Origin of the sequence: Flavobacterium anhuiense (genome assembly GCF_050990855.1) — a bacterium.
GTDB lineage: Bacteria > Bacteroidota > Bacteroidia > Flavobacteriales > Flavobacteriaceae > Flavobacterium > Flavobacterium anhuiense_C.
The window spans coordinates 1232228-1693600 of sequence record NZ_CP158861.1; the positions used below are offsets into that span (position 1 = coordinate 1232228).

At 34.0% G+C, this 461373-nt stretch carries 382 protein-coding genes, 7 tRNA genes, 1 pseudogene and 2 riboswitches (2 of these 392 only partly in view); of the genes and pseudogenes, 188 read left to right on the forward strand and 202 right to left on the reverse strand.

Annotation, left to right across the window (positions count from 1 at the left end):
- A protein-coding gene (locus tag ABTV69_RS05635) for a hypothetical protein (protein WP_433834673.1) crosses the window boundary here: on the forward strand, window positions 1-183 show its 3' portion. 96 nt of this gene lie to the left of the window's left edge; the window shows 183 of its 279 coding nt (coding positions 97-279); the start codon falls outside the window, past its left edge; the stop codon is at window positions 181-183.
- 119 nt (window positions 184-302) lie between these two features.
- Window positions 303-983 (forward strand): hypothetical protein, encoded by a 681-nt coding sequence (locus ABTV69_RS05640; RefSeq protein WP_433834674.1) that lies wholly within the window; start codon window positions 303-305, stop codon window positions 981-983.
- Window positions 984-1510: 527 nt separating this feature from the next.
- On the opposite strand, the gene ABTV69_RS05645 is transcribed toward ABTV69_RS05640, so the two are convergent.
- The 3 genes from ABTV69_RS05645 to rseP form a co-directional block, all read right to left on the reverse strand.
- Window positions 1511-1584: transfer RNA gene (locus ABTV69_RS05645), tRNA-Asn, on the reverse strand.
- A 38-nt stretch (window positions 1585-1622) separates the two neighbouring features.
- Window positions 1623-1696, reverse strand: a tRNA-Asn gene (locus ABTV69_RS05650).
- Window positions 1697-1780: 84 nt separating this feature from the next.
- Window positions 1781-3124 (reverse strand): RIP metalloprotease RseP, encoded by a 1344-nt coding sequence (gene rseP / locus ABTV69_RS05655; protein WP_433834675.1) that lies wholly within the window; start codon window positions 3122-3124, stop codon window positions 1781-1783.
- Between the two features lie 201 nt (window positions 3125-3325).
- Here rseP and ABTV69_RS05660 point away from each other — a divergent pair, with 201 nt between their 5' ends.
- The 7 genes from ABTV69_RS05660 to hflX all read left to right on the forward strand — a co-directional run bounded on the left by ABTV69_RS05660 (window position 3326) and on the right by hflX (window position 13788).
- Window positions 3326-4396, forward strand: coding sequence for an NADH:flavin oxidoreductase/NADH oxidase (locus ABTV69_RS05660; RefSeq protein ID WP_433834676.1), 1071 nt, complete (start codon window positions 3326-3328; stop codon window positions 4394-4396).
- Between the two features lie 174 nt (window positions 4397-4570).
- Window positions 4571-5614, forward strand: a complete 1044-nt coding sequence (locus tag ABTV69_RS05665) for a Gfo/Idh/MocA family oxidoreductase (protein WP_433834677.1) — start codon at window positions 4571-4573, stop codon at window positions 5612-5614.
- Window positions 5615-5815: 201 nt separating this feature from the next.
- Window positions 5816-7036 carry an MFS transporter gene (locus tag ABTV69_RS05670; RefSeq protein ID WP_433834678.1) on the forward strand — a complete coding sequence of 407 codons (1221 nt, stop codon included), beginning with the start codon at window positions 5816-5818 and terminating at the stop codon, window positions 7034-7036.
- Between the two features lie 190 nt (window positions 7037-7226).
- Entirely contained in the window at window positions 7227-10046 is a 2820-nt protein-coding gene (locus ABTV69_RS05675; protein ID WP_433834679.1) for a carboxypeptidase-like regulatory domain-containing protein, read from the forward strand.
- Window positions 10047-10060: 14 nt separating this feature from the next.
- Window positions 10061-11398, forward strand: a complete 1338-nt coding sequence (locus ABTV69_RS05680; RefSeq protein WP_433834680.1) for a DUF5689 domain-containing protein — start codon at window positions 10061-10063, stop codon at window positions 11396-11398.
- A gap of 137 nt (window positions 11399-11535) precedes the next feature.
- Window positions 11536-12393, forward strand: a complete 858-nt coding sequence (locus tag ABTV69_RS05685; protein WP_433834681.1) for a hypothetical protein — start codon at window positions 11536-11538, stop codon at window positions 12391-12393.
- A gap of 165 nt (window positions 12394-12558) precedes the next feature.
- Window positions 12559-13788, forward strand: coding sequence for a GTPase HflX (hflX, locus tag ABTV69_RS05690; RefSeq protein ID WP_433834682.1), 1230 nt, complete (start codon window positions 12559-12561; stop codon window positions 13786-13788).
- A gap of 261 nt (window positions 13789-14049) precedes the next feature.
- Here hflX and ABTV69_RS05695 read toward each other — a convergent pair whose 3' ends face one another.
- The 7 genes from ABTV69_RS05695 to ABTV69_RS05725 all read right to left on the reverse strand — a co-directional run bounded on the left by ABTV69_RS05695 (window position 14050) and on the right by ABTV69_RS05725 (window position 18786).
- A complete protein-coding gene (locus tag ABTV69_RS05695) occupies window positions 14050-15000 on the reverse strand; it encodes a DUF3078 domain-containing protein (protein WP_433834683.1) in 951 nt (316 codons plus the stop codon).
- A gap of 78 nt (window positions 15001-15078) precedes the next feature.
- Complete coding sequence (locus ABTV69_RS05700; protein ID WP_433834684.1) at window positions 15079-15588, reverse strand: DUF2480 family protein; 510 nt, start codon at window positions 15586-15588, stop codon at window positions 15079-15081.
- An 80-nt stretch (window positions 15589-15668) separates the two neighbouring features.
- Window positions 15669-15992 (reverse strand): SUF system Fe-S cluster assembly protein, encoded by a 324-nt coding sequence (locus ABTV69_RS05705; protein ID WP_012023258.1) that lies wholly within the window; start codon window positions 15990-15992, stop codon window positions 15669-15671.
- 4 nt (window positions 15993-15996) lie between these two features.
- Window positions 15997-16704: a hypothetical protein gene (locus ABTV69_RS05710; protein ID WP_433834685.1), complete on the reverse strand. Its 708-nt coding sequence runs from the start codon at window positions 16702-16704 to the stop codon at window positions 15997-15999.
- Window positions 16705-16707: 3 nt separating this feature from the next.
- Entirely contained in the window at window positions 16708-17130 is a 423-nt protein-coding gene (locus ABTV69_RS05715; RefSeq protein WP_433834686.1) for a SufE family protein, read from the reverse strand.
- Window positions 17131-17132: 2 nt separating this feature from the next.
- Window positions 17133-17558, reverse strand: coding sequence for a hypothetical protein (locus tag ABTV69_RS05720; protein WP_433834687.1), 426 nt, complete (start codon window positions 17556-17558; stop codon window positions 17133-17135).
- A gap of 13 nt (window positions 17559-17571) precedes the next feature.
- Window positions 17572-18786, reverse strand: coding sequence for an aminotransferase class V-fold PLP-dependent enzyme (locus ABTV69_RS05725; protein WP_433834688.1), 1215 nt, complete (start codon window positions 18784-18786; stop codon window positions 17572-17574).
- A gap of 218 nt (window positions 18787-19004) precedes the next feature.
- Here ABTV69_RS05725 and ABTV69_RS05730 point away from each other — a divergent pair, with 218 nt between their 5' ends.
- The 4 genes from ABTV69_RS05730 (at window position 19005) to ABTV69_RS05745 (ending at window position 21577) form a co-directional block, all read left to right on the forward strand.
- On the forward strand, window positions 19005-20354 hold the full coding sequence (locus ABTV69_RS05730) for a serine hydrolase domain-containing protein (RefSeq protein WP_433834689.1): 1350 nt from the start codon (window positions 19005-19007) through the stop codon (window positions 20352-20354).
- A 2-nt stretch (window positions 20355-20356) separates the two neighbouring features.
- The gene (locus tag ABTV69_RS05735) at window positions 20357-20725 is read left to right on the forward strand and encodes a hypothetical protein (protein WP_433834690.1); all 369 of its coding nucleotides are present in this window, start codon (window positions 20357-20359) and stop codon (window positions 20723-20725) included.
- A gap of 192 nt (window positions 20726-20917) precedes the next feature.
- Window positions 20918-21388: a hypothetical protein gene (locus tag ABTV69_RS05740; RefSeq protein WP_433834691.1), complete on the forward strand. Its 471-nt coding sequence runs from the start codon at window positions 20918-20920 to the stop codon at window positions 21386-21388.
- 18 nt (window positions 21389-21406) lie between these two features.
- Window positions 21407-21577, forward strand: coding sequence for a hypothetical protein (locus ABTV69_RS05745; RefSeq protein ID WP_433834692.1), 171 nt, complete (start codon window positions 21407-21409; stop codon window positions 21575-21577).
- A gap of 210 nt (window positions 21578-21787) precedes the next feature.
- Here the strand turns inward: ABTV69_RS05745 and sufD are convergent, their stop codons facing one another.
- The 5 genes from sufD to ABTV69_RS05770 all read right to left on the reverse strand — a co-directional run bounded on the left by sufD (window position 21788) and on the right by ABTV69_RS05770 (window position 26414).
- Window positions 21788-23104, reverse strand: a complete 1317-nt coding sequence (gene sufD, locus ABTV69_RS05750) for a Fe-S cluster assembly protein SufD (protein WP_433834693.1) — start codon at window positions 23102-23104, stop codon at window positions 21788-21790.
- Between the two features lie 117 nt (window positions 23105-23221).
- Window positions 23222-23590, reverse strand: a complete 369-nt coding sequence (locus ABTV69_RS05755; protein ID WP_433834694.1) for a four helix bundle protein — start codon at window positions 23588-23590, stop codon at window positions 23222-23224.
- Between the two features lie 48 nt (window positions 23591-23638).
- Complete coding sequence (sufC, locus tag ABTV69_RS05760) at window positions 23639-24385, reverse strand: Fe-S cluster assembly ATPase SufC (protein ID WP_008466070.1); 747 nt, start codon at window positions 24383-24385, stop codon at window positions 23639-23641.
- A gap of 160 nt (window positions 24386-24545) precedes the next feature.
- A complete protein-coding gene (gene sufB / locus ABTV69_RS05765) occupies window positions 24546-25994 on the reverse strand; it encodes a Fe-S cluster assembly protein SufB (protein ID WP_433834695.1) in 1449 nt (482 codons plus the stop codon).
- Between the two features lie 90 nt (window positions 25995-26084).
- The gene (locus ABTV69_RS05770; RefSeq protein ID WP_026727150.1) at window positions 26085-26414 is read right to left on the reverse strand and encodes a HesB/IscA family protein; all 330 of its coding nucleotides are present in this window, start codon (window positions 26412-26414) and stop codon (window positions 26085-26087) included.
- A 330-nt stretch (window positions 26415-26744) separates the two neighbouring features.
- Here ABTV69_RS05770 and ABTV69_RS05775 point away from each other — a divergent pair, with 330 nt between their 5' ends.
- Window positions 26745-27659: a hypothetical protein gene (locus ABTV69_RS05775; protein ID WP_433834696.1), complete on the forward strand. Its 915-nt coding sequence runs from the start codon at window positions 26745-26747 to the stop codon at window positions 27657-27659.
- A gap of 77 nt (window positions 27660-27736) precedes the next feature.
- On the forward strand, window positions 27737-28594 hold the full coding sequence (locus ABTV69_RS05780) for an MBL fold metallo-hydrolase (RefSeq protein WP_433834697.1): 858 nt from the start codon (window positions 27737-27739) through the stop codon (window positions 28592-28594).
- Window positions 28595-28683: 89 nt separating this feature from the next.
- Here ABTV69_RS05780 and ABTV69_RS05785 read toward each other — a convergent pair whose 3' ends face one another.
- Window positions 28684-29391: a hypothetical protein gene (locus ABTV69_RS05785; RefSeq protein WP_433834698.1), complete on the reverse strand. Its 708-nt coding sequence runs from the start codon at window positions 29389-29391 to the stop codon at window positions 28684-28686.
- A gap of 3 nt (window positions 29392-29394) precedes the next feature.
- The gene (locus ABTV69_RS05790) at window positions 29395-35970 is read right to left on the reverse strand and encodes a T9SS type A sorting domain-containing protein (protein ID WP_433834699.1); all 6576 of its coding nucleotides are present in this window, start codon (window positions 35968-35970) and stop codon (window positions 29395-29397) included.
- A gap of 291 nt (window positions 35971-36261) precedes the next feature.
- On the opposite strand from ABTV69_RS05790, the gene ABTV69_RS05795 reads away from it, so the two are divergent.
- Together ABTV69_RS05795 and ABTV69_RS05800 are read left to right on the forward strand one after the other, a co-directional pair.
- Window positions 36262-37896, forward strand: coding sequence for a S8 family peptidase (locus ABTV69_RS05795; protein WP_433834700.1), 1635 nt, complete (start codon window positions 36262-36264; stop codon window positions 37894-37896).
- Window positions 37897-37960: 64 nt separating this feature from the next.
- On the forward strand, window positions 37961-39841 hold the full coding sequence (locus ABTV69_RS05800) for a M1 family metallopeptidase (RefSeq protein ID WP_433834701.1): 1881 nt from the start codon (window positions 37961-37963) through the stop codon (window positions 39839-39841).
- Between the two features lie 88 nt (window positions 39842-39929).
- On the opposite strand, the gene ABTV69_RS05805 is transcribed toward ABTV69_RS05800, so the two are convergent.
- Window positions 39930-41126 (reverse strand): DUF418 domain-containing protein, encoded by a 1197-nt coding sequence (locus ABTV69_RS05805; RefSeq protein ID WP_433834702.1) that lies wholly within the window; start codon window positions 41124-41126, stop codon window positions 39930-39932.
- A 172-nt stretch (window positions 41127-41298) separates the two neighbouring features.
- The gene (locus tag ABTV69_RS05810; RefSeq protein WP_433834703.1) at window positions 41299-42237 is read right to left on the reverse strand and encodes an L-threonine 3-dehydrogenase; all 939 of its coding nucleotides are present in this window, start codon (window positions 42235-42237) and stop codon (window positions 41299-41301) included.
- A 311-nt stretch (window positions 42238-42548) separates the two neighbouring features.
- Between ABTV69_RS05810 and ABTV69_RS05815 the strand changes: the two genes are divergently transcribed.
- The 3 genes from ABTV69_RS05815 (at window position 42549) to ABTV69_RS05825 (ending at window position 47278) form a co-directional block, all read left to right on the forward strand.
- The gene (locus ABTV69_RS05815) at window positions 42549-43175 is read left to right on the forward strand and encodes a hypothetical protein (RefSeq protein WP_433834704.1); all 627 of its coding nucleotides are present in this window, start codon (window positions 42549-42551) and stop codon (window positions 43173-43175) included.
- Window positions 43168-46533 carry a transcription-repair coupling factor gene (mfd, locus tag ABTV69_RS05820; protein ID WP_433834705.1) on the forward strand — a complete coding sequence of 1122 codons (3366 nt, stop codon included), beginning with the start codon at window positions 43168-43170 and terminating at the stop codon, window positions 46531-46533. Before ABTV69_RS05815 ends, mfd begins: the two co-directional genes overlap by 8 nt.
- 190 nt (window positions 46534-46723) lie before the next feature.
- Window positions 46724-47278, forward strand: coding sequence for a DUF5683 domain-containing protein (locus tag ABTV69_RS05825; protein WP_433834706.1), 555 nt, complete (start codon window positions 46724-46726; stop codon window positions 47276-47278).
- A 546-nt stretch (window positions 47279-47824) separates the two neighbouring features.
- Here ABTV69_RS05825 and ABTV69_RS05830 read toward each other — a convergent pair.
- From ABTV69_RS05830 to ABTV69_RS05845, 4 genes are all read right to left on the reverse strand, one after another.
- Entirely contained in the window at window positions 47825-48481 is a 657-nt protein-coding gene (locus ABTV69_RS05830; RefSeq protein WP_008466087.1) for a hypothetical protein, read from the reverse strand.
- A 121-nt stretch (window positions 48482-48602) separates the two neighbouring features.
- Window positions 48603-48974: a YraN family protein gene (locus ABTV69_RS05835; RefSeq protein ID WP_433834707.1), complete on the reverse strand. Its 372-nt coding sequence runs from the start codon at window positions 48972-48974 to the stop codon at window positions 48603-48605.
- Between the two features lie 154 nt (window positions 48975-49128).
- A complete protein-coding gene (locus ABTV69_RS05840) occupies window positions 49129-50028 on the reverse strand; it encodes a S66 peptidase family protein (protein WP_433834708.1) in 900 nt (299 codons plus the stop codon).
- Between the two features lie 147 nt (window positions 50029-50175).
- Window positions 50176-51252, reverse strand: a complete 1077-nt coding sequence (locus tag ABTV69_RS05845) for a serine hydrolase domain-containing protein (protein WP_433834709.1) — start codon at window positions 51250-51252, stop codon at window positions 50176-50178.
- A gap of 130 nt (window positions 51253-51382) precedes the next feature.
- Between ABTV69_RS05845 and ABTV69_RS05850 the strand changes: the two genes are divergently transcribed.
- On the forward strand, window positions 51383-52483 hold the full coding sequence (locus tag ABTV69_RS05850) for an endonuclease/exonuclease/phosphatase family protein (protein ID WP_433834710.1): 1101 nt from the start codon (window positions 51383-51385) through the stop codon (window positions 52481-52483).
- Window positions 52484-52606: 123 nt separating this feature from the next.
- The gene (locus tag ABTV69_RS05855; protein ID WP_433834711.1) at window positions 52607-53146 is read left to right on the forward strand and encodes a 3-hydroxyanthranilate 3,4-dioxygenase; all 540 of its coding nucleotides are present in this window, start codon (window positions 52607-52609) and stop codon (window positions 53144-53146) included.
- Between the two features lie 78 nt (window positions 53147-53224).
- Here the strand turns inward: ABTV69_RS05855 and ABTV69_RS05860 are convergent, their stop codons facing one another.
- Window positions 53225-54181, reverse strand: coding sequence for an MBL fold metallo-hydrolase (locus ABTV69_RS05860; protein ID WP_433834712.1), 957 nt, complete (start codon window positions 54179-54181; stop codon window positions 53225-53227).
- Between the two features lie 180 nt (window positions 54182-54361).
- Here ABTV69_RS05860 and amaB point away from each other — a divergent pair, with 180 nt between their 5' ends.
- A complete protein-coding gene (gene amaB / locus ABTV69_RS05865; protein WP_433834713.1) occupies window positions 54362-55915 on the forward strand; it encodes an L-piperidine-6-carboxylate dehydrogenase in 1554 nt (517 codons plus the stop codon).
- Between the two features lie 67 nt (window positions 55916-55982).
- Here the strand turns inward: amaB and ABTV69_RS05870 are convergent, their stop codons facing one another.
- The 18 genes from ABTV69_RS05870 to aspS all read right to left on the reverse strand — a co-directional run bounded on the left by ABTV69_RS05870 (window position 55983) and on the right by aspS (window position 76241).
- On the reverse strand, window positions 55983-58829 hold the full coding sequence (locus ABTV69_RS05870) for a T9SS type A sorting domain-containing protein (RefSeq protein WP_433834714.1): 2847 nt from the start codon (window positions 58827-58829) through the stop codon (window positions 55983-55985).
- 479 nt (window positions 58830-59308) lie between these two features.
- Window positions 59309-60079, reverse strand: a complete 771-nt coding sequence (locus ABTV69_RS05875) for a Bax inhibitor-1/YccA family protein (RefSeq protein ID WP_433834715.1) — start codon at window positions 60077-60079, stop codon at window positions 59309-59311.
- 162 nt (window positions 60080-60241) lie between these two features.
- Complete coding sequence (locus ABTV69_RS05880) at window positions 60242-61633, reverse strand: NADH-quinone oxidoreductase subunit N (RefSeq protein ID WP_433834716.1); 1392 nt, start codon at window positions 61631-61633, stop codon at window positions 60242-60244.
- A 66-nt stretch (window positions 61634-61699) separates the two neighbouring features.
- Window positions 61700-63139 carry a complex I subunit 4 family protein gene (locus tag ABTV69_RS05885; RefSeq protein ID WP_433834717.1) on the reverse strand — a complete coding sequence of 480 codons (1440 nt, stop codon included), beginning with the start codon at window positions 63137-63139 and terminating at the stop codon, window positions 61700-61702.
- Between the two features lie 10 nt (window positions 63140-63149).
- On the reverse strand, window positions 63150-65033 hold the full coding sequence (gene nuoL, locus ABTV69_RS05890; RefSeq protein ID WP_433834718.1) for an NADH-quinone oxidoreductase subunit L: 1884 nt from the start codon (window positions 65031-65033) through the stop codon (window positions 63150-63152).
- Between the two features lie 6 nt (window positions 65034-65039).
- Complete coding sequence (nuoK, locus tag ABTV69_RS05895; protein ID WP_008466103.1) at window positions 65040-65360, reverse strand: NADH-quinone oxidoreductase subunit NuoK; 321 nt, start codon at window positions 65358-65360, stop codon at window positions 65040-65042.
- A complete protein-coding gene (locus ABTV69_RS05900; protein ID WP_111368846.1) occupies window positions 65360-65899 on the reverse strand; it encodes an NADH-quinone oxidoreductase subunit J family protein in 540 nt (179 codons plus the stop codon). Before ABTV69_RS05900 ends, nuoK begins: the two co-directional genes overlap by 1 nt.
- The gene (locus tag ABTV69_RS05905; protein WP_433834719.1) at window positions 65900-66445 is read right to left on the reverse strand and encodes a NuoI/complex I 23 kDa subunit family protein; all 546 of its coding nucleotides are present in this window, start codon (window positions 66443-66445) and stop codon (window positions 65900-65902) included.
- A 167-nt stretch (window positions 66446-66612) separates the two neighbouring features.
- Entirely contained in the window at window positions 66613-67665 is a 1053-nt protein-coding gene (nuoH, locus tag ABTV69_RS05910; RefSeq protein ID WP_433834720.1) for an NADH-quinone oxidoreductase subunit NuoH, read from the reverse strand.
- Between the two features lie 6 nt (window positions 67666-67671).
- Window positions 67672-68700 (reverse strand): 2Fe-2S iron-sulfur cluster-binding protein, encoded by a 1029-nt coding sequence (locus ABTV69_RS05915; RefSeq protein WP_091490522.1) that lies wholly within the window; start codon window positions 68698-68700, stop codon window positions 67672-67674.
- A gap of 93 nt (window positions 68701-68793) precedes the next feature.
- Window positions 68794-70164, reverse strand: coding sequence for an NADH-quinone oxidoreductase subunit NuoF (gene nuoF, locus ABTV69_RS05920; RefSeq protein WP_433834721.1), 1371 nt, complete (start codon window positions 70162-70164; stop codon window positions 68794-68796).
- Window position 70165: 1 nt separating this feature from the next.
- The gene (locus tag ABTV69_RS05925) at window positions 70166-70696 is read right to left on the reverse strand and encodes a complex I 24 kDa subunit family protein (RefSeq protein WP_379827605.1); all 531 of its coding nucleotides are present in this window, start codon (window positions 70694-70696) and stop codon (window positions 70166-70168) included.
- Window positions 70697-70893: 197 nt separating this feature from the next.
- A complete protein-coding gene (locus ABTV69_RS05930) occupies window positions 70894-72132 on the reverse strand; it encodes an NADH-quinone oxidoreductase subunit D (RefSeq protein ID WP_433834722.1) in 1239 nt (412 codons plus the stop codon).
- A gap of 21 nt (window positions 72133-72153) precedes the next feature.
- A complete protein-coding gene (locus ABTV69_RS05935; RefSeq protein WP_433834723.1) occupies window positions 72154-72675 on the reverse strand; it encodes an NADH-quinone oxidoreductase subunit C in 522 nt (173 codons plus the stop codon).
- 1 nt (window position 72676) lies between these two features.
- Window positions 72677-73225, reverse strand: a complete 549-nt coding sequence (locus ABTV69_RS05940) for an NADH-quinone oxidoreductase subunit B (RefSeq protein ID WP_129745954.1) — start codon at window positions 73223-73225, stop codon at window positions 72677-72679.
- 150 nt (window positions 73226-73375) lie between these two features.
- Window positions 73376-73741, reverse strand: a complete 366-nt coding sequence (locus tag ABTV69_RS05945; protein ID WP_095929654.1) for an NADH-quinone oxidoreductase subunit A — start codon at window positions 73739-73741, stop codon at window positions 73376-73378.
- 244 nt (window positions 73742-73985) lie between these two features.
- The gene (locus tag ABTV69_RS05950) at window positions 73986-74180 is read right to left on the reverse strand and encodes a cold-shock protein (protein WP_007137066.1); all 195 of its coding nucleotides are present in this window, start codon (window positions 74178-74180) and stop codon (window positions 73986-73988) included.
- Window positions 74181-74489: 309 nt separating this feature from the next.
- On the reverse strand, window positions 74490-76241 hold the full coding sequence (aspS, locus tag ABTV69_RS05955; protein ID WP_433834724.1) for an aspartate--tRNA ligase: 1752 nt from the start codon (window positions 76239-76241) through the stop codon (window positions 74490-74492).
- 156 nt (window positions 76242-76397) lie between these two features.
- Between aspS and ABTV69_RS05960 the strand changes: the two genes are divergently transcribed.
- The gene (locus tag ABTV69_RS05960; RefSeq protein ID WP_433834725.1) at window positions 76398-77393 is read left to right on the forward strand and encodes a TlpA family protein disulfide reductase; all 996 of its coding nucleotides are present in this window, start codon (window positions 76398-76400) and stop codon (window positions 77391-77393) included.
- 211 nt (window positions 77394-77604) lie between these two features.
- Complete coding sequence (locus ABTV69_RS05965; RefSeq protein WP_433834726.1) at window positions 77605-77952, forward strand: toxin-antitoxin system YwqK family antitoxin; 348 nt, start codon at window positions 77605-77607, stop codon at window positions 77950-77952.
- Window positions 77953-78005: 53 nt separating this feature from the next.
- Here the strand turns inward: ABTV69_RS05965 and ABTV69_RS05970 are convergent, their stop codons facing one another.
- The 7 genes from ABTV69_RS05970 to ABTV69_RS06000 form a co-directional block, all read right to left on the reverse strand.
- Window positions 78006-79118: a PepSY-associated TM helix domain-containing protein gene (locus tag ABTV69_RS05970; RefSeq protein WP_433834727.1), complete on the reverse strand. Its 1113-nt coding sequence runs from the start codon at window positions 79116-79118 to the stop codon at window positions 78006-78008.
- Window positions 79119-79332: 214 nt separating this feature from the next.
- Window positions 79333-80883, reverse strand: a complete 1551-nt coding sequence (locus ABTV69_RS05975) for a PepSY-associated TM helix domain-containing protein (protein ID WP_433834728.1) — start codon at window positions 80881-80883, stop codon at window positions 79333-79335.
- A 5-nt stretch (window positions 80884-80888) separates the two neighbouring features.
- Window positions 80889-81188, reverse strand: coding sequence for a hypothetical protein (locus ABTV69_RS05980; protein ID WP_433834729.1), 300 nt, complete (start codon window positions 81186-81188; stop codon window positions 80889-80891).
- Between the two features lie 12 nt (window positions 81189-81200).
- Window positions 81201-81533, reverse strand: coding sequence for a hypothetical protein (locus ABTV69_RS05985; RefSeq protein WP_433834730.1), 333 nt, complete (start codon window positions 81531-81533; stop codon window positions 81201-81203).
- 59 nt (window positions 81534-81592) lie between these two features.
- Window positions 81593-84073, reverse strand: coding sequence for a TonB-dependent siderophore receptor (locus ABTV69_RS05990; protein ID WP_433834731.1), 2481 nt, complete (start codon window positions 84071-84073; stop codon window positions 81593-81595).
- A 217-nt stretch (window positions 84074-84290) separates the two neighbouring features.
- Window positions 84291-85538 (reverse strand): 2-oxoglutarate dehydrogenase complex dihydrolipoyllysine-residue succinyltransferase, encoded by a 1248-nt coding sequence (gene odhB, locus ABTV69_RS05995; RefSeq protein ID WP_433834732.1) that lies wholly within the window; start codon window positions 85536-85538, stop codon window positions 84291-84293.
- Between the two features lie 74 nt (window positions 85539-85612).
- Window positions 85613-88387: a 2-oxoglutarate dehydrogenase E1 component gene (locus ABTV69_RS06000; RefSeq protein ID WP_433834733.1), complete on the reverse strand. Its 2775-nt coding sequence runs from the start codon at window positions 88385-88387 to the stop codon at window positions 85613-85615.
- A gap of 116 nt (window positions 88388-88503) precedes the next feature.
- Here ABTV69_RS06000 and ABTV69_RS06005 point away from each other — a divergent pair, with 116 nt between their 5' ends.
- A complete protein-coding gene (locus ABTV69_RS06005; protein ID WP_433834734.1) occupies window positions 88504-89055 on the forward strand; it encodes a hypothetical protein in 552 nt (183 codons plus the stop codon).
- 47 nt (window positions 89056-89102) lie between these two features.
- Window positions 89103-89414 (forward strand): hypothetical protein, encoded by a 312-nt coding sequence (locus ABTV69_RS06010; RefSeq protein WP_433834735.1) that lies wholly within the window; start codon window positions 89103-89105, stop codon window positions 89412-89414.
- Between the two features lie 230 nt (window positions 89415-89644).
- On the opposite strand, the gene ABTV69_RS06015 is transcribed toward ABTV69_RS06010, so the two are convergent.
- Together ABTV69_RS06015 and ABTV69_RS06020 are read right to left on the reverse strand one after the other, a co-directional pair.
- Window positions 89645-89998, reverse strand: a complete 354-nt coding sequence (locus ABTV69_RS06015) for a hypothetical protein (RefSeq protein WP_433834736.1) — start codon at window positions 89996-89998, stop codon at window positions 89645-89647.
- A 76-nt stretch (window positions 89999-90074) separates the two neighbouring features.
- A complete protein-coding gene (locus tag ABTV69_RS06020; RefSeq protein WP_433834737.1) occupies window positions 90075-91049 on the reverse strand; it encodes a polyprenyl synthetase family protein in 975 nt (324 codons plus the stop codon).
- 266 nt (window positions 91050-91315) lie between these two features.
- Here ABTV69_RS06020 and ABTV69_RS06025 point away from each other — a divergent pair, with 266 nt between their 5' ends.
- The 6 genes from ABTV69_RS06025 (at window position 91316) to ABTV69_RS06050 (ending at window position 99897) form a co-directional block, all read left to right on the forward strand.
- On the forward strand, window positions 91316-91837 hold the full coding sequence (locus ABTV69_RS06025) for a YceI family protein (RefSeq protein WP_433834738.1): 522 nt from the start codon (window positions 91316-91318) through the stop codon (window positions 91835-91837).
- A gap of 108 nt (window positions 91838-91945) precedes the next feature.
- The gene (locus ABTV69_RS06030; protein WP_433834739.1) at window positions 91946-92545 is read left to right on the forward strand and encodes a TetR/AcrR family transcriptional regulator; all 600 of its coding nucleotides are present in this window, start codon (window positions 91946-91948) and stop codon (window positions 92543-92545) included.
- A gap of 90 nt (window positions 92546-92635) precedes the next feature.
- The gene (locus ABTV69_RS06035) at window positions 92636-93967 is read left to right on the forward strand and encodes a TolC family protein (protein WP_433834740.1); all 1332 of its coding nucleotides are present in this window, start codon (window positions 92636-92638) and stop codon (window positions 93965-93967) included.
- A gap of 12 nt (window positions 93968-93979) precedes the next feature.
- Window positions 93980-95047 carry an efflux RND transporter periplasmic adaptor subunit gene (locus ABTV69_RS06040; RefSeq protein ID WP_433834741.1) on the forward strand — a complete coding sequence of 356 codons (1068 nt, stop codon included), beginning with the start codon at window positions 93980-93982 and terminating at the stop codon, window positions 95045-95047.
- A 71-nt stretch (window positions 95048-95118) separates the two neighbouring features.
- Complete coding sequence (locus tag ABTV69_RS06045) at window positions 95119-98295, forward strand: efflux RND transporter permease subunit (RefSeq protein WP_433834742.1); 3177 nt, start codon at window positions 95119-95121, stop codon at window positions 98293-98295.
- A 363-nt stretch (window positions 98296-98658) separates the two neighbouring features.
- The gene (locus ABTV69_RS06050) at window positions 98659-99897 is read left to right on the forward strand and encodes a TCR/Tet family MFS transporter (RefSeq protein WP_433834743.1); all 1239 of its coding nucleotides are present in this window, start codon (window positions 98659-98661) and stop codon (window positions 99895-99897) included.
- A 91-nt stretch (window positions 99898-99988) separates the two neighbouring features.
- On the opposite strand, the gene ABTV69_RS06055 is transcribed toward ABTV69_RS06050, so the two are convergent.
- Window positions 99989-100426, reverse strand: a complete 438-nt coding sequence (locus ABTV69_RS06055) for a retropepsin-like aspartic protease (protein WP_433834744.1) — start codon at window positions 100424-100426, stop codon at window positions 99989-99991.
- Window positions 100427-100702: 276 nt separating this feature from the next.
- On the opposite strand from ABTV69_RS06055, the gene ABTV69_RS06060 reads away from it, so the two are divergent.
- The 6 genes from ABTV69_RS06060 to ABTV69_RS06085 all read left to right on the forward strand — a co-directional run bounded on the left by ABTV69_RS06060 (window position 100703) and on the right by ABTV69_RS06085 (window position 106770).
- Window positions 100703-101674: a tetratricopeptide repeat protein gene (locus ABTV69_RS06060; RefSeq protein ID WP_433834745.1), complete on the forward strand. Its 972-nt coding sequence runs from the start codon at window positions 100703-100705 to the stop codon at window positions 101672-101674.
- A 132-nt stretch (window positions 101675-101806) separates the two neighbouring features.
- A complete protein-coding gene (locus tag ABTV69_RS06065; RefSeq protein ID WP_433834746.1) occupies window positions 101807-103075 on the forward strand; it encodes a S41 family peptidase in 1269 nt (422 codons plus the stop codon).
- Complete coding sequence (locus ABTV69_RS06070; protein WP_433834747.1) at window positions 103063-103458, forward strand: S41 family peptidase; 396 nt, start codon at window positions 103063-103065, stop codon at window positions 103456-103458. Before ABTV69_RS06065 ends, ABTV69_RS06070 begins: the two co-directional genes overlap by 13 nt.
- 314 nt (window positions 103459-103772) lie before the next feature.
- Window positions 103773-104552: a TatD family hydrolase gene (locus ABTV69_RS06075; RefSeq protein ID WP_433834748.1), complete on the forward strand. Its 780-nt coding sequence runs from the start codon at window positions 103773-103775 to the stop codon at window positions 104550-104552.
- 63 nt (window positions 104553-104615) lie between these two features.
- A complete protein-coding gene (locus tag ABTV69_RS06080) occupies window positions 104616-105752 on the forward strand; it encodes a 1-acyl-sn-glycerol-3-phosphate acyltransferase (RefSeq protein ID WP_433834749.1) in 1137 nt (378 codons plus the stop codon).
- Window positions 105742-106770, forward strand: coding sequence for an asparaginase (locus tag ABTV69_RS06085; RefSeq protein WP_433834750.1), 1029 nt, complete (start codon window positions 105742-105744; stop codon window positions 106768-106770). The genes ABTV69_RS06080 and ABTV69_RS06085 overlap by 11 nt, the downstream gene beginning before the upstream one ends.
- A gap of 279 nt (window positions 106771-107049) precedes the next feature.
- Here ABTV69_RS06085 and ABTV69_RS06090 read toward each other — a convergent pair whose 3' ends face one another.
- Entirely contained in the window at window positions 107050-108297 is a 1248-nt protein-coding gene (locus ABTV69_RS06090; protein ID WP_433834751.1) for an MFS transporter, read from the reverse strand.
- Window positions 108298-108387: 90 nt separating this feature from the next.
- Here ABTV69_RS06090 and ABTV69_RS06095 point away from each other — a divergent pair, with 90 nt between their 5' ends.
- From ABTV69_RS06095 to ABTV69_RS06135, 9 genes are all read left to right on the forward strand, one after another.
- Complete coding sequence (locus tag ABTV69_RS06095) at window positions 108388-109257, forward strand: LysR substrate-binding domain-containing protein (protein WP_433834752.1); 870 nt, start codon at window positions 108388-108390, stop codon at window positions 109255-109257.
- 61 nt (window positions 109258-109318) lie between these two features.
- Window positions 109319-109405 (forward strand) — tRNA-Ser (locus ABTV69_RS06100).
- Window positions 109406-109715: 310 nt separating this feature from the next.
- On the forward strand, window positions 109716-110078 hold the full coding sequence (locus ABTV69_RS06105; RefSeq protein WP_433834753.1) for an S-adenosylmethionine decarboxylase family protein: 363 nt from the start codon (window positions 109716-109718) through the stop codon (window positions 110076-110078).
- A 3-nt stretch (window positions 110079-110081) separates the two neighbouring features.
- Window positions 110082-111314 (forward strand): DUF4178 domain-containing protein, encoded by a 1233-nt coding sequence (locus ABTV69_RS06110; RefSeq protein ID WP_433834754.1) that lies wholly within the window; start codon window positions 110082-110084, stop codon window positions 111312-111314.
- A 6-nt stretch (window positions 111315-111320) separates the two neighbouring features.
- Window positions 111321-111503, forward strand: coding sequence for a hypothetical protein (locus ABTV69_RS06115; RefSeq protein ID WP_433834755.1), 183 nt, complete (start codon window positions 111321-111323; stop codon window positions 111501-111503).
- Window positions 111504-111515: 12 nt separating this feature from the next.
- Window positions 111516-111731 (forward strand): DUF350 domain-containing protein, encoded by a 216-nt coding sequence (locus ABTV69_RS06120; RefSeq protein ID WP_433834756.1) that lies wholly within the window; start codon window positions 111516-111518, stop codon window positions 111729-111731.
- Window positions 111724-113244: a polyamine aminopropyltransferase gene (locus ABTV69_RS06125; RefSeq protein ID WP_433834757.1), complete on the forward strand. Its 1521-nt coding sequence runs from the start codon at window positions 111724-111726 to the stop codon at window positions 113242-113244. The genes ABTV69_RS06120 and ABTV69_RS06125 overlap by 8 nt, the downstream gene beginning before the upstream one ends.
- Before the next feature lie 88 nt (window positions 113245-113332).
- Entirely contained in the window at window positions 113333-114847 is a 1515-nt protein-coding gene (locus tag ABTV69_RS06130) for an NAD(P)-binding protein (protein ID WP_433834758.1), read from the forward strand.
- A complete protein-coding gene (locus ABTV69_RS06135) occupies window positions 114825-115844 on the forward strand; it encodes a hypothetical protein (RefSeq protein ID WP_433834759.1) in 1020 nt (339 codons plus the stop codon). Before ABTV69_RS06130 ends, ABTV69_RS06135 begins: the two co-directional genes overlap by 23 nt.
- Before the next feature lie 162 nt (window positions 115845-116006).
- Here ABTV69_RS06135 and ABTV69_RS06140 read toward each other — a convergent pair whose 3' ends face one another.
- The 3 genes from ABTV69_RS06140 to ABTV69_RS06150 form a co-directional block, all read right to left on the reverse strand.
- On the reverse strand, window positions 116007-116765 hold the full coding sequence (locus ABTV69_RS06140; RefSeq protein WP_433834760.1) for an SGNH/GDSL hydrolase family protein: 759 nt from the start codon (window positions 116763-116765) through the stop codon (window positions 116007-116009).
- A gap of 66 nt (window positions 116766-116831) precedes the next feature.
- The gene (locus ABTV69_RS06145; protein ID WP_433834761.1) at window positions 116832-117614 is read right to left on the reverse strand and encodes a DUF3050 domain-containing protein; all 783 of its coding nucleotides are present in this window, start codon (window positions 117612-117614) and stop codon (window positions 116832-116834) included.
- A gap of 90 nt (window positions 117615-117704) precedes the next feature.
- The gene (locus ABTV69_RS06150) at window positions 117705-118883 is read right to left on the reverse strand and encodes an acyl-CoA dehydrogenase family protein (RefSeq protein ID WP_248729059.1); all 1179 of its coding nucleotides are present in this window, start codon (window positions 118881-118883) and stop codon (window positions 117705-117707) included.
- Between the two features lie 164 nt (window positions 118884-119047).
- Between ABTV69_RS06150 and ABTV69_RS06155 the strand changes: the two genes are divergently transcribed.
- A complete protein-coding gene (locus ABTV69_RS06155; protein WP_433834762.1) occupies window positions 119048-120823 on the forward strand; it encodes a helix-turn-helix domain-containing protein in 1776 nt (591 codons plus the stop codon).
- A gap of 20 nt (window positions 120824-120843) precedes the next feature.
- Here ABTV69_RS06155 and ABTV69_RS06160 read toward each other — a convergent pair whose 3' ends face one another.
- Genes ABTV69_RS06160 through ABTV69_RS06170 form a run of 3 tightly spaced genes read right to left on the reverse strand, consistent with a single transcriptional unit; the run spans window position 120844 to window position 121350 of the window.
- Window positions 120844-120984 carry an rSAM-modified peptide gene (locus ABTV69_RS06160; protein WP_433834763.1) on the reverse strand — a complete coding sequence of 47 codons (141 nt, stop codon included), beginning with the start codon at window positions 120982-120984 and terminating at the stop codon, window positions 120844-120846.
- Between the two features lie 30 nt (window positions 120985-121014).
- Window positions 121015-121155 carry an rSAM-modified peptide gene (locus ABTV69_RS06165; RefSeq protein WP_433834764.1) on the reverse strand — a complete coding sequence of 47 codons (141 nt, stop codon included), beginning with the start codon at window positions 121153-121155 and terminating at the stop codon, window positions 121015-121017.
- A 51-nt stretch (window positions 121156-121206) separates the two neighbouring features.
- The gene (locus ABTV69_RS06170; RefSeq protein ID WP_433834765.1) at window positions 121207-121350 is read right to left on the reverse strand and encodes an rSAM-modified peptide; all 144 of its coding nucleotides are present in this window, start codon (window positions 121348-121350) and stop codon (window positions 121207-121209) included.
- A 564-nt stretch (window positions 121351-121914) separates the two neighbouring features.
- On the opposite strand from ABTV69_RS06170, the gene ABTV69_RS06175 reads away from it, so the two are divergent.
- The 7 genes from ABTV69_RS06175 (at window position 121915) to ABTV69_RS06205 (ending at window position 130034) form a co-directional block, all read left to right on the forward strand.
- Window positions 121915-123471 (forward strand): vitamin K epoxide reductase family protein, encoded by a 1557-nt coding sequence (locus tag ABTV69_RS06175; protein ID WP_433834766.1) that lies wholly within the window; start codon window positions 121915-121917, stop codon window positions 123469-123471.
- Between the two features lie 68 nt (window positions 123472-123539).
- Complete coding sequence (locus tag ABTV69_RS06180; RefSeq protein WP_433834767.1) at window positions 123540-123722, forward strand: hypothetical protein; 183 nt, start codon at window positions 123540-123542, stop codon at window positions 123720-123722.
- Between the two features lie 69 nt (window positions 123723-123791).
- Window positions 123792-123926 carry a hypothetical protein gene (locus tag ABTV69_RS06185; protein WP_433834768.1) on the forward strand — a complete coding sequence of 45 codons (135 nt, stop codon included), beginning with the start codon at window positions 123792-123794 and terminating at the stop codon, window positions 123924-123926.
- 563 nt (window positions 123927-124489) lie between these two features.
- Window positions 124490-126682, forward strand: coding sequence for a peptidase domain-containing ABC transporter (locus tag ABTV69_RS06190; protein WP_433834769.1), 2193 nt, complete (start codon window positions 124490-124492; stop codon window positions 126680-126682).
- Window positions 126683-126684: 2 nt separating this feature from the next.
- Window positions 126685-127983, forward strand: a complete 1299-nt coding sequence (locus ABTV69_RS06195) for an HlyD family secretion protein (RefSeq protein ID WP_433834770.1) — start codon at window positions 126685-126687, stop codon at window positions 127981-127983.
- Window positions 127984-128012: 29 nt separating this feature from the next.
- Window positions 128013-129659 (forward strand): S41 family peptidase, encoded by a 1647-nt coding sequence (locus ABTV69_RS06200; protein ID WP_433834771.1) that lies wholly within the window; start codon window positions 128013-128015, stop codon window positions 129657-129659.
- Between the two features lie 3 nt (window positions 129660-129662).
- On the forward strand, window positions 129663-130034 hold the full coding sequence (locus tag ABTV69_RS06205) for a hypothetical protein (protein ID WP_433834772.1): 372 nt from the start codon (window positions 129663-129665) through the stop codon (window positions 130032-130034).
- A gap of 16 nt (window positions 130035-130050) precedes the next feature.
- Here the strand turns inward: ABTV69_RS06205 and ABTV69_RS06210 are convergent, their stop codons facing one another.
- The 3 genes from ABTV69_RS06210 to ABTV69_RS06220 form a co-directional block, all read right to left on the reverse strand.
- Window positions 130051-130758: a tRNA1(Val) (adenine(37)-N6)-methyltransferase gene (locus ABTV69_RS06210; RefSeq protein WP_433834773.1), complete on the reverse strand. Its 708-nt coding sequence runs from the start codon at window positions 130756-130758 to the stop codon at window positions 130051-130053.
- Between the two features lie 89 nt (window positions 130759-130847).
- Entirely contained in the window at window positions 130848-131372 is a 525-nt protein-coding gene (rimM, locus tag ABTV69_RS06215; RefSeq protein WP_433834774.1) for a ribosome maturation factor RimM, read from the reverse strand.
- 16 nt (window positions 131373-131388) lie between these two features.
- The gene (locus ABTV69_RS06220) at window positions 131389-131955 is read right to left on the reverse strand and encodes a 30S ribosomal protein S16 (RefSeq protein WP_433834775.1); all 567 of its coding nucleotides are present in this window, start codon (window positions 131953-131955) and stop codon (window positions 131389-131391) included.
- 190 nt (window positions 131956-132145) lie between these two features.
- Between ABTV69_RS06220 and ABTV69_RS06225 the strand changes: the two genes are divergently transcribed.
- Window positions 132146-132637 (forward strand): DUF6252 family protein, encoded by a 492-nt coding sequence (locus ABTV69_RS06225; RefSeq protein ID WP_433834776.1) that lies wholly within the window; start codon window positions 132146-132148, stop codon window positions 132635-132637.
- Between the two features lie 113 nt (window positions 132638-132750).
- Window positions 132751-133101: an RNA recognition motif domain-containing protein gene (locus tag ABTV69_RS06230; RefSeq protein WP_433834777.1), complete on the forward strand. Its 351-nt coding sequence runs from the start codon at window positions 132751-132753 to the stop codon at window positions 133099-133101.
- 118 nt (window positions 133102-133219) lie between these two features.
- On the opposite strand, the gene leuB is transcribed toward ABTV69_RS06230, so the two are convergent.
- The 6 genes from leuB to ABTV69_RS06260 all read right to left on the reverse strand — a co-directional run bounded on the left by leuB (window position 133220) and on the right by ABTV69_RS06260 (window position 140845).
- Window positions 133220-134275: a 3-isopropylmalate dehydrogenase gene (gene leuB, locus ABTV69_RS06235; RefSeq protein WP_289664457.1), complete on the reverse strand. Its 1056-nt coding sequence runs from the start codon at window positions 134273-134275 to the stop codon at window positions 133220-133222.
- Window positions 134276-134430: 155 nt separating this feature from the next.
- The gene (locus ABTV69_RS06240; protein WP_433834778.1) at window positions 134431-135951 is read right to left on the reverse strand and encodes an alpha-isopropylmalate synthase regulatory domain-containing protein; all 1521 of its coding nucleotides are present in this window, start codon (window positions 135949-135951) and stop codon (window positions 134431-134433) included.
- Window positions 135952-136150: 199 nt separating this feature from the next.
- A complete protein-coding gene (gene leuD / locus ABTV69_RS06245) occupies window positions 136151-136747 on the reverse strand; it encodes a 3-isopropylmalate dehydratase small subunit (protein ID WP_026727052.1) in 597 nt (198 codons plus the stop codon).
- A gap of 167 nt (window positions 136748-136914) precedes the next feature.
- Window positions 136915-138309, reverse strand: a complete 1395-nt coding sequence (gene leuC, locus ABTV69_RS06250) for a 3-isopropylmalate dehydratase large subunit (RefSeq protein WP_433834779.1) — start codon at window positions 138307-138309, stop codon at window positions 136915-136917.
- 529 nt (window positions 138310-138838) lie between these two features.
- On the reverse strand, window positions 138839-139759 hold the full coding sequence (locus ABTV69_RS06255; protein ID WP_433834780.1) for a helix-turn-helix domain-containing protein: 921 nt from the start codon (window positions 139757-139759) through the stop codon (window positions 138839-138841).
- A 282-nt stretch (window positions 139760-140041) separates the two neighbouring features.
- Window positions 140042-140845, reverse strand: a complete 804-nt coding sequence (locus tag ABTV69_RS06260; protein WP_433834781.1) for an SDR family oxidoreductase — start codon at window positions 140843-140845, stop codon at window positions 140042-140044.
- A 345-nt stretch (window positions 140846-141190) separates the two neighbouring features.
- On the opposite strand from ABTV69_RS06260, the gene dnaE reads away from it, so the two are divergent.
- Window positions 141191-145729, forward strand: a complete 4539-nt coding sequence (gene dnaE, locus ABTV69_RS06265; protein WP_433836679.1) for a DNA polymerase III subunit alpha — start codon at window positions 141191-141193, stop codon at window positions 145727-145729.
- 178 nt (window positions 145730-145907) lie between these two features.
- Window positions 145908-146879, forward strand: coding sequence for an outer membrane beta-barrel protein (locus tag ABTV69_RS06270; protein ID WP_433834782.1), 972 nt, complete (start codon window positions 145908-145910; stop codon window positions 146877-146879).
- Between the two features lie 76 nt (window positions 146880-146955).
- On the opposite strand, the gene ABTV69_RS06275 is transcribed toward ABTV69_RS06270, so the two are convergent.
- The 4 genes from ABTV69_RS06275 to ABTV69_RS06290 form a co-directional block, all read right to left on the reverse strand.
- Window positions 146956-147948 (reverse strand): Gfo/Idh/MocA family protein, encoded by a 993-nt coding sequence (locus tag ABTV69_RS06275; protein WP_433834783.1) that lies wholly within the window; start codon window positions 147946-147948, stop codon window positions 146956-146958.
- Window positions 147949-148191: 243 nt separating this feature from the next.
- Window positions 148192-150300 (reverse strand): prolyl oligopeptidase family serine peptidase, encoded by a 2109-nt coding sequence (locus tag ABTV69_RS06280; RefSeq protein ID WP_433834784.1) that lies wholly within the window; start codon window positions 150298-150300, stop codon window positions 148192-148194.
- A 260-nt stretch (window positions 150301-150560) separates the two neighbouring features.
- Window positions 150561-152768, reverse strand: coding sequence for a TonB-dependent receptor (locus ABTV69_RS06285; protein ID WP_433834785.1), 2208 nt, complete (start codon window positions 152766-152768; stop codon window positions 150561-150563).
- A gap of 161 nt (window positions 152769-152929) precedes the next feature.
- A complete protein-coding gene (locus ABTV69_RS06290; RefSeq protein WP_433834786.1) occupies window positions 152930-153283 on the reverse strand; it encodes a hypothetical protein in 354 nt (117 codons plus the stop codon).
- A gap of 224 nt (window positions 153284-153507) precedes the next feature.
- Here ABTV69_RS06290 and ABTV69_RS06295 point away from each other — a divergent pair, with 224 nt between their 5' ends.
- Complete coding sequence (locus ABTV69_RS06295; protein WP_433834787.1) at window positions 153508-154212, forward strand: porin family protein; 705 nt, start codon at window positions 153508-153510, stop codon at window positions 154210-154212.
- Here the strand turns inward: ABTV69_RS06295 and ABTV69_RS06300 are convergent.
- A complete protein-coding gene (locus ABTV69_RS06300) occupies window positions 154207-154812 on the reverse strand; it encodes a hypothetical protein (protein ID WP_433834788.1) in 606 nt (201 codons plus the stop codon). The genes ABTV69_RS06295 and ABTV69_RS06300 overlap by 6 nt on opposite strands.
- 433 nt (window positions 154813-155245) lie before the next feature.
- Here ABTV69_RS06300 and ABTV69_RS06305 point away from each other — a divergent pair, with 433 nt between their 5' ends.
- From ABTV69_RS06305 to ABTV69_RS06320, 4 genes are all read left to right on the forward strand, one after another.
- Window positions 155246-157717 (forward strand): bifunctional UDP-N-acetylmuramoyl-tripeptide:D-alanyl-D-alanine ligase/alanine racemase, encoded by a 2472-nt coding sequence (locus ABTV69_RS06305; RefSeq protein ID WP_433834789.1) that lies wholly within the window; start codon window positions 155246-155248, stop codon window positions 157715-157717.
- Window positions 157718-157784: 67 nt separating this feature from the next.
- Window positions 157785-158165: a large conductance mechanosensitive channel protein MscL gene (mscL, locus tag ABTV69_RS06310; RefSeq protein WP_433834790.1), complete on the forward strand. Its 381-nt coding sequence runs from the start codon at window positions 157785-157787 to the stop codon at window positions 158163-158165.
- A gap of 175 nt (window positions 158166-158340) precedes the next feature.
- Window positions 158341-159330 (forward strand): aspartate-semialdehyde dehydrogenase, encoded by a 990-nt coding sequence (locus tag ABTV69_RS06315; RefSeq protein WP_345142094.1) that lies wholly within the window; start codon window positions 158341-158343, stop codon window positions 159328-159330.
- A 129-nt stretch (window positions 159331-159459) separates the two neighbouring features.
- Complete coding sequence (locus ABTV69_RS06320; RefSeq protein WP_433834791.1) at window positions 159460-159969, forward strand: SMI1/KNR4 family protein; 510 nt, start codon at window positions 159460-159462, stop codon at window positions 159967-159969.
- Window positions 159970-160040: 71 nt separating this feature from the next.
- Here ABTV69_RS06320 and ABTV69_RS06325 read toward each other — a convergent pair whose 3' ends face one another.
- From ABTV69_RS06325 to ABTV69_RS06340, 4 genes are all read right to left on the reverse strand, one after another.
- Complete coding sequence (locus ABTV69_RS06325; protein WP_091490641.1) at window positions 160041-160358, reverse strand: 2Fe-2S iron-sulfur cluster-binding protein; 318 nt, start codon at window positions 160356-160358, stop codon at window positions 160041-160043.
- A 57-nt stretch (window positions 160359-160415) separates the two neighbouring features.
- Complete coding sequence (locus tag ABTV69_RS06330) at window positions 160416-160895, reverse strand: hypothetical protein (protein ID WP_433834792.1); 480 nt, start codon at window positions 160893-160895, stop codon at window positions 160416-160418.
- Window positions 160896-161109: 214 nt separating this feature from the next.
- Entirely contained in the window at window positions 161110-161349 is a 240-nt protein-coding gene (locus ABTV69_RS06335; RefSeq protein ID WP_095929732.1) for a NifU family protein, read from the reverse strand.
- A gap of 157 nt (window positions 161350-161506) precedes the next feature.
- Window positions 161507-162634 (reverse strand): P-loop NTPase, encoded by a 1128-nt coding sequence (locus ABTV69_RS06340; RefSeq protein ID WP_433834793.1) that lies wholly within the window; start codon window positions 162632-162634, stop codon window positions 161507-161509.
- A gap of 408 nt (window positions 162635-163042) precedes the next feature.
- On the opposite strand from ABTV69_RS06340, the gene ABTV69_RS06345 reads away from it, so the two are divergent.
- Window positions 163043-164644, forward strand: a complete 1602-nt coding sequence (locus tag ABTV69_RS06345) for a L,D-transpeptidase family protein (protein WP_433834794.1) — start codon at window positions 163043-163045, stop codon at window positions 164642-164644.
- A 63-nt stretch (window positions 164645-164707) separates the two neighbouring features.
- Here the strand turns inward: ABTV69_RS06345 and ABTV69_RS06350 are convergent, their stop codons facing one another.
- From ABTV69_RS06350 to ABTV69_RS06360, 3 genes are all read right to left on the reverse strand, one after another.
- Window positions 164708-167140: an ABC transporter permease gene (locus ABTV69_RS06350; RefSeq protein WP_433834795.1), complete on the reverse strand. Its 2433-nt coding sequence runs from the start codon at window positions 167138-167140 to the stop codon at window positions 164708-164710.
- A 127-nt stretch (window positions 167141-167267) separates the two neighbouring features.
- Window positions 167268-167975 carry an ABC transporter ATP-binding protein gene (locus ABTV69_RS06355; RefSeq protein ID WP_433834796.1) on the reverse strand — a complete coding sequence of 236 codons (708 nt, stop codon included), beginning with the start codon at window positions 167973-167975 and terminating at the stop codon, window positions 167268-167270.
- Window positions 167976-168134: 159 nt separating this feature from the next.
- Window positions 168135-169376: an efflux RND transporter periplasmic adaptor subunit gene (locus ABTV69_RS06360; protein WP_433834797.1), complete on the reverse strand. Its 1242-nt coding sequence runs from the start codon at window positions 169374-169376 to the stop codon at window positions 168135-168137.
- Window positions 169377-169536: 160 nt separating this feature from the next.
- On the opposite strand from ABTV69_RS06360, the gene ABTV69_RS06365 reads away from it, so the two are divergent.
- Both ABTV69_RS06365 and ABTV69_RS06370 read left to right on the forward strand, forming a co-directional pair.
- Window positions 169537-170892, forward strand: coding sequence for a sigma-54-dependent transcriptional regulator (locus tag ABTV69_RS06365; protein WP_433834798.1), 1356 nt, complete (start codon window positions 169537-169539; stop codon window positions 170890-170892).
- A 166-nt stretch (window positions 170893-171058) separates the two neighbouring features.
- On the forward strand, window positions 171059-172384 hold the full coding sequence (locus tag ABTV69_RS06370; RefSeq protein ID WP_433834799.1) for a sensor histidine kinase: 1326 nt from the start codon (window positions 171059-171061) through the stop codon (window positions 172382-172384).
- 158 nt (window positions 172385-172542) lie between these two features.
- Here ABTV69_RS06370 and ABTV69_RS06375 read toward each other — a convergent pair whose 3' ends face one another.
- From ABTV69_RS06375 to ABTV69_RS06395, 5 genes are all read right to left on the reverse strand, one after another.
- Window positions 172543-172872, reverse strand: coding sequence for an MGMT family protein (locus tag ABTV69_RS06375; RefSeq protein WP_433834800.1), 330 nt, complete (start codon window positions 172870-172872; stop codon window positions 172543-172545).
- 138 nt (window positions 172873-173010) lie between these two features.
- Window positions 173011-173649, reverse strand: coding sequence for a lysine transporter LysE (locus ABTV69_RS06380; RefSeq protein WP_433834801.1), 639 nt, complete (start codon window positions 173647-173649; stop codon window positions 173011-173013).
- Between the two features lie 41 nt (window positions 173650-173690).
- Window positions 173691-174368: a tRNA (guanosine(46)-N7)-methyltransferase TrmB gene (trmB, locus tag ABTV69_RS06385; protein ID WP_073408106.1), complete on the reverse strand. Its 678-nt coding sequence runs from the start codon at window positions 174366-174368 to the stop codon at window positions 173691-173693.
- Between the two features lie 1384 nt (window positions 174369-175752).
- Window positions 175753-177135, reverse strand: coding sequence for an ammonium transporter (locus ABTV69_RS06390; RefSeq protein ID WP_177211239.1), 1383 nt, complete (start codon window positions 177133-177135; stop codon window positions 175753-175755).
- Between the two features lie 263 nt (window positions 177136-177398).
- Window positions 177399-177887: a nuclear transport factor 2 family protein gene (locus tag ABTV69_RS06395; protein WP_433834802.1), complete on the reverse strand. Its 489-nt coding sequence runs from the start codon at window positions 177885-177887 to the stop codon at window positions 177399-177401.
- A 174-nt stretch (window positions 177888-178061) separates the two neighbouring features.
- Here ABTV69_RS06395 and ABTV69_RS06400 point away from each other — a divergent pair, with 174 nt between their 5' ends.
- Complete coding sequence (locus ABTV69_RS06400) at window positions 178062-178718, forward strand: hypothetical protein (RefSeq protein WP_433834803.1); 657 nt, start codon at window positions 178062-178064, stop codon at window positions 178716-178718.
- An 88-nt stretch (window positions 178719-178806) separates the two neighbouring features.
- On the opposite strand, the gene ABTV69_RS06405 is transcribed toward ABTV69_RS06400, so the two are convergent.
- Window positions 178807-179121, reverse strand: coding sequence for an HPF/RaiA family ribosome-associated protein (locus ABTV69_RS06405; protein WP_433834804.1), 315 nt, complete (start codon window positions 179119-179121; stop codon window positions 178807-178809).
- A gap of 343 nt (window positions 179122-179464) precedes the next feature.
- Between ABTV69_RS06405 and ABTV69_RS06410 the strand changes: the two genes are divergently transcribed.
- Window positions 179465-179698 carry a hypothetical protein gene (locus tag ABTV69_RS06410; protein WP_433834805.1) on the forward strand — a complete coding sequence of 78 codons (234 nt, stop codon included), beginning with the start codon at window positions 179465-179467 and terminating at the stop codon, window positions 179696-179698.
- Between the two features lie 41 nt (window positions 179699-179739).
- Here ABTV69_RS06410 and ABTV69_RS06415 read toward each other — a convergent pair whose 3' ends face one another.
- The 3 genes from ABTV69_RS06415 to ABTV69_RS06425 all read right to left on the reverse strand — a co-directional run bounded on the left by ABTV69_RS06415 (window position 179740) and on the right by ABTV69_RS06425 (window position 183750).
- Window positions 179740-180513, reverse strand: a complete 774-nt coding sequence (locus ABTV69_RS06415) for an HNH endonuclease (RefSeq protein ID WP_433834806.1) — start codon at window positions 180511-180513, stop codon at window positions 179740-179742.
- A 177-nt stretch (window positions 180514-180690) separates the two neighbouring features.
- The gene (locus ABTV69_RS06420; protein ID WP_433834807.1) at window positions 180691-181179 is read right to left on the reverse strand and encodes a hypothetical protein; all 489 of its coding nucleotides are present in this window, start codon (window positions 181177-181179) and stop codon (window positions 180691-180693) included.
- Window positions 181180-181278: 99 nt separating this feature from the next.
- Window positions 181279-183750 carry an AsmA family protein gene (locus ABTV69_RS06425; RefSeq protein WP_433834808.1) on the reverse strand — a complete coding sequence of 824 codons (2472 nt, stop codon included), beginning with the start codon at window positions 183748-183750 and terminating at the stop codon, window positions 181279-181281.
- Window positions 183751-183982: 232 nt separating this feature from the next.
- Here ABTV69_RS06425 and trxA point away from each other — a divergent pair, with 232 nt between their 5' ends.
- The gene (gene trxA / locus ABTV69_RS06430; RefSeq protein ID WP_068844792.1) at window positions 183983-184300 is read left to right on the forward strand and encodes a thioredoxin; all 318 of its coding nucleotides are present in this window, start codon (window positions 183983-183985) and stop codon (window positions 184298-184300) included.
- Between the two features lie 78 nt (window positions 184301-184378).
- On the opposite strand, the gene ABTV69_RS06435 is transcribed toward trxA, so the two are convergent.
- From ABTV69_RS06435 to ABTV69_RS06445, 3 genes are all read right to left on the reverse strand, one after another.
- Complete coding sequence (locus tag ABTV69_RS06435) at window positions 184379-185959, reverse strand: M61 family metallopeptidase (RefSeq protein ID WP_433834809.1); 1581 nt, start codon at window positions 185957-185959, stop codon at window positions 184379-184381.
- A 161-nt stretch (window positions 185960-186120) separates the two neighbouring features.
- Complete coding sequence (locus ABTV69_RS06440; protein ID WP_433834810.1) at window positions 186121-188202, reverse strand: ATP-binding protein; 2082 nt, start codon at window positions 188200-188202, stop codon at window positions 186121-186123.
- Window positions 188199-188903 carry a LytR/AlgR family response regulator transcription factor gene (locus ABTV69_RS06445; protein ID WP_433834811.1) on the reverse strand — a complete coding sequence of 235 codons (705 nt, stop codon included), beginning with the start codon at window positions 188901-188903 and terminating at the stop codon, window positions 188199-188201. The genes ABTV69_RS06440 and ABTV69_RS06445 overlap by 4 nt, the downstream gene beginning before the upstream one ends.
- A 227-nt stretch (window positions 188904-189130) precedes the next feature.
- Between ABTV69_RS06445 and ABTV69_RS06450 the strand changes: the two genes are divergently transcribed.
- Both ABTV69_RS06450 and ABTV69_RS06455 read left to right on the forward strand, forming a co-directional pair.
- The gene (locus tag ABTV69_RS06450; RefSeq protein WP_433834812.1) at window positions 189131-189685 is read left to right on the forward strand and encodes a hypothetical protein; all 555 of its coding nucleotides are present in this window, start codon (window positions 189131-189133) and stop codon (window positions 189683-189685) included.
- Between the two features lie 31 nt (window positions 189686-189716).
- Window positions 189717-190298 carry a hypothetical protein gene (locus ABTV69_RS06455; protein WP_433834813.1) on the forward strand — a complete coding sequence of 194 codons (582 nt, stop codon included), beginning with the start codon at window positions 189717-189719 and terminating at the stop codon, window positions 190296-190298.
- Window positions 190299-190380: 82 nt separating this feature from the next.
- Here ABTV69_RS06455 and ABTV69_RS06460 read toward each other — a convergent pair whose 3' ends face one another.
- The 5 genes from ABTV69_RS06460 to ABTV69_RS06480 all read right to left on the reverse strand — a co-directional run bounded on the left by ABTV69_RS06460 (window position 190381) and on the right by ABTV69_RS06480 (window position 196091).
- Window positions 190381-191604 (reverse strand): hypothetical protein, encoded by a 1224-nt coding sequence (locus tag ABTV69_RS06460; protein WP_433834814.1) that lies wholly within the window; start codon window positions 191602-191604, stop codon window positions 190381-190383.
- A 50-nt stretch (window positions 191605-191654) separates the two neighbouring features.
- Window positions 191655-193862: a TonB-dependent receptor gene (locus ABTV69_RS06465; RefSeq protein ID WP_433834815.1), complete on the reverse strand. Its 2208-nt coding sequence runs from the start codon at window positions 193860-193862 to the stop codon at window positions 191655-191657.
- A 10-nt stretch (window positions 193863-193872) separates the two neighbouring features.
- Window positions 193873-194343 carry a DUF4625 domain-containing protein gene (locus ABTV69_RS06470; protein WP_433834816.1) on the reverse strand — a complete coding sequence of 157 codons (471 nt, stop codon included), beginning with the start codon at window positions 194341-194343 and terminating at the stop codon, window positions 193873-193875.
- 14 nt (window positions 194344-194357) lie between these two features.
- Complete coding sequence (locus ABTV69_RS06475) at window positions 194358-195278, reverse strand: DUF4625 domain-containing protein (RefSeq protein ID WP_433834817.1); 921 nt, start codon at window positions 195276-195278, stop codon at window positions 194358-194360.
- A gap of 459 nt (window positions 195279-195737) precedes the next feature.
- On the reverse strand, window positions 195738-196091 hold the full coding sequence (locus tag ABTV69_RS06480) for a hypothetical protein (protein WP_433834818.1): 354 nt from the start codon (window positions 196089-196091) through the stop codon (window positions 195738-195740).
- A 125-nt stretch (window positions 196092-196216) separates the two neighbouring features.
- Between ABTV69_RS06480 and ABTV69_RS06485 the strand changes: the two genes are divergently transcribed.
- The 9 genes from ABTV69_RS06485 to ABTV69_RS06525 all read left to right on the forward strand — a co-directional run bounded on the left by ABTV69_RS06485 (window position 196217) and on the right by ABTV69_RS06525 (window position 207709).
- Window positions 196217-198787, forward strand: a complete 2571-nt coding sequence (locus ABTV69_RS06485) for a M1 family metallopeptidase (protein WP_433834819.1) — start codon at window positions 196217-196219, stop codon at window positions 198785-198787.
- Complete coding sequence (locus ABTV69_RS06490; protein ID WP_433834820.1) at window positions 198784-199710, forward strand: DUF58 domain-containing protein; 927 nt, start codon at window positions 198784-198786, stop codon at window positions 199708-199710. Before ABTV69_RS06485 ends, ABTV69_RS06490 begins: the two co-directional genes overlap by 4 nt.
- An 86-nt stretch (window positions 199711-199796) precedes the next feature.
- A tRNA-Asp gene (locus ABTV69_RS06495) sits at window positions 199797-199870 on the forward strand.
- Between the two features lie 561 nt (window positions 199871-200431).
- Window positions 200432-200505: transfer RNA gene (locus tag ABTV69_RS06500), tRNA-Asp, on the forward strand.
- 333 nt (window positions 200506-200838) lie between these two features.
- The gene (locus tag ABTV69_RS06505) at window positions 200839-201663 is read left to right on the forward strand and encodes an AraC family transcriptional regulator (protein WP_433834821.1); all 825 of its coding nucleotides are present in this window, start codon (window positions 200839-200841) and stop codon (window positions 201661-201663) included.
- Between the two features lie 482 nt (window positions 201664-202145).
- The gene (locus tag ABTV69_RS06510; protein WP_433834822.1) at window positions 202146-203438 is read left to right on the forward strand and encodes a TolC family protein; all 1293 of its coding nucleotides are present in this window, start codon (window positions 202146-202148) and stop codon (window positions 203436-203438) included.
- Window positions 203439-204119: 681 nt separating this feature from the next.
- Window positions 204120-205172 (forward strand): HlyD family secretion protein, encoded by a 1053-nt coding sequence (locus tag ABTV69_RS06515; RefSeq protein WP_433834823.1) that lies wholly within the window; start codon window positions 204120-204122, stop codon window positions 205170-205172.
- Between the two features lies 1 nt (window position 205173).
- A complete protein-coding gene (locus ABTV69_RS06520) occupies window positions 205174-206757 on the forward strand; it encodes an MFS transporter (RefSeq protein WP_433834824.1) in 1584 nt (527 codons plus the stop codon).
- 286 nt (window positions 206758-207043) lie between these two features.
- On the forward strand, window positions 207044-207709 hold the full coding sequence (locus ABTV69_RS06525) for an HAD family hydrolase (RefSeq protein ID WP_433834825.1): 666 nt from the start codon (window positions 207044-207046) through the stop codon (window positions 207707-207709).
- Window positions 207710-207886: 177 nt separating this feature from the next.
- On the opposite strand, the gene ABTV69_RS06530 is transcribed toward ABTV69_RS06525, so the two are convergent.
- Together ABTV69_RS06530 and ABTV69_RS06535 are read right to left on the reverse strand one after the other, a co-directional pair.
- Window positions 207887-208465, reverse strand: a complete 579-nt coding sequence (locus ABTV69_RS06530; protein ID WP_433834826.1) for a 3-keto-disaccharide hydrolase — start codon at window positions 208463-208465, stop codon at window positions 207887-207889.
- 317 nt (window positions 208466-208782) lie between these two features.
- Window positions 208783-209013, reverse strand: a complete 231-nt coding sequence (locus ABTV69_RS06535; RefSeq protein ID WP_433834827.1) for a helix-turn-helix domain-containing protein — start codon at window positions 209011-209013, stop codon at window positions 208783-208785.
- Between the two features lie 83 nt (window positions 209014-209096).
- Here ABTV69_RS06535 and ABTV69_RS06540 point away from each other — a divergent pair, with 83 nt between their 5' ends.
- From ABTV69_RS06540 to ABTV69_RS06550, 3 genes are all read left to right on the forward strand, one after another.
- A complete protein-coding gene (locus ABTV69_RS06540; protein WP_433834828.1) occupies window positions 209097-209330 on the forward strand; it encodes a hypothetical protein in 234 nt (77 codons plus the stop codon).
- Between the two features lie 264 nt (window positions 209331-209594).
- Window positions 209595-210170 (forward strand): DUF4468 domain-containing protein, encoded by a 576-nt coding sequence (locus tag ABTV69_RS06545; RefSeq protein ID WP_433834829.1) that lies wholly within the window; start codon window positions 209595-209597, stop codon window positions 210168-210170.
- Window positions 210171-210322: 152 nt separating this feature from the next.
- Window positions 210323-211264: an AlbA family DNA-binding domain-containing protein gene (locus ABTV69_RS06550; protein ID WP_433834830.1), complete on the forward strand. Its 942-nt coding sequence runs from the start codon at window positions 210323-210325 to the stop codon at window positions 211262-211264.
- 71 nt (window positions 211265-211335) lie between these two features.
- Here the strand turns inward: ABTV69_RS06550 and ABTV69_RS06555 are convergent.
- Window positions 211336-211420 (reverse strand) — tRNA-Leu (locus ABTV69_RS06555).
- Between the two features lie 110 nt (window positions 211421-211530).
- Between ABTV69_RS06555 and ABTV69_RS06560 the strand changes: the two genes are divergently transcribed.
- The 8 genes from ABTV69_RS06560 to ABTV69_RS06595 all read left to right on the forward strand — a co-directional run bounded on the left by ABTV69_RS06560 (window position 211531) and on the right by ABTV69_RS06595 (window position 219703).
- Window positions 211531-212922, forward strand: a complete 1392-nt coding sequence (locus ABTV69_RS06560; RefSeq protein ID WP_433834831.1) for a dipeptidase — start codon at window positions 211531-211533, stop codon at window positions 212920-212922.
- Window positions 212923-213364: 442 nt separating this feature from the next.
- Window positions 213365-213793, forward strand: coding sequence for a hypothetical protein (locus ABTV69_RS06565; protein WP_433834832.1), 429 nt, complete (start codon window positions 213365-213367; stop codon window positions 213791-213793).
- A 20-nt stretch (window positions 213794-213813) separates the two neighbouring features.
- A complete protein-coding gene (locus tag ABTV69_RS06570; protein ID WP_433834833.1) occupies window positions 213814-214779 on the forward strand; it encodes a DUF6624 domain-containing protein in 966 nt (321 codons plus the stop codon).
- Window positions 214780-214857: 78 nt separating this feature from the next.
- Complete coding sequence (locus ABTV69_RS06575; RefSeq protein ID WP_433834834.1) at window positions 214858-215826, forward strand: DUF6624 domain-containing protein; 969 nt, start codon at window positions 214858-214860, stop codon at window positions 215824-215826.
- A 94-nt stretch (window positions 215827-215920) separates the two neighbouring features.
- On the forward strand, window positions 215921-216883 hold the full coding sequence (locus ABTV69_RS06580) for a DUF6624 domain-containing protein (RefSeq protein ID WP_433834835.1): 963 nt from the start codon (window positions 215921-215923) through the stop codon (window positions 216881-216883).
- A complete protein-coding gene (locus ABTV69_RS06585; protein ID WP_433834836.1) occupies window positions 216880-217254 on the forward strand; it encodes a BlaI/MecI/CopY family transcriptional regulator in 375 nt (124 codons plus the stop codon). The genes ABTV69_RS06580 and ABTV69_RS06585 overlap by 4 nt, the downstream gene beginning before the upstream one ends.
- The gene (locus tag ABTV69_RS06590; RefSeq protein WP_433834837.1) at window positions 217251-218438 is read left to right on the forward strand and encodes a M56 family metallopeptidase; all 1188 of its coding nucleotides are present in this window, start codon (window positions 217251-217253) and stop codon (window positions 218436-218438) included. The genes ABTV69_RS06585 and ABTV69_RS06590 overlap by 4 nt, the downstream gene beginning before the upstream one ends.
- A gap of 47 nt (window positions 218439-218485) precedes the next feature.
- Entirely contained in the window at window positions 218486-219703 is a 1218-nt protein-coding gene (locus ABTV69_RS06595) for a M56 family metallopeptidase (RefSeq protein WP_433834838.1), read from the forward strand.
- 331 nt (window positions 219704-220034) lie between these two features.
- Here ABTV69_RS06595 and ABTV69_RS06600 read toward each other — a convergent pair whose 3' ends face one another.
- A complete protein-coding gene (locus ABTV69_RS06600; RefSeq protein ID WP_433834839.1) occupies window positions 220035-221399 on the reverse strand; it encodes a saccharopine dehydrogenase family protein in 1365 nt (454 codons plus the stop codon).
- Window positions 221400-221586: 187 nt separating this feature from the next.
- Between ABTV69_RS06600 and ABTV69_RS06605 the strand changes: the two genes are divergently transcribed.
- A complete protein-coding gene (locus tag ABTV69_RS06605; RefSeq protein WP_433834840.1) occupies window positions 221587-221973 on the forward strand; it encodes a DUF423 domain-containing protein in 387 nt (128 codons plus the stop codon).
- 291 nt (window positions 221974-222264) lie between these two features.
- Window positions 222265-223869 (forward strand): phosphoenolpyruvate carboxykinase (ATP), encoded by a 1605-nt coding sequence (gene pckA, locus ABTV69_RS06610; protein ID WP_433834841.1) that lies wholly within the window; start codon window positions 222265-222267, stop codon window positions 223867-223869.
- A gap of 123 nt (window positions 223870-223992) precedes the next feature.
- Here pckA and ABTV69_RS06615 read toward each other — a convergent pair whose 3' ends face one another.
- Both ABTV69_RS06615 and ABTV69_RS06620 read right to left on the reverse strand, forming a co-directional pair.
- Window positions 223993-225051: a phytase gene (locus tag ABTV69_RS06615; RefSeq protein ID WP_433834842.1), complete on the reverse strand. Its 1059-nt coding sequence runs from the start codon at window positions 225049-225051 to the stop codon at window positions 223993-223995.
- 74 nt (window positions 225052-225125) lie between these two features.
- Window positions 225126-227936: a TonB-dependent receptor gene (locus ABTV69_RS06620; protein WP_433834843.1), complete on the reverse strand. Its 2811-nt coding sequence runs from the start codon at window positions 227934-227936 to the stop codon at window positions 225126-225128.
- A 236-nt stretch (window positions 227937-228172) separates the two neighbouring features.
- Here ABTV69_RS06620 and ABTV69_RS06625 point away from each other — a divergent pair, with 236 nt between their 5' ends.
- A complete protein-coding gene (locus ABTV69_RS06625; protein WP_433834844.1) occupies window positions 228173-229273 on the forward strand; it encodes a DUF4407 domain-containing protein in 1101 nt (366 codons plus the stop codon).
- 139 nt (window positions 229274-229412) lie between these two features.
- Here ABTV69_RS06625 and ABTV69_RS06630 read toward each other — a convergent pair whose 3' ends face one another.
- The 9 genes and pseudogenes from ABTV69_RS06630 to ABTV69_RS06670 form a co-directional block, all read right to left on the reverse strand.
- Window positions 229413-230120, reverse strand: a complete 708-nt coding sequence (locus ABTV69_RS06630; RefSeq protein ID WP_433834845.1) for a PH domain-containing protein — start codon at window positions 230118-230120, stop codon at window positions 229413-229415.
- 71 nt (window positions 230121-230191) lie between these two features.
- Entirely contained in the window at window positions 230192-230563 is a 372-nt protein-coding gene (locus tag ABTV69_RS06635) for an MmcQ/YjbR family DNA-binding protein (RefSeq protein WP_433834846.1), read from the reverse strand.
- 6 nt (window positions 230564-230569) lie between these two features.
- Window positions 230570-230920, reverse strand: a complete 351-nt coding sequence (locus ABTV69_RS06640) for a DUF4260 domain-containing protein (protein ID WP_433834847.1) — start codon at window positions 230918-230920, stop codon at window positions 230570-230572.
- On the reverse strand, window positions 230917-231318 hold the full coding sequence (locus tag ABTV69_RS06645; protein ID WP_433834848.1) for a GNAT family N-acetyltransferase: 402 nt from the start codon (window positions 231316-231318) through the stop codon (window positions 230917-230919). Before ABTV69_RS06645 ends, ABTV69_RS06640 begins: the two co-directional genes overlap by 4 nt.
- 57 nt (window positions 231319-231375) lie before the next feature.
- The gene (locus ABTV69_RS06650; RefSeq protein WP_433834849.1) at window positions 231376-232140 is read right to left on the reverse strand and encodes a cyclase family protein; all 765 of its coding nucleotides are present in this window, start codon (window positions 232138-232140) and stop codon (window positions 231376-231378) included.
- A 57-nt stretch (window positions 232141-232197) separates the two neighbouring features.
- Window positions 232198-232574 (reverse strand): annotated as a pseudogene (locus ABTV69_RS06655) (GxxExxY protein).
- 124 nt (window positions 232575-232698) lie between these two features.
- Window positions 232699-233844, reverse strand: coding sequence for a radical SAM family heme chaperone HemW (hemW, locus tag ABTV69_RS06660; protein ID WP_433834850.1), 1146 nt, complete (start codon window positions 233842-233844; stop codon window positions 232699-232701).
- A gap of 90 nt (window positions 233845-233934) precedes the next feature.
- On the reverse strand, window positions 233935-234489 hold the full coding sequence (gene ruvC / locus ABTV69_RS06665) for a crossover junction endodeoxyribonuclease RuvC (RefSeq protein WP_433834851.1): 555 nt from the start codon (window positions 234487-234489) through the stop codon (window positions 233935-233937).
- A gap of 5 nt (window positions 234490-234494) precedes the next feature.
- Complete coding sequence (locus ABTV69_RS06670; protein WP_433834852.1) at window positions 234495-236177, reverse strand: WG repeat-containing protein; 1683 nt, start codon at window positions 236175-236177, stop codon at window positions 234495-234497.
- Window positions 236178-236362: 185 nt separating this feature from the next.
- Between ABTV69_RS06670 and ABTV69_RS06675 the strand changes: the two genes are divergently transcribed.
- Entirely contained in the window at window positions 236363-237307 is a 945-nt protein-coding gene (locus ABTV69_RS06675) for a hypothetical protein (protein ID WP_433834853.1), read from the forward strand.
- Entirely contained in the window at window positions 237304-238407 is a 1104-nt protein-coding gene (locus tag ABTV69_RS06680) for a glycosyltransferase family 2 protein (protein ID WP_433834854.1), read from the forward strand. Before ABTV69_RS06675 ends, ABTV69_RS06680 begins: the two co-directional genes overlap by 4 nt.
- A gap of 130 nt (window positions 238408-238537) precedes the next feature.
- Here ABTV69_RS06680 and ABTV69_RS06685 read toward each other — a convergent pair whose 3' ends face one another.
- Window positions 238538-239023, reverse strand: a complete 486-nt coding sequence (locus ABTV69_RS06685) for a hypothetical protein (protein ID WP_433834855.1) — start codon at window positions 239021-239023, stop codon at window positions 238538-238540.
- 152 nt (window positions 239024-239175) lie between these two features.
- Here ABTV69_RS06685 and ABTV69_RS06690 point away from each other — a divergent pair, with 152 nt between their 5' ends.
- A complete protein-coding gene (locus ABTV69_RS06690) occupies window positions 239176-239676 on the forward strand; it encodes a DUF456 domain-containing protein (protein WP_433834856.1) in 501 nt (166 codons plus the stop codon).
- 274 nt (window positions 239677-239950) lie between these two features.
- Window positions 239951-240553, forward strand: coding sequence for a DUF937 domain-containing protein (locus tag ABTV69_RS06695; RefSeq protein ID WP_433834857.1), 603 nt, complete (start codon window positions 239951-239953; stop codon window positions 240551-240553).
- Between the two features lie 64 nt (window positions 240554-240617).
- On the opposite strand, the gene ABTV69_RS06700 is transcribed toward ABTV69_RS06695, so the two are convergent.
- The 6 genes from ABTV69_RS06700 to ABTV69_RS06725 form a co-directional block, all read right to left on the reverse strand.
- Window positions 240618-241526 (reverse strand): pseudouridine synthase, encoded by a 909-nt coding sequence (locus ABTV69_RS06700; protein WP_433834858.1) that lies wholly within the window; start codon window positions 241524-241526, stop codon window positions 240618-240620.
- Window positions 241527-241894: 368 nt separating this feature from the next.
- A complete protein-coding gene (locus ABTV69_RS06705) occupies window positions 241895-242851 on the reverse strand; it encodes a geranylgeranylglycerol-phosphate geranylgeranyltransferase (RefSeq protein ID WP_433834859.1) in 957 nt (318 codons plus the stop codon).
- A 60-nt stretch (window positions 242852-242911) separates the two neighbouring features.
- Window positions 242912-243502, reverse strand: coding sequence for a DUF502 domain-containing protein (locus tag ABTV69_RS06710; RefSeq protein ID WP_433834860.1), 591 nt, complete (start codon window positions 243500-243502; stop codon window positions 242912-242914).
- A 66-nt stretch (window positions 243503-243568) separates the two neighbouring features.
- The gene (locus tag ABTV69_RS06715) at window positions 243569-244507 is read right to left on the reverse strand and encodes a mevalonate kinase family protein (protein ID WP_433834861.1); all 939 of its coding nucleotides are present in this window, start codon (window positions 244505-244507) and stop codon (window positions 243569-243571) included.
- A gap of 48 nt (window positions 244508-244555) precedes the next feature.
- On the reverse strand, window positions 244556-244810 hold the full coding sequence (locus ABTV69_RS06720) for a hypothetical protein (protein ID WP_433834862.1): 255 nt from the start codon (window positions 244808-244810) through the stop codon (window positions 244556-244558).
- A 46-nt stretch (window positions 244811-244856) separates the two neighbouring features.
- Window positions 244857-245939: a diphosphomevalonate/mevalonate 3,5-bisphosphate decarboxylase family protein gene (locus ABTV69_RS06725; RefSeq protein WP_433834863.1), complete on the reverse strand. Its 1083-nt coding sequence runs from the start codon at window positions 245937-245939 to the stop codon at window positions 244857-244859.
- A gap of 150 nt (window positions 245940-246089) precedes the next feature.
- Here ABTV69_RS06725 and ABTV69_RS06730 point away from each other — a divergent pair, with 150 nt between their 5' ends.
- Window positions 246090-246566, forward strand: coding sequence for a TspO/MBR family protein (locus ABTV69_RS06730; RefSeq protein ID WP_433834864.1), 477 nt, complete (start codon window positions 246090-246092; stop codon window positions 246564-246566).
- A 59-nt stretch (window positions 246567-246625) separates the two neighbouring features.
- Window positions 246626-247597 carry a tetratricopeptide repeat protein gene (locus ABTV69_RS06735; RefSeq protein WP_433834865.1) on the forward strand — a complete coding sequence of 324 codons (972 nt, stop codon included), beginning with the start codon at window positions 246626-246628 and terminating at the stop codon, window positions 247595-247597.
- On the opposite strand, the gene ABTV69_RS06740 is transcribed toward ABTV69_RS06735, so the two are convergent.
- The 13 genes from ABTV69_RS06740 to ABTV69_RS06800 all read right to left on the reverse strand — a co-directional run bounded on the left by ABTV69_RS06740 (window position 247590) and on the right by ABTV69_RS06800 (window position 264579).
- A complete protein-coding gene (locus ABTV69_RS06740) occupies window positions 247590-248321 on the reverse strand; it encodes a hypothetical protein (protein WP_433834866.1) in 732 nt (243 codons plus the stop codon). The genes ABTV69_RS06735 and ABTV69_RS06740 overlap by 8 nt on opposite strands.
- A gap of 73 nt (window positions 248322-248394) precedes the next feature.
- The gene (locus tag ABTV69_RS06745) at window positions 248395-249069 is read right to left on the reverse strand and encodes an MBL fold metallo-hydrolase (protein ID WP_433834867.1); all 675 of its coding nucleotides are present in this window, start codon (window positions 249067-249069) and stop codon (window positions 248395-248397) included.
- Window positions 249070-249129: 60 nt separating this feature from the next.
- Window positions 249130-249702, reverse strand: a complete 573-nt coding sequence (locus tag ABTV69_RS06750; protein ID WP_433834868.1) for a Crp/Fnr family transcriptional regulator — start codon at window positions 249700-249702, stop codon at window positions 249130-249132.
- A gap of 1 nt (window position 249703) precedes the next feature.
- Window positions 249704-250351: an HAD family hydrolase gene (locus tag ABTV69_RS06755; protein ID WP_433834869.1), complete on the reverse strand. Its 648-nt coding sequence runs from the start codon at window positions 250349-250351 to the stop codon at window positions 249704-249706.
- Between the two features lie 6 nt (window positions 250352-250357).
- On the reverse strand, window positions 250358-251566 hold the full coding sequence (locus ABTV69_RS06760; RefSeq protein ID WP_433834870.1) for an NAD(P)/FAD-dependent oxidoreductase: 1209 nt from the start codon (window positions 251564-251566) through the stop codon (window positions 250358-250360).
- A gap of 168 nt (window positions 251567-251734) precedes the next feature.
- Entirely contained in the window at window positions 251735-252412 is a 678-nt protein-coding gene (locus ABTV69_RS06765; protein WP_433834871.1) for a glycerophosphodiester phosphodiesterase, read from the reverse strand.
- A gap of 224 nt (window positions 252413-252636) precedes the next feature.
- Entirely contained in the window at window positions 252637-254304 is a 1668-nt protein-coding gene (locus tag ABTV69_RS06770) for an alpha-amylase family glycosyl hydrolase (protein WP_433834872.1), read from the reverse strand.
- Window positions 254305-254497: 193 nt separating this feature from the next.
- A complete protein-coding gene (locus tag ABTV69_RS06775; RefSeq protein ID WP_433834873.1) occupies window positions 254498-256360 on the reverse strand; it encodes a glycoside hydrolase family 13 protein in 1863 nt (620 codons plus the stop codon).
- Between the two features lie 205 nt (window positions 256361-256565).
- Complete coding sequence (locus ABTV69_RS06780) at window positions 256566-258680, reverse strand: glycoside hydrolase family 97 protein (protein WP_433834874.1); 2115 nt, start codon at window positions 258678-258680, stop codon at window positions 256566-256568.
- Between the two features lie 28 nt (window positions 258681-258708).
- Complete coding sequence (locus ABTV69_RS06785) at window positions 258709-261012, reverse strand: glycoside hydrolase family 65 protein (RefSeq protein ID WP_433834875.1); 2304 nt, start codon at window positions 261010-261012, stop codon at window positions 258709-258711.
- Between the two features lie 198 nt (window positions 261013-261210).
- On the reverse strand, window positions 261211-261870 hold the full coding sequence (gene pgmB, locus ABTV69_RS06790; protein ID WP_433834876.1) for a beta-phosphoglucomutase: 660 nt from the start codon (window positions 261868-261870) through the stop codon (window positions 261211-261213).
- Window positions 261863-263374: an MFS transporter gene (locus tag ABTV69_RS06795; protein ID WP_433834877.1), complete on the reverse strand. Its 1512-nt coding sequence runs from the start codon at window positions 263372-263374 to the stop codon at window positions 261863-261865. Before ABTV69_RS06795 ends, pgmB begins: the two co-directional genes overlap by 8 nt.
- Before the next feature lie 173 nt (window positions 263375-263547).
- Window positions 263548-264579 (reverse strand): LacI family DNA-binding transcriptional regulator, encoded by a 1032-nt coding sequence (locus ABTV69_RS06800; RefSeq protein ID WP_433834878.1) that lies wholly within the window; start codon window positions 264577-264579, stop codon window positions 263548-263550.
- A 236-nt stretch (window positions 264580-264815) separates the two neighbouring features.
- Here ABTV69_RS06800 and ABTV69_RS06805 point away from each other — a divergent pair, with 236 nt between their 5' ends.
- From ABTV69_RS06805 to ABTV69_RS06820, 4 genes are all read left to right on the forward strand, one after another.
- Window positions 264816-267797 (forward strand): SusC/RagA family TonB-linked outer membrane protein, encoded by a 2982-nt coding sequence (locus ABTV69_RS06805; RefSeq protein WP_433834879.1) that lies wholly within the window; start codon window positions 264816-264818, stop codon window positions 267795-267797.
- A 36-nt stretch (window positions 267798-267833) separates the two neighbouring features.
- Window positions 267834-269438 (forward strand): RagB/SusD family nutrient uptake outer membrane protein, encoded by a 1605-nt coding sequence (locus tag ABTV69_RS06810; RefSeq protein WP_433834880.1) that lies wholly within the window; start codon window positions 267834-267836, stop codon window positions 269436-269438.
- A gap of 19 nt (window positions 269439-269457) precedes the next feature.
- On the forward strand, window positions 269458-270558 hold the full coding sequence (locus ABTV69_RS06815; protein WP_433834881.1) for a SusE domain-containing protein: 1101 nt from the start codon (window positions 269458-269460) through the stop codon (window positions 270556-270558).
- Window positions 270559-270642: 84 nt separating this feature from the next.
- Complete coding sequence (locus ABTV69_RS06820) at window positions 270643-273519, forward strand: alpha-amylase family glycosyl hydrolase (protein WP_433834882.1); 2877 nt, start codon at window positions 270643-270645, stop codon at window positions 273517-273519.
- Window positions 273520-273680: 161 nt separating this feature from the next.
- On the opposite strand, the gene ABTV69_RS06825 is transcribed toward ABTV69_RS06820, so the two are convergent.
- From ABTV69_RS06825 to ABTV69_RS06835, 3 genes are all read right to left on the reverse strand, one after another.
- Window positions 273681-273914, reverse strand: coding sequence for a DUF6814 family protein (locus ABTV69_RS06825; RefSeq protein WP_201998914.1), 234 nt, complete (start codon window positions 273912-273914; stop codon window positions 273681-273683).
- 12 nt (window positions 273915-273926) lie between these two features.
- Window positions 273927-275420, reverse strand: coding sequence for an MFS transporter (locus tag ABTV69_RS06830; RefSeq protein ID WP_433834883.1), 1494 nt, complete (start codon window positions 275418-275420; stop codon window positions 273927-273929).
- Between the two features lie 290 nt (window positions 275421-275710).
- A tRNA-Phe gene (locus tag ABTV69_RS06835) sits at window positions 275711-275783 on the reverse strand.
- A gap of 99 nt (window positions 275784-275882) precedes the next feature.
- Between ABTV69_RS06835 and ABTV69_RS06840 the strand changes: the two genes are divergently transcribed.
- The 7 genes from ABTV69_RS06840 (at window position 275883) to ABTV69_RS06870 (ending at window position 282837) form a co-directional block, all read left to right on the forward strand.
- Window positions 275883-276617: a type III pantothenate kinase gene (locus ABTV69_RS06840; protein ID WP_433834884.1), complete on the forward strand. Its 735-nt coding sequence runs from the start codon at window positions 275883-275885 to the stop codon at window positions 276615-276617.
- Entirely contained in the window at window positions 276610-277839 is a 1230-nt protein-coding gene (locus ABTV69_RS06845) for a hypothetical protein (RefSeq protein WP_433834885.1), read from the forward strand. The genes ABTV69_RS06840 and ABTV69_RS06845 overlap by 8 nt, the downstream gene beginning before the upstream one ends.
- A gap of 51 nt (window positions 277840-277890) precedes the next feature.
- A complete protein-coding gene (gene lptC / locus ABTV69_RS06850; RefSeq protein WP_433834886.1) occupies window positions 277891-278448 on the forward strand; it encodes an LPS export ABC transporter periplasmic protein LptC in 558 nt (185 codons plus the stop codon).
- Window positions 278449-278452: 4 nt separating this feature from the next.
- Window positions 278453-278647 (forward strand): hypothetical protein, encoded by a 195-nt coding sequence (locus ABTV69_RS06855; protein WP_111426242.1) that lies wholly within the window; start codon window positions 278453-278455, stop codon window positions 278645-278647.
- 3 nt (window positions 278648-278650) lie between these two features.
- A complete protein-coding gene (locus ABTV69_RS06860) occupies window positions 278651-279907 on the forward strand; it encodes a hemolysin family protein (protein ID WP_433834887.1) in 1257 nt (418 codons plus the stop codon).
- A 107-nt stretch (window positions 279908-280014) separates the two neighbouring features.
- The gene (locus ABTV69_RS06865; RefSeq protein WP_433834888.1) at window positions 280015-282114 is read left to right on the forward strand and encodes a peptidylprolyl isomerase; all 2100 of its coding nucleotides are present in this window, start codon (window positions 280015-280017) and stop codon (window positions 282112-282114) included.
- Between the two features lie 282 nt (window positions 282115-282396).
- Window positions 282397-282837 carry a hypothetical protein gene (locus ABTV69_RS06870; RefSeq protein ID WP_433834889.1) on the forward strand — a complete coding sequence of 147 codons (441 nt, stop codon included), beginning with the start codon at window positions 282397-282399 and terminating at the stop codon, window positions 282835-282837.
- A 20-nt stretch (window positions 282838-282857) separates the two neighbouring features.
- Here the strand turns inward: ABTV69_RS06870 and ABTV69_RS06875 are convergent, their stop codons facing one another.
- Window positions 282858-283766 carry a GYDIA family GHMP kinase gene (locus ABTV69_RS06875; RefSeq protein ID WP_433834890.1) on the reverse strand — a complete coding sequence of 303 codons (909 nt, stop codon included), beginning with the start codon at window positions 283764-283766 and terminating at the stop codon, window positions 282858-282860.
- Between the two features lie 83 nt (window positions 283767-283849).
- Complete coding sequence (locus tag ABTV69_RS06880) at window positions 283850-285163, reverse strand: hydroxymethylglutaryl-CoA reductase, degradative (RefSeq protein ID WP_433834891.1); 1314 nt, start codon at window positions 285161-285163, stop codon at window positions 283850-283852.
- A 180-nt stretch (window positions 285164-285343) separates the two neighbouring features.
- On the opposite strand from ABTV69_RS06880, the gene ABTV69_RS06885 reads away from it, so the two are divergent.
- The 6 genes from ABTV69_RS06885 (at window position 285344) to ABTV69_RS06910 (ending at window position 292609) form a co-directional block, all read left to right on the forward strand.
- The gene (locus ABTV69_RS06885) at window positions 285344-287515 is read left to right on the forward strand and encodes a S9 family peptidase (RefSeq protein ID WP_433834892.1); all 2172 of its coding nucleotides are present in this window, start codon (window positions 285344-285346) and stop codon (window positions 287513-287515) included.
- A gap of 36 nt (window positions 287516-287551) precedes the next feature.
- Window positions 287552-289228, forward strand: a complete 1677-nt coding sequence (locus ABTV69_RS06890) for a peptide MFS transporter (protein ID WP_433834893.1) — start codon at window positions 287552-287554, stop codon at window positions 289226-289228.
- The gene (locus ABTV69_RS06895) at window positions 289229-290713 is read left to right on the forward strand and encodes a peptide MFS transporter (RefSeq protein WP_433834894.1); all 1485 of its coding nucleotides are present in this window, start codon (window positions 289229-289231) and stop codon (window positions 290711-290713) included.
- A gap of 48 nt (window positions 290714-290761) precedes the next feature.
- Window positions 290762-291229, forward strand: coding sequence for a thioredoxin family protein (locus ABTV69_RS06900; protein ID WP_433834895.1), 468 nt, complete (start codon window positions 290762-290764; stop codon window positions 291227-291229).
- Between the two features lie 217 nt (window positions 291230-291446).
- Window positions 291447-291899, forward strand: a complete 453-nt coding sequence (locus tag ABTV69_RS06905) for a thioredoxin family protein (RefSeq protein WP_294958964.1) — start codon at window positions 291447-291449, stop codon at window positions 291897-291899.
- Between the two features lie 260 nt (window positions 291900-292159).
- Complete coding sequence (locus ABTV69_RS06910) at window positions 292160-292609, forward strand: thioredoxin family protein (protein ID WP_433834896.1); 450 nt, start codon at window positions 292160-292162, stop codon at window positions 292607-292609.
- A gap of 1 nt (window position 292610) precedes the next feature.
- Here the strand turns inward: ABTV69_RS06910 and ABTV69_RS06915 are convergent, their stop codons facing one another.
- The 5 genes from ABTV69_RS06915 to surE all read right to left on the reverse strand — a co-directional run bounded on the left by ABTV69_RS06915 (window position 292611) and on the right by surE (window position 297419).
- Entirely contained in the window at window positions 292611-294635 is a 2025-nt protein-coding gene (locus tag ABTV69_RS06915; RefSeq protein ID WP_433834897.1) for a ComEC/Rec2 family competence protein, read from the reverse strand.
- A gap of 50 nt (window positions 294636-294685) precedes the next feature.
- On the reverse strand, window positions 294686-295183 hold the full coding sequence (locus tag ABTV69_RS06920; RefSeq protein WP_433834898.1) for a C40 family peptidase: 498 nt from the start codon (window positions 295181-295183) through the stop codon (window positions 294686-294688).
- A gap of 6 nt (window positions 295184-295189) precedes the next feature.
- Complete coding sequence (gene lpxB / locus ABTV69_RS06925) at window positions 295190-296311, reverse strand: lipid-A-disaccharide synthase (RefSeq protein WP_433834899.1); 1122 nt, start codon at window positions 296309-296311, stop codon at window positions 295190-295192.
- 66 nt (window positions 296312-296377) lie between these two features.
- On the reverse strand, window positions 296378-296647 hold the full coding sequence (locus ABTV69_RS06930; RefSeq protein WP_433834900.1) for a hypothetical protein: 270 nt from the start codon (window positions 296645-296647) through the stop codon (window positions 296378-296380).
- Entirely contained in the window at window positions 296640-297419 is a 780-nt protein-coding gene (gene surE, locus ABTV69_RS06935; RefSeq protein WP_433834901.1) for a 5'/3'-nucleotidase SurE, read from the reverse strand. Before surE ends, ABTV69_RS06930 begins: the two co-directional genes overlap by 8 nt.
- 213 nt (window positions 297420-297632) lie before the next feature.
- On the opposite strand from surE, the gene ABTV69_RS06940 reads away from it, so the two are divergent.
- Both ABTV69_RS06940 and ABTV69_RS06945 read left to right on the forward strand, forming a co-directional pair.
- A complete protein-coding gene (locus ABTV69_RS06940) occupies window positions 297633-299816 on the forward strand; it encodes a carboxy terminal-processing peptidase (protein WP_433834902.1) in 2184 nt (727 codons plus the stop codon).
- Window positions 299817-299908: 92 nt separating this feature from the next.
- Window positions 299909-300703 carry a DNA/RNA non-specific endonuclease gene (locus ABTV69_RS06945; protein WP_433834903.1) on the forward strand — a complete coding sequence of 265 codons (795 nt, stop codon included), beginning with the start codon at window positions 299909-299911 and terminating at the stop codon, window positions 300701-300703.
- Here the strand turns inward: ABTV69_RS06945 and rpe are convergent.
- The 11 genes from rpe to ABTV69_RS07000 all read right to left on the reverse strand — a co-directional run bounded on the left by rpe (window position 300680) and on the right by ABTV69_RS07000 (window position 314465).
- Window positions 300680-301342 carry a ribulose-phosphate 3-epimerase gene (gene rpe, locus ABTV69_RS06950; protein WP_433834904.1) on the reverse strand — a complete coding sequence of 221 codons (663 nt, stop codon included), beginning with the start codon at window positions 301340-301342 and terminating at the stop codon, window positions 300680-300682. The genes ABTV69_RS06945 and rpe overlap by 24 nt on opposite strands.
- 382 nt (window positions 301343-301724) lie before the next feature.
- A complete protein-coding gene (locus tag ABTV69_RS06955; RefSeq protein WP_007804760.1) occupies window positions 301725-302588 on the reverse strand; it encodes a sigma-70 family RNA polymerase sigma factor in 864 nt (287 codons plus the stop codon).
- 132 nt (window positions 302589-302720) lie between these two features.
- On the reverse strand, window positions 302721-304487 hold the full coding sequence (locus ABTV69_RS06960) for a hypothetical protein (RefSeq protein ID WP_433834905.1): 1767 nt from the start codon (window positions 304485-304487) through the stop codon (window positions 302721-302723).
- Window positions 304475-305665, reverse strand: coding sequence for a DUF4249 domain-containing protein (locus tag ABTV69_RS06965; RefSeq protein WP_433834906.1), 1191 nt, complete (start codon window positions 305663-305665; stop codon window positions 304475-304477). Before ABTV69_RS06965 ends, ABTV69_RS06960 begins: the two co-directional genes overlap by 13 nt.
- 24 nt (window positions 305666-305689) lie before the next feature.
- A complete protein-coding gene (locus tag ABTV69_RS06970) occupies window positions 305690-308467 on the reverse strand; it encodes a TonB-dependent receptor (protein WP_433834907.1) in 2778 nt (925 codons plus the stop codon).
- A 6-nt stretch (window positions 308468-308473) separates the two neighbouring features.
- A complete protein-coding gene (locus ABTV69_RS06975; RefSeq protein ID WP_433834908.1) occupies window positions 308474-309217 on the reverse strand; it encodes a hypothetical protein in 744 nt (247 codons plus the stop codon).
- Window positions 309218-309536: 319 nt separating this feature from the next.
- Window positions 309537-311681, reverse strand: a complete 2145-nt coding sequence (locus tag ABTV69_RS06980) for a polyribonucleotide nucleotidyltransferase (RefSeq protein ID WP_433834909.1) — start codon at window positions 311679-311681, stop codon at window positions 309537-309539.
- Window positions 311682-311860: 179 nt separating this feature from the next.
- A complete protein-coding gene (gene rpsO / locus ABTV69_RS06985) occupies window positions 311861-312127 on the reverse strand; it encodes a 30S ribosomal protein S15 (RefSeq protein ID WP_008466503.1) in 267 nt (88 codons plus the stop codon).
- A 150-nt stretch (window positions 312128-312277) separates the two neighbouring features.
- The gene (locus tag ABTV69_RS06990) at window positions 312278-313225 is read right to left on the reverse strand and encodes an energy transducer TonB (RefSeq protein ID WP_433834910.1); all 948 of its coding nucleotides are present in this window, start codon (window positions 313223-313225) and stop codon (window positions 312278-312280) included.
- 64 nt (window positions 313226-313289) lie between these two features.
- Window positions 313290-313976, reverse strand: coding sequence for a hypothetical protein (locus ABTV69_RS06995; protein WP_433834911.1), 687 nt, complete (start codon window positions 313974-313976; stop codon window positions 313290-313292).
- Window positions 313977-314009: 33 nt separating this feature from the next.
- Window positions 314010-314465: a GAF domain-containing protein gene (locus ABTV69_RS07000; RefSeq protein ID WP_433834912.1), complete on the reverse strand. Its 456-nt coding sequence runs from the start codon at window positions 314463-314465 to the stop codon at window positions 314010-314012.
- Window positions 314466-314536: 71 nt separating this feature from the next.
- Between ABTV69_RS07000 and xrtF the strand changes: the two genes are divergently transcribed.
- The 6 genes from xrtF (at window position 314537) to ABTV69_RS07030 (ending at window position 319276) form a co-directional block, all read left to right on the forward strand.
- Window positions 314537-315073, forward strand: a complete 537-nt coding sequence (gene xrtF, locus ABTV69_RS07005; RefSeq protein ID WP_433834913.1) for an exosortase family protein XrtF — start codon at window positions 314537-314539, stop codon at window positions 315071-315073.
- Entirely contained in the window at window positions 315063-315509 is a 447-nt protein-coding gene (locus ABTV69_RS07010) for an exosortase F system-associated membrane protein (protein ID WP_433834914.1), read from the forward strand. Before xrtF ends, ABTV69_RS07010 begins: the two co-directional genes overlap by 11 nt.
- Window positions 315510-315555: 46 nt before the next feature.
- Window positions 315556-315954, forward strand: a complete 399-nt coding sequence (locus tag ABTV69_RS07015; protein ID WP_433834915.1) for an HYC_CC_PP family protein — start codon at window positions 315556-315558, stop codon at window positions 315952-315954.
- 116 nt (window positions 315955-316070) lie between these two features.
- Entirely contained in the window at window positions 316071-318077 is a 2007-nt protein-coding gene (locus tag ABTV69_RS07020; protein WP_433834916.1) for a TonB-dependent receptor plug domain-containing protein, read from the forward strand.
- Window positions 318078-318119: 42 nt separating this feature from the next.
- Complete coding sequence (locus ABTV69_RS07025; RefSeq protein ID WP_433834917.1) at window positions 318120-318461, forward strand: heavy-metal-associated domain-containing protein; 342 nt, start codon at window positions 318120-318122, stop codon at window positions 318459-318461.
- A 134-nt stretch (window positions 318462-318595) separates the two neighbouring features.
- Entirely contained in the window at window positions 318596-319276 is a 681-nt protein-coding gene (locus ABTV69_RS07030; RefSeq protein ID WP_433834918.1) for a DedA family protein, read from the forward strand.
- Between the two features lie 216 nt (window positions 319277-319492).
- Here the strand turns inward: ABTV69_RS07030 and rodA are convergent, their stop codons facing one another.
- The 6 genes from rodA to purH form a co-directional block, all read right to left on the reverse strand.
- Window positions 319493-320728, reverse strand: coding sequence for a rod shape-determining protein RodA (gene rodA / locus ABTV69_RS07035; protein ID WP_433834919.1), 1236 nt, complete (start codon window positions 320726-320728; stop codon window positions 319493-319495).
- 17 nt (window positions 320729-320745) lie between these two features.
- Complete coding sequence (mrdA, locus tag ABTV69_RS07040) at window positions 320746-322710, reverse strand: penicillin-binding protein 2 (RefSeq protein ID WP_433834920.1); 1965 nt, start codon at window positions 322708-322710, stop codon at window positions 320746-320748.
- Window positions 322707-323213, reverse strand: a complete 507-nt coding sequence (locus ABTV69_RS07045) for a rod shape-determining protein MreD (protein ID WP_095928103.1) — start codon at window positions 323211-323213, stop codon at window positions 322707-322709. The genes mrdA and ABTV69_RS07045 overlap by 4 nt, the downstream gene beginning before the upstream one ends.
- Complete coding sequence (mreC, locus tag ABTV69_RS07050; protein ID WP_433834921.1) at window positions 323206-324030, reverse strand: rod shape-determining protein MreC; 825 nt, start codon at window positions 324028-324030, stop codon at window positions 323206-323208. Before mreC ends, ABTV69_RS07045 begins: the two co-directional genes overlap by 8 nt.
- Before the next feature lie 111 nt (window positions 324031-324141).
- A complete protein-coding gene (locus ABTV69_RS07055) occupies window positions 324142-325170 on the reverse strand; it encodes a rod shape-determining protein (RefSeq protein ID WP_008466528.1) in 1029 nt (342 codons plus the stop codon).
- Window positions 325171-325226: 56 nt separating this feature from the next.
- Window positions 325227-326753 carry a bifunctional phosphoribosylaminoimidazolecarboxamide formyltransferase/IMP cyclohydrolase gene (purH, locus tag ABTV69_RS07060; RefSeq protein ID WP_433834922.1) on the reverse strand — a complete coding sequence of 509 codons (1527 nt, stop codon included), beginning with the start codon at window positions 326751-326753 and terminating at the stop codon, window positions 325227-325229.
- A gap of 165 nt (window positions 326754-326918) precedes the next feature.
- Between purH and ABTV69_RS07065 the strand changes: the two genes are divergently transcribed.
- The gene (locus ABTV69_RS07065; RefSeq protein WP_433834923.1) at window positions 326919-328166 is read left to right on the forward strand and encodes an ABC transporter permease; all 1248 of its coding nucleotides are present in this window, start codon (window positions 326919-326921) and stop codon (window positions 328164-328166) included.
- Between the two features lie 89 nt (window positions 328167-328255).
- Window positions 328256-329143, forward strand: a complete 888-nt coding sequence (locus ABTV69_RS07070; protein ID WP_433834924.1) for a cupin-like domain-containing protein — start codon at window positions 328256-328258, stop codon at window positions 329141-329143.
- 93 nt (window positions 329144-329236) lie between these two features.
- Here ABTV69_RS07070 and ABTV69_RS07075 read toward each other — a convergent pair whose 3' ends face one another.
- The 5 genes from ABTV69_RS07075 to ABTV69_RS07095 all read right to left on the reverse strand — a co-directional run bounded on the left by ABTV69_RS07075 (window position 329237) and on the right by ABTV69_RS07095 (window position 335179).
- The gene (locus ABTV69_RS07075; protein WP_433834925.1) at window positions 329237-329848 is read right to left on the reverse strand and encodes a hypothetical protein; all 612 of its coding nucleotides are present in this window, start codon (window positions 329846-329848) and stop codon (window positions 329237-329239) included.
- Window positions 329849-329931: 83 nt separating this feature from the next.
- Window positions 329932-330336 (reverse strand): helix-turn-helix domain-containing protein, encoded by a 405-nt coding sequence (locus tag ABTV69_RS07080; protein WP_433834926.1) that lies wholly within the window; start codon window positions 330334-330336, stop codon window positions 329932-329934.
- Between the two features lie 218 nt (window positions 330337-330554).
- Window positions 330555-331409, reverse strand: coding sequence for an acetyl-CoA carboxylase, carboxyltransferase subunit beta (gene accD, locus ABTV69_RS07085; protein WP_111367748.1), 855 nt, complete (start codon window positions 331407-331409; stop codon window positions 330555-330557).
- An 85-nt stretch (window positions 331410-331494) separates the two neighbouring features.
- The gene (gene fbaA, locus ABTV69_RS07090; protein ID WP_012023542.1) at window positions 331495-332562 is read right to left on the reverse strand and encodes a class II fructose-bisphosphate aldolase; all 1068 of its coding nucleotides are present in this window, start codon (window positions 332560-332562) and stop codon (window positions 331495-331497) included.
- Between the two features lie 61 nt (window positions 332563-332623).
- A complete protein-coding gene (locus ABTV69_RS07095; protein ID WP_433834927.1) occupies window positions 332624-335179 on the reverse strand; it encodes a BamA/TamA family outer membrane protein in 2556 nt (851 codons plus the stop codon).
- Window positions 335180-335216: 37 nt separating this feature from the next.
- On the opposite strand from ABTV69_RS07095, the gene ABTV69_RS07100 reads away from it, so the two are divergent.
- The gene (locus ABTV69_RS07100; protein WP_433834928.1) at window positions 335217-335945 is read left to right on the forward strand and encodes an RNA methyltransferase; all 729 of its coding nucleotides are present in this window, start codon (window positions 335217-335219) and stop codon (window positions 335943-335945) included.
- A 9-nt stretch (window positions 335946-335954) separates the two neighbouring features.
- Here ABTV69_RS07100 and ABTV69_RS07105 read toward each other — a convergent pair whose 3' ends face one another.
- The 4 genes from ABTV69_RS07105 to ABTV69_RS07120 all read right to left on the reverse strand — a co-directional run bounded on the left by ABTV69_RS07105 (window position 335955) and on the right by ABTV69_RS07120 (window position 338818).
- Complete coding sequence (locus ABTV69_RS07105) at window positions 335955-336665, reverse strand: porin family protein (protein WP_433834929.1); 711 nt, start codon at window positions 336663-336665, stop codon at window positions 335955-335957.
- 1 nt (window position 336666) lies between these two features.
- Entirely contained in the window at window positions 336667-337398 is a 732-nt protein-coding gene (gene ubiE / locus ABTV69_RS07110) for a bifunctional demethylmenaquinone methyltransferase/2-methoxy-6-polyprenyl-1,4-benzoquinol methylase UbiE (RefSeq protein ID WP_433834930.1), read from the reverse strand.
- A gap of 581 nt (window positions 337399-337979) precedes the next feature.
- Window positions 337980-338462 carry a dihydrofolate reductase gene (locus ABTV69_RS07115; RefSeq protein ID WP_433834931.1) on the reverse strand — a complete coding sequence of 161 codons (483 nt, stop codon included), beginning with the start codon at window positions 338460-338462 and terminating at the stop codon, window positions 337980-337982.
- Window positions 338463-338473: 11 nt separating this feature from the next.
- The gene (locus ABTV69_RS07120) at window positions 338474-338818 is read right to left on the reverse strand and encodes a 2TM domain-containing protein (protein WP_433834932.1); all 345 of its coding nucleotides are present in this window, start codon (window positions 338816-338818) and stop codon (window positions 338474-338476) included.
- Between the two features lie 239 nt (window positions 338819-339057).
- Here ABTV69_RS07120 and ABTV69_RS07125 point away from each other — a divergent pair, with 239 nt between their 5' ends.
- Window positions 339058-339354, forward strand: a complete 297-nt coding sequence (locus tag ABTV69_RS07125; RefSeq protein ID WP_433834933.1) for an isoamylase early set domain-containing protein — start codon at window positions 339058-339060, stop codon at window positions 339352-339354.
- A gap of 38 nt (window positions 339355-339392) precedes the next feature.
- Here ABTV69_RS07125 and ABTV69_RS07130 read toward each other — a convergent pair whose 3' ends face one another.
- From ABTV69_RS07130 to ABTV69_RS07145, 4 genes are all read right to left on the reverse strand, one after another.
- Window positions 339393-340244, reverse strand: a complete 852-nt coding sequence (locus ABTV69_RS07130; protein WP_433834934.1) for a thymidylate synthase — start codon at window positions 340242-340244, stop codon at window positions 339393-339395.
- Window positions 340245-340321: 77 nt separating this feature from the next.
- Window positions 340322-340945 carry a bifunctional nuclease domain-containing protein gene (locus ABTV69_RS07135; protein ID WP_379700796.1) on the reverse strand — a complete coding sequence of 208 codons (624 nt, stop codon included), beginning with the start codon at window positions 340943-340945 and terminating at the stop codon, window positions 340322-340324.
- A gap of 165 nt (window positions 340946-341110) precedes the next feature.
- Window positions 341111-342079, reverse strand: a complete 969-nt coding sequence (locus ABTV69_RS07140) for an electron transfer flavoprotein subunit alpha/FixB family protein (RefSeq protein ID WP_433834935.1) — start codon at window positions 342077-342079, stop codon at window positions 341111-341113.
- 121 nt (window positions 342080-342200) lie between these two features.
- Complete coding sequence (locus ABTV69_RS07145; RefSeq protein WP_433834936.1) at window positions 342201-342947, reverse strand: electron transfer flavoprotein subunit beta/FixA family protein; 747 nt, start codon at window positions 342945-342947, stop codon at window positions 342201-342203.
- Between the two features lie 502 nt (window positions 342948-343449).
- Between ABTV69_RS07145 and ABTV69_RS07150 the strand changes: the two genes are divergently transcribed.
- The 6 genes from ABTV69_RS07150 (at window position 343450) to ABTV69_RS07175 (ending at window position 352025) form a co-directional block, all read left to right on the forward strand.
- A complete protein-coding gene (locus ABTV69_RS07150; RefSeq protein ID WP_109191633.1) occupies window positions 343450-344427 on the forward strand; it encodes a pyruvate dehydrogenase complex E1 component subunit beta in 978 nt (325 codons plus the stop codon).
- Between the two features lie 70 nt (window positions 344428-344497).
- Window positions 344498-346999, forward strand: a complete 2502-nt coding sequence (locus ABTV69_RS07155; RefSeq protein WP_433834937.1) for a DUF5686 family protein — start codon at window positions 344498-344500, stop codon at window positions 346997-346999.
- 23 nt (window positions 347000-347022) lie between these two features.
- Window positions 347023-348075 carry an acyltransferase gene (locus ABTV69_RS07160; RefSeq protein WP_433834938.1) on the forward strand — a complete coding sequence of 351 codons (1053 nt, stop codon included), beginning with the start codon at window positions 347023-347025 and terminating at the stop codon, window positions 348073-348075.
- A 48-nt stretch (window positions 348076-348123) separates the two neighbouring features.
- Window positions 348124-348723 carry a DNA-3-methyladenine glycosylase family protein gene (locus ABTV69_RS07165; RefSeq protein WP_433834939.1) on the forward strand — a complete coding sequence of 200 codons (600 nt, stop codon included), beginning with the start codon at window positions 348124-348126 and terminating at the stop codon, window positions 348721-348723.
- Window positions 348724-348834: 111 nt separating this feature from the next.
- On the forward strand, window positions 348835-349365 hold the full coding sequence (locus ABTV69_RS07170; protein ID WP_008466564.1) for an inorganic diphosphatase: 531 nt from the start codon (window positions 348835-348837) through the stop codon (window positions 349363-349365).
- A gap of 113 nt (window positions 349366-349478) precedes the next feature.
- Window positions 349479-352025, forward strand: a complete 2547-nt coding sequence (locus ABTV69_RS07175; RefSeq protein ID WP_433834940.1) for a sodium-translocating pyrophosphatase — start codon at window positions 349479-349481, stop codon at window positions 352023-352025.
- A gap of 87 nt (window positions 352026-352112) precedes the next feature.
- On the opposite strand, the gene ABTV69_RS07180 is transcribed toward ABTV69_RS07175, so the two are convergent.
- Window positions 352113-352727 (reverse strand): deoxynucleoside kinase, encoded by a 615-nt coding sequence (locus ABTV69_RS07180; RefSeq protein WP_260672371.1) that lies wholly within the window; start codon window positions 352725-352727, stop codon window positions 352113-352115.
- Window positions 352727-353542: a hypothetical protein gene (locus ABTV69_RS07185; protein WP_433834941.1), complete on the reverse strand. Its 816-nt coding sequence runs from the start codon at window positions 353540-353542 to the stop codon at window positions 352727-352729. Before ABTV69_RS07185 ends, ABTV69_RS07180 begins: the two co-directional genes overlap by 1 nt.
- Window positions 353543-353756: 214 nt before the next feature.
- Between ABTV69_RS07185 and ABTV69_RS07190 the strand changes: the two genes are divergently transcribed.
- The 3 genes from ABTV69_RS07190 (at window position 353757) to ABTV69_RS07200 (ending at window position 359725) form a co-directional block, all read left to right on the forward strand.
- Window positions 353757-354644, forward strand: a complete 888-nt coding sequence (locus ABTV69_RS07190; protein ID WP_433834942.1) for a GLPGLI family protein — start codon at window positions 353757-353759, stop codon at window positions 354642-354644.
- Window positions 354645-354692: 48 nt separating this feature from the next.
- On the forward strand, window positions 354693-357380 hold the full coding sequence (locus tag ABTV69_RS07195) for a carboxypeptidase-like regulatory domain-containing protein (RefSeq protein ID WP_433834943.1): 2688 nt from the start codon (window positions 354693-354695) through the stop codon (window positions 357378-357380).
- A gap of 92 nt (window positions 357381-357472) precedes the next feature.
- On the forward strand, window positions 357473-359725 hold the full coding sequence (locus ABTV69_RS07200; protein WP_433834944.1) for a hypothetical protein: 2253 nt from the start codon (window positions 357473-357475) through the stop codon (window positions 359723-359725).
- Window positions 359726-359838: 113 nt separating this feature from the next.
- Here the strand turns inward: ABTV69_RS07200 and metK are convergent, their stop codons facing one another.
- Complete coding sequence (metK, locus tag ABTV69_RS07205; RefSeq protein WP_111367782.1) at window positions 359839-361089, reverse strand: methionine adenosyltransferase; 1251 nt, start codon at window positions 361087-361089, stop codon at window positions 359839-359841.
- Between the two features lie 792 nt (window positions 361090-361881).
- Here metK and ABTV69_RS07210 point away from each other — a divergent pair.
- The 11 genes from ABTV69_RS07210 to ABTV69_RS07260 all read left to right on the forward strand — a co-directional run bounded on the left by ABTV69_RS07210 (window position 361882) and on the right by ABTV69_RS07260 (window position 372982).
- A complete protein-coding gene (locus ABTV69_RS07210) occupies window positions 361882-362085 on the forward strand; it encodes a hypothetical protein (protein ID WP_433834945.1) in 204 nt (67 codons plus the stop codon).
- A gap of 60 nt (window positions 362086-362145) precedes the next feature.
- Window positions 362146-363450, forward strand: coding sequence for an O-acetylhomoserine aminocarboxypropyltransferase/cysteine synthase family protein (locus ABTV69_RS07215; protein ID WP_433834946.1), 1305 nt, complete (start codon window positions 362146-362148; stop codon window positions 363448-363450).
- Window positions 363451-363599: 149 nt separating this feature from the next.
- Complete coding sequence (locus tag ABTV69_RS07220; RefSeq protein WP_433834947.1) at window positions 363600-364688, forward strand: aspartate kinase; 1089 nt, start codon at window positions 363600-363602, stop codon at window positions 364686-364688.
- A 649-nt stretch (window positions 364689-365337) separates the two neighbouring features.
- Window positions 365338-365538, forward strand: a complete 201-nt coding sequence (locus ABTV69_RS07225) for a hypothetical protein (protein WP_379794640.1) — start codon at window positions 365338-365340, stop codon at window positions 365536-365538.
- A 190-nt stretch (window positions 365539-365728) separates the two neighbouring features.
- Window positions 365729-365836: riboswitch (SAM riboswitch) on the forward strand.
- 77 nt (window positions 365837-365913) lie between these two features.
- A complete protein-coding gene (locus ABTV69_RS07230; RefSeq protein WP_433834948.1) occupies window positions 365914-366897 on the forward strand; it encodes an alpha/beta fold hydrolase in 984 nt (327 codons plus the stop codon).
- Window positions 366898-366899: 2 nt separating this feature from the next.
- Window positions 366900-369314 (forward strand): bifunctional aspartate kinase/homoserine dehydrogenase I, encoded by a 2415-nt coding sequence (gene thrA, locus ABTV69_RS07235; protein ID WP_433834949.1) that lies wholly within the window; start codon window positions 366900-366902, stop codon window positions 369312-369314.
- A 210-nt stretch (window positions 369315-369524) separates the two neighbouring features.
- The gene (locus ABTV69_RS07240) at window positions 369525-369950 is read left to right on the forward strand and encodes an OsmC family protein (RefSeq protein ID WP_091493828.1); all 426 of its coding nucleotides are present in this window, start codon (window positions 369525-369527) and stop codon (window positions 369948-369950) included.
- Between the two features lie 125 nt (window positions 369951-370075).
- Window positions 370076-371248, forward strand: a complete 1173-nt coding sequence (locus tag ABTV69_RS07245; protein WP_433834950.1) for a trans-sulfuration enzyme family protein — start codon at window positions 370076-370078, stop codon at window positions 371246-371248.
- 156 nt (window positions 371249-371404) lie between these two features.
- Entirely contained in the window at window positions 371405-371911 is a 507-nt protein-coding gene (locus tag ABTV69_RS07250; protein ID WP_433834952.1) for an RDD family protein, read from the forward strand.
- A gap of 27 nt (window positions 371912-371938) precedes the next feature.
- A complete protein-coding gene (locus tag ABTV69_RS07255) occupies window positions 371939-372439 on the forward strand; it encodes an RDD family protein (protein ID WP_433834954.1) in 501 nt (166 codons plus the stop codon).
- A 132-nt stretch (window positions 372440-372571) separates the two neighbouring features.
- On the forward strand, window positions 372572-372982 hold the full coding sequence (locus ABTV69_RS07260; RefSeq protein WP_008466594.1) for an RrF2 family transcriptional regulator: 411 nt from the start codon (window positions 372572-372574) through the stop codon (window positions 372980-372982).
- 97 nt (window positions 372983-373079) lie between these two features.
- Here the strand turns inward: ABTV69_RS07260 and ABTV69_RS07265 are convergent, their stop codons facing one another.
- The gene (locus tag ABTV69_RS07265) at window positions 373080-373862 is read right to left on the reverse strand and encodes a sulfite exporter TauE/SafE family protein (RefSeq protein ID WP_433834956.1); all 783 of its coding nucleotides are present in this window, start codon (window positions 373860-373862) and stop codon (window positions 373080-373082) included.
- Window positions 373863-374168: 306 nt separating this feature from the next.
- Here ABTV69_RS07265 and ABTV69_RS07270 point away from each other — a divergent pair, with 306 nt between their 5' ends.
- The 17 genes from ABTV69_RS07270 to ABTV69_RS07350 all read left to right on the forward strand — a co-directional run bounded on the left by ABTV69_RS07270 (window position 374169) and on the right by ABTV69_RS07350 (window position 394947).
- Window positions 374169-375071: a sulfite exporter TauE/SafE family protein gene (locus ABTV69_RS07270; RefSeq protein ID WP_433834958.1), complete on the forward strand. Its 903-nt coding sequence runs from the start codon at window positions 374169-374171 to the stop codon at window positions 375069-375071.
- A 28-nt stretch (window positions 375072-375099) separates the two neighbouring features.
- Window positions 375100-375810, forward strand: coding sequence for a phosphoadenylyl-sulfate reductase (locus tag ABTV69_RS07275; RefSeq protein ID WP_433834960.1), 711 nt, complete (start codon window positions 375100-375102; stop codon window positions 375808-375810).
- 238 nt (window positions 375811-376048) lie between these two features.
- A complete protein-coding gene (gene cysD, locus ABTV69_RS07280; protein WP_057117574.1) occupies window positions 376049-376948 on the forward strand; it encodes a sulfate adenylyltransferase subunit CysD in 900 nt (299 codons plus the stop codon).
- Window positions 376949-377076: 128 nt separating this feature from the next.
- The gene (locus ABTV69_RS07285; RefSeq protein WP_433834962.1) at window positions 377077-378321 is read left to right on the forward strand and encodes a sulfate adenylyltransferase subunit 1; all 1245 of its coding nucleotides are present in this window, start codon (window positions 377077-377079) and stop codon (window positions 378319-378321) included.
- Window positions 378322-378407: 86 nt separating this feature from the next.
- Window positions 378408-380498: a HEPN domain-containing protein gene (locus tag ABTV69_RS07290; RefSeq protein ID WP_433834964.1), complete on the forward strand. Its 2091-nt coding sequence runs from the start codon at window positions 378408-378410 to the stop codon at window positions 380496-380498.
- Complete coding sequence (cobA, locus tag ABTV69_RS07295) at window positions 380491-381264, forward strand: uroporphyrinogen-III C-methyltransferase (RefSeq protein ID WP_433834966.1); 774 nt, start codon at window positions 380491-380493, stop codon at window positions 381262-381264. Before ABTV69_RS07290 ends, cobA begins: the two co-directional genes overlap by 8 nt.
- A 140-nt stretch (window positions 381265-381404) precedes the next feature.
- Window positions 381405-381986, forward strand: a complete 582-nt coding sequence (locus ABTV69_RS07300; RefSeq protein WP_433834968.1) for a precorrin-2 dehydrogenase/sirohydrochlorin ferrochelatase family protein — start codon at window positions 381405-381407, stop codon at window positions 381984-381986.
- Between the two features lie 274 nt (window positions 381987-382260).
- The gene (locus ABTV69_RS07305) at window positions 382261-383313 is read left to right on the forward strand and encodes an NAD(P)/FAD-dependent oxidoreductase (RefSeq protein WP_026728546.1); all 1053 of its coding nucleotides are present in this window, start codon (window positions 382261-382263) and stop codon (window positions 383311-383313) included.
- A gap of 317 nt (window positions 383314-383630) precedes the next feature.
- Window positions 383631-384440, forward strand: coding sequence for a hypothetical protein (locus ABTV69_RS07310; RefSeq protein ID WP_433834971.1), 810 nt, complete (start codon window positions 383631-383633; stop codon window positions 384438-384440).
- A 117-nt stretch (window positions 384441-384557) separates the two neighbouring features.
- Window positions 384558-384675: riboswitch (SAM riboswitch) on the forward strand.
- Between the two features lie 316 nt (window positions 384676-384991).
- The gene (locus ABTV69_RS07315; RefSeq protein ID WP_433834973.1) at window positions 384992-385996 is read left to right on the forward strand and encodes a homocysteine S-methyltransferase family protein; all 1005 of its coding nucleotides are present in this window, start codon (window positions 384992-384994) and stop codon (window positions 385994-385996) included.
- A gap of 27 nt (window positions 385997-386023) precedes the next feature.
- Window positions 386024-386629, forward strand: a complete 606-nt coding sequence (locus ABTV69_RS07320) for a hypothetical protein (RefSeq protein WP_433834975.1) — start codon at window positions 386024-386026, stop codon at window positions 386627-386629.
- A gap of 143 nt (window positions 386630-386772) precedes the next feature.
- Window positions 386773-387300 (forward strand): hypothetical protein, encoded by a 528-nt coding sequence (locus ABTV69_RS07325; RefSeq protein ID WP_433834977.1) that lies wholly within the window; start codon window positions 386773-386775, stop codon window positions 387298-387300.
- Window positions 387301-387411: 111 nt separating this feature from the next.
- On the forward strand, window positions 387412-390087 hold the full coding sequence (metH, locus tag ABTV69_RS07330; RefSeq protein ID WP_433834979.1) for a methionine synthase: 2676 nt from the start codon (window positions 387412-387414) through the stop codon (window positions 390085-390087).
- A gap of 156 nt (window positions 390088-390243) precedes the next feature.
- Window positions 390244-391200 (forward strand): methylenetetrahydrofolate reductase [NAD(P)H], encoded by a 957-nt coding sequence (metF, locus tag ABTV69_RS07335; RefSeq protein WP_338841432.1) that lies wholly within the window; start codon window positions 390244-390246, stop codon window positions 391198-391200.
- Between the two features lie 281 nt (window positions 391201-391481).
- Entirely contained in the window at window positions 391482-392135 is a 654-nt protein-coding gene (locus ABTV69_RS07340) for a class I SAM-dependent methyltransferase (RefSeq protein WP_433834981.1), read from the forward strand.
- Window positions 392136-392242: 107 nt separating this feature from the next.
- Window positions 392243-393466 (forward strand): dicarboxylate/amino acid:cation symporter, encoded by a 1224-nt coding sequence (locus ABTV69_RS07345; protein WP_433834983.1) that lies wholly within the window; start codon window positions 392243-392245, stop codon window positions 393464-393466.
- An 80-nt stretch (window positions 393467-393546) separates the two neighbouring features.
- Window positions 393547-394947 (forward strand): pyridoxal phosphate-dependent decarboxylase family protein, encoded by a 1401-nt coding sequence (locus ABTV69_RS07350; protein WP_433834985.1) that lies wholly within the window; start codon window positions 393547-393549, stop codon window positions 394945-394947.
- A 90-nt stretch (window positions 394948-395037) separates the two neighbouring features.
- Here ABTV69_RS07350 and ABTV69_RS07355 read toward each other — a convergent pair whose 3' ends face one another.
- Window positions 395038-397158, reverse strand: a complete 2121-nt coding sequence (locus ABTV69_RS07355) for a TonB-dependent receptor domain-containing protein (RefSeq protein WP_433834987.1) — start codon at window positions 397156-397158, stop codon at window positions 395038-395040.
- A gap of 396 nt (window positions 397159-397554) precedes the next feature.
- Window positions 397555-398451, reverse strand: coding sequence for a gliding motility-associated ABC transporter ATP-binding subunit GldA (gldA, locus tag ABTV69_RS07360; RefSeq protein WP_433834989.1), 897 nt, complete (start codon window positions 398449-398451; stop codon window positions 397555-397557).
- A gap of 149 nt (window positions 398452-398600) precedes the next feature.
- Between gldA and ABTV69_RS07365 the strand changes: the two genes are divergently transcribed.
- Both ABTV69_RS07365 and ABTV69_RS07370 read left to right on the forward strand, forming a co-directional pair.
- Entirely contained in the window at window positions 398601-399182 is a 582-nt protein-coding gene (locus ABTV69_RS07365; RefSeq protein ID WP_433834991.1) for an outer membrane beta-barrel protein, read from the forward strand.
- 223 nt (window positions 399183-399405) lie between these two features.
- Entirely contained in the window at window positions 399406-399987 is a 582-nt protein-coding gene (locus ABTV69_RS07370) for an outer membrane beta-barrel protein (RefSeq protein WP_433834993.1), read from the forward strand.
- Between the two features lie 201 nt (window positions 399988-400188).
- Here the strand turns inward: ABTV69_RS07370 and metE are convergent, their stop codons facing one another.
- On the reverse strand, window positions 400189-402510 hold the full coding sequence (gene metE, locus ABTV69_RS07375; protein WP_433834995.1) for a 5-methyltetrahydropteroyltriglutamate--homocysteine S-methyltransferase: 2322 nt from the start codon (window positions 402508-402510) through the stop codon (window positions 400189-400191).
- 157 nt (window positions 402511-402667) lie between these two features.
- Here metE and ABTV69_RS07380 point away from each other — a divergent pair, with 157 nt between their 5' ends.
- Both ABTV69_RS07380 and ABTV69_RS07385 read left to right on the forward strand, forming a co-directional pair.
- Window positions 402668-403129, forward strand: coding sequence for an Lrp/AsnC family transcriptional regulator (locus ABTV69_RS07380; RefSeq protein ID WP_433834997.1), 462 nt, complete (start codon window positions 402668-402670; stop codon window positions 403127-403129).
- Window positions 403130-403211: 82 nt separating this feature from the next.
- The gene (locus tag ABTV69_RS07385; protein WP_433834999.1) at window positions 403212-404558 is read left to right on the forward strand and encodes a deoxyguanosinetriphosphate triphosphohydrolase; all 1347 of its coding nucleotides are present in this window, start codon (window positions 403212-403214) and stop codon (window positions 404556-404558) included.
- Between the two features lie 61 nt (window positions 404559-404619).
- On the opposite strand, the gene ABTV69_RS07390 is transcribed toward ABTV69_RS07385, so the two are convergent.
- From ABTV69_RS07390 to ABTV69_RS07410, 5 genes are read right to left on the reverse strand one after another with little or no spacing between them, the layout of a single operon-like run.
- On the reverse strand, window positions 404620-405621 hold the full coding sequence (locus tag ABTV69_RS07390; protein WP_433835001.1) for a DUF3078 domain-containing protein: 1002 nt from the start codon (window positions 405619-405621) through the stop codon (window positions 404620-404622).
- 31 nt (window positions 405622-405652) lie between these two features.
- Window positions 405653-407440 (reverse strand): 1-deoxy-D-xylulose-5-phosphate synthase, encoded by a 1788-nt coding sequence (locus ABTV69_RS07395; protein ID WP_433835003.1) that lies wholly within the window; start codon window positions 407438-407440, stop codon window positions 405653-405655.
- Window positions 407441-407492: 52 nt separating this feature from the next.
- Entirely contained in the window at window positions 407493-408116 is a 624-nt protein-coding gene (locus ABTV69_RS07400; protein WP_433835005.1) for a hypothetical protein, read from the reverse strand.
- 2 nt (window positions 408117-408118) lie between these two features.
- Window positions 408119-408922 (reverse strand): energy transducer TonB, encoded by an 804-nt coding sequence (locus ABTV69_RS07405; protein ID WP_433835007.1) that lies wholly within the window; start codon window positions 408920-408922, stop codon window positions 408119-408121.
- Entirely contained in the window at window positions 408913-409836 is a 924-nt protein-coding gene (locus ABTV69_RS07410) for a hypothetical protein (RefSeq protein ID WP_433835009.1), read from the reverse strand. Before ABTV69_RS07410 ends, ABTV69_RS07405 begins: the two co-directional genes overlap by 10 nt.
- Window positions 409837-409896: 60 nt before the next feature.
- Between ABTV69_RS07410 and ABTV69_RS07415 the strand changes: the two genes are divergently transcribed.
- From ABTV69_RS07415 to pbpC, 3 genes are all read left to right on the forward strand, one after another.
- Window positions 409897-410340: a nucleoside deaminase gene (locus ABTV69_RS07415; RefSeq protein ID WP_125722166.1), complete on the forward strand. Its 444-nt coding sequence runs from the start codon at window positions 409897-409899 to the stop codon at window positions 410338-410340.
- A 115-nt stretch (window positions 410341-410455) separates the two neighbouring features.
- On the forward strand, window positions 410456-416143 hold the full coding sequence (locus ABTV69_RS07420; RefSeq protein WP_433835011.1) for an alpha-2-macroglobulin family protein: 5688 nt from the start codon (window positions 410456-410458) through the stop codon (window positions 416141-416143).
- Between the two features lie 358 nt (window positions 416144-416501).
- Window positions 416502-418877, forward strand: coding sequence for a penicillin-binding protein 1C (gene pbpC / locus ABTV69_RS07425; RefSeq protein ID WP_433835013.1), 2376 nt, complete (start codon window positions 416502-416504; stop codon window positions 418875-418877).
- Window position 418878: 1 nt separating this feature from the next.
- Here pbpC and ABTV69_RS07430 read toward each other — a convergent pair whose 3' ends face one another.
- The 3 genes from ABTV69_RS07430 to ABTV69_RS07440 all read right to left on the reverse strand — a co-directional run bounded on the left by ABTV69_RS07430 (window position 418879) and on the right by ABTV69_RS07440 (window position 421769).
- Window positions 418879-419418, reverse strand: a complete 540-nt coding sequence (locus ABTV69_RS07430) for a hypothetical protein (RefSeq protein ID WP_433835015.1) — start codon at window positions 419416-419418, stop codon at window positions 418879-418881.
- A gap of 103 nt (window positions 419419-419521) precedes the next feature.
- Window positions 419522-421066 carry an Rne/Rng family ribonuclease gene (locus tag ABTV69_RS07435; protein ID WP_248729267.1) on the reverse strand — a complete coding sequence of 515 codons (1545 nt, stop codon included), beginning with the start codon at window positions 421064-421066 and terminating at the stop codon, window positions 419522-419524.
- 412 nt (window positions 421067-421478) lie between these two features.
- Window positions 421479-421769 carry an HU family DNA-binding protein gene (locus ABTV69_RS07440; protein WP_007805026.1) on the reverse strand — a complete coding sequence of 97 codons (291 nt, stop codon included), beginning with the start codon at window positions 421767-421769 and terminating at the stop codon, window positions 421479-421481.
- Between the two features lie 140 nt (window positions 421770-421909).
- Between ABTV69_RS07440 and mutY the strand changes: the two genes are divergently transcribed.
- Genes mutY through gldD form a run of 4 tightly spaced genes read left to right on the forward strand, consistent with a single transcriptional unit; the run spans window position 421910 to window position 425314 of the window.
- On the forward strand, window positions 421910-422956 hold the full coding sequence (gene mutY, locus ABTV69_RS07445) for an A/G-specific adenine glycosylase (RefSeq protein ID WP_433835017.1): 1047 nt from the start codon (window positions 421910-421912) through the stop codon (window positions 422954-422956).
- Window positions 422957-422992: 36 nt separating this feature from the next.
- Window positions 422993-423430: a single-stranded DNA-binding protein gene (locus ABTV69_RS07450; RefSeq protein WP_095928033.1), complete on the forward strand. Its 438-nt coding sequence runs from the start codon at window positions 422993-422995 to the stop codon at window positions 423428-423430.
- Between the two features lie 26 nt (window positions 423431-423456).
- The gene (locus ABTV69_RS07455; protein WP_433835019.1) at window positions 423457-424752 is read left to right on the forward strand and encodes a gliding motility-associated protein GldE; all 1296 of its coding nucleotides are present in this window, start codon (window positions 423457-423459) and stop codon (window positions 424750-424752) included.
- A gap of 1 nt (window position 424753) precedes the next feature.
- Entirely contained in the window at window positions 424754-425314 is a 561-nt protein-coding gene (gene gldD / locus ABTV69_RS07460) for a gliding motility lipoprotein GldD (RefSeq protein WP_433835021.1), read from the forward strand.
- A gap of 55 nt (window positions 425315-425369) precedes the next feature.
- Here gldD and ABTV69_RS07465 read toward each other — a convergent pair whose 3' ends face one another.
- Window positions 425370-425747, reverse strand: coding sequence for a heavy-metal-associated domain-containing protein (locus tag ABTV69_RS07465; RefSeq protein WP_433835023.1), 378 nt, complete (start codon window positions 425745-425747; stop codon window positions 425370-425372).
- Window positions 425748-425849: 102 nt separating this feature from the next.
- On the opposite strand from ABTV69_RS07465, the gene ABTV69_RS07470 reads away from it, so the two are divergent.
- On the forward strand, window positions 425850-426716 hold the full coding sequence (locus tag ABTV69_RS07470) for a DMT family transporter (RefSeq protein ID WP_433835025.1): 867 nt from the start codon (window positions 425850-425852) through the stop codon (window positions 426714-426716).
- 178 nt (window positions 426717-426894) lie between these two features.
- Here ABTV69_RS07470 and ABTV69_RS07475 read toward each other — a convergent pair whose 3' ends face one another.
- Both ABTV69_RS07475 and ABTV69_RS07480 read right to left on the reverse strand, forming a co-directional pair.
- Window positions 426895-428943, reverse strand: coding sequence for an insulinase family protein (locus ABTV69_RS07475; protein WP_433835027.1), 2049 nt, complete (start codon window positions 428941-428943; stop codon window positions 426895-426897).
- Between the two features lie 12 nt (window positions 428944-428955).
- Window positions 428956-430278, reverse strand: a complete 1323-nt coding sequence (locus tag ABTV69_RS07480) for a M16 family metallopeptidase (protein WP_433835029.1) — start codon at window positions 430276-430278, stop codon at window positions 428956-428958.
- 273 nt (window positions 430279-430551) lie between these two features.
- On the opposite strand from ABTV69_RS07480, the gene rplU reads away from it, so the two are divergent.
- The 3 genes from rplU (at window position 430552) to ABTV69_RS07495 (ending at window position 432699) form a co-directional block, all read left to right on the forward strand.
- Complete coding sequence (gene rplU / locus ABTV69_RS07485; RefSeq protein WP_073412831.1) at window positions 430552-430989, forward strand: 50S ribosomal protein L21; 438 nt, start codon at window positions 430552-430554, stop codon at window positions 430987-430989.
- Window positions 430990-431013: 24 nt separating this feature from the next.
- Window positions 431014-431274 (forward strand): 50S ribosomal protein L27, encoded by a 261-nt coding sequence (gene rpmA / locus ABTV69_RS07490; protein ID WP_111367867.1) that lies wholly within the window; start codon window positions 431014-431016, stop codon window positions 431272-431274.
- Between the two features lie 129 nt (window positions 431275-431403).
- Window positions 431404-432699 (forward strand): hypothetical protein, encoded by a 1296-nt coding sequence (locus ABTV69_RS07495; RefSeq protein WP_433835032.1) that lies wholly within the window; start codon window positions 431404-431406, stop codon window positions 432697-432699.
- Window positions 432700-432794: 95 nt separating this feature from the next.
- Here ABTV69_RS07495 and ABTV69_RS07500 read toward each other — a convergent pair whose 3' ends face one another.
- Together ABTV69_RS07500 and ABTV69_RS07505 are read right to left on the reverse strand one after the other, a co-directional pair.
- Window positions 432795-435554 carry a hypothetical protein gene (locus ABTV69_RS07500; RefSeq protein ID WP_433835034.1) on the reverse strand — a complete coding sequence of 920 codons (2760 nt, stop codon included), beginning with the start codon at window positions 435552-435554 and terminating at the stop codon, window positions 432795-432797.
- A 51-nt stretch (window positions 435555-435605) separates the two neighbouring features.
- A complete protein-coding gene (locus ABTV69_RS07505) occupies window positions 435606-436187 on the reverse strand; it encodes a tRNA-(ms[2]io[6]A)-hydroxylase (RefSeq protein WP_426486500.1) in 582 nt (193 codons plus the stop codon).
- Between the two features lie 113 nt (window positions 436188-436300).
- Between ABTV69_RS07505 and ABTV69_RS07510 the strand changes: the two genes are divergently transcribed.
- Window positions 436301-437545: a glycosyltransferase gene (locus tag ABTV69_RS07510; protein WP_433836681.1), complete on the forward strand. Its 1245-nt coding sequence runs from the start codon at window positions 436301-436303 to the stop codon at window positions 437543-437545.
- On the opposite strand, the gene ABTV69_RS07515 is transcribed toward ABTV69_RS07510, so the two are convergent.
- The 9 genes from ABTV69_RS07515 to porU all read right to left on the reverse strand — a co-directional run bounded on the left by ABTV69_RS07515 (window position 437542) and on the right by porU (window position 450082).
- Window positions 437542-438420 carry a helix-turn-helix domain-containing protein gene (locus ABTV69_RS07515; RefSeq protein ID WP_433835036.1) on the reverse strand — a complete coding sequence of 293 codons (879 nt, stop codon included), beginning with the start codon at window positions 438418-438420 and terminating at the stop codon, window positions 437542-437544. The genes ABTV69_RS07510 and ABTV69_RS07515 overlap by 4 nt on opposite strands.
- Window positions 438421-438515: 95 nt before the next feature.
- Entirely contained in the window at window positions 438516-439046 is a 531-nt protein-coding gene (locus ABTV69_RS07520) for a carboxymuconolactone decarboxylase family protein (RefSeq protein ID WP_433835038.1), read from the reverse strand.
- Between the two features lie 44 nt (window positions 439047-439090).
- On the reverse strand, window positions 439091-439354 hold the full coding sequence (locus ABTV69_RS07525; RefSeq protein ID WP_433835040.1) for a hypothetical protein: 264 nt from the start codon (window positions 439352-439354) through the stop codon (window positions 439091-439093).
- Window positions 439355-439694: 340 nt separating this feature from the next.
- Window positions 439695-441542 (reverse strand): leukotriene A4 hydrolase C-terminal domain-containing protein, encoded by a 1848-nt coding sequence (locus tag ABTV69_RS07530; RefSeq protein ID WP_433835042.1) that lies wholly within the window; start codon window positions 441540-441542, stop codon window positions 439695-439697.
- Between the two features lie 91 nt (window positions 441543-441633).
- Window positions 441634-443274, reverse strand: a complete 1641-nt coding sequence (locus ABTV69_RS07535) for a 2-oxo acid dehydrogenase subunit E2 (RefSeq protein ID WP_433835044.1) — start codon at window positions 443272-443274, stop codon at window positions 441634-441636.
- Window positions 443275-443278: 4 nt separating this feature from the next.
- Window positions 443279-444277: a pyruvate dehydrogenase (acetyl-transferring) E1 component subunit alpha gene (pdhA, locus tag ABTV69_RS07540; RefSeq protein ID WP_433835046.1), complete on the reverse strand. Its 999-nt coding sequence runs from the start codon at window positions 444275-444277 to the stop codon at window positions 443279-443281.
- 159 nt (window positions 444278-444436) lie between these two features.
- Window positions 444437-444919 (reverse strand): cytidine deaminase, encoded by a 483-nt coding sequence (gene cdd, locus ABTV69_RS07545; protein ID WP_433835048.1) that lies wholly within the window; start codon window positions 444917-444919, stop codon window positions 444437-444439.
- Between the two features lie 79 nt (window positions 444920-444998).
- The gene (gene porV / locus ABTV69_RS07550) at window positions 444999-446204 is read right to left on the reverse strand and encodes a type IX secretion system outer membrane channel protein PorV (protein ID WP_433835050.1); all 1206 of its coding nucleotides are present in this window, start codon (window positions 446202-446204) and stop codon (window positions 444999-445001) included.
- Window positions 446205-446245: 41 nt separating this feature from the next.
- Window positions 446246-450082, reverse strand: a complete 3837-nt coding sequence (gene porU / locus ABTV69_RS07555) for a type IX secretion system sortase PorU (RefSeq protein WP_433835052.1) — start codon at window positions 450080-450082, stop codon at window positions 446246-446248.
- Window positions 450083-450294: 212 nt separating this feature from the next.
- Here porU and gldJ point away from each other — a divergent pair, with 212 nt between their 5' ends.
- Together gldJ and ABTV69_RS07565 are read left to right on the forward strand one after the other, a co-directional pair.
- Entirely contained in the window at window positions 450295-451980 is a 1686-nt protein-coding gene (gene gldJ / locus ABTV69_RS07560) for a gliding motility lipoprotein GldJ (protein ID WP_433836683.1), read from the forward strand.
- Window positions 451981-452097: 117 nt separating this feature from the next.
- Complete coding sequence (locus tag ABTV69_RS07565) at window positions 452098-453384, forward strand: UDP-N-acetylmuramoyl-tripeptide--D-alanyl-D-alanine ligase (protein WP_433835054.1); 1287 nt, start codon at window positions 452098-452100, stop codon at window positions 453382-453384.
- Between the two features lie 33 nt (window positions 453385-453417).
- Here the strand turns inward: ABTV69_RS07565 and ABTV69_RS07570 are convergent, their stop codons facing one another.
- Window positions 453418-456297, reverse strand: coding sequence for a triple tyrosine motif-containing protein (locus ABTV69_RS07570; protein ID WP_433835056.1), 2880 nt, complete (start codon window positions 456295-456297; stop codon window positions 453418-453420).
- Between the two features lie 344 nt (window positions 456298-456641).
- On the opposite strand from ABTV69_RS07570, the gene ABTV69_RS07575 reads away from it, so the two are divergent.
- Both ABTV69_RS07575 and ABTV69_RS07580 read left to right on the forward strand, forming a co-directional pair.
- A complete protein-coding gene (locus tag ABTV69_RS07575) occupies window positions 456642-459872 on the forward strand; it encodes a SusC/RagA family TonB-linked outer membrane protein (protein ID WP_433835058.1) in 3231 nt (1076 codons plus the stop codon).
- A gap of 17 nt (window positions 459873-459889) precedes the next feature.
- Window positions 459890-461373, forward strand: the 5' portion of a protein-coding gene (locus ABTV69_RS07580) for a RagB/SusD family nutrient uptake outer membrane protein (protein ID WP_433835060.1). It continues 226 nt past the right edge of the window; only the first 1484 of its 1710 coding nucleotides appear in the window; its start codon is at window positions 459890-459892; its stop codon lies beyond the right edge, outside the window.

Genomic DNA, 461373 nt, shown 5'->3' on the forward strand with positions numbered 1-461373 from the left:
AACCATCCCGAATACTTAACCGAAATTTTCGAATATCTTCTAGAAGCAGAATCTGGAAACAGCCGCGAGTTGCGACTTAAAATGTTAAGCTGCATTAGAACCAGTAAAATGTTGGCAAAAGCATTAGAACCATTTTCAGACGATGAAATACAAAAAGCCTGCGTTCAAATGATCAATTCGTAAAAAGAAGTACTTTATCGGTTTTCTGGGTAATTTGCAGTCAGAATAAAAGCTAAGTAAAAGAAAATCAGTAACTTTAAGATGAGTTTTTTAACTAGGAGCATTAATTTTATTCAGAAATCATGAAAAAGTATGAAGCAGTTATGATAACACTTGCGTTCGTATTTTCTCTGAGCTGTTTTGCCCAGCGCACAAACAATGCCTCTGCTTCTCCAGCACCAGGAAAAACGACACTACTGACGGATAGTCTTTCTACCGATGATTTGGTAATACAATCTTATTATGTAGAAGAAAGAATAAATAAGCTTTTTGGAGGTAGAATTATTACCTATCAAGTTTCAAAATTGGACATGATCGACACTTACGATCTTGGTCCGAATAATACAAGAACCGTAATTCCGAATTACGTTAAAAGAAAACCTAAAGTAGCTCCAAATGCAATAGCGACTAAAACGATGGTTGCAAGTGCAAGTGCATCTGTAGCTCCTGTTAAAGTTGAAATTACGACACCCGCTCCTTCAACTTCAAAATACATAACCGTTAATATGGTCGACACTTATGAAAAGGTAATTGATAAAGGTTATAAATCTATCGATATGCTAAAAAAAGTAGCAGACCGTTTTTACTTTGAAGGGAATCTTACCGCAGCAGCGGGATATTACACGAAGTTATTTGATGAAACTCAAGATTTGGATGTTATTTATTATTACCGATATGCTCAGTCCTTAAAAGCAATAAATGAAGATGAAAAAGCAAATACTTTAATGAAAAGGTTTAAAAGCGAAACTTTGACAATGAAATGAGGTTTTTCTTTTAACCGTTTTTTTTAACCGCAAAGGTCGCTAAGATTTACGCAAAGCACGCTAAGGTGTTTTTAAACTAAATCTAAAGATTAAGTTCGCAAAGCTGTGTCTATTGCGGACTTTTTTTGTTTTTTTAACCGCAAAGGGCGCAAAGTTTTTTTTTTTACGCAAAGAGCGCTAAGATTTACGCAAAGTATGCTAAGGCTATTTTGAGTTGAATCTAAAGATTAAGTTCGCAAAGTTTTATGTAGATATAGCTTTGCGAATTCTTTTGTTTTAGGGCTAGTTTTGTCATTTCGACGAAGGAGAAATCACACTCGCAAATCGACATAGATTGGAAATATACTTTGTGGAATTTCTTGTGCGATTTCTCCCTATCGGTCGAAATGACAAACTTTGCGGACTTTGCGTAAAACCTTGCGCTCTTTGCGGTTAAATACACAATCCTAGTATTGGGATTTGGAATTTTCATCATTGGGATTTGGCCAAAAAAAAAAGACGATCAATTTGATCGTCTTTTTTTTAAGCTCCCCCTCTTGGGCTCGAACCAAGGACCCTCTGATTAACAGTCAGATGCTCTAACCAACTGAGCTAAGGAGGAATCACCTTAAAGGTAAATATGTTTGCTAAAAAAAGTTGCTCCCCCTCTTGGGCTCGAACCAAGGACCCTCTGATTAACAGTCAGATGCTCTAACCAACTGAGCTAAGGAGGAAGTTGTTGCTCTTTTTAGCGAGTGCAAATATAAAACTATTTTTTGTTTCTAAACAACATTTACACTCTTTTTTTTTACTTTTTTTTACTTGCCAACAATTGCCTTGTAAATGTCGTTACCGTTAGCAAACAGTAGTAGTGAAATAAGTAAAACAAAACCAACCATTTGCGCATTCTCTAGGAATTTGTCGCTTGGTTTTTTGCCGCTAATTATTTCATACAATAAAAACATCACGTGTCCGCCATCAAGAGCCGGAATTGGCAATAAATTCATTACTCCAAGCATAATCGACAATAAAGCTGTGATAGACCAGAAAACTTCCCAGCTCCAAGAACTTGGGAAAATGTTGTAAATCGCAGCAAAACCACCTACTTGTTTGTACGCTTTCGTTTCTGGATTAAAAATCATTTTCAATTGTTTTCCGTAACCTACTAATTGATCTTTTCCTTTTTGAAGACCGATTGGAATAGATTCGAAGAAACCGTATTCTTTTGTACTTATTTTATAGTAACCTAGTTTTTCTAAAGATTTCATGTCTAAACCACCAGCAAAAACGCCTAAAGTTCCTTCGTTAGAAACTTTCACATTCAGAGGTGTTTCTTTTAAGTCGCGTAAAACAACAGCAGAAATCTCTTTTCCTTTATTAGCAACTAAAATTGCTTTTGCTTCGTCAAAATATTTAACTTTTTGTCCGTTAAGAGAAAGAATCAAATCTTTTGCTTTTAAATTTTGATTTGGAGAATCTTCTCCAACTTTTCCAATTGCAAAAGGACGACGAATATCGATAAGCATTCCTTTTTCTGTTTTAGAAAGCTGATCTACAAAATCTGTCGGCATTGTAATCGTTTGCTGTTGTCCGTTTCTTTCAATCAAAACGTGTTTTGCCATGATCACATTCATATTCATATCGCTATCAAAATTTTCTACCGCTTTTCCATCAATAGAAATAATTTTATCGCCCGTTTTAAAACCAGCTTTTAGCATAGCAGGATTTTCAATTGCAACACCATCTTTTAAGTCAGCATTAGCAATATAAGTATCTCCGTAAGCAAACGCCATTCCGATATAGATAATAAAAGCCAAGATAAAGTTTACCGTAACACCACCAAGCATAATAATTAAACGTTGCCAAGCTGGTTTACTACGAAATTCCCAAGGCTGAGGAGGCAGAGCCATTTGCTCTTTGTCCATACTTTCGTCAATCATTCCAGAAATTTTCACATAACCACCAAGCGGCAACCATCCGATACCGTATACTGTTTCTCCGATTTTCTTTTTGAAAAGTGAATATTTAACATCAAAAAACAAATAAAATTTTTCGACTCTAGTTTTAAACAATTTAGCAGGGATAAAATGCCCTAATTCATGAAGAATAATAAGTAAAGATAAACTCAATAGAAATTGAGAGAGTTTGATAACTATATCCATTTGTTGTTTTTAATTCGTATTTAACGCACAAAAGTAGCGTTTTCTATTTTAATATAAGAGTGCAAGATAGTGTTTAAGGTTTTAAATGTTTGTTAATTAATAAACATTTCGATTTCTCTTTTTATCAAGATACTGTAACTTTACTTTTCGAACACTGCCTTACTCAATTGGTAGTAAAAAATCACTAAAAGTTACAAGTCTATGGCCACGAAATTATTTTCTCCGCTCACCATAAAAAAAATCACTTTAAAAAATAGAATCGCGATCTCCCCAATGTGCCAATATTCTGCAATTGACGGATTTGCAAACGATTGGCATTTGGTTCATTTAGGAAGCCGTGCCACTGGCGGCGCAGGACTGATTATTCAGGAAGCGACTGCAGTTTCTCCAGAAGCTAGAATCTCTCCTTCTGATCTTGGAATTTGGAAAGACGAGCATATCGAAAAATTAAAACAAATCAACACTTTTATAGTTTCTCAGAATTCGATTCCAGGAATTCAATTGGCTCATGCTGGACGAAAAGCAAGCGTTTCTTCTCCTTGGTTGGGAAATAAAAAATTAGATTTCGCTCAAGGCGGATGGCAAACTGTTGCGCCAAGTGCAATTCCGTATCATGAAGGAGAACCATTTCTTCCTGAAGCTTTAGACAAAAAGGGAATCCAAAAAGTAGTTTTAGATTTCAAAAATGCTACAAAAAGAGTGGTCGAAGCAGGATACCAAGTGGTAGAAATTCACGCTGCTCACGGTTATTTATTGCATCAATTTTTATCGCCTTTAACGAATGTGAGAACAGACGAATACGGAGGAAGTTTTGAAAATAGAATTCGTTTTACCTTAGAAATTGTAGAAGCAGTACAATCAGAATGGCCATCAGATTTACCATTAATTGTTCGAATTTCGGCAACAGATTGGGCGGAAAACGGTTGGAATCCAGAAGAATCTGTGCAGCTTTCTAAAATATTAAAAGAAAAAGGAGTAGATTTAATCGATGTTTCATCAGGCGGATTGGTTTCGCATCAAAAAATAACATTAGGGCCAGGCTATCAGGTTCCTTTTGCAGAAAAAGTAAAACAAGAAGCCAATATTGCAACGGGCGCAGTCGGATTAATTACGGAAGCAAAACAAGCTGAAGAAATTTTAAATTTAGATCAAGCTGATTTAATTTTATTCGCCAGAGAATCTTTGAGAAACCCTAACTTGCCGTTAGATTTCGCCAAAGCATTAAACGACGATATTCAATGGCCAAAACAATACGAAAGAGCTAAACTTTAAATTTATTAGCCACAGATTTTAAAGATTAAGGGGATTTTTTTGCCAAAGTTTTCACGAACTATCACGAATTAAAATTTTATAGATACTGATTTGTGTTAATTTGTGCAATTTGTGGCAACTAAAAAAAATCTGTGAAAATCATTTTTTTCTGTGGCAAACAAAAAAACTATACCAATGCAAAAGATAAAGACAGCATTATTATCATACGGAATGTCGGGGAAAGTTTTCCACGCTCCGTTTTTAGATATTCACGAAGGATTTCAATTATTAGGTTCTTGGGAGAGAAGCAAGAAATTAATTCAGGAAGATTATCCATACGTAAAAAGTTATGCTTCGCTTGACGAATTATTAAGTGATGATGTCGATTTGGTAATCGTCAATACGCCAGTCGGAACACATTACGAATATGCTAAAAAAGTACTTTTGGCAGGAAAACATGCTGTGGTAGAAAAAGCCTTTACTACCACTGCTGCCGAAGCAAAAGAATTGGCTTCCATTGCAAAAGAGAAAGGCTTAAAATTGGCTGTTTTCCAGAATAGAAGATGGGACAGTGATTTTAAAACCGTAAAAAAGGTAATCGATGATGGCGTATTAGGAGATCTAGTGGAGGCAGAATTTCATTTTGACCGTTATAATCCGCTATTAAGTCCGAAAGCGCATAAAGAAACGGCCAATGACGGAGCGGGAGTTCTAAAAGATTTAGGCCCTCATATTATCGATCAGGCGATCAGTCTTTTTGGTTGTCCGAAAGCTGTTTTTGGAGACATTCGTGTTACCAGAGAAAATTCTGTTGTAGACGATTGGATCGATTTGTGCCTGTTTTATTCTAATTTTAGAGTACGTTTAAAAGCTGGTTTTTTTGTACGCGAAGCCAATCCAGCGTATACAATACACGGAAAAAAAGGTTCTTTCTTAAAACCTCGCGGCGATGTTCAGGAAGACGATTTGAAAGCGGGTAAGAAACCCAATTTAGATTTGTGGGGAACCGAAGACGAAAGCCTTCAAGGACTTCTGCATACCGAAATTGAAGGGATAATTGTAAGAGAAAAAATCCCGACGCTTCAAGGCAATTATTTCAGTTTCTTCGATGGCGTTTACGATTCGATCGCCAACAATAAAAAAGAACCTGTTACGGCAGATGAAGGCGTAAAAGTAATGCAGGTTATAGAAGCTGCAATTGCAAGTAACGCCCAACAAAAAGTAATAGGCATACAATAAAATAGAGACGCACAATAGTGCGTCTTTTTTTTGACTTTAATTCTAAAAGTAAAGTCGAAATGTTGTAATTTTAGTAAGATGAATTCAACTGAAAACCTGTGAATTTATAAACAATAACGTTGTATATTGTGCATAACCTTAAGCTTTATGCACTATAACGAGCGTTTTTAGTATTTTTGACCTATTCCAATAAAATTCAATATGCTGATAAACATTAATCCCTTATCGCTTTTTCAGACCAAAGCCAAAATCAAGAAAGTATTTAGAGAAGCAAAAGCTTCCTATTTAAATCGGATTCGTTTTGCGGTTGGAATGTTTTATTTCGGAATGGGTTTGAGTTTCGCCACATGGGCCAGTAGAATTCCAGATATTAAGAGTGCTTTACATTTAACAGAAGGTGACTTAGGGTCAATATTGTTTGCACTTCCAGTTGGACAGCTTATTGTTATGCCGTTTTCAGGAAAAATGGTAACCAAATTTGGAAGCCATCGTATCTTGATTTTCTCGTTAATTATGTACGTTTTGTGCTTGATCAATTTAGGTTTGGCAACCACCTCATTACAATTGTCAATGGGATTATTCTTGTTTGGTGTGTTTGGAAATTTGGCCAATATTGCCGTAAATACACAAGGTGTTTATACTGAAGTTTTATTTAAAAAAACAATCATGTCCTCTTTTCACGGAATGTGGAGTTTTGCCGGATTTACTGGTGCACTTGTAGGTTTAGGAATGCTGGCTTTAGATTTAAGTCCGTTGCATCATTTTATGATTGTAGCTGGAATTGTATTGTTGATGGTGGCATTTAACTTTAAATTTTTGGTTAGAGCCAAAGAAAAAGTAAAACCAAAACCAGAAGGCAAAAAACTATTTGTTAAACCAGATACCGCTTTGCTTTGGTTGGGAGTAATCGGATTTTGCAGTATGGCAAGCGAAGGTGTAATGTTTGATTGGAGTGGCGTTTACTTTAAAGAAATCGTAAAAGCACCTGGGCCGTTGGTAGTTTTGGGTTATACTTCTTTTATGATTATGATGGCAAGCGGAAGATTTTTGGGTGATGGTTTAATCAACAAATTTGGACGTGAACGTGTTATGCAGATTAGCGGTGTTATGATTTCGGCGGGATTATTCACAGCTGTTTTTCTGCCTTATATTGTTCCTTGTACCATTGCCTTTATGTTTGTAGGTTTGGGCGTTGCTACGATTGTTCCTACTGTTTATAGCATCGCAGGAAAAAATCCAACAGTGCCTGCTGGTGAAGCCTTAACGATTGTTTCAAGCGTAAGTTTCTTAGGTTTCTTAATGGGACCGCCAGTAATTGGACATATAGCACAAAGTTTCGGATTGCAGTTTTCTTTTGCCTTTATCGGAATTTTTGGTGTCCTAATTGCCTTTATGGTTTCTAAAATTAGAACTGCAGCATAATCTTAATTTTTATTAAAATTGATTAATACTAAATAATTTTGTAAGATTTTATTTATTATTTGGATATTTTGCCTATATTTGAATTCAAGTGAGGCTCGAGTTTACACGCTCTTTTTTCCAAAAACCAATTTTATCTTTTGAATAAAGGATTTTAAATCCTACGAATTGTAAAAGTAAATTGGATTTTTTAATGGAAAAAAAATATGCAATCTTCTTTATTGTATGGTTTTCTAATTTTGTTTTTTCGCAGAAAGAAATTACAGTAACAGGTATTGTTATTGATAGTCGAACGCAAAATCCGCTAGAAAATGTAGTGGTAGCCATACAGAATACGGCGGTGATGCAACTCACGTCAAAAACGGGAAAATTTGAACTTTCTATTTTTCCTCAAAAAGAACAATTGCTTCTGCTAAGGAGTCAGGGCTATAAAGATTTCCTTTTAAAACTGCAGTCCCATTCAGAACAAAATATAGATCTCGGAATTTTACAGTTAGAAGATACCTATTCAGATGAGGTTCCGGCCGCATTGATTACGCTGTCTGACAATGATTTTTCAGAGGACAATAGCTCCTCTGAAATGACATCTGGACTTTTACAGTCTTCAAAAGATGCTTTTATGCAAGCGTCAGCATTCAGTTGGGGGCAAGCTCGATTTCGTGTTCGAGGTTTGGATAGCGAAAATGCTGTCACGATGCTTAACGGAATGCCAATGAATAAAATCTACGATGGAAGACCCCAATGGGGCAATTGGGGCGGTTTAAATAATGTGCTTCGCAATCAGGAATTTTCAGTTGGTGCAGCAGCTTCCAATTATACTTTTGGAGGGATTTTAGGTGCCCAGCAGATTTTTACTCGCGCTGCTTTGTATAGAAAAGGGACAGCGCTCAACTTTTCTGGAAGCAATACCACTTATTTATGGAGAACAATTGGCACTTATGCATCGGGAATGAATAAGTCTGGCTGGGCTTTTGTGATCTCGGGCGGAAAAAGATGGACAGATGAAGGCTATTTTGCAGGGACAAATTTCGATGCCGATTCTTTCTTTTTGAGTGTTGAAAAGAAATTAAACAATAAACATTCGATCAATTTTACGGGATTTTATACACCAAATTCACGAGGAAAAAATTCTGCTAATACCAATGAAGTTACCAATTTAATGGGAGAAAAATACAATTCGTATTGGGGATTTCAGGATAGTGAAAAGCGAAATGCAAGAGTAAAAAAGGTAGAAGAACCCTTATTCATGCTGAATCATTATTTTAAAATTAATGAAAAAACCAATCTGAATTCGGCAGTAATGTTTCAATTGGGAAAAGTAGGAAATAGCAATATCGATTATCAAAATGCCGATAGTCCAGACCCTGTTTATTATAAAAAAATGCCAAGTTATTTTAGTTCGCTTTATGCGAAAGATCAAGGCGAATTTTCGGGCGCTTTTACTCCAGATTATGTGAATGCTGAGAAGAGTAAAACAGCCTTTTTGGCAAATCCTCAGATAGATTGGGAGAAAATGTATTTTACCAATCAAAAACTTGGATCCAATGGCTACGAACCCGCACAAAGCCATTATGTGCTTTATGAAGATAGAACTGACGATCAAACTTTTGCTGTAAATTCAAATTTAAATGCACAGATTTCTGCTACTGTTTTTTTTGATGGCGGATTTACTTTTAAAAAATTAAAATCACATAATTTTCAGTATCTATTGGATTTACTTGGCGGAGCATATTTTGAAGATATTGATCCGTTTTATAAAGGAAACCTGTCACAATCAGATTTGCAGCATCCAAATCGTCAAGTAGTAAAGGGCGATATTTATGGATATAATTATAATTTGCTGGCTACTACTTTAGATGTTTTTTCCCAGTTTAGATTTAGTTATAATAAAACAGAATTCTTCTTGGCACAATCATATGCAATTTCCGATTATCAGAGGGAAGGATTATACCAAAATGGACTTTACCCAACAAGTTCTTTAGGAAAAAGCGAGAAGGTAAATTTTGAAAATTTTGGTTTCAAAGGCGGTTTTACTTATAAAATTTCAGGGAAACAGTTGCTGTTTTTCAATGCTGCGCATTTTACCAAAGCGCCTTCGTTGAGAAATACTTTTTCGAATGCACGTTTAAATAATAATATTATTAATGGTATTGAAAGTGAAAATGCAAGTAGTGCCGAAGCTAATTATGTATACCGATCTTCTAAGTTTAAATTCCGCTTGACGGCATATTATTCGGAAACTAAAAACACTTCAAAAACTTCTTATTTCTATGCCGAAGGAATTTTTGATAATGGCTCTGGTTACGATCCCACAAACGCATTTGTGAGTCAGACTTTGACTAAATTGGATAAGAAAAATACAGGTGCAGAATTAAGTTTTGAATATCAAATTTCATCAACTTTAAAAACAACTTTAGCTGCTGCATTTGGAAATTATGTATACAGCAGCAATCCAAATGTGATAATTACAAACGATGCCAACAGGGCAAAAGATGGAGCGCAAACTACTTTTGATTTTGGGCGAGCTTTTTTAAAGAATTACAAGCAGCCAGGAACGTCGCAACAGGCATATTCCTTCGGATTGGAATATCGTGATCCGAAGTTTTGGTGGATTGGTGGAAATATAAATTATTTGGCAGAAAGTTATATCGATGTTTCGCCAATTTCCAGAACCTCTCAATTTTACATCAATCCAGCCAATGGTTTTCCTTTTCCCGAGGCAACTTCTGAAAGGGGAGATGAATTATTAAAACAAGAAGAATTTAAACCTATTATGTTACTGAATTTCAGCGGAGGCAAATCTTGGCGCATTCATAAAAAATACATCGGACTTTTTGCCAGTGTCAATAATGTCTTGGATTTAAGATATAAAACAGGCGGTTTTGAACAGGCAAGAAATGCCAATTTTAGAGCCTTAAATCAAGATTTGTCTAGTGGAACACCGTCTTTTGGACCACGATATTATTATGGTTTTGGCCGAACTTATTTTCTAAATCTTACAATCGGATTATAAATTGAAAATGCATCATGAAAAAAGTAATTTTATGCTTAGTATTATTTTTGCTGTGTAGTTGCAGTAAAGAAATTGAAACACCAGAATTAGTCTGTACGCAGCCAAATCTTTCGGTAAACCAAACCGTAGAAAAAATCTACGAGCTTTCGGGAACTACAGCGAAACAATATTTGTATGAAGATGTTATAGAAGCGTATGTTGTTTCAAGTGACGAAGGCGGTAACTTTTTCAAATCGATTTCATTGCAAACAAAAGAAACAGAAGCAACGCCAGCGATTGGTTTTAGTGTTCCTGTTGATGTCGCAAATACCTACATTGATTATCGTGTGGGAAATAAAGTCTACGTAAAACTAAAAAATCAATTTACAGATTTGTATTATGGTGGTTTGCGAATCGGAAGTTTGTATGTGAGCAGTGCTGGAGATCCGACAATTGGAAGAGTTTCTCAAAACGAATATAAAAATGTTTTAAATGCTTCGTGTTCTATTTTAGATGAAAATCAGCTGGTGCAATCGCTTTCTGTTGAGGAAGCGCTTTCTGATGCTAAACTCAATACTTTAATTGAATTACAGGATGTTGAATTTACCGAAGCAGCGTTAGGACGACACTATTTTGAAGAATCTAATAATGTTGGAGGTTCGACCAACTGGTATTTGAGAGACAAAACAGGAAATCAAATTATTTTTAGAACAAGCTCATATGCAAAATTTGCCGACCAACCTATACCAGAAGGAAATGGGAAAGTACGGGGAGTTTTGACAAAATTTGGCTCAGACTATCAGTTTATGGTTCGTTATGAAAGTGATATAGTGATGAACGGAAAAAGAAATACACCATTTTTTTCTGAAGATTTTCAGTCAGTAAAAAACAATGTCAATTTTACCCTTCCAGGCTGGAGTAATATTGTAGAAAAAGCGACAAAATTGTGGAAAAGCATGGTGTATTCCGGAAACGGTTATGCCGAATTTAATACGACAAGCACAACTGCCGCGGAGAATGTGGCTTGGCTGGTTTCGCCTAAAATAAACGTCACAGGTTATAGAAATGCAGTTCTTTCATTTAGGAGTGCCCAACATGATTTAAAAATGGATTCGCCTTTAAATACGTTAGAAGTATACGTTTCAACTAATTTTGACGGAGCTAATGTGGCCACGGCAAGATGGGCAAAATTAGAAGCCAAAGTGCCAACACTTTCAACGCCTTCAAGGGAATTTATAAGTTCGGGCGGAATCGATCTTTCTGCTTATTCTGGAAACATAAATATTGCCTTTAAATATATTGGTTCTGGAAAAGACAAAACACTAAATGGCGCTTTTATGGTAGATGATATTAAGATTTTTGGAGAGAAATAAGGACTAATTTGTAATAATGAAAATAATGTGCTGATTTTTAAAGTATTATTGAAAAGTTTGTAGTTTTTGTATTTCAAAACGTTAAAATCTAATTGAATTTTGTATTTTGGTCTTCCCAAATCAATACATAAACAAATATGAAAACCTACTTTATTGCCATCTTAATGATGGTATTTCCTTGCTTGATGCACAGTCAAGACGATGTTAAATTAAAGCAGATTAACATTGTAAAAACCAATTACCAAAATTCTAAAGACGGAGAAATTGTTAACAAGACAATGGTTTTTAAAGAGGGTAAACTTCAAACGATAACTACTTCAGATGTTATACAGCATTTTTATTACAACAAAAATGGTTTGTTGGATATGACAGTAAAAGATAAAGTTGGAAGTGACTGGAAAGAAGTAATAAACTACACTTACAACGCTGATAATAACATTACTAAATTTGTAAAAAAATACCAAGAAGGGCCAAATTATATTACAAAAGTGGTTTCGTTTGTTTACGAAGGTGCAAGGGTAAAAGTAACGACAAAAAAGAGCACTAATCACCAAAATTTGGTTGACGATATCGAATATCTTGTTGAAAACGGAATTATTGTAAGACGTACTTCACGAGATAGAAACAAAGCAATTATTGGAAAACTGGAATACGTTTATGTAAACGATAATGTGTCTAGACATAAAGGATTAGTTGGAGATAAAATCTCAAAAACATACACTTATGATGACAAAAAATCGGTTGATCAGTTAATTGTTCAAAGTCTTTTTGGAGATAATTATAAAGTAATTGTTCCGATGATTTCGTATCACGAAGAAGAATTTGAGTTTGAATCTATCTCATATAATAATGAAATGAATTTCAGCCCGTCATCTACAGCTTTAGTTGCGGTGAGCAGAAAATACAAATACAACAAATTAAATTATCCGATTTCTTGTTCTCAAATAGAAGAAAACGGAATTGTGAAAACGGAAAAAACGTTTATTTACGAATAAAGGTTTTAAACTTAGACCATTCATTTGAAAAGTGGAACTTTAGTTGAGTTTATCTCGACGGGTTCCATTTTTTTTGAAGTTTATTCTCTTAATATAAACGTAAAAACAAAATTGTATAATTGATTGTAGCTGACAAATCATTAAATTTGCAGCTTATTCAAGACTATGTTAGAAAAAGAAGTTATAAATTTTGAGCGTACAGTTATCGTTGGTATTGTAACTCAGAATCAAAGTGAGGAAAAACTAAATGAATATTTAGACGAATTGGAGTTTTTGACTTTTACTGCTGGTGGTGAAGTTATTAAACGCTTTTCGCAAAAAATGGAGCGCCCTAATCCGAAAACTTTTGTTGGAACAGGGAAAATTGATGACATCAATCTTTTTGTAAAAGAAAATAAAATATCGACTGTAATTTTTGATGATGAATTAACGCCATCACAGCAAAAAAACATTTCAAGAATTATTGACTGTAAAATTTTAGACAGAACCAACCTTATCTTGGATATTTTTGCACAAAGAGCCGAAACTTCATACGCAAGAACACAGGTAGAATTGGCGCAGTGCCAATATTTATTACCAAGACTTTCTGGTTTATGGACGCACCTTGAACGTCAAAAAGGAGGTATCGGTATGCGTGGACCTGGAGAAACGGAGATCGAAACGGATAGACGTATTGTACGTGATAGAATTTCGTTACTAAAAGATAAAATCAAAACGATTGATAAGCAAATGAGTATTCAGCGAAGCAACCGCGGCGCAATGGTTCGTGTAGCTTTGGTTGGATACACCAATGTTGGAAAGTCGACTTTGATGAATGCAATTGGTAAAAGTGATGTTTTTGTTGAGAACAAATTATTTGCGACATTAGATACAACCGTTAGAAAAGTGGTGATTAAAAACCTTCCTTTTTTACTTTCTGATACGGTTGGATTTATTCGAAAATTGCCGACGCAATTGGTTGATTCGTTTAAGAGTACTTTAGATGAGGTGCGTGAAGCAGATTTATTGCTTCATGTGGTCGATATTTCGCATCCAGATTTTGAAGATCATATCGAGTCTGTAAATAAGACTTTGCAAGAGATAAAAAGCAACGATAAGCCAACGATTATGGTTTTTAATAAAATCGATGCTTACAAACATCTTACTATCGATGAGGATGATTTAATTACTGAAAGAACCCGTAAACATTATAGCCTTGACGAATGGAAACAAACTTGGATGAGTAATGTAGGAGAGGATAAAGCATTGTTTATTTCTGCTAGAAATAAAGAAAACTTTGAAGAATTTAGAGAAACGGTTTATGAAGCGGTTCGTCAGATTCATATTACGCGATTCCCATATAATAAGTTTTTGTATCCGGATTATAAGGATGCAATTGAAAAGGAAGAAGAATAAAATAGAAACGGCTTTTGAGAAATCAAAAGCCGTTTTTTCTTGCCACAGATTATAAGATTAAAAAGGATTTTTTAATCTGCACAATGCTTTAATCCGTTGCATTCTTTTGTTTATTTTTTGCTAATGTTTAAAAGAAGCCACTTGTTTGTATCTAGCCCCGATAGAGGCGGTATCCTTGCTGGCCCGGGCTCGGGCTATAGCGAGATATCGCCGAAAGCGGGAAACCATGTTTATTAAAATGCCCTTTTGTGATGCTTCTTATCAGAATCCGAAATTAACTCCCATTCCGAAAACTTCTCTGGTTTGAAATCCTTTAAATGCATTATCGTCATATATCGTTTGGAAAGAAAAATTTGCAGATAGAAATTTATTGACTTTCATGACAATATTTAAAGAGTAGTTAATATCGACATTTTGAGGATCTTCCAAATAGTTAGAATATAGATTCAAGGTATTTTCAGCAGTTACATTGGTCATAATGGCCAGTTTGTAATAGACTGAAGCGTAAAATCCAAGTTCGTAACGCATGCTTTTATTAGCGTCTACACCAAAATAATAGCCGTCTGGATAAGGCAAGCCCGTATCGGGATCGATGGCTGTGGTGTAAGCTTTGTCTACAAATGTGAATTTTGAGGTTAACGGTGCAAAATTTATTTTGAGATTTTCATCTTTTGACCAATAAATACCAGGACCCGTTGTTAGGTAACCTGGAGACATAAATTTGGTGTTTTCGGTTCTAATTTCTTTTCCGTTTGCGTCTTGTCCGTAAATATAGCCAGTCGTAAACTGCGTTCTGAAGTTTAAGAAATAAGAGTAATACCATTCTCCAAATGCTCGTTTTCCGACAACGGAATTGAATTCGAAACGGTCATCGGTTTTCTTCTCGAAATCGGCATTTTTAGTTTGCAATAGACCGTAGTAAGCAAGAACTTTATTGTCCCAAGTTATGTCGTCTTTTTTGTAGTTGAAATCGTAATTGATTCCGAGTGTTCCTGAGAAACTGTCTTCACCTCCCGCAATCCAGTTATTGAAACTTGACTGGTTTAATAAAAGGGATACGGTTCCTTTTGCTTTCCAGCCTTCTTTTTCAATAGTGTCATTTATTTTTTTTACAGCTTTTTCAGTATTTTGAGCAAGTTCTTTTTCGGTGTTTTGGGCTTGTACAAAAGTGAAGTTCACTAAAATGAAAAGTAATACGGTTATCTTTCTCATGGTTTTTAGTTTAGAGTGTATAATCAAATATACTAAAAACCAATGGAAAGTTAAGGGGTACTAAGGTGATATTGAAGGTTATTTCTTAGATTCTTTGTATAAAGGTACAGCAGAACATGCCTCGCCATACATAATGCTTCTCGCAAACGGCTGTAGGTAAGTGGTAGCTAAAATGTAAGCTCTCATTGGAACTGGTTTTTTAGAACAGCCTTTTACAATGACAGGTTTGCCTTTGTAAGCAGTATAATCAATCTTGCTTAGGATTTCTTCATAAAGACTAGCATCAAGATCTTCAATAGTTCCGTTGACTACTTTTTTAGCAAAAGGCGCTAAGTGGACACTTACCAGAATTAAAGCCCAAGCGGGAATAATGGCGTCAGTACTGCAATATACAGCAACATATTGATCTTGATATTGCGACCAATCGTGATTTTTAAGATGCTCTCTAAAGTCTTTTTCTTTCAATAAAAATCCTTCCAAAAGCCATTGCGAAATGTCAATTTGCACTCGCATTCCTTTTGGATAATAATCCTCTAAATCAAAAACTTCTAAAGCACTATTGGCAACTTTATTGATGATTTCTTCCATTTTTTTAGTCTGAAAGTCGAAGGTCGAAAGTCATAAAGTCTTTAACTTTTAGACTTTATGACTTTGGACTTTATGACTAATTAAAGCATTCCTAATTCTAATTTTGCTTCTTCGCTCATTAAATCTTTGCTCCAAGGCGGATCGAAAGTAATTTCAACGTCAACATCTTTGATGTTTTCAATTGTTTTTACTTTTTCTTCTACTTCTCTTGGCAAACTTTCAGCAACTGGGCAGTTTGGCGAAGTTAGTGTCATTAAGATTTTTACTTCGTAATCTGTGTTTACCATTACGTCGTAAATTAATCCTAATTCGTAAATATCTACAGGGATTTCAGGATCGTAAATACCTTTTAAAACTCTTACGATTGATTCTCCTAATTCGTTTGTGTCTATTTCTTGTTCCATTTTATTATTTGCTATATGTTTTTAAATCAATAGTATATTCTACATTGATTATTTTTTGAACTCCAAATTTTGCGTTTGAGAACACAACATACGGAGTGATTTTGTTATTGTATTTCTCCTTTAATTCTACAGAATCTGTGTATACTCGATTTTCTGTTTTGTAAATATATTTTCCGTTTAATGAGTCATTGTCTGCAAACTTGATCTCTCTTAAATTCTCTTCAAAAGTTTGTTCGTGACTATTTGAAGGATATTTGAATTTAATTTTTTTCTTGTTGTAATTTACTTTTACAAAATATTTAAACTTTCTGAATTTTTTATTGAATACTTTTTCGAATGAATTATTCAGATAATCAACATCTCGTGTCACTGTAAACTTCGTATAATTTTTTGCAGGGTCATATGATCCCTCAATTATATGAGTTGTATGATATAGTAAACTATATAACTTTTTTAAATCGTTTTCTTTGAATTCTTTGAGGGCAATAAAACCTGTTGTTTTTGAAGTTTCATTGTCAAGAAATTCATATCTTAAATCAGGAAAATTTGCTTCTAAATATAATTTGTCAGCGTATAATCCTTTTTCATTGAGAACACAATTTGGTCTTTGTTCATATTTGAAATTAATTAAAGAAGATTTTACTTTTTCACTATTTTGAGAAAAAATAAGATTTCCAGCTACTAAAAATAACAAACAAAGAGTTAGTCTCATATTTTATTTATTTTTTGCGTCAAAAGCCAAAGCGTACATTTTGATATTTTTTACCATCGAAACTAGACCGTTGGCGCGGGTTGCAGATAAATGTTCTTTTAATCCAATTTCGTCAATAAAATCAACATCTGCTTCTAGAATGTCTTTTGCTTTTTGATTCGAGAAAGCGCGAATTAAAATTGCAATTATTCCTTTTGTCAAAATAGCGTCGCTGTCTGCAGTGAAGACAATTTTATCGTCGATTTGTTCTCCTTGTAACCAAACTTTAGACTGGCAGCCTTTAATTAAGTTATCATCGGTTTTGTATTCTTCTTTTATTAAGGGAAGACTTTTTCCTAGTTCGATGATGTATTCATAACGCTGCATCCAGTCATCAAACATTGAAAATTCGTCTATTATTTCGTTTTGTATTTCTTTTATTGTCATAATTATTCTTTAGAAAAATCAACTAATAAATTAACTAGTTTTTCGATTTCTTTAGGAGGAAAACCATTGTCGAAACCTGGTGTTTCATACGTTTTTCCATCTTTTACTATTTTTAAATTTCCTATTGCTGCACCATCATAAGTTCTTTTATCAGTCGGAGCTTTTAACGAAGAAAGACCTTCTAGATTCACTTTAGAAAAAGCATCAACAATTTTATTCCATTTTGCTTCGTCGATTTCGCTTTTAACAGTTTCACCATTACGTTCTTTTGTAACAGAAACCGATTTATTTTCTACAACAATACTTTTGTAATAACCTCGTGATTGTGCAGAATATTCAATTTGTGTCGATTTCATATCTACCTTTTTTTGACTGCAGCATCCGCCTACAATAAAAACAGTTAAAAGTAATATTGATAGTATTCTCATACGTTTTGTTTTTTTAGCTTAACATCGTTTGCGCTTTTTTCACAGCATCAACCATGGCGTCGATTTCTTCTTTTGTATTGTAGAAAGAGAAAGAAGCACGAATTGTTCCTGGAATACAGAAGAAATTCATGATTGGTTGCGCACAATGATGTCCTGTTCTAACCGCAATTCCTAATTTATCTATAATAGAACCAACATCATACGGATGGATTCCATCAATATTAAACGAAACTACAGAAGCTTTATTTTTGGTGTTTCCGTAAATTCTGATGCCTTCAATTTCAGATAAACGTTTTGTAGCGTGTTCTAAAAGTTCGTGTTCGTAAGCTTGAATGTTTTCAAAACCAATTTCATTTAAATAATCAATTGCGGTTCCTAATACAATTCCGCCAGCGATATTTGGAGTTCCAGCTTCAAATTTATGTGGAAGATCAGCATACGTCGTTTTCTCGAAAGTAACTTCTTTGATCATTTCACCACCGCCTTGGTAAGGAGGAAGTTTATTTAGCCAAGCTTCTTTTCCGTAAAGAATTCCAGTGCCGGTTGGACCACACATTTTATGACCAGAAAAAGCATAAAAATCACAATCTAATTCCTGAACATCTGGTTTTAAATGCGGAACGGCCTGAGCACCGTCAATTAAAACGGCAGAACCAACAGCGTGCGCTTTGTCAATAATATATTTGATCGGATTGATTACTCCAAGTGCATTTGAAATATGATTTACCGTAACGATTTTCGTTTTGTCTGACAGCAATTTGTCAAATTCCTCAATGATTAATTCTCCATTGTCATTGATTGGAATAACCTTTAAAATCGCTCCAGTTTTCTCGCACAACATTTGCCAAGGCACAATATTACTGTGGTGTTCTAAAGAAGAAACAACTACTTCATCGCCCGGTTTTAAAATAGAAGCAAAACCATTTGCAACTAAATTAATTCCGTGTGTAGTTCCTGAAGTAAAAAGCACTTCGTACGCATGTTTTGCATTGATGTGTTCTTTTACTTTTCCACGCGCAACCTCGTAAGCATCAGTTGCTAACTGGCTTAAAGTGTGAACGCCACGGTGAATGTTGGCGTTGATTTCTTGATAATATTTTACTTCAGCATCAATTACAACTTGTGGTTTTTGCGAAGTAGCTCCGTTGTCGAAATATACTAATGGCTTTCCGTTTACAGTTTGAGAAAGTATCGGGAAATCAGCTCTTATTTTTTGAATATCTAGCATGTCTTATTTAGAAAAAATCTATTTACAAAAGTACTAAAACTAAATTTGTTTCTACAGCAATTCTATAATTTCCTTTTATGGCGCCATTGATTGAGGACGTAAATGCTGATTCCGTAAAAATCAATTCGGTTTTCTGAATTATCTGAAACAGTTTTCTAATTTGATGCTTAAAATCGTGAACATAAATTATTTATATTGCAGTAAAAATATCTAATCATATGAAAAAATTTCTTAAAGTATTCCTTTTGGTATTGGTTCTTGCTTTTTTATACTTCGGTTTCACAACGTATCCTAAATTGGATTTGATTTCTGGTTTTTCAGCTAAAAGTGTTGCTTCTGGGCATTTTATAGACAATCGTCCATTAGATTTAATTCAGAAAACAGACAATGATATTAAATTAGTTGATTTGGCTAAAAACTCAATTGATGATGCTGGGAAATTTGCGATTTCATCTGTTTATGGATTGAAAGAAAGAAAAGCCATTTATCGTGAAGGTTTAGGAGCAACTTTGATTGATGATGATTTTGATGTTTCGAAACCGTATTTACTTCCAAAGAGAACAAAATTAGAAAACAATCTTCCTTTTCCGTACGGAAATAAGGAACCGAAAGATACTGCATTTTCAAATGTTGATTATTCGAAATTAAAAAAAGCAATTGATAATGCTTTCGATAAAACGGGTGGAAGAATTAAAAGAACTCGTGCCGTTGTAGTTTTATATAAAGACCATTTAATTGCTGAAAAATACGATACCGGATTTAATAAAGACAGTAAAATTTTAGGCTGGTCGATGACAAAAAGTATTACAAGTTCGGCTTTTGGAGTTTTGGCAAAACAAGGAAAAATCGATATTTATAAACCTGCTCCAGTTGCAGAATGGAAAAACGATGAACGAAAAAATATTACGCTAAACGATTTGCTTCATATGAATTCGGGTCTAGAATGGGAAGAAAACTACAGTACAATCTGCGATGCTACAAAAATGCTTTTTCAGGCTGAAGATATGGGAAAAGTACAATTGGAAAAACCAGCGCAATTCAAACCCAACACACATTGGAATTATTCTTCAGGAACTACCAATTTATTATCGCTGATTTTAAGAAGACAATTTAAAACGCAACAAGAATATCTTGATTTTTGGTACAGCGCTGTAATCGACAAAATCGGAATGAACTCAATGATTGTAGAACAAGATATGAGCGGAACTTTCGTTGGTTCGTCTTACGGTTGGGCAACACCGCGCGATTGGTCAAAATTCGGATTATTATATCTCCATAAAGGAAACTGGAACGGCGAACAAATTCTTGATGAAAGTTGGGTAAAATACACCGCAACTCCAACAAATACTTCTGACGGAAAATACGGAGCTCAATTTTGGTTAAACGCAGGCGGAAAATTCCCAGATGTTCCTCGTGATATGTTTTATTGCAGTGGTTATCAAGGACAAATGGTCGCGATTATTCCGTCAAAAGATATGGTGATCGTGAGAATGGGAGTAAGGGAAGAAGAACCTGGATTTGATTTTAATGGGTTTTTGAAGGAGGTTATGGATAGTGTGAAGAAATAAATATGAGATATAAGTTAAATGATGAAATTAGTTTTTGGTATAATTTAGTTTCAAAAATAATTTTCGTAGGATCAGTGGGTTTTTTGCTATATAGTATGATTGTGGAAACTGCTGCTTTGTTATTCTGTATATTTTTTTCCTTTTTTTTGTTTATTTTGATTCAAATGTTTAAGAAATATAAAACGATCGAATTTGATGAAAAAAGTATTTATTTTGATGATGTTAAAGTCGATTTAAAAGATGTTGAAGAGATAGGTTTGGGGAAAATTATATTTAAAATAAATTTAGAAGAAAATCCAATAAACTTTTTTTACTCACCCCTTAGCAAAAATTTTAACTTGCTAAAAACATTTCATCAAAGACAAGTTTAACCGCAATCCCGATAGCTGTCGGCAGCCAAGTAAAAGCGCAAGTTCGCAAAGCTTAAAACTAAACCTTGTCAACTTTTAAAAACCCGATAGGTCTTTTAAAACCTGTCAGGTTGAATATTAGATAATGTTTTGGAAACCTTGCTATAAACAACAAAGTATAAAAAGTAAAATTCTACATAGCTTAATGAATAAATGGCAATTTTAAAGAGAATAGAAAATGATGAGCTTTATTTATATATGAATGGAACTCTGATTTATAAACGTTGGCTAAGTTCTGGAAATTCTAAGGTATTTGACATTATGGCTTATGACAAATATACGTTGATGAGTTATAAAGATTTACAATATGAAAATTTAAATGACTTATTACTTGTCAAAGCAAAGTTTAGATTAAAAAATACTGTTGAAGGAGGAAGGAGAACAGGAATTATCAGCGGATACAGACCTAATCATGTTTTTGAATATGATAAGGATGGAAAAATAAATCAAACTTTTATGGGAGATATTGTTTTTGAAAATGAAACGACCATTGAACCGGGAGAAGAAAGAATAGTTACAGTGAGGTTTTTACTTAATCAGCCAATTGAAAAATATTTGAATAAAGGACAAATCTGGTGGATTCACGAAGGGCCTAATTTAGTTGGCAGTGCAGAAATTTTGTGAAATATTACAAATAAACTTATGAAGAAAATATTACTACATCCAATTGTAATATTAATAGCAGGTTTTGTTTTAAACGGAATTGCTTGGTCTGTAAATATTGGTCATCCATTTAATACAATTTGTTTAGTATTCGGATTGGGCTTGTTTTTTTTAGGTATTATTTTATCAATTATTAAAATTAGAGGTTAAATGACTTTAGTGTTATGGAAAAGAAAGATCTTGTTTATTCCTGCAAGGTTTTTAAAACCTTGTAGGTTTCAAAAGTAAATATAAAATACCTACGAGGTTTTGGAAACCTCGCAGGAAAGACTCGCTGTATAAAAAGCAAAGTTCGCAAAGCTTAAATAAAAACTTTGCGAACCTTGCGTAAACCTTAGCGCTCTTTGCGGTTAAGAAAAATTACAAATCAAATCCTAAATTAACGCCTAATTTCATGGCAATGATTTTAGTAATTCTTTGTTTTAATTCTGGTATTTTGATGCTTTCGATAACGGCATTTGAGAATGCGTACATCAATAAAGCTTTAGCTTCTTTTTTCGGGATTCCGCGAGATTGCATGTAGAACATTGCTGTTTCATCCAACTGTCCAACAGTACATCCGTGAGAACATTTTACATCATCGGCAAAAATTTCCAATTGTGGTTTTGCATTGATTGTAGCTTTGTCGCTCAATAAAATGTTGTTGCTTTTTTGGAAAGCATTTGTTTTTTGAGCTTCTTTTTCTACTAAAACTTTTCCGTTGAAAACTCCAGTCGAACGATCAGAGAAAATTCCTTTATAATCTTGGAAACTCTCACAGTTTGGCTGTGCGTGGTTTACCAATGTATAATGGTCAACGTGCTGTTTGTCATTCAAGATAGAAATTCCGTTAAGCGTACTAGTCAATCTTTCTCCGAAGTGGTAAAAGTTTAAATTGTTACGAGTAAGGTTTCCTCCGAATGAGAAAGTATGAACAGAAGCGTGGCTTTCTTGTTGTTGAGAAACGTAAGTGTTGTCCACTAAATTTGCTTCGCTATTGTCGTTTTGAATTTTGTAATAATCAACAATGGCACGTTTTTGAGCGAAAATCTCCGTAACAGAATTCGTTAAAACTGGATTTTCATTCAAACTTTGGTGACGCTCGATAATTTGAACATGTGAATTTTCGCCCACAATAATCAAATTTCTTGGCTGAACCATTAAAGCGGCTTCATTTCCTGTTGAGAAATACATTACCTCAATTGCTTTATCAGCAACTTTTTTCTTCGGAATATTGATAAACGCACCTTCCATTGCAAAAGCAGTATTCAATGAAGTCAAACTGTCGTCTTTACTTGCGATTTGATTGAAGTACGTATCAATAATCATTTTATATTTTGGTTTGGTTAATGCCGATGACATCAAACAAACATCGATTCCGTCGTGTGTTGTAGAAGACAAATGCGAACTGAAAACACCATCTATAAAAACTAATTTATAAGTGTCAATTTCGTGTAAAAAGTATTTTTTTACCTGGTTGAATTCGATTGCACTTTCCTGCTTAGGAAAAACCGTAAAGTCATTTTTTAAGATGGCATTTAGCGATGTGTATTTCCAAGCTTCTTCCTTTTTGGTTGGGAAACCTTTATTTTCGAAGTTTTTTATAGCAGATGTACGGATGTCGTGCAAATCTGAATGCACATCAACACGCTCTTCAAAAGCCATAAAAGACGATACTAATTTTTCTTTTAAATCCATTTCTTTTTTTAGTCTTAAAGTCGAAAGTCGAAAGTCGAAAGACTTTACATTGTCGACTATTTTTGTGAAAAAATCATAAATTAAATTGAGTCTAAAAAGACTTTGCAACTTTTGACTTTATGACTTTTGACTCAAATATTTAATGAAACCGCTTAATAATTTCGATATTTCTGTAACCGACTCTAAAAGCATTTCAAATTCTTCTTTTATAATATATTCTAAATCAAAAGCTAAATATAATTGAGATCTTACTTCTCCTGCAGATGCTTTGGCGACATATAAAAAATAAACAAACTCTTTATCTGTATTTCTCTCAAAACCTTCTGCTATATTTGATGATATAGAAAGTGATGCGCGTCTTATTTGTCTAGCAAAATCAAAGTCTTTTTTGAAATTAGAATTCTCAGTAATCAAATATATTTTCTTATTGAAGATTCGAGATTTTTGCCAAGAATTTATTTCCTCAAAAGATTTGAACTTACTCATATTGTATTTTCGACTTTATGACTTTTGACTTTCGACTTTACGACTGTTTTAATTTTCTGCTTTAATCCAGTCGTATCCTTTTTCTTCTAATTCGTAAGCCAATTCTTTTCCTCCTGATTTTACGATTCTACCGTTGTAAAGAACGTGAACGAAATCTGGTACGATATAATCTAACAAACGTTGGTAGTGCGTGATAACAATAATCGCGTTTTTGTCGCTTTTTAATTTGTTTACACCATTAGCCACAATTCTTAAAGCATCGATATCAAGACCAGAATCGGTTTCGTCAAGGATAGCTAATTTTGGCTCTAACATTGCCATTTGGAAAATCTCGTTTCTTTTTTTCTCTCCTCCAGAAAAACCTTCATTTAAAGAACGAGATAAAAATTTACGGTCGATTTCTAACAATTCAGATTTCTCACGAATCACTTTCAGCATTTCGTTTGCAGGCATTTCTTCCTGTCCGTTTGCTTTACGAGTTTCGTTGATCGCAGTTTTCATAAAGTTAGTTACGCTAACTCCAGGAATTTCTACTGGATATTGAAAAGAAAGGAAAACACCTTTGTGTGCTCTTTCTTCTGGAGCTAAATCAGCAAGATCTTCTCCGTCAAGAATAACCTCTCCGTCTGTAACTTCATAATTTTCATTTCCTGCAATAACAGCAGAAAGTGTACTTTTTCCAGAACCGTTTGGTCCCATTATCGCGTGAACTTCTCCAGCTTTAACTTCTATATTAATTCCCTTAAGGATTTCTTTATCACCAATCGCGGCGTGAAGGTTTTTTATTGATAACATTTTTTTTCTTTGTTTAAAGTTTCAAGTTTCAAGTTCTCAGCGGTTCTGAAAAATTTTAACTTTAAAATCTTTTTTATTTATTATGATATAAAATTCTTTTTAATGGTTGTAAAGAATAAAATTTCAGTTCCAAAACCTGAAACCTGAAACTTGAAACTTTTTAACCTACAGATCCTTCCAAAGAAATCTCTAATAGTTTTTGAGCTTCAACAGCAAATTCCATTGGAAGTTTGTTCAATACATCTTTACTGAAACCGTTTACAATTAAGGCAATCGCTTTTTCAGTAGGAATACCTCTTTGGTTGCAGTAGAAAACCTGATCTTCTCCAATTTTACTTGTAGTTGCTTCGTGCTCGATTTTTGCAGATGGATTTTTACTTTCGATATAAGGGAAAGTATGTGCACCGCAATTGTTACCCATTAACAACGAGTCACATTGAGAAAAGTTTCTTGCATTTTCTGCTCTTGGCGAGATTTGCACTAAACCACGGTAGCTATTTTGTGATTTTCCAGCCGAAATACCTTTAGAAATAATAGTCGATTTAGTATTTTTTCCTAAATGGATCATTTTCGTTCCAGTATCCGCTTGTTGGAAATTATTTGTAACAGCAATAGAATAAAATTCTCCTACTGAATTATCTCCTTTAAGTACACAAGAAGGATATTTCCAAGTTACAGCAGAACCTGTTTCAACTTGTGTCCAAGAAATTTTAGCGTTTGTTTCGCATAAACCTCTTTTGGTTACGAAGTTGTAAACTCCACCTTTTCCTTCTTTGTTTCCAGGGAACCAGTTTTGAACTGTAGAATATTTAATTTCAGCATCATCCAAAGCGATCAATTCAACCACAGCAGCGTGCAATTGGTTTTCGTCACGGCTTGGCGCTGTACATCCTTCTAGGTAAGAAACGTAGCTTCCTTCGTCAGCAATAACCAGCGTTCTTTCGAATTGTCCAGTTCCTGCTTGATTGATTCTAAAATAAGTTGAAAGTTCCATCGGACATTTTACGCCTTTTGGAATATAACAGAAACTTCCATCAGAGAAAACAGCTGAGTTTAACGCCGCATAGAAGTTATCTTTCTGAGGAACAACAGTACCTAAATATTTTTTTACCAATTCTGGATGCTCTTTAATTGCTTCAGAAATCGGGCAGAAAATAATTCCTTTTTCTGCTAAAGTTTTCTTGAAGGTTGTAGCAACAGAAACAGAATCGACCACAATATCCATTGCGATATTGTTCATTTTTTTCTGTTCGTCTACAGAGATTCCTAACTTTTTATACATCTCTAATAATTCAGGATCAACATCGTCCAAAGTTTTATTAGGATCTACAGTTTTTGGAGCTGAGTAATATGAAATGGCCTGAAAATCTGGTTTTTCATACTGAACATTTGCCCATTCTGGCTCAATCATTTCTTTCCAAGCACGGAAAGCCTCGATGCGCCATTCAGTCATCCATTCTGGTTCTTCTTTTTTAAGCGAAATAGCTCTTACAATCTCTTCGTTTAAGCCAATAGGAAAAGTTTCAGATTCTATATTGGTATAAAATCCGTACTCATATTCTTTAGTTTCCAGTTCGATCTTTAAATCGTCTTCGGTGTATTTGCTCATTATATTTTTTAATGTTGTCTTAAAGTTGTAAAGTCCAAAGTTGTAAAGCCATTATCAAGTCTTTACGACTTTATGACTTTCGGTTTTTGACTAAAGCGAAAATGATTCTCCGCATCCGCAAGTTCTGCTTGCGTTAGGATTATTGAAAACAAATCCTTTTCCGTTTAATCCACCAGAGAATTCTAAAATTGTCCCGGCTAAATAAAGGAAAGATTTTTTTTCAACTGCAATTTGTATGTCGTTATCTACGAATATTTTATCGTCATCTCCTTTGGTTTTGTCAAATTTTAAATCGTATGACAAACCAGAGCATCCGCCACTTTTTACGCCTACTCTTACGTAGTCGTGTGCGGCATCAAAACCATCATCAGTCATTAGGTCGATGATTTTCTTTTTGGCTGTATCAGAAACTTTTATCATTTTTTTATGGTATTTATCTTTTTCAACATTCCTTTTAATATTTCTCAAAAAGTAATTAAATTATTACATTTTAAAGTGCTGTCTGTCAATGTTGAAATGAAATTATCGGCAAAGATACGACTTAAAAACCTTTTTCCATAACGGTTCACATTATTATAACAAATGTGAAAATAGATAATACTTATTTTGACAAAATTGAAACCAAAATTAAAAAGGAAATTCTTTTCAGAATGAAGCTGCAAATATCGCTCCTAAATGTTAAAAAACAAGTATTTCTACTGATTAGAACCATTATATATTAGCTACTTTTGCAGAAAATTGTGAGTAATTATGAAAAAACAACATAAAAATAAGTGGCTAAAACCCTTGTTGGCAATAATTTTTGTTTTTGGATTAGGTGCTGCAGTCCTAGTTTTTAGCAGTGAATCTGATAAAATTAAAAAAGAAAATAAAACCGAAAATAAAAAAGACTTAGCTGTTGCTGCTGAAACAACTGAGCAGAAAAATATTTTAGATTCGTTAAGTACACTGAAAGCAGCCTATGATTTAGTTATTTTAGAAAATGCAGCTCTTTCTAAAGAGCTGGAATTGGAACGTAAGAACGTCGAAAATTTAATGGAAGTTATTAAGGTTTCGCAAAATCCTTCAATTGAGCAAATTAGAATTTATAGAAATCAGCTTTCAGGAATGAAATCTTCATTAGATAGCAAGTTGGTTGAAATTAAAAAGTTAAAATCTCAGAATAAAAATTTATTGACAGAAATTGAAAGTCAGAATGTTGTCATGTATCAGCAAAAAGCAGAAAATGATACGTTGATTTCTAAACAGAAAAAATTAGAAACAACTTTAAAAGATGCTTCAAAACTTTATTTAAGCAATTTTAAAGCGATTGCACTTCGTGAAAAAAGCTCGGGTGCAGAATTGGAAACGACAAAAGCAAAGAATACAAAAAAACTTAAAATTAGTTTTACAGTTAACGGAAATGCTGTGGCAAAGACAGGGAAAAAAGTTTTTTATGTTCAAGTTTTAGATCAAAAAAATACCGTTTTAGGAGATAATAAATTGATTGAATTTGGAAATGATAAAGCGCTCGTTTATAGTTTTATTGTGAGCACCGATTTTCAAGGAAAATCTCAGAATGCTTACGGAGTTTTAAATGCAGATCAGTTTAAAAAAGGCACTTACTTTGTGAATTATTTTGATAAGCAGGAAATAATGGGAAGCACTTCGATTACATTAGAATAATATCGTTGTTTTTAACCTTAAAATTTAGCAAAAGGAGTTTGAATTTTCTAGCTTTGTTCTTTTAGAAAATCATTCTCATGAAGCTTTACCCTATAGAATCTGGAAATTTTAAGTTGGATGGAGGCGCTATGTTTGGCGTTGTTCCTAAAACCATTTGGAATAAAACCAATCCTGCCGATGCTAATAATCTTATCGATATTGCCGCGCGCTGTCTATTAATCGAAGACGGAAATCGTCTTATTTTGATTGATACCGGAATGGGCGATAAGCAATCAGAAAAGTTCTTCGGATATTATTCGCTTTGGGGTTCGCATTCTTTGGATAAATCTTTAGCAAAATACGGATTCAGTCGAAATGACATTACTGATGTTTTTATGACGCATCTGCATTTTGATCATTGCGGAGGAAGTGTCCAATGGAATTCGGATAAAACGGGTTACGAGCCTGCTTTTAAAAATGCCAAATTCTGGACCAACGAAAATCATTGGGAATGGGCAACAAAACCAAATCCTCGTGAAAAAGCTTCTTTTCTTTCAGAAAATATCCTGCCAATGCAAGAAAGCGGTCAATTGAATTTTGTAAAAAGACCCGAATCTGATTTTGGTTTTTCGAAGGAATTAAATTTCGACATCTATTATGTTGACGGACATACTGAAAAGCAAATGATTCCGTATATCAAATACCAAGATAAAACCATTGTTTTTTGCGCCGATTTATTGGCGACGGCGGGACATATTCCGCTTCCATACGTTATGGGTTACGATACAAGACCTTTGCTGACAATGCCTGAAAAGTCAAAATTTTTAAATGCAGCGGCAGATCATAACCATTATTTGTTTTTAGAACACGATGCGCACAATCAAATTATAACGGTCGAGCACACAGAAAAAGGCGTTCGACTAAAAGAGGTTTTTACTTGTAAAGAGATTCTTTAGAAAAAGATTTTATGGAAATAAAAAAAATCCCATTTTCAATATTTAGAAAATGGGATTTTTTTGGTTTTAACTAATTGTAATTTTAAGGATTAGTTGGTTTTGAATTTCCAAACTTGACCTACGGTTTCACCACCTTTGTTGTCTTTGACTGTTACTCTCCAGAAATATTGTTTTCCTGGAGCTATTGTAGCGTCAATGCTTTTTTCAGATTTGTTTTCGCTTAATTTCTCAGTCGGCGGATTTGCTGTTCCAAAATAAACATCATACGTTAATACATCTGCTGTATCAACATCAGAAGCGTTCCATTTTAAACTTGCCGTTGTTGTGCTCAAAGCAGCATTGGTTATCGGAGAAATTAATTCTGGTGCAAAAGGCAAATGATTAACAACAGCTGTACCAGCAGTGTAAAACTTAAAAGTTGACGAATAGGCACTAGACAATCCTTTGGCATCTGTAGCTTTTACTCTCCAATAATAAGCCGTGTTTTTTTCTAAGGCTAAAGCACTTGTTGAAAGAGATGAATTATCCAACGTATTTACAATTTGACTGAATGCATTGTCTTTTGCAATTTGAATCTGATAAACAATCGCATCTTTTTGTTCGTCTGTAGAGGAATTCCACTGAAAAGAAACATTGTTGTCTAAGCATAATTTATTATCTGCTGGAACACTCAACACGGGTACAGTAGGAGCTGTGTTTACCACCGGTGGAATAACTGGTTCAGGATCATCTCCGCCACCGCTACCGCAGGCAGCAAATACTAAACAGATTATTGATAGGTATATAGAATTTTTCATCTTTTATTTCTTTATAATTTTAACGTATTCTGGAGTTTCTAAATTGATTTTGGCCGCATAAATTCCTGATGGTAGTTTTTCAAGATTTAAAAGCGCTTTTCCGCTTTCAATGTTATAAGTTCCATGAGAAACCAATTGACCTCCAAAATTGTACAATTCAATTGCGACCTCAGTTTTAGTGCTCGGAATTTCAATTTCGATTACGCCAGTAGTAGGATTTGGATAAGCTGCCAATGTAGTTCCTAATTCGTAAGAAGTAACTTTTTTAGCAAAAACACCTTCACAAGCTTTGGCAGTAGCTACTTCAACCAATCCTGCTTTATCTAGAGAAACTGTAAAATTCGTGTCTGTTGTTTGGAATTGTTCTGCACCATCTACAAATACTGTGAAAGGAGCAGTTCCTTCAGTAATTTCAACATCTACACTCTTAGCAGTTACGCTAGATTTTCCTGTAATCGTTGCGCCTTTTTGAATTGTTACATTGAAGTTTTGCTCAAAAATCATTTCAGGAATTGTGATCTTAATTTTGTAAACTCCTGGAGCTAATGCCGTAAGTTTTAAAGCATTATTTGCAAACGTGTAAGACTTGTCGTTTATCGTAGCATTGTAAGCAAATGTAGCTTTTCCAACAATGCTGATTTCTCCGTTATTTTCGCCTAAACAAGATTCTCCTTTAGTTTCAATTGCAAAATTGTTTGACGCTAAAACCAATTCGCCAGTACATTCTGTGTTATAAGTCGCAATTGCATCTTTGCTAGTAGACCAATTTGTATTAGCATAAATTACATCATCAACGAGAATACAGGTTAATTTCGCATTTTGACGCATGCTAAGGGTGCTTATTGAATTGTTTTTTCCATTTTTTAAATTCAAACTTGTCAATTGATTGGTGTCTAAATTTAAAGTGTTTAATTCAGGGTTTTTGCTTATGTCAAATGATGTCAGGGCATTGTCATAAAGAAAAGCTGTGCTTAAAACTTTATTGGTAGAAATATCAAGAGTTGCAAGTTTATTGTATTGCAAATGCAATGAAGTTAGCAAAACATTATTGCTGATATTTAGATTCTCCAATTTGTTTTTACTACCAAAAATTGTTACTAATAAAGGGTTTTTAGAAAAATCAAGATTAGTCAGCTGGTTTTCGGCAATGTCTATAGTTTTTAAACTTGGATTGTTTGAAACATCTATTGACGTTAGAAGATTTTTAGAAACCGTTAGATTTGTTAAATTGACATTTTTAGCAATATTTAAATCAGTTAATTTATTATTATAAAGCGATATTGTTTCTAAAGCTGTATTTTTTGAAAGTTCTAATGCTGAAAACTGATTGCTACTCGCAGTAAAACGAGTTAAATTAATATTTGCTGAAAGATCTATTGATGTGAATGCATTGTTAGAAACATCTAATGATTTTAATTTAGTGTTTTTTGACAGATTCAAAGAAGTTAATTTGTTATTTGAACAGTCAAGAGTTACTAAGTTTACGTTTTTAGAAATATCTAAAGTTGTCAGTGAAGCAGAATAACAAGATAAAGTTTCTAATGCAGTAAAATCTTGAATACCTGTTAAATCTGAAACTTTCAGATTAGCATCATTAACATTCAAACTAGTGATTTTTGAAATATTTGCAGTAAGTACTTTTCCGTTTTCACCATCCGTGTCAATTTTTCTAGCGATTAATATTTTTTCAAAATTTACATCCGGAATCAAAGTGTATTTTCCGTTTACCGGACAAGCTTCAGAAGAGTATGTTGCAGTTGCATCTTTAGCAATCCATTTCTCGTTTGAGAATGCAGCATCGTCTACTTGGATACAAAGCAAGTTTGGATTTTGTGTAAAGTTTCCAAAAATCACTCTTTCCATATTAACATTGTTTCCGTTTTTCAAGTTTAAGTTGTACAACTCATTATTGGCACAGTCAAATTCTTTCAGAACTGTGTTTTTAGAAACATCTAAATTTTCGATTTTATTAATACTTGCGCTCAATACCGTTAGTTTTGTATTTCTAGAAACATTCAAAGCAGTAAGGGCATTAGTGCTGCAATTTAAAGTGCTTAATTGAAAAAGATTAGAAACATCTAGTGTTGCAATGGCATTATTGCTACAATTTAAATTACTTAACAAACTATTGCTAGAAACATTTAAAGCCGTAATATTATTTGCGCTGCAGTTCAAAGAAGTTAATCTGATGTTTGCGGTAATATTTAAAGAAGTTAATTGATTTTTGCTAACATTTAAGTTTGTCAGATATACATTATTTGAAACATTAATAGTTGTCAATTTGTTTTCTGAAGCTTCTAATGAAGTCAATGCAGTAAAGCCTTGTAATCCTGTTAAATCAGAAATATTGCTTTTTGATAGATTCAGAGAAGTTACAGTATCAATGCTGTAAGTTGCAACTTTTCCGTTTGGACCGTCCTTATCAATTCCAAGAGCGATTAATTTATTTTCAAAGTTAACATCAGGAATTAAAGTAAAAGGTTCTCCATTAGGGCAAGCTTCTACTGAAAAGTTTGAAGTTGCATCTTTAATTGTGCTCCATTTTTCGTTTGAAAAAGCAATATCATCAACCTCAATACATTTAAGATACGGATTGCTTTTTAAGTTGGAACTGCTAACAATTAATAAACTGTTTGCTCCATTTTTTAAATTAAGATTGTATAATTTATTGCCTGAAACATTTACTACAGTTAGCTTGTTGTTTTTAGATAAATCTAAAGTAGTAATTTGATTCTGAGAGCACTGTAAGTTGTATACAAGTGGGTTGTTTTTAAGGTCTAAAGAAGTTAGCAAATTATTATAAATAAGGAAATACTCTAATTTTGTGTTTTGAGATAAATCGATAGTTTGCAATTTGTTGCCAACGGCTTCTAGACGATATAATTTGGTGTTTTGAGAAACTTCTAAAGAGCTTAATTTATTATATGAGGCAGCCAAAGTACCTAATGCTGTGTTTTTTGAAACATTAAGAGATGTCAACTGATTGTTGCTAACATCCAAAGTCCATAAAGCAGTATTATTAGATAAATCAATACTTTCTAATTGGTTATTGTTAAGATCAATACTAACTAATGCTGTGTTTTTAGAAAAATCAACAGTTTTAATATTGTTATTATTTGCACGCAGTATGTTCAATGCTTTAAAGTCTTGAATACCTGTTAAATCAGAAATTTTGTTATTGCTATCAATTAAAGATAAATCTGTTATGGTCGAAATGCTAGCCGTACGCACTTTTCCATTTTCGCCATCTTTGTCTATTCCTTTAGCAATTAATATTCTTTCAAAAGCTAGATCAGGAATTAAAGTTTGCTGTTCGTTTAAAGGGCAAGCCTGAGCTGAGTAAGTAGCAGTTGCATCTTTTGCAATCCAATTTGCTTGAGCAAATGCTGCATCATCAACTTCAATACAAACTAAATGCGGATTTAAGGTAAAATTACCAAAAGTCATACGCTGCATGTTTGCGTTGTTGCCGTTTTTCAAATTAAGATTATAAAGATCATTAGAAGCAGCATCGACTTCTTTTACAAGCTTATTTTTAGAAATATCCAAATATTGCAGTTTATTAAAACTAGCGTTTAAAACCGTAAGCTTTATGTTTTGTGAAACATCAAGTTTCGCAATTGCATTAGAATTACAGCTTAAACTACTTAATTCTGTATTTGTTTTAACATCTAAAGCAGTAATGGCATTAGTAGCGCAATTTAGTGTGTTTAATGCAGTATTAGTTGCAACATTTAGCGAAGTCAATTGATTTTTGCTCACATTTAATGTTTTCAAATCAATGTTTTTAGAAACATCAATTGTCGTCAACTTATTATTGCTAGCATCTAATGAAGTCAAAGCAGTAAAATCCTGTATTCCTGTTAAATCTGCAATGCCACTGTTTGCAATATTCAAACTTGTCAAAGTAACAATATTCATCGTTTCTACTTTTCCAGCTATTCCGTCTTTATCAATTCCTAACGCAATTAATTTAGCTTCAAAGTTGGCATCTGGAATTAAAGTATAAGGTACTACGACAGGACATGCAACTGAAGAGAAAGCAGCGGTTGCATCTTTCTTTTCTGACCAATTTGTATTAGCATAATCAACATCGTCAACTTGTATACATTTCAAATCAGGATTGCCCGTGAAACGAATACCTCCATTGTTTCCAGATGAAACATTGATAAGAGTATTGGCGCCATTTTTAAAATTTACATTTACCAGTTTGTTATTATCTGCTAAAAGTTGAATAAGTTTTGAATTCTTAGAGAAATCCAAACTTCTAATTTGATTGCTTTGACACCAAACTTGATATACGTCTGGATTTTTTGAGATATCAAAAGAAGTTAATTTGTTGTTGCTGACAAGAACATAAGTCAATTTTGTATTTGCCGATAGGTCAATTTTACTTAAGTTGTTTTTTTCAGCGTGTAGACTTTTTAAGTTTAAATTTTTTGTCAGATTAAGATCTGAAATTAGGTTGTTGCTTAACTCGAGAGAAGTTAATGCGGTGTTGTTCGATACATCAATTTTGGATAGTTTATTGCTTTTTAAATCCAAACTAGTTAAAGTAAGGTTTTTAGAAACGTCAATTGTTTCTATTTGATTCCCATAAGCCTGAAGATAAGTCAAAGAAGCAAAATCTTGAATTCCTGTTAAATCAGAAATACCAAGATTGTTCATGTTAAGAACAGTGATTTTGTCTATACTTTCGGTTAGTACTTTTCCGTTTAGACCATCTTTATCGTAATTTCTAGAAATTAAAAACTCTTCAAATTTTGGATCTGGAATAAGGGTATAAACATTACAATCTAAACTAAAACTTGTTGTAGCATCTTTGGTAACAGCCCAAGTAGCGGCAAGAGCAAGATTTGGCACTTCTACACAAGTCAATGTTGGATTGTTAGAAATATTTAAAGTTGTTAATGCCGTGTTTTTAGAAAGATTCAATCTTTTTAATGCATTTCCAGAAACATTTAAGTTTGTTAATCCTGTAAAACCTTCAATTCCGGCTAGTGATGTAATTCCTTTCCCTGACACGTTTAATGTCGTGACAGTTTTGATGCTAGAATTTAAAACGGCACCATTTTTTCCATCAGTATCAATACTTAAAGCAATTAATTGATCTTCAAATTTTGGGTCAAGAATAAGCGTAGAAAGCGAACAGTCTAATGAAGTATAATTCGCTTCAGTATCTTTTAGCGCAGACCAATTAGTATTAGAATAAACATTATTGTCAACTTGAATACAGCTTAAAGGATTGCTTGCAAACGATGAATTATAAACTAAACCACTATAATTGCCTCTAATGTCCATGTAACCAATAGAATGGCTTAATACGAAATTAGAGTTATTTCCATTCTTTAAATTCAAACTAGTAAGTTTGTTATCGCTGCAATTCAGCATTATTAACGCATTATGAACACTAAGATCCAAAGATGTTAATTGGTTTCCATAAAGAGTTAAATCTTTCAATAACTTGTTTTTTGAAAGATCGATAGCAGTCAATTTATTATTGCCAAGATCCAGAACTTGTAATGCTGTATTACTCGATACATTCAAAGAAGTAAGATTGTTGCTTAAAAAACTAACTTGTTTTAAAGCTGTGTTTTTTGATAAATCGATGCTAGCTAATCTATTGCTTCTAACCTGTAACTCAACAAGATTTATATTGTTTGAAAGGTCTAAGGTTGTCAAATAGTTGCTTGTCGCTTCAAGATATTGAAGAGCAGGATTTGCAGTTAAATCTAAGGTTGAAAAATTATTGTAGGAACAATTTAGAAAAACTAAATTTGGATTGGTACTGATATTAAGGTTTTTTATACCAGTGTTACTTGCGCAGTTCAGTCTAAGCAAGTTAGGATTTTTGCTCAAATCGAGACTTGTTAAACCTGTCTGACTACAGTCTAAACTAGTCATAGAAGTAAAGCCTTCAATACCAGTTAGGTCACTTATAGAACTGCTTGAAACATTTAGATATTTTATGGTATTGATGTTTATGTTTTGCACTTGACCATCTGGAGTGCCAGAATCAAGACCTAGAGCAATTAATTTTTTTTCGAAATTGAGATTAGGAATTTTAGTGAATTGCTCAGTACCCTGAGCATAAACTTGCACGGCATCAATTAAAACTTCAAAAGACGCATTATCAAAACTAAAAGTAGAAATAGATAAATCGTATGATAAATCTTTATCAGCAGTAAAAATAGTTTCTTTTTCTGTCCATAAATTGTTTGTTGCAAATGTACTATTAGACAAAGTAGCAGAGGCACCTGTTTTCGAAATGTTTAAAGCAATAGGATGGCTACCGTTGTAATTTGCACTTACATATTTATATTTATATTTTATTGTATAAGTCACACCAGCTTTCATGGGTACTTGTGTCGTAATTTTGGGAGAAGCGCTTTGATACAATAAACGTGCACTTTGTTGGCCTTGCCCAAAATCAAAGCTGTTGGCAACAGAATTTGTAATAGTCCAATCTGTGAACGTGCTTCCTGTCCATTCTTCAAACCCACCATTTGGAACTAAGTTGGTTTGTGCATAAAAAGAAAAAGTTGCCAGAAACAGCAATAAGAGTAGTTTTGCTTTCATAGAAAAAGTTTAGAATTAGGTCGCACAATAATACTCGAATTAAACTGAGAAACCTTACGTGATGCCGTAAACGGTATATTTTTTGTTGCTTTCTTTATTTAAAAAAACAAATAGCGGTTTAAAAGTATATTTAGCGTTTGTTTATAATGATTTGATATTTAAATATTTGAGAATATTATACTTTTAAGTATTTTTCATCAAAATTTCATAACACATTGTTAACGGTTAGTTTTTTGTAACAAAAAAGCATAATTTAGGCCCATCTTTTAACTTTACTTATAATATAGATACATGAGTCATATAAAACCTCTTAAATTATCTGCTTTTGCATTGCTTGTTTTAGCAGGATGTAGCGCTACAGTTCAAGCGCAGGTTTCTACTTCAAAAGAGTTTATTACAGCTCCTACGGCAGTTGTCAAAAAAGCTCCCCTGAGCGAAAATGAATTAAAAAGATGGAGCCATCTTGATTTGATAAAAGATTCAATTCCGGGAATGAGCGTTGACAAAGCTTATGCTGAATTATTGCAAGGTAAAAAAGGGCAGAAAGTAATCGTAGGAATTGTAGATTCTGGTGTCGATATCGAGCACGAAGATTTGCAAGGAATGATTTGGACTAACAAAAAAGAAATTCCAGGAAACGGAATCGATGATGACAAAAACGGATTTATAGATGATGTGCACGGATGGAATTTTCTGGGAGATGCTGTTCACGAAAATCTTGAAATGACTCGTGTAGTTAAAAAAGGAGATGATGGTTCTGCAGAATATAAAACAGCTTTAGCAGAATATACTAAAAAATACGAAGAGGCTCTTCAAGATAAACAGCAAGCAGATTTTTTACTTGATGTTCATAACACAATTAAAAAAGAATTAAATAAGTCAGATTATAAACTTGAAGATTTGAGTAAAATTACTTCAACAGATCCGAAAGTATCTAGAAGTAAAATGATCATGACTCAGATTTTCACTAATGCTGGGCCAACTTTTAATCCAGAATCTGAATTAACAGAATACAGTGAGCAAGTTGAAGATCAGTTAAAATACAATTTAAACAAAGATTTTGACGGAAGAAAAATAGTAGGGGACAACCCAGAAGACATAAAAAACAATCGTTATGGTAATAATATTGTTTTTGGTCCAGACAAGGAAAAAGCCCTTCACGGAACTCACGTTGCCGGTATTATTGCTCAAATTAGAGGAAATAATTTAGGAGGGGATGGAGTTGCTACAAACGTTGAAATCCTAACTGTAAGAGCTGTGCCAGACGGAGACGAGTACGATAAAGATATTGCTTTGGCAATTCGTTATGCTGTAGACAATGGAGCAAAAGTAATTAACGGAAGTTTTGGAAAAAGTTTCTCTCCGCACAAAGAATGGGTTTACGACGCGATCAAATATGCAGAAAAGAAAGACGTTTTAATTGTTCATGCTGCTGGTAACGACGGTTACAATATCGATGAAGCAAAAAACATCAATTATCCGAATGACTCTAAAGACAATGTGAAAGAATTTGCGAGTAATTTAATTACGATTGGCGCAATCAATAAATCATACGGGGAAAATGTTGTAGCTTCATTTTCAAACTTCGGAAAAATAAACGTAGACGTTTTTGCTCCAGGTGAGGAAATCTACGCAACAGTTCCAAACAATAAATACAAATACTTGCAAGGAACATCAATGGCATCTCCAAATGCAGCAGGTGTTGCAGCTTTAATTCGTTCGTACTATCCGAAGTTAAAAGCGGCTCAAGTTAAAAAGATTTTAATGGACTCGGGAGTAGCGCTTCCTTCAACAGTTGTTTTAGGAACAGGCGAAAATCCTGGAGAAAAACCAGCACCTGTTTCTTCTGTAGAATCATCAAAAACTGCTAAGATGGTAAATGCTTACAATGCTTTATTAATGGCAGAAAAAATGTCTAAAAAATAAACAATATTAAACGATTAATCCAATGGAAGAGTTCGCGCTCTTCCATTTTCTATTACATATAAACATGCGAAAAATTATTTTACTTTCTTTCCTGAGCCTAGGTTTTAACTCGGCTTTTGCACAAAGCGCCCCATATTGGCAGCAGCACGCTGACTATAAAATGGAGGTTTCGATGGATGTAAAAAACTATCAGTACAAAGGGAAACAAGAATTGGTTTATACCAATAACTCTTCTGATACTCTTAAAAAAGTATTCTATCATTTGTATCCAAATGCTTTTCAGCCAGGAAGCGAAATGGATGCACGTCTTCACTTTATTAAAGATCCAGACGGAAGAATGGTAAACAAAGTAAAACAAGCAGACGGAAAAGAAGTAAAACAAAGCCGTATTGAGACTTTAAAACCAAACGAAATTGGTTATCTAAAAATTACAAACTTCAAACAAGATGGCGCTGTGGCTCAAACAAGAGTTTCTGGAACGATCTTAGAAGTTACTTTGGCTAAACCAATTTTGCCAAATTCTAAAACGACTTTCACTTTAGATTTTGACGGACAAGTTCCCGTACAGATTCGTCGTTCTGGAAGAAATAATTCTGAGGGAGTTGAACTTTCTATGTCGCAATGGTATCCAAAATTAGCCGAATTTGATTTCGAAGGATGGCACGCAGATCCATATATCGCGAGAGAATTTCACGGAGTTTGGGGTAATTTTGACGTAAAAATCACTATCGATAAAGACTACACAATTGGAGGCTCTGGATATCTTCAAGATAAAAACTCAATTGGACACGGTTACGAAGATGCTGGTGTAACAGTTACGTATCCTAAAAAAGCAAAAACATTGACTTGGCATTTTATCGCGCCAAATGTTCACGATTTCACTTGGGCTGCAGATAAAGAATATACTCATGATATTGTAAAAGGACCAAACGATGTTGATTTGCATTTCTTCTACAAAAACAACGAAAAAACAACGGCAAACTGGAAACAATTAGAGCCGTTAATGGTTAAAGTAATGGAATATTACAACCAAAGAGTTGGAGCTTACCCATACAAACAATATTCATTTATTCAAGGTGGAGACGGAGGAATGGAATATGCGATGTGTACTTTAATGCTAGGAAACGGAACTCTTGAAGGTATTCTAGGAACAGCTACACACGAATTAGGACACTCTTGGTTCCAACATATTTTGGCTTCAAATGAATCAAAACACCCTTGGATGGACGAAGGTTTTACAACCTACATCGAAGACAGTGCTTTGAATGAATTAAAAGGAGACAAAAAAGAAGTGAATCCGTTTGTTGGAAATTACAAAGCGTATTACAGTTTAGTAAATTCTGGTAAAGAACAGCCGCAAACAACCCATGGAGATCGTTATGACGAAAACCGTCCGTATAGTATTTCTTCTTATGTTAAAGGAAGTCTTTTCCTTTCTCAATTAGAATATGTAATCGGGAAAGCCAATGTTGATGCAACTTTGCATAGATATTTTAACGATTTCAAATTCAAACATCCTACGCCAAACGATATTAAAAGATCAGCTGAAAGAGTTTCTGGAGCTGAGCTAGATTGGTATTTAATCGATTGGACGCAAACAACAAATACTATCGATTACGGAATTGCAGCCGTGGCAGATAACGCAGGAAAAACAACAGTTTCTTTAGAAAGAATTGGAAGAATGCCAATGCCAATCGATTTAAAAGTTGATTATACTGACGGAACTTCTGAGACATTCTACATTCCATTAAGAATGATGAATTTCATTAAACCAAATCCAAATCCAAATGAGAAAAGAACAGTTCTGGAAGACTGGGCTTGGGCACAACAAAACTATAGTTTTACAATTGACAAAAACAAAACGTCAATCAAAAAAATCACGATCGATCCAAGCGGATTAATGGCTGATGTAAAACAAACAAACAACGTTTTTGAAGTGAAGTAATTTCATTTTATGATATAAAAAAAAGCCCTTAAATTTAGTTTTAAGGGCTTTTCTTTTAGTATCAATTTTATTCCAAAAAGTTTAAATTTTATACCATTTTGATATCTGCAACAACCTCTGGCTGTGCCTTTTTAAAAGGAACCCATTCTCTGTAACTAGCAGATCTCCATAACCATTCAATTGGGCCATAATTGTATTTTGAAAGCCACCATTTGCTAACAAATAGTTGAATTATAAATACAGAAATAGCAAGGAAGAAATAAAACCAATACGGCATTGAATCTGCAATTCCGAATCCAATTCCAGAGAAAATAATGCCCGCCAATACATTTTGAGTCATATAATTGGTCAATGTCATTTTTCCGCCTGCGCTAAAATAGCTGAAAACCGTTTTTAATTTTCCATTTATATACAGAAGACAAATTCCGGTTGAAATAAAAATCATTGTACTTAAAACCAACCAATAAAGCGGATGGAAGATTTTTAAAAATTCGACTTTGTAGATTATTATGATATTAAATCCTATTCCAATAATTACAGCCAAAGCGAAACTAATTACACAGATGTTTTTTAAGAGGCTTTTTAATTCTCTTAAGCGATTGAAAAAGTTTAGTTTTTGAAGTAAAAATCCAAAAAGCATACAGCCCAACATTACATAATGAGCCGTAATTGCGTAACCAGGAATAATAATTTGCTCGTAGAACGAAGCTAACAAGTTAAATCTAAAAAAGTCAATCCAGTTTCCAGAATGATATAGTTTTAAATATTCGGGATTTGATGCAATCGCAGGATGTTCAATTTTTATCCCGTTTACATAAGCCATTACAAAAGGAATTGTAAGTACAATTACCCCCGAAATAATTGCTAAAGTTTTGGCAGAACATCTGTAAAAAAGCAATAATACAAGTCCTAAAAAGGCATAATCTTTTAAAATGTCGCCCAGCCAAAAAGCAGAATTAATAAAAGCTAAAATGAATAGCAAAAACATTCGCCATGCAAAAAAAGCGACAGGATTTTTTCCTTTAGAGGCGACATTATTAATTAAAATAGCAAATCCGAAGCCAAATAAAAGAGTTAATAATGTCCAAGATTTTGCCGCAAATAAATAGCGGTTAACATAAAGAAGAACTTCAGAGAAAGTACTGTGCTTAATTTCTCGTTCAATTCCAATGTATAGGAAATCCAAATAATTTCCAATTGCTACGCCCAATATGGCCCAGCCCCGAAGTATGTCGACAATTGCAGTTCTTTTGCTCTGCTCGACAGGATGATAAGAATTTGTCATTTGATTGATGATTTTGTTGTGATTTGATTGATGATTTTGGAATAAACTTGATTAATGTTTAACGCAATCAAAAGTAAATAAATTATAGATTCAAAGTTTTTTCTTATAAATAAAATTCATAAAAAAAGCGCGTTATGAAAATAACACGCTTTTAAATCTTACCGTTTTTAGATTATGCCAAATGCTCCAGCATATCTTTTGTCATAGTTTCCAAATCAAATTTATGATTCCATCCCCAGTCTTCTCTGGCAGAAGAATCGTCAATACTTGCTGGCCAGCTGTCCGCAATTTTCTGACGGAAGTCTGGATTATACGTAATCTCAAATTCTGGAATATGTTTTTTAATTTCAGCAGCAATTTCAGTAGGAGTAAAACTCATAGCTGCTAAATTGTATGAAGAATGAATTTTAATTTCTTCAACTGGCGCTTTCATGATATTAATCGTTGCGTCAATGGCATCATCCATGTACATCATCGGCATTTTGGTTTCAGACGATAAAAAGCACTCATATTTTTTATCAGCAATAGCTTTGTAGAAAATATCCACAGCATAATCTGTAGTGCCACCGCCTGGAGGAGTGGACCAACTAATTAAACCTGGGTAACGAATACTGCGAACATCAACACCATAAATATTATGATAGTATTCGCACCATCTTTCTCCCGATTGTTTACTGATTCCGTAAACCGTAGAAGGCTCCATCACGGTATATTGAGGCGTATTTTCTTTTGGAGTTGTGGGTCCAAATACCGCAATACTTGAAGGCCAGAAAATCTTTTGAATCTTTTTGGCTTTAGCTAAATTCAAAACATGAAAAAGTGAATTCATATTCAAATCCCACGCAAAAGCTGGATTTTTTTCAGCAGTTGCCGATAAAAGCGCCGCCATCAAATAAACATCGGTAATTTTATGCACTTCCACTAAATGTTCAATCTGATTAAAATCTAAAGCATTGACCACTTCGAAAGGTCCTGAATTCACAACATCAGTATTTAATTTTCGGATATCAGAAGCAATTACATTTTCTGTTCCATATATTTTGCGCAGCTTTTGAGTCAGCTCCGTTCCAATTTGACCGCAAGCGCCAATGATCAATATTTTAGGATTCATTTTTTCATGGTTTTTAGAGAGACAAATATAACGTTTTCGTAATCAAATGCGTTTTTTTGGAATGGAAATTATCAATTCAATAATTAAAAAGTTTGTTTGTTGGATTATTCACTTTTACAGGGGTGTGTCTTTGTGCCTTTTTATTTTTGGTTTTAAAGTTCATTTTTAAGGAGAACAAAATGAAAAAAAACGTCTTGCTTAGCGTTAGAAAAGGCAAAAAAAATAACCTTGATTTATAGAATCTTTAGCATAAAAACAGAATTCATAATTGTAAATTTACTTCGTAACTTTGCAGACTAACATTTTAATAAATGAAATACAAAATATCTCTTTTTCTGCTTTTGACAACTGTGTTATTTTCTTGCCAAAATGAAAATGAAAAACGCCTTGCAGAGAATGCAAAAGAAGCGAAAAAGAAAGAAGCTATTTTTAACAATATAAATAAAGGCTGGACTTTTCTAGACGAACCTATTAATGAGATTTCAGAATCACAATTGAATTCTTGGACAGAGTGGCGTGAGTTTATGAAAGAAATAGGAGAAAAACCTAGAAAGACAATTGGAGCTTTTCAGAAAAAGTCTACTGCTATTTCTAAGAAAGCGATGGCTTTAAATAATAATATTCCGGCACAATTTAATCAGCCGCAAATCAAAAGCCGTATTTCTATTTTAATTACTAAAATCAAAATGCTGGATTTGTTTATTCATTTAAGTAAAATTCCAGATGATAAAGTCGTGTTTTTGATACAGGAAATTAATAAAGAATTGATTTCCTTGGAAAGACAAATGGATAAAATTGTGGAAAGAGCTAAAATTCCAAAAGAAGAAGGGGAAGCCGATTTTCTTAAAATGTTAGATACAACTCGCGCCATTCCGAGTTCGAGTGCACCTCAGGTTCCACTACAAAATATAGATCAAAACGCACCAAAAGTTGAGTAAAAACGCATTATATACAACATACGATAATCTGCCTAAAGCACAGCAGATTGCATCAAGTTTACGGGAAGGGAATCAGGTGAAAATGAACATCAGCGGATTATTGGGATCTGCTGTTTCATTTATTATCCGTTCTGTTTTCAGAAAGACCGAACTGCCTTTTCTGATTGTTTTAGACAATAAAGAAGAAGCTGCCTATTATTTAAACGATTTAGAACAGATGATTGGTGAGCAGGACGTATTGTTTTATCCTGCATCTTTCCGACGTCCGTACCAAATTGATGAAACCGACAATGCTAATGTTTTGCTTCGTGCTGAGGTTTTAAACAGAATCAATTCTAGAAAAAAACCTGCCGTAATTGTTACGTATCCGGAAGCACTTTTTGAAAAAGTAGTTACCAGAAGGGAATTAGATAAAAACACTTTAAAAGTCGCTTTAAACGATAAAATTTCGATTGATTTTATCAACGAAGTTTTGTTTGAATACGAATTCAAAAGAGTAGATTTCATTACAGAACCAGGAGAATTTTCGGTTCGTGGAGGAATTGTCGATGTTTTCTCTTTTTCAAATGATCATCCGTACCGAATTGAATTTTTCGGAAACGAAGTAGACAGCATCAGAACTTTTGATGTTGAAACACAATTGTCTGTAGAAACACATAAAAAAATCACGATTATTCCGAATGTTGAAAACAAACTTTTTCAGGAAAACCGTGAGAGTTTCTTAGATTATATTGCCGAAAAAACAGTTCTTTTCATTCAAAATACCGAAGGACTTTTTAGTCAGTTGGACAAGCAATTTGCAAGAGCAGAAGAAGCTTTTGAGAAATTGTCTAAAGAAATAAAACACGCGACGCCAGAACAATTGTTTTTAAATCAGGCGTCATTTATAAAAAGATCTTTGGACTTTTCAGTTGTAGAATTGGCCTCAAGACCAGTTTATAAAACCACTAAAAAATTCGAATTTCATATTCAGCCACAGCCCTCTTTCAACAAACAATTTGATTTATTGCTGAATAATTTGAGCGATAATCATTTTAATGGATATGTGAATTATCTGTTTTGTTCGAATGACACGCAGGCAAAACGTTTTCATGATATTTTTGAAAGTTTAGATGAAGCCAATTCAGAGAACATCAGAAAGCAATATCATACCATTGTACTTCCTTTATACCAAGGATTTATTGATGAAGAAAACCAAATAACAGCTTATACCGATCATCAGATTTTTGAGCGTTACCATAAATTCAACATTAAAAATGGCTATTCTAAAAAGCAGAATATCACTTTAAAAGAATTAACCGCGCTTTCTGTAGGCGATTATGTAACGCATATCGATCACGGAATCGGGAAGTTTGGCGGCTTACAGAAAATTCAGGTTGAAGGAAAAACGCAGGAAGCTATAAAATTGGTTTATGCTGATAATGATATTGTGTATGTAAGCATTCACTCGCTTCATAAAATCTCAAAGTACAACGGAAAAGACGGAACGCCTCCGAAAATCTATAAATTAGGATCGAACGCTTGGAAGGTTTTAAAACAAAAAACCAAAGCGCGCGTCAAACATATTGCATTCAACTTGATTCAGCTTTATGCAAAACGTCGTTTAGAAAAAGGTTTTCAGTTTGCGCCGGATAGTTATCTTCAAAACGAATTGGAAAGTTCGTTTATTTATGAAGATACGCCAGACCAAATGAAATCGACGGCAGAAGTAAAAGCCGATATGGAAAGCGATCGTCCAATGGATCGTTTGGTTTGTGGTGACGTTGGTTTCGGTAAAACCGAGGTTGCCATTCGCGCTGCTTTTAAAGCCGTTGACAACAGCAAACAAGTTGCGGTTTTGGTTCCGACAACCATTTTGGCGTATCAGCATTATCGAACTTTTTCGGAACGTTTAAAAGATATGCCGGTTTCAATTGGTTACTTAAACCGATTTAGAACTGCAAAACAAAAGACACAGACTTTAAAAGATTTAGCCGACGGAAAATTGGATATTGTCATTGGAACGCATCAATTGGTAAACAAAAATGTGGTTTTTAAAGATCTTGGTTTGTTGATTGTTGATGAGGAACAAAAATTCGGAGTAAACGTAAAGGATAAACTAAAAACGATTGCTGCAAATGTAGATACGTTGACGTTAACGGCAACGCCTATTCCGAGAACGTTACAGTTTTCGTTAATGGCGGCACGAGATTTATCGGTAATTACTACGCCTCCGCCAAATCGTTATCCGATTGAAACGAATGTGGTTACGTTTAATGAAGAAATTATTCGTGATGCGATTTCGTATGAAATTCAGAGAAACGGACAGGTTTTCTTTATCAATAACCGAATTGAAAATATAAAAGAAGTGGCAGGAATGATTCAGCGTTTGGTTCCAAATGCAAGAGTCGGAATTGGCCACGGACAAATGGACGGCGCAAAACTAGAAGAATTAATGTTAGGTTTCATGAACGGAGATTTTGATGTTTTGGTGGCAACGACAATCATCGAAAGTGGATTAGACGTTCCAAATGCCAACACGATTTTCATCAATAATGCTAATAATTTCGGATTGTCCGATTTGCATCAAATGCGTGGACGAGTAGGACGAAGCAACAAAAAAGCATTCTGTTATTTTATTTGTCCGCCGTATTCCTCAATGACCGAAGATGCGAGAAAACGTATTCAGGCTTTGGAGCAATTCAGCGAATTGGGAAGCGGTTTCAATATTGCGATGAAAGATTTGGAGATTCGTGGAGCAGGGGATTTATTAGGTGGAGAACAAAGCGGTTTCATTAATGAAATTGGTTTTGATACGTACCAAAAAATCATGAATGAGGCAATTGAAGAATTGAAGGAAAACGAATTTAAAGATTTGTATCCTGAAGAAAATGATATTGATACGAAAGAATACGTAAAAGACATTCAAATCGATGCCGATTTCGAATTGTTATTCCCAGATGAATATATCAATAACGTTTCAGAACGTTTGGTTTTATACAATGAATTAGGTGCTATAAAAGACGAGGCTGGTTTACAGGAATTCGAGAAAAAACTAATTGACCGTTTCGGACCATTGCCAAAACCTGCTGTTGCTTTATTAAACAGCATCAGAATTAAATGGATTGCAACGAAAGTCGGAATCGAGAAATTAGTTCTCAAACAAGGAAAAATGATTTGTTATTTCGTATCCGATCAACAATCAGATTATTATCAGTCTTCTAAGTTTAGAAACGTTTTAAATTTCGTTCAAAAGCATAGTAATCTTTGCAAAATGAAAGAGAAACAAACCGTAAACGGATTACGCTTGTTATTGACTTTTGAAAATGTGAAGTCGATTAAACGTGCGCTGGAGTTGATGGAATTGTTTGAGGAGTAAAAAAATAATAGCCACGGATTTCATCAATTGGCACGAATTAAAAATTTCAATATTGTGAATAAATTTGTGCCAATTGATGAAGTTCGTGGCGAAATAAAACTAAAAATTAAGTTTTATTTACCTTTTATTTAAGAAAAACCTTAGAACTAAAAAGTTTTCTTTGAATCAAAATTTTTCAAAGCCAACTTTTATGCAAAATCAATTTCTTGTTCTTTTTTTACTTCTAGGATTAACTTCAATTTTTGCCCAAGAAAAAGGCAAAATCATTTTAAACGATACTTTAAAAGCCGAAACTATTGATCCGCTTCGTCCTGCAAAAGCGGCATTTTATTCTGCTGTTTTACCTGGTTTAGGTCAGATTTACAATAAAAAATATTGGAAACTTCCATTGGTTTATGGTGCGATTGGCACGAGTGCTTATTTTTACATCGACAATCAGAAGAATTACAATGTTTACAGAGACGAATACAAAAACAGACTGGAAGGAAAAAAAAGCGATTCTGAATTTTTAGCCAGATTAAGCGAGAGCCAGTTAATTACAGCTCAAAAAGGCTATCAAAGAAATCGAGATTTATCGGCTCTTTTTATGGTTGGTTTTTACGTTTTAAATATTATCGACGCCAATGTCGATGCTGCTTTATCTCAATTTAATGTAAGCGAAAAACTGGCTTTTAAACCTTCATTAAATAGAAATGAAATCACCTCAGAGAATAATTTTGGATTTGCGATGAATTATACTTTTTAATATCACATTTGTAAAAAAAGAAACAGCATTTTATTTGAAAAGAAAAATCACTCCGAAGAGTGATTTTAATGGCATTATTGTGGTTTTGGTTAGATAATTGTATTGTTACTTTTGAAAAAAAGCATTAGTGCATTTTGTATTCTTGCAATTGGCCTCGTTTCAAAATAATTTAATTCATATTATTTCAGTGGCTGTAAAATCTTTTGTAGCTGACTGATCTTTAGCAAATATATAAAAATATTATTCGCAACAAATTATATATAAAAAAACTTAATTCGGATTTTTTGGTTGTTTTTTAAAGAGAACACATAAAAACTACCGTCAAGTCGCGCTCGCGCTGGTAAGTGTTATTTTGACGCTTTTGCGAAATTAATTTTAAATGCAAATTTCAATTTTGAGAATATTCTTATTTTCTAAATATAAAATTTAGGGAGCTTTTTATAGCCTTTTATATTAGAAAAGAAAAATCCTTTTGTCTTTATAGAAAAGACAAAAGGATTTTGTGTTATAACTCTAATTTGATTTTTTAATTAGCTGTTTTCTAAATTAGTTTTTCAAGTCTTTAATTACTTTGAAAGCTACATCTACCTGGTCTTCTCCAACTAAAATAGTAAACTCATTTGAAGTAGAAATTACCTCGTTGATGATAATTCCTTCCCAAGCCAAGCGTTGGAAAATGAAGTAATAAATACCAGGGACAACAATGTTTTCTTTTGGTAATTTTACTGTGATAGAAGCTAAATTATCTAATTTCTGGATTAATTTCTCTCTCATAAAGTGTTTTTCAACTAAGTGATTTACACTGCTGCTGACAACGATATTGGTTTCGTTTACGCCACGAGATGAGGTATAAAAAATATCAGATAAAGCATTAATGTCAGAGATTAAATCTGCTTGTTTGTTCAAAACAGTTTCAGAAGCTGCAAAAGTGTAATCTGTAAGCTCAGAACGCACTGTGATTTCACCAATATTCTTAATTACTTTATTGATTTTGTGGTTTAATTTAAAATCTAATTCTTCCGTCAGTCGTTTTAAAGACATCACAACAGCGCCTTGTTTTACTTCTTTGCCAAACTCACTTTCTAATTCGGTCATAATATTTCGCGAAAGTGAAGTTAGGTTAATAATTCCGAGAGACAGGGCATTTAATAAAAATGGTTTTGTTTTAATGTAGTTTTCTACAATAGAAGAAACAGTTTTCATAATCTTTTTTTTTTTTTGGTAACAGTTGAGTTGGTTGTTAATTTAACATTGCGATGTTATAATTCTTTGCAAATATAAATAAAAAAACAAATTGTTACAATTATAACAATAAAAATTTATGTTAAAAGTGATAAAAAGCGTCGGTAAGATGTTCAATTGCAAATGATTCCCTGTTTTTATGGATGGCAACGATGTCAAAACGTATTTCTAAATCTTCAGGAAAATCCTTTTCCCTATCGTTTATGTAGGCATTTACTGCTTTAATGAGTAAATTAATTTTTTTTTGTTTCACAAAATCCTGCGGAGAACCAAAATCTAAATTAGAACGAGTCTTTACTTCAACTATTGCCAAAATGGAATCTTTTTGTGCGATAATATCTATTTCTGCTTTCTGAAAAACGTAATTTCTATCTCGAATAGTAAATCCATTTTCTTCTAAATGTGCAACGGCGAGATCTTCGCCTAATTTTCCTAAATCATTATGTTCTGCCATTTTTTTGTTTTGAGTTTAAAGTTTCCCGTTTTTAAGTTTTTTCCATGCAAAGACGCGAAGTTGCAAAGGTTTTAAGTGAGCCTTTGCAACTTCGCGTCTTTGCGAGATTTTATGTGGTATTGTTAGATTTCCTTAAACAAGGAATAGAGTATTGTTATTTTTTAAAAGTAACCGTGCTTCCAGAAGCTGTAACTTCCATAGAAACGGTATTTCCCATAATTAAAGCTCTATTGTCTCTAATATGGCCTGCAGGGAAATTGAAAATTACTGGAATATTGTATTTTTTAGTTACATCATCAATAATTTCCAGAGCATTTTTTCCCCACGGAACTTCATTGTCTTTCATGCTTGTCATGCCGCCAATAATAATTCCTTTTAGATTTTCGATGCATCCGTTGCGTCTTAAATTCATCATCATACGATCAATATGATAGAGGTATTCATCTAAATCTTCAATAAATAAAATTTTGTCTTTACAATCAATTGCAGATGGCGATCCTAGTAAACTATATAAAATAGAAAGATTACCGCCAACTAATTCTCCTGTTGCGCTCCCAAAACGATTCATCGGACTTGGGCTGATGGTATATGAAATTGGTTCGTTAAATAAAGCTGCTTTTAGCGAACTTACAGCGTCTGGAGTTGCTCTAGGAACCGTTACCGGCATAATGCCATGAATAGATTTGTAGCCCATGGTGTTCAAATGATTATGAAGAACCGTTACATCGCTAAAACCAATAATCCATTTTGGATGTTGTTTAAATTTGGTAAAATCCAATAAATCTAACATTCTAACTGTTCCGTATCCGCCACGAACACACCAAATTGCTTTAATATTCGGGTTGTCCATTTGCTTTTGAAAATCGGCAGCTCTTTGCTCATCTGTTCCAGCCAATTGATGATAATCCAATCCGATTGTAGATCCAATCACGGCTTCTAAACCCCAGCTATGCAATAAATCTATAGTTGGTTTTAAATTGTCGTCGATGTTTTTTCTAGCTGTTGCCAAAAGCGCTACAGTATCTCCTTTTTGTAAATAAGGCGGTGTTATCATGTTTTGTTGAGATTGACAGTTGAATGAATGTAAAGCAAAAATAAGAAATGCGAGTTTACAAAAGACAAAACGTCTCTTTATATGGTGAAAGCAGTTTTTAATCATTTTTTTCTTTTGCTTAAAATTATAAAATTAATTTTTAATAATTTAACCTCCGTATTGTTTTTGAAGTTCAGCCAATAGCAACATTAAACCTTTGTCAGCTTCTTCAGCTTGCACATTGGCAAATAGTATAAAAGCTTTATTGATGTCTTTGCAAATATACACTTTGGTTAAAAATGTTCCTGGATTTCCGTAGTGAAAAGAATATTTTAGCCCCGAATTTTCATTTATTTCAGAATACCATCCAAAAGAAAATTCTGGAAAACCCAAATGCATTTTATTAAATTCTTCCTCAGATAATATTTTTGATTTGCCTAACAAACCTTTAAGTTGCATCTGGGTAAATTTGCAAAAATCATGTAAATTGCAATTTACATTTCCTGCCGATGAAAGCCAGTTTAATTTATAATTTACAAATGGTTTTTCTGGCCTCAAATCTTCATCATGTCCCCACGGTTGGTTTATATCAGTAACATTTGGTTGTCCAAAACCAAAGTCAATATTGAGACTTTCGCCTAATTCTTTCACCAAAGTTTCATAGCTTTTTCCACTTGCTTTTTCGAGCATTAAACCTGCGGCAACAAAACTTGGATTAGAACCGTACCACTCTTGTTTATCAGTAGCAATTTGCTTTTGCTTAAAAAACCAAGCTATAAATTCGTAACGTTGTTCTTGATTGTTTCCTTTTATTTCTTTTTGTGTTGGAGTTTCATTTCCATAAGACCAAGTTGGAATTGGCGCCCGAAATGTCAAGAAATCTTGTAAGGTTATATTAAAAATTTCTGGATTGCTGCCTGCTTTTAATTCAGGATATAAATCAAAGAATTTGGTGTCCCATTTTATTTTTCCTTCTTTAACTAAAAGCGTGGCAATATAACTTGTAATGGTTTTTGTGATAGATCCTAAACGAAATTTATCATCGATTTTGGCTTTGTAAGAAGATTTGTAACGTTGAAATCCTAAAGCTTGAATTTCATAAATAGAATCTGAAGAAACCACTGCATAAGCCAATTCTGGAATTTTATATTGTTTTCTAATTTCCTCTGCTCTGGAGCTTTTTTTTTGTCCGTAAAAAGTATTTAAAAAGCTCAAAAAGAAAGCAAAAAAGAGTATTTTTTTCATGTTATAAATAATCAAATTTTTTGAGCAAGTTACAAGACTTTTATTAGAAACAAATATACTATTTTGAAAATTTAATAAAGTAAAAATCTTACAATATTTAATTAGATTTGTATTTTAAAATATCTTTTATATGCCATTACAATTTAGATTTTGTCTGTTATTTCTTTTTGGAATATCAGTTCTTTTTAGTCAGTCCAAAAAGTATAAAATACATACTGTAGCTTTTTACAATTTTGAAAATCTTTACGATACTATAGATGATGCATTTACAAACGATGACGAATGGACACCAAACGGAGCACAGCATTGGACAACAGAGAAATATCAGCAGAAATTAAAAAATTTAGCAAAAGTTATATCTGAAATTGGTACGCCAGAAAATTCAAATGCGCCAATATTAATTGGAGGAGCCGAAATAGAAAACAGGGCAGTCTTAGAAGATTTAATAAAACAACCAAAACTACAGCCATTAGATTTAGGAATTATTCATTTTGATTCGCCAGATAAACGTGGAATCGATGTGGCTTTACTGTATCAGAAAAAGTATTTTAGACCAACTTCTTATTCGAATATTCCTTTAATTATTTATAAAAAAGAAATTGTTAAAAAAGAAGTAGAAGCAGAATTTTTGGACGACGAAATTGAAGTTAAAAAAGAAAATAAAAATCGTGTTTTTACAAGAGATCAGCTTTTGGTTTCAGGATTTTTAGAAGACGAAGAAATACATATTATAGTCAATCACTGGCCGTCGAGATCGGGTGGCGAAAAAGCAACTAGTCTGTTTCGAGAAGCTGCAGGGAAACTGAACAGAAAAATTATAGATTCATTACAGCAAATTAATCCGCAGGCAAAAGTTTTAACAGTGGGAGATTTTAATGACGGACCATTTAATAAAAGCATAAAAGCTGGGTTAGAAGCAAAAGGAGTAAAAGCTGAAGTTCCAGAATTTGGCATTTTTAATCCGTTTGAAGAGCTTGCCAATAAAGGTTTTGGAACTATTGCTTATCGTGATTCTTGGAATATTTTCGACCAGATTATAATGACAGAATCTTTAATAAAATCTGATTTTCTGACTTTCAGTTTTTGGAAAGCTGGTATTTTCAACAGACCCTATCTCATTCAAAATTCTGGACAATACAAAGGTTATCCGTTGCGAAATACTTTGGTAGAAGCTGGTTTTAGCGATCATTTTCCAGTCTATGTTTATTTAATAAAAGAAGTTTCAAGGTAGAGGTGCACCGCAGTGCGTCTAATATCTTGTTTTAAAATGATATTATAGGAATCTAAAGGCACACTGCCGTGCGTCTCTACAAATTTCACTACCTTAGCTACTCATAAAACTAGAATTAAGAAAATGGCTATAGCAAAACCTTTTAACCTAACCCAATGGATTGACGAAAACCGTCATTTACTAAAACCGCCCGTTGGAAATAAAAATCTATACGTAGATTCTGGAGATTATATTGTAATGATTGTAGCAGGACCAAACGCTAGAAAAGATTATCATTTTAACGAAACTGAAGAGCTTTTTTATCAGTTGGAAGGAAGCATTAAGGTTGTGATTCAAGAAGATGGTCAGCGTAAAGAAATGGAATTAAATGCTGGTGATATGTATTTGCATCCTGCAAAAGTGCCCCATTCTCCTGTTCGTTCAGAAGGCTCAATTGGTTTAGTTATTGAAAGAAAACGCGCTGGACAAGGTTTTACAGATGGTTTGCTTTGGCATTGCGATAACTGCAATCATAAATTGTATGAAGTATATTTTGAACTTCATAATATAGAGAAAGATTTTCTTCCTCATTTTGAGCATTTTTACAACTCAGAAGAATTAAGGACTTGCGATAATTGCGGAACTGTCATGGAAACTGATCCGAGATTTGTAGCTAAGAAATAATTTATATTTTGTTAGAAATAGAAATAGTAAACCCGACAGGTTTTTAAAACCTGTCGGGTTTTATTTTTGTAGATAGTTTTACAACTCAAACTTCTTCCCTTGCTCTGGATAAATAATCTGTACTTCTAAATCATTTTGCTTTTTTAACTGCTCTTTGATTTTTGCAATGTTCTTTGCTGGAGGTTTCAAATGCGTAATGATAATTTTAAAGTTTTTGAGAGAACCTTTTCCTGCCAAATCTTCTAGAACATGAAGTTCTTTCATTAAATAATTAGGGGTTAGGTGTCCAAACAAAAATTTGTCTGGCTGTTCGTTCGGAAATGAAACTTCAATAAAAATTCCTTTTAATTGTCCTTCCTTCACTAATGGTGCAACTGCAGTCCATAAATCACGAAGATTATTGCTTTTTTCTACTTCGTCTGGACCTGTGTCGCCCAAATACAAAGCATAATCAGTATCGTTTTTAATTAAGAAAGCGGTACTCTCAAACGGATTCACATGGCTTAAAGGAAATGCTTTAACCGTCATTTTGGCATTGGTCAAAAGAGTTTCTTTTGCCAAATCTAAAGTTTGAAAATGATATTTTTTGATATGAAAGCCTGGACCTGCATCTCCAAAATTTGCCCAAGTCTGATCGTTGAAATAATGATTTTCCATCATTTCCATGCATTTGTTAGTTGCATACACAGTTTTTGAAGAATCAGCTGGAGAATTGATAATCAATCCTGAAACGTGGTCTAAATGTGCGTGAGAAATTAAATATCCTTTGATATATTTTCGTAAAACTTCGCTTGGCGAAACTTTAAAAGTTTTCTTTTCTATTGCTTTTTCGATTCCAGCGTTCACCGTTCCAGCATCAAGACAGATATAATCGTTTGTATTTGATGGAGCTATTAAATAAGCCGAAAGATTTTTTTCGTCGATTCCGCCCATTACACCTAAAGGAACTACTGAAAAAGAAATTTTAGCTTTTTGTGAAAATATGGAAGTTGAAACGAAAAGAAAACAAAGCAGAAGCTTACTAAAATGGGTCATATTTTTAATTTTAAGTACTGCAAATTTCATTAAATAAATTCAATAATGCCGTTTTGTTTCTGTTAATACTCTAGAATAAACTTAAATTTACGTTTATTTATGAATTAACTTCAATCGGAAATTAATTCTAAAACAATATCTTTACATAAAAATATAACAATTTTAACCAAAAAAGTTACAATGACAACAATAGCATCGCAATTTGGAATGAAGGAAGCTCTTGAAAAATTGGGCATCAAGACAATAAATGACGGAACATCAACAGGAATTAATAATTTTTCTTCGGGAGAAATTCTAGAAAGTTATTCGCCAGTTGACGGAAAATTAATTGCTTCGGTAAAAATGTCAACAGCTGCCGATTACGAAAAAGCAATTCAAACCGCTGCAGAAGCGTTTAAAGCTTTTAGATTGATTCCTGCACCGCAGCGTGGTGAAATTGTACGTCAGTTTGGAGAAAAATTGAGGCAAAATAAAGAAGCGCTTGGTAAATTGGTTTCTTACGAAATGGGGAAATCATTGCAAGAAGGTTTTGGAGAAGTGCAAGAAATGATAGACATCTGTGATTTTGCAGTTGGTTTATCTCGCCAGCTTCACGGATTAACAATGCATTCTGAAAGACCAGGTCACCGTATGTATGAGCAATATCATCCGTTGGGAATTGTCGGAATTATTTCGGCGTTTAATTTCCCGGTTGCCGTTTGGTCTTGGAACACGGCTTTAGCTTGGATTTCTGGAGATGTCTGTGTTTGGAAACCTTCTGAAAAAACACCTCTTTGTGGTATTGCTTGCCAAAATATTATTGCTCAAGTTATTAAAGAAAACAATCTTCCAGAAGGAATTTCATGCTTAATAAACGGAGATTACAAAATAGGAGAGATGTTGACTGCAGATACTCGTATTCCACTTATTTCGGCAACTGGTTCTACCAGAATGGGAAAAATTGTAGCGCAAACTGTTGCTGGAAGATTAGGGAAATCATTATTAGAACTAGGAGGAAACAATGCTATTATTGTAACTCCAGATGCTGATATAAAAATGACGGTTATCGGAGCTGTTTTTGGAGCTGTTGGAACTGCAGGACAACGTTGTACTTCAACTCGAAGATTGATTATTCACGAAAGTATTTATGATAAAGTGAAAGATGCTTTGGTTGCAGCCTACAAGCAGCTACGTATCGGAAATCCGCTTGACGAAAACAATCATGTTGGACCGCTAATTGATACCCATGCTGTTGAAATGTACGCAGCAGCTTTAAATAAAGTAGTGGCTGAAGGCGGAAAAATCCTTGTAGAAGGGGGAGTTCTTTCTGGTCAAGGTTATGAAAGTGGCTGTTATGTAAAACCTGCAATTGCTGAAGCTGAAAATTCGTTTGAAATTGTCCAGCACGAAACATTTGCTCCGGTTTTATATTTAATTAAATATTCAGGCGAAGTTGAAAATGCAATCGAAATCCAGAACGGTGTTGCTCAAGGATTGTCTTCTGCTATTATGACCAATAATTTGCGTGAAGCTGAAAGATTCTTATCTGCAACGGGTTCTGACTGTGGAATTGCAAACGTAAATATCGGAACTTCGGGAGCAGAAATCGGTGGTGCTTTTGGAGGTGAAAAGGAAACTGGAGGCGGACGCGAATCTGGTTCTGATGCTTGGAAAATTTACATGAGACGTCAAACCAATACAATCAATTATACTACAAATCTTCCGCTTGCTCAGGGGATTAAGTTTGATTTGTAATTTTACAAAATTTGATATGAAAAGGGCTTCCATGTTAGGAAGCCCTTTTAGTTTAGTTAAGTCAGTTTTACTTTTTTATAAGTGTTTGGTTTAATAATCCGTCAGCGGTATAAATTTTTGCTAGATAAGTTCCAGGAATTAAACTGCTCGTGTCAATACTTTCAGAATTTCCAGATTTAATTACTAAGTTTCCAGAAATATTGTAGATAAGTACGTTTTGTACTTTTTGTTCTGGATCTGATAAGTATAAAGTGCTTGAAACCGGATTAGGGTATAATACTATTTTTGTAGATTCTGTAGTTGTTGCCGTGTCGGATGCTGCGACCATTCTTAAAGTGCTTCCGCTATAAACAGTGCTAATATAGAATAAATTGGCAACAGAGTTTTTAGTAATAGAGTGAGAACCTGCTGCAACAGAAACGGTTACTATACCAGCAGATGCTGTATACGAAACATTGTCAACTTTTATACTTCCTGTAAAAGTAGCATCAAAAACTAAAGTTAAGGTCGATGCGCTTGTTGTTGTATAGGTTATCGATGTGCTTGATTCTATTTTTAAACGTTCAGTAAGCGTTAATCCATTATAAGTTACAGAACCTGGAGTGGAATTCATGTTTCCAGTAATGGCATAGAACGAACTTGTTTTTCCAGAAGTTGTAAAATTATGAATTTCAGATCCGCCTGTAGAACCAGTTGTAACTGTTATCGTTCCTGATGCAGTTACTGGAGTTCCTGCAGTTCCAGAAGTTGCTACAGAATAAGATACATTTGCAGTTGGAGTTCCTGTAATAGTGATCGTTTTTGCTGAAGTATTTTTTACAAAAGACAATCCTGAAGCTGGTAATCCTGTTACAGTTGCATCTGTAGCGTTTCCGCCCCAAGTAAATACAATTGAAGCAATAGCAGTTCCAGAAGAAACCGTTTGGCTGTTGTTGCCTGATGAAGTTAAAGTTTGATTTCCTGCTGCTGTAACGGTTACAGTTCCTGAACCAGTGGCTGGGGAACCACTAGTTCCAGAAGTTGCAATGGAGTACGAAACTGTTGCAGTTGGCGTACCCGAAATAGTAATCGTTTTAGCTGTAGTATTTTTTACAAAAGTCAATCCAGAAGCCGGAATTCCTGTTACAGTTGCGTCAGTTGCATCGCCACCCCAAGTAAATACGATTGATGAAATTGCAGTACCGCTTGAAACAGTTTGATTGTTGTTTGAAGAAGAAGTCAACGTTAAAGTCTGTGTTCCAGCTGGAGGATTTCCTTCGCCTTGTACAGCAACTAGAGTTCCATTATAATTTGTAAGCGCTGTTTTTAAAGCAGTAATAACTAAAGAAGAAGTATCGTCTGTAGCATTGTTGAATGTCCATTTTAAATCTCCTCCAGAAACACGTCCTGCATATTGAGTAGTTTTTGTTTTGGCAGCCGCCGGAGTATCAATTACTAAATTTTTTACATACAAATTAGCATCAGTATCGAAGTTGTTGTATGTATTTGCTCCAGATTTAGATTTTACTGAACTGCTTACCACTTCTCCTCTTGTAGTTGCAACGTATGCGTCAAAGTCTGTGGCAGAACTGATTTTACCTGAAATATTATACAACGGATTAGGATCATTATAAGCAACAAAACGCATATTATTTGTTCCGTTAGAAGCGTCAAAAGTATTATTGAAAGCTTTGATGCTTCCTCCAGCTTCGCCAGAAAATGTTCCCATTGTTCCAGCATTATTCACTTGATTAGCTTCGTCCCAAATATCAGAACCTTGTAATGAAGTCAGCATTGGGTGTTTGCTATTTCTAAAATAATTTCCTTCCATAAAAAGCGATGATCCGAGAGTAGATCCTGCTCCATATTTAGAAACTCCGTCATAATAGTTGTTGTAAATATGTGCCGAATAATAACGAACACGAGGATGACGAGAATCCGAGTGGTCAAACCAGTTGTGATGATAAGTAATGTATAATCCAGAAGTTGTTCCTTCGCTTAAGCCTAAAAGACTTGCTTTTCCGTTATCCCAAAAGTGATTATAAGATAATGTAATGTAAGTCGAAGTTTTATTGTCTAATGCTCCATCACCTTTTATTTGGTCGGCGTCACTTCCTGCATTTCCATAAAATAAATCACAGTTGTGAACCCATATGTGATCATTGTCCTGTTGCATTCCTACGTTGTCGCCTGCAGTACTGTTGCAGTTCATGAATCCAAGATTACTAACTTCTATGTTGGAAGCCGATTTCAATCTAACTCCCCATCCATTCGCAACGGCGTCATCTCCAATACCTTCAATGGTAACATAACTTGAGGCGTTGTTTGCATTTTCAATCACCACATCGCCACCTTCCATAACAGTCATGTCAGTAATATTTCCGATTAGACGAATTATAAACGGACGAGTGTCTTTTCCTTTTTTAATAGCATAAAGAATATTCTGTAAACCAATGCATGGATTAGCACTAGCTCCTGTAATATTCATCGAAATGGTGTTTTTAGTATTTTGTGTAATGTAAAGAATAACCGCATTGTCCTTTGGTGTCCCGTCTGCCTTGTATCCTCCTGGAACTCGGCCTCCATCAAAAGCAAATCCGTTTCTGTCATGTGCCACTACGGTTAAACTGCTTGTTGTAGTTCCTGTTCCTTCAGTACCGTTTATAACAGGTTTGATCTTCACAGTATAATCACCAGCTTTAAGCCCTGGGATATCGGCACGAAAGTAAGAACCATAACTTCTGATAAGCTGGTCGTCAATTTTTTTGTCTGTCAATCCGTTACCGGTGTAGTAAACGTTGTAGGTCTGGGCGCCGCTGACTGGTTGCCATTTTACAAAGGCTGATTCTAACCAGCCAGAAGCTTGATTAATTGTTTGAGCCCATAACTGGACTGTCATAAGGAAGACAGCCACGAAAAGTAGGTTTTTTTTCATAGTGTTTGTTTAAGATAGTTAATAAAATAAGTAAGTGGTTTTACTTTCGACTCCAAGTGGTTTAATTGTAATCGATTACACAAAATTATGTATTAATTTTTAATACTGTAGTTTTTTTATTAAAAAAAAGAAGATGGTGTAATTTTTTAGCTTTTTAAATGTTAAAAATGTAATTAATTGCATTGATTGTAATTTATTACACATTGCTATTTGTTTGAGGAAAGCCGTATTTTCCTAGCTTTTGATAATTTTGTAATTTAAAGAAGTAGATTATAAGAGATTCGTAATTTTTTTTAATTACATAAATTACATTGTAAATTTTTGTAAGAAATGGATTCTCTTCTAGTTTTAAATAACTGATTATTCTTAGAAATTTTAAATTTGAGATCTTATTTACTACAGAAAAAGTAATCTTGAAGCAACAAAAAAAGCCCTTTCGATTTTACTCAAAAGGGCTTCCGTTTTATTTATTAGGACTATTAGTCTTTACTAGAAAGTTTAGATAAAAGTCTTAAGAATTCGATATACAACCAAACCAATGTGATCATTAATCCCATTGCTCCATACCATTCCATAAATTTTGGCATTCTTTCTCTTGCTCCTTTTTCAATTAAATCAAAATCTAAGAAAAGGTTAAGCGCTGCAATGATGATAACAAAAACACTGATACCAATACTCATCATAGAATTTCCGTAATGAACAGGCTGCCAGCTTGTAAACAAAGATACAACCCACGAAATCAAATAATAAGTAGCAATTGCTAAGGTAGCAGCAACAACAACAGATTTGAATTGTTCTGTAACCTTTACGATTCTAAATTTGTATAAACCTAAACAAACTAAGAAAGTAACAAGAGTTGCGCCAACTGCATTGATTACAATTCCTGGAAATTTTAATTCAAATATCGCAGAAATACCTCCTATAAACAATCCTTCGAACAAAGCATATCCAGGTGCTAGGTAAGGAGACAGCTGCGGTTTAAATGAAGAAACCAATACCAAAATAAAACCAATAATTGCACCTCCAATTGTAGGAAGCATTGGGTTCATTTCATTAAAAGCCATCCACCATGTCACCATAGCAGCACCGCATAAAATAAGAAATAAAATTGCTGTTTTGTTGATAGTTCCAGACACCGTCATTTCCTGATTGTAATCAATAATTTGAGCTTGGTGTACTTCTGTTCTTGAGTCAGCATTTGATGAGAAACGCTTACTATTTAAAAACGGATTGTTTGAATTAAAGTTCATGTTCTAATACATTTAATTGAACCCAAATATATGGAGATTTTTTGAAGTGCAATCTTAGTAGAGAATTTTTTAACATGAATTTCTGTTCTTTATTTACAACATAAAAAAAATCCATTAAAATTAATTCAATGGATTTTCTAATAGTATAAGTAAGAGATTATCTTAGTTCAATAAGTCTAAAACCAATGAAGGAAATAAACCTAATACAATGTTTAAAGCAATTGATACTACAGCTGTAGCATAAATAAGGAATGGCCTTCCTGTTCTTTCTTGATTCGGTTCTTTAGAATACATTGCAATGATTAGTTTGAAATAATATCCAACACTAATAATAGAGTTGATTACAGCAACGATTACTAAACCAATATATCCTGCTTGAATAGTTTGGTTGAATAAGAATAACTTAGCAAAGAATCCAGAGAAAATAGGAATTCCGGCCATTGATAATAAAGAAGCAGTAAGAACTGCAGCCAATAGCGGATTTGTTTTTCCTAAACCGTGGAAATTTGTAATATCTTCGTTATCGTGATCTCTGCATACATATAAAATTACGCTGAAAGCAGCAATACCAGCTAATGCATAAGCAGCAGTGTAATATAATAAAACTCCAGCAGATGCAGAAACAGTCAGTAATGTCATTAACATGAAACCTGCATGAGAGATTCCAGAGAAAGCAAGCATACGTTTTACATTTACTTGTCTTAATGCCATGATATTACCAACAGACATTGAAGCAATAGAAATGATAACTACGATAACTTCAAACGTGTGTAAAAGATCTTGATTTTCAAAAGAAGAAATTACATTCATACCAGAAATCAATTTAAATAAAGTTGCTATAGCTACTACTTTTGCTAATGTACTCATTAAAGCAGTGGTTAAAGCAGGAGAACCTTCGTAAACGTCTGGAGCCCAGAAATGGAAAGGAACTGCAGCAACTTTAAATAACATTCCAATAATCATTAAAATTAATCCAATTGGAAACCAGATTGGCAATTCAGCAGAAAGTGCAATTTCGTGAATTTCACTAATGTCAAAAGTTCCCATTGCACCATAAATCAAACAAATTCCAAAAAGAATAATTCCTGATGCAAAAGATCCCATTAAGAAATATTTCATACCCGCTTCGTTACTTTTGATATTCAAACGATCACTTGCAGCAAGTACATATAACGCAATAGATAAGATTTCAATTCCTAAGAAGAACATGGCTAAGTTTCCAAAAGAAACCATAGCGACAGCTCCAGCCAATAAGAAAATTTTAATGGCTACATAATCTGAAATTTTTGACGGATGATTGTGGTAAAAATTGTGGCTTAATGCTACAAGGAATATAGTCAAAACGATAAACAATGATGAAAAAGCTGTAGAAAACTTACTCACTGCTATCATATTGCTGTAATAACTTTGTTCTGTTCCAAATTCACAGTAATTAAGCGCCAATACACCTATTAATCCTAAAATGGTAATAGGAACAATGGCCTTTCTTAAATTAAGAATTTCAAACAATAGGCAGAAAATACCCAATCCTGTTATAGCTATTAATGTATTCATTTTTATCTTTTTGATTTAGGATTTCAATTTTTAAGTGTAATCCTAATTTATTTTTTGTTTAAAATATTAGTTCTTATTGATAACTTGTAAAATAGTTTCCAAGCTTGGTGTAATCAAATCTGTGATTGGTTTTGGATAGAAACCAAAGAATAATAAAACGGCAATGATTACTGCAAAAGAAATTCCTTCGTTTAGCGTAACATCAGCAAAAGTTTTAGAATTAGTTTCACCTAACATTACGTGTTGGAACATTCTTAACATATAGTAAGCTCCTAAAATGATAGTTGTTCCTCCAAGAATTGCAAACCAGATATTGATTTGAGATAAACTGTATAATACTGTAAACTCTCCAACAAAGTTAAATGTACTTGGTAATGCAACAGAAGCTAATACTAAGATTAAAAACATTGAGGTAAATTTTGGAGCTTGAGTACGAATACCTCCTAATGCGTCAATCTCTCTAGTTTCAAATCTTCTGAAAATTACTTCGGCAGCAAAGAATAATCCCACTACAACAAAACCGTGAGCGATCATTTGTAGAACAGCACCTCTTAAACCATCAAGAGTAAGAGTGTATGATCCTGCAGCAATTAGTCCAACGTGAGCAAGAGAAGAATAAGCTAATAATTTCTTTAAATCTTTTTGTCTTAAAGCTACGATAGAACCGTAGATAACTCCAGCAATTCCTAAAGCGATAAAGATGTATAGGTATTCTTTTGCAGCGCTTGGCGCAAGTGGCAATTGCCAACGAATTACACTGTACAATCCCATTTTAAGCATGATACCAGACAAAAGCATTGTTCCAACAGTTGGTGCTTTTTGGTACACATTTGCCTGCCAAGTATGGAAAGGAATAATTGGAATTTTGATAGCATAAGCTAAGAAGAAAGCCAAGAAAATCCAGAACTGCTCGCAAGCAGATAATTCTAATTTATATAAATCTTCAATTAAGAAAGAACCTGCTTTTGTGTACAAGTAAATGAAAGCAGTTAACATGAATAACGAACCAGCCAGTGTGTAAATAAAGAATTTAACCACTGCTTTTCTTCGCTCTTCAGCATCACCATTGCCCCAAATTAAAGCAATAAAGTAGATTGGAATAAGAGCTAACTCCCAGAAAATGTAATATAAAAGACCATCAGAAGCTAAGAAAGTTCCTGTCATTGCAAAAGCCATGAACAAAATCAATGCATAAAAACCTTTTGCATTGTTATATTCATTTCCGAAAGAAGAAAATATGATAATTGGAGTTAAAGCTGCATTTAATAAAACCATTGCGATCCCAAGTCCATCAGCATTTAAAGCGAAAGAAATTTTAGGCTGCGTAATCCAGCTGTTGATTACGCTAATATTTTCACCAGCATTATAATTATTCAATAATACAATTGAACATCCTAAAGCTGCTAAACTAAATAGCAAAGCAACTTTTGAAGCTAGTTTGTCACCAGAAAAATAAGTGGCAAATGCACCAATTAAAAGTATAATTAATATAGTAGAAACGTTCATAGTTATAATATTATTGAGCTAAAAATATATAGGAAACAATTGCACAAAGTCCTAAAACAAATGCAAATAGATATAATCCTATACTTCCGGTTTGTAATTTTTTTCCCTGGAAAGCAATTTCGTTTGCTATCTTACCTAATCCAAAAACAAGCGCAGATAATCCTGTCTCGATATAGTCTCTAAAGAATTTAGATAAACTATTAATTGGCGCAACAAATACAGCATCGTAAACTTCGTCTACATAATATTTGTTGTATAATACTTTGCTTAAACCAGTAATGTTTTCGTCAGATTCTGGAACATTATCTTGTTTGAAGTATTTGATGTAAGCAATTAAAATTCCTAATAATCCACCAAGAACCGCAACACCCATTAAAGTGTATTCAGTTGTACCTAAATGGTGCTCTCCACCTTCAACTTTTGCGAAAAGAGGAGCAAGGTATTCGTTTAACCAGCTATTTCCAGGTAAACTAATTAATCCTCCGAAAGTTGCTAAAATAGCTAAGATGATAAGCGGAATCGTAATTAATGAACCACTTTCGTGTAAATGATGTTTTTGCTCTTCAGTTCCTCTAAATTCTTTGAAGAAAGTTAAGAACATTAATCTAAACATATAGAAAGCAGTCATGATTGAAGCAACCGAGCCAACAACGTATAATGGAATACTGTGGTGGAAAGCTGTCAATAAGATTTCGTCTTTAGAGAAGAATCCTGAGAAGAATGGAACTCCAGAAATGGCTAATGAAGAAATCAACATGGTCCAGAAAGTGATTGGCATTGCTTTACGCAAACCTCCCATGTTACGCATATCTTGCTCTCCGTGTAATCCGTGAATTACAGATCCAGAACCTAAGAATAAACAAGCTTTAAAGAAAGCGTGGGTGATTACGTGAAAAACAGCTACTTCATAAGCTCCAAATCCTAATGCCAAAAACATTAAACCTAATTGAGAAACTGTAGAGTAAGCCAATACTTTTTTGATATCTGTTTGAACCAATCCAATTGTAGCAGCAACTAATGAAGTGATGGCTCCAATAATCGCAATTACAGTTTGAACATCTGTTGCAAGGTTGAAAACGAAGTTTAATCTTGTTACCATAAAGATACCAGCAGTTACCATCGTAGCCGCGTGGATTAATGCAGAAACAGGAGTCGGTCCCGCCATCGCATCAGGTAACCAAGTGTATAACGGAATTTGAGCAGATTTACCACAAGCTCCAATGAATAAACATAAAGCAGCTAAAGAAAGTAATGGTAAATTTAAATTGGTAGCTCCAGCAATTGCAGTTTGTAAAGTTGCATAATCTAATGTAGAAAACATCGAACCGATGATGAACATTCCGATTAATAAACCTAAATCTCCAATTCTGTTCATGATGAAAGCTTTTTTGGCAGCATCATTGTAATCTTGGTTTTTATGCCAGAATCCAATTAATAGGTAAGAACAAAGTCCAACACCTTCCCATCCGATGAAAAGAACTAATAAGTTGCTTCCGATTACAAGCGTAATCATAAAGAATACGAATAGATTTAAATACGCAAAGAATTTGTGCATATTTTCATCATCGTGCATGTAACTGATAGAGTATAAGTGAATCAAAGATCCAATTCCAGTTACAAAAAGTAACCAGAGAACAGATAGTTGATCTAATAAAAATCCAAGATTGATTTTTAAGTTGCTAATTTGAATCCAATCAAATAAAGTAACTTGAATTCCTTTTCCAGTTGAAGTTATTTGATTAAAAAGTAAAAGAGAAACTACAAAAGAAATTGCCACGGCAACAGTCCCGATTGCACCAGAAACTGTTTTTCCTAAGCTTTTTCCAAAAAAGACATTTACTAGAAAACCTAGTAAAGGAGTTAAAACTAAAATTAAAGCTAAATTGGTATCCATTTCTGATTATCCTTTTAAATTTTTTAAATTATCGATACTAATTGATCCGATATTTCTAAAGATAGAAACTAAAATGGCCAATCCTACCGCAACTTCGGCTGCAGCAACCGCCATCGAGAAGAACACGAAAACTTGTCCTTGCGCATCTTGATGATAAGTTGAAAAAGCAACAAATAAAAGGTTTACCGCATTCAACATAATTTCGATAGACATGAAAACGATAATAGCATTTCGTCTGTACAATACACCAAAAATACCAATACAGAAAAGTACAACACTCAAAAAGATGTAGTTTTCAATACCTATTTGATTTAATATATTACCCATTATTTATTTAATTTTTCTTTTTTAGACAATAGAACTGTTCCAATCATAGCAACCAAAAGTAAGATCGAAGCAAATTCGAAAGGAACCATATATTCGTCCAATAAAATTTTACCTAAAACTTTAATTGATTGGAAATCTTCTCCAGTAGAATCGTATTCACCCACAATTGGTTTCGAGTTGATAAAGATTGTGATTAAAACAATCAATATTAAACAGAAAGAAACAATAGCGCCAAGACGTGTAATTCTAGGACGGTGAACTTCTCGTTGTTCGTTCAAGTTCATTAACATGATCGTAAACAGGAACAGAATCATAATAGCTCCAGAGTAGACTATTATATGAACAACAGCTAAGAATTGAGAATTTAATAACAAATAATGACCGGCAATAGAGAAGAAACAAATTACCAAATAGATGGCACTATGAATCGGGTTTCTACTAAAAATAGTCAAGAAAGCAGTAATAACGGTAATAAACGCTAAAAAGCAAAAGATAACTTGAATAGTTGTTGCGTGTGCAAAATCAGGAATATGTATCATTTAGTTAGCGTTTTTAAGTTGAGCGTTTTTCATAGCCATTTCTAAAGGCATTACTAATTTATCTTTCCCGAAAATGAAATCTTCTCTATTGTAACTAGCAGGAACTAATACTTTCGATTCTGTTAAGTAAATAGCGTCTTTTGGACAAGCCTCTTCACATAAACCGCAGAAAATACAACGAAGCATGTTGATTTCGTAGATTTCAGCATATTTCTCTTCTCTGTATAAGTGTTTTTCATCAGCTTTACGCTCTGCAGCTTTCATAGTGATTGCTTCAGCAGGACAAGATAAAGCACATAATCCACAAGCAGTGCAGTTTTCACGGCCTTGCTCATCGCGTTTCAGCATGTGCTGACCACGGTAAACTGGACTCATTTCACGAACCTGTTCTGGGTAATGAATGGTAACTTTTTTTCTAAAAAGGTGTTTTACGGTAATGACCAAACCTTTTACAATCGCCACAAGATACAATCGTTCAATAAAAGACATGTCTTTATTTGACACCACCTTTTTTCTACCCGATAATGATATAGTTTCTATTGACATTTTTACTATTATAGTTTATGATTTATAATTTGATATCAATCAAATTCAAAATCTATTTTGTTTTTTATTTGAAGCTTAATCCTGCTATCCGCTGTATCTTTTATGGTGAACCCCACCATAAAAGGATGCCGCTTCTATCAGGGCTAGGGCATTACGGTTCTTAGTTCTTAGAATCCTAAAGCAGCTAAAATTTCGTGTCTTAAAATAACAACACCCGTAATCATGATATTAATGATCGAAAGTGGAATTAAAATTCTCCATCCTAAGTGCATTAATTGGTCATATCTAAATCTTGGAATTGTCCAACGTACCCACATGTAAAAGAATATGAAGAAACATATTTTTACAAACAATGCTGCGATTCCTAATAAGTTAGCTGCATTTACTCCTACATTTTCTACCATCCATTGCATTCCTGGGTAGTTGTATCCACCAAAGAATAAAATAGAAATAATAGTTGAAGAGATAAACATACTAGCATACTCAGCAAATAAATAGAATCCCATTTTCATTGACGAATATTCTGTATGATAACCTCCAATTAACTCGTTTTCACATTCTGCTAAATCGAAAGGAGTTCTGTTTGTTTCTGCAAATGAACAGATTAAGAAAATTAAGAATGATAATGGCTGATAAAAAACATTCCAGTTCATTCCCTGTTGCTGTAATGAGATTTCTTTTAAACTCATTGTTCCAGTCATCATCAATAAAGCGATTATTGATAATCCCATTGCAACCTCGTAAGAAACCATTTGAGAAGCAGCACGAATAGCTCCCATTAAGGAGAATTTGTTGTTAGAAGCCCATCCACCAATCATGATACCGTAAACTCCAACAGAAAGAACTCCAAAAATGTACAATAAAGCAATATTTACATCTGTAGCTTGAAGAATAATGTCTCTACCAAATAGGTGCAAACGATCTCCCCACGGAATTACAGCACTAGTCATTAAGGCAGTACTCATTGCAATTGCAGGTCCAACTACGAATAAAAATCTATTTGGTGTATTTGGGAAAAACTCTTCTTTAGAGAATAATTTCATACCATCTGCAAGTGGTTGTAATAAACCTCCCCATCCAGCACGGTTTGGTCCAACACGATCTTGCAAGAAAGCGGCAACTTTACGCTCTGCCCAAGTAGAATACATTGCCATAATCATTGTTACCGCAAATACGACAACAATAACAACACTTTTTTCTATAATAAATGCACTTTCCATTTCTTACTATTTTTGATCTTTATCAGTTAATGGAATTGCTGCCATACTAATTTTTTTACGGTCAATATCTCTACCTAAAAGGATATTCTTTTCAGTATCGATGGTAACTTTCTCTAATTTTTGAGTGTAATTATTTTGGTTGATTACAGAGTCTTTTTCAAATTCTCTTGGTCCTTCAATTACCCAGTCATTCACATCTTTGTGATCAAAACGACAGCTGTTGCAAATGAATTCTTCAACTTCATGATACTCATCTTTACGACCAGTTACACGCTGAATTTCTCCACCAAACATCCAAACTGTAGTTTTACCGCAACATCCTGGAGTTGTACACTCTCTGTGTGCGTTATAAGGTTTGTTAAACCAAACTCTTGATTTGAAACGGAAAGTTTTATCTGTTAAAGCTCCAACAGGACAAACATCAATCATGTTTCCAGAGAACTCATTGTCAATAGCTTTAGAAATACCAGTCGAAATATTAGCGTGATCTCCACGATCTAATACTCCGTGAACTCTGTTGTCTGTCAATTGATCTGCAACTTGTACACATCTTTGGCATAAAATACAACGGTTCATGTGAAGTTGAATATTTGGACCAATATCTTCTGGTTCAAATGTTCTTTTTTCTTCAATGTAACGTGATTTCGGATTTCCGTGCTCGAAACTTAAATTCTGTAAATCACATTCACCAGCCTGATCGCAAATAGGGCAGTCTAATGGGTGATTGATTAATAAAAATTCTGTTACAGATTTACGAGCTTCAGTTACTCTTGCAGACGATTTACTGTTTACTTCCATACCATCCATACATCCTGTTACACAAGATGCCATTAATTTTGGCATTGGTCGTGGGTCAGCTTCACTACCTTTAGAAACTTCAACTAAACAACAACGACACTTACCGCCGCTGCCTTTTAATTTTGAGTAATAGCACATGGCAGGCGGAACTAAATCTCCACCAATCATACGTGCGGCCTGCAGGATCGTTGTTCCTGGTTCTACGTCTATACTTTGACCGTCTATGGTTACTTTCATCTCTTATTGATTTGAATGTTGAAAGTCGGAATATTCAAAAGAGTTGCTGTCCTTTTTAATATTTTTAACTTTATAACTTTCTGCTATATATTTTTATACGATTGCTTTACCGCCAACTAAATGCTTAACTTGTGAGAAAGGCTCGGCAACAAAGTGATCTCTATTTTTAATTTTTTCTGGGAAACGAACATGATATTCGAATTCATCTCTAAAGTGGCGAATCGCAGCAGCTACTGGCCAAGAAGCAGCGTCACCAAGCGGACAAATGGTGTTACCTTCAATTTTACTTTGAATGCTCCACAATAATTCAATATCTTCTTCACGGCCTTGACCGTTTTCAATTCTCCATAAGATTTTTTCTAACCATCCAGTTCCTTCACGGCAAGGCGTACATTGACCGCAAGATTCATGGTGGTAAAAACGAGCAAAGTTCCAAGTGTTTCTAACTACACAAGCAGTGTCGTTGTAAACAATAAATCCTCCAGAACCTAACATAGATCCGGTAGCAAAACCACCATCACTTAAAGATTCGTAAGTCATTAATCTATCTTCACCGTTTGCTGTTTTGAAAATTAATTCAGCTGGTAAAATTGGCACAGAAGAACCTCCAGGTACAAATGCTTTCAAGGGTCTGCTTGAAGACATTCCTCCTAAATATTCATCAGAATTCATGAATTCGTCTACACTTAAGCCTAATTCAATTTCGTAAACACCAGGATTTTTGATATGTCCTGAAGCAGAAATTAATTTAGTTCCAGTAGAACGTCCAATTCCAATTTTAGCATAATCATCACCAGAATTGTTAACAATCCAAGGCACAGTCGCAATTGTTTCAACATTGTTTACTACAGTTGGATTTGCCCAAAGACCAGAAACAGCCGGGAAAGGTGGTTTAATACGAGGATTTCCTCTTTTACCTTCCAAAGATTCGATTAATGCAGTTTCTTCTCCACAGATATACGCTCCAGCTCCACAGTGTACGTGAAGTTCAAGATCATAACCTGATCCTAATATATTTTTTCCTAACCATCCGGCAGCTTTTGCTTCGGCGATTGCTCTTTCTAAGATTTTGAAAACCCACATATATTCTCCACGAATGTAGATATACGATAGGTTAGCGCCCAAAGCGTAGCTTGAAGTAATCATTCCTTCGATCAATAAGTGAGGAATATATTCCATCAAGAAACGATCTTTGAATGTTCCAGGCTCAGACTCGTCGGCATTACAAACTAAGTGTCTTGGTCTTCCTGATTTTTTGTCAATAAAGCTCCATTTCATTCCCGCAGGGAAACCAGCTCCGCCACGACCACGTAATCCTGATTTTTTTACTTCTTCAGTAACTTCATCTGGAGTAAGAGTTTTTAAAGCTTTTTCTACAGAAGCATAACCACCATTTTGGCGATACACTTCGTAGGTTTTAATTCCAGGAACATTAATTTTATCTAATAATATTTTTTGTGACATCTTATTTATCGTGTAATATTATTTTATCCTCTTTACAATCAGCAATAATCTGATCGATTTTCTCTTCTGTCAGTTTTTCTTTGTAGAAATCTCCCAACTGCATCATCGGAGCGTATCCGCAAGCACCTAAACATTCTACACCAGCGATGGTAAACATTCCGTCTGGAGTTGTTTCTCCCATTTTAATGCCTAGTTTCTCAGAAGTGTAATCCATTAAATCTTCGGCACCTCTTAAACAACAACAAGAAGTTTGACAGAACTCAAACATGTACTTACCAATTGGCTTTTGGTTGAACATTGTATAGAAAGTAACCACTTCATAAACCTCGATTGGTTTGATCTGAAGAATCTCGGCAACTTTATCTTGCAATTCAATACTAAGCCAGTTGTTATGTGCATCCTGAACTTCGTGCAAAACAGGCAATAAAGCCGATTTTTGTTTGCCCTCAGGATAATGGCTGATCAATTCATTGATGCGGTTCATCAATGCCTCAGTCATGTTTATTTCTTGTTTGTAATGTTTACGTTCCATTTTAATTTTAGATTTCTGATTTTAGATTTCTGATTTTTCAATCTTTGTCTATAATCTATGATTCTTCAATCATTGTTTAAGTTTTAGATTCTTCAATCCGAATTTTTCAATTCTTAATTATAATTTTTAAATCTAAATTCTAAAATCTGAATCCTCAATCAGCAATCTAAAATCTATAATCTAAAATCTACAATTTGTTATGCGTCTAATTCTCCTGCAATTACGTTCAAACTTGAAAGGATGATAATTGCATCAGAAAGCATGGCGCCTTTAATCATTTCTGGGAATGCTTGATAATAAATAAAGCATGGTCTTCTGAAATGTAATCTATATGGAGTTCTACTTCCGTCAGTTACTAAATAAAAACCGATTTCTCCATTTCCTCCTTCTACTGGGTGATAAATTTCTGCAACTGGTACAGGAACTTCTCCCATTACGATCTTAAAGTGGTAAATTAAAGATTCCATAGAAGTGTAAACATCTTCTTTTGGAGGAAGGTAGTAATCTGGAACTTCAGCGTGGTATTCGTTTCCTGGAGGCATTTTCGCTAACGCCTGACGAATAATGCTTAAACTTTCCCAAACTTCAGCATTACGAACACAGAAACGATCGTAAGTATCTCCTGATTTTCCAACAGGAACAATAAAATCGAAATCTTCGTATGATGAGTAAGGTTGCGCTACACGTACGTCGTAGTCAACTCCGGCAGCACGTAAGTTTGGACCTGTGAATCCGTAAGCCATTGCTTTTTCAGCAGTTATACCACCTACGTTTACAGTTCTATCAAGGAAAATTCTATTTCTTTCGAATAAATTTTGGAATTCTTCCCATACTGGTGGGAATTCTTCTAGGAATTTATCTAGTTTTTTGAAAACTTCTGGAGACCAGTCTCTTTCAAAACCACCAATTCTTCCCATATTTGTAGTCAAACGAGCTCCACAAATTTCTTCGTAGATTTCGTAGATTTTTTCTCTAAATTGAAAAACGTATAAGAAACCAGTATATGCACCAGTATCTACACCTAAGATTCCGTTACAGATAATGTGATCTGTAATACGAGCCAACTCCATAACGATAACTCTTAAGTATTGCGCTCTTTTTGGAACTTCAATACCTAATAGTTTCTCAACTGTCATCCACCATCCCATATTATTAATAGGAGATGAGCAATAGTTCATACGGTCTGTAAGCGGTGTAATTTGATAAAAAGGACGATTTTCGGCAATTTTTTCGAATGCTCTGTGGATGTAACCAATAGTTGGCTCAGCCTCAAGAATTTTTTCACCATCCATTAACAAGATATTTTGGAAAATACCGTGCGTTGCAGGGTGAGTCGGACCTAAATTCAGTACAGAAAGTTCGCTTCCGTCTTCATTTAGTCTCTCCTTAATTATTTTAGCATAGCGATGCTCTGGTGGTAATAATAGTTCTGACATTTTATAATGTTGAATTATTTTTTAGCAATTTGTTGTTGTTCTTCCGAAGAATCGGTCATCCTTATCTGTTCTTCCACTGTCTTCCATTGGGAATTCTTTTCTCATTGGGTGAGACTGCATTTCGTCCATATTTAAAATACGTTTCAATTGTGGGTGTCCTATAAAGTCAATTCCAAAGAAATCGAAAGTTTCTCTTTCCATCCAGTTTGATGAAAGGAAAATATTAGAAACCGATTTGATTTCGGGTTTTTCTCCGTTTAAGAAAACTTTGATTTTTAATCTTTTGTTTTCGTACCAATTGTGTAAATGATAAACAACTGCAAACTGACGTTCTGTTTCGTTATCGGGATAATGAATGCCGCACAAATCTGTTAAGAAGTGGAAACGTAATTCTGGATCATTTTTAAGGAATAGAATCAACGCTGTGATTTTATCAGCCGAAGCTTCTAAAGAAAAAATATCTCTTTCTTGTTGAAAGTTAAAAACATCATTATTAAATGTTTCTACAAGTTTGTCTTGAATTTGGGTATTTTCTAAGGCCATCTTATGAGATATTATATGAAGCTAATAATTCTTGGTATTCTGGTGAGCTTCTTCGTCTCACAGATTCGCTTTTTACCAATTCCTGAAGTCTCATAACTCCATCAACAATTTGTTCAGGTCTTGGCGGGCATCCTGGTACATAAACGTCAACAGGAATTACTTTGTCAATTCCTTGCAAAACAGAGTAAGTATCAAAAACTCCCCCTGAAGAAGCACAAGCTCCAACAGCAATTACCCAGCGAGGTTCAGCCATTTGCTCGTAAACTTGTCTTAAAATAGGTGCCATTTTTTTTGAAATGGTTCCCATTACTAACAGCATATCGGCTTGTCTTGGCGAGAAACTCACACGCTCAGAACCAAATCGAGCTAAGTCATAGTGAGATGCCATTGTTGCCATGAATTCGATACCACAGCATGAAGTCGCGAAAGGAAGCGGCCATAATGAGTTAGCTCTTGCTAAACCAACAACATCACTAAGTTTTGTAGCGAAGAAACCTTCACCCGTAACTCCTTCTGGCGGCGCAACCATATTTACTTTTGAATCGCTCATTTTATTTTAGATTTCTGATTTTAGATTTTAGATTCCTTGAAATCGTAAAAAGTAAAATCAATTTTTTAAATCAGTACTTTAAATTTGAGTTCAAATTTTAAATCTCAATATTAGATAAAACTAAAATCTCAGATCTAAAATCTAAAATCATTATTCCCACTCTAATGCTTTCTTTTTGATGATGTAGAAGAAACCAACTAAAAGCAAAGACATGAAAACTAACATTTTTAACATTCCTTCAATTCCTAAGTCTTTGAAGTTTACTGCCCAAGGGTAAAGGAAGATGACCTCTACGTCGAATAATACGAACAAAATGGCAACTAAGAAGTATTTTACAGAGAATGGAATACGGGCGTTACCAACAGATTCGATACCACATTCGAAGTTTTTATCTTTAACTTCAGAGGTTCTTCTAGGTCCTAATTTTCCAGAAATAATGATTGTTCCTACCACAAAACCAACAGCTAGAATAAACTGCATTAAAATAGGAATGTAACTGTATTGATCAGATTGCATAAACTTCGGTTTTATACTTAAAAAAATGAGCCACAAAGATAACTTGGAAGTCTGTAAAACACAAGCTAAAAAAGGATTTAAGTAGGGTAGTAAACCGCGTTTATGTCTAATTTTTATTCATTATAAATAACATTGTGTTATTTTAATATTTTTTTAAGATTTGAGCAAAAAAAAACGTCCCGAAATAATCGGGACGTCTTCTGAGACCATTCAGAGGCAAAAAAAATAAATTGCTATATTTTTCTTAGATTACTGCTACTTTAGCAGCAACTTTCCCTTTTCTTCCTTCTTCTTCTTCGTAGCTTACACGGTCACCTTCGCGTAATTCTTCCGCGTTAATTCCTGAAGCGTGAACGAAGATGTCCTTTCCTGTTTCTTCGTCTGTAATGAATCCATAACCTTTAGATTCATTGAAAAATTTTACTGTACCTGTACGCATTGTAATTGTAATAATAATTTATAATGAAACAAATGTAATATATAAAGTAATACAAAAGACATATACGTGTTAATTTTTTGTAAAAATTATTGATTTACAGTGTTTTTACGCGGTTTATTGCATCAATTTATTTATAAAATACCATAATTTGCGAATCTTAAATTGTAGGAATATAAAAATATTGCATTTGTAAGAATATGATAATTCAAAAAAACAGGCTCTAAGATTTTTCTTAATATTTATTTGAATTCAAAAAGCCGCTGAAATTTCAGCGGCTTTTTGTTTTTTTATGAATAAATTACTTCAAAATTAAGCAATATCTACTTTTATGCGAAGTTCTTTCAATTGTGCATCATCAATTGCTGCAGGGGCATCAATCATTACATCACGTCCTGAATTGTTTTTAGGGAACGCGATGAAATCTCTGATTGTTTCTTGACCTCCAAGAATTGCCACAAGTCTGTCAAGTCCAAAAGCAAGTCCTCCGTGTGGTGGCGCTCCAAATTGGAAAGCATCCATAAGGAATCCAAATTGTGCTTTTGCTTCTTCTTCGGTAAATCCTAAATATTTGAACATTAACTGTTGTGTCGCTTTATCGTGAATACGAATAGACCCGCCTCCAATTTCATTTCCGTTTAAAACCATGTCGTATGCGTTTGCGCGAACTTTTCCTGGCTCAGTTTCTAACAATGCCATATCTTCTGGTTTTGGAGAAGTAAATGGGTGGTGCATGGCATGGTAACGACCGCTTTCTTCGTCAAGTTCTAATAATGGGAAATCTACAACCCAAAGAGGTGCAAATTCCTCAGGATTACGTAATCCTAGACGAGTTGCCAATTCCATACGTAGAGCAGAGAGTTGCGCACGCGTTTTGTTTGCTGGTCCAGAAAGAACAAAAATCATATCTCCAGGATTTGCTTCTGTAGCTTTTGCCCAATTAGTTAAATCATCTTGATCGTAGAATTTGTCTACAGATGATTTGTATGTTCCGTCTTCATTGCATTTTACATAAACCATTCCAGACGCACCAACTTGAGGACGTTTAACCCACTCAATTAATCCGTCGATTTCTTTACGAGTGTAATTTCCAGCTCCAGGAACTGCGATTCCGACAACTAATTCAGCTGCATTGAATACAGGGAATTCTTTGTGTTGTGCAAATTCGTTTAATTCTCCAAACTTCATTCCGAAACGAATGTCCGGTTTGTCATTTCCGTATGTTTTCATGGCATAGTCATAGGTAATTCTTGGGAATTTATCTACTTCAATACCTTTAATTTCTTTTAATAAATGTCTTGTCAATCCTTCGAAAATATTCAAAATATCTTCTTGTTCAACAAATGCCATTTCGCAGTCAATTTGAGTAAACTCAGGCTGACGGTCTGCACGTAAATCTTCGTCACGGAAACATTTCACAATTTGGAAATATTTATCCATTCCACCCACCATCAATAATTGTTTGAAAGTTTGTGGAGATTGTGGCAGTGCATAAAACTGTCCTTCGTTCATACGGCTTGGTACAACGAAATCTCTTGCTCCTTCTGGAGTCGATTTAATTAAATAAGGCGTTTCAACTTCACAGAAATCCAAGTCAGATAAATATTTACGAACTTCCATTGCCACTTTGTGACGGAATAGCAAGCTGTTTTTTACTGGATTTCTTCTGATATCCAAGTAACGGTATTTCATTCTGATGTCTTCTCCGCCATCGGTTTCATCTTCGATTGTAAAAGGAGGAGTAAGTGCAGTGTTTAAAATCGTTAATTCTGAAACTAAAATTTCGATTTCACCCGTTGAAATGTTTTTGTTTTTCGCTTCACGCTCAATAACAGTTCCTTTTACCTGAATTACAAATTCTCTTCCAAGAGTTTTGGCTAATTCAAAAACGGTTTTATCAGTACGACTTTCGTCGAAAATAAGTTGTGTAATTCCATAACGGTCGCGTAAATCGACCCAATTCATAAATCCTTTATCACGTGATTTTTGAACCCAGCCCGCAAGTGTAACTTCGGTATTAATATTTGAAGCGTTTAATTCGCCACAATTATGACTTCTATACATAATCAAAATTTTAGACTGCAAAAGTAAATACAAAATTCAAGATAATATAGTAAAGTGATAAGTTGATTCAGAATAATTTCAAATAAATTGTTAATTGTGAAATTCCGAAGCATTTATTCTTTAGTTTTGATTCTCTAAAAACTAATATTAATACCTATGAAGAAACTTTTTGTTGCAGGTTTAGTAATCTTTACTGCTTTAAACGCTACTGCCCAAAGTAAGAGTTCTATTAAGTTCACGGCTAAAATCGCCAACAGAAATAGCGATACTTTAATCATTAAAGGAAGAGATAACTTCAAGCAAGTAATTCCTATAGATAAAAAACAAGTTTTTGCAGCCACTTTTGAAGCTCCTCAGGGATTTTATGTTTTCTCTGACGGAACAGAATCTTCAAACCTCTATTTAAAGCCAAATTCTGAAGTTAATCTGACGATGAATGCTAAAGAATTTGACGAAACAATTGTTTATAAAGGTAAAGGAGTAGATGAAAGTAACTTTTTGGCGCAACAAGCTTTAAAAGATGAAAACTTTCAGAAAGATGCTTTTACTAAAGAGTCTAGCGAATTTAATGCCTTATTGGATAATAAATTAAAGGCTGATACTGAGAATTTAGAGAAAGGAAATTATGCTCCAGAGTTTAAAACAGCTTTAAAACGCAGTTTTGAAAGTTTTCACCAATATGCCGCTGAAGAATTCGAAAGAGTTTCTAAAGCAAATAAAATGATCGGAAAAGCCTCTCCAGGTTTTGATTATGAAAATTTTAAAGGAGGAAAAACCAAACTTTCTGATTTAAAAGGTAAATATATTTACATTGATCTTTGGGCGACTTGGTGTGCGCCATGTAGAGCTGAAATTCCGTATTTGCAGAAAATTGAGGAAAAGTATCATGGGAAAAACATCGAATTTGTGAGTATTTCTATTGATAAGGCTAAAGATAATCCAAAGTGGAAAAAATTTGTGACCGATAAACAACTTGGAGGGACACAACTTTTTGCAGATAAAGATTGGGAGTCTGAGTTTGTGGTTAATTATGGCGTAACCGGAATTCCAAGATTTATTTTGATTGATCCAAATGGTAACATTGTAAGCTCTGATGCCTCAAGACCATCTGATCCAAAGCTTGAGGAGCAGTTAAACGCTTTATTGAAGTAATTTATTTACGAAATTTATAACGTTATCGTAAAACGCAAATATTTCTAAAATACCAATAAAACCAGTGCTTGAGCGCTGGTTTTATTATTTTATGGATTTTTCCAATGTTAAGTTTTTATTCAATGTTACCAAATTGTTAAGCAAAAGTTTTTTTAATGTAAACTATTGACTATATTTGATAAAGATTTCTTAACATTAAATACCTAAAGATATGAAAAAGAGTGTAATTTTAGCTGCAATATTGTTCTCTGGAATTGTAGTTGCACAAGAAGGAAAGCCTGAATTAGAAGCTGCTGGGAACAAGGTAAAAGCAACATATTACTATGATAATGGTAAAGTGCAGCAGGAAGGCTTTTTTAAAGACGGTAAATTAGATGGTGTTTGGGTATCTTATGACGAAAAAGGAAACAAAAAAACCGTTGGAGAATACGCAGACGGAGTTAAAACTGGAAAGTGGATTTACTTTAATGAAGACAGCTTGAAAGAAGTTGCTTATGTTGACAACAAAGTAAGTTCTGTTAAAAATTTACAGAAAAATGCTTTAGCAAATAGAAATTAATTATAATTTCAGAAACCGAATTATAGAGAGACCGCTTGTTTAGAGCGGTTTTTTTATGTTTTTATTTTTTTAGATTTTCTGCTTCTTCCGTACCAAATTATAAAGCCGCTTACAGGAAGGAAGGCTGCAATTAAACTTACCGTAAAAGCTATAATTTTTCCTGGTAGATCTAAAACTTGTCCGGTATGAATACCGTAATTCATTTCGACAATCTGCAATCCTAAAGTTTTTTCATCGAATTTCTGGCTTCGAATTAATTTTCCGCTTGACGGATGAAAATAATAATTGCTCTGCTGATCATAACGCAAGGTATGGGGATAAGCGCCTGTACTTACAATATCGCCTTTTTGTTGCGGAATCATTACAAAGAACATTTCTGCTTTTGACTGTAATTTCAAGGTCTGAACAAATGCTTTGTCAATTGCAGTAACCGAATTTGTTTTGAAAGCAGAGGTGTCGATTACAGGCGTTTTTGTTTCGGCTGCCTTGTCTCCACCAAAATTGAAAGATTTGTAAATTCCTTCGCCAACCCACTCGTAGGTAAAAGTAAGTCCGGTTATGGCAAGAATTAAAGCAATTAATGCAATATAAAATCCAGAAGTATTGTGCCAATCATAATTTACGCGGCGCCATTTTGCAGACCATTTTACAGTGAAACTTCTTTTGATATCGCTTCTTCGCTTTGGCCACCATTGAATTATTCCCGGAATAAGCAATAAAATAAAAATGATGGTTGCTCCGCCAATGATATGTTTTCCGATGTAATCGGGTAGAAGGAGATATAAATGAATGTATTCTACAATGATGAAGAAATCAGTTTCAGGGTTTTCAGATTTCAGATATTTTCCCGTGTATGGATTAAAATACAAATAGAGATTTCCTTTGGCTGAATACGTATAGACAATTGCCGACCTATTTTTTCCGTAATAAGCAACCATGCTGGCTTTGTTTGCAGGAGCAACTTCTTTTGCTTTTTGCTGTAATTCAGAGGGCTTAAGGAATGGTTTGTTTTGAGGTTCAACCAAACGCCATTCTTTTCTAGTGATGTCTTTTATTTCATCATGAAAACAAAATATACAGCCTGTAATACAAACTATAAAAACAATAAGGCCAGAAATTAATCCGAGCCATTTGTGTATAAAACGTATTTTGGTTTTGAATCCCATTTTTTGATTAAAAGCGTAAAAGTATGCTCAAAATTGATAAGGGACAAGTTATTACAGATAATTTGTGAGTAAGTGCATTAAAAGGATAAGTGTTGCTTAAGAAGTAATCTAGCAAAGACGCTAAGTCGCAAAGAATATTAAAAAAACTTTGCGATTTAGCGTCTTTGCGAGATTCTAAAAATGCAGCTTTTGAGAAAGCTTACTCAATATTATTTTAAGCTACTGCTTTTTTAGGTTTTAAATGATAAGCGGTATAAAGTGATATTGATGCCAAGAAAATCCAGAAAACATCAATAAAGAATATCTGAAATTTGTTTTGAATAAAAGAGTTCCAAAACCAATTTCCAGAAACGATTCCGTTTGTAATGGGAATCAAGAATCCTAAAATACTTCCAGAAATCAAACAGAATTTATTGGTAAACGCATCATCCTTTTTAATAATAAAGAAAATGGCAAGTATTAGCCATCCTCCAAAATAAAGAGCATACAAATCAGACTGACTTAGAGGATAGAAAATTTTACTTCCGATAAAAGCTAATGCGGTAATCGGATACATGCTTAAACAAATTGCCAAATAAATACGAACAACGGCATTATTGAAACGTCTTTTCTTTTCTGGCATATTGTTTTTTTGTCTAGCAACAAGCCAGATCATAACTCCAGAAATGATGACAAAACAAGTTATAATTCCTAAAAGGAAGCTTACGATTTTTAAGGCATATCCGCCATAATCGCCAAAATGAATTCGATATAAAACATTTTTAACAACATCTAAATAGCTAGTTTGTCCGATAGGATCTTTTTTAGCAATTTCTTTCCCGTCAGCAACTCGATAAACTACTTTTCCTATTCCAGTAAATTTTTTATGGCTTAAAAGTTCGCCTTCAACCATAACATGCATATTGGAATCGCCATAATTCTGGATATAAACACGTGTTATTTCAAAATCGGCCCAATTGTTTTTTGCTTTTGCAACAAGCTCATTAATATTAAATGGATTGGCTAGCTTTTTATTGTCAAATTTATAATCGGCATCGGTGTATTCTAGTTCTTTATATAATTTGTCCTGATCGCCTTTGTATAGTGTCATAACAGCGGGAGCTACAATTAAAAGTTTAATCATGAAAAAAGCTCCGGTAACTGCATAAACAAACTGAAATGGAAGTCCAATCATTCCTAATGCGGTGTGTGCATCGGTCCAAAGTGTTTTTAATTTTTCTTTTGGACGGAACATATAAAAGTTGGAAACAATTTTGTTCCAATGCAATAAAACGCCTGTTATGATGGCAAACAGGAAAAATAAAGCTGTAAATCCAGACAGATAATATCCTGCAGGATAAGGAATTTGCGCCAAAAAGTGCAGACGGTACAAAAGTTCTCCCAACGAATAAGATTCTTCGTAGGTGTAAGTTTTGTAATTTTTAGTATCTAAATAGAAAAAGTCTCCTGCTTGTTGTTTTTTAGGAGCCAATGTATCTTTAGTTCCTGCCATAGAAACCGCAACTCGATTTTCTACAGATGGCTTAGAAATAGTAATATTCCTTCCGTGCAAAACATATTTTTTGTCTAAATGCTGTAGTGCGTCATTGTAGTTTAATTGAATTTCTCTTGTTTGAGCTGTAGATTCACTTCTTTCCCAATTGATGATTTCGTCTCTAAAGAAAGAAAAAGATCCAGCAAAGAAAATTACAAAAAGAACAACACTGATAACGATTCCGCTGACAGTATGGGTATGAAAATAGATATTGTAATGACGGTTATTCATAAATTTTATTGTGCCGGATTATAGGTTTGACCCAAATAAATAAAAAGAGAAAAAAATAAAGAAAGCAGAATATAGATTCCCCAAATTTTCCAGCCGCTTTTGGCTAAAAAAGCAATAATCATTAAGGCAACCCATAAAATAAAACCAGTAAAAGCCATTGTGATTAATACATTGGCACGGTTAAACCAAGAAGCTAAGGCTAAATGAAAAGTAACAGAAACAAAGTATCCTCCTAGAATTGCAGCGGTAATTTTGGAAAAGCGCGGCCAAAAAGAGGGATTGAGATATTTTGAATTTGCTGGCATAATTTAATAGGTTTACTGGTAGTAAAATTCGGTTAGTGCAATAAAAACCAGTAGTGCCAAAAGTAACTTACTGTTTATTTTTTTTAATGGAGTAAGAATAATGATTAAGCTTCCAACTGTCATTAGCTGAATGAAAAACATCAAAGTGCCACAGCCCAATGATTGTGTAAAAAGCCACATCATATACGCCGATAGCAAAAGCATTAGACCAATGATTTTAGTTTGCTTTGGATTTTTCTGCATCCATTTTTCAAAACCCAAATCATAAGACAACACTGCTCTTTTTGAAGTATAGTACAGTGTGTAAAAAGCTAGGAAAACGATAAGACTGGCAATTGTAATCATAATCTTTAAAATTTAAAAAACACCTTTCTTTAATTGGAAAGGTGTTTTTTTGTTATTTATTAGAATCGATAAGAGAAACTTGCCGCAGCAGTTCTCATATTTCTTGGGTGGATTGTTGACCAACCATCATAAGTGTCCACATTTGCAATGTTGTCTAATTTAAGAGTCAATGTAAATTTCTCTGTTCCGTAGAAAATAGAAGAATTTAAGACAGTATAAGAAGGCAATGCAAATTGACCTACACCATTTCTGTTCATGATTAAATTTTTATCAGCATAGTTTCCTCCAAAACCTAAACCGAAACCTTTTAAATCTCCCTCTGGGAATTTGTAACTTGCCCAAAGATTAGCAGTATTTCTTGGTCCAGAACTCTCAGGTCTGTTACCTACAAATGAAGGATCTCCAGCGTTTAAGATTGCGTCTACATAGCTGTAACCAGCAACAATGTTTAATCCGTCGATAGGGTTTGCAACAAATTCTGCTTCAAAACCTTTGTTTCTTTGTGCACCATCTTGGTAAGGTGTTTGGCTTGTTGCAGTGTAAACTACATAAACTTGATCTTTTACTTGAATATCGTGGTAGCTGAATGTAGCGTACAATTTATCTTTAAACACATTTAATTTTGTTCCGATTTCAAATTGGTTAGCGTGCTCTGGTTTGAAAGTTCTAGGGCGAGTAGTTCCGTCAGCTAAAATTTCTGTTACAGGAGCTGAATTAGCAAAACCATCCATATAGTTAGCAAAAATCGAAACTTTGTCAATAATTGGTTGGTATACTAATCCAAATTTTGGAGAAAAAGCAGTTTGGTTAAAATCATCATCTTTGGTAGCCACGTTTCCAGCAGTAATAAAACGGTCAACACGTAAACTCGCCATTGCAGACAATGCAGGAGTAAAGTTAATTACATCAGAAAAATAAGCACTGTAAACTTCTTGTTTTGTTTTGTTCATGCTAATTCCAGCAGATGCAATCAGAGCATCAGTTCCAGCTTTAGTTAAGTTTCCGTTATCACCATTAGTGATATATTTAGTAGGATCAGTAATTCCGTATAAGTATTGGTTTACAGTTGCTACGTCTAGATTACCAATGTAAACATTACCATTTCTTACGTAATTGGAGCTATTGTCAACCATTCCTCTGTTAAAGTAGTCTAGACCAACAACAAGACGGTTTCTTAAACTTCCTATTTTAAAGTCTCCAATAAAGTTTTGTTGAATATCTGTAGTTAGAGTGGTAGAGTTTTGGTAGTTCATAGAACGTCCTAGTACGATTCCTTCGCTTATTTCAGCTGGTGCGTATTGTGTTCCTTCATATAAATAACTGTAGTAACCATTTGATGATGATGAGCCTCTTGAAACTACAGTTTGCGAAGTCCATTGGTCGTTGAATTTATACATCATTTGACCTTGTAGGTTGTATGAAGGAGTTTCAATTGTCAATTCGTTGCTTGTGTAAGAGCGTTTGTTGTCATAACCTAATTCATCCATATTATGAACTCGTAACGGAGCCGCTCTGTCTAAAAACAACATAGTCGCATTTGTTTGTTTGTTGTTCATGAATTCTGTGTTAATGAAAAACGAAAGTTTGTCATTTACTTGGTAAGATAAAGATGGTGCGAAAAAGAATGATTTTTTCAGTCCAGCATCTTGAAAGCTATTTTCTGTGTGGTAAGCAGTATTTACACGGAAATTAATTCTGTGCTCTTCATCTACTGGAGTATTAATATCTGCAGTTACTCTGTTTAAACCATTGCTTCCTGCAGTGTAGTTAACTTCTCCTCCAAAACGATCGTAAGGTTTTTTTGTTGTTACGTTAATTAAACCTCCATAAGAGATTAAGCTGCTTCCGAATAAAGTTCCAGATGGTCCTTTAATTACCTCAATTTTTTCAATGTTAGCTGGATCTAAACCTCCGTTTGTTAAACCTGGTAGTCCGTTAGTCATAGTTGGCTGTACAGCAAATCCTCGTAGTGAGTAATATCCAGCTCCATCGCCACCACGTCCTGTAGAAGCCCAAAGAGGAGATAATCCTGGAGCATTTCTAAGTGCATCGTCAATATTCGTTACAACTTGTTCTTTTAAAAGATCTGCTGTAATTGTAGTGTAAACTTGTGGGTTTTCAAGATTTTTAAGTGGTAATCTTGATACTTGTTGCGTTTCTTTGCGAGCAAATGTATTTTTCTTTGCGCCTCCGTTGATTACGATTTCGCTTAATTGTTCAGAGTTGGATGTAATAGTGAAATTTTCAATTAATTCGTCTCCACTATTAAGAGTGATGCTTTTTTCTTTAGATGTAAACCCAACTGCAGAAACTCTTACAATATAAGTACCTGGTTTAAGATTCTTAATTTCGTAGTTACCATTGGCATCTGTATTTGTTCCAATTTTTGTTCCTTTTAAAACAACCGATGCGTTATCTGCGGCTTCATTATCTGAAATAATTTGGCCTTTTATTGTCGCTTTTTGTTGCGCCCATGCAGATGTTCCCGTTAATAGAACAAAGCAAAAAGTTAAGAGCGAAATCGTAAATTTAAATTTCATTTTTATTTAGAATTAATTTTGATAGTGCAAATGTAATTATCGAACTGCAACTAAACAAGTTATTCTTATTTATTCTAAATTAAATATTTTTTAAAGGGTAAAATTCACATTTTTTTAAAAATTTAACATCTTAAGCCAATCTTAAGCTAATTTTAAGCAAAAAAAAGCCTGTTCTACTGAAAGAACAGGCTTTTGTATTGTAAAGAATTACTTAAAACTACAACTCTAAAGCACGTTTAGCGTCGCCGTTCATTAATAATTCTACTGGATTTTCTAAAGCTTCTTTTACAGCAACTAAGAAACCAACAGACTCACGTCCGTCGATGATTCTGTGATCGTAAGAAAGAGCAACGTACATCATTGGGTGAATTTCTACTTTTCCGTTTACAGCGATTGGACGCTCGATAATGTTGTGCATTCCTAAAATTCCTGATTGAGGAGGGTTGATGATTGGAGTAGATAACATACTTCCGAAAACACCACCGTTAGTGATTGTAAAAGTTCCTCCAGTCATGTCGTCAACCGTAATTTGACCGTCACGAGCTCTTAAAGCTAATCTTTTGATTTCAGCTTCAATTCCACGGAAAGTTAAAAGTTCAGCATTACGAACAACAGGAACCATTAAACCTTTTGGTCCAGAAACTGCGATTGAGATATCAGCAAAATCATAAGCGATTTTGTAATCACCATCCATCATAGAGTTAACATCTGGATATAATTGTAAAGCTCTTGTAACTGCTTTTGTAAAGAATGACATGAAACCTAAACCTAAACCACCGTGCTTAGCTTTAAAAGCATCTTTGTATTCGTTACGAATTTGGTTGATTGGCGTCATGTTTACTTCGTTGAAAGTAGTCAACATAGCTGTTTCATTTTTAGCTGAAACTAGTCTTTCTGCTACTTTACGACGTAACATAGATAATTTTGTACGCTCAGTTCCACGGCTTCCTCCTGTTGGAGTTCCCATAGAAGGTACTGCATTTACAGCATCTTCTTTAGTAATTCTTCCGCCTTTACCAGTTCCTGAAACAGTTGCTGGAGCAATATTTTTTTCGTCTAATATTTTTCTTGCTGCTGGAGATGGAGTTCCTGCTGCATAGCTTGTAGCTGCAGGAGCTTGAGTTGGCACTGCTTTAGGAGCTTCCGCCTTTGGAGCCTCAGCTTTTGGCGCTTCCGCTTTTGGTGCTTCTGCTGCTGGAGCTGCAGATCCACTTCCTGCTGGTTTAGCAGCATCTGTGTCAATTAAACAAACTACGGCACCTACTGCAACTGTATCACCTTCTTCCGCTTTAAGTGTAATTACACCGCTCATCTCAGCAGGCAATTCAAGAGTAGCTTTATCTGAATCAACTTCAGCAATAGCCTGATCTTTTTCTACATAATCTCCGTCTTTTACTAACCAAGTTGCAATTTCAACTTCTTTTATTGATTCCCCTGGTGATGGGACTTTCATTTCTAAAATCATCTTGTTTTTGTTTAAGGTTTTTTAAGGTTTCAATCCCGATAGCTATCGGGAATGAAACTTGAAACATATTTTAATTATCTAAATAAATTTTTATCGAATACCATTCTGATTGCATCTGCATGACGTCGTTTAGCACGTGTGTAACTTCCAGATGCAGGAGCAGAGTATGCTTTTAATGAAGCTAATCTCCATTTAACTAGATCAAAGTTCATTAACATAAAGCTGTAAGCTCCCATGTTTTTAGGTTCTTCTTGTGCCCAAACATAATCATCAGCATTTGGATATTTGGCAATGATTTCTTTGATTTGATCAACAGGGAAAGGGAATAATTGCTCGATACGAACAACTGCAACATCATTTCTGCCGTTGTTTTCTCTTTCAGCAACAATGTCGTAGTAGAATTTACCTGTACAGAAAACTAAAGTTTTTACACCTTTTTTATCTACTGCATTGTCGTCAATTGTTTCTTGGAAACTTCCGTTTGCGATCTCGTCTACTGTAGATACACATCTTGGATCACGCAATAAACTCTTTGGAGAGAAAACTACCAAAGGCTTACGGAAATTCGTTTTCATTTGTCTTCTTAACAAGTGGAAGAAGTTGGCTGGCGTTGTACAATCTGCAACATACATATTATGTCTTGCGCAAAGTTGTAAGTAACGTTCCATTCTTGCAGAAGAGTGTTCTGCACCTTGTCCTTCATATCCGTGAGGTAATAACATCACAATACCATTTTGGTTGTTCCATTTATCTTCTCCACAAGAAATGTATTGGTCAATCATAATTTGAGCACCATTAGAGAAATCTCCAAATTGTGCTTCCCAGATTGTTAAGGCTTTAGGATTTGCTAATGCATATCCGTAATCAAAAGCTAAAACTCCATATTCTGATAAAAGTGAATTGAATACTCCGAAGTTTCCTTTTTTGTTTTCAATTGCGTTTAATAAAATTACTTCTTCTTCAGAATCTTCTACTTTTACAACAGCATGACGGTGAGAGAAAGTTCCTCTTTCTACGTCTTGTCCAGAAATACGAACATCAAATCCTTCTGTTAGAAGCGAACCGTAAGCTAAAGCTTCTGCAGTTCCCCAATCAACGGTATTATTATCGTATCCAGCTTTTCTGTCGGTAACAATTTTAGTGATTTTGTTGATGAATTTTTTGTCTGATGGTAAAGTTGAAATTGTATTGATGATAGAATCCAATCCTTCTTTAGTAAATGAAGTATCTACTTTTTGAAGCATTTGTGTATCTGTTACCTGAACAAATCCGTCCCATTCGTTTTTCATGAATGGAGTAATGATTGTCAAATCTTTTTTACGAGAAGCTTCTAAGTTTTCTTCTAAAGCAGTTTTGTATTGTTTTTCTAAAGCATTTACATAAGATGCATCGATTACGCCTTCAGAAAGTAATTTGTCTGCGTAGATGTCTCTTGGGTTTTTATGTTTAGCAATGATTTTGTATAAAACAGGTTGTGTAAAACGAGGTTCGTCACCTTCGTTGTGTCCATATTTTCTATATCCTAATAAATCGATAAATACGTCACGTCCAAATTGCATTCTGTAGTCTAATGCAAAAGACATCGCGTGTACGACAGCTTCAGCATCATCAGCATTTACGTGTAATACTGGAGATAATGTTACTTTAGCAACGTCTGTACAATACGTAGAAGAACGTGCGTCTAAGTAGTTTGTTGTAAATCCAACTTGGTTGTTGATTACAATGTGGATTGTTCCTCCAGTTTTGTAACCATCAAGTTGAGCCATTTGAATGATTTCATATAAAATACCTTGACCAGCAATTGCGGCATCTCCGTGTACTGCGATTGGCAATACTTTAGAGAAATCATCAGCATAATATTTGTCTTGTTTTGCTCTGGTGATACCCTCAATTACAGCTCCAACCGTTTCTAAGTGAGAAGGGTTTGGTGCTAAATTGATGTTGATGCTTTTTCCAGATCTTGTTTTTCTGTCAGCAGTAAGCCCCAAGTGGTATTTTACGTCACCGTCAAAATATTCCTGATCGTAATCTTTTCCGTCAAACTCACCAAAGATATCTTGAGTCGATTTTTTGAAAATGTTTGCCAAAACGTTCAGACGGCCACGGTGTGCCATTCCCATTACGAATTGTTCAACACCTTTCTCGGCAGCTTGCTCGATTAAAGCATCTAAAGCCGGGATGATAGATTCTCCACCTTCTAATGAGAAACGTTTTTGGCCAACATATTTAGTATGAAGGAAGTTTTCAAAAGATACAGCTTCGTTTAATTTATTTAAGATTGTTTTCTTTTCTTCTGTAGAGAAATTAGGTTGATTGTTATCAATTGCTAATTTATCTTGAATCCATTTTACAACGCCAGGATTTCTGATATACATATATTCAATACCGATGTGCTGGCAGTAAATAGCTTTAAGGCGATTTACGATATCTTGTAAAGAAGATGGAGCCATTCCAATTGTTTGAGCAGCATCAAAAACAGTTGAAAGGTCTGCTGTTGTTAATCCGAAGTTTTCGATATCCAAAGTTGGAGATGAAGTTCTACGGTCACGAACAGGATTTGTTTTCGTGAATAAATGCCCGCGCGTACGGTATCCGTCGATTAATTTTAGTACATTGAATTCTTTTTGCAGTTTTTCTGAAACCAAACTACAGTCTGCGTTATCGCTAGTCACGTACTCAACAATCGTTTGCACAGGGTTTTCGTCGTTATAAGTTGTTTGTCCAAAGTCGAAACCTTGAAAGAAACTTCTCCAGCTAGGCTCAACGCTGTCTGGGTTTACTAAATATTGATCGTATAATTGTGCAAAAAACTCGGTATGCGCTGCGTTTAAAAATGAAAACCTATCCATAATATGAGTGAATATACTTTTTGTTATATAGAAAGGCAAAAGTACAACAATCACATTTATTTAAATCTTTTTTTTACGTACTTTTACGTAAAAATTTGTTAAAATAAACGTTAACTATGAATAAAATTCAATTTTCAATCGATTGCAGATATTTTTTTGTGATTTTGACTGTCTTATTTTCAAGTTATAGTATTGCACAGCAAAAATATGTTATTGACAACAGTAGCCATTTTTGGGACAAAGTTCAATTTGGGGGAGGCTTAGGTCTCGGATTTGGTTCAGGATATACCAATATCTCCGTAATGCCAAGTGCCATTTACAATGTTAACGAAATTGTAGCGGTAGGAGCAGGCCTTCAATTCGGTTATTTATATCAAAAAAATTATTACGAATCTTTCGTTTGGGGAGGAAGTCTTATTGGTCTAGTAAATCCTATTCCAGAAATTCAGTTATCGGCTGAACTAGAACAAGTAAGGGTGGATACCGATTATGAAGAAAACTATTATCATCCAGGTTTTTCTGATAGTTATTGGAATACTGCATTATATTTAGGAGCAGGTTACAGAACCAAAAATGTAACGATCGGCGTACGTTATGATGTCCTTTATGATCCAAATAAAAGTCTTTACGGCTCTGGATTTATGCCTTTTGTAAGAGTGTATTTTTGAGCAAAGGTTCAGAGGTTCATAGTTACAAAGGTTCAAAGTTTTTATTAATGAATTATTATACTTATTGGTCTATTTCGGAATTACCATCTAACACAAGGTCTTATGTTGTCTTTTTTTGGGTTGCAATTATTTCACTTTTTCTTTGGATTCTGATTAAAAAGTTTAAAAAGGATAATAATGATTTTGAAAAAGGAATATTGTTATGGATAACTGGCGTGGTTTGTAGTTTGGCAATTACCATGTACTTGTATTTGACGTTTTATACGGTAGATACTACTGAAAAAAGAAGTCAAAACGTTTTAAATTCACGAAATGTGTTAGTTGTGGAAGGCAGGATTTCTGATTTTACAAGGGAATAACAATTCAAAAAAATGGCTACTATTGTTTGGGAGAGTTTTGCAGTTGATTCTGTTGCGTTTAGGTATAGCGATGTTTTGTTAGGCAGATTTAATCATTTTAGTAATACAAATAACGGAGTCTTAAAAAACAATTTGCTAGTTAAAATAACATATTCGAAATTTAATAATGAAATATTAAAAATAGAAATAGCAAAGTAAGAAGCCTTTGTTGCTTTGCGCCTTTGTACCTTTTACTTATAATAATTTCTAAACCAAACCTTCTGCCATTCTCTTTTTAAAATTAAAAAAGCAACCTGTTCGGCAAGAATTACCAAATCAGATCCATCAAGGCTTTTGATTTCGTTTTCGGGAACGTCAATTATGTACAGAAGATTTAAATATTCAGCAAATTTGTACTGAATCATTCGGTAGATTTTTTCGTGAAGCTGAATTTTTAATTCGTCTGGAGAAATGCTTAACGGAAAATCAATTCCTTCATTGGCCAAATTAAAATCTTTATTAATCTGTTCAATAAGCTTCAGATATAAAGTCTCTGCTTGCGCTTGCGCTAATAAAGATTCTGTATTTACGGGTGCTACAAACATGAGATTTTAGATTTTAGATTGCTGATTTATGATTGTAGAATTTGTTATTGAAATTGACTTTTTGAAATTGTATTTTCTAAACTTTACGTCCCATTAAATTTTCGCCAAAAGTTCTCAAAACATTTTTCTTTTCGGCATTAATGTCCATTTTTTCTAAGGTTTCAAAAGCTTTAAAAGTGTACATTTCAATCGCATCTTGTGTTGCTTTTGAAGCGCCAGATTCATTAAAAATTTCTTTGGCAGTTTCTATTTTTTCTGTGTTATCTTCTAACTGAAGCGTGAATAATTTTTCTAATTCGGCAGCTTTTTCATCAGAAGAAAATTCTAAGGCTTTTAGATATAAATATGTTTTTTTGTTTTCTATAATGTCTCCACCAACTTGTTTTCCAAAAGTTTCAGGATCACCAAAAGCATCCAGATAATCATCTTGAAGTTGGAAAGCTAATCCTAAATTCAATCCGAAATCGTAAATTAGGTCAGCTTCTTTTTCAGAAGTTTTAGCCACAATTGCACCCATTTTCATGGCAGCAGCAACCAAAACGGCTGTTTTATATTCAATCATTTTTAGATATTGCGGAATCGTAACATCTCTGCGAGTTTCAAAATCTACATCCCATTGTTGTCCTTCGCAAACTTCAAGTGCTGTTTTGCTGAATAATTTGGCAAGGTTTCTAAAAACAATCGGCTCGTATTGTTCAAAATATTGGTATGCTAAAATCAGCATGGCATCTCCAGAAAGTATTCCTGTATTTAGATCCCATTTTTCATGAACTGTAACTTGTCCTCTTCTTAAAGGCGCATCGTCCATTATATCGTCATGAACTAGCGAAAAGTTATGGAAAACTTCAACCGCCATTGCTGCCGGAAGTGCAGTCGAATAATCAGTATCAAAAACCTCTGCGGCCATTAAAGTTAAAACAGGGCGGATGCGTTTTCCGCCAAGGCCTAAAATATATTCTATAGGCTCATAAAGATTTTTAGGCTCTTTGTGTATGTTTTGGCTTTGAAGATAATTGATAAAAAAATCTTGGTACTGACTTATTTCGTGCATAATAAATTCTGATTTCGAGGCTCAAAGATACAATTCAAATATGAATTTTAATTACTGAAATGATTAAAAGCGGCTTAAAGAATTTAAAGGTCTCTTCAGCATTCTCATTTTTAAGATGTTAAAATTTTTTCTAAAAAACCTGGAAACTTTTTTGGTATTCAGAGTTTCCTGTCTATATTTGCAGCGTTAATATGGAAACTCAGAACACTGTAAAAGTTTCCATTAAGAGTTTTAATGATTTATAAACTCAATTAAATCAAGTATTTATGAAAACAAAATGGACTTTAGATTCTAGTCAATCAGATGTTTTATTGAAAATGAGACGTTCAAGAACTGCTTATTTGGGAGGGGATGCAAATAAATTTGATGGTTATGTAAACATTGAAGACAATGAGATTGAAGATGCTTCTGTTGAATTCTCATTGGATATCAACAATAAAGATGAAAGTTTCCAATCTATAGACGCTTATTTACAGCTTCAAGATTTTTTTGAAGAAGACGAACATCCTATTATCAGTTTCAAATCAACTTCATTTCAAAAAGTAAACCAGAATATCAATTTCTTTAAAGGAGATCTAACGATAAAGGATATTACGAGAGTAGTAGAATTGGATGCTGAATTTCTTGGTGAAAATATTTATAACGGAGAAAAGAAAGTAGCGTTTGAAATTAAAGGAAATATCAAACGTGAAGACTTTGGTTTGGAATATAGCTCTTTTAACCATTCTTCGGGAACCGCTTTAGGAAAAGAGATTAAATTAATTGCGAATTTAGAATTTGGCATATAAATCTTACTAAATGAATAAATTAATGTAAAATTATTACAAATAGATTGGAAACTATTTTTTTAATTTTAGTTTCCAAAGTATATTTGTAAGGCAATTCGAGAATTTAAAATGAAAGAGAAGATTATAGCAAAAGCAAGCGAGTTGTTTTTAAAGCTTGGTTTTAAGAGTGTTACAATGGATGATATTGCAGGCGAAATGTGTATTTCTAAAAAAACGATCTACAAATATTTCTGCAATAAAGAAGTTTTGATTGAAGAAAGCACTTCGATGGTTCACAGTCAAGTACACGAAATTATGGATACTATTATAGCTAAAAATTATAATGCTATTCATGAGAATTTTGAGATTAGAGAAATGTTTCGCGATATGTTTAAAAACAACATCGACACTTCGCCAATCTATCAGTTAAAAAAACATTATCCAGAGATTTATCAAAACATTTTGTCTTTTGAAATTGATCAGTGCACACAAATGTTTAGAGACAATATTGAAAAAGGAATTCGTGAAGGCCTTTACAGAAGCGATCTAAATGTAGAGGTTTATGTTAAGTTTTATTACACTCTAGTTTTTCATATCAACGAAAATACAGTTGCTGAAAGTGAAGCGCAAAGAATAGAGTTGGAAGCCTTAGAGTATCATACGCGTGCCATGGCAACCGAAAAAGGAGTAGAGGAATTAGAAAAGCAATTAAAAAAAATTAATAATTAATTATCCAAATTGTCGTCATTTTTCTGGGAGAGTTGTAAAGGATAAAATGACGATGCCATCTCAAATTTTTAAAATAAATAGTAACTACTTATGAAAAGAATCTTTCTTATATTTTTGTGTACAATCGGCTTGTCTGCTAGTGCGCAAACCACTTTAACACTGAAAGACGCTGTCAATTATGCGCTTCAAAATAAAGCGGATGCAAAAAAATCGAAACTTCAGATTGAGAACGCTGAGTACAAGATTCAAGAAGTGCGATCTAGAGCCTTGCCTCAAATTTCGGCTAACGGAAATTTAACGTATAACCCAATTATTCAAACAACCGTTATCGATGGTGCAGGATTTGGACAGCCTGGAACTTCAATTCAAGCAGCATTTGGCCAAACATGGACATCTACAGCAGGTGTTTCTTTAACTCAAGCCATATTTGATCAGGCAGTTTTTACAGGGTTAAGAGCGGCACAAACGACACGCGAATTTTATCAGATCAATAATGAGCTAACAGAAGAACAAGTTATTGAAAGAGTTGCAAATAATTACTATTCTGTTTATGTGCAAAAAGAAAGACTGATTTTATTAGACAGTAACTACGTAAACACTCAGAAAGTTCGCGATATTGTACAAGGGCAATTTGATAATGGTTTGGCTAAAAAAATAGATTTAGACCGTATTATTGTAAAAATGTCTAATATTGATACAGAACGTCAGCAAGTTAAAAATCAAATTGAACTACAGGAAAATGCATTGAAATTCTATATGGGTATGCCTATTGAATCGCAATTTGTAATGCCAAAAGAAGAATTTGAAGTTGTGCCTGCTGCTTTAACAGAGGAACCAAATGTTGAAAATAGAACAGAATATTTGCTTTTGAAGAAACAAGAAGAGCTTTTGACATTTAATAAAAAAGCAATTCAAGCAGAATATTACCCTACGCTTTCATTGACTGCTGGTTATAACTATATTGGTCAAGGTCCAGAATTTCCTTGGTTTGCAAAACCATCTTCTGGAGTATATTGGTCAGATTTCTCTGGAATCGGATTAAATTTAAGAGTCCCAATTTTTACAGGTTTCGGAACTCGTTCTAGAGTAAGACAAGCCGACGTAGAAATCAGATCGCTTCAAGAAGATATCAAAGACACTAAACTTTCTCTCGATTTAGACTATAGAAATGCAATGGCACAAATCAATAATAATCTTGTGACTATTGAAAACCAAAGAGAAAATATGCGTTTAGCGATTGATATTTTATCAAATACCAAAAACAATTACCTTCAAGGTTTAGCATCTTTAACCGATTTGTTAGACGCACAAAACGCATCGCTTGAAGCGCAAAATAACTTTACAAGAGCAGTTTTAAATTATAAAATTGCCGAAATATCTCTAATCAAATCGAAAGGCGAACTAAAATCTCTTACTAAATAACAAATTATTACAATGAAGAAAATAATTATAACAATCGTAATCATAGTCGTGGCTTTTGTCGGGATTAACTACATTTTAAATAAGAACAAAGCAGAAAACGAAGCGAAAACTTCTATTGTAGCAGAAAAAAATGCAGCCGTTTCTGTAAAAGTAGCTACAGTAAAAACAGAAGATGTTAACTTAGGTTTTACTGCAAACGGAAACTTCGCTCCAATTCAGGAATTGACTTTTTCTGCTGAAAAATCTGGAAAAGTAATTAGTGTTTTAGTAAAAGAAGGTGACTATGTAAGAGTAGGGCAAACTCTTTTAACAGTAAGAGGCGATGTTATCAATGTAAACGCTCAGGCAGCCGAAGCAGCATATCAAAATGCAAAATCGGATTATGCTAGATATGAAAATGCTTTTAAAACAGGTGGTGTTACAAAACAACAGTTGGATCAAGCAAAATTGGCTTTGACAAATGCTCAATCTAATTATACTCAAGCTAAAATTAATGTTGGCGATACTAGAGTAAAAGCGCCAATTAACGGATACATCAATAAAAAATATATTGAACCAGGTTCTATTTTAGCTGGAATGCCTGCAACTGCTTTATTTGATATTGTAAATGTTTCTAAATTAAAATTGACTGTTACTGTAAATGAAACGCAAGTTGCTAGTTTAAAATTAGGACAGACTGTAGATATTACTGCAAGTGTTTATCCTGATAAATCTTTTAGCGGAAAAATTACTTTCATCGCTGCAAAAGCAGATGCGTCTTTAAATTTCCCTGTTGAAATTGAAATTACAAACAATGCGAACAACGACTTAAAAGCAGGTATGTACGGAACAGCAAACTTTGGTGCTAAAAACCAAAAACAAAACTTGAAAGTGGTTCCTAGAAATGCTTTTGTTGGAAGTGTAAGCAGTAATGAAATCTTTGTGGTAGAAAACGGCGTTGCTAAATTAAGAAAAGTAGTAGCCGGAAGAATTTTAGGAGACAAAGTTGAAATCATTAATGGTTTAAATGATGGAGAAACTGTAATTGTTACAGGTCAAATCAATTTACAAGACGGAAATACAGTAGAAATTATTAAGTAATTGTATCGCTTTAAGCCTTTCAAAAAAGCCTAAAGCCTAGAGCGTATAGCCTAAAGCCTAAAACAAAAAATATGAAATTAGCCGAAATATCCATAAAACGTCCGTCGTTGGTAATTGTATTGTTTACAATTCTGACTCTTGGTGGATTGTTCAGCTACAGCCAATTGGGCTACGAGCTGATCCCAAAATTCGAAACTAACGTTATTACGGTTTCAACTGTATATCCTGGAGCATCTCCAAGTGAGGTTGAAAATACAGTGACAAAGAAAATTGAAGATGCGATTGCGTCTCTGGAAAATATCAAGAAAATCGATTCGAAATCTTACGAGTCACTTTCGGTGGTATCAATTACATTGACTTCCAATGCCAATGTTGATATTTCAATGAACGATGCGCAGCGTAAAATTAATGCTATTTTAAGTGATCTTCCAGACGATGCAGACCCGCCGTCATTGACTAAATTCTCTTTGAGTGATTTGCCAATTATGACGCTTGGTGCGAATGGAAAAATGGACGAAGCAGCGTTTTACGATTTGATCGATAAAAAGATTGCTCCAGTTTTATCTCGTGTGCAAGGGGTTGCTCAGGTAAACATTATTGGTGGTCAAGAGCGAGAGATTCAAGTGAATCTTGATGCGGTAAAAATGCAAGGTTACGGACTTTCAGTTCCTCAAGTACAGCAGACGATTTTAACTTCGAATCTAGATTTCCCGACAGGTAACATCCAGACTCGTAATCAAAAAATCTTAATCCGTTTAGCGGGTAAGTATAAAAATGTTGAGGAATTAAGAAACTTAGTAGTTTCTTCTAAAGACGGAATTCAAATTCGTTTAGGAGAAATTGCAGATGTTCAGGATACACAAAAAATCGCGGAGAAAATTGCTCGTGTAGATCAAAAAAGCGCGATTGTACTTCAAATTGTAAAACAATCAGATGCGAATGCCGTTGCGGTAAGTGAGCAGTTGATTAAGACCATTAAGACGTTAGAGAACGATTACAAATCGGCTCAATTGAAATTAGAAGTAGCAAAAGACAGTACAGTCTTTACTCTTGAAGCAGCAGATTCTGTTGTACACGATTTATTAATTGCGGTTATTCTGGTAGCATTTGTAATGTTGTTCTTCTTGCATAGTATTAGAAACTCGCTAATCGTAATGGTATCTATTCCAGCATCTTTGATCGCGACATTTATCGGAATTTATTTATTAGGTTACACGCTTAACTTAATGTCTCTACTAGGTTTATCTCTTGTTGTTGGTATTCTTGTGGATGATGCGATTGTGGTATTGGAGAACATTTACCGACACATGGAGATGGGTAAAAGTCGAATTCGTGCAGCTTATGACGGTACAGCCGAAATTGGTGCAACGGTAACGTCGATTACGTTGGTAATTGTGGTGGTGTTCTTGCCAATTGCCATGAGTACAGGATTAGTATCGAACATTATTACACAATTCTGTGTTACGGTAATTATCTCTACGATGTTCTCATTATTGGCTTCATTTACCATTATTCCTTGGTTATCTTCTCGTTTTGGAAAATTAGAACATATTGAAGGTAAAAATCTTTTTGGAAAAATCATCTTAGGATTTGAAAGCTACTTAACCCGTTTTACTGACTGGGTATCTAACTTATTGAACTGGTGTTTAGATCACTATATTAAAACAATGGTTGCCATTGTGGTAATGTTCTTTGGTACAATCTTCTGGTTAATGGGAGGTGGATACATTGGAGGAGAGTTCTTCGCATCATCTGATAGTGGAGAGTTCTTAGTTCAAATTGAGATGCCAAAAGACGCTTCTTTGGAGCAAACTAACTTTATGACACAAAAAGCAGAAGCTTTCTTAAAAGGAGAGAAATATGTTTTCAGTCAAATTACAACAGTAGGACAAACCAGTGAAGGTTTAGGAGCTGCTCAGGCTACGGCTTACAAAGCGGAGATCGATGTTAAAATGATCGAACAAAAAGACCGTACTGATGATGCCAACGTTTATGCTGCTAAAACAAAACGTAAATTAGAGAAAATATTAGTTGGAGCAAAAGTAAAAACGGTTCCTGTAGGTATCTTAGGTACTGCTGAAGACGCAACTTTAGGTTTGATTGTAACAGGTCCAAACGTAGAAAGCGCGATGAAATTTGCTAAAATGGCTGAAGCGGAACTGCGTACAATTCCTGGAACAACGGAGATTAAATTAACAGTTGAGGACGGAAACCCAGAGATCAATATTCAAGTTGATAGAGATAAAATGGCTGCTTTAGGATTAACGCTTCAGACAGTTGGTTTAACAATGCAGACAGCTTACAGCGGTAATACTGACGGTAAATTTAGAGCTGGCGAATACGAGTACGACATCAACATCAAATACAACGAATTTGATAGAAAAAATATCACAGACGTTAGTAACTTGATTTTCATAAATAATGCAGGGCAGCAAATTAAATTGAACCAATTCGCAACCATTACTGAAGGTTCTGGACCAAGTAAATTGGAGCGTAGAGATAAAACAGCTTCTGTAACCGTACAAGGTCAGAACGTTGGGGTGCCAGCAGGAACAATTGTTCAACAATGGCAAGAGAAATTAGATAAATTGCAAAAACCAACTGGAGTTAACTATATCTGGGGTGGTGACCAAGAGAACCAATCAGAAGGATTTGGTACTTTAGGAATTGCATTATTAGCGGCTATTATCTTGGTTTACCTTGTAATGGTTGGATTATATGACAGTTTCGTTCACCCATTTGTCGTATTGTTCGCGATTCCGCTTTCGTTCATTGGGGTTTTATTCGCATTAGCGTTAACAAACAATACCTTGAATATCTTTACCATCTTAGGGGTAATCATGTTGATCGGTTTGGTGTGTAAGAATGCGATCATGCTTGTCGATTATACGAACCAAAGAAGAGCAGCGGGAGAATCAATCAGAACGGCATTAATTCAAGCCAATCATGCTCGTTTGCGTCCGATCTTGATGACAACAATTGCGATGGTATTCGGTATGTTCCCAATTGCATTAGCATCTGGAGCTGGAGCTGAATGGAAAAACGGATTAGCATGGGTAATCATTGGAGGTTTGATTTCATCATTATTCCTTACTTTGATTGTAGTGCCAGTTATTTACGATATTATGGAGAAAATCATCCGTAAGTTCTCTAAAGGAGAAAAAATCGACTACGAAGCAGAAATGCATGCAGATTACGAGCATACAGAATTAAGCGAAGACGGTTTTAATCCAAAACATACTCATTAATAGTTTTGATTTTCAATAGAAATTTCAAACCCCGAATTTGAAATTTCCCCATTAAAATCCCAAGTTCCAAATCCCGAAATATCGGGAGGAATTTGGGATTTTTTTATTGATTTTTCTAAAAAGCATTTCACGCAGATTTTGCAGATTTAAGCAGATCAGATTAAAAAAAAACTCCTTTTATCTGCTTAAATCATATTAAATCTGCATGAAAAAATGATATGCAATTTTAATTTTTCAATAAAGAATTTCAGTTTTTGGAATTTAAGATTTGGTTTTTTTTCAGTTTGGAATTTGGAATTTAAGATTTGGAATTTAAATAAACATCAGCTTTTTCGTTTATTTGTATCACCTTATAAAATTATTATGCCAAAAAAAGATAAGTCTGCCGCGATTGGTTTTATTTTCATAACTATGCTAATAGATATTACGGGATGGGGAATCATTATTCCTGTAATCCCAAAATTAATCGAAGAATTGATTCACGGAGATATCAGCGAAGCCGCAAAAATTGGTGGCTGGTTAACTTTCGCGTATGCGATAACCCAATTCGTTTTTGCTCCTGTTATTGGAAATTTGAGCGATAAATTCGGAAGAAGACCAATTATCTTAATTTCTCTTTTCGGATTTTCGTTAGATTATCTTTTATTGGCATTTTCCCCAACCATTATCTGGCTTTTCATCGGGAGAATTATCGCTGGAGTTACTGGTGCAAGTATTACAACTGCATCAGCTTATATTGCCGATGTCAGTACTGCCGAAAACAGGGCTAAAAACTTCGGATTAGTAGGTGCTGCTTTCGGATTAGGATTCATCATCGGTCCAGTTATTGGCGGACTTTTAGGCCAATACGGATCTCGAGTTCCTTTTTACGCAGCCGCTATTTTATGTATGGTAAATTTCCTTTACGGATTTTTCATTTTACCAGAATCGCTTAAAAAAGAAAATCGCAGACCTTTCGACTGGAAACGCGCCAATCCAATTGGAGCTATTTTAGGATTAAGAAAGCACCCAACATTAATTGGTTTAATTGTAGCGATATTTCTTTTGTATGTAGGCTCGCATGCGGTACAAAGCAATTGGAGTTTCTTCACCATCTATCAATTTAATTGGGATGAAAGAATGATCGGAATTTCATTAGGAATAATAGGTCTCTTGGTTGGAGTTGTACAAGGGGGATTGGTTAGATATATAAATCCTAAAATTGGAAATGAGAAAAGTATTTACATAGGTTTAGCCCTATATACAATTGGAATGTTATGGTTTGCTTTTGCAACAGAAAGCTGGATGATGTTTGTCTTTTTAATTCCGTATTGTCTTGGCGGAATTGCGGGGCCAGCGTTACAATCTGTTGTAGCAAGTAAAGTAGCTCCAAGCGAGCAAGGAGAAATTCAAGGAACTTTGACGAGTTTAATGAGTGCATCTTCTATTATTGGCCCGCCCATGATGGCCAATACATTTTACTTTTTCACGCATGACGATGCGCCTTTTAAATTTGCAGGAGCGCCTTTTATTTTAGGAGGAGCTTTAATGTTGCTAAGCACAGTTGTAGCTTATTTTTCATTGAAAAAGCATGCCGCTCCAAAAACAGAAATTGAGAGTTAAGAAATAGTATAAAAACAAAAAGTCTTCATTTTACTGAAGACTTTTTTATTATTTGGAATTTGGAATTTGGAATTTGGAATTTGGAATTTCCCTATTTAAGGTACAAATAATGGTTAAAATAATCAATAATTGCTTTTCCTTCCAATAAAACATCAGCGCCGATAATGCCATGAACTGGTTTTGCTTTAAAAGATTCTAATGCTTCATTTACATGTGACAAGTCAAAAATCACGATGCTAAAACCTTTGCTTTTCCAGCTTCCTAACTGTAATTTATTTTGAGAAGAAATTTGCGTTGTCATTCCTGTTCCGCCAGCGCCAGAAGCTTTTGTTTTAGAATTTTTTGCGGATAATTCAAAACGTTCAATAGATTCAAAACCTACACAAGTATTAGATGCGCCAGTATCTAAAATGAAATTTCCAGAAACGCCGTTAATTTTGGCTTTAATCTGTAGATGCTGTGTTTTGGTTATTTTAAACTTTATTTTTTTGTACTTCTCTATTTTGAGAATTTCGTGAAGATTTTCCATTTCTGTACTGATTGAAAATCAAAAATAAGCCAATTACAACCAAAAAACTAATGATAAAAGAGATATAATTTTAACTGCTTTTCAAGTGGTTGGACTCTATGTGATATCTTAAAAACATTGCACAAGCAAAATGTTTTTTTGTATTTAAAATGAGTACATCTCATTTTATTTAATTTTTAAAAGTTTTTAATATATATGATTGATTTTAATATTGTTACCGCTTGTTTTTTAAAATTTTAAGATTCTTTTTTTTAAATTAGCTATAAAATGTTTTTTATGGATCTAAATACAATTCATCCTGATCAAAAATATATCGATGGACTCGTGGCAAACGATTCGGTAATTATTGAGATGATACTTAAAAAATTTGCACCCAAAGTAGTGCAGTTTATAACCAATAATTCTGGAGATAAAGATCAGGCGCAAAATGTGGTTCAGGAAATCCTGGTTTTGCTTTACAATCAAGCCAAGGCAGGTAAGCTTCAATTAACTTGTCCGTTTGATGCTTGTTTTTTCTTATTATGCAAAAGGAGATGGCTAAAAGAATTAAAAAGCTCAAATGGTGAAGAAGTGACAATTTATGAGAATGTGGTATCTGTGAATGAATCGGCTCACGAATTGATTGCTCAAGCAGAAAAATTTGAAGAAGAACAAAAACGTTTTGAACAAGAGGATAAATTGGAAGTAGTAGAGGAGAGAGTCGCTTTTGAAGAGAACCTAACTAAGATTTCAGATAAATATTTCAATAAAAAGAAACATAAAACGGCATCGCTTAAACCTTGGTATTTTGCAGTTGCATTATCTATCATTATTATGTTTGGCTTGTTTTTCTTCGATTATAAACATTATCCTAATTTTGAAGATTACAATCATCCAGAAAGTGCTTATTTTACAGAAAGAGGTGTTTCAGAAGCAATTTTGAAGCAAGCGGAGAATAATTTCAACGGAAAGAGATATGAAACTGCGATTCCGATTTTTGAAATGATTTTGAAAGAAAACAATTCAGATGAAATAAAATACTTCTATGCAGTTTCCTTATTACAAGTAAGCAAATACGTAAAAGCAGAAAATATTTTTAAAGAATTAGAAGCTGGAAATTCTGTTTATAAAGAAAAAGCAAAATGGAATCTCGCATTGTCTAAACTAAAACAAGGAAAATATAACGAATGTAAGGCCATTTTAGAGACCATTTCACAGGATTATAAAGATTACGATGATGTAGAACATTTAAGAGAAGAATTGGAATAAAATTACAATTATTAAGAAAAATTTTATCGCTTTACGGAAAACCTCAATCGAATTTGGAATTTTAGTTCTAAATTCGATTTTCTTTTTAAAAGAATAGGCCCAAAAACAAAATAACCAACCGCTCAACCCAAAATGAAAAAAGTTACGCTTTTATGTATGCTCGTTTTTTGTCAAGTGATTTTTAGTTTCAATAAAATTACTGAGACTGAAAAATTGGCTGCGACTTGCAAAGTTTGGGGTTTCTTGAAGTATTATCATCCAGCTGTTGCCAGCGGTGAATTGAATTGGGATAATCAGCTTTTGGAAAAATTGCCTTTAATAGAAAAAGCACAAACCAAAGAAGAGTTCTCTTTAATCTTAGAAAATTGGATTGACGACCTTGGTCCAGTGAAAGAAGTTGCTCCAATTATTATCCCAAAAGATGTAGAGTTTTTTGATAAAAACTTCGATTTAAGCTGGTTCAACAATAAATTGTTTTCTAAAAAACTTTCTAAGAAACTAAAATTTATTGAAGAAAATAGATTTCAAAGTGAGGAAGAATTCGGGATGGGTTTTGATGCTTTAAAGAAAACAAAAAACTACTTTGATCTTGATTACACAAATAAAGGTTCCAGAATGGTTATGCTATTTGCTTACTGGAATTTAATCGAATATTATTTTCCGTACAAATATGTAATGGACCAAAAATGGGATATTACTTTAGAGCAAGCCTTGCCTATGGCTCTAGAAAATAAAGATGAAGACAGTTTTTATCTTACAATGAGAAAATTGGCAGCAAGATTAAATGACAGTCATGCTCGATTTGCAGTATACGGATCGTATGCTAAAACGGGAGTTAGCAGTTACTCTTATTTTCCTGCTAGAGGTAAAATAATTGATAATAAAATAGTTATCACAGAAATTTTAGGAGATAGTCTTGCTCAGGCAGATAATATTAAAATTGGAACAGTTATTACAAAAATAGGTGGTAAAACTATTAAAGAACTTGTAGAAGAAAAAAGAAATCTTATTTCTGCGTCGAATGAAGCGGCATATTTAGATAGGGTTGCATTCAGTATTTTGATAAGTGAATTTGATAAGGTGAATGTAGAGTTTTTGAAAGACGGAAAATACGAAACAAAAGCAATGACATGGTTTGATTACCATGATTCTCACAGAAATGAATTTAAAAAAGGAGCAATAAAAAAGAAAGAAAAATTTAAACTTCTTGACAATAATATCGGTTATGTTGATATGGGAGAAATTAAACCTAAAAATGTTCCCGATATGATTGAAGCTTTAAAAGCTACAAAAGCGATTGTTTTTGATATGAGAAATTATCCAAATGATACGTGGAAAGAGATTTCAGATTTTTTAAATTTAAAGAAAAAAGATTTTGTGCATACACAATGCCCTATATAAACTATCCAGGAAGATACCAATGGACAGAAGGAAGAAATGCTGGTTTTGAAAACAAAGATCATTATAAAGGAAAGGTGATTGTATTATTGGACGAAAATTCAATGAGCCAGTCAGAATGGACGGCGATGTGTTTTAAAACAGCTGATAATACTACAATAATTGGAAGTCAGACAGCTGGTACAGATGGAAATGCAATGGATATCGATTTTAAAGGATTTCATACTAGATACACAGGTCTTGGCGTTTATTATCCGGACCGAAGAGAAACCCAACGTGTAGGAATTGTACCCGATATTGAAATAAAACCAACAATTTTGGGCATTCAGCAAGGCAAAGACGAAGTTTTGGAACGGGCTTTGCTATATATAGAAAATGGAAAATAAAACTTCTTTGTGGTACTGAATAACGAGGGGTCGCACTAGCTGATCGAGAGAAAAAATGGGGGTTTTCTTTTTCGAAGCTTCTTGTGAGGCCCTTCGTTCTTCAGAATGACAAAAATTAGGTGATTATTATTCTGGCCTTTGTTAAAGTTAAATCTTTGACAAAGGTTTTTCTTTTTTAGGACATTCGTAAAAAGAAAAAATCTGTTTAAATCTGTGTTTTCACGAAGTGAATCCGTATCATCCGCGTACCAATCGCACCCGAATTGCTATTCTTTTAATATTGTCGTATTTTTGGCATTTTTAAAATTATAGTTTTGAATTCAACACCCATTATTACCGATACCCACACCCATTTGTATTCTGAAGAATTTGATCAGGATCGTGATGCCATGATTCAGCGCGCTATCGATGCCGGAATTATACGCTTTTTTATTCCTGCAATCGACGCTGCCGCGACACAATCTATGTACGATTTAGAGAAAAATTATCCAGAAAATATCTTTTTGATGATGGGCTTGCATCCCACTTACGTGAAAGATAATTATCTAGACGAATTGGCGCATGTGGAAGCAGAGTTGTCGAAAAGAAAATTCTACGCAGTTGGCGAAATCGGGATCGATTTGTATTGGGATAAAACACATTTGAAAGAGCAGCAAATCGCCTTTAAAAGACAAATTCAGTTGGCAAAACAATACAAATTACCCATTGTAATTCATTGCAGAGAAGCATTTGATGAAATCTTTGAAGTGCTAGAAGAAGAAAAATCTGAAGATTTATTTGGGATTTTTCATTGTTTTTCCGGAACTTTAGAACAAGCAGAGCGTGCTATTTCTTACAAAATGAAATTAGGAATTGGCGGAGTAGTGACTTTTAAGAACGGAAAAATCGATCAGTTTTTAAATAAAATAGATTTAAAGCACATCGTTTTAGAGACAGATTCTCCCTATTTAGCACCTATTCCATATAGAGGAAAAAGAAATGAAAGTAGTTATTTAGTCAACGTTATTGCTAAATTAAGCGATGTATATGGTATTTCTGCAGAAGAAATTGCAGCGATTACGACCCAGAATTCAAAGGACGTTTTTGGGATTTAACCCTAGCCTTACAAAACTTTAATTTTTTTTTTGTTCTTTTGCCCACTTAAACCCAAATAAATAATGCAGAGATTTGATGCCATTCGACCGTTTTATGATTCCGAAATAAATGAAGCACTTCATGGTGTTGTCAATCATCCGATGATGAAAACCATGATGAACTTTACTTTTCCGGATGTAGAAGATGAGGTTTGGAAGGAACAATTAAAGAAAACACATTCTATTCGTGATTTTCAATGCAACTTTATTTACAATACAATTCAGAAAGTTTTAGAAAAAAGCTCTGAAGGTTTAACGACATCAGGTTTTGAAAAGCTAGAACCCAATACTTCTTATTTGTTTGTTTCTAATCATAGAGATATTCTTTTAGATACAACTCTATTGAACGTTTGTTTATTTGAACATGGTTTGGTAATGACTGCTTCAGCAATTGGAGATAATTTAGTGAAGAAAGCGTTCTTAGCCACTTTAGCAAAATTAAATAGAAACTTTTTGGTTTTGAGAGGATTAACACCTCGTGAAATGTTGCAAAGTTCAAAATTATTGTCTGAATACATGGGACAATTATTGCTTCGCGAAAATCGTTCGGTTTGGATTGCACAAAGGGAAGGAAGAACAAAAGACGGAAACGACGAAACGAATCCAGGCGTTTTAAAAATGATTGGAATGGGTTCTGACGAAGAAAACTTAATGGATTATTTTAAGAAATTAAAAATTGTTCCGGTTTCTATTTCTTATGAATATGATCCAACGGATGTTCTGAAAATGCCGCAATTAATGGCAGAAGCAAATAACGAAGTTTACGTAAAAGATAAAAACGAAGATTTTATGACCATTATAAGTGGTATCATGGGATCTAAAAAAAGAATACATATTTCTGTTGGCGATGTTTTAGATACAGAAATCGATCAGATTGTGGCTGAAAATGATAATGCAAACAAGCAAGTTCAAGCTTTGGCACAAACTATTGATGATGTTATTTTGAAAAACTACCAATTATGGCCAACAAACTTTATTGCTTACGATATTTTAAACGAAACAGACAAATTCGCCCACAAGTATAAAGAGAGCGAAAAACAGCTTTTTGAGCGTCGTTTAGAAATGAGAATCGGAAGCGATAATCCTGTGACAAGACAAGGATTTTTAGCCATGTATGCCAATCCTGTTGTCAACAAATTAAAATACCAAGATGTCATCTAAAGCAAAAATATTATTGATTTATACCGGAGGAACCATCGGTATGAGCAAAGATTTTGAAACTGGAGCGCTGAAAGCCTTCAATTTTGGTAAATTAATTCAGAAAATTCCAGAAATTAAGCAATTGGATTGCGAAATCGAATCGATTTCTTTCGAACATCCAATAGATTCTTCGAATATGAATCCTCAAATGTGGACTAAAATTGCCACAATGATTGAGGAAAACTACGCTTCTTTCGATGGATTTGTAGTGCTTCACGGATCAGATACGATGTCATATTCAGCATCAGCATTGAGCTTTATGCTGGAGAATTTGGCAAAACCAGTTGTATTTACAGGTTCGCAATTGCCAATTGGAGATTTGCGTACCGATGCCAAAGAAAACCTGATTACAGCTATCCAGATTGCGTCGCTTCAAGAAAACGGAAAACCGGTAATCACTGAAGTTTGCTTGTATTTTGAATACAAATTATACCGCGGAAACCGGACATCTAAAGTAAATGCAGAACATTTTAGAGCTTTTACAGCGCCAAATTATCCTGAATTAGTTGAATCTGGTGTGCATTTAAAATTAAATCGACATTTATTTCTTCCAATAAATAAAGATGCCAAATTGATCGTCCATAAAAATTTAGACAATCACGTAGCAATTATCAAAATGTTCCCTGGAATGAGCGAAATTGTTCTAGCTTCAATCCTTGCTACTCAAGGTTTACGCGGAATTGTTCTAGAAACGTACGGCTCAGGAAACGCACCAACAGAAGATTGGTTTTTGAATTTAATCGAAAAGGCCATCAAATCTGGAATTCACATTGTAAACGTAACCCAATGTTCAGGAGGAAGCGTGAATATGGGACAATACGAAACGAGTACAGCACTAAAATCGTTGGGAGTTATTTCTGGAAAAGACATTACAACAGAAGCAGCCATTACCAAATTGATGTATTTGCTTGGACACAATATTCCTCAAAACGAGTTTAAAGATATTTTTGAAACTGCTCTTCGCGGGGAGATTTCGTAAAGTTTAAATTACAATATTTTAAATCCAAATTCCAAACTTTGTCTAAAGCAAAATTGGAATTTGGATTTTTTCTTTTTTAATTAACGTTCAGTTTGTCATTTCGACGAAGGAGAAATCTCCACAAGTAACTCCGCTCCAATAAATCAATTCTTTGTCGAGCTTCTCGCGGAGATTTCTCCTTTGTCGAAATGACAATATTGGGGAAAATAGGAATGGAAACGAACTTTGATAAAGTTGAACGAATAATTGTTCTTTTCCGGAAAATTGGAATTTGGAATTTTAATTTTTGGAACTTGTATAAGTTACCGGACAAGTTTCCAATTCTTCAATTTCAATTGCTTTATGTTTTTTGTAATACAGATAAACGACTACTGAAATAAGACAGATAACTCCTTGAATAGCAACGGTAGCTCTCACACCTAAAAAGTGAGAAACATAACCGATAATTAAACTTCCGACAGGAATCATTCCTTGATACGCCATCATATAGTAGCTAATGCTTCTTGAGCGCATATTAACAGCACTATGCGTCTGAATGTAGATGTTGATTGAAGAGGTTTGTCCCATCATTCCGATTCCGCTCAAAGTCATACAGATTAGAGCGATTGTAATATTGCTTGAAACGGCTAGAATAATCACGCTGAAACCTAAAAGTAAACTTGCCGCGATCATCAATTTGCTCATGTTTTCCGCAGATTTTAGATTGGCCAAATAAATCGCAGACAGAACGGAACCAATTCCAGCTGCACTTTCAAACCAGCTGAAAGTCTGCGCATTTCCGTTAAAAATGTCTTTTGCAAAAACAGGCATTAATGTATTGAAAGAAATTACAAACAAACTGCTACAAGTTAGCATTAAAAGCATTCTCGCCATTTCGGTTTCTTTTTTTACATAATCCAAGCCTTCCATTAGATCATCCATCATATTCAATTTGTTTTCGGCTTTAATGTGCGGAGTGATCTTCATCATCATCAATGAAATCAATACCGGAACATAACTCACAAAGTTTCCAATAAAACAGATGTCTTCTCCATATTGGTGCAAAATAATACCTGCAAGCGCTGGACCAGCAATACGTGCAAAGTTGTTCAAAGTGGAGTTGAGCGCTACGGCATTTGGAAGATCTTCTTTGTTGTCGACAATATCGATCATCATGGTTTGGCGGCACGTCATATCAAAAGCATTAATAATTCCCTGAATAAGACTTAATGCCAATATAAAGTTGATGTTGTATATTTTAAGGTAAATAAGCAAAGCCAGAGCTCCTGCCTGCAACATTGCCAAAGATTGCAATACCATCATGGCGCGGTGTCTATCGTAACGGCCAATGATACTTCCTGCCAAAGGTGCCAGAAACAGCGACGGAATCATACTTAAGAAAGTCGCCAAACCCAGTAAAAAAACAGATCCTGTAATGCTGTAAACCATCCAGCTAACGGCTGTTTTTTGCATCCAAGTTCCGATAACAGATACGGATTGACCGTAGAAAAATAATTTGAAATTTTTTGATTTTAAGGCTTTAAACATGACTCTAAATATTTAATACAAAGGTCGGGATTATGATAGCATTAGAAAAATTAATAATTTTACTGATAATAAGTAGTAAAACTTATCAATATGGAGATTTATCAACTGCAATACTTTATTAAAACAGCTGAGGTTTTGCATTTTACAAAAGCGGCAGAATTGTGTTTTGTGACGCAATCGGGACTTTCGCAGCAAATTAAAAAACTCGAAGAAGAGCTCGGTTTGCCTTTGTTTAAGCGGATCGGAAAGAAAGTGCAATTGACAGAAGCAGGTTCTGTTTTCTTAATTCATGCCAAAAAAGTAGTCGAAAATGTAGAAAACGGAAAACAGGCGATTGAAGATTTAAACGAAATGATTGGCGGAGAGTTGCGCATTGGCGTAACGTATATTTTTGGTTTATTGATTCTGCCAGTAGTAAATGCATTTGCCAAAAGGTACCAAAATCTCAAAATTATTGTCGAATACGGAACGACAGAGGTTTTAGAACAAAAATTGATAGATAATGAATTAGATTTAGTATTTGTTATTTCGTCACACGAAATCGAAATGCCGATTCAGAAAGTGCCTTTGTTTACTTCAAATATGGTTATGGTGGTTTCTAAAAATCATGCTTTGGCAAATCTGGATAAAATTGCTTTCAAGAAAATAGAGGAGATTCCGCTGATATTGCCTGGAAAAGGTTCCAATTCGCGAGAATATGTCGAAGAATTGTTTAAGAAGTTTAATATGAAACCTAAAATTTCAATCGAACTTCAATCGATTCATGCGCTACTCCAAATGGTAGAAAACAGCGATTGGGCCACAATTGTTGCCGAAATGGCGCTAAAAGATTGGGGTAGTTTAAGAGCTATCCAAATTACAGGAGTTTCAACAAAAAGAGAATCGTATATGCTGACAATGGGAGGCTACCAGAAAAAAGCCGTAAAACTGTTTATGGAAGAATTTAAAAAAAGCATATAAAAGGAACTTCAATTTTACTTTTGTAAAGTCAGTTTTTTTTGTGTTATTTGCAGACCAAAATAGAAAGGTGTCCGAGTGGTTTAAGGAGCTAGCCTGGAAAGCTAGTATATGGGTAACTGTATCGAGGGTTCGAATCCCTTCCTTTCTGCAAGATAAAAGTCCGACGTTTCATTAAAAATGGAATTTTGGACTTTTTTTGTTTAGAAAAAAGGAAAAATTCAACCTTAGTCCCAGTAGCAGTAGCTCCTTATTGTAATCTCGATGACTATCGGGACTACAAAAGATATAACGCAAAACAGGATTAAACTTGTACTGAAAACCCAAATTCCTGCTCCTTAAAAAACATTAAAAAACAATAAATATATAGTCGTGAAAAGTTGTCTTCAAAATACGGTTTTCCACATTATTTTGTTCTAGAAATATTATATATTTGGCTCCTGCGTAATATAAATAACTTGATGGATTTACCTCCTTATTCGCCAGGATTGCATAAACTGGTTACTTTACATGTCGGCCAAACTTCTAAGCTTACCAATAGCAAAGGGTTTGTTGCGGTTACCAATTCTATTTTAGAAAAATATGAATTGGAGAAGGTTGGGGCAGTTGTTCATGATTTTGAAAATGATAGTTTTACGATTTCGTACTGCTTGAAAGAATCGCATATTTGCATACACACTTGGCCAGAATACAATCAGCTTACTTTGGATGTTTATTTGTGCAATTATCTTCAGGATAATTCGGCAAAAGTGCGTGCTGTAATGGCAGATTATGTGGCTTATTTTGAAGCAGAAATTATTAAAGATTTTGAAATTAACCGATAAGATATGAAGATTCCTTGTTATAGCTGTGGCGCAACAACCGAATTGGAGGTTGGTTTTGAAGTTTTAAATTTTTCTTGTCCTAAATGTTTCAGCGTTTATGGCGCTGACAATGAAGGGAAGTTTAGAAGAAAATCGCAGTATAAAAATCATTTTTATGATTGCCCGCTCGAAGTTGGCGCTGTTGGTTTCTTGAAAGGAAGCGAATATACGGTTACGGGTATTTTGAGGAAAAATGTGCATCCGCATTATACTTGGACGGAGTTTATTTTGCACAATAAAGAAGAGGGATTTCTTTATTTATCGCTTTCAAACGGGCATTGGATGATGCTGACGGAAATGGAAGAAGTTTTTGATGTGAAACATCATCCGAAAGTTTTAGTTCATGAAAATCAATATTATAACATATTTGAATATTCTGATGCTGAAATCATAAACGCAAAAGGTTTTTTTGATTTTGTGTTGCCAAACAATAAATTGATTCATTTGGTCGAATATATTAAGCCTCCATATATTGTTTCTGTCGAAACAATGTACGGCGAGCAGACGGCTTTTTATGGCGAATATGTCGATAAGAATGAAATAAAGAAGGCGTTTCCAGAGATTATTCTGCCGATTCAATCGGGTGTAAGCATGATTCAGCCTTTTCGATTTGATATTGCCAATACGGCGCTTATTTTTTGCTTTTTTGCTCTTCTCATTATTACTGCGAATTGGTACATTTATAAAGATCAGGTGGAGCAGAATGTATTTGAAAAGACAATTAGATTTAGCGAATTTGATAATAGGGAAATTACCAGCGAGTCATTTGTTCTTAATGGCGCTTCGGCTCCTGCGACTATTAAAGTTTCGACTGGTGTAGACAATTCATGGGCCAATGTAAATGTGGCATTAATCAATGAAAATACGAGCGATGAAATTTATGCCAATAAAGACATAGAATATTATCACGGTTATTCTGATGGCGAATCTTGGACAGAAGGAAGCCAGTCTGAAAAATTCAATATTTGCGGGGTAAGCGCAGGAAAATATCATCTTTTGATTACGCCTATGAAAGCGCCAGAAGATCTAAATAATGGCGAAATGCAGGTAAGTGTAACTTGGAATGAACCTTCGAACCAAAATGCTTGGATGATTATAATCTTAATGATTATTGTTTTTGGCGTAATTTATTTTCTGAAACATTTATTTGAAAAGAAACGCTGGATAGACAGTTCTTATTCTCCTTATTCTGAATAATTTATTATGAAAAAAATATCCGATTTTATAACTAATAACTGGACTGCATTTGCAATAGGATTCCTGTGTTTCGGAGCTTATCTTTATTTTACCATTGCAGGAAACCGGGTTTGCGATTGCGAAAAAACAGAAAATTATAAACCAACAGGAAGCAGCCGTTCATCATACAATCATTTTTACCACAAATAAAAAACTATCACTATGGAATTATTTCACGCTCAACCAGTAGTAAATTCGATTATCTATTCTTTTTTAGGAATTGTTATCCTATTAATCGGTTATTATATAATTGAAAAACTGACTCCAGAAAATACTTGGAAAGAAGTTGTAGAAAAAAATAATGTTGCTGTTGCGATTGTTTTGGCAGCGTTTATCATTGGAATTTCAATGATTATTAGTGCCGCAATTCATGGGTAAAAAGTTTCTTAGATTTGAATTTCTTTTACTTTTTGCCGTATTCATAATTGCCACTTGCGGACTTATTTATGAGTTGGTCGCAGGAACTTTGGCGAGTTATTTATTGGGCGATTCGGTAAAACAATTTTCATTTATTATTGGCGTATACCTGTTTTCGATGGGTATAGGCTCGTTTTTTTCAAAGTTTTTTCATAAAAATCTACTCAACACTTTTGTAGAAATCGAAATCTTGGTCGGATTAATCGGAGGATTGAGTTCAGTGGTTTTATTTCTATTGTTCGAAAATGTTGGGTCGTTTCAGTTCATTTTATATTTATTTGTTTTTGTAACTGGGTTTTTAGTCGGATTGGAGATTCCGCTTTTAATGAATATTTTAAAAGATCGAGTAGAGTTTAAAGATCTTGTTTCGAATGTTTTTACGTTTGATTATATCGGGGCTTTGTTGGCTTCGATTCTATTTCCGTTAGTTCTGGTGCCAAAATTAGGAATCATGGGAACTTCTCTTTTCTTCGGAATGATCAATGTCAGTATTGCGATTGTTTTGTGTTTTTTGCTGAAGAGAGAATTAAAGAACGTTTATTTCTTGAAAGCAAAAGCTATTTTTTCTTTTGTACTATTATTAGCCGTTTTTATTTTTTCGAATGATATTCTCGCTTATTCAGAAGGGAAATTGTACGGAGAAAATATCATTTATACCAATTCTACACCCTATCAGCGTATCGTTTTAACGCATAATAAGAGCGATTACAGACTTTATTTAAATAACAACCTGCAATTTAGTTCGGCAGACGAATATCGTTATCACGAAGCTTTGGTGCATCCCGCTATGTCGATGGCAAAAAGCGTAAAAAATGTTTTGGTTTTAGGAGGAGGTGATGGTTTGGCCGTTCGTGAAATATTGAAATACAAAGACGTTGAAAAAGTAACCTTAGTCGATTTGGACGAAGGAATGACGAAGTTGTTCAAAACGAATACAGTTTTAACCAATTTTAATAAAAACTCTCTCAACAATCCAAAAGTTACGGTAATCAATACCGATGCTTATATTTGGGCAAAAAGCTGTAAAGAGCAATTTGATGTTGCTATAATCGATTTTCCAGATCCGTCCAATTATAGTTTAGGGAAATTGTATTCTCTGAATTTTTATCAGACCATAAAAAACATTTTAAAACCAGATGCTGCGGTAGTCATTCAAACAACTTCGCCTTATTTTGCGCCGAAATCTTTTTGGTGCATTAACAAAACCGTAATGCAGGCTTTTCCGCAGGTCGATGCGTATCATGCTTACGTTCCGTCGTTTGGAGAATGGGGTTATACGATTGCCATAAACGGTTTTGGAACCACTTTTAATGCCGTTAACCGAAAAGCTGACAAATTGAAATTCTATAATTATCAATTTGACCGTTTCAATTATTTTACAAACGATATGATTTCCAACGAAATTGAAATCAATCGTTTAGACAACCAGATTTTAGTACGTTATTTTGATGAAGAGTGGGGAAAACTGCAATAAATCGAGAAGAAATTTCATAAAAGGCGTTGGCGCTTCCTTGCTTCTCATTCCGTTTCTGCAGTTTTGTTCCGATAAAATTGCGGTACTGATGATTCGTTTATCGGGAACCAAACATTTGCTTGGTCATCGTTTATGGATTAAAGATTTTCCGAAACCTACGAAACAGATCGAAATTCCGTATCTGATTGTTGGCGGTGGCATTTCGGGTTTGAGTGCAGCGCGACAATTTCAGAAAAAAGGAATTTCAGATTTTTTAATGCTGGAATTAGAAAATCATCTGGGAGGAAATTCTTCAAACGGCGAAAACAAATATTCTAAATATCCTTTAGGCGCGCATTATTTGCCTTTGCCTAATTTTCAGGATAAAGAATTGCTTAATTTTTTAGAAGAAGAAAAAATAATCTTGGGTTATAACGAAAAAGGGTTTCCAATCTTTGACGAATTGCAATTGACTTTTGCGCCAGACGAACGTTTGTTTTACAAGAACAATTGGCAAGAAGGCGTTGTGCCAAAGGAAGGAAATTTGATTTCGGATGATTTGGAGTTCGAGAAATTCTTCAAACAGATGGATGTTTTTAGGGCAGGAAAAGGAGAGGATCAAAAGTATTTATTTGATATTCCGATTTACCTTTCTTCAAAAGATGAAAAGACAAGAAGTTTAGATAAAATTACAATGAAACAATGGTTTAAAGACAATCATTTTACGTCTGAACCTTTGTTCAATTATATCGATTACTGCTGTAAAGATGATTTCGGTTTGGGAATTGAATACGTTTCGGCTTGGGCTGGAATTCATTATTTTGCAGGAAGAAAACAAGACAGTACGCCCGAAAAACACGACAGCGTTTTAACTTGGCCGGAAGGGAATGCGCGTCTTGCCACTCATTTGAAAAAATATACTACAGATAAATCGCTGAAGAATCATTTGGTTTATGACGTGAAAATTGAGAACCAAAAAGTTGTGGCAAAAGCATTTGATGATACAACAAAAACGTCTGTAGAAATTATTGCAGATAAAGTAATAATGGCTTCTCCGCAATTTGTAAATCAGTATTTGATTGAAGATCGAAAAGCATTTACCAAAGCTTTTCATTATACACCTTGGCTTTTGGCGACTCTAGTCGTAAACGATTTAACGGATAATTTTAGTTTTCCACTTTCGTGGGATAATGTAATTTATGATGCCAAAGGTTTGGGTTATGTTTACGATCAGCATCAGACTGTAAATCAAATTCAGGATAAAAAGGTGATTACGTATTATTATAGTTTTTCGTCTGGAGATTTGAAGAAAGCCAGAAAAGAACTTTATAAAAAAGACAAAGAATATTGGAAACAATTTGTTTTGAATGATTTAAAAATCGCTCATCCAGATATTGAAGAATATACAGAAGACATTGAAGTTTTTCTTTTAGGTCACGGAATGATTTCGCCCGCACCAGGATTTATTTTTGGCGAAGCCAAGAAACAAGCCAAACAAAACATTCAAAAAAAGATTTATTTCGCACATACAGATTTGTCTGGAATTTCGATTTTTGAAGAAGCTTTTCATCAGGGAATTAATGTTGTAAATGAGATTTTAGATGGAACAACCGTGGATTCATAAAGCCAAAACCGATTTAGCTTTTATTATCGGACCATCCTTTTTTGTGTTGGCGATTATCTTTGTTTTTCAAGATTACATCACTACAATTGAAGAGAATTATTCTTTTTATACTTGGCTTTTCTTGATTGTTTTTATAGATGTAGCGCACGTCTACGCAACTTTGTTCAAAACCTATTTTGTAGCCGATGAATTTCAGAAACAAAAGCGAAGATTGATTCTTTTGCCTCTTTTTTGTTTTGTTACGGGAATTGTACTTTTTTCTTTCGGAAGTTTAGTTTTCTGGTCGTTTCTAGCGTATGTTGCCGTTTTTCATTTCATCAGACAGCAATACGGCTTTATGAGATTGTATGCCAGAAAAGAAACTAAAACTAAAGTTTCGGTTTGGGTCGATAATTTGGCTATTTACGCTTCAACGGGATATCCAATGTTATATTGGTTTTTTTCGTCTAAGCGAAAGTTCAATTGGTTCGTGGAAAATGAATTTTTTAGATTCGAAAATCAATTGATTTTGCAAATTCTGTTTTGGATTTATGTTGGAGTTTTGATTTTATATGTTGTTTATACTGCAGTAAAATCTATCCAAAATCAGTTTTTTAATATTCCGAAGAACAGCATTATTCTCGGAACGGCGCTTTCGTGGTATTTCGGCATCGTTTATTTTAACGATGATTTGATTTTTACTTTATTGAATGTTGTTTCGCATGGAATTCCGTACATGGCGTTGGTTTATTTTAAAGAAATTGATGCGAAATCAGTTTCTGAATTAGGAAATTTATCTGTTTTAAAACAATACAAAGGATTTTTAATTTACATCGGAGTCCTTTTAATAATTGCTTTTTCGGAAGAATTTCTGTGGGAGCTTTTTGTTTGGAATGAAAATATCAGCGTAACGAGTTTTGATTTTTCGAGCTGGCAGATTTTATTGGTTCCATTGCTAACGGTTCCCCAGTTTACGCATTATTTATTGGATGGTTTTATTTGGAAATCGAAGAAGTAAGGTTTGGTTTTTCTATTTCTGATGAAAACAAAAACTTCTAATCTAGCCCCGATAGTAGCGGCATCCTTTTGTGGCGGGGTTCGCCGCAAAAGATATAATCCCGATAGCTATCGGGACGGGACTAAACTTGTTTTGAAAACGAATGTTCTGCTGCTAAAAATACTAATCTTGTAGCGCCACTTTTATTTTCGGCATCATCTTGTCTACAAACATTTTATAAGCGGCTTCTGAAGGATGCAAACCATCTGATGCCACCAAAATTGGGTTGTTAAGTCCTTCGCGAGTGATTTCTGTAATCGACACAAAAGCAATTTGATTGGTGTTGCAGTAGTTCTCTGCAAAATTATTGTATTGGGTAATTTCAGCTGAAATTTTGTTGCTTTGATCTCCAGCAAGCGCTTGCCCGTATGGCGTATAAGAATAATCAGGAATAGAAATTACGACCACATTTTTTCTTTCGCCTTTGGCAAGCATAATGGCTTTATTGACCAATTCTGGAAATTCTTTTTCGTAAACCGAGAAACTTTTGTGCTGATATTGATTGTTGACACCAATTAGAAGTGTTACCAAATCATAATTGGCTTCTAGATTTTGAGAATTAATTGCTGAAAGCAAATTGGTTGTTGTCCAGCCCGTTGTAGCGATTATTTTTAGCGAAATTGCACTGGAGTACATAGCATTCAAACTTGCCTTTAATTGCTCAGGAAAACGGCAGGTAGCGCATACGCTTTGACCAATAGTATAACTATCGCCTAAGGCTAGATAATTTACGGAACTTGCAATTGGCGGTTGTGGCGTTGTTGGAGGATTTACCACGGGTGGAGTAGTGGTAGTAGTTTTAGAATCAGATTCATCTGAATTACAACCCAAAAGAAATACAGAAAAGATAACGATAACTATTTGTTTAAAATGTGGTTTCATAATTTGTTTAAATTAGATTCTAGTCGCTTTAAACAAATAGTTACGTTAAATATGTGGGTTTGGATTTTAAACCATTTCGGTTTTCATCACAATTTCTTCTTCGATGGCATTCCAAAGTTCGATACGTTTTTCTAAGGCAAGAATGGAAACTTCTTCAACTTCTTTCCATTTTTGAGCATCGTCTTCACATAATTCTGTAATCATTTGCATGGCCATTGGTCCGTGTTCGTCGGCATCCAGTTCGATATGTCTTTCAAAATAGTACAGTAATTTTGTTAGATCGGTATCTGGAAGATTCTTTTGGAAGTTTTTCAAAATCTGAGTGAACATACTCGGAATCAAATCTTCTCTTCCGAATGTAAAGGCAGCAGCGATTTCGTGCGGTTTTCCTTCTTCAATAACTCTAAAAGTAAAGTCCAAGAATGATTTTACATTTGGATGCAATGCACTTTGTTTTATGGCAACAAATATATTATGAAGCGAATGTACTTCTGATAAAAAGTTTAAAACTCCAGTTGTATTGGCTCCACAAGCTTCCATAGCTTCAAGATACATTTCGTAATGGCTTTGTCTTCTTCCGTCGATCGTTAAATCGGTTTCTTCTGCGAGAACAATTTCGTTAATTAAATAACGAGTTTCAGGGTTTTTAGTTGCAAACCAAGGTGTGGTTGTACAAGTAAGTTTGGCTTGTAAGGCTTTTAAAAGTGACATAAAATCCCAAACAGCAAAAACGTGCGTTTCCAGAAAACTGTGCAAGTCATCTATGTTTTGAATCTTATTGTATAAAGAGTGGTTTAATAGTTGATCTTTTTGTGTTTGTATGCTTTTGTTTATCGTTTCGATATTCATTTTAAAAAAAATTTTGATGCAAAGATAAAAAGCTTCTCTGTTAGAAGAAGCTTTTTAGATTGTTTTTGTATATATTTTAATAATTATCAATTATTTAAACGCTGGAATTCCGGTTACATCCATTCCGGTTATCAATAAATGGATATCGTGAGTTCCTTCGTAAGTAATAACACTTTCTAAGTTCATCATGTGGCGCATAATGGAGTATTCACCAGTGATTCCCATACCTCCAAGCATTTGTCTTGCCTCGCGTGCAATGGTAATTGCCATGTTGACATTATTGCGTTTTGCCATAGAAATCTGGGCTGTTGTTGCTTTTCCTTCGTTTCTTAAAACACCCAAACGCCACGTTAATAATTGTGCTTTTGTGATTTCGGTAATCATTTCGGCCAATTTTTTCTGCTGTAATTGAGTTCCTCCAATTGGTTTGCCAAACTGGATTCTTTCTTTTGCATATCTCAAAGCAGTATCATAACAGTCCATTGCTGCTCCGATAGCTCCCCAAGCAATTCCGTAACGAGCAGAATCTAAACAGCCAAGAGGCGCGCCTAAACCAGATTTGTTTGGTAAAAGGTTTTCTTTTGGCACTTTTACATTATCAAAAATTAATTCACCTGTTGCAGAGGCACGAAGCGACCATTTATTGTGCGTTTCTGGAGTTGAGAATCCTTCCATGCCACGTTCTACGATTAAACCGTGAATTCTGCCTTCTTCATTTTTAGCCCAAACAATAGCAATATCGGCAAAAGGTGCATTCGAAATCCACATTTTTGCACCATTTAAAAGATAATGATCGCCCATATCTTTAAAATTGGTAATCATGCTTCCTGGATCAGAACCGTGGTCTGGCTCTGTTAGACCAAAACAGCCAATAAATTCTCCTGTAGCGAGTTTTGGTAAGTATTTCATACGTTGTTCTTCGTTTCCGTATTTCCAAATTGGGTACATAACTAAAGAAGATTGTACTGATGAGGTAGATCTTACACCAGAATCACCTCTTTCAATTTCCTGCATGATCAAACCATAAGAGATCTGATCTAGTCCTGCGCCTCCATACTCTACAGGAATATATGGTCCGAAGCCGCCAATCTCACCAAGACCTTTTATAATTTGTTTCGGAAATTCTGCTTTTTGAGCATATTCTTCTATAATAGGCGAGACTTCTCTTTTTACCCAAGCACGTGCAGATTCGCGAACCAATTTGTGTTCGTCTGTTAGCAAATCGTCTAAGTTATAGTAATCTGGAGATTGAAATAGGTCTGGTTTCATGTTATATAATTTTAGCAAACAAATTTACAGAATAAAAATATAACAAATATCGGATAATTTGTTATATTTTTTTATGGCAAAAATAAAATTATTAGGAATTTGGCAAATTAATTGTAGTTTTTTGATAATTTATAGACTATTTTTGAATTCCAAAAACAATTTAAATGAGGCTGATAATCTCTTTTGTCTTTTTATTATTAATACTTTTCGGTGGAACGGCTCAGACTAAAGGAACGCTTACAGAACAAAAGTATTTAGAATTACAGGATAAAATCCGATTTAGTGTAAACGGAAATTATGATGAAGGTTTGATTTATGTTAATCAGATGCTTAATTCTGATAATGAGACTCATAAGGCTTTTGCTTATGGAGCAGGATCTTATTTGTATCAACTAAAAGGAAATCCCAATCAATCTGATAAGATGTATGCAGAGGCGATAAAGCATTTGGCAAAAATCCCCGAGTCTATTAATAAAACAAAACTGAATGCGTATTTATGCAACTACAGAGGTCTTACTTATTGGAAAAGATCAAACTACAGTAAAGCTCTTGGCAATTATCAGGAAGGGGTAAAACTTTCTTCCAAAATAAATGATGTTGTTCAAATTGTAAAATTTAAAGCTAATATTGCTTTATTAAATGAAGGTGTCGGCAATTATCAATTGTCTATAAAAATCTTAAGGCAGAATGATGCATTTCTAGACAAAAACGAAAGTTTGTATGAAAAAGATCAGTTTCAGAATTCTAAAAGTAATACTTATACAAATCTTGGAAATTCTTACGAAGGATATTACTATAAAAATCGAGAAAAAGCTTATTTATTAGATTCTGCAGAGTATTATTATAAAAAAGGCATAGCATATTCTGATAGATTTATTGACAATAAGACTATTTCTAAGCTTAGTTTAGGAAATATTTACCTCTTTAAAAAGGAATATACAAATGCTGAGAAAATTTATTATGATATTGCTTTTTATGCAAAACAGACCGATAATGAAGATTTGTATCAAATCGCCAGTTATAATTTAGGAGATCTATATTATTCTACGAAGAAATACGATAAAGCGCTTATATTTTTAAAAAAGGTAGATTCTATTAGCCAAAAAAATAAGGTAATGGATAATAGTTATTTTAAGTCTAATTATATACAGGCTAAAATTTACAGTATTAAAAATGAACCTGAGTTGGCTTATAAACACTCTAAGATATATTTGGACTCTTACGAAAAATATGAAGGAAATCTGAGAGAAGAAACTCTTGAGGTTAACTACAAACTGGGAACAGCAGATCTTAGTGACGAGATGCTTAGCGTTCAGGAGAAATATAAATACGAAGTGTTTTGGCACAAAGCCTTGAAAATATTTTATGTAATTCTAGTAATCGGAATTGTATTTTTCCTTATTAAAAATATTAGGGATAAAAATAGCGCTCAAAAGAAAATGAACGCTTTAATTGAAGAGTTCAAAGCGAATCTGGAGAAAAAAGAGCTTGAAAAAGCAGAAATAGGCATCGCTCCTGTTGAAAAAGCTGTAATGGAGGTTATTGAAACGGAAGATCTTACGTTGAAAAAAGAAAATGCGAATTTGAGTATTGATGAAGCTAAAGAAAATAAGATAGTAGAAAAATTATTGGCTTTAGAAGAAAAATTAGAATATTTAAATGCGGATTTCACGCTTTCGTATGCCGCCAAAAAAATAAAAACCAATACTACTTATCTATCTTATGTTGTGAATAAAAGATTTGGAAAATCTTTTAGTGAATATTCTAACGAATTAAAGATTAATTATGTTATCAACCAAATGATTACAAACCATTTGTATCGTAAATATTCTACACAGGCAATTGCAGAAAGCGTAGGATTTAAAAATGCAGTTTCTTTTGCAAAATCATTTCGCAAAAGAACTGGAGTGTCTCCAGCTCAGTTTGCGAATAATATTTAGTTTTAACAATCACAATAATTTTAATTGTTTCCACCACCTGCAGATTTTCCTGGACTTGGATCTGGAAACGGTTCTTCATCTCCTCCTTTAATTGTTTTTTGTTCTTTTTTAGAAATTGTATCTAGTAAAAAATCTTCGAATGTTAATGTGTTATTTTTCATGATTTTATTTTTTTTAATATTCAATTTTGTTTAATTGTTTCCACCACCTGCAGACTTTCCTGGACTTGGATCTGGAAACGGTTCTTCATCTCCTCCTTTAATTGTTTTTTGTTCTTTTTTAGAAATTGTATCTAGTACAAAATCTTCGAATGTTAATGTGTTATTTTTCATATTTGATTTTTTTTGGATTTATTTGTAAAAGGTTTTAATTCTCTTTAATCGTTAATTGTTTCCTCCGCCCGCAGACTTCCCTGGATTATTGGGATCCGTAGGATCTGCGTAATTTCCTCCTTTAATTGTTTTTTGCTCTTTTCTCGAAATCGTATCTAAGTGAAAATCTTCGAATTTTAATTTGTTATTTTTCATGACTTATTAATTGTTTGAATTAAAAAATTGATGCTATAAATCTTCATAAATATTTTAATGCAATTTTTGTAATGCTTTAAAAATTGAAATGTTTATGTAAGATTTTTAGGTGTTAAAGACTCAGGTGCTACCTGTTTATTTTTAAGTTGTTTTGCTAAAAAAATGTATTGCTCAAACTTATTTTGGGAGTGTTTTTTTGTCAATTTTTAGGTTTCACTTTTGACTTTTAGCGTCATTTTAGAAATCCTGTTTTATGATTTTTTTTTGTTTAAATCATTTGTTTTTATGCGTCTTTTTTTCATGTTATTTGATGTTTGTGTTATTGCCTATCCAAAACTAGATAAAAAGCAAAACCGTTAATCGAAAATGGGATTTATGACTTTTATATTAAAAAATAATACACATAAATAGTTGTAAATCAATGTATTGAATGAGTTACTATACTTGGTATAATTTATAAATTGTATGTGGTATAATTAATAAAATGTATGTATCTATGTGATTTTTATCAATAAAAACCCCAATCTTTGCATTGTAATTATGATTTAAAAACGATCAAAAGCGATGTTAAAACTTGTTCAAAAATTTCTGCAAATCAACCGCTACTCAGACATCAAAAATGAGTTCAAGGATCTGTTTTTGTCTCATCCAAATTATCCGAGTTTGTTTGCCATTACAGACTCGTTTGATTTGCTTTCTGTAGAGAATGCTGCTGTAAGAGTTTCGAAGGAACAAATTGAAGATTTGCCTTCAAACTTTTTGGCGTATTTTAAAGATGAATTGATATTGGTTGAAAAAGTAAAAAGCGGTGTTAGAATCACAACGACAAAAAAAGGAACCCAAAAATTATCTTATGATAAATTCCTTTTAGACTGGAATGGTGTAATTGTAGCCATTGAGCCAAACAATGTTGTCGCAAGAGAAAATCTGAAAATAGAATACAATTGGCTGAAATATTTTTTGCCTCTTGTGCTGTTAGCAGGATTGTCTTTTTTCTACAATCGTTTCGATTTGTTTAGTGCTTCATTTTTAGTAACATCAGTTCTTGGTTTAATTGTTAGCATATTCATAGTGCAGGAGAGATGGGGAGTTAAAAACACAGTAATTTCGAAATTCTGTAATTTAAGTTCCAATTCTTCTTGCCACTCTGTAATAAGTTTTAATGATGATATTGCAAATAGATGGTTGAGTTTTTCAGATTTGCCTTTGCTTTTCTTTAGTTCAAGCATCATTGCCATATTGGTTCAGCCTTTAAGCTCATCAATTTTTGTTGGATTTTTAAGTTTATTGGCGATTCCAATAGTAGTTTGCTCCATCTGGATTCAAAAATTCGAGATTCAAAAATGGTGCATAATGTGCTTAGCCATCTCATTTTTGATATTAGCTCAGAGCGCTATTTGGTTTTCATCAGATCTTTTTACTTTAAACTTTAGTTTTAATGCCGTTTTCCCATACGTATTTTCTTTGTTGCTTTTAATACCAATTTGGGCAGCAGTGAAAGTAATGATCAGAAAAATGCTTGATAATGAAAGTGCTTTAAAAGAGCTTAAGAAATTTAAAAGAAATTATTCTCTATTAAACTTCTTGTCTAAAAAAGTAAAATATACAAAAGGATTTGAAGATTTAAGAGGTTTGACATTTGGTAACAAAAATGCAGGCGTTAGACTTTCTGTAATTCTTAGTCCAAGCTGCGGACATTGTTATAAAACGTTTCAAGAAGCTTTTGATTTAGTATTAAAGTTTCCAGACAAAATATTTTTGAATGTTCTTTTCAATATCAATCCAGAAAACAATGACAATCCTTATAAAGCAGTTGTCGAAAGGCTTTTAACTATCAACAGAACAACACCAGGAAAAACAGTTGAAGCAATTTCAGATTGGTACATTAAAAGAATGACACATAAAAAATGGCTTAAAAAATGGAATGTTGATTCTGTAAGCATGATGATTAATCAGGAAATTCAGAAACAATATGATTGGTGCTCGGTAAACAATTTTAATTATACACCTATTAAAATTGTAAATGAAAGGCTGTTTCCAAATGAATACGAATTGAATGAGTTGAAATATTTCTTAAACGATTATATCGATGAAGTTCAGGTTCTGGAAAAGACAGCATAATTAAAAGACAGAAGTTTCGACTGTTAAAATAGAAATAAAGTAATTCCCCCAACCTAAAACCTGCAGATATGTTAAAGAATATCTTGAAATTGAAAGGAGCAGTAGAATTGACTGCAAATGAGCTGAAAACAATAAATGGAGATCATGCTCCAATTTGTGAGGATGGATTTAAAGCTAAAAGATGTACAGAATTTGGAACTGTGCCAGCGTACTGGAACTGTATTCCGGACAATTATGTCGGTGGCTGTTAAGAGAAAATTTTTTAAGCGTCAAGTTATTGCCAATTTGAGGCTTAAACCAAAAAACGTAAATGACCAGTTATGTTAGAAAAAATTTTAAAAAGCAAAGAAACGAGAAAGCTGACAAAAAAAGAGCAGAAAAATATTTTGGATAGTCAATATTTGCAAGAATTCAATTGTAATGGTGCGACTGTAGATAAGTATCACGCTTGCTAATTTTAAAATATTGAAGCAATAGTGTAATTGCTATTGTTTTATAAAGTAGGTATTATATATGCTAAAAAAGATTTTAAACCTTGAAGGTGCCAAGTACATTAAGAAGAGTGAACAGAAAACCATGAAAGGAGGAATTCCAGAATGCTGGGTTTATGCTCTAGAAGCTGGATGCATTTTAATACCGTTAGGCGAAACTTGTCCGCTAAATACATCATCGGGTATTTGTGATACAAGTCGTCTTTGTTGTTGATTTTTAACTTTTTTAAAAGTAACCGATATAGCCTTATTTAGAATTTAGTCATGTTTTTTTTGAATGTATAGGCGCTCGATCGTGGAACATTGAGCAAATTCTCAGTATTGATGATTGGTACTGAGATTCTTAGGAGTTGGTCGCTGTGTTAGTATTATTTGGTTAGGTAACCGCGACCATGTCCTAAAGAAATTGTGTTGCTAAAAAATTTGTTTTTAAATATTGAAACAGAGAAGATTTAGGTCTTCTCTGTTTTTTTATAGATTAACAAGAATTTTTTTTCTTAAATTGGCCTTCAATAAATTAAAATAAATTGAAAAAATTCCCAAATTATAAACAGGCTGATTATAAAGATTGTGGCCCAACGTGTTTAAAAATAATTGCAAAACACTATGGTAAAACAATTAGTATTCAGGAGTTGAGAGATTTTAGCGAAACAACTCGTGAAGGAAGCAATTTGCTTTTTTTGAGTGATGCTGCGGAAAAAATCGGTTTTAGAACTTTGGGAGTAAAATTAAGTTTAGAAAGATTAGAAGAAGCTCCTCTGCCCTGCATCTTGCATTGGAACAATAACCATTATGTAGTACTCTACAAAATAAAAAAAGAAACCTATTATGTTTCTGATCCTGGTTTTGGGCTCATTAAATACAGTAAAGAAGATTTTTTAAAATTTTGGATTGGCAATAATGCTGACGGCGAAACAAAGGAAGGAATTGCACTCTTGATTGATGCAACACCAAAATTTTTTCAGTCTGAATTTGATAAAGAAGAAAATAAAGGATTAGGTTTTGGAATTTTGTCGCAATATGTGCTGCGTTATAAGTCCTTTCTTATCCAACTTGCAATCGGACTCTTTGCAAGCAGCTTGCTCAGCTTGATTTTCCCGTTCTTGACTCAGAGTATTGTCGATGTAGGAATCCAGAATCAGAATATTAATTTTATCTATCTCATTCTTTTTGCGCAGCTGTTTCTATTTGCTGGAAGAACAGGTCTAGAACTCATAAGAAGCTGGATATTGCTGCATCTTTCTACACGCATAAATATTTCCTTAATATCGGATTTCTTTATCAAGTTAATGAATCTCCCGATTTCTTTTTTTGATGTCAGAATGACTGGCGATATTATGCAGCGAATAAGTGATCATCATAGAATAGAAAAAATACTTACCACATCGTCTTTAAATGTGCTGTTTTCTGTCATCAATATGTTTGTGTTAGGAGCAGTTTTGGCTTATTTTAACATAAAGATATTTTTGGTGTTTTTTATAGGTAGTCTTCTTTATTTTGGTTGGATAACTATGTTTCTAAAACGAAGAGAAGTTTTAGATTACAAACGTTTTGCCGAAGTTTCAAACGAGCAGAGTAAGGTAATGGAACTCATTAATGGGATGCAGGAAATTAAACTTCATAATGCAGAAAAACAAAAAAGATGGGGTTGGGAATATGTTCAGGCAAGACTTTTTAGAGTTTCAATAAAAGGTTTAATTTTAGAGCAGTCTCAGAGTATAGGTTCGTCAGTAATAAATGAATTAAAAAATATTTTTATCACCTTTTTATCCGCAAAGTTGGTTATTGATGGTTCGATTACATTAGGAATGATGTTGGCTATCAGTTCGATTGTTGGTAGCTTAAATGGACCAATTACGCAGCTTATTCAATTTGTGAGGGAGTTGCAAGATGCTAGAATTTCATTGGCGAGACTTTCTGAAATTCATGAAAAAGAAGATGAAATGCAACAAGAACAGCATCAGTCTAATGATGTGCCATATGATTCGGATATCGAACTAAAAAATGTTTCTTATAGATATTTAGGGTCAGATACTCCAGTTTTAGATAGTTTAAACCTAAAAATTCCAGCTAATAAAGTGACGGCAATAGTGGGAGTTAGCGGAAGCGGAAAAACTACACTTATGAAGCTCCTTCTAAAATTCTACGAACCTGAAAAAGGAGAAATAAATATTGGAAATTCACAACTTAAAAATATTTCACAGAAAGCATGGCGGTCTGCTATAGGTGCAGTAATGCAGGAAGGTTTTATTTTTAGCGATACCATTGCCAACAATATTGCTTTTGGAATAGACAAAATTGATAAAGAACGATTGGTCTACGCATCAGATGTAGCAAATATCAGAGAATATATAAGCGAACTTCCTTTGGGGTATAATACCAAAATAGGTTCAGAAGGAATAGGAATGAGTACAGGGCAGAAACAGCGTCTGTTAATTGCCAGAGCAGTGTATAAGAACCCTGAAATTTTGTTTTTTGATGAAGCTACATCAGCTTTGGATGCCAATAATGAAAAAGAAATTATGCAGAAATTGGATATTTTCTTTAAAAACAAAACAGTGATTGTAATTGCACATCGATTAAGCACGGTAATGAATGCAGATCAAATTGTGGTTTTGGATAAAGGTAAAATCATCGAAATTGGAAATCATACCGCACTTGTTGAGCAAAAAGGAAATTATTTTGAATTGGTTAAAAATCAATTACAGTTAGGCAATTAATTATGTCAGAAAAAAGCAACGATACTTTTGAATTAAGAAGCGAAGAGGTTCAGGACATCCTGACCAAAGTGCCGCACTGGATGATACGATGGGGGACTGTCTTGATATTTGCGATCATCATAATGCTGTTTTTTGTTTCATGGTTTGTTAAATATCCAGATGTAGTTAAAACCGAAATTGTGATTACAACTAATATTCCGCCAGAAAAAATTGTATCAAAATCTTCTGGAAGAATTGAAGCAATTCTAGTTAAGAATAAAACATTTGTTGCCAAAAACAGCACATTGGCAATTATCGAAAATACCGCCAATTACAAAGACGTTTTTTTGCTGAAAGATATTGTGGATAAATACGATATCAACAATTCTCAAAAAGAATTTCCTTTTTATCTAATGAAAAATACACAATTGGGCGAAATAGAAAGTGCCTATGCGGCATTTCAAAAAGATTATCAGGCGCAGGAACTGAATAAAGAGCTGCATCCTTTTCAGGTAGAAACCAGGGCGCAGCAGTCTGAAAAAATTCAGATTACAGAAAGAATAGAAATTTTACAGCAGCAGAAAATACTTAATGAACGCGAATTGGAATTGCAGAAAAATGAAGTGGCGCGTTTTGAAACCTTGTTCAATAAAGGAATTATTTCTGCTCAGGAAATGGAAGTTAAAAAACTAACTTTTCTTCAAGCGCAAAAGAATTATAGAAGCTTATTGTCGTCAATTTCCCAGTTAAAGTCTTCTTTGATTGATAACACAAAATCAAGTCAGAATTCGCAGATAAACAGTACTAAAGAAGAAGTTAATCTTGGACGCAGCGTGTCGCAGTCTTTTTATCAGTTGAAAAAAGTAATACGCGATTGGGAGCTGGCATATGCGCTAAATTCGTCGATTAGCGGAAAGGTTACTTTCTTACAGGTTTGGAATGAAAATCAAACCATAAATATGGGGGATAATGTGTTTTCGATTATTCCAGATGCAAAAAACAGCTTTATCGGAAAAGTGAAGGCTCCCGCTTTAAATTCAGGAAAAATAAAAGTGGGGCAAAGAGTTAATATTCGTTTGGCAAATTATCCAGATCGCGAGTTTGGAGTGCTGAAAGGAGAAATCAAAAACATTTCACTTGTGCCCGATAAAGATGGAAATCTGCTTATAGATGTTGCGCTTCCAAAAGGCTTAAAAACATCATACAATAAACAAATTGCTTTTCAGCAGGAAATGAAAGGAAGCGCAGAAATTGTAACCGAAGATCTTCGTTTGCTAGAACGAATTTTATATCAATTTAAAAACATTTTTGAACAAGTTTAAAAGAAAAACTAACTAACCACAAATCTTAAATGAAAAAAACACTACTTATTGCTTTTGTATTATTCTTTCAATTTTCTTTTTCAAAACCCATAACTGAAACCCAAAAACTAGCAGCAACTTGCAAAGTTTGGGGTTTCTTAAAATATTATCATCCCAATGTTACCGATGGAAGTAAAAATTGGGACGAACAATTGTTTCAAATTCTGCCAAAAGTGGAAGAAGCTCAAACTTCTGAAGCATTTTCTCTGGTAATAGAAAATTGGATTGTTTCTTTAGGCGAAGTAAAAAAACAGGAAACAATAATAACGAAAAAAGAATACTTTGATAAAAATTTTGACTTGTCATGGTTCAATAATAATGATTTGTTTTCGAAATCTCTTTCTAAAAAATTAAAGTTTATTGAAGAAAATAGAATTCAAGGAAAACAATACTATGTTAATTTCGAGCTTCATACTGGAGATGTGCCTCTTAAGTTTAATAACGAAATAAAATATGCCGATTTTAAATGGACGGATAAAAATTTACGCCTTTTAACTCTTTTTAGATATTGGAATTACATTGAATATTTCTTTCCATATAAATATCAAATGGATGAAAATTGGGATAAAGTATTAAATGAAATGTTGCCAAGATTTGATACGCCAGAATCTGAAAAGGATTTTAATTTAGCAATGCGTGAGATTTCTGTAAAGCTAAATGATACTCACGCTGCGACTAGTATGCCTCAATTGTTTGAATATTTTGGAGATAAATTTATTCCTGTCGATGTTAATATCATTGATGAAAAAGCAATTGTTGTTGCATTGAAAAATGATTCTCTGGCAAAAGTTAGTGATATTAAAATTGGAGATGTAATAACAAAAGTAGAAGGGAAAACTATTGCGGAAATTTTGAAGGAAAATCGAAAATATGTAGAAGGATCTAACGAACCATCTGTTTTAAAGAATGCATATTGGACAATTTTTAATGGAAAAACCCCTTCATTTGAAATTGAGTTTATTCGAGACGGAAAAACTGCAGTAAAGTCTATTAATAGATATGTATATCAAGATTTAAAAATTCAGTTTCCAGATAAAGAAAAATGGAAAATTTTAGAAGGTAATATCGGTTATGTTGATTTTGATGCACTTGATCCAGCAGATGTTCCAGCCTTAATTTCGGCATTAAACAATACAAATGCAATAATTTTTGATAATAGGATGCGACCGCACGAGGTTATGTATCCAATTGCAGATTGGCTTAACCCTGAAGAAAAAGAATTTGCTAGATTTCTTGATCCAGATGTAAATTATCCTGGGCGTTATTATTGGAGAGAGGGAGTTCAGAAGTGCGGAAAAAATAATCCAGATCATTACAAAGGAAAAGTAATTGTTTTAACAAATGAAAAAGCTGTAAGCCATGCTGAGTTCACTGTAATGAGTTTGCAAACAGTGCCTAATTGTGTTGTTATCGGAAGTCAGACAGGTGGTGCTGATGGTGCGAATTACAGATTTCAAATCATCAAAGGATTTGGCTCGTCATTTACTTGTTATGGTGTCTTTTATCCCAATAAAAAAGAAACGCAAAGAATTGGAATCGTTCCTGATATTGAAGTAAAACCAACTATTTTAGGAATTCAGCAAGGAAGAGATGAAGTTTTAGAAAGAGCTGTTCTTTTTGCTAAAAACGGGAAATAAATTATGAAAAAAATACTTTTATTGAGTTTGTTTTTTTTAGGAAGTCTTGTGTACTCTCAAGAATCAGCATGTAGCGCAATTAAGCATTCAAAATTTGGAACCCCCAAATTTTACTGTAAAATGAAAGATTCCATTCAGGAAGTATATAAGGATCAAAAACTTCAGAATATTTGGAATGTGAAATGGTTAACTGATTGCAAGTTTGAAGCGCTTTGTACTAAAGATTTTGACTCTCAGTTTGCAAAAGTCGGATGTAAATGTATATATGATATTGTTAATTTTGAGAATGATTGTTATACCTTTCAAATACATTTTATTAATGAGGAAAATGTAGAAGTAAATATTGTAGAAAGAGTTTTGTGTATTACGAAGTAAAAAGACGAAGATGTTATTACATCTTCAAATAAAAATCTTTAGTTAGTTCGATATATTCTGGCGTGTAAACGTGCCTATCAATTTCTATAATTAATTCATCGATTTCAACTTCTGCAACTTCATTTCGGCTAAAAGCCAATAAACTACGTTTGATTTGAGAAGTTGGAGTTCCTTTAACTCGTGTAATTTTTAGTGGATATAATTCGAATTCTTTAGCTAAAGCGATAAATTTTTCTTCTTCTTTAAAAGGAATAATAACAGCTAAAATTCCATTTTCTGAAAGCAATAAATCGGCAGCTTCGACAATTTCTTCAAAAGGCATTGCATCTTGAAAACGAGCTAAATCACGTTGTTCGCTTTCTGTTTTATAATCCTCAGCATAAAAAGGCGGATTCGAAACAATTAAATCATATTCGTCTTCAGGCTCTTCGATAAATTCATCTAAACCGGCATGAAAACAAAATAATCGATCGCCCCAAGGAGAAGCTTCAAAATTTTCTACGGCTTGCTCGTATGCATCTTCATCAATTTCAAGCGCATCAATTTGTTCGGCATGAGTTCTTTGCGCCAGCATTAAAGCAATAATTCCAGTTCCAGCACCAACATCCAAAACGCTAAACGGATTATGAGAAATAGGAGCCCAAGAACCAAGTAAAACGCCGTCTGTGCCTACTTTCATAGCGCAACGATCTTGTTTAATTGAAAATTGCTTAAACTTAAACATGTTGATTTATAGCTTTATTAGAAAGGATTTTATGGAAAATTAAAGTATTGTTTTCGATTAAACAATTAAACGATTAACCGAATAAACTTTTATAAATACATTTCGATCAATCCTTCAGGAAGATCCATAATTACTTTTTTGTTCTCGCGATCAATTTTCACAAGGAAATTATCAATCATTGGAACTAAGATTTCAACTTCGCCATTTAAAACTTCGAAAAGAGGCTGAGCAGTTGAATCATTAATAGAAGTAATTTTTCCGAAAACGCCCAAACGTTTGTCTTCGATTTCGAAACCAATAACTTCGTGAAAGTAAAATTTGTTACCCGTAAGTTTTGGCAACATAGTTAAAGGAAGATATATGCCGTTTCCAACAAGTGCGTCTGCATCTTCTTCGGTATTTACATCTTCAAAACGGACTCTTAAAAAATCGTTTTTATGTAAGGAGCTTGTTTCAATAAAAAAAGGAACCAAGTGTTTGTTGTGTTCAACAAACACTGATTCCAGATTTTCGTATAACTCAGGTTCGTCTGTGTCTAAATAGATCAGAACTTCACCTTTGAAACTAAATTTTTTAGCGATTTTACCTAAATAAAAACAATCTTCTTTACGCATTATCGCCAAGTAAAAATTATGCTTCAGTTGTTTCGTTATTCTCTTCAGCAGCAGGAGCTTCTTCAGCAGCTTCAACTTCAGCCACTTCTTCAGTAGCCTCAGCAGCTTGTGCAGCGGCAGCAGCTTCAGCTTGTGCAGCAGCAGCATCAGCAACACGTTTAGCGTTAACTTCTTGCTCAGCTTTTAAAGCTTTTGCTTTCACATCAGCTTTTGCTTTAGATAAACCTTCTTTTTTAGCATCAACTTTACCAGCTTTTGCTTCTAACCAAGCAGTTAATTTAGCATCTGCTTGCTCTTGTGTTAAAGCACCTTTACGAACTCCTCCATCTAGGTGGTGTTTCAATAAAGCACCTTTGTAAGAAAGGATAGCTCTTGCAGTATCAGTTGGTTGAGCACCATTGTGTAACCATTTAACTGCGCTGTCAAGGTTTAACTCAACAGTTGCTGGGTTAGTGTTTGGATTGTAAGTACCGATTTTCTCTAAGTATCTACCATCTCTTTTTGAGCGTGCATCTGCAGCTACTACCCAGTAAAAAGGTTTTCCTTTTTTACCGTGTCTTTGTAATCTAATTTTTACTGACATAATCTAATTGATTAAATTTTGAGGTACTCGACCTCTGTTAATTAAGGGCGCAAAGATATAATTTTTTTATGAAATACACGTTTTAAAGAAGATTAAATATACTTGAGTTGTTTTTTTAGCATTTTTTTGACTTTTTAATTTAAGTATTTTGCTCTTTATGCGATACTTTTGCATCAAATTCATTTTAAATATGAAAAAATACTTTTACTTTTTATCACTTATACTTTTGCTTGTATCTTGTACGGAGGATGTAAGATTTAATAATCCGGCATTTCAGACTTTAAAAGATAACAGCTTTTGGAGAGCTCAGGTTTATAAAGCTGAAACAGAATCGAATGGCGCTTTTATAATCGAAGGTTCTTTAGGTTATGAGCAAATACGTTTTGAGCTTCCTGCAGCATCTGAAAAAACATTTGTTTTAGGCTTAGATGATGCTACAAAGGCTACTTATAAAAACAGTTACAAAGGGCAAGAAGCAGAATTTAGCACAGGAACTGATAAAGGAAACGGAGAGATTATCGTGACAGAGTATAATACTATTGACAATACTATTTCGGGAACTTTTAAATTTACAGCAATTAATTCTGATTCTGGAGCTGAAAAACAGACCATGTACTTTTCGGAAGGTGTGTTTTATAAAATTCCAGTAACGCCACAACACAATTTTACGACTGTTAATTAAGTTTGTCAGTTGAATAGCATTGACGAAATCAAAATAAAAACTTAAATAAATTCATAACATAGTAGATTAGATAGAAATAAAGTTACATTTGTTTCTATTATAAAAAATTATTTATGAATATTTTCGTTGGAAGCCTTCCATTCAGTATTGAGGAAGCAGATTTAAGAGAGTCTTTTGAGGCTTATGGAACAGTTGACTCTGTTAAAATTATTACTGATAAATTTACTGGAAGAAGTAAAGGATTCGGTTTTGTTGAAATGCCAAATGATGCTGAGGCTCAAAAAGCAATTGACGAATTAAACGGAGCTGTTGTTTCGGGACGTACAATTGTTGTAAACAAATCTGAACCAAAACCAGAAGGCGAAAGAAGAAGTTTTAACAACAATCGCGGAGGAAACAATCGTGGTGGAGGTTATGGAAACAATAACCGTGGCGGAGATCGCGGAAACAGAAGAGAATATTAATATTTTTTTTCTAAAATATAAAAGGGATAAACTTATGTTTATCCCTTTTTTGTTTCAAGTTTTTATTTGTTTCAAGTTCCAAGTTCCAACAACCTGAAACCTGAAACAAAATTAACTTTTATACGTTCGCAGCTAACCAGTCACCTACTTCTTTAGTGCCGTAAGCTTTGCCTCCGTTTGCTAAATCTTCAGTAACTACTCCAGCTTCTAAAGCCTTGTTTACAGCATCTCTCATTGCTTTTCCTTCTTCCATTAATCCGAAGTTTTCGAACATCATAGCAGCAGATAAAACAGTAGCCATTGGGTTAGCAATGTTTAATCCTGTCGCTTGTGGATATGAACCGTGAATAGGCTCAAATAAAGATACTTCAGCTCCCATAGAGGCAGAAGGCATTAATCCCATTGAACCTGAAATTACAGAAGCTTCGTCTGTTAAGATATCTCCAAATAAGTTCTCTGTAATTAATACGTCATAAGAGTTTGGCCATTGTACCAAACGCATTGCAACGGCGTCAACAAATTCGTATGAAACTTCAACTTCTGGATAGTCTTTTTCCATTGCTTGAACTGTTTCTCTCCATAAACGTGAAGTTTCCAAAACGTTTGCTTTATCAACGCAGCATAATTTTTTAGAACGTGTCATGGCTAATTCGAAACCTTTTTTAGCCAAACGCTGTACTTCTGCTCTTGTGTAAACACAGTTATCGTAAGCAGTATCTCCGTTATCTTTTCTTCCTTTTTCGCCAAAATAAATTCCACCAGTTAATTCTCTTAAGAAAACCAAATCAGTTCCTTCGATTCTTTCTCTTTTTAGCGGTGATTTATCCAATAAAGATGGGAAAGTAAAAGTTGGTCTTACGTTTGCAAACAAACCTAAGGCTTTACGCATTTTTAACAAACCTTGCTCTGGACGAACTGGTGCAGAAGGGTCGTTATCATATTTTGGGTGTCCGATTGCTCCAAAAAGAACAGCATCAGCATTTTTACAAACTTCGTGTGTTGCATCTGGATAAGGTTCACCTACTGCATCAATTGCTGCAGCACCAGTTAAAGCTGGTTTCCAAGTAATTTCATGTCCAAATTTTTGTGCAATAGCATCTGATACTTTTACGGCTTGATCGATTACTTCTGGTCCGATTCCGTCTCCGGCTAAAAGGGCTATGTTTAATTTCATTCTATATTTTTTAAAAGGTTCTAAGGTTCTGAGTTGCTAAGGTTCTAAGGCTTTTTCCTTTTTGACTTAGTTTTTTTTTAAAAGATTCTGAGTTGCTGAGATTCTGAGTTCAAAGAAAAAAACTTAGTAACTTAGAATCTTAGCAACTTAGAACCTTAGGTAATTATATTAAGCATTTTCTGTGTCGCAATAATCGCTGCAACGGTTTGATCTGAATCTAATCCGCGGGTTTTGAATTCTTTTCCGTTGTTGACCCATGTAATAATGGTTTCACACAAGGCATCAGAACTACTTCCCGGCGGGATTCTCACAGCATAGTCAATCAATTTTGGAAGCGTAAGTTTTTTGCTTTTGTAAATTTTAGATAGAGCATTCATAAAAGCATCGAATTGACCGTCTCCCTGTGCATTTTCTTCAATAATTTCTCCATTTAAATTTAAAGATAAAGTCGTCGAAGGGCGCATTCCTTTAGAATGAACCAGCATATAAGAATTGATTGTGATTTTTTCTTCGTAAGTATGGCTGTCCAAAACATCTGAAATGATGTAGGGAAGATCTTCTTTAGTTACGGTTTCTTTTTTGTCACCCAATTCGATAATTCTCTGGGTAACCAATTTCAAATCTTCGTTGTTTAATTTTAAACCTAATTCCTGAAGATTTTTTTCGATATTGGCTTTTCCAGAAGTTTTTCCTAGAGCATATTTACGTTTTCTTCCAAAACGTTCTGGAAGAAGATCGTTGAAATAAAGATTGTTTTTGTTGTCTCCGTCGGCGTGAATTCCAGCAGTTTGCGTAAAAACGTTGTCGCCTACAATTGGCTTATTTGCAGGAATTCTATAACCTGTAAACGTTTCTACCAATTTGCTTACAGAATATAAAGAGGTTTCTTTGATGCCAATGCTAACTTCTGGCATGTAATCATTGATAACCGCTACGGTACTTTCAAGAGGAGCGTTTCCTGCACGTTCTCCCATTCCGTTTACCGTTACGTGAAGCCCGTTGATTCCTGCTTTTATTGCTTCCATAACATTGGCAACACTTAAATCGTAATCGTTATGTGCGTGGAAATCAAAATGGATATTTGGATATTTTTCTTTGATTTTTGAAATAAATTCAAAAGTCAAAGACGGAATCAAAACTCCTAAAGTATCAGGAAGTAAAACTCTTTTGATTGGTTGAGTCGATAAAAATTCCAAAAATTGAAAAACATATTCTGGAGAATTTCGCATTCCGTTGCTCCAGTCTTCCAAGTAAACATTAGTTTCGATGTCATTTTCTTTTGCTGAAGCAATGATTTGAGCGATTTCAGAAAAATGCTGTTCAGGAGTTTTTTTCAATTGATGGGTTAAGTGATTCATTGAGCCTTTGGTCAATAAATTTTGCACTTTAGCACCGGCTTTTTTCATCCAATCTATTGAAACTCCTCCGTCAACAAACGTTAGAACTTCAATTCTGTTAATATATCCTTTTTCTTCAGCCCAAGAAGTAATGCCTTTTACGGCTTGAAATTCTCCTTCGCTTACGCGCGCTGAAGCAATTTCGATTCTATCAATATTTAATTCCTCCAACAACAATTGCGCAATGGTCAGTTTTTCTGCAGCAGAAAATGATACTCCTGAGGTTTGTTCACCGTCACGAAGCGTCGTATCCATTATTTCAATTTTTCTTTTTTCCATATTGATATTATAATTCTGATGTAATTGGACGCTGATTTTACAGATTCGCTTTCGCGTAGACGCAGATTAGCGCGGATTTTTTCTTTAATTAAAAAATAAAATCAGTTTCATCCGTGTTCCAATTGTTTTTTCATTTAACTTATAAAGACCCGACAGGTTTCAAAAACCTGTCGGGTCTCAAAGGACTGAACCTGATTTTTTAGTAAGGAAGTTTATCGGCGAAAGCCTTAATATCTTCTTTCATATCTTGTAAATAATCAATATCGTCAAAACCATTGATTAGGTTATTTTTTTTGTAACCATTAATAGCGAAAGACTCTTGCTCACCAGTTGACAATAAAGTAATCGTTTGGTTCGGAAGATTGATTTCTAATTCTGTATTTGGATCAGCTTCGATAGCTTTGAAAATATTAGCTAAAAATTCTGGGCTGATTTGTACTGGTAAAACACCAATATTCAAACAGTTTCCTTTGAAGATATCAGCAAAGAAAGAAGAAACTACAGCACGGAATCCATAATCGTAAACCGCCCACGCAGCGTGCTCTCTAGAAGATCCAGAACCGAAGTTTTTTCCTCCTACAAGGATTTTTCCGCTGTAAGTTGGATTGTTTAAAACGAAATCTGCTTTTGGAGTATCGTCTCCATTATATCTCCAGTCTCTGAAAAGGTTGTCTCCAAAACCTTCACGTTTTGTAGCTTTCAAGAAACGAGCTGGAATGATTTGATCTGTATCTACGTTCTCAATTGGCAACGGTACACCGCTGCTTGTAAGTATATTAAATTTATCGTATGCCATTTTTTGGAATTTTAGATTTTAGATTTTAGATTTTAGATTTTCTTTTGAAAACGTAAAATACGGCATCTAAAATGTTTTTGTTTTAATAATATTAGTCAATTTTATTTGAAGACATTTAGAGAATCGGTTACATCAGCAATCTAAAATCTAAAATCTTCAATCTAAAATTAAAAAAGCTCTCTCGGATCTGTTAGTTTTCCTGTAACAGCAGCAGCAGCAGCCATAATTGGGCTTGCTAATAAAGTTCTTGAACCAGGACCTTGACGACCTTCAAAGTTTCTGTTTGAAGTACTTACTGCATATTTACCAGCAGGAACTTTATCATCGTTCATTGCTAAACAAGCAGAACATCCAGGCTGACGTAATACGAAACCAGCTTCTGTCAAGATATCTAAAATTCCTTCTTCTTTAATTTGTGCTTCAACAACGTGAGATCCAGGAACTAACCAAGCCGTAACATTATCCGCTTTTTTTCTACCTTTTACAATTTCAGCGAAAGCTCTAAAATCTTCAATACGTCCGTTTGTACAACTTCCTAAGAAAACGTAATCGATTTGTTTTCCAATCATTACATCGTCTTCGTTGAAGCCCATGTAAGCTAAAGATTTTTTGTAAGTTTCCTCACCGCCTTCAACTTCTTTTGCATTCGGGATATGTTTTGTAATACCAATTCCCATTCCAGGGTTAGTACCATAAGTAATCATTGGCTCAATGTCAGCTGCATTGATGTTTAATTCAGCATCAAAAACAGCGTCAGCATCAGTTTTTAAAGTTTTCCAATATTCAACAGCTTTAGTCCAAGCTTCTCCTTTTGGAGCGTATAATCTTCCTTCTAAGAAATCGAAAGTAGTTTGGTCAGGAGCAATCATTCCTCCACGAGCACCCATTTCGATACTTAAGTTACAAACTGTCATACGACCTTCCATAGTCATGTTTTCAAAAACATCACCAGCGTATTCAACAAAGTAACCTGTTCCTCCAGAAGTAGTTAATTGAGCAATAATATAAAGTGCAACGTCTTTTGGTCCAACTCCTTTACTTAGTTGTCCGTTTACGTTAATACGCATTTTCTTTGGTTTTGGCTGCATAATACATTGAGTAGAAAGCACCATCTCAACCTCAGATGTTCCGATACCAAAAGCGATAGCTCCAAAAGCACCGTGAGTAGACGTATGCGAATCTCCACATACAATAGTAGCACCAGGCAAAGTAATTCCGTTTTCAGGACCAACTACGTGTACAATTCCATTTTTTTGGTGACCTAATCCCCAGTGCGAAATTCCGTATTCGGTTGCGTTATCTTCAAGAGCTTTCAACTGGTTTGCAGAAAGAGGATCTTGAACTGGAAGGTGTTGGTTTATGGTTGGTGTATTGTGGTCAGCAGTTGCAAAAGTACGTTCTGGGTATAAAACGTTAACGCCTCTTGATTTTAATCCTAAAAAAGCAACAGGACTCGTAACTTCATGAATGAAATGGCGGTCAATAAAAAACACATCTGGCCCATCTTCAATTTTACGCACAACATGTGAATCCCATACTTTGTCAAATAATGTCTTACTCATTTTTTATTTTTTTAAATTGTAATTTCTATAACCACAGCAATCTCCTGTTCATTATAATAGCAAAACAAAAGTAAAAAAAGATAAAAAAGCGTCAATTTCAATATTTCATTATATACGATACCCAAACTGAATTACAAATTGCAAATTGACATTTGTAAACAAAAATTTGGAAGAAAAATGATTTAAAAATTGATTTTGCTTTTCTTTTTCGGCTTTAATTTTCCTCGATTGGTTTTTGTTTTAATAGTTTGCAAATTTATCTCAAAAGCACTATAAAATATAGTATTTTGTTTGCAAATATGTAACAAATTAAATAAAAATAGTAATAATTATCAGTTTCGAATTATTTTAGAAACAGCTGTTTTTTTGCTTTTTTTGAGGTTTTAACACTCTATTTTAGCTGTTATTTAGAATCAATAAAACAGCAAAATACTACGACATCCAAGAGGTGAAAATTTGTAAAAAATTAGAACTTTTAATACGAAAATTAAGGTCATAGAAATTTATTTTTCGAAGAGTTTTGTATGGCTTAGTTCAAAGAATTTTTGAATTCCAAAGGAGTCAAATTAGTTTTCTTTTTGAATAATTTACTAAAGGACTGTGGATATTCAAAACCTAATTGATAGGCTATTTCTGCAACTGATAGATTGGTGGTAATCAAGAAATCTTTTGATTTTTCAATCAGTTTGGAGTGAATGTGCTGTTGTGCATTCTGTCCCGTTAAATTTCGAAGCATATCGCTTAAATAATGATTCGAAACATTAATTTGCGAAGCCAGAAATTCTACTGTAGGTAATCCTTTTTTTAAGGTTTCGGCATTGCTGATATAGTTGTCCAGCGTTTCTTCGACTTTTAATAATAAATCGTGACTGATGGTTTTTCTGGTAATAAATTGGCGTTTATAAAAACGATTGCTGTAATTCAGCAGCACATCAATATAAGAAACAATTACGTCCTGACTCATTTCGTCAATTGCAGTATTGAGTTCATTTTCTATGCTTTTTAATAACCCGATAATGATCGTTTTTTCACTATCAGAAAGATGCAGCGCTTCATTGGTGTCATACGAAAAGAAGCCATATTTTTTGATGCTTTTTCCTAAAGGATAATTTCGAATAAAATCAGGATGAAACAAAAGCGTGTAACCGCCATATTCGACACCTTCTTCGTTTTCAGTAAAAATTAATTGGCCGGGAGAAGCAAACATGAGTCCGCCTTCAGTGAAATCATAGTAACCCTGACCGTAACCCATCTTTCCTTTTGTAGAAAACTTATAGGAGATTTTATAAAAATCAAGCAAAAAAGCAATGTTTGCTATATCTTCATTCATGACTAATTGCGTATTATCAACCAAACTAACCATTGGATGAAGCGGTTTTGGCAATCGAAGCAAGTCGTGAAACTGCGAAATAGAAGAGATTTTTGCAGGAGTATTATTTTTCTTTTCCATGATATAAAAGTATGAAATTTTAAAAATTAATAAGGCTTTCCAAAAGTATTGAACACCTTTTTTAGATTTTGTAAATAGCTTCGGAGAAGCGAAATATTTATAGAAATCGTATTGATTATTGAGAGCTGAGCTCCAGTGGAGCGAAATATACCTGATATTATAATGAATATTCCGCTCCGCTGGAGCTCTTGTGCATCTGCCTAATTGAATTTCTATAAATATTCTGCCCCGCTGGGGCTTAAAAAAATGTTTAATGCTTTTTGATAGTCATATCAAAAAATATTATTCTCCAAAAAATTGTTTGCCAAATTCAGAACGAAAAACTTCGTCTCCAACTTCTAATCTTTGTTTGTAAAGTGCTTTTGCGTCTTCGCCCGCTACATATCTCAATTGTTTTTTGCCATCAGTTGCTGCTTCGTAAACAACAGCAGCAATTTGTTCTGGAGTTGAAGCCATTTCAAACATAACGTCAACATTGCCGAACATTTTATTTGTCATTGTTTCGTATTCTGGCAAAGTGCTTGTGTCAAGCGAACCGTGAAGGAATTCTGTTTTGATCGCTCCAGGAGAAACGGTCTTAATATTTATTCCAAACGGATTTAATTCGTAAGCCATGCTTTCGCTCCAGCCTTCCAATCCCCATTTTGTTGCGTGATAGATTGATCCTAAAGGAAAAGCAATCAATCCGCCGATAGAAGTTGTTGAAATAAAAGAACCACTTTTTCTTTCTCTGAAATACGGAATAAATGCATTCGTAACACGAATTACGCCCAATAAATTAGTGTCCAATTGTTTTGTGATTTGATCGTCAGAAAGACTTTCCAAAGGACCGATCAATCCATAACCGGCATTATTGTAAACGACGTCGATATCGCTTAATTCAAGAGCTTTTTTAACTGTAGTTTGGATTTGGTCGTAATTAGTAACGTCCAATGGTAAAAGCGTTACGTTTTTTAATTGAGAAAGTTCAGTTTCTTTTTCAGGATTTCTCATTGTTGCAATTACATTCCATCCTTGCTCGTGGAATAATTTTGCTGTTGCTTTTCCTAAACCTGATGATGCGCCTGTGATAAAAATTGTCTTCATGATTATTGTTTTTTTAATTGTTATAATTTGATGAAGCAAAGTTCAGGGTATATCTCAGCTTAAAAGTGTTCATTTTGGAGCAATGCGTGTTCAAAATGAATAATCGAAGATTTTAATAAAAAATAAATAGAATTAAGTGATTTTTTGGGGTTTTTGATATTCTTTCATAATCATGTTAAAAAAGCTTTTGTTAACAACTTTCGCTTTATTATTTCTGTAAAAAAAGCGTAAATTTGACTTCCTTCCATTTTTCATTTCGCATTTTGGTATGTTTCATGTTGTCAAATGTTTGCAATAGAAACGCTTTGGAATTTGGAACTTAAAAATTTGACTTTTTACAACTCTATGTATTTAATATTCGATACCGAAACAACCGGATTACCAAAACGCTGGGATGCCCCGATTACCGATTCTGATAACTGGCCTCGCTGTATACAGATTGCTTGGCAGCTTCATGATGAGATGGGACAGCTTATCGAGCATCAGGATTATTTGGTAAAACCAGAAGGATTTAATATTCCGTACGATGCCGAACGTATTCACGGAATTTCAACTGAATTGGCTGAAGCCGATGGAATCACTTTGGCCGAAGTTTTAGAGAAATTCAATATTGCATTAAGCAAAACCAAATTTATCGTAGGTCAGAATTTAGGATTCGACGTCAATATTATGGGAGCCGAATTCCATAGAATGGGAGTAGAGTCTCAAATGAGTTCTATGCCGGTTCTAGATACGTGTACAGAAGTTACGGCTTCATTATTACAGCTTCCGGGAGGTCGTGGAGGAAAATTCAAACTTCCGACTTTGACCGAATTACACAGTTATCTTTTCGATCAGCCTTTCGCGGAAGCGCACAACGCAACTGCCGACGTTGAGGCAACTACGCGTTGTTTCTTGGAATTGGTTAGAAGAGAAGTTTTCACCAAAGAAGAGCTTGATGTTCCGAAAGAATATTTCAAAGAATTTCAAGAAAGAAATGCGGAGCCATTTAAGTTAATTGGTTTAAAACACATCAACTTAAAAGCGGCTTCTGATAAAATCAGAGAACAGCTTAAAGCTTTAGCTGGAGAAGGTCAGCAGACTGTTGTTTCAGAAGAAGATAAAGCCGATTTTAAAGCAGCAAAATTTGCGCATTTGCACAATCATACACAGTTTTCGGTTTTGCAATCGACTATCGGAGTTGGGAATATTGTGGCAGCTGCAGCAAAAAACGGAATGCCAGCCGTGGCCATGACAGATACAGGAAACATGATGGGAGCTTTCCATTTTGTGAGTGCTGTTATGAACCACAACAAAGCGGCATCAGGAAAAAACAAAGCATTGGTTGAAGCAGGAGAAGAACCAACAGAAACAGAGGTTAAACCTATTGTGGGTTGTGAATTCAATATCTGCGAAAATCACTTAGATAAAAGCAAAAAAGACAACGGTTATCAGGTTGTTTTAATGGCTAAAAATAAAGCTGGTTATCACAACTTGGCCAAAATGGCTTCGATTGCTTATACTGACGGATTTTATTATGTTCCGAGAATTGACAGAAATATCGTTGAGCAATACAAAGGCGATATCATGGTTTTGTCTGGGAATTTATATGGAGAAATTCCGAGTAAAATCTTGAATATTGGTGAAAACCAAGCCGAAGAAGCTTTAATTTGGTGGAAAGAGCAATTTGGCGAAGATTTCTATCTGGAAGTAATGCGCCATAATCAGGAAGATGAAAATCGTGTCAATAAAACCTTGATTGAGTTTTCTCAAAAACACAATGTAAAATTAATTGCGACCAACAATACCTATTATTTAAATAAAGAAGATGCCAATGCACACGACATTTTATTGTGTGTAAAAGACGGTGAAAAGCAGGCAACGCCAATTGGTCGTGGTCGCGGTTACCGTTACGGACTTCCAAATCAGGAATACTATTTCAAGTCGCAAGATGAGATGAAGAAGCTTTTTGCCGATTTGCCAGAAGCGATTATCAACATTCAGGAAATCATAGATAAGGTTGAAGGATATTCGCTTTATCGGGATGTATTGCTTCCGAAGTTTGAAATTCCAGAAGAATTTATGGTGCCCGAAGATGAAGAAGATGGTGGTGTTCGTGGAGAAAATAAATACTTGCGCCATCTTACCATGGAAGGAGCAAAAAGAAGATACGGCGAAATTACAGAATCGATTCAAGAACGTTTGGATTTTGAATTAATGACGATTTCGAATTCAGGATATCCGGGTTATTTCTTGATTGTACAGGATTTCATCGCCGAAGCCAGAAATATGGATGTTTCGGTAGGGCCTGGACGTGGTTCTGCAGCGGGTTCAGCCGTTGCTTACTGTCTCGGAATTACGAATATTGACCCGATTAAATACGACTTACTTTTTGAGCGTTTCTTAAATCCTGACCGTGTATCGATGCCCGATATTGATATCGATTTTGATGACGAGGGTCGTGGACGTGTAATGGAATACGTAATCAACAAATACGGTCAGAAACAGGTGGCACAGATTATCACTTATGGTAAAATGGCGACCAAATCGGCAATTCGTGATACGGCGCGTGTACTGGATTTACCATTATTTGAAGCCGATAGAATTGCGAAACTGATTCCGGGAATGATGCCGTCAAAATGGAATTTGGCTCGTTTTATTTCGGAAAGTGAGGAGGAAGTTAAAAAAGCGCTTCGTTCTGACGAATTTGACAATGTAAAAGAATTAATCGCAATCGCCAATGAAGATGATTTGGCAGGAGAAACCATTCAGCAGGCAAAAATCCTTGAAGGGTCGATGCGTAACACGGGAATTCACGCTTGCGGGGTAATCATTACGCCGTCGGATATTACGAACTACGTTCCGGTTACGACAGCAAAAGATTCGGATTTATATGTAACACAGTTTGATAACTCGGTTGCAGAAAGTGCCGGATTGCTGAAAATGGACTTCTTGGGTCTGAAGACCCTTACGCTGATAAAAGATACCGTAAAACTGGTAAAATACAGAACAGGAATTGAACTGAATCCAGATAATTTTCCAATTGATGATGAAGAAACGTATGCACTTTTCCAAAGAGGTGAAACCGTTGGAATCTTCCAATATGAGTCGCCTGGGATGCAGAAATACATGAAAGATCTGAAGCCAACGGTATTTGGGGATTTAATTGCGATGAATGCCTTGTATCGTCCGGGACCTTTAGAGTATATTCCGTCTTTCGTTCGAAGAAAAAACGGTGATGAGGAAATCAAATACGATTTAGATGCCTGTGCCGAATATTTATCAGAAACCTACGGAATTACAGTTTACCAAGAGCAGGTAATGCTTTTGTCTCAGTCTTTGGCAGGATTTACAAAGGGTGAGGCCGACGTCTTGCGTAAAGCGATGGGTAAGAAACAAAAAGACGTACTAGATAAAATGAAGCCGAAGTTTGTTGAACAAGCGGCAGCAAAAGGTCATGACGCCAAAATTCTGGAGAAAATCTGGAAAGACTGGGAGGCCTTTGCGAGTTACGCCTTCAACAAATCACACTCGACTTGTTATGCCTGGATTGCGTATCAAACAGCCTATTTGAAAGCGCATTATCCTGCAGAATATATGGCAGCTGTACTTTCGAATAACATGAACGATATCAAACAAGTTTCGTTTTTCATGGAAGAATGTAAACGTATGGGATTACAGGTTCTTGGACCAGACGTGAATGAATCTTACTATAAATTTACGGTAAACGATGATTACGCTGTTCGTTTCGGAATGGGGGCGATTAAAGGTGTAGGAGCTGGAGCCGTTGAAACCATTGTAGAAAACAGAAAAGACGGAAGATATAAATCGATTTTTGATTTAGCGAAACGAATTGACCTTCGTGCAGCCAACAAAAAAGCGATTGAGAATTTAGCATTGGCTGGAGGTTTTGATTCATTTGAAGGAACAACCAGAGCGCAATATTTTCATGATGATGGTGACGGAATTACGTTCTACGAAAAAGCAATGCGTTACGGATCAAAATTTCAGGAAAATGAAAATTCTTCTCAGGTAAGTTTGTTCGGAGAAACCAGCGAAGTGCAGATTGCAGAGCCGGTTGTACCACCATGTGAAGACTGGAGTACAATGGAAAAACTGGCAAAAGAAAAAGAAGTTGTCGGAATCTATATTTCTGGGCATCCGCTTGATGATTTTAGATTTGAAATGAAATACTTCTGTAATTCAAAACTGGAATCGCTGAAAAGCATGAATGAATATGTTGGAAAAAATCTAATGTTTGCCGGAATTATCAATAACGTCCAGCATCGTGTGGCCAAAAACGGAAAAGGGTGGGCAGCATTCAACTTAGAAGGTTATGACGAAAGTTATGAGTTTAAGATTTTTGGAGAAGAATATTTGAAATTCCGCCATTTCTTAATTCAAAACAATTTTGCCTTTTTGAAAATCTTGATCAAAGACGGTTGGGTAAATCACGATACAGGTAAAAAAACAGATCCGAGAATGCAGTTTGTTGAGATTCGCCAGTTGCAGGATATTTTGGAAGCTTTCGCTAAAAAGCTAATTGTTTTGCTAAATATTAAAGACCTTCATCCGGAGTTTATTCATAAACTGAGCCATCTTTTTAATGAAAACAAAGGGGATAATTCTGTGACTTTTGAAATCATGGAATTAGAAAAAATAAAAAAATTGGTTGAGGTAGAAACACCAACCGATTTTGCGGATGCTGAAGATGCTGTTTTTGAAGGCGAAAATGAAAATGAAGATGCCGCACTTGAGGATACAAAAATACAAGCGGTAAATGAAATTGAAGAAATAAAAGTAGTGACGAAATTGAGTATGCCTAGCCGTCGTCTCAAAGTCAAAATATCAGCTGAATTATTGCAGGAATTGGAGAAAATGCAGATTAATTTTAAATTGAACTAAAAATTTAACAGTTAAAATTTAAACACATGTTAATTTTTTATGTTAAAAATATGCACGCATAATACTTTTTTAGTAATATTGCCCAAAATTATAACGTTTTCGTTCCAAGTCTAACTTTGCAAACTATAAGAATATGTTAAATATAGTCTAAGTTTGTATAAATCAATAAATCAAAATTATGAAAAAGAACCTATTTTTATTAGGATTATTAGTTTGCTCTATGACCGCAATGGCGCAGACAGAAAAAGCAGAAAAACCAGAAAGCTGGTATTTTAAATTAGGAGGATCATATTTCAATCAAACTGCTTCAACTGAGTTTCCAGAAGTAGGAGGGCAAGCTCCAAATAGAGATGTTTACTCAGGAACTTTGACTAACAATAAATTGGTTTCAAGAGAAAGTATAACTGGTTCTTTCGGACAAGGATTCAGAAGTGGTATTACAGCTGGTTACCGTTTCTCTACTCGTTTAGGGGTTGAAATGTCTGCAAACTACTATATCAGTAATAGTAAGACAATGGCTCAAACAACAGATAGACTTTATGGATACGATCCAGCTACTACTGCTGCTACATATATTAGTTTTACAGCTGAGGGACAAATCAAAGCATTTGATTTAGCGCCTTCTATTGTAATGTTTTTAGGTGATGCTCATGGTTTTGAACCATATACTAAAGTTGGAGTTATCGTGCCAATTCACGGTACATTAGATATTAAAACGGATAGAGAGCTTTTGACTTATGTAGGTGCTAATCAGGTAGCAAAAAATGATATCTATTCTAAGGATGTGGTTAAACCAAATCCAACAATTGGATTTATGGCAGCGTTAGGAACATCTTATAAATTAGGAAAACACATTTCTGCTTTTGCTGAGTTAGAATACCGCAACTTTACTGTTCATGGTAAAACTAAAGAAACAACAGAATATACTGTAAATGGACAAGATGCTCTAGCAACTAGAAATACATCACAGAGATATACAAACTATCACAAGAAATTAGATGTAAATTCTAATAATGTATTGTTTAATCCAAACACTGCTACATCAGATACATCAGATACAACTAGACCAAATGATAAAATGGACGAGTTAAGCTCTTACGTTGGAATTTCTGGTTTAGGATTAACATTAGGTGTAAAATACAGCCTATAATTTTTCCATTTTTTTTTTATAGTTTACAAAAAAGAGGATATTCGAAAGAATATCCTCTTTTTGTTTTAATTAAGTATTATTTCGAAGCTTCTCTAAACTCTTTCAAAACCTGATCGATAACCCAAGTTGTTCTGGCTCCAGAAGTTCCTTTTGATGAAGAAGTTCCATTACCCAAAAGATCGGCAATAACAGTTTCAATAAACGGCTGCTGAATATGAAGCGGGTTTTCTATTGTAATCGTTTCTTTTTCTCCATTTGCATATTGAATATGAAGTGGGTCATTTCCAAAAGTAGAAAACGATATTTTTCCTTTATCGCCCACAATTTCAGTATTGTCATAGCGTTCAAAACTTGCAAAATTCCAGATGCCAGATCCGTGAATTCCGTTTTCGAATAAGAAAGACATTGAAACCGCGTCTTCGGCAGGATAAGCCATTAACTGAGAAGTTGCATGTCCACGCACAGATTTTATGGGACCTAAAACAAAATCTAGAAAATCTAAAGTATGGCAAGCCAAATCAACAAAAATTCCTCCTCCAGAAATATGTGGTAAAACGGTCCACGGAAGATTGATTTCGTCATCATAACGTTGCTCAAAAGGATGGTATAAAACACAATTAACATGTCTGATGTTTCCTAATTTTCCTTCGTCAATTATTTCTTTAATTTTTAAGAAACGAGGTAAAGCTCTTCTATAATAAGCAACAAATAGAGGAACATTGTGCTCTTTGCAAGCGCTGATCATTTCGTTGCATTCTTCAAAAGTCAAAGCCATTGGTTTTTCAACATAAACAGGTTTTCCAGCTTTGGCGCATAAAATAGTATACTCTTTATGAGAAGATGGAGGAGTGGCAATGTAAACGGCATCAACTTCTGGATCATTTATTAAATCTTCAGCTTTTGAATACCATTTCGGGACATTGTGGCGTTTAGCGTAATCTTCGGCAAGAGAAGCATCTCTTCGCATAACGGCAACCAAACTAGAGTTTGGCGCTTTCTGGAAAGCAGGTCCGCTTTTGACTTCGGTTACATTTCCGCAGCCAATAATTCCCCATTTTATAATTTCCATTGTTTCAGTTTTTAGTTTCTCAAATTTAAAAAAGGTTTGCCACGAATTACACGAATTGCACTAATTTGTTTCACGCAGATTTAAAATGATTTGAGCAGATTGAGCAGATTTTAAGTTTTAAATCTGCTCAATCTGCAAAATCTGCGTGAAATAAAAAAGCCACAGATTAAAAGGTTTTTCAGAGATTTTTTTAAATCCATCTAATCCGTTTAATCTGTGGCTAATAAAATCTAGCTTAAAGTCTTACTTTTTCGGTAAAGAAGTAAACCCCATATTGTAAAGCGTGAAAGCTTGAATGTCTACATTTTCCTGGATTGTAGCGGCAACAGATTTTCCTGCTCCGTGACCAGCTTTAACATCAATTCTAATTAATACCGGATTTTCTCCCGTTTGTTTTTCCTGCAATTCAGATGCAAATTTAAAACTGTGCGCTGGAACCACACGGTCATCATGATCTCCAGTTGTTACCATCGTTGCAGGATAATGCGTTCCTTGTTTTACGTTATGAACAGGAGAATATCCCTTTAAATACTCGAACATTTCTTTGTTGTCTTGAGCAGTTCCGTAGTCAAAAGCCCATCCAGCACCTGCTGTAAATGCATTGTAACGAAGCATATCCATAACTCCAACTGCCGGTAAGGCTACTTTCATCAAATCAGGACGTTGTGTCATCGTAGCGCCAACCAATAAACCGCCATTAGATCCTCCGCGAATAGCCAAATAATCAGAAGAAGTATATTTTTGAGCAATTAAATATTCTGCAGCGGCAATGAAATCGTCAAATACATTTTGTTTTTGAAGTTTTGTTCCTGCATCATGCCATTTTTTACCATATTCTCCACCGCCTCTTAAGTTAGCAACAGCATAAACCCCTCCGTTTTCCATCCAAACTGCATTAGCAATACTGAAACTTGGCGTTAAACTGATGTTGAATCCGCCGTAACCATACAAGATCGTTGGGTTTTTACCATCTAATTTTGTTCCCTTTTTATAAGTAATAATCATCGGAACTTTTGTACCGTCTTTTGAAGTATAGAAAACTTGTTTCGATTCATAATCTTCGCTTTTGAAATCTACTTTTGGTTTTTGATACACTTCAGATTTGCCAGATTTTGGTTCTAAAGAATAAATGCTTCCAGGGGTTGTATAATTGGCAAAGCTATAGTATAAAATTTTATCCTCTTTTTTGCCACTAAATCCTCCTGCAGTTCCAATAGCAGGAAGTTTGATTTCGCGAACTAATTTTCCGCTGTAATCATATTGCTGTACAAATGAAACTGCATCTTTTGTATAATTAGCAAAGAAGTAGCCAGCGCCAGTTGATGGCGATAAAATATCTTTAGTTTCTTTAATGAAATCTTTCCAATTCTCAGGCTTCGGATTTGAAGCATCAACCGTAACAACACGTTTGTTCGGAGCATTTAAATCGGTTTCGATAAACAGTTTGCTGCCTTCGTTTTCGATAACGCCATTATCGCTGTCAAAGTTGTCTACTATTGTAACAATTGGACTGTTTGGTTTAGTCAAATCTTTGATGTATAATTCGTTTCCATAAGTTGAATTGGCAGCTGTGATGATTAAATAGCGATTGTCTTGGGTAACATATCCGCCTACATATCTTCTTTTTTTGTCAGCCCCAAAAATTACTTTATCGTCTTTTTGAGAAGTTCCCAGTTTGTGGAAATACAATTTGTGCTGATCTGTTTTAGCAGATAGTTCACTTCCTTTTGGTTTGTCATAACTAGAGTAGTAGAAACCTTCATTTGCAAGCCAAGAAATACCACTGAATTTTACATCAACCAAAGTATCTTCTAGAACTTTCTTTGAAACGGCATCAATAATAATAACTTTTCTCCAGTCGCTTCCACCTTCAGAAATAGAATAAGCGGCTTTGTTTCCATCTTTAGAAAAATCTAAACCTCCAAGTGAAGTTGTTCCGTCTTTAGAAAAAGTGTTCGGATCTAAGAAAACCTCTTCTTTTCCTTTTTCATCTTTTCTGTAAACTACAGATTGATTCTGAAGGCCGTTATTTTTAGAGTAATAAGTAAATTTTCCTTCCTTAGATGGAGCTCCAATTTTTTCATAGTTCCACAGTGTTTCCATTCGTTTTTTAAGTTCTCCACGAAACGGAATTTTATCTAAATACGCATAAGTCACTTCGTTTTCAGCTTTTACCCAAGCACCAGTTTCGGCAGATTTATCATCTTCTAGCCAACGGTATGGATCGCTTACTTTGGTGTCAAAATAAACATCAACAGTTGCTCCTTTTTTAGTTTGCGGATATTGCAATTTGCCTTGTCCAAACGAAATTCCTGCGGTTGTAATTGCCATTAATAAAAATGTTTTTTTCATAGTTAGTTTTTATCTGTTGTAACAAAAATAGTGCTTTTTGTGAGAATTAAGAATTTAACCGCAAAGATCGCAAAGTGTTACGCAAGGTTCGCAAAATTTTAATCTCGCAAAGACGCAGAGACGCAAAGTTTTTTATTTTTTTGCGACTTCGCGTCTTTGCGAGATTTTTAGATTATTGAAATTTTTTCCTGATCATAGGACTAAATAAACCTTTGCGCTCTTTGTGAAAAATCCTTGCTTCCTTTGCGGTTAAATAAATTTTATAAGTTGAAATTAACTCCCAAAACGATGTTTCTTCCAATATTTGGAATACCATCAGTTTTTAATCTTGAAAGGTGAGCAATATATTTTTTATCAAATAAATTGTTTCCGTTTAAGTTAATGTCAAAAGCTGTTTTTCCTAATTTAATTGTTCCTCCAAAACCTAAATTTACCAAAGTATAACCTTTAGAAGCGGTTTCAAATCCGCTCACATTATCTTGATTGAAAGTTGAAGAAACATTTAATGAAGCAAAACCTTCGCTTAACCAATTTTTGATGTTGAATTCTGTTCTAAGTGTGTTATTCCAATTGTTTGCAGGAATTAGAGGCAGATAATCTTTGTTGTCTTTTTTACCTGTAACGGTTTCAAAACTAGTTTCAAAATGCAACCAGTCTAATGGATGCGGATGAAAGTGCAGACCAACTTCTCCACCGTACAATTGCGCATTGTCTTGAACATACGCAAATACGTCATTATCATCTAAAACTTCTCCTGTTGGCGAAGTATATATATAATTATTTACGTGATTGTAAAATCCGTTTACGAAAAATTCAAAGTGAGAGTTTTTGTATTCTAAGTTCAAATCGGTTTGAACGTTTTGTTCTGTTTTTAAATTTGCATTTCCAATTTCGTAACGATTTGTTCCTTCGTGAACGCCGTTTGAAGTTAGTTCAGCCAAGTTTGGCGCTCTAAATCCAGTTGCCACATTTAAACGGAAAGTTAGAGGTTCGGCAAATTTGGTTTTATAACCTAAAGAAGCATTAAAACTATCAAAAGAACGATCTAAAGCCTGAAAATAACCTTCTTCACCTTCAGTTCCGTGCGCGATCGACGTAATATTTCGGTTGTCAAAACGTAATCCAGCTTGAATAACACTGTTGTTCCATTCATAATTAGCAGTTCCAAAAATACCAAAATCATTTGTTGTAGCATCTGGAATCAAGTATTCTTCGCCAGAATTTTTGTTGGTTTGGTGCATTCCTTGAACACCTAAAATAGTTTCAATTTTTCCGAATTTAGGAAAATGATATTTTGCATTATAATTGAAAGTATTCAATTTCATGTGCAAAGAAGTTTCGTTACTGTCTTCAAACTCACTTCTGTCATTGGCAATATATCCTAGGTCAACATCTAGTTTTGAGTTTTCAAAGAAAATTACATTGTTTAAACTCAATAAATGATTGTAAATTCCCTGTCTCGGAAATTGAGTGTCTTTGCTAGAAGATTGTTCTGCAATTCCGTCTTCAGGAATTCCAATGTCCAATTTATTAAAGTTGTATCGCACAACACTAGAAAAAGTCGAATTGCTATAACCAATTCCAGTTTTAAAATCGGTTTCGTTGTAACGTGAATTCGTCACACGATCTCCGTCTGCAATTTTGTAGTCAGAATGCGTGTTATAACTTCCACGGGCTAAAAATTTCCAATTGTCGGTAGACGTTTTTAATCCAATTGAAGAATTGCTTCCTTGTGTATTCGTAAAATATTTTTGACTGAAATTAGCTTTAAAATCGCCGGCGTCAGCAAATTTTTCTGGGTTGAAATACAAAACACCTCCCAAAGCATCAGAGCCATACAATAAAGAAGCTGGGCCTTTTATCACTTCAACACTTTCGATTCCAGCATCATTTAAACCTAAACCATGTTCGTCACCAAATTGCTGATTTTCGATACGAACGCCTTGAGAATAAACCAAAACACGGTTTCCGCTCAATCCGCGAATTACAGGTTTTCCGATAGAAGTTCCCGTCGAAATCTGAGAAACTCCTGGAATTGTCGCCAAACCTTCAATTAAAGTTGAGGTTCCTTTTTGCTGTAATGTTTTAATGCTTTCGTGCTCGATTTTCATTACGTTTTGCGATTGCAATTTGTTGAAAGGAGTTGAAACCACTACTTCGTCCATTTCTAAAATAGATTCTTCAAGAACGATATCTAGTGTATTTTGTTTCAGTAATTTAACAATCGTCTTGTTTTGATTGGCGTAGCCAACATAAGTAAAAGCAAGACGTAGATTTCCGTTTGGAAGATTGTTCAATTCGTATTTTCCGTTTGCGTCAGTCGTAGTTCCTTTATGTAATTCAGGAGCATAAACAGAAACTCCTGGCAATGGATTATTTTGGTTGTCAGTTACCGTTCCTGAAACCGAATTTTGAGCAGTAAGTATGCCCGAGAACCCTAAAAAAAGGGCAATTATAAAATTTTTCATTTGAAAATGTTACTATAGTTAAATTGAGTTTTTTCTTCGAATAAAAACCAAAGTCAACAATAAAGCATTCTGATCCTAATTGATGAAATAGGATTAGGAAACTTAATGTTTTTGAATTTTTAAGCTAAAAGAAATTTGATGTTTTTTCGAGTAATCGAAATTTAAGAAACTATAGCAACAGGTGGACCCCGTAAATAATACGAAGTGGTTGAGATTGAAAAAATCTTCTCTGAAGAAGGGAAGAAATAAGGCGTTTCTCTATCAAATGAATGAAATTCAAAAGAGAAATTCTGCGGAAGAATAAAAGATTCAAAAGCAAAATGACAAACAAAACAAACGTCATAATCATGATGCTGATGCGTTATCTCGCCATTCGGATCATTATAATTATGATGGCATTGTTTTTCTGAAAGCTGTTTTACAATATGCTCATAACTGTGTATCGACTGAAACAATATCGAGAACAATATTGTAACAGCAAAAGACAAACTTAATATGAGCTGCTTTTTCTTCATGCCCTGCAAAGGTATAAAAGATAAAAAGAAAATTGATTGATTTTTTGTTTCAACCAATCGGTTTATTGAAAAAAGTGCAGCAATTAATTTTATTCGTAGACAAAATGAGAATATTTTTACTTCTTATCTTTACTACAGAAAGCATTATATTATATTTGTATGTGAAATAAATGTGCTTCAAAACGCGTTTATTTGTAATCTTCTTTTTAAAACCAAACCACGATATGCGAATTATTTATAGCTGTTTATTTTTACTCACTTTTTTTAACTCTTTTGCGCAAGCAGAAGTTAAGCCTGAGATAAAACCAGTTATAAAAATAGATTCTTTGTATCGAGAAGATCAGTTTTACTTTTCGATTACCTATAATATGTTTACCGATATTCCAGTCAATTTCAAACAGAATAAATTTTCTCTTGGACTTTCAGGAGGTTTTTTGCGCGATATGCCTGTTAACAAATCGAGAACAGTTGCGATTGCTGCAGGTTTAGGTTTGAGTTACCAAAATTATTATCAGAACTTAAATGTTTCTGAGGGCCCTACAGGCGATATAATATACGGAGTGAATAATTATGGTGAGTTTGTGTCAAATCGCTACAGACAATATTCGGTAGATCTTCCGATAGAATTTAGATGGCGTAATTCTACTTTTGAAAGCACGAAGTTCTGGCGTATTTACGGTGGGGTAAAATTGAGTTATGCGTTTTCAAGTTCCTCTATTCTTGATGATGGAGAAAAAACATATAGAATCAAGAATAATGGCGATATCAATAAATTTCAATACGGTCCATATCTTGCGGCAGGATATAATACTTGGAATGTCTATATATACTATGGCTTAAGTCCCTTGTTTAATTCGGCAACGACTTTATCTGGCGAAAAAATTAATATGAAAACCTTAAATGCAGGATTGATCTTTTATATTTTATAACCAAAGATATAAAAATAAAAGCTGGGGCATTATCCCAATAAACAACCCAATTAATATTTCTTTAGGCGTGTGCGCGTTCATTTCTAAACGGGATGAAGCCACAACTCCCGATAATAAAATAAGTAAAGCCGGCCAATACGGATTATGGAGCTGAAGATGAATATTGAGTCCGATAACAAAAATCGTTAAGCCTGAAACCGCAACCATGTGCAGACTTGCTTTCGTCTTGAAAAGCACACATACCAATGCTAAAATAGTACTAAATAGAGCTGCTAAGAAAAAGAAATGAAGCTCAGGATAACGTGTAATGACAATACTTCTTTTAACCAATAAAATATATAAGAAGCATTGCAGAATAAGCGGAATCGTTCGTTCTGAAGTTTGACTTAGCATTATTGATTTTACATGTCCAGTTGATTTTAAAAGCAAATAGAATAAAACAGGAACGATTATATTGATTACTAAAATCTGAATTAAAACAAAATACTTCTCATTTGTACTAAAAATATCGTCTTTGTAAAATAAATAAAACAAAGTAGCATACAGCGATATAAAAATCGGATGCAATATATAGGAGAAGAGTGGAAGTACTTTTTTCAAAATGCCTGAATTAAAGGTGTAAAAACAAATATACTCAATAAATGTTTTCTGCCGCGAATTACACAAATTCACACGATTTTTTTTTGCCACAGATTATCAGGATTAAAAGAATTAAAAAATCAGTGATAATCTTTTAATCTATGGCTGAAATTTTTCACGCAGATTTAGCAGATCTGGCAGATTAAAAAAAATAATTTGTGCAATTTGTGTAATTTGTGGTGAACTTTTCACAAAATCAGTGGTAATCTTTTTAATCTGTGGCTAAAATTTTTTCACGCAGATTTATCAGATTTTAAAAAAATAGTTCGCGTGAATTTGAGTAATTCGTGGCAAACCTTCTTTTTCTACACTTTCAAATAAATTGAATAATTAGTGAAAATTTGGGAAATAAGTGGCAAACCTTTTTTTAATTTTGAAAAAAAGAAATTTCTAAATGAGCATAAATGTAAAAAGCCTGGTTTCAGTTCTCAACGCCAAATGGATTGGCTCAGATGCTGCTATTTTAATCGATCACATCTCAATTGACAGTCGTTCGCTTCAAAACGGATCGCAGACCTTATTTTTTGCTTTGGCTGGCGTTAATAACGATGCTCATTTGTTTATTCCAGATTTAATAGAAAACAAGGTTCAGAATTTTGTTGTTCAATATATCCCAGAAGGTTATGCCGATAAAGCTAATTTTTTGGTTGTTGAAAATACGCTTGAGGCGCTTCAAGAATTTGCGTCTTATTACAGAAATATGTTCCATTTTCCAGTTATCGGATTAACAGGAAGTAACGGCAAAACCATTGTAAAAGAATGGCTTAATTTTTTATTGAGTCCTGATTATAATATTATTAGAAGTCCTAAAAGTTATAATTCTCAAGTTGGAGTGCCACTTTCGGTAATTGCCATTAATGAAAAACATAATTTAGGAATTTTCGAAGCTGGAATTTCGACCGTTAACGAAATGGTTAATTTAGAAAAAATCATTAAACCTAATATTGGAATTTTGACCAGTATTGGTTCTGCCCACGATGAAGGTTTTTTAAATCTGGTGCAGAAAATTGATGAAAAACTGCTTCTGTTTAAAGATTGCCCCATCATTATTTATCAAAAAAATGAAGTGGTAGATTCTTGTTTGTCTCAATTTGTTGCGGAATATATGCATCATCCGAGAAAACTGTTTTCTTGGAGTTTTTCCGATAAAACGGCTGATGTTTTTATTCAAAAAAGAGAACATAAAAACGATCATACTTTTATTCAATATCAATACAAAAAAGAGACTTTTAATTTAGAAATTCCATTTAATGACTCGGCTTCTGTAGAAAATGCAATTTCTTGTTTATTGGTTTTATTGCATTTTAGTTACGATCAAGAAACAATTCAGAATAGAATTGAAATGCTTTATCCAGTTCGAATGCGTCTAGAAGTAAAAAACGGAATCAATAACTGCAGTATTATTGACGATAGCTACAGTTCCGATTTTCAATCGCTTAAAATTGCTTTAGATTTCTTAGAAAGCCAGAAGAAAAAAGGTGCTTCAAAAACGGTTATTCTATCGGATATTTTCCAAAGCGGATTCGCAAATGAAGAATTGTATTCTAAAGTGGCTCAGTTAATTTTAGACAATAGAATAAATCGCGTAATTGGCATTGGACCAACCATTTCTTCTTTTAAAGCTAAGTTTCCAGACAGTATAATGTTTGACAACACAGCCGATTTTATTGCAGAAATCGACAATCTGAATTTCCATGACGAAACTATCTTGATAAAAGGAGCAAGATCTTTTCAGTTTGAAGAAATTGTTTCGCTGCTAGAAGAGAAAACGCACGAAACGGTTCTAGAAATTAATTTGGATGCCATCAGCCAGAATTACAATTATTATAAGTCAAAACTAGCGCCAAATGTCAAAATGATGGTGATGGTAAAAGCATTTGGTTATGGAAATGGCGGATTAGAAATTGCGAAATTGTTAGAACATCATAAAGTGGATTATTTGGGTGTGGCTTTCGCCGATGAAGGAATCGCGTTGAAGAATGGCGGAATAAAACTTCCAATAATGGTTTTAAATCCAGAATCGACAAGTTTTCCATCTATTATTCAATATCAGTTAGAGCCTGAAATTTATAGCATAAAAGGATTAAATGCTTTTCTGAAGATTGCACGCGAAAAGAACTTAAAAGATTATCCAATTCATATTAAAATGGATACCGGAATGCATCGTTTAGGTTTTGAAAACAATACAATCGACGAACTGATTGCAACTTTAAAAGGAAATTCAACTGTTCGTGTTCAGAGTATTTTATCGCATTTGGCAACCAGCGACGATCCGAAACATTTTGATTTTGTGAGACAGCAGATTGCATTGTTCGAAAAACTGTCTTCAAAATTAATGACAGAATTAAATATTAATCCCATTCGACATACTTTGAATACTTCTGGAATTAGTAATTTTCCAGATTCACAATATAATATGGTTCGTTTAGGAATTGGTTTATATGGAGTTTCAAACGATCCTGCAGAACAAAAATATTTAGAAAATGTTGGAACTTTAAAATCCATAATTTCTCAAATTCGAACTATTCCTGCGGGCGACAGCGTAGGTTACGGACGCCGTTTTATGGCCGATGCAGCAACTAAAATCGCAACAATCCCGATTGGCTACGCAGACGGAATTTCGAGATTATGGGGAAATGAAGTGGGTTATGTAACCATTAAAAATCAGAAAGCCAAAATCGTCGGAAGCGTCTGTATGGATATGTTAATGGTTAACGTAAGTCATATTGATTGCAAAGAAGGCGATCCAGTAATTATTTTCGGCGAAAGCCCAACAGTTATAGAAATGGCTGTAGCCTTAAAAACAATTCCGTACGAGATAATGACGAGTATTTCGCAACGAGTAAAACGCGTATTTTTCCGATAGCGTTAAAAACTTTCAATAAAATTGCGTATTTTCGATATTCATTTATTAAAAACTAAACAAATCAGATATGGGATTTTTTTCAGAATTTAAGGCATTTGCAATGAAAGGCAACGTAGTTGATCTTGCGGTTGCAGTTATTATTGGAGCGGCTTTTGGTAAAATTGTAAGTTCATTTATTGAAGACGTAATTACACCGCTAGTATTAAAACCAGCTTTAGATGCAGCTCATTTGTCAAGGATAGAAGATTTAACCGCTTTTGGTGGAGTTAAGTACGGAATGTTTCTTTCGGCAGTTATTAACTTTATTATTGTAGCTTTTGTTTTGTTCATCATTATCAAGGGATTGAATAGTCTTAAAAAGAAAGAAGAGCCAGCAGCAAATCAACCTGCAGCACCAACTCAAGAAGAATTGCTTACTGAGATTAGAGATTTATTGAAAAATAAATAAAAATATAATACCGCTACACTAAGTCTAACTTAACCGCCTTCTAAAGAGGCGGTTTTTTTACAAAATGTTTATTTTATAACATTTTGTTATTTTTTGTGAATCGCCTTGCAGAGACTTTTATTATACTTACTTTTGCTTCACAAATTAGATTAATTGATTATTTAAAAATATAAAAATGAGAATTGCAGTTGTAGGTGCTACCGGAATGGTTGGCGAAGTAATGCTTAAAGTTTTAGCGGAAAGAAACTTTCCTGTTACAGAATTAATCCCTGTTGCGTCTGAAAGATCAGTAGGAAAAGAAATTGAATATAAAGGAACAAAATATAAAGTAGTAGGTTTACAAACAGCTGTTGATATGAAAGCTGATATCGCTGTTTTCTCTGCTGGTGGAGACACTTCATTGGAGTGGGCGCCAAAATTTGCTGCTGCTGGAACAACCGTTATCGACAATTCTTCTGCATGGAGAATGGATCCGACTAAAAAATTAGTAGTTCCAGAAATCAATGCAGATGTTTTAACAAGAGAAGATAAAATCATTGCAAATCCAAACTGTTCTACAATTCAAATGGTATTGGCTTTGTCTCCGTTGCATAAAAAATACAACATCAAAAGAATCATTGTTTCTACTTATCAATCTATCACAGGAACTGGTGTAAAGGCGGTAAAACAATTAGAAAATGAGTACGCTGGAGTTCAGGGTGATATGGCTTACAAATATCCAATTCACAGAAATGCAATTCCTCACTGCGATAGTTTTGAAGAAAACGGATACACTAAAGAAGAAATGAAATTAGTTCGCGAAACTCAAAAAATTCTTGGTGACAACACTATCAGAGTTACTGCAACTGCTGTTCGTGTTCCGGTTGTTGGAGGTCACAGTGAAGCAGTAAACGTTGAGTTTACAAATGATTTTGATGTAAACGAAGTTCGTGAAATCTTGCACAACACTGATGGAGTTGTGGTTCAAGATAATTTAGATACATTTACATACCCAATGCCATTGTATGCAGAAGGTAAAAATGATGTTTTTGTTGGAAGAATCCGTCGTGACGAAAGCCAGCCAAATACATTAAACATGTGGATTGTTGCTGATAACTTAAGAAAAGGAGCTGCAACAAACACTATCCAAATTGCTGAATATTTAATTAAAGCAGGTTTGGTATAATCTAGAGATTAAATAAAATTGTTATAAAGAGAAAAAGCCGTAATTGCGAAAGTGATTACGGCTTTTTCGTATGAGAAACTTTCGGCTTGACCGTTAAATAACTAAATTAGCAGTTAAAACTTGTATTTTATGAATTTCGATAACTATAAAATAATTCCGAACTATAATACTAATAAAACTGACTTGTTTTTAGCTGACGAAGAAGAGATTTTGGCTTGTGAAAAAACACTGAATGTTGCTTTTGATGAAGATTATAAAGCATACGTTCAGACCTACGGAAGCGGCATTTTAGGTGGCACTTATGTGCGAGTTTATCTTCCAGAAACGATTATTTTAACCTTGGGAGAATGGAAAAGCCGAATTACAGAATATTGGTTTTGGGATGAAGGAAAAGAGGTTTTGACCAAAGATGAAGTGTTGCAATCCATCCGAATCGGAGATACTTTTGATGGTGACGAAATTATTTTTCTAAACAATCAATATTATATTTTGCCAAGATATAGTGAAATGATTTATAAAGCTGGAAATACATTGGAAGAAGCAATTACCTGGCTGTGTTCATCAGGAATTTTGACCGAAGCATTTTCTGAAAGAGAATTTGAGCCTTTTGATCCAAGCGGTTTTTTAAATTCCAAATAAAAAATTCCAAATCCCAATAGCACAAAATGCATCTTGGAATTTGGAATTTTAAAATTTTTCGAATTTATTTTTTAGTATTCTGGTGCCAATTCCAGCTCCAATCCTTCTAAATCTTCAGTAATTGGAATCTGACAACCTAAACGGCTATTAGACTTCACATAAAATGCTTCAGAAAGCATGGCTTCTTCATCGTCACCCATTTCTGGTAATGCAACATCATTTAGAACATAACACTGGCAGGAAGCACACATAGCCATTCCTCCACAGGTTCCTTCAACAGGAAGTTCGTATGCTTTGCATAACTCCATTATATTCATTGCCATATCAGTTGGAGCTTGCAATTCGTGTATAACCCCTTCTCGATCTTTAATTTTAATTAATACATCCATTTTAATTATTGGAAATTTTTGGCAGGATTTTATAACGTGAAAAAATCCTAATTTATATTAGCTAGTAGGTTTAGTACTAAATGCGTATTCTTTTCTATTATTGTCCTTTAAGTGCATTTTTACACCCAAAACATTGTCGTTTTTTTCAAGAATTGTAACCACGGCAATTACAGAATAATAATCTTTGTCCGATTGGAAAACCAATGTTCCTTCATAAGTTGTGTTTAAAACTCCTTGTTTGTCAGTTGAAGCAGAAACTTTTCTCGGATGAGAAAATTCAGCTGAACTGTAAGTTGCTTTAACTGTAAATTTTGCTTTTCCTTCGACAAAGTCGTATAAGAAGTCGTAGTTTCCAATTCGTAACGATCCTGGTTCTTCATTAGGATTGATTGAAAAGACAATCTTTCCTGAATATTGAAAGTCAGACCATTCTTCAGATTCACTTACCCAAGCCTTGTCAACCACAACATTCTTACTTTGGGCATAATCTACAGAAACAAAAAACAATAATAAAAAAAGAGCGTAATAGTTTTTCATAGTTTAAGATTTAAGGGTTTTGTGACAAATTTAAGTTAAAAATGTAACAATTCCTTAACAGAAACTCTTAAATCTTTGTGTTGTTTTTTGTGAATGTGGTAAAAAACAGCTCTAATTAGGGCTTGTTTTGTGATTTTATTAATCAAATAACAAATCACCTATTATTCTTGTTAAACTTTTCAAGGTTTACTTCTGAAAAAAGTCGCTGTTTTTGTTACATTACATTTACCACAGTTTCAATTTGTGGCGCATATTTTTTTATAGTAGTTTCTACACCTGCTTTTAGTGTCATTTGATTAACGCTACAGCTGATGCAAGCTCCTTCCAAACGAACTTTTACATGTTTGTCATCTTCGATAGAGATCAATGAAATATCTCCACCATCAGATTTTAAGAATGGTCTTATCTCGTCTAAGGCCAATAAAACATTGCTTGTTAATTCTTCTGTTGTCATAATATTTGAATGTGTCAATTAGAAAATGTGCCAATTAGAGAATGCTATAAAATTATCTAACTGTAATTATCTCAATTTATTAATGTGTCAATTTGTTAATGTGTCAATTAGAGAATTACTGACATTTTCTAATTGGCACATTATCTCAATTATCTAATTATTTTTTTACTGCAGAACAGCCTGCCATTGTTGTAATTTTGATTGCTTCTGTTGCCGGTAAGCTTTCGTTTCTGTTTACCGTTTCTTGTACCACATTTCGCGTAATTTCTTCAAAAACTTTTTCTATTGGCGAAGCGGTTTGCAATGCTGCTGGACGACCGTAATCTCCTGCTTCACGAATAGATTGGACAATTGGAACTTCTCCTAAAAATGGAACGTTTAAATCAGCTGCCAAGTTTTTAGCGCCTTCTTGTCCAAAAATATAATATTTGTTTTCTGGCAATTCTTCTGGTGTAAAGTAGGCCATATTTTCAATAATTCCTAAAACAGGAACATTGATATTATCCTGCATAAACATTGCCACTCCTTTTTTAGCATCTGCAAGTGCAACTGCCTGCGGAGTACTTACTACAACAGCTCCAGTTATTGGAAGCGATTGCATGATAGAAAGGTGGATATCTCCTGTTCCTGGAGGTAAGTCAAGAAGCATAAAATCTAGATCTCCCCAATCTGCATCAAAAATCATTTGGTTTAATGCTTTTGCTGCCATTGGTCCTCTCCAGATTACAGCTTGACTAGGTGCTGTAAAAAATCCGATTGAAAGCATTTTAATTTCGTAGCTTTCAATAGGTTTCATTTTTGATTTTCCGTCAACTGTTACAGAAACTGGTTTTTCGTTTTCAACGTCAAACATAATTGGCATTGAAGGTCCGTAAATGTCAGCATCCAAAACACCAACTTTGAAGCCCATTTTTGCAAGTGTAACAGCTAAATTTGCAGTAACAGTAGATTTTCCTACTCCTCCTTTTCCAGAAGCAACTGCAATAATATTTTTGATTCCAGGAATTGCACGACCTTTAATTTCAGGTTTTTCTGGAGTTTCTACTTTAATATTTACTTTCACTTTAGCATCAGGTGATATCAAATCATGAATTGTTTTTCTAATATCATCTTCTGCTCTTTTTTTGATGTGCATAGCAGGTGTATGCAATACAAGGTCTACCACAGCTTCATCTCCAAATGTAATAACATTGGTTACAGCACCGCTTTCAACCATATTTTTTCCTTCTCCAGCAATAGTGATTGTCTCTAAGGCTTTTAGAATTTCTTTTCTATCTAGTTTCATTGTAATGGGCTATTTTTTTATTCTCCAAAAACAGTCTTATAAGATTATATTTATTTAAACTGATTTTAGGGTGCAAAGATAACAGATTAAGTTCGGAAATTAAGCGTTTTTGAATTGTAATTATTGATATAGAGATTATTCAAAATTATTCAAGATAACTTTTTGTTGAAATTATAGACGGGAATTTGATTGTTTTAAAAAAGTATGCTCGATTGTAGCGATGATTTTTTGTCTGGGTTTTTCTTTAATTTAAATTAAAATTCTCACAAAACTTCGCTATATTTGATAGCCCAAATCGATGATTGCCAGATATAAAAAAAATAGTTGAAAACTAAGGTTTTTTTGAAGTTTATTGGGTTTTCGGTGTTTTTTTTAAAGTTATTTTTACCAATTTTAAACTTTAAAAATATGCGAAATTTTACTTTTTCATTGATTCTTATTGCGACCAGTTTTTTTGCATTTTCGTTTAATTCATTAACAGCCACTGCAAAAAGCAATACTGACATTACAAATCCAGTTGTTATATCTGTTACGGTAGATGCAGCTTCGATTAATGCTTTTTTTAAAAAATATCCCAAGCTTAAAAAGTACCAGAAAGATGTTGAAGACATTTATAGCGCTAAAGGTTATAAATCAATTTGGTATGATGATAAACATATTACAGAATTTGGAGCATTGTTATATCAAAAAGTTAATGTGCTTAAAGATCAAGGGATAGAAGCTAAAATGCCTTATAAAGAAGTTATTGACCAAGCATTTAACGAAAGTGATAATATTGAACCTCCGCAAATAGATACTGAGTTGCTTCTTACAAACATGTATGTTTTTTATGCCAGTAATGTTTATTCTGGGGTTGATCCTGCTACTTTAAAAAAAATAGGCTGGTACCTTCCTGCAAAAACGTTATCTTATAGTAGAATATTGGATTCGCTTATTGTAGATTCTAGCAGACTAAATGAAGACGAATATCTGTTGTTTGCGCAATACTATAAACTGCAAGATATTTTAAAAAAATACAGACAGATAGAAAAAGATGGTCTTTGGCAAAAAATTACTATCGATAGTGCTACTTACAGAGATATGAGGCCAGATACTACCTCGCCAGCGATAAAACAAATAAGACAAAGGCTGTATGTACTTGGTGATCTCAAGCAAGATTCTAAAAGTGATTTTTACGATCAAGAATTGATGGACGGTGTTATGAATTATAAAAAAAGACACGGACTAACACTCAATTATATCATTAATAGGGACCACATTAATCAGATGAACGAGCCAATTAGCAAAAGAATAAAAACTATAATGCTAAATATGGAGCGATGCCGTTGGATTCCTACTAAGCTTGCCAAAGCAAAAGAATACGTAATGGTTAATATTCCGTCGTTTAGATTGTATTATGTGAAAAATGATAAAATTGATCTGGCATCGGATATTTTTGTGGGAAATAGGCTGAGTGAGACGGTAATATTTAGTGGTAATATGGATCGAATTGTTTTTAGCCCCTATTGGAATGTTCCCAATAGCATTGTTCAAAATGAGTTAAAATTGCAAATGGCGAACAATAAAAACTATCTGGCAGAAAATAATATGGAATGGAATGGAGGGAAAGTGAGACAAAAACCCGGTCCGAAAAATTCATTAGGATTGGTGAAATTCATGTTTCCAAATCCGAATGATATTTATATGCACGATACGCCTGCAAAAAGTTTATTCCAGTTTGAAAAGCGTACTTTTAGTCATGGATGCATTAATGTGAAGGAGGCTAGAGAGTTAGCGTTGCATATTTTAAAAGACGATCCAGACTGGCCAGTTGAAAAAATTGATAAAGCAATGAGCGGCGAGAAAGAAACAACTTGTATGCTTAAGAGCAAAATCCCAGTCTATATAGGGTATTTTACCTGCTGGGTGCAAGAAAATGGAGATGTTCATTTTTATGCTGATGTGTACGGACGAGATGAAAGTCTAGATAAACTTCTTTACTCTTCTGATGCCGTTTCCATGAAAGACTAAAATAAAAGCCCGACGGATTTTACTGAAATCTGTCGGGCTTCTTAAAAAAAATGGTCTACAAGCTTATTCGTATTTTAAATATTTTAAAACATCTATTTTAGTTACCTGATATGCTTTTGTTAGTACAATTACTAATGTTAAGATTAGTAGAGAAACAAGAGCAACGCTAAAAGGAATTGCAGAAACATTAATTCTGAATGCAAAATCCTCAAGCCATTTTTGCAATAAAATATAAGCTGGCACAATGCCGATTCCGAATCCCATTAAACAGAAAATGATATATTGTTTTGATAACTCTTTCAGCAAAATATCGGTTTCTGCACCTAGCGTTTTCCTAATTGCAATTTCTTTCAGCCTTCTTTCCATCGAAAATGATGCCAAAGCGAACAATCCGAACACAGCAATAATGATTACGACTAAATTTAGAATAAAAAACAGATTTTTTTGTTTGATTTGCTCTTCATAAGTCTTTGCAAATGATTTATTAACAAATTCATATTCAAATGGATAGTCTGTATTGACGTTTTTCTCCCAATATAATTTCAATTTTTCTAACGTTTCTGTTAAATTATTTGGAGAAACCTTTATATAGACATTATTGAAGTTATTCCACTTTAAAGTTTTAAGATTTATAAAGACCATTGGAGGTACTTTATTTTGAAGTCCTGTAATATGAAAATCCTTTACAACTCCAACTATCCTAAATTTTAGGTTATCGCCATCTCCCATGCTCCAGCCAGAAGTTATAATTGTATTTAATGGTTTTTTTAATCCTAAAGCTTTAACCAATGTCTCGTTCATCAGCATATTGCTGATTGTGTCTGAAGCGTATTTTGGAGAGAAATCTCGTCCTTCAACGATTTTAATGTTCATCATTTTAAGGAAATTAAAATCCATTTCAACGTTTCTTGGCTGAACAAAAATACCATTGTGAGTAAAGCCAGAACTAGAATTGGTACTTCCTCCAAAACTTCCTGCAAAAGTAGAAACATCAACTACGCCAGATATTTTACTGATTTCTTGTTTCGCAGTCAGATAGTGTTCAATTCTTTTCGTTCTATCTGGTTTATTAAACGGAATAGTAATGACTTGATCTCCGCTAAAACCAAGATCTTTATTCATCATATAATTTACCTGCGAATTAACAATCAAAGCGCCAATAATGAAAAACGCTGCAATTCCGAACTGAAAAATAAGCATTGAGTTACGAATCCAAATTCCGCTTTTGCTCCGTGAGAAATTGCCTTTCAGAACCTTTAACGTCTCAAAATTTGAGATATAAATAGCAGGGAAAATACCCGCAAGAATGATTACTAATCCAAATATAAAAATGAGCTGCAGGTAAAATTCACCGCCATTCATCGTTAAGGTTTTCTTTAAGAATATATTATAATAAGGTAACGAAAGTTCGACAATAGCCAAAGCAAAAATAATGGCCAACGTTACTGTAATTGCTGTCTCAAAAATAAACTGCGCAATAATTTGATTTTTTGAAGCGCCGACAATTTTGCGTACACCCACTTCTTTAGCGCGTTTTATAGCTGATGCAGTTGCCAAATTGATGTAGTTTACCAATGATAAAACCAAAATCAAAACAGATAAACCGCCCATGATATAAAGCAATTTTAAATTTCCAGAACCTTCAGGAAAATTTTGTCCGCTAGAACTTTTTGTTCCGTTTAAACGAGCTGTTTTTAATTGATCCAGAATAACAGTGATTTCTCCAAATTCTTTCACAAATTCTTCTACTGTTTTACCGCTTTCTTTGGCTTCTTTCAATGTTCGGTTAACAAAATTTACATGTTGCATTTTTTTGCGAACCACTGCAGGATCAGAACCAGGTTTTGTTTTGACCATTAAACCATAATTGAAATTTCCCCAGCTGTTTAAATCGCCTTCTCTTTTAATGCCATTAAAGACATAATTTGGTTCAACAGACGAAGGTCTGGTAAGGCGGTAAACCGCTCTTACAATGTAAGTTTTGTTGCTGTATTGAATTGATTTTCCAATCGGTTCTTCATCTTTAAAAAGCAATTTAACCTGATTCTCTTCAATAGCAACGCTGTTTTTTTCTTTTAAAATATCTTTTTTAGCTCCTTTTATAATTTCAAAAGGAAAGAATTCGAAGAAATTTTCATCTGTATAGAAGATTTTTTTATCTAATAATTTAATGTCTTTGTATTTTATGATTTCGGTATCGTACCAAATATTCATAAAACAGATTTGTTCAATTTCAGGAATTGTTGCTTTGCAGGTTTCTCCAAACGGAATAGAACTTGAAGCCCAAGTATCGCCTGTCATTCCGATTTTGTTTAAAACCTGAAATGTGTTTTCTTTTGCTGGATTCCATTGGTCATAAGCATGTTCGTCGTTCCAATATAGAATAGCGAAGATAATGCTGGCAATCCCGATACTCAATCCCAGAACATTCAAAAACGAAAACAATTTGTTTTGTCTAAGATGATATATAAATATTTTAAACCAGTTAAAAATCATTTTGATTATTTTTTTAGTTGATAGGGCTGTTTTTGTAAAACCTTTGGTTTTAAATCATAGTAAATATTTTGCAGACAAATTCTACCAAAACTATGAGTGCAGTAACAATAATTTTAAACATCATTAATTATTTAGCGTCCATAAAAACATCAACATTGCGTTGATTTAATTTTTCAGAAAATATAACTCCGTCTTTCATGTGAATGGTTCTTTGAGAGAAAGAAGCATCATAATCAGAGTGAGTAACCATCAAAATAGTAGCGCCTTTCGCATGCAAATCGGTTAAAAGTTCCATTACTTCATTACCGTTTTTACTGTCTAAGTTTCCAGTTGGCTCATCGGCAAGAATGATTTTAGGATCGTTGACTAAAGCTCTTGCAACGGCAACTCTCTGCTGTTGTCCTCCAGAAAGCTGTTGCGGAAAATGTTTCAAACGATGAGAGATATTTAATTTCTCCGCAATCGCTTCGATTTTTTGTTTTCGATCAGAAGCTTTTACATTGTTGTAAAGCAAAGGCAACTCAATATTGTCGTAAACAGAAAGCTCATCGATTAAGTTGAAGTTCTGAAAAATGAAACCAATATTTTCTTTTCTCACTTTTGCTCTTCCTTTTTCTTTCAAGCCAATCATTTCTTGGTCTAGCAGTTTGTAGCTTCCGCCATTTGCACTATCCAAAAGGCCAATGATATTCAATAAAGTAGACTTTCCACATCCTGAAGGTCCCATAATGGTTAAAAAATCTCCTTTTTTTATTTCTAAATTGATACCGCTCAAAGCAGCAGTTTCTATTTCTTCTGTTCTAAAAACTTTGGTTAAATTCTGAATTGTGATCATAATTTTTTAAGGTTTTGAAGTGTTATTAATTCGTTTTTGATTGATGATTGAAACGATGATTTTATTTTGGTTTTGTTTGTTTCAGGTTTCAGGTTTCAAGTTTCAGGTTGTTTGTTGCGTTAACGTGAAACGTGAAACGTGAAACGTGAAACAAATTTATTATTTCTCAAGAGCAAGCTCTTCAACGTCTTTGTAATCGGTATAAGAAGAAGTAATGACAGATTCACCTTCTTTTAAACCTTCAAGAACTTCGTAATAAGAAGGGTTTTCACGTCCTAATTTGATATTTCTTCGTACAGCTTTATTGCCGTTCACCACAAAAATCCATTTTCCTGCAGCTTCCTGATTAAAAGCGCCTCTCGGAATTACTAGCGTTTTATTCTTCTCAGATAAAATTAATTTCACGCCAAAGCTAAGTCCGTCCTGAAGCGCAATTTTTTCTTTAGATGCAAAAGCCAATTCTACAGTGAATCGTCCGCCTTTAACCTCAGGAATTACTTTGGTAACAATGATTTCAAGATTTTTTCCTTTAAATTCTACTTGTCCTTTTAATCCTTCTCTAATTTTTTCCAGGTAAAATTCATCGACTTCTGCTGTCAGTTTGTATCCTTTGTTGGCATCAATTTTTCCGATACTTGCTCCAGCTTGAAACGTTTTTCCTAAAACAGGCTCGAAAGAAGTTAACCGTCCTGTTTCTGGTGCTGTAATTAAAAAGTTCTTTTTGTTGTTTCTAAGAATATCCAAACTTTTTTCCATGGTTTGAATGGAACGGTTTATTTGCGAAATCTGAACCTGATTGCTTTGTTTTTCTTTTTGAATGCTCTGTTGGATTGTTTTTTTACGTTCTTCCTGAAAACGAAGACTTTCTTTAAAAGTATTCCAATCGTTTTTAGAAATTACATCCTTTTCAAAAAGCTTTGCATTCATATCGTATAGCCTTTTAGCGTCGTTGTAATCGTGCTCAATAAGAACCAAATCTTTATTTAAGTTTAATTCTTGATTTCTAATGTTTAATTTTCCCGTGTTCAAATTGTTGATTTGCTCGATAATAGCAGTTTCTTGAGTCAGGTAATTCAGTTCAGTGTTCGGATTGTACAAGCGGGCCAGCGATTGTCCTTTGGTTACCATTGCTCCGTTTTCTACAAAAATCTCTTTTACAGAACCGCCTTCGGTAACATTTACAAGCATCACATTTAAAGGTTCTACTTTTGCTTGAAAAACTACGAAATCCTCAAAAAAGGCTTTTTCTGCTTTCTGAATTACTAATTCATCTGCTTTTACGTTTAAGGTTCTTTTGGTGTTAAAAGCGAAAATCGTGATGGTGAGCAAAACTAAAAAAACAGCAATTGCTATTGCGAGATATCTAAATTTTTTATTTTTACGAGGAATTACCGTGTCCATTTTTTAAAATATTTTACTGATAATCAATAGGTAAATATTATGCCACAAAATTTATTATTTGTAAGGCATTGATTTTAAAGAGGCTTTAAAAAGAGGCTCAAAAAAGAAGTGTTCGATAATGGACAGTTGACCGTTCGGAAGCGGACAGAAAAAAGACCACATGAGAAAAAAGCTAGCCCAAATATTAGTTGTTGACGATCAGGAAGAAATTCTTTTTTCTGCAAAAATGATTCTCAAAAAGCATTTTGAGACGATTTTCACAACGAATAGTCCAAAAAAAATCATTTCGATTTTAAGTGAAAATGACATCAATGTGGTTTTGCTGGATATGAATTACCGAATTGGTTTTGAAGACGGTCGCGAAGGAATTCATTGGCTGAAAGAAATTAAAACCCTTTCTCCAAACACTATTGTGATTTTAATGACGGCTTTTGGTAAAATTGAAACTGCTGTAGAAGGTATAAAAATTGGAGCCTTTGATTATGTTTTAAAGCCGTGGAACAACGAAAAATTGTTGGAAACTATTGATAAAGCAGTTGCTGAAAGTAGAAAAAACACTAAAAGGACGACTGAAAAAGTAGAAAAAACCGAGAAGAAATACTTTGTTGGAACTTCAGCTAAAATAAAACAAGCGTATTCTATTGCCGAGAAAGTAGCCCGAACAGACGCCAATGTTTTGATTTTGGGGGAAAACGGAACAGGAAAATATGTTTTTGCCCAATACATCCATCAGCATTCGGAAAGAAAAAACCAGCCTTTTGTACATGTGGATTTAGGTTCGTTGAGTGATAATCTGTTTGAAAGCGAGCTTTTTGGGTATGCTAAAGGCGCTTTTACCGATGCTAAAATAGATACTCCAGGACGTTTTGAAACTGCTGCAAACGGAACTATTTTCTTGGATGAAATCGGAAATATTCCGTTACATCTTCAAGCGAAACTGCTTCATGTTTTGCAAACTAAAATGGTAACGCGTTTGGGAGAAAGCAAACCTAGACCATTAAATGTGCGCGTTATTGCAGCGACGAACAGCGACATTAAAACAGAAGTAAAGAATAAAACGTTCAGAGAAGATTTGCTTTATCGAATCAATACAATGGAAATCAATCTTCCGTCTTTACGCGAAAGAAAAGATGACATCGTGCCAATGGCAAATTTTATCTTGGAACAGATTGCAGAGAAATACAATCAAGCAGATTGGCATTTTGAAGAAAATGCAGCGTCTTATTTAGAAAAATATCCATGGAAAGGAAATGTTCGTGAAATGGAAAACAAAATCGAGCGCGCTTTGATTTTGGCAGAAAACAACACAATTTCTGTTATGGATTTGGATATTCTAGATTTTGAGGAAATTCAAGAAAACGATGAAAATCCGTTATCTGAAATGGAAAAGGGCGCGATTGAAAAAGCGCTTTTTAAACACAACGGAAACATCAGTAAAACTGCTGAAGAACTAGGTTTGTCTCGTGCTGCGCTTTACAGAAGAATCGAAAAATACGATTTAAAGAATAAAGAATAAAGAATAAAGAATAAAGAATAAAGAATAAAGAATAAAGAATAAAGAATAAAGAATTAGCTTATCTGCTAAATCTGTGGAATCTGCGAGAAACTAAAAAATAAGATAAGAATAAATCCTTTTAATCCAATTATCCCGATAGCTATCGGGAGTGGCTAAACAAAATTAAATGAAGAATTGGAAGTTTTATAATGCGTTGTTTGTAAGAGTGGTGTTTATAATGGCGCTTTTCCTTTGCAGTGCTTTATTGTTTTATAAAGGATTTCGATTCAATGCTGTTTTGGTAAGCGTTTTTGTTTTGATTTTTCTTTTCGAAATGTATTTTTTTGTCAAAAACCAATTGCAGTTTTATGATAAAACAATAAATTCCATTCTGCACGACGACTTTTCTGCCCACTTTCCAGAAGAACATAAAAAAGACAATTTCAATAGCTTATATCTTTTATACGATACTTTAAAAGTTCAGAAACAAGAACAGATTTCCAAAGAATTAATTTATCGTTCGATTTTGAACAGTATCGATACTGCCGCTTTAATTCTAGAAAAAGAAAATGACGATTGGTCGATTTTTATCATGAACGATTGTTTTTCGAATCTGTTTAAAGTGCCAAAAGTAAGTCACTGGAAATACCTTAAAAATTATCTTCCCGGACTTTGCAATGAAATTGAAAATGTGGATTTTGGCGAACTGAAAACGGCAATTTCAATTAAAATTGAAGATCAAGATTTACAGACTTTTGTGCTTCAGACTTCTCGGACTCAAACTTATAACAAAGAGTATTTTATTATTCTTTTGGATAGTATTCAACGTGTTATTGAGAAAAAAGAAAAAGAAGCGTGGATTAATCTGATGAAAATTATTTCGCATGAATTAATGAATTCGCTAACGCCAATTCGTGCACTTTCGCAAAACCTCCTTCATATTGTCGATCAAGAAGAATTGGAAGAAGATGATTTTGAAGACATCAAAAGCAGTATTTCGACTATTATTAATAGAAGTGATCATTTGCAGGTTTTCGTTGAAAATTATCGTAAACTGGCAATGCTTCCAACGCCAAACAAACAAATGACACCCGTAAATGCTTTGTTTGAAGATTGTCTGCGAATTATGAATCCGATTTTGAAAGCAGAAGGAATTGAATTGATTAATGATTCTCATAGTTCGCGTTCGATTCTAATTGATAAAAATCAGATGGAACAGGTAATTATTAATTTGATTACCAATAGTATTCATGCTTTAAAAGAAAAAGAAGAAAAGAAACTGATAATCTCCAGTTATACCGAAAACAACCGCTTTTTTATCGTGATTTCAGACAACGGAAAAGGAGTTGATGCCGAAATTAGAGATAAAGTTTTCCTTCCGTTTTTTACTACTAGAAAAGACGGCGCCGGAATTGGATTAACGCTTTCGAAAAATATCATTGAAGCGCACGGAGGCTATTTAAGCTACCAAACCGATGAAGATCAAACGAGTTTTGTAATATGCTTGATCTAAAAAAATGAACCATATAAGTGATATAAGTTCATTTAAAGATTTACTTTGTCATTTAATCTCACAAAGACGCGAAGTCGCAAAGTTTATTTTAAATTTTCTTTGCGACTTCGCGTCTTTGCGAGAGATATAAACACAATGTCTAAATGAACTTATATCACTTATATGGTAGAAATTTCCGGTTTCCAGAAATGTTTTTCTAAATCCACAATTTGGTTATTGACGACTTTAATGCCTTCATTTTCTAAAAGCTGTTGCATTAAATTAGTTCCGTCAAAATGATGTTTTCCTGTTAGAAGCCCTTTTTGGTTTACGACTCTATGTGCAGGAACGTCATCCATATTATGGCAAGCGTTCATAGCCCAGCCTACCATTCTTGCAGAACGAGCCGCGCCTAAGGCTTTCGCGATAGCGCCATAAGAAGTAACTTTTCCAAACGGAATTTGTCTGGCGATTACATACACTCTTTCGAAAAAATTCTCTTCAGCCATAATTATTTTGACACAGATAAAGGGATTAGAAGGATTTTAAAATTACTATTTATCTGCTAAAATCTGCGGAATCTGCGAGAAAAATTTAAAAGCATAGAGAAAGAATCATTTTAATCCTTTTAATCAGTGGCTGTAAAATTATCCGAAGTAATAATTCAAGATATTAAAAAGTGTTGCAAGGGCTACCAATCCTGTAATAGTTCCGATAATGGCATTCATGTTGCGCATGAAGTAGTCGGTTTTCTTTTCTATTCTTCCAAAGAAAGCAATATAGCTATATAATACGGCAAAAGCGCCAAGAACAGAGCCTAATACAAAAGTTAAAATAATGGTGTTTTCGAATACAAAAAGATGATACGAAGCCAATGTCACACTTATTACAACATAATAAGGAATGGGGAAGAAGTTTAATCCCGAAAGCAGCATTCCGAGAAAGAAACGACTTTTTTTACTGCTCTTTTTTATTTTGGTTTTTTTCTTTGCGACTGGATCTTTTGCAAAAAAGAAAAAATAAATGGTTAAGATTGAAAAAACAATGAAACCAGCTTCGCGTAATAAAATTACAACGTCTGGTCTATTGTCTATAACACGTGCAAATAATACGGCAACGTAAGCTTGGAAAAAAAGAACTAAAACTGCTCCAATTACAAATGACAATGCATTCTTTTTCCCTTCTTTCATTTTGATTTTAGCAGCCGTCATATTGAGCAATCCCGGCGGAAAAGTTCCAATGGCAGCGGCTATAAAACCTGAAATTAGTGGAGTAAGGTAGGTCATTTAGTAATTAAATCGGTTAGATAAAGGTTTCAAAATTAAAGCTAGTCTTTAATTTTGAAACGAATATACGTAATTGCCTTATTAATTTCTAAATATTGTTTCTCGTAGAAAGTCTGGATAGAAGTTACCACTTCTGGACTTCCTTCGTTTTTATACACATTATGGTTCGCATATAAAACTTCGTGACCTTCTCCATGAAGCAATCCTAAAGTATAACCGTGCATGAATTCGCTATCGGTTTTAAGGTTTACAACACCGTCTTTTTTCAAGATTTTTTTGTACAATTTCAAGAATTCAGAATTCGTCATTCTGTGTTTGGTTCTCTTGTATTTGATCTGCGGATCTGGGAAAGTAATCCAGATTTCGTCAACTTCGCCTTCAGCAAAAATATGATTGATCAATTCGATTTGCGTACGTACGAAAGCAACATTATGAAGACCGTTTTCTACAGCAGTTTTTGCACCTCTCCAGAAACGCGCACCTTTAATATCGATTCCGATAAAATTTTTGTTTGGGTATTTTTCTGCTAATCCAACAGAGTATTCTCCCTTTCCACATCCTAATTCTAAAACTAATGGATTATCATTCTTAAAGAAATCAGAGTTCCATTTTCCTTTTAAAGGCATTAAATCGCCTACAACTTCTTCTCTTGTTGGTTGAAAAACGTTTTGGAATGTTTCGTTTTCTCTGAATCTTTTTAGTTTATTTTTACTTCCCACTTTACAAAAATTTTCCGCAAAATTAAGGAATATAAACGAATGTAAGTAGTTGAATTGTGTTTAAAAGTTTTTTCGCCACGAATTCACGAATTAAAAAAGATTTTTAACGTTTGTTGCGTATAGTCCCTACGGGACAACTTGAAGTTGGAGATTGTTCTATTTTTACCAATATTTGATCTCTACGAGATTCATTTAAGGAATGAGGTGCTTTTATAATCATTCCGTTAGGAATAAAATATCGGTAGAATTTCCGCCACGACCCGAGCGACAGCGAAATGGCGCAGCAATTCACGAATTAAAAAAGATTTTTAACGTTTGTTGCGTATAGTCCCTACGGGACAACTTGAAGTTGGAGATTGTTCTGTTTTACCAATATTTGATCTCTACGAGATTCATTTAAGGAATGAGGTGCTTTTATAATCATTCCGTTAGGAATAAAATATCGGTAGAATTTCCGCCACGACCCGAGCGACAGCGAAATGGCGCAGCAATTCACGAATAAAAAAAGATTTTTTCAACGTTTGTTGCGTATAGTCCCTACGGGACAACTTGAAGTTGGACATTGTTCTGTTTTACCAATATTTGATCTCTACGAGATTTATTTAAGGAATGAGGTGTTTTTATAATGATTCCGTTAGGAATAAAATATCGGTAGAATTTCCGCCACGACCCGAGCGACAGCGAAATGGCGCAGCAATTCACGAATAAAAAAAGATTTTTAACGTTTGTTACATATAGTCCCTACAGGACAACTTGAAGTTGGAGATTGTTCTATTTTTACCAATATTTGATCTCTACGAGATTCATTTAAGGAATGAGGTGCTTTTATAATCATTCCGTTAGGAATAAAATATCGGTAGAATTTCCGCCACGACCCGAGCGACAGCGAAATGGCGCAGCAATTCACGAATAAAAAAAGATTTTTTCAACGTTTGTTACATATAGTCCCTACGGGACAACTTGAAGTTGGACATTGTTCTGTTTTACCAATATTTGATCTCTACGAGATTTATTTAAGGAATGAGGTGTTTTTATAATGATTCCGTTAGGAATAAAATATCGGTAGAATAATATATAGAAATAAAAAATGTCCCGTAGGGACTACATATTCAAAATATTCTCCGCCACGACCCGAGCAACAGCGAAATGGCGCAGCAATTCACGAATTTTATTTTTAAAATACTTGTTGAAATTATTGTTTTAGCCACTGATTTCACTGATTTTTTGGATTTTTAATCTGTGTGAATCTGTGAAATCCGTGGCTATTTTTTAAAAATTACGTTTAAAGTTTTCCGCCACGAATTCACGAATTATTTTTAGAATAAAATTCGTGAATTGCTGCGCCATTTCGCTGTCGCTAGGGTCGTGGCGAAAAAAAAATATTTTAACCGTAATGTGGTTCTGTGATTGGCTGTGCTTTTGGATCAAGAGATTCATCGTGTTGCGATAAATCCAATCCGATGTGTTCTGATTCTTCTGAAACTCTTAGTGGAATAATGAAATTCGTTACTTTAAACAAGAAATAAGCTCCAAAGAAAGTAAAGATTGAAACTAAAACCAATGCCATCATATGATGTCCGAAAACATTCCATCCGCCGTGAAGCAAGCTTGCATCTTCGCCGTGAGCGAAAATAGCAGTTAGAATCATTCCCATAATTCCGCCAACACCGTGACAGGCGAAAACGTCAAGCGTATCGTCGAATTTTTTAGAATATTTGCAATTTACAGCCGTGTTAGAAACTAAAGCTGTGATGAATCCGAAGAACATGCTCTCTGGCACAGAAACAAATCCTGCAGCAGGCGTAATGGCAACTAAACCTACAACAGCTCCAATACAAGCTCCAAGAGCAGAAACTTTTCTTCCGTTCATTCTATCAAAGAAAATCCAAGTTAACATCGCTGCAGCAGATGAAGTTGTAGTGGTTGCAAAAGCCATAGCAGCCGTTCCGTTGGCAGCAAGCGCAGATCCAGCGTTGAATCCGAACCAGCCAAACCAAAGCATTCCAGTTCCTAATAAAACAAAAGGAATATTGGTTGGGATATGCTGACTGTTTTTTCTTTTGCCTAAAACAATAACGCCCGCCAAAGCTGCAAAACCAGAACTCATGTGCACCACTGTTCCTCCTGCAAAATCTTTAACGCCAAAATAGCTTCCTAAAACTCCAGTCGGATACCAAACAGCATGACATAAAGGAGCATATATAAAAATCGTAAATAAACTGATGAATACTAAATAAGAAATAAAACGAACACGCTCTGCAAACGAACCTGTAATAATAGCTGGACAGATAATCGCAAATTTCATTTGAAACAAAGCAAAAAGCATAAATGGAATCGTGTTTGCCAATTGTTTATGAGGCAAAACGCCCACATAATCCATAAAAGCAAACGTAGTTGGGTTTCCGAAAAAGCTATAAAAATGATCGCCAGAACCAAAACCAACCGGTTCTCCAAAGGCCAAACTAAATGCCACAACAACCCATAAAAGCGTTACCACTCCTAAACAGATAAAACTTTGAAGCATGGTAGAAATAACGTTTTTCTTGCCTACCATTCCGCCATAAAAGAAAGACAGCCCTGGCGTCATGATTAAAACCAAACAGCTCGAAGTAAGCATCCAAGCAACATCGGCAGGAACGATATGATCTGTAGTTCCAAATTCTGATAAAACATAATTATTTTCTGTAACTGTTGGCCAAAATGCACCTATTGTACATACGACGCTTATCATAATAAAGGAAATAATCCAGCGTTTTTCTATTTTCATTTTTAAAATACTTTGTTTAACCCTATTTTTTTTGGGGTCAAAGTTAGAAAAAAATAAAGATTCTTGTTTTAAAGGCTGTTAAAATAGAGGTATGCGTTTTATTTTGATTGATTTTGTAAAATACGGCACGTTTTTTTGACAGTATCTTATTCTAAAGTTACAAAAAAGCACTGTTTTTAACGAATTAATTAAAATTAATCTTTTAATTACGCTTTTAAAGTGCTCAAAAAGTTACGTTTATAATAAGAAAACCAGAAAATGTTTTATTTTTTCTGAAGTTTTTTAATCAAAGCGTCTTCGATTGGCGCTTTTATCTTCGTTACTGCATCTACTTCGTCATTTGGAACGGTCATCGATAGAACATAATGCTGAATTTTCCATTCATTTCCTACTTTAACTAAGACTCCAGATCCGCGACAGATTTTCATTTGCGTGTCTAGCAATTCATCAAACCAAGCGATTTTTCCACTTTTGTCAAAAAAGATGTGGCGTTCTAAGGCTTTAAAATCCCAAGTTGTTCCTTTGTCAAAAAAAGGTTTTGCCCAAACTGCGAATTCTTTTTTCGTCCAATTTTCTGTAGCATCAGTTCCAATGTAAATCGCGTCTGAATTTAAGACACTAAAATAAGCGTCGTATTTTACCTCAGCAGCAGCTTTGTGCCATGCATCTAAGGTTTGATTGATTTTGGTTTTGTCTGCTTGAGCATTTGCAAAAGAAGCAACGAATAAAAGAAGTAAAAGTGTTTTTTTCATGATAAAATTATTTGAGTTTAAAGGTATCATTTTTTTGAACCATATAAGCTATTTAAGGAAATGGAAGTTTTCAAAACAATTAAAGATTTTGTGTTTAATTATCATTAACATTCCTCATGTCATTTAATCTCAAAAAACCACTATATTTGATTTTCAATAAAAATACCCCCAGTCATGAAGGCAAAATTACTTATAAGTTCATTCGCTGTAACTTCTCTATTGTTCATTTCCTGTAAAAAGGAATTAGAGCCGCAAGAAAGTACAGCAACCTCAGAATTAGTAAGGTTAGGACTTGCAAAAGACACTACAAAAGCTGCTGCGCCAGTGGTGCAAAATCCTGCAGCAAATCCAAATACAGTTTTAGGTGCCACAAAAGGAATTAATCCGCCGCATGGACAGCCAGGACACCGTTGCGATATTGCAGTTGGTGCGCCATTAAACTCGGCACCGACGCAGCAAGGTCAAGCGACAGCACAAACGGGACAGACGGTACAAGTAAATCAGCCTCAAGTAGTGACAACCACAGTACCTGCTAAAACGCCAAAAGGAATGAACCCGCCACACGGACAGCCAGGTCATAGGTGTGATATTCCTGTTGGAGCGCCATTAAATTCGCCGCCAGCAAAAACAACAGCCACAACTACCAATACAGGGCAAAGCGGAACCGTTACACAAAACTTTTCAGTAACGCCACCACCGGCATCAAATCCAGTTCCGGCGTTGTTGAGCACTGAAGGAACCGAAGCTACAGTTGCCGACGGTATGAACCCGCCACACGGAAAACCAGGTCACCGTTGCGATATTGCCGTTGGAGCTCCGTTGCCAAAATAATACAAAGTGACAAAGGTGCAAAGTAACAGAGGATCTAAGTTTTTTCCTTTGTTACTTTGCACCTTTGTGCCTTTGTCACTTTTTTATATTAATGCTCTTTTATTTTCTCGAAAGTGGTAGTCAACGATTTTTTGACTTTGGCTAATGCTCCGCTGAAAGCTTTTTCAAGAGTTTCGGCGTGTTCTGTTACGGTTATGGGTTGTAATTTTACGGGACGAACTTCGATTACACATTTTTTGTCATGCAAGCTGAATTTTTCCCCATTTTCATCTCCAAAATGAACTTCTACACGGGTAATTTTATCTTCAAATCGATTCAAGCTTTTCTCTATTTCTCCAGAAAAATAACTTTCTAATCTTGCGCTTCCTTCAATGTTTTTGTCGGTGTTGATTTGTACTTTCATAACAGATATTATTTAATGATTCATACTCAAACTTATTTATTTTGAAGGAAAAAGACAAGTAGGTTAAGGAAATATTATGAAATTTTAAAACGATTTATTTTTCAATTTTGTAATTTCGATTTGGAGGAAATATACTTACAGTATTTTATTTTATAAATAAAGAAAAAACTTACAATTTATTTTGTTTTTCATATATTTGGAGTTCCTAAATGCAAAAATATATGAACACAAAAAAACTTCTTGCCCGTATGATATGGTGGCGGTATTGGAAACAACCGCAACGCTCTTTGCAGCGTAGGACACCTAAGTTGTGCGGGTTTTATAATTCCTAAATGCAAAAAAAATGAGTACAAACACCCTTTCCAAAGAAACCGAATTGAGGTTAACCGAATTCTTCAACAATTCAATTGATTTCAAAAGTATGGCGAAAACCATTGGGCAGGTGAATTTCTTGATTGCGCTAAATGCAATGCGAGAAGATGGATTTACAACAACTGAATCGATTAATATTGAGGAAGGTTTCTTTTGGTTGAATGAATTAGCAGAGATTTTGGATCCTTATTTGGGGATTGAGTAAGAGATTAGAAAAGCCACTGAGAAGTGGCTTTTTTGTATATTCTATTTATTGAAAATTGTATCTAAATGATGTTCTAAAAACTCTTTTTTTGGTAGATATTTTTGAGCTTTTAGGATTTCTTGATTTTCAATTGGTGAAAAATACTTTTGAAAATAATCAGTATTCTTTTTCTTTTTTAAAGTCTCTGAAAGTATGATTTTGAAATCTGTATTTATTCCAATTAATCCCTTATCAAAAGCTTTGTCATAAAGTGCTGAAAAGCAAATTCCATTTTCAGGACTTAAACGATGTTCTTCACTTATTGACCAAGGAATTATATGGCTGGCAAATAATAATTCTGGAATATCAATTCCCGTAATTGCACATTTATTTGCATAATTTGTTAAAACTATTTTTCTAAAAGTGCATTGATTTACTCTCGTTTTGACTTGTCGAAGAACGGTTTCACCTTTTAAATCTTTTAGATCAGCAAGAATATCTTTGTACTTAATTTCGACGGATGTGTTTTCTTTTTGAGCTAATATTTTTTCACTTTGAAATAACAATTCTTCCTTGTTATTAAAGAATTCGTCCCAGATTGGTTGAACTTGCCTTTTTGCATTTCCTAAACCTCTTATACCTCTTTCTTGATGGAAGGGATCGACACTAGCAAAATTACCTAATCTCATCGCTATTGAGCTTGGAGTTCTGTTTATAAGCTTTGCTAGTTCAATTACATCTGAATTATGTTTGTGCATTTTTCCAAACTCAATCGTAAGATACAGATTAAAGGCAACGATTAATTCTTCTCGTGTCCAGAGGTTTTTTGGTGGCATTTTTGGATAAATTTGTCTTCAGTAAATATAGTTAATAAATACTAAAGTCTAATTTGTCATAAAACCTGAAAGCAAAAAATATAAAACTATTTTTTGTGGGATAAATTAAGAGAAATTCATAAGTGAAAGTTTAATATAAGAGTCAATTTTGTATGCCTTTTTTATAATTGTACTTTACTAATTATTTTTCGGATAGATGATGTTGAAATAATTTTCAAAGGCTTTGCATAGCAATTCCTTGTCAATTTCCAATAATTCGTTCCTGATATCCCAATCTTTTATATATTCTTCATCTTTTTGAGAAATCTCTTCACCATCAAGTTTCTTTGTTAAAATTTCACTAAGCAAAACACTGTTGCATTGATAATATTTAGGATAGAACTTTTGTATAAAACTCCAATAGTCAAATAAATCTTCTTCTTCTTCTTCTTCTTCTTCTTTTTTCTCTATTCCAATTTGGTCATTCTCTTCAAATTCTTTTACAACTTCTAATTCCAACCAGCCAATAGCTTCAGATATTCCTTTATAGAAAGCATTTCTTTGTAATTTAGTTTCAAAAGTATATTTTTTAAAATTGACTATTTTTTCAAAGTCATTAAATGCTTCATTCTTATAGTATTTTCTAATTTGATCTTTCCCAAAAATTATTTTTACTGAATATCTCATTTCCTAATTATTATGTTGTAGTAAATATCTTATGCAAAATAAAGAGGTTTAAATGTTTTTTTCCACAGTAAAATGTTTTTTAACTTTTTCAAACGATAATCAACCTTTCTCCTTCTTCCCCCACTTAACCTTCATCTTCCCATTATTATCATAAGCAATCAAATGCAGGACGATTCCTTTTTCGCGAACAGCTTTACGCTCTTCTTTCGTAGCGAGTTTGGCGTCGTTTTTAGAATTTCTTAGCGGAACGGTGAGAGCGAGATTTGTGCCTCGACCGAAAGAATAAACGCCTTCTGCATCCATGTTGAGAACGCTCGAACTGATGGTGAGTTTGTTTACATCAACTTGTTCTCCGCGGAGATTGAGCGAACCCGATAAATCGCTGAAAGTAATATTTTCCACATCGCGAAGCGGAAAAGCAAATTTGCCGACTTTCATAATCGGTTCAAAGTTTAATAACGCGCCTTGATTGACATTAAAATCTAATTTTCCTTTCATCGAGTTCATAATCAGATCGCCTTTACTGCTCATTAAACCTGCAACGTTGGCATTGCTGGTTAGTCGGCCGCGAATGTTTTTCGGACTAAAAGATTTGATTCCGAAGTTGTTGAAAGATTTTAAAAAACTAGAAATGTCTACGTGATTTACTTGAGCGTTTGAAGTAAAAACATAATGATTTCCGCTTGGCTGAACAGAACCGCTAAAATTAATGCTTCCGCCAGAAGTATTTAATGTTCCGTTTTTGAGCAGGATTTTAGAATTTAGCATTTGCAGTGTTGCACGCGTATTGGTTGCCGTAAGCGCGCCGTAAGTAATTTTATCGGCTTTGAGATTAATTACCGCCGTACATTTTTCTATCACCGATCTTAACTGGTTTGTAAAATTGACATTCTTTTTAGCAGGCCTTTTTTCGGCTACTTTCTGTTTTGGCGAGTTTTTTAAAACGCCCATAAACTGTTTCACATCAATACTCGGACAATAAATATTCCAGTTTACAACCATTTTTTCGGGTGCGTCGTAATATAAGTTTAGGAAATTATCGATTTTTCCATCAATGCGTATGATGTTATTTTTGTGTTTGTAAGCAATCTTTTTGATATAAAGGGCTTCTTGTGTGAAAGACAATTTCACGGCTGTATTTTCGGCGTGAATGCTTTTTGGGAGATAATCAAATGTGGCATTGTCAATGTCAACATCACCCGTAAAACGCGGTTTGTTGATGTACAAATCGACAATATCAAACTGAAATCTCAAATTGGCTTTGGCGTGACCGCTTTCAAAATGAAGGATTTTTTCGTTCATCATTCCGTTCAATTTCGAAATATCAAAATCAGAATTTACAACACCTGTTGCAATTGGTTTTTCGAGATCATTAATCACAGCTTGCGCTATCGTTAGCGGCACATCTTCGTATTCAGCTTTAAAATTCGTCAAAATAATTGCAGAATTTGGATCACTAGATTCTTTTTCGGGTTTAAAAGTGTTGGTAAAAATTCCTTTAAAAGAACAATTGGTAAACAAACCGTCCGGAATGCTCAATTCGTTGTCTCTTACATCGGCCTGAACGACAATTTTGGGATCGCCTTCTACATTCAAATCGCCTTTGATGTCGCAGTTTACTTTAATTGGTTTTTTAATATCAAATTTATTCAGCTTTGAACTGATGTTTGCAGACAATAAATTAGAAGCATTTTGCCATAAAATATCCGTTCCGATATTGATTCCGAAAAGGGAATTGTTTTTTCCAATATTGAAGTAAGCCAGAATATCAAAAGAATCTGAGCCAATTTTAAGGCCTTTGGTATTGATGTCTATTTTCTGTTTGGCTTCAGCATACGAAATATCGAGTTTTCCTTCAAGCACCTTGCCTTTAGCAAAACTTCCGTGCACGGTATTAAAAGCCAGACTATTGATTTTCGTTTTCAAAAACAGATTCGTCTGCCAATTGTCGTCGTCATAATTGACTTTAGACTCTAAACTTGCCACATCAAAATCAAACAATTTATGCCCTAAATGATTATCGATAATTACGTGAACTTTGTTGAGGTTTACTTCATCAATTGTAGTTTCTGGTTTCTCTTGATCGGTTTTAGGCTTTTTCTTTTTGGGTTTGAAAATATTAGCATTAGAATAACCATCTGCGGCTTTGTAAACGTAAATAGCAGCGTCGTTAATCAAGATTTTATGAATGTTGATTTCGTGCTGCAGTAAGCTCCAGATGTTTAATCGCGCTTCTATTTCTTTTGCTCTCAGCAAAGTATGTTTGTGGCTTTCCCATTTGTTGTCTTTTATTTCGACTTCGTTTAACGCCAATGTAAAGTAGGGGAAACCCGTTAGAAATTTATAATGGAAATCGGTAACATGAAACGTACCATTTATATTTTCGTTGATTTTGGTATTGACTTTGGCAATGATTTCAGTCTTGTGCCGATTGAAATAAAGGGATAGACCTCCACAAGCAAGCAGCAAAATTGCGATTAAGCCGAGGATAAAATAACCGAATCGTTTGGCGTATTTTTTAAAAGAATTAGATTGCAGAAAGGATTTTGTTTTGGCTAAAGTTTCTTTCATGTTAATCATATTTTTGGATATACTAAAGATACTAAAAAAATGATAAAATTTTTACCAATTTGATTTTCAAATAAATAAATTGTAAATTTAATGTTATACAGTTTATAATTATTGACAATACATTTATAATGAAAACTAATTTAGTAATGGTGTTTGATTTATTTTAAATTTTTAAATTTGTACTGTAGTTTGAGAGTTAAATATTCAAACCTAATTTTAATCTTAATATATTATGGCATTAGCAATAACAGATGCTACTTTTGATGAAGTAGTTTTGAAATCAGATAAACCAGTAATGGTAGATTTTTGGGCAGCATGGTGTGGTCCTTGTAGAATGGTTGGTCCAATCATTGACCAATTAAGTGAAGAGTACGCTGGTAAAGTAGTTGTTGGTAAAGTAGATGTAGATGCTAACCAAGAATTTGCTGCAAAATATGGTGTGCGTAACATACCAACCGTTTTGGTGTTTCATAACGGTGAAGTAGTAGGAAAACAAGTAGGAGTAGCTCCGAAACAAACCTACGCAGATAGTTTAGACGCTTTGTTGTAATCTTTTTCGGTTACGATTGATATAAAAAAGGCTTCCAGTTTTGGAAGCCTTTTTTATTGGAATAAAGGGAAAAAACGATTAAAAATTGAAAATTGATTTTCTAATTTCCAATTGCAGTTTTGTTGGTTTCGGAAGTTCACTAATAGTGTAATTTTTCTCTGTAAATTTATCGCTTTTCGCTTCTGTTTTTAGGGGAGTTAAATCAATTTGGAGTCCGCCGTATCTTAGATATTTCTGATAATCTATCTCAGCAACGGTATTTACATAATTCTTGATTTCGTCTAATGATTTTCCAGCGATTTGTTCAGAAACTGACCAGAATTCTTCTTCTGTAAAACCTCTTCCTTTTTTCTCGTAATATTCGTTGTATAGAAAACGCATTACATCATCCAAAGATTTTTTGTTAGCAGTATTGTTTCGAATTTCCAAATCTAATACTAAACCAATTGTTGGGCCTTTGTCATAATACGAAATTGTCGTTTGTTTGGCGTTGCTTTCATTATTGAAGAAATTAGACCAAATATCAAAACTTGATTGCGCCAACGACATATGTCTGCAGCCTTCCTCATTTTCATATTTTTTAATCGAGCCGGAAAGATATTGTAAAGCATCTTTTCCTTCCATCAATCCAGCTTTTACCATAATAATATACTCATAGTAAACTGTAAAACCTTCAGAAAACCACAGCATTGTAGTATAATTTTCTTTGTTATAATCAAAAGGGCCTAATTCGATTGGGCGAATTGCTTTTACATTATAAAGATGAAAATATTCATGTGTTACAAAATTCATAAAGTCCAAATAATCTTTTCTTGAACTCGAATCGAAAGAACCTTTTGTAAAAATAGCTTGAGAATTCCAGTGTTCCAAACCGCCACCTCCAGCTTCCATCATAATGTAGCTGTAGTTTTCGTATGGAATTTTCTTCATGATCGAAGTTGTTGCGGTCATGATTTTCTTTAGATCAGAAACAAATTTATCTTCCTGAAGTCCTTGGGGAGTTGCCACTCCAAGAGAATATTTTTTCCCTTCGTTCTCAAATTCGATTGTTTTTTGGTTTCCGATGTAAATCGGACTGTCATAAAAAACATCAATATCTTTTGCGTAAAAACTATTTTTTGTTTCGTCAATGCATTTTAATCCAGTCGAAATTTTGCTCCATTTTGCAGGTTTGTTCAACGTTACTGTAACAGGATTGTCGATTTTATTTTCAATGTGCATGAAAATCGTATTTGGCATTAAAAAAGCTTTTTCTGAATCGACATAAGATTCTGCAACCGATTTTTTATTGGCGAAAACGCGGTATTTTACAGTAATTTTTGAAGTAGAACCGTTTTCAATTGTCCAATGATTTTTAGTCGATTTTTTCCATTTAACTTTTTGATTTTTTTCGTCTTTAACATCAAAATCAACAATGTATCTTGGCGTATTTAAGATTAAATAATAACCTGGTGTCCAAACAGGAAGAACCAAATTTGTTGTTTTTGAAGGAAGATTATCAAAGTTCAACGTCACTTCTACATAATGAGATTTCGAATCTTCAAAAGAAATCGAAAAATCCATTTTTATTTCTTCATTATTTATTTTATTCGCTGCATTTACGAGAAAAAAGGAGTGTAAAAGCAGTACACAATAGCATAATTTTAGTGCTTTTGTCATTAATTAAAGTTTTAAGTTTGGGTTCGTTTTTGGTAACTCTTTTAGATTCTGTATTATACGTTAATCGCAATGAATTTGATAATTGCATAATAAAATACAGAAAAAAACAGCAATATAAGAAGTACTTTTGAATAAAGTTTAAAGAAATAAAGGAATTAACTTTATAAAGTTGAAATAATCGTAATCGTAGTGCCTACATTTGGTGTGGAACAGACTTTTATTTTAGAATTAATTGCTGAAGCGAGATCACGAATTAAATGCAATCCTAAACCGGACTTGATTCCGATTACTTCAGAATCATTGTACAGCGCTTTAAATTTTTCTTGCGTTCCGCCGGGGCCGTTGTCTGTTATAGAAAGATATTTTTTTTGATTTTCTTCCCAAGCTTTCCAAACAATTTTGGCATTTGGTGTTTTGTCTAAAGCTTTAATTGCATTTCCGGTAAGATTTCGAATAATCGTTTTAAGATAGTTTTCGTCGGTTTCTAAAATGATGTTTTCTGGATTTTCAAATACTATTTTAATATTTTCTATGTTCGAAAAATGATTTTGGGTTTCTTCAAATAAAACCGCAATTTCCGTTTTTCTAAATTGAGGTTTAAAATTTTCCATTTGTCCTTTGCTCCAAAGCAGAATGTCTTCCATTGAGGACAATAAATTTTCTGCACCCGTTGTAATTTTATGCTGCATTCTGAGCGCTGTTTCTTCATCAATCAATTCTGGATTTTCTTTTTGAAGATGCAGAAAATGAATCAGATTGGAAATCGGACTTCGCAAGTCATGATTTAAAATACCAAAGAATCTTGCTTTGATTTTATTGGCTTCATCCAATTCCTGATTTAAAGCTTGAAGTTTTAGATTCGTTTTCTTTCGGTTCTGATTTTGTTTAAACAGCAATAATCCGATAATACAGACGAAAGCAATTCCTGAAATCAAGAAAATGCGTTGCTGTTTGGCATCTTGAATCTGAATGTTTTTAATAGCATTTTCTGTAGACAGATTCTTAATTTCCTGAATTTTGGTTTTGTTCTGATAACGTGCTTCGGCGTTAGCAATGCTTTGTTTGGCAGATTGTTCCATTACTTCATCGCTGTACTTGCTGTAAATTTCGTTGTAATGATAGGCCTCTTTCCATTGGCCAAGTGCGGCATAACTTTGAGAGAGTTTTTTATTTATAGTTACAAAAGATTCTTTATCATAAGCTAAAGCATTTACAGACGCTTTTTTGAGCGTTTCAATAGCTTTTTGATATTCTCCTTTTTCATATAAAACTCGTCCCATTGCAGTTTGAGCCTCCATCAAAATTTCATCGTCAGCCGATTTTTTTCCGAGCGAAACAGCTTTTTGAGCATATGTGTAGGCTTTGTCAATCTGTTTTTCATTAATATGATATTCGGATAAACTTCGGTTGGCAAAACTAAGATTTAAAAACAGCGAATCTTTTTTGGATGGATAAGTGTAAATCAGATTATAATATTTCCTAATGCTGTCTCGATTTCTCAACGGAACAAAACATTGTAAGTAGTAATTGCACAAAAAAGCGCTCACATAAGGAGACGTTTTTACGTGCGGTTTTCCATAATTTAGATATTCGAGTGCTTTGTTATACTGTTTCATTTTAACATAAGCCGATCCAATTTGGCAATACGAAATTCCGATGTTCTCTAAATTGGGAATATCTTGAGGAAGTTTTTTCTTGTAATTTATAGCCGTTAATTGATAACCAATAAAAGTCTCATAATCGTAAGAGTCCAGATAATATTCGCCTAGACTTCCGTTAAGAGTGGCCTGTGTATTAATGTTTTTCGTTGTATCTAGAATTCTTTTTATATAGAGAATAAGGTTTTCCCGTTTTTTAATTTCGTTTAACGAATAATACATATAATTCAGCCTCATGCAGCTCGAAGTTATATTTTTAAGATGTCTAGCTTTTTGAGCATAAAAGAGTGCGGTTTCATAATTAGAAACGGCTTCTTTATATTGATTGTTATTGAATTCGTATCCAAAACCTTTCAGAAAATAAAACTTGGCGATATAAGCGGGTCTGTTTTTGGCAAGTAGAATTCCTTTTTCAGAAGCATGTATGAGTTTCAGATATTCATCAGCATTCAAAAGTTCGTTACAATGTTTGAGCCAGACTTTTAATTTTTCGTCTGCCGACTTGTAACGCGTCAAATTAGGTTCTTGCTGTGCAAATGCATTACAGCTAATAAAAAGGAATAGCAAGAACGTAAAGTTTCTCATGCAATCAGATTTAAGTTCTCTTTGTAACTTCTCCCAATTGGAATTACCGCATTATTATTCAAAATAATCTCAGAAGAATTGATTTTTTGAACATATTGTTTCTGTACCGCATAACTTCTATGGATCCGAACGAATGACTGAAAATGATCTTCTTTCAAAAGATTTCCAATGCTTGAAAGCACGCAATGCCTTTTTTGTGCTGTAACAATCAAGGTGTAATCTTTTAAAGCTTCGAGATATAAAATTTCATGAAGTTTGACTTTGGTTTGCTCGTGCCCTTCTTTTATATAAATAGTGTCGCCGCCAATACTGGCTTCAAATAAGGAAGCTTTCAGTTTTATTTCCATAAATTCTTCAATGCGATTTATGGTTTGCGTAAAACGATCCAGCTTTAAAGGCTTTACAACAAAATCTAAAGTTTCGATCTGAAAACTTTCTACCGCATGTTCTGGATGTGCGGTTATGAAAACACAAACGGGAATATCTAACGCTTGTTTTCTAAATTCAATTCCGTTTAAACCTGGCATATCTATGTCTAAAAACAGGATGTCTACTTTTTCCTTTTCTAAAAAAGGAACAGCATCTTCGGCCGATTCAAAAATGCCTGCAATATCTAAAACAGGGAATTTCTTGACATAAGAAACCGCTGTTAGTCTGTCTATTTCATCATCATCAATTATAATACAAGAGTATTTCTTCATCAATAACCAGTTTTTTTTCAATAAAAAAGCAAAAAAAAGCTCCAAATAAGTTGTCTGTCTATTTAAAATGCTGTTCGTCTATTGAGGTTTTTTAAACCTAATTTAATGGGGCAACTTTGTCTTGTAATTCAATCAGAAAAGAAAAAAAATCTTTTTGATTAATGCAAAAATAAAAGCTATTGAATTAAAAAAGAACTATTTAATTAAAATTTTAAAACCAAAATGTTATGAAAACTTTTAAAACCATTTTTACAATTTTACTACTTCTGATAAGTATGATTTCCTGCAGCAGTGATGACGGAACTGATGGCGTTAACGGAGTTGATGGAGCGCAAGGGCCAGCGGGTCCGGCAGGAACAGCAAATGTAATTTATAGCGGATGGATTAATGCACCAGCAGGAACTCCAGAAACGATAGACGGAACTTCAGGATTGTCTACTTCTTTTGCGGTACCTCAACTTACGGCAGACATTATGTCTAAAGGAATGGTGCTGGTGTATATGTCTTTTGGATCTGGGACTAATATTTATGCGCTTCCGTACACTTCTACGGCAGGAGGATTTGCTAATACAATTTCAGCTATTTCCAGCCTTAATTCTATCAAGATTTTCCGATTTAAACATGCGAATGATGGTACAACAGTTGCACTTCCTGCCTCTCTTAACTATCGTTATATTTTAATTCCCGGTGGAGCCGCTGCAGCAACGGCTAAAACAGCCAAACAAGATTATGCTAAAATGAGTTACGATGAAGTTTGCGCGGCCTTTAATATTCAACCATAATTTTCAATATCAAATAATCAAATTTAATAGTATGAAAACATTCAAAACCATATTAGTAGTCTTAGCTGTTGCTATTTCTGTTATTTCTTGCAGCAGTGATGATAAAGATAATGCGCCGAAATTTGAAACCGAAAATCCGTTAGCGGCATATTATACCGCAACAGGTTTTACTACATCTTCAAATTTTATTAATTCTGGAGATTACGAATTCGGATTGGCATTTACACCAACGGTAAAAGGAAAAATTAAAGCGATTACCTTAAAACTTCCAGCTGCAAACCCTTCGGTCCGTATAACGATTTGGGACTATACAGCAAAATCTGTATTGCGTTCCGAAACTTTAAATGTTGCTACGGCAGATGTTCAAGTTTCTAAAGAGATCAGTGAATTGGCTTTAGAAAAAGATAAAAAATACATGATTACCATGAATTCTAATGATTGGTACAAAAAGAACAAAGCAGATAATTCGAATGCGACTTATCCCATAATTGCAGGAAACATCAGCATTATCGAATACAGATGGATTTCTGGAACTTCGCAAACTTTCCCGACCAATGTTTCGGCAAACTACAATGCAGGAGATTTAAGCTTTGATTTTCAAGAAACTGAATAATTCTTTTTTGGATAGCTTTGAATTAGTAAAGGAAAAGGTTTGACAATCGTCAAACCTTTTTCGTTTTTACTTGGAGAATGAATTAGTGGTTGTGCGTTTCGCTGTTTTCATAACCTAAAATCGTAATCATATAAGGTGTGCTAGAAACCTTAGTCTTTTTGATTGCCGATGTAGAAAGGTTCACTTGCAGCAATTCTCCCGTTGAAGGCGAAGTAATGTAAGCAAAACGATCTGTAACTGCCATTTGAGGTTTTAATGTGGCATCTGTTGCAGTTGCAGTTGTTGCTTTAATTTCTTTTACAGATTGTAAACTGCTGATATCGTAAAGTTTGAAATCTCCTGAATGCAATAAAACAGCCAGTTTTTTATGATCGTAACTTACTTTGCATTGCATAATTGTCGTGTTGGCGATAATTGGTTTTACAGTATTTGCCAAAACATCAATTAAATAAGCCCCTTTTGCAGCAGTATAACCAATGAATTTCCCAGCAGAAGCCGTTTCTAAAATACTTCCAAACCAAGCTGTTCCAAAATCTGCAGGGTGATCGATTAGTTTTTGGTTTCCATTGCTTTCTACAACTAAGATTCCGCTAGAAGAACCGAAAACCGCGTAAACGCCGTCTGAAGCATTTCCGTGAATTCCTTTGGTTTGAATTTTAGCATCAAAAAGTGTTTTTCCTGTATTGTCAATGATTTTTACTTTTTCTGGAAGTGTTCCCGTAACCGAATTGTCTTTTTCAGTTATCGCGTAAGTTCCATTAGTAAAAGTAGCCATCGCACCATGATGCGCCAATAAACCTGCGTTTACAGTTTTAAAAGTTGCGCCAGCTTTGTGCACATCAGCTTCTTTACCCACAGAAAGCGTTCCGTCTCCATCATTAAAAGTTAGGATTTCTCCAATTTTACTTTTAAAATGCGTTGGTTTTAATGCGCTTGTCGCTAAAACTCCGAATTTAGGAACATCATCAACATCAATATGATCGCCGTGTAATTCTAGTCCGCTGTCAAAAGTTTCTACGAAATTATTGTCTCTATGAACAATTCCGGCATAACGTCCAGATTCTGTAGTGTATAAAGATGATTTTGGAAATTTTGCCGTAAAAGAACTTGTTTTATCTTCATGCGGATCAAAAAGCGTTAACTCGGCAGTTTTTTCGTCAGAAAGTAAAATGCGAACGAATGTATGTTCTTCTGAAGCATCATGGTCGTGATCGTGGTCATCGTGATTGTCATCGTCGTTGCTGCACGAAACCGCAAAAAGCGACAAAACAGATAAAAATAGTAGTTTGTAAAACTTGTTTTTCATTGTAATAAAGGATTTAAAATTTGTAAATAATTAAGTTTTGAATGGTTTGCTTATCGCGAAATAGAAAACGGAATTTTCATAGAAACAATAATATTTCTTCCCGCTTCCGGAAGTTCGATAAGTCGGTAAAAGCTGGTGTGATTTAAATATCTTGTATTAAATAAATTTTGGATTTGGACATTGATGCTGATAGTCTCTTTTCCTGTTTTTATTTTGGTTCCCAAAGCCACATTAAAAACATGACTTTCGGCTGTTTTTTTCTCCGGCGGAACAATATTGTTTTGTGCTGCTGTAAGGCGATAATCGAAAGAGAAATAAGAATTTTTTAAAAAGCCTGTTTGAGGTTCGTAATTCAGTCCAAACAAAACAGAAGGCGGTGGCGAAAACGGAAGCGTATAACCTTTTTTACTCCCAGATTTTTGTTCTGAATAAAGATATTCTGCCGCAATTTCTACGCTTAATGATTTTAGGAAATAGTAACGCGTTTGCAATTCGGCACCATAACGGAATACTTTACTTTGTTCATATTCAAAAACCTGATTTCCTGCTCCATAATAAATATCATGTGCTGAAGTAGGGTTCAGATAAATGAAATTCGGGAAATAATTGACAAACGGCGTCAGCTGAAAAGACCAGTTTTGCTGTTGCCATTCCATTGCCAAATCCAATTGATACGAACGTTCTGCATCGAGATTTGGATTTCCTTTTTCGAATCTGAAATAATGATAATTTACTCCGTTTGAAGCCAGTTCTTTAGCAATCGGCATTCTAAAACTCGAACCTAAATTGGCTTTCAAAGTCAAATTTCCAGGATTATAATTTACCCCAGCCGACCACGTAAAACTGTTGAAAGTCTTAGTCAAATCGTCAGAACGCTGTAAATATTCCAATTGAGTCTGATCATTTTCTGAAACAGGACTTTGAAACCAATCGTAATACGATTTCATTTTGATTGTGCCATAATCGTAACGAATGGCACCGTGTAAAAACCATTTTTCATTTAGCTCAACTTTATCATAAGCAAACAAACCCGCATTAAATTGCGTAAAAGCTGGAATCAAAAAACTCCATCCGCCAATAGCATTTTCTTGTGAAACGACATTAGTTCCAATCGTGATTTGATGGCGATTCAATCGAAATTCATCCTTAGCAGAAAACGACCAAACATCTTTATCATACTGGCGTTCCAAATCTTTTGGCGCATACATATCATCTGGATAAATTGGTGGCATATAACCGTGATTGACATAATGGCTCCATTCTCTTCTAAAGTTTTTCTGAAAACCAATTTGCGTTTCAAAAGCATGATTTCCCCAATTAAAAGAAGTCGTATTGCTTACTTTTAAATGATTGACTTGCTGATACGGCATCAAAATATCTCGGCTCGATTTATCGTGCAATTCGAGATCCACATTTCTTGGTTCGAGTCCGTGCGCATTCGCGAAAAAGCCGCTTTTCGTGTGAACGTTGCTGAAATAAAAAACCGACTTCAATTTTTCTCCAGAATATCCCGTACTCAAATGAAAATCGAGTTCGCGTCCAGCCGTATTTCGCAAATGATTTTTGTATAACGGCACCGCATAACTATAGACCTGAACCACATCAGTCGGAACACGATAATCGCCGTAATCCATTGTGGTTACGCGAGAATCGAAAAACCAGTTTTCATTTCTCCCATATAAATTAATAGAACTTCCAAACAGCGCATTATTGCTTTTTCCTGTAAGATCAACGCTTCCGCCAAAAGTATTTTGGGATGGCAGAGGAAGCGGTTTAATATTCACCGCACCGCCTACAGCATCAGATCCGTAAATAAATGAAGAAGGACCTTTTATGATTTCTACTCGGTTTACCGCATATTGATCGATTTCCAAACCGTGATCGGCGCCCCATTGTTGGCCTTCGTGTTTTAAGCCGTTTTCAACCACAATTACCTGATTAAAACTCAAACCTCGAATTAAAGGTTTTGAACCTCCAGAACCAATCGAAATGGTTTTAACGCCAGGCAATTTCTGTAAAGACTGCATCAAACTGCCGCCAAGATTACGCTGAATAAAACTACTGTTTACGGTTTCCACATTCAGCGATTCTTCTTTTTTGCGTTTTTCAGCAGCATTTCCGTTGACAATAACTTCGTTGAGTTCTTTAATTTCAGGCTTTTTTTCTGAAGGTTTATTTTGACAAACAACTTCAGATGAAATCAATAAACTGACGAGTAAAAAACAATATTTCCAATAAAGGAATTGGGCATTCTTCATTAAATTCTGATTATAAAATTTTAATACTTAAACCTTTCAGCGTCTGCCAGCCTTCTTTGTCCGTCAATCTGATCATAAAATGATAATCGCCAGGATCAACATCGGCAGGAATTGTAATTTGAGCCGTTGCTTCATAACTTTTCACTCCATTTGGAATCGTGTAATTGTTGATGAAAAGCATCGGATTTACCGGTTTTTTCACAGCTTCCATATCGCACGTCATAACTTCTGTACTATGAGTGTGATGATCGAAATTGTGATGAATATCTAGGCTATACGAACCCAATTCGACATTATCGTTGAAAGTAGCTTTGAAAGTGAAAGTTTTTCCACGCTCGATTGTGCTGCATTGAATAGGGAAAGCGTCTGCTTTTGATGTGTCAATTACCGGATATTCGGTATCGATTTCTGCATTATCGCTGGAACAGGAAGAAATAAAAGCCAAAGCAAAAACGCCTAATAAAAATGGTATCTTTTTCATTTTTTTGATTGGAATTAAAGTGCAAATGGAAGATCAATTGACTGAGAGAAATTGATATTATAAGTCGTGTTTTTATACAAAACCAAGAAAGTATAATCGCCCGTTGCCCAAGATTTGTTAGCAATTAAATCTTGCTGAATTGGAGCATTATTGTCTTTTGCGGCACCAATAATAAGGTTTGGTTTTTCTCTTGTAAACTTTACGCCATCCCATGGAACATTAGAGAATTGTCCTGCGTCAGCTACATTTTTATGTTCGATGACATCGTAGACAATCACTTTGCTAAAATCAATCTGATCCACGCTTTCAGGATTGTGTTTGGCGTTTTTATTAATCAAAAGCAAATACATAATTCCGTCACCTTTTACGCCTTCAAGTGTTACTTGAGAGCTGAAAATGTCATTGTTTTTGTACTTCGCATTGGCATCAGAAAATTTACCTTTTCGGTACATAAAAGAATCATTTATAAAAAGAGTAAAGATGGAAGCCACAGGATTTACCGGAATATTTTCCAATTTGTAAATTGTTAGGTTTTTCTTTACTTCCAATTTGCTTCCGTTTTTATCATTCACAATAATGATGAAATCGTATTTTCCTTCAGCAGCATCTTCTGGAATGTCAAAATGCTTGTGAACCGTTGCGTTTTTAGCGTCTGCATATTGTGTCCAAGTAATTTCATGTGACCAAGCTTTCGAATACGTTTCCGTGCTTCTTTGCACAATTTTTACTTGTACATTTTCAATTTTGTCGGCAGCAGTTACTTCGGCATTAAAGTGGAAATCTTCGCCAATAGTTGCGGTTTCGTTGTTGCCAAGACCCAATTCGATTTTATCAATTGTAGGAATGGCTGGTGTTTGTTCGGAATCGTCGTTGCTACAGCCTGTAAAAGCCATTGCAGCAAAAACCGAGGCCAGAATGCGTTTTGTTGTTTTCATTTTTTCTGATTTGATTTTGATCATTTTATAAAGAGTATTTGGGTTACAAAAAGGTATTATGATTCCAATATTCAAATCCCAGAGGAACGGAATATTTATAGAATCGTTGAAATAGCCCCAGCGGGGCGAAATATTTATAGATATAGATTTACCATTCAAACAAGAGCTCCAGAGGAGCGAAACATTTTCTGAATCATCGAAAAACAGCAGAAACAGAACTAAAAACCTGAATTAAGTTTTAGTCAAAATGCCATAATCGATAAAAATTGAAAAGGGATTTTTTGTGCAGAAAAAACAACATTCCAGCAAAGAAATTTTAAATTTCGATGCAAAAATGAATGTCAATACAACGTATTAACTTCTGAAAATAAGTAAGATTGATATGAAATGTTCTACGATTTAAAAAACATTAAAAACAAATCAACAGCCGAAATTGGCAAGCAATCAGTGCACAAAAAATTAAAGTGTAAAAGCAGGAGGGGCTCGAAGTGAAAATAGAGACCCTTTAAAAAATGCAAAATGCTGTTCGCTGTAAAAATTAAGATGTTTTACAACGGCACTATTTTTATAAAATTGAAAAACATTGAATTCTAAAGTTCCAACTGCGCTGAATTTAAAATCGCAAATAGAACATTTATGAAAAGAATGAAGTTTTGCTTTTAATTGTGGCTTTTCTGAAATAGAAAATTCTATTTTTTCTTTCTGCGAATGCGTATCTAGAATATGCTCATACGAATGCACAACCGGAAAAAGTATTGCGAACAATACAATCAGTGGCATTAGTAGGTTTATAATTCTAAGTTTCTTTTTCATTCGAGAATTAATGCAATAGAGTTGCAAATATAGAGATCTTATTTTCAAATGCAATGTTGTTGCAATAATTGTTTGTAAAAAAATATTCGTTTTGTTATTTTTATCCAATCTTATATTCCTTAAAAATGAAAATTTTCTACAGCCTTCTTTGTTTTGTTCTATTGATTTCCAGTGGTTTTTCTCAGTCAAAAGAAAGCAACTTAATTGAAAGTGGTGTTTCAGAACAATTGGCAAACTTTCGTAAAAAGCAGATTTCGGATGTTCAGTACAATTTATCATTTGAAATCCCGAATCAGAAAAGTGAAAATATCAATTCGAGTTTAACTATAAATCTTAATTTATCTGATTTAAGCAAGCCTCTTATTGTAGATTTTAAAGAGAAATCAGAAAATATAAAATCAGTTTCGGCAAACGGAAAAACGATTGCTATCGTTCATGAAAAAGGGCATATTATAATTCCTGTTGAAAGTTTGATTTCAGGAAAAAATACCATTTCGATTGCATTCATTGCAGGGAATTTATCTCTAAATAGAAACGAAGACTTTCTTTACACTTTATTAGTTCCAGATCGTGCAAGTACTTTATTTCCATGTTTCGATCAGCCCGATATAAAAGCGACTTATAAATTGAGTCTTTCTGTACCAAAAGATTGGAAAGTTTTGGCTGGAGCCGATGTGAAAGAGAAAGTTGAAAAAGGAGATTTTACATCGTACACTTTTGGAGAATCTGACAAAATGAGCACTTATTTGTTTTCATTTGTTTCAGGAAAATTTAACAGCGTAACGCAGAAGCCAGGCAATCTAGAAATGACAATGCTGTATCGCGAAAATAGTGCTGATAAAATTAAAGCAAGTGTCGATACTATTTTCAATTTGCATCAGCAATCTATAGATTTTTTAGAAAAATATACCAATTATAAATTTCCTTTTCAGAAGTTAGATTTCGCTTCGATTCCTGTTTTTCAATATGGCGGAATGGAACATGTTGGTGCCATTCAGTACCGAGAATCGACTTTGTTTTTGGACAACAGCGCAACCGACAGCGAAAAATTAAACCGCGCAAAACTCATTGCTCACGAAACCTCACACATGTGGTTTGGAGATTTAGTAACTATGAAATGGTTTGATGATGTTTGGATGAAAGAGGTTTTCGCCAACTTCATGGCGGACAAAATCATGAATCCGATTTTCCCGAAAGTCAATCATAATCTGCAATTTTTTACCGCGCATTATCCTAGCGCTTACGCGGAGGATCGATCTTTGGGAACACATCCGATAAGACAGCATTTGGCTAATTTGAAAGATGCTGGTTCGCTTTACGGTGCTATGATTTACAACAAAGCTCCCATTATGATGCGCCAATTAGAAGCTTCAATGGGCAAAGAAGCTTTCCAGAAAGGAATCCAAAAATACATTGAGAAATATGCAAACGACAATGCGGACTGGAATAATTTGGTAGAATTACTTGATGCCGAAACCCCTTTGGATATGAAGAAATGGAGCGAAGTTTGGGTAAACAAATCAGGAAGAGCTATTTTTTCAGATAAAATTGAGTACGACGCTCAAAACAAAATCAAGAAGTTTGAAATTTTTCAGAAAGCCGAAGATAAATCCAATAATGTTTGGCCTCAAATTTTTCAAATTGGTTTAGTTTATGCCAATGATGTAAAAGTGCTGACGGCAAATATTACAGATAAAAGTCTGGTTTTCAAAGAAATCATCGGACTTGAAAAACCGCTCGCTATTATTTACAATTATAACGGTTTTGGATACGGTGTTTTTCCGCTTGACGGGAATAAATTAAATTATATCGCAAGTTTAAAAGATGAGGTGGCTAGAGCTTCGGCTTATAGTAATCTTTACGAAAATACTTTGATTGGAAATATTGCTCCAAATCAAGCTTTTGACTGTTTTTTAAAGGGAATTCAGTCGGAAGAAAATGAATTGGTTTTACGAATTGCTTCTAATAATCTGAATACGATTTATTGGAGATTTTTCAAAGAGAAACAACAAAGTAAAGTACAAAAACAACTGATAGCTATTTTATATGATCGTTTGCAAGCTAATCTGTCTTCTAATATAAAAAAGACATTGTTTGGTTTATTTAGTTCGGTTGCTTATTCCGATTCGGCAAAAGCAAGTTTGTATAAGATTTGGAATAGAGAAATTTCAATTTCTGGTCTAAAATTAAATGAAGACGATTACACCAATATGGCAATGAATTTGGCTATTTTCAAACATCCAAAAGCCGATGAAATTTTGGAAACAACTAGAAATTCAATTTCAAATCCAGACAAAAAGAAACGATTTGAATTTTTGCTTCCCTCTTTATCAAAAGACGTATCAGTTCGAAATGCTTTTATAGAATCTCTGAAAGATGATGCCAATCGAGAGAAAGAATCTTGGGTTTCGGTTGGATTGGCCAATGTAAATCATCCGCTTCGTCAGGAAAGTGCACAGAAATATATTAGATTTTCACTAGATTTGGTAGATGAAATCCAACGCACGGGAGATATTTTCTTTCCGAAAGATTGGTTGGATAATACCATTGGGAAGTATTCTTCAAAATATGCTTTTGATGAAGTACAGCGTTTTTTAAAAGAAAACCCTAATTTTAGTCCGATCTTGAAGCGTAAATTGTTTATGGCGACAGATTTGCTTTATAAAGCACAAAATAGTAAAAAAGAAACCGAATGAAAATTGAATCGGAAATAGAGAAAGTCTCGAGTTTTCAGCATCTGGAAATGCTGGCAAATCAGGTTGTGGAAGGTTTTATATCTGGAATGCACAAGAGTCCGTTTCATGGATTTTCGGCAGAGTTTGCCGAGCATAAAGTCTATAACGCAGGCGAAAGCACCAAACATATCGACTGGAAATTATTTGCTAAAACAGATCGTTTGTACACAAAACGTTTTGAGGAAGAAACGAATTTACGCTGTCATTTGATTGTAGACAATTCGTCATCCATGCATTATCCGGAACTAAAGTCGAATCAGCCTTTTTATGAAAAGAAGATTGGTTTTGCGGTTTTGGCGTCTGCAGTTTTGATGAATATCTTAAAGAAGCAACGTGATGCCGTTGGTTTAAGTGTTTTCTCGGATCATTACGAATATTATGCTCCCGAAAAGGGAAGCGATCGCCATCACAGAATGCTGTTGAATAAATTGGAACAGCTCCTTGAAGAGCCAAAAGCAAAGAAAACCACCGATACGATTACGTATCTGCATCAAATCGCAGAGAAAATGCACCGCCGTTCGATGATTATTTTGTTTACAGATATGTTCCAAACGCAAGATGATGAAAAATTATTTAATGCTTTACAACATTTAAAACACAATAAACACAAAGTAGTTTTGTTTCATGTAGTTGATAATCAAACCGAATTGAAGTTTGATTTTGATAACGCGCCAAGAAAGTTCATTGATTTAGAATCGGGAGAAGAGGTTTCTATTTTTGCCGACAATGTAAAAGAAGAATATGAAAAAAGGGTAGAAGCCTATTTTAAAAACTTGGCCTTAACCTGTGCAAAGAACCAAATTAAGTACGTTCCGGTAAATGTGGGCGATAATTTTGAAAAAATATTAACTACTTATTTGGTTGAAAAACAAAACTTTGGATAATATTTTAAAGATTTTTTTAATTTTTTTTATAAAAACGCTTGCAGAAATGAAATTCTGTTATATCTTTGCAACCGCAATAACGCAGAGGTTTGGTAGTTCAGTTGGTTAGAATACATGCCTGTCACGCATGGGGTCGCGGGTTCGAGTCCCGTCCAGACCGCAATATTGGGAGAAGCCTTTCCTTCATGGAAAGGCTTTTTTGCCCAAAAACGGTATCTAAGATTAGTTGTGTTGTTTTGCTACGACTTTGTAACTCGTAGCTGGTTTAGTAGTTAGACCAATGAAAAGCTTTCCACTTTTGTGGATGGCTTTTTTGATTTAAGACCATTTGGTTTTGTAAATTATTTAACCGCAAAGCACGCGAAGATTTACGCAAAGTCCGCAAAGTTTTTTTTTAAGCTTTGCGGATTTTTTTTAATAAATTCCAATTTACGTACAGTTTGTCATTTCGACTGAAAGGAGAAATCACACTAGAAGCTCGACAAAGATTTACGCAATCCGTGAGCCATCGGGAGCAAATTTTTTTATTAATCTTTGCGGACTTTGCGCTTTTAACCTTGCGTTCTTTGCGGTTAAGTAAAAGAAATTTCCTGCTTTTTGATTAATGCTTAAATTTTTAAAATATTGGAATTTAATCAATTAAAAAATTCTCAAAATTTTATTTATAAAAATGCTTGCAGAAACGAAATTCTGTTGTATTTTTGCACCCACAATAACGCAGGGTTTGGTAGTTCAGTTGGTTAGAATACATGCCTGTCACGCATGGGGTCGCGGGTTCGAGTCCCGTCCAGACCGCCTAAGTTTGTAAAAAGCTTCTCTTTATGAGAAGCTTTTTTGTTTTTATATATTTTGTGGGGTTTAACCGCTAAGAGCGCTAAGATTTTACGCAAAGTACGCAAGGTTTTTTTAGCAAGATTTATAAAAGTTCGCAAAGGTTTATTCATATAGGTTTGCGAACTTTGCTTTTATAAGCGTAATCCAAGAAAAAAAAAACTTGCGCACTTTGCGGTTAAATTTTTTAAAAAGCAAAGCTATACGATAAAGCTTTGCGAACTTTGCGTTTATAATCGTAATCCTAAGAAAAAACCTTGCGCACTTTGCGGTTAAAATTTCCCCTATCTTTATACCATGGAACAAGGAACATTCAAAGTAGACAAATATTATCTCACAAAAGTAGATGCTGATAAAAAAAGCATTTACTGTCACCACGATATAATGGGCGAATTGCTTGTTCCAACGCACAAACACAACAAAGCGCAAATGCTCTACGCAGAAGGCGATGTGGTTTTTGTGACTACTGAAACGAAATCGTACTTTTTGCCTGCAAGACATTTTATTTGGATTCCTGCCGGATTAGAACATAGTATTGAGCCGAAGTCGGAACATGTGATGATGCGAAATCTCTATTTTCCGGTTGAAAAAGACGAAGATGAATTCTACAAAAGCGAGGGCATTTATCCTGTAAACAATTTACTGCTTCAAATGATGATGTTTACCAATCAGTGGAATGGTGATTTGAAGAAAGGTTCGCCAAATTTCGTGATAGCAAAAGCCATAAAAGCGATTCTTCCTCAAATATGCACTAATAATCTGCCTTTAGAATTGCCACAGCCTAAAGATAAGCGACTAGGAAAAATTCTTCGACATATTGAAAATAATCTTGGAGAAACAATTCTGTTTGCCGATGTGGCGCATGAATTTGGCTTTAGCGAACGCTCTTTATATCGCTTATTTCAGAAAGATCTCAAAATGTCTTTTATTCAATATTATACCATTCGAAGAATTTTAAAAGCAATCGAGCTTTTACTAGAAAGAAAACTATCTGTAAAAGAGGTAGCTCTAGAAGTTGGCTACAATAGTGTTCCGACTTTCAGCAATACTTTCTTCAAGATTTTAGGCCAAAGACCTTCTGATTACTTAAATGGAGAGGAAATTTTAGAGCGCGGTAAATAGTTTTTGTTTCACGCAGATTTTACAGATTTAAGCTGATTGAGACAGATTTTCTTATCGTTTCACTTAAAATTTTCTCTCGCAGATTCCGCAGATTTAGGGGATTTTTTTGAATGCGGTAAATTATTTCACGCAGATTTAAAAAGATTTAAGTTGATTTTGCAGATTATTTTAAAATTTTATCTGCTTAATCTGCCAAATCTGTGAGAGAAAAAGAAAAATCTGTGTCCTCTGTTAAAATCTGTGCGAATCTGCGTGAAACAATATTAGGTTATAATTATTTGTTTTTCAGTATTTTAATATAACGTTTTCGAATAATTGAATTTTAACATTTGTCCGAAATGAATATGTTATTGACTTTTTATAATCTTCCGCCAAGGAAAAAATGAAGGAACTTTGCAGCATAAATCATTTAAATATACATGTTCCTTACAAAAACAAACTCTAAAGAAGATTGTTTTCCCAGAAGCTTATTGATTTTACTAATGGTATTAGTATTCAATAGTTTACAAGCTCAGGAAGTTCATACGGTTTCTTTACAAGAAGCGATGAAACTGGCGAAGGAAAACAACAAAAAAGTCCTTAAATCTCAACTGGAGATTACGCTCGCTGAGCAAAACATCAAAGAAAGAAAAGAGCTTAGATTACCGGATGTACAACTAAACGGAATGTACTCCAGAATTACCAACATTACAGAATTTAAAGGAAGCGGTTTCTTAAAAGATAAAGAAGTTACACCTGCGATTCCTGAAATCTACGAGGTTAATTCAACTTTTAAAATGCCAATTTACGTTGGAAACAAGATTAACAACGCGATTAAAATTGCGAATCAGGAAAACGAAATTGCAAAAATAAAATCGGAAAAAACAGAAAATGATATCGAGCTGCAAGTTGTGGCGAACTATCTGGCGATTTACAAAATGATGGAACTTCAAAAGATATTTGAAGAAAACATCAAAGAAGAAAAAAACCGATTAAAAGAAGTGCAATCGCTTCAAAAACACGGAACGGTAACCAAAAATGAGGTTATACGTGCCGAATTACAACTCTCAGATCGTGAATTGAATGCGCTAACAAACTCCAAAAACATTAAAATCGCACTTCACGATCTGAAGACGTTGATTCAGATTCCGGAAGAGGAAGAAATTGCTATCGACACGACTGCTAGTTTGGACGAAATGAACGGCGTAGATCCGTATGATTTCTACTTAAGCAAAGCCATGCAGAATGAAGAAATGCGAATGGCGAGTCAGGAATTAGACATCAGCAAAACCGAATTGAAATTGGTAAAAGGAAATTATCTGCCAACGGTAGATTTCTTTGGGAATTATGGTTTTTATTACCCAAACTACAAATTCTTTCCGCCAAATCCGTATTTGTACACTTTAGGTCAGGTGGGAATCGAGGCGCGTTTTGATCTTTCGGCTTTGTATAAAAACAAAACGAAAGTGGCAAAAGCCAATACTAAAATCGATGCGCAGAAAATGCAGAATGAAATTTTGAAAGATGAAATTCAGGATCAGTTGTACAAAGAGCATACTCAGTATCAGGAAATCCTTGAGAAGTTTGTCGTAGTGGATAAAGCTTTGGATTTAGCCGAAGAAAATTATCGAATCGTAAAGCTGAAATACTTAAATCAATTGGTATTAATCACCGAAATGGTTGATGCGGATAATGCTTTGCTTCAAGCGAAATACAACAAAATTGCTACACATTTGGATGCTGTTCTGAAACATTATGAGATGATGCATACGGCGGGGATTATGCCTGAGAGTTAGATGGTGTTGAAAGAGTAGGCTAAAGCCTTAGAGGAAAGAAGAAAGAGGCAAGATTTGAAGAAGCAAGAAGCAAGAGAAAAGATTTAAAGTATAGCTTTTCAGTTCCGTAGGAACGCTCCGTATTGTAGCGCCGGATTTCAATCCGGGGAGAGAAAAGATTAAAAGCAAAGTTTCTCAGTTCCGTAGGAACGCTCCGTATTGTAGCACCGGATTTCAATCTGGGGAGAGAAAAGATTAAAAGCAAAAGTTTCTCAGTTCCGTAGGAACGCCCCATATTGTAGCGCCGGATTTCAATCCGGGGAGAGAAAAGATTTAAAGTATAGCTTTTCAGTTCCGTAGGAACGCCCCATATTGTAGCGCCGGATTTCAATCCGGGGAGAGAAAAGATTAAAAGCAAAAGTTTCTCAGTTCCGTAGGAACGCCCCATATTGTAGCGCCGGATTTCAATCCGGGGAGAGAAAAGATTAAAAGCAAAGTTTCTCAGTTCCGTAGGAACGCCCCATATTGTAGCGCCGGATTTCAATCTGGGGAGAGAAAAGATTAAAGAATATGCTTTTCAGTTCCGTAGGAACGCTTCATATTGTAGCGCCGGATTTTAATCCGGTGGAGAATTAGAGAGAAACGATTGTAGCGCCGATCCGGTGGAGAATTAAGAAAAAACTAAGATAAAGAGATAAAAAGATGGTTAAGATAAAAAATGAAACTAAAAGAAATAAGACGTTTCATATACTAATAACAATTATTGCTTGCACATTGGTTGTAAGCGGGGTTATTTTGGGAATTTGGTTTTATGTGTTTAATAGAAATCACGAAGAGACCAATGACGCTCAGGTAGAACAATACGTTACGCCAATTATGTCGAGAATTACGGGTTATGTACAGGAAGTTCGTTTTGACGAAAACCAATTTGTGCATAAAGGAGATACTTTGGTGGTGATTGATAACAGAGAATATAAATCGAAATTGAATGTGGCTATTGCCGATGTTCAAAACGCGCAACAAAATAGCGTTGTAGCTCAGAAAAATGCGGTTAATACAGCAAGTGCAACGGCAATTAACGAAGCGCAATTAGAAGCGGCGAAAGCTAATCTTTGGAAAACCAAATTAGAATACGAAAGATATAAAGCTTTGGTAAGCGAAGAAGCGGCAACTTCTCAGCAATTAGAGAAAGTTAAGGCAGATTACGAATCGGCTCAAGCTCATTTTTCGGAAATGAAAAACAGAATTCATTCGGCTTCTTTAAGTACTTCTGTTGCCGAAGCGAATGTTCCGACTACACAGACTAATATTGCATCCAAACAAGCTGTTGCAGATAATGCTGCATTGTTTCTTTCGTACACCATAATCACAGCGCCTTATGACGGTTGGGTTGGAAAACGAACTTTACAGCCTGGGCAAATGGTTAAAGAAGGGCAGTCTTTGCTTTCTATCGTAAGTAAAGAAAAATGGATTACAGCGAACTTTAAAGAAACGCAATTGCAATATTTAACTGTTGGGCAAGAAGTAGAAATCAAAGCAGATGCTATAGATAATAAAACTTTTGTGGGAACAATTGCTTCGTTATCGCCTGCGAGTGGTGCGAGATTCTCGTTGCTTCCTCCAGATAATGCAACTGGAAACTTCGTGAAAATAGAACAGAGAATTCCAGTTAGAATTCAGTTAAAAGAACAAGACAAACAAACCGATTTTTTAAGAGCAGGAATGAACATTACGGTTGTTGCTGCGCACAAATAAAATGGAAGATAAAAGTATATTTAAATCATGGGTTCCAAAATGGGCGATCATTATTATTTTGTTCGTTTGTTTGCTGCATTCTATGATTTTATTGGGAGTTTACACGTCAAACGTAACGTATGCGGCGAGTTTTCTGGACATTGAGCCCGAAGATTTGCAGTTTGCAATGTGTGTTACGTACGGAACGCTGCTGGCAACCATTTTGATAGAAAGCCGATTTTCGAGTTTTTTTCCTGCAAAAAATTACCTGATGGCTGTTTATTCCCTTATCGGAATCACGATTGTTTCATCGGCTTATATTACCAATTTTTCGGTTTTTTTATTGATGAGAGTTGCCGAAGGAATCCTGATGGCGCTTCCTGTAATTACGATCAGACAATTGCTTATTGAGCAGTTCAATACTAAAAATGCCATAATTATTGGATTTTCATTTTACTACGGCGCGCTGTTGTTGTCTACGCCGTTTATTATGAATATTGCCGTGTGGTTCCTTGATCATTACGACTGGAAATACATGTTGTATGTTTCGGGCGGACTTCAGGTTTTAAACGTCTTTTTAATCTTAGTTACTTTCAGAGGGCACCGAATTACGAAGAAGATTCCGTTGTATCAAATCGACTGGATGAGTTATTTTTTGGTTTTAATATCGATTCTTTGCGGTGCCTACTTTTTTGTGTATGCGGAGAAAAAATATTGGTTACAGTCTTCGGAAATGGTTTTAATGCTGATGATTTCGCTTATTACAGGCGGATTGTTCATCTTTAAAGAACGTTTGGTAAAAAGACCAAGTTTCAATTTTGAAGTCATAAAATACGCCAATCTGCGAATAGGATTTTTATTGTTTTTCCTTTTCTATATCAGCAGAGCAACGTTGAGTCTTTGTCATTCGGCGATGTTTTCCATCTGGAATTGGGATCCGTCGCGTGTGGCGGGCGTGCAGTACATAAACGGACTAGGAAACGTAATCGGACTTGTTTTGGCTGCTTTTTTCCTGATGAAATCTGTTTCGACTAAAATTATTTTCATGATTGGTTTTACGCTCATTGCTATTTTCCATTTCTGGTTTACGTTTCTTTTTGTGCCAGATATTGCATTGAGTGATATTATCATTCCGTATATTTTGCAAGGAATCGGTGTAGGGTTTTTATTTGTTCCGCTAATCTTATTTACTACCTCATCGGTTCCGGCAAATATGGCGGTTTCTTCGGGAATTGTTGGAGTTTCTGGACGTTTTTGGGGGAGTACTATTGGTTTCTGCGTGATGCAGAATGCGATGGTTTTCTTGAATAAAAAACATTTCTTGAAACTAAGCCAATTTGTAACAGGCGAAAATCCTGAAGCGCAGAACGCGATTGCTTCAACAACGCAAAGTTTTATTGCCAAAGGGTATTCGGCAGATAATGCGAATGTTTTGGCTATGAAAAAGGTTTTCGGCACAATCGCCAAACAATCGACTTTATTGGCCGATATGGAAATTTATACCATTGTAGGTTACGGTTTAGTGGTATTGATTGTTCTAATTGCGTGTAATCAGCATTTGAGACAGACAATGACTTTGGTTAAAAGTAAAATTTGGATCGGCTAGAGAATTAATCTCGCAAAGTCGCAGAGTCGCAAAGATTTGGTTTAATGTTAAGATTATAAGATTTAAGGTTTTTCTCTCGCAGATTTGGCAGATTAAGCGGATTATTTATTCCAACTATCTTAAAAATTAAATCTGCGCAATCTGCCAAATCTGCGAGAGAAAAAAACTTTGCGTCTTTGCGACTCTGCGAGATTAAAAAAAACTCAGCGTATCTCTGCGGGAAACCTCCGTGCATCTCCGCGGAAAAACCCTTATCTTGCACCCGTTTAAAAAACAAAATAAAATTATGAGCCAGCAATGTGTAATTTTTGATATGGACGGCGTGATTTGCCACACCAATCCGCATCATGTAGTCGCTTTTGAAAAGTTTTTCGATAAATATAAAATTCCGTATACCAATGAAGAATTTGAAGAACATATGTACGGAAAACACAACAGTTATATCATGACGCATTTCTTCAAACGCCCAATTGCGGGAGAAGAATTGACGAAATTGGAAGACGAAAAAGAAGGAATGTTTCGTGAGATTTACAAAGACAAAGTCGAAACGATTCCGCATTATATGCAGTTTTTAGAAGAGCTAAAATCTCGCGGATTCAAAACTGCTGTTGCAACATCGGCGCCTCGTGCGAATTTAGATTTGATTGCCAATTTCTTGAAACTCGACCAAAAAATGGATTCGATGATGTCTAGCGAAGATGTTACGTTTCATAAACCAAATCCAGAAGTCTATCTAAAATCGGCTGAGCGTGTTGGCGTTTCTCCGTCTGATTGTGTGGTTTTCGAAGATTCTTTTTCGGGTATTACAGCAGGATTAAATGCCGGAATGAAAGTCGTTGGTGTTTTAAGCACGCATACAAAAGAAGAATTGCCACCATGCGATTTTTATATTAATGATTACAGCGAAGTCAATGTTGGGAAGATTATTGAGATATTAAATTCCAATAAATAAATCCCAAATTCCAAAAACGATATGTTGAGACCTTTGTCAAAGTTTAAAACTTTGACAAAGTTTTTTTTATTTAGTAACCACAAAGTTTGTCATTTCGACGTAAGGAGAAATCTCCGCAAGTAGCTCCGTTTCAATAAGTCGATCTATTACAGATTGAGTTTTTCAGGTATTAAAAACCTACTCTTTAGAAATGCTTTTTATTTGAATGTTTCTAAAATCAATTGGTGAACGCTCATAGTTTAAAGAAATCTTTCCTTCGGTTGAAGAAGCTTCTGTGCACTCGTTTACCAATTTTCCATTTAAGTATTGCGTAATTTTTCCGTTCAATGATTTAATGACAACAACATTCCATTCTCCATACGGTTTTTCATTTTCCAAAAACTTAGGAGAAGTCACACTCGCGCCAGCTTCTATCTGTTTTCCGTTTACTTTTGCCGTTACTTGATCCAAAAAGATAAAATCACCTGTGGTTTTTTCTTTGATCTGAAACTGAATTCCTTTTGGCCAAATTTTGTCTGAAGCGTCTAACGGAATATTGTACATTACACCGCTGTTTTTTGTCCCTTTCATTTTGTATTTCTCCTCTATGTTCCATCTGTACTCCAATTCCAGCTCAAAGTTTTTATAACTTTCTTTAGTCATCAAACAACCAGAATCTTCGCTATGCATGCGAATCATCCCGTCTGTGAATTCATAAACTTTTGAAGGTTCTTGTCTGGTCGTATTTGATTTGGTAAACGCATACCAGTCCTGCATTTCCAAGCTTTTTTGCTGCACAACGCAAGAATTTAAAATGAAAACAAGAAGAACTGCAAAAACTGATTTTTGAAACATAGCGATAAGTTTGAAACGATAGATTTGTTTGATTGACGATTTATAAAAAGTAAAAATAATTATATCGGTTAAAATAAAAATTCGTTGTTCTGCTTTTTTTGTTTTGAAAATTGAAAGGAGATCTCCTATTCTGTATCCTCGAAATGACAAACAAGACGTTTAAATATTAACTGTGTAAATTGCCTCCTGCTTTAGCTGGAGGTTTTTTGATTTGAAAAGAAATAGGCTTTAGCCGAAATTTATTTCAAAGGAAAATCAAGCAATTCTTTAGGTTCGACATCTAAAGCATTGGCGATTTTTACTAGATTTTTTATGGAAGTGTTTATTTCAGCTCTTTCAATTCTGGCAATTTGATTTCTTTTAATATCACAATCATCAGCTAATGCTTGCTGAGATAAGCCTTTCTTTTCACGTAGCTGTCTAATGTGAATGCCAAGATTTTTGATAAAAGTTTCTTCTGAAATATTCATATTTCAAAAGTCATAACAATTATTTTTTGTTTTGACACAAATATGGGTCAATAATTATTATATTTGACTCAAAAAATAAGATAATGATTACAGAATATCTTTCGAAAGAAGTTGAAACCAGACTAAAAGATTTTTTTAATGATGTAATTGATGCAAAAGATATGGCGAAAGCCATAAGAGAAGTCAATTATGCGCTTTCGTTAAGCTCGATGCGTGGGCGCGAAACCTTAGAATCTGAAATGAATCATATTGGGGATAATTTTTATTGGCTAAATAGATTAGCAGAAGTCTTAGATCCTTATTTAGATATTAAATAAAGAAATTCTATTTATAAAAGTTCATCTCGACGAAAGGAGAAACCAAAAGCAAAACCAACAAAAAATTCCAGAGTGATTTCCGCAATTTTTTTCATAGTGTACAACCTGTTGGTGATGCTTGGAATCTTCTTTCGTCAAGGTGGATTGTTACAAAACTTGTATTTGTAATTTTTGTTTCAAACACATTTAAAAAAGTTTACGGAAAACCGTAAGGGGCTTAGAATCTAACTGTTTACATTTGATAAATATTAATTGAAAACTAAAATGAAAAAAATCCTATTTTTAATATTGTTTGTTTCTGGAGTTGCAAATGCTCAAGAATCTGAATTTACATTTGATAATACTAAAGGTATGAATGATTATATAGTCACATCTGTTGAAGGAAAAAGTGCTCAAGAAATTTATAAAAAGGTTATTGAGTGGATAAAAATAACTTATAAAAATCCTGATAAAGTTATCCTGTCTACAATTGAAAATGAATACATAAGGTTTGAGGGAAGTTCAGAAACTTTATTTGCAAATCATATTCCTATGCTGGGAAAAACATATTATCCAACAAAATATCAAATCGAAATTTCTGTAAAAGATAACAAGTACAAATTTGACTTAATCAGTATGCAAAATTATTACACAGGAAATAAGTATTCAGCAGGAGGTTGGACAAATAATGTAATCTTTAATTCAAACACAAAAGAGGGACTGGATACATATTATAAAAAAGATGGAAGTTTAAAGAGTTTGTGGAAATATATTCCAGAAGTACCAACATATTTTAATGAATTAAATAAATCTCTTTTATTAAGCATTCAATCGACAGTTAAAAAAAATGATAATTGGTAACTATTAAATTATGAGATCTTTTGCTTAGCTAAACAATCAGAGAAGAAAATTTGAAAGATTTTTTGGATTTGTATAATTAAAAATGGGGTTTTGGGTAAGAATAGAAGTCTTGGAATAAGAGTATTGGTATTATATTAATTTTTAGATTATATATGAATTCAAATTATATAGAAAAAATATTTCGTAAAAAAAGAGACGAAGTTATTTTAGATGATGTGAAAGATTATTTTTCAACTCCGCAGGAAGAATCTTCCGTTGTTGAATTTAAAAGTGGAGAAGTTGAGATTAATGATGTTTTTAAAGAAATAGCTGCATTTTTAAATACCGAAGGTGGTTTGTTGATTATTGGTGCGCCTAGAGAAACTAAACATACAATAGGTAAGAATGTTGTTAAAGTATGTCAAGGCGAATTAATCTATTCGAATTTTAAAAATAAAGATTGGTTATATCAAAAAATAGCTTCAAATATTGTTCCTACCCCAACAGATTTGAAAATTGAAGAGTTTTTAACTGAAAGAGGAAACGTTTTTTTGATTGACATTCCTCAAAGCTTAAATCCTCCACATCAATGTTCTTCAGACGGAAAGTATTATTTAAGACTTGAACGAGATGCGAAACCTGCGCCTCATGGAATTGTTCAGGCGTTATTTAACAAAAGAAGAGTTCCTTCTTTAAATGCTGATATAAAAGTTAGCGATATTAAAAGTCATGTAGATGCAGTTACAATAACAATAAAAAATGAATCTTCTATCCCGGCTGAAAAAGTATCATACATTATTGAGGTTTATAATGTTCAGAATATTTACTCAGACCGTAAAATTTTAGTTTTTGACGATCCTCTGGGAAAAAAATTTAGTTTAAGCGATCAAATACCACAAGTGTTAGTTCAAGTTATTGGTGTACCTATAAAGCTTGATATCCAGCATTTTAATAGGGATTATTTGATTTTTGTTGCTTTTTGGTGTAGAGATGTAGATTTTGATTTTAAATTTTTTACATACCGTCCAAGTGAAAAAAAAATAGTAACAGAAGCGACACTCAAAGATGGAATGTTATTGACTGAAGAATTAGATCGAATACAAGGTGTTGAATAATAGATTATTGAAATTAAATAAAAAGGTGTAAAAACAAAAAAGCTTCTGAAAAAATATTCAGAAGCTTTTTTTGGTGCGGATAATAGGACTCGAACCTACACGCCTTGCGGCACCAGATCCTAAGTCTGGCACGTCTACCAATTTCGCCATATCCGCGGTAATTGTGGGTGCAAAGATAGGCATACTTTTGAATTATCAAAGCATTTTTTGAAAATTTTTTTTAATTCTCTTTTTTGTACTTTTGGTTTTCTATAAAAATTATTTAAATGGAAAATATTAAGTCCTACGTTCAACAACATAAAGATCGGTTTATCAATGAATTGATCGAATTATTAAAGATTCCGTCGGTTTCTGCCGACACTGCATATTCTCAAGATGTTATTGACACAGCAGAGGCTGTAAAGGAAAGTTTATCAAAAGCAGGGTGCGATTATGTTGAAACTTGCGACACTCCAGGTTACCCAATTATCTACGGAGAAAAAATAATAGACCCAAATCTTCCAACGGTTTTAGTTTACGGACACTACGATGTACAACCGCCAGATCCGTTAGAATTATGGACTTCACCACCATTTGAACCGGTTATTAAAACTACAGATATTCACCCAGAAGGAGCAATTTTTGCGCGTGGAGCGTGCGACGACAAAGGTCAGATGTACATGCACGTAAAAGCGCTAGAATTAATGGTACAAAGCAATACTTTGCCTTGTAACGTAAAATTCATGATTGAAGGAGAAGAAGAGGTAGGTTCTGCAAGTTTGGCTTGGTTCGTAGAACGCAATCAAGAAAAACTGAAAAACGATGTTATCCTTATTTCAGATACCGGAATGATTTCAAACCAACAGCCGTCAATCACGACAGGTTTAAGAGGTTTGAGTTATGTTGAAGTTGAAGTTACGGGGCCGAACCGCGATTTGCATTCTGGTTTATACGGTGGAGCTGTGGCAAACCCAATTAATATTTTGGCAAAAATGATTGCTTCTCTTCACGACGAAAACAATCATATTACCATTCCAGGATTCTACGATAAAGTTGAGGAATTATCTGCAGAAGAAAGAGCCGAAATGGCAAAAGCGCCTTTTAGCTTAGAAAAATATAAAAACGCCTTAAATATTGCTGATGTTTACGGTGAAAAAGGATATGTAACCAACGAAAGAAATTCAATCCGTCCGACATTGGACGTTAACGGAATCTGGGGAGGTTACACAGGAGAAGGTGCTAAAACGGTTATTGCTAGCAAAGCTTTCGCTAAAATCTCAATGCGTTTGGTTCCAAATCAGGATTGGGAAGAGATTACAGAGCTTTTCACAAAACATTTTACAAGCATTGCTCCAGCTGGAGTTACAGTAAAAGTAACGCCTCACCACGGTGGTCAAGGTTATGTAACGCCAATTGACAGCATCGGGTACCAGGCTGCTAACAAAGCGTATACTGAGACTTTTGGAGTTCCTGCAATTCCGGTTCGTTCAGGAGGAAGTATTCCGATTGTGGCTTTATTCGAAAAAGAATTAAAAAGCAAAACCATTCTTATGGGCTTCGGATTGGATAGTGATGCCATTCACTCTCCAAACGAGCATTTCGGAATCTTTAATTACTTGAAAGGTATTGAGACTATTCCGTTGTTTTATAAGTATTTTGTTGAGCTTTCTTCTAAATAGTTTTTAACCGCAAAGAACGCAAAGAATTACGCAAAGTACGCTAAGATTTTTTAAGGCGAGATTTATAAAAGTTCGCAAAGTTTTCTCCATGAAGCTTTGCGAACTTTGCGTTTATAGACGTAACCTTTGATAAAAATTCTTGCGTCCCTTGCGGTTATTTTTACCGCTAAGATGCTAAGGTTTACGTAAAGCGCGCTAAGTTTTTTTTGCTCGCAATCCCGATAATTATCGGGCGCAAAGACGCGAAGTTTTTTCAAATATAAAATCCGTTCAGAAATGAACGGATTTTTTTGTTTCACACCTTTTTATTGAGGTTCAGCGAGGAAAAATCTTTGTCACTTTGTTGCTCTGGGCCTTTATATCTCAAAAAAAGAACCTTTTTTCTTGCATATTTAAAATTTAATTCTACATTTGTAGAAACGAATCTATAATTGTAGAGCAAATGAATTTGAGAAACCTTAGTTTACTGTTTTTTTGCGGATTACTGCTTTTGAGCTGTAAAAGCGCGCCAATTAATCAGAAGATTGACAAGAAAAAAGAAGGTGTTTGGATGGACAGTTATACTCAGGATGGTATTAATTATAAATCTTATGAATATTATAAAAATGATCTTCCTGTAAAAAAGTGGAAATCGTATATTAATGGTAAAATCTATAAAACCGAGAAGTACAAAAATGGAGTTTGTGTTGTAAAGAGTTATTACGAAAACGGAAAATTAGAATCGAAAGGGAAAACAAAATTAGAAACGAATTTGGTTGAAACGCATTGGTTTTATTTTGGAGAATGGAAGTTTTATTCGGATAACGGGAAATTGAAAAACATCAAAAAGTACGATAAGGGAGAACTAATCTCAGAACATATTATTAAATAATACCACTAACTATTAAACCTATGAAGAAATTACTTGCTTACTTTTTTGTTGTTATAAATATTGGTCTGATGCAGTCTCAAACGTATAAAAGTTATGTTGTAAAAGGTGATTCTTGTTATAATATAAAAAATTACAAAGCATCTGTGGGGTTTTATGAGAAAGCATTTAAAATAGAGCATAAAGTATCTTCAGATTTGTACAATGCCGCTTGTTCGGCTGCTCAAAATCATGATGACAAAAAAGCTTTTAAATGGCTTGATTTGTCTATTGATAATGGATTTGAAAATATCGCTCACATAAAAATCGACAGAGATCTAGAATCTTTAAGAAGCAAAAAAGAATGGCAAAAGACAATAGATAAGCTGCAGAAGAAAATGGATAGTATGAGCGTGAACTATGATAAGCCTCTTCAAGCAGAACTTTTGGCAATTTATACAGAAGATCAACAAGTTCGACATAAATACATGAAGGTTTACAAAGAGAAAGGTGCTGGAGCAAAAGAAGTGGATAGTGTTGGAAACATAATGTTGGAAAAAGACAGTCTTAATCTTATTAAGGTCATGAAAATTTTGGACGAAAGAGGTTGGGTTGGAAAAGATGTTGTTGGCGCTCAGGCAAATCAGACTTTGTTTTTGGTTATTCAGCATTCTGATTTAAAATATCAGCAAAAGTATATGCCAATGATGAGAGACGCGGTTAAAAAAGGCAATGCAAAAGCCAGTTCTCTGGCGTTGCTCGAAGATCGAGTAGCTTTAAGGGAAGATCGCAAACAGATTTACGGCAGTCAGATCTCGATGATTCCCGGGTCAAAAGCATTTGTTTTACCGCTTGAAGATCCAGATAATGTAGATAAAAGGCGAGCTGAAGTAGGATTAGGGCCAATTGCAGATTATGTGAGAAAGTGGAATATTGTCTGGAATGTCGAAGAATATAAAAAAGAACTGCCAGAACTGGAGAAAATTAGCAATCAAAAGAAAGCCAAGTAAGAATAAGAAACAAGTTTATGTAAATAGAAAATTAATCTCAGAACATATTATTAAATAATACCACTAACTATTATAACCATGAAAAAATTACTTGCTTTCTTTTTTATTGTAGCCAACGTCGCTTTCGCGGAAGCGCAAACCTATAACGAATGGGTTAAAAAAGCGGATTCTTGTTATCGTGCCGAAAATTATACATTGTCTGTTGCGAATTACGAAAAAGCCTTTAAAATCGAACAGAAAGATGTGGATGATTTGTACAATGCAGGTTGTGCTGCGTCTATGGCAAAAGAAAATAAAAAAGCTTTTAAGTGGTTAAATCTGGCAATTGAGAATGGTTATGAAAACATTGCACATATTCAAATTGATGGTGATTTAAAAAGGCTTCATTCAGAAAAAGAGTGGAAAAAAACAATTGATCATTTAGAGAAAAAAATAATTGTGCTTGAAGCAAATTATGACAAGCCTCTTAATAAAGAGCTTTTAGCCATTTATGCAGAAGACCAAGGTATTCGCCATGAATTTATGAAGATTTATAAAGAGAAAGGACGAGAAAGTAAAGCTTTTGACAGTATTAATAATTTAATGGGCTATAAAGACAGTATCAATCTCGTTAAAGTAATGAAAATTTTGAATGAAAAAGGCTGGGTTGGCACTGGTATAGTGAGCTATCAGGCTAATCAAACATTGTTTTTGGTAATTCAGCATGCCGATTTAAAATATCAGAAAAAGTATTTACCAATGATGCGAGAAGCCGTAAAAAAGGGAAATGCAAAACCAAGTCATCTTGCTTATCTTGAAGATCGTGTGGCATTGAGAGAAGGCGGTAAACAGATTTACGGAAGTCAGGTTTATACAAATCCTTCGACCAAAAAGAATTTTGTGGCACCTCTTGAAGATCCCGATAATGTAGATAAGCGAAGAGCAGCAGTAGGGTTAGGACCTCTGGCAGATTCTGTCATAAAAGCGGATATTGTCTGGAATGTCGAAGAATATAAAAAAGAACTGCCAGAACTCGAAAGAATGATTAAAGAAAAGAAATCCAAGTAAACGCATTGATTTTATTTTGAAGGCTTAAATTTTTTTTAGGAAAAAGGAAATTAATCTCAGAACAGATTATTAAATAAACAATTAACTTTAGCCTATGAAAAAATTGATTGTTTTTATTTTGCTTGTGCTGAATTTCAGTTTCCTAAATGCTCAAACGTATCAAGAATGGGTACACAAAGCAGATTCTTGTTCTAGGGCAAAAAATTATAAATTGTCTGTATCTTATTACAGCAAAGCTTTTAAAATAGAACAAAAATCGTTTGTAGACTTTTACCATGCTGGCTGTTCGGCCGCCATGGCAAAAGAAAACAAAAAGGCATTTAAATGGTTGAATTTGTCTATTGATAAAGGATATGAAAATATCTCGCATATTCAAATTGATCCTGATTTAACAAGTCTTCATTCAGAAAAAGAATGGAAAAAGGCCATCGATAAATTACAGAAGAAGGTCGACGCTATTGGTGCAAATTCCGATAAGTTGCTAGAAAAAGAATTGGCTTTGATTTATGCTGATGATCAGGAAATTCGAGGAGAGTTTATGAATGTCTATAAAACGCCTAATCCTGACAAGAAAAAATTGGACAGCATTGGTAAAATTATGGACAGGAAAGACAGCATTAACCTTGTCAAGGTTATGAAAATACTGGACGAAAGAGGTTGGCTGGGAAAAAATGTTGTAGGTATCGAGGGAAATAAAGCTTTGTTTGTGGTGATTCAGCATGCCGATTTAAAAGACCAGCAAAAGTATTTGCCTATGATGAGAGAAGCAGTGATAAATGGCAAAGCAGATCCAGGAAATCTGGCGTATTTGGAAGATCGAGTAGCTTTGAGAGAAGGAAAAAAACAAATCTATGGCAGTCAGAGTTCAAAGAATAAAAAGACAAACAAGATTTGCATAGCACCAATGATAGATCCAGATAATGTAGATAAAAGGCGTGCAGAAGTAGGACTTGGAACTATGGCCGAATATGCGGCAAAAATGAATATTGAATGGGATTTGGAAGCCTATAAAAAAGAATTAGCAGAATCGGAAAAACTTCAAAATAGTAAGCAATGACACAATTATCAAACGCAGAAGAACAATTAATGGAACATTTATGGAAGCTCGAAAAAGCTTTTATGAAAGATTTGCTAGAAGCTTATTCTGATCCAAAACCAGCAACAACAACCGTTGCAACGCTCTTAAAGAGAATGATAGACAAAAAGTTTGTGGCATACAACGAATTTGGAAATTCGAGAGAATATTATCCTTTGGTGAAAAAAACAGATTATTTCTCTAAACACGTAAAAGGACTAATCAGCAATTTCTTTAATAATTCGGCATCGCAATTTGCTTCGTTCTTTACCACCGAAACCAATTTGAGTGCTTCGGAATTGGAAGATCTTAAAAAAATAATCGATTCAGAAATTCAAAGAAAGAAAAAATGATAGCTTTTATTGTAAAATCGACAGTGGCTTTAAGCGTTTTTCTTGTCTTTTATCATTTGGTATTAGAACGAGAAAAAATGCATCAGTTTAATAGATTCTTTCTGCTTTTTTCAATTGTGATTTCGGTTGCAATTCCGTTTATCTCATTTGAAATGATCAAAGAAATTCCTGTAGATTTTTCAAGACAAATTGCAGTTAATCAGGAGGCAATCAATACGTCGATTCATCAAACAGCAGAAAAAACAGATTATAAATTCATTCTTTTATGGACTTTGTACGGAATTATAACACTGTTGATGGCAATACGATTTGGTAGAAATATTTGGAAGATTTTTTCAAGAATTGGCAATTCTCCAAGTGTTGAATTTAAGAATTCAAAATTGGTTTTGGTGGAAGAAAAAATACTGCCGCATACCTTTTTAAATTACATTTTTATCCATTCAGGAGATTATAAAAACCAAAATATTGAAGCCGAATTGCTTACACACGAATTGCTTCATGCAACTCAAAAACATACCTTGGATATTCTTTTTATAGAGTTTTTGAAAGTTGTTTTTTGGTTTAATCCAATCTTTCTTTTTTATAAAAAGGCAATACAGCTCAATCACGAATTTCTTGCCGATCAGGAAATTGTAAAAACTTATAATAATGTTCCGTTTTACCAAAATTTACTTTTAAGAAAGGGAAGCGAGAAACAAACGATTTACTTGGCCAGTAATTTGAATTATTTAGTAACAAAAAAACGATTAACAATGATGAAAAAAAGAACATCAAAAAACACAGCGTTTTTAAAGAAAATTGCTGCAGTGCCTGTTCTCATGATTTTAATGATGCTGTTGTGTGTGAAGACAGTTGCTCAGGAAGTTAAAGCAGAAACGAAAAATAAGACAAGTAAAAATTCTTCAAATACGGAAAAAGCAGTTATTTTAAAGGATAAAAAACAAGATGTCTCTGTAAAGGAAAAATCTTCTCATTCGACAGACGAGAAGAAAAACCAAGTATCATCTCAGCCAATTGCTTCAAAAAAAACAACGAATACCAAAGAGAGCGAAGCTTTAAATAAAAAACAAGAATCTGGTTCTGAAGTGAATACTTTAATTAGTGAAAGTGAAGAGAGATCGAAAGAACCAAGGAAATATTATGGTTATCAAATTATGCAATTTGATACTACAATGTTCAGGTAATCAGATTTAAGTTCGTAAGGGAATTCAGAAATTCAAAGAAAGAAAAAATGATAACATATCTTTTAAAATCAGGTGTACTGCTTGCTGTATTTTTTGCAGTGTATAAATTATTGTTGGAAAACGAAAGAATGTTTCGTTTTAATCGAGCATATCTTATCGGGAGTTTGATTTTTAGTTTTGTAATTCCGTTGCAATTGTTTTCAATAAAAACCATGTTTGAAACGGGAATAAGCACGATTCAATTGGACGGAATAGTGATTCAAACAGGCCGCACTCCTTTGAATGAAAGCGACATTATGCAAAACATTTTCTATTTTTTAATTCGCATTTATGCTTTTGTTTTATTGGTGTTGGGACTTCGTTTTGTTCTAAACTTTGTTTCATTTTTTCTGAAACTAAAAAGAAAAGAAACTCGATTGGTAAATGGCGTAAAGGTTGTTTTAATTGACGAAGCGGTTCTGCCTCATTCTTTTTGGAATGCCATTTTTATCAATAAAACAGATTTTGAAACAGGCAAAATTCCATCAGAACTAATTGCACACGAAAAAGCGCATTTAGAGCAGCATCATACCTTGGATATTCTGTTTGTTGAAGCTTTGAGAATCGTGTTTTGGATCAATCCTATTCTGCCATATTTTATAAAAGCGATTAAGCTTAACCACGAATTTTTGGCTGATGAAGCTGTAAATAAGCAGTTTGGAGAAGTGAGCAATTACCAGAATCTGCTTTTAGAATTTGCTTCAAACAAACAAACTGTTCCATTGGCAAGCAATATCAATTATCAAATAACTAAAAAGCGTTTGATAATGATGACTAAACGTGAGTCTGTTGTAAAGGCTGTATTCAAAGTAGTGACAGTATTTGCCGTTTGTATTGTGTTATTATTTGCTTTCAGTTCTGAAGCTGTGGCTCAAGACGCTAATTTTATGAATAATAAAGTGTATAAAGCGGGAGATTCTGAAATCAAACAGCCTGAGTTTCCAGGTGGAATTATAGAGTTTTACAAATTTGTAGGCCAACGCTTTAGAATTTCGGATGAAGTCTCAAAAAAGAATATAGATACCAAAATATACATACAGTTTATGGTCGAGAAAGACGGAAGTTTGTCTGAAATTACGATTGTAAAAGATGCAGGATACGGACTAGGAGAGGAGGCAACTCGTGTTTTAAAACTTTCCCCAAACTGGATTCCAGGAACCGAAAACGGAAAACCTGTGAGAGTGCTGTATTCTTTGCCGATTACGATTCAATCAGAAACAAAGTAACAAAGTAACAAAGAGACAAAGGCTTTTGAATTGCCTCCAGCTTTAGCTGGAGGTTTTTTTTGTGATTAATAGGCTTTAGCCGAATATTTTTAGAAATGAGAATATTTGGCTAAAGCCTTTTGATTTTTTAATCTAGAACCTCCAGCTCAAGCTGGAGGCAATTCAATTTAATTTTAGCGCAAAGGAAAAATCTTTGTCTCTTTGCAACTTTGTTACTTTGTCACTCTGAACCTTTGTCCCTCAAAAAAAAAATCCGCTTCTGATGGAAGAAGCGGATAAAATCAAAAAACTAATTAAAAAAAATTCTAAAAATTAACAATGCAGACCCAGACTAAAATAAGTCTGGATTGTAACCAAAATAAGGTACATTTTGTTCGTTAAAAATGACCCCATATTCTTCTAACTCTTTCAGGATTGGTTCGTAAACTTCCTTTTTTATAGGAAGCTGAACGCCTGGAGTTGTAATTTTTCCATTTAAAATCAATAATGTAGCAATCGCAACTGGAAGGCCGACTGTTTTTGCCATTGCCGTATATGTTTGGTCTTCGCCAATGCAAACCATTTTAGAATCGATTTGCTTTTTCTCGCCATTTAGTTCGTAACCAAATTTGTGATACATCACAATCATGTCTTTGTCATCTGGTTCTAGAGCCCAACCTTCCGACAATATCTTTTCTAAAATCTGAGCAGGAGTCGCATTCGGGAGATTTACTTTTTTGTTTGGGTTAAATAAATCCAGTTCCAGAAGCTTATCCCACATAATGTCGTCCTGATCGATTTTTAAAATCAATCGGGTTTTAATTTCTACAGAATCTGTTGGATGATACGGAAGAAAAGAGTTGATGAACTGACGATAACTCATATTTTCTGACCCCTCTAAAATATAACTGTCATCAGTCATTCCGAGCTGTACAAACATGTTCCAAGCTCTTGAAAAACCAACTCTTCTAATTGTTCCTCTATATAATGTCAAAATATCGTCTAAACCATAAACCGAACGGTATTTTAGAGAATCGCGATTGGAGTAAGCTTCAAATTTTCCGTAGCCTTCGACTTCTAGAAATTCAGTTCTTCTAAACAAAGCGCTGTACGGAATATATTTATAAGTGCCTTCTTGAATAAACTTGGCTGCACCGCCTTGTCCCGCCAAAACTACGTTTCTAGGCGCCCAAGTAAATTTGTAATTCCATAAATTATTGTCAGATTCAGGAGCTACAAGTCCGCCGCAAAACGATTCAAATAAAAGCATTTTACCGCCTTTAGATCGGATTTCGTCAATAACTTTCATGGCACTCATATGGTCGATTCCTGGATCAAGACCAATTTCGTTCATGAAGATGAGGTTGTTTTGTTTGGCATCGGTATCGAGAGCCTGCATGGCTTCACTTATATAAGAAGCGGTTACAAGATGTTTTTTAAACTCAATACAATCTTTTGCAATTTCGATATGCAAATGTGCTGGAAGCATCGAAATTACGATTGAAGCGCTTTCAATAGCATTTCTTCTTTCGTCGGTATCAAAAATATTTAAAGCGAGTGGCGTTGCATTAGGATGATTGTGTGTTTTAGCTTCCGCTAAAGACAAAGAAAGATCGGCCACAGTAATATGTAGATTTTCTTCATTAGATTTTGATAATAAATATCGAATCAAAGACGATGCAGATCTTCCTGCGCCAATTATTAAAACGTTTCTCATGTCTTAAATATTTAACACAAATATATTTAATTGTTATAAATATAACAATTCATTTTGAATTAAATTAAATTTATTTTTAGAATTCTAACAAAAAATAATTTGATTTTGTTCTAAATAATCCCAAAAGAAAGGCGGTTTTTCGGTTGGTTTGGAGTATTTTTGTTTCAAATTTCAAAAGAGATACATTATGAAAAGAAGATTCGTTCTAACTGGTGCTTTTATTGGTATGTTAGCTATTATTTTGGGTGCTTTTGGTGCTCATTTATTAAAAAAATATCTTTCAGTTGATCAATTAAATTCTTTTGAAGTCGGTGTTCGTTATCAAATGTATCACGCATTATTTCTTCTCTTTTTATCTACACAAAAGGACATTGCAGAAAAGACCTTAAAAACAATCTATAATTTGATTGTAGCAGGTGTTATACTTTTTAGTGGATCGATTTATTTGATGGCGACAAAAGACTATACCTTATTTGAATCTAAAATTATAGTATTCGCAACTCCAGTGGGTGGTTTTTTATTAATTATTGCTTGGACGCTGTTATTCTTTACGATTTTGAAGCGAAAATCATAAAATCCCGAAAAAAAAATTCTGTCTAAGAATTAATCTTTAATTTTGTCACATAAATACTTATTTGTGTGACTTTTTTGTATTTTATGTTATTAAACAAAAATAATATAACAAAATCGCACATTAGGTTGTAATTAAACAAATTAAAAGCGATTATTTTTTTCTTTTTGCATTTTTTAAAGTGAAATTTCTCTTTTTTGATATAAATCGGAGTTAAATTTAAGTATTTTAAAAGAAATAAAAATTAATCTGTAATTTTGCTTTCACAAAAAATCACACACAACTTAAAAATTTATGGACACTAATACAGTTTTCGCGCAATCGATTTCGTTAAAAGAGTTAGGAATTGAAAATGCAAAAGTTCGTTATCAACTATCTGCAGATGAATTACATGCGATTACTTTGCAGTCAGGACAAGGTGTTGAGAATTCTACTGGAGCTTTAGCAATTAATACAGGTGAATTTACAGGTCGTTCTCCTCAAGATCGTTTTATCGTAAAAGACGATATTACTAAAGATCAAGTTTGGTGGGGAAATGTAAACATCCCTTTTGAACCACAAGCTTTTGAAAAGCTTTATAACAAGGTAGCAGCATTTTTATCAGACAAAGAAGTTTTTGTTCGTGATTCTTATGTGTGTTCAGATCCAAATTATAGATTGAATGTTCGTGTTGTAACAGAAACTGCGTGGTCAAATTTATTCTGCTACAATATGTTCTTGCGTCCAGAAGCTTCGGAGCTGGCTAATTTTACTCCAGAATGGACAGTAGTTTGTGCGCCAAGTTTTATGGCAGATCCTGCTGTAGACGGAACAAGACAATCTAATTTTGCTATTTTAGATTTTACTAAAAAAATCGCTTTAATTGGCGGAACAGGTTATACAGGAGAAATGAAAAAAGGAATTTTTTCTGCTTTAAACTTTATTCTTCCAGTTTTCAAAAATACACTTCCAATGCACTGTAGCGCCAATGTGGGCGAGGCAGGAGACACCGCAATTTTCTTTGGTTTGTCTGGTACAGGAAAAACAACTTTATCTGCAGATCCAGAGCGTAAATTAATCGGAGATGATGAGCACGGATGGACAAACGAAAACACTGTTTTCAATTTTGAAGGAGGCTGTTATGCTAAAGTAATCAACTTAACAGAAGAAAATGAACCAGACATTTTTAGAGCAATCAAAAAAGGAGCGCTTTTAGAAAATGTGGTTTTCAAAGCTGGAACAAATGAGGTTGATTATGATGATGTTTCAATCACTCAAAACACTCGTGTGAGTTACCCAATAACACATATTGATAATGTACAGCCAGGTTTGGTTGGACATAATCCAAAAAATATATTTTTCTTAACGGCCGATTCTTTCGGAATCTTGCCTCCAATCTCAAGATTGACTCCAGGTCAGGCAGCTTACCATTTTATTTCTGGATATACAGCAAAAGTTGCGGGTACAGAAGCAGGTGTAACAGAGCCACAACCTAATTTCTCTGCTTGTTTTGGAGCACCATTTATGCCTTTGCATCCAACGCGTTATGCTGAAATGCTGAGCAAAAAAATGAAAGATGCAGGAGTAAAAGTGTGGTTAATCAACACAGGATGGACTGGTGGACCTTACGGAACAGGAAGTCGTATGAAATTGAAATATACTCGTGCTATGATTACTGCTGCATTAAAAGGGGAACTAGATAATGTAGAATTTGAAAATCATGCAGTATTTGGAATTGCAAAACCACAATCTTGTCCAAACGTTCCGCAAGAAATTTTAAATCCTAGAAATACTTGGGAAGACAAAGATTTATACGATAAAAAAGCGTTAGAATTAGCTGGAAAATTCAAAGCTAATTTTGCGAAATTTGAAGAGTTTGCTAATGCTGAAATCTTAGCAGGAGCGCCAATTACAGAATAAAAGGAATGAATTAATTCAAATAAAAAAGCTGTTCATCTCTGAACAGCTTTTTTTATTTGGTTTCCAATCGCAGTAAAAAAAATAGACACTGAACACGGAACTGCGACTGAAAACCTTGAAACTTTATTTTTTAGCTTCGTCTATGCGTTTTTGAATTAAATCCCAGGTATAATAATGGAACGTCATTCCGTTGCTCATTGCTACGAAAAGTCCGTTTTTGTACTTTGGACCTAAGTTCACGCTTGTCACATCAGCACCATCACATTCAATTGTAGAAGTTGGAACTTCTGCCAACAATGGATGATTGTTTGGATTTCCGTTTGCACCTTCTCTTGGGTAAACCATAAAAGAATTTGCTTGCTGATTTGATACTAAAATATATCCTGTAGAATCTGTTTTTTTGTAAATGGCGATTCCTTCGTGATCTGCTTTAAAATCTTTTTGACCAAAGAAAGCCAATTCTTTATTATCATTTAAAGCAGGATCTGCTTTGTATTTTCTAATTCCAGCTTGCTCGTCGCAATAGTAAACAAAACCTAATTCGTTGTCTACAGCAATAGCTTCAATTTCTTTTTTACCGCTGTACGTTCCGAATTTGCGAACGACTTTTGCAGCAGCAAATTTTCCGTTTCCAGAAAGTTCATATTGCCATAAATAACTTCCAGAAGGACCTGTTTTTCTTCCAACAATAGCAAAAATCTTTCCGTCAGATGGGCGAGTATATAGTGAAACTCCCATTGGGTCGCGCTGTGCTTCTCCTTCAAAAACTGGAATTCCGCCATTATCGATTGGTTCTAAATCAGGTAAACTGAAAATCCTGATTTTATTTTCTTCACGCTCTGTTGTAACCGCAACATCTACTTTTTTTCCGTCAATAATTAATCCGTAAGCGATATCAACATTGTTTGGACGTTTTAAAGGGATTGATTTTTTAAGGATTTTTCCATTCAAATCAAAAGCATACAAACCGCCATCTGTGTCTTTGTCTGTTCCCACAATAATGCTTTTTGTAGCATCTGTTGGGTTTATCCAAATAGAAGGATCGTCTGTATCGTGAGGCAAAGCTTCTGTAACGGTTGTTGGTTTTACAGCGTTTGGCTGAACTGGAGCTAGTTTGTCGTCTTTACATGCTGTAAATGAAACAGCTAAAAGCAAAAGAGCAACTAAAGATTTATTTTTCATTATGTTATATATTTTAATGCAATTAGACAGAGCGTTAAACTCTGTCTAATTTAAGAATTTTAAAAAAGTGCAGATTACAAGTCTAATTTCAATCCGAAATTGTAACGTGGCTGGTAATACTCAGCTTGTTTTGTATGTGCAGCAACTCCTTGGTAGTAACGTAACGGTTGGTTTGTTAAGTTATTTGCTTCAGCGAAAAAGCGCAATTTAGGAGTGATTTTGTAAGCAGCATTTGCATCTAAGAAAAACTGTTTGTCATAGTAACTGTCTTTGTAAGACTCAGAACCTAATTCATCTAAATAATCAGATGTAAAGTTGGTTGAGATTCTTGCAGAGAAACGTTTGTTTTCCCAAGATAAAGATCCGTTAAACATATGTGGAGTTGTTCCAGGAAGACTGATATCGTTTCTTTCGTTTCCGTCCTCATCAGCAATACCTTTTGCTTTAGATTGCGTATAAGTATAGTTTAAGTAGATTGCAAAACCTTTTAAGAATTTACCAGGCAAGAAATCTAACTGACGTTGGAATGCAACCTCGAATCCGTAAACATCAACATTTTCTCCATTTCTTGATTGTAAGAAAGACCAGTTTTCTCCTGCTGGAATTGGGTTTACTTGATTAGGGAAATCTGCAGCAAATTTCGCATCAGTATATTGATTGTCGCTGTAGTTGTAAATAAAATCATTTAATCTTTTGTAAAAAACACCTCCAGAAACTAAACCAACAGATTTGAAATAGTTCTCAGCCATGAAATCATAATTGTATGAATAAGTAGCTTTAAGATCTGGATTACCAGCTGTAATTTCTTTGTCTGCGGCAATATTGTTTACATAAGGAGCCAATGCGTAATAGTTAGGTCTAGCTAAAGCTGTTGTAATAGCTGCTCTTAAAACTAAGTCTTTTGTTGCATTGTATTGTAATGAAATACTTGGCAATAAATTAGTGTAAGAGTTTGTATTGTTGATTTTGCTTTCTAATTCTTCTTCGTCTAATACACGGTTTCCTGTATAGTCAATATGGGTGTTTTCTAAACGGAAACCTAAAACCATAGAAAGTTTATCGTTGAAATCTTGATCCCATCTTACATAAGCAGCATAAATGCTTTCTTTTGCATTGTAGTTTACTGCTAAATATTCTGCTGGATCTGTTTCTTTGTCAAATAAAGTTGGATTGTTTAAGTCTAAACTTCCTAAGAAAGCGGCAGAAGCAAAAGTTCCTGGTACATATTTACTTCCTGGGTTAAAATCTTTTCCGTCATAATAAGATGTTGGAACTTGTGATAGTAATTCCATATCATTGTTAAGCGGTGTGTAAGAATAGAACATATTGTCTCTTTCTTTTTCTTTCAAACGAAGTCTAAGCCCCGTTCTTAATCTTCCTTTTTCTCCAGCAATTACAGAGAATGGGAAACGGATGTTTACTTTTGCGCCAAATTCACTTTCGCTTGTTTCGTCTGTGTTTTCAGTAACAGAGTCGAATTTGAATTCGTCAACCGATTCGCCAGCAGTTGTAATCAAAGGAAACCTGATATCTGAAAAATCTTCGAACATTTCTAAACCTTTTTGACGGTATTCGATGTAACGCTCACCTGGACGGTATTCTCTAGCTTTTGCATAGTTTGCAGACCAGTCTAAATCTAATGTAGAGTTGATTAAGTGCTCTCCGCGAATAGAATAATTCTGAACTCTTTGATCTTCTAATCTTCTATTTTTGTTTCTGTTGTTGTCTAAACCACCTTTTGTTTGGCGTTTTACACGACCTTCAAATCCAACAATTTCTTCACCATTATAAAGAGGCTCAATATCATCGTAGGTTGTTCTAAAACGGTTTTCACGGTCATCTCTCCAGTTGTAGATGGCATTAGCAAAAATCGTATTGTTATCGTTGAATTTATAATCTAAAGCAACAGAAGCACTACGACGAATACGCTGTACATCATATTTTCTAATTTCAGAAGCTTGTAAATATTCATTTCCAAAATCATCTTTTACCCATTCGTTTTCAATGTTGTCGGAACCGTAATCTACATTATTATAAGATCCGCTGAAAACTACTCCTAATTTATCATTAGCAAAACGGTTACCATAAACTAAACCAGCAGTGTAAGAAGCATGGTCGCGAATTGGCAAATATCCTCCTGCAAGAGTTGCAGAAATTCTTTCTCCATTTGGAGTTGCTCTTGTGATTAAGTTTACAGAACCTCCAATCGCATCAGCATCCATGTCAGATGTAAGGGTTTTGTTTACTTCAATTGTAGAAATCATATCAGATGGAATTAAGTCCATTTGTACATTTCTATTATCTCCTTCAGCAGACGGAATACGGTCACCATTTAAAGTAACAGAGTTCAAAGATGGAGCTAAACCTCTAATGATAATGTTACGAGCTTCACCTTGGTCATTCTGCATAGTGATACCAGGAACACGTTTTAAAGCGTCTCCTACGTTAGCATCAGGAAAACGTCCCATTTGATCTGAAGAAATTACGTTTCCGATGTTTTTGTTGTTTTTCTGCTGGTTCAACGCTTTTGCCTGACCTTTTAAGATGTCTCCAACAACAACTTCCTTCAATTCATTTTCAGAAGCTTTAAGCGCAAAATCAATTACGTTGTTTCTTCCTTGCTCTACTTTTATTTCTTGAGATAAAGTGGTATATCCAATATATTTTACTTCAACTTTGTAAGTTCCCTCGTTAATATTTAATAACTCGAAACGGCCGTTGTAGTCAGAAACGGTGTATTTTTTCTCGCCTACAATTTGAACCATAGCTCCAGGAAGTGGCAGTTTGTCATCGGCATCTAATATCTTTCCAGAGATAATAGCCTTCTGAGCAAAACCTGTAAAGGCGAATAAAAAGAATGCAGTTAATAGATAAAATTTTTTCATTGTGTGTGTTTAGTTTGATTTTCGGTTGCGAAACTAAAGCCCTTATATTACTAAAGCCTTGAAAAAAAATTAACATAATGTTATGATTGTTCTGTGATATTTAATATCTATTAATGTTTAAGTAACACATAAGAAGGCAAATAATTGATTCACAATTAAAAAGAAATAATATTTTGACTGTAATTAAAAATTTGGCGTTAAATTTGCCGTATCATCATTATCAAAAATCATCAATCATGCTAAAACAATTTTTTATCCTATGTTCAGGAGTCGACCGCGACATCCTGAAAGACTGCTCAGAAGGCGAGCAAACCAAATATGTTGGAATAGGAGCCACAGTATTCTTTACAGCAGTTATGGCCTTTCTGGCTAGTGCTTATGCGCTTTTTACCGTTTTCGATTCTATTTATCCCGCTTTGATTTTCGGATTTGTTTGGAGTTTGCTAATTTTTAATCTAGATCGATTTATCGTTTCTACGATAAAAAAAAGAGATCGTTTTCTAGACGAGTTTCTGCAGGCAACACCGCGTATTGCATTGGCGATTATTATTGCAATTGTAATTTCTAAGCCTCTTGAAATCAAAATTTTTGAAAAAGAAATTAATACCGTTTTATTAAAAGAGAAAAATGAAATGGAATTGGCCAATAAAAAGCAAATTGGAACGTATTTTAAAACGGATTTAGATAAAAATAAAGCGGAAATTGCAGCGCTGAAGGCTGATATTGTTAAGAAAGAAAAAGAAGTAAACGCTTTATATTCAACTTATATTACAGAAGCCGAAGGAACTGCGGGAACTAAGAAATTAGGGAAAGGTCCGGTTTATAAAGAAAAACGAGAGAAACACGATGCAGCTTTAAAAGAATTTGAAATCCTAAAAAAAACAAACGAAGCTAAAATTGCCGAAAAAGAAAAAGCAGGTGTACAGCTTCAAGCCGATTTAAACAAAAAAGTTTCGCAGACACAGCCCATCATTGAAGGTTTCGACGGATTAATGGCGCGTATCAATGCATTGAACAAACTGCCTTGGTTGCCATCATTTTTTATCATGCTATTGTTTTTAGCAATCGAAACTTCTCCAATTATTGCCAAATTATTAGCGCCAAAAGGAGAATTTGATTTCAAGCAAGAAGAAGCCGAAACCGCAATGAAAGCAACTTTGGCTCAAAATAAATACCAACGCGATTTATTAGTGAAAACCAGTGCCGAAATGCACGATCGAGTTTACGCTGATATTGCAGAAGATAAAGGGTTATTTGACCTGCAGCGAAAAAACGCAAAAGAATTGCTCGAATTACAATCGCATAAATTTGTAGAGAAACAGAAAGCTACGCTTTAGTCGAAAGTTGGAAAGTCAAAAGTCATAAAGTCACAGTTGAGATTAAAAAAAGAAAGTCCGAAATAGAAATTCTATTTCGGACTTTTATTATTTATAAAGAGAAGAAAACTTTAAGACTTTCGACTTTTGACTTTAAGACTTACATATAGCTCAATATCTCTTTTTTATAAGCATCATATTCTCCTTGCATGATCAAACCGTTATCAAGAAGTTTTTTATAATTCTGTAATTTGTCGAAAAGTTCTTCTTTAGTTAAATCACTTAATTTACGCTCTCCTGTTGGTTGAGTTGGTTGCGTTGGAAGCGGTTCAAAAGTTTCTGTAACTACTGGAGCCGCTGGTAAAATTTCAGCAAAGCTTGTTACTTCTTCTGTTTCTACTTCTTCGATTTCCTCTTCTACTTCTGGTTCTTCCGCAAAAGTTTCTTGAATTGGAGTTGCTGTTTGAACAGGATTTTTCAATAGATCCAATTGTTCTTTAGCATAAGTATAAATTTTTCTAGCCTGAATTTTCGGAATATAATCGATAGAAACCGCTAAATCTGTTTTTGTTCCAAATGAAAATTCAGAACCTAAAATATTTTCTTTTACAAAAGTACTTGCAATATCATCCCAAGTATAATCTGTGAAGTCCATTGAAAGTCCTAAATTTTTAGGCTTGCAGATGATAATTCTTTTATTAGTTAAAACGATACTGTCAGGAAAAACAGTTATAGCAGGCTTCTTTTGCACTGCGATGTATCCAACTTCTTCGCCTTTCATTAATAAATCTGTAAGTTTCGAAGTGATTTTTTCAATCGCTTTTGGATCTTGTTCTTCGTTCAGAAATTTTTTAAATTGTTCTTTCATTTTTTAAAGATTCTAAGTTGCTAAGCTACTAAGTCGCTGAGTTTTTTATTCTAACGTTGCAAATGTAATGCCTAATTTTCTAATTCGATGATTTCGCTCTGAATTTTCTTTGTCAAACTTTTGAAAACCAATTCGTATGAATGATCGATGAGCTCTTTTATGAATTTATCTGGTAAATTTCCGTTTAAAGCCACCGTATTCCAATGCACTTTGCTCATATGAAATCCTGGTTTTATTTCGTCATATTCTACTCTGAGTTCCTGCGCGCGGTCTGGATCACATTTTAAATTCACAGATTGCTCATTCTTTTCCCATTGCGAAAGAGAAGACAAAGCAAACATTTTCCCGCCCACTTTAAAAACCAAAGTGTCTTCATCAAAAGGAAAATGTTCACTAACTCCTTTTTTCGAGAGACAATATTCGTAATACGTTTCTAAATTCATACTTGTTTATTTACCAATTTCACCTAAATGCGTGTATTTAAAGCCTTTTTCAAATTTGAGACCGTAACCAAAAATACGATCCATTGCCGAATGTGAAAATAAAATAATTCCGGCTAATTGTACTATTTCAATACTGAAATAATATCCAAGTGCGTGAATTAAAAGTGCAATTCCTTTGTGATGAAATATATTGTATAAAAATACTCCAACCTTATTCCCAAACGCATAACCGATCATGGATAAATCAGGAGCCAGAATTAAAGCCAAAAACCACCACCATTCAAAATTTAAACGGTTGAATAAAAAGATGCCAAGAATAAATAAAGCGGTTTCCTCAAGTTTTAAAACTGTTTTCATTTTACTATTTTTTCCATCATCTTTTCGGGATGATTCAGTTTTGTAAATCCGAATTTCTCGTATAAAAAGTGCGCATCAGTAGTTGCCAATCGCCAGATTTTGACTTCTTGCAATTGTGGTTCCTTCATCATGGCATCGATCAAAATAGAAGAGTAGCCTTTTCCGCGATGCTCCTCAGTAATGAAAACATCCATTAAATAAGCAAAAACGACATAATCGGTTATCACGCGGGCAAAGCCAATTTGTTTGTCATCTAAATAAATTCCGAAACAAACTGAAGCATCGATTGTTCGCTGTACTTCATCAATAGTTCTTCCCGCAGCCCAATAAATGTCTTTTAAAAAGTTCTGAATAAACGGAACGTCGAGTTTTGTTTTATCTGTAGAGACGGTTATCATTTTAATTTTAGATTTTAGAGTTCAGATTTTAGATTTGTAGAAGCAGAAATCTAAAATCTACAATCTAAAATCTGCAATTTTGTATAATATCGGTTTGCTCGGACTAGCATCATTTTCGAAAGAAGCGATTTGGAGATTTAGTATATAATTCCCGTCTTCAATTTCATCTGCAACATAAATCATTTCTGTGATTGTTGCAGTTATTCTTGCGTCAGTGTTTAGATTTACCGTGTCTTTCACATTCCAAAATGCTTTATGAGCCAATAATTTTCCTTCATCATGTTCTTTATCAACACTTGGCAAATCGATTAATAAATGTTGAATTTCGCTTTCGCGAATGAAAACCGCGGCCTCTTCACTTAAATACGGAGGATTTGTATTGGAATATTTTCTCGATTTTTTATCCAGCTGATTTGGAAGTGTTCTAATAATTAAAGCTTCAGTTTTTTGAGTAAGTAAGTTTGCAATTTGCTCTTTTGTAATCACAAAATCATCTCCCATTTTTTCAGGTTCAACTGTAATCAATTTTGCAGTAAAGAAAAACTGTTTCAACGATTGATTGATGCTATAAAAATCATTGGTAATATGTCCCAAACATTCCGTATGCGTACCATGCCCGTGCGGATTGAAGAAAATATTATTGAAATTCGTAGATGATTTTCCTTCTGAAACTTTCCCGATCCAATCGCCGAAAACAACGGGTTCAATTGAAGGTTTCTCGATATACCAAGCAATCGGATTTTCATCTGTATTGGTTAAAGGAATTGAGATATCGATGGGTTTTGATAAGTCTATTTCGAAGTTGTTGATTTTTGCTAGCATAATAATTTAACCGCAAGGTTCGCTAAGAGTTTACGCAAAGAGCGCTATTTTTATAAATTAAAGTTTATTTACAATTCTTTTAATACCATTTTTTATCAAAATAACATTAAAATTTAAAAGCAAACCTAATTTGCAATCCGTTAATTTTAAGTAAGTCAATAGTTGAGCAAAATGAATTTCGTTTAAAGCATCAACTGACTTTATTTCCAAAATTAATTTATTTTCAACTATAATATCTAATCGGTAGCCAATTTCTAATTTTATTTCTTCGTAAAGTAATGGTAATGGTTTTGTTTTTCAATTTGCAACCCAGTCTTTTTTAATTCAAAATAAAGACATTCTTCATATACACTTTCTAAAAGTCCAGGCCCTAAAGCTTGATGAACTTTTAAAGCACAATCAAAAACAATTCTTGATAATTCATTCTCTGACATAGTAAATTAATTATATTTTTAAATGTTTATAAAAATACAATATAATTTTAAAAAAAGAAAGAATATTCCTATGATTAAATATTTGCGACCTTTGCGTAACTCTTTGCGAACCTTGCGGTTAAGCCTACTCTTCCAAATTTAGATAAAATAAATCTGAAGCGATTCCATCCGTTAAAAATTTTCCTTTTGGAGTTGGTTTTAAGATGTTGTTTTTAATGAAAAGTAGATCGTCATTCAAGAATTTCTGAGCTTGTTTTTGAAGATAAGTAAGATATTCCAAACCAAATTCTTTTTCTATTCTGTCTAAAGAAACGCCCCAAATGGTTCGCAATCCAGTCATAATATATTCATTATAGCGGTCGGAAATCGTTAAGGTTTCCGTTTCAATAGGAAGTTCATCGTTCTGAATTGCTTTTATATAAAGTGAATTATTAGCAATGTTCCAACCTCGTTTTACACCATCATAACTGTGCGCCGAAGGACCAATTCCGATATATTTTTTACCGAGCCAATATGCCGAATTGTTTTTAGAGAAATAATTCTCTTTCCCAAAATTCGATAATTCGTAATGAATAAAACCATTTTTTTGAAGCATTTCCACCAAAATCATAAAATGATTTGAAGCTACTTCATCTTGTGGCTCAGCAATTTTCCCTGTTTGAATTAACTTGCTCAAAGCCGTTTTCGGTTCAACTGTCAAAGCATAACTCGAAATATGCGGAATACCGAAATCCAAAGCAGTTTGAATATTCTGTCTCCACATTTCGTCGCTCATTCCTGGAATTCCGTAAATCAAATCCAACGAAATATTATCGAAATATTTAGTCGCTTCTTCCAGACATTTTTTGGCTTCTTCCGAATTATGGGCGCGATTCATCATCTTTAAATCATCTTCATAAAAAGATTGAATTCCGATACTTAATCGGTTTATCGGACTTTTAGATAATTCTAGAATTCGTTCTGCAGATAAATCATCTGGATTAGCTTCTAGAGTAATTTCAGGATTTTCAATGACTTTGTAATTCTTGTAAACTTCAGAAATCAGAAAGTTGATTTCTTCATTTGATAAAACAGAAGGAGTTCCTCCACCAAAATAAATCGTTTCAATGATATTGTCATCTTGAGCGGAGTCGAAGGGTTTACGCATGCCAATTTCTTTAGCCAAAGCCAAAACCATATCGTCTTTCTTTTTCATCGAAGTCGAAAAATGAAAGTCACAGTAATGACAAGCCTGCTTGCAAAAAGGGATATGGATGTAGATACCGCTCATTTTTAATTAGATAATTAGAAAATGTGTCAATTAGATAATTTATCCGTTGTCTACAGAATTATCTAATTATCAAATTTTCTCATTGACACATTATTTTTTCACTCGATCCTCGTTCTGTTTTACAAAAGCATCCCAACCCGAATAACTCTTTCCGGCAATAACTTTTCCTGAATTAAAGTGATGGCAAACCGCTGCTGCTAAACCGTCTGTTGAGTCGAGATTTTTAGGTAATTCTTTTAAGCCTAAAAGCTGTTGCAGCATTTTGGCAACTTGTTCTTTACTGGCATTTCCGTTTCCAGTAATGGCCATTTTTATCTTTTTAGGCTCGTATTCCGTAATCGGAATGCCTCTTGAAAGTCCGGCTGCCATTGCCACGCCTTGCGCGCGACCTAATTTCAACATTGACTGAACGTTTTTTCCAAAGAAAGGCGCTTCAATTGCTATTTCGTCAGGGCAATGCGTTTCAATCAATTCGATGGTTCTTTCGAAAATGACTCTTAATTTTTGGTAATGATTGTCGTATTTGGAAAGCTGCAATTCGTTCAATTGCAGAAATTCCATTTTTTTATTGGTTACTTTAATCAATCCGAAACCCATAATTGTGGTTCCAGGGTCAATACCTAATATGATGCGTTCTTGTGTCACTTTTTTTAATTATAATGGAAAGAGAATTTTTTCTCTACTTCATCTTTTGAAATATTCGATTTCAGAATTTTATTTTTATCGTTTACAATCGAATATTTGCCATTATTTAGAACATAAAATTCAGTTTGCTTCTTATTAGAAAACAGACTTGGTTCTAGATAAATTTGTTGATACATAAAAGGAATTACAGTTTTGTTTTGAATCGTCATAACTCCATATTTACCATTTTTAGATAAAATTATTATTTTGTCACTATCGTAAAAAAGAGTATCATAGATTACTGGAATAACTATTTTTCCTTCTTTGGTAATCAAACCATGTTTTTTGTTTTTTGTTACGAAATGATAATTTTCACCGGGACCGTATTCAACCCAGTTAGACATTTCAGTATATTGAAAAGGAATAATAATTCTTCCTGTTCGATCTATAACGCCGTATTTGTCATTTTGTTTGGCAATAAATCTATTTTTTTGGTCATAATAGCAAGGAGATAAATCTTGAAAATCAAAATTAAAAATTGGTTTTAAGTTCTTGTCTATTATGCCAAATTTGTTCTCTTTGTTTTTTATAACATAATAATCCAGTTCTCTTCTGTCGGCATAAATTGATTGGTTGTCAATTGGATAAGTGATTTTGTTGTTGGAGTCAATTAGTCCAAATTTACCATTATATTTTACGATTGCATTGTAATTTCTTCCAAAATCTTGAAACTCATCATACATAATCGGAATTAATAATTTGCCTTTTGTATCAATTGCTCCATATTTACCATTCAAATCCTGTATGTGATAAATTTTTTCAATTTGATTATTTAGACGACAATAATCAAATGAAAATTCTTTAATCTGGTCGTAAATTTTCGTTCCGTTTTTATCGAGTAAAACTATATAATTGCTTTTTTTTGCTTCAAAAATTTCAGATTCATGATAAGATTCTTCAGGATGTTCTATGGTATCATATTCTGGTTTTACTCGCTCTTTTCCAAATTCATCAATAATTCCGTATTTATGATTTTTAGAGACAATTGCAATTCTGTTTTGATTGAATCTTTCACCGGTATTGTATTTTCCAAAAGGAGCAACTTCTTTTAAGTTTTTATCCAAATAAGCAATTTGATTGTTTTTCCGCACTAAAATTAGACCATTTTTCCAAAAAGTACTTTCACTTTCTTCTTTTATTTCGATATCGGTTAAAGCAATTTCGTCATAAATAAAATCAGATTTTTGCTTTCCAAATGAATCAAAAAATGCCCATTTTCCTTTTTTATTTAAAGAAACTAAACTGTCTACAGTGGCTTTTCTTGCATCCTCATAAATGATTGGAATTATCTCTTTTCCTTTTTTGTTTATAAAACCATAAAGCTTGTTTTTCTTGACAAGTGCTAATCCTGTTTTCTGAAAATAGGTTTCGTCATCATATTGAAACGGAATTACTATTTTTCCTTTTCTATTTATAAAGCCAAATTTGTTATTCTTTTTTGCACAAGCCAATTCTTCAGAAAAAACAGTTAAATCATCATATTCAAAGGGAACGAGTATATTTTCATGAATATCAATATAGCCATGTTTCTTTCCTTTTTCTGCGTAAATCATCCCTTTTTCATCCATTGGATTCAGAAATTTATATTTTCCCAGCGGAATAAGAACATTTCCTTTTTCATCATTATATCCCCAAGAATTTTGCCCCATAACTCGAACAAATAGTTTAGGTGAAGTATTGTCAATTTTGCTACATGCAATTATTAACAGTAATAAAAAAAATAATATGATGCGTTTTTTTGCCAAGAGTTTTTTTTCAAGTTTAAAGTCCAGAAAATTGGCTCATTTTCTAATTGCCACATTGCCACATTTACAAATTCAATTACTTTTGCGGCATGATTTCAATTCCTCACAAAGCTAAGCAATTCCTTGTTCTTGTAGTCAAACTTTTAATTGTTGGCGGTGCATTTTATTTTATTTACAATCAGCTGGCTAACAACGACAAATTAGATTGGCAGAAGTTTATTGTATTGTTCCAAAAAAAACAATCGGTTTTAGGAGTAGGGTTCATTCTGCTTTTGAGTGTTTTGAATCGCTATTTCGAGATTTTGAAATGGCAGAATTTGGCACAGGTCATTCATAAAATATCGGTTTACGAAGCTACAAAACAGGTTTTAGCGGCTTTAACAGCTGGAATTTTCACGCCAAATGGAGTAGGAGAGTACGCGGGAAAAGCATTATATTATCCAAAATCTGAAGCCAAAAGAGTCGTTTTCTTAAACCTAATTTGCAACGGAATCCAAATGATTTTAACGATCATTTTTGGGATTTTCGGGTTGCTGTATTTTAACGCTCAATTTAATGTAATTACAACCAAAACAGTTCTAATTCTTTTTGGCGGATTTGTACTAATTCTGGCCATATTATTTTCGATTAAAAAAATAAAAGTCAAAGGTTATTCGATTGAAAAATTGATTCATAAAATCAATGAAATTCCAAAATCGGTTCATCAAAAAAATATCTTTTTAGGAATCTGCCGTTATTTGGTTTTTTCACATCAATACTATTTTTTGTTTTTAGGTTTTGATGTCGATTTGCCTTATTTAACTTTAATGGGAGCCATTACATCAGTTTATTTCTTAGCCTCTTCATTACCGACTTTTCAATTTTTAGATTTTGCTGTAAAGGGGAGTGTCGCCATTTATTTCTTCGGAATTCTGGGTGTCAACGAATGGATCGTTATTTTTATCAGTACGTTGATGTGGTTTTTAAACGTCGTTCTGCCAGTTGTTTTAGGAAGTTATTTTGTGTTGAATTTTAAAACTAAAACAACAGCGTGATTTTGGAATTATTCTTCATATTAGCCATTTACAGCATCAGTATTGCGTTGCTCATTTATGGTTTTTTTAGGATAAAAAAATATAAAAAAACAGATTTAGAACCCAAAACAACTTTTACGATTATAGTTCCGTTTCGCAATGAGAAAGAAAATCTTCCGATACTGTTAGAGAGTTTTTCGAATTTAAATTATCCAAAAAATCTATTTGATGTGATTTTGGTAGATGATAGTTCAAAAGAAAAGTTTCAAGTTTCAGGTTTCAAGTTTCAAGTTTCCCAAGTCGACAATATTCGTGCTTCTAAATCTCCTAAAAAAGACGCCATTACAACAGCAATGCAGCATGTTAGGACCGATTGGGTTATTACAACCGATGCTGATTGTATTGTTCCAGAAAGCTGGCTTTTGACGTTTGATCATTACATTCAAGAGAATAGAGTTTCTATGCTTGCAGGCGCGGTAACATACAAATGCGAGAATTCATTTTTAGATCATTTTCAGCAATTGGATTTAACAAGTCTGCAAGGCGCAACGATTGGAAGTTTTGGTTTGAATAAAGGTTTTATGTGCAACGGAGCTAACTTTGCTTATAAAAAAGCATTGTTTGAAAGTTTAAACGGATTTAAAGGAAATGACAAAATTGCTAGTGGAGATGATGTTTTTTTACTTCAAAAAGCAATCGAAAAATTCCCAAAAGAGGTTCATTATTTAAAAGCTGATGGCGCCATTGTAACTACGAAACCAACTGAAAATTGGAAAGTATTGTTTCATCAAAGAGTGCGTTGGGCGGCAAAAACGAGTTCGTATAAAAGTACTTTTGGTAAGTTTTTGGGATTGATTGTTTTCTTCGGAAATCTAAGTTTTATAATTGGATTTTTCCTGCTTCTTTTCGGAATTTGGTCGTATCCAATTTTTGTGATTTTTGCTTTTTCGAAGTTTGCAATTGATTTTGTTTTGCTATCCATCACCAATCAATTTTTGACAAAAACGAGAATTAAAAGCCTTTTATTAAGCAGTTTATTGTATCCGTTTTTTAGTTCGGCTGTAGCTTTGTACAGTTTGTTTGGTTCTTATGAATGGAAAGACCGTCAATTTAAAAAATAAATTCTTTTAAAAATGAGTGTCCTAGTCCTGATGGGAGAGGCATCTCCCGATTTAGAAAAACAAGGCTTTTTAGCCGTAGTTTTTGTTTATCGTGAATATAACGGACAGCAGGAAATAGCTTCTAATTAAATTACTTCTCCTCTTTTGCTTTTAGAATAACAGGCAGAATAAACTGTGTTTTTACCGGAATACCACGTTTTATGGCTGGATTTACTTTTGGGAAATCTATGAGACGCGCATGCAGAATGCTGTCAATTTTTATAGTGTCGTAAGCAACAGAATCTTTGGGAAACTGAGGTTCAAACGTCATCGTAGAATTTGGAAAAACGGTTACTTTTACTTCGATCGTATCCAATTCTGGATATAAAATAGACAAAGTGTCAACGTTCAGTTTTTCTTGAATAAGCCCCGACATTACTTCAAAAAAACACTGTTGGCGCAGTTTTTTATCAGCAATTTTATCACAATCGGGAACAGAAGGATATTCGTCCACTTCTTTCCAATTAATTGATTTTAATTCCTTTTGAAGTAACTCTTTTTCAGACGGAACCTGCTTCTCAAAGTATTGACAAGAATGGAAAGTTACGCATATAAAAAGAAGAAGAAAGTGCCTCAAGATTTTGATGTTGAATGAATGAACAAAAATACGATTTATTTTTCTGAGAATCTTTATTACTTTGGTATCTTAATCTTTGCGCGAATACATTTGGGGATTTGTATGGCAAATAATAAAATAGTAATTTGTAAGAACAAATTTATCAAAAAAATATGGATTTATTACTGCTCATTTTGGGTTTTATATGTATGATTGTTGGCATTTTTGGAAGTTTCCTTCCAGTTCTTCCTGGATTATCGAGTTCTTGGGTAGGATTACTTTTGCTATATCTTACCAAAGCGGTGGAAAATAATTATTGGATTTTAGGAATCACTTTTGTTCTAATGGTCATCATTACGATATTAGATTATGTTATTCCGTCAAAGGGAACAAAAAGGTTTGGAGGCAGCTCTTATGGCGTCTGGGGAACCAATATTGGTTTGATTGTCGGGATCCTTGCTCCAATTCCGTTCGGAATTATAATTGGCCCGTTTTTAGGTGCCTTAATTGGCGAATTAATCTACGACTCTCGGAATCATAAAAGAGCAATAAAAGCTGCCACAGGATCGTTGTTGGGATTCATTGCATCGAGTTTTGTTAACTTTCTGTTTACAATGGTTTATTTGGGTATATTTTTGAGTATTGTGTGGGAATATCGAAACATTTTATTTTAATTATATAACATTTTCAGCTTTTTAGCGTTGTTTTCAAAAATAAATATAAAAATTTTCTGAACATTTTTTCTTTCCTGTTTGACTACGAAAGGGTTGTGTTTACTAGCATTGAAGCGTTTTTTGTGTTAACTGCTGGTTATTAAGAAGGTAAATTTTTAACTAAATTTTTGGAAATGTTAAAATATTTTATATTTTTATCACGATAAACGATAAAAAGCCTCATTTTATCGATTATTTCAAATCAGTATAAATAATTATTTTTTAAGTTATGAGTATGACCCCAAACCTACAAATTGAACTTAGACGCTTTATTTCTTCTAATGTTGTCTCCAAGTTAAACAAGTTTTATTTTGAGAATGATGCACTTTTAATAAAGGGAATAGACGTCTCGATCGGTACAATTTTAATGGGACTCTACAACAAAGCTGAAGAATCTGATTTTTATTCTGAAATCGTTTCCTTAATTCAAGAAGATTCCACTTTTTACCAAGAAGTAGATTTTAATGCGGGCAGAATTTTATCAGTCGACGACTGTTACCGCATAGAAGGAAATGCTTTACTGAAAGAATTGTTCTCCAACAAAAAAGGCAGAATTTCAGAAATGGTTTCCAACGAAGTTGGTATTAAAAGCGAAACTGCTAGAGAAATACTTAACTTTTCAGCATTACTTGTAATGTCTTACTTAAGATACAATCTTCAATTAATAGAAAGTTTAAAACTCCTTTTAGAAGATCAAAAAAGAGATATTTTAAACAGCATTCCTCCTGGAATCAAAATCATCCTAGGTTTTTCAAATTACGAAACAGTAGAAGATAAAAACCAATCTATCGGAAGATCTATTTTTACTCTTTTCGGACATAATTTCTTTACTTTATAAAAATAAAAAATCCCATTTTCTAGAAGAAAACAGGATTCATTTATAGTTTGAATTTGAAAAACAATTATACGTTTTTCAAATTGATAATTTCTTGATCGGTCAAAAAGCGCCAGTTTCCGCGAGGCAGGTTCTTTTTGGTCAATCCAGCAAATGAAACACGGTCAATACGCAATACATTGTATTCAAAAGATTCAAAAATAGAACGCACCACTTTTACGTTGGCAGTACGCAATCTAAGACCCACTTCACTTTTTGGTTCATTATCAATATAGCTTACTTCTTCAACAGAAACGCGGTGTCCGTCAAGAACTAAACCTTTGCTGATTTTTTCTAAATCTTCAAATTTCAAGTTTTTGTCTAAAGAAACTTGATAGATTTTAGACGATTTCTGATTTGGCAATGTAAACTTACGAATCATATCGGTATCGTTTGTAAACAATAGTAAACCAGTTGTATTCTTGTCCATTCTTCCTACAGCAGCAATTTTAGCATTTGTAGCACCACGAACAAGTTCTAGAACGTTACGGTATTCTTGACCTTCGTCAAAAGCAGTTGTAAAGTTTTTAGGCTTATTCAATAAAATGTATTCTTTCTTTTCAGGAGTTAATGTAACACCGTCAAAGTTTACAACATCATTCAGTTTTACCAAATATCCCATTTCGGTAACCACATTACCGTTTACTTTTACATTTCCAGACTGAATGTAAATGTCTGCGTCACGACGAGAACAAACGCCAGAATTAGAGATGTATTTGTTCAGACGAATTTCATCTGAAGCCTTCTGTCTCTTTGCAGGCTGATTTTGTTTTCTAAATTTTTCAGCTGCTGCTTCCTGTGCTGCCTTAACTTCAGGTTTTACTTTTTTAGGCCCTTGCGCGCGCTTAGCCATAGGAGGTTTTGGCTTACTAGAGTTTGATCTTGAGCTATTTGGTCTAGATCCGCCTCTTTTATTATTGCCTTCCTTGTTGTTCATAGAATCATTAATTTGTGCAAAGATAGTTTTTTCCTGCTAATAAATCCTAAGTTCAATGTTCTTAGATTAATAGCATTGATTTTTAGATAGGTTAGAAGCATTACAATTGGCTTTTTCCAAACATGGATTCCTCCAATTTTTTATTTTTTAAAGAAAAAAATAAAAACATTTCAACTTCAAACATGTTCACTGAACTCCTATGAAAATAAATGTTAAGTGAAGTAATCGTGGCTAAAGTCAAACAATTGGCTTCTTTTAAACATTCGCAATTTCTCTGAGATTCGCAAAAAATGACACAAAGTTTCGCAAAGAAATTTCGTGTATCTCTTTGAAAATTCTTCGCGTATCTCTGCGGAATAAAAAAAGTCTTAATAATTAGAAATCAATTCCTTCCCATGCCATAAAACACTAGGATTGATCAAAACAATGCAGAAAACGCCAGAAACAATTAAGAATTTTAGAACATTATGAAGTTTTAAAAATTGCTCTTTCGAGTTGGATTTCCATAAATAAATCAGGAAAAAAAGTAGAACTCCAAAACAAACATAAAAGTAGATATCCATGTAGCCTACATCATAAATATTTACCAAAACGTAAACAGGCACAATCGTCAAAATAGTAAGTGCTGTAATAATCTGTTTTGAAATTTTTTCGCCATATAAAACAGGAATTGTTCTGTAATCGGTTACCAAATCGCCTTTTAAGTTTTCTAAATCTTTTATCATTTCGCGAATAAGAAGAAGTAAAAACAAGAATACTGCATGTGCCGAAATTACTACAAAATGACTCATATGATTTTCTATTTCTTCAAACGAAATCTTGTTGTAGAAATACAGTAAAATGGCAAAAAACGGAGTTACAGCCAACAATGCCGACATTAGGTTGCCGATAATTGGAAACTTTTTGATTTTATGCGAATAAAACCAAATCATAAATATGTAAACAGAAAAGAATAAAAAAGCACGCCAAGAAACGATTCCAGCCATTAACACGGCAAGAAAATTCAAACCGAAATAAACGTTCAGTTTTGTTTTCTGACTCACCAAACGATCCAACATTGATTTGTTGGGTCTGTTGATTAAATCTTTCTGGCTGTCGTAAAAATTATTGATAATATATCCGGAAGCAATTGTAATGGCCGAAGCAAACACAATTAGAAACAGATAAAAATCCAATAAAATATCCAACGCTCTAATTTCTGGTGCCAATATAAAAATCGCCGATAAATATTGTGCTAAAACAATAATTGGAATGTTATAACCTCGAACCACAGAGAACAGACTAACAATTTTCATTATTAAAAGTTTGTGCTGTCTGTTTAACATAAAGTTTTGTTTGTGGAGTTTAGATGAGGGAAGTTAAAAGATATTTTTTAATTCAAAAATTTAGAGTTTGTTTTTTAACAATTCTTTAGAACCATAGCCTAATTTTCTAATGCAGGCCAAAGCTTGTTTTTGAGTTATTTCAATTTCTCTAATGTCTTTCTTCTCTACAAAAACTACAGATCCGCTCCAAGGGTTTGGGGCATCGGGAATAAAAACGGTAAATTCATTATCGTTTATTTGTTCGATCAAAAAGGCAAATTGCCAACCTGCATCTGTAGGAACCATAATTACTTTTAAATCTTCTTTAGATTCAAAACCCATTATGCTTTCTTGCATGTTTTTGATAAACACATATCCAGGCACTAAGCTTAGAATGTTGTCTTCTATTTTCTGAACAAGTTTTTTTGCATAAACAGTTTTAGCCAATAAACCTGCAACAAAGCAGACCATAATAATAATGACTACGCCAATAACTTCTTGCAGTGCAAAGCCCATAACCTTCACTCTTGGAAGAGAGTTGACAATGGGAACTGTAATTTTTTGAACAATATGATATCCTTTTTCAAAAAGAACCACTAGTAAAATTAATGGTGCTAAGAATAAAATTCCGCCTAAAAAAGTTGCTTTGATAATCTTTAAAATACTATTCATACTCAGTAACTTTTTTAGGTTAAATATTTAGGAAAGTCTATTCAAATAATTATCGTTTTTAGGAAATTAAAATTGATAAACAACTTCTAATTTATAGTCTTTTAAAGAAGCTTTAGCACGTTCTAAATCTTCGGTAAAACCAAGAATATAACCGCCACCGCCAGAACCGCAAAGTTTTAGGTAATAATCGTTGGTATCGATCCCATGTTGCCAGATTCCGTGAAACTGTTCTGGAATCATTGGTTTGAAATGATTCAGAACTACTTTAGAAAGTTTCTTGGTATTGGTAAACAAAGATTTCATGTCGCCTTGCAAGAAGTTTTCTACGCAAGCGTCGGTATATTTTACGAAATGATTTTTAAGCATTGCACGGAAACCTTTGTCTTTTAGGTTTTCCATAAAAATGTTAACCATTGGAGCGGTTTCGCCAACAATTCCTGAGTCTAATAAAAATACAGCTCCTTTTCCGTCAAAACTTTGAGTCGGAATTCCAGTTGCTTCAATATTGTCTTTTGAATTAATCAAGATTGGAATACTCAAATAACTGTTTAGCGGATCCAAACCTGAACTTTTCCCGTGGAAAAAGCTTTCCATGTTAGAAAATATATTTTTTAACTGTAGTAGTTTTTCGCGAGTAAGATTTTCTAAAACAGTGATTTTGTTTGTAGCATATTTATCGTAAATAGCTGCAACAAGCGCACCGCTGCTTCCAACACCGTATCCTTGTGGAATACTAGAATCGAAATACATTCCGGTTTCAACATCATTTTGTAGCGTCGCCAAATCGAAAGTAACCAATTCTGGCTGTTGCGTATGTAAAACCTCAAGATAAGAAGCAAAACTTCTTAAACTTCTGTTAGATGCAATTGCTTCTTCAGTTGGCTCTTCGCTTTTTTTCAAAGCGCCGTTATAAAAATTATAAGGAATAGAAAGTCCTTTAGAGTCGCGGATAATTCCGTATTCTCCAAAGAGTAATATTTTTGAGTAAAATAAGGGTCCTTTCATGATTTATTTAATGTCTTCTTTTAAAGTAATTTTATTTGGGTTGGAATCTTATCCTTTAATATACAATCCGATTATCATCATGGCTAAAGCAAAGAATAAACCAACAAACCATTTTATCATATCGTTTTTAGCATCTGTGATTTCTTTTTTTACAAAATCTTTAGAAGCTATTTCGTTTTTATCTTGTTTGATTTCTTCGCTTATAGTTTTATCAATTGCTTCAATAAACTCCTTAGCCTTACTCTCATCAAGATTAAGTTCTTTTCTAAATAAATCGTAAAGTTTTATTGCTGCTGTATTCATAATTGTAAATCAAAAAACTATTCTAAACATATAAAGATACGCAAAATTATAATGCAATCGCGCCACTTCCAATTTTGTCGCAAATGTATTGACTATTCTGACAAAATACAACTAATTCGTCCTGAATAAATTGAAGCACTTTTGTTGCAACATTTTCAGGGTAAAGAACATGCACATTTGCCCCAGCATCTAGCGTGAAACAAACTGGAATCTTCGTTTCGTTTCTAAATTTCCAAATTGCATTTATGATTTGCAGCGTATTTGGTTTCATCAAAATGAAATAAGGCATTGAAGTCATCATCATGGCGTGCAAAGTCAATGCTTCGCTTTCTACAACTTTAATGAATTCGTCTAGATTTCCGTTTTCAAAAATGGCAATTAATTTATCTAGATTTTCGTGCGCTTGTGCAAAACGTCTTTCAGCATACGGATGATTGTGCATTAAATCGTGACCAACTGTACTCGAAACTTGTTTTTCACCTTTGTCAACCAATAAAATCGTATCTTGATAATTTTTGAAATTCTCGTGAATCGTATACGGAAATTCAACTCCAAATAAATCGGTGCTTCCTTCAATATTGGCTTGATTTCCCCAAACTACTACATTTCCTTTCACGCTTCGGCAAGCGCTTCCAGAACCTAAACGAGCTAAAAATGAAGCTTTCTGATAAAAATATTCATCGGTCATTTCTGGATTTAGTTTTCTTTCCAAACTCATAAAATTCATTGCCAAAGCCGCCATTCCAGAAGCCGAAGAAGCGATTCCAGAACTGTGCGGAAATGTATTTTGAGTATCAATTGTAAAATGATAATCCTTCAAGAACGGCAGATAAACTTCAACTCTTTCTAAAAACTTCTGAATCTTTGGTTTAAAATCTTCTTTTGGTTTTCCTTCAAAAAGCAAATCAAAAGAAAAACCATTTTGATTGGCTCTTTTTTCGAAACCTAATTTTGTAATCGTTTTGCAATTATTCAAAGTAAAACTTACTGACGGATTTGCTGGAATCTGGTTGTCTTTTTTTCCCCAGTATTTCACTAATGCAATGTTGCTTGGAGCACTCCATTCAAAGTTTCCGTTTTCGATTGTTGAAGTATAGGAAGTAGGTATAAAATCAGCTGCTGAATACATGAATTATAAAATTTTGGCAAAGATAACTTTTAAATTTTTTCACCATATAAGTAATATAAGAAATTATAAGCGTGCTTTGCTAAAATGAACTTACACTACTTATACGGTTTAATTTTTCTTTTGACTATTTTTGAATCAAAATTTGAAAAAATGAATAAGTTCGTAAAAATCGCTATAGCTTTAGTAATTTGTTTAACAGTTGGATATTCTGCAAGTTTGGTTACAAGACCGAGTATTGAGACTTGGTACGTAACTTTAGAAAAGCCAGTTTTCAATCCGCCGAATTGGATTTTTATGCCCGTTTGGACTGTGCTTTATATTTTAATGGCAGTTGCTGCGGCTTTGGTTTGGGACAAAATAAAAGAAAATACAGAAGAAGTAAAACAAGCATTGCTTTTCTTTATCATTCAGTTGATTTTAAATTCAATTTGGTCTTATTTATTCTTCGGATTGAAAAACCCAATGTTAGCTTTAATCGAAATTGTGTTGCTATGGCTGATGATTTACGAAACGTATTTAAAATTCATCAAAATCAATAAAACTTCGGGATATTTATTGATTCCATATTTAGCTTGGGTTGGATTTGCAACGGTTTTAAATGCTAGTATTTGGTGGTTGAATAAGTAGTTTTTTGTTTCAGGTTTCAAGTTATCTTTGTTTCAAGTTTAAATCAATGCGTTTACTTTATGAATAGATTTAAGTTTCTTCTAGTTGTCTTAGCTTTAATTTCATTTAAAGCTTTTGCTTGTTTGAATGGCGAAACGAAAATTCTAAAAAATGGAGCTTATGCATATGAAGATTATGATGGAATTAATCCTCAGGGGCATAATTTTTTTGAGGGAGATTTTCCAAGATTGATAATCGAACTTGATAGTTTGTATAAAAAGACAAAAGATTTAGATTATTTGTCTGATAAAGGATATCTTTTAATTGTTTTGAAGAAGTATGATGAAGCTTTAAAATTATACCTGAACATTGAAAAAATCAAACCTAATAGATATTCGACAGCATCTAATTTAGGGACACTTTACGAATTAATGGGTGAAAACCAAAAAGCATATGAATGGATTAAAAAGTCGATTGCTATTAATCCTAAATCTCATGAAGGATCAGAATGGCTTCATTTAAAAATATTAGAAGCAAAAATCAAGAATTTAAAAGATGTTTCTGGTCAGTTTTTAATTAATGCCAATTTTGGAACGTCACGTGAACCTAAAACAAAACTGTCTCGAAAAGAGATTGATGAACTGGCGCAATCAATTTACTTTCAAGTGAATGAAAGAATGTCATTTATTGAGCCGAAAGATAAAATTATTTCAATTCTTCTTTTTGAACTTGGCAATCTTGCAGAATTGTTAGGACAAAATAACAGTGCGCTTGAGACTTACAGAAGTGCCAGAAAATATGGTTACGAAGGAGATTTAATTATAGAAAGAATGATTAACAGCTCCCAGAACGAAATTGACTATTATCGGGAAAGAGCTGTAAGTTATGGCTCTCAACTTCGGGCTTTAAGAGAAAGCAAAGGAAATATATATTCAGGTTATATATCTCAAATGGAAACAATTATTATTATCCTTTCAGGAATAATAATAATTTTGTTGATTGCTTTGGTTGTATTTTTCTCAAAGTGGAAGAAGTTAAAAAAAGCTATTTAAGTTTCTTAAACTCATCGTTTTTAGCGTACAAAAATTCCATAGTTGCCAGAATATTTGGATTTTCAAGAAGTGTTTGAGATCTTGTATCGGCTTCGCAGAATTGAAGGAAGAGTTCTTTTTCTTCAGAATTTAATTTGAGATCTTTAGTAAAAAAGTCTTCGGAGAAATTTTTTGCAATTAGTTTTCTAAAATTCATTTCTGGAGCTTTCTTCTTCGGTTCTTCTTTTTCCTTTTTTAATAATCCAAGGAAACCACTTCCTATTGCACCAAAATTCATTCCGTTGGCAATTGTTCCATCATAAACGCCAGTATATTTTCGTAAATCACTAGAAGCCTTTATTAGTGCAATAGAATCTGAAACCTCTTGCGAGGGACCAACATGAGGAAATTTTATTGTGGTGATAAGAACTTCCTCTAATTCTTCAGGCCTCAAAATCATATTCACGATAATATTGTTCTTATCGATATTTTCCTGAGAAATTTTTAGTCTTCCAAAAAAGTAATCTTTTGAGAAAAAAAGTACACTGTCTTGCGGTCGAACCAAAATAGAAAATTCTCCAAGCTCGTTTGTACGTGTACTCGTTTTGGCAGTTTTGTTAATTACTTCGACTTTATTAAGCGGGATTTTTTGCGAAAGAACTTTTCCTTGAAGTAATTTTTCGGTTTGAGAAATGCTTAATTGGTAGGTGAAAAAAGAAATTGTAGTAAGTAATTTTACTCTCATACAGGATTAATTAGTTGAGAGTAAAATTATTAGAATACTCTTAACGAAAACTTACAGAATCTGTAAATTCTTGTTAATTATCTGTAATCGAGTTTTTGAGTTTCTCCAATTCTCCACTATTAAATAAAATGGGACCATGACCAAAACATAATATTTTTGGTTTTAGTGAAGCCAATTTTAGAATCGATTTTCTGTTGGTTTCTTGATCAGAAGTAAATAAATGGGGCGGTTCATGCAATCCAACTTTTGTAGTTAGTAAATTCATATTGGTCATAACATCGCCCACAATTAAAACGCCGTCTTTTTCTCTGAAAAAAGACAAATGACCTCTTGAATGTCCAGGAGTTTCAATAACTGTAAATCCGCCGATTTGATCTCCTTCTTTTAAAGTTTGAGAAATTGGATGTCCTTCTCCAGCCCAGAAATTCTTCTGAAATTTTGAAATGATATGATTCGGATTTGGGTATTCTGTAATCACATTTCCGTTTTCGGCGAATTCTTTTTCAGGTTCGCTGCACAAAAGCGGAATGTTCAAAGTTTCGCAGATTATTTTACTGCTTCCTTGATGATCGGCGTGTGCATGCGTTAATGCATGTTGGCTAACAGATTTGTCTTTTATTGATTTCAATATTTTGTTGGCAGAAGTTCTAATTCCTGCATCAATTAAAATATCTTCGATCAAATAGCAATTAATGGCATTTCGAGGAAATAATGGGATTTGATAAACGTCTTTGGCAATATTCTTCATCTTTTCAAATTTTGTTTTGACAAAGATTCGAATTCGGCTTATCAATCCACTTGATAAATGTTAAGAAATGTCTTGACGGATTCTGCTCAATGATTCGGGAGTTATTCCTAAAAAAGACGCGATATAAATTAAAGGTGTTCGCTGCATGATTTTGGTTGGAGCCGAAGCTAAAAAAGTCTGGTATTTTTCTTTAGCAGGAATCATTTGCAGTTTTAAAACACGATCTGCCATACAAAGGTAATTCTGTTCGGCTAAAATTCTCCCGACACGTTCCCAATTTGGAATTTCGTTATAGAGGTATTGCATTTTATCGAAAGTAATCGAAAGCACTTCGCAATCTTCAATGCATTGAATATTTTCAAAAGACGGAGTTTGATTTATGAAACTGGAATACGAAGCAATAAAACCTTCGTCAGCACTTAAATACGTTGTGATTTCTTTTCCATCTTTGAGGTAATAAACTCTCGCCAATCCGTTGAGAATGAAAAAAATCTTATTGCTGATTTTTCCCATTGGTGAAAGATATTCTTTGGCAGTAAACGTTTCATATTCAAAACAAGAAGCAATTGTCTCGATTTCATTTTCAGAAAAAGAGGCAATTGCTGTGATTTGTTTTTGTAATGAAAGATGCATTTTATAGAATCTCGATTAATTCTGAAGCCGTATTAACAACCAGTTTCGCACCGCTGTTTTTCAATTCTTCTTCGGTTCTGTAACCCCAAGTTACGCCAACAGGAAACATATTAGCATTTACAGCTGTCTGCATATCGATATCAGAATCACCAACAAAAAGAATTTCTTCTGGTTTTAAATTCCATTTTTTACCAATTTCTAAAGCTTCAAACGGATTTGGTTTTTTAAGTGCTTCCGTACTTAAACCAACCGCTTGATCAAAATGATTTGGAAATATTTCGGATGCTATTTTCTTCGTCAATTCATCGGCTTTATTAGAGAAAACCGCCATTTTGATGTTTTGCGAAGTCAGATTTTCTAACAACTCGACAATTCCATCATAAGGTTTGGTTTTCAAAGTACAGATTTCGCGATATTCGTTAATCATACATTCAAAACAAATTTCGATTTGCTCGTCTGAATTGTTGGTTGCAGGAAGTGCTTTGCTGACTAAATTTCGCAAACCGCTTCCAATAAAATATTGATAAGTGTCGTAAGTATGAGTGGGGAAATTTAGACCTTGAAGCACTTTATTCATCGCATCTGAAATGTCTTCTAGTGAATTGACTAAAGTTCCGTCTAAATCAAAAATAATTCCTTTAAATTTCATTTTGTATTAAATATTTTGAGCCAGAATAAACCCGCTTGTCCAAGCATTCTGAAAATTAAATCCTCCTGTTATGGCATCAATATTGACAATTTCACCTGCAAAATAAAGGTTTTGATGAATTTTGCTTTCCATTGTTTTAAAGTTGATTTCCTTTAAGTCGATTCCGCCAGCCGTTACAAATTCTTCCTTAAAAGTACTTTTTCCATTGACTTTAAATTCGGATTTTATTAATTGTGAAGTTAGATTTTGCAATTGGTTTTTAGATAAATCTGCCCACTTGGTTTCAGCATCAATTCCAGAAGCTAAAACCAAACTTTCCCACAAACGATTTGGGAAGTCAAAAGGTGATTTTTTAGAAACGGCTTTTTTAGCGTGTTCTTGTTTTAAGTTTTTTAGGATTTTTTCAGCATCTTCAAAATCGACATCATTTAACCAATTTACAAAAATGGTAAACTGATAATTTTTATTATGAAGAATGCGTGCGCCCCAAGCTGAAAGTTTCAGAATTGCAGGTCCGCTCATTCCCCAATGTGTGATTAACAAAGGTCCTGTAGATTCTAGTTTGGTGTCTTTTACATTTACAGTAACTTGGGCTGCAACGCCAGGCAGTTCTTTAATTCGAGGATCTTTGATGTTGAAAGTAAATAAGGAAGGGACAGGGCTTACAATTGCGTGACCATGTTCCTGAAGCATTTCCCAGATTTTAGGATTACTTCCCGTTGCCATTACTAATTTTTCTGTGGCAAAGTTGTCCGATTGCGTATCAATTTTCCAATGATTTTCTTTTTTAAAAATGGATTGAACGCTTTGTCCTGTTAATACTTTAATGCCTAATTTTTCGGTTGCTTTTAGAAAACAATCAATTATAGTTTGTGACGAATTGGAAACAGGAAACATTCTGCCATCTTCTTCGATTTTCAATTCGACACCGTGTTTTTCAAACCATTCAATTGTGTCTCCAGAACAGAACTGATGAAACGGTCCACGAAGTTCTTTTTCACCGCGAGGATAAAATTTCACTAATTCGTTAGGTTCAAAACAAGCGTGCGTTACATTGCATCGTCCGCCACCGGAAACGCGGACTTTAGAAAGCACTTCTTTTCCTCTTTCTAAAATGGCGATTTTCAGTTTCGGATTTTTCTCTGCAATATTAATTGCGGTAAAAAAGCCTGCAGCGCCTCCGCCAACGATGATGATGTCGAAATTTTTAATCATATTTTTTTTGCCCCGAATTTCACGAATTGGCACTAATTTTTTTTCTGCCACAGATTAAAATGATTTACACAGATTTTTAAATTTAAATAAATTAATTCGCGAAAATTTGTGCAATTAGTGGCGTAAAAAAATCCTTTTAATCAGTGTAGTCTGTGGCTATTTTAAACTTTATATTTTATCTGGATTATCAGAGATAATTCCGTTTACTTTATAATTTTTCACTTTTTGAATGTCTTCTTCAGAGTTTACTGTCCAAGGGAAAACTAAGAATCCTTTTTCTTGAATTTGCTGAACATTTTCTTTATTCAATAATTGAAAATCAGGATGAATTGCTTTTGCTTTTATGTTTTCGGCGAAAGCCAAAGCAGTATCAATATTTTCTTCTGTTAAAACACCAATAGGAATGTTTGGATTTAAACTCAAAGTTTCGTTAAGCATATTCCACTCGAAACTTGAAATTATAAAATTATTGTAATTCCATTTTTTTTCTGAAGTATATTCCTCAATTAACCGGACAACTTTAGGAGCAGTTCCTAAACCTTTTAATTCAATATTGATCAGACATTTTTTGTCAATCAAATCAAAAACCTCGTTTAAAGTTGGAATTTGGTATTTTTCATTAATCAGAAAAGATTTTAATTCAGATAATGAAAAAGAATTTACCAAACCTTTTCCGTTAGTTGTCCTGTCTATAGTTTCGTCATGAATTACTATAATATGTCCGTCGGCACTTAAGTGAACATCAAGTTCGATTCCGTCTGAATTTAAATCTAAGGCTTTTTGAAACGCTTGAAGTGTATTTTCAGGTTCGTATGCTTTTGCACCTCTATGAGCTATTTTTAGCATTTTCTGAGTTTTTTTCTAACCGCAAAGGTCGCAAAGTTTTACGCAAAGGTCGCAAGGAATTATAAAAAAAATGTAGCCACAGATTATACGGATTAACACAGATTTTAAAATCCTTTTTAATCCGATAATCTGTGGCTAAAAAAAATCGCTCGCAGATCTCGCGGATTTGGCAGATTTCTATTTTAATTATCTGCTCAATCTGCCAAATCTGCGAGAGAAAAAAATTAAATTTTTTCTAATAAAACAATTCCAAATTCGCTGTCGATAATTACTTTTCCATCAACAACTTCTGTTTCTTTATTAGAGAAACCATCACGTAATTTAGTTCCGTTTTCGAAAAGAGAAAACACGGAAAGTTCTTTACGGCCTTCAGGTAAATCTAAACCGATTAATACTTTGTCTGTAAACGATCCTTTAGAATACGTTCTTGAAAACACATAAGGCTGACTGCTTAATTGCGTATGAACTCCAGCACCTACAGCGGGATGATTTCTTCTAAATTGACCTAATTTTTGCCAATGTGAAAGCATGAATTTTGTATCAGGATTGTTTTGAATGTCGTCCCAATTCATGTTCGAACGTAGTGTTGCATCGCCTTGAGTTCCTTCAACGACCAAAGAACGATTTGATTCGTCTCCGTAATATACTTGTGACATTCCCGGCGAAAGCAGAAGTTTTGTTCCTGCTTCGAAACCTTTTACGCGATTGGCGTCAAAAGGCTGTCCGTCATCGTGAGAAGACATATAATTAAGAACCGAATAGCCTTTCAATTCATTATTTAAATGATTGGAATATTTTGAGAATAAAGTTTCATAATCACTTTGCGCAGCATTCCATTTAAATTCAAAATTGATCATGCTGTTGAAACCATTCTGGAAATAATTCACTTTTCGATCTCCAAAATCATAATCCTGTCCGGAGCTTATTCCGTAACCGTAAACTTCAGCGATTGTGTAAAACGGATTCTGATCTAAAACCTGCATTGGATGGTGTTTTTTCCAGGTTTCAAAAGCATAATCACATTCTTTTTTGAAATCGGCCCAAACGCCTTCTTCGGTGTGTTTTACCGTGTCAGCGCGGTAACCGTCAATTCCGAATTCCAGAATATAGTCGGTTAACCATTTTATAATATAATATTTCGGACTTCTTGGATAACCTGTTCTTTTGAAGAATTCGTCAAGCGAAGCAACTTCTTTTTCGTAACGACCTTCTTTTTTCCATTTTTCAATTAAAAAAGGAGGGAGATCTACGTTTTGAGAACTTTCAGTTCTTACATCAGGAAGGTTTTCTACTAAAGTACACATAGTAGTGTTTTCAAAAGATTTGTAATCGCATACAACACCAGTTCGCACCCAATCAGAAGGCCAAACGGGATCTTCTGGAGTTACTGGACCAGTATGATTGATTACACCGTCTAAAACTATTCTAATTCCTTTTTCATGTGCTTTTTTGACTAAATTGGCTAAATCTTCTTTTGTCCCAAAGTTCGGATCAAGAGCCGTCCAATCTTTTGCCCAATAACCGTGAAAGCCATAACTCAATCCTGTTCCTTCGTCAACGCCGTCGTGAATCTGTTCGACTATCGGCGTAAGCCAAATGGCATTGATTCCTAATTTCTCAAAATATCCTGATTCAATTTTTTTAGTGATTCCGATAATATCTCCGCCTTCAAATCCGCGAAGTTTTCCAGGAGTTTTGGTTCGGTTAAAATTTAAATCGTTTGATTTGTCGCCGTTGTAAAAACGGTCTGTAAGTAAAAAATAAACATTTGCTCCTTCCCAAACGAAAGGTGTTTTCGAAGTATTCTCGTTATTCATTGTAACTGATTTTGAGCCAGAACAACCCGTAATTATGAATACTAAAGATAAAAAAAGGAAAGTGTATTTTTTCATTATTTAAGATTTTTTAAACAGGTTGAAAAAAAATAGCCACGAATTCACGAATTATTTTTTGACAATCTTTGAAAATAAAATTCGTGAATTCATGGCGGAAAAAAAATAGTCTCTCGCAGATCTCGCAGATTCGGCAGATTTTCTTTTTTAATTATCTGCTCAATCTGTTAAATCTGCGAGAGAAAAAATATTGTTATTCCAATTCTAAAACAAGAGCTGATTTTGGTTCCAGCTTAATTTCAGAAGCTAAATCGAAAGTTTTTCCTGTGATAACATCTTTTCCTGATTTAAAGTTTTTGATGCTTTCTTTAAAACGGTTTGTTTTTACAACTTGCTCTTTTGCATTGTTATTGAAAACTACCATTACTGTTTTAGCATCTGTATATCTGAAATATACATAAGTGTTATTTTCAGGAATATAATGCGTCATTTTTCCGAAATGAACCGCTTCGTTTGTTTTTCTCCAAGTGAATAATTTTGAACTGAAATCAAAAAATGCAGCTTGTTCTGCCGTTCTTCCTTCTTTTGTAAAAGCGTTGTTTTTGTCGCCAGCCCATCCGCCTGGAAAATCCTGACGAATATCGGCATCTCCGCCTTTACCTTTATCACCGCCCATTCCAATTTCTGAACCGTAATAAATTTGTGGAATACCGCGAACGGTTGCCAATAAAGTCATCGCCAGTTTGTATTTTGGCAAATCGTATTTAAATTTATCATTCATACGATCTGTATCGTGATTTTCGGCAAAAACTAAAATGTTGTTAGTGTCTGGATATAAGAAATCCATCGCAAAATTGTTGTAGAATTTGATTAATCCGTTGTCCCAACTTGGTTCATTTTCGTTGAAAGCAGAAGTAATCTGACTTTGAAGCGTAAAATCCATTACAGATGGAAGGTTTGAATTGTAGTTTTCAATCGCTCCAACTTTACTGTCTTTTTGCCAAAAAGCTAAATTCGCTTGATTGTGCATCCAAATTTCACCCACAATATTGAAATTAGGGTATTCAGTTGTAATCGCTTTTGCCCAATTTGCCATTGCCGTTTTATCTGAATAATTATAAGTATCTACACGGAAACCATCAAGATTGGCGTATTCAATCCACCAAATCGCATTTTGAGTTAAGTATTTCGCAACAAGCGGATTTCTTAAATTCAAATCCGGCATTGAAGGCACGAACCAGCCGTCAACACAAACTTCCTGATCGATTTTTGAAGCGTGAATATCTGTAATTACTTCGCGTCTGTGGTGTGTCTGTGTGAAGTTTTCGAACTGATTGAACCAAGTTTTTGTTGGAATATCTTTCATCATCCAATGTGAAATTCCCCAGTGATTGGTTACATAATCCATAACCAATTTCATGTCTTTTTTGTGCATTTCAGAAGAAAGGCGAACATAATCTTCATTCGTTCCATAACGAGGATCAATTCTGTAAACATCTGTTTGCGCATAAGTATGGTACGAATGCTGTTTTTCGTTGTCCTCGCATAAAGGCGTGCTCCAGATTGTCGTTGCACCAAGAGCCGAAATATAATCTAAGTTTTTGATGATTCCTTCGATATCTCCACCGTGACGTCCGCTTGGATCTTGACGGTTCGCTTTTTCAGTTAGAGAAGCATTGCTATCGTTTTTCGGATCTCCGTTAGCGAAACGATCCGGCATGATTAAGTAAATTAAATCAGAGGCATCATAGCTTTTTCTGTCGGCAGAATTCGCTCTTCTTTCTTTAAGCGTATATTTTTGTTTAAAAGCAACTTTATTATTGTTTTTGAAAGAGAAAACCAATTCAGAAGCTTTGACATCTTTTGTATCAATGGTTACAAAAAGATAGTTTGGATTTTCTGTTTTTTCAACATTTTTAATCGCAACATTGTTGGAAACCGAAGCTTCATATTGCGAAATATTTTTTCCGTAGAACATAATCTGCAGTTCCGAATTTTTCATTCCTGCGTACCAGAAAGGGGGCTCTACTTTTTGGATTTGCGCTTTCGCGGAAGCGGAAAATATTAGAAGAAGCAGAAATATTTTGTAAATAATATGATTTTGTTGAATTCTCATAATATATAGTTTTAGTTTCCTAACAGGTTTTTAAAATCTGTTAGGTATGTTTGAGAAAAGTTTAAACCTACAAGGTTTGGGAAACCTTGCAGGATAAGTAGTAGCTCATGTAATACCTAACAGGTTTTTAAAACCTGTTAGGATATGTTTTAACAACTTAAAAAAAGACAAGCAATCATGGGGGAGATTACTTGTCTTTAAGAAATTATTTCGTTTCTATAATGCTTATTGCATAACCTCCTCCAGGAGCTGAAAATTGAGATAATTTTGATTTATTGGTTACAGCAATTTTCTTGATCGTGTAAGCTTGCGGTTTTGTTTTGTAATGCGCATCTTTTGCATCAGCGTAAATTGTTGCAGTATATTTTTTACCTTTTTCAAGGAAACTGAAATCGATGTTAGATGTACGAGAAGTTTCTCCATTTACGTTTCCAACGAACCAGTTGTTTGTTCCTTTTGCTTTACGAGCAACAGTGATAAAATCTCCAGGCTCAGCCTCGATGTATTTACTTTCTGACCAGTCTACAGCCACATCTTTAATGAATTGGAAAGCATCTTGAAAACGGTTGTAGTTTTCTGGAGTATCTGCAGCCATTTGTAATGGGCTGTACATAGTTACATATAAAGCCAATTGATTACAAATTGTACTGTTTACATGCGATTTGTTCTCAGGATTCATTTTGCTGATATCCATTTCGAAGATTCCAGGCGTGTAATCCATCGGACCACCGATTAATCTTGTAAAAGGTAAAACCGTTACGTGATTTGGTTTAGAACCACCAAATGCTTGGTATTCTGTTCCTCTTGCCGCTTCGTTTCCAATTAAGTTAGGATACGTTCTTGCGATTCCAGTTGGACGAACCGCTTCGTGAGCGTTTACCATAATTTTGTAATCAGCCGCTTTTTCAATTGCATATTGGTAGTGGTTTACAATCCATTGGCTGTAATGGTTTTCACCTCTTGGTAAAATATCACCTACGTAACCGCTTTTTACAGCATCGTATCCGTTATCGTTCATGAATTTGTAAGCAGCATCCATGTGACGCTCGTAGTTACGAACAGATCCAGAAGTTTCGTGGTGCATAATGATTTTTACACCTTTAGATTTTGCATATTCGTGAAGACCTTTTACATCAAAATCTGGGTAAGGCGTCAAGAAATCAAAAACATAATCTTTAGAATGTCCGAACCAGTCTTCCCAGCCTTCGTTCCATCCTTCAACTAAAACTGCGTCAAAACCATTTGCAGCAGCAAAGTCAATGTATTTTTTTACGTTAGCATTGTTTGCACCGTGCGTTCCGTTTGGTTTTGCTTTCGCGAAATCAGTAACACCCAATTGAACTGTTGGATAATCGTTTGTGTAAGACCAAGAGCTTTTTCCTGTAATCATTTCCCACCAAACACCAACGTATTTTACTGGTTTAATCCAAGATGTATTATCAATTTTTGATGGATCGTTTAAGTTATAAGTCATTTTTGAAGCTAAGATTTCTCTAGCATCATCGCTCACGATAATCGTTCTCCACGGCGAATGATTTGGCGCTTGCATATGACCTTTATCTCCTTTTGCATCTGGTGTTAACCAAGATTCGAAAACTAAGTTTTTGTCATCTAAATTCAAGTGCATACAAGAATAATCAATCAAAGCCGCTTCGTGCAAGTTGATGTAGATTCCGTCAGCCGTTTTTAACATTAAAGAAGTCTGAACTCCTGTTGGAGAAAAAGATTTTTGAGAAACGTTTGCTGTGTATGCTTTTTGAGCTAAACCTCTAATTTCTGATAGTTTAGATTTTGTATAATCGTATTCCTGAGTATCGTAATCTCCAGGAATCCAGAAAGCAGTGTGATCGCCAGTCATAGCAAATTGAGATCTTTCTTCTTTAATTACAAAGTAAGTAAGACTCTTTTGTGCTGGAAATTCGTAACGGAAACCTAAACCGTCATCAAACAAACGAAAACGGATTACGATTTGTCTGTCTGTACTTTTTTGGTTTAAAGTTACTGCTAACTCATTGTAGTGATTTCTGATGTGATCTACTTCGCCCCAAACTGGTTTCCAAGTTTCATCAAAAGTTGAAGTTTTAGTATCAGCAATTGTAAAGTCGTTCAACAAAGATTTTTTATCGTCTTTAAGTTCAAGACCTAATTTACTGGTTTTTACAACTTCTTTGTTTTTGTATTTTAAGTTGTAAGTTGGAGTTCCATCGCTTTGAAGCGAAAATTCCATTACGAACTTTCCTTCGGGAGATTTTAATTGCTGCGCCTTAGCAATCGTGCTAACCGCAAACAAAACTAAACTTGCGAAAAATAAGTTTTTCATGTTTTTTAGATTTTTAGAGTATTGTAATTTAATTAATTTGTGCGAGTTTATCAGCAGTTACAGATTTACCATTAACTATAATGTTTAAATCCTGATCGCCATCAACTGTAAAAGTGGTCTCGTTATGATTTACAGCAACTTTCAAAATTTGATTTCTGAAATTGATTTTAAATGAATAACCTTTCCATTCTTTCGGGATTTTTGGTGAGAAATGTAGCTGATCATTTTTCACACGCATTCCTCCAAATCCTTCCACGATACTCATCCATGTACCAGCCATTGACGTGATATGACAACCTTCTTCAACCTCTTTATTATAATCATCTAAATCCAAACGAGAAGTTCTTAAATAAAAGGTATAGGCCATATCCATTTTATCTAAAGCAGCAGCTTGAATTGAGTGCACGCAAGGAGAAAGCGAACTCTCATGAACCGTAAATGATTCGTAAAATTCGAAATTGCGTTTTAATTCTTCTTTCGAAAAATGATCTTCGAAGAAATAGAAACCTTGTAAAACATCGGCTTGTTTGATGTATGGCGAACGCAATACACGATCCCAAGACCATTTTTGGTTAATTGGGCGCTGTGATTTATCTAAATCTTTTACAGGAACTAAATCTTTATCTAAGAAACCATCTTGCTGTAAATAAATTCCAAGTTCTTTAGAAATAGGGAAGTACATATCGTCTGCCACTTTTTTCCATTCTTGAATTTCTTCTAATGAAAGATCAACTTTCTCCATCACTATTTTGTGATCTGCAGGATATTCTGAAGCCACTTTTTCGATTTGTTCAGCAGCAAAATCAATACACCATTTTGCAATATAATTCGTGTAGAAGTTATTGTTGATGTTGTTTTCGTATTCGTTTGGACCTGTAACTCCTAGAATTACATATTGGTTTTTATCTTTAGAAAAAGAAGCTCTTTGATGCCAGAAACGTGCAATTCCGATTAAAACTTCTAAACCTTTTTCTGGAATATAAGAGTAATCTCCCGTGTAACGGTTATAGTTGTAAATCGCGAAAGCAATCGCTCCATTTCTGTGGATTTCTTCGTGCGTGATTTCCCATTCGTTGTGGCATTCTTCACCATTCATGGTAACCATTGGATATAAAGCTGCACCATTTTTGAAACCTAAATTGTCTTTCGCATTTTCAATCGCTTTGTCCAATTGATTGTAACGATAGGTCAATAAGTTTCTTGCAACCTGCTGATCTTTTGTAGCCATGTAAAACGGAATACAATAAGCTTCAGTGTCCCAATAAGTAGATCCTCCGTATTTTTCTCCGGTAAATCCTTTTGGACCAATATTTAATCGGCTGTCTTTTCCTGAATAGGTTTGATTTAATTGGAAAATGTTGAAACGAATACCTTGTTGTGCCTTAACATCACCTTCAATCGTGATATCTGACATTTCCCAAACTTTTGCCCAAGCATCAATTTGGTTTTGAAGCAACGTTTCGTATCCTAGCGCCACAGCAGATTTGATTACTTTTTCTGCTCCAGCTAAAGTATTTTCGTGGTTTAAAGAAACCGTATAACCTCCAATTTTCTGAATGGTTGAGGTTTGTCCTTTTGCGATAATAGTTCCGTAAGTGTACTGAACTTTATCTGTTGTTGAATCGATTGTTGAAGGCGAAATGTTTGCATTTTCTCCGTTAGCAAAAATCGTATTGTGCATGAAAGTGGTAACTTTAAAATGCGTTTTGAAAGTCTGAGCCGTTACAAAAGCTTCGTTTGTCCCTTTTTTAACTTCAAGAGGTTCCCAGAATTTTTCTTCCCAGTTGGCATCTTCATTGGTTACACCAGCATCGATATACGGTTTGTAAACGATTTTTGCGTCTTTGTTTAAAGGTGTAATATCGTATTTGATCACTCCAGCTTCGTCTAAATCTAAAGAAAGAAAACGACGGATATTTACTGCGATTTCAGTTCCGTTTTTAAGGACAGCTTCAAAAGAACGGTTGTACCATCCTTCTTTCATGTTCAATTCTCTGCGAAAATTTCTAACTTCGGTGCAATTGTGTAAATCAAGATTTTCTTCGTTGATTTCGATATCAATTCCAATCCAGTTTGGAGCATTTAAAACTTTAGCGAAATATTTCGGATAACCGTTTTTCCACCATCCCACTTTTGTTTTGTCTGGATAATAAATACCTGCAATGTAACTTCCTTGGAAAGTTTCGCCAGAATAGGCTTCTTCAAAATTCGCACGCTGTCCCATAGCACCGTTTCCGATACTAAAAAGACTTTCAGACGATTTTACTCTTTCGACATCAAATCCTTCTTCTATTATGGACCAATTGTCTGGTTTTATATAATCTTGATTCATTTTTTCTTCAAATTAGAAAATGTGGCAATTTGGTAATTAGAAAATGTGGCAATTTGATAATTAGATAATTATCTGTTAGACGCTATTTTTTTACCTTTTGAATTGCTTGGAGTTTTACGTTTTTTTTTTGTGATACAATTTGTTGAGTGATAATTAAATTATTCTCATTTTTAGAAATTATCTAATTATCAAATTTTCTCATTGACTAATTAAGTCGTTAATAAAGCTTGTTGTGATTTGGGTAAAATCTTTAAAAATATGATCAGCTTCATGTAAAATTGTTTCCTCACCAATTCCAACACTTACCATTTCTGCAATATTTGCCGCCTGAATTCCGGCAACAGAATCTTCAAATACAATTGAATTTTTTGGATCAATATTTAATAATTGAGCCGCTTTTAAGAAAACTTCAGGATCTGGTTTTGCATTGGTAACGTCATTTCCGTCAACAATAACATCGAAGTAAGATAGAACTCCTGTTTTTTCTAGAATTGGTCTTGCATTTTTACTGGCAGAACCTAATGCAATTCCTTGGTTTTTCTCTTTTAATAGTTGTAGAATTTTTAAAACTCCTGGAAGAACCTCACTTTCATCCATATCAACTAAATAAGATAGGTATTCCTCATTTTTTTGAATCAGGAATTTGTCTTTATCGGCCTGCGAAACCGTAACATTTCCTAATCCTAAAATGATATCTAAAGAACGAACACGACTGACTCCTTTTAAAAGTTCGTTGTCTTCGTGTGTAAAATTTATATTTAATTCCTGAGCGATTTTTTGCCAGGCCAAAAAGTGGTATTTAGCGGTATCAACGATCACACCATCAAGATCGAAGATGAATGCTTTTTTGTTATTCATGAATTTCAATTTTAGTTTTGTTATTTACTCTCAGAGTTAGTAATCCAGCAAAAATCATGGATACTCCTCCAATAATTAAAGCGTAAATAGGTTCACTATTAAAGAATTGTTTTATTATAAATCCTAATATGGTTGCTGCTACAATTTGCGGAATCACGACAAAGAAGTTAAAAACTCCCATGTAATAACCCATTTTTGCAGCAGGCAAAGCACCAGAAAGCATGGCATATGGCATGGATAAAATACTAGCCCATGCGATACCAACACCTAACATTGGCAGAATTAGCATTTGTTTATCACCGATAAAATAAATTGAAATTAAACCAACACCTCCAGCGCATAAGGCTAATAAATGTGTTGCTCTAACGCCAACTTTTTTTGCGATAATTGGCAATAAGAAGGCTACAGCAGCAGCAATTCCGTTGTATACGGTAAATAATACAGAAACCCAGTCTGCAGCATCATTGTATACTTTTGAAGTGGTATCTGTTGTGCCAAAAATGTGTTGTGTAACCGCCTGTGTAGTGTAGATCCACATGGAGAAAAGCGCAAACCAAGAGAAAAATTGAACCCAAGCCAGTTTTTTCATTGTAGCTGGCATGTTCAATAAATCGGTCATGATTACTGTAAAACCATTATCAACTTTAGCGTTTCGAAGTTGTGATGCTATGATGAACAAAACTCCCATAAAAACTAGTCCTATAAAGAGAATGTAAAGCTCTTTTGCCAGACTGTTTTCGAAAATTAGGAAAGAAATTAAAGCGCCAATAGCAGCAAGAGAAATTCCTAATAAAAGCTGTTTTTTGGTTGTAACGCCAGGTTCTGCATCGGTGTTTACGAATTCTTCTTTTTTATTTTGCTGTTCAAATGCATGAAGCTCATCAGGTGTGTATTCTGATGTCTTATAAACCGTCCATAAAACAGAAAGAAGAAAAGCAATTCCGCCAATGTAAAAAGACCATTTTACAGAATCTGGAATAATTCCTTCTGGAGCAGTGTTGCTCACGCCAAAGACATTTGAAAAAAGATAAGGCAAAACTGATCCTACGACAGCTCCAGTTCCGATGAAGAAACTTTGCATGGCAAAACCTAATGTGCGTTGTTTTTCTGGTAAGTTATCACCAACAAAGGCACGGAAAGGCTCCATTGAAACATTTATCGACGCGTCCATTATCCATAATGTTCCTGCAGCAATCCATAACGTTGGTGAGTTTGGCATAACAAATAATGCAGCCGAAGATAGAATTGCTCCAATTAAAAAATAGGGGCGACGTCTACCTAAACGTGTCCAAGTACGATCGCTGAAATAACCAATTATAGGCTGAATTATTAAACCTGAAACAGGAGCAGCAATCCATAAAATTGGAATTTCGTCAATTTTAGCACCAAGGGTTTCAAAAATTCTAGAAGTGTTTGCATTTTGTAGTGCAAAACCGAATTGTATTCCTAAGAAACCGAAACTCATGTTCCAAATTTCCCAGAAACTTAATTTACGCTTTTCCATTATCGTAATTTGAAAATTATACGATAAGCGCCTTGCTTATCAAAACTTTGTTCTTTTCGAAGTAAAACTAAAAGCCTTGACGGGCGTAAAATTATAAATTATTTTTTTATTAATGCTAATAAAAAAGCCATAAATATTTTTTATGGCCTTAGAAAGTGTTGATTTTAAGATTTTTAGTCAGTAGATTCTCTTTTTATTAAATGAGTTTCTATAACTTCCGTGGTGTAATTTTCAGTGTGCTCTTCGTCATCATCTTCTTCTGCTTCGAGCCTTTCAATAAGCATTTTAGCTGCTTTATTACCCATTTTTTCTCCACTTTGGCTTACTGTAGTAATGGTTGGAGTAGAGTATTTTGAAATGATTCCGTCTGTAAATGCGATTACCGCTAAATCTTCGGGAACTTTCAATCCCATTTTATTTGCGGTTTTGATAATGGTTACGGCAAAAAGCTCATTTACAGCAAAAACGGCATCAAAAGCTCTTTCATGTAAAAGCTGGCTGATGGTAATTTCGCAAGTTTCTACGTCTTCAATTTTTATGATTAAATCTTCGTTAAAAGGAAGTCCGTTATCTAGTAATGCTTTTTCGTAGCCATCCGTTCTCAGTTTTCCAACACTCACATAATCAACTGTTGTTACCAAAGCGATCTTTTTGCGGCCGTTATCAATCAAACTCTGGACGGCTTCATAAGCAGCGGCTTTATCATCAATAATCACTTTATCGCATAATATATCGTTTGTAACGCGGTCAAACATCACTACAGGCATTCCTTGATTGATAACTTCGGTGATGTGATGAAAGTCGCCTTTATACTGTGTTTCTTTAGAAAGAGACATGATAAAACCATCGATACTTCCGTTGGCCAGCATCTCCATATTTAGTACTTCTTTGTCAAAAGAATCGTCTGATACACAGATTACTACACTGTATCCGTATTCGTTGGCAACTTGCTCTACACCATTGATCACAGTCGAGAAAAAGTAGTGTACAATTTCTGGAATAATAATACCGATACTTTTTGTTTTTCGGTTTTTTAAACTTAGGGCAATATTGTTTGGTTTGTAATTGTAAAACTTCGCAAAAGCCTGAACTTTTAGTCGCGTTTCTTCACCAATTTCGAGACTGTTTCTAAGTGATTTAGAGACAGTTGAAATAGAGACGTCAAGTTCCTTTGCAATCTGTTTGAGGGTTATTTTACGTTTCATGGAGTTAATTGAAAAAAATCTATTTAACAATAAAGGTATCTGAAATTTTTATAATTGACAATTTTAACGCTAAAAGATTACAAAATATAGAAAGTTTTCAACACTACCACGTTTTCGTAAAGCAATAAAAATTGTCTCTGGTTGAGCATGTTAATAAATTCATAATTTTGAAATTCGAAGTAAAATTAAAAACTTAACTAACATTCAAAAACTCAAAACTAATTTAAACAAAAAGTATGAAAACAATTTACAAAAAGTTGTTATTTTTATTCCTATTGTTGCCTTTTACAGTGTTGGCTCAGAACACTTTAAATGGTACGGTAACTGATCATACCACAGGTCAGCCAATACCGGGAGTAAATGTAAATGTTCAAGGTGCTGCAGGAGGTACCTCTACTGATTTTGATGGTAAATTTCAATTGCCTAATCTGAAAAATGGAGACAAAATTTTAGTTTCATTTATCGGATACAAAACAGAGACTATTGTATTCAATGGTCAAAAAAACTTAGCTGTTTCTTTAAGCGAAGATACAAATCAATTACAAGAAGTTGTTGTACAAGTAGGTTATGGTACTGTTAAGAAAAAAGATGCTACAGGTTCTGTTTCTCAAATTTCAGCAAAAGAATTTAACAAAGGTATTAACGTAACACCAGAAAGTTTAATTGGTGGACGTATTGCTGGTGTGAATGTTGTTGGAGGTGGAGCGCCTGGAGCAAAAGCAGATATTAGAATTCGTGGAGGATCTTCATTAAGTGCTTCTAATGATCCATTGATTATTTTGGACGGACTTCCATTGAGTAATGCTGTTCCAAGTGGTGCTACAAGTATTCTATCTACTATTGATCCAAATGATATTGAATCTTTTACAGTATTAAAAGATGCTTCTGCGGCAGCTATTTATGGGTCTCGTGCGGCAAATGGGGTAATTGTAATTACAACTAAAAAAGGGACTAAAGGTGGTGTAAAAGTTAACTTCAGTTCTCAAGTTGGTATTAATACAGTTGCTAATACAGTTGATGTTTTAAGTGCAGATCAATTTCGTGCTTTCGTAAATGAAAAAGGAAGCGATGCTCAAAAAGCATTAATGGGAACTGCAAGTACAAACTGGCAAGATGAAATCTTCCATACAGCTTTAACAACTAACAACAATATCTCTGTAAGCGGTGCTTTATTTAATAAATTGCCTGTGCGTTTATCTGTCGGAAATGTTGATAATCCTGGAATCTTAAGAAATACTTCTTTTGAAAGAACTACGACATCGATATCGTTAAATCCAGTTTTATTTGATAATCACTTAAAAATTGATATTAGCGGAAATTTATCTTTCAGTAAAAATCAATTTCAGGACGAAGACGCAGTTATTGGTTCTGCAATCAGTTTTGATCCAACTCAATCTCCTTACCAAGAAGGTTCTCGTTATGGAGGATATTTTGAATGGTTGGAGCCAAACGGAAATTTAGCATTATTACCTGCTAAAAATCCTGTTGCGAGATTAAATCAAGAAGATAAAAGATCTAAATCTACAAGAAAATGGGGTAACATTAGTATTGACTATAAATTCCACTTTTTTGAAGATTTAAGAGTTGTTGCTGAAGCTGGTATTGACAGATTTGACAGTAGTGGATACAACAGACAAAGTACTGAAAGTGCATTAGGTTATCAGCCAAATCCTTTCAGTTCTGGAAATTGGGTAAATTTAGGCAACTATGATACTTATACGGATGATCTTCAAAACAAAAATTTAAATACCTATTTTGTTTATAGCAAAAATATAGGAAAACTTAAATTGGATGCTACTGCTGGTTATAACTACCAATTGTTCCAAAAAGAAAAATATCAATCAGGGGCACTTACACAGCCTGCAGCTAGTAGAAATGAAGATGTTATTACTGATCCAGATATCAATTTACAATCGTATTTTGGTCGTGTGAATTTAGGTTGGGATAGTAAATATTTATTGACTTTAAATTACAGAAGAGACGGAACTTCTCGTTTCTCTGAAGAAAACAGATGGGGTAACTTTATGGGAGGTGCTTTTGCATGGAATATTGCTGAAGAGTCTTTCTTAAAAGATAATGAAACGCTTTCTAGCTTAAAATTAAGAGTTGGTTACGGAACTACAGGTCAGCAAGATATTTCTGCTCAATATGATTATTTAAGAAGAGTTACGCTTGGTACTGTTAATACTCAATATGTATTTAATGGTGTTGTTTACAGAACAGCTAGACCAGAAGGATATAACCAAAATATCAAATGGGAAGAATTGGCAGAGATGAATATTGGAGTTGATTTCGGATTCTTAAATGATAGAATTACAGGTACAATTAACTATTTCGATAAAAAATCTTCTGATTTATTAGCTGATGTATTGGTTCCAGATGGAGCCAACTTAAGAAACCAAGGATTTAATAATATTGGTGATTTAAGAACAAAGGGAGTTGAGTTCAGTCTTCAATCTGATATCATTAAAAAAGATAATTTAACTTGGAATGTTGCTGTTAATGCTACTTACTTAGATCAGAAAATTGAAAATTTAGGTCAGACCGTTCCTGGTTTCCAAGGTTATGAAGTAGGAGATAACATTAAAGGTGGAAATGGAAACAAAGTTTTAATTAACACAGTTGGATCTGCTCCAAACTCATTCTTTGTTTACGAACAATTATATGATGCTAACAAAAAACCAATCGCTGGGGCTTATGTAGACAGAAACGGAGATGGTAAAATTGATGCTAACGATCGTTACAGATATAACAAACCAACAGCAGATTATACATTTGGTTTATTCTCGACTTTAAACTACAAAAAGTTTGATTTTACAATGAACTGGAGAGCAAGTTTAGGAAATTACATTTTTGATAACGTAAATTCTAACATGGGTTATTCTGATGCAGCTTTAAGAAGACAAACTGACTTATCAAACGTGAGCTCAGATTACTTAAATACTGGATTTGTTTTTGAAGATAATGGAACACAACGTTACTTGTCAGACTATTATGTAAAAGATGCTTCTTTTATCAAATTAGATAACGTAACTCTAGGATATACTTTAGATAAATCTTTATTAAAAGATGTTTCTTTAAGATTCTCAGCTGGTGTTCAGAACGTTTTTGTACTTACAAAATATGATGGATTGGATCCGGAGAAATTCAACGGAATTGATGGTAACGTTTACCCAAGAGCTAGAACATTCTTGTTTGGAGTAAATGCAAGTTTCTAATAGTACATTGAAAAACAAAAATTTAAAACATACAAAATGAAAATATCATTTAAATATATATCTTATTTCTTCCTATTTATTTTAGGAATAAGTATGACGCTTACTTCGTGTACTGACGATTTAAACGTGACACCAAAAGATGATGATGAATTTTTATCTGAAACTTTTTTCGAAGATCCAGCATCTTACAAGCAAGTTTTGGCAAAATTATATGCTGGATTATATGTAGGAGGAAATGACGGTGACGGACAAGCAGATATTGCTGGTCTCAGCGGTGATTTCAGTAGTTACTTGCGTTTACTTTTTGTAACACAAGAATTACCTACAGATGAGGCGGTTATTGCTTGGGCTGATGGAACTTTACCTACACTAAATACACAAACGTGGTCTCCAGTAAATGAGTTTTTATACGGAACGTATTCTAGAGCATCTTATCATATTAGTGTGGCTAATGAATTTTTAAGACAAACTACAGATGATAAATTAAACTCAAGAGGTGTTGATGCAAATCTAAAAGCTGAAATTGCAACATTTAGAGCAGAAGCACGTTTCCTAAGAGCTTATTCTTATGTGAATTTAATGGATTTATTTGGTAATGTGCCTATTACTACAGAAGCAGATCCAGTTGGTTTCTTTTATCCGGTACAAAAAACAAGAGCAGAAGTTTTTGCATTTGTAGAGTCTGAATTAAAAGATCTAGATAGTAGTTTAAAAGATGCCAGACAAAATGAATATGGTAGAGTTGACAAAGTGGCAGCTAAATTTTTATTAGCTCAAATTTACCTAAACTCTAAAGTATATACGGGAACAGAAAGAAATAATGAAGTAGCAACTTTATGTTCAGAAATTATTAATTCAGGATATACATTTGCAAATGTTCCTTATTCTTACCTTTTCTCAGCAGATAACAATACAAATGGTGCTCAAACCGAATTTATTTTCCCAATTGTTAGTGATGGAAATGCGATTAGAGCAACTGGTGGAGGTATGAGTTTTATTATTCATGCTGCTATCGGAGGAAGTATCGATGCTGCCACTCTAGGAATGGACGGTGGATGGTTCGGTACAAGAACTCGTAAAGAATTTGTAGCTCTTTTCCCTGATGCAACTGCTACAGGAGATAAAAGAGGAACATTCCATACTGATGGACAAGCTTTAGATATTACCAATATTTCAACTTTCACAGATGGATATGCTGTAACTAAATACACTAACAAAAAATCTGATGGTTCGCCAGCTCAAAGAACTGATATTCCTGATACTGATTTTCCAGTATTTAGAATTTCTGATGCTTATTTAATGTATGCTGAGGCTGTAGTTAGAGGAGCAAGTACTGGAAATATAGCAACTGCTGTAAATTATATCAACCAAATTAGAACAAGAGCAGAAGCAACTCAAATATCAAGTGCAAATTTAACTCTTGATTTTATTTTGGCAGAAAGAGGAAGAGAATTATTCTGGGAATGCCATAGAAGAACAGATTTGATTCGTTTCGGGAAATTTACAGGAGGAACTAAAATCTGGCAATGGAAAGGTGGTGTGATGAACGGAGTTGCAACAGACTCATACAGAGATTTAATGCCAATTCCTTCTAAGACAATTCAAGCGAACCCTACATTGAAACAAAATCCTGGGTACTAATATCTAATAGAACTGTAAAATGAAAAATATATATAAAATTTTAATCGCATTTATTGGTGTATTAGCGGTGTCTTGTAATGCTGACGCTGTTGACGAAAGACCGATTCTGAATGTTGTTGCAGCTCCAGAAATTACAGCACCAACAACAGGACAAAATTATGTTTTGGATGTGGAAAAAGCATCAGATGAAGTGGCTAAATTTACTTGGTCTGCTGCGGATTATTCTACAGATGTAGCAATAAAGTATACTTTGTTGATTGACAAGAAAGGTGGAGATTTTACCAATGCAAAAACATTGCAGACTACTACAAATAGTATTACAGAGGTTTCTGTTTTAGGTAAAGAATTAAATCAAGCAGCAATTGATTTAGGCGGAAAACCAGAAGTAGCTGCTGATTACGATGTGAAAATTACATCAAATGTTTCAGGAAGTTTTACTCAGGTTTCAAAAGGTTTAATTTCAATTAAGGTAACTCCTTATGTAGGAAAAGTAGATTATAATTTTGTTGATTGGTACTTAGTTGGTGATGCAACTGTTTCTGGTTGGGACAATAATAAAGGAAATCAAATCTTGTTCAGAAATGCGAAAAATGCTAATGAATACGTGTTTACAGGATACTTTAAAAAAGGATATTTTAAAGCTATTCAAAACCTAGGAAGCTGGGCTCCAATGTATGGAGGTAAAGATGGCTCTCTAGTTTTCAGAGCAACAGAAGGAGATCAAGATCCTCCAAGTATTGAAATCGCTGCTGATGGATACTACAAATTTAAAATGGATGTTCAGAAATTATCTTATACTCTAGAGCCATACGCAGCAGGAGCTACAGCACCAACATATAATACAGTGGGTATTATTGGAGATGCAACTGCTAAAGGATGGGATGCATCTACACCAATGGTTAAATCAACGTTTAATGCGCATATTTGGACTTTAGGTATAACGTCTCTAAATGATGGCGGAATGAAATTCAGAGCAAATGACGCCTGGGATGTTTCTTGGGGTGGAACTACTGCCTTTTCAGGTGGAGGTACTGGAGACAATATTCCAGTTGCCAAATCTAAATATGTTATTTACTTCAATGACTTAGACGGAAGTTATCTAATGATTCCTAATCAATAAAAACTTCAGTTAATAACTGAAAAAGGGCTATCTCCAGATAGCCCTTTTTTAATCAAGCTAACTAACCACACAAACCACGAGATTATGAAAAAAACATTACTTTTTATTTTCTTTTTATTGTCTATTGTAGCAGATGCTCAACAGATAACAGTATCACCAGCTGTATTTCAAGTCAATGAGCAAATAACCATAACAGCTTCATTCGCATCGAATATATGTAATACAATGGGAACCAATCCCGCTAAGGTTTATATGCATGCAGGTATTGGTAACGAAGCAAATCCTTGGCAAGTTGTCAAAGGAAATTGGGGATCTGACGATGGCGTTGGATTAATGACAAAAAATGCAAACGGAACTTGGAGCATTACCATTACGCCAAGTGTTTATTTTGGATTGACCTCTACACAGCAGTCTGCAGCGACAAAAATGGGAGTTGTATTTAGAAATGCAAACGGAAGCCAAACATTAAAATTGGCTCCTTCATGTTCTGATTTTTTTGTTAACGTGGGTTCTTTCCAAGTTACACTGACTTCTCCAACAGAAAATAGCACTTCAATTGTTACTTCTGGTTCCAATTTTAATATTAGTGCAACCAATACTGGTGGAGCAGGAAGTTATACCCTGAAAGCAAACGGAATAACCATAAATACAAATGCAAGCACGTCAAGTTATTCATATACACATACCAATATTACGAGCAATCAAAGTTATGAGCTAATTGCAACTCAAGGAGCAACTACAGTTTCTAAGAAATTTGCAGTAGTTGTAAATCCTAACACGATTTCTGAAACTATGCCTACTGGCTTAGTTGATGGAATTAATTATAACTCAGCCGATTTTACCAAAGCGACTTTGGTTTTGGATGCGCCTCTAAAAGATTTTGTTTATGTTGCGGGAAGTTTCAATAATTGGCAGCCAACAGCGGCTTATGCTATGAAAAAAGATCCATCTTCTGGAAAATTTTGGTTAGAAATAACAGGTTTGGTTTCAGGAGAAAACAACACTTATCAATATTGGGTTGTAGATGCAACGCCACTTGCCAATTCGCCAGCAATGGTAAAAACAGCAGATCCATATTCAACTTTGGTTTTATCTCCTTACGATGATCCTTCAATTTCGGCTTCAAAATATCCAAATATGCCGGTATATCCTGTGGGACAAAACTTTGAGGTTACGGTTTTAAAAACGGGACAAACTCCTTACAACTGGCAAGTGACAAACTTTGTAAAACCTGAAAAAGAAAAATTAGTAGTTTATGAAGTTTTAGTTCGTGATTTTGATGCGGCAAGAAGCTATCAAAGTTTGATTGATAAAATAGATTATTTTAAAAATTTAAAAATAAACGCAATCGAATTAATGCCAGTAATGGAATTTGAAGGCAATGAAAGTTGGGGTTACAATACTTCGTTTCATTTGGCTTTGGATAAATTCTACGGAACTTCAGACAAATTGAAAGAGTTTATCGATTTGTGCCATCAAAACGGAATTGCTGTGATTCTAGATGTGGCGCTAAATCATGCTTTTGGAAGAAATCCGATGGTAAGAATGTGGATGAATGATCCTGATGGAGATGGTTTTGGATCTCCAACAGCTGAGAATCCATACTTTAATACAGTAGCAAAACACAGTTATAGTGTAGGTGAAGATTTTAATCATCAATCGCTAAAAACACAGTATTATGTAAATCGTGTGATTAAACAATGGATTGAAGAATATAAAATTGACGGTTTCCGTTGGGATTTAACCAAAGGATTTACGCAATCGTGTACAGCAAGCGATAATTCTTGTACCGATTCTTACCAGCAAGATCGTGTTGATATTTTGAAAAAATACGCTGATTTTTCTTGGGCAATAGATCCAACGCATTATACCATTTTTGAACATTTAGGTTCTGATGCTGAGGAACAGCAATGGGCCAATTACAGAGTAACTGAAACACAAAGTAAAGGTGTAATGATGTGGGGAAAAATGACAAAAGAATACAATCAATTGTCAATGGGATACGCTTCTGAAAGTAATATTTACAGAATGAATAGTGCCAACCGCGGATTTACTGCAAACCGTTTAATGGGTTATGCAGAAAGCCATGACGAAGAACGTTTGATGTATAAAAATGTTCAGTACGGTGCGTCAAACGGGAGCTATAATGTAAAGGCATTAAATACGGCATTGTCAAGAATGTCTGCAATTGGAGCAGTTTCTTTACTGATTCCAGGGCCGAAGATGATTTGGCATTTTGGTGAATTAGGAATGGATGATTCAATTTTTACTTGTAATAACGGAACTGTAAATGATGAAACAACAACAACTCCTAACGATTGTAAATTAGATACAAAACCACAGCCACAATGGACAGAAAATTGGCTTGGCGATTCAAATCGAAATAAAATTTACAACGATTGGGCTAAAATGATTACTCTTAAAAAAACAGAGCCAGTATTTTTAGGAACGGCAACAATGGCCAATACCACTACTTTAATGGTGAATATCAAAATTACAAACAGCAATTTGACTTCTGCACAGCTTAAAGACATTGTGATTTTGGCGAATTTTGATACAACAGCACAAAATATGATTCCAGGTTTTCAATATACTGGCGCTTGGTATAATTTGATGGATAATTCAACAATTAATATTGCCGATGTAAATGTTCCAATAAGTTTAGCACCAGGAGAATTTAGAATTTATGGCAATAAACAAGCAAATTTGGCAATAGAAGATTTTGAAAAAGGAAGCCAAGTTAGTTTATATCCAAATCCTGTTGCCGATTATTTTACTTTAGGATTTCAAACTTCAAAAGTAGATATCTATTCTCTTGCAGGACAATTAGTAAAAACATTTAATACAAACGGAAATTCAGATTATCAATTCTCAGTTAGTGGTTTAGCTTCTGGATTATATCTTGTAAAGACGTTTGACGAGAATAATAAAGTTCGCGTTGCGAAATTTATTAAAAATTAAGTTTGGTTAGTAATGAAAAAGGGCTGTCTAGAAATGGACAGCCTTTTTTTTGTTTAGGTAATTTTCTAATTATAAAATCTTTTATTTTGGGTGTTTTAATGTCTTTAAGATGTGGTTGAATAAGCAGACATTATTTTGTGATTTAACTATAATTGTTTGGTTTATTTTTTTCTTTTAGGGTCGTTGTATTCCCCGATTAAAGAATAATATCCAAATGTTCCTAATCCCATAACGATAAGCGGAGTAAGAATAAAAAGAATAATTACACCAAATACCAAATCATCCTGCTGGTCCGAAAGAAGTTTTGGCAAACCAAATTCAAACACGCAAAAATAGGCAGCAGCTGCGGCCAAAGCAATCCATAACGCCCCTAAAACTTGTTTAATCGCATTCATTTTTTATAAATTTTAAAGGTGAGTAATTTTGTTTTTGTTGTCAATATAAATCATGCCAATAACAAAGCAGATTCCGGCAATAATTATAGGATACCATAATCCGTCCAAATAAAAATCCGCTTTGCCTGCTGTTTTGGCGTGTGATACAAAATAGGTGGAAATGGCAGGAAGCAATCCGCCAAAAATTCCATTCCCAACATGATAAGGTAATGACATAGAAGTATATCTGATTTTGGTTGGAAACATTTCAACTAAAAATGCAGCAATAGGACCATACACCATCGTTACGAAAAGCACTTGAATAAAAACCAGAAAGATTAAAGCCCATTTATCTGTTGAATTTATTTGGATTGAGACACTTGTTTGCACATCTTTTTTATCCACGTACGTTTTTTTCTCAATCATGGTTGTACCGTCAGTATATTTTTTTTGAATGGTTGTAACAGAACTTCCGTCAGCTTTCTTTTCAGTTGTTTCTCTCGGATTTTCTACGATTTCTGTTTTTTGGCTAATGTCTGTTGTGCTGTACATTGCTTTATAAATAGGTCTGTACGATAGAATTGCCAAAAGCATTCCGAACATCATAATATATTTACGTCCAATTTTGTCACTCAGCCATCCAAAAACGATAAAAAACGGAGTTCCGATTAAAAGCGCAATTCCTAATAATTCATCAACTTGTGAGGAATCCACATTCATTACCGTTTTCATAAAACTCATGGCATAGAATTGACCCGTATACCAAACAACACCTTGTCCCATTGTAGCTCCGAACAAAGCCAAAAGCACAAATTTTAAATTGTATCTGTTTCCAAAACTTTCTTTTAACGGATTCGTGCTTGTGGTTCCTTCTTTTTTAGCTTTCGCGAAAACAGGAGACTCATCCATATTTTTTCTAATTAAATAGGAAACGCCAACCATAGCAATCGAAACCCAAAATGGAACACGCCATCCCCAAGTATCAAAAGCTTCAGCAGAAAGTGCGCTTTTGGTTGCCAGAATAACCATTAGAGAAATAAACAAACCAACGGTAGCAGTAGTTTGAATCCAAGAAGTCCAATAGCCTTTTTCTCCCGCTGGAGCGTGCTCTGCAACATAGGTAGCGGCTCCGCCATATTCGCCGCCAAGTGCGAGTCCTTGAAGCAAACGCAAAATCAAAACTAATAAAGGAGCTAGAAAACCAATCGTTTCGTAACTTGGAATACAGCCAATTAAAAAAGTAGAACCACCCATTAATAATAAGGTAGCCATAAAAGTATATTTACGCCCAATAATATCACCGAGCCTTCCAAAGAACAAAGCTCCAAATGGACGAACTACAAATCCAGCGGCAAATGTGGCTAAAGTAGATAAGAACGCTGCGGTCGGATTGTCGCTAGGGAAAAATTTAGTAGAAATAACGACAGCCAAACTGCCAAAAATATAAAAGTCATACCATTCGATCATGGTGCCCATAGAAGAGGCCGAAATTACTTTCCAAATGCCCTTAGTAGAAGTTTTGCTCATAAAACAACTTTGAGATCTTGTTAATATATGAATTCTAAAAATACAGTTTTACGAATATAGAAGATATTTTTTTATTCACTTAATACTTTTTTAACAAAAACTATTTATTTGTTGACTTTTGATTTCGAAGTAAAAAAAGATTTAACCGCAAAGACACAAAGAAAAAAAACGCAAGGTTCGCAAAGTTTAAAATAGCTTTGCGAACCTTGCGTAAATCTTTGCGCTCTTTGCGGTTAAAAAAACAGAAAAGTATAAAAACAAAAAACCCGAATATTTCTATTCGGGTTTCGTGGTACCTCCAGGGATCGAACCAGGGACACATGGATTTTCAGTCCATTGCTCTACCATCTGAGCTAAGGTACCGTGCTTGTTGCGGGTGCAAATATATAATCATTTTTGGTTTGTGCAAAACATTTTTTAGAAAAAATCTATTCGTATCTTCGCAAAAGCAAAAAAGGAAATATGATTTTAACGGTCGATGTTGGTAATACAAGAATTAAAGCATCTGTATTTGAGGGTAATACTTCTCTAGAAAATTTTGTTTTTGATAAAAATGAAATCGAAAAAAAAATTAAAAATATTTTAGAAAAATATCCAAAATGCTCCGATTTGGTTGTGGCTTCGGTTGGAAATATCGAAAAACAGTCCTTTTTGACTTTCGAAAATAGACTGAAAGTTCACTTTTTTACTCACGAAGATGTTTTTCCTTTCCATAATAAGTATGCAACGCCAAAAACTTTAGGTATAGATCGAATGATTTTGGCCGCTGGAGCAACGCTGCAATTTCCAAAACAAAATCGTTTGGTTATAGATGCTGGAACTTGCATTACCTACGATTTTATCGACGAAAATGACAATTATTTAGGAGGAGCCATATCTCCGGGACTTCGTTTGCGATATGAAGCATTGCATAATTTTACGGCTAGACTGCCGTTACTAACCTTAGAATCGCCCGATTCTTATGTGGGAAACTCGACTGCACAGGCCATACATTCTGGTGTTGTCAATGGTTTCGTCTATGAGATTGACGGTTTTATCGATGAATATCGCAAAGAGTTTTCAAATTTTATCATAATTTTAACGGGAGGCGATGCAGATTTTTTGGCTAAACGATTAAAAAATACCATATTTGCCAATTCAAATTTCCTTCTAGAGAGTTTGAGCCAAACATATCAATATAAAATCGACAATGATTAAAAAAGTAATACTAAGCGCTTGTTTGCTTATATCGTTCGTTTCATTCGCTCAACAAGGTACAGCTTCGCCTTATTCTTTTTTCGGAATAGGAGATGTAAGATTCAAGGGAACACTTGAAAACAGATCTATGGCAGGAGTTGCAGTAGAGCAAGATACGATTCACTTAAATTTAGAAAATCCGGCAAGTTATGCCAGCTTAATTCAGACAACTTTTACAGTTGGAGGAACATTTGCAACTTCTAATTTAAAAACGACTTCTCAATCAGAAAAAGCACAACGCTCTACTTTTGATTATTTGGCACTAGGAATTCCAATGGGGAAATTTGGTGCTTCATTTGGTTTGATTCCCGTAAGTTCCGTAGGATATAAAATTCGTGAAGACAATTCAGCAACAGAAGGAGCGACAAGTTCTCAGCTTGACGGAAAAGGTGGTGTAAATAAGGTATACTTCGGTTTGTCATATAAAATAATGCATAACTGGAATATTGGAGTAGATGCACAGTATAATTTTGGAAAAATTACTACAACAAGTATAGAGGCAATTACAGGAGTTCAAAATGGAACTGCAGAGGTTAATACCTCAGAACTTTCGGGAGTTGGATTCAGTTTCGGAACCATGTATCAGAAAAAAATCAATAAAAAAACTAGCATATTTTCTAGTTTGAGTTATTCTTTTGCGAGTAATCTAAATTCAGATAATACAAGAGTAATCTCAGTTCAAGGAGATTCAGATTCTTATGTAGTTCCAACTGAAACAACAAAATTAAAACTGCCAAACAAATTGAGTATTGGCTTGGGGGTTGGTGAAGCTAGAAAATGGCTTGTGGGAGCAAATATGACTTTTCAAGGAGACGGACAGTTAGCAAATTATTATAATTCTGCAAGCAATGTAAGATATGAGAGCTATTCTAAATATGCTGTTGGAGGTTATTACCTTCCAAATTATGCTTCTTTTACAAGCTATATGAGCAGGATTACCTATAGAGCTGGTCTGAAATATGAAAAAATTGGTCTTATTGTAAATAACGAATCTATTAAAGATGTCGGAATGACATTAGGTGCCGGAATTCCAATTCCTGGATCTTTCTCAAATGTCAATTTCGGAATCGAATTTGGTAAGCGTGGTACAACATCAGCAGACTTAGTACAGGAGAATTATGTTAATTTTAGTCTAAGTTTCTCTTTCAACGATAAGTGGTTCGTGAAGAGCAAATACCAATAATCAAAATATTTTATCTTTTAGAAGCTCATTACAATTTACTACATTTGGCAAATGAATTTACCAAAAAGATATAGTTTAATAGTTGTCACAGTTATTGCTGTGACAATGTTTTTTGGATGCGAAAGTAATTTTAAAGAAGTTCAGAAAATTAACTTCTCAGAATTTGTTCCTGCCAGTGATGCCGATACTGTAAATATTAAATACACAGATTCTGGACGCATTACAGGAGTTTTGATAAGTCCGAAAATGTTAGATTATTCAAATCTTGATTTTCCTTTTACAGAATTCCCAAAAGGAATAGATGTTACTTTATACGATAAAAAGCAAAAACGTACCTTTATACGTGGTAATTACGCTGTTTCGTATAAAAATACAGGAATCATCGATTTGATAGGCAAAGTAAAAATTACTTCTGAAGAAGGACAGATGTTAGAAACAGAACAGTTGTATTTCGATCAGAAAAACGAGTGGTTTTATACAGAACGAAAGTTCAAATTGACCGATAAAAAGGGAGTTTCCTATGGTCAGGGAATAGATTTTAGCAAAGATTTTAAAGTGATCAATTCGCAGCGAATAAGCGGTGAAATCGAATCAGACGAAGAATTATAATATTATGGGTTATTTAAAATATACACAATACGTTTACATCCTTTTTGCAGTTTTCTTTACTTATGATGGTATAGTAAAACTAAATGAAGGAGATGAGAGCTATCCTTTTTATTTTGTAATTGCAGGAATGGCTATTTTTATGTTTTTCTTTAGGAGAAGATTTCTTAATAAGCATAACGACCGAAATAAAAACCAATAAAAAATGGAAATTAGTATTATAATAATCTGTTTAATACTAGCCGCCTTTTTTTCTGGGATGGAAATCGCTTTTACATCCGCCAACAAAATTTATCTCGAAATAGAAAAGAAACAGGATGATTTCCTGTCTCGAATCTTAACAAAACTAACCGAAAATCCATCCAAATTTATTGCTGCCATGCTTATTGGCAATAATGTAGCTTTGGTGATTTACGGTTTTTTTATGGGCGATCTAATTTTAAATTGGATGGCTTATTTTGGTTTAGTCTTTTCTGATTGGTGGAATATTCTAATCCAGACGCTTCTTGCCACATTTGTTGTTTTGCTGACATCAGAATTTTTTCCAAAAGTATTTTTTCAAATTTACGCCAATTCTTTAATTAAGATTCTGGCACTTCCGGCATACTTGTTTTATCGACTGTTTTATTACATTTCTACTTTCTTTATTTGGATTGCAGATTTTGTATTGAGTAAATTCTTTAAAACCGAAGGAAGCCAAATTCATCTGTTTAGTAGAATTGAACTCGGAAATTACATAACCGAGCAAATGAGCACCGTTGAAGAAGATGAAGAAGTAGATTCTGAAATTCAGATTTTTCAAAATGCATTAGAGTTTTCCAATGTTAAGGCGCGCGATATCATGACGCCTCGAACAGAAATTGTAGACATTGATTTGTTTAATAGCGTTGATGATCTTAGAGCTATGTTTATAGAAACCGGATATTCCAAGATTATTATAAGTCAGAATTCATTAGATGATATCGTAGGGTATGTGCATTCTTTTGACTTGTTTAAAAAACCATCTACGATAAAGTCGGTTTTAATGACAGTCGAATTTGTTCCAGAAACAATCTTGATTAAAGATGTTTTGAATCTGTTAATTAAAAAGCGAAAAAACGTTGCCGTTGTTTTGGATGAATATGGGGGGACTTCTGGAATTATTACCATTGAAGATATTGTAGAAGAACTTTTCGGTGAAATTGAAGACGAGCACGATCTAGATGAAGAATTGATTGAAGAAGAAATAGGGGAAGGCAAGTATTTGTTTTCAACTCGATTAGATGTAGAGTATTTGAATGAGGCCTATAAATTAATGATTCCAGAAGAGGACTCGTACGGTACATTAGGAGGATTTATTGTCAATCATACGAAAGAAATCCCACAAAAAGGAGATAAAATTGTAATAGATAAGTTTCATTTTCGCATTGAAGAGGCGACAAATAAGAAAATAGAACTAGTCAAATTGACAATTAAAGACTGATTTTTTAAATTAATAAAAAAAAATGTGTAAAATAAAACGCTAGTTGTATTGTTATTAACTAGATAATTGTATTTTCGCAAACTGAATATAAAATTAACGATAATAAAATGGCAGTTTTAGCAAAAATTAGACAGCGTTCCGCTTTATTGATAGGAGTTATTGCACTTGCATTATTTGCATTTATAATACAAGATCTATTTACAAGAGGAACATTTGGTCAAAGTTCAAAAGATGTAGGAAGCATCGATGGAAAAGATATTTCATTTGAAGACTTTAGAGTTAAAGTTAGTAATGTTGAAAAAAGTGGGCAAGGCATAACTTCCACTGAAGCTGCAAACAGAGTTTGGGATCAAGAAGTTTCAATCGCTTTATTGTCATCTCAATTTGACAAATTAGGATTGAGAGTTGGTGAAAAACACATTTTAGAGGTTTTGAAATCAGATCCAAATATTGGTAAAAATCCAATGTTCTTAAACGCAGCAGGAATTTTTGATGTGGTTAAGTTCAAAGATTATTTTAAAACAAATCCAGAAGCAGCGCAATACATCTCTCAAAAAGAGAAAGATGCTGAATTGAATGCAAAGTTTCAAATCTATAATACTTTAATTAAATCAGGACTTTACACAACTGCTAGTGAAGGAAAATTAAAGTATGAAATGGAATCTAACAAAGTAAGTTTCGCATACGCAGCAGCTCCTTATTCTTCTATTAAAGATAGTGAAGTAAAAATCTCTGATGATGAGATCGTAGCTTACATGAAGAAAAACGAGAAAAAATTTAAAGCTGATGCAACTCGCGAAATCCAATATGTTTTAGTTGAAGACAAAGCTTCTAAAGAAGATGAGGCCGAAATTAAAGCTAAATTAACTGCGTTGTTATCAGGAAGTGTTGTTTACAACGCAAAAACTGGTAAAAACGATACATTGCCAGGATTTAAAAACGCAACAAACATTGCTGAATTTGTAAACGCAAATTCTGATGTTCCTTACGATTCTACTTATGTTCCTAAAAATGCATTGCCAGCAGTTGACGCTGACAAATTATTCAGCTTGCCAGCTGGAGCAATCTACGGACCATATGTATATGGAAGATATTATGCAATTTCTAAATCTCAAGGATTTAAAGCTGGTGTTAACGCAAAAGCAAGCCATATCTTAATTGGTTACGAAGGATCTCAAACTCCAAGTCCAAAAGAGAAAAGAACTAAAGAAGAAGCTAAAGCTAAAGCTGAAGAAATTTTAGCGCAAGTACAAGCTAACCCAGATAGTTTTATGATGTTGGCTTTTACAAGTTCTGATGATTCATCTGCACAACAAGGTGGTGATTTAGGATATTTTGGACCAAACCAAATGGTAAAACCTTTCAATGATTTTGTATTCAGCAACGGAATTGGTAAAGTTGGTTTAGTTGAAACTCCTTTCGGATTTCACATTATCAAAATTACTGACAAACAAGACGGAATTCGTTTAGCTACAATCGCTCAAAAAATTGAGCCTTCTGAAGCTACTTCTGATAAAGTATTTACATTAGCAACTAAATTTGAAATGGATGCTGCTGATAAAGATTTCAATGCTGCAGCTAAAGAATTAGGTTTAAAAGTTGCTCAGCCAGTTAATGCAAAAGCTATGGATGAAGCGTTTGGACCATTAGGAAACCAACGTAACATTGTAAGATGGGCATTTGATAAAGAAACTGGTAAAGGAGATGTAAAACGTTTTGAAATTGCAAATATCGGTCACGTTATTGCACAGTATAAAGGTGAAAACAAATCTGGTTTAGTTTCTGTTGATATGGCAAGACCTTATGTTGAGCCAATCTTGAAAAACAAGAAAAAAGCAGAATTGTTAAAAGCTAAAATGCAAGGTTCAAGCATCGAAGCTATTGCTAAAGCGGCAGGAGTTGCTGTTCAGCAAGCTGCTGATGTAACGCTTGACAATCCAGTATTGCCAGGTGGAGTTGGACAAGAACCACAAGTTGTAGGTAATGCGTTTGCTTTAGCAGCAAACAAAATTTCTGCTCCAATTGAAGGAAATACAGGTGTTTATGTTGTTAAAAACATCAAAACTGTAAAAGCTCCTGCAATTGCTAATCACGCTGCGTATGTAGAGAAAGTAAAAGCTCAAAGCGCTAATGATGCAAGTAGAGTATTGCCAGCGTTGAAAAACAATGCTAAAATTGAAGATAACAGATTGCAATTTAATTACTAATTAAAAAGTAATTCTTCTTATAAAGAAACCCGAAACGCTTATGTGTTTCGGGTTTTTATTTTTCTTATGAGATTATAAATTATGATTTGTATTTTTTTAGTGTTAATTTTCTAAAAGTATATAGAGATTATCGAAATTTAATTTAAAAAACTTGTGACTTTCAAATTATTACAGTTAATTTGCTCGATTTTTCACTTTACATATTATTAGCTTTTGCTGAAAATAGATAGACAAGAAAAAATCGATTCCAATAAACAAATGCTTTAAAAATCAATTATTTAAATGTTTTTTGCTTTTAAATTTTTTAGAAGGAAGCCGAGAGTATATACCAAAATAGAAAGCCATATTTACGGTATTATCATTGAGCTTTTAAAAGTGGGCAGCACCGACATCAACGTTGATGAATTGGGTGGGAAGTATTATTTGAGTAATGAAGAACAACATTTTAAGGTTACTATTTTGAGTAATGATAATGTCATTAGATTAACCAATACACATGATTCTGTTGCCGAAAAATACGATAAAATTTTTGTTGAAGATGTTTTAAGAGCAGTAAAAGAAGAGAAACACCGCCGAATGGAAGTGGTGTATGATTCTATTACCAATAGCATTGAAAAGATGGCAGAACGCTTGCATAATAGACTTATCGAGTCAAATGAGCAAGATAAATCTGTACGCCGTTTGGAGACGAAAGAAACTAAAAGCAATAAAAAAGCGAATTAATAATTATGATGAAATGATTTTTATAAAATCATTTCATCATAAGTTAAAATAGTTTCATATCCTTTATTAAAGAAATATTCTTTCGGGTTTTCTTTAGAAACTACCAATATAAAATCGCCGCCCCATGCGCCTAGACTTTTAATTACGCCATTAAAATCGGGAAAAATAGCCTCTTTTATGGTCTGCATTTCTAAGACTTTACTCAGATGAATTTCATGTTTTTGAATCGCAGAAGCAAATTCTTTTAATGTTTTGGCATGAAGAATGGCGTCTGTAATTTTGTTGTTCTCTGCGACGCTTGCTGCTAAATGGCTGCTTTTGTGGTTGTTGTAGGAGTATATGGCAGACTTGCTGTTTTGTTTTTTATTTAAATAAACAAAATAAAGCTGGTCTTTAAAATCGGGATTAAATTCAACTTGTTCTACAAAATTATCTTTTATTCGATATAAAACAGGCGTATTGTTTTGTGCACAAGCAATGTCGTAACCGCTTCCGCCAAAGCTGTTTTTTAAAAGCGTAAAAGCATTAATTTCGGTCCATTGCGCAATATTATTAATGAGAGTAGAAGAGGTTCCTAACCCCCAGTTTTTTGGAAAACTTAAGTGCGTACTTACCTTATAGCCCTTGGCCGTATCGATGAATTTTGGATTTAAAACATAAGCTTCATGAAGAATGTTAACTAAGGTTGACTTTACAGTATCTATTGCCGGATCTGAACCTTTTATAACCTCTTCGAAAGTGATAATTTCTTTAAACCACAAATGATTATCGTGATCATAGCTATTCCAGTCGATTTGCTTGTCTTCTGAATCTTCAATTACTAAATCCTGACCAAATTTTGTAGGTAACGCAAAAGCATCTGCTCCGTCCAAAACGAGATATTCTCCTGCAATAAAAAGTTTTCCGTTACTATAAAAGGTTGTTGACATATTATTCTAAAATTTCAATTCCTAAAATTTCAAATCCCAACGTTGGAATTTGGAATTTAAAACATTGGAATTTACGGGATTGTTTATTTTCTTAAATTCTCAATAAATTCTACCACGGCGCTATGAGAAACCGCTATTTTTTTGAAGTGCGTTTTAATTAAATGGCGCTCTTCGTCGGTAGCTTCAAATTGATTGATGATATTGTTAAGGTGCATTTTCATGTGGCCTTCTTGAATTCCTGTGGTAGTTAAGGAGCGTAATGCTGCAAAATTTTGCGCTAAACCTGCAACAGCCACAATTTCCATTAATTCTGGTGCAGAAGGTTTTTCTAAAATTTCTAAACACAATTTTACTAATGGATGTAAAGAAGTCAGGCCGCCAACTGTACCAACGGCAAGTGGAATTTCAAGCCAAAAAGTAAAAATGCCATTCTCGATCTTAGCGTGAGATAAACTTGCGTATTGGCCGTTTCTGGCGGCATACGCATGTACTCCAGCCTCTACAGCTCTAAAATCATTTCCTGTTGCTAAAATTACAGCATCAACACCATTCATGATGCCTTTGTTGTGCGTAACCGCTCTAAAAGGTTCGACTTCTGCAATTTGAACGGCTTGAACAAAACGTTCTGCAAACTCTTGTGGATTGGTAATGTGTTTTTCTGATAATTCTTCGATTGGACAAGAAACTTCGGCTCTAACAAGGCAATGAGGCACGTAGTTAGAAAGGATACTCATGATGACTTCTAAGTTTTCACCATTTTTGCATAAGTCTGAAGTTTGAGCTTCTTCTTTTAAAGTAGAGGCAAATTGCTCTAAACAAGAATTTATAAAATTGGCTCCCATGCTGTCTTTGGTTTCAAAAGTGGCATGAAGCTGGTAGTAATTTTCAAGTAAACTTCTTTTGTCTTTTAGTTTTATGTCTAAAATACCACCGCCACGTTGTTGCATATTTTTGGTAATGCTTTGCGTTTCTGAGAAGAATTTAGATTTTATTTGATCAAAAAACGGAGTTAGTTTTTCGGCATCTCCATTATAAGTAAAATGAACTTGGCCAATTTTTTCCGTATTAATTATAGTAGCTTTGAATCCGCCTCTTGTAGACCAGTATTTTGCTGCTTTAGAAGCGGCCGCTACAACAGAACTTTCTTCAATAGCCATCGGAATGGTTTTGTATTTTCCGTTGATCAAAAAATTAGGAGCAACTCCAAGTGGAATATAAAGGTTGGTAATCGTGTTTTCTATAAATTCATCATGAAGTTGCTGAAGCTTGTCGTCTGAATTCCAGTAATTTCTTATAATATTTTGTGCCTCCTCAGGATTTGAAAAATATTCATTTGCGATCCAGTTAATTTTTTCTTTTTTGGATAATTTAGAAAATCCAGCAACAGCGTTGTTCATTCTCAGTATATTAAATAATAATGTTGCGGCAAAGATACTATTTTAAGAGTTTTGTTTGCAATGTATTTTAAAGTTGGAAATACGCAATCGTTATTTTTTTTAACATTTAACACTTAAAATGTGTATTATGTTTATTTTTTTTACTAAAATTGGGCTCTTTTTATATTTAAAATAATTATAATGAATACAAGTAAATTTACTGCAGTACTTTTATTTTTAACTGCGGTCGCATTTGGACAGCAGAAAATAACTGTCGAAAATGTTTTTAGCGGAACTTTCCGGGCAAAAGGGATGGATGAACTGCAATCGCTGAAAAATACAAATCAATATACTGTATTAAATGTTGATATGGCAAGCAGAAGCATGCAGATTGATTTATACGATTTTGCAACACTTAAAAAAGTATCGAATCTTATTGATACAAAAAACTACAAAGAACTTGCCGACGGAATTGACAGCTACACTTTTGATGCTTCGGAAAAAAAGATCTTAATTGCTTGTAATTCATCTAAAATTTTCCGTCACTCTTTTACTGCAGATTATTTCCTTTATGATATTGCAGCAAAATCTCTGACTAAATTGGTTGATTTTCAAATTCAAGAACCAACATTCTCACCTGATGGAACAAAAATTGCTTATGCGAAAGAAAACAACTTGTATATTTATGATGTTGCTTCAAAAAAATCTACAGCAGTTACAACAGACGGTAAGAAAAATGCGGTTATAAACGGTATTACGGATTGGGTTTACGAAGAAGAATTCGCTTTTGTGCGAGCATTTGACTGGAGTAAAGACAGTAAAAAATTAGCTTACATCCGTTTTGACGAGAGCCAAGTTCCAGAATTCTCGATGTCAATGTTTCATAAAGATTTGTACCCAACAATCGAAACGTTCAAATATCCTAAAGCCGGCGAAAAAAACTCACTAGTGTCATTGCATATTTATGATGCCGCTGGAAATACTTCTAAAAAAGTAGATTTAGGAAAATACAATGATTTCTACATTGCAAGAATGCAATGGACAAATGATGCTAATGTGCTTTCTGCACAAGTTTTAAATCGTCACCAAGATAACTTAGATTTATTGTTTGTTGATGGAAATACGGCTGCTGCAAAAGTGGTTTTAAATGAAAAAGATAAAGCTTACGTAGATGTTACAGATAATTTGACTTTCTTAAAAGACAACAGTTTTATCTGGACTAGCGAAAAAGACGGTTTTAATCATATTTATGTATATGATAAAAACGGAAAACTTAAAAATCAAGTGACAAAAGGAAACTGGGAAGTTGTTTCTTACTATGGTTTTGACGAAAAAACAAAAACTATTTTCTATCAATCTACAGAAAATGGTTCTATCAATAGAGATCTTTACAGAATTGGTTTAGACGGAAAAAATAAAGTACGTTTGTCTTCTAAAGTGGGGACAAGTGCAGCGACTTTTAGTCCAAATTTCCAATACTTCATTACAACTTTCTCAAGTAATACACAGCCTACAACGTATACTTTAAACGAGGCTAAAACAGGAAAAGAAATTCAGGTTATCGAAAACAATCAAGCTCTTGCTGATAAATTGAAAGCGTATAATCTTCCTTCAAAAGAGTATTTTGTTTTAAAAACGGCAAAAGGGAACGAATTGAATGCTTGGATTTTAAAACCAAAAGATTTTGATCCTTCAAAAAAATATCCTGTTTTCATGTTCCAATATTCTGGCCCAGGATCTCAGCAAGTAGCAAATCAATGGAATAATTCTAACGATTACTGGTTTCTTTCTTTAACGCAGCAAGGTTATATTGTAGCTTGTGTTGATGGAAGAGGTACTGGTTACAAAGGAGCTGATTTCAAAAAAGTGACTCAAAAAGAATTAGGGAAATATGAAGTTGAAGATCAGATCGATGCAGCAAAAGTAATGGGTGCTTATACGTATGTTGATGCTTCAAGAATTGGAATTTTCGGATGGAGCTACGGTGGATTTATGGCTTCTAACTGTATTTTCCAAGGAAATGACGTTTTCAAAATGGCAATTGCAGTTGCCCCAGTTACAAACTGGAGGTTCTATGACAGTGTTTATACAGAAAGATACATGCAAACTCCACAAGAAAATGCAAGTGGATACGATCAAAACTCTCCAATCAATCACGTTAGCAAATTGAAAGGTAAGTTCTTGTTGATTCATGGTTCTGGAGATGACAACGTTCATGTTCAAAACACGATGCAGATGATGGAAGCTTTAATTCAGGCAAATAAACAATTTGATTCTCAAATTTATCCAGATAAAGATCATGGTATTTATGGCGGAAACACTAGAATTCAGCTTTATAATAAAATGACCAACTTTATCAAGGAAAATTTATAATCTAAAATATTTAAAGCTAATTAAATAGACAATAATATGGGAGAAACTCAAGTAAAAACTGCGCATCCAAAAGGGCTTTGGGTATTGTTTGGAACGGAGATGTGGGAGCGGTTCAATTTTTATGGAATGCGAGCTTTATTGACTTTATTTCTTGTAAATTCATTATTAATGAAAGAAGAGGAAGCATCATTAATTTATGGAGGTTTTCTCGGACTTTGTTATTTGACACCAATGTTAGGAGGTTTTGTTGCCGATCGTTATTTAGGAAACAGAAACTGTATTATTTTGGGAGGTTTGCTTATGGCGATTGGACAAATGCTTTTGTTTACAAGTGGAAGTGTTTTCGAATCTAATTTAGGTCTGGCAAAAATCATTATGTACTCTGCACTTGGTGTAATTGTTTTTGGAAACGGATTCTTCAAACCAAACATTTCTAGTATGGTTGGAAGTTTATATCCGAAACAGGAAAAAACAAAATTAGATAGTGCATTTACTATTTTCTATATGGGTATTAACATCGGAGCTTTTTTAGGTCAGTCAATCTGTCCTTTATTGGGAGATGTTAAAGATGCAGGAGGAATTAGAGATATCCACGCTTTCAGATGGGGATTCATGGCGGCTTCTGTTGCAATGTTATTAGGGACAATACTTTTTTACTTCTTAAAAAATAAATACGTTGTTTCTCCAGAAGGGAAAGCTTTAGGAGGACTTCCTTCTAAAAATGATGCTTCAGATTTTGAAGAAGGAGAAGCGCAAACAGCAAATTTTTCTACTAAAGCTTTAATTAGCGCAGGAATCGCATTTGTCGCTTTAGGATTCTTTTTCCATTATGTTGTAGGTCAGAACTTGATTTATACTTTGATTTATTCAAGTGGTTTGGCACTAGCAGGATTGATTATTTCTGATACTTCTTTGACTAAGATCGAAAGAGATAGAATTATTGTAATTTACATTGTTTCGTTCTTTATTATTTTCTTTTGGGCTGCGTTTGAACAAGCTGGTTCTTCTTTAACATTTATTGCTGATAATCAAACAGACCGACACTTCTTTGGTTGGGCAATGCCTCCATCAATGGTTCAAATTTTTAATGGAATGTTTGTTGTGTTTTTGGCTGTTCCATTTAGTGTTCTTTGGGACACGTTAAGAGCTAAAGGAAAAGAGCCTATTTCTCCAGTAAAATTGGCGGCTGGATTAGTAATCATCTCGGTTAGCTTCTTTATGATTGCAACTCAAGTTTCTTACATCGGAACTTCTGGACTTTTATTAGTAAAATGGTTGATCTTATTATATTTCTTAAATACATGTGCAGAATTATGTTTATCTCCAATTGGTTTGTCATTGGTTGGTAAATTATCTCCAAAACGTTTCGCATCATTATTATACGGAGTATTCTTTTTATCAAATGCATCTGGATATGCATTAGGAGGAACTCTAGGTTCTATCTTACCAGCAACGGGTGATAAATTTGCAAAAGCAAAAGAACTTGGAATAGATTTGCAAGCAGTTTTAGATAAAAAAATAACACTTTCAGCAGACCAATTGGCTTTGTTGGATCATCATCAAATTAGTGCGCAAAATCCAATTTTTGCAGGATTCGAAATCCATAATTTATATGAGTTTTTTATGGTTTTTGTTGTCTTGACAGGTATTGCGGCAATCTTATTATTTGCTTTAACACCACTATTGAAAAAATTAATGCACGGTGTTAGATAAATGGAAAACAATATTACTTTAGAAGAAATTCAAAATTTTAAAGGCAAGTACCCAAAACAATTGTGGTACTTGTTTTTGGTTGAAATGTGGGAGCGTTTTTGCTTCTACGGAATGAGAGGAGTTTTAGCTTTTTTTATGGTAGACCAATTGGGTTTATTAGAAGGAAAAGCAAATTTGCAATACGGGGCAATTCAAGCTTTTGTATATGCGTTTACCTTTATTGGCGGAATTTTTGCCGATAAAATTTTAGGTTTTAAAAAATCGCTTCTTTTTGGTGGAATTGTCATGATTCTTGGGAATTTGCTTATTGCAGCTTCGCCGCATGATTTCTTTTACTATGGGATAACGCTTTCTATCATAGGAACAGGGTTCTTTAAACCAAATGTTTCATCAATGGTAGGTGAGTTATATCACGAAAGCGACGGTCGCAGAGATGCCGGCTACGGATTGTTTTATGCAGGAATTAATATTGGAGGTATGCTTGGTGGTGCAATTCCTATTTATTTAGGAAAAAACTATTCTTGGAGCCTTTGTTTTCTTTCTGCGGCTATTGTTATGATTATTGGGGTTATTACTTTTCTTTTAACCAAAAAACATTTAGCGCCAATTGGAAATTCTCCATTAGAAAATCATGAACCTAAAAAACGTAATCTTTATGAGATCGGTGTTTATGTAGGTTCTTTTGTTGTAATTCCGTTAGTATATATAATGGTTATTAATTCTGATTTTACAGAATACTTTATGTATACTATGGGAATAGTGGCGTTAGGTTATTTTGCCTATGAACTGATAATGTTGAAGGATGCGAAGCAGCAACGAAAACTTTTGGCTGCATTTGTATTCATTTTTGGATATTTTATGTTTATGGCAATTTCTGAGCAATCAGGAGGTTCTTTGTCTTTGTTTGCAAAAGACAATTTGTCTAACAAAATGCTGTTTTTCCATATTGATCCAAATGTGGTAAATAATAGTATTAACTCTTTGTATGTTGTTATTTTCAGTCCGTTAGTTGGATTGTTGTGGATATTTATGGCTAAAAGAAAAATCGAACCTAATACGGTTATTAAGTTTGGTTTGTCATTTGTTTTGCTTGCTGCAGGTTTCTTTGTCTTCTACAGCGCAAGATTTTTTGTAGATGAAAAAGGATTAAGCTCTCTAGATGTATTTGCTTTGGGATATCTTGTATATACGCTTGGAGAATTGTGTATCGGGCCTATTGGAATGTCAGTAATTACAAAATTATCGCCAAAAAGATTGTTTGGAATGATGATGGGATTATGGTTTCTGTCTAGTGCATTCGGTCAGTTTGCTGCAGGAAAATTAGGAGCAGAAATATCTGATGCCAATACAGGAACAACATTAATGTCTAAGCTTATAGCATATACAGACGGATATTATCAATTAGCATTATATTCTTTAATTGCTGGAGTTGTTTTAATTGTTGCTACACCGCTAATCAGAAGATTAATGCAGGAAGTTAAATAATTATATTGGTAATCACTTTTTGTGTAAATTTGTTTAAAATTTCCCATTATGAAAAAAATAGTACTTATTGCTTTGTTTTTAATTGGTGCTGTAAATATTCAGGCACAAGAGTTAAAATGGTATACAGATGTTAGAGAAGCAATTAATGTTAGTAATAAGGAACAAAAGCCTATGCTGATGTTTTTTACTGGCAGTGATTGGTGTGGTTGGTGTATTCGTTTGCAAAATGAAGTTTTGAAAACTGTTGAGTTTAAAAAATGGGCTACAGATAATGTAGTTTTAGTAGAATTAGATTATCCTAGAGCTGTTGCGCAAACTCCAGAACTTAAGAGTCAAAATAACGAATTGCAACAAGCTTTCGGTATTCAAGGGTTTCCTACTATTTTCTTTACAAGTGCGGAAACGAAAGATGGAAGAGTTAATTTTAAAGGTCTAGGTAAAACTGGATATGTTGCCGGCGGACCATCTGCTTGGTTAACCGTTGCAGAAGGAATTGTACATCCTAAAAAATTATAAATTTTTATTTAAAAATATTGAAAAGCCTCTTACATTGTAAGAGGCTTTTTTTTTGGTGTTTAGTAGGAAAAATTATTTATAAATTTATGATCAATTGAGTATTTTGTATTTTATTATATGTAAAAAAACACATAATGTATTTTTTATCCCAATAAAAATTGGATAATTAAAATATAATGTTAATTTCGTCTTGCTAATCTAACCAAAACCAATTTATATGACTAAAAAATTACTTATCCTACTGTTTTTTTTAGGTTCATTTATGACGCAAGCCCAAAATCTAGCATGGAGAACAAACATGACTGATGCTATTGCGATAAGTAATGACCAGAAAAAACCAATGTTGATTTTATTCACTGCCTCAGGTGTACCAGAAAATCTCCAAAATGAAATCTTTAAAACGCCCGATTTTGCTGTTTGGTCACGTGATAACGTGGTCTTAGTAAAATTAGATTTGTCTGATATGAATGCTTCAGATAGCGACCGCGAACAAAATGTGAAATTAAAAAATGCATTTGGGGTTCAAGATCTTCCAGAAGTATGCTTTGCAATGGCATCGGTAAGAAAAAACAAAACAACATTTAGTGCTTTAGGAAAAATAGCCTACAAACCTGGAGGAGCAAAAGCTTGGATTGCAGAATCAAATGCAATTTTACATCCAGCAGAATAGTAAACGATTTCATTCGACTTTTATTTTAATTTTTTTTAGTCCCCTTCTGTTTTCCAGAAGGGGATTTTTTTATGCTCAAAATTGCCATCATGAATTTGATTATTTTTATTAGTGTTTATTTCACATTTATTAAAAAAACAACTAATTATTATTAATTTGATTTTAATGCTTACAAGTTGGTTTTTAATCTATTAAAATCTTTATCGGATTCTGTTTTTGTATTATTTTAGTTTTATTAACATAACCAAAATCAAAATTATATGCCAAAAAAATTACTTATCCTACTACTGTTTTTATTTCCGTATTATATGAATAGCCAAAATATAATATGGAAGACAGATATCAATGATGCTGTAGCTGCAAGCGCAGAAAAGAGAAAACCGCTGCTTATTTTCTTTACTAGTCAAGGTGTAAATCCTCAGCTGCAAAATGAAATCTTTTCTACTCGCGATTTTGAAGAGTGGTCTCGCAAGAATGTTATTTTGGTAAAATTGGATCTTTCTGATTCCTCTATTTCTGATGCGGCTAAGGAGCAAAATTTAAGACTAAAAAATGCTTTTGGTGTCGAAGAAATTCCACAAGTCTGTTTTTCTGAGGTTACCAGTAGAAAAGGAAAAACAAATTTTAATAAATTAGGCCTCATTGGCTATAAAGCTTCAGGTGTTAAATCATGGATTTCTGAATCAGATTTAATTTTAAATCCAGAATAAATTATAATTTATAATATCCCTTTTCTTTTGTGGAATGAAAAGGGATATTTTTTTTGAGACAGCTATTTTTCCAATATTTCTGAATCGAGTTCGAATTTGATCCGTCTGTAATAACAATTTTTGGATGAAGATTTTCTAGCAATCGATCCAGATTTATTTTGGAGTTTTGCGTAAGAACTAAAATATCAGGATTAACCTTTTCTGGAAAAACTTTAGTGCTGTCAATTATTAGAATCTTGTTGTTTTTAAAATAAAGTACATTTCTAATTTCTTTAGTTTTAGATTGCGAAATCGAGTTTCCTACGAGATACGAACTTATATTTCTATTATTTTCGGGAAGAGTGACTCCTGTAAAAAGCGTAAGATTTTTTCCTAAACGTTCAGAAATAAGCGTATTATTTTTTTCGTTGTAAATAATAAGTTCTTCTTCATTTTCTGTTTCTATTTTGGTTAAAATAAAAGAAAGCTGAATTGTTATAATTGAAGCAAAGACAAAAAGCAACTTATTAAAACTTGGTTTTTTAATCCAAATGATTGTGCCAATTATAAACAATGAAAAGGCCCAAAAATGATACAAATTAAAGCTGATGTTTCGAATGACGAAAGAATCTACAGAAGCTACAGCATGAATCATGAGATTGAGGAGATAGATGCTTTTCTCAAAAATCAGCGTGATAAATAATGGAGGACTGGCGAAAATGGCAATAATCATGACTACAATTCCAGCAATCATGATAAAAGATAAGACAGGAAGGATGATAATATTGGTAACAAAAAACAATCCTGGAAATTGGTGGAAATAATACAAACATAAAGGCAATGTGCCAATTTGAGCTGCGAATGAAACTGTTAGAGCTTCCCAAATATAAATCGTGAGTTTGTTCTTTGGATTATAGATGTTTTTTAAAATAGGCTGTAGCCAAAGAATGAAAAACAAAGCGATGTAACTTAATTGAAAACCAACATCAAATAAGAAATAGGGTTCAAAAAGCAAAATTAGTAAAATGGAAACTAATAAAGTGTGATAGATATTTCCATTTCTGCGCAAATGATTTCCAATCGCTAGGAAAGAAAACATGACTACAGATCTTAAAACAGAAGGAGATAAGCCAGAAATTATGGCAAAGCCAGCTAAAGAAACAAGAATGGAAGTTAGTTTAAAGAAGGAACCTTTTTTTGTATTTGGAATTGGTTTGAGAATATAAGTGATAAAGAGCATTATAAAACCCACGTGGAGGCCCGAAACAGATAAGATGTGTGTTGCTCCAGAATATTGATAATCCTGAATGATATCCTGAGAAATCTCTTGTTGCTGGCCTAGAATTAATGCCAAAGCAACATTCATTTCCGTTTGATTGAAATTTGATTCTTTGAGATTGGAGATTATTCTAGAATGCAATTTGGCGCAATAATACCAAATGTCTTTTTGAATCGTTTTGCTAACTAAAATTTCTTTTTTCTGGCAGTAAATCTGAGCGTAGATTTGTTTGTTGGCCAAATATCGACTGTAATCAAACTGATTGGGATTTTTACTTGGTTTATTTTGCTGTAAAACCGTTTGCAATTTAATGTTGTTTCCTACAATCAAACGGCTGTTAGTACTGTCTTTCTGAACGTTTACAATTACCTTTCCTGAATAATTTTTTCCTGAAATTGTTTTTATCAAACCAATATAGCGATCGCTGTAATCGTTGCTTTTTAATTTTTCTCTAAGAATTAAAGTAATAGGTTGTTTTCGCTCAAATGCAGCTTGGAAGTGTGTGTAATTGTTCTTTTGAAGGTTTTCAGTATGGCTTAAAAGTGTAAAAGTTCCAATGCAAAAGGCTAAAGCATAACTTGAAAGGCCAAAGAAAATCGATTTTCTGTTTCGTTTTAAATTCCAAATGGAAGCTCCACAAAATGCGGTAAAACTTAACAAAAGAAAAAAAATAATAATTGAAATGGAGAGATGCAGATAATATGATGCAATTATGCCAAGTATAAAGGCAATTGCAATTTTTACTAACGGAAAATCGAATACTTTCATGGTTTAAAAGTATTAAATTTTGTAAGAAAAATAATAAAAAAATATATTTTTTATGGAAGAACTCTGTTTACTTGCTCAAAAGAGTTTTTGTAATAAGGTTCTTTGGTAGAGGAAATAATTACACCCTTGGAAGTAGAAGAATGTACAAACTTGATTTCATCAGAGTTAACTTCTGTAATCAATCCGACATGATTGATTTGTCGGCTTTTATTGGTTTTAAAGAATATTAAATCACCTTTTTTGGCATCGTTTAACGGAATCACTTTGCCAATTTTTGCCTGATCATAAGAACTTCTAGGAAGCTCGATATTTTCACTTTTAAAAGTGGTGTAAACAAGTCCAGAACAGTCAAATCCACTTTTTGTAGTTCCTCCAGCTTTGTAGCGCACGCCAATATTATCGGTTGCTTTTTCGATAAGATTGTTAGTCAGAGCTTTGTTTTCTCTTTTAGATTCGTTTTTTGTACTGCTTTTTGATACCGCTGTTGAAGTCGATTTACAAGATGCAAAAGCGATTGCCAAAAGCAGAAAAAGGATTATTCTTTTCAAAATCAATTAATTATTTTGTTTCAAATCGGCAACAATGAGTTTTGCTGTGTTCTTACTTGCTCCAACTCCGCCTAATTTTTCTTCTAATATATCGTAATTATGCAGCACTTTATTGCGATGATTAGGCTCTAATAATTTTTGAAGTTCTTCTTTAATTCGTTTTTTGTTGCAATCTCCTTGAATTAATTCGGTTACAACTTCTTGATCCATAATTAGATTGACAAGAGAAATGTATTTTAATGTAATAATGCGTTTAGCAATCTGGTACGAAACTTCGCTTCCTTTATAGCAAACTACTTCAGGCACTTTAAAAAGAGCGGTTTCAAGCGTTGCTGTTCCAGAAGTTACTAGAGCAGCTGTTGCGGACCGTAATAAACTGTATGTTTTGTTCGAAACAAATGCAATATTTTTATTTTTTAAAAATTGCTGATAGAATTCGTATTCTTGGCTTGGTGCACCTGCAATTACAAATTCATAATCCTGAAAATCGTCAACAACGCTCAACATTACGCTCAGCATTTTGGTAATTTCCTGTTTACGGCTTCCTGGCAGAACAGCAATAATTGGTTTTTCACCCAAATTATTTTCTTTTCTAAACAAAGTTTCATCAAAAGGAGGCTGATTCTGAATGGCATCAATAAGCGGATGTCCAACAAAATCTACTGGAAAATGATGTTTGTCTTCGTAAAAGCTTTTTTCGAAAGGCAAAATAACATACATCTTATCAACGTCTTGTTTGATTGCCTTGATTCGGTTTTCTTTCCAAGCCCAAATTTGTGGAGAAATATAATAATGGGTTTTGTAGTTCAATGCTTTTGCCCATTTTGCAATTCGCATATTAAAACCAGGATAATCAATAAAAATAATTACATCGGGTTGAAACTCCAAGATGTCTTTTTTGCAGATTTTAATATTGTTTAAAATGGTTTTTAAATTGAAAATCACCTCAATAAAGCCCATAAAAGCCAGATCACGATAGTGTTTTACTAGAGTTCCGCCTGCTTTTTGCATTAAATCTCCGCCCCAAAATCTTATTTCTGCTTCTGGATCTTCGACATACAATGCCTTCATTAAATTAGAACCATGTAAATCTCCAGAGGCTTCTCCTGCAATTATGTAATACTTCATGTTGGTTTTTTTGTAAATGTGCTATGTTGTAATTCCATAATAATGACAACATAGCAAAGATAGGATTTAAATAACTAATGTCGAAATTGCCAAAACAATCACGGCTAAAATTACGCCTCTAGCCATAAACTCTTTGTTTCTTTTTAGCAGAATAGCAAAAACAGCAAGATCTAGAAGCGTTCCTAAAGTGATTATTTTTCCAAGGTATCCGTGTTCTCTAATAATTCCAAGTCCAGAAGAAATATCAAATGTTGTGAAAAAAGAGATAAATAAATAACTTCCTAAAAGTGCTGTAAAAATTCCGATTAAAAAACCGATAAGTATTTCTTTAGCCATTTAATTTCCAAGTGTTAAGTTGTTGAATAGAGTGGTGGGCAGTCAAATCAAATTGAACTGGAACGACAGAAATGTATCCGTTTGCCAATGCCCATTCGTCGGTATCTTCGCCTTTATCTTCATTGACAAATTTTCCGGCAAGCCAATAATAGTCTTTTCCAAATGGGGTTTGTCTTTTTTCAAATTTCTGTGCATAGTAGGCTTTCGCTTGACGACAGACTTTAATTCCTTTTATTTCGGATTCCTTTAGTTTTGGAAAATTCACGTTTAAAACCACTCCAAGAGGTAGTTTATTGGCTAAGGTTTCTAAAGTTATTTTTTTTACGAAGGATTTTATAGGTTCAAAATCGGCATTCCAATCAAAATCTAAAAGAGAAAATCCGATGGCAGGGATACCTTCGATTCCAGCTTCTACAGCAGCACTCATGGTTCCAGAATAAATGACATTGATGGAAGAATTTGATCCGTGGTTTATTCCAGAAACGCACAGATCCGGTTTACGTTTCAAGATTTCGTTTACTGCCAGTTTTACACAATCTACAGGAGTTCCAGAGCAGCTGTATTCTGCAATTGCATCATTGTCTTTGGAAATTTTATCAATAAACAACGTATTGTTGACGGTTATGGCGTGACCCATGGCGCTTTGCGGTTTGTCTGGGGCAACAACAATGACATCGCCAATGGTTTCCATGACGCTAATAAGAGCCCTAATTCCGGGAGCCAAAACTCCATCATCGTTAGTTACTAATATAAGTGGTTTTTCAATTTTCATTTAATAAATATTATGTGTAATTTTAACAATTGTAAGATTTTAAAAACGAATTTAGTCACAGATTCTTTGGTATTAGTCACAAAAACTGCAAAATTTGTCAACTAAGGTAAAGAACTTTTTTGCGAATTAAACATTTTTATATCTTTAACAAAAAATTATCGTGACGTTAGCTCTCGTGGCATAGTTTTTAACGTAACTTAGATAAAAAAATTGATGAATGCTATTATAAAGTTTATGAAAAGAAATTATAAGATACTCATAGCCGTATTGTGCTTATCGCTTACCTTGTTTGCATTTAAGATGAATGCCGATAGGACAATCGACCCAGATCCGAACAAAGACAAGACACTTTTAGAATTGTTAGCATTTGTTATTGAAAAAGGACATTATAGTCCAGCAGAAATAAATGATGAATTTTCTAAAGGTATTTTCAAGGATTATATTGATGCTCTAGACCCTTCAAAAAGATTTTTCCTTCAGTCTGATATTGACGAATTCAAGCAGTATGAATTAATGCTGGATGATCAGTTTTTAAATAAGGATATTACGTTTTTTAACCTTACTTATACCAGGCTGATGAAGCGTATGGAAGAGAGTAAAAAACGTTATAAAACAATTTTAAGTCAGCCATTTAACTACAATGTAGATGAGACTTTTGATGCGGATTATGAAAAAATTCCGTATGCAAAAAACTTGACTGAAATTAATGAAAGATGGAGAAAACAAATCAAATTATCGACTCTTTCGTCTTTAGTTACCAAACAAAAAATTGAAGAAGAAAAGAAGAAAAAAGATCCAGCTTACAAAGAAAAATCTTTTGAAACTTTAGAAAAAGAAACTCGCGAAAGTTCTTTAAAATCACTGGATGATAATTTTAGTGTAATTAAAGATTTGAATAGAGACTACTGGTTTTCTGTGTATTTAAATTCTATCATGGCTCGTTTTGATCCGCACACAAGCTATTTTGCGCCAGAAGAAAAAGATCGTTTTGATGTAAATATAAGCGGTAAATTGGAAGGTATTGGAGCTCGTTTAACTAAGAAAAATGATTTTACTCAAATTGATGAGTTAATTTCTGGAGGTCCAGCTTGGAAAGGAAAACAATTGGAAGCAGGAGATTTAATCTTGAAAGTTGCTCAAGGAAATGAAGAGCCTGTTGATGTTGTGGGAATGCGTTTGGATGATGTTGTGAAGAAAATTAAAGGTCATAAAGGAACTGAAGTAAAACTGACAGTTAAAAAAGTAGACGGTTCTATTAAAGTGATTTCTATCATTCGTGATGTTGTTGAAATCGAAGAAACGTATGCTAAGTCTAGTGTTGTTGAGAAAAATGGTTTAAAATATGGGGTTATTTATCTTCCTAAATTTTATATCGATTTTGAAAACAAAGATGGACGTGATGCAGGAAAAGATATTGCTAAAGAAGTAGAAAGATTGAAACAAGAGAATGTTAATGGTATTGTTTTAGACGTTCGCGATGATGGCGGAGGATCTCTTTCTACAGTAGTTGATATTGCAGGTTTATTTATTGAAGAAGGGCCAATTGTTCAGGTAAAATCGGCTGGCAAAAAGAAAGAAGTTTTATACGATAAAGATAAAAAAATCGAATGGGATGGGCCATTGGTTATCATGGTAAACAGCTTTTCTGCTTCGGCATCTGAGATTTTAGCGGCGGCAATTCAGGATTACAAACGTGGTGTAATTATCGGAAGTAAACAAACCTACGGTAAAGGAACTGTGCAAAATGTGCTAGATTTGAATCAGTTTGTACGTAATGCAAACTATGGAGATCTTGGAGCATTGAAAATTACAGGACAAAAATTCTATAGAATTAACGGAGGTTCTACTCAATTAGAAGGCGTTCATAGTGATGTGGTTATGCCAGATCGTTATGCCTACTTAAAAATGGGTGAGAGAGATATTGACAATGCAATGCCTTGGGATAAAATTGATCCAGCAGATTATAGCACTTGGAATTCTAATGAAAATTTTGCTAAAGCGATTAATAACAGTAAAAACAGAATTGCTCAAAATCCTCAATTTAAATTAATTGATGATAATGCGAAATGGATTGATGTTAAGAACAAGGAAAACGTTTACAGCTTGAATATTAAGAGTTTTAAAGCAACACAAGAACAAGTTGAAAACGAAGGAAAAAAATACAAACCAATCTCTGATTACAAAAATGATTTAATTTTTAAATCATTGCCATATGAACAGGATGAAATGAAAGCTGATGCTTCTTTAAAAGAGAAAAGAGATGCATGGCACCAAGCTTTATCTAAAGATGTTTATGTAGAAGAAGCTTTAAATGTATTGGATGATTTGCAATCTAAAAGTTTGGTAAAAAATACAGTGAATCCTAAAATGAAAAAGGACAAACTAGTGAAGTCTTAAGTTCGAACAGAATTTAATTTGTTAAAAACGCTCTATAAATTTTTGAATTTATGGAGCGTTTTTTTGTAAGTTTAACTTATAAAAATAGAATTATGAAAGTTTGTTTAAGTTTGGTTTTAATGAGTTTTGCACTGTTTTCTTGTAAAAAAGAGAACGTAGAAAAGGAAAATTTAGAGAAAGAAAATGCAAATAAAGAAGCAGTTTCTTTTAAAGGAAATTATGCTAGTACCGATTCTGTGTATTCGGTTGCTTATTTGCCGACATCGACAACAAAACAGATTGTAAAACATCAATATTATACTTTATCGTATAATGAAAACTTTGAACAGGCTGAATGGGTAGCGTATGAATTGAAAAAGGAATATCTGAAAAATCATGATTATAAAAGGCCATATTTTATTGAAGATCCAAAAGTTACTACAGGTTCTGCAGATTGGAGAAACTATAAAAACTCTGGTTATGATAAAGGGCATCTTTGTCCGGCAGGAGACATGGAATTTAACAAAGAGGCGTACAACGATACTTTTTATACTTCGAATATTTCTCCGCAGAAAAAAGAATTTAATGCTGGAATTTGGAATAGAATTGAGCAAAAGACACGCTATTGGGCAGGGAAATACAATGATATTTATGTTGTAACTGGCGGAATTGCGAAAGATTCGGATAAAAAAATAGGAACAGAGAATGTCGCTGTTCCTAAATATTTTTATAAAATTGTTTTAGCTAAAGACGGTAAAGAGCACAAAGCAATTGCTTTTTTAGTTCCAAACGAGAAAAGCGTCAAATCCATTTACGACTTTGTGGTCCAGATTGAGACTTTAGAGAAAATGACCGGAATTGATTTCTTTCCGAATCTTAAAAATCTAAAAAGTAGTAAGGACTTTTAAGCCGGCAATTGTTTCTGTTGGATTTTCAGCTTTAAAAACAAAGCTTCCAGCAACTAAAATATCTGCACCAGCTTCTATTAATTGTTTAGCGTTTTTGCTTGTAACACCACCATCAATTTCGATTAAGGTTGAAGCGTTTTTGCGCACAATTAATGCCTTTAGTTTCTTTACTTTATCGTAAGTGTTTTCGATGAATGATTGTCCTCCAAATCCAGGGTTAACGCTCATAATGCAAACTACATCAATATCATTAATAACATCTTCTAGCAAGTCAACATTAGTATGCGGATTCATGGCAACACCAGCTTTCATTCCTTCTGCTTTAATTGCTTGTAGCGTTCTATGCAAGTGCGTGCAAGCTTCATAATGTACAGTTAGTCCATTTGCGCCTAAATCGGCAAAAGTTTTAATGTAGCGATCTGGATCAATAATCATTAAATGCACATCGATGTATTTTTTTGCATGTTTTGAAATAGCTTCTAAAACCGGCATTCCGAACGAAATATTTGGAACAAAAACCCCATCCATAATATCGATATGAAACCAATCAGCTTGACTGTTATTAATCATTTCGACATCGCGCTGTAAATTAGCAAAATCGGCAGCAAGAACTGAAGGAGCAATAAATGTATTTTTCATTGTAGTGTGTGTTGTTTTTTTGCAAAGATAATTTTTTTTTAACCGAAAAGAGTGCAAAGATTTACGCAAAGCACACAAAGTTTATTAAGAATCTCGCAAAGTCGCAGAGTCGCAAAGAACAATAAACTTTGCGACTCTGCGACTTTGCGAGCATATTTTCTTAGATGAAAAATTTTATATAATTCTTTACGCTCTTTGCGGTTAAAAAAAACTTCCTAATAAAAAATAAAAAACTCCGGTAATCAGCCGGAGTTTCAATCATCAATCAAAAAACGAACAGTCAATCAAACTGTTGTTTGGGGTAAAATTCCAATTTTAAAATTACCAAATTCCAATTGTTGCTTGGAATTTGGAATTTTTAAAAATTTGAAATTTAATATTGTTATCCTAAGTATGTTTTAAGGATTTTACTTCTAGAAGTGTGTTTCAATCGACGGATTGCTTTTTCTTTAATTTGACGAACACGCTCACGAGTTAGGTCGAAAGTTTCACCAATTTCTTCAAGAGTCATTGGGTGTTGGTCGCCAAGTCCAAAATACAAACGTACAACATCTGCCTCTCTTGGAGTTAATGTTTCTAAAGAACGTTCGATTTCCGTACGAAGAGATTCGTGAATTAATTCTCTATCTGGATTTGGAGATTCACCAGAACGCAATACGTCATAAAGATTAGAATCTTCTCCTTCAACAAGAGGTGCATCCATAGATAGGTGACGTCCAGAGTTTTTCATAGACTCTTTTACGTCGTTTACAGTCATATCAAGTTCTTTTGCAATTTCTTCAGCAGAAGGTGGGCGCTCGTTAGATTGCTCTAATAACGCATACATTTTGTTGATTTTATTGATAGAACCAATTTTATTTAATGGTAAACGTACAATACGAGATTGTTCAGCTAATGCTTGAAGAATCGATTGACGAATCCACCATACAGCGTAAGAAATGAATTTAAAACCACGAGTTTCATCAAAACGTTGAGCCGCTTTAATTAAACCTAAGTTTCCTTCATTAATTAAATCCGGAAGAGTTAATCCTTGATTTTGATATTGTTTAGCCACAGATACTACGAAACGTAGGTTGGCTTTTGTTAGTTTTTCTAAAGCTCTTTGATCACCAGCCTTTATTCTTTGTGCTAATTCTACCTCTTCATCAGCGGTAATTAGGTCAACTTTTCCAATTTCTTGTAGATATTTATCTAACGATGCAGTTTCACGATTAGTTACCTGCTTGGTGATTTTAAGTTGTCTCATGTTGTTGTCTCCCTATTTTTAAAGTGTACAAATGGTTATACGTAAGGAGTATCAAAAAAGTTACAATTAAAAGAAATATTTTTCAAAAAAAAACTCCAGCACTTTAAAGTGTTGGAGTTGAGTGCTTAATCTTTAATTTGCAGAAGCATCTTTTACTTCTATGAATTCGCTGACTGAAACAGGTGTTCCGTTCTTTGTGAATCCTTCCAATCTTATCTCAAAATTTCCTGAAATATCAGAAGTGTAGAATGAGGTGTTGTTTGAATTTAATTTTAATTCTGGAACCCAATACAACTGATTTCTGTAATCTGGAATTCTAGATTCTTCGTTTGGGTTTACGTATTCAATTTTATTGTATATTTTTTTTGGTTTCGGACTCAAGATGTTTGATTTTACCAGTGAACTTCCTGTTAACGTACTTGTGAAATCCTTGTCGAATGTGGTAAAACTTATTAATCCGTTAAAAGGTTTTGCTCCCACATAATATCTTCCAATTATGATATCAACTTTGTAAACATTTTTCATTGGATAATTCATCAAATCATCTTGATTTTCCAAATATAATCCATCAACGAGAACTAAGGCTGGCTCTGGCAATTGAGGAAAAACATTCGGATCGTTGACATGAAGATAATTTTTTCCATCTTTTTGTCTAATAAATATGTCTATAACAACTTCAGTGGATGTTTCTTTTAAGGTCTTAAATCTAGTATAATCGTCTAAAACATATTGTTTGGCAAGAGGGGTGTAAAACGGTTCAACTGCAGGTGTTTTTGAAATATTATCCATTTTTTTATGGAAATAAGCATTTTCAATTTGAGCAGAAACAGATCTGTCCAATATACTCTCTTTTAAAGTATAAGAAAGATTAGCAAACGCTGGGAAAGATAATCCTTCGTAATTTATTTCCGGGTCTTCGTTTAATAGTAATGTGTAATTATTTGCCTTTTCGTCAATAAGCTGAACGGTAATACTTGATGTATAAAAAGTGTCTTTTAAATAAAAGATGAAGTTTCCTTGAGCATCAGTTTGGGAAATTTCAAAAGCAAAAGATTTTCCTGGCAAAGACAAGCCAATAAATTTATTTTTTAAATCATCCGTACCGGTTTTAGAGGTAATCTTACCAGAAATAATTTGTCCTCTGGCTTCAGGCAAATGCAGTTTATTGTCTGAGTTTTGAATGTCTAAAATAGCAACTTCTCTCGATGAAGCTACAAATTCATTAGCAGAAATCTGTTTTTTGGTAGAAATATTATCAATTCTTTTAACAGAGAGTGAATAATTCCCATCTTGAAATGAACTGTTTGCAGATTCAATTCTTAAATCTACTAATTCACGATTGGAAAAAGTCTTTTTAGGCAGTATGACTTTTATATCTGGATTAGATTCTGCGATGTTACCAGAAGCTGGTGCAGTTTCTGTTTTATTTGCTAATTGATTAGAGGAGTCTGAAAGATTCAATTTGTTTTCAGTGCCATTTTTAATGTCAGATTTGAAGGGGTTAATAATGGTGATATCTATCTGAAAATAATCAGTTACTTTTTTGTTTAACATCCAAGTGGTATAGCTAATGAGCTTGTAATTTCCGGTTTTTACAGTTGTTGGAATGAAATAATCTCCTTCGCCGGTGCTGTTTCTTAAAGCTATTTTAGTCTTGAAAACCGATTTTTTGTTTTCGTCTACTAATTCAACATAGGCTATTTTACTAATAGTGCTAGGGCTTTTATCTGAAGATTTTAAACAGTAAATCTTAAATAAGATAGTTTCTCCTGACACAAATGTTGATGCATTTGCATGGATAAATACCGTTTCGTCTAATGTAACGGTTTGTTGAGCGTTTGTCAATTGTGCGCTAAAAATTAACGCTACCAATGCTATGATGTTTTTTAATTTGTCCAAAATGAAGGTATTTGATTAGACGAAAAAGATGTGCAGTCTCCACATTCCACTGGAACAGTGTAATAAAAAGAAGCTTCAATATTAAATTTGTATCTAACGCGGTTAGCATTAAGTCGGTCAATTAATAACTTTCCTTCACATGGATTGGGAGCGCTAAAGTAAAAGCAGAACTTGTATTCTTCCTCTGTACAATCTGTTACATATGGGGGAAGAAGTTCTCCTGGGAAAAGATCTTTGTAATTAAAAAACATTCTTTTCGATGAGAAAGAAGAAACTTCAAAGAAACCGATTGCTTTTTGATCAGTATGCGATACGCATCTAATGTTTCCAGAAACAAAACCTGGCTGTTTTGGCGAAAGCACGCTTCCAGAACTTGAAATTTCTTTCATTGTTCTACGAAATGTGTAAGACGCTAAACTCTGTACATATTGTTTTACTAAGATGCTGTAACGGTGGCTGATGATATAATTTTGATCACTAATAAAGCGTACTGGGAAATTAACCCGATCTTCTTGTAAGTCTGTTGTTGTAGTCAGAATAATATCATTAGAAATTTTTGTGCTATAACATGTACGGGTGTTAGGATCGTTTGGCTGTAATTCTACATTTTCTGGACCTGTAACTACAAGTTTTTCCTGTCTCCAAACCGGTGCAACAATCTGGTAGGTTTCTTCATACTCATATCTATAGTATTTTGAGGTATTGGTAGGGTCATAATTTGTTACACGGATCTGAACTCCTCTACCTTCTTTGCTGTCTGTAACTACTGCCGGTGTAACATCTAAAATAGGATTTTCTGTAGTTAATGTCTCATTTGTGGATTCATAAACTTTTCCGTCTTTGGTTTTAATTTCTAATGTATAGATAGTATTTGCAGCTGCTTGGAAAGGATTTTCAGAAACATAAATTCCGTCTTTCTCAATAAACGGATAAACAGTTCCTGTGTTGTCTTTAATAGTTACAGTAGCACCACTTTCTATTTCGACACCATCATCTTCTAATTTGGCTGTTTTAGAAAGCTTTATTTCTTGGGTTTTTAACTCATTTGTAATTGTTGCTTCTACCACTAAAGCTTCTTCATAATTATCTGACGATAATGTATAGCTTTCTGCGCAGCTTGTAAAAATTGCGAACAATACTAGTAAAAAGATGGATCTGTATTTTGTTATTATTTTCATGATATTTGAATCCATTTTGTTGTTTTAAAATTTAAAATTGTAAGTGATACTAGGGACAGGAATCGAGAAAATTGAAGTCTTGTATCCTTTTACTTTTCCGCTTTGATCGGTTACGAAAAAGATTGAATAAGGATTGTTTCTTCCTAACACGTTATACACAGAAATGTTCCAGAAGCTGTGTGCCAATTTCTTTATTTTGTGATTCCCTTCAATATTAATTCCAATATCTAAACGGATGTAATCTGGAATTCTAAATTTATTTCTATCGCTATACAAAGTATATTCAGCCCCGCCATAATTGTATGTTCCAATTGGGAAAGTAATTGGTCGTCCAGTTTGGTATAAGAAATTAGTAGACAAGCTGTATCGTTTTGTAAATTTATAATTTAATACAGCGCTCAAATCGTGTGGCTTATCAAAATTTGCAGCAAAATATTGTCCGTTATTTACCTTTTCTTCATTGAAATTTCCGTCAAGTTTAATTAATGACCTTGAATAAGAGTATCCGAGCCACCCGTTTAACCTTCCGATTTGTTTCTTAATTAAGAATTCAATTCCGTAAGCCTTACCATCGCCTTGCAAAAGCTCGGTTTCAACATTTTCGTTTAATAATAATTGTGCGCCAACTTTGTAATCTAATATATTTTTAGATTTTTTGTAATATCCTTCCAAGCTAAGTTCATATGTTTCGTCATCAAGATTTTTGTAAAGTCCTAAAGAAAACTGTTGAGCGCTTTGTGGGCGTACATTGGCATCTGATAATTTCCATGTGTCTGTTGGAGATTGCGTTACATTGCTGGAAAGTAGGTGAATATATTGTCTCGTCATGTCGTAACCTGCTTTTATAGAAAAATCTTCACTAAAGAAATATCTGGCTGCAAGGCGAGGTTCAAAACCACCGTACGTTTTAATTACTTCGTTTTTTCCATAATGATCCGTTCTAATAACTGTTGCGTCGTTTAAAGGAAGCCCTTTCTCATAAACATTTACATCAGCTTCTCCTAAAGCAGAATATGTGGAATAGCGTACTCCCAAATCAATCAACAATTTTTCGCTCAATTTATAGCTGTCAGAAAGATATGCCGCCGATTCGAGTCCTTTTTCTTTGTCAATGTCTGTAGGAACTAGTGTGGCATTTGGATTTGTTGGATGTTGGTAACCAGGGGAAATATTGTATAATTTGCTAGATATTCCATAAGAAATATTGTGTTTTTTATTCAATTCATAATTGAATTTTAATTGCAATTGCGACTCGTTAATTTTATATCCAAAATCAAAAGAGTTTACGTCTGCTGAATGATAATCAATATTGAATTTATATTCGCTATTTGTAAAAATAAATGCCGATTTATGTCTATCGCTAAAAGTGTGATCCCATTTTAAAGACGCAAGTCTATTGCTATATTTATACAAAGAATCAGAACTAATTCTAAATCTGTCATTACTGTAATATACTGTTGCTTCTAAATTATTATTAGCATTTAAAGCGTTGTTGTATTTTAAGATTCCATCATAAAATCCTGCTTCGCTATTTTTTAAATTTTCATCATCTAACGTTTTGAGGATCCAGTCAGAATAAGTTGCTCTTGCACCGAAAAGGATGCTTGATTTATTTTTTTGAATAGGAAGGCCAAAACTTAAATTTGACGTAATTGGTCCTATAGCACCTTCGCCAGAAAATTTTTCTGGATTGCCATTTTTTGTTCCAATATCAAAGACAGAAGATAGTCTACCTCCATAACTGGCAGGAATACTCCCTTTGTAGATATCTGCTTTCTTAGCAGTATAGGGATTTATTGCCGAGAAAAAACCTAAAAAATGCTGAGGATTATATAGAACAGCATTGTCAAGAAGAATTAAGTTTTGATCTTCCTTTCCTCCACGAACATTAAATCCGGCAGATCCTTCGCCTGTTGTCTTAATACCTGGAAAAGTAGTGGCGACCTTTAAAATATCTCGTTCTCCAAGAATCAGAGGAACATTTTTTATTCCTTCAATATCGATAGAAACTAAGCCAGAAATTACCGTTTCAGTTGTTTTTTGTCCTTTCTTTTTAATAACAACTTCATCAAGCTGATTTGATTTTTCGTTGATATTTACATCAAGATTTCCGTCATCATATACAACGACAGTTTTGGTGACATCTTTGTGATTTAAAGATTTAATCTCAATGACATTCGTACCTCTAGGAAGTACTAGAGTATAATTTCCATCTAAATCAGTAGAAGTGTTGATGTTTTTATTTTTTACTCTGATATAAATATTTGGCTCAGCTTTACCAGTTTCTTCATTTCGAATTGTTCCTGTTATGGTGTAATTCTTTTTAGGCGCATTGCTGTTTTCTTTTCCAATAAATATAACAGCTGATTTTTTAGTTACGCTGTACGTGTTTAATGAATCATATTGCTTATAGAAAACGGGATTTATACCGTTATTTTCTTTGTTTGCTGGATCTGCAGGGGTGTCAGCAAAAAATCCGGCAGGTAGATCATCATGAATTGTCTGATTAAGAGTCAAGATGACTTTCCTATTTAAAACGATAAAATTCAAATCGGTTTTACTTAATAATTTATCAAGTAATTCATCGATCGTGACATTGCTGTAGCTTTCAGATATCAAAGTTTTATTAGCATCCACCCAAACAGGATCAAAATAAAATTTGTACGATGTAGAGGCTTCAATAGTTTTTATTGCTTCTGATAAAGTTTTGTTATTAAATGTTACGGATAGTTTTTCATTATTTTGGGAAAATGAAAAGTTACATGATAATATAATAACAAAGGCGAGTAAAATTTTTTTCATGCAGTCTTATTTTTCAATCGAAAGAGAGTTGTTAATATATTTCATTAAATTTTTCATAAATAAATTGAGATCCGTTTTTCTCTGTTCTCTATTCATTTCATAAAACTCATTAATGTATTTCTTCTTGTTTGGGAATATTTTAATGATGTCACTTTTACTGTCAGCAACATATAGCGTTTTTTTGTATGCCAAAAAGTAATTGCTTTTAGATTTGAAGTGATAGAAAATACCATCCTCTCTAACTGTTTTATTTATTGCTTTGCTGTGTTTAATGTAAAAAGTAAAATCTGAAGTGTTTTCTCCAACTTCATAGTAACCAGTTGTTAAGCTTGGTAAATTATATTGTTCTTTATTAAGTTTAACGAAATTTCTATTATACAATGAAAACGAATCTACTTTCTCTTTAACAAGGCTGATTCCAATTAATTCTGATGCATTATGAGGATTAAGGATTAAAATGTCCCTGTAAACATCATATTTTAAAGAGGTGTCATAGTAAGTTTGACCTTCAAAAGCCAAAATTCCTTTTTCAAATTTATCTTCTTTAAAATAGATAGTGCTGCCATCAATGGTGCTGTAAGGATTGGTATGCAAAACACCATTGTTAATGTCGAGATTGTTTTTTCCAATGCTTTTGTCAAACCAATTATAGATTTCGATTTCTTTAGTACTTTGGCTGTGAATGGAATTAATACTTAATAATAATCCAAATAAAGTTAGGAATATTATCTTTTTTTGATAATTTTTCAAAGGATTCAGTAGTTTAATGATTTGTTTTGGTAGTTCCCAAATGTATTAAAAAAAGGTTATAAATAAAACGCAAATTTGTTAAATTGTGATATTTTATTTATGTTTTTTTAATTGACAGTGTAATTATTGCTGTATTTTTAAGTTTATCAATGAAAAACATGAATACAGGCATTCAGGAAGCAGATGTAGGAATATTAGATATGAAAAATGAAATTGGCAATTTAAAAAGTTAAGCGGTATATAATAAAAAAAGAAAAACCCCAATTCGATAAAGAATAGGGGTTTTTTATGAATAAACCTTTAGTAAACTAAGATCTGATTACTCTTTTTTATCCTCACGTGGAGGTCTTGGAACTAGTGCTTTTTTAGACACTTTTTCTTTTTTGGTTTTAGGATCAACTCCTAAGTATTTCACTTGGAATACATCTCCCATTTTAACTACGTCAGCAACGTTTTCAGTGCGTTCCCAAGCCAATTCAGATACGTGAAGCAATACTTCGTTTCCAGGTGCCGCAGTATATTCTACAACAGCTCCAAAATCAAGCATTTTAATCACTTTTACTTCATAAGCTTCTCCAACTTGAGGTTTGAAAGTTAAAGCATCAATTTTAGATAATACAGCTTTAATTCCGTCTGGATTAGTTCCTAAAATTTCAACAACTCCTTGCTCGTCAACTTCGTTGATTACAATTGTAGTTCCTGTAGCTTTTTGTAATTCTTGAATTACTTTTCCGCCAGGTCCGATTAATGCGCCAATAAAGTTTCCAGGAATAGTTCTAGTAATGATTTTTGGTGCGTGAGCTTTAACTTCTGCTCTTGGAGCAGCAATAGTCTCAGTTAATTTTCCTAAAATGTGCAAACGTCCGTCACGAGCTTGTGCTAAAGCTTGTTCCATAATGTCATAACGTAATCCTTCGATTTTGATGTCCATTTGGCAAGCCGTAATACCATCAGCAGTTCCAGTTACTTTGAAGTCCATATCTCCTAAGTGATCTTCGTCTCCTAAGATATCAGACAATACAGCAAATTTCTCACCGTCAGTAATTAATCCCATAGCAATACCAGAAACTGGTTTTGTCATTTGAACTCCAGCATCCATAAGAGCCATTGTTCCAGCACAAACTGTTGCCATAGAAGAAGAACCGTTAGATTCTAAAACCTCAGAAACAACACGGATTGTGTAAGGACAATCTGCAGGAATCATATTTTTTAAAGCTCTTTGAGCTAAGTTACCATGACCAACTTCTCTTCTTGAAGTTCCTCTTAATGGTTTTGCTTCACCAGTAGAGAAAGGAGGGAAGTTATAGTGTAAGTAGAATTTCTCTTCACCTTGCTCAGATGGAGAATCGATTTGGTTCGCTTCTTTAGAAGTTCCTAAAGTTACTGTAGCCAAAGCTTGAGTTTCTCCACGTGTAAATAAAGAAGATCCGTGAACAGATGGTAAATAATCAGTTTCACACCAGATTGGTCTGATCTCTGTTGTTTTTCTACCGTCTAGACGAATTCCTTTTTCAAGAATAACATTACGAACTGCTTCTTTGTTTGTTTTGTAGAAATATTTTCCAACTAAACCAGCAAGATCTGCATTTTCAGCGTATTCTTCTTCTGTAAATAAAGCTTTTGCTTCGTCTTTTACAGCTGCGAATTTTTCACCTCTTTCTGCTTTTCCAGAAGCTTCTTGAGCAATTGCATAGCATTTGTCGTAAGCAGCAGCTTTTACTTTAGCGTAAACAGCTTCGTCTTCGATTTCACCTTCGTAAGTTCTGTATTCTTGAGAGCTTAATTTTGCTCTTAATTTTTGTTGGGCAACAATTTGAACTTTAATAGCTTCGTGTGCAAATTTAATTGCTTCAACCATTTCTGCTTCTGAGATTTCTTTCATCTCACCTTCCACCATAGCAACAGAATCCATAGAAGCTCCAATCATCATGTCGATATCAGATTTTTCTAATTCTTCTCTACTTGGGTTGATAACTAATTTTCCGTCGATACGTGCAACACGTACTTCAGAAATTAAGTTGTAAAAAGGAATATCAGAAACAGCTAATGCAGCAGATGCAGCTAAACCAGCTAATGCGTCTGGCATAACATTGTCATCGTGAGACATTAATTGAATCATAACCTGAGTTTCAGCATGGTAATCGTCTGGGAAAAGCGGACGTAATACACGGTCTACTAATCTCATTGTTAATACCTCACTGTCGCTTGGTCTTGCTTCTCTTTTGAAAAATCCTCCTGGGAAACGTCCTGCAGCAGCAAATTTTTCACGGTAATCTACCGTTAAAGGTAAAAAGTCAACACCTGGGTTAGATGTTCTTGCAGAAACTGCAGTTGCCAAAAGCATACAGTTTCCTAAACGTACAACAACTGAACCATCGGCTTGTTTTGCTAATTTACCAGTTTCGATTGAGATGCTTCTTCCATCTCCTAAATCGATAATTTCTTGTGAAACTTGTGGAATCATAAATTTTTCCTTTTTGATTATACAATGGGTTTTAGTTGTGTTGTAGTTGTTGTTGTGTGTAGTTGTTGTTATCTAAAACCCAATGAAAAACCAAACTTTTTTTCTTGTAATATGCTTATTATAAATAGCTCTGATGTAAAAACAAAAAGAGGCACTTTCGCACCTCTTTTCTATATTGATTATTTTCTGATATTCAATACTTTGATAATCTCACGATATCTGTTGATATCTTTCTTTTTCAAGTAGTCCAACAAAGCTCTTCTTTTACCTACTAATAGTACAAGAGAACGCTCAGTGTTGTAATCGTGACGATTTTTTTTCAAGTGTTCAGTTAAGTGAGAAATTCTGTAAGTGAACAACGCGATTTGACCTTCTGCACTTCCTGTGTTTGTTGCACCACCGTGTTGAGCGAAGATTTCTTCTTTCTTTTCTTTAGTTAAATACATTCCAATATTGTTTTAATGATTTTTATGTATGCCATACAACTTTTGTAAGACGGGTGCAAAATTAGATTAAAAAAACAGAAAAATCAAAAAAAAATAAAAGAATCTGAAAATAGGGGCTAAGAAATTTATTTTTAATAATTTAGAATTGTTTTATCTACTAGTTACAGTTATTGGTAAAGAGTAAAGTGCACTTCTTTTCATGCCTCTAAATTTTCCAGGAATCCAATCTCCTGCAATATTCAAAACTCTTATAGCTTCTTCACCTGTTCCATAACCTAAATCTTTTATGATTATAGGTTTGGTAACTTTGCCTGTTTCGTCGACAACAAAAGAAACATAAATTTTACCTGTGACTTTATTTTTTAATGCGTCCTCAGGAGTTTTGTAATTCTGAGCAACTTTCCTATAAAAGTTGTCTAAACCTGCCTGTGGTAATGGTTTTTCAAATAATTTGGAATAAGAATATTTCATTCCGTTTTTATCTGTACTTATTCCAGAAATTAGATTTCCGTCCTTATAAGTCTCGGTGTATGTAATTTTATTTTTTAAATCACTTCCTTGCCAAACGCCATCTTTAAGGCCGTCTTTTATTTTTCCTTTTTCCTGAAAATCATCATCAGTATCGTCACATTCACCATTTCCATCATTGACGGTCAATTCATTTTTTTTATTCCAGAATTTTAAAAGAAGTGTTTTTGAGGTTTTATTTTTTGGGTCGGGAAAGTTTTCCTTTTCGAATTTTATATTCCCGTTATTATACCATTTATATTCTTTCCCTGTTTTCCAATCTTCAGAATATGTTATAATTGCTTCTTTAATGCCGTTTTCATAATAGTAAATAAAGGTGCCGTCTCTTTTAAGTACATCTTTGCTTAAAGTTGTTCCTATCATTTTTTTAGCACCAGACTTGTATAATATAGTTACTTTATAAGTGTCCTTATTCGTGTAGTAATCTTCGACAACTCTAACATATTTATGGTTTTCTTCTGATGTTTCACGGTAGGTAGAGTCTAGATAAACTGCCATAGAAGGGTTTTTCTGTGCAGAAAAATTCAGGGAAATAAAAATAAGAACAAGAAGGAATAATTTTTTTTTCATTTGACGGCTATTTTTTTTGTAGTAAAAATAGTGGATATTACATAACATGCAATTAATTGTCATTTTAATTTCGAACTTTTTTTCCAGAATGCTTTTCGCTTAAAGAAGAATAAGAAAATTTTACATTGTTGGCATCTGTACTTGTGCCTGAAACTAAAACGCCATGATCGTAATTATCGACAAAAGTAGTTTTTCGAGCAGTATCATTTCCTTCCCAAATGCCTTGTTTTAGTCCGTCTTTGAGTGTTCCTTTTTGTGTTATAAATTGATCGGTTTCTTCATAATCTCCATTTCCGCCAACGACAGTCTGATTTTTGTTTTCATCCCAACAGTTAAGAACCAGTGTTTGCGTCTTTTTGGTTTTTGGATCCCAAAGATTTTGTTTTTCACACTTTTTGCTTTGATTCTCATACCAATTAATTTCTTTTCCGCTTTTATGATCATCAGAGTAATTAACGACAGTTTCTTTTGCTCCATTTTTAAAATAATAGATAAACTCTCCGTCTTTTTTTAAAACATCCCGATCCAGAGTAGTTCCTGTCATTTTCTTTCTTCCGTTTTTATAAAAATCGGTTACAACATAACGTATGCTTTTCTGAGAATAATTGGTAATTACTCTGGTGTAGGTATGGTTTTCTGGTGTGCATTCGCGGTTTAAGGAGTCTAAAAAGATTTTTTTAGAAACCATATTTATTTGTGCAGACAGAGGAACTGAAATTATCAGAAGCAAAAAGAGCAAGATTCTTTTCATTCAGTGCTATTTTTTATCTTAAAAATAGTTCTTCTAGAATAATTTAGCAACTTCTTGATTTACAAATTCTAAAAATCTTTCGTCAGCTTCTGTAAACGGATCAATAACATGGCTGTCAATATCAATTTGTCCAATGTTTACGCCGTTGACAAATAAAGGAACAACGATTTCTGATTTTACAGTTAGACTGCAAGCAATATAATTGTCTTGTGCTTTAACGTCTGGCACTACAAAATTGGCATTGCTTTCTGCTACTTGACCGCAAATTCCTTTTCCAAACGGAATAACAGTATGATCTGTTTCTGCACCAACATACGGGCCTAAATGTAAAGTTTTCGCTTCGTGATTAGCAAAATAAAATCCAACCCAATTGTAATAGTCTACATTTTCGTTTAAAAGTTGGCATATTGCTAATAATTTTCCGTCTTTATCTGTTTCATTGTCAGCGACAATTGCACTTATTTTTGGTTGTAATTCTTGAAATGTCATGATAATTAAATTTTATACAAAAGTATTTAAAGCTAAACTCAAAAAATATATAAATTTGAAAAAAAAATCTCTTGAAAAAATATTTAGTCCAGTTTAAGCCATTCTTAATTTTTGTAAGCATCTTTTTTCTGACTTATATTGTACTTACTGTACTTTATAAGTTTTATTTAAACGGCTACCAAGGTGAGGAACTTGATGCTGTGACAACGATAACAGGAAAAAACTCAGAACAACTGCTAAAGTTTTTGAATTATGACATTATAATTCAGAAAAGCTCGCAAAATCCGTGGCAGGAAATTATTTTAAACGGAAGATTTATAGCACAAATAACAGAAGGGTGCAATGCTGTAAGTGTGATGATTCTTTTTGTGTCGTTTGTTGCTGCGTTTTCGGGAAATTTGAAAAAGACATTATGGTTTATAATTTTAGGGCTTATTTCTATTTATATTTTGAATGTTTTTAGAATTTCGCTTTTGATTGTATTGAGTTACAATTTTCCTCAATATGGAAAGTTTTTGCACAATATTTTCTTTCCTTTGATGATTTATGGATACGTTTTTATTTTATGGATTTTCTGGATCAATAGATTTTCAAAATATGCTAAATAACTTAAAAGAGAATAAATTTAAAATTTTGATCGCAATTCTTGTTGTAATAGGTTTTGCCTTGATTAGAATATTTGAAAGAAAATTGTTTTACGACCCTTTTCTGGTATATTTTGAAGCCGATTTTCACTCAAGCCCTTATCCTGTAGTAGAAACTTTAAAGCTTTTTTGGTCACTTTTTTTTCGTTACTTCTTAAACTCTGCATTATCTCTTTTATTGATTTATACTTTGTTTCAAGATCGCGATATTTTTAAGTTTAGTTTGTTTTTATATGCCTGTTTTTTAGTTGTATTATTAAGCTCATTTTATATCATACTAAATTTTTTCTCAGATGGTGCATGGCCTCTTTTTTATGTAAGAAGATTTATAATTCAGCCAATTTTGGTGCTATTGTTTATTCCCGGATTTTACTATCAGCTTCAAAAAGCTAAAAAATAACATTTGTTTTAGTTTTTTATCGGCAGTTTTTGAATAGCTTTGCAGCATGAGTTTGAAAAAGTGTACAGGTCTATTTCTAGCGCTCCTTTTATTGGTTTCCAATATTGGGTTTGCTTTTGATGTGCACTATTGCGGCGGAGAAATTGCTTCAGTTAAATTAAGAACTACAGCAGAACCCGTTGTTGAAAAGAAATGTTGCGGTTCTAAAGAGAAAAAAAATTCTTGCTGCAAAGACAAAGTTGTTCATTTCGAAAAAAAATCAGATGATGCAACAATCAAATTCTTCTTTTTTCAGTTTGCTTTTCCAGCAGTTATACAAGATTACAAACCTCTTGTCTTTTTAGAAATTCCAAATTTTAAAAAGAAAGAAGTCCTTTCGTATTATGCTGATGCAAATGCGCCCCCCTTATTTAAGTTATACCATCAGTATATTTTCTATTCCTGATTTTAATGTTAAGATGCACTGCAAGTCTTGATTAAGACTTTGCATTTACATTTTTATTGCTTTTGTTTTTCACAAAGGCAAAAATGTAATTCTATTTCAACATTAAAATCATTTTTATGCAAAAAAATATAATGCTTTTTGTAGCGTTTTTATTTTCTGTATCTATGTTTTCGCAAGAAGATCTAGAAGAAGTAAAAATCAATAAAAAGCAAAAAGGAATTAAAAAATCCTATACGTTAACAGCCAATACTTCTGTAATTACTAGTAAAGAACTGCTAAAAGCCGCTTGTTGTAATCTGGCTGAAAGCTTTGAAACTAATCCGTCAATCGACGTTAATTTTTCTGACGCCTTAACAGGGACTAAGCAGATCAAAATGCTTGGATTGACGAGTCCGTATTTAATGATTACGGAAGAAAATATTCCTTCTGTTCGAGGTGCTTCTCAAGCTTACGGATTATCATTTACTCCCGGAACTTGGATTGAAAGTGTTCAAATTACCAAAGGAGCAGGGAGTGTTATAAACGGTTACGAAAGTATTTCAGGGCAAATTAATACAGAGCTTTTAAAACCCTTAAATGATATTCCGTTTTTCTTGAATGCTTATGGTTCAACCGATTCTCGTTTTGAATTGAATACGCATTTCAATAAAAAACTTTCAGATAAATGGGCTACAAGTTTATTTGTTCATGGAAATGCTCGTGTGGCTAAAAATGACATGAACGATGATGGTTTTCTAGATAATCCGTTAGGGAAACAAATCAATGTTTTGAATCGTTACCAATATTATGACCCGGAAAGCGGTTTGGTTAGTTTTATCAATTTCAGATATATGAATGATAAAAAACAAACCGGAGAAGTTGATTTTGATAAAGATCGCGATCGCGGAACGACCAATTATTGGGGATCTGAAATTAATACAGAACGTTTTGATGTTTCAACAAAAATTGGATATGTGTTTAAAGATATGCCCTATCAAAGCATCGGATTTCAAAATGCATTTAATAGCCACAAACAAGATTCTTATTATGGTTTAAATCAATACGATATCAAACAAAATAGTTTTTATTCTAATTTGATTTTTAATTCGATCATCAATAATACCATGAATAAGTTTACAACTGGTTTGAATTTTAGTTACGATCAATACCAAGAGTTTGTAAATCTAACCGATGTAAGTAGAATTGATAATTCGATTGGTGCTTTCTTTGAATATACTTATGATAATACAGATAATTTCAGTTTGATTTTAGGAGGAAGAGTTGACAATCATAACCGATTAGGATTTTTTGTTACGCCAAGATTGCACATGAGATATAACCCTTGGAAAAACGGTGTTCTTCGTTTTTCTGCAGGTAGAGGAAAGCGTTCTGCTAATATTTTTGCCGAGAATCAGCAGCTTTTTGCTAGTTCAAGAACGTTCTCAATTTTAGATTCTAGCGGTAAGGTGTACGGTTTAAATCCGGAAATCGCATGGAATTATGGAGTGAGTTTTTCACAGAAATTCAAAATTTTTAATAGAAATGCCGATGCAGGTTTTGATCTGTATCGAACAGATTTCCAAAATCAAGCTGTTGTAGATGTGATGCAGAGTCCACAACAAGTTTTGTTTTACGATTTGAAAGGAAGTTCGTTTGCAAATAGCCTTCAAGTAGAATTTAATTATGAATTGGTCCATAACTTAAATTTAAGAACGGCTTACAAATATTACGATATTCAAACCGATTATTTAAGAGGAACATTCCAGCGTCCGCTTCAAGCTAAACATCGTTTTTTAGGAAATTTAGAATATGAAACAACGATGAACGATGACAAGCAATGGAGATTTGATTTTACTTATAATTGGTCAGGAAAACAGCAATTGCCTTATACAGCAACAAATCCTGCAGAAGATCAGTTTCCTGATTTTTCACCAGCCTATGCAGTGATGAATGCACAAGTAACGCGTGTTTTTTCATCTGTTTTTGAAGTGTATGTAGGAGGGGAGAATATTGGAAATTACAAACAGCAAAAAGCAATTTTAGGAGCAAATGACCCTTTTGGACCTAATTTTGATGCATCAATTGCATACGCTCCAATTTTTGGGCAAATGTATTATGCAGGGTTAAGATTTAAAATTAAATAAAGAAGGAAAAAATAAATTTCAATAACAATAAATATTTAAAAGATGAATAAAGTAGTTTTAATCGCGATGATGGTTTTTTTAGGTTTTTCGGCTCAAGCTCAAACTAAGAAAAATAAAAACTTTAAATATACAACTGAAGTAAACGGTAACTGCGAGCAATGCAAGAAACGAATTGAAAAAGCGGCTTATGGTGTTCCAGGAGTAAAAACGGCAACTTGGGATGTAGGTTCGCATCAGCTTTCTGTAATTTTAAACGAAGAGAAATGTACTCCTTCAGATTTAAATAAAGCTATTGCGAAGGCAGGTCATGATACAAAGGAAGTTAAAGCAACAACTGCAGATTATGACAACTTGCATAGCTGTTGCAAGTATGTAAGAGAATAATGCAAAGAGAAGCCCAGACCAACAGTCTGGGCTTTTTTTAATAGTTAATTTATGTTTAAAATACCGCATTTTATTGCGGTTCAGGTAAATTATTGTTACTTTCACAGACTTATAAGATAACCAATTTCCCTTTTATGAATAATTTTGAATGGACCCAGTTACTAAACCCTGAATTTTATATTACTTTAAGCGTTGGTGGTGTTCAGATTGGGTTGTTTATTGTTCTGTTTATAGTTTTTGCTGAAACAGGACTTTTTGCAGGTTTTTTTCTGCCTGGAGATAGTTTGCTTTTTTTGGCAGGTATTTACAGTCGTGATCTAATAGAGAATGTTGCCTATATTCCAAATGATTTTATAAATGTATTCTTGCTTGCTACGGCAGTTGCAATAATGGGGGTTTTAGGTAATATGACCGGATATTGGTTTGGTGCAAAAAGCGGTTATTATTTGTTTAAAAAAGAAGATACATTCTGGTTTAAGAAAAAATACCTGTTGCAATCCAAAGACTTCTTTGAAAAATATGGTGGAAAGGCAATTATTTATGCCCGTTTCTTACCAATTTTCAGAACGTTTGCTCCAATTGTTGCTGGAATTGTTTCTATGGACAAAAAGAAATTTATGTTTTATAATGTTCTGAGTTCTTTCCTTTGGTCGTTTATTTTAATTTTCGCAGGGCATTATTTATATGGTGTTTTCTTAAAACAAGGAATAGATTTAAAGAAACATATAGAATATATTATTGTTATAATTATTATAATCTCAACGTTCCCAGTTTTATTAAAATTACTTAAAAAGACACCAAACGAACAGATATAATCTAATTGAGAAATAAAAAAATCCGAAGCTCAAAAACTTCGGATTTTTTTATGAATATAGGAAAGCAAGATTTATTGATTTGCTTATTGTAAGTTTAATGAATATTTAAAATAAAACATTTAAATATTTGAATTCCTTTAGGATTTTAGTGCTTAGATTAGGTTTTGCTTTTTAGATTTCAAACTTGGAATTTCAGTATTTGAATATTTAAATGCTTTACCATTCATTCACTTTATTAGCGTCCATTTTAAGGAAAATAAAGAGCAAGATAGTGAAGCCCCAAAGTCCAGAACCTCCGTATGAAAAGAACGGTAGAGGAACTCCGATTGTTGGAAAAATTCCAATTACCATTGCGATATTTACGAAGAAGTGTATAAAGAGAATTGCGGCGACACAATAGCCATACACCCGACTAAACTTTGTCTTCTGTCTTTCTGCTAGATAAATTACTCGAAGCAATAAGCTGACGAAGAGTAAAATAACTACAAAAGAACCTGCAAATCCCCATTCTTCACCAACAGTTGTAAAAATATAATCGGTGTGCTGCTCAGGAACAAATCCTCCTTTAGTTTGTGTTCCTTCTAAAAATCCCTTTCCGATCCATCCACCAGATCCAATTGCAATTTCAGACTGGTTGGTATTGTATCCAATGCCTTTCATGTCTACCGTTTTTCCTAATAAAATATTGAAACGGTCTCTGTGGTGCTGTTTAAAAACGTTATCAAACACGTAATCTACAGATAAAACAAATCCTGAAATTAAGATTAATAAGATACCGCTTAAAATTATATTTCGGTCAACAGCTCTGCCTTTAAAATGTATAATGGCTAGAACTACGAAAGCCATTATAATAACAGCATATGGTTCTAAAACTAAAGTAAGGACAAAAAGAACAATCGTTATAAATGCTGTCCATACATACCAAGATGGTAAACCTTCTCTATATAAAACTAGAATAAAAGCACTATAGATTAAGGCACTTCCAGGATCTGGTTGTGGTAGAATTAGCATTACCGGTAATAGCATAATGGCCAATGCTTGTACTTGCCTGTTAGTTTCTTTTAAGTTGATCTGTGTGTCGCTTAGATATTTAGCTAAAGCTAAAGATGTAGCGGCTTTTGCAAACTCAGAAGGCTGAAGTGTAAAGCTGCCAATTGCATACCAGCATCGCTGCCCTGCAATTGTTTTTCCAAAAAGGAATAATCCTGCAAGTGACAATAATGATACACCAAATATGATACTGGCGTATTTTTCGTAAAATTTACCATCTACAAAAAGAACAACAAAGATCAACGGAATGGTACAACCAATGAAAATAAGCTGTTTTTGATAAGTTCCATCGGTTGATAATAAAGAAGATGAATAGATGTTTAGCCAACCTAAAGTTACCAGCGCAATGTAGATAAAGACACTTATCCAATCAATATTATTTTTTACACTTTGGTTTTTCATTTGAAATAATCCTCTTCTTAGTTTTTCTTAGTTGTGTCTACTGCAGTTTTTTTAACTTCAGTTGTTGTAACTGGTGTTTTGGGTTTAACAATTTTTGCTTGTAAAACAGAATCTTTTGGAACAGATTCGATAGCTCTAGCTGCATTCATGCCTCCCAGTTTAGCATATTCAGCGGCCAAACTTTTATTTAATACTCTTGTTTCTAAATCAGTTCTTGTGATTTTTTTCCTCAAATATTTTTCGATCATTAAACTGGCAATAGGACCCGCTACTGTTGCTCCAAAACCTCCATTCTCAATCATTACCGCAATGGCAATTTTTGGATTGTCTTTAGGTGCGAAAGCCACAAATATAGAGTGGTCTTTAAGTTTTTCTCTTTTACCGTTTATCTTAGCGTAGTTTTCAGCTGTTCCTGTTTTTCCACAGATATCAATTCCTTCTACTCTAAGAGCATAAGCAGTACCTTTGTTGTAAACGTCAAATAATCCGCTAATTACAGGTGGGAAATACTTTTGATCAATTGTAGTCACGTGTTTTGTGGTGAACTTTTCGTCAATCTTTTCTCCCTCAATTTTTTTAATGATGTGAGGAGTGTAATAATATCCTTGATTTGCTACAGTGGCCATCATGTTGGCTAACTGAATAGGCGTCATCAAAACCTCTCCTTGGCCAATTGCATTAGATACAATTGTTGAACTTCTCCATCCTCCGTTCGGGTAAATTCTTTTATATGTTTTAGATGTTGGGATGTTGCCTCGTTTTCCAGTCGGTAAATCATAGCCCATAAATTGGCCTAAACCAAAACTTTTTACGTGACTGCTCCAAACATCAACAGCCTGTCCAGGATTTTTATACTTATTGATGGTAAGCATATAAGCTTGTCCAAAATAAGTGTTGCAAGAATTGTAAATTCCGTTATGCAATTGATGTGGACCAAAACCGTGACATTTCATAAAACGGCCTCCTCCATAACTAAAACCGTGATGGCACATAAAAGTAGTCTGTTCGTTTACAACGCCCTCTTGCAATGCAACCAAACCAGTAAGAATTTTGAAGGGTGATCCAGGAGGATACTCCGCCAAAAGTCCTCTATCGTACAATGGTTTTGCAATAGAATCGTGATACAAAAGCGTATAGTTTTTAGATCTTTGGCGTCCTACTAGAATTCCCGGGTCATAAGATGGAGCAGTAACCAATGCGAGAATTTCACCTGTTTTTGGTTCAATAGCAACAATTCCACCTCGCTTATTGATCATTAATTCTTCGCCATATTTTTGAAGTTCCGCATCAATAGTTAAGTTGATGTCTTCTCCAGCAACAGCAATAGTATCGTATTTTCCTTCTTTATAAGGACCAATTTCTCTGTTGTATTTGTCTTTTTGAATGTATTTTACACCTTTTATTCCGCGTAAAATTTCCTCATAGCTTTGTTCTACACCTTGCATCCCATGCAAATCGCCACTATTATAGTATGGGTTCTTAGCAATAAATTTCTCATTCACCTGTGTGATAAAGCCAAAGATATTTGCGCCATAATCTACTTCGTAATCACGCAGCGATCTTTTCTGAAAATAGAAACCTTCATATTTTCTGATTTTTTCCTGAAAAGCAGCAAATTCATTTTTATTTAACTGAGACAAAAAAACAGAAGGAAGTCTTGGACTGTAAACTTTTGCTTTTTCAATGCGCTTATGATATTCTTCTTCGGTAATATTAAGAAGAGCGCAAAATTCAGCAACATTTAAATCTTTTTTTACCTCTCTAGGAATAACCATGATATCATACGAAGCCTGATTGGCAACAAGAAGTTTGCCGTTACGATCGTAGATGTAACCTCTCTCTGGGTAATCATAAACCTTTTTTATCGCATTATTTTCCGATTTCAGTTTGAAAGAATCATCAATAATCTGCAGGTAAAAAATCCTAATCACTAGCAAAGACGCTGCAATAATAATTATAGTGGGCAGCAAGACTTTTCTCATCGTTTATTGGGCTTAATAAGGTAAATTATTATTATAGAGGTGATTATGGTAAAGATAGAACTAAATAAGGTTCGAAGCAAAATGTCCCATATAAATTTGAATTGAAATGCTTCTAAAACAAATAATACAATATGATGCATTAAAACGGAAACCAGTATAAATGAAAATCGTTCTGGTGTTAAAGATTCGTTCAGTTTAATGGTTTGATATTCATAACTTAAACCAAAAGAAAACTTAAAAATATATGGCCTATAATAGGCTAGGATAACACAAGCTGTTGCGTGTATGCCCCCAGAATTACAGAACATATCCATAGTAAGTCCAAGTAAAAAGCTAGAAATAATTAATCCTGCTTTATTGCTGTTTACAGGATACAGGATAATATATAAGATATACGGAAAGGGACTTATATATCCTAGGAAATTCATATTGTTGAAAATAACAATTTGAACCGCCAGTAACATAATAAATCGAAAAATATTGACTAACAGAGCGCTATTCATTTTTTTCTTTGTTTTCTAAATTAATAAGTTCCTCTCTGTCCTTGCTTTTGATAACATATACGTGACCCAAGTTTGTCATATCGTTAAATAGCTTAACTTTTATGACATAAAAACTTGTACCTTCTTTTTTGTATATAACGTCTACTGTCCCGATATTGATTCCTTCTGGGAAAATAACAGATTGTCCTCCTGTAACAATGGTATCTCCTTTTCTAATAGATGCTAATCTTGGTACATCTTCTAATTGAACAAATCCTGTGCTTTTTCCATCCCAAGTTAAAGAACCAAAGTGATTAGACTTTTTAATTTTAGCATTGATATGCGACTTCATGTTCAAAATACTCACCACTGTTGAGTAATTTGTAGAAGTGTTATCAACTACTCCGACAATACCTAAACTATTGATAACTCCCATATCAGGCTTAACTCCTTCTTTGCTTCCAGAGTTCAAAGTGATATAGTTTTCGTGTGTACTGTAGGTGTTGTGAATTACTTTTGATACAACGATATCAGCAGGTTTTACACCTTTTATGCTGTCAGGCAATGGTGCCTTGGTGGTGTCTTCTTTGTTAAACAAAAGACTTTTTAACCTTGCATTCTCTAATACAAGTTCGTCATTTTCGGCTCTTAAATTCAAATATTCGTTTACACGATTAATTCTTTCATAAACACCTCCGCTTAAAAAATTGGCCGAACTGATTACTCTGCTTCTGTGGTAGGAATGCGATTGAATTGTAAGCGTCAACGAAATACCTAAAAGCAGCAAAAACAGCAATCGATTACTGTTTCTTATAAGGAAATTAAATATTTGCTGCATTTCTTGTCTGGTTATTTTGTTTCAGGATATGCTTAAAGGTTTCAGTTTTTACAAGGGTCAAATAGTAAAAATCTGACCCCTATAAAAGTAAATTGATTGTTATTTTGGATCTTATTTGATTAAGATACTTTTAAATTTGGCAATGTTTTTAAGAGCCATTCCTGTACCGCGAACAACAGCTCTCAATGGATCTTCAGCAATATAAACTGGTAAATCTGTTTTTTGAGAAATACGTTTGTCAAGACCTCTCAACATAGATCCACCACCAGCTAAATAGATACCAGTGTTATAAATGTCTGCTGCTAACTCAGGTGGAGTTTGAGATAATGTCTCCATTACCGCATCTTCAATACGTTGGATAGATTTGTCTAATGCTTTTGCAATTTCACGGTAAGAAACATCTACTTGTTTTGGTTTTCCAGTAAGCAAATCTCTACCTTGAACTGACATATCTTCTGGTGGTCCATCTAAATCTTCGATAGCCGCTCCAATTTGAATTTTAATTTTCTCAGCAGTACTTTCTCCTACGAAAAGATTGTGCTGTGTACGCATGTAATACACGATGTCGTTTGTAAAAACATCACCCGCAATTTTAACAGATTTGTCACAAACAATTCCGCCTAATGCGATTACAGCGATTTCTGTTGTACCACCTCCAATATCAACAATCATGTTTCCTTTTGGTTGCATAATGTCAATACCGATACCAATTGCCGCCGCCATTGGTTCATGAATCAAGTAAACTTCTTTTCCGTTTACTCTCTCACAAGATTCCTTCACCGCTCTCATCTCCACTTCAGTAATACCAGAAGGAATACATACAACCATACGTAAAGCTGGAGTAAACATTCTTTTTTTCAATGCAGGAATACTTTTAATGAACATATTGATCATTTTTTCCGAAGCATCAAAGTCAGCGATTACACCATCTTTCAAAGGCCTTATAGTTTTGATGTTTTCATGTGTTTTACCTTGCATCATGTTGGCTTCTTTACCAACAGCAATGATTTTGCCTGATACTCTATCACGTGCAACGATAGATGGACTATCAATGACAACTTTATCATTATGAATGATTAAAGTGTTTGCGGTTCCAAGGTCTATCGCAATATCCTCGGTCATGAAATCAAAAAATCCCATAAGTTTTTTAGGGGTTTAAAATGTTATAAATTATTTATCGAACAAAGTTAAACAAATTAATGTTTAAAATGACGCGTTCCAGTAAATACCATTGCAAGATTATTTTCATTGCAATAATTTATACTTAATTCGTCTTTAATTGAACCTCCTGGCTGAATTACAGCTGTTATTCCCGCTTTTTTAGCTAATTCTACACAATCCGGAAAAGGGAAAAATGCATCACTTGCCATCGAAGCACCGTTTAAATCAAATCCAAAAGCTTTTGCTTTGTCAACTGCTTGAATTAAAGCGTCAACTCTTGAAGTCTGACCTGTACCTGAAGAAATCAATGTTCCGTTTTTAGCAAAAACAATAGTATTTGATTTTGTATTCTTGCAGATTTTAGAAGCAAAGATCAAGTCTTCGATCTCTTGAGCAGTAGGTTCTGTAATTGTAACGGTTTTTAAATGCTCTTTATTATCCGTAATATTATTTCTGTCTTGAATTAACAATCCGTTAAGACAAGTTCTTACTTGACGAGCTGGCAATTCAACATCGTGTTGTACTAAAATAATTCTGTTTTTCTTTTCTTGTAATACTGTAATTGCCTCATCATCATATGCTGGAGCGATTACGACCTCACAAAATAGTTTGTTGATTTCTTGTGCAGTTTCTAAATCAATTTTAACATTAGAAATTAACACTCCTCCAAAAGCTGAAGTAGGATCACAAGCTAAAGCAGCTAAATAAGCTTCGCTGATTGTTTTTCTTGAAGCTAATCCGCAAGCATTGTTGTGTTTTAAAATTGCAAACGTCGGTCCGTCAGTTTTAAATTCCGCAATTAAGTTTACTGCAGCATCAACATCTAGTAAGTTGTTATATGATAATTCTTTTCCGTGAAGTTTATTGAACATTGCATCAAAATCTCCAAAGAAGAATCCTTTTTGGTGAGGATTTTCACCATATCTTAAAACTTGACCGTTTGCAATGCTTTCTTTGTAAATAGTCTCGTCTGTATTGAAATAATTAAAAATTGCTCCGTCATAGTGAGATGAAACGTGGAACGCTTTAGTTGCAAACAATCTTCTGTTTTCTAAAGTTGTTGCTCCATCTTGCTCCGTAATCAAATCTAAAAGTAAACTGTATTCGTTAACAGAAGCAACAATTACAGTGTCCTTGAAATTTTTTGCACCAGCACGAATTAATGAAATACCGCCAATATCAATTTTTTCAATAATATCTTGTTCGCTAGCTCCAGAAGCAACTGTTTTTTCGAAAGGATATAAATCAACAATTACTAAATCGATTTGAGGGATGTCAAATTCTTTCATTTGCTGCACATCACTTTCATTGTCTTGACGATTCAAGATTCCTCCAAAAATTTTCGGATGCAATGTTTTTACCCTTCCGCCAAGAATTTCTGGAAAAGAAGTGATGTCCTCAACAGGAACTACAGGAATGCCAAGGTTTTTGATGAAATCTTCAGTTCCTCCAGTTGAATAAAGTGTTACATTTTGTTCGTGTAATTTTCTAACAATTGGTTCTAATCCATCTTTAGAAAAAACAGAAATTAATGCCGATTGTATTTTTTTAGTTGTGCTCATTGTGTAGTTATGATTTTGAGACTGCAAAAGTAGTTTTTTTATATCTTAAATTAAAAAAAATTAGTGTAACAAAATGCTAAAAAAATCTACTGATGAGTAAGTTAACTTTTATTAGGTTTTTGAATTTAAATTATTGAATTTTACTTTATTGAAAAATACAAAAATATGATCGTTTATCTGAGATTATTAAAAGAAAGTCTAAGCTTCGCCATCAATGCTTTGCGAAATAATAAATTGCGTACGTTATTGTCGCTTTTAGGCGTTACAATTGGTATTTTTTCAATTATTGCTGTTTTGGCCGCTGTTGATTCTTTAGATAAAAAAATTACTAAAGATTTGAGTAGCTTAGATAAAAATACGATTTATTTAATGAAATTCAGTTTTGGACCGTCTGAAATTCCACAATGGAAAAGAGAGCAGTTTCCGAATGTGAAATATGACGAGTATATAGCGCTTAAAAATTCAATGAATAATACCGATCAAGTCGGATATCAGCTTTTTGTAAACAGGGAAACATTAAAATACGATTCAAAAACAGTTAGTGATGTAAATATTGCTCCAGCATCTAGCGAAATGGTAGATATTGACGGAGTGACTTTTGATAAAGGAAGATTTTATAATGAATCGGAATCTAATTCGGGAACTGCCGTTATCGTTTTAGGATATGATATAGCTGAAGGACTTTTTGGAACAACAGATCCGCTTGGTAAAAATATTCGTCTTTACGGACAGCGATTTACTGTTATTGGCGTAATGGCAAAACAAGGAGCAGGATTTTTTGGAGATAGCAATGATACTTCTGTTTATATTCCGGCTAATTTTTTAAGAAGAATGTACGGAGATAACGATTCAATGACGCCTGTAATAGTTTTAAAACCACAAAAAGGTATTGATATGGAGGCGTATAAAGCTGAAATTACTCAGAAACTTCGAGCTATTCGCGGAATGAAAGCAGGAGAAATGGATAATTTCTTCATTAATGTGCTTTCTGGCTTTACTAATTTTATCGATGGAATTTTAGGGCAGATGAATGCTGTTGGATGGGTTATTAGCGGATTTTCTCTTTTGGTTGGAGGTTTCGGAATAGCAAATATTATGTTTGTTTCGGTAAAAGAAAGAACCAATCTTATCGGAATTCAAAAATCATTAGGAGCAAAAAATAAATTTATATTATTTCAATTTTTGTTTGAAGCTGTTATTCTTTCTGTTATTGGCGGAATTATTGGTCTTTTGATGGTTTGGGGAATTGCTTTTGTTTTGACCAAAATGTTGGATTTTGAATTTGTTTTAAGTTTAGGAAATATTCTTCTAGGAACTGGTTTGGCTGCTTTTATTGGTTTGGTTTCCGGAATTCTACCGGCAGTTTCGGCGGCAAATCTAGATCCCGTCGAAGCCATTCGTACAGGAATGTAATATTACTTTTGTGTTATTTTACTGTAAATTTTGACGGCTCAAAATAATTAGATATTTTTGATAGACCAAGAAACTAAATCATTAAACCAATGAGCTTTAACCTTAGATCTGTCGATACCGTTGAGTCTATTTCTAGAGAAGATTTCAAAAAGAATTATTTGGATAAAAAAAAGCCTTTAATTATAAAAGGCCTTACAAATGATTGGCCTGCAAAAGAGAAGTGGTCGACGGAATATTTTAAGGAAATTGCGGGAGATATTGAAGTTAAATTGGTCGATAATTCTAAAGCAGATCCGTCAAAAGTAATTAATGCTTCAATCGCTAGTATGAAATTTGGCGAGTACCTAGATCTCATAAAAAGAGAGCCAACGCAATTGCGTATTTTTTTCTTCAATCTTTTTAAACACAGACCAGAATTGGTCAATGATGTAAAAGTTCCAAAAGAATTAATGGGAGGTTTTATAGAAAGTATGCCTGCCATGTTTTTTGGAGGTTCTAAAGCAGTTACTTTTTTACATTATGATATTGACTTGCCTCATCTTTTTCATACTCATTTTGGAGGGCGAAAACATATCATATTATTTGATTATAAATGGAAAAAAAGGCTCTATTGTCTTCCAAATACAACTTACGCATTGGAAGATTACGATGTGGCCAATCCCGATTTTGAAAAATTCCCAGCTTTAAAAGGGGTAGAAGGTTATGAGGTTTTCTTAGAACATGGCGACACCTTATTTATGCCAACAGGAATGTGGCATTGGATGCGTTATGTTGATGGTTCTTTTTCGCTCACACTTCGAGCATGGGATGCGTCTTGGTCCCGAAAAATTGCCAGCGTTTGGAGCTTATTTATGCATGGCGCAGTAGACAGCGGTATAAAAGTAGTTTTTAGAAAGCGTTATGCTGTATGGCGCGAAAAACTAGCTTATAAAATTGCAGAAAAAGAACTGAAAAAGGACTTGAAAAAAGCGAGCTAAAAATTCCGTAGGAATAAAATATCGGTAGTAACGGAATTTATTCCGTTGAGATTGAACGTTCGTCAAAATAGAGTTCCGTAGGAACGATACATATTATTTATTCAGCGTCGGTTTTATAAAAGGAAGTGTAATTCTGTTTTGGTCCCATTTAATATCTTCATAATTGTAGAATTCATTGTTTTTCTTGTATTTTAAGATAGTATCTTCTTCTTGCGTTGTTCTTCTAATTTTATAAGCTTCTAGTTTATTTATAAAACTAAAAATCGACATATTTTTTATTGTATCGTTTTGAGATGCAATTATTAATCTTTGTTCGTTTTTTTTCTTGCTAAGAATATTTAGAGAAAGAAAATCATTTAAGCTTGACTGTGGAATTTGAATTAAATCTATAGGAACTATGTTTGACAGATACGGTATGCTTTCAACTCCTCTTGAGGACGAGCATATTCTTGGAATATATTCTATTTGGTAAAAGAATAGGTTGCCTTTTTTATCAATTAAAAGTTGATTTTGACAATAAAAGCCTTTTATAGAAGAGAAGATTACTCTGTCACTATTCTTTTGTAGCGAATCAGAATATTTTTTAAATTTTTTATTCTCATAAGAAATAATATATGATTTATTTTTCTCAATAACCTTTTCTTCTTTCTTAATGCAATTCAAAAGAAAAAAACAAATCATAAAACCAATAAAAATTCTAGTCATAAAGAATCAGATTTAAAAATAAAGATATAAAAAAATCCCAAGAAGCAATTTCTTAGGATTTTCTATTGTTATGATTTAGAAGGCTATTGTTTTCCTTTCATTAACTTTTCTAAATATTCGTTTTTATCTTTTTCTGCCTGAACCAAACGTTCGTAAAGTTCAACAACCTTATCTAAAGGGTTGAATGTACAATGGCTAGGATTGAACATTCCGTTTGTGCCATTGCTAACGCTATTATCGTAAAAATTATTAAAATAATTAATCATATTTTCTTCTGTAAAGTTTTTAATTGCTTCAACACTTACTCCAAGAGCTTTAGCTACTTCTTCAAGCTTTGCGTCCTCAATGGTTTCGCTATTTTCCATTGTTGATACAGATTGTTGAGATACTCCTAAAGCTTGTGCTAAGGCTTCTTGTTTCATATCTTTAAGTTCGCGAATACGGCTTATTTGTCGTCCTATATGTTTTGGTTTTGTTGCTGTGTTCATAGTTCAAAGATATTTATATTGCTTAATAAAAAATAAAGTTTTGTAAAAAACAGGATTGCATTAGTGTGATACAATAAAGCTATTATCATTTTATGCAGAAACAAAAATACAATTTTTCAGACAAGTATTAATTTTACTTATAAAACTTATATGCTTTAAAAACAAAAAAAATCCCAAGAAGCAATTTCTTGGGATTTTCTATTTTGAATAGTTTAAAACTATCGAATATCATTATTTTGAATCAAATCGATATATAAGTTAATCTTATCTTTCAATTCTTTTCTTGGCGTGATAAAGTCTAAGAAACCGTGCTCTAATAAGAACTCAGCAGTTTGGAAACCTTCTGGTAAATCTTTTCCTGTAGTGTCACGTACAACACGCGGACCAGCAAAACCAATCAAAGCGCCTGGCTCAGAGATGTTGATATCTCCTAACATTGCGTATGATGCAGTTGTTCCTCCTGTTGTTGGGTCTGTACAAAGAGAGATGTAAGGTAATTTAGCTTCGGCTAATTGAGCTAATTTAACAGAAGTTTTTGCTAATTGCATTAAAGAATAAGCAGCTTCCATCATACGAGCTCCACCAGATTTAGAAATCATTACAAACGGAAGTTTGTTTTTAATAGCGTGATCAATACCTCTTGCAATTTTCTCACCTACAACAGCTCCCATAGATCCACCGATGAATGCAAAATCCATGCAGCAGATTACAAGTTCTCTTCCTTTAGATTTTCCTACTCCTGTACGAACAGCGTCTTTTAAGTGAGTTTTCTCCATTACATCTTTCAAACGGTCTGCATATTTTTTTGTGTCCACAAAATGCAGAGGGTCTTTAGAAGTCATGTTTTTGTCTAACTCAACAAATTCGTTGTTGTCGAATAAAATTTCAAAATAGGTTGCGCTTCCAATTCGAACATGAAAATCATCTTCTGGACTTACGAACAAATTTCTCGCTAATTCGTCAGCATCAATAATTTTTCCAGTAGGAGATTTGTACCACAATCCTTTCGGAACGTCCATCTTGTCTTCTGTCGCGGTCGTAATCCCTTTTTCTTGTCTTTTAAACCAAGCCATTTTTTAAAATTTAAGATTTAAGATTTTAGACTTTAGATTTTAGATTCCAAAGAGAAATCTAAAATCTAAAATCAGATATCTAAAATTATAGTGTATTCACATTGTTTAAGTCTGCAAAAGCTTGCTCCAATCTTGCGTTGAATGTAACTTCGCTTTCACGTACCCATCTTCTTGGGTCATAGTATTTTTTGTTTGGAGCATCTGGACCTTCTGGGTTACCAATTTGAGATTTTAAATAATCTAAATTTTTAACCATATAGTCACGGATTCCTTCAGTGTATGCAAATTGTAAATCTGTATCGATGTTCATTTTGATAACACCGTAGCTAATTCCTTCTCTGATTTCTTCAAGTGTAGAACCTGAACCTCCGTGGAATACGAAATCAACTGGGTTGTGTCCTGTGTTGAATTTGTTTTGTACGAAATCTTGAGAATTTTTTAAGATTTTTGGAGTTAATTTTACGTTTCCTGGTTTGTAAACACCGTGAACGTTTCCGAAAGCAGCAGCAATTGTAAATTTAGGGCTTACTTTAGATAATTCTTCGTAAGCGTAAGCTACTTCTTCTGGTTGCGTATATAATTTTGAGCTGTCAACATCAGAGTTATCAACACCATCTTCTTCACCACCTGTAATACCAAGTTCGATTTCTAATGTCATACCCATTTTGCTCATTCTAGCTAAATATTCTTTACAGATCTCGATGTTTTCTTCGATTGGCTCCTCAGACAAATCGATCATGTGAGAACTGAATAATGGTTTTCCTGTTTCTGCGAAGTGTTTTTCAGAAGCATCTAATAAACCATCAATCCATGGTAAAAGTTTTTTTGCACAGTGGTCAGTGTGTAAGATTACAGTTGCACCGTAAGCTTCTGCCAAAGTATGAATATGTTTTGCTCCTGCGATTCCTCCCGCGATTGCTGCTTTTTCACCTGCATTTGATAATCCTTTTCCAGCGTTGAATTGTGCTCCTCCGTTAGAAAATTGAATGATAACTGGCGCGTTTAGTTTTGCTGCAGTTTCAAGAACTCCATTAATTGTGCTTGATCCAGTAACGTTTACTGCTGGAAGAGCGAAACCCTTCTCTTTCGCATAATTAAAGATCTCTTGTACTTGATCTCCTGTAGCTACTCCTGGTTTAATGTTGTGTGCCATTTTTAATTTTTTTTATAGTTGTTTTTAGTTTTTAGGTTGCAAAAATAAGAATTAATTAGCATTAGAACGGATAATTTATACCAAAATTTAAAACTGAATGTCCAAAATTGTATTCTTTAAACCATCGGTCTCCCTTCTCATGTGCCGGATTATAAGTCTTAAAGCCTAAATCTAAACGGATCACAAAAAAACTCAAATCGTATCTTAAACCAAATCCTGTACCTAAGGCAATTTCTCCTAAATCGTTTAAGTTGTCAAATCTTGCTTTAGAATCTACAACATTATCTAGTACATTCCAGATATTTCCGGCGTCAGCAAAGAAGGCGCCTTTAACATCACCAAAAACTTTGAATCGGAATTCGGCACTCGCTGCAATTTTCATATTGGCCTCATTAAAGTCATTTACAGCATTTGTGCTTCCCGGTCCTAAAGCGTAAGGTTGCCAAGCACGGTTATCATTGGAACCTCCAGCGTAATAACTTCGCGAAAACGGAATGTAGTTTGAGTTTCCAAATGGAACTGCGATCCCAAAGAAGCTTCGTACTGCTAACACTTTTTCTTTTCCAAAATCCCAATGTTTAATGTAATCGAATTCAGTTTTAATGTATTCTGAATACTCTAAGTTGAAAATCTCGTAATTTCCTCTAGAGTTTTTTTGAAGATTTGCGACTTCAGAAATGGCAGATAATAAGGTTCCGGCAGATTCTATTTTTGTTCTAAATTGATAGAAATTGTTATCGGCTAAATCTTTTTTAGTTGTTTTAGTAAAAGAATAACTTGTTGCTAGAATGAAATCATTCTCAGTCAAACGAACTCTTCTCTCTTCAATGCTTTCAACTTCTTGATATTGTGAATCTGCAGGTGTTAGTGCTGTCTGTCCTGTTAAAACATCATTTGTGAAGCCTGTCGTACCTGTAGGGACGATTAAGTTTCCTTGCGTATCAACATTCGAAGCTTGCTGATTGTAATTTTGGGCAATTCCATTCAAATCATCATAAGAAGAGGTATAGACATTAAAGTAATTGTCTGGATTTAAGTTGCGGACAAACTGAGCATTTAACAATTCTAGTTTTGCAGTATTATGGCGTTTCGGTGTCCAGTTGTATGAAATACCGCCTGTAAAGTTTTCTTTATCCAAACCGATATTGCGCTGTTTAGAAAAACCAGAAGATATCGAGGTATACGGAATCATACTTTTCGGAATGATTTTTTCGGTTCCAAAAGGCAGTAGAATTCTCGGAAAATTTAATTTCATATCCAGACCGTATTCGGAAACATTGAAGAAATTATTGTTTGGGTTGGCCATATCTCTGGAAGATCCAATGTTTAAACGAGCTGAAATTTCAAGCGTTTCAGCTCTGTTAAATACATTACGAATCGTTTCAGAAACACTGGCACCAATTCCGAAATCTTGAATATTTGAGTGCGTCACATCTAAAGTAGCTCCAAAACTGTATTTTTTTCTAGGAGTCAAATAAACATTAGCAATAAGAGATTGAGCTGTAGAATCTCGTTTGTCTACTTCATATTGAATAGACGGATAGTTGAAAATCCTTAAATTATTTAAAGATCGAGAAGAAAGCGTAGTTCTAAAATCGGCAAATGTGCTTCCCTTGTTAATAAAAATCGCGTCGGTAATTGCACGCGGCCTGTATTTTAATCCTTTGTAGCTGTATAGATTGAAATTGTTGTATGATACGCTATCAGTTGGTTTTTTCTTAGCATTGGCGGCAGAATAATCGGTGTAGATATTAACGTCGCTAATTTTATATAATTTAAAAGGTTCGGTACGGCTCGAATCTTTTTCCTGAATATTATTGTTATTAATGATTAAAGTAACATCAGCTTTTGCTTTTTTGCCAATGGTGTCAATGTCAAAAGTTACATAAGTAGGTTGGAAAAAATAAGCTCCGTGATTTCTAAAATAGGTTGTTATGCGGTTTTTTTCTTCTTCAAAATCGGAAGTTTTGTATTGATTTCCAGATTTTAATAAAGAAGGGTCATTGTTTGTTCTATATAATGAGTCTAGTGCAGGCGTCATAATTTTGGTTCTGATAGTATCCAATTTATATGCTGGCCCTGTTGTAATATTATAATTAATTTCTGCTTTCTTTTTTCCAACGGTATCAATAGTATAATCGGTTTGTACATTAAAATAGCCGCTGTTGAAATAATAGTATTTTAAACGTAATAAGGATTTTCTAGTTTTTGAAGTGTCAATTATTACTGGCGGTTCGCCTGTATTTTTTAGAAATTCGTGAATTCCTTTATAATAAAAAGATTGGCCAAGACGGTCTACTTGTTTTGCAGAGAATATCTTAGACATACGTTCGTACTTTCCAGGATTGTTTTTAAATTTTGCCTGATAAGTAGAATCTGGATTTAAATTGGCTAAATTGTATAAATTTAATCGAAGCTTGTAGCCTAATAAATTACCATTTGGTTTTTGGTACATTTGGTTAGAAGCTGTTTCGTCATTTGTAGATTTTCCGTTAACTAGAATATTATTTTTTACAAGAAGGTTTTTTCCATCGGGAACTCTTTTTACGGCATTACAAGCGCAAATTAATATTGCAATTAGAAGAAATGCTATTATTTTTGTGGAATTATTTTTCAAGTGTTTTTTAATATTTAATTCAAAAGTACATTATTTTATGGTTAGTAAAAACCAAATAAAGTTTATCTCTAGTTTACATCAAAAAAAGCAGCGTTTTGCTAATCAATTATTCTTTGCTGAAGGAGTAAAAGTAATTCAAGAATTGCTGCAATCCAATTTTGAATTAGAACATTTATACACCACATTGAATGATTTTGAAACGGTTCGAGCTTCAAAACGTACTATTATTAATGATCAAGAACTGAAAAAAATAAGTGCTTTGTCGACTCCAAATTCTTGTTTGGCAGTTTTTAAAATTCCGGCTCCGAGCAACATGATCGATTCGGGCTTGATATTAGCGTTAGACGATATTAGAGATCCAGGAAATTTAGGAACTATTTTACGTCTGTGCGATTGGTTTGGTATTAAGCAGATTGTCTGTTCTAAAGAAACAGTAGATATTTATAATCCGAAAGTGGTACAAGCTACAATGGGGTCAATTACCAGAGTAAATGTAAGCTATGTTGATTTAAAACTTTTTATTGCTCAAACTAAACTGCCTGTTTTTGGAACTTTTATGGACGGGGAAAATATTTACAAATCTCAATTACCTCACGAAGGAATCATTATTATGGGTAATGAAGCCAACGGAATTTCAGAAGAAATTGAAAAAATAGTAACCGGCCGTCTTACAATTCCTAGATTTGGAGAGCTTCAAAAAACCGAAAGTTTAAATGTAGCTACCGCAACAGCAATTATTCTTAGTGAATTTAAACGAAATAGTTGATGTTTTGTTTTAATGGAAAGTGAAATTTATTAAAATCGCTCTAGATTTCATCGAATCGATGTTTCCTGTCCAAGGACTGTCTGGAGTATTATCTCTAATAAGCTCATCTGTTATGCCAAACATTCCTCTAACAGAAGGAGAGAAAATAAAGTACTCAGTAAAAATATCAATTCCTAAACCTAACTCGTAAGCAGCTGTCCATTGTTTTACTCTGAATTTTTGCTCAAAATTATCGTCTTGAGATTTAGCATTACTAGACAAATTTAGAGTTGTAGACATACCGCCAACCAAGTACGGACGTATGTTTCCTGTACGCAAGGCAGAAAATTTAAGCAATAAAGGAAAATGGATGTAAGTACTATTTACTTCTCTTAAATAGTCGTTTTCAGAGCTTCCCACGCCAGGGAAATATAAATCTCGTTTGGTATAATACAAACCTGGCTCAAAACGCAAGTTGATATATTCCTGAAGTCTTAAGTCAGCTACGACACCAACATTAAAACCGGTAGTTTTTTTAACTTGAATATCTTGTTGTACGGGAGTTTTATAATCAAATTTAAAGTCAAAACTATTAAAACCTAAATAATAGCCAAAGTAAACACGCTGTTTCTGCCAGTTTTCAAGATTAATGATAGGGTCTTTGCTAAACATATTTTTAGCAAATTGAGAATGTCCTTTTGTCGTTAAGACCAATAAAAATAAGATTACAACTTTTTTCATACTATTTTTTAGATGCAGAATAAATTGTTGCGACACCAAAAGTTTGGGGCATTGCCACAACATCTATAAACCCAGTTTTTCTCAAAATATTGTTTAAAGCCTCGCCATAAGGAAAAGCTGCAGCAGATTCGGATAAATAGCCATAAGCATCATTATCTTTAGAAAATAATTTTCCGATTAAAGGAAGTATATTTTTGCTATAAAAAGTGTAGCCTTGTTTATAAGGAAATTTATCTGGAACAGAAGTTTCTAGTATGACAAATACTCCATTTGGTTTTAGCACTCTTAAAATTTCTGCAAAACCTTTTTCTAAGTTTTCAAAATTTCTGACACCAAAACCAACAGTGATCGCATCAAAATAATTGTCTTCAAACGGCATGTTTTCAGAATCGCCTAAAACTAGTTCGATTACGTTAGAAAGCTTTTTTTCTTCCACTTTCTTTTTTCCAACTTCTAACATTCCTGCAGAGATATCAAGGCCAATAATTTTTTCAGCATTAGTTTGCGCCATTAAAATTGCTAAATCGCCAGTACCTGTTGCGATATCCAAAATAGTTTTCGGTTTTTTGTCTGATACGATTTTTAATACTTTTTTACGCCATTTAACATCAATTCCAAATGAAATTACGCGATTCAAATTGTCATAATTCCCAGAAATGGTATCAAACATTTGGGTTACTTGCTCTTTTTTACCTAAGGTAGAGTCTTTATACGGAGTTACTTTTTCAGACATTTTTTTTATTTAGGCAAATATAAACAATCTAGTTTAACTGTAATTGAGTTTTTTAATTTGTCAAATAAATGTTTTGGAGTGTTAGTTTAAATTGGAATGTATTACTGCTTCGGCCATCCCTAAATTATGGTATTTTGTTAAAATCACTAAAACACGGTATTGTCTAATAGCACTAATATGAGCAACTTTGTTCAAGTAAAAATGATTAAAGTTTTAATGATTGATAATGTCGCTATGACTTAAACAGATGATTGCTTTTTTGCGCTGGTAATTTCATTTGTTCATGAAAGAGTTTTATAAGTATTGTTCTTGGGGGGAAATACTAAATAATTTAAGTGCAAAGTACGTTCTTAGGATTAAATTTGTTTTTGGAAATTTTAATTTTCTGCCTTTAATATCTTAGTGGTATTTGGTATTAAAGGCGCTTGAGATTTAGGTCTCAAATAGCATTAGATGTTATTCAGTTTTGCAAATGTTTCTTGACATTTGTATTTTTTTAAACAAAATTTTTTCTTGAGCGAGTTAGGCTTCAAAATCAATTGTTATAAAAACATCCTCCCTAAAAAGAGGATGTTTTTTATTTATTTTCTAATGTAAGTTTCGTAAGTATAATCATAAAGATGTTTTTCATCTTTATAATTTTCTTCAGATTCTACTAGAACCCATTCGCTTTTATTAATTTTTGGAAAAAAAGCATCTGCTTCAAAAGAATGATGCACTTTAGTTAATTCGATAATATCGGTAAAAGGAAGTGCAAGATTGTAGATTTCGCCGCCGCCAATAACATAACTATCATCATTCTCAGGGCATAATGCAATTGCTTTTTCAATGCTATCTACAACAATACATCCTTCTGGCTTGTAGTTTTCTTGACGCGAAATTACAATGTGGATGCGGTCTGGTAATGGTTTCGGAAAGCTTTCAAAAGTTTTTCGTCCCATAATAATGTGATGTCCAGTAGTAAGCGATTTAAATCTTTTAAAATCATTTGGCAAATGCCATACTAATTCATTGTTTTTTCCAAGCGCATTATTTTCGGATGCAGCCGCTATCATTATAATCATGGTATGCCTAACTAAATTTTATTTTCATTTTCTTCGTTAATAGAAGATTCGAGCTGACTGATTCTTTTTTGCTGTAAAGCGACTAATCGATCAATTTGTTCTCTTTCCCATTTTTTATTCATAAAACGGTCAGTTATATACACTTTTATAAAATGAAGAATAAAAATGAAAAGCCAGATTGTAATACCCCAAATGCACCAATTTTGAGTTGTACCTTCTCCAAATCCAAAAAATTTATTGGCAATAAATAAAAATAAACTTCCAAGCAGGAAAAGAACAAAATGAAAATATAAGACCTTTTTTTGTCTTAATCGGCGTCTAGCGTATTCGTATTGTTCGTGTACTTCTTTTTCCATAAAGATAAAATGAGATTATAAAGTTAAAATTTATTTTTGAAAGTCAGTATTTTGCTTGTGGAATATTTGCTTTTAAATGATCTAATAATTTGAAAAACAAAATTTTAGTTACTTTAAATTACAAATAAAGCGAAAATAAGATGCTGTTTTTGGCATTATCATAAATCGGCTCTAGAGGTAGTAAGTGTTTCGTTGAATTTAATTAATTTTAGATGTATAAATCTAAAAACGAAATAGTTATGTCTTTGAAAAAACAATTTGTGAAAACAAAACCGGTATGTAAAGTTACGTTTTCAATAGATGCTAAGGATGCAAATTCAGCAGCTGTTGTTGGAGATTTCAATAATTGGAATGCTGAAGAAGGAACTTTGAGTAAATTGAAAAACGGAACTTTTAAAGCAACTTATGACTTGGTTAAAGATGCTATATACGAATTTAAGTATCTGATTGACGGAAATTATGTAAATGATCCAGAAGCCGATTCTTATAAATGGAATGATTTTGCTGGAAGTGAAAACAGTGTTTTAGTAGTATAAAAAAATCCGCTTTAAATTTTAAAGCGGATTTTTTGTTTTTATACTGCGACACTTCCTTTTATAGCAGGATGCGGATCATAGTCAACAAGAGTGAAATCGCCATAATCAAAATCAAAAATGTTTTTAATCTCTGGATTTAAAATCATTTTTGGTAATGGTTTTGGTTCTCTCGAAAGTTGCAATTCTAATTGCTCGAAGTGATTGTTGTAGATGTGAGCGTCACCAAAAGTATGGATAAATTCGCCTGGTTCTAAATCACAAACTTGTGCAATCATCATGGTTAGCAATGCATAAGAAGCAATATTAAAAGGAACTCCCAAAAAGATATCGGCACTTCGCTGATACAATTGGCAAGATAATTTTCCTTTTGTTTCTCCTTTTTCAGAATCTGGGCTTGCTACATAAAACTGAAAAAAGGCATGGCATGGAGGCAATGCTGCTTTGTTGTTGGCAACATTCTCTTCAAAAGATTTTTTAGTATCTGGCAAAACCGAAGGGTTCCAAGCCGAAACTAACATTCTTCTACTATTTGGGTTGGTTTTTAATTCTTTAATTAATTCAGAAATCTGATCAATTTCTTCACTATTCCAATTGCGCCATTGGTGTCCGTAAACTGGTCCCAAATCGCCATTAGAATCTGCCCATTCATCCCAGATTTTAACTCCGTTTTCTTGAAGGTATTTTACGTTTGTATCACCTTTCAAAAACCAAAGCAATTCGTAAATGATCGATTTTAAATGAAGTTTTTTAGTTGTAACCATTGGGAAACCCTCACTTAAATCAAAACGCATTTGGTATCCAAAAACACTTTTTGTTCCTGTTCCTGTTCGGTCTCCTTTTTGATTGCCGTTTTCTAAAACGTGTTTTACTAAATCTAAGTATTGTTTCATTTGTTTGTTTATTCGGTTATTCGTTTAACTATTTAATCGATTTAACGAATAAACGGTTCAACGATTAAACATTGAATTTATCTTCTAGAGATTTCGTCTCTAATTTTTGCAGCTTTTTCGTAATCTTCCTGAGAAACGGCTTGATCTAAAAGTTCGTTTAACTCTTGTAAAGAATGTTTAGAATAAACATCTCCAGATTGGTTGCTTTCTTCTTCATGCCCAAAAGTTTCTGGGTTTGAAAGAACATCGTCTATTTCTTGAGCGCCAGAATCTGTTTCTGCAGTATTTGATTTTAAATAAATACCCGCTTTGTCTAATATGTTTTTATAAGTAAAAATTGGAGCATTGAATCTCAATGCAAGTGCAATTGCATCAGAAGTTCTAGCGTCGATAATTTCTTCGATTTTATCTCTTTCGCAGATTAAGCTAGAGTAAAAAACACCGTCAACAAGTTTGTGTATAATTACTTGTTTTACTACTATATCAAATCTTTCAGCGAAATTTTTGAATAAATCGTGAGTTAAAGGACGTGGCGGTTTTATTTCTTTTTCTAAGGCAATAGCGATTGATTGCGCTTCAAAAGCACCAATTACAATAGGTAATTTTCTTTCGCCATCGACTTCGTTCAAAATTAAGGCATAAGCGCCATTTTGAGTTTGACTGTATGAAATTCCTTTTATGGATAATTTTACTAGACTCATATATGTTTGTAAAAAAGGCACTTAAAGCCTTATTTTAATACTGTTTTTGATTGGAAAATAAAGCTGCAATTTTAATCAAAAAATATGGAACAAAAAAGCTGCCTATAAACAAAGATACAACATCTTGTTTTTAGGCAGCAATATTTTTAAAGAGAATTCTTGGTATTAAGAATGCTGAGCTTTAAAAGCTTTTAATTTCTCTGTTAATTGTGGTACAATTTCAAAAGCATCACCAACCACACCATAGTCAGCCACTTTAAAGAAAGGAGCTTCTGGGTCGCTGTTGATCACAACTTTTACTTTAGAAGAGTTGATACCTGCAATGTGCTGAATAGCTCCAGAAATACCAATTGCAATATATAAGTTTGTTGCTACTGGCTTTCCTGTTTGTCCAACGTGCTCGCTATGAGGTCTCCATCCTAAATCTGAAACTGGTTTAGAACAAGCAGTTGCAGCACCAAGTACAGCAGCAAGATCTTCAACTAATCCCCAGTTTTCTGGACCTTTTAATCCGCGTCCGCCAGAAACTACGATATCTGCGTCAGCGATAGAAACTTTTCCAGAAACTTTTTCTACAGATTCTACTTTTACTCCAAAGTCATTGTCTCCAACTGTTGGGTTAAAATCTTCTGCAGCAGCAGCTCCTGCACTTTCAAAAAGTCCGTAAGAGTTTTTAGCCAAGCCAAGAACTTTTACATCTGTATCGATTTGAGTGATGTTGAAAGCTTTATTTGAGAAAGCATTTCTTTTTACTTGAAATGGAGAAGTGCTAACTGGCAATCCAACTACATTTGAAGCAAAACCTGCTTCTAAACCTACTGCAACAAGTGGAGAAAGGTAAATGCTGTCTGTTGTAGAAGAAAGTAAAACTACTTTTGTCCCTGCTTTCTGAGCAGCTTGTTTGATAACATCGGCATAAGCTTTTGCATTAAAACCAGCTAATTTTTCGTTGCTTACTTTTAGAACTTTATCCACTCCGTATTTGCCTAATTCGCTTACGTCGCTAATGTTTACAGTCAAAGCTGTAACCGTAGTTCCTAATGATTCAGCTACTTTTTTAGCATAAGAAGCTAATTCGAAAGCAACTTTTTTAAATTTTCCTTCTGCAGATTCTGCATATATTAATATTGACATAATAATTTTAGATTTTAGATTTTAGATTTCAGATTTTTAAAATTGAAATCTAAAATGATTATTGATTTTAGATTTTGAAGTGAATCAAATGTTGATTTAGATTTAGTTGCGATCTGCAATCTTAAATCACTTTAGCCTCGTTGTGTAATAGATTGATTAACTCATCTAAATTATCTGCAGAAACTAATTTTACTGCCGATTTTGGAGCTGGTTTTTCAAATTTCACCGCTTTTGTATTTATAGCAGCATCAACTGGCTCAAGAATAGTAAGCGCTTTTGTTCTAGCTGTCATAATTCCTCTCATGTTCGGGATACGTAAATCTTTCTCTTCAACAAGACCTTTTTGACCTCCAATGATTAAAGGTAGGGTAGTGCCTACGGTTTCTTTCCCGCCGTCGATTTCGCGAACCGCTTTTACATTATTTCCGTCAACGGTTAAAGCTGTACAAGAGTTTAAGAAGTTGTATCCTAAGATTCCAGCAATCATTCCGGGAACCATTCCGCCATTATAATCTAAAGATTCTTTACCAGCAATTACCAAATCGTAACCACCATTTTTAATTACTTCTGCCAATTGTTTAGCAACAAAAAATCCGTCAGTAGGATTTGCATTAACACGAATTGCTTCATTTGCGCCAATAGCCAAAGCTTTACGCAATGTTGGCTCAGTATCAGGACCTCCAACGTTTACAACTGTAACATTTGCGCCTTGTTGTTCTTGGAACCATATAGCGCGTGTAAGGCCGAATTCGTCGTTAGGGTTAATTACATATTGTACACCGTTAGTGTCAAATTCAGAGTCACCGTTGGTAAAGTTGATTTTTGAAGTAGTATCAGGCACATGGCTGATGCAAACTAGTATTTTCATAAGTATATATTTTGAATTTATAATATGCTTTTACAAATTTAGAATTTAATTTGGAATAATTATACTATGCATGCATAATATTTTTCAAAACTATTACGATTTCGCTAATTGTGTAGATTTGGGTGAATTTTATCGGAGGCTAAAATTAAAAAAGCATTCATTTTGTCTGATTGTTAGGAATTTTGTAATAATTGACAGTCTGAGGCCAAACGGCTTTTTGTCTGAGAAATACTAATTTTTGTTTTTTTTACGTTCTTATGCATGAATTTTGGAGAAACAAGAATTAAACAAATAGATAAAAGTTTGTCTGAAAAATATTTTAGCGCGATTAAGTGTGAATTACACGTTATTATATCGATTTCGTAAATATCACAATAAAGATTAAAAAGTTAAAACGGGAGAACAGATAGAAGTTCATGCGATTTTAAATTCAATTTATGCTTTTAAGTTATTTAAAATATTTATTTTTGCTCTTCAGAAAATTCAACATACAATATAAAATATGAGAACAATACAATTTAGAGAGGCCATTTGCGAAGCGATGAGCGAAGAAATGCGTCGCGATGAATCCATATATTTAATGGGAGAAGAAGTTGCAGAATACAACGGAGCTTACAAAGCTTCAAAAGGAATGCTTGCTGAGTTTGGTGAAAAAAGAGTAATCGATACTCCAATTGCTGAGCTTGGTTTTTCAGGGATTGCTGTAGGTTCGGCAATGAATGGAAACCGCCCTATTGTAGAATATATGACATTCAATTTCTGTTTAGTTGGTATTGATCAAATTATAAATAACGCTGCTAAAATGCGTCAAATGACAGGAGGACAATTTAATGTGCCTATCGTTTTCCGCGGACCAACAGCTTCTGCTGGTCAATTAGGAGCTACTCACTCGCAAGCTTTAGAAAACTGGTTTGCTAACACTCCAGGTCTTAAAGTTATTGTTCCTTCAACTCCTTACGATGCAAAAGGACTTTTAAAATCTGCAATTCGCGATAATGACCCTGTAATTTTCATGGAGTCTGAACAAATGTACGGTGATAAAGGTGAAGTGCCAGACGGAGAATACACAATTCCAATTGGTGTTGCTGATGTTAAACGTGAGGGGACAGATGTAACTATCGTTTCTTTCGGAAAAATCATCAAAGAAGCTTTTATTGCTGCTGATGAATTAGCAAAAGAAGGAATCTCTTGTGAGATTATCGATTTAAGAACAGTTCGTCCAATGGATAAAGATGCGATTCTTAAATCTGTTAAGAAAACAAACCGTTTAGTAATTCTTGAAGAAGCTTGGCCAGTTGCCAGCCTTTCTTCTGAAATTTCTTATATCGTTCAAGAGCAAGCATTCGACTTCCTTGATGCGCCAATTCAACGTATTACAACTGCAGATACTCCTGCACCTTACTCTCCGGTATTGCTTAAAGACTGGTTGCCAAATGCAGGTGATGTGGTAAAAGCAGTTAAAAAAGTATTATATAAATAATACAAATACATAATACTCATAAAACTTCATCAGACAAACATGGATTGGTGAAGTTTTTTTTTACTTTATAATGAACAAATTAACTCTACTTCTCTTATATATTGTATTTGCTTTCGCGAATATTGCTACTGCACAAACTAAGGTGAGTGGAGTTGTTTTGGACAAATCAAATCAGCCGATACCTTTTGCAAATGTGGTATTTAAAGGTTCTAATATTGGAATTGTTTCTAATGAGGATGGACGTTTTTATTTAGAATCTCCCAATACCTATACGGCACTTATTGTTACTTCAGCAGGATTTTCAGATAAAGAAGTCCCGCTAGAGAAAGCTGTGAATTATAATTTTAAAATTGTTTTAGGCGAAGCCGAAGCGCTAAACGAAGTTGTAATTTTTACGGGCAAAACTTCGAAGAAGAACAACCCTGCATTGGATATTTTGAGAAAAATCTGGGAAAGAAAACGTAAAAACGGATTGTATCAATTCAATCAATACCAAATGCAGAAGTATGAAAAAGTGGAATTTGACATGAACACTATTGATAGTGCTTTCATGAAAAATAAGCTTTTTAAAGGTATGGAATTTATCTTTAATCATGTTGATACTTCAGATGTTACTGGAAAAACATATTTGCCTATTTTCATTAACGAATCGGTTTATGATGTTTATGGTGATAACAAATTAAAGAAAGTAAAAGAGAATCTAACGGGAAATAAAATGTCTGGCTTTAATGGAAATCAGCAGATTTTATCTTTCGTAAAAGATCTGTATTCTGATTATAATATTTACGACAATCACCTTAAATTTTTTGATAAAAGCTTTACAAGTCCGCTTTCAAGAACAGGAATTGATGTTTATAATTATGTCTTAAAAGACAGTGCATTTGTAGATAAAAAATGGTGTTATAATATAGTTTTTTATCCGAGACGTAAAAATGAACTAACCTTTAAAGGGGATTTTTGGGTAAATGACACGACTTTTGCAATCAAAAAAATAAATATGGGCGTAACCAAAAGCGCCAATATTAACTGGGTGAAAGATATTTATATTGAGCAGGAATTTGATGTAGAAAACGACTCGATTTTCCTTTTGACACGTGATTACATGATGTCTGATTTTGCTTTAAATAAAAAAGAAAAATCAAAAGGAGTTTATGGAAAAAGAACCACTTTATATCGCAATCATAAATTCAATATTCAGAAACCTGAGAAGTTTTATAAAGAAGAAGTCAATTTTATTGATAATGCTGTTTATGAACGGCCACCTGAATTCTGGGAGGAAAATCGTTTTGAAAAATTAAATAAAGATGAACAGGGAATCTATAAAATGCTTGATACATTGCAAACCGTCAAACGATTTAAGCAGTTGTATAATCTCGTCTCGATTTTAGGAAGCGGTTATGTTGAATTTAAAAACTTTGATTACGGACCAATATTTTCAACTTTTGGATATAATGAAGTCGAAGGGATAAGGCTTAGAGTAGGAGGAAGAACCTATTTCGGACCAAACGATCCTTGGCGTATTCAAGCTTATACGGCGTACGGATTTGATGATAACAAATTCAAATACGGAGTTTCTGGGAAATGGATGGTTGACAAGAAAAACCGTGTTATTATCTCTGGAGGAAATAGGCGCGATATCGAACAAATAGGCGCGAGTTTAACGACTACAAATGATGTTTTAGGACGAAGTTTTGCATCTTCTGCCTTGTTTACAACGGGAAGCAATGGAAAACTAACCAATATTAATCTGAGTAATGTTTCTGTCGAAATGGAGCCTAAAAAGAATTTTATTGTTTCGGCCGGACTTTCGTATAGAACATTAGAATCAGCTTCGAAAACATTTAGCTTAGATTATTATACAACTTTACCAACTCCTGAAAATCCTGCAGGTGTTGTTGAAAGTATGGTAAAACAGTCTGAAGCCAATATTCAGTTTGAGTTTATGCCCAACAGAAAAACGATTGGTTATGGTGTAGAAAGAGATTTAGTTGATAGTCCTTTCAGCCATTTCTTTGTGAATTTTAGTTATGGATTAAAAGGTGTTTTCGATAGTGATTTTGCTTACGAAAAAATTCAAGTTTTCTACAGGCAACCAATTATTATCGGACCTCTAGGAAGAACAAATATTACCGTTGAAACAGGAAAAACGTTTGGTACGATTCCGTTAGGATTAATGAGTGTAATTCCTGGTAACCAGACCTATTTTACGATTGAGAATACATTTAGTAACTTGAATTTCTATGAATTCGTTACAGATCAATATACTACTTTGCAATGGAATCATGATTTTGGAGGAAGATTGTTTGCTAGAATTCCGTTCATGAGAAAATTGAATTGGAGAGAATATATTGGAGTTAGAGCGGTTCATGGAACAATTTCTGATGCTAATCGCGCCATAAATGCTTCGGGATTGCCTTATAATGCTCCTGAAAAAGTGTATTACGAATATCATGCGGGAATAGGCAATATCTTCAAAGTTTTCCGCATTGATTTTTCTTGGAGAGGAAATTATTTAGATATGCCAGATGCTCACAAATTTGCAGTAAAAGGATCTTTTGGGTTTTATTTCTAGGAATTTCGTTAATTATTCTTTTTATGATTAAAAACCAGAATGGTGATACAATGTTTTGGACTGAGGCTCTTAGAACATTGGCAACTATTAGTGTTATATTTTTACATGTCGTTGCTGATATTTTGTATCAATATGGTAATATATCTAGTTTTGTATGGTGGACTGGAAACATATACGATAGTTTAATGCGTTTTTGTGTACCAGTGTTTGTTATGCTTACAGGTGTATTTATGCTAAGTAGAACGCACGAATTAAGTGGTTTTTTAAGAAAAAGATTTTCACGTATAATATTGCCTTTCATATTTTGGAGTATCATTTATGCTCTGTGCACATGGATCAATAAAATTTCAGAAGGCCAGGAGGTTTCTCTTTTTATAACTATAAAGTGGTTAATTCGTCAATTTTTGCACGGCGCTTCGTTTCATTTTTGGTACATCTATATGATTATTGGGGTTTATCTTTTTATTCCAATACTTAGTAAATGGATTCAAAATGCTACCGAAAAAGAAATTTTATATTTTATTTTTATTTGGATATTCACTTTGATTGCCAGTCAGCCAGTATTGTCGGGATTTAAGAGTGATATTGATTTGATGTATTTTTCAGGGTTTATTGGTTATCTAGTTTTAGGATATTATTTGTCAATTAAGACTTTTAAAGGTAATAAACGAATAATAAATTTGATCTCATTGTTTTTTTTAATCTTCGGATTTTTGATAACAATGTTTGGTACTTATTTCTTGTCATTTTCTGATAAAAAATTTAATGGTTATTTTTATAATAATTTTTCTTTGAATGTCTTAATGGCTTCTGGAGGAATTTTTATGTTGTTTAAAAATTCAAAAATTAATTCGCCAATTTTAATTAAAACCATTAGATTTATTAATAAGTACAGTTATGGGGTTTATTTGGTGCATATTTTGATTTTGAATTTCATGAAGATTTATGGATTAGATTATAACTTTATGAATCCAATATTTGCAATTCCTATAACAACTTTTGTTTGTCTGATGATTTCGATTTTAATAATATATGCTATTAATAAACTGCCTTATGGGAAATTTGTATCAGGTTGAGATAGTTGAAAAAGGATGGCATTTCTCTGAAATTTAAAAAATGATATTTTGCAAGAAGCATTTAATTTTTTATCTTCTCAAAATCCAATATTCCTGGAAATAATTGAGAAATACGGCTTGCCACCAATTCCAAGGCGCCCGCCAGGTTTTGAAACCTTGGTTTTGCTGATATTAGAACAACAAGTTTCTATTGATTCGGCGAAAGCCACATTTTTAAAAATCAAAGCTTACACAGAGTGTAGCCCAGAAAAGATGGCTGTTTTGTCTGATGAAGAATTTAGAAATCTCGGAGTAAGCCGCCAGAAAACAAAATACATCAAAGTTTTAGCGGAAGGGGTTTTGAACAAAGAATTAGATATTGAAAGTCTGGCTTCAAAATCTTCAAAACAAGTTCGCGAAGAGCTGATTAAATTAAAAGGAATTGGAAATTGGACCATTGATATTTATTTAATGTTTTGTTTGGAAGAACCCGATTTGATTCCACTTGGGGATATTGCGGTGGTCAATACAATTAAAGAATTGCTTAATATTCACGACAAAGAGGAGATGGCAACCCATGCTGAGCAATGGAGTCCGTATCGGTCTTACGCTACTTATTTGCTCTGGCATTATTACCTGAAGAAAAGAAATCGAAAAATTACCTATTAAATGCTTGTTTTTTAAACGCTAATACAGATAATTTAACCTTGTTTTTTATTGTAAAACTAGATTCTTTAGTTATTTTTGCAACCGAAATTATAGAAACAATAAAAAACGAAAATGACCGCAGACAAATTAACGACTTTCGATGTATTAATCGAAATACCAAGAGGAAGCAGAAATAAATACGAGTACGATTTTGAAATTAAAAGAATGCGTTTTGACAGAATGTTATTCTCTTCAATGATGTACCCAGCTGATTACGGATTTATTCCAGAAACTTTAGCTTTAGATGGAGACCCTCTTGACGTATTAGTTTTGGTAAATGAGCCAACTTTCCCTGGGTGTGTTATGGAAGTTAAGCCAATTGGTGTATTTCACATGGCAGACGATAAAGGACCAGACGAAAAAATTATTTGTGTACCTGTTTCAGATCCAATCTGGAATTCATTAAATGACCTTTCTGATATCAATCCTCACTTATTAAAAGAAATTGAGCACTTCTTCCAAGTATATAAAGATCTTGAAAACAAAAAAGTAGATGTTGAAGGATGGGGAGATGTTAAAGAAGCTTACGATATCATCGCGGAGTGTACAAAACGTTTTGATGACATTGAAAATAAACCGGCAGGATTATTTAGCATTAAATAATTTTAACCGCATTCTAATATAAAAAAAGCAATACTGCCGTCAGGAGTATTGCTTTTTTGTTTAAATTCGTTTTAGTTAGTTTGTTGACTATTAACCAAAACCATTAAAATATTATGAATGCATTTATGATTTACCTGCCAATTGTAATGGCTGTTTTAGGATTACTTTTCATGGGAATAAAAAGGAGTTGGGTTTTAAAACAAGATGCCGGAGATGGTAAGATGAAAGAGATTTCAGATTACATCTACGAAGGAGCCTTAGCCTTTCTAAAAGCGGAATATAAACTATTGACCATCTTCGTAATTATTGCCAGTTTAGCTTTGGCAGGAATTACATTTATTCCAGGAGTAAAAACACATTTATTGATCGTAATAGCATTTATTTTTGGAGCTTTATTTTCGGCTTACGCTGGAAATATCGGAATGAAAATAGCAACTAAAACAAACGTTAGAACTACACAGGCAGCTCGTACAAGTTTGCCACAAGCTTTAAAAGTTTCTTTTGGCGGTGGAACCGTAATGGGACTTGGTGTTGCTGGTTTAGCCGTTTTAGGTTTAACATCCTTTTTTATCATTTTCTTTAATCTTTTTTCTGGCGGAGTTTGGAAAGATACAGATACTATGACTGTTGTTCTGGAAACTCTTGCAGGATTTTCACTAGGAGCAGAATCAATTGCTTTATTTGCGCGTGTTGGAGGTGGAATTTACACCAAAGCTGCCGATGTTGGTGCCGATTTAGTTGGTAAAGTAGAAGCTGGAATTCCAGAAGATGATCCTCGTAATCCAGCTACCATTGCTGATAACGTGGGAGATAACGTAGGAGACGTTGCAGGTATGGGAGCTGATTTATTTGGATCTTATGTAGCAACAGTTCTAGCAGCAATGGTTCTAGGAAACTACGTGATAAAAGATATGGGCGGAAGTATTAATGATGCTTTTGGTGGAATTGGACCAATCTTGCTTCCAATGGCAATTGCCGGTTTCGGAATTTTATTTTCTATTATTGGAACAACTTTAGTAAAAATTTCAGATGATAATGCTAAAGAAGCCCAAGTTCAAAAGGCATTAAATATAGGAAACTGGGTTTCTATTGTTTTAACGGCTGTAGCTTGTTTCTTTTTAGTACAGCACATGTTGCCAGAAACAATGCAAATGACATTTTTTGGAGAAGGTTCTAAAGCCATTTCATCAATGCGTGTTTTCTACGCTACATTGGTAGGATTAGTTGTTGGTGGAGCTATTTCATCGGTAACAGAATATTATACAGGATTAGGGACAAAACCAGTTTTGGCAATTGTTCAAAAATCATCTACAGGAGCGGGAACCAACGTAATTGCCGGTTTGGCAACAGGAATGATTTCTACTTTTCCAACGGTTTTATTATTCGCAATTGCAATCTGGATTTCTTATGTTTTAGCAGGTTTTTACGGAGTTGCTTTAGCAGCTTCTGCAATGATGGCGACAACAGCAATGCAATTGGCAATCGATGCTTTTGGACCAATTTCTGATAATGCTGGAGGAATTGCTGAAATGAGTGAATTGCCAAAAGAAGTTCGTACAAGAACAGATATTTTAGATTCAGTAGGAAATACAACAGCAGCAACAGGAAAAGGATTTGCAATTGCTTCTGCAGCCTTAACGTCATTGGCTTTGTTTGCCGCTTATGTAACTTTTACAGGAATTGACGGAATCAATATTTTTAAAGCGCCCGTTTTAGCGATGTTGTTTGTTGGAGGAATGATTCCGGTTGTTTTCTCTGCCTTGGCTATGAATTCTGTTGGAAAAGCAGCAATGGATATGGTGTACGAAGTTCGTCGCCAGTTTAAAGAAATTGCTGGAATTATGGAGGGAACAGGAAAACCAGAATACGGAAAATGTGTTGAAATTTCTACAAAAGCTGCTTTACGCGAAATGATGCTTCCGGGAGTATTAACGATTGGCTTTCCAATTGCAATTGTTCTTTTAGGAAAATTAGTTTACTCAGACAACAATCAGTTAATTGCTGAAATGTTAGGAGGATATATGGCGGGAGTTACGGTTTCCGGTGTACTTTGGGCAGTTTTTCAAAACAATGCTGGAGGTGCTTGGGATAATGCTAAAAAGTCTTTTGAAGCTGGAGTTATGATCAATGGAGAAATGACATACAAAGGATCAGATGCACATAAAGCCGCTGTAACTGGAGATACAGTTGGAGATCCGTTTAAAGATACTTCGGGGCCTTCAATGAATATCCTAATTAAATTAACTTGTTTGATCGGATTGGTAGTTGCTCCAATTTTAGGTGAAGGTCATGTGCCATCAGATATTGCGGCAAAAGCTTCTTGTTGCGCTAGAACAGAAATGCATGCAGGAATGTCTAAATGCGGTGATATGTCAGGAATGACAAAAGAAGAATGTATTAAAATGTGTAAAGAAAAAGGCTGCTCTGAAGAAGAAAAGGCTAAATGTCTGGCTCATTTTGATGCAAGTGGAAAATATCAAAAAACAGACTGTTTCGATACAAGCAAGTATGAGAATAAATCAGCTGTGAGAGTTGAAGTTAAAAACATAAACGGAAAAACGACTGGATCGGTTACTAAAACTGAAAATGGTAAAACAACAACAGAAACTTTTGAAGGGACAGAAGAGGAAGTTTTAGCAAAAGTTGAAGCTGCGAAATAATGGCTTTGCCAAAGTTTCTTAAAAATAAAAGCCTCTAAATAATTTTTTAGAGGCTTTTTTATTAGTGTAAATTCGTATAATTCGTGTTTAGAACAGTCCGTTTAATTCGGCGTCAATTTTATTAATGATGTTTCCTAAATCTTCAGGATTGTCAACAAAATTGATGTTATCAACGTCAATGATTAGTAATTTTCCTTTAGTGTAAGTTTGAATCCATGCTTCGTATCTTTCGTTCAAACGGCTTAGATAATCGATCGAAATAGAGTTTTCATACTCGCGTCCGCGTTTGTGAATTTGTCCTACTAAATTCGGAATCGAACTTCTCAAATAAATCAATAAATCTGGAGCTTTAACCAAAGATTCCATTAATTCAAACAAAGACGTGTAATTTTCAAAATCACGGCTTGTCATCAAGCCCATTGCATATAAGTTGGGAGCGAAAATATGGGCATCTTCATAAATTGTTCTATCCTGAATGATTTTCTTTCCGCTTTCACGAATTTGCTGCACTTGACGGAAACGGCTATTAAGGAAATAAATCTGAAGATTAAACGACCAACGTTCCATTTGATGGTAGAAATCATCCAAGTACGGATTATCAACTACATCTTCATAATGAGGTTCCCATTTGAAATGTTTCGCCAATAATTTGGTCAGAGTAGTTTTTCCTGCGCCTATGTTTCCTGCTATTGCTATGTGCATTACGGTGTTACGATTTTATAATTTGATATATCTGTAGCTGTAAAAATAGACAAAATTTGGTCTTTGTAATAAAAATTATCAAAGGTTTTTTCTAAAATTTTAATCTCAGAAATTGCCTCTGGGTTCGACTTATTAAAGCCTTTGTAATACATTAAATGATCCTTGCTGAAAAGATATTGTAAAGGACCAATTATCGCAATTTTATCAAAATCAGTTATTTTACCCAATGAAGTTATTTTACCGAAAATATCACAAGAAAACCAATTGTTTTTCTTGTCAATCCAATAGAAAGTATTAAAGTCGGTTTGATAATAATGAATTGGTTCAGTCAGTGGAATTGAAACTGTTTTATATTCATTTTTTAAATAATCGAATAGTCCAATTTGTTGATTTAAAGTGTTGTAAATCCAAAGTTGATTTTGTGTAGACATTCCGATTGCACTTACAACAATCGGAGTTGCGTTTTGAGAAAAATTAATTTCGGTCATCTTGTTTAATTGATTATCCAATAAAACAACGCTATTGAAATCTTCGTAAAACAACATTATTTTTAACGGATTCTGGAGATCGACTTTTGTGATTTTCCCCAAAGAAACATTTTTGTATTCGAAAATCTCTTTTCCTTTAATTTTGCTAAAAACGTTATTTGTTATTTGATACGAATATCCAAATGCATCATATCCTAAAAACTCGTCAGAAATATTCTTATGCTGCGAAATTAATGTTGGATTTATACGCAAATCTTGAGCTGACAGCGTATGAAAACTGCAGAAAAGAAATAGGGAGTATAAAATTTTTTGCACTGTTTTACGCATTAGGAAATGGATTTGTAAGAGCACCAAATTACGAAAAACTCTTTTTAAAATTTAAATTTTAGAACTTAAACCTTTTCTAAATCTAATAGTCTAAAAAATAGGCGGTTTTATCTATATCATATTGCAATTAATATATTTAGTTTTTTGAATTTTAAAATAAATAATACATTTGAATATAAGTTGTATCGCATTTACACACTTTAAAGAAAATAAAATGAAAAAGATATTTTTATATATGACTATAATGCTTGTTTCTCTGCAAATTCAAGCTCAAAAAGATTTTCAAGGAATGGCTATTTACGAGTCAAAAACACAAGCGCCTAAGTTTGAAGGAATGCGTGGAAATAGAGACATTACGCCAGAAATGCAAAAAAATATGGAAGAGCGCATGAAAAAAATGCTCGAGAAAACATTCACTTTAAACTTTGATAAAACAGCATCTATTTATAAAGAAGAGGAAAAGCTAGAAGCACCAAACCAGCAGCAGGGAGGTTTTAGAATGATGTTTGGATCGCTTACAGGCGGAGGCGGAACTTTTTATAAAGATGTAAAAACAAAAACTTATACCGTAGATAAAGAATTTATGGGCAAGGAATTTCTTGTTGTGGATTCTCTTCCAAAATTAAATTGGAAACTAGAACAAGAAACCAAACAAATTGGCGGTTACAATTGCTTTAAAGCAACGGCTGTAAAACAAGCAAGTAAAACCGATTTTAGAAACTTCAGACCTAAAAAAGACGACAAAAAGGAGGAAGAAAAAAAGACTTCGGGAGATACGAAAACCAATTTTGCAGATAATTTTGAAATGCCAAAAGAAATTGTGGTAACAGCTTGGTATACACCAGAAATTCCGATTAATCAAGGGCCAGAAAATTATTGGGGACTTCCAGGTTTAATTTTAGAAATTAACGATGGAACGACTACTATTTTATGTTCCAAAATTGTCTTGAATGCTAAAGATAAAGTGGAAATAAAACCTTCTAAAAAAGGAAAAGTAATTTCTCAAAAAGAATATGACGAAACAGTAATTAAAAAAATGGAAGAATTTAGAGAGATGAACCGTGGTCGTGCGGGCGGACCTCCTCCGCCTCCAGGAAGATAAAAAAATATAAATTCCAAACTTCAAATTCTAAATTTCAATATTTTGATAATGAATAGAATACTCTTTGTTTTTTTCTTTCTTTTTACTTTTATATGCTTTTCTCAAAGTGTTCGACTTGATGGTTTTATTCAGGATGAACAGAAAAATCCGTTGGAAATGGCCAATATTATGGCAATTAACAATGGCACCAAAGCAATGGATTCGTACGGGATTACCAATGATAAAGGCAAGTTCCAGCTCACATTAAAACCCAATACAGCCTATACAATTAAAGTAAGTTATTTGGGAATGAAATCTAAGGAAATTACGATATCGACAAAGGCGGAAAACATGACACAAAACATTGTTATGGATGGTGCAGGAATCGAATTGGAAGGTGTTGAAATTGTTCGTGAAATGCCTGTCTCGATAAAAGGAGATACAATTGTTTACAATGCAGATTCTTTTAAATCGGGAACCGAAAAGAAGCTCGAAGATGTTCTGAAAAAATTGCCTGGAGTTGAGGTAAACGCTGATGGAGAAATTGAAGTGGAAGGAAAAAAAGTCAGCAAATTAATGGTGGAAGGAAAAGATTTTTTTGATGGAGATACCAAATTAGGTGTTAAAAATATTCCTGCAGACGCTATTGATAAAGTTCAAGTTTTACGAAATTACAATGAAGTTAGTGCACTTAAAGGTCTTGAAAACGATCAAGATAATGTGGCAATGAATATCAAGTTGAAAGAAGGAAAAAAGAACTTTTGGTTTGGAGATGTGACTGCCGGAATTGGCGTTGCAGAGCTAGACAGCCGTTATATCATTAATCCGAAACTATTTTATTATAGTCCAAAATACAGCATTAATTTAATTACCAATTTTAATAATATTGGCGAATTACCGCTGACTGCACAAGATTATTTTAAGTTTACGGGCGGATTTAAAAACATGATGAAAAAGGGCGGAAGCAATTTTAATGTTTCGTCTAATGATTTGGGAATTTCGCTGTTGCGAAATAATAGAGCAAAAGAAATTGAAACCAAATTTGGCGCAACAAACTTTGCTTATTCTGTCAATAAAGCTTGGAATATTAGCGGTTTCGGAATTCTTTCAACTTCAAAAACAGATTTAGAAACCAAATCGCAAACGACAATTTTAGATTCTGGAGATCAGCAGAAACGTGATGAAATGACGCATCAAAAAAATAATTTAGGACTTTTTAAATTAAGTTCAACTTATAAGCCTAGTGATAAGTTTCAGTTTGATTATGACATCTTGACCAAATTATCAAAACAAAATGAAGATACAGATTTACTACGTGAGTCGGTTGTAGATAATGTTTCTGCCGTGGAAACGATTTTGACTCAAAAGAAACAAGATCCAACTTCAATCAATCAGAATTTGAGTTTGTATTATACGCAAAGCAGTAAAAATATTTTTGCTTTCGAAATGCAGCATTTATATCAAGACGAAAATCCATTTTATAATGCCAATTTAAGAACACAGCCTTTTGATTTATCAGGATATATTTCGGGGCAGAACAGAAATGATTTGAATCAAAATCGTTTTGTGAAAACGAATAAACTAGACGCTAAAATGGATTACTATTATATGGTAACACCAAAAAGTAACATCAATATTACGCTAGGAAATACGTATTCGTATCAAAATTTTAATTCTCATATTTTTCAAATGCTAGATAACGGAGATCGAAATGATCTTACTGATGCCGAAAACAATAACGATGTTGATTACCGTTTTAATGATGCTTTTCTAGGTTTTCATTATAAAATTTTGACTGGCAAATTTACGTTTACACCTGGAGTAAGTCTGCATACGTATCAAATGGCAAACGGACAATTGGGATCTGATTATTCTCAGAATTTTGTAAAAGTATTGCCAGATTTCTTTGCTTTATATCAAATCAAAAAATCGGAAACGCTTACCTATAATTTCTCTCTCACGAATGATTTTACTGATATTAACCAATTGGCTTCAGGATATGTTTTGTCCGACTACAGTAGTTTATTTCGTGGAAATCGTTTCTTAGAAAATGCTACTTCGCAAGTGCATTCGCTTCGTTATTTTAAATATAATATGTTCAATTTTGAAAACATTTTTGCGAATGCAACTTATACAAGAAAAGTAGATGCCATTAAGACAAAAGCCAATTTTGATGGTATTAACCAATCTTCTGTGCCATACAATTCCAATTTGGCCGATGAGACTTTTAGCGGAATGGGAAATTATGGGCGTTCGTTTTTAAAGAATTATAAAGCCTCTGCAAATGCTAGTTTTAATTGGTCGAAATTCAATAACATTCAAAACAATCAATTGGCAACCACAGAGAGTTTTGTTCAGAGTTACACGGTAAGAGCATCAACAAATTATAAAAACCTTCCAAATATTGAATTTGGATATAATTTGTTGATTAACAAATACAGCGGTTCAACTTTTTACACGGATAAACCATTTGCAAGATTAGACTATTATTTCTTAGATAGTTTTTCTTTTGTTTCAGAATATGAATTCTATCATTATTATAACGGAGATAAAACAGTTGACAACGAATATGATTTCTTAAGTGCGAGTTTGGTCTATCAAAAAAAGAACAGCAAATGGGAATATAAAGTTTCGGCAACCAACTTGCTTAACACCACTTACCTTAATGACGATAGCTTTTCGCAATTCTCCACACGAGTTTCTCAATACACAGTTCAACCGCGTTATATTATATTTTCAATGAAATATAATTTGTAGTATTTTTATTGTAAAATAATATTGTTTTGTGATTTGTTTAATGAAGAATCAAATATCTTTGCGCTATATTATTAACGATTAAAAACGTGATCATGCGCAAATTTACATGGAGTTCTTTACTCTTTTTTGCCGGAATGTTTGTTTCTTTCTCTCAAACAAATGGCATTGAAAAAGGAACTTATTTGTCTACAAATAAAGGAGGAAAGATTAAGCTAAACTTATTAGAGGATAATAAATATGAATTGGTTTTTTATTCTGGAGGGTATGAGATTAAAGGAGATTCACTAGTTTTCTTAAAAAGTACTAACAATGCAGTAAGCAGATTTGATCTTTCTTTTGCTACAGATAAAAAAGCAAAAAAAGTCAAGATTAAGTTTCTAAATCCATCTTATTATTCCTTTTATATCGGAACTCAAAAAGGTTCGGAATCAGTTCAATACCAGAAAATTGCAGATATCAAAACGAAAGTTGATCCTGAATGGAAAACCACTGATGTAGATTTTGAAATAGAAAAAACGGATTTCCTTTATCTTGTTTACGAAGAGTATGGCGGAAAAAGCGATGTTAGTAAATATGCCTTGCCAAAAGATGTTTCGGAAGTAACGATAAACTACGATTTGGCAGTTTTAAGCGATTTAAATCTCGTTGGTTCTTTTGATAAAAAAACAAAAGAATTGAGAATTTCTGATCAATATGGAAAAGATCCTTTAGTTTTTATAAACGAAAATGAGGAGAAGCCAGCTAAAATGCCAACAGTAGTTCCTTTAGAAAATCAAACCCTAACAAATTGGACGTATCCAGGAAAAGATTCTTATAAAGACGATTATGGAACAATAGTTGACAGCGCCGCTGCAGTTGTAGAAGCAGATCCAGTTGATGTCGCAATAGCGCCACCAGCATATACCAGATATGACTTTAAGTTAAAAGTTGAAAACAATCTTAAAAAAGCAATTGAATCTACAAAAACTGCCAGCAATAAGTTTTTGGTTGTTGTAGTTGATAATAAGAATAAAACTGCAAAAGAAGGTTTCGATGCTTTTGTAAAAGATCAGGAAACGCAGACAGGATATAATATGTACGATTCGTACAATGCTCTTTATGATATTTACAATTATTATATGGCTGGAGCCGATGATAAAAAATGGCTTAAAAACAATAAAATTACCAGCGACCCAAGCATAATCATTTTAAACGGAGAAGGAAATCAACTGGCTATTGCAAAATCAGATTTGGCGACTCAACAATATCAGTTTAGTTATTATGGTGATTTTTACAGAAGACTTCAGAGAGCAAACGTTTTTCTTTCGATAAACAATGTTTTAAAGAATAAGAAAGCATCTGATGCCGATTTAATTGCAGCTTTTAATAAGGCCGCGTTACTAGAATCTTCTTATGATTATGAAGGAGAATCGACTGCAAACGATCCAAATTCAGCTGAGTTTGTAGTTACCAAAACAACATTAAATCAAAAAGAAGTAGCTCAATCATGGAAAAGACTAATTGAATCGCATCAGAAAGATAAAAATGTAGATATGTATTTGGTTGAAACAATTTTGAAAGAAATCAAAAACCAAGGATTTACAAAACAGCTTTTCAGTACTGACAGAATTCTGAATGATACAGATTTCTTAGCTATCGATTATTTGTTGCAACACTCAGAAGAAATTGAAAATAAGCGTGCAGCTTATAATAGTAAACAGGATGAACTTCATACGGTTGGAAACGTATTTTCTGAAATATCAGATGCCTTGCAACAAAACTTGTATCTTTACCAAGATGGTGTTTCTGGAGAAATGAATAAAGAAAAAATCAATTTACTTTATAAAAAAATCATCGAATCTGGAAAAGGCAATTTTGATGCTTATAGAAACTATTTTTACTACTTAGCTCAACTTCAGGAAAATGATGGATCTAATGTATCTTTCTTAAAAGAGTTCAATACTTATTTTGACAAGACTTTGTCAGGAGCAAGTCCAATTGAAAAACTAGACGCTATTTTTTCAGGATTAGATTCTAGTTCAAGTTATTCTTATGATGGGTGGAATTCATTTAAAGAGTATCATTCAAATCTTTGCAATAATGCGGCTTGGATGGTAGTTGAGAATTCTCAAAATATAAATTTTCTTAAAGATGCCATCAAATGGTCTGAATATAGTTTGGTTGTAACCAAAAACAATCCTTATTACTTAGATACTTTAGCTCAATTGTATTATAAGGATGGACAAACACAAAAAGCTATTGAAACGCAAGTTTTAGCAGTAAAGTTTATCACAAACGATGTTGATGGAGACACGACAAATCAAATGAAAGAAGTTTTAACAAAAATGAGTAACGGAACTTATTAATAAAGAATTATAAGGTATAAATAAAAAGCCGATTTCTAATTTAGAAATCGGCTTTTTTATGTTTAGCTAAACTAAGATTTCTAATAATCTAAGTTAGGCTATGGATCTAAAATTTATAATCCGAATGCAGCTTTTACTTGGTCAACAAAATCAAGTTTTTCCCATGTAAACAACTCAACAGTAACCGTTTTTTCGTTTCCGCCTGGAGCAGAGAATGTTTTAGTAACCGTTTCTGGTTTACGTCCCATGTGTCCGTAAGCTGCTGTTTCGCTGTAGATTGGGTTTCTTAATTTCAAACGTTGCTCGATAAAGTAAGGACGCATATCAAAGATAGCTTCTACTTTTTTAGCGATTTCACCGTTAGTTAAGTTTACTTTAGAAGTTCCATAAGTTTCAATGAAGATTCCCATTGGCTCAGCAACTCCAATTGCGTAAGAAACTTGAACTAAGATTTCGTCAGCAACACCAGCGGCAACTAAGTTTTTAGCGATATGACGAGTTGCATAAGCAGCACTTCTATCTACTTTACTTGGGTCTTTTCCAGAGAATGCACCACCACCGTGGGCACCTTTTCCGCCGTAAGTATCCACGATAATTTTTCTTCCTGTTAAACCAGTATCTCCGTGAGGTCCTCCAATAACGAATTTTCCTGTCGGGTTAATGTGGTAGTTGATTTTATCGTTAAATAAATGAGCGTGCTCTGGGTTTTTAGCGATAATTCTTGGAATCAAGATTTCGATAATATCTTTTTTGATTTTAGCCAACATCGCCGCTTCTTCATCAAAATCATCGTGTTGCGTAGAGATAACAATTGCATCAATACGAGTTGGTTTGTTATCGTCGCTGTATTCTAAAGTTACTTGAGATTTAGCATCTGGACGTAAATACGTGATTTCTTTGTTTTCACGTCTTAAAATAGCTAACTCTTGTAATAATTTATGAGATAAATCTAATGCCAACGGCATATAATTTTCAGTTTCGTTTGTAGCGTAACCAAACATCATTCCTTGGTCACCAGCACCTTGCTCTTCTGGCTTAGCTCTGTCAACACCTTGGTTAATATCTGCAGATTGTTCGTGAATAGCTGAAAGAATTCCACAAGAATTTGCTTCAAACATGTATTCACTTTTAGTATATCCAATTTTACGGATTACCTCACGAGCGATTTGCTGAACATCAAGATAAGTATTCGATTTTACTTCACCTGCTAAAATCACCTGACCAGTTGTAACTAATGTTTCGCAAGCTACTTTTGAATCAGCGTCAAATGCCAAAAAGTTGTCAATTAATGCATCCGAAATTTGATCTGCAACTTTGTCTGGATGCCCTTCACTAACAGATTCTGACGTAAATAAATAAGCCATAATAATGTAATAATAATATATTAATTTTTTAAAAATTCAGCAGGAAAAGTAATTGCTAAAAAGGGCTAAAGGAGAGTTTCTGCTTTAGCATTTTTTACTGCTGAAATGAATCTTTCAGCATTCATAATGAAACCATTTCATTATGAAGAGGTTGCAATCAGTTCAAATTTTTCCTCTGTTTCGGGTGCAAAGGTATGAAACCATTTTGATTTGCAAATTAAAGTTCAACTTTTTTTATTTTTTCTAGCAGAAATTTAACAATAACATACTATTTTGATAGGGTAATAGGAAATATTTTGTTTTTTGTTTGGCTGATTCAAAAATAGTTCGCAACTTTGCCCCGTTAAAACAAAAGAAACAAATGAAATTTACAGTTTGCAATATGATGTCTTGTAAGATGCCGGAGTTCTCCGCAGAGACGCTATTGTAGTTATTTTTCAGTACTAATATAGATAGAGCCTCTGCAGAAACGCAGAGGTTTTTTTATGCTCTAAAATAATAGATAAAAAAAAATATAAGAAAATTTCAATTTTAATTTGGTGGTTAAATAAATATTACTACTTTTACTCTATCGAATTAGTCGAGTTTAAAGAATAGTCAAATTCAATTTTAAATAAAAATGAAAGCAATAGCTAAAAGAAATATGATGTGTTGTAAGATGATGCAAATGTGCATCCCACATTGCTGTTGCCAAAAGTGAAAGAATAAATCTTTGTTATAGTTAAGCTATAGCCCTTTTGGTCGCCATCCGAAAGGGCTTTTTTTATTCCAAATCATTTAAAATTAAAAATCATGAAAACATTAAATTCAATCGCAATAGAATATTTATTGAGAAACAATTCTCAAAACAATAATACTACATCAGAAGAAATAGCAAAAGAAGTGGTAAGGATAAATGAGGAACAGGTGAAAAATCAAAAATCACTGCTGTTTCATTTGTATGATTTGGAAGAAGAAGCAGAAAGCCTTTTTGTCGCTTCACTTCGAATTCAATAATACTATCAAAAAATCAAATTACAATATAACGTATTAACAATATTAAAAAACTAAGAAATCATGAGTACACAAAAATTTGCAACAAACGCATTACACGCAGGCCACGACTTTACTAAAAATTCAGGAACAAGAGCGGTGCCAATCTATCAAACATCGTCTTATGTATTTAATAATGCCGATCATGCGGCCAATTTATTTGGCCTTGCCGAAGCTGGATTTATTTACACAAGATTAAATAACCCAACAAACGATATTCTGGAACAGCGACTGGCAGCACTTGAAGGCGGAATCGGAGCAGTCGTCACCGCTTCTGGAGCATCGGCAATTTCTACAACATTCTTAACTTTATTAAAAGCAGGAGATCATATAGTAGCGTCAAACAGTTTGTATGGCGGAACGTACAATCTTCTTAAAGTTACACTGCCAAGATTAGGAATCACAACCACTTTTGTTGATCCTTCAAAATCAGAAAACTTCACTAAAGCAGCTAAAGAAAATACACGAGCTTTCTTTGTGGAATCTCTTGGAAATCCAAAATTAGATGTGCTGGATTTAAAAGCAATTTCGGCAGAAGCCAAAGCATTCAAAGTGCCATTTATAGTAGATAATACAGTTGCGACACCTTATTTATTAAACCCAATTAAATATGGTGCCGATATTGTCATTCATTCCTTAACTAAATATATCGCAGGAAACGGAACTTCATTAGGAGGCGTTATTATTGATGCTGGAAACTTTGACTGGGCAAACGGAAAATTTCCTGAATTTACCGAGCCATCTGCAGGATACCACGGATTAGTATATCATGAAGCTTTAGGAAATGCAGCTTTTATAGCAAAAGCTCGAATTGAAGGTCTGCGTGATTTTGGTGCTGCTTTGAGTCCATTTAATGCTTTTCAGATTATTCAAGGGCTAGAAACACTTCCAATTCGAATTAAGAAACATAGTGAAAATGCTTTGGCTCTGGCCGAATGGTTAGAAAAACAAGATGAGGTGGTTTGGGTAAATTATCCAGGCTTAAAATCTAGCAAATACAATGCTTTGGCAAAAGAATATTTGCCAGAAGGGCAAAGCGGTATTATCACTTTCGGGTTAAAAGGAGGTTTTGACGCAGCGAAAAAAGTAGTAGGCGATACCAAATTATTCTCTCTCTTGGCAAATATTGGTGATACTAAATCACTAATTATTCACCCAGCAAGTACGACGCACCAACAATTAACAGATCAGGAGCAAGTAGAAACAGGGGTTTCTAAAGATTTAATCCGTCTGTCTGTTGGAATTGAAGATATCGAAGATTTAATTGCAGATCTGCAAACTGTATTTGAGAGCGTTTCACTTTCTCAATTCAGCATCAATAAAAATTAGGTTTTTTTGTTTTTTGTTTGAAAAATTGCCTTTAGCGAGTGGTTTTGCTAAAGGTAATTTTTTATGAAAAGCATCTTTATAAATTAAATCATGTAGAGGCGCACTGCAGTGCGTCTTAATTATGGTTAAAAATTAAAATGTTAGAAATTATGTCAAAGCTTAAAATAAACATTATCCTTTTCGGAATTGGAAATATCGGAAGTACTTTGATTAATCAAATTGTCGAAAGTCAGGAGTTTTTTCTGGAAAGCAAGAACGTCGATTTTCATTTTCCAATAATAACCAATTCGACGGTTGCTTTTTTTGAGAAAGAAGGTGTTGGCTATGCTTGGGAAACCAATTTTAGACAATTGGCCGTTCCTTTTAAAGTAGAAGATATTGTCGAATTTGCACAAGAGAATGAATTTGAAAACCTCATTGCAGTAGATGCAACCGCCAGCGATGAATTGGTGAAGCATTACAACACCTTAATTAAAAACGGATTCAATATTGTAGCAGTAAACAAAAAAGCCAATACGCTCCCGATTGACTTATATAAAGAACTGCGAGCCAATCTTAAAAAGTACGATAAAGAGTTTTTGTATGAAACCTCGGTAGAAAGCGGAATTCCGGTTTTACAGACCTTGAGAGATTTGTATTATTCGGGTGAAAAAATTACAAAGATTCGAGGCGTTTTCTCTGATAATCTGAGCTATGTTTTTAATCGATTTTCATCAGAAGACGTTTCCTTTTCATCTGTTTTAAAAGATGCTAGTCTTTTAGGATTTATGAAATCAAACTTTAGAGAGGATCTTTCAGGAAACGATACCGCCAGAAAGCTTTTGATATTAGCGAGAGAAATAGGAAAAGATTTTGAGCTTTCAGACATTACAATCAAACCCTTTATAACTGAAGAACATTTAGAAAAAAATGGAGTGTTAAATAAGGACGCAGTTGACAAATCTTTTAAAATCGCTAAAATTACTCAGGCAGAAAATCATGTATTGAGATTTGTAGGAGAATTTGATTTGGAAAAAGGCAATCTAGAAGTCAAATTAATCTCAGAACCAATAGATTCACCAATCGGGCAATTGAAAGGTTCTGATACCATTTTTGAAATTTTCACTAAACCTTACGCCAATATTCCAATCGTAATTCAAAGTGCTCCACCATGTAAGCAAGCGATTTCTAGAGGAATTATAACCGATATTCTGAAAATTGCCGAGCGAATTAGGAGTAAAGAAGCTGTTTGGCTTTAAAATTTTAGTTAAAAAAAACAAAAAAGAGAAAAAAGTTCTTTGATAAATTGATTTGTCAAGTGGAGTTATGAAGAGAAACTAGTTTATTTTGTAAGTTTTTTACCTGTATTACTTCGTTTTCGTTTTTGTAAGATGTTTTTTGTCGTTAAAAAACACATTTTCAACGAATTTTGTAATTAAATTCTTGAATTTTATTTGTGTAATAAAAAAAATATTTGCATATTTGTTATACCCAAAAACTACTAGAAATCAAATGAACTTAAAAGTCAACAAAATGTTTTGTGCCATTTCGGTTAAGACCGAGGTTGGGGTGTTTATTGCTTAAAAAAATTGTAAGAATACAATAAAATATAGTAAGAGCCTCCGATAGAAATATTAGGAGGCTTTTTAATTTAATGAAAATGCAGAATTTAAAAAAACAATATAAATCACAGATGAATAAATCCTTACAGATGAACACTAAGATGTTTGCTGTCGCGCTTATTTGCGTGAACGTCTGTTGATACTAAAAGTATAAATGAGTTTAAAAACTTAAACCCTTTTGGTATCTAAAAATCCAAAAGGGTTTTTTTATTCCAGAAAACGAATTAACGAAAAGATAAACGAGAAATAAAGATTATAAAACACAACTTAACTAAAACTTAATATCATGAGCAAATTGAACTACTTCGCAGAAAAAATTTCTAAATTGAAAAACAGAAGGACAAAAAATAACAATCCGCCGCCAACAAACGAATTGGCTCACCCAAGATTCGGAATCACAGAGGAAGATAAAAGTGCTGCTAAAAAAGCACCAAACTCTTTATTGTTTTTGATGTATTCAAAAGAAAATGAAACGCTTTTCATCTAAATTGAAAAGAGATATAAATTAGGGTACCACCTGCTTAATTTTACTGGGCATTCCTGTTCGGTAATTTTTTGCGTATAATAGTTTTTGATAAAGTTGTTCTCAGAAATTTAACAAACACTTTTAGATAAAATTTGTTTGTTAGAGAAATTAGTAGTTAATTTGCACTCGTTAAGTTCAAACAAATATTGAAATGTTATAAAGAAAGGACGAGGGATTAGACCCGATGAAGCCTTAGCAACCCTTCGGTAAAACGAAGAAGGTGCTACATTCTACCACGCCAAACGTGGAAAGATAACAACAAGATTTTTTCTAGTTAAACCTAGTTTTTCTTTCTAATATTTCCATATACAAATCAATAATACAACAGATTTGAAATTGGAAAATATACCAAATCCCATTATAATTCAAGATTTCATCACAGAAAGTGGTGCAAATTATCATTCTATACCATTAAGTTTTACGCTTGCAGGTCAACCTTTGCACAGCGCGCCTATTGTTTTGGTTAATCATGCTTTAACTGGAAATTCGCAGGTAACTGGCGAAAATGGCTGGTGGAATGACTTAATTGGCGAAGGTAAAACCATTGATACTGCTGTTTATACCGTTTTAGCCTTTGATATTCCTGGAAACGGAAGCAATTCTTTCTTAATCGACAATTACCATGATTTTACAGCCAGAGATGTGGCAAGAATCTTTATCGAAGGTGTAAAAGCTTTAAATATCGAAAAACTTTTTGCGGTTATTGGAGGTTCTGTTGGTGGCGGAATTGCTTGGGAAATTTTAGCTTTAGCGCCAAACATTACAGAAAACCTTATTCCGATTGCGAGCGACTGGAAATCGACTGACTGGCTTATTGCAAATTGCTTCTTGCAAGAGCAAATTCTAAACAATTCTTCAAAACCAATTGAAGATGCAAGAATTCATGCAATGCTTTGTTACCGTTCGCCAGAATCATTCAAAGAAAAATTTCAGAGAACGATCAATCAAGAGCTGCTGATTTTTAATATCGAAAGCTGGTTGGCGCATCACGGAAAAAAATTGCAGAAAAGATTTCAATTGTCTTCTTATAAATTAATGAATCAGTTGCTTAAAACAATTGATATTACTAGAAATAGTGAGAGTTTTGAAAACTTAATGTCTAAAACAAAAGCTTCAATTCATATTGTCGGAATCAATTCAGATTTGTTTTTTACAGCAAAAGAAAACGTGGAAACCTACGAAGAATTGAAGAAGTTTAAAGATAATGTTTTCTATAGCGAAATTGTTTCGGTTCACGGACATGACGCTTTTTTAATCGAGTACAAACAATTAGATCATTTACTTGCCGACATTTTTAAGGCAGAAACAATAAAGAAATAAAAATGAAAGTATTAAAATTTGGAGGTAAATCATTAGCAAATGGAGAAGGACTTAACAAAGTTGTTTCTATCATTTCTGATAAAGTAAATCAAGGTGAAAAAATTGCCGTTGTAGTTTCTGCACGTGGAAATGCGACAGACGAATTGGAATTTATTTTAAGCATTGCTGCTAAAAATGGCAGTTACAAAGAATTATTAGAGAATTTTAAAAAATATCAAATCTCAGATTACCCACAAGTTGATTTGTCTGAAGAATTTAGTGTCTTAGATAAGCTTTTTGAAGGGGTAAGTTTAATTGGCGATTACAGCAAAAAAATCAAAGATCAGATTTTGTCTAAAGGAGAATTGCTTTCGGCTAAATTATTGACGGCTATTTTGTTGGAAAAAGGTATCCCAGCCAATTTTGTAGATACAAGAGATTTATTGAAAACTGATTCTAAATTTGGCGATGCACAGCCTTTAGAACAGCTTTCAAAGAAAAACGTAGTTAATTATTTTAAAGAACATAACGGAGAAACGGTTAATATAGTTACAGGTTTCATTGGATCTAACAACAACAACGACACAACTACTTTAGGTAGAAATGGCAGTAACTACACCGCTTCGTTAATTGCAAATTATTTAAATGCTGAAGAATTACAAAACTTCACGCACGTAGACGGAATCTACACTGCAAATCCTGATTTGGTTGCAGATGCTAAGAAAATCGAATATTTATCGTTTAATGAAGCAAATGAGCTGGCAAATTTCGGTGCAACGATTCTTCATGCCAAAACGATTATTCCTTTGTTGGAAAAGAATATTCCGTTACGAATTTTAAATACATTCAACCACGAAAATCGCGGAACTTTAATCACTTCAGATTCTTCTAAAGAAGGAATTAAAACGCTTTCTGTTTTAGAAAATGTTTCTCTTGTAAATCTTGAAGGACGAGGATTACTTGGAAAAGCGGGAGTTGATGCTCGAATTTTTAAAGTAATGGGCGATCATAATATTAGTGTGAGTATCATTTCGCAAGGTTCTTCAGAAAGAGGAATTGGACTTGTAGTTGCAACTGATAAAGCGACAACGGCAGTTGTTGAATTAGAAAAAGAATTCGAAAATGACTTTTATTCTAAAGACGTAAATCAGATTACGGTAACAGACAATGTATCGGTAATTTCGATTATCGGACAGGATTTGAGCACTTTCCACAAACCATATACCGCTTTAATCAAAAATAAAATTGTTCCGATTTTGTTCAACAACACTGTTACGGGTAAAAACGTGAGTTTGGTTGTTAAAAAAGAAGAATTAAATAAAGCTTTAAATGTAATTCATGGAGAGATTTTTGGAGTTTCTAAAAAGATTAACATCGCTATTTTCGGTCACGGATTAGTGGGGGGAACTTTGATTAACCAAATTTTAGAGTCGGCTTCAGCAATTGAAAAACGTAAAGACATTAAGCTGAATGTGTTCGCTATAGCGAATTCTAAAAAGTTGCTTTTAAACAAATACGGCGTTACAAATAGTTGGAAAGAAGATATTCAAACAAAAGGTGAAGCTTATACCATAAAAGATATTATTGCTTACGCGAATGAGCACCATTTAGAAAACTTGATCGCAGTTGATAATACGGCAAGCGCGGCTTTTGTAGAAAACTATATTACGCTTGTAGAAAACAGTTTCGACTTGATTTCTTCAAATAAAGTAGCCAATACATTAAGCTATGGTTTCTATAAAGAATTGAGAAGCGCTTTAGAAGAAAACCAAAAGAATTATTTATACGAAACCAATGTTGGTGCAGGTTTGCCGTTAATTGATACGATTAAATTATTACATCTTTCAGGAGAAAATATCACTAAAATTAAAGGAGTTTTCTCAGGAACATTGAGTTATTTATTCAATAATTTCTCTGCGAAAGATGCGCCTTTCAGCGAAATCTTGCAAGAAGCAATTGATAACGGATATACAGAACCAGATCCGCGTGAGGATTTATGCGGAAACGATGTTGGAAGAAAATTATTAATTTTAGCTAGAGAATTAGACTTGCAAAATGAGTTTGAAGAAATCTCAATTCAGAATTTAATTCCAGAGCACTTACGTGAAGGAAGCGCAGCCGATTTCTTGACGAAACTGAAAGAATTTGATCCAATTTATGCTAAAATAAAAGCAGAACAGCAGCCAAATCACGTTTTAAGATATATTGGTGAATTGTCTGGAGATTTGCAGAATGACAAAGGAAATTTAGAAGTAAAATTAGTTTCAGTTCCATCAGACACAGCACTAGGCGGATTAAAAGGTTCTGATTCTTTCTTCGAAATTTACACAGAATCTTACGGAGATCGTCCAATTGTTATTCAAGGAGCCGGTGCGGGTTCTGCGGTAACGGCGAGAGGAGTTTTTGGAGATATTTTGAGATTGTCTGATAGAGGATAGTCTGATTTTAGATTGCAGATTTTTGATTTTAGATTGATGATCTTGCGAAGTTTTCTCCACAGTTTGTCATTTCGACTGAAAGGAGAAATCACACTAGAAACTCCGCAACGGAAAGTCAAAATCTTTGTAGAATCCCGCGTGAGATTTCTCGTTCCTCGAAATGGCAAGATTGCACAAAATTGAATAAAAAAACAAAAAAATAACAACACAATGAAAGTAACTTTAAACAGAGTAAATGACGCATTTCATTTTAAAGTAAAAAATGAACGCGGACACATAGTTGACGTTGACAGCAGAGCCGAATTTGGCGGAAGCGATTTAGGTGCAAGTCCAATGGAATTAGTTTTAATGGGGGTTGCAGGATGCAGTGCTATTGATATGATTTCAATCTTGAAAAAACAGCGTCAAGAAATCACTTCTTTTAACGCTGAGGTTGAAGGTACGCGCGTACAAATCGAAGAAGCAAAACCTTTTAAAGAAATCGATGTGGTTTTTTATTTAGAAGGAGAAATCAATCCAGAAAAAGCAAAAAAAGCAGCACAACTTTCTTTTGAGAAATACTGTTCAGTAGCCAAAACGGTTGAGCCAACAGCAACAATTAGCTATAAAGTGGTTTTAAACAACGAAGCTTTGTAAATTAAATAATTAGAGAATTTGACAATTAGAAAATTAGATAATTCTTATGTAGTTTGAATTTTAAATTTAGCAATAACCTGAAACTTTAAACTTTAAACGTAAAACAAAAAAAACAAAACAACACAATGAATACAGAAGAATTTGGTTTTGAAACACAAGCCATTAGAACAAATTTAGAAAAAACACAATTTCAAGAACATTCAAGTCCTTTGTACTTATCTTCAAGTTTTATATTTGAAGATGCAGAGGATATGAGAGCTTCTTTTACAGAAGAAAAGGTTCGTAATATTTATTCTCGTTTCAGCAATCCAAATACAACAGAATTTGTTGATAAAGTTTGTGCGATGGAAGGTGCCGAAGCGGGTTATGCTTTTGCAACAGGAATGGCAGCCATCTATTCAACATTTGCAGCATTATTAGAATCTGGAGATCATATTGTTTCGGCAGGAAGTGTTTTCGGTTCAACTCATGCATTATTCATGACTTATTTTCCAAAATGGAAAATCGAAACTTCTTATTTTGATATCAATAAACCAGAAACAATTGAAAGTTTTATCAAGCCAAATACTAAAATTCTTTATGCTGAAACGCCAACAAATCCTGGTGTAGATGTAATTGATTTAGAATTGTTGGGGCAAATTGCAAAAAAACATAATTTGATTTTAATCATTGACAACTGTTTTGCTACGCCATACATTCAGCAGCCAATTAAATACGGAGCGCACATCGTAGTACATTCTGCAACAAAATTAATGGATGGTCAAGGCCGTGTTTTGGGCGGAATCGCAGTTGGAGAAGCAGAATTAATTCGTAAAATTTATTTGTTTTCAAGAAATACGGGGCCAGCAATGTCGCCATTTAATGCATGGGTTTTGTCAAAAAGTTTAGAAACTTTAGCTGTTCGTGTAGACAAACATTGTGAAAATGCTTTAAAAGTAGCTGAATTTTTAGAAAGTCACCCGAATGTAAACAGTGTAAAATATCCGTTCTTGAAATCACATCCAAAATATGAAATTGCCAAAAAACAAATGCGTTTAGGAGGCAATATTATTGCAATCGAAATTAAAGGCGGTCTTGAAGCAGGAAGGAAATTTTTAAACAAGATTAAATTATGTTCTCTTTCAGCAAACATTGGCGATGTAAAAACAATTGTTACACATCCAGCTTCTACAACGCACAGTAAATTGTCTGAAGAAGATCAATTGGCGGTTGGAATCACGCAAGGTTTAGTTCGTGTTTCTGTTGGTTTAGAAACTGTTGAGGATGTAATTGCAGATTTAAAACAAGCACTTTCTTAATTTAAGATTTTAGACTTCAGAGTTTAGATTCCCAATATATCATGACGATTTTTAGCTGTAAACTTATTACTGTTAAAAATCGTCATTTTTTTTTAATTGTTGTTCATGTAAAAAGTATAATTTTGTTTTATATAGTAAATTTTAATTTAAATTATTTTGACGCACGATATTGCTTATGTTCTTGATAAAAAGTTGCTTGCTTCAGACAGAAAGCGTTTTGAAGGTGCTATTGTTGATTTTATTTTTGTTTTTATTTCAATTTTTGTTTCGGGTCTTATAATTGTGACGATCGGGAATATTTCTAATTGGGATATATTTTCTGTTTGGGATCAATTCATTACTGGTTCAACTTACTTGGCATTTTTTACTTACTTAATGCTTAATTATCTGTTTATGGAATGTTTTTTTGGAGCGACTATGGGTAAATTTGCTACTGGTATGAAAGTCGTGACAGATAATAGTGTGAAGCCAAATTTTATTAGAATTCTTATTAGAACTTTATGTCGCTTAATTCCTTTTGATGTTTTGTCATTTTTAGGGAAATCAGGAAGGTTTTGGCATGACTCTTTTTCTAAAACCTATGTAGTGGATAAAAAAGATTTAGAAAGTGATATGGAGATTTTTTATTTTTCAAATTCGATAGGTATTAATACTGAGTGTTAAACTATAATAACTTAATAAAATAAATCTATGAGCAACAGTACTTACATTCTTGATGACAAATTATTAGCTTCTAGCGGAGCACGTTTTTTAAATTATATTCTGGATCTATTATTTTTTTTCATTTTCTTTATGATGATCATTTTTTTTCTAGGCATTTTAATCGGCTTAGGGTTTGCAAATTTGGCAGTTTGGATGGATAATTTGGGAGATTTTGGATGGAATATTATTGCCATTACCATTTCGCTTATTTACTATCTAGTTTTTGAAGGATTATTTGCAAGATCAATAGCTAAATTTATCACTGGAACTGTAGTAGTAGATGAAAACGGACAAAAACCTGATTTTGCAACTATTTTTAAAAGAAGTTTATGTCGTTTTATCCCTTTTGATGCGTTTACTTTCTTAGGAGGTTCGCGAGGCTGGCATGATTCTCTTTCTCATACTTATGTGGTTAATAAAAAGGCCTTGGATGAAGAAATTAGATTGTTTCATGAATTCAATTTAATCGGAAGTAACGAAGTAATTTGATAGAATTAGTAGAATTTAACTATTCAATTATTATTTTTCTCGTTTAAAAAGCCTACTTTTGTTTCAGAAAAATATGTGGCTTGATTTTCAGTATGAAAACACAGAATAAAGGCTGCAATCTAAAACTAAAAAATGCTTTCAAAGAAAACAAAATACGGAATAAAAGCTTTAACTTATTTAGCAAGACGTGAGAATAACGAACCGGTACAAATAGCTGAAATTGCAAAAAGTGAACATATTTCAATTAAATTTCTGGAAAGTATTTTGTTGTTGCTTAGAAACTCTGGTTTTCTTGGCGCCAAAAAAGGAAAAGGCGGTGGCTATTATTTGATCAAAGATCCGAAAGACATTAGCATGGCGAAAGTCTATCGCATTTTAGAAGGCCCAATCGCATTATTGCCTTGTGCCAGTCATAATTTCTATGAAAGATGTGACGACTGCGATGATGAATCGACTTGCGCTGCGCGACGTTTAATGACAGAAGTTCGTGATAATACACTTAAAATATTAGAAAGTAATTCTTTGGCAGATATTGCATTCTAAAGAAAAGCAAACCATATAAGTTATATAAGTTCAATTTAGCTTTACGCAAAGCTTTATTAAATGAAACTTATTTAACTTATATGGTTTAAAATTTATCTTAAAATATCAATTTGTATCCGGCCATGAAAAGCATTACTGCAATGGCGTTTCGAAGAAATTGATCAGGCACTTTTCCACTTAACATACTACCACAATATATTCCAGGAAGCGATCCCATTAATAGTTGTCCTAGTAATCCTATATCTAAATTCCCCATTGATGCATGCCCAAGACCTGCAACTAAAGTTAGCGGTACAGCGTGCGCAATTTCGGTTCCCACCAGACGAGGCGTTGGAAGTAATGGATAAAGGAAAAATAAAGTTACGGTTCCCAATGCTCCAGCTCCAATAGAGGTCAAGGTTACGGTTGCGCCTAACAAAATTCCGATTCCAATTGTCAGCATGTTTTGAGTTGTGCTTTCATTGTGAAATTTATCGCCAGCATGCTTTTGGGAAAAAACTAAAATTTTCTGTTTGAATATAATTGCAACTGAAGTAAATAATAAAGCCCAACCTAAACTGTACTTAATTACGCTATTGATTTTTTCAATATCAGTTTTAATGCTGTTTAGTATCCATAATGTCAATAAAGCGGCAGGAACACTTCCTAAAGTTAGCCAGCCTGTAATTTTCCAGTTGATATTTCCTTTTTTGTTGTGTACAAATACGCCACCTGCTTTGGTAAAAGCGGCGTAAAGTAAATCGGTTCCAACGGCTTTCGTTGGTGGAATTCCAAAATACAATAAAATTGGAGTCATTAAAGAACCTCCTCCAACACCAGTTAACCCAACAATAAATCCGACAACTAAACCTGCGATTACAAGACCAATCTGAAAATCCATAATAAAAATTTGCCGCTAAAATAATAACAATTTTATAATTATCCTATAGATTTGGTAGAGATTAAATGTGTATTTTTACAAATCACAAAATTAAAGCGCTCTGTTAAAATGTGATGATGTAGCGTGTAATTTGTTAAATAAATTATTAATCCTTTCTTAAATCTCTTATCTGTTGGTTTATAGTGTACTAGCTTCAGCAAAAAACTGAATATATTGTTTTGATATTTAAAAATATATAGTACATTTGCAAAGTAATCTACTAAGCCGATAGGGTAATTGATTTTTAAGAGCAAAAATCTTAGAAATATGGAAAATGAACTTAAATTGAATAATACTGCGATTAAGTCTAGTGCTTTGTCAAAAGGAAATTTATGGGTTGTGGTACCTATCGTTTTGTTAGTAGGCTTATTATCAGTATTGATATACAATCACCATGCAGAATTTACCTGGAGTGGATTTGTAAATGGTTTTAATGAAGAGTTCTTAGTGTTTTTTGCTATTGGAGTTTTCGCTCAATTAGTTGACGGAACTTTAGGGATGGGTTACGGAGCGACTTCTACGTCATTTTTATTGGCTTATGGAGTTCCGCCAGTGGTGAGCAGTACAGCAGTTCACGTTTCTGAAATGTTTACGACAGGAGCATCGGCACTTTCGCATCATCGTTTTGGAAACATTAATAAAAAACTAGTAAAACATTTGTTGATTCCTGGTGTTTTAGGATCAATTATAGGAGCTTATTTGTTATCTGATGTGATTAACGGAGATGTAATTAAGCCTTTTATTGCGGTTTATATGATCGTTTTAGCGATTATCATTATAAGAAAAGCTCTTAAAAAGAGCATTGTTAAAAAGAAAACCAAAAAATTGGGCGCTTTAGCTGTTTTTGGAGGTTTTATGGATTCTGTTGGAGGAGGAGGCTGGGGCCCGATTGTAACTTCAACATTATTAGGAAGAGGGAGAAATCCGAGATATACTATTGGTTCTGTAAACGCAGCTGAATTTGCAATTTCATTTGCAAGTGGTATCACTTTCATGCTTTTTGGAGGAATTCACGGTTGGCAAGTTATTATCGGATTAATTTTAGGAGGAGTTATTTCAGCGCCATTAGCAGCGTATTTGGTGAATAAAATCAAAAGAAAACCAATGATGGTTGCGGTTGGAGTTCTAATTATACTATTAAGTTTAAAAACATTATCTAAATTATTGTAAAGAATAATTTTAGAAAGGAATACAGATTATGAGTGCGAGTATTGTACAAGAATTATTAGAGAAAACAAAAGATTTTTCGCTTGACGAAACCTTAGTTTTTTTAGCAAAAGAATTTCCGGGGAAAGTGATTTTTTCAACTTCTTTCGGTCAGGAAGATCAGGTAATTACTGATTTTATTGCAAAAAGTAACACTGATATTAAGGTATTTACTTTAGATACAGGAAGATTATTTCAGGAAACTTACGATGTTTTTCATAAAACATTAAAAAAATACAAAAGACCAATTGAAGTGTTTTTTCCAGAAGCGGCTTCAGTTGAAAATCTTCTGAAAACAAAAGGGCCAAATAGCTTTTACGATTCAGTTGAAAACAGAAAAGAATGTTGTTTTATTCGAAAAGTAGTTCCATTAAGAAAAGCTTTAGCAGGAAATGCAGTTTGGATTACGGGTTTGAGAGCAGAACAATCAGAAAACAGACAAGATTTAAGTTTGTTTGAATACGACGGAGGTTTCGAAATAATCAAATTCAATCCGTTATTAAAATGGACTTTAGAAGAAGTTGAAACGTATCTTTCAGAAAATAATGTTCCTCAGAATGCTTTACACAAACAAGGTTTCGTAAGTATTGGATGCGCACCTTGTACAAGAGCAATTTTCCCAGGCGAAGATATCAGAGCCGGAAGATGGTGGTGGGAATCAAGTCATAAAGAATGCGGACTTCATAGTGCTAAGAAAGAGTAGAGTTTTTTAGAGGAAAGAAGCAAGAGGCGAGAGGCGAGACTTTGGTTGAGAATAGAAAAAAGAATATAGAATACAGATTTTAGTTCCGGAGGAACGATTCATATTGTAGCGCCGGATTTTAATCCGGTGGAGATTAAAGAGAATAGAATAAAGAGTGGAGATTTTAGATTGGGCGAAAAACTTGAAACTTTAAACCTGAAACAAAATTTATACAAATAAAATATCAAACAAAAACACAATGAGTTCAGTATTAAAAACAAACGCTTTAGAGAGTGAAGCGATATACATTTTCAGAGAAGTAATTTCACAGTTTGACAAACCGGTTTTACTTTTCTCAGGAGGAAAAGATTCTATTACATTGGTGCGTTTAGCGCAAAAAGCATTTTTTCCTGCTAAAATTCCGTTTCCTCTATTACACGTTGATACAGGACACAATTTCCCTGAAACGATCGCTTTCAGAGATAAATTGGTAGAAGAATTAGGTTTAGAGTTGATCGTTCGTAATGTTCAGGATGCTATTGATGAAGGAAAAGTAGTTGAAGAAACTGGAAAATATTCAAGCCGTAACAGCTTACAGACTACAACGCTTTTGGATGCAATTGAAGAATTCAAGTTTGATGCTTGTATTGGTGGCGCACGTCGTGATGAAGAAAAAGCAAGAGCTAAAGAACGTATTTTCTCTGTTCGTGATGATTTCGGACAATGGGACGAAAAAAATCAGAGACCTGAATTGTTTGATATCTTAAATGGAAAAATTGAAAACGGTCAAAACGTTCGTGTTTTCCCAATTTCAAACTGGACAGAATTAGATGTTTGGAGTTATATCGAAAAAGAACAAATCGAGATTCCATCAATCTATTTCTCACATAAAAGAAAAGTTTTTTTGAGAGACGGTTTAATCTGGTCGCATTCTCCTTTTGTGTACCAAGAAGAAGACGAACAAATCGAAGAAAGAATTGTTCGCTTCAGAACCGTTGGAGATATGAGTTGTACAGCGGCTGTTGAATCGTATGCAGCAACAATCGAAGAAGTAGTTGGCGAAATCAGATCATCAACAATTTCTGAAAGAGGTGCCAGAATCGATGATAAACGTTCTGAAGCTGCAATGGAGAAAAGAAAACAACAAGGATATTTTTAATTCAATTAAAAATTAAGAATTAAAAGTTAGAATCAAGAAAACAAAAACATACAGATTTAAATTTTAGATAAAGATTTTCAAAACTTGAAACTTGAAACAAAATTTAAACTTGAAACAACATAAAAAGAATGGACGTTTTAAAAATAGCAACAGCAGGAAGTGTAGATGACGGAAAAAGTACTTTGATCGGAAGATTATTGTACGATACAAAATCATTGACTACAGATAAAATCGAAGCAATCGAAAAAAGCAGTAAACAAAAAGGATACGATTATTTAGATTTCTCTTTGGCAACTGACGGATTAGTAGCAGAAAGAGAACAAGGAATCACGATTGACGTTGCGCACATTTATTTTTCGACTGCAAAGAAAAGTTATATTATTGCCGATACTCCGGGACACGTAGAATATACAAGAAACATGGTTACAGGAGCTTCAACTTCTCAGGTTTCAATCATTTTGATTGATGCTAGAAAAGGAGTTATCGAGCAAACGTACCGTCACTTTTTCATCAACAATTTATTGAGAGTGAAAGAAGTAATCGTTGCCATCAACAAAATGGACTTAGTAGATTATTCAGAAGAAGTTTTCAATAAAATTAAAGCTGATTTTGAGGCTTTAAACGCAAAAAGTACTTTCAAAGAACAAAACGTAAGTTACATTCCGTTAAGTGCAATCAACGGTGGAAACGTTGTGGATAAATCGGAGAATATGCCTTGGTACGATGGCCAAACAGTTTTAGAGCATTTAGAAGGATTACATTCTCATGATGTTTATGAGCCAGGAAAAGCACGTTTCCCAGTTCAAACGGTTATTCGTCCAAAAACTGAAGAATACCACGATTTCAGAGGTTACGCTGGAAAATTATACGGAAATTCCATTAAAGTTGGAGATGCTGTAACGGTTCTTCCTTCTTTAACAGAATCAAAAGTGACCAAAATTCACTTCTTCGATAAATCATTTGACGAAGCTTCTGCAGGTTCTTCAATCACAATCGAATTAGAAAATGATATCAATGTAACGAGAGGGGATATGATTGTAAAATCAGACGAACTTCCAAGAATTGAAAAAGATATTACAACGACAGTTTGCTGGATGGACAGCAAGAAATTGGTTCCAGGAACTAAATATTTAGTACAGCACAATACGAACAGAGTTTTAGCAAAAGTAGAAAGCATCAAAAACACGATTGCAACTGATTATTCAGGAACAGCAGAAGCTTCACAATTAGCGATAAACGAAATCGGAGAAGTAAGCATCAAATTAAGCAAGCCTTTATATTTTGACGCTTACAACGAAAACAAATCAAACGGAGCTTTTATCTTAATCGATACAGCAACGAACACAACAGCAGGAGTAGGTTTCATTAGATAGTTGATAGTTTATGGTTTTTGGTTGATGGTTCTGCTGTCAACAACCAACTATAAACAACCAACAATAAACTACAAACTAAAAGAGAAATGGAAAGTTTTAGAACAGAAATAGAAAATCCGGTAGTTCAGAAGGAGATTATCGAATTAGAAAAAAAGATTCACTTATTCCGTGGAGGAAAAATTGATGATGAGCGTTTTCGTAGCCTTCGTTTAGCCCGTGGTATCTACGGTCAGCGTCAGGAAGGCGTTCAGATGATTCGTATCAAATTGCCTTATGGTAAAGTGACCAGTGAGCAATTGAGAAGAATTACTGAAGTTTCAGATAAGTATTCTACTGGACGTTTACATATAACAACACGTCAGGATATTCAGATTCACTATGTGAGTTTGGACAGAACGCCAGAGCTTTGGTCAGAATTGGCTAAAGACGATATTACTTTGCGTGAAGCTTGTGGAAACACGGTTAGAAATATCACAGGAAGTGAATTAGCAGGTGTAGATGTAAACGAGCCATTTGATGTTTCGCCTTACGCACACGGATTGTTCCAATACTTATTAAGAAACCCAATCTGTCAGGAAATGGGACGTAAATTCAAAATTTCGTTCTCATCTTCAGACGAAGATACAGCTTTAAGTTATTTACACGATTTAGGATTTATTCCGAAAATCAAAGACGGACAAAAAGGATTTAAAGTTGTTTTTGGAGGAGGTTTAGGATCTCAGCCAGCACATGCCGAATTACTTTCTGAGTTTATTCCGGTTAACGAAATCATTCCAACAGCAGAAGGAATCATCCGTATTTTTGACAGATACGGTGAGCGTGCAAAAAGAATGAAAGCGCGTATGAAATTCTTAATCAAAGAAATGGGGAAAGACGCTTTTCTTGATTTGGTTGAAAAAGAGAAAAAAGCAATCGCTTTTGAAACATACGAAATTGATACTACTGCTTTTGACGGTCCAATTCCAGAACCAGTTTTAGAAGTGCCACAAGTTACAATCGAAGACACAAAAGCTTATGAAGCTTGGAAAAAATCGAATGTAATTGCACAAAAACAAGCAGGATATTATGCTATCGGAATCAAAGTTTTATTAGGAGATTTTTACACTGATAAGGCCAGATTATTAGCCGATTTAATTAAAAATTACGCAGCAAACGAATTGCGTTTTTCATTGCGTCAAAATATTGTAATACGTCACGTAAAAGAGGAGAATCTTCCTTTCTTTTATCAAGAATTAGCCAAATTGGACTTTGTTCATTTAGGATATAATTCAGTTGGAGATATTACGGCATGTCCAGGAACAGATACTTGCAACTTGGGGATTGCGAGCAGTACTGGTATTGCCGAAGAATTAGAAAGAGTTTTAAGTGCAGAATATCCTCAATATTTAAACAACCGCGAAATCGAAATTAAAATTTCGGGCTGTATGAACGCCTGCGGACAACATAATATGTCTGCAATTGGATTCCAAGGAATGTCTATCAACTCAGGTAAATTAGTGGCTCCGGCTTTACAAGTTTTATTGGGTGGAGGTAGATTAGGAAACGGAGAAGGACGTTTTGCTGATAAAGTAATTAAAATTCCTAGCCGTAGAGGACCAGAAGCTTTGCGTACGATCTTAAATGATTTTGATGCGAATGCGAATGGAGAAAAATTCCTAAACTATTATGATTTAAAAGGAGAAAAATACTTCTACGAAATCTTAAAACCATTATCTGATGTAACGAATCTAACAGAAGCAGATTTTGTGGATTGGGGTAACGCAGATAACTATGTAAAAGCAGTTGGAGTTGGTGAATGTGCTGGTGTTGTGATCGATTTAGTGGCTACTTTATTGTTTGAAGCTAAAGAGAAATTGATTTTGGCTCAAGAATCTTTCGACGAGAAAAAATGGTCAGATGCCATTTATCACGCTTATGCTGGATTTGTAAATGGAGCAAAAGCTTTATTGTTGGCTGAAAACCAAAAAACAAACCACCACGCAGGAATCGTTGATTTGTTTGACACTGTTTTTATCGATACCAATAAAATCGAATTGAATTCAACTTTTAAAGACTTGGTTTACCAAATCAATAAAAATGAACCATCTGAAGCTTTCGCTAAAGATTACATCGCGCAAGCAACTGTTTTCTTTGATAAAATCGAAACCTTCAGAGCACAAGAATTAGCAAATGCTTAATATAAAACCCAAAATAACTTTAGTCGGTGCAGGTCCGGGCGATCCCGAATTATTGACGCTAAAAGCCGTAAAAGCACTGGCTGAAGCTAATGTGGTTTTATACGACGCCTTGGCCAACGAAGAAATTCTAGATTACGCACCCAAAAATGCGATCAAGATTTTTGTTGGAAAAAGAATTGGAAATCATGCTTACACGCAAGATCAAATCAATCAATTGATTGTAGATAATGCGCTGACGTACGGAAATGTAGTTCGATTAAAAGGCGGAGATCCGTTTATTTTTGGAAGAGGAAGCGAAGAAATAGAATTCGCAGAAAGTTTCGGAATTGAAACAATTGTCGTTCCAGGAATTTCATCTGTAGTGGCAGTTCCCGCAAGTCAGGGAATTTCGATTACAAAAAGAGGCGTTTCAGAAAGCTTTTGGGCGATTACAGGTACAACATCAGATAGAAAATTATCGTCAGATGTAGCTTTGGCGGCACAATCTTCTGCAACAGTTGTAATCTTGATGGGAATGCACAAATTGCCCCAGATTATCGATTTGTTTCAAAAAGAAAACAAAGGAAATCTGCCAGTTGCCATCATCCAAAACGGAACAACAGCAGAGGAAAAAGTTGGCGTAGGAACAGTAGATTCGATTTTGAATATAGTAAAAGAAAAAGAATTAGGTTCTCCAGCCATTATCGTTTTAGGCGAAGTGGTTCGCGAAAGCCATAAATTAAAAGGATTTTACGAGGAATTTCTATCAAAAGAAATCGCAGGGTAAATTCCGAAGAAATACAGATTTTGCAACATCAGGTTTAAACCCGATATTTACATAAAATTGTTCCGTCAGGAACAAAATATCGGTAGAAAAAAAAAAATGTTGTAAAAAAAATGTTCCGTTAGGAACTACATATTGGTAAAATGGAACAAAACGAATTATATCCAATATTTCTAAAGCTTCACAATTTAAAGGTACTAATTGTAGGCGGAGGAAATGTAGGTCTGGAAAAGCTTTCTTTCTTGTTGAAATCAAGTCCGAATGCAAATGTTGAGGTAGTGGCACCGAATTTTCATTTAGAAATTCAGGTTTTAGCAGAAAATCATCCTTCGATAAAATTGACAAAATCGAAGTTTAAAAAGAAAATGCTCAAAAAGCGCCATATGGTAATTGCTTGTACAGATAATCTTGAAGTTAATAAAAGAGTGTACGATTTAGCAAGAAAACGCTATTTGATTTGCAATATCGCCGATACGCCAGATTTATGTGATTATTATTTGGGCGGAATCGTAACGAAAGGAAATGTGAAAATTGCCATTTCGACGAACGGAAAATCGCCAACAACAGCCAAAAGGCTTCGGGAGTTTTTTGAAGAAGTAATTCCGGAAGATATCAATCAAATGGTTGAAAATCTGAACGAATACCGAAAAACGCTAAAAGGCAATTTTGAAGAAAAAGTGAAAAGGATGAATGAAATCACCTCTTCATTAAAAAATAAAGAATAACAAAAAGTTCCGAAGGAACAATAGATTTTGTAGCGCCGGGTTTTAGCCCGATGATGCCGAAGGAACGAATCATATTGTAGCGTTGGGTTTCAACCCTATGTACAGATAGAATTGAATGATGTCGCGTTTTAATTCGATGATTCAGAAAGGTAAATTGCATTAAAAAATAGAGAGTAAAAAAGTTTCGGAAAGAAATTAATGATAAAAATCATTGAAAGTACAAGGATTTATTCGTTTCTTTGCGTTATTAAGAATGATTATAAACAACAACATAATGATTAAAACAGATATACTTATAATTGGAGCAGGACCAACGGGTTTATTTGCCGTTTTCGAGGCAGGATTATTAAAATTGAAATGTCACATCTTAGACGCTTTGCCACAGCCAGGAGGACAGCTTTCAGAATTATATCCTAAGAAGCCAATTTATGATATTCCTGGATTCCCAGAAGTTTTAGCCGGAGATCTTGTAGATGGACTAATGGAGCAAATTAAACAATTTGAGCCAGGTTTTACTTTAGGAGAGCGTGCAGAAACAATCGATAAACAAGAAGACGGAAGTTTCATCGTAACGTCTAATAAAGGAACTAAATTCCACGCGCCAGTTATCGCAATCGCGGGAGGTTTAGGAAGTTTTGAGCCTCGTAAACCACTTATCGAAGATATCGAGTTTTATGAAGATAAAGGAGTAAAATACTTTATTAAAAATCCTGAGAAATTCAGAGATAAAAGAGTTGTTATTGCAGGAGGAGGAGATTCAGCATTAGACTGGTCAATTTTCTTGGCAAACGTAGCTTCAGAAGTAACTTTAGTTCACCGTAGAAATGAATTTAGAGGCGCTTTAGATTCTGTAGAAAAAGTACAGGAATTAAAATCAGCTGGAAAAATCAAATTAATCACTCCAGCAGAAGTTATCGGAATCAATGGTGCTGAGCACGTAGAATCCTTAGATATCGAAGAAAACGGAGCACACCGCAAAATTGATTGCGACTATTTCATTCCACTTTTCGGATTGACACCAAAATTAGGTCCAATTGGAGACTGGGGATTAGAAATCGAGAAAAATGCCATTAAAGTAAACAATGCATTAGATTACCAGACCAATATTCCTGGAATCTTCGCCATTGGAGATATCAATACTTACCCTGGAAAATTAAAATTGATTCTTTGTGGTTTCCACGAAGCAACTTTAATGTGCCAGGCTGCTTATTCAATCATCAACCCAGGTAAAAAATACGTATTGAAATATACAACGGTATCTGGAGTAGATGGTTTCGACGGAACTCGTAAAGAAGCTCCTAAGGCAGTTGTTAAAGCGATTGTTTAATCTTAAAGATGCTAAGATACTGAGGTTCTAAGTTGCTAAGATTTTTAAATATTGTAAAGCCCAAACTTTTAAAAGTTTGGGCTTTTTTTATTCATCAAGGGAAATCCCAGAGGGATAAAATATTTATAGAAAAGAAATTATACGTTTTTAAAAGAGCTCCAGCGGAGCGAAATATATGCCGCTCCGCTGGAGCTTTGTTGGTGTGGTTATTGTTTTCTATAAACATATCGCTCCACTGGAGCTTAGGTTGAGTTAAATTCTAAAAATGAAATGAGTAATTCTATATCTTTATTGAATTAAATCAACTAAATACATAAATGAAAAACTCATTACTTTTAATACTGTCTTCGTTAATTTTCTTATCTAGTTGTGATAAAAAGAAGTCAGAATCTCTAAAAATAAAGCAAACGGAAGACAATAAAACAGAATGTTTGCCACGTCTTTACGATGATCCCAAACTTGAAAAAGAAAAGGTGCTTATTTATGCAGAAGAATATGATTCTTTGCTATTTTCAAAAAATGAGTTAAATAAAATTGAAAAACTTTTTCCAGTATTAAAAGCTAAATTTCCATCAGATCCAAAACAAGCCAGTTCAATTAAATTGTGGGAAAATTATATTGATCAAAATGGAAAAGAGGAGAGTATAACTTTTAGTAGCGAAGCAGGAGAAGATGAGTTTTGTTTGTTGTATGCGTATTATCTTAAACAAAAAAACGGAGAGGAAAAATTTAAAAAAGAAAGAGAGACTTTGATCCAATTATATAGAGCTATCAATGGACTTTATCAAGGCTTAAGTTATGGAGGGACTTATTTTGGGCATCAACATAAAAGGTTAAATGCTTGTGTAGAGTATTCTATTTATCAATTAGCGACAAGAAAAGAATATTTTGAAAAGGATTACGATTTTAGAAAACAGAAGGAATTGTATATTAAAACTATAATTCAATATGTAAAAGATGAAGAAAGCCAGAATGGCGATTATCAACAAGATCTTAAAAGCAATATAAAAAGAGCAAACGAGCGAGAAGAAGCACTTCAGGAGAAAATTACTATTTTAGAAAAATTGATTACAAATTATTTCTATTTGAGTCAGGTTCAAAATTTCGAAATAACATATTATAGATAAAACACAAAAAAGAAAAAGCTTAGAAACTCAGTATCTTAGAATCTTAGCAACTTTAAAAAAACATTTGCAAATCGTATTGTCATTTCATACCTTTGCACTGTTCTTAAAATTTATTGTTCGTTATCACGAAAGGCGGAGGGATAGACCCGATGAAACCTTAGCAACCCTTTACTATAAAGAAGGTGCTAAATTCTACTTTTTACCGTAAACACACGGTATTTAAGATAGATAACACAAATACATTCTCGTATTTCTCAAAACTTTTCCAGACAACATACAAATAATTTACTAAAAGCAATTTTGGTAAGGAGCGAATCATTGGCGCATTTTTGCAGTCAATAGTTCCCGCTTTTCGTTGCAATCTTTTATCCGCCGCGGCGGACAAAAGGATTTCCACTTCAAACGGAGTTCACTGAACTCCTATGAAAAATAGAAATTAAGTGAAGTAATCGGGGCTAATGAGCCAGCAATAGTGCACTTTTGGAATTAATTAGAATTAAAAAACTTAGCATCTTAGAACCTTAGTGTCTTAGAATCTAAAAGAAAAAAATATGTCGATTACAATTCAAGAAGCAATAAAGAAAAATATCCTAATCCTTGATGGAGCAATGGGAACCATGTTACAGCGCTACAACTTCTCAGAAGAAGATTTCCGTGGCGAGCGTTTCAAAGATTTCCCGCATCCTTTAAAAGGAAATAACGATTTATTATCTTTAACACAGCCACAGGCAATTCGTGAGGTTCACGCTGCGTATTACGAGGCAGGTGCTGATATCGTAGAAACGAATACGTTCTCCGGAACTACAATCGGTATGGCCGATTATTTCATGGAAGATCTGGTTTACGAACTTAACTACGAATCGGCTAAACTCGCGAGAGAAGTTGCAGATGAATTCACAGCAAAAAATCCAGAAAAACCACGTTTTGTAGCCGGTTCAATCGGACCAACAAACCGTACCGCAAGTATGTCACCAGACGTAAACGATCCAGGTTACAGAGCCGTAACTTTCGACGATTTAAGAATTGCATACAAAGAGCAAGTCGAAGCTTTAATGGACGGCGGTTGCGATTTGCTTTTAGTAGAAACAATTTTCGATACATTAAACGCAAAAGCAGCACTTTTCGCAATCGAAGAAGTAAAAGAAGAACGCAATATCGATATTCCAATCATGGTTTCAGGAACAATTACCGATGCTTCAGGAAGAACACTTTCCGGACAGACAGTTGAAGCATTCCTGATTTCAGTTTCGCATATTCCGTTATTGAGTGTTGGTTTCAATTGCGCTTTAGGAGCCGATTTGTTGAAACCTTATTTAAAAACATTAGCGCACAACACAAGTTTTAATGTTTCAGCGCATCCAAATGCTGGATTGCCAAATGCTTTCGGACAGTACGATGAAACACCAGAGCAGACTCAGGCATTCATCAAAGAATATTTAGAGGATAATTTAATCAATATCATCGGTGGTTGTTGCGGAACAACTCCAGATCATATTCGATTAATGGCAGAAGTTGCGAAGGATTATAAGCCTAGAGTGGCGCCGGTTTTGGAATAATTATATTTAAGTTTTAAAAGAATTTTAATGAAAGTAGTTTTTATCGTAATTGGCGTAATTGTTATCTCATTATTACTTTTTGCTATATACAGATATATTGTTGTTAAAATTCAAAATAATAAACTAAATAAAATTAGACTTGAAAGAGTTGAACCTATATATGAAAAATTAAGGAAGAAAATAGAATTAAAGGAAGAAGAAGTTTTGCCTTTTGCTTCTAATATATTAACAAGAGAATCTACCTATCAATTGTTGAAGGAATTTAATAAAACAGAATTGTTTCCAGAAATTTATTATACAATTGAAAAAGGAGCGGAAAGCCATTTAGCAAATTGGCTTGAATTTCCTACTGAATTAGATTCTTGTCCAGACAAAATTGAACTAGAAGAAAAAGTCAGAATAGATTTTGATGGAAACAATGTGTTTTATTATGTATTTAAATTTTTAACTAATGAACCACATTGGGCGTCAAAAACTGGATGGATGTTTGGAGTAGTAGGGCCATATTTTGACGATAGCCAACCTTATGATTTTGCAGGATCTACTTTTAGTAGATTGACACCAAAAGAAAGTGAAATTTCTGCTCAAGATGAGGCAAAATGGGTTCATCAAAATATTGCAATGAGAAGATAATTTCTTATGAAACCGAGTTTGCGTGAGGGATAGAAGTGAAAAGCCCGCAGACCAAGGCAGTGAAACGGAATTGATTGAGGACTTGTGATGGATAGACCGGTTCGCTGCGGCGAATCGCACCCAAAATAAGATTATAATAAAGTATGAAGTTAAAATATTTAGGTTTAATAGTTTTTGTTTCGATTTTTTTTACTAGTTGTGCTTCGGGTGCAACTATTGAAGGAATGACAGTTAAAGATTATAAAACTGAAAAAAAAGTAGGAGATAAAATTTTCATTAAATCTGTAACAGGAGGAAAAAAAACAAATCCATTATGGACGTCGAAAATTTCTAATGAAAATTTTGAGGAAGCGTTTAAAAAATCAGTTGTCGAATCTGAAGTATTCTCGAAAATAACTTCTATAACAAATGATGATGATTGGGTTTTAGAAATTAATTTGGTTTCTGTTGATCAACCTTTTTTTGGTGCGACTTTTACAGTTAAAACAGCAATAGAATATAAGCTGTATTACCAAAACAAATTAATGTTTAGTAAGAATATTAAACAATCAGGAAGTGCTAGAACATCAGATGCTCTCATTGGGGTAAAAAGGCTGCGATTGGCTAATGAAGTTTCTGCAAAAAACAATATAAAAGAGTTTCTGCAATCATTAAATGAAATTGCTCCCTGATATTAATGTGAGTTTAATACCTACAAGGTTTTGAAAACCTTGCAGGAAAGAAATAAGAATAAAAAAAACTTAGAACCTAAGCCTCTCAGAAGCTTAGCAACTTTAAAGAAAATGACTGAAAAAAGAAGAGACCTTGTATTATCAGGATTAGAACCTTTGATTATTACGCCAGAAAGCGTTTTTGTAAACGTTGGGGAGCGTACGAATGTAACGGGTTCGCGAAAATTCCTTCGATTAATCAAGGAAGAGAAGTATGACGAGGCACTTGATATTGCAAGACAGCAGGTAGAAGGAGGAGCGCAAATCATCGATATCAATATGGATGAAGGAATGTTGGATGGTGTAACTGCTATGACTAAATTCCTAAACTTGATTGCTGCAGAACCAGATATTTCGAGAGTGCCGATTATGATCGACAGTTCGAAATGGGAAATTATCGAAGCGGGTCTGAAAGTAGTACAAGGAAAAAGTGTTGTAAACTCTATTTCGTTAAAAGAAGGAGAAGAAGCCTTTATTCACCACGCTAAATTAATCAAACGTTATGGGGCGGCGGCTATTGTTATGGCTTTTGACGAAGTAGGTCAGGCGGATAATTACGATCGTCGTGTGGAAATTTGTGCGCGTTCGTATGATATTTTGGTGAACAAAGTAGGTTTCCCTCCACAAGATATCATCTTCGATTTGAATATTTTCCCAGTGGCAACAGGAATGGAAGAACACCGTCTGAATGCACTGGACTTTTTTAGAGGAACAAAATGGGTTCGCGAAAACTTGCCACACGCACATATCAGCGGTGGTGTAAGTAACGTTTCGTTCTCTTTTAGAGGAAATGACGTTGTTCGTGAAGCGATGCACTCGGTGTTTTTATACCACGCCATTAAAGAAGGAATGACGATGGGAATCGTGAATCCGGAGATGTTGACAATTTACGATGATATTCCGAAAGATTTATTAGAACATGTTGAAGACGTAATTCTAGACAGACGCGACGATGCTACGGAGAGACTTTTAGATTTTGCAGAAAATGTAAAAGGCGAAGTAAAAAGCGACGAAAAAGCGATTCAGGAATGGCGTTTAGGATCGGTTCAGGATCGTATTACGCACTCGTTGGTAAAAGGAATCGATGCTTTTATTGAAGAAGATGTTGAGGAAGCACGTTTGGCAGCAACAAAACCAATTGAAGTTATCGAGATCAATTTAATGGCCGGAATGAATGTCGTTGGAGATTTATTCGGAAGCGGAAAAATGTTCTTGCCTCAGGTTGTTAAATCGGCTCGTGTAATGAAAAAAGCGGTGGCTTATTTATTGCCTTTTATCGAAGCAAGTAAACAAGCGGGCGACAAACAAGGAAATGGAAAAATCCTGATGGCGACTGTAAAAGGTGACGTTCACGATATTGGAAAAAACATCGTTTCTGTTGTTTTAGCTTGTAATAATTATGAGATTGTGGATTTAGGTGTAATGGTTCCTCCGGAGAAAATTATTGCAGCGGCAATCGAACATGAAGTAGACATTATCGGATTAAGCGGACTGATCACGCCTTCGCTTGACGAAATGGTGTATTTAGCCAAAGAATTAGACAAACAAGATATTAAAATCCCGATTATGATTGGTGGGGCAACAACTTCGCGCGCGCATACCGCCGTGAAAATTGCGCCTCAATACAGAGAAACTGTAATTCACGTAAACGATGCTTCGAGAGCCGTTACTGTTGCAGGAAATCTGTTAGATCATAACCGAAAAATATACGCAGCAGATATTCGTGCAGAATACGATTCTTTTAGAGAAACGTTCTTAAATCGTTCGAGAGATAAAAATTTCTTAACGATTGAAGATGCGCGTAAAAACAAATTACCATTGGATTGGAGCGAATATACTCCGGTGAAACCAAAAGTAATTGGTGCACAAACGATCGAAGTTGAATTGGATGTTTTGGTTCCGTATATCGATTGGACGCCATTCTTCCAAACTTGGGAATTGTATGGAAAATATCCTGCAATTTTAACTGATGAGGTTGTGGGAGAACAAGCAACTTCTGTTTTCAATGATGCTCAGGCAATGCTGAAAGTAATTTTAGAAGAGAAAAAACTTCAGGCAAAAGGTATTTACGGAATTTTCCCTGCGAATCAGGTAAATGACGACGATATCGAATTGCGTGATGAAAACGGAAAAGTTTTGGAGAAATTCTTAACGCTTCGTCAGCAGTCACAAAAAACGAAAGGCGCGCCCAATATCGCTTTAGCCGATTTTATTCTGCCAAAAGAAAGCGGAATTGAAGATTACATGGGAGCTTTCTGTGTAACCACTGGTTTTGGTGTTGATGAATGGGCTGCAGAATATGAAAAGAATTTAGACGATTATAATTCAATTATGGTTAAAGCGCTTGCAGATCGTTTTGCTGAGGCTTTCGCCGAATACCTTCACGAAAGAGTACGTAAAGATTTCTGGGGTTACGATTCTGAAGAATCTTTAACAAATGAAGAGTTGATTAAAGAAAATTATAAAGGAATTCGTCCAGCGCCAGGATATCCAGCTTGTCCAGATCACTTGGAAAAACCAACAATTTGGAAGCTTTTGGATGTTGAAAAACAAACAGGAGTGAAGCTGACAGAAAGTATGGCGATGTGGCCAGCTTCTTCGGTTTCTGGATATTATTTCGGAAATCCAAAAAGTAGATATTTCGGTCTAGGAAAAATAAAAGAAGATCAAGTTACAGATTACGCCAAACGTCGAAATGTACCGCTTGATTACGCAATGAAATGGTTAAACCCTAATATAGCAGATTAAAAATTAGTCATAAAGTCGAAAGTCGAAAGTCCGAAAGGAAAAGACTTTCGACTTTATAACAAGTTGAATCCTAATATAGCAAACTAATTAGCCCCAAGTCAAAAGTCCGAAAGGAAAGACTTTCGACTTTGGACTTTACAACTTTAAGACTTACTAATGAAAGTAACAGAACATATAGAAAACGCCAAAGGAAAAACATTATTCTCATTTGAAATTATTCCGCCTCAAAAGGGGAAAAGCATTCAGGAATTATACGATAATATTGATCCGTTAATGGAGTTCAATCCGCCGTTTATTGATGTAACGACTTCTCGCGAAGAGTATATTTACATTGATCGCGGTAACGGACTTTTGGATAAAAAACTGACTCGTATGCGTCCGGGAACGCTTGGAATCTGCGCTTCTATAAAACATAAATACAATGTGGACACAGTACCGCATTTGCTTTGCGGCGGTTTTACTAAAGAAGAAACCGAATACATGCTGGTTGACTGTCATTATTTAGGAATCAACAACGTAATGGCGCTTCGCGGTGACGCTATGAAAGACGAACAATCTTTCGTGCCAAAAGCTGGAGGAAATCATTATGCAATTGATTTAGTAAAACAAATCAAAGACCTAAACTGCGGACAATATCTGCACGAAGTAATCGATGCGGATAACAAAGCCGATTTCTGTATTGGTGTTGCTGGTTATCCAGAAAAGCACTTGGAATCTCCTTCTTTACAATCAGATTTAAAAAGATTAAAAGAAAAAGTAGATGCCGGAGCTGATTATGTAGTGACCCAAATGTTTTTTGATAACTCAAAATATTTTGCCTTTGTAGAAAAAGCAAGAGAAATGGGCATCACAATTCCGATTATTCCTGGAATTAAGCCAATTGCCGTTCAAAGACATTTACAAGTTTTGCCACAAATTTTCAGAATTGATTTACCAGAAGATTTAATCGATGCGGTAGACAAATGCAAAAATAATGCTGATATCAAACAAGTCGGAATCGAGTGGGCGATTCAGCAGTCATTAGAATTAAAAGCAGCGGGAGTTCCATTTTTACACTATTATTCAATGGGTAAATCTGAGAATATCCGCCAGATTGCTAGTCAGGTTTTTTAATTTTACACGCATAGAATTTTGTCAAAGTTTAAAACTTTGACAAAGTTGTCGGCACATTTTGTCATTTCGACGAAGGAGAAATCTCCGTTGCTAAATCGACAAAGATTGAAAAACTTTACGGAGCTACGTGCGAAGATTTCTCCTTCGTCGAAATGACAAGATTGTGGAGGATGAAGACTAAAATCTTTGTCAAAGTTTTAAACTTTGACAAAGTTATTCACGTTTTGTTTGTAAATTGGAATTTGGATTTTTGTTAAATTTGGAATTTAAACCTTGTTATCATGAAAAATGAAGAATTACAAGCCATTGCCTCTCAATTAAAACATCCTTCAGGAGAAAAAGGAATTGAAATGGGAAATATGATGAACGAAACGAACATCAATATGACCAAACATTCCATTCAAAATTTAAATATTTCGGCAGCAAATAAAATTCTAGAATTAGGTCACGGAAACGCTGGTCATGTGGAATTTCTTTTTGAACAAGCAGAAAACCTTAAATATTACGGACTCGAAATGTCTGAATTGATGTTTCAGGAAGCACGCCAAATCAATAGAAATTTTGTTTCTCAAAAACAGGCTTTCTTTTCTCTTTATGACGGAAACGCAGTTCCTTTTGAAGATGAATCTTTCGATAAAATATTCACCGTAAATACCATTTATTTTTGGCAGAAGCCAGAAGAATTGCTTTCAGAAATCTACAGAGTTTTAAAACCAAATGGGAATTTCTGTTTGACCTTTGCTGAAGAAGATTTCATGAAAAAATTACCCTTTACTCAATTTGAATTTGAGCTTTACAGCACCGAAAAAGCACAGAAATTAATTGAAAAAACAGCTTTTAAAATAGTTTATACCGAAACGCAGACTGAAAAAGTAAAAAGCAAAACTGGCGAATTGGTTGACAGAGCTTTTACTACAATTGTTTTAGAAAAATAGGAATTAATTTTTTGCCACAGATTATACGATTCCAAATGGTTTTTAATCTGTGTTAATCTGTGAAATCTGTGGCTAAAAATACTAACTTATAGTCTCTCTAAAAATTTATGGAAATTAAAAAAATCAATTTTCTACAAAGTTACAGCAGTATACTACTACTTCTTGGAGGTATTATAGTTGGGAGTATTTTTGGATTAGTTTTTGGAGAAAAAGTGCTGGTTATAAAGCCAATTGGAGATATCTTTCTGAATTTGCTTTTCACAGCTATTATTCCGTTAATCTTCTTTACAATTGGTTCATCGGTTGCGAATTTGGAACAAAAAGAAAAGCTTGGTAAACTATTCGGAATAATGATTTTGGTTTTCCTAAGTACGCTTTTGATTTCAGCAATTGTAATGATTTTTGCAGTTTATCTTTTTCCAATTCATCAGGATATTGCTGTTGCGAAAGTCCCTTTCGAAGAAATTAAATCAGGATCTGTTGGAGATCAGATTGCGCAATTGGTTACGGTAAATGATTTTTCCGAATTATTATCTCGAAAAAGCATGTTGGCGCTCATTATATTTTCATTTTTAATTGGTTTTGCTACTTTACAATCTGGAGAAAAAGGAAATGCTTTCAAGAGTTTTCTCGATTCAGGAAATGAAGTCATGAAGCAATTGCTGAATATCATCATGAAATTTGCACCAATAGGTTTAGGAGCTTATTTTGCTTATCAAGTTGGTATTTTCGGGCCGCAGTTATTTGGCGTTTATGCAAAACCAATGGCAGTTTATTATGCCGCTTGTATCTTTTACTTCTTTACATTTTTCAGTTTATATGCTTTTATAGCGGGCGGGAAACGAGCTTTCAAAGTTTTTTGGAGCAATAATATTGCGCCATCTTTAACTGCAGTTGGAACCTGCAGCAGCATCGCAACCATTCCAGCAAATCTAGATGCGGCACAAAAAATGGGAATTCCGGTGCATGTTCGAAATTTGGTGATTCCACTTGGTGCGCCTTTGCATAAAGACGGTTCGAGTATGTCCTCCATTTTAAAAATTACTTTTTTGTTTGCCATGTTTGGAAAGGATTTCACAGAACCTTCAACGATTCTTTTGGCATTAGGAATTACGGTAATTGTTTCTATAGTCGAAGGCGGTATCCCTAATGGCGGTTATATTGGAGAAGTTTTAGCCATTACCGTTTATGGTTTTCCAATGGAACAAGCGTTGCCCGTTGCGATGATTTTAGGAACTTTAGTGGATCCAATTGCTACATTATTAAACGCTAATGGCGATGTGATTTCTTCGATGTTGGTATCTCGATTCTCGGAGAAAACAAAGTGGTAGAACACTTTTTTAATAGACATTTTTTTATAAACCTAATTATATCTGTGCAATCTGCGCAACATAACTAATACAACAAACTTATGAATTCAATATTACAGCAAGACCTTAACGATTTTGAAAATATTTTAGAAAAAACAAAACAACAAGGGGTTGATTTTCTGAATGATATCGAAAACGTTCCGACTTCAAACACATATACAATTGATCCAAAAACGACTTTAAACGAATTAGGATTAGGTTCTCTTGATGCTTTAAAAGAGTTTAACGAAAGATTGGCACCGCTGATGGTTTCGTCATCTGGACCAAGATATTGGGGATTTGTAACAGGGGGCTCTACTCCAGCGTCTATAGTGGGCGATTGGCTCTCATCTGTTTACGACCAAAATACTCAGGCTATAAAAGCACAAGGCGGGGCATCAGCATTAATAGAATTTGAAACAATCAATTTATTGCTGCAACTTTTAGATCTTCCAGATACATTTTTAGGCGGATTTGTTACTGGCGCTACCATGTCAAATTTTACTTCGCTTGGAGTTGCAAGACAATGGTTCGGGAAACAATTTGGAAAAGATTTTGCCAAAAATGGAATTTCAGAAACAGTTAATATTCTAACGGCGACACCGCACTCTTCTTCAGTAAAATGCTTGTCACTTTTAGGAATTGGAAGCCAGAATTATACCACTGTAAAAACCGTCGAAGGAAATCGTGAAGCACTTGATATTGCTGATTTAGAAGAAAACATCAAGAAGTTAAACGGAAAACCTTTCATTCTAATTTCGAGTGCAGGAACGGTAAATACAGCCGATTTTGATGATTTTGAAGCAATTGCATTGCTAAAAGAGAAATACAATTTCTGGTGGCATATTGACGGCGCTTTTGGAGGTTTTGCAGCGGTTTCAGATAAATACAATTATTTGGTAAAAGGTTGGGAGGGTGCAGACAGTATCACAATTGACTGTCATAAATGGCTGAATGTGCCTTATGAAAGTGCTTTCTTCTTAACAAAAAAAGAGCATATCAACTTGCAGATTGAAACATTTCAGAATTCTAATGCTCCATATTTAGGAAATGCATTAGAGAATTTCAATTATTTAAATGTGCTTCCTGAAAATTCTCGTCGTATGCGTGCGCTTCCAGCTTGGTTTTCGCTTAAAGCGTATGGAAAAGAAGGATTTAGAGATATTATCGAGAGCAGTGCCGCATTGGCTTTGCATTTTGGGAACGCTTTAATAGAGAACGATTTTGAGCTTTTAGCGCCAATCCGTTTAAATAATGTTTGCTTTACGCTAAAGGGAGAACATAATCAGGAAAGAGTGAGCGATTTTTTAGCAACTTTAAATGATACTGGAAAAGTATTCATGACACCGACAGTTTATCAAAATAAAAAAGGAATTAGAGCTTCTTTTGTAAATTGGCGAACTACAGAAAATGATATTAAACTTGTAATTCAGGAAATGCGAGAAGTACTTTCTGATTTGTAAACTTTATAAAAGTAGAAGAGCCTGTTTGAAGGAACAGGCTCTTGACTAACACAAAAAAAAACAAAAAACAAGGTATTTAAAGAACGAATTTTATATGCGGTATGTAAATGCAATTGTCGCGATACGATTGTCTAGATCATATCTTTTATCAATAGTAGTTTGCGCAACTGCGGATTTAATATAGAAATTGTTGGTATTGAAAACATCAGTAAAGTTGAGTTTGATGCTTCCTTTTTTAGCTAAAACTTGTTTTGAAATTCCGATACTGAAATCAAAGAAACCATCTCTTTGATAAATTCCAAGATTAGATTTTGACTGATATTGAGCGTTTCCTTCCGCTTTCAAAGTTTCGGTTATAGTAAAAGAATTTTGAACGCTTAGATTTATAGTCATAATAGGATCAATTGTATTGCTGTTTAAAATATTGCCCATAAATTTATTTTCAAAGACATTGAATAAAGTGTTTACCGACCACCATTTATTTAGCTCTGAAGTGTTGGTAATATTAACTCCGTAATTGTATGATTTATCAACGTTAATTTCTGTTGTAACCGTTGTATTGGTGTCTGGATCATAATTGTACACTTCTGTGAAAACATCTTTAGTGCTGTTAAAATAAACAGAGGCCATAAAATTACTTTTCCAAGCATAACCAATTTCCATAGCATGCGTAATCTCTGGAATCAAGTTTGGATTTCCTTGCGAATAATTGAATGAATCATCATAGAAACGAAACGGATTCAAATCAAACTGACTTGGTCTATTGATTCTTTTACTATATGAAGCATGAGCAGAATGGTTATTTGTGAATTCATACTTTAAAGAAAGACTCGGAAACCATTTCAAATAGTCATCCTTATGTTCTTCATTTAAAGTTTTCTGATCGATATTGATTGCCGTGTATTCGCTTCTTAAGCCAGCCTGAATATTTAATTTTTCTAACTGATATTTGTAATTCGCATAAGCGGCATATATCTGTTCGTTATATTCAAAATGATTGGTCGAATTAAAATCGATCTTCCATTCGTTATTTTCGTAATATTCGTAAACTGACGGATTATCATTATTTTTAATGCTAGCTTTAAAACCCCATTCAATAGATTGTTTTTCCTTAAACGGATTTACAAAATCGACTTTTCCGGTAAAGACTTTTAATTGCGACGGAATATAACCGCGACGGTCGTTTACAACAGTGGCATTTGCAGTATTATCGGCACTTTGAAATTGATTTGATCTAAACTTCGACGTTTCATATTCAAAATCAAAAGCCATATTTTTTCCTTCGTCATTAAATTTATGCGTTCCAGAAAACGCATAAGTATAATCAAACCATTTTTCTTTGCTGTCATTATAAGTCAAAGCATCAAAAATAGGCTGATTGGAAGTATTAAAAACCGTATTCGTACCATCAGCCCTATTTTCATAGCGTCCGATTTTGGCATCAACATAAACCTCTAGATTGGTTTTGGCCGAAACTTCATATTGTGTTCCAACTTTGAAATTATTAGAAGTCAAAGGCTCGTCTGTAATCGAAGTTTGGTGATTTGTAGAAGCAATTTGCTGATGTGAAAGGTCAGTATATTGCGTCTGGTTGAACGTTTTGCGTTCTTCTTCACCACGGAAAGTATAACTGTAATTTCCGAAAACGCCCCATTTGTCTTTATTATAACTTAAATTAAAACCAGAATTAGTTCTATTTTTTCGTCCTCTTCCGTAACTCGCAAAAGCAGTACCTTTTAAACCTTCAGCATTTGGTTTTTTAAGAATGATGTTAATAATACCAGCCTTTCCGGCCGCATCATATTTAGAAGAAGGATTGGTAATTACTTCAATTTGTTTGATGTTAGAAGAAGTTGTTGCCTTTAAATAATTAGCTAATTCCTTTTGAGAAAGCTGTGTCAATTTACCATTGATCATTACGGCAACACCTTGCTGTCCGCGAATTGACAAATCGCCATCTTGAGACACAACAACGCCTGGCGCACGTGATAAGGCGTCAAGCGCGGTCCCGCCTTCAGAAACGATGCTGTTTTCTACATTAAAAACAAGGCGATCTGATTTTTGAGTGTAAAGTACTTTCTTTTTACTAATCACAATTTCATCTAAAGCATTAATAGTGGTTTCAACAATACTATCTGTTTCTTTTTCTGTTTGAGAATATCCCTCAAATGCCGAAAAAGCAATCATAAGGGAGGTTATAAATTTTTTCATGTTGTTTCAATTTGGCAGAATCTAAACCGAGATTTAGAACATAATCTTTTGTAGTTTTTTTTAAATCAGAATTTATTGCAGTACAATTTGTTCTAATTGGTCTGAAAACCTTTTTTGAAGATTTTTCGCTTGATTTGAAACAACAGAAATAAGTTTTTTAAGCATAAGGAGGATACGTAACATACCGTGGCATTTAAAATTTGATTTGCCAAATATAACACTATTTATAACAAGTCTAAATAAAAATAATAATTATTTTTTTAGAGAAAGCTTTAATTTGTTGATTTTTAGGGAAGAGAATAAAAAATAAAAATGAAAAAGCGGTTTGTTTTATTTAAAACAAACCGCTTTTCTACCTGAAAACCGTCCCGATAGCTATCGGGAGAGACTTAGAACTTATTTAGTAATTTCTCTAAAAACAGCCTCTAGATTTTTATTCTTTTGATTCAATTGTAAAGTCTTTAATCCATTTTCGTTGGCAAAGTCAAAAATAGCTGGTCGCATATCCTTTTCTGTAACAAAAGTTAGTTCCCATGTCATGTCATGCGTATTTACGTACGAAGAAATATTTTCTAGTTTAGCCAAAAGCTGTTCTTCTATTTTGTAATCGAACTCAACTTCAATAACTTGCTCCTTATCTGTTGTAACCAAATGGTCTAATTTATTGTCTGCAACGATCTGTCCTTTGTCAATAATTATGACACGATCGCAAATTGCTTCGACTTCTTGCATGATGTGTGTCGATAAAAAAACAGTTTTATTTTTTCCTGCATTTTTAATCACATTACGAATTTCCATTAACTGATTCGGATCCAGACCTGTAGTTGGTTCGTCTAAAATTAAAACTTCTGGATCGTGAAGCAAAGCATTTGCCAATCCAACGCGTTGGCGATATCCTTTAGAAAGTTGTCCAATCTTCTTATGGCTTTCTGGTGTCAGTCCTGTCAGTTGAATTACCTCTTCGATTCTCGATTTTGGCACGTTGTAAACATCAGCATTAAATGCCAAATATTCACGAACATACAAATCCAAATACAGCGGGTTATGTTCCGGTAAATATCCGATCGAGCGCTGCACTGCTTTGGCTTCTGACATGACATCGTGACTGTTTACAAGGGCTGAGCCTTCATCTGCCAATAAATATGTGGTCAAAATTTTCATTAAAGTAGATTTCCCAGCTCCATTTGGACCTAAAAATCCAACAATTTCTCCTTTTTCAATTGAAAATGAAATTGAATTTAATGCTTTTTGTGTTCCGTAACTTTTTGATATGTTGTTTACTTCTATCGACATTGACTTTTTATTTGCTACAAAAGTAACGAGAAATAGTTTCGATTGCTACATTTTGCCTTTTAAAGTATTTCTTAAAAAAAACATAAAGGTGCCAATTCACGGCATTGTTGTTGTTAAGGGAATGCTAAAATTAAAATAATACCCAAATCATGAAAAAAATTTTAGTGATGGCTGCTTTAGCTATCTGCAGTTTTGCAAAGGCACAAAAAGGAACAATCTTAGTAGGAGGTAACATCGGATACACTTCTGAAAAATCAGAATTCAGATTTAGTGAAGACAAAGCAAGTACTTTTACTTTTTCTCCTAAAGTAGGTTACCAATTTCACGAAAACTGGACAGTTGGAGGTGAACTTTCTTTAAGCACATCTGATGTTGATAATGCAGATGTAAAACGTAAAGATAACAAATTTAGAACTGGTGGTTTTGTACGTTATACAAAATCATTAGGACAAACTTTTTCTGTTTTTGCAGATATGGGAGTTGGTTTCCAAACTGAAAAAAACAAAATCTATACTAATGCAAACAATTATGTAAGATATAAAGGAGACGGTGCTTATGTAGATGTAACTCCAGCGCTTTTCATTAACATGAAAAAAGGTTTTGGTCTTAACTTCAGTATTGGTGGTTTAGGATACGAAACATTAAGCTTTGATGATAACGGAGAAGATTACAGCAATTTCTATTTTAACTTCGGTAAAACATTCAATATCGGAATCTCTAAAAACTTCTAATCTAAGTTTATATATTCAATTTCAGAAAGCGCTCCATTGGAGCGCTTTTTTTTGGACTAATGTAAATTTAATGTTTGTTTTTTTTTGTAATAAAATACGCATTTGTTATTAAGATGTTTTGAGTTGATTAAGTAACTGTAAATATTTGATTTCTGGATTATTATTGATGGTTTGGTGGCATCGTTGTTGGTTAATACTTACAAAATTTAAATTAAACACTATTATGAAAAAAATGCTACTTATTCTTGCATTGTCAGTTTTTGGCTTTGCAAATGCTCAAAAGGGAACAGTTTTAGTTGGTGGGAATATTGATTATACTACTCGAACAGTTGAAACTCCAACAGGAAAAATAAAAATGAATACTTTTGATTTTTCGCCTAAAGTGGGGTATCAGTTTCACGATAATTGGACAGCAGGAGCTGAATTTACCATTGGTTCGTCAAAACAAGATGCTCTGATGAATGAAGTTAAAAATAATGCTTACAAAGTAGGGGCTTTTGTGCGGTATACTATGCCATTAAATGAAACCTTTTCTGTTTTTGCAGATTTAGGTGCAGGATTTCAGAATCTTAAAGGTAAAGTTTACGATCAAGGCAATCTTACTTCAGAAAGTAAAGCAAATGGTTTTTATACAGATTTAACTCCAGCTCTTTTTATTAATATGAAAAAAGGTTTTGGATTAAATTTCAGTATTGGAGGATTAGGCTATACGTCTTACAGTTATGATAATGTGGATATTGATGAACGTTCTTTTTACCTCAATTTTGGTAAAACAGTAAGTGTAGGAATTTCTAAAAACTTCTAGTTTTATATTTTTAATAAAAGAGGAAAGCGCTCCAGTTGGAGCGCTTTTTTCTTGCTTAAAGTTCTTTTGAAAACTAAAACTCGTTTTGAAAACGAAAATCTTCTGCTTCTAAAAATAATACCAATAGAATGAAGCCGAACCGAATCATAACTAATATTCAGCCTCATTTATTGGCATAAAAAACAAAAATTATCTAAGGTATTAAGTCACAGGATTTTCTACGGCCGCACGCATGTCTTGGGCTGCGGCAACCATTTCGATTAAGGCTTTTTTGGTTTCCTCCCAATGGCGGGTTTTTAATCCGCAGTCTGGATTTACCCACAGCTGATCTATTGGAATTACGTTGGAAGCTTTTTCTAACAAACGAATCATTTCGGCACTGGAAGGAACGCGAGGCGAGTGGATATCGTAAACTCCAGGGCCAATTTCGTTTGGATATTTAAAGTTGGCAAAAGCATCTAAAAGTTCCATTTGAGAACGCGAACATTCGATTGTAATAACATCGGCATCCATGTCGGCGATATTTTGGATAATATCGTTGAATTCGCTGTAGCACATGTGTGTGTGAATTTGCGTATCGTCATTTACACCACTTGCTGAAATTCTGAAAGCGCGAACCGCCCAATCTAAATAGTTTGCCCATTCTTCTTTTCGTAACGGAAGACCTTCGCGAATGGCAGGTTCATCGATCTGAATGATTTTGATCCCAGCTTTTTCTAAATCGACAACTTCGTCACGAATTGCCAAAGCAATTTGCGTACAAGTTTCAGAACGAGGCTGATCGTTACGTACAAACGACCATTGTAGAATCGTTACAGGACCTGTCAACATTCCTTTTACCCATTTTGGAGTTAAAGATTGTGCGTATTGCGACCATTTTACTGTCATTGGATTTGGACGAGAAACGTCTCCATAAATAACTGGAGGTTTTACGCAACGGCTTCCGTAACTCTGAACCCAACCGTTTTTGGTAAAAGTAAATCCGTCCAATTGTTCTCCGAAATATTCTACCATGTCGTTACGTTCAAACTCACCATGAACTAAAACGTCGATTCCAGTTTCTTCTTGAAAACGAATTGTAGCTTCGGTTTCTTTTTCGATTAAATCATTGTATTGTTGAGCGGTTAATTCGCCTTTTTTGAATTTAGCTCTCCAGCTTCTCACTTCGGCTGTTTGAGGAAAAGATCCAATTGTGGTTGTTGGGAATAATGGCAATTTTAAAGCTTCGATTTGGCTTTTTCTTCTTGTGGCAAAAGCACTTTTTCGCTGATCATCTGAAGCTGTAATTCCTGCAACGCGAGCTTTTACTTCGTTATTATGAATTAATTTTGAAGTTTTACGGTTCTCATTTGCCAGAACATTTTCTTTGTACTCTGCTGAATTTTCAGTGTTTACTTCATTAGAAGCAAATTGTTTTAAAAGTACAATTTCGTTGATTTTCTGTTTAGCAAAAGCCAGCCATTGCTTGATTTCTGGCGTAAGCGTTTCGTCGTTTGTCTCCAAATCTAAATCGCACGGACTGTGAATTAAAGAGCAAGAAGGTGCAGTTAAAATTCGGCTTTCGCCTAAAGCATCAGTCGCTTTTTTGATTAATTCTAATGATTTTTGGAAGTCGTTTTTCCAAATATTTCTTCCGTCAACTACTCCCAAAGAAAGATTTGCGTTTGATGCCAATTTTCCAGATTCTAAAATATCATCCAATTGAAGCGGACAACGAACTAAATCTAAATGGAAAGTGTCAACTGGCAAAGCCAAAGCAGTCTCTAAGTTCTCTCCAAAACAATCAAAATAATTCGCTAAAATGATTTTAAGTTTCGGAAAACGTTGGTTGATTTCGTTGTACACTTTCGTGAAAGCGTTTCTATCTTTATCCGTTAAATTTAAAGCCAAGAAAGGTTCGTCTAGCTGAATATATTCGGCATTTTCAGCTTGCAGTTTTTCTAGAATTTCGAAATAAACAGGAAGTAAAGCATCGATAAGATCAATTCTATTAAAACCTTCTTCTTTTTCTTTTCCTAGTAATAAGTACGAAACAGGTCCAATTAAAACCGGTTTTGTTTTAATTCCAAGAGCGTTTGCTTCTTTAAATTCATTGATTATTTTTTCTGAAAACAACTCAAACTTTTGGTTCTTTGTGAATTCAGGAACAATGTAATGGTAATTGGTATCGAACCATTTTGTCATTTCCATAGCCACAACATCTTGTCCGTCTTTTTGAGATCCTCTTGCCATAGCAAAATACAAATCTAAAGACGAATTGCTTTTTGCCAGTTCATGATAGCGAGCTGGAATTGCTCCAAGAGTCAAAGTCCAATCTAAAACTTGATCGTAAAAAGAAAAGTCATTTGAAGGAATTAAATCAACTCCTGCTTCGGCTTGTAATTTCCAGTTTTTTAGACGAATTTCTTTTCCAGCACCTATAAGTTCTTCAGCAGAAATTTTCCCTGCCCAGTACAATTCAGATGCTTTTTTGAGTTCTCTGTTGCTGCCAATTCTTGGGTAACCTAAGTTGTTTGTTTTCATTTTTGATTCAGTATTTTTTACTGAGCAAATTTACATTCTTGGTTTTTATAACTTATATTTGAAGTTTATTTTAGTAAAATGTATTATTAAATGTGTTTTTAAAAGATTTTATTACGGTTAAAATCTTTTAAATGAACTTTTAGCCGTAAAAAAAACTATGGAAAACTTAGATAAAACCGATTTGTTGATCTTGAAATACCTTCAAGAAGACTGCAATATCAATACAAAAGATCTTGCGAGTAAATTATTTCTAACTGTGACGCCAGTTTATGAACGAATTAAAAGATTAGAAAGAGATGGATATATTACTAAATATGTCGCGCTTCTAGACAAAAAGAAAATGAATCGCGGCATGACGGTTTTTTGCAATGTGCGTTTAAAAGAACATGCTAAAAATGTTGGAAGCAATTTTGTAAAAGATATTGTGGCGCTTTCAGAAATTATAGAATGTTATAATATTGCCGGTGATTACGATTTTATGCTCAAGATTTTGGTCCAAGATATGGCTAGTTATCAGGATTTTGTAATGAACAAATTGTCAACGATAGAAAACATAGGAAATACGAACAGTATTTTTGTAATGGGAGAAATTAAACATAGTACTGCATTGGAATTTTAAAGGAGAAGATAATCTTAAAATAAAACGTATTTTTGAAGTCTCGATGAATATAAAATCATCATCTAATATCTAAAATTGAAAAATGAACTGGGAACAACTTCTATCATTAAAACGTCAGGGAGATACAAGCAAAAGATTACGTGTAGAACAAGATGATACGCGTTTGGGATTTGAAGTCGATTACGACCGAATTATATTTTCTGCCGCTTTTAGAAGTTTACAAGATAAAACACAAGTCATCCCGCTTTCTAAAACCGATTTCGTTCATACGCGTTTAACGCACAGTTTGGAAGTTTCTGTTGTTGGGCGTTCGCTTGGACGTTTGGTAGGGAAGAAGATTTTGGAAAAATATCCTTACCTAAAAGAAGTTCACGGTTATCACATGAACGATTTTGGGGCTATTGTAGCGGCGGCTTCATTGGCGCACGACATCGGGAATCCGCCTTTTGGACATTCTGGTGAAAAAGCAATTGGTGAATATTTCTCTATCGGAAATGGGCAGCAATATAGAAACCAGCTGACAGACAAACAATGGCAAGATTTAATTGATTTTGAAGGAAACGCTAACGGATTTTCGGTTCTAACGGCAAGCCGTCCAGGAATTGAAGGCGGACTGCGTATTTCGTATGCTACTTTGGGAGCGTTTATGAAATATCCAAAAGAAAGCCTTCCGAAAAAGCCAACCAATAATATCGCCGATAAGAAATATGGTTTCTTTCAGTCTGATAAATTATTCTTTGAAGAAGTAGCCAAAGATATGGGAATGATTGCCAATAAATCTGGAGAGGATATTGGCTTTGAAAGACATCCTTTAGCCTATCTAGTTGAAGCTGCTGATGATATTTGCTACACGATTATTGACTTTGAAGACGGAATCAATTTAGGTTTGGTTTCTGAGGATTTTGCTTTAGAATATTTGATCAATCTAGTAAAAGATAATATCGGAGTTTCTAAATATAAGTCGCTAACTACAAAAGAAGATCGTATCAGTTATTTGAGGGCTTTGGCAATTGGAACTTTAATTAATGATGCTGTAAATGTTTTTGTTGAAAATGAAGAAGCTATTCTGGCAGGAAACTTTCCGTATGCTTTGACAGACAAAAGCAAATACAAAGCTCAGATGGATGATATTATCAAACTAAGTGTGGAGAAAATCTACCAAAGCCGAGAGGTAATTGAAAAAGAAATTGTTGGTTATCAGATTATTCAAACGCTGTTGGATAAATTCATTACAGCTTTCAATAATAAATATGAAGGCACTGCGTCAAATTATGATAAATTGATTTTGAAAATGTTGCCAGAAAAACATCATTTGGATAAGACTAATTTGTACGAGCGTCTATTGCATATTTGCCATTATGTTTCATTATTAACAGATGGAAATGCGCTTGAATTGTACGAAACGATTCAAGGACAGAAAAAACGATAAATAAAAAAGCTTCTTTCAGAAATGTTCTAAAAGAAGCTTTTTTTTATAATTGCGTATCTCTTTATTTGAAAGCATAAACCAGACCAACTCCAAGAACTTGTCGTAGCTGCATTCTTGGACCGTCATTTACTTGTGTCGTCGTTCCTGTTGTTGGATCCACAACATCTTTTTTGGTTTTAATGTCGTCATCGTAAACTAAATGAACGCCAATATTGGCTTTTACATAAGCGTTTACGACAAGATCTAAACGTGTGTCATAATCGATATCGACATTTCCGAACTTGTTTAAATAATCGGTATATAAACTCAATCTGTTTTCGTAAAAAACGTTTTTATAGATTTCGTTTTTCATATAAGCGGTAAAAAGGATACCAAATTCGGCTTTTACCTTTTGACCTTCTTTAATTAAGATCTGTTGTGTAGGATCTAAAGGGTCTGGTGCATAAATGGCTTTTTTAACCCCGAAAGAACCTTGATCTGCAAGATATTGATCCAGTACTAAAGTGGTTTTTAACGTAATAGGCGAGAAGTAAAAAACTCTATTTTTTTGTTTGTTCGCATTTTCAGCTCCAGCTCCCAGAAAGATATATGCTGGTGCAAAAGGCTTAGAGATTGCGACATCTCTGTTTGGATAATTATAACCGTCTGTAAACTGCGTATTGAAGTTTAATTTAGAAGAGTAGTACCAGTTTGAAGCGGTATCTTTTCTAAAACCGTAAGTAGAGTTAAACTGAAAAGCGTCGTCTGTTTTTCTTAATTCGATTCCGTCTTGTTTATTTAGACCATACTTTACAATAAGTTCGTTTACCCATTTATGGTTTTTCTTTACGTAAGTCCTTCCAAATTCGCCTTTAAATAAACCTGAAATTGAACTTGTTCCCCCGGCACTCCAGTTGACAAAAGCAATTTCAGAAATATCAAAACCAAGCTGATTTTTTTTGCTCCAATTGGATGGCGGTTTAGGTGCCTGATTTGGACTTAATGTGGTTTGTATAATCTGGGCAAAGTTATTAGAAGTACACAAAAGCAATAATAGCAAAAGGGTAGAACGCAATAATTTCATTAGGTAATTTTTTTTTGGTGTGGCAAAATAATTATTTTGAACCGTTAGAAAAAAGATTTATTAAACTTTTAACGTCAATTTTACACAATTGTTGCAGTTGATTTACTGTTCCGTGTTCTATAAATTCATCTGGAACACCTAAGATTTCAATTGAATTTTTAAAATTATTTGATGCTGCAAACTCTAAAATAGCACTTCCAAAACCGCCTTTTTGAACTCCATCCTCTATTGTAATGATACGATCAAAAGTTGAAAAAATAGTATTTAATGTGTTGATGTCTAATGGTTTAATAAAGCTAAAGTTATAGTGGGCGATCTCATTAGAATTGGTTGTTTCTTTGAGCGCTTCTATAACATTATTTCCAATTGTTCCGGCCGACAGTACAGCAACTTTCGTACCATCTTTTAAACATTTTGCCTCGCCTAAATTAATTTTTTCATAATGTCCGAAATTTTCTACTTCCCAATTTGGCAGGACTCCACGACCTCTCGGGTATCGAATTGCGATTGGGTGATCGATCCCTAATTGAACCGTGTACAATATATTTTGAAGTTCAATTTCGTTTAACGGAGCATAGATAATCATATTCGGAATGGAACGCAGATAGGCAATGTCAAAAACGCCATGATGTGTTGCACCATCTTCGCCTACCAAGCCTGCTCGGTCTAGGCAAAAAATGACTGGCAAGTTTTGTAAAGCGACGTCATGAATAACCTGATCGTAGGCACGCTGTAAAAAAGTCGAATAAATATTGCAATACACGATCATGCCTTGAGTTGCCATTCCTGCCGCCAATGTTACGGCGTGCTGCTCGGCAATTCCAACATCAAAGGCACGATCTGGCAATTCGTCCATCATAAATTTTAATGAACTTCCAGATGGCATTGCAGGCGTTATTCCGATTATTTTTTCATTCTTTTTGGCTAAATCTAAAATGGTCAAGCCAAAAACATCCTGATATTTTGGAGGAAGATTTTCTTCCGATTTTAAATGTATTTCTCCCGTCGAAGCATCAAATTTTCCGGGAGCATGATATTTTACCTGATTTTCTTCGGCCTGAAGCAAACCTTTTCCTTTCGTAGTAACAATATGAAGGAATTTTGGGCCTTTAATCTTTTTAAGACGATTTAATTCTTTAATTAATTTCGGAAGATCATGACCGTCAATTGGACCTGAATAATCGAAATTCAAAGATTTAATGATGTTATTCTGGCGAGGATTTTTTCCGTTCTTAACCGAAGTAAGATACTTTTTTAAAGCGCCAACACTTGGATCAATTCCGATGGCATTGTCATTTAAGATAACTAAAATATTAGCATCGGTAACTCCAGCGTGATTTAAACCTTCAAATGCCATTCCGCTTGCGATTGAAGCATCGCCGATAACCGCAATGTGTTCTTTATCAAAATCACCTTTTAGTTTAGAAGCAATCGCCATTCCTAAGGCTGCAGAAATAGAAGTCGAAGAATGTCCGACACCAAAAGTATCGTAAATGCTTTCGCTTCTTTTTGGGAAACCAGAAATCCCGTCAATTTGTCTATTGGTATGAAAAACTTCTCTTCTTTCAGTCAGGATTTTATGTCCATAAGCTTGATGTCCAACATCCCAAACCAATAAATCATCAGGAGTATTAAAAACATAATGCAACGCAATTGTAAGTTCTACAACGCCTAAACTTGCTCCCAAATGCCCTTCTTTTACAGAAACGATGTCAATAATAAACTGACGAAGTTCTTGGGCAACTTGGCTAAGCTGTTCTTCTTTTAAAAGACGTAAATCAGCAGGATTGTATATGTTGGAAAGTAAATCGCTTTTCATTGTATGGTAAAAAGCAAATTTACGGTTTTAAATTTAATTTTCCTGTCGAGTCTTATTTCAATAAAATAGGCACAGAATATTGCATTCTCACTTTTTTGCCATTCGATTCGCCGGGCAACCATTTCGGACATAAGCTCAAAACCCTGATAATTTCTTTTTCCAGAGGTTCTTCAACCGCTGGAGAGCATTCAAGAAATGAAACACTTCCGTTTTTTTCTACTGCAAAAGCAAGGGTGAAATTCAATTTCCAATAATTTACGTTTTCAGGTTTCTTGTATTCTTTCATGAAAAAATTATGAAATTGTTCTATTCCGCCTGGAAATTCAGCATTTGTATTTGAAGGAGGTTTTACAGCTAATGGAACATCGTCTTTTTTGGTTTTATCATCTTTTGAAGTTTTGTTTTCAGTAACTTTTTTAGATGTTATCGACGTTGTTTGTTTTAATTCGGTCTTTGTAGCTTTTGGTAAATCTCGTGAAGTTTGTTCTGTTTTTTCCTTGCTTACTGCAGTAGTATCTAAAGCAACAGCTTTTGTGGCAACTTCAGTATTTTTAACTTCCTGTTGTTTGCTATCTTTGTTTTGGCAGCTGAAAAAAGTTACTGCCATAACTGCATACAGCATTCGCAAAAGCACTTTGCAATTTTTTGGAGCAGTCATTTTATGTTTTCTTTCCATTTTTAAAAGGTTATTGGCAAAATGAAAGTTGATCGAACAATTCGATTGTTTACTTTTCCAGGAATCCATTCTGGCGCAGATTTTAAAACTTTAATTACTTCGGTTTCACTCTCTGAAGATGAGTTTTTAGTCACTTTGAAATTACTCAATGTACCATCTTTTTCTACTACAAATAAGACCGACATTTCTCCTTTTCTTGAAGCGCTATAATTTTTAGCAAAATAAGAATAGAATTTTTTCATTCCATCTTTTGGAAAGGGTACTATATCTAAATCATTTGAACTATAAACGATATCGTATTTCAGAGGTTTTTCAGTCATTACAAGTTTTCCAGTTGTAAATCCTTTAGGAAGTTTTTCTGAATATTTTGCTTTTTTAGGTTCAAATTGATGTCCATAACAGGCAGGAACAGCTTCATTTTCATCTTGATTTTTCTCTGTATCCACAATTTCAATTTGATCAATTTTTTGTTTGTTACCTTCTTTATCTTGACAACTAAAAAGAGTCGTTCCCATTGAAATAAACAAAGCGAGAAGAAACATTTTATGGTAGTTTGTCTGAGAATACACAACGCGATTAGGAATTTGAATCGTAATAGTTTCCAGTTGCGAGTTTTTAAATCTCCCACAAACGCTTTCATTTTTATTTTGAATGAAATAATGCTGAATTTCTTCTGGAAGCATAGAAGTAAAATCAATAATCGTTTTAGAACAGCTCATACAGAAACGTCCATTTTCATTTGGCGTCATTTTGTCCCAGTTTTCATGGCACGGTTCAGGTATTGAGATTTTATGTTTTATTTCCATTTTTCCAACGCTATTGGGAAGCTAATTTTCTCTCTTGTTCTTTTTCCGTTTTGTTCGCCAGGAATCCATTTTGGGCAAAGATTTAAAATACGTGTTATTTCTGATTCTAATTGAGAATCAATATCTTTTGGAAATTGAAATGTTGACAAAGAACCGTCCTTTTCTACTACAAATGAAATGATAATGCGATTTTTTATATTTTCAACTTTTTCAGGCATTTTAAATTCTTGGATAAAAAAATCATTGAATGCGCTAATCCCGTTAGGATAATCTGCTTTTGTTTCAATGACTGCTCCAGTAATATAAAGATCACCTTCTGTAATTGGATTCTGAGCAACTATTTTTTGATCATTTATTTTTGATGAAGATTTGTATTTGTCATAAACTATTTTTTCACAATTTGTTGGATTAGATTTTGTCTGATTCTCTAAAACTACTTCGCCCGTTGTTCTGTGAATGATTTTTTCATTGTGATCATTATTGTTTTGCTTCAATGGTGGAACTGGCGGTGGCGTAATTTGTTTAATATTTTCATCCTCTTTTTTATCCTCTACAACTTCAATTTTATCAATTTTTTGTTTGTTACCTTCTTTATCTTGACAACTAAAAAGAGTCGTTCCCATTGAAATAAACAAAGCAAGTAGAAACATTTTATGATAGTTTGTCTGCGAATATAAAATACGATTCGGAATTTGAATTGTAATGTTATCTAGTTGCGATTGTTTGAATCTTCCGCAAATTTTCTCATTTTGATTTTGAATGAAATAATGCTGAATTTCTTCTGGAAGCATAGAAGTAAAATCAATAACCGTTTTAGAACAGCTCATACAGAAACGTCCATTTTCATTTGGAGTCATTTGATCCCAGTTTTCATGGCATGGTTCAGGTATTGTGATTTTATGTTTTCTTTCCATATTCAAATTTGAAAATTTAAATGTAGTAAAAATAATGTGTAAAGTTTTACTTTTGCATTTATGGAAAATCCTTTTACAGACGAATATTTTATGAAGAAAGCTTTGCAGGAAGCAGAAGAAGCCTACTTAAAAGGCGAAATTCCTGTTGGAGCTGTTATTGTGGTTGCTGATAAAGTAATTGCAAGAAGCCACAATTTGACCGAATTGCTAAATGATGTAACGGCTCATGCCGAAATGCAATCTATCACGGCAGCAGCAAACTTTCTTGGTGGAAAATATTTAAAAGACTGTACACTTTATGTAACTCTTGAGCCATGCCAAATGTGTGCAGGAGCTTTGTATTGGAGCCAGATCTCTAAAATCGTTTTTGGCGCACGAGATGAACAACGCGGATTTTTGAATATGGGAACAAAACTTCATCCCAAAACTACTGTTGTTTCGGGCGTAATGGCAAATGAAGCAGCCGATTTAATGAAACGTTTTTTTCTTGAAAGACGTAAATAGACTTTTGTAAACTTCAACAAAAGTTAAATAATCATTTTTAGAGAATTTTCCTCTTAAAGATTCAGAAAATATTTTACTTTTATACTAGTTTATTAACCATTTAACTCTAGTTAAAGTGAAAGCAAAAGGACTGTTTCTCGTATTTTTTGTATTTTTTATTTTTCAATCCTGCGGAAGAAAATCAGCTGCAGATTTCAATTCCGATTTCTCATTATTTAAAGATTACATTACCAGTTTCACAGGCGGAATTGTTTCTGCCGATTCTGATATTCGTGTGGTTTTGGCTTTCGATAAAAACGATTGGAAACCTAATCAGGAATTAGATGACGATTTGTTTGATATTTCGCCAAGTGTAAATGGAAAAGTCATAGCGCTTTCTACGAATACTTTAGCTTTTATTCCAGAGAAAAAACTCAAAATGGGAACAGAATATCAGGTTACTTTAAACTTAGATAAACTGACAGCCATTCCCAAAGAGAAAGAAAAAGACCTTTCTAAATTCAACTTTACAGTTAAAACTGTTAAACAGGATTTTACCATCAATACTGGTGATATTCAATCGTACAGCAAAGAATATCAATACTTAAACTGCACGCTTAAAACAGCCGATAATATTGATTTGGAAACCGCTATTAAGTTGGTTAAAGCCAAACATAACGGGAACGATCTTAAGATCAAGTTTGATAAAAACGTGTCTTCAGGAAAAGAATTTCATTTTGTAATTGATAGCATTCAACGTCAGTCAGAAGCTTCAAATTTAGAAATTATCTATGACGGAAATGATTTTGACATCGATCAGAAAGGTCAAATAGATTTCCCAATTACAAGCATCAACGAATTTAAAGTTATAAAAGTTGAAGTTCCGGATGGAAACAATCAGCAGGTTTTAATTAATTTCTCTGAGCCTTTAGAAAAAGGACAGGATTTTGCTGGATTGGTTTCTATTCAGAACACTAATAATCTGAAATTTTCAACTCAAGGTAATCTACTAAAAGTATATTTTACAAACCAAAATACGCCTAAAAAAGAAGAGCCAATAGCTGTAGCGGTTGCAGAACCAGCTGTAGTTGCTGTAGATTCGGCAGCTGTTATGGTTGACTCAGCTTCCGTTGCTGTAGATTCAGCAGCAGCCGTTGTAGAAGAAGCTGTTGAATATGTTCCAGATGAAGAACCTGAGCAAGTTGTTACAGGCGAATTATTGTTGGAAGTTTTTCAAGGAATCGAAAGCCAATACGGTAAAAAGCTAGAAAACAATTACAGCGAGAAAATCTCTTTTGATCAAATCAAACCTAATATTCGTTTTATTAAAAACGGTACAATTCTGCCAAGTTCAAACAATTTAAAACTGAATTTTGAGGCCGTAAATCTGAGCGCTGTAGATGTAAAAGTGTATAAGATATACAAAAACAATATTCTGCAGTTTCTCCAATACAATGAATTAAATGGTGGACAAAATCTCAAAAAAGTAGCGCAGCCAATTGCCAAAACGACTCTGAATTTAAAGGAAAGCACGCTCGTAAATCTGGCAAAATGGAATACCTATGCTTTAGATTTATCAAAAATCATCAAACCAGAACCAGGAGCGATTTATAGAGTGGAGTTTGTTTACAAAAAGAAATATTCATTATACAAATGTGAAACTTCAGAAGGGAATGACGATGAAGCTGAGGAAGAAGAGGTAGATGAAAATGACGTAAACTACAGCGGAAACTCTTACGATGATTACTATTATTACGACGATTACGATTGGAGAGAAAGTCAAGACCCTTGTACAGGTTCTTATTTCTATAATGCTAGAATCGCGACCAATATTTTAGCGACAGATTTAGGAGTTATTGCTAAAAGAGGAGAAAATAAATCATACTTATTTGCTGTGAATAACATCGTTACAACAGAACCAGTTTCGAATGCGAGGGTAGATTTATATAATTTCCAACAGCAAAAAATTGCAACAGAAGCAACAAGCAGTGAAGGAATTGCCTCTTTCCAATTGGATAAATTTGCTTATTTCGCGATTGTAACTTTAGGAGATCAATCGACTTATGTGAAGCTGGATGACGGACTTTCGTTATCAGTAAGTAATTTTGATGTTGCTGGTGAGACTTTACAAAAAGGCTTAAAAGGCTTTATTTACGGAGAAAGAGGTGTTTGGCGCCCGGGTGATAATTTGTATTTGTCATTTATTTTGAATGATGCGGCGAATAAACTACCGAAATCGCATCCAATTAAATTCAGACTAAACGATCCGAACGGGAAAACGGTTTATCAAACCGTTCAAAAAACGAACGATCTGAATCATTATGCTTTTACAGTTGCAACAAACCAAGATGCGCCAACAGGAAATTGGGAAGCGATGGTAAGCGTTGGAGGTGCAAAATTCTATAAGAGCATCAAGATTGAAACGATCAAACCAAATCGTTTGAAAATCAAAAATACATTCAGCAGAAAAACACTTTCAGCATCATATCCAAATACAGATAATCTAGAAGTGACTTGGCTTCATGGCGCAATTGCTAAGAATTTGAATGTAGAAATGCAGGCTAAATTCTCTCAGCAAACCACAACTTTTAAAGGATACGAAAAATATACTTTTGATGATTTAGCACGTCAATTCAGTACAGAAGAAATCAATGTTTTCTCAGGAAAATTAAACGAAAGCGGAAAAGCTTCGGTAAACATTCAGCCAAGATTACAAGGTCAGGCGCCGGGAATGCTTCGTGCTTCATTCATTACAAAAGTGTATGAAGAAGGTGGAGATTTCAGTACAGATGTAATGTCAACGACATATTCTCCGTATAAAACGTATGTTGGACTTAAAACGCCTGAATTGAACAAATACAGCATGCTTGAAACGAGAACAAACAATCGTTTTGATGTGGTGACTGTTGATGAAAATGGAAGACCAAAATCGGTTAGAAATCTCGAAGTGAGAGTTTATAAAGTAGACTGGAGATGGTGGTGGGACTCTTCAAGCGATAATTTATCTAATTATAACTCGTCGAATGCAACGACTTCATACAAAACGTTTGTTATCAATACGGATTCAAGCGGAAAAGGAAGTTTTCAATTTGCTTTGACAGATGAAGAATGGGGACGTTATTTAATTCGTGTTGCCGATCAGGAAGATGGTCACGCAACTTCTTTAACTGTAAATATCGACTGGCCAATTTGGTCTGGAAAAACGCGTAACAGAGATGCTTCGACAGCTAATATGTTAGTATTTTCTACCGATAAGAAAAATTATGCAGTTGGAGAGAAAGCACAGATTTCTTTCCCGTCAAGTGAAGGCGGACGTGCATTGATTTCTGTAGAAAACGGATCAAGAGTAGTGCAGACTATTTGGGCAGAAACAAAAAAAGGAGAAACCAAAGTTGAAGTTCCAATTACGGGGGCAATGGCACCAAATGTATATTTCAATATTACGTTGTTACAGCCGCATGCTTCAACTAAAAACGATTCACCAATTCGTATGTACGGAATTGTGCCAATCGAAGTGGTAGATAAAAATACCATTTTGACACCAACTCTTTATATGCCAGATGTTTTAAGACCAGAGCAGCCGTTTACCGTAAAAGTGGGCGAGAAATCAGGTAAAGAAATGACGTATACTATCGCAGTTGTAGATGAAGGGCTTTTAGATTTAACTCGTTTTAAAACACCAAATGCCTGGGATAGTTTCTATGTTCGTGAAGCTTTAGGCGTAAAAACTTGGGACGTTTACGATGATGTTATTGGTGCTTACGGCGGAAAAATAAATCAGATTTTCAGTATTGGTGGTGATCAGGATTTAGGCGGAGGAAAAGCTAAAAAAGCAAACCGTTTTAAACCTGTGGTATTGTACTATGGACCATTTAAATTAGAAAAAGGAGAAACAAAATCTCATCAATTAAAATTGCCTAAATACATCGGTTCTGTTCGAACAATGGTTGTGGCAGGAGATGCAAAAACAAGCGCTTACGGAAGTGTAGAAAAAGCAACTCAGGTTAAGAGCCCATTAATGGTTTTGGCTTCGTTACCGAGAAAAATTTCGCCTTCAGAAAAAGTAACGCTTCCAGTTACTGTTTTTGCAACTGAAAACAAAATCAAAAATGTTTCGATTCAGGTAAAAACCAGCAACGGATTGAAAGTAATGGGAAGCGCGATTCAAAGATTGAATTTCGCACAACCAGATGAAAAAATGGCGTATTTTAATTTGGTTGTAGGATCTGCAACTGGAATTGCAAAAGTTCAGGTAATCGCAACTTCTGGAAGTGAGAAATCAGTTTACGATGTTGAAATTGACATGACGAATCCGAATCCAGTTACGAGTACTTTTACCGATGTTGTTTTGACGCCAAATAGTACTAAAACAATTTCATGGAAAACATTTGGAATTGCTGGAAGCAATAAAGCAAGACTCGAAGTTTCGTCTATGCCACCAATGAATTTGAATGGAAGGTTACAATTCTTAATTCAATATCCGCATGGATGTGTGGAGCAGACCACTTCATCAGTTTTCCCGCAATTGTATTTAGGCGATGTAGCTGATATCGATGTGAAACGCAAAGATTTGATTCAGAAAAATATTGCTGCTGGAATTGCCAGATTGGGTAATTTCCAATTATCAAACGGAGGTTTGCCTTATTGGCAAGGAAATGCGATTGCAGACGATTGGGGAACTTCTTACGCTGGGCATTTCTTGATTGAAGCAGAGAAAAAAGGATATGTATTGCCAATCAACTTCAAATCAAAATGGCTGTCGTATCAGCAAAAAGAAGCAAAACAATGGCGTTTTGAACCGAAATACGGAAATGATTTAGCTCAAGCGTATCGTTTATACACTTTGGCTTTAGCCGGAAATGCCGATTTATCAGCAATGAACCGATTGAGAGAAACAAAAGGCATTTCGAACGAAAGTATGCTTCGTCTAGCAGCTGCTTATGTTTTAGCAGGTCAAAAATCAGCAGGACAAAGTTTGTTCTTGAAAACAAGTATCGACGGAAGTTCAGATGGTTACAGCTATTATTACTATGGTTCTAGCGAAAGAAATAGAGCAATGGCGTTAGAAACGATGCTTCTTTTAGACCAAAAACAAAAAGCATTTGTAACGGCAACTAAATTGGCCAAAGAAATGTCGGCTAATCAATGGATGAGTACGCAGACAACGGCTTACTGCTTGTATGCCATGTCGAAATTTGCGGTGAGCAATGGTCCAAAAGGAATCAATATCCAGTTTAGTAAAAACGGAAAAGGAGAAACCATAAATACAGGCAAATCAGTTGCAGATCGTAGTTTGTCTGTTGCTTCTGGAATAAATAGTATAACGTTGAAAAACAACAAAGCGAATACGGTGTATGTTCGTGTATTAAATAGAGGAATTCTGCCAATCGGACAAGAAAATGCGGTTCAGAGCGATGTTACGGCTTCTATTGTTTTCAAAAACAGAAAAGGAAGTGTAATCAATGTTTCAAAAATCAATCAGGGAACCGAATTTGTTGCTGAGGTTACCATTAAAAACCAAAGAGGAGAAAGTGTTCAAAATGTAGCATTATCTCAAATTCTACCTTCAGGATTCGAAATTGTAAATACCCGTTTCACAGATTACGGAGATGCAGTAAATAACATCGCAGATTATATTGATATCCGCGACGACAGAACGAATTTCTATTTCGGAATGAAAGCTAGAGAAACGAAAGTTTTCCGTATCCTGTTAAACGCGACGTATTTAGGAAATTATTACCTGCCAGGATTGCAATGCGAAGCGATGTACGATAATACATTCTTAGCAAGAACAAAAGGATTCTGGGTTGAGGTAGTGAAATAAAGTTGTTAGCCACAGATTATAAAGATTAAAAGGATTTTTTTAAATCTGTGGCAACAAAAACTTTATGAAAAAGTTCTCCCGCAGATTTTGCAGATCAAGCAGATAAAATAAATCTGTAAAATCTGTGCAATCTGCGAGAGAAAAATAATATAGCCACAGATTAATTGATTTAAAATGATTTTTAGAAATCTGTGCTAATCTGTATAATCTGTGGCAACAAAAACTTTATGAAAAAGTTCTCCCGCAGATTTTGCAGATCAAGCAGATAAAAATAAATCTGCACAATCTGCGGAATCTGCGAGAGAAAAAAACTTTGTGTCCCGATAGCTATCGGGATTGCGGTTAAAAAAAACAAGCATTGAAAAATAAATTAAAGGTGTTCCTTCAGCGCATTATAAACTGGATTAAAAAGAATAAGATAAAATCAGCAATTGCATTTCTGCTCTTGCTGATTTACTATTTTTCGATACCCCGAACTTTATTCAAAGAACCCTATTCAACTGTAATAGAAAGTAAAGAAGGAGAATTGCTAGGCGCGAAAATTGCTCGTGACGGGCAATGGCGTTTCCCGGCACAAGACAGCGTTCCGGACAAGTTCAAGAAATGTATCGTTTATTTTGAAGATGAATATTTCTATAAACATCCGGGATTCAATCCAGGTGCAATGATTAATGCTTTTAAACAAAATAGAAAAGCAGGAAAAGTGGTCAGAGGAGGAAGTACGCTGACACAACAAGTCATTCGTTTATCCCGAAAAGGAAAAAACAGAACCTATTTCGAAAAAGTTATAGAAATTATTTTGGCAACAAGATTAGAATTAGGTTATTCTAAAAATGAAATTCTCGAAATGTATGCGGCTCATGCGCCATTTGGAGGGAACGTCGTGGGATTAGAAATGGCTTCATGGCGTTATTTTGGAGTTCAGTCGAATCAATTATCATGGGCAGAAAGTGCAGTTTTGGCTGTTTTGCCGAATGCGCCAAGTTTAATTTATCCGGGAAAAAATCAAATAAAATTATTAAACAAACGTAATAGACTTTTATTAAAACTCTATCAGGAAGGAATTATAGACAAGCAGACGTATGAACTTTCGATAGAAGAACCATTGCCTCAAAAACCGTATGATTTGCCTCAAATTGCTCCGCACTTACTTCAAAGAGTGGCAAAAAGCGAAGAAGGCACAAGAGTAAAAACTACAATTGATTATGCATTGCAAAACAGAGTAAATCAAATTGCGAGATATTATTACAATCAATACAAACAAAATGAAGTTCATAATCTGGCGATTTTAGTAATCGATGTTCAGAGTAGAAATGTGATGAGTTATGTTGGAAATTCTCCAGCCGATGCAGATCACCAAAAAGACGTTGATATTATTGATGCACCAAGAAGTACGGGAAGTATTTTAAAACCGCTTTTATATGGCGCTATGCTCGATGATGGCGAATTGCTGCCGAATACTTTAATTGCTGATATCCCGACGCAAATTTCAGGTTATACACCACAAAATTTCAATTTGACCTTTGACGGAGCTGTTCCGGCACATCGTGCCTTATCGCGATCATTAAATATTCCTGCTGTATTGATGCTTCAGGATTTTAGCGTAAATAAATTTTACGAAGAACTGCAGAAATTTAAATTAAGGGACATTAATAAAACACCCGATCATTATGGATTATCGTTGATTTTAGGAGGCGCAGAAAGTAATTTGTGGGATTTATGCCGAACGTATGCAAATCTTTCCTCTACAGTCAATTATTACACAAAAAATAAAGGCCAATACAGAACCAACGAATTCACGGAGCTGAATTATAAAAACGATTTTAAACCCGATTTTGGCTCAGAAACCAATCAGAAGAATATTTTGGGCGCAGGATCAATTTGGCTAACGTATAACGCAATGGAAGAAGTCAACAGGCCTGAAGGAGATGAAGCTTGGAAATTTTATGACAGTTCGCTTAAAATTGCTTGGAAGACAGGAACGAGTTTCGGAAATAGAGATGCATGGGCAATTGGAACAAATTCAAGATACGTAGTTGGGGTTTGGGTTGGAAATGCAACAGGCGAGGGAAGACCAACTTTAACAGGAGTTACCAGTGCTGCGCCAATTTTATTTGATGTTTTTAATTTACTGCCAAGACAAAGATGGTTTGATACTCCGTATAATGATTTGGCTGAAGTTGAGGTTTGCCGTTTAAGCGGTTATTTGGCAAAAGATAATTGTCCGAAAATCAAACAGTGGGTTCCTAAAAAAGGAAAATCAACTAAAGTTTGTCCTTATCATAAAACCATTCATTTAGATAAAACAGAGCAGTTTCAGGTTAATAGCAGTTGTGAAAGTATCGATAACATTGTGACTAAAAATTGGTTTGTACTGCCTCCAGTTATGGCTTGGTATTACAAAAGTCAACATATCGAATATCTGCCGTTGCCACCTTTTAAAGAAGGTTGCGAAGGAACACAAACAACAGCAATGGATTTTATTTATCCAAAAACAAACAGTAAAATCTATTTAACAAAGGATTTTAACAGTAACGTACAGCCCGTAATTTTAAAAGTAGCTTATTCGGAAAGAGATAAAGAATTGTTCTGGTATGTTGATAATGTATATAAAGCCACAACCAAAACATTTCATGAATTGCCAATTACGCCAACAGCCGGAACGCATTATATTACAGTTGTAGATGCTTCTGGAAATGAAATCAGAAGAAAAATTGAAATTGTGAGAGAATAAATCACATTATTTTCATTTGGGTATAAATCTTTTTAGGCTTATTTGTAAACCTAAAGGTTGTATTAATTGTGAATCCTTTTATTTCGGGAATTTTATTTTCCGAAAATGGGTGCGAGTAACCAAATCCTAAATCGATCATATTGAATAATGTTAATCCAGAAACAATATATGCATGCTTTGTTGATGTGCCTCCTTTAACGAACAATAAATATTGAGTATTGTAAGATAGATGAATATCGGGAAGCCCATAATAATTTCCGTTATAACTGTTTGTAATTCCGTAACCTAATCCCAAAAACAATTTGTTGTAGCTTGCTGAATTTAAACACAATTCAATTCCTCCCGTCAGCAAACTTTTATCAGCTATCGAATAGTTTAAGTCAAAAACGAAAGGTAGTTCTTGAAAATTAAAGTTTTTTTTTGATGGAGTAAAAGTTGAATTACCTTCATTCTGAGCAGCTATTCTGCAAACATTGAAAAGAAAAAAAGCTAAAATTAAACTGATTGATTTGAAATGTATAATGGAAGAGTTGAAAAACATTTTGTATGGAAGAGAAAATAATTTTAAATATAAGAAAAAACATTCAAATGAAATAATAATGCACAAAAAAACCGCCAATCTTTCGAAAGGCGGTTTTGTTTTTTTATTCTGAAATAACATTTCCTTTTTTATCATAGAAATGGTATTCTAAGTACGTGTAAGCGTCACGAGGTATGATTTTCACCCATTTCTTATGTTCAAAAAACCATTTTGAACGTAATGATGGAAAACCTTTGCTGAGGTATGCAGCCACAAACGGGTGTGTATTAAGCACAACCTTGTTGTGGGTTTTTAAAAGTCTTTCTAAATCAGCGGTGATCTTATCAATGATTAAAATTGGAGCTTCAATTTCGCCATTGTGTTTATTAGGATCTTCCTCTCTGGTTTTGATATTCACTTCTGGTCTTACTCGCTGTCTAGTAATTTGGACCAAACCAAATTTACTCGGCGGTAATATTTTATGTTTTGCTTTATCGTCGCTCATTTCTTCTCGCAAGAAGTCGAACAAAACTTTCCTGTTTTCTGGATTAGACATATCGATAAAATCAACTACGATTATTCCGCCCATATCACGCAGACGTAATTGTCTAGCGATTTCAGCAGCGGCAATCATATTTACTTCCATGGCTGTATCTTCTTGGTTGGTCGCTTTGTTAGAACGGTTTCCGCTGTTGACGTCTATAACGTGCAAAGCTTCAGTGTGTTCAATGATAAGATAAGCACCTTTACTCATGGAAACAGTTCGGCCAAAAGAAGTTTTGATTTGTCTCTCTATATTGTATTTCTCAAAAATCGGAGTATCATTTGATTGATAAAACTTGACAATTGATTGTTTGGAAGGAGCAATTTCTTGCAAATATTCCTTTGTTTGATGGTACAACTCTTCATCATCTATTTGAATACCACTAAAGGTATCATTGAAAACATCTCTTAATATTGAAGAAGCTCTATTAAGCTCTCCTAATACTTTTGATGGATGATGAGCAGTTGGTAATTTTTTACACATTGCAGACCATCTGCCAAGCAGGTTCTGCAAATCTTTTTCTAATTCGGCTACGTTTTTGCCTTCGGCTACTGTACGAACAATAACACCAAATCCTTTAGGTTTGATCGATAGAACAAGTTTTTTTAGACGATCCTTTTCTTTTTTGTCTTCTATTTTTTGAGAAATAGAAACACGATCAGAAAAAGGAACTAGAACGATAAATCTTCCGGCAAGAGAAAGCTCAGCACTTATTCTTGGACCTTTGGTTGATATAGGCTCTTTAACTACTTGAACTAAGACAGATTGATTGGCACTTAAAATATCAGTAATGATGCCATCTTTGTCAATCTCTTTTTCAAACTGAAAGGTTTTTAGGGAGAAATCTTTTAATTTACCTGCGCTTACAAGTTTTATGAATTTCAGCTGAGAAGCTAGATTCGGACCTAAATCGTGATAATGTAAAAAGGCATCTTTTTCGAAGCCTACATTTACAAAAGCAGCATTAAGTCCGGCAACTGGTTTTCTAATTTTGGCAATAAAAATATCGCCAACCTGAAAGTTGCTTTTTTCTTCTTCTTTGTGTAATTCAATTAGTTTTCCATCTTTTAATAAGGCAAAATCTACGGCTTCAGAACTAGATCTAATGATTAATTCTTTATTCACACTGTAAATTTTTATCCAGACTTTTAGTTTCAGGCTTTAAGTTTCAAGTTTCAAGTTTTACAACTCATAACTTATAACTTATAACTCATAACTGAATTGTAAGGATGGATTAAACAATTATTTTAACAGGTATTAACCCGGAGGGAAAAGTTAAATCTCAATTTTTAAATTCCAAATTCCAATCTAAATCGTCGTTGACTTTTTAATTTTTGGATTTTGGATTTTATTTTTTGGAATTTTTGAAATTTCCCAAATTTCAATGAACGTTTAAAAAGAAAAAAGTAGTTTAAAACTACTTTTTCTTTTTGTGGCGGTTAGCTCTCGCTCTTTTCTTACGTTTGTGAGTCGCTACCTTATGTCTCTTTCTTTTTTTACCACTTGGCATATTGTGTCAGATTTATGTTAATTAATATTATTTTGCTTCGTTGTTAGTTTTAACTCCTTCTACAAATACTTTTGCAGGTTTAAACGCAGGAATGTTGTGTGCTGGAATTTTAATAGTAGTGTTTTTAGAAATGTTTCTTCCAGTCTTTTCAGCTCTAGTTTTTACGATAAAACTACCAAAACCTCTTAAGTAAACATTGTCTCCAGTCTCTAAAGAAGTCTTAACTTCTTCCATAAAAGTTTCTACTGTTGCTTGAACGTCTCCTTTTTCAAGACCTAGTTTCTCTGAAATCTTCGCTACGATATCTGCTTTCGTCATTTTCTTTCCTATTTTATTTTATAAATGGTGTACTATTTTTTTGAGTTTGCAAATATAGGAATTAAAAAAATAATTAATCAAGCTAATTCGTTAAATTTTAATTACATAAACATTTACTTTTGCAATCTAAGGATTTTACAATGGATTTTCATAACATATTGATAAAATGGTATTTACAGAACAAACGCGATTTGCCATGGCGTAAAACGGTCGATCCGTACCAGATTTGGCTCTCAGAAATTATGCTTCAACAAACGCGAGTTGCGCAAGGAATGCCTTATTTTTTCTCGTTTACTCAGGAATTTCCTACTGTAAAACATTTGGCAGATGCCTCTGAAGAGAAAGTTTTAAAACTTTGGCAAGGTTTGGGGTATTATTCTCGAGCTAGAAATCTTCATAAAACGGCTCAATATATAAGTAATGACTTAAACGGTATTTTTCCAGATTCTTATCAAGAACTTTTAAAACTTAAAGGTGTAGGCGAATATACAGCTGCTGCAATAGCTTCTTTCTCTTATAATGAATCTGTTCCTGTTGTAGACGGAAACGTGTTTCGCGTATTGGCCCGTTATTTTGATATCGAATCGGATATCGCGCTTCCAGCAACTAAAAAAGAGTTTTCGGCTTTGGCGAAGGAATTAATGTCTAAAGATAATCCTGCTATCTTTAATCAGGCTATAATGGAGTTTGGTGCTTTGCAATGCGTTCCTAAAAGTCCGGATTGTTCGGTTTGCGTTTTTAATGAAAGCTGTGCTGCTTTGCAAAAAGGAAAAGTAGCCATGCTTCCTGTAAAATCCAAAAAAGTAAAAGTAACCAATCGTTACTTTAATTATATGATTCTAGAAGATGCTTTAGGGAACACCTTCATTCAAAAAAGAACTGAAAAAGGGATTTGGCATAATTTATATGAGTTTCCTTTGCTTGAAACGCAGTCGATTGTTGATTTTAACGTAGTTTCTGAAAAAGCTAAGAGCGAAATTTTTCCGGAGTATACTATTATAAGTATAGAAGATTATAGCGAATCGACCTTGATACATAAACTTTCGCACCAGCATTTGCATATTCAATTTTGGAAAATAAAAGTAAAAGAGGAAATTGAAAACGGAATTGATGCCGAAAAATTAAAAACTTTTCCTTTTCCTATTGTCTTGTATAATTTTATAGAAAAGCAAGAAATAAATTGCTAAAAAAATGTATCTTTGGGAGAAATACCACCAAAAACTATGAACGGAACATTAAATAAAGTGATGCTTATTGGCCATTTAGGCGATGATGTAAAGATGCATTATTTTGATGGAGGAAACTGCATCGGACGTTTTCAGCTGGCTACCAATGAGGTATATATCAATAAAACGACCAATGAAAAGATTACTTCTACAGAATGGCATAATTTGGTTGTGCGTAATAAAGCCGCAGAGATTTGCGAAAAATATCTTTCTAAAGGAGATAAAATTTATGTCGAAGGAAGAATAAAATCTCGTCAGTGGCAAACAGAAGATGGAACGACAAAATATACCACCGAAATACAGGTTACGGAGTTTACTTTCCTGACAACGAAAAAAGAAACGGCTTATACAAAGCAAAACCAGGATACAGAGTCGGCAAAAAATACTAACTTTGATGCTCCTGAGGGACTTCCGATTAATGATCTGCCCTTCTAGCCAATGTTTAACTAATTTTATACAGTTTGGACCCAGAGCCCAGTTTACTTTTTTCTACAAATCTTGACGCCAATTTAATTATTGGTTTCGTCGGAATTTTTATTTTATTATTTCTTTCAGCAATCGTTTCTGGCGCTGAAGTAGCTCTTTTTTCTTTATCACAGCAAGATATTGATGACTCTTTAGTCGATAATCCTGCAAAAGGCAAAATTATTTCGAGTTTATTGGATAAGCCTAAAAAGCTTTTGGCGACTTTGTTAGTTGCTAATAATTTTTTTAATATCGGTGTCGTAATTCTTTTCGCTTATATCGGTCAGAATATTTTTGCTAATGTAGGTTCGCCTGCTTTCAAATTTACGCTTGAAGTAATCTTGGTTACTTTTTTAATTTTACTATTCGGGGAAGTTCTTCCAAAGGTTTATGCGAGCAGAAATAGTATTCGTTTTGCAAAACGTGTGGCTTATCCGTTAGCTTTTTTAGATAAAGTACTTTCTCCTATTAGTTTGCCGATGCGTGCCGTTACGCTATATTTGCAGCATAAATTAGGTAAGCAGAAGAATAATTTCTCAATCAATCAGCTTTCTCAGGCTTTAGAATTGACAGATTCTGAAGGAACTTCGACAGAAGAACAGAAAATCCTGGAAGGAATTGTTTCTTTCGGAAATACTGATACAAAGCAGGTAATGAGCCCGAGAATTGATATTTTTGCATTGGAAATATCAGAAACATTCGCAGAAATTTATCCCAAGATAATTGAAACAGGGTTTTCGAGGATTCCAATTTACCGTGATAATATTGATCAGATTGAAGGCGTGCTTTTCGTAAAAGATTTGCTTCCGCATATCGACAAAGAAGAATTTGATTGGACTTCTTTAATTCGTGAAGCTTTTTTTGTTCCGGAGAATAAAAAATTGGATAATCTTTTAAAGGATTTTCAGAGCCTAAAAAGCCACTTAGCAATTGTGGTTGATGAATATGGAGGAACATCTGGATTGGTTTCGTTGGAAGATGTTATTGAAGAGATAGTTGGAGATATTAGTGACGAGTTCGATGATGAAAATTTAAACTTCTCACAGATTGACGAGAATAATTTTCTTTTTGAAGGAAAAATAAACCTGAAAGATTTCTACAGAATTGTAGATGTTGACGAAGATGTTTTTGAAGCTCACAAAGGAGAAGCCGAAACATTGGCAGGATTTATTCTAGAAATTTTAGGTAATTTTCCGAAAAAAGATCAAAAAGTGCCTTTTGAAAACTGTGTTTTCACTGTAGAAACAGTTGATAAAAAGCGTGTAAAACAAATAAAAGTAACAATAAATTAAAATGTTAAATAGAATATTTTCAATAACAGCAATTTTGCTTGCTCTAACGGTTATAAGCTGTAAAAATGATGTTTTGCCAAAACCAGCAAGTTACCTGCGATTGGATTATCCAGAAGCAAAATATGTGAATTTTGAAAACAATTGTCCGTTTGCTTTCCAGATGAATGAAGGTGCAATTATAAAAGGAGAGAAGGAATGTGGATTTGCAATTACGTATCCTAAGATGAAGGCGACTATTTATTTGACTTATAAACCTGTAAATGGCAATATTGATAAATTACTACGTGACGCTCAAAAACTGACTTATGAGCACGTAATAAAAGCTGACGATATCTTAGAACAGCCGTATTTAAATCCAGAGAAAAAGGTTTACGGAATGTTTTATCAAGTAGATGGAAACGCGGCGACAAACTCTCAGTTTTATGTTACCGACAGTACCAAACACTTTTTAATTGGTTCCATGTATTTTTACGCAAAACCAAACTTTGACTCAATTATGCCTGCTGCGAGTTATGTTAAAAACGATATGCAGCGTTTGATGGAAACGTTGAAGTGGAAATAAAGAAAATAAAAAAGGATCCAAATTGGATCCTTTTTTTATGAAGTAATTTTAAGTCTTAAGACTTAAAATTCGAAACTTTATATGTTTTTCCGTCTCCAGTTTCTTGAACTACTTTTGTTAAAGATTCAGCATTCTGGATGGTTTTGTCAAAACTTACTGTTGCTGTTTTCTTGTCAAAATCAACAGTTGCTTTGTCAACTCCGTCAAGATTGGCTAATTCTTCTTCGATTGTTTTAGCGCATCCCATAGCGCAAGTCATTCCTTCAATTTGGAAACTTGCTGTTTGTAAATTTTCTGCAGCAATTGGTTTGTGTTCTTTTGGAGCAGTTTTTTCTGCGTTTACAACTTGAAGGCTTTTGTCTTCTGCTTTTTTACAGCCAACAAATACTAAACCAGCGATTGTTGCGGCGATTAAGATTTTTGAAATTTTCATTATATATAAATTTAAAAATTGCGAATTCGATTCTTGCAAAATTAATAAAAAGAGAACGCTCAGTTCGTAAAATAATTACAAATTTGCAGTAAATAACAATTTATGGATACAAAACAGTTAAAGTGGATCTACTTAACGATTCTTTCTCTTATCTGGGGAAGTTCTTTTATTTTAATAAAAAAAGGATTAATTGGGCTAACGGCAATTCAAGTTGGTTCGTTTCGAATTATTTTTGCTGGACTTTTTCTGTTGATTTTTGGTTTTAATAGTTTAAAAAAAATTTCCAAACGTCAGTGGAAATATGTTGCGATAACTTCGCTTTTTGGAACTTTTATGCCAGCGTATCTTTTTGCCATTGCCGAAACTCAGGTAAATAGTTCTATTGTGGCAATTTTAAACTCGTTAACACCTTTAAATACTTTGGTTTTAGGAATCATTGCTTTCGGAATTCAGTTTCAAAAACGACAAGTTTTAGGGGTTTTTGTCGGGCTTGTCGGCTGTTTGCTTTTGGTTTTAAGCGGAGATTCTTCTAGTGGAACTCAAAATTATCTTTATGTTTTGTTGGTTGTAATTGCAACGCTTAGTTACGCAATCAATGTAAATTTAATTAAGAAATATTTGCACGATCTCAATTCGGTTAGTATTACCACAGGAAATTTTGCTGTTTTGTTTTTGCCTGCTTTAATTATTTTGAGCACAACCGATATCAGTCAGAAAATACATTTTGCAGAAACACAGCATTCTATATTTTTCGTTATGATTCTAGGTGTTTTAGGAACTGGAATTGCCAATATACTTTTCTTTAAACTGATTCAAATGTCATCGCCTGTTTTTGCGACATCGGTAACGTATCTTATTCCAATTGTTGCATTTTTCTGGGGATTATTAGATAATGAATTACTAACGCCAATTCAATCTGTTGGAGCTTTTATTATTTTGATTGGAGTTTATTTGTCGGCGAAAAAATGATTTTGAGTTATAAGTTATGAATTATGAATTATGAGTTATCAATGAAGTTTGACTTAAACTTTATTCAGCGTGAAAAACTTGATGAATAAAAAAAGCTTTGTCAAAGTTTGAAACTTTGACAAAGCCTATGAGTAAAAAAACTTAGAATCTTAGTATCTTAGAGTCTTAGCATCTTGGATTAAAGAAAATCCTTTTCAGAAACTCCTTCGTTTATTTTAATGTCAGACATTTTGATGTCTAATTCAAAGCCAACATTTTGAACTAAATTAAAAGGTACTTTTACACCTTTTACTTCTTTATAATCGTTGAAATTAGTGATTTGTTCAACTGATTTTCCGCCTTGGTCACGAACTTTAGATTCAGCGATTTTTAGGCCTGATTTAACGTCATAAAAATACTTTGTTTTACCGTCTTTAATTACGTAGGCGTCATTTCCGTTTATTGGTTCGATTCCTTCCACTTTAAGGTCGTTTCTTTTTGCAAGTTGTAATTCTTCAAAAGGAGCGGCGTTGGCTTTCATATCGGCTAAATCTTCGCCTTCAAGGTTTTTTCTTTGTCCTTGCTGTTCAACGTATGCACCTTTTTCGTTAACGACTTGCTTCATTAAATTCATAGTTCCCATTGAAAGCGAAACCATCATTTTTCCTTTAGAATCTAATTTAGAAGTAAATGTCAATGGAGTGGGAGCTTGAGGAACAGTTGTTGAGCCGTTCATGTATAATGTTTTTACAGCAGTAACGGCTTTTTCTCCACCAATAGCATTGATGTAGTTTTCGAAAACGGTTTTTGCAGTAATGTCCTTTGGAGCTTCTTTTTTTGTAGCAGGTTTTTCTACTGGATTTCCGTATTTGTCAAAATAATGAATCGGAATTTGTAATTTTTCTAAACCAGAAATTACATCAGATCCTTTTCCAACAATTACAATACGCATATTGTCCAGCAAGAAGTATTTGTTGGCAACACGGTAAATGTCATCAGCAGTAACATTATTTATAGTCTGAATATATTTTTCGTAGAAATCGGCAGGAAGTTTTTCTGTTTCAATGTTTAAAGCGTAACGCGCAACAGCTTGCGGTTTTTCAACCTGCATTACAAATCTTCCGATATAACCAGCTTTCACGTTTCTTAAAACTTCTGGATCTACTCTTTCTGTTCTAATTCTTTTAATTTCTTTTACAAATTGTACCACAGCGCTATCTGTTACCGTATTTCTAACTGCAGATGAAGCTTTAAATTTAGTAACATATTTTCCGCTTCCAATGCTAGAATTTGCTCCATATGTCCAAGCATGCTGTTCACGTAAATTCATGTTTAAGTAACTATTGAAATCACCTCCCAAAATTTGATTCGCAATAACTGCAGGAAAGAAATCTGGATCGTTCATTCTTAAATTTACAGTATTTACTAATGAAATTTCAGATTGAACTGCATTTGGAACATCAACAAAATCAATTTGTAAGTTGGCAACATTTGTCGGATTAGGATAGGTGTTTTTTGGAGCGGCTTGTTTTTTCCATCCGCTGAATAATTTTTCAACAGCAGCTTTTACTTCTTTAAATTTGATATCACCGATAACAACTAGATAAGCGTTTTCTGGTACAAAATAAGTGTTGTAGTTGTTCTGAACATCTGCAAGAGTGACATTTTTTACGGTCTCTTCTGAAAGGTATTCTCCTACCGGATGGTTTTTTCCGAAAGCTAAAACATCAACTACTCGGTTTGAAATAGCAGGAACGCTTTTTTCGTCAGCTTTAAGACCTTCTAAAAGTTTTGCTTTTTCTTTGTCAAATTCAGTTTGAGTAAAATTTGGCTGTAAAGCGCCTTCCGCTAAAAGCTCTAAAACGCGTCCAGAGTATTTGGATAAAGAACTTGCGTAAGCGCCTTGAGAAGTAAAATTGATGTTAGCTCCGTAGAAGTCAATTTCTTCGTTAAAAGCTTCTTTGGTTGTTTTTTTAGTTCCATTTCCAATTAGGCTGCTTGTCAATTCGTCAACACCTTTTTTGTTGCCTTCAGTAAATGGAGCGTTGTCTAGTGTAAGCGTAAAGCTAACTCTAGGCAATTTGTGGTTTTCAACAACCAAAACTTTCATGCCGTTTGCTAAAACAAAGGTCTGCGGTTTTTTGATGTTGACTACTGGGGCATTTCCTGGTTTGGGTTGTGGACGATCTTGTGCTTGCATAATTCCGGTTAGGAAAATAAGGATTAAAAAAGGATATATTTTTTTCATGATTCGATATTCTTAGTTTTGAGATTTGGCAGTTGGAATATAATCTAAAATCAAGCGTTGATTCGGGTTTAAATATTTCTTAGCAACTTCTCTAATTTCTTCTCTTGTGATAGAGTGATAAATGTCGATTTCGGTATTGATCAAATTAACATCTCCATAAAGCAAATAATACGAAGCAAGATTTTCTGCAATTCCTTCTACGCTCGAATTTGCGTTTACATAATTGTTATCGAATTTGTTTTGTAATTTTTCGTAATCTTTCTCAGAAATAAGATCGGTTTGAATTTTTACAATTTCCTCATCCATTTCTTTTAAGATATCTGCTGTCGTATAGGGAGCCATTGGCAAACCATACAAAATGTACATTCCGTAATCTTCTTGGCTAAATCCTACAGCGCCAATTTGTAACGCCATTTTTTTGTCGTCAACGATTTTTTTGTAAAGTTTAGAACTTTTTCCATCACTTAAATATGATGAAATCAAATCTAAAACTCTTGCATCTCTCGTTTTCATCGATGGCGTTCTGTATGAAGCCACAATCATCGGAATTTGAATGTTTGGATCTTCGTAAGTCGCTTTAATCGTTTGGGTGATTGGTTCTTCTGTATAAGTTTGTTTTTTAACTTCTTCACCTCGAGGAATTGGACCAAAATATTTCTGAATCCATTCTTTTGTTTTTGTTTTTTCGAAATCTCCAGCAACGACTAAAACAGCATTGTTTGGAGTATAGAATTTTTTGTTGAAAGCTTGAAATTCTTCTAAAGTTGCGGCGTCTAAATCTTTCATAGAACCAATTGTGGTCCATCTGTAAGGATGATTTTTGAACATGTTCTTTTTAACTTCTGGAAGGATATTTCCGTATGGCTGATTGTCATAACGCATTCTTTTTTCTTCTTTTACGACTTCGTTCTGCGTGTCAACCCCAATTTTATTTATAATAGGATGCATTAGTCTTTCAGACTCCATCCATAAGCCAAGTTCTAAGCTGTTAGAAGGGAAAACTTCATAATAATATGTTCTGTCATCAGAAGTGTTGGCGTTGTTTACTCCTCCATTTGCAGTAACAATTTTCATCCATTCACCTCGTTTTATGTTTTGGGTTCCTTCAAATAATAGATGTTCAAAAAAGTGTGCAAATCCTGTTCGATCAGGGCGTTCGTCTTTCGAGCCAACATGATACATTACCGAAGTGATAACAACGGGTGCAGAAGGATCATTGTGTAAAATGACATGTAGCCCATTGTCTAAATCGTATTCTTCGAAAGCTACTTTTTGGGCATGAGCCACTCCGCCAAGCATTAATGCAGCACTTAACATCATTATTGATTTTTTCATAAAGATTAATAATTTTAAAATATCAACAAGAGTAGGTAGACAAGAGTTGATTTTGGTTACATCAAAAATAGTTTTTTTTAATTACGAATTGTAGATTTGTTTTCAAATAAACATGATTTTAACAATCTTTTACTTTAAATAAAGCGCATTTGTAATGCAGAACTGCTTGAAAAACAAGGTTTTTGTAACTTAAAATATTTTTGCTTTTAGGGATTGCACAGTAAATTATTAGTTGTATATTTGCAACCTTAAAAATCAATAAATCAATTTGGTATGTATGCAATCGTAGAGATAGCAGGGCAACAATTCAAAGTAAGCAAAGACTTAAAGGTTTATGTTCACCGTTTGGCTAACGAAGAAGGTTCAAAAGTTTCTTTTGACAAAGTTCTTTTGTTAGATGACAATGGAAATGTAACTTTAGGCGCCCCAGCTATAGAAGGTGCTTCAGTAGAAGCTAAAGTGTTACAACACTTAAAAGGTGATAAAGTTATCGTTTTCAAAAAGAAAAGAAGAAAAGGATACAAAAAAAGAAATGGTCACAGACAATATCTTACACAAATTGTAATTGAAGGTATTACTGCAGCAGGAGGAACTAAAAAAGCAGCAGCTAAAAAAGCGGTTGTAGCAGAAGAAGCAGCTACTGAAGAAGTAGAAGCTCCAAAAGCAAAAAAAGCGGCTCCAAAAGCTAAAAAAGAAGCTACTAAAGAATAATAACAATATTTAAACTCATACGTCATGGCTCACAAGAAAGGTGTCGGTAGTTCGAAGAATGGTAGAGAATCAGAATCAAAACGTCTAGGCGTTAAGATTTATGGTGGACAAGCTGCTATTGCTGGGAACATCATCGTAAGACAAAGAGGTTCTAAACACAATCCAGGTGAAAACGTTTACATCAGTAAAGATCACACTTTACATGCAAAAGTTGCTGGAGTTGTTAAGTTCCAAAAGAAAAGAGATAACAAATCTTATGTATCTATTATCCCATTCGAGGCATAATAATCATAGATTACTTTTTATAAAAAACCCGTTCAGAAATGATCGGGTTTTTTGTTTTTGTGTTTTTTTTAAAGACTTTAAAACTTATATTTACTTTTTGCGTTTGTTTTATGCCTTAAATATTAAAAGTTGAAAAAAGTAATACTACTTATGTTGCTGTGTTGTTTCAGTACATATGCGAAAGCGGTTTCAGATAATGTTAGTAATTATTATTTGAATTCTTTAAGCGAAAAACAAAAAAATGTTTTGTATGAATTAGCAGTTCTTGAAAAGAATGGTTGTGTTACAGATCAATTTTGGAAACGTCATAAAAATGAATTTCCTGAATTTGATAATAAAGTACGAGATCAATTGGCTTCAGAAGTTTTTGCTAATTCTCAAATAGTATATACGCAACCAAAAGAATCGGCAATTCAATTCTGGTTACAAGCGCAATCACTGGCTAATTGGATGTTTTATCTTTCTGCATTCATTGCTCTTTGTGCCATTATTGCTTTGTTTAAAAGATATTGGAATTTGCTGATTGAATTTGTGATTAAGCATTTGGCGCCATTATTTAGGTTTTTATTTTCGCCCCTTTTATTGACTTATGAATTGCTGATAGTTGGCGTTCTTTGTGTGTATTATGGAGTTTCTGTCGGAGAATTTGTACTTCGAACAGTTGTTATTCACGTCGGATTGTGCTTGTTGTGGAGTCAGACGACAGCTGTTTTTACTAAAGAGTATTTCATTAAAAAGTATATTTTTAAAATAGGAAATAATTTTTGGGCAGAAAGTCCTTGGGAAGCAGTAAAAACGATTTGTCTGCCTGCATTCTGTCTTACGCTTGCACTTTTGTATGTTCTAAATAAAGTTTCTAAAGATACTTTTTATAATTATGAGATTGTATTATCAGGAATTGCAACAATTTATGCTTTGCCTTTTTGGCGCACCTTAGAAAAATATTTATATCCAGTTTTGTTTCCTTTTAAAGATGATAAAAGAGATCGAGAAATAAAATCTTTAGCAGGATGTGCTGTTATTGAGCTTACTGCGATTGTTGTTCTTATTCTTCAAGACAATTCTCTTTTTTATAATGTTGTATCAGCTTTAATAAGTTTGTTGACCATAGCGTTCTTGATTTTGTCTTCAAAGATGAATTACAGATATGATTTTAGGAACTATTATTATCTCCAATTTGTTACCGTGCTTTTTTTAAGTTTGGTTTTCTGGTACGGTTTTAATAATCATTTCAACGAGATTGTGTGGTTCTCGCTAATAGGAACAAGTATTTATGTCATTGTAAAATACTTTGAAATATTCTCCTTTTTCTCAGATTGGAAAAGAAGTAAAGCCTGGGCTTGGAAATTGCTTGGTACGGCAGTTTTATTATGGCTGTTGGCTAAAGGAATTTTATATGTTTCTAAGATCTTGTATGGAGTTTAAAATAAAAAACCGAAGCGTAAGCGTCGGTTTTCTGCTTTATATAATTTGGATTAGATAATCTTGGAATTTGGAATTTTTAAAATTTTGGAATTTATTTATTCAGTATCCTTAGTTTCTTCCAGATCTTCCGTTTTCTTACCTACTTTTACTTTTGGATTATCTTGAGTTCCTGTAACAGTTAGCGGAATTCCGAAGATGCCAAAAGGAGGTAATCCTAAACGCATTTTTAAGTTTAATTTGCCATCTAAGCTTGATGTTCCTTCGATTCTTGGTCTAAAGCCTGCAAACTTAAATTTAAAGCGCTCTACAGTTATAATATTATTTTTTACGGTTGTTTTAATATCGACTTTCGAAAGATCTGGGTTTTTCATAGATTCCGAATTTGTTTGTTTGCTTACGGCATTAAACATTTTCAAACCCCTTACTTTAACGTCTTTTACAGAGAGTGTTCCGCCTCCTGCAAGAGAAGGATAGACGGGCTCCATGTTTCCGTTTAAGCGGCCTTTCAATTGGTAATCCAAAGAAACGATTCCTTGAGCTTTCTCCGCGGCAGTTGCCATTTTTCTAAAAACTTCGATTTCGTTATACGCTCTTTTGATGTCAAAATCTGTAGCTTTTATGTTGTAGTCGAAATTTGCTTTTTGTGGTGTTATTGCTTGGTAATTGGCGTTCATAGAAACATTGCATCCAATCAAATTGAATCCTGTATTCTGCATGGTCAATTTGCCTTTTTTCATAGTTAAATTTCCAGTTGCATTTTGCAGATTTAATTTGTCGAAATTTACTTTTTGCGCATGTGCAATTAATTGTAAATTTAAATTGCTTGGAATAATAATAACGCCAGTTTGTGTATTGTCTGATGGTTTTGTTTCTGTTTTTGGAGTTGAGCTTTGCGTTACAGGAGTATTTGGATCAACACTTGACATAAATTCGTCCACATTAATGTATCTTGAAGAAACTTTAAAAGAACCTTTTAAAACGCCTGTATTTGTCATTACGTAATTGAAAACGTTCTGTAAGTAACCATTCATTTTAAAATCGGATTGTCCATACGCGGCTAAGAAATTATTGAACGACATTTTATCCTGGTTGATTTTGAAAACACCTTCTTTGATGATGAATTTCTTTGGGAGATATTCAGAAGCAATTCCAATATTTCTTAATTCAAGAGTTCCTTTGTTGTTTAATTTGCTGTAATTTCCTTTTTCAGCATCGCTTTGTTTTCCTTTAAGAGAAACATCAGCTTTTACAAAACCGTCCAAATCAAGACCTTTCTGAGAGAAGACTTTGTAAATTCTGCTTACGTCCAATTCACCTTTGGCTTTTATATCGTAATTTAAATCGTCAAAATTGCTTAAATCAGCTTGTACGAAAACAGGTTTTCCTTCGAAAGTAAATTGAGTTGGCGTTAAACTTACTTTTAAATCTTCAAAAGTTCCTTTTTGGTTCTCCACTTTCGATTTAATAGTAATGTTTGTAATTGGATTCGGGTAGTACGGCGTTTTTAAATATCCATTGTCTAAATTAATGGTTCCGTTTGTAATAGGAAAATGTTTGTTTTTTTGATCGAATACTCCGTTTGCTTTCATGTCGCCTGCTAGAGCTCCTTTTAGTTCGATATCTGGAATTCCAAGTGCTTTAATTAATTTTTCGAGATCAATTTTGGCTTTAAAATCAGCATTGATTTCAGGTGTGTTTACTCCTTTAACTAAAAACTTAGATTTTAAATAATCTTGATTAATGTTTAGAGACAGGTTTTTGGCATCCACAATAACTAAATCGGGATTTAAAGAAGGCACTATGGTTTTGATGTCTAGATTTAAGTTCGAAACTGGAAAAGCACTTTTGTTGTAATTAACAAATCCGTCCTTTATTTTTACATCCAAATCCAAATCTGGAGCAATATTTTCTGAGGTAATGTATTTTCCTTTTAAAGTCAATAAAAGGTTGGTGTTTCCTTTTAATTCGGTTTTAGAAAGCCAAGTGATATATTTTGGAGGAAAGGCTGTAAAGACGTCGTATAGATTGCTATTGTCAGATTTAATAACAAAATCCATATTGTAACCGTCTTTCAGGATGTCAAATTTCCCCTTAAAATCAACCAAAAGCTGATTGATTTTAAGATTGTTTTGTTGGAAAAAGAAAGAAAGCGAGTTGATGTTTACTTTTGTAATCAAATCAGCATCAATCTTTTTATTCATTAAATATGGCTCGTCTTCATAAACGATATTTAATTTCTCGATTTTAGCTTTAGAATACAAATCAAAAACAGCTTTGTTTAAATCGCCTTTTCCTAAATAATTAAATCCATACGCATCAAAATGAACTTTAGTCGATTTATCATCGTATATAATTTTACTGTTTAAAATTTCAATTCGCTCTAGTTTTAAAGCAGTTTCGGTGGTGTCGTTTGACTTAGAAGCTTGTTCTTGCGATTTGTAAATGTTATAATTTGCTTCTCCGTTTGGATTTACTTTTACGTTTATAAAAGAATCAGATAAATAAATCTGATCAATTTTTACGGATTTGCTAAAAATTAAACTGGCCACATTAATTCCGAAAGAGACCTCTTTTGCAGTGATGAATTTTTCGTTTGTATATGGCGCTGAACCATTCAAACTTAAATTGTCTAGGGTCAAAGTAAGAGAAGGGAAGTGATGGAAAAACGAAACGGAAACATCAGAATAATTCAATTCTGCACTCAATCTTTCGTTGGCTGTTTTCTTTATTTGTTCTTTAATTTGGTCCTCAAAGACGATAGGCGTTAAAAATAATAATCCTATAATAACCGCGAACGTTATTCCGAAATACTTCGCAATTTTAAAAACGATTGATCTGGATTTACTTTTCTGCATAGCGAATAGTGGTGTTAAATGTAAAAAAGAGTAATAAAAAAAGAGCGTAATTTATCCGTGAACGGTTTCATTTTTACCATAATTGGTAATAATAGAGCCTTCGTATTCGATCCATTCTTTCCAGCGTTTGTCGATGTCGATATTGTCTTGGTATTTTCTTGCAAATCCTAAAAAAGTGGTGTAATGTCCCGCTTCAGAAATCATTAAATCGCGATAGAATTTTGCTAATTCTTCATCTTTAATGTTTTCTGAAAGCACTTTAAAGCGTTCGCAACTTCTCGCTTCGATCATTGCAGAAAACAACAAACGGTCGCAAAGTGCGTCTCTTCGGCTGCCGTCTTTTTTCATGAATTTGAAAAGTTCATTTACGTAGTGGTCTTTTCTTTCGCGTCCTAAAGTGAGTCCGCGTTGTTTGATGATGTTATGAACCATTTGAAAATGCTCCAATTCTTCTCTGGCAATTTCAAGCATTTCGGTTACTAATTCTTCTAATTCAGAGTTATACGTCACGATGCTGATAGCGTTAGAAGCAGCTTTTTGTTCGCACCATGCGTGGTCAGTTAAAATTTCTTCGATATTCGATTCAACGATATTTACCCAACGAGGGTCTGTAGCTAATTTTAATCCTAACATAATTTCTAAGAATTTAGTTTTGCAAAATTAGTGTTTTTTTACAACCAAAAGTCAGTAAATATGATGTAAAAATGTGCAAAAAAGCATTATTTTGTAAAATGAAACCAAATAAAATGGAACAGTTGAAAAAACTTTTAATTATTGGATTTGTGTGGCCTGAGCCAAAGTCTTCTGCGGCAGGTGGAAGAATGATGCAATTGATTTCGATTTTTGCCGCAAGTGGATTTGAAATAACTTTTGCCAGCGCTGCGCAGGATAGTGATTTTATGGTCGATTTGTCTGAGTTTGGTGTAATGAAAAAGAATATCGAACTTAATTCATCTACTTTTGATGATTTTATTATAGGGTTAAATCCAGATGTTGTCTTATTTGATCGTTTTATGATCGAAGAACAATTTGGATGGCGTGTGATTGAAAAATGTCCAAAGGCTATTCGAATCTTGGATACCGAAGATGTACATTCTTTAAGAACTGCGAGGCAAAAAGCCTTTAAAGAAAGCAGAGCTTTTAAAAATCAAGATTTATTATCTGAAGAAGTGGCAAAACGAGAAATCGCTAGTATTTTAAGATGCGATCTGTCTTTGATTATTTCTGAATTTGAAATGAATGTTTTAAAAGATGTTTTCAAAATTGACACAAACTTGCTTTTTTATCTCCCTTTTTTGGTGGATGAAATGAAAGAAGAGGAACTTTTGAAATTACCTTCTTTTGAAGAAAGGAAAAATTTTGTATTTATCGGTAATTTTCTGCATGAACCCAACTGGAATACGGTCCAATATTTAAAAGAAGCAGTCTGGCCTTCTATAAGGAAAGATTTTTCAGAAGCTGTTTTGGAAGTTTACGGCGCATATCCATCGCTAAAAGTACTGCAATTGCATCAGCCTAAAAATGGTTTTTATATCATGGGAAGGGCAGAAGATGCCAATGAAATTGTGAAAAAAGCTAGAGTTGTTTTGGCGCCAATTCGCTTTGGAGCGGGCTTAAAAGGCAAGCTATTGGAAGCTATGCAATGCGGTACGCCAAGCGCAACAACTTCAGTCGGTTCTGAAGCAATGCATGAAGATTTACCTTGGAATGGTTTTATTGAAGATAATCCTGCTGAATTTGCTAAAAAAGCAATTGCACTTTATCAAGATGAAAATCTCTGGAAGCAATCTCAAAAAAACGGAATTGAAATCATTAATAAATGCTATCAAAAAAAGGATTATTCAGAAAAGCTGATTTCGTTGACGAATTCACTTTTAGCAGATTCTGAAAATCATCGTCTTCATAATTTTATGGGTAATTTGCTGCAACATCATGCGTTTAAAAGCACCATGTATATGTCAAAATGGATTGAAGCTAAGAATAAAAATTAAACATCCATTTTTCCAAAACCTACTGTTTCGCGATAAATTTGAGGTGAAACATCTGCATTGGTTTTAAAGAAACGGCTGAAATAATGTTCGTCATCATAACCTAATTCATAAGCAATTTCTTTGACTGTTTTGTTGGTCAGGTATAATTCTCTTTTGGCTTCAATAATGATTCGTTCCGAAATTAAATCGGTTAACGTTTTATTGAAATAATTCTTAGATATTTTAGCCAGTGCTTTTGATGAAATATTCAATAAATCGGCATAATTTCCAGCTGAATGTTTGGTTTTGAAATTGAGTTCAATCGCATCTTTTAAGTTTTGAAGAATAATTGGTTCTTTGGCATCAGGAACCGAATTCATTTCTTCTAATTGCTCTGTTTTTAATCTTGAAGCGGTAATTAAAAAGATTTTTAGATACGAAATAAGCAATTCATATTGTGCCAATTCAGCATTCTGAATTTCGCTTTTCATTTGATTAATAACCATATTAAAAGTTATGGCAGCTTGTTCTGTAACTTTTACATAAGGCGGTTGGTAAATATTATTGAACAAAACGCCATTGCAAGAAACTTCTTTCTGGTGCATATGAATGCAATAAAAATCAGGATGAAAATGAATGGCAATTCCCTGAATTGGTTCATTTACACAAAGCATAAAGGGCTGATAAGGCGAAAAGGCGAGAAGTGAGTTTTCTTCAAAATGATGCTCTGCAAAATCGGCTTTTACTTTGCCTTTTCCTTTGGTAACCCAAATTAAGGAGTAATAATTGTTTCGCTGTAAATGGTCAAAATGGCTGTTATCGTCAAAAGGAAGAATTTTGAAAGCCAAATTTCCGTTTTGCGGATTTATTAAAGTAAAAACATTTTGCGAACTCATGATTTATTTGTTTTTGGAAATATAAAGATAGCTCTCAAATAAATTCGGAGCTATCATTATACATTGTTTTTTGTTATTGTGAAAGTGCTATTTAATTATACTGAAGGAAAATCAATTTCAGTATTAGCTAAATTATTGAAGTAGTTTGTTAATACATTCAAAGCTGTATGTGCAACAGTTTCTGCGATTTCTGCATCAGAAACTCCGGCGTTTTTAGCTTTATTCACATCTTCGTCGTTTACCAAACCATTTTTACTGATCAAGGTTTTAGCCAATTGTAAAATAGCTTCTGTTTTAGCATCTGTAGAATTTCCTGTTCTTGCTGCTTTTAAAACCGCTGGATCTGCTTTAACCAATTTTTCTCCAATAAAAGTGTGAGCGGCTAAACAGTAGTCACAAGAATTGCTTTCTGAAACTGCCAAAGCGATTAATTCGCCTGTTTTTGCGCTTAATTTTCCGTGGCTCAAAGCGCCGCTTAAGTTCAAATATCCTTCTAAAACGGCTGGAGAATTCCCCATTGTTCTCATCATATTCGGAACAACGCCTAATTTTGCTTGTACAGCGTTGAATAAATCTTTAGTTTTTCCTGTTACTTCTTCTGGGTTTAATGCTGTTAATCGTGTCATTTTATTTAAATTTTAAAGTTGTTATTTGTTGTCGTCTTTTGACATTACAAAGTTGCAACGATTACAGATTTTAAAACATGGAGGATTGACGCTATGTGATGGATAATTTTCCCTAGCTTTATTTTGGAGTAAAAAGTATGTTTTTTTTCAGGAGCTAATCCAGCTTTCCGTTTCAAGTCCTCGCCCAAAAACCTTATTTTTCTAAGCCATAAAACGAGCTTCCGTTGGTCGCTGTTTTCAGGCAAGAAAATAAGGCTTTTGAGCTCCGGGCTTTCCACTTCAATCTGGGCTAGGGCACTCGTTTTCATAAGAGTGTTTTTTCGTTTGTTTTTATATGGTTTGTCATCCTGACGAAGGAAGGATCTTCGTTCGTAACTCCACAATCAACATCAAGATAATACGCATAAAAAAATCCCCGATTACAATTTGTAATCGAGGATTTGAATAATTATGATTTTATCCCGAAGGGATTGCATATCGGTAGAAAAAAACAGATAGCATTAAATCATTTGTCCCGTCAGGGACTACACATTCCTGAGAATTGGTGTAGTCCCTGACGGGACAATAAAAACGATCGGATTTTTTTTCTACCGATATATAATCCCTACGGGATATTTTTCTACCGATATGCAATCCCTTCGAGATATTTTATTTTAGGATTCCTTCAACAGCTTGAATAGTCGTTGCATGGTAACCAGATTTCGCTTTTTCAAAGACCTGTTTCGCCCAAACTTTTCCTTCAGGAGTTTTAACCATTTCTTTATAAAGCATCATTACAGATCCAGTTCTGCTGATTCCAATCAAGAATTGCTCAACTGCAGGATAAGCAGGTTTGTATTGATGACGTAAAGCCTGAGCAAACCATTGACGTTTGATGATGAAATTGCCGCCTTTTGTAAAGTTGAATTCTTTATCGATAGCATCCATTTCTTTAACTGTAATATCAGCTGGAAGATGATCTATAAAATGTTGCTTCTCTGCAGTTGTAGTGATTTTTTTGCTTAAACCAACAACACCAGTTGTTCTCCAGCTTTTTTGAATGGCATCAATTGCATCAAAATCAGGAGAGCTTACAGGAACAATGTTTGAAGGAATTCCAGGTTTGTAAATCCAATCGTCTAATTTGATTTTATCTGCTAAAGCTTTGTCGCCTTTAATCAAATTCTCATTTAAATATTTTACAAAATCTTCTGTCGTGATAGATTGAAAAGCGTGAGAATCAAAGTAGTTTTTAATAAACGGATCAAATTTCTCGCGCCCAACAGCATTTTCAATAACTCTTAAAAAAGCATAACCTTTCACGTACGGGATTTGGCTGATTCCATCATCTGGATTTCTTCCCGTTAAGCTTACTTTTAATTTTGTATCTGGATTTGTGTTTCCGTATTCAGCAACGTTATCAGTCAATTCTTTGTTGGTGATAACGTTTTGCATTTCAAATTCTTTCTTTCCGAAGATTGCTTCTCCAATTCGGTGTTCCACATAGGTGGTGAAACCCTCGTTTAGCCAAATATCGTCCCAAGTGGCATTGGTAACTAAGTTTCCACTCCAGCTGTGCCCTAATTCGTGCGCTAATAAACTGGTTAGTGAACGGTCTCCTGCAATTACACCTGGGGTTAAGAAAGTTAAATTGGGGTTTTCCATTCCGCCATAAGGGAAACTTGGTGGTAAAACCAAAACGTCGTAACGTCCCCAACGGTATGGACCGTATAATTTTTCTGCAGCATTCACCATTTTTCCCAATTCAGCAAATTCGTAAGCTGATTTTTTAAGCATTGATGGCTCTGCATAAACTCCAGTTCTGTTATCGATAGCTTGGAATTCAATATCTCCTACTGCAATCGCCATTAAATAAGACGGAATTGCTTTGTCTTGTTTAAAAGTATAAACTCCCGTATCGTTTTTCTTCTGAGGATTTACAGCACTCATTACTGCCAATAAATCTTTAGGAACGGTAACTTTTGCATTATAAGTAAAGCGAACTCCTGGCGAATCTTGACATGGAATCCAGGTACGGGACCATACACTTTCCCCTTGAGAGAATACAAAAGGTTTCTTTTTGTCTGCAGTTTGCTCTGGTTTTAGCCATTGCAGCGCTACAGCATCTTTTGTAGTGTTATAATAGATGTTTACTTTGGTTGTGTTTGGTTCAATGGTAATATGAAGCGGTTTTCCGTGAAATTCAGTGTCTTTTCCAAGCTCGAATTTGGTTTCTTTTTCGTCGTCACCCAAAGTTACTTTTGTGATGTTTAAAGTATTTTCGTCGAAAATGATTTCGTTTCCTTTGCTAATATTATCAATAGTCCAAGACGCTTTTCCAGAAATAGTTTGTGTATCAAAATCGACTTTGATGTCTAAATCAAGGTGTTTCGCAACCGCAAGTTCTGGTTTTGAATAACTGTGTTCGTCTACAACGGCAGCTGTTTTTTCGGTTTGTTCTTTTTTCTGGCAGGCAATTGCTGTCAGAAATAAAGCGGCAAGGATTAGTTTCTTCATATTATGAGGTTTTGAATTTGAGGATGAAAATTAAATAAAAAATCCCGTTTTGAATAAACAAAACGGGATTTAATTATAAAATTAACAAAGATTACGCCAGCATGGTAACTGGGCTTTCGATGTATTGTTTTAATGTTTGTAAGAACTGAGCTCCAGTTGCACCGTCAATAGTTCTGTGGTCACAAGCTAATGATAACATCATTGTGTTTCCAACTACGATTTGACCATTTTTAACTACTGGTTTCTCAACAATTGCACCTACAGAAAGGATTGCAGAGTTTGGTTGGTTGATAATTGAATTGAATTCAGTAATACCAAACATTCCTAGGTTAGAAACTGTAAATGTGCTTCCTTCCATTTCTTGTGGTCCTAATTTTTTGTTTTTAGCTCTTCCAGCAAGATCTCTTACGCTTCCGCCAATTTGAGATAAACTCATAGCATCTGTAAATTTCAATACAGGAACTACTAATCCGTCTTCAACAGCTACAGCAACACCAATGTTTACGTGGTGGTTGATGATGATAGCATCTTCTTTCCAAGTAGAGTTGATTTTTGGGTGTTTTTTCAATGCTAATGCACAAGCTTTAATTACCATATCGTTGAAAGATACTTTTGTATCTGGAACGCTATTGATAGCAGTTCTAGCTTGCATTGCTTCGTCCATGCTTACTTCGATCACTAAGTTGTAGTGAGGAGCAGTGAATAATGATTCAGAAAGACGTTTTGCAATGATTTTACGCATTTGAGAATTTTTGATCTCTTCTGTGTAAACTTCTCCAGCAGGTACAAATACTTTTGGAGCAGCAGGAGCAGATGCTTCTTGTTTAGCAGCTGGTGCAGAAGCAGCAGTTTGCGCTTGAGCAGATGGAGTAAAGTTCTCGATATCGCTTTTCACGATACGTCCGTTTTCTCCAGATCCTTTTACTTGAGATAATTGGATTCCTTTGTCAGAAGCAATTTTCTTAGCCAATGGTGAAGCTAAAATTCTACCTCCGTTTGAAGTTTCGGCAGCAGCTTCTGTAGCTTGTGCAGCAGGAGCAGCTTTTGTTTCTTCAGCAGCAGGAGCACTTGTAGTTGCAGCACCTCCAGCAGTAAAGTTATCGGCAATTCCAGAGATGTCAGTTCCTGCAGGTCCAATGATAGCTAGTAAGCTGTCAACAGGAGCAGTGTTTCCTTCTTGAATTCCGATGTATAATAAAGTTCCTTCATTAAAAGATTCGAACTCCATTGTTGCTTTATCAGTTTCAATTTCTGCTAAAATATCACCTTCAGCAACAGCATCACCAACTTTTTTCAACCAAGTTGCTACTGTTCCTTCAGTCATAGTATCGCTCAAACGAGGCATAGTTACAACGACAACGCCTTTTGGTAATTCAGTTGCAGCTTTTGCAGGAGCAACAGTTTCAGTTTTTGCTTCAGCAGCAGGAGCGTCCGCTTTTGGAGCTTCAGCAGCAGGAGCATCACCACCAGCTAAAAGAGCAGAAATATCTTCTCCTTCGTTACCAATAATTGCTAATAATGAATCAACAGGAGCAGTTTCTCCAGCTTGAATTCCGATATGTAAAAGAGTTCCTTCGTTAAAAGATTCGAACTCCATTGTTGCTTTGTCTGTTTCAATTTCAGCAAGGATATCTCCTTCGCTAACTTTATCGCCTACTTTTTTTAACCAAGTCGCTACCGTTCCTTCCGTCATAGTATCGCTCAAACGAGGCATTGTTACTTTAATCGCCATGATGTTATAGTTTATGAGGTGTAAATGGATAGTCTTCTTGTGCGTATACTACATCGTATAACTGCTGTAAATCTGGATAAGGAGATTCTTCAGCAAATTTTTGACATTCTTCAACTAAGTCCTTAACTCTTTGGTCAATTACTTCAATTTCTTCTTCTGTAGCATATTTTTGATCCAAGATTACATCAAGAACTTGAGTAATTGGGTCAATTTTTTTGTACTCTTCAACCTCTTCTTTAGAACGGTATAATTGTGCATCAGACATAGAGTGTCCTCTGTAACGGTACGTTTTCATTTCAAGGAAAGTTGGCCCATCTCCACGACGCGCTCTTTCGATAGCTTCGTGCATAGCTTCAGCAACTTTTACAGGGTTCATTCCGTCAACAGGTCCGCAAGGCATTTCGTAGCCTAAACCTAATTTCCAGATGTCAGTGTGGTTTGCAGTTCTTTCTACAGAAGTTCCCATTGCATAACCGTTATTTTCAACGATAAATACAACTGGAAGTTTCCATAACATAGCCATGTTGAAAGCTTCGTGTAAAGAACCTTGTCTAGCAGCACCGTCACCAAAGTAAGTCATAGTAACACCGCCAGTGTTGAAATATTTATCTGCGAAAGCAATACCAGCTCCCACAGGAATTTGAGCACCTACAATTCCGTGTCCTCCGTAAAAACCATGTTCTTTAGAGAAAATGTGCATAGAACCTCCCATACCTTTAGAAGTTCCTGTCGCTTTTCCTAAAAGTTCTGCCATTACGTTTCTAGGATCCACTCCCATACCAATTGGTTGAACGTGGTTTCTGTAAGCAGTAATCATTTTATCTTTGGTCAAATCCATAGCGTGCAATGCACCTGCTAATACAGCTTCCTGACCATTATATAAGTGTAGAAAACCTCTAACTTTTTGTTGGATGTATAACGCTGCAAGTTTGTCTTCAAACTTTCTCCAAAGTAGCATGTCTTCATACCACTTTAAATATACCTCTTTTGTAACTTCTTTCATCTGAATTCTTTCTTTTGCTAAAGTTGTTTGTGTTATCGATTATTGTGCCTGTAACGCAAAATAGTTTCCTCCCACAAATTTGCGCCCGAAAGGTCGGGATGCAAAAATAAGACATTACATTTAAGAACTAAAATTTAAACGCTACTTTTTGGTTTTTTTTTACAAGAACTTTTTATCAAACATCAATGGAAGCAAATTTTTTAATGAAGATGATTTATAAACTTCGCCAATTTCTCCCATAAAATAGATTTCGATTGGGCTGTCTTGTTTTATCTCATATTCGGCTATTGATTGTCGGCAAGATCCGCAAGGTGGAATAGGAGCGGTAGTTTGATTGGTGTCAGAAGCAGCTGTAATTGCCATTTTTAAGATTTTTGCTTCTGGATAGGCACTTCCTGCATAAAAAATAGCGGTTCTTTCTGCGCAAAGTCCCGACGGATATGCGGCATTTTCTTGATTAGAGCCTAAAATAATTTGTCCGTTATCTAAGAGTAAAGCGGCTCCAACTCTGAATCGTGAATAAGGGGCATAGGCTTTTTTTCTGATTTCTACAGCTTGATTCATTAAATCCTGAATTTCGGCTGGAAGTTCATTTAAACTATCAAATGTTGTAAATGAAGATGTTATATTGATTTCTTTCATCTGTTTTTAAGGGAAAAAAAATCCAAATTCCTAAAATGCTGGAATTTGGATTAAATTGTTTTTATTTGATCTTTTCTCTTTAGTAATTGTCGTATTTGTCACCAAAGTTAAACGTTAAAGAGAAACGAAGTGTGTTTTCTAAAGGATTTTTTATTTTTGATGCTGAGAATAAGTACGAAACATCTATTTTCATGATGTTGTATTTAAATCCTGCTCCTAAAGAGAAAAATTGTTTAGCTCCTTTTTCTGGGCTTTCGTGGTAATATCCTAAACGGAAAGCAAAAGCATCTTGATACATGTATTCTCCCGCAATGCTATAAGTTACCTCTTTCATTTCTTCGCTAAAACCTCCTGGAGCATCACCAAATGATTTGAACATACCTTCAAACCAGCCAATATCGTTGTAATTTCTATAAGCGGCATCTGTAGCTTGTTGTTGCGTGATGTCTTCAGGATCATCAAAATCGCCATCACCGTTTCCGTCAACAGCGGCTTGGATGCCTGGAGGGGTTGGAACTAAAAGCTTGGTGATCTCAGCGCTTAAGGTAAGTTTGTTGTAATCATCAAAAATAAAATCAAATCCTCCACCTAATCTTAAATTTGCAGGTAAGAAGTTTGAACTGATGTCGTCGTTATCGTAGCTGATTTTTGGTCCCATGTTCTGGAAGTTAACTCCAGCTCTCCATCTCCCATTAAAATCTTGATAAGCAATTTCTTCAGATTGATAGAAAGCAGCGACATCAACAGCAAAAGATCTTGCAGACGTAGCATCAACTTCTTCTGAAGCGACTTTTAAGTTTGAATTGATAAAACGACCCGCAACAGCCATCGAGAATTTTTCACTTAACTTAAGCGAATAAGAACCGTCTAGTGCAAATTCATTTGGTGAAACTGTTCTTGTGGCTTCAGTTGGATCTCCGGTAGTTCTTAATTCGATATCTCCAAATCCAAAATAGCGAAAACTTCCTGCAAAAGCACTTTTTTCGTTGATTTTGTTGTAATACGTAATCTGTCCTAATGAAATATCATTGGCAAGATCGGTTAAATAAGGAGTGTAGCTAATAGAAAGACCCTGCGCATCTTCAGAAAATGCATATTTGGCAGGATTCCATTGTTGCGAGAAAACGTCAGCAGAAGTGGCGACACCTTGGTCGGCCAAACCAGCTGCTCTAGCATCAGCAGCGACTAGTAAAAAAGGTACTCCGGTAACAATTGGTCTTGACTCTTGAGCCTTTGAATTGTAAATGCTAAAAATACAAATTAATAAAAGTGATAGTTTTTTCATTTATGGGACTAATGTTTTTGGTGGTGCAAATATATATAATATTATAGGATGACAAGCTTTTCGTATTTTTCTGCTTTTTTATTTGTTAAATTAGATTTTACAGTCAGTTTGTAAATATACACTCCTTTTCCGATTCTGTCGCCAAAATCGTCTCTTCCATCCCATGTTATTTCTCTTGATAAAAATCCTTCTGTTGTAATGCTTTGATTTTTTGTCCAGACCACTTTTCCTGTAATGGTCATTACCTGCACTTGTACGTCTAAAGGTTCATATGGTCTGTTGTGTGAAAACCAGAATTGCGTATAAGTTGAAAATGGATTTGGGTAATTAAGAACGTGCGATAATGTTAAGGAATCATCTCCTACAACCGTAAATTGGATTTCACTCGTAACGGGATTGTTGTAAACATCCCAAGCAGTAAAACTTATGGTGTGCAGTCCAGGTGCTAAATTTCGAAATGGGAAACGTAAATTTCCGTTAGTGTAATCATCTAATTTTGTCTGATAATAATCGTTCAAAATATAAGGATTACTAACATCTCCATCTAAAATAGCGACAATGTCATGCCCGATTCCGCTTGCTGTATTAATTCCGTTTTCATCTTCTAAAAAAGCCAAAAGAAATGGCGATTCGTTTGTGATTCCACCCGAAACAAAAGTTTCGTCGTTCATATATAACTTCACTTTTGGACTTATATTGTCTTGAGGTGCATTTTCGTTAATTCCTCCAATTTTTATTGTATTGTTGTAACCGGTTTGATTTTCCAATGCTTCATTTTTTTTGGAGTAAAAACTAATTCTTCCGTTGTCAACGGGAATTCTAATGTCTCTTGGAACTACAAAGCTAAATTCAAATTGGCCATTGGTAACAGATGCATTTCCTCTAAAAATGGTTTCTCCTAGCGTTTTAAATTGCATTGGCGGGCTAAATCCGTCGTTGTTTAAAGTTGTATTGGTGATTAATTTATCAAAAATAGCGGTAGCCAGTTCTCCATTGTAATTGCTTAATAGATTGTTGTTTTCGTCTGTGATTTCTCCTGAAATTTTGATTTTTGATAGCGATTTTAAATCAGGAATCGCTTGCGAAATCACAATGTCGTTTACTTTTGTTAAATTAATTCGAGGTTTAGAAATAGCAAGCATTAAGGCAGGGTCGCCTAAATAAAAGACAACATTGCTGGAAGAACTTGGATTTTCGTTTTTGGATATTCGTAAAGATTCTGCAATACTGTTGTATTGATTTGATCCGTAAGAAAGGAGATTTTTGCTAAGGGTTTTGTTAAAGTCTTCTGCGTTGGTCTGTCCGATTTCTCGAATTGTTGTCAGCATTGAAATAGCGCCTCCTTTTGGATTCCAAAAGACATATTCTCCGGCAGTTGGTCTAGTAGGGTCGTCAAAACGTGAAAACTCACAAGTAATGGTGATGAATAATGGGTATTTGTATTGATTGGTAAGATTTTGTCCATCCGATTTTTCCCAAATTCGTTCGCTGGCTAAGCCGTCCTCCCCACCATGACCTAAATAGTTGAATATCAAAGCGCCTTTTTCAAAAGCGTTAAAAAAGTCAGTTCTTGCTTTAGGATATCGGGATCCGCCGGCAGAAGCTTCTTGTGTGTAGGCATCTAGAAATATTTTGTCTATATTGAAAAAAGGTTTTTCAGTTGCAATTTGATCTGCAAGTGCATTTTGATTTGCTTGTAAAGTCTGATCGCCAGGTTTGTCGGAATCGTCGCTAATTAAAACGACATTGTTTCTCCAATTCCCGTATGATTTTGTGTCGTAATATTCAAAGACTTTGTTGACCATTTCTTGCGCTTGGGCAATGTCTGAAACCAACATTCTTCCCACGGCTATATCAATTCCGGCAAGAGACGGGATGATGACGCCTTCGTTAGAATCCATTAGTCCGTAGAAATCATCAGAAGCAAAAGAAGCTTCGCCAACAGTATTACTTATTAGTGATTGATATATAGGTACAATATTAGTATTGTTTGAGATTCGATCTTTATAATCAAACGAGGCATCTCCAAATAAATTTACATAGCGTACTCTTTTTTCTGGTGAAGAGGCATTGTCATAAATGTATTTGATGCAATTTCTAATAGCTGCGATATCTTGTTTGCCGGAAGAAAATTCTTGATAGATATTTTCTAATGCAATCACTTTTACATTTAAATTGGAATTTGTTCTGTGGAAACTAGCTAATCTTTCAGCTTGAGAAGCTAAAGATTTTGGCGTTATAATGACATAATCAATATCTTGAAAAGAGCTTTGGTTGTTTCTGAAAATGGTTCCTTTTAAATTCTGATTGGCAATTTTTGATTGATTTTCTTTTAATGGAGCATAATAATCAGAAGGGTCTATTGCGATATATTTTCTAACTTCTCCCAAATTGGCTTTAAAACTAAAAGAAGCTTGATTGGAATTTTCGATTTTACCTATATTATATAGGTCTGTTATATCCCATACTTGGGTTATTGCAGATGCGTTTCCGACCGTGTAATTAGCGATTCCGGCTGTAGAGCCCGCAGCATTGTATTGAAAATGGAATTGTTTGCCTGTTCCTAAAAGTTTACGTTTCGCCGTAAGATTGATATAATCTAAGTAACCTTTTGATCCAGGGACACCATTATTATTATAGGTAATTTTTATTTTGATGTTGTCTGTTCCTGTAAATTGGGTATTTGCTGGTAATTTTCCAGTAGCGTATTTTGTGTCTGAATTTGCTATTAAAGCTGGAAAACTTATAGAGCCAGTATTTTGCCCATTTGCCACTACCGTAAAAGAAGTAGTCGTAAAAGAAGCGGATGCGAAGCTTGCCTCTATTTTGACAGGGATAGTAGCGTCAAGATTCGGGAAATTAAACGAAAATTCTTGTTCCTGATTGATATCAAACGATTCTCCGAGCCATTGACGGCCAAGATGAACAATATTGGTTTGGTCAATTTCGTGGTATTGATAGTCATCAAACGTGTTTAACTCTAAAGTGCTATTTCCTATAGGCTGATTTAGGTTTTGAATTCGTTTTCCGTTATCTCCAGAAGCTGTAATATAATAGTACGACTTGGTGTCATATAGATTTAAGTTAGTCTGGTTTTCAGAATTCCAATTATCTGTTCCTTCAGCATAAAAAAGAATATAGTCTTCATTGTTGAAAATGCCGTCATTTTCACCAATTATTTGGATGGCATTTTCGGTTAAATCATCAGGGTAATATTCGTTATTGGGAAGAGGGAGCATTCTTCCTCCGTTTCCATATATTTTAATTCTTCGTGGGTCAGTTTTAGAAGGATCGAACCCTAAACTTTGCAGAAAAGACTTGTTTATTCTGTAAACACCTGATTTTTGGATGTAAAAGCGATACCAATCTCCCGAGGCTAAGATAGAATTTGAAATAGCTGCCGATTTTTGAAATGTAGAGGAAGATGTTGTTCGTGCTGTTGTGTTGCCAATAAAGTAAGAAAGTGATTGGATGCGTTTGTAGCTATTTCCTTCCTTGATTATAGGGGACAAAGAAAGGAAAGCGTATCTTATATCTCGTGCATTAGTAACTATTATAGCTTCATTTGGTTTTTCAGGGATGGTCTCAAGTGTTAAATCTCCTAAATCAGCTCTTGAAATAGACTCATAGATGACATTGCTAATTTGTACTGTACTGCCGTTTGAGATATTCGACTGATTTAGATTTTGGAGCAATGTTATGCTTTTTTTTGTAATGTCGAAGCGAAAACTGCTTCCCGAGAAGTATGGAATTATAATTTTATTTTCGCCATAATTTACCTCTTTTTTGCTCTGCCAATCTATCGTTAAGGTCCCATTTATCTGGGAAAACGAGAGAATTGGAATTAGGAAAAGAGAGATAAGAATTACTTGTTTCATGAGTTAAAAAACCGAAATTTAATTAAAAAATAATTAGTAAGTAAAAATATAGTATTTCATGTTACAGTAAATAATAAAAAGTATATTTTTGCGTTCGTAACTAAAGGTTATTTTCTGGAAAAAACAGCTAAATAAAATTATTAGAACAGATGTTGCCAATTAAATGTTAATTATTATATTGCAGCACCTAAATTTATCACCTAAGAATGAGTATGAAAGTAAACAAAATTGTAGTCTTGCAGTTAATGATGTCAATGGTATTGATGTTGGGCACGGCTAGTTGTAGCAAAAAATCGAGTTCGAGCCATGCTTCTAGAGCTACAGGCTGGGATGTAGATAGTCAGAATGGAACTGCTGCCAGAAATGCAGGTAAAAAACAACAGGCTGGTCCTGGATTGGTTTTTGTTGAAGGAGGTACGTTTACTATGGGTAAAGTACAGGATGATGTTATGCACGATTGGAATAACACGCCGACTCAACAGCACGTTCAATCATTCTATATGGATGAAACCGAAGTTACGAACGGTATGTACTTAGAATACCTAGAGTGGTTAAAGAAAGTTTTTCCACCAACAGAAGAAAATTACAAAAATATTTACGAAGGAGCCTCTCCTGATACCTTAGTATGGAGAAATCGTTTAGGATACAACGAAACGATGACTAATAACTATTTAAGACACCCTTCTTATGCTAACTATCCTGTAGTTGGTGTTAACTGGATTCAAGCAGTTGAATTTAGTAAATGGAGAACAGACCGTGTAAACGAGGCTGTTTTAGAGAAAAACGGATATCTTAAAAAAGGTGCAAAAACAAATGATGTAAATGCTGAGAATGCATTTAACACAGAAGCATACTTAATGTCTCCTAGTACTTCTCGTGGAGGAAGCGAAGAAATTGTATTGCAAAAAAATCCAACAGGAAGAAAGCCTAGAGCTGGAAAAGACGGTGTAGTTCCTGAAGTTCAAAACGTATATGCTCAGCGTTCTTCTGGTATAATTTTGCCAGAATACAGACTTCCTACTGAAGCAGAATGGGAATATGCAGCAGCTGCAGACGTTGGACAAAGAGAATACAACATTTATAAAGGACAAAAGAAATACCCTTGGTCTGGAGATTATACACGTTCTAATAAACGTAAAAACAAAGGTGACCAATTGGCTAACTTTAAACAAGGAAACGGTGATTACGGTGGAATTGCAGGTTGGTCAGATGACGGAGCTGATATTACAAATGAAGTGAAAAGTTATGCACCAAACGATTTCGGTCTTTATGATATGGCAGGAAACGTTGCAGAATGGGTAGCTGACGTATATAGACCTATTATCGATAATGAAGCAAATGATTTCAACTATTTTAGAGGTAACCAATATGCTAAAAACAAAATCGGTAAAGATGGTAAGTTAGAAATCGTTTCTACTTCTAACATTAAATATGATACGTTAAGCAACGGTAAAGTTATTGCAAGAAATCTTCCAGGAGAAATTGCTCAAGTGCCAGTTGATGAACAAGAAACGTATTTAAGACAAAACTTTAGCCAAAGTAACAATATCAACTATAGAGATGGTGATAAACAATCTTCTAGATATTTTGATTTTGGTGATTCAGAGTCTGGATCTAAAGCAGATCAGGCAATGTACAACTCTCCTAAACACAATGTAACAACAGATAGTTTAGGAAAAATGATCAGAAAATATGATAACTCTAGTAAGCGTACTACTTTAATCGATGACAAAGTAAGAGTTTACAAAGGAGGTTCTTGGAGAGATAGAGCTTACTGGTTAGATCCAGCTCAAAGAAGATACTTCCCTCAAGATATGGCAACTGATTACATTGGTTTCAGATGTGCAATGTCTAGAGTAGGTTCTAAAGCTGAAAAAAGAAAATCTCCTAGAAACTAAGATTTAGGAATTATAATATTAAAAATTCCAAATTCCATACACTGAATATTCAGTCTGGAATTTGGAATTTTTTTATTGTTTTTTTTCTATTTTTATGACTTATTAAAAAAAATATAAATGAATATTCAAGACATTCATAACTTGTTTTTACAGTGCAGTTCTCTGTCTATTGATACAAGAAAAATCGAAAAGAATTCGATGTTTTTTGCGATTAAGGGCGAGAATTTTGATGCCAATACATTTGCTAAAGAAGCGTTAGATTTAGGAGCTCTGTTTGTTATTATTGACAACGAATCTTACCTTGTTGACAACAGAACTATTTTAGTAGAAAACAGCTTGGAAACGCTTCAGGAATTGGCAAAATTTCACCGTGCTTATCTGGCGCTTCCAATTGTTGCTTTAACTGGAAGTAATGGTAAAACAACGACAAAAGAATTAATTAATGTTGTGTTGTCAAAAAAGTTTAAGACAAAAGCAACGATTGGCAATTTAAATAATCATATTGGCGTCCCATTGACGTTACTTTCTTTTACGAAGGAAACCGAGATAGGAATTGTTGAAATGGGAGCCAATCATCAAAAAGAAATCGAATTTTTGTGTCAAATCGCGCAACCAGATTTTGGTTATATAACTAATTTCGGTAAAGCGCATTTGGAGGGTTTTGGAGGTGTAGAAGGTGTAATTGCAGGTAAAAGTGAAATGTACCAATATCTTTCGGCAAACCAAAAAACGGTTTTTGTAAATCTGGAAGATCCAATTCAGATTGAGAAATCGAAAGGAATTAAAGCGTTTACTTTTGGTGTAAAAAAAGAAAATGCAGATTTAAATATTCAAAACATTACAGCAAATCCTTTTGTAGCGATTGAATATAATGATTTTGCGATTGAATCTCATTTAATTGGATTGTATAATGCTAATAATATAAATGCTGCTACAGCAATTGGGAAATATTTTGATGTAAAAGAAAGCGATATAAAGGAGGCTATTGAGAATTATATTCCGGCAAACAATAGATCGCAAATGATACAAAAAGGTTCAAATGAAATCATTTTAGATGCTTATAATGCGAATCCTAGCAGTATGGCTGTTGCGATTACTAATTTCCTGCAATTAGATAAGCAAAACAAGATTATGATTCTTGGTGATATGTTTGAATTAGGAGGCGAAAGCCTTCACGAGCATAAAGTAATAATCGATTCTTTGGCAGATCAAAAACAGGCTTTATGTTTTCTGATTGGTAAAGCTTTTTTTGCTAACAAGATTTCAAATGAAAATATTCAGTTTTTTGAGACCTTCGATGCTTTTGCTTTGTTTTTAAAAGATTTCAGATTTGACGCTAATATGATATTGATAAAAGGATCTCGAGGTATGGCCTTGGAGCGAACTTTAGAATACATTGTATAAAAGCAAAGCCATTCAATTTGAATGGCTTTGCTTTTAAATGGTCATTAAAAACCCAATTAGATTTTCTTTTTTATTAAGTCCTAATTTCTTTCTTAAACGGTAGCGAGCCAATTCGACTCCGCCAGTTGAAATGTTCATAATTTCTGCTATTTCTTTAGTAGACATATTCATCAGTAAATAAGTCGATAAATCTAATTCTCTAGGAGAAATAGTTGGATATTGTCCTTTTAATCGTTTCAAGAATTCAAAATGCACATTTTTAATGTGTTTTTCCAAGTCTTTCCAGCTTTTATCCGTGTTTACTTCTTTTACTATGCTTTTGTGCAGTTTGCTAAACTCGGCTTTGGTTGTTTCGTCTAATATTCCGGTATCAATGTCTTTCAATTTATGAATAATTCCATTCAAAACTTTGTTCTTTTTTACTACTTGCAAAGAATTGTTTACGAGTTCTTTATCTTTTGCTAAGATTTTAATTTGTAATTTGTCATTTTTCAGCTTCTCGATTTCTTTTTCCAAATCATGCTGTTCATGCCTGATTTTTGACTCCTTTTCAAGATACAATCTTCTTTGTTCGATGGTTTCGTAATATCTATTTTTTCTAATCTTAAGTTTAATTCTAACCGAGATAATGTAAGCGCCAAGTAAAATCAGTATTAAATAGAACAAATAGGCTAAAAAGTGTCTGTACCAAGGCGGAGATACGGTGAATTCAACTTCTGTTATATTCGATTCTATGCCATAGCTGTTTCTAGCTTTTAGTTTCATCACATAATTACCTTCTCTTAAGTTAGTGTATTCCTTTATCGCTGTAGACGACCAGCCACGCCAATTTTCTTCAAACGGTTCTAATTTATAGGAATACATTACGTTTTCTTGATTTTCGTATGTAGGCGATGCAAAAGTGAATTTAACGCGATTGTATTTGTATGGAATGCTATATGACTCTAGTTTATTGGCCAAATTGCCTGTTAAAATAGTATCTCCAGGATTCGAAAAGCTTTCAATAAAAGCTTTTGGTTTTGTCATGAAAGTGTTTGGTATGGTCGAGTTGTAATGTGCCAATCGATCTGTTAATCCTATAAAAATATTTTGCGGATTTATCGCATTCACAGATATATAATTATTTACCAAATTGCCTGTTAAATTCGAGAAAATTGCTTGTTTCTTGGTAAATGTTCCATTTTTGTTTTTAATTAATACGCCAAGAGATTCATTAAATGTATACCAAAGATTTCCGCTAGGATCTTCAATTAAGGTATTAATCGTTGGGATTCCGTTGAATAAGTTGGTTATTTTTCGATCTTCAAAAAAAGCTTCTTGCTCAACAGAATAACGATAAAAATGGTTTTTTACTTGAAAATAAACTTTACCGTTAATATTTTGAAGACTGTTGATGCCCTTGTACTTTTCGGATATATTTACGTGTTTTTTTATAAAATCGAAACGTTGTAAATCTTCAGATAATTTTACTTGGTATAAAAATGGGTTTTTCTTTAACCATAAATAATTAGCGTCTATTTCTACGGAAAAATTGTTGGTTGTTTCATCAAAGCCCTTAACTTGATGTAAGTAATCGTATCCTGTTGCAGATCGTTTAAATACGGAGAAGCCATTATAGCTTTCACCGATTATATAATTTTCGTGATCTGGTATTTTCTTGAATCCAAAATAACCTTTGTTGTCAAGAATTTTTGATACTCTATTGTTTTCGATAATTAGTGCGCCGCTGTTACTGGCACATATTAATACGTCATTTAAAACTTGAATATTCCAGACTTGGGAAATTGTTCCCTCTACTCTTGAAAACGGACTGTCTTTAAATGTTGCGCCCCATGGATGATAAAATAATCCTTGGTTTGTTGCGACATAAAGATTTCCGTTATGCATTGTAGAGGCATATACGGTACCAATATTATAGCTATAATCAAAAAAGGAGAAAGGAGAATTTTCATTTATAAAAGTAATTCCATTGTCCAATCCGAGCCAAATATTGCTTTTATTGTCAACAAAAGAAGCTAAAATAGTATTGTTTTGAATTCCCTTTTGACGATTAAGGTGCTGTATTATCTTTCCGTTTAAATCGCAGATAATAGCGCCATCTAGAACGGAGTTTAGTATTATAAATCTATTTTTTATAATGGAACCGCCTAGAGAAGTGTTTTTCTTGATAAACTCGTTGGCCTCGGTTGCCCAGGGCTTAATGATGCCATTTTCTGAAACAAAAAGACCTTTTTCTAAAGTGGCATATAATAATTTATTGTTTGATAGCGGAAATAGCGACCAAATCTCTTTGTCATTAAATGCCGTAGTGCCTTTTATTGCAGTAAGTTTTCTGTTTTTGTATTCAAGTACGCCCAGTGTTTTATCTTGAAAATAAAGACGATTATTGACTAAAAATGAAAACTGAAATTTGTGTGGAGCAGTAAGTGTAGTGACTTTTTCGTTTTTCAGGAAAAACACCTTGCTAAAAGATTGAAAAATAACTTCCCCGTTAAAAATATGAATTCTCCAAATCAGATTGATGTTTTCTTTGTCTATTGGACTTAAGAGATTATACAGAGAATGGTATTTCAGAATTCCCTTTCCGTCGTTTTTAAAATATCCAAATTCGTTATTTCCTCCAACGAATATCCTGCCAATAGCATCAATTTTCAAACTTCTAATCTCAGATTTGTTTGGTAAAGCGTATTTATGCCAGTTTGAGCCGTCAAATTGAATTAAACCGCTATTGTTTGCAAAATATATATTTCCGTTTTTATCTTGATCAATACTCCAATTTTGAGTTCCACCTTTATATTCTGATCTTTTGTAATTTTTGATATCAGGAATTCCAATATTTTTTACTTGTGTAAACCCGTTTATTTGTAAGAAAAATAATAAAATTAGTGTAAAATACCTAACTATGGATTTCATAAAATTTTAAATATATTTTTGTTAGAAATGATTTATTTTGATTTAAAATTGTTGATTTATCAATTAGAATAAATCTTATTTTTTGAATTTTTTTTAATTTATAGCACAATATCGACTGTTATGCTAATGTAATATACGTTTTTTTTAATTAACATTTTTATAACAATTTTTTCTAAAATTTAATATACAGTAAATTAATAACTTAAAAGATAAATGTTGTGTTTTTGTAGTGTGTTAAAATTTACTTTGAAGTGTTTTTGTAAAGAATTTTAATCTGAATTTATTGAAATTTAACGTTAACATTGCATTGAATTACTAATTAATTAACCAAAATTTTTAGAAAAATGAAATTGACAAAATTACTTGTTTTTTGTGTTTCGTCTTTACTGTTTTCTATTGCCACATTTGCTCAGGATGTGACAGTAAATGGAATCATTAATGACGAAAGTGGATTGCCCGTCCCAGGTGCGACGGTATTAGTAAAGGGAACCAATAAAGCAACTGCATCTGACTTTGATGGGAAATTTCAGATTAGTGTTCCTTCAAATGGAACTTTGACAATCAGTTTTGTTGGTTTTGAAACTGTAAATGAAGCAGTAAACGGACGAACAAAGCTTACTATTGCAATGAAAGCTGTTTCTCAAAGTTTGAACGAAGTTGTAGTTATCGGGTACGGAACACAAAAGAAAGCTTTGATTACGGGTGCTTCTACAAACTTAAAAGGAGAAACGCTTCAAGAATTAAATACAGGATCTGCCATGGAGGCTCTTCAAGGTATTGCACCAGGTATTAGTATCACAAGAAATAGTGGTTCGCCAGGAGCGGGTACAAAAGTGGTTATTCGTGGTATTGGTACAATCGGAAATTCTAACCCGTTGTATGTTGTAGATGGTGTAACTGTTGGAGATATAGATTACTTAAATCCTTCTGATATCGAATCTATCGACGTTCTTAAAGATGCAGCATCTGCTGCGATTTATGGTTCTAGAGCTGCTAATGGAGTGGTTTTGGTAACTACTGTAAAAGGACGAAAAGGAAAACCAGCAAGAATTTCTTATGATACTTATTTTGGAATTCAGAACATCTACAAAAATCTGGATCCATTAAACGCGCAGGAGTATATGTACATCATGGACGAAGGAAGAGTCAATGATGGTCTAGCACCTAATGATTGGAAAACGATGATAACTACTAACGATTGGTTGGAAAGAAATTATCCGGGAGCAGGAACGCAGCTTGGAGAAGAGATTTGGAATAAACTTCAAAACGGTTGGACTGGAACAAATTGGATCAATGAAATGTCTAAAAAAGATGCTCCCGTTGTAAATCATTCAATTAACATTACTGGGGGAACTGAGGATATTACGTATTCATTTGGAGTTTCGTATTTTGATCAAGATGGTATTTTAGGCGGTAATATTGTAGATGCTGGATATAAAAGATTAACGACCAGATTAAATACGCAAATGGTTTTAAAAAAGAATGAAAGCCATAATATCATTACGATTGGAGAAAACTTGACGTACACCAACATTCAAAAAAGAGATGTGTCAAACGGAAATATCTATGGTAATGACTTGCACAATGCACTTACTCAAAACCCATTACAGCCTGCATACTGGCAGCCTGCGATTGATAGAAATATTAACGAATATGGTTTCACGCCAACGTTAGATCTTTTATCTCCGAATCAAACCAATCCTTTGGCAGTTATGTATTATAGAAGTAATTACAATTATCCAAAGGATCATAAGATTATCGGAAACGTCTTTGTAGAGATTGAGCCAATTTCTAACTTGAGATTTAAATCGGTTTATGGAATTGATTCCTGGTTTGGCTACAACAGAACGATGAATCCGACATACCATTTAGGAGTGCTTTATAACGATGCAGTTGATGGAGCAACTCAGTCTCAGTATTTTGGAGCAAATTCAACTTGGACTAATACTCTTTCCTATCAAAAACAAATTGGAAATCATAATATTAACGCTGTGATCGGTACAGAGTTATGGCAAAGAATTGTCGAAAATGATGTTTATGGTTCTAGAAACGGACTATTGTTTCCAAATGATCCAAAATATGCTTATTTAAACAATACAAAAAGTCCTGGATCTGTTGCAGATATCAATACCACAGGTTTTGATAAAGCAGCTGGTGGAGGCGCAATTATGTCTTATTTTGCTCGTGCACAGTACGATTATAAAGAAAAATACCTTCTTTCTGCAATTATACGTCGAGACGGTTCTTCTAATTTTGGTAAAGGCCATCAATATGGAAATTTCCCTTCAGTGGCTGCAGGATGGGTAATTAGTAAAGAAGATTTTATGGCGGGCACTTCAAAATATCTTGACTTTTTAAAGTTAAGAGCAAGCTGGGGGCAAAATGGTAATCAACATACCGATTATGCTTTTTATTATACTTCAAGTATAAAATATGCTTTCCCAGGCTACTTTTTTGGCGACACTAAACCAGTTTCTGGGCAGACTGCCTATCCTGCTTCAGTACCAAATCCAGATGTGGGTTGGGAAACTTCTGAGCAGTTAGATTTAGGATTAGATGCAAGTTTATTTAATTCAAGATTAGGAATAACATTTGACTGGTATAAGAAAACAACAATAGACTGGTTGGTTAAAGCACAGTATCCAGGAACTGCTGGTGCAGATGATCCATATAAAAATGCTGGAGATATTGAGAATAAAGGTTTTGAAGTTTCTGTATCTTGGAAAGATAAAATCGGAGATTTTAAATATGGACTAACTGTAAGTGGTGCTTTTAATAAAAACAAAGTTACTAGAGTTGATAACGGTAACGGTATTATTAATGGACCTGCACACGTACTTTCACAAGGAACATCAGAAATTTCGAGAGCACAAGTAGGTTATCCAATCGGAGCTTTCTATGGTTTTAAAACAGCTGGAATTTTGCAAAACCAACAAGAAGTTGATGCCTATGTAGGGCCTACAGGTCAGCCTTATTTTAATGATCAGCGTCCTGGAGATGTTCGTTTTGTGGATCAAAATAACGACGGTGTAATTGATGAAAAAGATAAAGTAATATTGGGAGATCCGAATGCAAACTTCCAATTAGGAATCCAGTTAAACTTTGAGTACAAAAATATTTACTTGAATTCTACATTGGCAGGAAAGTATGGAATGCAGATAATGCAATCATACAGATCATTTGCGGATAGCCCGAAACAAAACTATACTTCTGATGTTTTTAATCGTTGGCATGGAGAAGGAACTTCAAACAAAATGCCTCGTTTAAGTTCGGTATCAAACAGAAATACAAATTATATCTCGGATATCTACATGCAAGATGCTGATTACTTAAGAATTAATAATTTAACTGTAGGGTATAATTTTAACGAATTATTGAAAGATATTAAGTTTATCTCCAACCTTAAATTCTATGTTGCTGTAAATAACTTGTACACTTTTACCAAATACGATGGAATGGATCCAGAGGTTCGTTGGTCAGGAGATAATACAACTGCTTCATGGGCTTCCGGAGTAGATTTAGGTTTATATCCGCAATCTAGAACAGTAATGTTTGGATTAAGTGCTGACTTTTAATATTAAAAACATTGACAATGAAAAAACTAAGATATATAATAGCAATTTCTGCAATTTTTGCAGTGTCAGGCTGTAGTGATGTGCTAGATACGGAGAATCTTTCAGAAAAGAGTTTAGATAATTTTTATAAAACTCCAACAGATATAGATGAGGCAATGGCTGGGGTTTATAATGCCATCTATACCGCGAATGTTCATAGTGAAGAACAAGTTGCCGCCAACCTTATGGATAATATGATGTTTGGTGGAGGAGGTCCTGATGATAAATCTGCAAAATGGGTAGATAATTTTGAAGATCCTGCTGAAGATACGTATCGCGATATGTGGAAACAATCTTATAATGGTATTTCGAGAGCTAATGCCATTATAGAAAAAGTTCCGGATGCAGATTTTTCTAAGCATTTTAATACACCGCAAGAAGCGGATGAGTTTAAAAAACAAGCTCTAGGTGAAGCTTTGTTTATGAGGGCTTTCTTTTATTTTAGGTTGGCTAAATTTTTTGGAGGCGTTCCACTTATTATAAAATATGATGATGATAGGCTAGTAGCAAGATCTAGTTATACAGAGACTTTTGCTCAAATTGCATCTGACTTAAAGCTTGCTATCGAAACTATGCCTTCAACTCCTTTTCCAAGCATACCAACTTCTAGATATGGACATGCTAATAAGTGGGTTGCAGAGGCTTATATGGGGCGCGTATTTTTGTTTTACACCGGATATATGAGCAACATGGAAAAACAGGCTACAACAGATTTGCCATTGGCAGGTGGAGGTTCTGTGACAGGAACACAAGTTGCAAGTTATTTGGATGACTGTATCAATAATAGTGGACATAAATTAGTGTCAGATTTTAGAAATCTTTGGCCATATTCTTATATAAATAAAAGCGCTGGTAAAAATACAGTATTGCCTTGGGCAGCAGCAGAAGGTTTGGCTTGGGTTGGTCAAGATGGCATTGCCCCAACATTTGGAACGGGCAACTTAGAAACCATGTTTGTCCAAAGATTTTCTTTTGGTGACTGGAACTGGACAAATGGTAATATTTATACCAACAGACTTGCTTTATTTAATTCATTGCGCGGAAATTCATTGGTTCCTTTTGGCGAAGGCTGGGGATGGTGTACAGTAAATCCAAAATTATACAGCGGTTGGGATGATACTGATCCTAGAAAAAGAGGTTCTATTCTTGAAGTAGGTAGAGCAGACCAAGGAACAGCTGGTTATGCAAAAGACAAAGGAGATCACGAAACAGGATATTTTAATAAAAAATACACTTCGCTTCAGCATGATGATGGAACTGGAACCAATAAAGGTATGTTTGTTCAGATGTATGCTTGGCCAAATGCAGATATGCAGTTAATGCATGCGCAAGACTTTATATTCATGCGTTTTGCCGATGTATTGTTGATGCATTCTGAAATTACTAAAACGCCTGACGGAATGAATGTCGTAAGAGCAAGAGCTAAATTGCCTGCTGAGCCATATTCTCTTGAAAATATAAA

Bases quoted from the DNA above. Each gene is read 5' to 3' on its own strand.
- ABTV69_RS06060 (WP_433834745.1), top strand. From the start codon at position 100,703: ATGGATCTAAATACAATTCATCCTGATCAAAAATATATCGATGGACTC.
- ABTV69_RS07260 (WP_008466594.1), top strand. From the start codon at position 372,572: ATGCTTTCAAAGAAAACAAAATACGGAATAAAAGCTTTAACTTATTTA.
- odhB (WP_433834732.1), bottom strand. From the start codon at position 85,538: ATGATTTTAGAAATGAAAGTCCCATCACCAGGGGAATCAATAAAAGAA.
- ABTV69_RS07565 (WP_433835054.1), top strand. From the start codon at position 452,098: ATGAATATTCAAGACATTCATAACTTGTTTTTACAGTGCAGTTCTCTG.
- ABTV69_RS06040 (WP_433834741.1), top strand. From the start codon at position 93,980: ATGAAGAAAATAATTATAACAATCGTAATCATAGTCGTGGCTTTTGTC.
- ABTV69_RS06055 (WP_433834744.1), bottom strand. From the start codon at position 100,426: ATGGAAAATCTTCACGAAATTCTCAAAATAGAGAAGTACAAAAAAATA.
- ABTV69_RS06860 (WP_433834887.1), top strand. From the start codon at position 278,651: ATGGAAATTAGTATTATAATAATCTGTTTAATACTAGCCGCCTTTTTT.
- ABTV69_RS06165 (WP_433834764.1), bottom strand. From the start codon at position 121,155: ATGAAAAATAACACATTAACATTCGAAGATTTTGTACTAGATACAATT.
- porV (WP_433835050.1), bottom strand. From the start codon at position 446,204: ATGAAAAAACTATCACTTTTATTAATTTGTATTTTTAGCATTTACAAT.
- ABTV69_RS06785 (WP_433834875.1), bottom strand. From the start codon at position 261,012: ATGAATCAAGATTATATAAAACCAGACAATTGGTCCATAATAGAAGAA.
- ABTV69_RS05825 (WP_433834706.1), top strand. From the start codon at position 46,724: ATGCAAAATCAATTTCTTGTTCTTTTTTTACTTCTAGGATTAACTTCA.
- ABTV69_RS07255 (WP_433834954.1), top strand. From the start codon at position 371,939: ATGAGCAACAGTACTTACATTCTTGATGACAAATTATTAGCTTCTAGC.
- ABTV69_RS07240 (WP_091493828.1), top strand. From the start codon at position 369,525: ATGAAAGTAACTTTAAACAGAGTAAATGACGCATTTCATTTTAAAGTA.
- ABTV69_RS06050 (WP_433834743.1), top strand. From the start codon at position 98,659: ATGCCAAAAAAAGATAAGTCTGCCGCGATTGGTTTTATTTTCATAACT.
- ABTV69_RS07575 (WP_433835058.1), top strand. From the start codon at position 456,642: ATGAAATTGACAAAATTACTTGTTTTTTGTGTTTCGTCTTTACTGTTT.
- dnaE (WP_433836679.1), top strand. From the start codon at position 141,191: ATGTATTTAATATTCGATACCGAAACAACCGGATTACCAAAACGCTGG.
- ABTV69_RS05725 (WP_433834688.1), bottom strand. From the start codon at position 18,786: ATGCTAGATATTCAAAAAATAAGAGCTGATTTCCCGATACTTTCTCAA.
- ABTV69_RS06170 (WP_433834765.1), bottom strand. From the start codon at position 121,350: ATGAAAAATAACAAATTAAAATTCGAAGATTTTCACTTAGATACGATT.
- ABTV69_RS07430 (WP_433835015.1), bottom strand. From the start codon at position 419,418: ATGTTTTTCAACTCTTCCATTATACATTTCAAATCAATCAGTTTAATT.
- ABTV69_RS06930 (WP_433834900.1), bottom strand. From the start codon at position 296,647: ATGGCTAAAGAAATACTTATCGGTTTTTTAATCGGAATTTTTACAGCA.
- ABTV69_RS06750 (WP_433834868.1), bottom strand. From the start codon at position 249,702: ATGCATCTTTCATTACAAAAACAAATCACAGCAATTGCCTCTTTTTCT.
- ABTV69_RS06175 (WP_433834766.1), top strand. From the start codon at position 121,915: ATGTTAAAACTTGTTCAAAAATTTCTGCAAATCAACCGCTACTCAGAC.
- ABTV69_RS06525 (WP_433834825.1), top strand. From the start codon at position 207,044: ATGAGCCAGCAATGTGTAATTTTTGATATGGACGGCGTGATTTGCCAC.
- leuB (WP_289664457.1), bottom strand. From the start codon at position 134,275: ATGAAATTAAACATAGCCCTTTTAGCCGGAGACGGAATCGGACCAGAA.
- ABTV69_RS05900 (WP_111368846.1), bottom strand. From the start codon at position 65,899: ATGATACATATTCCTGATTTTGCACACGCAACAACTATTCAAGTTATC.
- ABTV69_RS07475 (WP_433835027.1), bottom strand. From the start codon at position 428,943: ATGAAAAAAATATATCCTTTTTTAATCCTTATTTTCCTAACCGGAATT.
- ABTV69_RS07355 (WP_433834987.1), bottom strand. From the start codon at position 397,158: ATGAAAAAATTTATAACCTCCCTTATGATTGCTTTTTCGGCATTTGAG.
- cysD (WP_057117574.1), top strand. From the start codon at position 376,049: ATGAGTTCAGTATTAAAAACAAACGCTTTAGAGAGTGAAGCGATATAC.
- metF (WP_338841432.1), top strand. From the start codon at position 390,244: ATGAAAGTAACAGAACATATAGAAAACGCCAAAGGAAAAACATTATTC.
- ABTV69_RS07525 (WP_433835040.1), bottom strand. From the start codon at position 439,354: ATGAAAACGAGTGCCCTAGCCCAGATTGAAGTGGAAAGCCCGGAGCTC.
- ABTV69_RS06580 (WP_433834835.1), top strand. From the start codon at position 215,921: ATGAAAAAATTGATTGTTTTTATTTTGCTTGTGCTGAATTTCAGTTTC.
- ABTV69_RS06135 (WP_433834759.1), top strand. From the start codon at position 114,825: ATGGAACAACCGTGGATTCATAAAGCCAAAACCGATTTAGCTTTTATT.
- ABTV69_RS05815 (WP_433834704.1), top strand. From the start codon at position 42,549: ATGAAATACAAAATATCTCTTTTTCTGCTTTTGACAACTGTGTTATTT.
- ABTV69_RS07370 (WP_433834993.1), top strand. From the start codon at position 399,406: ATGAAAAAAATGCTACTTATTCTTGCATTGTCAGTTTTTGGCTTTGCA.
- cobA (WP_433834966.1), top strand. From the start codon at position 380,491: ATGCTTAATATAAAACCCAAAATAACTTTAGTCGGTGCAGGTCCGGGC.
- ABTV69_RS05695 (WP_433834683.1), bottom strand. From the start codon at position 15,000: ATGAGAAAGATAACCGTATTACTTTTCATTTTAGTGAACTTCACTTTT.
- ABTV69_RS05715 (WP_433834686.1), bottom strand. From the start codon at position 17,130: ATGACAATAAAAGAAATACAAAACGAAATAATAGACGAATTTTCAATG.
- ABTV69_RS06435 (WP_433834809.1), bottom strand. From the start codon at position 185,959: ATGACAAAAGCACTAAAATTATGCTATTGTGTACTGCTTTTACACTCC.
- ABTV69_RS05805 (WP_433834702.1), bottom strand. From the start codon at position 41,126: ATGACAAATTCTTATCATCCTGTCGAGCAGAGCAAAAGAACTGCAATT.
- ABTV69_RS06885 (WP_433834892.1), top strand. From the start codon at position 285,344: ATGAATACAAGTAAATTTACTGCAGTACTTTTATTTTTAACTGCGGTC.
- ABTV69_RS05870 (WP_433834714.1), bottom strand. From the start codon at position 58,829: ATGAAAAAAAACCTACTTTTCGTGGCTGTCTTCCTTATGACAGTCCAG.
- purH (WP_433834922.1), bottom strand. From the start codon at position 326,753: ATGAGCACAACTAAAAAAATACAATCGGCATTAATTTCTGTTTTTTCT.
- ABTV69_RS06390 (WP_177211239.1), bottom strand. From the start codon at position 177,135: ATGAAAATAGAAAAACGCTGGATTATTTCCTTTATTATGATAAGCGTC.
- trxA (WP_068844792.1), top strand. From the start codon at position 183,983: ATGGCATTAGCAATAACAGATGCTACTTTTGATGAAGTAGTTTTGAAA.
- rpsO (WP_008466503.1), bottom strand. From the start codon at position 312,127: ATGTATTTAACTAAAGAAAAGAAAGAAGAAATCTTCGCTCAACACGGT.
- ABTV69_RS06080 (WP_433834749.1), top strand. From the start codon at position 104,616: ATGCAGAGATTTGATGCCATTCGACCGTTTTATGATTCCGAAATAAAT.
- ABTV69_RS06715 (WP_433834861.1), bottom strand. From the start codon at position 244,507: ATGAAAGGACCCTTATTTTACTCAAAAATATTACTCTTTGGAGAATAC.
- ABTV69_RS07530 (WP_433835042.1), bottom strand. From the start codon at position 441,542: ATGAAGAAACTAATCCTTGCCGCTTTATTTCTGACAGCAATTGCCTGC.
- ABTV69_RS06280 (WP_433834784.1), bottom strand. From the start codon at position 150,300: ATGAAAAAAACATTTTTATTAATGGCAATTACAACCGCAGGAATTTCG.
- ABTV69_RS06995 (WP_433834911.1), bottom strand. From the start codon at position 313,976: ATGAAAAGAATCTTGCTCTTTTTGCTTCTGATAATTTCAGTTCCTCTG.
- rpmA (WP_111367867.1), top strand. From the start codon at position 431,014: ATGGCTCACAAGAAAGGTGTCGGTAGTTCGAAGAATGGTAGAGAATCA.
- ABTV69_RS06140 (WP_433834760.1), bottom strand. From the start codon at position 116,765: ATGAAACCACATTTTAAACAAATAGTTATCGTTATCTTTTCTGTATTT.
- ABTV69_RS06980 (WP_433834909.1), bottom strand. From the start codon at position 311,681: ATGATTCCACAAGTTTCACAAGAAATTATCGATTTAGGAGATGGAAGA.
- ABTV69_RS07145 (WP_433834936.1), bottom strand. From the start codon at position 342,947: ATGAAAATACTAGTTTGCATCAGCCATGTGCCTGATACTACTTCAAAA.
- ABTV69_RS05770 (WP_026727150.1), bottom strand. From the start codon at position 26,414: ATGATAAAAGTTTCTGATACAGCCAAAAAGAAAATCATCGACCTAATG.
- ABTV69_RS07385 (WP_433834999.1), top strand. From the start codon at position 403,212: ATGAACTGGGAACAACTTCTATCATTAAAACGTCAGGGAGATACAAGC.
- ABTV69_RS06275 (WP_433834783.1), bottom strand. From the start codon at position 147,948: ATGGAAATTATAAAATGGGGAATTATTGGCTGCGGAAATGTAACCGAA.
- ABTV69_RS07315 (WP_433834973.1), top strand. From the start codon at position 384,992: ATGTCGATTACAATTCAAGAAGCAATAAAGAAAAATATCCTAATCCTT.
- ABTV69_RS05945 (WP_095929654.1), bottom strand. From the start codon at position 73,741: ATGCAATCTGATCAATACAGTTACATTCCTATTTTAATGCAGTTTATT.
- rplU (WP_073412831.1), top strand. From the start codon at position 430,552: ATGTATGCAATCGTAGAGATAGCAGGGCAACAATTCAAAGTAAGCAAA.
- ABTV69_RS06130 (WP_433834758.1), top strand. From the start codon at position 113,333: ATGATTCGTTTATCGGGAACCAAACATTTGCTTGGTCATCGTTTATGG.
- ABTV69_RS06840 (WP_433834884.1), top strand. From the start codon at position 275,883: ATGATTTTAACGGTCGATGTTGGTAATACAAGAATTAAAGCATCTGTA.
- ABTV69_RS06895 (WP_433834894.1), top strand. From the start codon at position 289,229: ATGGAAAACAATATTACTTTAGAAGAAATTCAAAATTTTAAAGGCAAG.
- ABTV69_RS06420 (WP_433834807.1), bottom strand. From the start codon at position 181,179: ATGAGATATTCAGTAAAAATAATTTTTGGGAAAGATCAAATTAGAAAA.
- ABTV69_RS06910 (WP_433834896.1), top strand. From the start codon at position 292,160: ATGCCAAAAAAATTACTTATCCTACTACTGTTTTTATTTCCGTATTAT.
- ABTV69_RS06855 (WP_111426242.1), top strand. From the start codon at position 278,453: ATGGGTTATTTAAAATATACACAATACGTTTACATCCTTTTTGCAGTT.
- ABTV69_RS07045 (WP_095928103.1), bottom strand. From the start codon at position 323,213: ATGAATAGCGCTCTGTTAGTCAATATTTTTCGATTTATTATGTTACTG.
- ABTV69_RS07215 (WP_433834946.1), top strand. From the start codon at position 362,146: ATGAGTACACAAAAATTTGCAACAAACGCATTACACGCAGGCCACGAC.
- ABTV69_RS07570 (WP_433835056.1), bottom strand. From the start codon at position 456,297: ATGAAATCCATAGTTAGGTATTTTACACTAATTTTATTATTTTTCTTA.
- ABTV69_RS05735 (WP_433834690.1), top strand. From the start codon at position 20,357: ATGAGATATAAGTTAAATGATGAAATTAGTTTTTGGTATAATTTAGTT.
- rodA (WP_433834919.1), bottom strand. From the start codon at position 320,728: ATGAAAAACCAAAGTGTAAAAAATAATATTGATTGGATAAGTGTCTTT.
- mscL (WP_433834790.1), top strand. From the start codon at position 157,785: ATGGGATTTTTTTCAGAATTTAAGGCATTTGCAATGAAAGGCAACGTA.
- ABTV69_RS07200 (WP_433834944.1), top strand. From the start codon at position 357,473: ATGCGCAAATTTACATGGAGTTCTTTACTCTTTTTTGCCGGAATGTTT.
- ABTV69_RS06465 (WP_433834815.1), bottom strand. From the start codon at position 193,862: ATGAAGAATGCCCAATTCCTTTATTGGAAATATTGTTTTTTACTCGTC.
- ABTV69_RS06675 (WP_433834853.1), top strand. From the start codon at position 236,363: ATGATTTCAATTCCTCACAAAGCTAAGCAATTCCTTGTTCTTGTAGTC.
- ABTV69_RS05670 (WP_433834678.1), top strand. From the start codon at position 5,816: ATGCTGATAAACATTAATCCCTTATCGCTTTTTCAGACCAAAGCCAAA.
- ABTV69_RS07210 (WP_433834945.1), top strand. From the start codon at position 361,882: ATGAAAACATTAAATTCAATCGCAATAGAATATTTATTGAGAAACAAT.
- ABTV69_RS07025 (WP_433834917.1), top strand. From the start codon at position 318,120: ATGAATAAAGTAGTTTTAATCGCGATGATGGTTTTTTTAGGTTTTTCG.
- ABTV69_RS06120 (WP_433834756.1), top strand. From the start codon at position 111,516: ATGGAATTATTTCACGCTCAACCAGTAGTAAATTCGATTATCTATTCT.
- ABTV69_RS05640 (WP_433834674.1), top strand. From the start codon at position 303: ATGAAAAAGTATGAAGCAGTTATGATAACACTTGCGTTCGTATTTTCT.
- pgmB (WP_433834876.1), bottom strand. From the start codon at position 261,870: ATGAATAACAAAAAAGCATTCATCTTCGATCTTGATGGTGTGATCGTT.
- ABTV69_RS07270 (WP_433834958.1), top strand. From the start codon at position 374,169: ATGGAAAATGAACTTAAATTGAATAATACTGCGATTAAGTCTAGTGCT.
- ABTV69_RS06220 (WP_433834775.1), bottom strand. From the start codon at position 131,955: ATGTCAGTAAAAATTAGATTACAAAGACACGGTAAAAAAGGAAAACCT.
- ABTV69_RS06485 (WP_433834819.1), top strand. From the start codon at position 196,217: ATGAAAATTTTCTACAGCCTTCTTTGTTTTGTTCTATTGATTTCCAGT.
- ABTV69_RS05855 (WP_433834711.1), top strand. From the start codon at position 52,607: ATGGCTATAGCAAAACCTTTTAACCTAACCCAATGGATTGACGAAAAC.
- ABTV69_RS06880 (WP_433834891.1), bottom strand. From the start codon at position 285,163: ATGAACAACGCTGTTGCTGGATTTTCTAAATTATCCAAAAAAGAAAAA.
- rseP (WP_433834675.1), bottom strand. From the start codon at position 3,124: ATGGATATAGTTATCAAACTCTCTCAATTTCTATTGAGTTTATCTTTA.
- nuoK (WP_008466103.1), bottom strand. From the start codon at position 65,360: ATGGGTAATATATTAAATCAAATAGGTATTGAAAACTACATCTTTTTG.
- ABTV69_RS05710 (WP_433834685.1), bottom strand. From the start codon at position 16,704: ATGAGACTAACTCTTTGTTTGTTATTTTTAGTAGCTGGAAATCTTATT.
- ABTV69_RS06335 (WP_095929732.1), bottom strand. From the start codon at position 161,349: ATGACAACAGAAGAATTAACAAGCAATGTTTTATTGGCCTTAGACGAG.
- ABTV69_RS06365 (WP_433834798.1), top strand. From the start codon at position 169,537: ATGAGAAAAAAGCTAGCCCAAATATTAGTTGTTGACGATCAGGAAGAA.
- ABTV69_RS07510 (WP_433836681.1), top strand. From the start codon at position 436,301: ATGGAACAGTTGAAAAAACTTTTAATTATTGGATTTGTGTGGCCTGAG.
- ABTV69_RS06540 (WP_433834828.1), top strand. From the start codon at position 209,097: ATGATTACAGAATATCTTTCGAAAGAAGTTGAAACCAGACTAAAAGAT.
- ABTV69_RS06115 (WP_433834755.1), top strand. From the start codon at position 111,321: ATGAAAAAAATATCCGATTTTATAACTAATAACTGGACTGCATTTGCA.
- ABTV69_RS07310 (WP_433834971.1), top strand. From the start codon at position 383,631: ATGAAAAACTCATTACTTTTAATACTGTCTTCGTTAATTTTCTTATCT.
- ABTV69_RS06320 (WP_433834791.1), top strand. From the start codon at position 159,460: ATGAATTTCGATAACTATAAAATAATTCCGAACTATAATACTAATAAA.
- ABTV69_RS06865 (WP_433834888.1), top strand. From the start codon at position 280,015: ATGGCAGTTTTAGCAAAAATTAGACAGCGTTCCGCTTTATTGATAGGA.
- ABTV69_RS06825 (WP_201998914.1), bottom strand. From the start codon at position 273,914: ATGAATGCGATTAAACAAGTTTTAGGGGCGTTATGGATTGCTTTGGCC.
- ABTV69_RS06410 (WP_433834805.1), top strand. From the start codon at position 179,465: ATGAGTACAAACACCCTTTCCAAAGAAACCGAATTGAGGTTAACCGAA.
- ABTV69_RS06095 (WP_433834752.1), top strand. From the start codon at position 108,388: ATGGAGATTTATCAACTGCAATACTTTATTAAAACAGCTGAGGTTTTG.
- ABTV69_RS06990 (WP_433834910.1), bottom strand. From the start codon at position 313,225: ATGAAAAAAAAATTATTCCTTCTTGTTCTTATTTTTATTTCCCTGAAT.
- ABTV69_RS07220 (WP_433834947.1), top strand. From the start codon at position 363,600: ATGTCAAAGCTTAAAATAAACATTATCCTTTTCGGAATTGGAAATATC.
- ABTV69_RS05905 (WP_433834719.1), bottom strand. From the start codon at position 66,445: ATGTCAATAGAAACTATATCATTATCGGGTAGAAAAAAGGTGGTGTCA.
- ABTV69_RS06380 (WP_433834801.1), bottom strand. From the start codon at position 173,649: ATGACCTACCTTACTCCACTAATTTCAGGTTTTATAGCCGCTGCCATT.
- ABTV69_RS06375 (WP_433834800.1), bottom strand. From the start codon at position 172,872: ATGGCTGAAGAGAATTTTTTCGAAAGAGTGTATGTAATCGCCAGACAA.
- ABTV69_RS07470 (WP_433835025.1), top strand. From the start codon at position 425,850: ATGGATACAAAACAGTTAAAGTGGATCTACTTAACGATTCTTTCTCTT.
- ABTV69_RS06360 (WP_433834797.1), bottom strand. From the start codon at position 169,376: ATGGACACGGTAATTCCTCGTAAAAATAAAAAATTTAGATATCTCGCA.
- ABTV69_RS06210 (WP_433834773.1), bottom strand. From the start codon at position 130,758: ATGTTTAAGTTTAAGCAATTTTCAATTAAACAAGATCGTTGCGCTATG.
- ABTV69_RS07160 (WP_433834938.1), top strand. From the start codon at position 347,023: ATGATTAAAAACCAGAATGGTGATACAATGTTTTGGACTGAGGCTCTT.
- ABTV69_RS07290 (WP_433834964.1), top strand. From the start codon at position 378,408: ATGGAAAGTTTTAGAACAGAAATAGAAAATCCGGTAGTTCAGAAGGAG.
- ABTV69_RS07180 (WP_260672371.1), bottom strand. From the start codon at position 352,727: ATGCACATAGCAATAGCAGGAAACATAGGCGCAGGAAAAACTACTCTG.
- thrA (WP_433834949.1), top strand. From the start codon at position 366,900: ATGAAAGTATTAAAATTTGGAGGTAAATCATTAGCAAATGGAGAAGGA.
- ABTV69_RS06480 (WP_433834818.1), bottom strand. From the start codon at position 196,091: ATGAAAAAGAAACTTAGAATTATAAACCTACTAATGCCACTGATTGTA.
- sufB (WP_433834695.1), bottom strand. From the start codon at position 25,994: ATGAGCAAATACACCGAAGACGATTTAAAGATCGAACTGGAAACTAAA.
- ABTV69_RS06195 (WP_433834770.1), top strand. From the start codon at position 126,685: ATGTCAGAAAAAAGCAACGATACTTTTGAATTAAGAAGCGAAGAGGTT.
- ABTV69_RS05960 (WP_433834725.1), top strand. From the start codon at position 76,398: ATGAAGAAACTTTTTGTTGCAGGTTTAGTAATCTTTACTGCTTTAAAC.
- ABTV69_RS06810 (WP_433834880.1), top strand. From the start codon at position 267,834: ATGAAAATATCATTTAAATATATATCTTATTTCTTCCTATTTATTTTA.
- ABTV69_RS06600 (WP_433834839.1), bottom strand. From the start codon at position 221,399: ATGAGAAACGTTTTAATAATTGGCGCAGGAAGATCTGCATCGTCTTTG.
- ABTV69_RS07480 (WP_433835029.1), bottom strand. From the start codon at position 430,278: ATGAAAAAATCAATAATGATGTTAAGTGCTGCATTAATGCTTGGCGGA.
- ABTV69_RS06125 (WP_433834757.1), top strand. From the start codon at position 111,724: ATGGGTAAAAAGTTTCTTAGATTTGAATTTCTTTTACTTTTTGCCGTA.
- ABTV69_RS07170 (WP_008466564.1), top strand. From the start codon at position 348,835: ATGACCGCAGACAAATTAACGACTTTCGATGTATTAATCGAAATACCA.
- ABTV69_RS07380 (WP_433834997.1), top strand. From the start codon at position 402,668: ATGGAAAACTTAGATAAAACCGATTTGTTGATCTTGAAATACCTTCAA.
- amaB (WP_433834713.1), top strand. From the start codon at position 54,362: ATGACAACAATAGCATCGCAATTTGGAATGAAGGAAGCTCTTGAAAAA.
- ABTV69_RS06285 (WP_433834785.1), bottom strand. From the start codon at position 152,768: ATGAAAAATTTTATAATTGCCCTTTTTTTAGGGTTCTCGGGCATACTT.
- ABTV69_RS07405 (WP_433835007.1), bottom strand. From the start codon at position 408,922: ATGGAAATAAAACATAAAATCTCAATACCTGAACCGTGCCATGAAAAC.
- ABTV69_RS05880 (WP_433834716.1), bottom strand. From the start codon at position 61,633: ATGAATACATTAATAGCTATAACAGGATTGGGTATTTTCTGCCTATTG.
- ABTV69_RS06705 (WP_433834859.1), bottom strand. From the start codon at position 242,851: ATGTTAAACAGACAGCACAAACTTTTAATAATGAAAATTGTTAGTCTG.
- ABTV69_RS06290 (WP_433834786.1), bottom strand. From the start codon at position 153,283: ATGAAGAAAAAGCAGCTCATATTAAGTTTGTCTTTTGCTGTTACAATA.
- ABTV69_RS06110 (WP_433834754.1), top strand. From the start codon at position 110,082: ATGAAGATTCCTTGTTATAGCTGTGGCGCAACAACCGAATTGGAGGTT.
- ABTV69_RS07305 (WP_026728546.1), top strand. From the start codon at position 382,261: ATGATTAAAACAGATATACTTATAATTGGAGCAGGACCAACGGGTTTA.
- ABTV69_RS05730 (WP_433834689.1), top strand. From the start codon at position 19,005: ATGAAAAAATTTCTTAAAGTATTCCTTTTGGTATTGGTTCTTGCTTTT.
- ABTV69_RS05925 (WP_379827605.1), bottom strand. From the start codon at position 70,696: ATGGAACGTAAACATTACAAACAAGAAATAAACATGACTGAGGCATTG.
- ABTV69_RS06445 (WP_433834811.1), bottom strand. From the start codon at position 188,903: ATGAAGAAATACTCTTGTATTATAATTGATGATGATGAAATAGACAGA.
- ABTV69_RS06450 (WP_433834812.1), top strand. From the start codon at position 189,131: ATGAAAACTTTTAAAACCATTTTTACAATTTTACTACTTCTGATAAGT.
- ABTV69_RS06090 (WP_433834751.1), bottom strand. From the start codon at position 108,297: ATGTTTAAAGCCTTAAAATCAAAAAATTTCAAATTATTTTTCTACGGT.
- ABTV69_RS06295 (WP_433834787.1), top strand. From the start codon at position 153,508: ATGCGAATTATTTATAGCTGTTTATTTTTACTCACTTTTTTTAACTCT.
- metE (WP_433834995.1), bottom strand. From the start codon at position 402,510: ATGAAAACAAACAACTTAGGTTACCCAAGAATTGGCAGCAACAGAGAA.
- ABTV69_RS06760 (WP_433834870.1), bottom strand. From the start codon at position 251,566: ATGATTAAAAATTTCGACATCATCATCGTTGGCGGAGGCGCTGCAGGC.
- ABTV69_RS06565 (WP_433834832.1), top strand. From the start codon at position 213,365: ATGAATTTGAGAAACCTTAGTTTACTGTTTTTTTGCGGATTACTGCTT.
- ABTV69_RS06475 (WP_433834817.1), bottom strand. From the start codon at position 195,278: ATGAAAACAACAAAACGCATTCTGGCCTCGGTTTTTGCTGCAATGGCT.
- ABTV69_RS07390 (WP_433835001.1), bottom strand. From the start codon at position 405,621: ATGAAATTATTGCGTTCTACCCTTTTGCTATTATTGCTTTTGTGTACT.
- ABTV69_RS05915 (WP_091490522.1), bottom strand. From the start codon at position 68,700: ATGAAAGTAACCATAGACGGTCAAAGTATAGACGTAGAACCAGGAACA.
- ABTV69_RS06345 (WP_433834794.1), top strand. From the start codon at position 163,043: ATGCGAAATTTTACTTTTTCATTGATTCTTATTGCGACCAGTTTTTTT.
- ABTV69_RS07365 (WP_433834991.1), top strand. From the start codon at position 398,601: ATGAAAAAAATTTTAGTGATGGCTGCTTTAGCTATCTGCAGTTTTGCA.
- metH (WP_433834979.1), top strand. From the start codon at position 387,412: ATGACTGAAAAAAGAAGAGACCTTGTATTATCAGGATTAGAACCTTTG.
- lpxB (WP_433834899.1), bottom strand. From the start codon at position 296,311: ATGAAGTATTACATAATTGCAGGAGAAGCCTCTGGAGATTTACATGGT.
- ABTV69_RS05740 (WP_433834691.1), top strand. From the start codon at position 20,918: ATGGCAATTTTAAAGAGAATAGAAAATGATGAGCTTTATTTATATATG.
- ABTV69_RS05940 (WP_129745954.1), bottom strand. From the start codon at position 73,225: ATGAGCGATTCAAAAGTAAATATGGTTGCGCCGCCAGAAGGAGTTACG.
- ABTV69_RS07155 (WP_433834937.1), top strand. From the start codon at position 344,498: ATGAACAAATTAACTCTACTTCTCTTATATATTGTATTTGCTTTCGCG.
- ABTV69_RS06005 (WP_433834734.1), top strand. From the start codon at position 88,504: ATGAATAAAATTCAATTTTCAATCGATTGCAGATATTTTTTTGTGATT.
- ABTV69_RS06515 (WP_433834823.1), top strand. From the start codon at position 204,120: ATGGTTAAGATAAAAAATGAAACTAAAAGAAATAAGACGTTTCATATA.
- ABTV69_RS06415 (WP_433834806.1), bottom strand. From the start codon at position 180,513: ATGCCACCAAAAAACCTCTGGACACGAGAAGAATTAATCGTTGCCTTT.
- ABTV69_RS07285 (WP_433834962.1), top strand. From the start codon at position 377,077: ATGGACGTTTTAAAAATAGCAACAGCAGGAAGTGTAGATGACGGAAAA.
- ABTV69_RS05980 (WP_433834729.1), bottom strand. From the start codon at position 81,188: ATGCCAGCAAATTCAAAATATCTCAATCCCTCTTTTTGGCCGCGCTTT.
- ABTV69_RS07350 (WP_433834985.1), top strand. From the start codon at position 393,547: ATGAATTCAATATTACAGCAAGACCTTAACGATTTTGAAAATATTTTA.
- ABTV69_RS07185 (WP_433834941.1), bottom strand. From the start codon at position 353,542: ATGCGTAAAACAGTGCAAAAAATTTTATACTCCCTATTTCTTTTCTGC.
- gldD (WP_433835021.1), top strand. From the start codon at position 424,754: ATGTTAAATAGAATATTTTCAATAACAGCAATTTTGCTTGCTCTAACG.
- ABTV69_RS06945 (WP_433834903.1), top strand. From the start codon at position 299,909: ATGAAAGTTTGTTTAAGTTTGGTTTTAATGAGTTTTGCACTGTTTTCT.
- ABTV69_RS06340 (WP_433834793.1), bottom strand. From the start codon at position 162,634: ATGAAACTAGATAGAAAAGAAATTCTAAAAGCCTTAGAGACAATCACT.
- ABTV69_RS06630 (WP_433834845.1), bottom strand. From the start codon at position 230,120: ATGAAAGAACAATTTAAAAAATTTCTGAACGAAGAACAAGATCCAAAA.
- ABTV69_RS07520 (WP_433835038.1), bottom strand. From the start codon at position 439,046: ATGACACGATTAACAGCATTAAACCCAGAAGAAGTAACAGGAAAAACT.
- ABTV69_RS07190 (WP_433834942.1), top strand. From the start codon at position 353,757: ATGAAAAAGATATTTTTATATATGACTATAATGCTTGTTTCTCTGCAA.
- sufD (WP_433834693.1), bottom strand. From the start codon at position 23,104: ATGGATTTAAAAGAAAAATTAGTATCGTCTTTTATGGCTTTTGAAGAG.
- ABTV69_RS05800 (WP_433834701.1), top strand. From the start codon at position 37,961: ATGCGAAAAATTATTTTACTTTCTTTCCTGAGCCTAGGTTTTAACTCG.
- cdd (WP_433835048.1), bottom strand. From the start codon at position 444,919: ATGAAAGAAATCAATATAACATCTTCATTTACAACATTTGATAGTTTA.
- ABTV69_RS06780 (WP_433834874.1), bottom strand. From the start codon at position 258,680: ATGAAAAACTTATTTTTCGCAAGTTTAGTTTTGTTTGCGGTTAGCACG.
- ABTV69_RS05845 (WP_433834709.1), bottom strand. From the start codon at position 51,252: ATGAAAAAAATACTCTTTTTTGCTTTCTTTTTGAGCTTTTTAAATACT.
- ABTV69_RS05850 (WP_433834710.1), top strand. From the start codon at position 51,383: ATGCCATTACAATTTAGATTTTGTCTGTTATTTCTTTTTGGAATATCA.
- ABTV69_RS06770 (WP_433834872.1), bottom strand. From the start codon at position 254,304: ATGAAAAAATACACTTTCCTTTTTTTATCTTTAGTATTCATAATTACG.
- ABTV69_RS05795 (WP_433834700.1), top strand. From the start codon at position 36,262: ATGAGTCATATAAAACCTCTTAAATTATCTGCTTTTGCATTGCTTGTT.
- ABTV69_RS06845 (WP_433834885.1), top strand. From the start codon at position 276,610: ATGATTAAAAAAGTAATACTAAGCGCTTGTTTGCTTATATCGTTCGTT.
- ABTV69_RS07395 (WP_433835003.1), bottom strand. From the start codon at position 407,440: ATGAAAAGCGATTTACTTTCCAACATATACAATCCTGCTGATTTACGT.
- ABTV69_RS07500 (WP_433835034.1), bottom strand. From the start codon at position 435,554: ATGCAGAAAAGTAAATCCAGATCAATCGTTTTTAAAATTGCGAAGTAT.
- ABTV69_RS06570 (WP_433834833.1), top strand. From the start codon at position 213,814: ATGAAGAAATTACTTGCTTACTTTTTTGTTGTTATAAATATTGGTCTG.
- ABTV69_RS07175 (WP_433834940.1), top strand. From the start codon at position 349,479: ATGAATGCATTTATGATTTACCTGCCAATTGTAATGGCTGTTTTAGGA.
- ABTV69_RS06230 (WP_433834777.1), top strand. From the start codon at position 132,751: ATGAATATTTTCGTTGGAAGCCTTCCATTCAGTATTGAGGAAGCAGAT.
- ABTV69_RS06105 (WP_433834753.1), top strand. From the start codon at position 109,716: ATGGATTTACCTCCTTATTCGCCAGGATTGCATAAACTGGTTACTTTA.
- ABTV69_RS05780 (WP_433834697.1), top strand. From the start codon at position 27,737: ATGAAGCTTTACCCTATAGAATCTGGAAATTTTAAGTTGGATGGAGGC.
- ABTV69_RS06720 (WP_433834862.1), bottom strand. From the start codon at position 244,810: ATGAATACAGCAGCAATAAAACTTTACGATTTATTTAGAAAAGAACTT.
- ABTV69_RS06615 (WP_433834842.1), bottom strand. From the start codon at position 225,051: ATGAAAAATAAATCTTTAGTTGCTCTTTTGCTTTTAGCTGTTTCATTT.
- ABTV69_RS07125 (WP_433834933.1), top strand. From the start codon at position 339,058: ATGTCTTTGAAAAAACAATTTGTGAAAACAAAACCGGTATGTAAAGTT.
- ABTV69_RS05835 (WP_433834707.1), bottom strand. From the start codon at position 48,974: ATGGCAGAACATAATGATTTAGGAAAATTAGGCGAAGATCTCGCCGTT.
- ABTV69_RS06425 (WP_433834808.1), bottom strand. From the start codon at position 183,750: ATGAAAGAAACTTTAGCCAAAACAAAATCCTTTCTGCAATCTAATTCT.
- nuoH (WP_433834720.1), bottom strand. From the start codon at position 67,665: ATGGAAAGTGCATTTATTATAGAAAAAAGTGTTGTTATTGTTGTCGTA.
- ABTV69_RS07115 (WP_433834931.1), bottom strand. From the start codon at position 338,462: ATGATTATAATGATAGCGGCTGCATCCGAAAATAATGCGCTTGGAAAA.
- ABTV69_RS05745 (WP_433834692.1), top strand. From the start codon at position 21,407: ATGAAGAAAATATTACTACATCCAATTGTAATATTAATAGCAGGTTTT.
- ABTV69_RS07465 (WP_433835023.1), bottom strand. From the start codon at position 425,747: ATGAAAATTTCAAAAATCTTAATCGCCGCAACAATCGCTGGTTTAGTA.
- ABTV69_RS07415 (WP_125722166.1), top strand. From the start codon at position 409,897: ATGGAAAATCCTTTTACAGACGAATATTTTATGAAGAAAGCTTTGCAG.
- ABTV69_RS06795 (WP_433834877.1), bottom strand. From the start codon at position 263,374: ATGGAAAAGCGTAAATTAAGTTTCTGGGAAATTTGGAACATGAGTTTC.
- ABTV69_RS06010 (WP_433834735.1), top strand. From the start codon at position 89,103: ATGAATTATTATACTTATTGGTCTATTTCGGAATTACCATCTAACACA.
- ABTV69_RS06605 (WP_433834840.1), top strand. From the start codon at position 221,587: ATGAAAAGAAGATTCGTTCTAACTGGTGCTTTTATTGGTATGTTAGCT.
- ABTV69_RS06350 (WP_433834795.1), bottom strand. From the start codon at position 167,140: ATGATTTTTAACTGGTTTAAAATATTTATATATCATCTTAGACAAAAC.
- ABTV69_RS07340 (WP_433834981.1), top strand. From the start codon at position 391,482: ATGAAAAATGAAGAATTACAAGCCATTGCCTCTCAATTAAAACATCCT.
- ABTV69_RS05875 (WP_433834715.1), bottom strand. From the start codon at position 60,079: ATGAACTTTAATTCAAACAATCCGTTTTTAAATAGTAAGCGTTTCTCA.
- hflX (WP_433834682.1), top strand. From the start codon at position 12,559: ATGTTAGAAAAAGAAGTTATAAATTTTGAGCGTACAGTTATCGTTGGT.
- ABTV69_RS06735 (WP_433834865.1), top strand. From the start codon at position 246,626: ATGAATAGATTTAAGTTTCTTCTAGTTGTCTTAGCTTTAATTTCATTT.
- ABTV69_RS06740 (WP_433834866.1), bottom strand. From the start codon at position 248,321: ATGAGAGTAAAATTACTTACTACAATTTCTTTTTTCACCTACCAATTA.
- ABTV69_RS06160 (WP_433834763.1), bottom strand. From the start codon at position 120,984: ATGAAAAATAACACATTAACATTCGAAGATTTTTTACTAGATACAATT.
- pckA (WP_433834841.1), top strand. From the start codon at position 222,265: ATGGACACTAATACAGTTTTCGCGCAATCGATTTCGTTAAAAGAGTTA.
- ubiE (WP_433834930.1), bottom strand. From the start codon at position 337,398: ATGTCTGAAAAAGTAACTCCGTATAAAGACTCTACCTTAGGTAAAAAA.
- ABTV69_RS05935 (WP_433834723.1), bottom strand. From the start codon at position 72,675: ATGGCCTTAGAAAATACCCAAATTCAAGACAAACTTGTAGAAACATTT.
- ABTV69_RS05675 (WP_433834679.1), top strand. From the start codon at position 7,227: ATGGAAAAAAAATATGCAATCTTCTTTATTGTATGGTTTTCTAATTTT.
- ABTV69_RS06645 (WP_433834848.1), bottom strand. From the start codon at position 231,318: ATGATAACCGTCTCTACAGATAAAACAAAACTCGACGTTCCGTTTATT.
- ABTV69_RS06640 (WP_433834847.1), bottom strand. From the start codon at position 230,920: ATGAAAACAGTTTTAAAACTTGAGGAAACCGCTTTATTTATTCTTGGC.
- ABTV69_RS06025 (WP_433834738.1), top strand. From the start codon at position 91,316: ATGAAAACAAAATGGACTTTAGATTCTAGTCAATCAGATGTTTTATTG.
- ABTV69_RS07410 (WP_433835009.1), bottom strand. From the start codon at position 409,836: ATGGAAAGAAAACATAAAATCACAATACCTGAACCATGCCATGAAAAC.
- ABTV69_RS07105 (WP_433834929.1), bottom strand. From the start codon at position 336,665: ATGAAAAAAGTTGTAATCTTATTTTTATTGGTCTTAACGACAAAAGGA.
- ABTV69_RS06690 (WP_433834856.1), top strand. From the start codon at position 239,176: ATGGATTTATTACTGCTCATTTTGGGTTTTATATGTATGATTGTTGGC.
- ABTV69_RS06520 (WP_433834824.1), top strand. From the start codon at position 205,174: ATGGAAGATAAAAGTATATTTAAATCATGGGTTCCAAAATGGGCGATC.
- mreC (WP_433834921.1), bottom strand. From the start codon at position 324,030: ATGCAGCAAATATTTAATTTCCTTATAAGAAACAGTAATCGATTGCTG.
- ABTV69_RS06490 (WP_433834820.1), top strand. From the start codon at position 198,784: ATGAAAATTGAATCGGAAATAGAGAAAGTCTCGAGTTTTCAGCATCTG.
- ABTV69_RS06145 (WP_433834761.1), bottom strand. From the start codon at position 117,614: ATGAATATCGAAACGATAAACAAAAGCATACAAACACAAAAAGATCAA.
- ABTV69_RS06200 (WP_433834771.1), top strand. From the start codon at position 128,013: ATGAAAAAAACACTACTTATTGCTTTTGTATTATTCTTTCAATTTTCT.
- ABTV69_RS06900 (WP_433834895.1), top strand. From the start codon at position 290,762: ATGAAAAAAATAGTACTTATTGCTTTGTTTTTAATTGGTGCTGTAAAT.
- ABTV69_RS06695 (WP_433834857.1), top strand. From the start codon at position 239,951: ATGACCCCAAACCTACAAATTGAACTTAGACGCTTTATTTCTTCTAAT.
- ABTV69_RS05720 (WP_433834687.1), bottom strand. From the start codon at position 17,558: ATGAGAATACTATCAATATTACTTTTAACTGTTTTTATTGTAGGCGGA.
- ABTV69_RS06970 (WP_433834907.1), bottom strand. From the start codon at position 308,467: ATGAAAAAAATTTTACTCGCCTTTGTTATTATATTATCATGTAACTTT.
- ABTV69_RS05930 (WP_433834722.1), bottom strand. From the start codon at position 72,132: ATGTCAGAACTATTATTACCACCAGAGCATCGCTATGCTAAAATAATT.
- hemW (WP_433834850.1), bottom strand. From the start codon at position 233,844: ATGAGCGGTATCTACATCCATATCCCTTTTTGCAAGCAGGCTTGTCAT.
- ABTV69_RS06590 (WP_433834837.1), top strand. From the start codon at position 217,251: ATGATAGCTTTTATTGTAAAATCGACAGTGGCTTTAAGCGTTTTTCTT.
- ABTV69_RS06035 (WP_433834740.1), top strand. From the start codon at position 92,636: ATGAAAAGAATCTTTCTTATATTTTTGTGTACAATCGGCTTGTCTGCT.
- ABTV69_RS06455 (WP_433834813.1), top strand. From the start codon at position 189,717: ATGAAAACATTCAAAACCATATTAGTAGTCTTAGCTGTTGCTATTTCT.
- ABTV69_RS06560 (WP_433834831.1), top strand. From the start codon at position 211,531: ATGGAAAATATTAAGTCCTACGTTCAACAACATAAAGATCGGTTTATC.
- ABTV69_RS06635 (WP_433834846.1), bottom strand. From the start codon at position 230,563: ATGAATTTAGAAACGTATTACGAATATTGTCTCTCGAAAAAAGGAGTT.
- ABTV69_RS05700 (WP_433834684.1), bottom strand. From the start codon at position 15,588: ATGGAAGAAATCATCAATAAAGTTGCCAATAGTGCTTTAGAAGTTTTT.
- ABTV69_RS07130 (WP_433834934.1), bottom strand. From the start codon at position 340,244: ATGAAACAATACTTAGATTTAGTAAAACACGTTTTAGAAAACGGCAAT.
- ABTV69_RS05990 (WP_433834731.1), bottom strand. From the start codon at position 84,073: ATGAAATTTAAATTTACGATTTCGCTCTTAACTTTTTGCTTTGTTCTA.
- ABTV69_RS06965 (WP_433834906.1), bottom strand. From the start codon at position 305,665: ATGAAAATAATAACAAAATACAGATCCATCTTTTTACTAGTATTGTTC.
- ABTV69_RS05685 (WP_433834681.1), top strand. From the start codon at position 11,536: ATGAAAACCTACTTTATTGCCATCTTAATGATGGTATTTCCTTGCTTG.
- ABTV69_RS06440 (WP_433834810.1), bottom strand. From the start codon at position 188,202: ATGAGAAACTTTACGTTCTTGCTATTCCTTTTTATTAGCTGTAATGCA.
- ABTV69_RS06620 (WP_433834843.1), bottom strand. From the start codon at position 227,936: ATGAAAAAATTTTATCTATTAACTGCATTCTTTTTATTCGCCTTTACA.
- ABTV69_RS07015 (WP_433834915.1), top strand. From the start codon at position 315,556: ATGAGTTTGAAAAAGTGTACAGGTCTATTTCTAGCGCTCCTTTTATTG.
- ABTV69_RS06595 (WP_433834838.1), top strand. From the start codon at position 218,486: ATGATAACATATCTTTTAAAATCAGGTGTACTGCTTGCTGTATTTTTT.
- ABTV69_RS05680 (WP_433834680.1), top strand. From the start codon at position 10,061: ATGAAAAAAGTAATTTTATGCTTAGTATTATTTTTGCTGTGTAGTTGC.
- ABTV69_RS06820 (WP_433834882.1), top strand. From the start codon at position 270,643: ATGAAAAAAACATTACTTTTTATTTTCTTTTTATTGTCTATTGTAGCA.
- ABTV69_RS05665 (WP_433834677.1), top strand. From the start codon at position 4,571: ATGCAAAAGATAAAGACAGCATTATTATCATACGGAATGTCGGGGAAA.
- ABTV69_RS06725 (WP_433834863.1), bottom strand. From the start codon at position 245,939: ATGTATTCAGCAGCTGATTTTATACCTACTTCCTATACTTCAACAATC.
- ABTV69_RS07245 (WP_433834950.1), top strand. From the start codon at position 370,076: ATGAATACAGAAGAATTTGGTTTTGAAACACAAGCCATTAGAACAAAT.
- ABTV69_RS07075 (WP_433834925.1), bottom strand. From the start codon at position 329,848: ATGACTAGAATTTTTATTGGTTTTATGATTTGTTTTTTTCTTTTGAAT.
- ABTV69_RS05830 (WP_008466087.1), bottom strand. From the start codon at position 48,481: ATGAAAACTGTTTCTTCTATTGTAGAAAACTACATTAAAACAAAACCA.
- ABTV69_RS06000 (WP_433834733.1), bottom strand. From the start codon at position 88,387: ATGGATAGGTTTTCATTTTTAAACGCAGCGCATACCGAGTTTTTTGCA.
- ABTV69_RS06575 (WP_433834834.1), top strand. From the start codon at position 214,858: ATGAAAAAATTACTTGCTTTCTTTTTTATTGTAGCCAACGTCGCTTTC.
- ABTV69_RS07070 (WP_433834924.1), top strand. From the start codon at position 328,256: ATGAGCTTTAACCTTAGATCTGTCGATACCGTTGAGTCTATTTCTAGA.
- ABTV69_RS06085 (WP_433834750.1), top strand. From the start codon at position 105,742: ATGTCATCTAAAGCAAAAATATTATTGATTTATACCGGAGGAACCATC.
- ABTV69_RS07080 (WP_433834926.1), bottom strand. From the start codon at position 330,336: ATGAACACAGCAACAAAACCAAAACATATAGGACGACAAATAAGCCGT.
- ABTV69_RS06710 (WP_433834860.1), bottom strand. From the start codon at position 243,502: ATGAATAGTATTTTAAAGATTATCAAAGCAACTTTTTTAGGCGGAATT.
- ABTV69_RS06260 (WP_433834781.1), bottom strand. From the start codon at position 140,845: ATGAAGACAATTTTTATCACAGGCGCATCATCAGGTTTAGGAAAAGCA.
- ABTV69_RS06730 (WP_433834864.1), top strand. From the start codon at position 246,090: ATGAATAAGTTCGTAAAAATCGCTATAGCTTTAGTAATTTGTTTAACA.
- ABTV69_RS07030 (WP_433834918.1), top strand. From the start codon at position 318,596: ATGAATAATTTTGAATGGACCCAGTTACTAAACCCTGAATTTTATATT.
- ABTV69_RS06805 (WP_433834879.1), top strand. From the start codon at position 264,816: ATGAAAACAATTTACAAAAAGTTGTTATTTTTATTCCTATTGTTGCCT.
- gldJ (WP_433836683.1), top strand. From the start codon at position 450,295: ATGAAAGTAAACAAAATTGTAGTCTTGCAGTTAATGATGTCAATGGTA.
- ABTV69_RS06585 (WP_433834836.1), top strand. From the start codon at position 216,880: ATGACACAATTATCAAACGCAGAAGAACAATTAATGGAACATTTATGG.
- ABTV69_RS07195 (WP_433834943.1), top strand. From the start codon at position 354,693: ATGAATAGAATACTCTTTGTTTTTTTCTTTCTTTTTACTTTTATATGC.
- ABTV69_RS07225 (WP_379794640.1), top strand. From the start codon at position 365,338: ATGAGCAAATTGAACTACTTCGCAGAAAAAATTTCTAAATTGAAAAAC.
- ABTV69_RS07275 (WP_433834960.1), top strand. From the start codon at position 375,100: ATGAGTGCGAGTATTGTACAAGAATTATTAGAGAAAACAAAAGATTTT.
- ABTV69_RS06700 (WP_433834858.1), bottom strand. From the start codon at position 241,526: ATGAACAACAAGGAAGGCAATAATAAAAGAGGCGGATCTAGACCAAAT.
- ABTV69_RS07265 (WP_433834956.1), bottom strand. From the start codon at position 373,862: ATGGATTTTCAGATTGGTCTTGTAATCGCAGGTTTAGTTGTCGGATTT.
- ABTV69_RS07100 (WP_433834928.1), top strand. From the start codon at position 335,217: ATGGTTAGTAAAAACCAAATAAAGTTTATCTCTAGTTTACATCAAAAA.
- ABTV69_RS06870 (WP_433834889.1), top strand. From the start codon at position 282,397: ATGTTTTTTGCTTTTAAATTTTTTAGAAGGAAGCCGAGAGTATATACC.
- ABTV69_RS05840 (WP_433834708.1), bottom strand. From the start codon at position 50,028: ATGATAACACCGCCTTATTTACAAAAAGGAGATACTGTAGCGCTTTTG.
- ABTV69_RS06015 (WP_433834736.1), bottom strand. From the start codon at position 89,998: ATGTTTGTAGCACCCGTAAATACAGAATCTTTATTAGCGCAAGCGCAA.
- ABTV69_RS07515 (WP_433835036.1), bottom strand. From the start codon at position 438,420: ATGAGTTCGCAAAATGTTTTTACTTTAATAAATCCGCAAAACGGAAAT.
- metK (WP_111367782.1), bottom strand. From the start codon at position 361,089: ATGGCTTATTTATTTACGTCAGAATCTGTTAGTGAAGGGCATCCAGAC.
- ABTV69_RS06155 (WP_433834762.1), top strand. From the start codon at position 119,048: ATGAGGCTGATAATCTCTTTTGTCTTTTTATTATTAATACTTTTCGGT.
- ABTV69_RS06225 (WP_433834776.1), top strand. From the start codon at position 132,146: ATGAAAAAATACTTTTACTTTTTATCACTTATACTTTTGCTTGTATCT.
- ABTV69_RS07065 (WP_433834923.1), top strand. From the start codon at position 326,919: ATGATCGTTTATCTGAGATTATTAAAAGAAAGTCTAAGCTTCGCCATC.
- lptC (WP_433834886.1), top strand. From the start codon at position 277,891: ATGAATTTACCAAAAAGATATAGTTTAATAGTTGTCACAGTTATTGCT.
- ABTV69_RS07320 (WP_433834975.1), top strand. From the start codon at position 386,024: ATGAAAGTAGTTTTTATCGTAATTGGCGTAATTGTTATCTCATTATTA.
- ABTV69_RS05705 (WP_012023258.1), bottom strand. From the start codon at position 15,992: ATGGAACAAGAAATAGACACAAACGAATTAGGAGAATCAATCGTAAGA.
- ABTV69_RS06535 (WP_433834827.1), bottom strand. From the start codon at position 209,013: ATGAATATTTCAGAAGAAACTTTTATCAAAAATCTTGGCATTCACATT.
- ABTV69_RS07450 (WP_095928033.1), top strand. From the start codon at position 422,993: ATGAACGGAACATTAAATAAAGTGATGCTTATTGGCCATTTAGGCGAT.
- ABTV69_RS06875 (WP_433834890.1), bottom strand. From the start codon at position 283,766: ATGTCAACAACCTTTTATAGTAACGGAAAACTTTTTATTGCAGGAGAA.
- ABTV69_RS06185 (WP_433834768.1), top strand. From the start codon at position 123,792: ATGTTAGAAAAAATTTTAAAAAGCAAAGAAACGAGAAAGCTGACAAAA.
- ABTV69_RS06765 (WP_433834871.1), bottom strand. From the start codon at position 252,412: ATGCTAAAAATAGCTCATAGAGGTGCAAAAGCATACGAACCTGAAAAT.
- ABTV69_RS07055 (WP_008466528.1), bottom strand. From the start codon at position 325,170: ATGGGATTTTTTGATTTCATGACCGAGGATATTGCGATAGACCTTGGA.
- ABTV69_RS06815 (WP_433834881.1), top strand. From the start codon at position 269,458: ATGAAAAATATATATAAAATTTTAATCGCATTTATTGGTGTATTAGCG.
- ABTV69_RS06800 (WP_433834878.1), bottom strand. From the start codon at position 264,579: ATGAAACGTAAAATAACCCTCAAACAGATTGCAAAGGAACTTGACGTC.
- ABTV69_RS05785 (WP_433834698.1), bottom strand. From the start codon at position 29,391: ATGAAAAATTCTATATACCTATCAATAATCTGTTTAGTATTTGCTGCC.
- ABTV69_RS07345 (WP_433834983.1), top strand. From the start codon at position 392,243: ATGGAAATTAAAAAAATCAATTTTCTACAAAGTTACAGCAGTATACTA.
- ABTV69_RS07000 (WP_433834912.1), bottom strand. From the start codon at position 314,465: ATGACATTTCAAGAATTACAACCAAAAATAAGTGCAATTGTCGCTGAC.
- ABTV69_RS07400 (WP_433835005.1), bottom strand. From the start codon at position 408,116: ATGGAAAGAAAACATAAAATGACTGCTCCAAAAAATTGCAAAGTGCTT.
- pdhA (WP_433835046.1), bottom strand. From the start codon at position 444,277: ATGAAAGAAGTTACAAAAGAGGTATATTTAAAGTGGTATGAAGACATG.
- ABTV69_RS05860 (WP_433834712.1), bottom strand. From the start codon at position 54,181: ATGACCCATTTTAGTAAGCTTCTGCTTTGTTTTCTTTTCGTTTCAACT.
- ABTV69_RS06370 (WP_433834799.1), top strand. From the start codon at position 171,059: ATGAAGAATTGGAAGTTTTATAATGCGTTGTTTGTAAGAGTGGTGTTT.
- ABTV69_RS06940 (WP_433834902.1), top strand. From the start codon at position 297,633: ATGAATGCTATTATAAAGTTTATGAAAAGAAATTATAAGATACTCATA.
- sufC (WP_008466070.1), bottom strand. From the start codon at position 24,385: ATGTTATCAATAAAAAACCTTCACGCCGCGATTGGTGATAAAGAAATC.
- ABTV69_RS06150 (WP_248729059.1), bottom strand. From the start codon at position 118,883: ATGAAACCAGACCTATTTCAATCTCCAGATTACTATAACTTAGACGAT.
- nuoF (WP_433834721.1), bottom strand. From the start codon at position 70,164: ATGTCACAAAAAATATTATTAGATAAAATTAATGTTCCTGGAATTAAA.
- ABTV69_RS05755 (WP_433834694.1), bottom strand. From the start codon at position 23,590: ATGAGTAAGTTCAAATCTTTTGAGGAAATAAATTCTTGGCAAAAATCT.
- ABTV69_RS07505 (WP_426486500.1), bottom strand. From the start codon at position 436,187: ATGTTAGGATTAAAATTAGCTACAGACCCTCGTTGGGTAAATATCGTT.
- ABTV69_RS06045 (WP_433834742.1), top strand. From the start codon at position 95,119: ATGAAATTAGCCGAAATATCCATAAAACGTCCGTCGTTGGTAATTGTA.
- ABTV69_RS06400 (WP_433834803.1), top strand. From the start codon at position 178,062: ATGAAGGCAAAATTACTTATAAGTTCATTCGCTGTAACTTCTCTATTG.
- ABTV69_RS06255 (WP_433834780.1), bottom strand. From the start codon at position 139,759: ATGGAAAAGAAAAATAATACTCCTGCAAAAATCTCTTCTATTTCGCAG.
- leuD (WP_026727052.1), bottom strand. From the start codon at position 136,747: ATGGCATACGATAAATTTAATATACTTACAAGCAGCGGTGTACCGTTG.
- ABTV69_RS06355 (WP_433834796.1), bottom strand. From the start codon at position 167,975: ATGATCACAATTCAGAATTTAACCAAAGTTTTTAGAACAGAAGAAATA.
- ABTV69_RS05810 (WP_433834703.1), bottom strand. From the start codon at position 42,237: ATGAATCCTAAAATATTGATCATTGGCGCTTGCGGTCAAATTGGAACG.
- fbaA (WP_012023542.1), bottom strand. From the start codon at position 332,562: ATGGCACACAACATTAAACCAGGAGTAGCTACAGGAGATCAAGTACAA.
- ABTV69_RS07120 (WP_433834932.1), bottom strand. From the start codon at position 338,818: ATGGAAAAAGAAGTACACGAACAATACGAATACGCTAGACGCCGATTA.
- ABTV69_RS05985 (WP_433834730.1), bottom strand. From the start codon at position 81,533: ATGATTACAATTGCCAGTCTTATCGTTTTCCTAGCTTTTTACACACTG.
- ABTV69_RS06020 (WP_433834737.1), bottom strand. From the start codon at position 91,049: ATGCACGAAATAAGTCAGTACCAAGATTTTTTTATCAATTATCTTCAA.
- ABTV69_RS06395 (WP_433834802.1), bottom strand. From the start codon at position 177,887: ATGAAAAAAACACTTTTACTTCTTTTATTCGTTGCTTCTTTTGCAAAT.
- ABTV69_RS06915 (WP_433834897.1), bottom strand. From the start codon at position 294,635: ATGAAAGTATTCGATTTTCCGTTAGTAAAAATTGCAATTGCCTTTATA.
- ABTV69_RS07135 (WP_379700796.1), bottom strand. From the start codon at position 340,945: ATGAGTCTAGTAAAATTATCCATAAAAGGAATTTCATACAGTCAAACT.
- ABTV69_RS06315 (WP_345142094.1), top strand. From the start codon at position 158,341: ATGAGAATTGCAGTTGTAGGTGCTACCGGAATGGTTGGCGAAGTAATG.
- ABTV69_RS07440 (WP_007805026.1), bottom strand. From the start codon at position 421,769: ATGACGAAAGCAGATATCGTAGCGAAGATTTCAGAGAAACTAGGTCTT.
- nuoL (WP_433834718.1), bottom strand. From the start codon at position 65,033: ATGGATACCAATTTAGCTTTAATTTTAGTTTTAACTCCTTTACTAGGT.
- ABTV69_RS07300 (WP_433834968.1), top strand. From the start codon at position 381,405: ATGGAACAAAACGAATTATATCCAATATTTCTAAAGCTTCACAATTTA.
- ABTV69_RS06755 (WP_433834869.1), bottom strand. From the start codon at position 250,351: ATGAAATTTAAAGGAATTATTTTTGATTTAGACGGAACTTTAGTCAAT.
- ABTV69_RS06830 (WP_433834883.1), bottom strand. From the start codon at position 275,420: ATGAGCAAAACTTCTACTAAGGGCATTTGGAAAGTAATTTCGGCCTCT.
- ABTV69_RS06405 (WP_433834804.1), bottom strand. From the start codon at position 179,121: ATGAAAGTACAAATCAACACCGACAAAAACATTGAAGGAAGCGCAAGA.
- ABTV69_RS07150 (WP_109191633.1), top strand. From the start codon at position 343,450: ATGAGAACAATACAATTTAGAGAGGCCATTTGCGAAGCGATGAGCGAA.
- ABTV69_RS05965 (WP_433834726.1), top strand. From the start codon at position 77,605: ATGAAAAAGAGTGTAATTTTAGCTGCAATATTGTTCTCTGGAATTGTA.
- ABTV69_RS06330 (WP_433834792.1), bottom strand. From the start codon at position 160,895: ATGAAAAACTATTACGCTCTTTTTTTATTATTGTTTTTTGTTTCTGTA.
- ABTV69_RS06065 (WP_433834746.1), top strand. From the start codon at position 101,807: ATGAAAAAAGTTACGCTTTTATGTATGCTCGTTTTTTGTCAAGTGATT.
- ABTV69_RS06470 (WP_433834816.1), bottom strand. From the start codon at position 194,343: ATGAAAAAGATACCATTTTTATTAGGCGTTTTTGCTTTGGCTTTTATT.
- ABTV69_RS06205 (WP_433834772.1), top strand. From the start codon at position 129,663: ATGAAAAAAATACTTTTATTGAGTTTGTTTTTTTTAGGAAGTCTTGTG.
- ABTV69_RS05660 (WP_433834676.1), top strand. From the start codon at position 3,326: ATGGCCACGAAATTATTTTCTCCGCTCACCATAAAAAAAATCACTTTA.
- ABTV69_RS06460 (WP_433834814.1), bottom strand. From the start codon at position 191,604: ATGAAAAACAAGTTTTACAAACTACTATTTTTATCTGTTTTGTCGCTT.
- ABTV69_RS06530 (WP_433834826.1), bottom strand. From the start codon at position 208,465: ATGCAGGACTGGTATGCGTTTACCAAATCAAATACGACCAGACAAGAA.
- ABTV69_RS06670 (WP_433834852.1), bottom strand. From the start codon at position 236,177: ATGGGGCAAAATTCTTGGGGATATAATGATGAAAAAGGAAATGTTCTT.
- surE (WP_433834901.1), bottom strand. From the start codon at position 297,419: ATGAAAATTGAAAAACCACTTATATTAGTAACTAACGATGATGGAGTT.
- gldA (WP_433834989.1), bottom strand. From the start codon at position 398,451: ATGTCGATAGAAGTAAACAACATATCAAAAAGTTACGGAACACAAAAA.
- ABTV69_RS06545 (WP_433834829.1), top strand. From the start codon at position 209,595: ATGAAAAAAATCCTATTTTTAATATTGTTTGTTTCTGGAGTTGCAAAT.
- ABTV69_RS05885 (WP_433834717.1), bottom strand. From the start codon at position 63,139: ATGAACGTTTCTACTATATTAATTATACTTTTAATTGGTGCATTTGCC.
- ABTV69_RS07535 (WP_433835044.1), bottom strand. From the start codon at position 443,274: ATGGCGATTAAAGTAACAATGCCTCGTTTGAGCGATACTATGACGGAA.
- ABTV69_RS06030 (WP_433834739.1), top strand. From the start codon at position 91,946: ATGAAAGAGAAGATTATAGCAAAAGCAAGCGAGTTGTTTTTAAAGCTT.
- ABTV69_RS05975 (WP_433834728.1), bottom strand. From the start codon at position 80,883: ATGAATAACCGTCATTACAATATCTATTTTCATACCCATACTGTCAGC.
- ABTV69_RS06955 (WP_007804760.1), bottom strand. From the start codon at position 302,588: ATGAGACAACTTAAAATCACCAAGCAGGTAACTAATCGTGAAACTGCA.
- ABTV69_RS06745 (WP_433834867.1), bottom strand. From the start codon at position 249,069: ATGAAGAATATTGCCAAAGACGTTTATCAAATCCCATTATTTCCTCGA.
- ABTV69_RS07325 (WP_433834977.1), top strand. From the start codon at position 386,773: ATGAAGTTAAAATATTTAGGTTTAATAGTTTTTGTTTCGATTTTTTTT.
- rpe (WP_433834904.1), bottom strand. From the start codon at position 301,342: ATGAAAAATACATTTATTGCTCCTTCAGTTCTTGCTGCCGATTTTGCT.
- ABTV69_RS06650 (WP_433834849.1), bottom strand. From the start codon at position 232,140: ATGCTAGCAAAAATCAACAACTTCGAAATAGACTTATCAAAACCCATC.
- mrdA (WP_433834920.1), bottom strand. From the start codon at position 322,710: ATGAGAAAAGTCTTGCTGCCCACTATAATTATTATTGCAGCGTCTTTG.
- rimM (WP_433834774.1), bottom strand. From the start codon at position 131,372: ATGCGTAAAGAAGATTGTTTTTATTTAGGTAAAATCGCTAAAAAATTT.
- ABTV69_RS06550 (WP_433834830.1), top strand. From the start codon at position 210,323: ATGAATTCAAATTATATAGAAAAAATATTTCGTAAAAAAAGAGACGAA.
- ABTV69_RS07140 (WP_433834935.1), bottom strand. From the start codon at position 342,079: ATGTCAATATTAATATATGCAGAATCTGCAGAAGGAAAATTTAAAAAA.
- ABTV69_RS06070 (WP_433834747.1), top strand. From the start codon at position 103,063: ATGCCCTATATAAACTATCCAGGAAGATACCAATGGACAGAAGGAAGA.
- ABTV69_RS06270 (WP_433834782.1), top strand. From the start codon at position 145,908: ATGAAAAAGAACCTATTTTTATTAGGATTATTAGTTTGCTCTATGACC.
- ABTV69_RS06510 (WP_433834822.1), top strand. From the start codon at position 202,146: ATGGTATTAGTATTCAATAGTTTACAAGCTCAGGAAGTTCATACGGTT.
- ABTV69_RS06890 (WP_433834893.1), top strand. From the start codon at position 287,552: ATGGGAGAAACTCAAGTAAAAACTGCGCATCCAAAAGGGCTTTGGGTA.
- ABTV69_RS05950 (WP_007137066.1), bottom strand. From the start codon at position 74,180: ATGCGTACAGGTACAGTAAAATTTTTCAATGAATCTAAAGGTTATGGA.
- ABTV69_RS06325 (WP_091490641.1), bottom strand. From the start codon at position 160,358: ATGGATGTATTAATTAAAATTAAAGATCGAGAAGGGGTTATACACGAA.
- ABTV69_RS05970 (WP_433834727.1), bottom strand. From the start codon at position 79,118: ATGGGATTCAAAACCAAAATACGTTTTATACACAAATGGCTCGGATTA.
- porU (WP_433835052.1), bottom strand. From the start codon at position 450,082: ATGAAACAAGTAATTCTTATCTCTCTTTTCCTAATTCCAATTCTCTCG.
- accD (WP_111367748.1), bottom strand. From the start codon at position 331,409: ATGGCTTGGTTTAAAAGACAAGAAAAAGGGATTACGACCGCGACAGAA.
- ABTV69_RS06625 (WP_433834844.1), top strand. From the start codon at position 228,173: ATGCTAAAACAATTTTTTATCCTATGTTCAGGAGTCGACCGCGACATC.
- ABTV69_RS06305 (WP_433834789.1), top strand. From the start codon at position 155,246: ATGAGCATAAATGTAAAAAGCCTGGTTTCAGTTCTCAACGCCAAATGG.
- ABTV69_RS05775 (WP_433834696.1), top strand. From the start codon at position 26,745: ATGAAAAAACAACATAAAAATAAGTGGCTAAAACCCTTGTTGGCAATA.
- leuC (WP_433834779.1), bottom strand. From the start codon at position 138,309: ATGAGTAAGACATTATTTGACAAAGTATGGGATTCACATGTTGTGCGT.
- ABTV69_RS06775 (WP_433834873.1), bottom strand. From the start codon at position 256,360: ATGAGAATTCAACAAAATCATATTATTTACAAAATATTTCTGCTTCTT.
- ABTV69_RS05790 (WP_433834699.1), bottom strand. From the start codon at position 35,970: ATGAAAGCAAAACTACTCTTATTGCTGTTTCTGGCAACTTTTTCTTTT.
- ABTV69_RS07020 (WP_433834916.1), top strand. From the start codon at position 316,071: ATGCAAAAAAATATAATGCTTTTTGTAGCGTTTTTATTTTCTGTATCT.
- mutY (WP_433835017.1), top strand. From the start codon at position 421,910: ATGGATTTTCATAACATATTGATAAAATGGTATTTACAGAACAAACGC.
- aspS (WP_433834724.1), bottom strand. From the start codon at position 76,241: ATGTATAGAAGTCATAATTGTGGCGAATTAAACGCTTCAAATATTAAT.
- ABTV69_RS06240 (WP_433834778.1), bottom strand. From the start codon at position 135,951: ATGGAAAAAAGAAAAATTGAAATAATGGATACGACGCTTCGTGACGGT.
- ABTV69_RS06180 (WP_433834767.1), top strand. From the start codon at position 123,540: ATGTTAAAGAATATCTTGAAATTGAAAGGAGCAGTAGAATTGACTGCA.
- ABTV69_RS07010 (WP_433834914.1), top strand. From the start codon at position 315,063: ATGCTAAATAACTTAAAAGAGAATAAATTTAAAATTTTGATCGCAATT.
- ABTV69_RS06905 (WP_294958964.1), top strand. From the start codon at position 291,447: ATGACTAAAAAATTACTTATCCTACTGTTTTTTTTAGGTTCATTTATG.
- ABTV69_RS06505 (WP_433834821.1), top strand. From the start codon at position 200,839: ATGGAACAAGGAACATTCAAAGTAGACAAATATTATCTCACAAAAGTA.